The sequence below is a fragment of the Paenibacillus mangrovi genome, assembly GCF_022898935.1.
Lineage (GTDB): Bacteria > Bacillota > Bacilli > Paenibacillales > Paenibacillaceae > Paenibacillus_AQ > Paenibacillus_AQ mangrovi.
In genome coordinates this window covers 1-461,373 of sequence record NZ_JALIRP010000003.1, presented here as the reverse complement: position 1 = coordinate 461,373, position 461,373 = coordinate 1, and the positions used below count along the sequence as shown (strand labels likewise).

Genomic DNA, 461,373 nt, shown 5'->3' with positions numbered 1-461,373 from the left:
CACCGACAATGTAAAGAACGGGAAGGACGTCAATGTACAGATAGGCCTGGCCTTTGCTGATGCGCCTGACAAGTACGAGTTCTTCGAGCCGAAGAAGTGGACGGAGACTGGTGCAGGGCAGGATTGGAAGCAGGGAAGCGTGAAGCTGAACAAGTATAAAGGACGTACGATTACTGGTATTTCGCTCCGGTTCGACGCCGCGGCGGATCTGGCAGATTACCAGGCCAACATTGGCCGCTTGGCGGTTACGCAGGTGAACGACAAGGCGAAGAAGCCGCACCAGGTAACCGATCTGCAGGTGATCGAAAATGATTTCCGTGACGGAATTTATGGCGATGCCCGTTTGTCTTGGAAGGCGCCGAAGCAGGGCGAAGACGATATGTACTACCAGGTATACCGGGTTCATCCGGATGGTAAGTACGAGCTGATGGGCACAACTGGCAATACCGTTTATTATGTGCCCGAAATGAAGCGGACCCAGCAGGAGAAATCGACCAAAATGGTGGTCATTCCGGTGAACCGCCATTATGAGCCGGGTAAGGGAGCAGGTGTAAGCTTTGACTGGCCGGAATATCCGAAGCCGACCGCAGCCTTCGAGGCCGATAAGACCTTGATTGCGCCAGGGGAAACGGTGCAATTTACGGATCTGTCCTCGGAGGTGACTGAGTCCTGGCACTGGAACTTCCCAGGTGGCCAACCTTCGTCCAGCACGGACCAGAATCCGAAAGTGACGTATAGCGAGGGAGGAACCTACGAGGTTACTTTGACGGCGAAAAACAGCGTCGGTGAGGACACAGTCCACAAGAAGCTTATTACGGTTACTAAGGAAGCCGCGAACGGTGTCGGCAATCTAGCTCTCGGCAAAGAAGCGACGGCGTCGAGCTCTGTGAACGAGAAGGAGGCTCCGCAGTTTGCCGTGGACGGGCTGACCAATACGAAGTGGTGTGCTGTCGGTGACGGACCGCATCATCTGGTTGTGGATCTTGGAGAGGAACGCAAGATCAGCGGGTTTGTGATACGGCATGCGGAAGCCGGAGGTGAACCGGCTGCGTTTAATACGCGTGCATACAAGATTCAAGTGAGCCAGGACGGCACAACATGGAAGGACGTTGTTACGGTGAAGGATCAGGCGAAAGCGGTCAGCAGCCATGCGATCGAGCTGACCCCTGCGCGGTATGTACGCCTGCAAATCGATCAGGCGACCCAGGGCGGGGATACTGCAGCGCGTATTTATGATCTAGAGGTATTAGGCTTGAAATAAGTAGCAGAAATAGCGGAAGTATGGCTGAGTAACGCAGGCAAGCTTAAAGGGGCTATCCCAGAAGTGAATTTACCACTTCAGGGACATCCCCTTTTTGCTGTTCACTCATGGAGATCCAATCGGCTCATATGCATGAGTAGTTCGTTTATTACGATTCGGCTTGCTTCTTCTCCTTGCCGAGATTGATGCCCACTTCTCCGTCATGGCTGCCGAGATTTCCGCCGATCTTGAAGCTTACGCCTTGACCGCCACCAACCTGGGCCCCGGCATGCGCGCCAACGCCGTGGTCGCCGCCGATGTGCGCCCCGGTGGTGAATTCAGCTCCATGGCCGCCACCGAGCTGGCCTTTCATGTGAGCACCGATGCCATGTTCACCGCCGAGCTGTGCCTCGGTGTTCAGACCGATCCCCTGCTTGATGCCGGCATGGCCCTCCATTTGAGCCTGGATGCCGTACTTGCCGCCGAGCTGGCCACCAGTCTCGAATTGAAAACCTTTATTGCTGTTGTCCAGGCTTGCTTCGCTTTGCATGCTAAGTCCATACGCTTCCGAGCCTACATGGCTGCTGACCTGGTTACTTACGCCTTGCTTGTCGACCTGGGTTGTGGCTTGAAAACCAGCGCCATGCTTGCCGCCAACCTCGATGCCTGTATTCATTTTCACTCCAGGCTGACTTTGCGCCTTTACGTTCTCGGCTTGAACATTTTCAGTCTTCTTCTCGGGCTGCGGCTGGAGCTTTACCTGAAAACCCTTGTGAGTCGGCTCTACCCGGTTTGGATCCGGCGCTTGGAACGAAGAATTATACGCGATGCCCGGATACGGTCCGGAATAGGCGCTGTAAACCGGATATGCGGGATACCCCGGGAAGGCTCCAAAGTAAGGATAGGAGCGGTCCGGCACAGGCCAGTAATAGAAGGATGGCGGATACGGGCTGCGAAGTGTATAAGCATACGGGTCATAAGCAAAAGGAACCGGATATATGTGCTGGAAGCCGGGCCCGAAGGGATAGCTTGTCGTCATGTGAAAGAACCTCCAGATCAAATGTGATGATATAGCCTATTCACGGGGATTTGAAATGACACATATTATCGGGTTTTGCTTTAACTGACTTTATGAATGCGAAAGCGGGGCAGACCCGGTTTACTGGGCAAACAAGGTATACAAGGCGAGTCAATAAAAAAGTAGTTGTCAAACTCAACGTAAATTTGTTTAAATCAGAATAAAAAGGTGATGACGAGATGCCACTAGTCGATATGCCCCTATCAGAGCTGAAAAAGTACCAGGGAATCAATCCAAGACCCTATGATTTCGATGATTACTGGGAAAAAGCGCTGGAAGAAATGCGCGCTGTAGATCCTCAGGTTGAGCTGATTCCCGCTGATTTTCAGCTTCCTTTTGCGGAATGTTTCCATTTGTACTTCACGGGTGTAAGCGGTGCCAGAGTACATGCGAAATACATTCGTCCAAAAGGAACCACGGAGCCGCATCCAGCTGTGTTGCAGTTTCACGGGTACACGGGACATAGCGGCGACTGGATAGACAAGATGGTTTATCCTGCGCTTGGTTTTTCCATTGCATCGCTGGACGTACGCGGACAAGGGGGGCTCTCCGAGGATACCGGCGGCGTGATCGGCAATACGCATCACGGCCATATTATCCGCGGACTGGAGAATAAGGACCCGCATCGTTTGCTGTTCCGGGACATTTTCCTGGATACGGCGCAGCTGGCTTCGATCGTCATGAATATGCCGGAGGTAGACGCGGATCGCGTCGGTGCTACCGGCTGGTCCCAGGGCGGTGCCCTCACGATGGCTTGTGCGGCACTGGAACCGCGCATCAAAAAAGCGGCGCCGGTTTATCCATTCTTGAGCGATTACCGGAGGACCTGGGAAATGGACTTGTGCAAAAACGCTTATGAAGAGCTCGGCAAATATTTCCGATACTTTGATCCACAGCATAAACGTGAGGACGAGATTTTTACGAAACTTGGTTATATCGATATTCAAAACCTGGCTCCCCGTATTCGGGCCGATGTGCTCGTTGGTGTCGGACTGATGGATACCGTGTGCCCGCCGTCCACGCAGTTTGCCGCTATTAACAAAATAACCGCGCCTGTACAGCTGGAGATTTTCCCGGACTTTGGGCATGAAGGCTTGCCGGGACTCCATGATAAAATCATTCAATTCCTGAAGGATCTATAGATTCAATTCAATTCAATATAAGACATCAAGCCGTTCACAAGGAGGAATCAAGATGATCGGATTTGCCATACTCGCCTTTTTCCAATTGGCCGGATGGCTCATTCAGCGTCTGACGGGTCTGCCGCTTCCTGCCAATGTGATCGGCTTGCTTTTATTTATCACGGCTTTGTTTTTGAAGTGGGTGTCGCTCCATAAGGTGGAGGAAACGGCGTCGTTCCTGCTTAAATACATGAGCCTGTTTTTTGTGCCGGTGATTGTAGGAAGCCTAGCCTTTTTCCCGTATCTGCGCGACCACTGGGCCTTGATAACGGGAAGTGGGGTCATCAGCCTGCTGCTTTCGCTGCTCGTGACCGGATGGCTGGTGCAGAGCCATTTGCAGGCCCGAAGGATCCGGCAACAGGAGGAGGAAACGCATGTCCATCGCGGTTGATCCCTTATTTGGCATTGCCGTTACCGTTATTGTATATGCATTATTTTTATGGCTCCAGTCCCGCCGCTCCTGGGTGCAGCCGCTGCTGATGACGAGCGCCGTGATCATGATTATGCTCGTGGTGCTTAAGATTCCGGTAGAAGATTACCAGAAGGGCGGCTCTTGGCTGAGCTTTCTGCTCGGACCGGCGACGATTGCGCTAGGCGTGCCCATCTACAAGAACGCTGAGCAAATCCGTCGTAGTTGGCGGCCCATCCTGGGCGGCATTACGATCGGAGCGTTATGCGGCCTGCTAAGCGCCGGGCTGCTCGTGATGTGGATGGGTGGAAGCAGCGACATGGCCTGGACGCTGATGCCTAAATCAGCAACGACGCCGATCTCAATGGAGGTATCGCGGCTTTATGGCGGCTATCCGGAGTTAACGGCGGTGCTTACCGTGTTAACGGGGCTTATGGGAAGCATCATCGGCCCGCCGCTGCTGCGGCTCTGCGGCATTACGGATGAAACGGCCATCGGCGTTGCCATTGGTACGACCTCACATGGCATCGGCACCGCACGCGTGCTCAAGGACTCGGAATGGATGGGCGCCGTCAGCGGCTTCAGCATGGGACTGACCGGTATTTGGGTATCAGTGCTAGCGCTCCCGCTGCATATGCTAGGGTTTCTCTGGCAAATAGAGGTAAAATAATCCATATGTTGAATATTAATAGAATAAATTATTCACGGAATGGGAGGAATGCGCATGCAGCGCAAATGGGTCAATTCGCCCTATACCTTCGCGCTCGGTATGTTTGCCATGATGGTTCCGAGCCAGGCCTTCAGCACGTTTTACAGCTTCTTCTACGTGGAAAAGCTTGGACTCGGCATCGGGCTGGCGACGCTAGCCCGGACGATTTTCCTCATTTGGGACGCGGTGAACAATCCGCTGTTCGGCCACTGGTCCGATCGCACCAACACCCGGCTCGGACGACGGAGACCCTGGATCTTCGGCGCCATGCCGATGTTCATGCTGACCTTCATCATGGTGTTCTCTCCTCCCGGCGGATTATCGCAGAACGGACTGTTCGCCTGGTTTCTGACGGCATTAATTCTGTTTGAGGCGGTCTCCACAGTATTGTGGGTCAATTATGGAGCTCTGTTTCCGGAGCTGTACCAGGGGGACCGTCTCCGCGCCAAGGCGTCGGCCATCCAGCAAAGCTATCAGGTGGTGGCGCTGCTGATTGGATCGGCGCTGACGCCGATCATTTTCAAGGCGCTGAATTTCTCGAGCATGTCCATCATTTACGCCTTCGTGTTTGGAATCAGCATGCTGGTATGCATGCTTGGAGTCCGCGAACGCAAGGAATACAGCGCTGGCGAGCCTTTGAAGCTGAGGGCCGCGTTCCGGGAAACGCTGAAGAACAAGAAATTTTGGCTCTTTAATATCTCGAATTCCTTTGCTCAAACGGTGAATGGACTTGTGAGCTCGATTATTCCGTTTTATGCAAAGTATGTGCTGAAAATCGACGATGCGCAGGTCACGATTCTGATGGCAGCGGTGTTCGTCTCCGTCATTCCGCTGGTATTCGTATGGTACTGGATCTGCCGCAAAATGGACGGTGTAAAGGTATGGCGGCTGTCGCTCGTGGTCTATGCCGTATCTGTGCTTCCGCTGTGGTTTGGCTTCAATCTGATTAGCGGGGTGGCGGCCGGAATTGCCGTCGGTTTCGGACTTGCTGGCTTTCTGGTGACGCCGGCGATGGTCAGCGGCCGGATTATTGACGAGGATGCGGAGAAAACAGGGCTGCGAAGAGAAGGAATTTATACCGCGGTAGCCGGATTTATTACCCGTTCGAGCGGTCTGATCTCGGCGCTTGCCTTTCTGATCGTTGGCTTGATCTTCGGCTACGAAAGCGGCGACAAGCCAGGGCCGAATCCGGAAATGACGTTCAAGGTACTCATAAGCATTGTGCCATTCTGCCTGCTGTTGCTCTCGATCATCATTTCACTGTTCACCCGATTTGAATTTACCGCGAACCAGAGAGGGGACTTGACGCATGGGGAAGAAACTCATCCTCAATTGTGACGATTTCGGGCAAAGCCCTGCCCTAAATCAAGCGATTATGGCCCTCCTGGAGGAGGGGAAGGTATCCTCGGCTACGATTATGGCGGTTGCGCCCGGCTTTGAGGAGGCAGCCGCCTGGACGGCGCGTCGGAAGCAGACGAATGTGGGACTGCATTTGACGATGACCAGTGAGTTTGAAGCGCTGCGCTGGCGCAGCCTGACGGGCGATCCTTCGCTGCATGACGACAACGGTTATCAATACCGCACTGTGAAGGAGTTTGAACAGGGGGCGCAGACCAGGGCTGCGATGATGGAAATTGACGCGCAATATGAACGGGCACGGAAAGCAGGCATCGTGATCAGCCACGTCGACAACCATATGGGCAGCCTGTACGGTATAGAGACCGGGCGCAGCCTGCTTCCGCAGACGCTGTGGAAGGTGTCGCGGTGGAAGCTCCCGATGCGTTTTTTTCGGCATATCTACAAGGAAGATCCACTGCTGGGCTCACTGCAAGGCATCGAGCGTCCGGTTGCACGTGTCGTCGCCTTGGCGGATGCGTTAGGCGTGCCGATCCCTGACTACCTGCTGTCTCATCCCTTCGGCATGGAGGAAGGGGAGACATACGAGAGCTTCAAGCAGTCAATCATCGCCAAGCTGTACCATCTGCCGGACGGCGTGTGTGAAACCTATATCCATCCCGGCGTGCCGGATCCATGGATGCAGGAACAAATTCCGAATTACACCAAGCGGGTATGGGAATACCAGCTGCCCTTCGACGATGATTTTACTTATGCGATGCGCGATGCCGGGGTAGAATTAACCACTTACCGTTATGTGCAGGAGCATCTGAAACGTCCGCGTCTGCGTTCGGCGCTGCGACTGGTGCAGGTACTGCTGAGATGACTTTTGGAAACGGAGAAGAGAGATAATGCGGCCCTCGCTTCTGTGAAAGTACATCGATAGACGTTTTTATGGCTGAACCGGAATGGTAAGCTCCAAGTCCTTGATGTATGTTTTGGTGCTACGCACGTAACACCGCAGAGAAATCCAGCGAGATCACCGCTCCGCCACCGCTTTCGTTACCGGCCTGAATCATACCGCCGCAGCGCTCGACAATGGCGCGGGATATGGCAAGTCCGAGGCCGGATTCGCCGTCCTTTCCTTTGACAAAGCGGTGGAACAAATATGGCAGCAGATCTTCCGGTATGCCTGGGCCATCGTCGCTGACGCGGATAACCACATGCTTGTCACAGATATCAGCATGAATATATATATGATGCTTGGCATAACGTACGGCATTGGAAACGACGTTCAGCAGCGCTTGCAGCAGCTTATCACGGTCCGCTTGAAGCGTTACAGGCTGAAGATCCTCATACATCGTATGGAGCGTAATGCCTTTTTTCACGAGAAGCGGGTTCATGCGCTCTACAGTTTCTGTCAGCAGGTCCTGTAGACAGACCTTTTCGGTCTTAAATACATCCTCTTCACTGTCGAGCTTGGCCAGCAGCGTCATTTCGGTAACGAGCTTCTTGAGGCGTGCGCTTTCGTTCATAATGATGTCGAGGCCCTTGCGGACGCTTTCCCCTTCAAAAACGCCGTTGCGGATGCCTTCCGCATAACCCGAAATGGACATCAGGGGTGTTTTGAGCTCATGGGACGCATTTTGGAAAAACTGCTTTTGCACATGGTTGAAGCGGTTCAGCTCGCTTGCCATGTCATATACCGATTTGGCCACCGAGCCGATTTCGCCCCCGGCCTTGATAAAGTTCACATCGGCAAACCGGCGTTCTTTAATCTTGCCCAGCTCATCCCGCAGCAGGATTAACGGCTTGATCAGCTTTTTCGTAATAAACAGGCTGAAGAGGAACATGATAAGTCCAGCCGCACCGAAAATGATCAACAGCCGCTTCAGCAGCGCCTGTTCGATGGTTTGGATTTTACTTAGTGGTGTATATAATGTCAGCTTTCCCTGGGGTATCAGATTGTCCACCGTAATATAGTCCTTTGTGGACCCGTCCTGGATACTTTGTACACTGGAAGATTCGACTTCAGCCATTTCGGCTATGGAAGCAGGCTGGGCTGGTTCGATAGAATAAGCTGCCCAAGGCGATACTGTAAGAATGCTTCCCGAATTATCGGTTAGAATGGCGTTAACACTGAGGCTCGGAGATGTAATTGGCACAGCAAAGGCAGCATCTTCGCTCATTGTGCTGTTCATGGGAGTGTAACCCTGCTGCATAGAGGCTGTCATTTCAGCGCTCATGGCTTTCAAGTCGTCTTTCTGCGCGCCGATCAGTTGATCCAGCAGCACATAGTGAATGACGATGCCTGTGACTGAAAGCACCAGAACCAGCGCAACGCCAAAGGCCAAATTAATTTGGTGTACGAGTTTCATCGCGTCTGTCACCTCCATCATTTCTCATCCGGTAGCCATGTCCCCATACCGCTTCAATCGGCAGCTGGTCGATCTTTTTGCGCATCCGTTTAATCAGGTGGTCGACGGCGCGGTCGCTGCCAAAATAATCATCGCCCCATACATAGGTCAGCAGCTCATCTCTTGTGAATGCGCGGTTCGGGTTTTCAGCGAAAACCTGCAGCATCGTGAACTCCTTGCTGGTCAGATCAACTTCTTCACCTTGCCAGAAAACGCGCCGTTCCTCCGGCAGCAGCTCAAGCTGGCCTAGCTCAATACGTGCAGGGGAGGGGGTGCCTGCATGTCCTTCTTGACCGTTCAGCTTATACCATCGCTGCAGTTGTCTTTTGATACGGGCCACCAGCTCGCGCGGGCTAAACGGCTTCACCAGATAGTCGTCGCTTCCAAGCTCGAGGCCAAGGATTTTATCGACTTCATTATCTCTAGCAGAGATCATAATAATCGGCACTTCCGCCTCGCTGCGGATCCGCCTGCAAAATTCATATCCATCCATGCCGGGCAGCATAATATCCAGCACCCACATATCGGGCGGACTGGTTTTCCACAGCTCCCAGGCTTCCTCTGCGCTTCCCAGACCTACCGTGCGGTAATTTTCTTTTTGCAAAAAGGCTTCCACCAGATTGCGTATATTCAAATCGTCATCGACGATGGCAATGAGATCATGTTGATTCATTCATCTATCCTCCAGAGGAATTTCTCTTATCAGTATACCAATGGGAAGACGGGGAAGGGAAAATGCCATCGTTTTTCCACAATTCTTCCAAAAGCATGCCACATCTGCCTCGTACACTGGGACTTGCAAGCCCGGATGATACTGGATGCTATGCACTGGGACTTGCAAGACCAATCCAAAGGAGTGTTAATCCATGAACATGCAAAACATCCTTAAAAGAACGGCTCTGGCTGCCATGATGTTCTCCGCTGTTGCGGTTCCGGTCGTGACGAACGCGGACAGCAGTCAGAAGACTGAGAAGGCTGAGACACAGGCCGCAACAATGCAGCCTGCGTTTACCCTGCCTGCTGGCGGCAACAGTAACATGAAAGAGATCGTGATTGCCGAAATGACGGATCCAGTAGAGCTCGCTAAGAAGTATGCACCCGAAACGGTGAAGGATTGGCAGAAGACACTGGGACAGTTCTATAAAGCCTTTGATTCTGAAATAGCGGATGCCAGCGTACAGTCTGTTCCGACGGCCAGCGTAGAGGCTGTTCCGGCCGAAAAGCTGACTTCGAGCCAGGAGAAAACAAAGGATATTCCGGGAGTCAAAATAAGCCAGTACGCGGTGGCTGCTTCTGCAGCCACCCTGACCGAAGCGAAGGAGGAAACGGGTGGAGTCGCTACCTCGCTTTCAACAGAGGCGAAGGAAATCAGTTCTGCTTTTACAAAAGCCTGGGCAAATCTGAATAAAGCCAATGAATCAAAGGACGCAGACGCGATCAAGAAAGCATTGGCTGAGCTGCTGAAGCAGTACAAGCAAGTCATCGCTGATCAGGAAGCAGCTGCCAAGTAACTTCCTGCTTGTTAGACTAGAGAAACTTGTGCCGGAAGTGAGATATGAAATAAGCAAAAAAGGTCGGGGATCGGAGCTGAATTGGCTCCAGTTCTCGACCTTTTTAATTCATACTTGCCCATTTTCCTCGACCACATCGCATATCCGCTGGCATTACTTATCACCTCAATCAAGCAGCCCTTCCTGTATTTATCACGCTTCGCCAACTGTAATGTTCTGTTCATATTCCGTTCATAGTACAAGCGTATACTGATGTTGTACCAAAGAAATGGAGGAATCATCATGAATATGGCATGGAAAGAAATGAAGAAGAGTAAAGCCAAGTTTATTATATTAGGGTCTATTATTTTTCTGGTTAGTTTTCTAACCTTTATCATCTCGGGATTGGCCAACGGTTTGTCCCAAGACAATGCAGCCCTAATCAAGGACTTGCCCCAAGGACATTTTTATATGAGTACCGATGCGAAAGGAACGTATAATCTTTCCAAAATAGATCCAAGCTTGCAGGATCAAACTTTGAAGGAACACAAGGATGCAGCTGCATTTTCCATTCAGATGGGCTTTGTGAATGATAAAGAGGACAAGCAGCATACCGTCGCGTTCGTGACTTCAACGGATTCTCCGTTATTCGAAAAAGTCGCTCCAGGGGAAATCGTGTTAGACAAATCCTTGGAGAAGGATGGCATTAAAGTCGGAGATGTATTAACCAATAATCAGTTCAACGGTGAATTCAAAGTCGTTAAATTCGTAGATCAAAAGAAATACAGCCATGCTCCTGTCGCTTATATTAATATGAATGACTATAAAGAGATTTACCGTGCGAAGGGCCTGCAGCTGATGTTCATCCCAGGACAAGATCAAGCACCGTCGATTACAGGATTAGATTCCTATACAAATAACGAGTTCCTTAACACCATCTCAAGCTACAAGGCAGAGAACATGTCCCTACAAATGATCATTTGGTTCTTGATTGCCATCAGCGGCCTGTTGTTCGCGATTTTCTTCTACATGATGAATGTGCAGAAAATCGGGTTGTACGGCATCTTGAAAGCAATCGGTGTGAAGACGGGTACGCTATTCCGTATGATGTGGGCTCAAATGTTCTTGATCACTATCAGTGCATTGGTCTTATCCGTGGCATTAAGCCTGGGCTTTAACATGATCGCACCGAAAGGAATGCCGTTCAGTCTGACACTGAATGGGACCATACTATTATCCGTCCTATTCTTAGTCATCGGATTTATCGGCGCTACACTTTCTGGCATGCAAATTAGAAAAGTGGAGCCGCTGCAAGCTATTCAACAAGGAGACATGTAATATGACAACCTTCACAATACAAGACGTTACCAAAACATTTACCAATGGCGAAGTTTCGGAACAAGTACTGAACGGAATCAACCTCTCCCTGCAAGAGGGAGAACTCACAGCTCTCGTAGGTGCTTCTGGTTCCGGAAAAAGCACGCTGCTTACCATCGCTGCCGGCCTTCAGAGCGCTTCCGATGGGAAGGTGAAATTTGACGGGAACAATATGATCGGGATGACGCAAGAGCAGATTCGAAAGATACGCGCAAGTAAGTTTGGCTTTGTTTTTCAATCTGCTCACCTGGTACCATTCCTTACCGTTGAAGACCAGCTTATGCTAATGCTTGACGTGGCAGAGTCCAAAATGAGCAAACACGAGCAAAAAGAAGAAGTGGCCAAGGTTCTCAAGTTGGTTGAAATGGATCATCGGAAAAATGCTTACCCTGCTTCCTTATCGGGTGGAGAAAAGCAACGTGTTGCCATCGCTCGCGCCATTATCCACAAACCTAAAATCTTGTTCGCGGATGAACCGACGGCGAGTCTTGACTCGAAGCGATCCAGAGACGTAATGACGCTCATTCGTGATCTAACCAAAAAACTGAAGATTACAACTCTGATGGTCACCCATGATGAAGAAATGCTCCCTTTTGCAGATCGCATCATTACGATGAAGGATGGATTGATTATTTAGTCCCCCTCATTACAGAAGTCGAATCGACCCGAAAGTTCGTTTACTGAATGAATAAAACGAGGCTGCCCCGACGTCATGAATGACAATGACTGATGGGACAGCCTCTTTGCGTACGCATTTCGGAGGGGGGGCGTCGCTGTTTGCTTTTGGCTAGAAGCATGTAAACGACTGGATCTGTCTTAGAGAGATTCCGGTATATACCCAGAAGAAACCGGTCCATCTGAATCCTGCGACGGATGTCTGTCCGACAAAGACCGGAAAGAACCAAAAGCTGTTGCCGTTATTCAACCAAATGTAGGTATTACGGAACATGCAGCCGCGAATCGCTCCAGGGTCGACAGCGAACGTCGTGGCCGCAGGTTGCGGTGGTGTGAATTGTGGTGGAGGGGAGCTTGGCGGCTGCAATTGTCCTTGTGGACCAAACGGGGGCATAAAAGCCATTTTTACAACACTCCTTATTTATGGCATATCAATTTGGTGTATTAGGCTAGTAGGGTAATGACAAGCAATTCATACAACACCAAAGGCAGGATGACATTGTTGTAATAGAAGCTGCGCTGCCCAGTCTGCTGCGGCATGGTCATTTGAATGTAAAGAATTCCTTTGTTGCAGTTTACGATCGTTCCTTCAAAAACATCGCCATCCAAAGTTTCAACTCGGACATGCTGATTGATATGCTTCCTGCAAATATGACTGAATTGTTCGCGGAGTGATTTCAGGGTGTGGCTCATATTCGGCTCAGCTTGATACAAGGTTTGCTGCTGATAGCCGGGATATTGCAGACTCATATTAAAGACCTCCATTTGGGGATAGAACCTGATACATCCTATGTGGATGCCTAGGTGGAGGTGTCTTATGGAGGGACAAAGCGAAGGCTTGGCATGCAGGCATGAAGCCGGAATAATTAATGTTTCTCATCATGACCCGGATTTAGTATTCTAGAAGAAAAGCGGCTACCCAAGGGGGATAAAAGATTATGAGCGGGAGCAGCGGAACGATGGCGCAGCAAATTGCGCTCAGAATCTGGTGTGACGAGAAGGGGATCAAGCGTGTAGCTGTAGAAATGTCTATGCTCCATAAACGGATAGATCAATCCGGCCATCCCAGCTGACGGTGACCCCTTCGTCTTCAAGCAGGGATTGCTGCAGGAAACGGGCTTCATCATCTCGGAGAGCAATTTCGCCTTTGGCATTGACGACCCGGTGCCAGGGAAGCTGATATTTGCTGCTCATGGAATGTAGAATTCTGACGACTTGCCTTGCGGCGCGCGGGCTGCCGGCAGCGGCAGCAATGCCGCCGTATGTCATGACTTTGCCGGGAGGGATGGCTTTGATTTGTTCAATGACTAACATCGTAAATGGCTGCATGGCGTCTCCTTTAGATCCAGGGACCAGAGGAATCCCTGTGCAGTCTTTGTTCTTGTTATCAACAGTGTATCATAGAAACACCCCCGGCCCTATTTTTACCCTGCAAAAGGTTATATGGATAAATAGCAATAGATGGTATGATAGGGAGAGGACTCCATAAGTAAAACAGCAATCGGAACAATCATAGAAACCGCTTACAAAAGATCCATTAATAGCTTCAGAATGAATTAATTATAGAAGGAAAATGAGGTATTAAGCATGATAGAATCAATACATAAAGTGAATACTGCAGAAGCAATTGCTCTTTCCAAGCAGTATTGCAGACAAATGGGCATTCATCCGGACAGGGTTCCCACGTTTATTCGGCGGTACAGCCAAGCGGAACTGGCATCGAAGCTGGTGAAATACAAGGAGTATATCGAAGTGATTCACTTCTTTATCAACAAGTTTCTATCCTCCATTTCGGGTAGTCCGATTACGATCGCAATAACCGATGACCAAGGCTATATGTTGGAGTTCGCGGGCGATCCGAGCATCATCAAGACGGTCCGGGAATTGGGCATTGAGGAAGGCATTCAATTTAACAAGGATGCAGGCACGAATGCCATAGACTTATGTCTGACATATCAGCGGCCTTTTCAGCTGATCGGTGAGGATCATTACCATGCCATTCTCCATGGGCTTGCCTGCTACACGGCCGAGTTTCACAGTGATGAAGGCGCTGTGCTGGGGACCATTTCGCTAATGACGGATACCCATTTTGCTCATCCGCATTTGCTTGCACTGCTGTGTACGATGGCAGATTCGGTGGAACGTGAGCTGCTGCTTCGGAGGCAGAACACCCAGCTGCAAATCCTCAACCAGTTCCTGCTGGATACGAACTTTTACGGGGTCATCATTACGGACGGAAAGGGCAGCATTCTGGAGATGAACGAGCGCTGCCGCTCTATGCTTCAGCTGGATAACCAGGCGGTATCTGAAGAAACCTCCGTATTTAATATCAGTCTGATCAGCTGCTATTTCAAGCGGGTTATCAGTCAGCATGAGGAATGCATCGGCGTGGAGCTCTGCGTAAATCTAAGCAATGGGGAACATCATTACATGCTTGACGTGCTGCCGGTCTATAACAACGCCAATGCCATGATTCGAGTGGTAGGAAGCCTGCGTGATATTACGAAGATGAAGAAGACGGAAGATATCTTGCGTAATACCGAGAAGCTGGTGTTTGCCGGGCAAATTGCCGTCGGCATCGCTCATGAGATCCGCAATCCGCTGACGACGGTAAAGGGAATGCTACAATTATCAGGGAAGGATACCCGTCTCCGGCATTATGATCTGATCATGTCAGAGCTGGAACGGATGAATCTGATTGTTGGCGAGTTTTTAATCCTGGGAAAGCCCCAGGCTGTCCATTTCCGTCAGGAACGCTGCATGCCTATTCTGGAGGAAGTCGTAAACCTGTTCGAAATTCAGGCAGCACTGAACTGTATTTCTCTGAATTTCAGGTCAGAAGAGGATCATATGATCTGCTGCGACCGTAATCAGATTAAACAGGTATTTATGAATATATTAAAAAATGCCGTGGAAGCTGTACCTTTTGGCGGCGCCGTCCATATTCTGCTCGATACCGAGGATGCTTACCAGCGCATTCGTTTCACCGATAACGGCATAGGCATGACCGACGAGGTGCTGCAGCGGATCGGCGAGCCTTTTCTTACCACCAAAGCCGAAGGAAACGGTCTCGGGATGATGATCGTAAAGAGAATTATTGAGGCACACAAAGGCCATCTGGTCATCACAAGTGAGGTGGACAAAGGGACAACAGTGGATATTTATCTGCCGCTCGATCTGACCTGATGAGCTCCCTCAGCTCTCCTGCACCCACCTACGGTATTCCTCTGGCGTATGGCCGACGACGGCTTTGAAGTCTTTGATAAAATGCGGCTGGTCGTGGTAGCCGAGCTCCATGGACAGGCGGGACAGGTCAACCGGGAGACGCTGGTCCATTGTTTCGGCCGCGTTCTGTAGTCGGTACAAACGGATCACCCACTTCGGGCTGATGCCGACATATTGATCGAACAAACGCTGAAGCTTACGGATATGAAGCCCGAATTGCTCGCTGACCTGCTCTACCTTGGAAATGTCGCGTTCGCTCGCGATGTAGTTAATGATCTGATTGATGAACAGAACCTGCTCATCCTGCGGCGGTAGCTTGGGCAGCAGCAGTTTGTCCATGGCGGCGGCCATATCCTGCTCTGTGTTAAGGGAAAGAATGGCTTCCTCAAGCTCCGGGCCGTCCAGATCAAGAATGTGTTCCACTCCAAGCGGATGATTGATCAAGGTGGAGATGGGCTGATTCAGGAACGGATAGAAGCCCCCTGGTTTGAATTTCACGCCGAACACCATTCCTTTTCCGTGGATCGGATAGGAGAATTTCCGTGTGGATGGGCCATAAATAAAGGTTTTCTGCGGCTCCACGACCAGATTGACGCAAGGATTCGGAACGACATGCTGAAGATAGGGCTCCTCATCCACACAGTCCCAGCTGACGATCCAGTAATGCTTGATGAAGAAGCTCAACGCTTCCGAAGCAGCATGACGGGACAGCTTGAATCTCTTCTCGCCTCCCTGCAAATTCAGAACTCCCATACTCGGTCTTGGTAATCCGGCAGGCATAAACTAGATCACCTCCATGTTTTGAATGAACACCAATATAAATTTTTGGAGTAGAACGAATGTTCCTGTCGTGTTTTTACAATACATAACATTTCACCAAAGGTATCATTAGTTTAGCACAAAATCCCAGCACAAAAGACAAGCGTGAAAAGGTAAAAATCCAAAACGACATGGAACAAAGGAGCGTGCAAAATGACGAGTCTGAGATACGATTTTTATATTGGAGCAGAGCCGGAAAAAGTATGGGATCTGCTGGTTGCGCCGGAGGGAACGAAGAAGACTTTTTTCAACTGCGTGCTTCAGTCGAGCTTTAAGGTGGGTGAGCCTTTTTCCTATGTAGGACCGGGGAATGACGGCGATGAAACGGTGCACGTATATGGCGACATTCTCGCGTACGAACGGGGCAAGGTGCTGAGCTACCTTGAGCATCCGGGGCCGTCCTATCACACGAATCATGAGGAGCTGACTTCCCGGGTGACGTTTACGCTGGATACCGTGGGCAAATGCACGAAATTAACGCTTGTGAATGACGAGTGGCCGGACAACCATCCTTCTTTTCAAAATGCAAAAGAGCATTGGTGGATGATCCTAAGCAACATCAAGACCGTGGCGGAAACCGGCAATACGCTGGATTTCGGCTGGTAAATGAATATCTGTAAGACAAGCGGCTGCTTTGGCAGCCGTTTTTTTAATTTCGAAGTGTCATCAAAAAATATGCAAGTTGGAGCGAACCCATGCATAGAATAGCAGAACTAAGAACAATTTCTAATATGTCACCCAATTTTCACTTTTTGAATTCACCAATCAGCTGTAGATTACATATTAATTTAGAAGAGTATAGGGGGAATCGGATCATGCATTGGACTGATTTCTTGATGATTATAGCGTCAGGCTCGTTTGGCGGGCTCCTGTCAAGTTTGTATATCCATGATGGATCCCTTGTCATGCCCAAAATTATCGAAATGGAACTAAGCGATGGGTCCAGAAGGAAAAATTATCATATTGGTTTTCTGTCGGATATTATTCTCGGGGCCGGCGCCGGTCTTATTGCAGTACTGCCTATTGGACTTGATTTCCCGAAATACATTTATATGGCGATCATCGCAGGCTTCGGAGGCGGCAGCTTCATCGCCAAACAAGCCAAGCTGACTGCGGAGGAGAAAATATCCTCCCAGGATAAACTGCCGACAATCGTCGCGTCCAGTGTTCCGGACACGGATTCCGATGAAGTGACATTTGATCTCGCTATTTCAGACCGCAAAGGAGAGAGGCAACCATGACCCTTGGAAAGATCACACTAACAAATGACGAAATTAATGAATATAACAGGTTGAAGCAGAGGATCAGGGAAGCAAGAACAAGATTGGAAGTATCGGTGTACACGAAACAGGCGGAGGAAATCCTTGAAAAGGGCCGACTGCGATATGTTGACAAATTGGAGAAAAATAATAAGCCGCAAGTAAAAGGTATACAGGAAAAGAGTAAGTTAAAGGAAAAGCAAGTGAAGCTATCAGCCTATACTGCGGCAAGTCAAAGGAACACGCTCCCACAGCATGTCAAACGCATTCCGATCATAACAAAACTAGCGAAATCGAATTCGGGCCACTAAGGCTCTTTTTTTGCGAATAAAGACGAGCGTATTTCTAGAATCGTGTTTCACGGTATTGCTTCGGGGACGAGCCCACGACCTTCTTGAACATTTTGGAGAACAAAAACGGATCGTTATATCCTACGGAACGTGAGACATCGCTGACGGAAAGCTCGGAATTCCCCAGCAGCTCAGTTGCCCTGTTCATGCGGTATTCAAGCAGAAAGTTCTGCAGGGATACCCCGAATTTGTCCTTGAACAAGCCGGACAGGTAGGTGCGGTCGAGGCCGACCGAGCGGGCGATATCCAGTACGGTGACCTTTTGGCTGTAGCTGCTTTCAATATATTCAATGGACTTGCGGATATAGCCCTCCCGGGAGTGCTGCGGTTTTTGAGAGGAGACCGGTTCAGGGGAGCAGCGGATCAGATCGGCAAGAATGCGGTAGAGGATGCTCTGGCTGAGCACGTCGCTGCCGCGGTCATCCCCGGCCGTTTTCAGTTCCTCGTAAAAGCTGCTGAATCGGCTATCTGCAAGTTCGGTGTATATGGGACGCTCGGTGCTAATTTGTGCTCTCTGCAGCAGTGATTTGGCGTTCAGCCCTTTGAAGCCGATCCACGAATACGTCCACGGGTCGGATTCATCGGCGCTGTAGTGGCCAAGCGTATCAGGAATAAGAATAAAGCCCTGCCCGGCGCCAAGCTCATATACGGTCTCGCTTGTACGGTACACGCCTCGTCCGCTGTGGATGTAGTGCAGCACATAGGAGTCGCGAAGACCCGGCCCCCAGGTATGCCCCGGAGCGCATTCTTCCATGCCGAAGAACAGCAGATTCAGATCCATTTGTCCCTGCATTGCGGGCGTGGTGTAATTGACATTGATGCGTGCCATCCGAAAATATCTCCTTTTTCCCTGGAATTGTTGTTTTATATTATAACAGGTGGAATGACTTATTTCTGCTACGAAAACGGATACACAAATGGGATTATGACATGTATTGCTGGGTTTGCTCTATGTTCCTCCCGTAGCTTGAAAGGTATAGTTAGTATCAAGTTCAAGCCATTCCTGAGGGAGGTAATCATCTATGTCCAAAATTACGTTTATCGGTGCGGGAAGCACCGTCTTTGTTAAAAATGTGCTCGGCGACGTCATGTCGACACCTGCATTGCAGGGGTTTGAGCTCGCTTTATTCGATATTGACGCGGAGCGTCTACAGGACTCCGAACGGCTGTTGAACAGCATCAAGAACACGCTTGGCAGTACCTGCATCATTAAAGCGTACAGCGACCGCAAGGAAGCGCTGAGGGGTGCCAAGTACGTCATTAACGCCATTCAGGTAGGCGGATATGATCCGTGTACCATTACCGATTTTGAAATTCCGAAGAAATATGGCTTGCGCCAGACGATTGCCGACACGCTCGGAATCGGCGGCATCTTCCGGAACCTGCGCACCATCCCGGTTATGCTCGATTTTGCGAAAGACATGCAGGAAGTATGTCCTGACGCGCAGTTCCTCAACTATACCAATCCGATGGCGGTCCTCACCAATGTCATGAACACGGTGGGCGGCATTAAGACTGTGGGACTGTGCCACAGCGTACAGGTCTGCGTGTCCGAACTGTTCAAGTCGCTGGATATGGACGCAACCGGCGTGGAATCCAAAATCGCGGGCATCAACCATATGGCCTGGCTGCTTGAGGTGAAAAAGGACGGGGTCGACCTGTATCCGGAAATCAAGCGCCGCGCCGCCGAGAAGCAGAAGGAGAAGCATCATGATATGGTGCGCTTCGAGCTGATGCTTCGCTTCGGATATTATGTGACGGAATCCTCCGAGCATAATGCGGAGTATCATCCATACTTTATTAAGAAAAACTATCCTGAACTGATCGAAAAATACAATATTCCGCTCGACGAGTATATACGCCGCTGTATCAACCAGATCAATGGCTGGAAGGATATGCGCGAGAAGATTTTTGCCAGTGAAAATATCGAGCACAAACGCTCCAAGGAATATGCGTCTTACATCATGGAAGCCATGGAGACAAATGTACCGTTTAAAATCGGCGGAAACGTCATGAACACCGGCCTCATCACCAACTTGCCGAAGGAAGCCTGCGTCGAGGTGCCATGTCTCGTGGACCGCTCCGGCATTTCCCCGACCTATGTGGGCGACCTGCCGCCGCAGCTGGCTGCGCTGAACCGCACGAACATCAATACGCAGCTGCTTACCATCGAAGCAGCCGTAACCGGCAAAAAAGAGCATATTTACCATGCCGCAATGCTCGATCCGCATACGGCAGCAGAGCTGTCGATGGATGATATCGTAGCGCTGTGCGACGATCTGATTGAGGCTCATGGCAGCTGGCTGCCGAAATTTAAGTAAGGATTATCAAAGTGCTTGTCTAAAGCCCCCGCCTTCGCATTCTGAAGAAGGCGGGGGCTTTTCACGCTGCCATCCCGCCGCGATCTATCGCTGATGCTTTTTGCTGAATTCGGAAGGGTAGCAGCCGACATTTTCCTTGAACAGATTGGTGAAATGGCGCGTGCTGTAATATCCAACCTGTTCCGCAGCTTCGACCACCTTCATGCCGGGAATGGATAGCAGTTCCTGTGCCTTCAGCATCCGCAGGCGGGTCATATATTGAATAAAGGTGACGCCCATTTTCTTATGGAAAAGGGTACTTAAATGGTTGGGGGATACCTGAAACCGTTCGGCCACTCCGGCAACGGTAATGTCACCGCAGAAGTTCGCCTCCAGGTAGCGGATGACGGCATCCAGCCAGTCCTGCTTTTCTTCAACCGATTTCTTCTTTAACATCGAGGCGCCTGCGGCTTCAGGCAGTTGTCCTAGCCAGTCCGTATCCAGCTGTACGTCATATGTCAAGTGAGGGCCTATGACGCAGCGGAAGTAAGAAACAAGCCGCTCCTTCAGCATTGTGAGCATGACCGGCTGGCTCATCCAATGAGTCTGAAGTTTCTCACAGCTGCTTATAAATGCGACATAATCACCGCGTTGATAGGCTTTGGCCAGATCGGCGGCGATTCTTCCAGTCTTGGCGTAAACCGGATTGGCCCCAAGCGATTCCATTTCGGACAGACCCAAGGGGGCGAGTACTTCCGTAACGCTGCGCAGATAGGAGAGGGCTCTCAGCTTGGCGACTTCATCCCGCAAGGGGCTCAGCGAGGTGTGCTCCTTCGTCTGCAGCGAGGTCAGCATACGGGTGAAGGTGGTCAACTGCCGCGAATGCTCCGTGATCTCCTCTGGGAGGCGGAGGAGACTACGCCGATCTTTTTCCGTAGAAGCTTTGCCGATCAAGAGATGCTCATCCTTGCTGAGTGTGACCAGGGCAAGCAGCAGTTCTTTGGAGCAGCACCCGTTAATCGTCTCACGCAGAATCCGGGTCACTGGAACCAGGGTTTCTGTAGAGCCGCTAGTCTCGGTTTGCATCGGTTTGTCTTCATAGATTAAGACAGCGAGCCAGCTTTCGCCGGCAGAGGCGGGGCTTGGCGATGACGGCTCCGGCAGGATCTGATCATGGAAAACGGACACCATCTGCGCTTCGAAATCCCTGCAGTAGGATAGGGATTCCTGCCCGGCTTTGGCTTTCGCCTGCTTGAGGATGTTTTCCACCCGCTGCGGGTCGACCGGCTTGAGCAGATAATCGACGGCACCGAGCTGAATCGCCTCTCGGGCGTATTCAAACTCCGCGTAGCCTGTGAGCATAATCCACTGGGTCGACGGTGCAAAGGGCAGGGCTTCCTTGATCGCTTCCAGCCCGCTTTTTCCAGGCATGCGGATATCGACAAAAGCGACATCCGGCTTCCACTGCCGGACCAGATCTATCAGTTCCTGCCCGCTGCCGGCCTCGCGGATCTCAAGACCCGGCCCGTTGTCCTCCAGAATACCGATGAGTGTTTCTCTTGCCAGCATTTCGTCATCAGCTACAATGATGTTCATGGGCATATCCCTCCTCCTGCAGGTCAATGGTAATCGTAATCAGAGTCCCTGCATCCGGAGCGCTATGAACATGCAGGGTGGAAACTCCGGGGTATGAAAGAGAAAGACGTTCTTCCACATTCCGCATGCCCACGCGATCCTTGCTCGGCAGTGCCGCAGGTTCAAAGCCGTTGCCGTTATCTTTTACCCGGATGACAGCCAGTGAACGCCCGTCTTCCCATTGAAGCGCCGCATTCACCTCGATCAGGCAGGGATGCTCACAGGGTTCAAAGCCATGGACAACCGAGTTTTCGACGAGCGGCTGCAGCAGCAATTTGGGGATCTTTAGTCCTTCCAGCGCTTCGTCCAGCGCAAAATGGAACGACAACCGATCTCTAAATCGCATGGACTGCAGATCCGCATACTTGCGGATAATCTCAAACTCTTCCGCGAGGGTAATGTTCGTATCCGATGATAAAATATAGCGCAGAAGCCCGCTCAGAGATCGGATGGCCCGATCCAGCGTATCATGCTCGCGGCGGCGGTTCAGCCCGATGAAGCCATTCAGCGTGTTGTACAGAAAATGCGGCTTGATCTGCGACTGGAGCGCTTGCATCTCCGCGTCCTGCTGCCTCAGCTTGGCACGGTATTCGCTGATGACCATGTCATCGAGCTGTCGGATCATACGGTTCAGCGCGCTTCCCAGCTCGGCAATTTCGTCCGTACCCTGGATATCGACCCGCCTGGTCATATCGCCGCGCTGTACATGGCGCATGACCTGGATCATTTCTCGGAACGGGGTCAGCAGCTTGCGCGAGTACGCCAGGAACAGGAACAGGGTCAGCACCAAGCCGCCCGAAGCAAAAATCAGCCCCGTCGTATGCATCCACCGTACCTTATCGGTAAAGCGGCTCTGCGGGATGAGGGAGGTCACCTTCCATGAGCTGGAAGGTACCGTTTTGGATACCTGAACATAAGGCTCCCCGCGATAGTTTACAGTGCTTGATGACGCAGACAGCTCCTTCAGCGTTTCGGAGGGAATGTCACTGCTGGCATAGACAAGCTGCCCGTTGGTATCCGTAATCACGACTACGGAGTCATTGCTGATCAGCTGGCGGACGATCCGGTCGATGACAACCGTGTCGGCATCCGACATGATCACGGCAATCGGCTTACGGGAATCCATATCACGGATGAGGCGTGCAACAGAGAACACGCTCTGCACTGGGTCAATATCGAGATAGTCCTGAGGATGGACCCCAACGAAGGTGGCTTTGCCATTGGCCTTGACCGCCTCCTTGTACCAATCCTGTTCTTGGTAAGCATAATCGGTGCGGGCCTTATACAACGTAGAACGGCTATCTTTATAGAAAATCGAGCCATCCAGCGGCAGCAGCAGCGTGCCCAAAATTTCTTTGTGCATGTTTTCGAGCACACTCGGCAGCGTGTTATAGAGCGCATAATCGGCCTTGTACTTGGTATAGCTGTCGGATTGTTTATAAATGCCTGCGGAGCGGATTTTCAGGGCATACATCACTTCATTGTAATTGTAAGGAATCGTGGTCACGCGCTCGAGCTCATCCAGATAGTACTGGATATTGCTGGTTAAGCCGACGAGCGTGGATTCGGTCAGCTTTTCGGTCTCTGTGGTAATCAGCTTCGTATAATATGCGGGCAGCACATAGGCGATAATCAGAACGGGGAATAGAATCGTTAATGAAAAGAGTATCATCAGCTTGGCTCGGATGGACAAGGCTCTGTTTTTCAAGCGCGAACGACCTCCGTTTGCTTGACCTTAGAAGAGGTAATTTTTCTCATTTTACTTGAAGGATAAGGCTTAGGCAATAGATAGAAAATAGCGCTTACATCGTAGGAATGAGTCATATGTAAGCGTTTTTACGTGTGATAAGCTGAATTTACATAACAAATCGACGAATCCATTAAAAAGACGAAGAGGTGGGTATATGAAAAAACGCGCATTTTGGTTTATGACGTTGGCCATGCTTCTGGTGATATTCAGCGGCTGCTCGTCGCGCCCCGATGGCGGAAGCATCAGCGCAAGCGGCGGCGATAACGCCGAAACGGGCTCCGGCAAAATTGGCTCAGGGAAGGCCAAAACAACGCTGTCGATGATGGTGAACATTTCGGATGAATCGCTGACCAAGGCTTACCGCGAAATCGTGGATGGGTTCACGAAAGAAAATCCCGATATCAGCGTCAACCTGCAGTTTGACAGTAACGGCTATGAGAATACGATGAAGGTTAAAATGGCTGCGAATGACCTGCCTGATATTTTCGATACCCACGGCTGGGCGAAGATCCGCTATGGCGAATACCTCGCTGATCTGCGTGACGAACCTTGGGCCTCCCAGCTGACCGATACGATCCGCAATGTTGTAACTGACGAAAACGGCAAGGTCTACGCGCTTGTACTGACCGAAGCGAAGGACGGCATGCTGTATAACGTGGATATGCTGGAGAAATACGGCATCGAGGTGCCGCGCACGTTTGATGAGCTGGTGGCCGCAGGGGAGAAGATCAAGAAGGAAAGCGGAGGTAAAACCATCCCGTTCTACCTGTCTGGCATTGATGACAGTACGATCGGCCAGTATCTGGACCAATTTGCGAATCCTCTTCTGATTACGGCCAAGAACAATGAAGCAGACGCGCTGCTGAAAGGAACTTTCGATTGGTCGCATATCACGCCGCTAGCTCAAAGTCTCCTCACCCTCAAGGAAAAGGGACTGATCAATGAAGACGTGCTGACCGCCAAGCGCAGCGACCTTCCAGCTGCTTTTGCCGCAGAAAAGGTAACATTTGCTTTGGTCGGCCCGGCATTTATGGATTCCGTGCATGAAATCGCTCCGAATATGAAAATAGGTATTATGCCACTTCCAGCGATGGTAGCGGGTGACGAGCCGACCTTTGCGGGCGGGGAGCGCAATACGCTCGCGGTATGGAAGGACTCGAAGCATCTGGATGAAGCCAAGAAGCTGCTCCAATATTTTGCAAAGCCTGAAAATATGGCGAAACTCTCGAACGTATCCAAGAACCCTCCGGGACTGAAGGATATCAAAACCGATCATGAATTGACACCTTATTATGACAAATATGCCTCAATCCGCGTGTTCCCTTACTTTGACCGTGTGTATCTGCCAAACGGCATGTGGGATGTACTCTGCAAAAACGGCACCGAGCTGCTGGCCGGTCGTATGACGCCGGAACAGTTCAGTGAATCGATGAAGACGGAAGTCGAGCGTTTGTCCAAAAAATAAACTTCAGGGGTGGCGGGGCATGAGGTCATGCCTCGCGCCTTGCCATTGTGCGAGGAGTGAGGGCGAGATGAAACCAAACGTTGTTGTCACCAAAGCAGGGCAGCGCAGAACGACTCAAATGCGGCGCCTTGCCAAATCGCCAGTGATGCTGAACTGGATGTACTTGCCTGCATTGCTGCTATTCGCGGTTTTTATCTATTATCCCTTTTTCCGGGGGCTGCTGATCTCCTTTACGGATTGGGACGGCTACTCCCAGATATTTCATTATATCGGCATCGACAATTACAAAAGAATGCTGTCCGACAGCCGCGTTCACACCGTCATTATCAATACGCTCATTTACGGCCTCGGCAGTACGCTTTTTCAAAATATCATCGGGCTTCTGTACGCCTTGCTGCTGAACAAACACGGAAAGGGCAGAACATTCGTCCGGGTTATCGTGTACATTCCGGCCATCGTCAGCCCGATCATCATGGGCTATATCTGGTATTTCCTGCTTCAATATAATGGCGGCGCCATTAATGACATCATTACGGCATTTACGGGTCATCCTGTCAATCTGCTAGCAGATCCCAAGGTAAACGTCTGGATTATTATGGTCGTCAACACCTATCAGTTCCTCGGGGTCGCGATGATGATATTCCTCTCGGGTCTGCAGAGTATTTCCAAGGACTATTATGAAGCGGCCGAGATAGATGGGGCTTCGCCCATGAACCGCTTTTTCAACATTACCTTCCCGCTGCTGGCTCCGGCGCTGACGACAAGCATCATTCTGAACCTGATCGGCGGTCTGAAGCTGTTCGACGTCATTGCGGCCTTGACGAACGGCGGCCCTGGATACGCCTCGGCGTCATTGTCAACGATGATGTACCAGCTGTATTTTGCCAGACAGGATGCAGGTCTTGCGGCCTCGCTCGGCAATCTGATGTTCCTGCTTATCACTGTCATCAGCCTCACATCCCTGTACTTTCTGCGCAGAAAGGAGCTGTCGCAATGAAGCAGCGAAAACGCACGGTTATGTATACGGTTATCGGCCTTTTCGTGGCCTTGGTGCATATCATTCCGTTTTACATCCTGCTGACAGTATCCTTCAAGGATATGCGGGATATGAGTTCCAAGTGGGCATTTCCCGGTTACTGGTTTATGGGCAATTTTATGAGTGCCTGGCAGAATGCCCATCTGGGCAGAGCCTTCCTGAACACAGGGGTCATCACCGTTATGTCCGTGGTACTGATTCTGATCTTCGGCTCTCTGGCAGCCTTTCCACTGGCACGGTACCAATCGAAGCTGAACAAGTGGGTATATGGCATCTTCGTCAGTGCGCTGATCGTGCCGCCGCTAACCATTCTGGTTCCCTTGTATAAGCTTTTCGTGGATATCGGCTTCATGAATACTTATTACGGGATCGTGCTGCTGCATGTGACCTTTCAGCTGTCGATGGCCATTTTCCTGTACACGAGCTTCATCGGTACGATCCCGAGGGAGCTGGATGAGGCGGCGATGATTGACGGGGCAACCAAGACGGGAATGTTTTTCCGCATCATAATGCCGCTTCTGAAGCCCGTTACGGCTACGATCGTTATTATGAATGCAAACTCAATTTGGAATGACTACCAGTTCTCACTCTTTTTCCTGCAAAAGGCCGATTCGCGTACAATTACGGTCGCCTTGTCCAGCTTCTTCGGGGAAAACAGCGCGCAGATCGGCTGGATTGCCGCCGGCTCGCTTATGGCTGCCATTCCGAGCATACTCGTATACATTTTACTGCAAAAGTATTTCGTCGACGGGATCGCCGCCGGCGCGGTCAAAGGGTGAATCTGGCGTAATTAGCCGAAATATTGGATGGCGAGGAGCCTGGCCTGCGGGGCCAGGCTTTTTTTGCGTTTTCCTGCCGTCCATGTATCCTCGATACCTTAAAAAAACACAAGCCGTACGCAATCTAAGCAATGTAGACTGCACGCACCCGGTAGTAGTATGAAGGAAAGCTTGAATAACGGTGTGGGATAGGAGGTTTTTTTGATGAAAGCGCTTTTAGTTGGATTGGGTGAGGCCGGAAGCGGCTGGCTCCGCAGATTGCGGAGTTTGAACGAAGATTTGGAGCTGGCGGCTTCGGATACGGATGGTAGCAGAGGAGAGCAGCTGCAGGCAGACGGGATTCCCTTCTATACGGATACCACGGAAGCCATTGAGCGGGAACGGCCGGATTTCGTGATCAATGTGACGCCGCGCCATGTGCATACGGCGATCAATCACTTGGCTTTTGATTATAAACTGCCGGTGCTGTGCGAGAAGCCGATCGCGGAGAATTACGAGAAGGCTCAAGAGATTGTGAAGAGGGCGGAAGAGGAGCGGATTCCGTTCATGATCGCGGAAAATTATCGCACCTTTGCACCGCTGCGCAAGCTGAAGCAGCTGATCGAAGAAGACGCGGTCGGCGCGCTGCAGTCGCTGGAATGCGAATTTTTCCGCAAACGACAGCGGGTGACGCTTGAACCGAACGATGAACTCGAAGAAGTGATCATTCACCATTTTGATCTGCTGCGCCATTTGTCGGGACGTGAAGTCGGCAAACTGTACGCCGTGAAGCGTCATGTGTTCCATATCGTGATGGATTTGCAGGCAGGCATTCAGGCTTCCTTCCGCTGCTCGCTGCGCAGCGTGGGGCGCGAAACGCAGTGGCCAGGAGACTGGCGCATTGAGGGGGAGAAGGGCAGCCTGACCTTCAAGGACGGGGAGATTGAGCTGACGACGCCGGCGGGCGTGCAGCGCTGGAGCGATTTCAGCGACGTGGAGGTCCGGACGCCGGTTCAGGAATTTATGAAAGCCTTGGAGGAGAAACGGCGGGGCGAGACGGATGCGAAGGAATACCTTAAAAACCAGGCGCTTGCTTATTATACGCGCGAGTCCCTAAAGCAGGGGCAGCAAGTGGATACCTCCGCTAGTTGGGGTTATGGACCAGCAGATATTCGCAATTTCATGCGGGCCGAGCTGAAGTCGGCTTCGAGCCATGGAGGCCAGGGGCTGGTTGAAAGCATCCGACTGTTCGGCAAGGGGGATTTCGAAACGCCGTTAAAGTTTTTGTGTTATTCCGTTCTGCCTCCGGGCACTTCGATAGGTTATCACGGGCACCGGGAGGATGAGGAAATCTACGTCATTCTGGAGGGCACCGGTCTCATGACGATTAACGGTACGGATACGCGGGTAGGCCCGGGCGATGTCATTGTGAATAAGCCTTGGTGGAAGCATGGTTTGGTCAATGACGGCAGTGAGTCGATTAAAGCGATTGTGTTCGAGGTCGATAAGGGCTGATTCCAGCAAGAATTCGAAGCTGTTCAGATGAAGGAAAGGGGAGATCCATGAGATGGAGCGAAGCAGCGACAGCGTAACCGGTCAGATGCCGGAGCAAGCAGCAAAGGATAGGCAGCCATATGAAACGAAGCACGATCAGGAGCATGATAAGCAATATCAGAACCGGGACCGGGACGGGGATGACTTGGAGAGTGCCGGTTATTCAAAACGTTCCAGCCGGCACGGCCGTCCCTTAAGGCTCTGGTACACCGCTCCGGCGGCGGCTTGGGAGGAGGCACTGCCGATCGGCAACGGGCGCCTCGGAGCGATGGTGTACGGGTCCACCGGCCTCGACACGATCCGTCTGAACGAGGATTCGCTCTGGTACGGGGGCCCTTCGCGGGCGGCCAATCCGGATGCGGGACCTTACCTTGAAGAGATCCGGACCCTGCTACGCGATGGCAGGCAGGCGGAAGCGGAGCATCTGGCCCGCATGGCGCTTACCGCTTCCCCGAAGTATGAGCAGCCTTATCAGCCGCTTGGCGATTTGATGATAAAGCCGCTTGCGGACGTCCCGGTGGAAGAGTATGAGCGCGAGCTTGATCTGGAGCGCGCCGTCGTGAACGTGACTTATCATGCAAGGGGAGTCAACTACCGCAGGCAGTATTTCGTCAGCGAGCCGGACGGTGTCCTGGTCGTCCGCCTCACTGCGGACCGTCCCGGCGCGCTAACTTTCGCGGCCAATCTCATGCGCCGTCCCCTGGACAGCGGATGCCGGCCGGGACCGGGCGGTACGGTGATCATGGGCGGCGAATGCGGCACGGACGGAATCCGCTTCAGCGCAGCCTTCCGCGCCGTCCATGAAGGAGGCGCCGTGCGGACGATCGGTGATTTCCTGTCCGTGGAGGAGGCCGATGCGGTGACGCTTCTGCTTGCCGCGCAGACGACGTTCCGGGAGAATAACCCGGAGGAATCGAGCTTTATTCAGTTGGAACGGGCTACCGCTTTGACCTATGACGAACTATTCAAGCGCCACGTGAAGGAATATCGGCAGAGATTCGACCGTTTCGAGCTAAACCTGACGCCAGGCGGCGATCCGCTCGAGGAGCTGCCGACCGATCAGCGCCTGCTCAGGCTCAAGGAGGCGGGCGAGGGTTCGCATGATGCCGGGGCCGGAGCGTGCCAATTTTCGGACCCCGGTCTGATGGCTCTTCACGCGCAGTACGGCCGTTATCTGCTGCTATCCTGTTCGCGACCAGGTACGCTGGCTGCGAACCTGCAGGGGATCTGGAACCACAGCTTCACGCCGCCGTGGGAATCGAAATACACGATCAACATCAACATGCAGATGAATTATTGGCCTGCGGAAAGTCTGGGACTGGCCGATTGCCATGAGCCGCTCTTTGACCTGATTGAGCGGATGGTGCCCAGCGGTCAGGCTACGGCCCGCGACATGTACGGGTGCAGGGGATTCGTGGCTCACCACAACACGAATCTGTGGGCGGAGACCCGTCCGGAAGGCATTCTGATGACCTGTACCGTTTGGCCGATGGGAGCCGCCTGGCTTAGTCTCCACTTCTGGGAGCATTACCGGTACGGGCTGGATGCGACGTTCCTGAAGCGGCGTGCCTATCCGGTGATGAAGGAAGCCGCTGTTTTCTTGCTGGATTATATGACCCTAGGCGAGGACGGGATGCTCGTTACAGGGCCCTCCGTCTCGCCGGAGAACAAATTCCTACTTCCGGGCGGCGGAAGCGGCAGTCTGTGCATGGGACCTTCCATGGATTCTCAGATTGCGCTGACGCTGTTTGAAGCCTGCCTCGAAGCTGCACGAATCCTTGGTATTTCCGCGATGTCGGCGAAAGGGATAGCGGTAAATGACGGACAGGGGCTTGGGGATGCGGACTTCATCTCCGAACTGGAGAAGGCCATCCAGCGCATCCCGAAACCGCAGATCGGCCGCCATGGACAGATTATGGAATGGCAGGCCGATTATGAGGAAGCGGACCTTGGGCACCGGCACATCTCGCATCTGTTCGCTCTGCACCCGGGCGAGCTCATCGATGCCTTGGATACGCCCGGGTTTGCGGAAGCCGCAAGGGTGACGCTTGCCCGCAGGCTTGCTTCAGGCGGGGGACATACGGGTTGGAGCCGCGCCTGGATCGTCAACTTTTACGCCCGGCTGATGATGGGCAGCGAAGCGCACGGGCATCTGTCCAAGCTGCTGACGCTGTCCACCTACCCCAATATGCTGGACTGCCATCCACCGTTTCAGATTGACGGCAATTTCGGCGGGGCCGCAGGCATGGCCGAGATGCTGCTGCAATCGCATGCTGGCGAGCTGCGGCTGCTGCCCGCGCTTCCGCCACAGTGGCCTGCTGGCGAAGTCAAGGGACTTCGAGCCAGGGGCGGCTATACGGTCGATATGCGCTGGAAGAATGGCATGCCGTCCGAAGTCATCATCCATCCGCACCACACCGGGATGTGCCGGCTATGGTCACCCGTGCCGCTGCATGTTGCGGATGAAATCATCTCGCCGCCGTCCGGAAGGAATCCAGGGGTCGACCCTGGCTTCCGCTACAGTTTTCCGGTTCAAGAAGGCAAAAGCATGACGATCAGCGCAGGAAAGCACCGCCCGTAACGTCTCGTTCAGACAATCATAATAAAACACAAGTCACTCGACAAATCTCCATTCCGGCCCCCTGCCGGGGAGGGTTAAGATAGTTTCGAAGGCGAGAGAGTCAGGACGCACGCCAATTATACGCGTTTAAGATAACGCTTTCTTTTATTGAATAAGAGAAACTGAACCGGCAACTTGACCGCGCTGCAGGCTCATCCGGTTCATAAGCAGAAGGAGCGATGATGATGTCAGGACAGGCGCCAACGGCAAACCAGACAAGCATGAAGACAAGCAGGCCTCTCGGCAGGCGGCGGAGTAATTTCCGCAAATACAAAGCGCTCTATTTCATTACTATTCCGGGCATTCTTTATTTTATTATTTTTAAATATCTGCCGCTGATGGGTTCGGTCATGGCCTTCCAGAACTACAACATTTTCAAGGGTTTCACCGGCAGTCCCTGGGTGGGACTGGATCAGTTCAAACGGATGTTCACCTACACGGAGTTCCTTAGGATTCTGGAGAATACCGTGTTGATCGGTTTGTATGATATTCTCTTTGCCTTTCCGGTGCCGATCATTCTGGCGCTTCTGCTCAATGAGATGAGGAAGGTGCTCTACAAACGCATTTTGCAAACGGTTGTGTACCTGCCCCATTTCCTTTCCTGGGTCATTATCGGCGGGATCATGATCGGCATCTTGTCTCCGACAACCGGGATCGTCAATCAGGTTCTGAACGTGTTCGGCATCAAGTCCATTTATTTTCTCGGGGAAGATTCATATATCCGCAGCATCCTGGTCGGTACAGGGATCTGGAAGGACAGCGGCTGGGGGACGATCGTCTATCTGGCGGCGCTCGCAAGCGTCAATCCCGAGCTGTACGAAGCGGCGCGCATGGATGGCGCCAACCGCTGGAGACAGACGTTATCCATTACCATTCCGGCGATTCTGCCGACGATTACGATCATGTTCCTGCTGCACATCGGCAACTTCCTGGATTTTGGTTTTGAACGGGTATTCGTCTTCGTCAACTCGCTGAACGAGCATAACGGCGATATTCTGGATACGTATATTTATCGGGTCGGACTGATCGATCAGCAATACAGCTATACAACAGCCATCGGATTGTTTAAGTCCCTCGTAGGTCTGATGCTGATCATGATCGGCAACACCCTGAGCAAGAAGGCAAGCGGAGAAGGACTTTACTAGAGAAGGGAGCAAGGCGAAATGAGCATCAAAGGACGTTTGTTTGATTGGTTCAACACGATTTTTCTGACGATCGTCGGCTGCCTTATGGTATTTCCGCTGCTCCATGTGCTTGCCAAATCGTTCAGCAGCAGCAAGGCCATCAATGCCGGTCTCGTCAAGCTGATTCCCGTCGATTGGACCTTTATCAATTATAAGGTGATACTGGCCGATACTTCGATCTGGAGGGCTTTCCTGGTCAGCGTCATCATTACCGTAGGCGGTACGGCCATCAACCTGATCATGACGGCCTCCCTGGCCTACCCGCTGTCCCGTCCGGAATATTCGATTCGGAAGGTGATCCTGATCTTCATCCTCATCACAATGATTTTCCAGGCGCCGCTCATCCCGAACTATCTGGTCATCAAAAATCTGCATATGCTGAACACCTTATGGGTGCTCGTCATTCCCTCGGCCATCAGCGCGTATAACCTGTTTATCATGAGGTCCTTTTTCGTGGCGCTCCCCGCGGAACTGGTGGACAGTGCCAGAATCGACGGTGCGAGCGAGCTGCGGACAATGTGGAGCGTGATCCTGCCCTTGTCCAAACCGGTCATGGCGACGATGGGATTGTTTTACGCCGTATCCCACTGGAACTCGTACTCCACGGCCCTCTACTTCATTAATAACCGCGCACTGTATCCGCTCCAGCTTCGTCTGCGCGAAATCGTGCTCAGTAATGACCTCGGCCAAGCCGGGAGCCTGCTGGAGGGCGTAAATGAGGTGTCGCCGGCGGGCGTGCAGATGGCAGTCATTGTCGTATCGGTTCTGCCGATCATTATTGTCTATCCGTTCCTGCAGAAATATTTCATCAAAGGGATGCTGGTTGGCTCGATCAAAACCTAGAGGCTCGGCATAGTAGCATCGGATTTGCAATTGAATGCGTTTTCACATTGGAGAAATATGTTAATATAGAGGTGTTTCGAATCGAATAGCGCTCATCACGTCCGAAGAGAGCAAACCGGACGAGTAAGAGGGGGAGGCAATGAAAAGGTGGTTTTATCTGGTACTAGCCACGATCGTGACTCTTGCAGGCTGTTCTATTCCGGGAATATCCCATTCTCCCGGCATCTCCGGTCACTCCCCTGGACCCATGGCCGGCAGCGGCTCTTCCCTGGGGGCGTTGTCTTTTTCGATCGTGTTGTCTACCGGCTCCAATCCATATGCGATCAAGCTGGAAGATATCCATGAGGATAAGTGGATCAAACAATTGGAAGCGCTGACAAACACGGATCTTCAGATTACGATGATTCCGCTGAAGGATGTGGATAAGCGCCTGCCCGTGCTGTTGACCGGCGATGATTTCCCGGATGTGATCCAGACGGTGGGCGGAGCCAGCTCTGCTTCGATGGCAGGGACGGTGGAAGCCGGATTGTTTATGCCTTTGGATGATCTGTTGCGGACTTATGCACCCCGTCTGCTGCAACGGATTCCTAAGGAAGCTTGGCAGGAGACCAGCTATGACGGTCATATTTACGGCATTCCTGCCTGGCTCGATAACCCGTCAAGGCGAGGCACTTACATCCGGACCGATCTGCTTAAGAAGACGGGGCTTCCGGTCCCGAAGACGGTGGATCAATTTTTGGACGTGCTGCGCGCCTTTAAGAAGCTGGGAGTTGAGAACCCGTACCAGATGCGGGAGAACTTCAAATATGCGGATGTCATTTTTGGAGCCTACGATGTGCTCGGATACCAGTTTGAACGCAAGAATGGCGAGATCGTGCCGAAGTTTTTCGAAGAAAAGCGCATGATGGAAGCTCTCTCGGTCTATAAAACGATGCTCGAGGAAGGTTTGATCGCGAAAAATTTCGCAACGGTGGGTATGAATGAATATGCCCGGAATATTTATGCCGGCAAAGTTGGAATCTGGACGGCTAACGCCGCCGGGCTGCTTGATTTCCGGTCGAAGGTGATTGATTCCGTTCCCGGTGCCAAGGTGGATATCATCCCTTCACCCGAAGGTCCCGGAGGAACGAAAGGCTACGGGCTATATAGCTCCGTGATAAACTCGTACTTTATTAACAAACAGGTGTCAAAAGAGACAGCCATCGGCATCCTTAAATTTTTCGACTGGATGCTCAGCGACGAGGCCGAGCTGTTTTTTTCCTTCGGAATACCCGGCGACACCTATACGGTGACGGATGGCGTGATCCATTATCCGTTTCCGAAAACGCAGGATCAGCAGGACGAACAGGGATTCCGTGAGCTGCTGTGGCTGACCCATGACCTGACGATTAACCGCGAAAGAACGAAGCTGCTTCCGGGCGGCGGGGATGTACTCGATGCAATTGATTCGACGCTTACCGGTGAGGGGCTGGGGAACATTGTCTTCGTGCCCGAGCTGGAGGTGTTCAGCGTATACCCGGAGCTGGCCCCCAATAACCCGAATCAGCCTCCGCTATTTATCGTCGACCATATGGTGCGAATGATTTACGGCAAGGAACCGATTTCGGATTGGCCCAAAGTGATCAGGGAGTATAGAGATCGCGGCGGGGATGCGATTATCCTTGAAGCGACGCAGCGTTATAACGCGCACGAAGGTGTGCTGGTCCTGCCAAACCGCTAAAGGTGGTGGTCAGGCGTGGCGCATAGCACTGCAGGTACTTTTTTTCAAAACCGGCGAGAAAAGGGGTTATGATCCATGCGTGTACTGATTGTGGAAGACGAACCTGTCATTCAAAAGGGATTGGTAAAAATGGTGCAGCGTTATCCGGCGTCGTTTTCGGCCATTTACACGGCGGACGACGGGGAGACCGCTTTGGAGATGATCCGCAGCGAGGAGCCGCATTTGGTGCTGACCGATCTGCGGATGAAGCGGATGGACGGCCTGGATCTATGCGAGCGGATTCACAGGGAATTCGGGCATGTGCAGGTGGCGGTGATTTCCGGTTACAACGATTTTGAGTATGCCCAGCGGGCCATTGCTTACGGTGTCAAACGTTATTTGCTCAAACCTGTGACTCAGCAGGATGTCCATGACGCGCTGCGCGAGATCATTGCCGGCATGAATGAGAATATTCTGTCGCTGCAGAAATACGTGGAATGGGCGGAAAAGCTGGAGCAGAGCATCTGGATGCTGCAGAAGGGTGACATGACCCGGCTGCTGGAGGAAAGCAGGGAGAACTGCCTTTTCGGCGGACTGCATGTACTCTGTATGAAGTCGGTCCTTGAGGACTGCCTGAACATGATCGTCGGTAGACTTTCGCAGCGGGGGTGGCAGCCACAAATCAGCGTCGACAAGAGCGGTACGGATATTAGCAAGAAGGAAGCGCTTGAAGCCTTTGGAATCGTGCTGGAGGATATCTATACGCAGCTACAGCTGACGCGCAAAGGCAAGTTCAAAGACCCGATCGAGGAGGCCAAGGCATTTATTGATCTGCATCTGTCCGAGGAGGTTACATTGGAGGAAGTAGCCAAGAAGGTAGGGCTTACCCGCACATATTTCAGCGCTTTGTTTAAGAAAATGACGGGCGAAACCTTCGTCCATTACCGCATCAAGAAGCGGATTGAGGAAGCCCGCAAGTTGCTCGCCATTCCGGCGCTGACGATCACGGATATTGCGGTTCAGGTCGGATACGAGGATTATCCGCACTTTACCAAGACGTTCAAAAATTTCGTGGGCATGTCTCCTTCGGAATACCGGTCGTTTTTCGGCATTGAATGATGGGGACGATCAGGATCCAGCTGAGGGTCAAGCTGCTGATCAGCTTTCTGGTTGTCATTTTGCTCACGCTCTCGGCGGTGGGTATCGCTTTCTATACGATATCGGCAAGACAGCTGGAGCAAAGTGCGGAAAATCAGATGACGCAGATCGTCAACAATGCCGTTCACCATACCAACTTATATCTGTCTTCCTATCAGCGCTCGATGGTGGCTTTACTGTCCAATCTGAGCGTGAAAAAGTATATCGATCTGCCTTCGGACCGCGAGGAATACGAAAATTACCGCTATATGACCGACATCCGTGATTCGATCGTGGACCCGGTCTGGATCCGCAATCCCGAAATCAGCGCGCTGTATATCATCGGGTACAACGGCAATGCGCTGTATTATTTTAACGGCGGTACCGAGCCTTCCTTCAAATCCGAAGACACCACCAAGCAGATCGAATACTTCAAGTCGCATACGGATGAATCCGGACGTCTGACCATTATCAACCACAGCATTCAGGGGGAAGGGGCGCCGATGCTGACGCTGATCCGCCGCATCCGCGGCCTCCGCTCTCCCGAGATGAAGGGTTTCGTCGGCATTGAGGTGAAGTCCGAGGAGCTGTCCACGCTCTGGAAAGGGATTGACCTTGGTCCGGACAGCTATTTTTTCATCGTGGATGATAAGGGCCGGATCCAGTATCATACCGATCCTTCGAAAGTCGGGAAAGCCATATCGGGTAAGCTTGCGGGCGAGATGGCCCGAGCGGGCACGTCCATGTTCCGCAGCTCCGCGGAAGGTTCGAAGCGGGCGTATATCAGCCGAAAAGCCGATTATTCCGGCTGGAATCTGGTGGTGTCCATTCCGAACAGCCAGCTGGTCAAGCCGCTTGAAACGACCCGGACGCTCATGTTTATCGTAGCGGGGCTCACCTTCCTGTGCGCGCTGTTTCTGGCGAGCCGTTTCGGCAAATCCATTACGAACCCGATCCGGTCGCTGATGAAGGGGATGAGCCAGACGGAAAAAGGGAACTGGGAGTTCATTCCCCTTCCGAAGCGCCATGACGAGATCACCGAGCTGATTGTACGATACAACCTGATGGTGAATCGGCTGTCGGAGCTCGTGGATATCGTCTACCAGTCCGAGCTAAAGAATAGGGAAATGCAGGCGGAGCGGCAAAAGGCCGAGTTCCAGTCGCTACAGCTGCAGATCAATCCGCATTTCCTGTATAACACGCTTGAGACGGTCGTCTGCTATGCGGTCATCCAGGATTCGGACGAAATCTCCGAAATTGTCGGGGCGCTATCGTACATGCTGCACTACTCGGTTCGCACCAATCTGGAGGAAATCACGGTGGCCAACGAGCTGAAGCATGTCATGTACTTCATGGTCATCATCAATCACCGCATCGGCCGGCATTTCGAAATCGACATGCGCGTGCGGCCGGAGCTACTGCTGCGGAAAATGGTCCGCCTCACCCTCCAGCCGCTGGTGGAAAATGTGTTTCAGCATGCTTTCCGCTACGGGGTCGAGGATCACCATACCATCATGATTGATGCTGGCGAGGAAGAAGACGGTTTTTGGGTCAGCGTGGAGGATAACGGCTGCGGCATGACGCCGGAACGGCTGTCGGAGCTGCGCGCTAAGCTGAGCGAGAACCGTCTCGCGGACAGCGATGAGGAAGGCAAGCTGAAGAGCGGCATCGGCGTAGCGAACGTGCACCGGCGCATCCAGCTCGTATTCGGAGAGGAATATGGTTTGACGGTGGAAAGCAGCCTGGAGCAGGGGACGCGAATGTTCATGCGAATGCCCCGCTCCGCGCCCAAGACCCTGGAGAAGGAACCCGGACTGCTCCCCTCGGCCTTCCCGGGCGGGGGTGATTCCTGGCAAGCGGGATAATCGGATAATAACAAAGCAGGTCATCGCGAGGCAGCCGGGAAACCGGCTGTTTTTCTTTTTGCATCTTAAAAAAACACACTACAAGCATAATTTGCCCCATGGGTCCTGCTCGGTCTTTCGTTTTATCATGAGGTAAGCACGAAACAGAATGTCTCTGATAAACGGAAAGGGGAAAGGTCTAATGAAGAAATGGATCAGCCTGATTTTGGCATCAACGCTTCTTACCGCAGGACTTGCAGGATGCGGAGGAGGGAGCAAAACGGATTCGGTGGACGCCTCGGATGAATCGAAACCGATTAAATTATCCATCTCCTTGTCAACAAGTGGAAACGCTTACGCAGAAAGCTCGAAGGATATTAACAATGACAAATGGGTAAAGGAATTCGAAAAGCGGGCCAATGTGGATGTGGACATCAACATGATTCCGCTGAAAGATTTTGACTCGAAAATGGCAGTCATGTTCGCGGGCGGGGATATTCCTGACGTGGTGCAAAATGTCGGCGGATCGACGGATAAATCGATGTCGGGCTCCATTGAAGCTGGCGTGTTTATGCCGCTGGATGACCTGCTCAAGGAATATGCGCCTAACATTATGAAGGCGGTTCCGAAGGAAGCGTGGGCCGAGGTTAGCTATAAAGGGAAAATTTACGGCGTGCCAACCTGGATTAGCAACCCGTCACGCCGCGCGACATATATCCGGACCGATCTGTTGGAGAAAACAGGCCTTCCAGTTCCAAATACCATGGATGATTTCCTGAACGTGCTGCGCGCATTCAAGAAGTTGGGCGTACAAGCACCTTATCAGGGACGTGAAAACTTCAAGTATGCTGATATTGCCTTCGGCGCGTATGATGCGCTGGGCTACCAGTTCGTAGAGAAGGACGGCGAGGTTGTTCCGAAGTTCTACAATGCCGAGAACATGGAAAAAGCATTGACCGTATACAAAACGATGTATGACGAGGGCCTGATTCAGAAGGATTTCGCGACCATCCAGGCGCCGCAGTACACCGAGAACATCCAGGCGGGCAATGCGGGAATGTGGACGGCGAATGCCGCAAGCTTGCTTGATTTTCGCACCAAAATTCAGGCGGTCGTACCGGAAGCCAAGATCGACATCATCCCGTCTCCCGAGGGAGATACCGGCTTGAATGGCTACGGTCTGTACAGTTCGGTGATTACCTCCTTGTACATCAACAGCAAGGTAAGCAAGGAGAAAGCCATCCGGATCATCGAACTGTTCGACTGGATGCAAACGCCTGAAGCGACGAAATTCTTCAGCTTCGGCATCGAAGGCGAGAATTACACCGAGAAAGACGGAAAAATCGATTACAAATTCCCGACGACCAAGGAAGGGAATGACGAGCAAAACTTCCGTTCGCAGCTAAAATGGATAGGGGATGGCACCATTAACCGTGAGCGCACGGAGCTGCTTCCAGGCGGCATGGATGTCCTGAAGGCACTGGATGAAACGTTGGCCGACGAGGGCATCGGCGGAATCGGGTTCGTGCCTGAGCTTGAATCCTTCAGCCAACTGCCGGATCTTGCGTCCAAACGTCCTGACCAGGCGCCGAAGCTGATCATCGACCACATGGTGAAGATGATTTACGGCAAAGAGCCGATTACCGATTGGCCGAAAGTCATTGAGGAATACAAGCAAAAAGGCGGCAATGACATCGTCAAGGATGCTACCGAGCGCTTCAAAAATAACGATGGCATTCTAAACCAGTCGAGCCGTCATAAATAAAAAAATGGAACGTTACATCAGGCAGATATCGGGGAAAGAGAGGTATGACGGCATGGATAAAGAAGCCTGGAAGCTGAAACTGCTGACCCCCTCCTCCTGGTGGGGAGCCAAATGGCGCGAAGCTCTCCCGACTGGCAGCGGCACCGTCGGCGCTGCCGTATACGGAGGGGTGCACCGCGAGACAGTCATGCTTACCCACGGCGATTTATGGTGGCAGAGCCGTACGCCGGACCTGCCGGATATCAGCGGTCGACTGGAGGAGATGCGGCATCTGATGCTCTCCGGTCAGGAGGAAAAGGCTGAACCGATGTTGGTAGAGGAGCTTCAGCGCAAGGACTATGATCCGGCCATGGCTGTACCTCTTCCGCTTGGGGACCTCACGATTGTGTCAGCGGTGAATGAAGGTTTCAAGCTCTATTCCCGCGAGCTTGATATGCAGTCCGGCGAAGTCACCGTTCGCTGGAAGGACAGGGGGGCCGCTTTCGAGCGGGCCCTGTTCGCATCCCGGCCCGAAGACATGATCGTGATGGAGATGCGTGCCGAAGGGGAAGGATCTGTGCATGCACGATTCTCTCTCGGCTTGCATGACCCGAGTGATGCCAAGCGGCCGCCGGGCCGGCCTGAAGCGCCTCTTCCCGTGGAGGTGGAATCGGGATCGGACGGCTCCTTTATCTGGTACGCAGCCCGCATCGATGACGGCAGCGATTTCGGCGCCGTAGCCCGGATCATTCCGACGGGAGGCGGGTTGAAGGCTGAAGGAACGGAGAGCGTGGCCAGTGGCGCGGAGCAGGTGCTCGTCTGGGCGAAGGGAATCTGGCTCTCGAATGCCTCGATTTGATGAGCCGCTCGGCGGTCATCAACAACTTTTATACGCTTCATAATGACTGGCGGAACATGGGTATCGGACTTTCCATGGATTGGGCGCCGTTTCAAATTGACGCGAACATGGGTTGGACGGCGGCCATGCAGGAGATGCTGCTGTATTCCGAGCCGGGCTTGATGCGGCTTTTGCCCGCTTTGCCTGACCGATGGATCCGGGGGCGGGTGCATGGCATGCTGGCCTGCGGGAGCATCGAGGTGGACGTGGACTGGAATCGGAAAGGGGGTACGCTTTCGGTGAGGCTGATGTCGGCAGCCATCGATCAGCCGGTAACGATGGAGCTGCCGCAGGGCTGCAGCATCTTGGAGACTCCGGCTCCATCGGTGGATCGGGATGTGGATTCTTCTGCACCGGTGACGCCAGACGGACGCAGGCTGCAGGTGCTGTTGAAAGCCGGGGAGCCGCTTGTGAAGACGATGAGCTTTGTGTAATCGAAGGGACCTCATTCCAAGGAAGAAGTCAATCGACCGTTCGTCAAACCTGGCTTTCAATTGCATTTCAACTTTAACGACTATAGTGAGCCTATCAACGCGAGCTTAGCAACGAAGGAGAGGATTACCGATGAAGCATTCATCCTTGCTGGATGACATCATGGCCATGGATGCGATCGATACCCATACCCATCTGGTGGGAGACCATCTGTGCGCAGAGGATTTTTGGAAGATCGCGGACTACTTCTGGCTGAACCGCGAGCTCCAGACCGCGGGCTACCCGCCCGATGCGGAGAAGCTTCCGGAGGAGCAGCGGATAGATGCGTTCCTCAAAGCCTATCATTCTTCACGAAATACGATGATGAATATTGCTTTTACCACCATTCTCAAGGATTTATACGGTGTAGAGCTTACCGATACAGCATCGATCCGGATCGCAGATGAACGGATCAAGGCGAGCAGCAAGGAAGAAGGCTGGGCGCAGCGTGTAGCGGACCGGCTGCATGTGCGCCGCTTCGCGGTCAATCACCCTGATCATGCCTTGTTTGAGGGGATGAAGCATCATGCGCTGCTGTTCCCGCGGATTGACGGCTGGCTTCCGAAGCTTGTGTTGGAGGTAGCTCAGGCAGAAAAGAGGGAAGAGGCTCTGGAACAGGCTAAGGCTCACGTCCAGAATCGGCTTCAAGACTATCAAGATATGGGTTGTCCGGGCATCATGACCACGCTCTCCAACTATGAGGCCGCCGCGCATGAGCAGTATGCGTTGACCGCAGACACCTCGCCGGATGAGATCATGTTTATGCTATTGCATGAGGTATGCGCCGAGCTTGAACGCCGCGGCATGTTCCTGCAGCTCTTTCTGGGCGTGGAACGAAGATGGGGGAGCGCTTCGGCGGCCCCGGTCAATGATTCGCTGCGAGTGTTGCGATTGTACGGCCTCTTTGAAAGGTACAGCATTCCGTTTGAGCTTGTCGTCGCCTCGGAGCTGAACAATCTGGACGTGGTTCAGGCCGCGTGGAATTTCCCGAACGTGCATGTCGGCGGCATGTGGTGGTACAACTTCCGGGCAAGCACCTATACCCAAAGCATGCAGTACCGGCTGGAGGCTTTGGCGCCAATCAAGAGCTCGCTGATCGTATCCGATGCCCGCTGCATCGAGTGGACCTACGGCAAGATCCATGTCGTGAAGCGGTTGCTCGCCGGTTTTCTGGATGAGCTTGTTGCCAAAGGCTGGATCGATCGCGAAGGGGCGCTGCGCTGCGCCTCGGAATGGCTGTACGGTAGTGCCGCCAAGCGTTACGGCATCAAGGAGGAGGGAGCCTGATGGCCTTGTCACTGATGGACCGCATGCTGCCTGCACCGATCGGCGGCGGATTCCGGATGGAGGAATGGTGGGTCTGGTGCGGGTCGGTCGTGCGCGGAGAAGACGGGCGGTATCACATGTTCGCTTCGCGCTGGCCCAAGTGGCTGCCTATGCATCCGGGCTGGCTGATCCGATCGGAAATCGTGCGCGCGGTCTCGGATACCCCGGAAGGCCCTTATACGTATGCGGAGACGGTACTGCCTGCGAGAGGAGCGGAATTTTGGGACGGCCGCAGCACGCATAACCCGCATGTCATTCGGCACGGTAGCGGGTATCTGCTCTACTATATGGGCTCAACCAATCCTTTTGCAGAGGCAGACCCCGGAGATGCAGTCGAAATGGATGACTGCCGTGTCATTGCCGCTAGAGCGAACAAGCGGGTGGGGCTCGCGGTCGCGGACAGCGTGTTCGGGCCGTGGAAGCGGCTGGATGCGCCGATTCTCCCGGTGCGTCCCGGCAAGCTCGACAGCTATCTGACCTCCAATCCTGCACCCTGCATCCGGGAAGACGGCTCGGTGCTGCTCATCTATAAGGCACGGAGATATGAAGGGCATAATTATGGAAAAATGACGCTCGGAGCGGCAGAGGCCTCCAGGCTGGAAGGCCCTTATCGCGTCATCAGCGAGGAGCCGCTGTTCCCGCCTGCCGTGCACGTGGAGGATCCGTTCATTTGGCGAAGCGGCAGCGGGTACGCGATGATCGCCAAGGATATGGAGGGCCATCTATGCGGCGAGAAGCATGGGGGCATTCTGGCGTTATCGGATAACGGTACCGATTGGCGGCTTGCGGACGCTCCGAAGGCTTATTCTCGCAAGGTTTTGTGGGATGACGGACAGGAGCGGGTCATGGGGAGTTTTGAAAGGCCGTTCCTGCTGTTTCAGGACAGCAAACCGACGCATATGTTTGCTGCCGTGGCCGATGGACCGGGAGGATTCCGTGAGGCCAGGAATACCTGGAATATGGTGATTCCGCTTTCCGCGGGAAACGCTAACGACAGGGAGGACTAAGCCATGCAGCAGATCAGCTGGATTGAAGCGGCGCCTGGAGTATGGAAGATAAGGACCGGCAGTCCCGTGGGCCTAACCCCTCTCAGCTGTTTGAACCGTCAGCCGAGAATAGAAGCCATGGCTGAGCTGCCGGAGGGTCAGCTGCCATTGCGGCAGGATGAGATCGGGATGAGCGTTTTGCAAGCTGGCGGCAGCTTGCTGTCCCTTCCTCTGGAGCAGGACGAAAAGCTGTACGGCATGGGTCTTCAGTTCATGCGCATGAACCAGCGCGGCAGAACCCGTTATTTGCGCGTGAACAGCGATCCGAAGCAGGACACGGGCGAGACGCATGCCCCCGTACCATTTCTGGTTAGCTCGCGGGGCTATGGCATTCTGGTGGACAGTGCGAGAGCCATCACGTTTTACTGCGGCTCGGCGCTGCGCCAGCAGGAGGATGCAGCGGCACAAGCCCGCGACCGCAACATGGATCGTGGCTGGAAGGCGACGCTCGTCTCGGATCAGCTCGAAATCCGTCTGCCGCAGGATGGCGCGGATGTGTATCTGTTTGGCGGCCCCGGAATGCAGGATGTGGTAAGACGCTACAACCTGTTCTGCGGAGGGGGAGTCCTGCCTCCCCGCTGGGGGCTTGGCTTCTGGCACCGTGTGCCTACGTTGTTCCGGGATGACGAGGTGGAGCGGGAGGCGGCGGAATTCCGGGCCAGGGGCATTCCTTGCGACGTCATCGGACTGGAGCCGGGCTGGCATTCGGCCAGCTATCCCGTCACTTACGAATGGGACGGCGCCCGGTTTCCCAATCCGGCCGGATTCGTTCTCAGAATGAAGGAGGCCGGGTTCGAGGTTAACCTGTGGGAGCATCCGTATATATCCCCGAAGTCGGGACTTTATAACGAAATGCAGCCGCTATCCGGCAATTATTCGGTATGGGGCGGTCTAGCCCCCGACTACACGATGAAGGAAGCGCGCGAGCTGTATGCGGCGCAGCATGACCGTGAGCATGTAAGCCTCGGCATTTCGGGCTACAAGTTGGATGAATGCGACGGCAGCGAGCTGACCCGAAACTCCTGGATGTTTCCCGCGCATGCATCCTTTCCGTCCGGTCACGACGGCGAGCAGATGCGGCAACTGTACGGCCTGCTTCTGCAGGATATGACGGACCGACTTTACCGCGACAAGAATCGGCGCACTTTCGGTCTGGCCCGGGCCTCGAACGCGGGAGCATCTTCTCTTCCGTATGTTTTGTACTCGGATTTGTATGATCACCGCCAGTTCGTCCGTGCGCTATGCAACGCTTCATTTTGCGGCCTGCTCTGGTCTCCGGAGGTCCGAAGGGCCGACAACGCGGAAGACTGGGTCAGACGCATGCAGACGGTATGCTTTACTCCGCTGGCCATGCTGAATGCATGGGGCGACGGCGTCAAGCCGTGGAGCTATCCGGAATCCGAAGCGATCGTCCGTCATTACATTCGCTTGCGGATGCGCCTGCTACCTTATTTGTATACCGTATTCGCAGAATACGAAGCGAAGGGCATCCCGCCCTTTCAGGCAATGCCGCTTGCGCTCTCCGGGGAGAAGCGGGATAAAGAAGCGCCGACCGGAACTTCGGGTAGCGGCGCTTCCGGGAAACACGCGTCTCCGGAAGACTTTGACACAGTGGAGGGTGCCTACGGCAAGCAGTCTGCGCGGGAATGGGATGACCAGTTCTGCATCGGACGCGATCTCCTCGTAGCGCCTTTATTCGCAGGCGAATCGGGCCGCGACGTGCTTCTTCCGGACGGTGCCTGGTACGAGGCCGAGACCGGCGTGCGCCATGAGGGGGGCCGGATCGTGCATGTGGACTATCCGCTGGAGCGGATGCCACTGTTCGTTAGGGAAGGGGCCATGATCCCCATGATGCCTGCAATGGATCATGTTCCTGCCGGGGAAAGCGAGATTCCGGTTGAAATGATCCATTTCGGAACGAAGCCAAGCGAAAGCGTTTTGTATGACGATGACGGATTCAGCTTTGATTTTGAACATAACGGCGGCAGCTGGCGCAGGATCGTGGTCGCCCAAGCTGCAGGCGGCAGCTTCTCGGGCGATGCCGAACCAGGCGGGCCGGGTAGTCGGTATCGCATTACGGGCTGGCGCTTCGGTCAGACCTGCCTGCCGCCTGAATAATATTGCCATATATCAACAGAGGAGGATCAGATCATGAATGAACAAGTATTGAATCCATCCGCCGCGAAAGCGACCCATCATGCGGATACTCCATCCGTTCAAGCTTGGGCGAACGGAATATGGGAACGAATCGAGCAAAAAGTCAGGCGCACCAGCCGCCGAATCGGCGTCAGTTGTCCGCATGCTTCCGTAAACGGCGTATATGATGATATGAGAGTATCCTGGTGGACGGCCGGCTTTTGGCCGGGCATTCTGTGGCAGCTGTCCGCGGACGGCGGTCATGCCGATCTGCGGGCCATTGCCGAGCAGTGCGAGGAGCGTTTGGATGAACCGCTGCATGCGCTGTCCGTGCACCACGACTCGGGCTTTATCTGGCTGCTCTCTTCCGTGGCGAATTACCGCATAACGGGCAACGAACGGTCCAAAGCGCGGGGGCTGATGGCAGCCTCCCAACTGGCCAGCCGCTTTAACCTGAATGGCCGGTATATCCGCGCCTGGCATGACACCGAGAGCCTGAACCGCGCAGGCTGGTCCATCATCGATACGATGATGAATCTGCCGCTGCTGTACTGGGCTTCGGAGACGACTAACGACCCTCGCTTCCGCCATATTGCCGCCGCACATGCGGGTACCGTTCTGGAACATTTCATGCGTCCGGACGGATCCAGCTACCATATTCTTCGCTTCGATGCGGAAACCGGCGAGCTGCTGGGCGCCAATGCCGGTCAGGGACATGCGGAGGATTCGGCTTGGGCCAGAGGCAGCGCCTGGACGATATACGGCATGGTGCTCTCCTATCAGTACACCGGCAATGAAGAGTTTTTGATCGGGGCCAAGCGGGCGGCGCATTTCTTTCTGGCCAACCTGCCGGAGGATTACGTGCCGCATTGGGACTTCCGGGCACCCCGAAACGCGGATACACCGCGGGATACCTCAGCTGGAGCCTGTGCAGCCTGCGGTTTAATCGAGCTGTCAGGCTGCGTGCCGGCAGGAGAAGGCCAAATGTATCTGGAGGCTGCCACGCGCCTCGTCCGCTCGCTCGATGAGCGTTATGGAGCTTGGGACCGGGAGGATGAGGAGGGGCTGCTTTTATCGGGTACCTCGAACCTGCCGGGCGGCGTGCACGTCGATACGCCGCTTATTTACGGCGACTATTTCTTCGTGGAGGCCGTTTCTAAGCTGCGCGGTTCTAAGTGCCGCTTCTGGTAAGGTTTCAACCGCTCCGGAAATCAGGTTACGAGACATAGAAAGGGGACAGCCGATCATGAGAGATCAGATGGATTTGAAGCATGTACAACCCGGCCCGCATGGCCGCAGCCGGGAAGAGAACCTTCTGGACGATCCGCTGCAGGCTTTGAAGGAGGACCCGGGCACGCTTCCTGACGAGGCTCATGAGCAGCGGATTGCCTGGTGGCGGGAAGCGCGGCTTGGCTTGTTTATCCATTGGGGCCCTTACGCGCTGCCGGCGGGCGAATGGAACGGCGAAGAGATCCAAGCCTCGTACAGTGAGCATATCATGCTGCGGGCGCGCATTCCGGTGCAGGAATACGAGGAAATGGCGGAACGGTTTAATCCCACTGCTTTCGATGCGGGGCATTGGGTTCGCACGGCTAAGCGAGCCGGCCTTAAATATATCATTTTTACGGCGAAGCATCATGACGGGTTCGCCATGTACGATTCGAAAGTCTCCGATTACTCCATCGTCAAGCACACGCCTTTCGGCCGGGATCCGCTTCGGGAGTTGGAGGAGGCCTGTCGTGTGGAAGGGATCGTGCTCGGCATTTATTACTCGCACGCGATGGATTGGCATGACCCGGACTCCCAGGGTAACACCTGGGATTATCCCGACAATATCGGCGCATATGACGAGGTGGGAAGCTGGATTCAGGATGAGAGTAAGCGTACGCGCTTTGAGCATTATCTGCACCGCAAATCCCTTCCACAGGTGCGGGAGCTCCTGACCGAGTACGGCAAGGTGGGGCTGATGTGGTTCGATTGCGGCGGCAAGCTGACCCGGGAACAAGGCGAATTGTTCTTCAACACCGTCCATGCGCTCCAGCAGCAATGCCTGGTGAACAGCCGCGTCTGGAAAAGCCCGCTTGGCGATTACGCCAACACCTCGGACAATCAGCTTGAAACGTGGACCATCCGCCAAGATTGGGAAAATATCATTACGCTGAATGATTCCTGGGGTTATAAAAAATCGGATTCGAGCTGGAAGCGGCCGGTATCGATCATCCGCCAAATGATTGACGTGGTCAGCAAAAACGGCAATCTGGTCATCAATGTCGGGCCAACCGCGACGGGGGAATGGGACCCGGTCTCGGAGGAGATCCTGCTTGAAGTGGGAGAATGGCTGAACATCAACGGGGACAGCATATATGGCGCAGGAGCATCTCCGACGGCGAAGCCTTCTTGGGGAAGATGCACGCTGAAGGGTCAGACGCTTTATCTGCATCTTTTTGATGTACCGGCGGATCGGCAGGTGGTGGTTCCGGGACTGCTCAGCCGTGTAAAGAGGGTATATCCCTTAGCAGGAGGGGCTGATCTTGCATTTAAGCGTCTGGGAAATGAGGATCTGATTGTGCTGCTGGATGATCGTAGGCTTCCTGCGGACGGCAAGCCCGTCGTGCTGGCCGTCGAATACGCAGGTCCTGTTACAGGCAATCCGGTACGGCTGCTGCATAGCGGCGATGGAGAGGCCGAGACGTATGAGCTCAGCGTCTTCGATAGCGAGATCAACGGGAGCACTCTCCGTTATGACACCGGCAAAAAGAATCGCGATAATCTCCTGGACTGGATTCATGAACAGGATTACGCTTTCTGGCGTATACGCACCTCGGGACCCTGCTCTTTTGTGGCAAGCCTGGATTACGGCTGCGGTGATGAGGGTGGCGGAAGCATCCGGCTGGAAGCCTCCGGGCATCCGCTGCTTTCAGATGTCCATCCCACTGGGGGGGCCTATGAGTTCCAGCCGTTTGAGCTCGGCGTGCTGTATTTTCCAGAGGCGGGAGAATACCGCCTGGAGCTGCATGCAGAGCGGATCACGGGAACGTACCTCATGCAGCCGCGCAAATTACTGCTGAAGCCGCTTCACGCAGCGATATAAAGATGCACCTTGAACCATGAGCAACCCGTCCGAGAACTCTTGGGCCGGGTTGTTTTCATTTGCAGCCCATAACCGAAGGTCAATCGCTAGTCAAAACGTTATTTTCTGTGGCGTCTTTCTCAGGACTCGCAGGCGGCAGAATGGACGCCTACTGGGAATTCAGCCATGGCATTTACGAATGGATGGCTGGGGCACTGCTGATCGAGGAAGCGGGAGGAAGCTTGCCGGCTATCGACGGAAAGCCGTTTACCTGGGGAAACTCCGGGATTATAGCAGGTCATGAACAGTTGCGGGCGGAAATAGCGAAAATCCTTGCCCAATAAAGTTGCCCGGCACTTGGAAGAGTGCTGTATCATAACGGCCTGCATGCGGGCCAGATTGCATTCTTCCGCAAGTTTATTTCATGACGTGACCTTCCCTGGAGAACATCGAAATCGAGCTCCGATCTGTTATAATAGGTGGACTTAGATGGAAGGGATCGATGCAATTATGGAATATACACCTCAGCAGGTGGCCGAATGGATGGTTCAGGAGATCAGATTTAAGGGCAATCTGTATCAAACAGATGCCATCCAATATGTACGTGAGCATTTCGGCGAAGAATTTGTTTTTGTGAATGAGAATGGGAACGCCTCGCTGTCCAAGGAAGTAAAAAAGGCATTCCGCAAGCTGCACGGCGGCCGGATCGCCTGGGACCGCGATAGCTTTATGTGGGCATGGACGTAAGATCGCGGGCATGAGGATAGCCGAGCTGTTCTCCATGATTGAGATGTCCGGCAACTGGTGGACGTACTAAGCGGTAGTAATGGGTTTTTGCGCATGTAAAAGAAGGCAGGGAGATCAGCTCCCAGCCTTCTTTTTTTAAGACTTTTTTATCCAACCAATCATAAACGATCGTGATCATGAACGCGAACTCGATCTGGAATGACTACCAGTTCTCGCTCTTTTTCCTGCAAAAGCCCGACTCGCGCACCATTACGGTCGCATTGTCCAGACTTTTCGGGGAGAACAGCGCGCAAATCGGCTGGATTGCCGCCGGCACGGTCATGGCTGCGATTCCGAGCATACTCGTATAACATTTTGCTACAAAAGTATTTCGTCGACGGGATTGCCGCCGGCTCGCTCAAAGGATGAATTTGGCGCTGTTGCAACTTCGAGAATTTGGGGACCGGGAATGAGAGAGCAACATTACGATATCGCCCTCATGATATAACAATACTGTATTCAAGTAGACAAGGAGATGAGGGCATGTTGAAAGGTAAAATCGCTTTAGTAACCGGTGCAAGCCGGGGGATTGGCCGCGGCATAGCGCTGCGGTTGGCACGGGACGGCGCCTTGGTCGCGGTTCATTATGGAAGAAGACAAAACGAAGCAGAGGAAGTCGTCCGGAAAATTGAGCAAAATGGAGGTTCCGCGTTTTCGATCGGCGCCGATTTTAGCACGCTTAAGGGGATTGGCGATTTATATGCGACATTGGACGAGAAGCTTCGGAAACGCACAGGCAATAACCGTTTTGATATTCTTGTGAATAATGCCGGAATCGGGCAAATTCTCACACTGGAAGAGGCAACGGAAGATTCCTTTGACGAGGTGATGAATACGAACGTCAAGGCGCCATTTTTCGTGATCCAACAGGCTTTGCCGCGTCTGACGGATGGGGGGCGAATTATCAACCTTTCATCTTTTGTTACGCGGGCGGCTTCTCCGAGTGTATTCGCATATAGCATGTCAAAAGGAGCGATCAACACGCTTACTCTTGCCTTGGCCCAGCAGCTTGGAAGCCGCCATATTACGGTGAACGCGATCCTGCCTGGCATCATCAATACGGAGATGAACGCCGGAACGCTGCAAAATCCCGCTGGGCGTAACTCCGCCGCCGGACTTTCAACATTCAACAGATGGGGAGAGCCTGAAGATGTGGCGGATGTGGCCGCTTTTCTAGCATCATCGGATAGCCGCTGGGTGACCGGTCAATTGATCGATGCAAGCGGCGGCTCTCATCTGTAAACAAACAAAGCCGGGAACCCGGATTTAGGGCCATCCGGTATTCATTGATTGGGCCATCCTGCATCAGTTGTGAACATTTCAGTTGGGAAAGGGACGAAATCCGCATAATCGGATCCAGAGATCCGGGGCTTTTGGCCCCGGTTTTTGTGCGGATTGGAATCATGCGAACCCTCATGGAATCTTCATTTGAATCCCATAGGAATGGATAAACCGGCTTGTTCCTTTACCCAAAATCGCACCTTAGTGCATGAGATACTTCCAGATCAGCCAGCAGATCAGCACGGATAACCACGATATGAAGCCGAAGATCATGACGATTTTGTTCTCGCTCCATCCGTATTTGAGGCTGAAGTGGAAATGGATCGGGGCCATCCGGAAAAGACGGAGCCTGGTCCGTTTGTAATACCATACCTGTAAAATGACCGACAGCTGTTCTGCCAGATACACGAAAAACAGGATCGGAATCAGAATCTCAACCTTTTCAATCACCGCCAAAATGGACAAGGAGCCCCCAATGGCCAGCGAACCGGTATCGCCCATAAAGGCTCTGGCCGGATAAATATTGTACAGAAAAAGGCCCAGCAGACAGCCGATCATCACAAGCGAGAAAGTCTGTACTTCCGGTTTGTCTGATATCATGAAAAAGAAAAAATATGTAGGAATCGCCACGTTAATCAGCAGTCCGTCCAAACCGTCCGTGAAATTAATGGCATTGGCCGAGCCAACCACGAACAGCAGCATAACCGCCACGTACACATAAACGGGCAGATGCAGCTGGAACCCCTGGAATAACGTGATATCGCTGGTCAATCCGAAGTAGTGGATCAGTGCGTACAATATGGCGCCCGTAAAAATGAATTGAAGCACCAGCTTCATACGCCCGGAGATGCCGGAGGGATCCTGCCAGGCGGCTTTTTTGAAATCATCCAGAAAACCGATGGAGCTGAACAGCAAAAAGGTAACGCACAGCAGCAGCATCAGCGGAACCGGATGGAACTGCAGAGAGGTTGCTACGCCAATCATCAGAATGAGCCCAGCCATCAGCGGGGTTCCGCGTTTCGCCTGATGATCTGCCGGAAGCTCTGAGCGGATCGGCTGCGTCAGCCTCATTCTTCGCAGCGCCCAGATGAGCATGGGCATAAGCACTGCCACAAGCAAAAAGGATAAGCCGGATATGACCATCATTTCATACATGTGAAAACACCCTTTATCTTCATATTGGTTGATTTTATTGTCTTATTATAATTAATTCGTTTCTCTGGACAAACATTCCTTTTGTATGTGAAATATGGAATTGATTTGTCTTGGGCAAGTCAAACAGCCTGCTTACACGTCTGTGACGGTAAACAGGCTGTTGATTCCTTTTTTCACATAATTGCGGTCTGCGAGCGGTTCCTGAACATCCGGCTTCCAGATCTTCGGCGAATCGGTGAGAGAGGATAGCTTTTTGCCGTACCAGCTCTCGACAGTGCTCCGCTCGACTGAATAGGTCCGGTCATCGAATTTGAAGCGGATCTGCTTCAGATTGTCGATCAGCGCAAAGGCGGCGGTGGCATTGTAGATGAGGGAGCGTTCAAGATCTTCCGTGTCCAGATCGGCTGTTTCAGCATGATAGATAATGTCTGCGGTCAAGCTGTCCGGATGCAGCTCCATCGTGCTTCGAACCTCGTTTAGCGGTAGGGTGTGCATAAGGTTAGACAAATTGCTGGCATTGCCCATGTATTTGTTCTGGTATTTCATAATGCTTTGCAGATCATGCGTTAGCGGACTTTGCTGCTCGGCTGCATAAACTTGCTTTTGACGGTCCCACTGAGGCAGGACGATGCCCTGAATCGCGGAAAAAAGCAAAATGCCGGCCGCTGCAAGCAGCAGGATTGTTTTATTTTTAGTCCACATGGTTTTCACCTGCCTCATGTTTCATTTTCAGCCGGAGAGAGGCATTAAAGAGCAGCGGAATCACAATAGTGACGAGCGGCCATACATAATTCGCTGCAAGCACGCCAAATTGGTAGGGCCCCGAAATATGCAGCGGCCTGCCGAACCAAATATTGCTGCCCATATGAATCGCCGTCGTGGACATCGTCATCGCCATTACGAAAATCCCCCAAATAATCCACGCCAGGTTACGCTTATATACTCCGGATGTATAATCAAAACTTGCTGTCTTAGAATCGGCCCCGGTAGCAGAACCGCGGACAATTATGTAAATGATGCCAAGTACAACTGCGATGAGAGGGAGCAGAAGACTGAGATTCTCCGCAACCCGGAAGAGCTGCATTGGAATCGTGACGATCCAGGCGATCAGGAAGTACAGCAGGGCTGTCTGCAGCAGTTCAGTCCGATATTTAGCAACGTCATAGGAGGCTTGTTCCTCAACTAATCCCTTGACGCTCGTTATATTAGCTTTGGCCACTTCCACAGCCAGATCGTATTCCATCCCCTCTGTGGTCAGATCTGCAACCTTGGCCTCCAGATTGCTCAGGATTTCAGCTTTTAATTCCCGCACCTGCCGGGTAGGCTTATATCCCGCGAATAAACTTTCCACGTGCTCCTGTAACGGACTCAATTCGATTCCTCCCTGGATTCAATCAGCTGATCAATCAGCCTTTTAGCGATTTTCCAAGCCTCAACGCTGTTATGGTATGCGTCTATTCCCTGAGGTGTAACCGTATAGTATTTCCGGCGGCCACCCTGGCTTTCGTCCCCCCAGTAGGATGTAATGTATCCTTGGGATTCCAGCCTCTTCAGACTGGTATAAAGCGAAGGCTCCTTAAGCTCGTATTGGCCTTGGCTGTATTTAGATATGGATTTGATGATTTCATAGCCATAATTGTCGCCCTCACACAAAATGCGGAGGATAATCGAATCAATATGGCCTCGGATCAGGTCACTGCTGATGCTGCTTTCTCCCACTCGCTTTCACCTCGTGAATATAATGTATCACATATTACTATGTATGACAATGTAATACTTAAAACAAGGGTTTCGTCTTGCCGATATATGCTAACGTGGTGTCTCTCTTATTTTGGGAAATAGAACTTTATTCACCTAAAAATAGGGAATTATTCTCTTCTTCTGATCCGCGCTACCGCATATGATGAAAAGGTCTTATCTATAACTCTGTTAGGAATCATACTTAGGAGGTGCAGCTATAGCTATGTCGCTGCTTCGCAAGCTTATTACGATCATATCCGCCGTTATTATTGCAGGCGCTTCGTTGCTGGGTGCGCTGCCCGGCCAAGCCGCCGCGGCTTCGGATCCTTTTGCCGCGTATCACAAGGTGTTCAAGAAAGGGCCAACGATCCCTAATCTGGATACACACTATGTACCGCAAGGGATGACGTATTATCCGGCCAAGAACTGGATTCTGATCTCTTATTACTACCATAATAAAAGCAATGATTCCCTCGTGAAGGACAGCCTGATCGCCGTCGTGGACGCAGGGAGCGGTAAGTTCGTCAAGAATGTATACCTGTCGGACGAGAAGCAATCCGGAGGCATCTCTCACAGTGGCCATGTAGGCGGCATGGGTGTATCCAAGAGCTACCTCTGGATCGCCTCCTCAGCAAGTACTGCTGATACACAATACAACATGCTGCGCTATAAGCTGAGCGATGTGTCGGCCGCCAAGAACAACAGCCATCTGAAATTGAACAAAGGCTACAAGCTCAAGGCTTCCTCCTACGCGACAGTGGCAGATGGAGACTTGTACGTCGGCAAGTTCGATGAGAAGAACAGCTCCTACTTGTACCGCTACGACCTGAACAGCTCCGAAAATCCTTCGGCCAGCCCGATCGCCACTTACAAAACGCCGGCCAAGGTTCAAGGGGTTGCCGTCACCGGCAGCAACCTGATTTTCTCTGCATCATACGGACGGAATAATCCGGGATACCTCTATATCTATACGAAGGCTGCTTCACCCAAGCTGAAGAAAACGATGAAGATTCCGAATATGTCCGAGGATCTTGCGATCATAAACGGCAATCTGTACATCAACTTCGAGTCGGGAGCAAAGTATTATAGCAATTCGAGCTATGTCAAAAAGACGCTGTCCTATGCCAAGCTGAGTTCTGTTCTGTAGACACACAAGCGAAACCCACCGTAAATAGGCCTGATAGCCTGACGGTGGGTTTCGTTTATTTCGCTTATTTTCGTGTTACGGTATGGGCTTCGAAACACGCTATGCCTTTGGTTATTGCAGTATTTTAAGTGGCCTTAATAAGACTTTCCTCAGGAGCCGAATCCTTCTCCTCGGATGCCTCACCCTGCCACAGCAGCTGCATCTCGGAGCTGGTCGCAAGCAGATCGGACAAGGTGCCTTCCGCCTCAATGCGGCCGTCCTTCATCACGATGATATGATCGGCTTGCGCCAGTGCCGCTTTGCGGTGGGATACGGCGATACAGGTGACATCCCGCTCTTCGAAAAGCCGTTCCCAGAGCTGTTTTTCCGTTTCCACATCCAGTGCGCTCGACAGATCGTCGAAGATGAACAGATCCGACTCCGTCATCATCATCCGCGCCGTGGCGGCGCGCTGAATCTGACCGCCTGACAGCATAACCCCTCTTGGGCCTACAAAGGTGTCGAGGCCTTTCTCCAGATCCTCAATATCTTTCTCCATGACAGCCAAACGAATCGCCCTTGCGAGTGCATCATCATCAGCTGGACTCCCCTGAATGATGTTTTCCCGGAGCGTATCGCTGAACAGCCGCGGTACCTGCGGCGTATAGGCCGCTCTTGGCGGAATGAGGAATGACGCTGGATCCACCTTGCTGCCGTTCCAGTGCACAGATCCGTCCGAAATCGGAAGCAGTCCGAGCAGCGCCCGCACCAGCGTGGACTTGCCGGAGCCAATCCGACCGGTAATGACTAAGAATTTGCCGCGTTCCAGCGCAAAGCTCACATCGGAAATTCCATTTTCAGAATTCGGATAGGAGTAGGAGAGCCCTTTGGCTTCAAGCGTTTGAAGCTGCTCTTTGGGATCTTTCCGGATGACCGGCGGCTCTGGTGGTTCCCCGTAAAGATGGGTTTCGCTGAACTCCATGATGCGGTCCTGTTCGCCGGGACGGAAGAGGATGCTCATCCGGTCGAGGGATACTTTTAAGCGCTTATGCTGGAACACCATATATCCGAACATCGAAATGCTGAAGCCGATATTCGTCAGATACGAAGTGAAGAGAGCAAAGTTGCCAACAGTAAAATGGCCTGCCTTCATCTCCGAGGCGCACATTAGCAGAATGATACCGGTACAGATACTTAACACATGCTGGTTGAGTGAACGCATCCACTGCTTGAACAAATTGTCCTTCAGTGCCGCTTGTCGGCGGGATTCGTTCAGCTGCACAAACCGCTTATGGACATGCTCTTCGGCCTGACCCAGTTTAAGCGACTGCACGGCGCCGAAGGATTCGGCGATAAAGCTGGTGATGCGCCCTGTCGCTTCACGGTTTTGCTGGCCGTAGCGTCTTGCGCGGTTGCCCGAAAGATTGTTCAGCAGCGTCACTGCGACCATCGGAAGAAGAGCAACCAGGGTGATCTGCCAATTGATCTTTGCCATGATGACCAGAGAGATCACAGCAAAAGCGAACCGTCCCCAGAAATCGACCCAGGATTCCACGTATTCGACGACCTCATCCACGTCCTCGCGGAACCGGCTGACCGCTTCCCCCGAGGAAGCAGGAAGATTGCGGCCAGGCCAGCGCATAATGCCTTTGAGCATATTGGTGCGCAGAATGGCCTGGATATCGTAAATGTAAGTGACCCATTTGAAAAACGCCCAGAAAAAGACGCCTACCCGCGATACCCTTACGAGTGCGATAAAAATCAAAGGGACAGCGAGCCACAAATAGTTATGCGACTGGCTCGCCGCTACTCTGTCAAAGAACCAATTCATACCAAGCCCAAGGAGCAGCGGCATGGAGTGGAACAAGCACCAGAGCAGGCCGTTCACGATAAAAAGCGATATGTTATAAGTAAACAGGAGTTGTATAAATCGGGATACGGTCATGCCAAATCCTCCTCTCTGCCTGTAATCAGAAGCTGAGCGTAATGGGAGGAAGGGGTTTTAGCCAGTACCTCCCTCTCGCCAAATTCAAGAATTTTCCCATCTCCAAGCACCATAATGTGATCGACCTGCTCCAGCGTAGAGAGCCGGTGTGCGATGACAATGCCTGTGCATTTCATCATGAGCTGGTCTACGGCGGACTGCAGCATGGCTTCGGTAGCCGCATCGAGGCGCGATGATGGTTCATCGAGGATCACCAGACTTGGCTGGGTCAGGAATACGCGCGTCAGAGCAAACAGCTGGGCCTCGCCAGCGGAGAGGGAGGCGCCGCCTGCCTTCAGATGCGTATTCAGGCCTTCAGGCAGCGAATCGATCCACTGCTTCAGCCCGAGTCGTCCGGTCGTTTCGAGGATATAATCGTCCGAAATGCTGCCGTCAAACAGCGTAAGATTATCGCGGAGCGTGCCGTCAAACAGTTGCACATCCTGCGTTACCATGCCTACCCGGCGGTACAAGGCCTCAAGCTTTAAATCCTGGATGTCCGTTCCTCCGACGCGGATGACGCCGCTGTTGATATTGTAAAGCCGGAGCAGGACGCGGCTGAGGCTGGATTTGCCGCTGCCGGTGCGTCCGATGATGCCCAGTCTTTCGCCAGGGCGGACCATGAACGTAATGTCATGCAGCACCGGCTTATCCGGATTGTAGCTAAAGTTCACATGATCGAACTCTAGACCAAGCGCCCCCTCCGGCAGTACCGTTTCGTTTCCATCTACGATTTCACTGCGGTTTGCGAGCAGTTCCTGGGAGCGCATCATGCCGGATTTGGCCTTCTGAAATTCCTGTACCTGATCGCCGAGCTGCTCGATCGGATCGTTCAGCATCTGCGTGTATTGATAGATCAGATAAAGCGTCCCCAGCGTGATTTGGCTGGTCAAATAATAATGAACGCCGAGCAGCAGTACGGCCGTGACAGCGATTGCAAAGAAAACGACAGTCGTATTCCATGGAATAACGCGCAGCATCCAGGCCTTGCGTCCTTTCAGGAACACGTTTCGCATCGCACGGTAGAAACGGTTCATGACATACGGCACATTGCCGTTGGCCTGAACATCTTCGATTCCTGCGATCCGTTCCTCGATGAAGCCGAACAGAGCCGCGCTTGCGCCGCGTTCGTCTTTGGAGGACTTAACACCAAGATCACGGATGAATACCATGGCGCCGATGGAGGCGAGCGTAAATACGGTCATCACCGTAGCAATCGGCCAATTAATGGTGAACATAAAGCCCAGAATACCGGCTAGAAGGACAAAGCTGCCGATGACTTTGATGATGAACATGGCGAAAAAGTTCGACATGTTCGTTACGTCGCCATCGATTCGCTCAATCATTTCGCCGGGCGTTTTTAGATTGTGAAACCGCATATCCAGGCGGAGACAGTGCTTCAAGAGATCGCCGCGGAGCTGATTCGTGGTGCGCCAGGATACGTCATTTCCGAGATAACTAATCGCTACCGTCAGGAGCTGGTTGAAGACGGCAAATACTAGGTAAATTCCGGCCAGCACCAGCAATTTGGAGACGATGCCGTTCTCTGCAGCCGTATCGATGAAGCGCTGGATAATCTGCGGATTCACGAGCTGGGCCGCGGTGGAAGCGAGCAGCAGAATGAGCAGAATGAGCAGCCGGCCTTTGACCGGACGCAGATACCTGAGGAGCCATGACATCGATGGCTTGTTAGGTTGTTGCATGTGAAAACCCCCAATCCCAAAACCAAACAAGTATGTATTTAAAGCTTCATATTTATCGCGATCTGGACGCAACCCGTTTAATTGACCAGATGCAAATAATATCCATCATACAATAATTTGGAAGCGATTCAAGATAAAGTTTAATTATAAAGAAATTATTACACCATACCCAATAGGCTCTATCTTTCCTCCAAGTTCATATTCAGTTCATATTTGCAGATTAATCTAAGTTCCGTTAAAAGGATTGATCCTGTGTAGCAGCTGAAGGAGGAGTAAAATAAATGGAACCGATGATCCGTGTGGAAAATTTAAGAAAGCAATATAAACAGGGAGCCCGTCCAGCAGTAGATGGCGTCAGTTTCGAGGTTGGTAAGGGAGAGTTTTTCGCTTTTTTGGGACCCAACGGTGCCGGAAAAACGACGACGATTTCCATTTTGACCACCACCCTTTCGAAAACGGATGGCGAAGTGATGATAGCAGGTTATGATGTGGAAAAGGAGGCATCCAAGGTACGCCGGAATGTAGGGATCATTTTTCAGAATCCAAGCCTTGATCTCGATCTGACGGCAGAGGAAAATATCAGATTGCATGTCAGCATTTACGGAGTATATGCTTATCGTCCGTTCTACAGTATGATGCCGGCCGCCTACAAACAGCGCATTGAGGAGCTGTCGCAGGTTGTCGGAATCCACGAGAATCTGTTCAAAAAGGTGAAGGGCTTTTCAGGGGGCATGAGACGCAAGCTAGAAATCATGCGCAGTCTGATGCATAACCCGCAGATTCTGTTTCTAGACGAACCGACACAGGGATTGGACGCTTCCGCTCGCCAGTCGCTCTGGACATACCTGCAAAAAATCCGCAAGGAAGAAAACATGACTATTTTTCTTACGACGCACTATTTGGAAGAGGCTGAAGAGGCGGATCGTGTCTGCATGATTACCCAAGGCAAAGTAGCGATTCTGGGAACGCCGGACGAAATCAAACATAAGCTGCTCGGCGACAAGACGATGCTGCTACGCGGAGAAGACGAAGCTGCATTGAAGGAAGAGCTGGACGCTATGCGAGCCACGTATACGGAGGAGAACGGCAGCCTGAAGGTGGTTTATTCCGATAAAACGCCGCAGCATCTGCTTTCTCAGCTGCACACACCCCTGACACGGCTTGATATTCATCAGCCTACTTTGGAGGAAGCTTATTTAAGACTGGTCGAACAGAGTGAAAGGGGAGTGAGTCTATGATTACCACCGCACAAAGAGAGGGCAACGCCATGCTGGCCATAGCGGCCAGGGAAATCACGAAAGGTATTAAAAATCCGGTACTGATGATCGTCAGCATCGTATTTCCGATCATCTTCATTGGCATCATGGGCGGCAGCCTATCGCAGAATATGGCGGGGGGACTGGGATTTAATTACTTGCAGTTCATGATGATCGGCATGATCGTCAACAGTATTTTTACAGGGCTAATCACCGGCATGAGCTCCCTCATAGAGGAACGCAACCAGAATATGACGCAAGAGCTGTATGTATCTCCAATCTCCCGGTATTCTATCATTATTGGGAAAATGATCGGATCCAGCTTTACAAGCCTCGTGGGGCTTATCGGCATTGTGTTGGTCGCACTGATTATGCAGATTCCGCTTGGTGGCATGCATATCGTGTACCTGTTCCTGATTACCCCACTGTTTTGTCTGGTCGGTGGCTCGCTTGGTATTTTTTTTATCGGATTTGTGCAGGACAGTAAAACGGCAGATATCGGCTCGATGCTGCTGGTGATGCCGCAAATGTTCCTTTCCGGCGCGATGACTCCGATTCAGCATTCGACCGGACTACTCGGTTTTTTGGCACACATCATGCCGATGACGTACTGTATCGATTTGGCGCGGAGCGTCTTTTACTCGGGAACCGACATGTACAGTAAAATTGTTCTGTATAATCCGCTGACGGACCTTGCGGTTATGGCCGGATTCTTCTTGGTGTTCACCATTGTCGGCACGTTGATGTTTACAAGATCGGAACGAAACCGCTAAAATCATCTCACAGATTTTATAATGAAAGGAGCCGGCTATCGATGCCACTCATTCTTGTAGTTGATGATGATCCGCATATCCGTGAGCTCGTCAGTCACCTACTCAGAAGCGAAGGCTTTAGTACCGCGGAAGCTGAAAACGGACATGAGGCTCTAAAGGCACTGGAAACGGTGCAGGCCGATCTGGTTATACTGGACGTGATGATGCCAGGCATGGACGGATGGCAGCTGTGCAAGGAGCTGACCGAATATTATGAGGATCTGCCTATTCTGATGCTGACAGCGAAGGGCGAGACCATCCATAAGGTCAAGGGCTTTGAGCTTGGAACGGATGACTATCTGGTGAAGCCCTTTGATCCGCCGGAGCTGATCGTTAGGGTGAAGGCGCTGCTCAAAAGATACCGCATTGCGGCCTCCCAGCAGATTCAGATAGGATCCTTGCGGGTGAACCGCAAAACTTACGAATGCTATAACGGTGAAGAAGGAGTTACGCTGCCGCTTAAGGAATTTGAACTGCTGTTTTTGCTGGCAAGTTATCTGGGCAAGACCTTTTCTCGAGACCAGCTGATTGAGAAGATCTGGGGCTTTGATTATGAAGGAGACGAACGGACGGTGGATGTGCATATCAGGCGTCTTCGTGAGCGTTTTCCGGCGGAAGAACATGCATTTCAAATCCGGACGATCCGCGGCCTTGGCTATAGGCTGGAGATGACACCATGAGGAGGCATGAAGGAATCCGGGTCAAGCTGAAGGTCGCGTTTTTTATGCTGGTGGTTCTGGTGGCATTATGCATTTGCTGGACGGCTGCGTATTATTTGATTCGTTGGTTCGGCTGGAGCATAAGCGGATTGGTCGTACAGCTGGCAAATTCCGTACTTGGATTCTTTATCTTCGGCATATGCATTTCGATCATGTCAAGGTTTGGCAGGAAGAGGCAGCTGGAGTTTTACCAGTCGGTTATCGATGCCTTGAAGCAGATTTCGAGGGGGGACTTCAATGTAAGTCTTCCGGTTAATAGGATGGAAGATGACCATTTTACCGAAGTTATTCAAAGCATCAATGACATGGCTGCCGATCTGAATAAGCTTGAATCCATGCGTCAGGAGTTTATTTCGGATGTTTCCCATGAGATTCAGTCCCCGCTGACTTCTATCAGCGGCTTTGCGCGGGTGCTGAAGGAAAAGGAACTGAGCGCGGAGGAACGGGAGCATTATCTCGATATCATCGAGCAGGAAAGCGTACGTCTCTCGCACCTATCGGAAAATATGCTGCGCCTGGCTTCGCTGGACTCCGAGCAGCATCCATTCCATCCCGTTCCCGTGCGGCTCGACAAGCATCTGCAAAAGCTGATTTTGGCCTGCGAGCCGCAGTGGATGGAGAAGGATCTGGATATGACTGCAGAGGTGGATCCGGTGACGATTGAGGCGGATTCAGATCTGCTGAGCCAAGTGTGGGTGAACCTGCTTCATAATGCCATTAAGTTTACGCCAAGTGGGGGATCCATTCAGGTTCGTCTGGCAGCCGGGGATAGTCAGGTCACCGTAATGGTGGAGGACTCGGGCATCGGCATTTCGGAAGAGGATCAGGCTCATATTTTCGACCGCTTTTACAAGGCTGATAAATCAAGAACCCGCTCGGGTGGGGGGAGCGGTCTCGGACTTTCCATTATTCAAAAAATCGTGCAAATGCATCAGGGATCCGTAACGGTGGCCAGCCGGCTGGGCGCCGGCACGACGATGACCGTGCGCCTTCCGATCTCTATGTCAGCAGGTCCAGCTCCTGTGCAGCCCGAGCGCCTGCGTCCACGAAGACATGCCTAGCTTTTCGTACAACCGCGAAAGATATTTCGGACGAAAAAAGACATCTGCATCCGTTGATTGAAACGGCGCAAATGTCTTTTTTAGGTTAGAAGTCTGCCATAAACTTGTCGGAATCCGAGTCCGCGACGATGTAATTTTGATTCATAAATTCCGAATTGTTCCAGAACCTGATCAAAATCATGAATAACGATGCCTTTATCCCCATATTTTTCAATATGGGATTTTAGCAGATCCGTAATTTTCGGATTATCTTCAACGACGTCTAACGTCAGTTCCCTTCCTATGAACATGTTACTAGGAGCATAACCTTGAGAAATTGAACATATTATTAGTTATATTATAATAATTATAATTTAATATTGATTTTTAATAGCAGTTACATTACAATGAATCACATCAGTTATTTAGAATTATTCTAATTTATATAAATTTGAGGAGGAGATATGATTATGACAAAACTCACGACCAACCAGGGTGTTCCCATCGGTGATAATCAGAATTCCAGAACGGCAGGGCAGAACGGACCTACACTGCTGGAGGACTATCAGCTTCTGGAGAAGCTGGCCCATTTTGACCGTGAACGTGTGCCGGAGCGTGTTGTTCATGCCCGGGGAGCGGGTGCGCATGGTGTGTTCAAGCTGACGAACAGCATGAAGCGCTACACGAAGGCGGTTTTTTTGCAAAATGAGGGACAGGAAACGTCGGTGTTTGCCCGCTTCTCCACGGTTATTCACGGTCAGCATTCTCCGGAGACGCTGCGAGATCCGCGTGGTTTCGCGGTCAAGTTCTATACGGAGGAAGGGAACTATGATTTTGTCGGCAATAACCTGCCGATATTCTTTATCCGCGACGCGATGAAGTTTCCGGATATGGTTCACTCACTCAAGCCGGATCCGCGCACGAACATTCAAGACCCGGACCGTTACTGGGACTTTATGTCGCTGACACCCGAATCTACGAACATGATGGTGCATCTGTTCACGGATGAAGGCATTCCGGCCAATTACCGCCAAATGCGCGGCTCGAGCGTCCATTCTTACAAATGGATCAACCAGTTTGGCAATACGGTATACGTGAAGCTGCGCTGGGTTCCGAAGCAGGGCGTTAAAAATTTGAGTGGCGCAGAAGCATCGGCGATTCAGGCCAGCGATTTTAACCATGCCAGCCGTGATCTATATGAAGCGATCGAGCGCGGAGACTATCCGGAGTGGGATCTGTATGTACAGGTGCTTGACCCTGCCGATCTGGACAGCTTTGATTTCAATCCGCTGGATGCTACGAAGGACTGGTTCGAAGAGGATATTCCTTACCAGCTGGTGGGGACGATGACGCTGAACCGCAATCCGGACAATGTTTTTGCGGAAACGGAATCAGTAGGATTCAATCCGGGTGTATTGGTACCGGGTATCGAGCCGTCGGAGGATAAACTGCTGCAGGGACGGTTGTTCTCCTACTCCGACACCCAGCGCCACCGCATTGGACCCAACTATCTGCAGCTTCCGATTAACTGCCCGTTCGCGCAGGTAAGCAACAATCAGCGTGACGGAGCCATGCCGTTCAAACAGCAAACGGACCGGATTAACTATGAACCGAACCGTTATCAGGACGCGCCGAAGGAAGATCCGGCATACCGTGATGTACCACAGCCCGTACAAGGTGTGATCTCCCGGGAAAAGATCAATAAGCCGAATGATTTTGGCCAGGCCGGTCAAGTATTCCGTAAATATACGCCGGAGGTTCAGGCAACTCTGGTAAGCAATCTGGCTGCCGATTTGCAGAATGTATCCGAACAGACCAAACTGCTTGCCATCTGCAACTTCTACCGCGCGGATGAAGAGCTGGGCAAAGGCCTGGCAGACGCCCTTCAGGTTGATTTGGCACCGTTCCTGTCCCGCTTGTCATAATATGGAGTAAGAACTATAACATCTACAGAAGGCGCAGCATATGCTGTGCCCTTTTTTAAGATTATACTAATTTATTTTTTAAAAAATGGAAAACATTTCTGCTCATTCTCTCGTCAAATAAGTGTAGCTATTTATTACAGGAATATATGAGGAGGAGAATCGTGAAAAAGCTTTGGGTTATGCTTGTGGCGGTGCTGATGGTTGTTTCATTTTCTCTGCAGCCTGCGCAGGTAGAGGGAGCCGCAGCCGCAAAAAAGATCAGTGTGTATGTAGATGGAGTCAAACTGAATCCGCTGCAGGCGCCCACGATGGTAAAAGGCAGGACCATGCTGCCGATGAGAGCCATTTTTGAGGCGTTTGACGCCGAGGTTCTGTGGAACCAAAAAACGAGTACGGTAACAGCCATCCGTGATGACATTACGATCGTACTCAAAATCGGTGCCCAGACAGCTACTGTCAATAATCAAAAGGTAGCGCTGGATGTGCCTGCGCAAAACTTGTATGGAACCACGATGGTGCCTGTGCGCTTCGTGAGCGAAACGCTTGGTGCGCAGGTGCTGTGGAATCAAGCGACACAGACGGTAAGCATTTTGACTTCTGATACAAATGTGAATGCCGTTTCTTACGTTTCCGCACGGATTGTAGGCAGAAACGGCGACGGCCGCGACCTAGAAGTAAGCTTCCCGAAAGTACAGCGTGAATCGAATATCAGTGAATACCGCGTTCTGGTCGTTAAGTCTGCGAATGCTTATGGATTTAACCTTTCTCAGGCGATTTCCACCGGACATTATACATCGGTGCAGCCGTCCGGGATTGATCCGCTTGTTACCTTATCGTCCCAGTCGAGAGACGTAAACGGCGATGTTCTGAAGAATAACCAGTCTTACAGTGTATACGTATTGTCGGTCGGCAAAAGAGGCTCAAACGCCCTTTCCGGCGTGTCCCAATCGGTTACACTCAGCAGCGCATCACCGGTAAGTTCCGTTTCCAACGTAAAAGCGAGTGATGTCAATGATTATGGTGACGGTCGCGATCTATCGGTCAGCTTCAACCAGCCGCAAAACACAAGCAATATCCAGAACTACCGTGTCATGGTTGTGAAGACCAAGGATGCGGGCAGCTTCAATCTCAATACCGCGAGTGCGCTTGCAAGCTCCAATTATACGACAGTAAGCAAAACCAGCAGTACAACGGTAACCACGACATTAAGCTCATCGACTAGAGATACCTCCGGCGAATATATTAAAAATGGCGTATCTTATACCGTTTTTGTACTTTCCGTTGCCAGCGGCTCGAATACAACGAACCAGCTTTCCTCAGCGTCTGCTTCGTTCACGCTGACAGCGAGTGTGATTGGTGCTCCTGTCATTACCAAGGTAGAGGATGTGAGCAACTATGGCGATGGCCGTGATTTGATGGTGCGTTTCAACAAATCATCCGACGAATCCCGAGTTGGCTCATACCGGATTTTCGTTGTGAAGGACAGCAAGGCGGACAGCTTTAATCTGTCTACAGCGACCAGCGTATCCAGCTCTTATTATTCTGTCGTCAGCAAAACAGGATACAACATTAACCAGACCCTGTCCTCCGGAGCGAGAGATGTGGATGGATCCCTGATTAATCCAGGCGTTGTCTATCGTGTATTCGTGATGGCCGTAGGAACAGGAAGCTATTCTGGAAACTATGCGCTTTCGGCGCCTTCGTCTTCCATTGTCTTGTACGGAAATACGGATGTAAATGCAGCTACAAACGTTAGTGTCAGCGATGTTTCCGATTATGGCGACGGCCGTGATCTGCGCGTTTCCTTTACGCGAGCGTCTGATGAAAGCAATCTGTATGGCTACCGGATCATGGTGGTGAAGGCTTCGGATGCTAACTATTTTGACTTGTCATCAGCGAACGCTGTATCCAGCTCGAATTACACATCTGTCAGCAAAACCGGCTATAACATTACCCAAACGCTGTCCTCAGGAGCAAGAGACGTGGATGGCCAAATTATCCGTAATGGTGTCAGCTATCGGGTATTTGTACTCTCTGTAGGTTCATACAGTACGAATGCGCTGTCTTCTTATTCTCCGGTGATTAGCCTTTCAGCGAATTCGAGTGTATACCCGGCGACTAGCGTGGGTGTCAGCGATGTTGCTGATAATGGAGACGGCCGTGACCTGCGCGTTACGTTTACGCGTGCGAATAATGAATCCAATATCAGCGAATACCGGATTATGGTAGTGCAGGATTCGGATGCCTACTACTTCGATCTCTCTACCGCCAATGCGGTCTCCAGCAGCTATTATACCCGGGTCAGCAAGACCGGCAATAACATCAATCAAACACTTTCTTCCGGTGCCAGAGATGTAAGTGGAAAGCTGATCCAAAATGGTGTGAAATACAGAGTATTTGTCCTATCCGTAGCCTCGAGCGGATATTACGGCAATAACGCGTTGTCTTCTTCGTCTTCAGCCATTACCCTGTCGGGGAATTCGAGTGTAGCTCCGGCGACCAGCGTAACTGTCAGCGATGTTTCCGATTTCGGGGACGGCCGTGACCTGCGAGTTTCATTCACGCGTGCAGCTGACGAAAGTAATTTGAGCGGTTACCGGATTATGGTGGTGAAGGCATCGGATGTGAGTAATTTCAACGTAACCAAAGCTAATGCCGTGTCCAGTTCGAATTACACATCCGTTAGCAAAACAGGTTCTAACATTACTCAAACGCTCGCTCAGGGTGCAAATGACGTGGATGGCAAACCGATTCAAAGCGGTATCAGCTATCGTGTGTTTGTACTCTCGGTAGGTGCATATGGCACGAATGCACTGTCTACTTATTCCTCTCCCATTACGCTGTCGGAAAATGCGACTGTGCCTAAGGCGACCAACGTAACTGTCAGCGATGTCGCCGATAACGGAGACGGCCGCGACCTGCAGGTTTCGTTCACCCGTGCGAATGGAGAACAAAACATCAAAGAATACCGGATCATGGTGGTGAAGGCTTCGGATGCCAGCTACTTTAACCTGACAGATGCCAATGCCGTATCCAGAGAGAATTACACAGCTGTCAGCAAAACGGGCTCCGATATTACCCTGAAACTTTCTGCGGATTCAAAGGATATAAACGGTGGATTTATTAAGAGTGGTGTTGATTACCAAGTATTTGTCTTATCCGTAGGAACTACCAGCGATGTAAATAATGCATTGTCTTCCGCGTCCCCGGTCATAAGCTTGTCACAAAGCTACTCCGTGGGACCTGCTAAAAATGTCAGCGTGAAAGATATCGGAGACAACAATAATGGCAGCGATCTGCAGGTATCCTTTACCCGCGCAGATAACGACAATGACATTAAAGAGTACCGAATCATGGTGGTGAAGTCTTCCGCAACGGGCAGCTTTAATGAAAAAGTTGCAGCGAATTTGACCAGCTCTTATTCGAACGTCACAAATGACAAAAAGGACAGCTATGAAGTTATCTTGGACGGTAAGGCAATAGATACCGATGGAGCTCAGATTAGTAATGGATTCTCCTACAAGGTTTATGTCCTTTCTGTTGGGAATCACAACAATTATGCGCTCTCGCCTGCTTCTGGTCCGATCACACTCGATACGCCCGTTCCGGATCCTGTAGTTCCGGTTAACCCGGTAACCAACTTAGTAGCGAGTGATGCTGGTGATGAGCATAATGGCAAGGATATGAAGATCTCCTTCACCCCTGCGGTTGACGAAAAAGGGATAGGAGAATATCGCATTTTCTTTGTGTCAGGGGGAACAAACCTTACCGTAGATAATGCGCTGAAGGTGGCATCAGACAGCTATACCTCAGTGACCGCCGGAGGAAAAGAATATAATCAGGCGATGAGCGACACGACGAAAGATACTGGAGGCAAAGCTTTAACTGAAGAGACCCCTTACAAGATCTATGTCCTGTCTGTGGCCACAAAAGGAAAAAGCGTATTGTCGGAACCGGCAAATGTCACATTAATAGACAAGACGACTGTTCCTACGAATATAACGGCAAAGTGGAATAATGGCGCCATTGATGTGGCTTTTAAGAAGCCTGCCAATGCCAGCCAGGTTCAAAAATATGTCGTGATGGTCGTTCCGACAACGCTCAAAGATTTCAGTCTGAAAACCGCCGCTGTTAAAAGTAAATCTGATTCGAATATGAAAACTGTAAAGGTAGATGAAGACTATACAGTTACATTTACGGCTGAAGATAAAGATGTTAACGGAAAGCGACTGAGTGACAAAAATTCCTATAATATCTACATTCTTAGCATTGGCGACAAGAAGAGTGTTTTGTCTGACCCTATTCCGGTTACCGTTGCCAAGACCGATTCAGAAGCCGCAGATGTGCAGGGAAAGAAACAACCAATAAAGCCTTAATCAAGTGTAAAAGAAAGCCGGATCCATTGGATCCGGCTTTTTGTTAACTTCCGGCCGAGAACATTTTCCGTATTGTCTTTATCCAGCTTGATCTATCATATGAATAATTTCAGGGTTCTTTTTCAAGCGCAAAATAAGTTACAATATAATGAAAACAAAAAAGAAAAGGAGGTATCCAACCTATGAAGCAGATGCCAAACGGTGATCTGTCCGAGGAGCTGTACAAACTGCTGAACGGAAGGAACCTCGAGACCAAGCAGCATGAAGCCATGATGCTGATGACCGTGACGGAAGAAGGATGGCCTCATACAGCCATGATCAGTGTGGGCGAAATCGTCGCCTTGGATTCAAGGTGCGTGAGATTGGCCATATGGCCCGGAACGACAACGGCGCGCAACATGATTCGTTCGGAAAAGGCTACTTTAGCCTTCGTTTATGCGGGAGCAGCCCATTACATCAAGCTGTCACTGAAGCTCTTGCCTGTACTACCTGATGCCGAACATCCGCGTGAACGATTTGAGGCTGAGATCATTTCGGTCCGATCCGACATAGCACAATATGCGGATATCACCACAGGAATGCAGATCGAGCTGAAAGATGGAGAGTCGGTCCTCCGGCGATGGCATGAAACACTGGCAGAATTGCTCCTATAAATGCAGCTGTAGAGGTTATAAGGGGGAACAAGGACATTGTTATGAATAAACAAACACACGCTGTCCCAAATCAGGACAGTTTACCGGAAGCTAGGCCCGCACGTCCAAGCACAAGCCAGCTGTGGATGATTATCTTGCTGGGAGCATTATCTGCATTTGGTCCATTTTCGCTGGATATGTATCTGCCTTCGCTGCCAAGCCTGGCGGATACGATGCATACAACGATATCACTGACGCAGCTAAGCCTGACTTCATGTCTGATCGGACTCGCGGTGGGCCAATTGTTCGCCGGTCCTTTAAGTGATGTGCGCGGGCGGCGCATTCCGCTGCTGATCGGCATGGCGGTTTACGGTATTTCATCTTTATTATGTGCATTCAGCACATCGATTGAAATGCTGATTATGCTGCGGTTTATCCAGGGGATTGCAGGCTCGGCAGGAATCGTGATTTCGCGTGCGATCGTCAGAGACATGTATTCCGGATCCGAGCTGACCAAATTCTTTTCCATGCTCATGCTGGTTAATGGCGCTGCTCCGATCTTGTCCCCGATTGTAGGCGGGCAGCTGCTGAAGGTGACTTCCTGGCGCGGGGTTTTTATCGTGCTTGCGGCTATTGGAGTTGTCATGCTGCTGTCGGTGCTCTTTGGATTACCAGAGACTCTCACATCTGAAAAACGTTCCAGAGGCGGCACCATGAACACGCTGAAGACGTTTGGCGTTCTGATGCGGGACCGCAAATTTATGGGACTTGCACTCAGTTCGGGCTTTATCACGGCGGCTATGTTTGCCTATATTTCGGGATCGCCGTTTGTTTTGCAAAATATTTACGGCGTAAGCCCGCAGGTATTCAGTCTGATTTTTGCGATGAATGGTCTTGGCATCATTATAGCCGGACAAATCACGGGGCGCCTGGCCGGACGGGTCGGCGAGAAGAAGCTGCTTGTAACAGGCATCATCTTGGCAACGGTCGGAGGCATGTCGCTGCTTGTCTTGCTGATAGCGAAGGCGCCGCTTGCCGCGATTCTTCCACCGCTCTTTATCGTTGTCTCTTGCGTCGGCATTGTGGGTACCGCAGGCTCCTCGCTGGCACTGCAGGATTACGGACATGCGGCAGGCAGCGCATCGGCATTGCTTGGGCTTCTATCCTACATTTTCGGCGGCATTGTCAGTCCTCTGGTAGGCATCGGCGGCGGTACTTCAGCGGTTCCGATGGGCATTGTCATCGCTGGTGCAGATTTGTTTTCCGTACTTTGCTATCTGCTGCTGGTCCGCGGAGCTAAAAGAAGGGTATTCAACGGAGAAGCATCAGGTGTACAAAACAAAGGAGTATAATAGGGAAGGGACTGCTGAAGTATAGGCAGTCTCTTTTTTGCTGCTATTTTCATGTTTTTTAGATATCAGAAAGTATAATCTTCCGGGAAATGCATCCTGATATCGCAAGAAAAACTACATTTAAACGCGGTCTGTCTTCTGTGAAATTACATCGATAGACGTTTTTTTTTTGCAAAATCCTTGAATTGAATTTACACGAAATGACTGTATTTTGATGTGAAGTGTGCTAACATACCTTTGCTCTAGGTTAATTTTATATAGAAGAAAGGTGATTTCTGACTCATGACTATAGCTACCCATGATTCGTCCGAACGGTCAGAATCCAATCGTCTCAGCCTTGTTCGTCTGACCTGGCCGATCTTTCTTGAGCTGTTCCTGTTTATGCTGATGGGCACTGTGGACACGTTCATGATCAGCTCGGTGTCGGATAACGCCGTATCCGGAGTGGGCGCCGCCAACCAGATCATATCGATCGCCATTCTGCTGCTTGAAGTCATTGGAAGTGGGGCTGCCATCGTTGTGGCACAGTATTTGGGCTCCAAGAAAAAGCTCGAGGCCGCGCAGGTGACGGGAAACGCGCTGACACTAAATTTGGCTGTCGGCCTGATCCTGAGCATTGTATTTCTTGGACTGGGCGGATATATGCTGCGCCTCTTGAACGTGCAAGGAGAAATTTATGACTATGCACAGTCGTATATGAGCATCGTTGGGGGCGGGATTTTCCTGCAGGCCCTGATTAATGCACTCGCTGCAACCATACGTACTCATGGGTTTACCAAAGAATCGATGGTCGTATCCCTATTAATGAATATACTGCACGTGGTCGGCAACTACCTGCTGATATTCGGTCATCTGGGCTTTCCTGCCATGGGCGTGGAAGGTGCAGCTATTTCGACGGTATTCAGCCGTCTGGTGTGCCTGCTCGTCTTCTTTTGGCTGATGTACCGAGTTATGGATGTACGGGTAGAATGGAAATATTACATCCGTCTGTCCAAAGAATACGTCCGCAAAATTCTGAGCATTGGCATCCCATCGGCTTTTGAAAGTCTCGTGTATCAGTCCTGCCAGCTTGTTTTTACGTTCTATGTGACCTTCCTGGGAGCAGAGGCAATGGCTGCCCGGCAGTATGCCGTCAATATCTCGATGTATATCTATCTGTTAAGCATGGCGGTCGGTATGGGCACGGCCATCATCGTAGGCCATTATGTCGGCTCGCGCCGCAATCAGGATGCCTATACAAGGGTGTTCCAAAGCGTAAAATGGGCGCTGGCCGCCACGGTCGTCATCGATCTGGTTATCATTGCGTTCCGCGTTCCTTTAATGAGTCTGTTTACGGATAACATGGCCATTATCCACATGGGTGCGCAGGTGCTTCTGCTCAGCATTCTTTTGGAAACGGGACGTACGGTGAACATTATCATCATCAACTCCCTACGCGCTTCCGGTGATGCCCGGTTCCCGGTTTATATCGGACTTATTTCGATGGTGGGCATGTCATTGCCACTAGGGTATTTCCTTATTTTCCATCTTCATCTGGGGCTGGCAGGAGTCTGGCTCGCAATTGCCGCAGATGAATGGACCCGCGCCGTTATCATGTATTTCCGCTGGAAAAGCCGGGCCTGGGAGCGGCATGCGCTTGTAGCGCCTGTAGATCCGGAGCCGATTCCTGCAGCCGCATCGACCGTGAGCTAGGAAAAATCCGCGAATACTTCGGATTAAGCGGAAAATAGCTTTTAAAGTTGCAGAACGCAAGCGCTCATTATATAATGTATAAAGAATAGTTACAGTTAATTGGCGGGAGCTCCTGCCTTTCTTTTTGCTCTATACTGTGTATAAAAAAGTATCAGTTAGCGCAAGATATACTATTAAACCTTTAGGAGGATTTTCGAATGAAAGTTGAAGTATGGTCCGATTTTGCCTGCCCGTTCTGCTACATCGGTAAACGACGTTTTGAAGCGGCTTTGGAAGGTTTCGAGCATAAAAACGAAGTGGAAGTGGTGTTCCGCAGCTTCGAGCTGGATCCGAATGCACCGCGCGAGAACGAGCATGATATGCATACCATTTTGGCTAACAAGTACGGCATGAGCATCGAAAAAGCAAAATCGATGAATGACAATTTAACCGAGCAGGCGAAGGCGGTGGGCCTTACTTATCATTTTGATACGATGCAGGTGACAAATACCTTCGATGCACACCGCTTGACGCATTGGGCGGGCGAGTTCGGCAAACGCTATGACATGACCGAGCGGCTGTTAAAAGCTTATTTTACCGACTCGGAGCTTCTGGGCGACCGTGCGGTGCTCGCGCTTCTGGCCGGAGAGATCGGTCTGGATGCCAAAGCTGCCGCTGACATGCTCGAAAGCGATGCCTACAAAGAGGATGTCCGTGAGGATGAAAGCCAAGCGTCCAAACTCGGTATCTCGGGCGTGCCATTCTTCGTCGTGAACGAGAAATACGGCATCTCCGGTGCTCAGCCGGCAGAAGTGTTCACGGAAGCACTCGCGAATATCTGGAAGGAAGATCATCCGCTGACCATGGTAGAGGGCTCGGACGATCTGGCCTGCCAGGACGGCTCCTGCACGCTGCCGACGGATAAGGCGTAACCCACATTTTATATCAATGCAAAAATAGGCTGCACCGAAAGGTTGATCGGAAACCTGACGGTGCAGCCTATTTATTTCCCGATTTACTCATTAATCAATAGTTTTGGTCATGGCCCGGAGCAGCTCCATTCCGATTTCATCGACATGCCGCTTTTGGGCGCGAAGGCGGGAAAAGGGCTTAAGTGCAAAGCTGCCGTTGTTCGAAAGGACGATGACCGCCATGTTTTTCTCCCTGTGAAAGCCGATAAAACTGCTCGATCCGTACGTTCCGCCGTTATGCCAGTGCATCCGGTCATGATAGACGCCGGTCCTGATCATCCAGCCCATGCCAACCTCGTCATTGCGGCGAATCCGGTATCTTGGCAGTTGGGTTTCCTTCATGGCTGCTGCTACGGAGGCAGCTCCCATGCCCATATTCGCTTTAGCGAACTGCAGCAGGTCCCTGGCTGTGGTTCGCAGTCCTCCGGCTCCCGCCAGAACGCCGAAGTCCCAGTGGGGAACTTCTTTGCCATTGGCGGTATATACAGGCAGGAATCTTGGCTGCTGAGCCGGGCTTAGCCTGAACACCGTATCCTCCATGAAAAGAGGTCCGCAAATTTTCTCCCGTACTAACTCCTCGAGGCCGTCTCCTGCGCACCGTGTCAAAATATATCCGAGCAGCCCGGCTCCAAGATTGGAGTATTCAAAGCGTCCAGCCGCGGCCGGCCGGCATTTCAGCAAATCTTTCAGCAGATGTTCTTCCGCGTAATGTTCATAGGGGTTAAACTTGTCCGTAATAACGGATCTCAAACCCGCAGGAAGGCGTGGAAGTCCAGACGTATGTGCTGCGAGCTGTTCCAGGGTGATTGCACTGATTTTACGATTGGAAGCACATTCAGGTATGTATTTACCGATAGTGTCTGTCCTCTTCAGCTTGCCCTGCTGTTCCAGAATGAAAAGCAGTGTAGCCATAAAAACTTTTGTAATTGATGCCGCTTCGTAAAGAGCAGATGAGTAATCAAAGCCCTGCGGCTGACCATGGCCCAAGTAATACTGGTCACCATTTTCCAGAATGCCGATCGAGACGCTTAGCGGGGAATGATTGCCAAAATGCTCCCGTACCAAGGCTTCGGCTCTGTCTGTTAATGGATGGTCGGTTGTGATCATGGGTAGGCACCTCCATATATTATAGACGTACAAATCGAAGGATAGTTGTTCTAAAGTTGAAATTAATAAGCAATCTTTTAACTTGCAGAAATCACTCATTTTCGCGGGGAAAACCGAGAAACCAACAAAAAAGCTAACATTCATCCTTCTCTTGACCGATATGTGAGGTAGGATGTTTTTATTTAACAAGAGATGGAGGGATTTTACATTGCATAAGAAGCTTCAAAAGATGCTTGTCATGTCACTGGTGTTAGTACTGTGCGTGGCATACTCCGGAGTCACTTGGGCGGCTACTGCAGCCGATTTGTCCAAGCTGGTTCTCTCAAAATCTCAGGTTACCCTGGAGATTGGCGATACTGCATCTGTGACGGCGAAGGGTGTTTACAATGACAACTCAACAGAAAATGTGACGATAAAAGCAAACTGGAGTAGTGCAAACGATGCGGTAGCCACCGTTAATCACGGAACGATTACCGCAGTAGGGGAAGGCAGCACGACCATTTCGGTCGTTTATGGCAGTGAAACCGACTCCGTTAAAGTGAACGTGACGAAGAAGGTTAAGGCCCTGACGAAGGACGTGCAGAAGCTCGATCTCAAAATGAGCGACAGCCCAACCATTCATCTGACCGCAACCTATACCGACAACACGGTAGATACGGATGCTTCGAACAAAGCCGAGTGGGCTGTGGATGACAGCAGTGTCGTCTCCGTCGTGAACGGCGTGGTGAAGCCGATCGGTCCCGGTACGGCAACCATTACAGCAACCTATGGCAAGCAGACGGTAAGCATTCCGGTGAGCGTGGAGCTGGTGAAGCGCCTGGATCCAAGCGTGACACAGGTGTCCATGCTGGTGAGCGAAAACAAACCGGTGAAAGTTTCCCTGAAAGCGACCTATCCTGACGGGGATGTGAAGAATGATGTGTCTGCGCTGGCAGAATGGTCTACAAGCAACCCGGCTGTGGCCGATGTCATCAAAGGCGAAATCACTGCATATGGTCCGGGATCGGCAACCATTACGGCTAAATACGGCACCATGACAACAACGATCCAGGTCGATGTCGACAAGACAATCCGTTTGCAGGCAAGCGAGCAAAATATTTTCATGCACAGCAATGAGACACTGCAGAATCCAATTAAGGTGGAAGCTGTTTATCCGGATAAAGCTCCGGTGGATATTACGAAGGATGCCGTTTGGACATCCAGCAACGAGAAGGTTGCATTCGTCAAGCAGGGGGTCATTACAGCTAATGCACCCGGTGCGGCAGTCATTACAGCTCAATACGGCGACAAAAGCGTAAGCATCAACGTGGACGTGGATATTCCCCGCCATCTCGATATGCCGGAGAAGATATCTTTAAGCCTGTCTGACAACAAAACGCAACAGCTCGAGCTGACCGCGACCTATGCGAACGGACAAGTCGAGAAGGTGCAGAGCAAGGCAGAGTGGAAATCCAGCAAGGAAGACGTTGTTTATGTATCAAACGGAATGCTGACGGCTTACAAAAAAGGTGAAGCGGACATCAGTGCCACTTACGGCGGTGTAACGGTAACCACCCATGTTGCGGTGGATATGCCGCTGAAGGTGGACATTTCCTCGAAAAAGGCTTCTCTGAAAGTAGGGGGAACGTATGAAGCGGCCATTATTCTGGATTACGGTTCAAACAAGCCTGCAGAGAAGGTAACCGACAAAGTCGAATGGAGCTCCAGCAAGGAAGACGTAGCCAAGGTAGATGACAAAGGCATCGTTACTGGCGTCGGCACAGGCACCGCCACGATTACAGGCAAATATGACGGCAAAACGTATACGATGACAGTTGAGGTGGGTTTGGTCAGCGAGCTGACTTCCCCTCAAAGCCTGATCATTATGTCCACGGGTGAGAAAAAGACCATTAATCTGGAAGCCGTAAACGATCCTGAAAATGATCCAGACAGCTTGAATAAAAGAGCTACCTGGAAATCAAGCAGCCCTACAGTAGCCAGTGTAGACAGTGGGGGCGTCGTTACAGGATTGAAGAGCGGCAAGGCAATGATTACTGCGGAATACGGCGGCAAGAAGGTTACCGTAAACGTGGAAGTAGATGTGATCTCTAAACTTGACGCGAGTGTGGATTATGTATCCCTGAAAACCGCGGGCAAACAAAGCGACAAAACCGCCACGGTTACTGTCAAAGCAACCTTTAGCGACGGTTCAATCAAAGATGTTAGCTCTAAAGCCGATTGGAGTACTTCCAATTACAAAGTTGCATCCGTAACGGATGGAAAAATTACGGCGCTGTCCAGCGGAAAAACGACGGTATCAGTCAAATATGGCAATAAAACCATCCGTATTCCGGTGGAAGTAGATAACCTGAAATATTTGCAAACCAATGAAGTCAGCTTGAATATGAGTGTAGGCCAGACATATAACCTGACTGCAACGGCCACATACAGCGATGGAAGCGAAGCGAATGTGTCGAAGCCGGCGGTTTGGAAGTCTTCTCGTATTCTGACCGCAACGGTAAAAGACGGTGTGGTCAAGGCGACAGGCAAAGGTAAAGCAACGATTACCGTTACCTTCGGAGGCAAGTCCACCCGCGTGCAAGTAACGGTGAAATAGAGCATCAGAAGCAGTAATCAGATACAGCAAAACGGGCAGTCCGAGATTAATTCTCGGGCTGCCCGTTTGTTTTGGGATGAGCCTCTTACTCCATATTCTCCACATCAAACACCGGCACCGTAATCAGCTCGCCCGTCTGATCGCCGCTAGGATAAACATCCTCGAACTGGTTGAACAGTCCGGTTACGGTCACATTCATGCCTTCATAGAATGTGTAATTGCCGTGCAGCTTCACATAAGAATCGCCCATTTGCGCAAGGGCGTCGCCCTCACCGCCATACATGATATAGCAGGTGAAGCGGACCTTCTCGTTGGAATGACCAAGCAGGTCATTCACATCGATATCGGTGTAATCCTTTTGGAAACCCATGAATTGATAGCTGTCTCCCTGGCGCATGTAGATGGCGTTCGGGGATGCGCCGCCAGCACCGTCTACACCGTCCGGACGAGTAACGAGCAGTGATTGGTCTGCCTGCACCTCATAGCCGTCCGCATCGAACATGAAGAGCCGGGTCATGCTGCTGTCATGCACCTCATAAGCTGCATAAAGTGCTTGTCTTGAAGCGGATTCTCCTTCAACGAGAATGACGGGTACGGCTTTTGTGCTGAGCGATTTTTCAATGGAAATCTTCCGGATGTTCACATTGGGAGGGAAATCATCCGTGCTCAGCATTTGCACCGACTCATCTTCATTCATTTTCGCAAAATAAATCGTATTGACGTCATCTGAGCCGATCGCATAGGCACTCCCGCCGAACTGGCTGCCGCCACCGATAACATGGCTGTAATTCTTAGCGAAGTCCGCTTGCTGCAGAAGCCGCAGCGGATCATGCACCGTCCAGGCCAGCTTGGCCTTATTCACTTCGTCTGTCGTATCTTGGTAGGAAGAGAGCGCCTCATAGATGGCGATGGCTCCTTCATAATCGTTGTTTTTGATTTTCCGCTGAGCGGAGGTGAGCCATTTCCGAATCTGCCTTTCGATCTCGCTCAGAAGTTTTGATTGGATGCCTGTACTCTTGGCATATGCCTCATACGTTTTGGCATGGAGAGCATAGTTCGCTATCTGCTCCCCATCGACATCCTTTTTCAGAATGATCCGGGCAAGCTCATCTGTTTTGCTCTTGACCCATGGCGCCTTCAAGTCGCGTGCTTGATACTGGCTCATGAGCGACTGTGATAAATCGAGAAGCTCAGAGAAATTGCCTGCACCGGCCAGCTTGGACATCAGCCTTTCATCAAAGTCCTTAAACTTGGCGTTTAACTGCTTGGTTTTCTCGTTTGTCCCGCCGTAAAATGCATCCGGGATAGCCTGCAAATTCCACTTAGCAGTGGCTTCGTCCGTCAATCCCTGGTTCAGCTGGTCCTCGAGTTGGCTGTAAAACATTGCTTTGAACTCCTGGAAGTAACGCGTAATGTCATCCGAAATGCCGTAGCTTGCCGAAATCTTCGGATAATAAGCCGCGAACCGGTCGCCTGAGTTCATATACTTGTTCCGCGTGCTTTGCAGCTCATTGTACACCTGAAGAAAGCCGGTAAAATCCTGTCCGGAGCCCGTACGCTCCACACGCTCATCGAGCTGCGATAGCGACTGCTTCATCAGGGTAATCGGCTCAAGCTCCCGCAAACGCTCCGCAATCAGATCCTCTTTATAGTGAATGGATTTATTATGGGCCGCCTTTTGGTACCATTCTTCCGCACGGATGAGGTCGTTTTGATTGTAGTAACGCTCAGCCTCATCGACCCAGGCCATTTTGCGGTTGATGTCCACTCCCTTCAGACCGATCAGGACCAGCATGGCGATACAGAACAAAACGAGAAAATTACGCAAGCTTAGCGCATGTCTTATCGTCATATATTCATAGCCTCATTAATAGAATTTGTGAACATTTTCTTTCTAGCAATTCATCCCATTATCCCACTAAATTTCTGCTAAATAAATACCGATAATAAAAGGATATAGCATTTTTTCGAATGAACATTAAATATTATAAATTATTCTACATATTAAATTGATCATTGAGGAGATATATATCATGTTAGACAAACCTAACCCGACTAATAAAACAAGAGGATGGCTTAAAAATATATTAAATGCCCGTACAGGGTCACCAGCCGCCGCACCGCTTGATAGCCAAGGTGAAATGGAAACGGATGAAGTGGAGTCCCTTCAGGGCTCTCATGAAGCGGATTTTTCGCTGCTGGAACAAGATAAAGTCGCTCTGGACCTCGTCGTTGCCGTCGAGAATCTGCTGAATGACCGCCAGCTGGCTTCTTTTAAAATCAAGGATAACGAGCAGCAGCTCCAAAATGCTAACGAGTCGATCAACCGCCTCAAAAATGAGCTTAGCAAAAAGGAACATTTCATTCTTGAAAAAGAGAAGGAATTCAGAAGTTTGGAAGACAAGCTGACCCATAAACAGATGAGCTATGATCAGCTTCTTGAAGATTATAAAGAGTATCAGAACTCCTCAAACTCCGGAATCGAAAATTTGAAGTACCAGCTCGAGAAGGAACGGAATAAGTACGTCAAATTAAATGATGAGTTTTCTCATTACCAATACGAAAGCATGAAAAAGGCAAAGGAACTGGAAGAGAGAATCCGGGATTTGGAAAGTGAGAACCAGAAGGTTGAAAGCCAGTACCAAAAAGTTCTGGAAGAAAAGAATCATCTGCTGCAGACGATTTCGGATTTCACTGCACGCATGAATTTTTCGTTAACCCCTCCTTCGGAATAAACAGCATTTTTTAGAAGCGAAAAGAGGAGGGGGAACCGTGCAGCAATCCTATTTGACAAAGTGGCTTGAAATCCTGTCCGTTGAAGAAAACGGATCTGGGACTTATTTTATGAACGTGGAATTTGTTTATGAAGAGCGGGTCGCATTAAAATGGGATGTTGATTCTTTTACAGCTATCAATATCCGTCATGTAATAGATGAAGCGGAAAGTACAGATGCAAAATATAGATTAACTCTCCTGAGCGAACGAAATGTCATTGATCAACAGTGCTATGGTCAAATCACCCGATATAACCGGGACACCAGCAGGAGGATGAAATTTGCTTGTTCTGAACCATTCGCAGAGCAGTTGTCAGCCCTCAAAAAAATAGACCGTATCAGCGAAATAAAGAGTTTATCTTCTTTCTTAAACGAAACGTATGATGGGGAAAACGATTGCGATCTTGAGGAGCAAGCTATAACCAAACCTAGGGTTAAAATGAGTAAGAAGGTATTCATAAATCTGACAGCGTCTCTCCTCATCATAACGTTATTGGTTTATCTTTCTTCTACGGGATTCTCGCTGATTAATGGAAATGTGCTGGCCAATACGGACACAGCGACGGCCTCGAAGGTATCTCAAGAGCCGCCAGCTGTCTCATCGGATAAAATAGAAACGGAAAAATGGACGCAGCCAGCGGCTTTGGCATTATCTGCAACGCCGCCTGTTCCTCTTCATAAGGAAAAGGCATTGCCTGCGGCTGTCAGCCTGGATAAAATGATCAACTACAGTGTTCCGAAGGATTTTGTCGCAATCACCTTTGATGACGGACCATCCAAATATACCAAAGACATTGTCGATATATTAACGGATTATCATGTTGGAGGGACGTTTTTTTTCGTAGGAACACAAGTGAAGAAATTCCCTGAATCGGTAAAATACGTGGGGGAGCATGGGTTTTCAATCGGCAATCATTCCATGTCGCATGCTAATCTTCAGAAGCTGTCATTGGCAGAGCAGCAAGCGGAAATTCTGGGCAACAACAGGCTTATAGAGAGTATCACTTCAAAACCGGTGGTTCTGTTTAGGCCGCCTTACGGTTCCATGAACGCCCAAACCAAAGAAATTGTTGAATACGCTAACATGAAAATTACGATGTGGAACCGCGATCCCGAAGATTGGAAATTCAAGAAAAACCCGCAGAAAGTTCTGAGTTACATCGAACATTCCAAAACAAGGGGATCGGTGATTCTCTTGCATGAATCCAAGGAAACGGTGGAGCTGCTTCCGGACATTATAGAATACTTACAGCAACAGAAGGTCCAGATCATTAATCTGATGTAGTCTTCATGTGTGAATTTATTCATTATATTAAACCTTAATAAGGAAAACTAATTTCTTTTGGCGTTATCCGCTCTGAATCCCATTTTTCCTTTATTACACAAACAGCCCGCTCTCTTCAAGAGCGGGCTGTTTCCAATTCGTTACATTGAACTCAGATGCTGATATAAAATAAAAAGAGAAAATACGCAGGGTTAGCGCAAGTTTTATCGTCATATATTTATGGCCTTTTTAATAAAATTGGACACATACCTTATTCCCAGTTTTGAAATTCGGGATCCCAGCGGTATTTTTCGTTATATATGGCTGAGACCTCTTCACGTAGACCGTTCCAGGATTGATTCGGATTGCGACGTACCAGCTGATACAGCCGAAGATAACGTTCCTTGGGAAGCTGACGGGCATAACGGAGAATGAAATCAGGATAAGTATCCACGTATTTCTTCATCCGTACAGCAGCTCCTGCTACCGCAGCCATGATTCCGGGGCCGCCCTTCATGCGGAGGATTTCTCTTTCGTGCAGCAGTACGTACCGGATCGCTTTGTTCTTGATAAGCTCGCGTTTGACCTTGGCCAGCTCGCCAATATATTCCGCCAGGGCGGGCTCGAATCGGTCCAGCATCAGCGAATCCAGTTCCAGCTCCATGTCTTTGCGGAGTATGAACGATTGGAGCAGCATGATCTGCTGCAGACGGATCCGGTCATTGTGCACGATCGTGGCGATTTCCCGCAATATTTCATAGCCGAGCTGCTCGTCATCCTTGATGGCGGCGGAAGCGGTCGTGAGGTTCATGTAGATCCCTTCGATAATGCGCCGTTCGCTGCTTCGCAGCAGCTTATCGAGCTGCCGTCTCGTCTCGGTCTCCAGCATTCTCCGCTGAAACCACCAGAGAAGTACGGTTAAGGCGAGTCCCCCAAGCAGGCACAGTACAATCTGCAGGAAGGTTTGGCTGAACAGGACGGCCGCGAGCGTGATTAGTAGGGCGACCAGCCGCTCGTTTTGCATGGAACGCTTGGCGTTGATCCGGGCCTGATCCATGACGGGAATCAGCGTATGTTTGCCGCAGCTCGCGCATTTATCTTCCCAAAGCACGGTAAAAGAGCGGCAGTGTTTGCAAACTCTTAACTTTTCATAGGCATATCTTGTCTTATAATAGGGGCGCAGGCGCACCGGTTTTTTCTTGTTCATGTTGTGTGATCACCCCTCGGATTGGAAATGATCAGGAGGGTGTCATCAAGATCCTCTGGCGTAGGTGCTTTCTTCTGCCTATTAAAATAAACGGCAATTTTTATGATTATAAATAGAAACAAAATGCCGAGGCATCCGTATGCAATCATATTCCGTAGTTCCTTTCTGGAGTTTCGAATGGATGAAAACATAATCTAGGCCTTATTTCCTATAAGGCGCTCGGAGGCTGCGATTATTGAACTTTGCTAGCTTTAATTATATCATAATATAAAAGTATTGGGAGTTTCTAGATAGCCTGAGGGAGCTTTAGCTTTTCAACTGGTTATAGTTAAAACCGCGTCTTTGATGAAATTTTTTTCGTTTCTTAAGAATTTCTTAAGACTTTTTTCCTACAGTGTAATGAAAGCTTATGAAAAAATCAGTTCAATTTAATAGAGAGGGAGTATCGAAATTCTATGCTTCATAAAAATAAAATAGCACTCTGTCTTCTGCTGGTTGTTCTGTTGATTCTACCGGTAAGCGGCCAGTGGGCATCAGCTGCGGCTGCGCAGCAGTCCTCCCATATCGATGCCGTATTGGTCATGGACGCAAGTAACTCGATGAAGGCCAGTGATCCGAACCGAATCAGCGGCGAAGCGATGAAAATGTTCATTGATATGCTCTCCACGCAGGGTGATAAGGTCGGCATCGTCTCGTATACCGATAAAATCCAGCGGGAGAAGGCGCTGCTGGAAATTCAGTCCGAAGCGGACAAGGAGGATTTGAAGCAATTTATTGATGGGCTCGACCGTGGATCGTACACGGATATTTCCGTAGGCGTCAAGGAAGCGGTCAAGGTGCTGAAACAGGGTGCCGAAAAAGGCCATGAGCCGATGATCGTCGTCCTGGCGGACGGCAACAACTCACTTGATCCGAAGTCGGGCAGAACCCAAGCGCAGTCCGATCAGGAGCTTAATCAGTCGGTGCAGGAGGCGAAAGCCGCAGGCATCCCGATTTATACGATCGGCCTGAATGCCGATGGCAAGCTGAATAAGGATGCTCTGGCCCAGTTATCGGACCAGACGGGAGGCAAATCCTTTTCGACCAGCTCAGCGGATGATCTGCCGCAAATCCTGAGTGAAATATTCGCAAGCCACCAAAAGCTGAAGATCGTGCCGGTGAGCTCGATTACGGCGAATGGAAGCTACCAGGAAGTGACGATCCACGTGCCGAATGCGAATGTAAAGGAAGCCAATATCTCACTGATGTCGAGCAAGCCGGTGGATGTAAAACTAATCGACCCATCAGGCAAAAACCAGCCGATTCCGTCTGCGAACATTCTGCGCTCTCAATCGAATTCCTACTCCCTGATTAAGCTCCTGAATCCGGAGCAGGGGGATTGGAAACTGCAAGTGAAGGGCGTTCCGAAGGATAAAATCGACATCAATTTGATCTTTAACTATGATCTCGAGCTGGACATGGCTCCGCTAAAGTCGACGACCGTCAAGAAAGGCGATACGATCGACATCAACGCCTATCTCGTCAGCAATGGCCAGAAGCTGCAGAATAATGGGCTTTACAATAATATGAGCGCGAAATTGATCGTCAAGGATCTGGATTCTGGCGATACGAATGAAGTGAAGCTCACTAACAAGGGAGATCACTTTGAAGGCTCCTACACTGTTGAGGAGAAGCATGCATACGAGCTGAAGGTTCGTGTCGAGGATCAAAGCTTCTACCGGGAAACGAAGCCGGTGACCATCAGCGCGAACGCCGGCGGCTCCGGAAGTTCTCAAACACCCGCAGCCCCGAAAGACGAAAAGAAACCTTTTCCAATATGGCCCGTAGTGATTGGTGTTATTGCCTTGGCCGCTGTGGCCGCCGGAGCTTACTTTATTCTTGGGGCGGTCCGGAAAGCTAACAAAGGTTTTGTTGGCCAGATGGTGGTGGAAATCCGCGACGAGAATAGCGGTGAAAAAACGTACCCGCAGTACAAAAAACTGACGGCCTTCAAAGGCAAGTTCAACCTGCATCAGCTGCTCCAACTGGCGCCAGAGCTGAAAGAAACGGATAAAGTGATCTTTACGCCAGGCAAAAATGACCGTTTGATGCTCAAAAACGTCTCAGCCTGCATGATCGAAAAATCGGGCCGTGCGGTGGATGCATCCCTCGGAGCTGAGCTGAAAAGCGGCGACCGTCTCAGCGTATCGCTGCCGCAGGTGGATAAGACGATATTGATTGAATATTTGGTTTAAGTGCTGCACTAACATTCGGATATAAGAACCTAGAGATATTCTCAGGAGGGGAAACGATGAAACCGATAGTAAGAGAACATATTCAGCAGCTTGATGTATCACTGGGCGGAGGGATCGTAAGCGAGAAGATTCGCGTCGATACGATCGATAACCCGATTCTCATCATTGGTCTTGGAGGTACGGGTATTGATGCGCTGCTGCGCCTGAAATACCAGATCAACCGCCGCTTCAAGCTGCCGGAGGACCCGCTTTCCAAGAAGAAAATGGAGAAGCCGGCTAACGTGGAATTTCTGGCTTTCGAAACCAACGAGCAGGATAAGAACAAACGTTACAAAGGCGTAGGTTTAGACTCTATCAACGAGTTCGTTCTTCTTTCGAACGCCGAAATCGGCGGTCTGCTGCAAAACCGCAGCATTTTAGAACCGTACGTTACAGACTGGCTGTCTCCGGAGCTCAGCATCACCGACGGCATGAACGGCGCTGCCGGTGTACGCCAGGCAGGACGTCTGCTTCTGTTCACGAAGATCAATCAGGTGGTGCAAGCCATCGATAAAAAAATCAAAACCCTGTCCGTCGGCACGAACAAAAAGCTGATGGTGTTCTTGCTAACGGGTCTGTCAGGCGGTACGGGCAGCGGCTGCTTCCTGGACATTGCCTATATCGTGCGCGGCATTATCGAGCGCGACCACGGCTCGGCAGGGATTGACCGCGTCAATACGCTCGGCTACCTGTTTACGCCGGATGTGAATCTGTCGAACAAGAGTCTGAGCGAGCATACGCGCGAATACATTAAGAAAAACGGCTATGCGGCGCTGAAAGAGCTTGACTACTGGATGAACGTCGATGCCCGGAGCGAGCGCTTCAAGCAGCAGTACGGCAACATCCTGACCGTAAACTCGCCGCTGCCTCCGTTTAATTTATGCCATCTGATCTCGGCGACGAATACTGAGGGCAAGCTACTGGAAAATGCGTACGACTACTGCATGAACGTAACCGCAGAGAATATTACGAACTTCATGGCCAGCGAGGAAAAGCAGTCGGGTGAAGAATTCGCCATCCACGACTATATCAGCAACATCCGGACGAATATCGCACAGATGAACAAGGCGTATCCGGCCAACTATGATTACAACATTATCGGTGCATCCTCCGCGGTGCTGCCGATTGAAGAAATGACGACCTACCTGGCGTACCGCTTGTTCGGCAAAATGGAAACGATGTTCGAGAAGGCGCCAAGCCAAGAGGATGTGGAGAAGTTCGCCCGCAAGCTGGGCATCGATCTCGACACGATGATGAAGACGTTCGAATCCCGCGTGCCAGAGCCGCTGCCTGGCTACCAGAACAGCGAGCGTCTGAGCTACACCAACGTGGTGAAAAATCAGGTCATCAACATGGACACGGAGCTGGAACAGAATTTCCTGGCCCGTGCCCGCGAGGAATACATCAAGGCGAAGAAGCAGCTGCCAGGCGAAATCGTGGAGCAGTTCAGCGACCAGATCCGCCGCATCTTCCTGCATCCGGAGCAAGGGCCATTCTATGTATCGCGCCTCCTGTATACGGAAAAAGGCTTCTGCCTCCTGAAAATGCTGCTGTCCTACATCGAGACGCTGCGCGAGAACCTGACCCGCATCCCGCGTGACATTGAGGCGGCGAGAGAGCAGGCGAATGACCGTCTTGGCGATGCGAAGAGCGCTTTTGTATCGAAGGACAAGAAGAAGAACGTCTACATTGAAGCCAAAATCAATGAATACTGGCTGATGGCGGATGTGGAGCGCACCGAGCAGATGATCGAGTTCTACGAGGATCTGTATGATCTTTTGAACCAGGAAAACAACCGCATTTATAACGTATATACTGAAATTCTTAACGCACTGAATGCGATTTTTGCCAAAAACGGGGACATCCTCCTGAGCGGCGAAGAGCAGCAGGATCACAAGGGCAATAAAACGTACTACTGGAACATCGTCAGCGTGCCGGACATTTCCAAGGTCATCAACAAAATGATGGAGCAAAAGGACGTGGAGGATCTTATCCGCGATTTTGCCCAGGAGCTGCTGCGGCATTCCAACCAGTGGATCAAGGAGCAGGAGATCGACATCGTTAGCTCCATTTCCGACTTCCTAACCGAAAAATTCGGCGACTTGATCACGAAATCCATGGAGGATTTCCTGGTGATGAAGTTCGGCCAAGAGGAGTCCATTGAGAAGTTCGTGGAGCGGAACATCGCGAGCAAGCTGGATGACGAAGCCGTTCCGGTATTCCATTTGAGCAACAGTGCGGGTAATCTGTACTTCCCTTCCTGGGGCTTCGTATCCGTGCCTGTGCAGGCACCGAGCATCCTGAAGGGGATTCGCAACTACCAGAACAACTCCGTTGGCAAGTCCCATTTTACGGTGAAGGAAAGCGAAGTGAAGAACCGGATTTTCTGGCTTAACACGAAAAACGGGGTGCCGCTCTTCGTGTATACGCCACTGAAGGTGTTTGAAGAAAGCTACGAGCGCACGATTCTGGACAAGGAAGGCATCGGGCGCCACCTGGTGCAGACCGACCGTTCCAACTGGACATATCTGCCTTCGCCGATTCCGGAAAAATCCTGGGGCGAAACCTATGTCAACCCGCGGGTGCAAAGCTACAATGCCCGTGTCCGTGCGGAATTCGAGCAAGCGATCGGCTACAAGATCATCGTAGAGAAGGATATCGATCAAAATACAAGCAACCGCTATGCAGTCATCTATACGAAGCCGTTCGACTTGAACAATGTTTTGCGTGCCTATGATATGCAGCTGAGCGTAGCCAAGCCGAACCTCGGCGAGGTGAAGCGTGCCGCAACCGAACTGAAGCGCCTGCTTGATGGTGGTCTTGAAAAAGAAAGCACGAAGGATATCTTCGGCAGCATTAGCGGGGAGCTGGCCAAGGAAAATCTGATCCGTTCACCGGAGCAGATTACGCGCATGCGTGCCGAGCTGGCGAAATATCAGGCAATTGCGTCCAAGCTGCAGGAGCTGGAACAGGTCATCAACCAGTATCAGGACGAAGAAAAGTGGCTGGATCACTTTATCGAAGCGATGTACACCGGCACGATCTGCAAAAAAGGCGCACTGTACGTGTATGACCGTGATCCTGAGGAAGAAGCATGGGAGCCGTTTGCCAATCTCATGAAGAGCGTCAACTACGTGGAATATGAGGTCTACAAGCACTTCCGTGAACTCGATGAGAAAAGCCGGAGCACGCTGCTCCGCAAAGCCTCCCGCCGCGATAACGAGTTGACGGCATCCGAGGATATTTCGCCACTGCTTACCAAGCTGGAAGAGCTTGCGGAGGCTTTCCTCGATGCACGTGACCGTTTGGAATATGAGAAGGTAGAGCTGGCTGACGGCGAAGAACGCCATCAGTTCTATAAGCAGGTTTCTTCTAAATTAAATGACATTCGCAGAAGGTTGAAATAAGATGGACCAATTATTGGAGCGGTACGCAGCAGGTTATGCCGCCGATCAGGATAAGCTGTCGGGCAAAGGGGATGATCAGAGCAGCATCCATTACCCGGCCGTGTTTCTCTTCATCGGCGACAAGTCGGCGGGTGCGATCGAACCCATGATGAGCATCAACCATAAAAAATGGGATAACAGTGCCGGCGTCATGTATTTTCACGTCGGAACAGGCGCGGCAGATCAGGCGGCTTCAGGTTCTGGAGCTGCGAGGCAACCGCGCTCCGGAGAAGCCGGCAAGCGCCTCAGCCAGTTCGTGCTGAATTCAGCTCCGGGCGGAAGTGATTCCAAGACGCTGCGCAAGGAGCTGTATCATTCCTTCTATCAGGATGAGGAGCAGCTCTACGGCTTGAACCGGGCGCTGCGGCAGCTCAGCTACAACATAGCGGATTACGGACGGCTGTATTCGTCGTTTGACCGTATTCATCTCTCTGTCATTACGCGGGTCGACGACCCGCTTAATGTGTTCATACCGGAAATTTCGCTGCTGGCGCAGTCGATCTTCAGCCAGTCCTTCAAATCGGTGCAGATGGATCTGTATGTGTTGATTAGCGAGCGGGATCAGATGGAGGCATTCGGATACGGCAGCTCGGCGGGAGTTGCTTTTTTGAGAGAGCTTGAGCTCATGCAAAGCCAGGACTACAGCTTCTCGGCGAAGCTGCATGTCACGGAGGACGGCTTGTCCATCCCGGTGACGCATCAGCCTGCCCCGTTGTTTGATTTGGTATATGTGTTATCCGACAAAAATGAGCGCGGCATTTCCACTGCCTACGGGATGCAGGGCAACTATGAAATTATCTGCCATCTCAGCCTGCTGAAGAACCGCAAGCAGAAGGAAAGCCATTACGACATGAACACCGGAGGGTACAACAACACCTCCTTCAAAAATAACATCATGACCGAATCCGGGCGTCAGGGGTACGTATCGGCCGGATTCTCCCGCGTCAAACGTCCGAATGAATCGATTGCCCTTGCGGTGCTGCATCACTTTTACAGCGGACTTCTGCAGCGGATGAAGAGGCTGCCGGACTGGGGGATGAAGGAGAAGCTGTCCTTCTTCGGCCTAGACCCGGCTTCCGTGTCGGAGCGTGCTGCGAGGCTTGTACCGGACAGCGGAAAAATCGCGGAAATGACCGGGATGATGACACATCCGGTAAGCTATGCCTCCCTTAAGCGCATGACGCTGCGGGAAGCGGAGGAGGCGCTGTTTGCCGGAGGCTGCGAGGCTTACTTCCAAGGTAATTACGTTCAGGAAGCCATGCGCAGGTTGCAGCAGCTGGAAACCGGCGGGGAGCTGCGCTCATGGATCCGTCGTCGTATCGGCGAACCTTCAGGTGTGGGTATTTTTGGAGTTGCGGCATGGACCGACGAGAAAAACGGCACAGGCAGCGTGCTCGAAGCGGTGCAGAGCCGCATCCGTGATCTCTCAGGACATCTGGATTCCGAGAAATTACAGCTGGCGGGTTATTATGAGGAGCGGGTAGAGGAGCAGCCTTTTTCGAAACGGCCGCTCATGGAGAAGCATAATGTCCGCAGCTTTATCCGTTACTTTTTCGAAACGGTGTATCAGCGGAAGCTTGAGCTTCTTCTAATCGAAACGGAGCTGAAGCTGTATCGCCGTTATGAGGCTGAGCTTGCGCGGATTCATCAGGAGTATAAGCGTAAAGCGCTGGAGCTTACGGAGCTGCAGGGAACGCTTCTGGATGCGGCCCGGGCAAGTATCCGGGCAGCTGACGATTACATCGGTCAGAATATTATGGAATACTACGGGGTGGTCACGGAGGAATGGATGAGTGATCTGGAATCCCGGCGCGGGGAAGGTGCCTTTTTCGAGGAACGGTTCATGGGGAGCTTCGTAGAACTTATGGATGAAGGCCGGCAGGGTATGCTGGAGCGGCTCATAGAAGTATGTCGGAACGAGCTTCTGGAGTCGGATGCTTTCGATCAGACCTTTGAGGAAGAACTGCTGAACCGCGCGAATGTTACGACGGATTATAACAACAAGCAGGTTTTGTCCAAGGAAGAGCTGTTCAAGAAGCTGTACCGGACACTGGAAGAACATGCGGTTATCAATGTCCGCCTTTTGGAATACACGCAGGAACACCGCTACGAAGAGAAATATTTCTTTGGCGATGGGGAGAGCGAGTTTATCCGTTATGCTTCCGCCGCCGACGAAACCTCGCGTATCTACAAGCTGGGTGTCGTGCATGAGAAGCGCAGCAGCGGCGTGGAGAAGCTGAACATCATGGGCGGATTCCATCTCGAGGACCTGATGTATTACCGCAATGGCAGGGTCTACTACGAAACATACGTCCAGAACGGCTACGAATTTCACGGCATCGAGACCGAACGGCTGCTGGAGCTAAGGTAGTTAGCTCCTATCCCACTATGGAAAGGAAGCATGTCATATGCAGCGAAAATTGAATTTACTCCTGCTGCTCTTCAGCCTGATTGGTGGTGCCGTCGGCTTTGCTGCCTCGGAAGTCATTCTGGACAGGTGGGGCGGCGACTGGCCATGGATCGTTGTGATCGGTCTGTATTTCGGCTTGCTCGCCTTGTTTATCGGGCTGGGATGCCTGGCTGCGGAGATCATATCGCCGCGGCTGAATGGTCCCTCCTGGAGACAGCGCTACACGGGCACCTCATGGAAACTGCTGGTGCCGGCCACGCTCGTGATGTTGTTCGTCGTGGGTCTGGCACTGGAGTTCGTTTATGAAATCAATGCCGGGGGATCGAAGCCGATCAAGGATATTGTACTGGTCATCGATAATTCAGGCAGCATGCAGCAGAACGACCCGGATAATGCGCGTTATACGGCTGCCAAGGACATGATTAACCGGATGGACAGCGATAACCGGGTGGCTGTGATGGCTTTTAATGACCAAACGGATTTGCTGCAGCCTTTTATACAGGTCAAGGATCAGGCGGCCAAGGACAAAGTCGCGGCTGAGATTGATGCACTGGAAGCCACCGATGGCGGTACCAATATCAGTCTGGCCTTGTCCGACACCATGAAGCATATTCAGGACCAAGGCGATGCAGGACGCGGAACGATGGTTGTTCTGCTCTCTGACGGCGTCAGTGATGTAGACCTGAATTCGGCGCTTGCGCAGTATAAGCAAAAACATGTTCAAGTCAATACGATTGGTCTCAGTCTGGTGCAGTCTGACGGATCGAGCCTACTGAAGTCCATCGCCCAGGAAACGGGCGGCCAATACTACGATGTGCAGAATGCTGGAGATTTGTCGCTGGTGTTCCAGAAAATCTACAATGATGTAGGCGAGCGCACGCTTGTAACCGAGCGGACGGGACCGGAGCAGGACAGCATGGTCTATCTGATCCTCCGCGTGGCGTCACTGAGCCTGATCGGCGCAGCCATTGGCCTGTCGCTGGGGCTGATCTTCGACAACCGCTACCTGGCCCGCAGCTTTGGGGCCGGCGGCGTGGTTTCCGGACTGCTTGCAGGCTTGCTGCTGGAGTTCGGATTATCCGGCGATGGCTGGAGTGATACGATGATCCGCCTGCTATCCTGCCTGGTGCTCGCGGGTGTGCTTGCACTGTTCACGGCTGTTATACCGGTGAAGGAGAACGGCAAGCTTGAGAGCGGACTGCAGCGCCCCGGTTCTGCCGGACGTTCGCAGACCGGATATGCGGGGCGATCTAAGAATAACAGCAGCAGAGGATTTTAATGCGGGAGGCGAATGAAAGATGAGGTTCATCGATGCGGATATCAGCTCACTGCTCATTCGCGGTGTGACCCATCAGCTGGATGGAGACCGCTGTACGCTCCGCTGGCGCTGGCCGGAGGATATAGCGGCGGTCTACATTGAGCGCAGCATGGCAGGGGAAGAGCCGATGCCGGATACGAAAAGGCCTGATATGAGCCGGCTGAAGCTGTATACCCGGAATGAATACAAAGCCAGTAACGGCTACCACGACCGGATCGACGGTGTCGGCAGAGTCGTATATACCATATATGCGTCCACCGAGACGGAGGACGGCCCGGCGCTGATCCGCCAGCATGACGGGCAGAACCGGAAGGAATTCAGTACCGGCAAAGCCAAGGTGTGGTTCTCTATAAGGCAGAAGAGTGGCTTGTTCCAGAAGTATAAGTCGGTACAGATCAAAGTTACGACGGAGATTCCCGTTCCGAAAGAAGCGCTTTGCTACGTGAAAAAGGAAGGCAGCTACCCGGCGAACAAAGACGACGGCACGCTGTACCCTTTTGTAACGGACTTTGAAGCGGGACGGAATGTGCTGCCCGTGATCGAAGTGGGTAAAAACGATTATGTGAGGCTGTTTTTCACCGACGGGAAAAGGTACGGGCAGGTGTATGAGTTGGTGCCGGAGTGAGCGTTGCTTCTGTTGAAATCGCGTTATCGGATTGCATCGCTCCGAATGCGGATCATTCTTCCGATCACTGTTGGGCGCTCCATGTAACTTCCCTCCGGCTTCTGTTGAAATCGTGTTATCGGAATGAACTGAGAGGAAATAACACGATTTCAAAGGAAGCACGTAAACTCTTCGGGAATTTACATTCCGCTTGGTATCTCGAAAGAGGACTTGGCTGATTCGTAAGAATTGAATCAGCGTTAGTTAAGGGGATTGGAATGCTGCTCTAAGATGGCTCGAAGGGTTGGTCTAAGGAGGGCACCGGAGTATCTTGCTGAGTGAATTTGGAGTATAAGTGAGAGGTTTTTCCTCTTTGGAAGTATAACTTAGTAGCTAGGAAGTATTTGTTAAATAATTCATCTGTGAGTTGGCTCAAATATTGTTAACGAGTTTGTTCTAATAACTCGTTTCAAAGATACTACAATCAAATGCATAGAGTAGCGGAGGGGACGGAATCGATCTGAAGAAGCGATAGCGGTCGCCTTTGTCTCCGAATTTCTACAATTTTGAAAGTTATAATCAAAGAAATTTGGAGACAACAGCGATCGGAAGAACGATCCGTCCCCGCAGCGGCTACTATGCAACACCCACCAGCTAAAGGGGGAAGAAAGAAACCTATGGGCATTTTTGATATATTCAAAAAGAAACCGATCGCCGAGCCAAGGCCGCTTTTTTACGATATTGTGTGTCCGTACTGCTTCAGCAAATTCGCACCGGACGAGGTCGTATTCCGCGCGGCGCACAGTCGCGAAGACGATGAGGATTACGCGCTGCAGGAAGACGAGGCGCTGAACCGATACCGTGAGCGCTTTGGCCTTGACTCGGTGTACGACATGGAAGCCATTTTGCGCCCGGGCGATATTCCCGAGGAGCATCATATCTACTCCGATCATGTGCTGGTCGGTCTTAATGACCGCTACGGTGTGGTCACGCGCCACCGTTTGTGCCCGAAATGCCATAACGAGCTACCGGTCACTTCCGGCAAGGTACCAAGCAATATCATTTCCATCATCGGCGCCTCGCAGGTAGGCAAATCAGTGTATATGACCTCGCTGATCCATACGCTTCAGCATTCAACAGCAGACCATTTCAATGCGGCCTGCATGCCGCTGAACGCGGAGATCAGCCGCAAATTCCGTACGATGTACGAGGAGCCGCTGTTTGAGCGGGGCGATCTGCTCGCTTCGACGCAGAAGGAACGGATGCAGGAGCCTTTTATTTTCCAGTTCGTATTCAAGGACGAGACCAAACCGCCGCTGACGCTGGTGTTTTTCGATGTCGCCGGTGAGGGGATGGTCGATGAGGATTACCTTGGCCTGCATGGCCAGCATATCAAGAACTCCGCGGGCATCCTGTTCATGGTTGATCCGCTGCAAATCCGCTCCATCCGCGACAAAATCCGCATTCAAATGGGGGATGAGCCGGGCGAGTGGGTGTCGCAGTATGATGAACCGCGTGATGTGGTGCTGACGATGTTCGGTGACTTTATCGCTTATGAGGATAAGGGGAAAACCGACATCCCGACCGCCGTTGTGCTGACCAAGAGCGATATGCTGCACTCCCTAAAGGATGAGGACGGCGAGTATATCAAATCCAACAGCAACGTGTTTAACAATATGGTGCACCGGAAAACGCTGGATTTGACGGAGTTTGAAAATATCGACGGCGAAATCCGCCGCTTCATCGAAAAGGTGGACCGTCCGTTTAAAGGCACGATGGATGTGTATTTTTCCAATACAGCTTATTTCGCGGTGTCTGCGCTTGGCAGTAATCCGGTTAACCAGAAAATGCAGTCCGTCGTCAGCCCGATCCGCGTCGATGAGCCGTTTATCTGGCTGATGTATAAGCTGAAGTATATTGAGGGGAGAGACGAAATGTGATGTTGACCCCAAACAAGGTCCAGCAGCAAATGTATACGCGTGAGCGGCACGGCATCTTCCGTTCTACAGAAGGCTTCGACACGATTGCGCGTTCATCGGGACTGGATCCTTCTTACATCAAAAAAGTGCTGCACCCGTTCTGCCAATATGATGCTCCGGCAGAGCTTATGGCACGCACCGAAAAGGAAGGGCAGGAGTACCCGGATGCCCTACATGTGATCCATACGGAGACCGGCGAAACGATTGTGGGCCGGAGCGTGTACCAGCCGGCGGATTTTACCGGGCTGCGCAGCGCCTTTTTTACTCATAACTATGTCATTCCTGCCGGATACCAAGAATCGCCTGAGACGGATTACCGCGCTTGGCTGCATGCCGCTTTCGCTGAAAAGTATGATATCGAGCAGGGAATGGAGCTTCCGGAGCTGACTGCAATTCCATCCAAGGACCGCGGCGGCAGTATGAACCGTGAGCAGGCGCTGAGTCTGCTGCAGGAGCTGAAGATTGATGAGCAGGTATTCAAACAGCTTCTGTTTGCGGCCATGGCATCCGTAGCCGGTAAGAAAAAAGTATATATTGTGCTTGATGTGGAAATCGAGCAGCTGTCCGACAAGGCCAAGGAGCTGCTTGCGCTGCTGTTTGCCAGCCTTCCCTACGGAATACGGCGACAGCTTGGTTTCCTGACCTATGCCAAAGAACCGCAAAGCAAAAAGGGCATCCAAATCATGTTCGTCGAGAAGGGCAGCCTGCGCCTGAATGACCGCAGCATCGAGAAGGATTTTCTGTTTGAGCTGGTTTCAGGCCGTGTGTTTAATGCAGATCTGGACTGGAGTGACCAGCCGTATCTGGACTTTGCATGGGAAACCCTTGGCAATCCGGAGCGGGCGGAGCGCTTTTACCAGTTCGCAGCCCACATGCTCAAGGACATGGAGCCGATCCGTCAGATTGCGATTGCCAGCTATCATGAGTTTGCGGTGCTGTTTCAAATGGAAGAAGGCAACGTAAAGCTGTATGAGCAGAATAAGCTGACGGTGCTGCGCAGCATGCTGGATTATTTGGCGCCCGCCGGGGCTCTTGCTGCCAAGATGCGCCTGAATGATCTCTTTTTGGCGAGCTTTGATCTGGAGTTTGATCATGTCAAACAGGGCGAGATTCAGGAGCCTGAGGTCATGGAATGCATCAAGGACTACTACCGGATTGACAAGAAGCACAGCGGACGGAAGATCGTCGAGTATTTTATCCGGACGCTCAATAATGCGATCTCCAAGAACCAGAAGGATCTGCTTTCGGCTATTTATGCGATGATCGATAGCGATCCGGAGCTGAGCCGGGCCTTTTTCGGCAAAGTGCTGGCCAGTCCAGGACTTCCGAAGCTGCTGTTTAATCCATACATCGAGAACCGGATGAAGAAAGCGCCGAGGGCGCGGGATCTGGCCGATCTGCTGCACAGTTGGACTGTTTCCCATCCGGTTGTGCTGGAAAGCGAGTTCTTCACCAAGCTCGCGGAAGCACAGCTGATGGACAAGCTCCGCAAAGAAGCTGAGCCGGTCAAGGCAGTTAATCAGATGCTGGACCAGTTGGATGAGCTGGATCTGGATCCACAGCATGGCTTCGCTCTGGTGGCGGGAGGTTCGCTGTTCGTGGACAAGCTGATGTACGCCGCCAACCTGTTCCTCTTGAAGGATATCCAGTTGGATAAGCTGACCCAAGAGCAGCTGCTTCAGATCAGTTTCCTGAGCAATCCGAAGGAGTTCCGCTCCTGGATATCCCGGTTTGATACGCGTACACGCTCCAAAGGGGAAGTGATGCTGGCTGCGCACCAGTGGTTCTCGAGTCCGCATCCTGAGCTTTCCATACTGAAGGGTCTTTCCCCGGCCGAACGAGATGAGGTGCAGCAGCTAGGACAGAACTGGCTTCGCAAGGAAGTCACCCCGTCCCATTTTGAGAGCATTACGCTGGCCTTCTGCTATGATGTCGAAACGGAAGCGGTAGATTACAACGGACTCATGGAATTCCTGCACAAGCATGCACCGAATCCCGAAACGGTGTATGAATTTATCCAGTGGTCGGCGTCGCAGCATGCCTTTGTGCGTCCGCGCGGTCTTGTGCCGGCTTATGCGACAGCGATCGTGAACTATTTTAAAAATAATGATCCTGCCGCGTTCAAAAATAAAGACAATGTCCGCAAATACTTCGATACCGCCGCTCCTGCGCTGAAGCCGGTCTATGCTAAAGTGAAAAGCGAGCTCGCTTCACCGCTAATCAAGTTTCTGCGCGGCAACCCGAGGGTGCTCAGACTTAGTTCCGTGCTGATGCTGGCGATCGTGGTGATCGGAGGCATGCTGCTGGTTATGAAGGCAAACGGCGGATTTGCCAAAGAAACGCCAAAACCGCCGGTCGAGGCGACGAAGCCGTCTACAACCGATACGCCGCCGGCAGAGCCGGAAGTCGTGAAGGAAGTGCCGGTACTGACGTCCAAGACGCTGAAAAATGCTGACAAGACCCGAGTGACACAGCTGACGTTCCACTTCAAACAGCCGGTATCCTGCCGTGATTTTAAGGCGAATGAAGTGACGGTCACGGGGAAAGACGGCAATATTATTTTGGAAATCCCTACGCCGCAGTTTGTTTATAAGTGTGCAGCAGATTCGGTTCAGGATCAGGGCACGGGCTTAGGTACGGGAACAGGAACGGATACCGCTTCGGGGACAAATGGAAGTGGGGCCGCAGACGGTTCAGCTGGCAGCACCGGAACGGCGAATACCGCTGATACCAGTGATATAGCAGGAGCCCAGGCCACGGATGGCACAGCTTCGGATGGAACTGCTGCAGCAAATGATACTGCGGTTACCGGCACAACCGGTGCGGACAGCAGTGGTATCAATGACGGCGCAGCCTCTGGCGTTGATGGAGCGGAAGCCTATACCAGCACGGTGACGCTCAAGCTCATCAAGAAGCTTGATTTGACCAAGGTGGATAAGGTGCTCGTGGATAACGTGCCTTATACGATCATACCTGAGGATCAGCTCGGCAAGACGACGCCTTCGGCGGACAGCACGCAGGATGGGGCGCAGAACACCACAGCTGGCGGTACGGTGAGCGGAAACGGGACACAAGAAAGTGGTACAAGCGGTACACAGGGTACCGGGAAATAATCGTCTTTAATAGTTTTAAGTGAAAAAGAGTGGCCTTCATCCGGAAAACGGAGAGGGACACTCTTTTTTAATCTATTAGAATTTATTATTTCCTGGGCCCCCCGCAAAGTACCTGAATCAGCTTCGAAGCAAAGTCTCCACTTTGTGGGGTTATTTTGTGTATCCTACGCTTTCATCTGCGGTGAATCCGGATGCAGCTCCATGAATTCAATCCGGTTGCCGTCAGGGTCCTTGGCCCAGCACTGCCAGTTATGGTCTTTGCCCTGTAAAGGCTCCACATCCAGCGTCACGCCGCATTTTTTCAAATGTGCAGCGATTTCTTTGATGCTGTCGACTTCAAGGCACAGATGGGAGAAGCCGATCGGATGCTCTGCGCGCTGCGGCTTATTTTGACCGCCGTAAAAGAGCTCGATAAACTGGCCCTCGGTTACCTTAATGTACTCAATCCAGGGATTGCCTTGATCATCTTCGATGGAAAATGCCTTTTTGAAGCCGAGAACGCCGCAGTAAAAGTTCAGGGACTGCTCCATATCAGCCACGTCAAATGCCAGATGCCCGATTCGTTTGATCACTTGGAATACCTCCTGTGGGAATTTCCGCGATAGAAAGCGGTACGGTTTTTGGTAACGCATTCATCGTAAACAAGGTGGGGATATTTTTCAATACGATTTAGCATGAAAAGAAAATCTAAAGGCTGCGGGAGTTTGTTAATGTTCGGATTTTGGCGATGAAATGAGCTTCGGATCTAGATTATCTATTATTTAATTAACTAAAAACGAATTATAAATTAAAATCTTGTTGACACATTCGTGTTTATTCGGTAAACTTACTTCTGTTGTTGATTATATGATGGTAATTGTTCGTATATCCTCATTGATATGGTTTGAGGGTTTCTACAAGAGACCGTAAATCTCTGGCTACGAATAGGTTGCTTTTGGCATACCTGTTCTACTGGCTAGGGATTTTTTTTGTCCAAACTTACATCACTACGATCAGGAGGGTCATGATGAATAAATATGATGTCATTGTTGTTGGAGCTGGTCCGGCCGGTATTTTCGCTTGTTATGAATTTGCGCTGAAGGCGCCGCATCTGAAGGTGCTGCTGGTGGATAAAGGGCATGATATTTACCGCCGCAGCTGTCCGATTCTCGAGGACAAAATCAAGCTTTGTCCGCCTGCCGGAGGCCGGAAGGAATTTGCCGGATGCATGCCTGCATGCTCGATTACGGCTGGCTTTGGGGGCGCGGGCGCATACAGTGACGGCAAGTTCAACATTACGACCGAATTTGGCGGCTGGCTGACAGACTATTTATCGCCTTCCAAGGTGATCGATCTGATCCGCTATGTGGATGCTCTTAATCTGGAGCATGGGGCGACGACGAACATTACGGACCCGACAACGGATGTCATCCGCGGAATTGAGCAGCGCGGCTACGCTGCCGGACTTAAGCTGCTGCGGGCGCAGGTGCGCCATCTCGGAACCGAGCAGAATCTGGAGATCCTGAAATCCATATATGAATATTTGAAAACCCGCATCGATATGATGTTCAAGGCGGAAGTCGAGGATATTGTGACGACCAAAGACGGCAGTACGCACACCGTACACGGCATCGTCCTGAAAAATGGGGAGTCCTACGAAGCGGACCGCGTGATGATCGCACCCGGCCGGGACGGCTCAGGCTGGCTCACCTCAATTCTTAAGAAGCGCCGCCTGAAAATGTACAACAACCAGGTGGATGTAGGGGTTCGCGTGGAAACCTCGGATGTAGTCATGCAGGAAATCAACGAGCATCTGTACGAGGGGAAGTTTATTTTCAATACTTCTGTGGGAACCCGCGTTAGAACCTTTTGCAGCAATCCTTCGGGTCATGTCGTTGTGGAAAACCATACGGGAGCGATGGCTGCCAACGGCCATTCCTTCAAGGACCCGGCGCTTGGCTCATCCAATACGAACTTTGCCCTGCTGGTCTCGCATAAGTTCACGGAGCCTTTCGACAAGCCTAATGAATATGCGCGCGAGATATGCAAACGAGCCAATGATCTGTCGAATGGAGGCATCATCGTACAGAAGTACGGGGACATCCTTCGCGGCAGACGCTCCACGGAAGCGCGGATCCGCGAGGGCTTTCTTGAGCCGACGTTGAAGGAAGCTGTGCCTGGGGATCTAGGGCTCGTACTGCCTTACAATACGATGAAAAGCCTTGCCGAGATGATGCAGGCGCTGGATCATGTGACGCCGGGGATTGCCTCGGAGCATACGCTGTTTTATGGCGTAGAGGCGAAGTTCTACTCAGCCCGGCCGAAGCTGACGGAGTCGCTGGAGACGGAAATCCGCGGACTTTACTGCGGCGGTGACGGCGCGGGCATCACCCGTGGTCTCGCCCAGGCAGGTGCAGCAGGCGTCTGGATTGCGCGCGGCATCATAGACTCCATTTAATATAAATAATGAGATCGATAATTAGAAAGTCCGCTTGGAAACAAGCGGGCTTTTTTGCATTAAATGATGCGGAATAGCTGAGGATAAACATCTCTTTTTGTGATCTATTTTATAATTTCTGTTGATAATTAATAAACATTACAATATACTGTCTAAGTAAAATATAAACAAAAATAAAATTGTCTATATAAATCGAACCGAGAGGTATTGTGTCGCCTATACGATCCATGCTGCTGCACATGAGGTGCTTTACCTTTTCCATCGTTCCATTTATAGGATAAAAGGAGATGTTTCCATGAACTCGTCACAGCAAGCCGCCGGGCATGCGGCGGAGAACCGAAGGCCTGACGCTGCGGCCCAGCTGAATTCTCAGACCCAGCCCGGTGTATACCGTGCGATGATCGCTTTTCTGATTCCGCTCATTCTGAGCAATGTCCTGCAATCCATCGGCCAGCTAGCTGGCGCGATTGTTGTCGGACGCTGGATCGGTGTGGACGCACTCGCGGCGCTTTCCGCTTTTTTTCCTCTCTTTTTCCTGCTGGTGTCGTTTGTGATCGGAATCGGTTCAGGCAGTGCTATTCTGATTGGTCAGGCGTATGGAGCGAGAAATGAGGAAAAGCTGAAGACCATCGTTGGGACGACGCTGACTTTTACCTTCCTGCTCGGGGTTGTGCTTGCAGTGGTTGGCGGTATTTTTACGGAAGATATTCTGCGCATGGTCGGTACCCCGGCCAACATTATGGAAGTTACGGTGAACTATGCGCGCATTATGTTCTGGAGCTTGCCGGTCATGTTTCTGTATATGGTCTATACCACGTTTATGCGGGGAATCGGGGACTCCAAGACACCTTTTTACTCGCTGATCGTCAGCACGGTGCTGAATCTTATTTTCTTGCCCGTCCTGATTTTCGGATGGCTTGGACTGCCGGAATGCGGTATTTATGGAGCGGCGTATGCCAATCTGATTTCGACCGTCATTACGGTTGTTCTGCTGCTGATGTACACGCATTGGAAGAAAAGCCCGCTCCGTCTGGATGCGTCGGTCCGCAGGCATTTGCGCATGAACAAGGAGATGCTGAAGCTGCTGCTCCGGCTGGGCATTCCGTCCAGCGTTAGCATGATTCTCGTGTCCCTGTCCGAAATTGCCGTAATCGTGTTCGTGAACCGTTTTGGGTCGAGTGCCACCGCTGCGTACGGATCGGTTAACCAGGTCGTGAGCTACGTCCAGATGCCGGCGATCAGCCTGGGCATGACGGTATCCGTCCTTGCAGCACAGTCTATAGGAGCCAAGCAGACGGAGCGTTTGAAGGAGGTCATCCGTGCCGGCATCGTCCTCAATTATGTGATCGGCGTGATACTGATGATCCCGATTTACATTTTCTCGAAAAATATTTTGTCCTTGTTCATTACGAGCCCGGAAACGCTAGATATCGCGCATCAGCTTTTGATGATTACGCTGTGGAGCTATCTGATTTTTGGCCATGCACAGATTATTTCGGCAGCGATGCGCGCGAGCGGCGTTGTGCTGTGGCCGATGATTTTCAGCGTGATCTCGATTTGGTGCGTTGAGGTGCCAGTCGCTTATTTTCTTTCCTATCATACGAGTCTTGGCATCCGCGGCATTTGGCTGGGGTACCCGGCGGCGTTTATCGTCAGCATGATTTTGGTTTACTCGTATTACTGGCTTGCTTGGAAGAAGAAGCGGATTACCAGTCTGGTGCAATAAGCAGAGTCTTGGTGTACTGATGTCCCCCACAGAAATAATGTGGGGGGTTTTTAGGTTTTAGAATGAATACAGATGAATAATATTAAACGAATAGAATTATCTAATGCGGAGCCAAAAGAACTGCTCGAAGGAGGAGAGTCATAAAATGCAGAGGATGGTTTACATGATGAGCAATGGTGCAGAAATGAATGAAGTCATTGCTTTTTACCGGGACATGAATGGTATGCTCACCTTTATGGGGAGATACCCAACATATGGAAGAGGAACGGGTACAAGGGAAGTCTCTTCTGCAACACCAAACGATGGCGTCAATCCCCTTGCGTCACAAGGATCACTATCTTTATCCCGTGATGGTCATTTCTTATTTGCTGTGAATGCGGGCAGTAATAGTATCAGTAGTTTCATCATTACCGACAGCGGAGGACTCGTTCTCGCCGATGTGAAGGCATCGGAAGGTGCTCAGCCAAATAGCGTAACTGCATTCGGTAATCTTCTTTATGTTTCAAATGTAGGTAACGCCGCCAATAATTTTGCATCCAATATCACTGGTTTTCACATAGAAGATAACGGACGTCTTACTTATATTGCGGGTTCCACCCATTCTCTAAGTACGAACAATGCTCAGCCTTCGCAGGTTTTATTCACTCCAGATGGCAGTAAAATCGTTGTAAATGAGTTAACTACAGACCGTCTCAGTGTATTCCATGTTAATAGTAATGGTACTGTTACAGGGCCAATCATTAACGATTCTAATGGGTCGAAACCGTTAGGCTCTTATTTCCTATCCTCAGGAATCCTTTTAGTTACGGAGGTAACTTCTAGCGCGCTGTCATCATATTCCATGAGTGACAACGGGATACTGAATGTTATCAGTGGATCTGTACCGAACGGCCAGAAGACAGCATGCTGGGTTGTAACTTCGAGGAATGAACGTTTTGCATATACCACTAATACCTTAAGTGGCACAATATCCACCTACCATATAGATGACAGCGGAAAGCTAACAGTTCTCGGGTATATAACAAGTACACCCGTTGGCACGCCTACTGGTATACCAATAGATGCTGGAGTCAGTAAAGATGGACGCAATTTTTACACCCTTAACGGTAACCAGGGCACAGTCTCAGTATTTAATATCAAGGATGATGGTAGCTTAGTCAGATTGCAGGTTGCTGCGTGGACCCCTGTTCCTTATTTTGGATCCCAAGGTTTAGCTATTCTTTGATTCTAATGTTATAACTATCTATCCTGCCCTCGTTTATTATTAAGCTATCGATTGCCGTATGTAAAAATTTGAAATATACTCGCAATAGAACATTCGTTCAAAAGTGAATACGTTAGAAGGTTGCGAAAAAGTGAATAAACGTCATTACAACAGCGAGGAAACACGCCAGATTATTGCAGAGAAGGCGGCGAAGCTTTTTGCCCAGAAGGGCTTTGCAGGCACGTCGATCGCAGATATTTCGCGGGAATCCGGATTCAGCAAGGGGCATATCTATTACCATTTTGAAAATAAAGAGAAGCTCTTTTTGCATTTGTCCCTGGAAACCATGCGTCACTGGGGTGAGAAATGGCAGGCGATTGCAGGTTCGTACCCTACTTCGACCCAGAAGCTGTACGGGATGGCGCATTTTGTTATGAACAACTACAAGACGCCTTTATTACCCGTGGGGCAGGAGCTTGCGATGAATCCGAACACCTCGCCCGAGACGCTGCAGGCGCTGCAAGGTCTTGCGGCTACACCTATGGCGGCCTACTCGGCCATTTTTCATGAAGGGGTAGAGCGCGGCGAATTCGACATCGAGAACGTGGAAGAGACCACGCTGCTGTTCGGCAGTTGGATGGGAACGTTATGCCAATTCACGCTGACGATGGAAGGGGAACCGTTGCAGCGTCTGTTTCAGCAGGCGGTCACCATTTTTGTGGGAGGCATCCGGAAAAGGTAAAGCTTGATCCGACGCTGCACCGCAAGCTAAAGAGGCTGGTCCGCCGGACCGCCCGGAGAAACCAGCCTGAAAGGGAATATGGTGTAAAAAGCTCAGACATGAATGGGTAACAGAATTTTCAGCATTCTAAGCCTAGTTCAGAGGCAGGCATATATGAAACTCGGTTCCTGCGCCTACCTTACTTTCTACAGTGATCGTTCCGCCGTGTATGCGGATGATTTTATGCGTAATCGCCAGCCCCAGTCCGCTGCCTGTCTCGCCTTCGTGACGGCTGCGGGCTTTGTCCGCTTTGTAGAAGCGATTGAAAATATAGGGCAGATTCTCTTCAGATATGCCGATCCCGCTATCCTTAAAATCAACATAGCAATTGTTCTCATCCTGATACAGCCGGATTGTAATGGTGCCGCCTTTCGGCGTGAATTTGACGCTGTTGGTCATTAGATTGACCCATACTTGGTGTAGAAGCTTCTGATCTGCGGTGATCATCACTTCGGGAAGCTGCATGTTCAGGGCGATCTCCTTTTCCCGCCAGCTCCATTCGGTCGTCAGCAGCACTTCCTTGATCTGGTCGGCCACGTTGAAGGTAGTCTTCTCAAGCACTTCTTCTTCCTTGTCCAGCGAAGCCAGCATCAGGAGCTGCCTGCTCATCTGGGACATGCGTTTGGCCTCACTTTCAATCACTGACAGGTAATGTTGACGCTGCTCTTCACTCACTTCCCCGGACTGCAGCGTTTGGGAGAAGCCCTGAATGGAGGAAAGCGGAGACTGGATTTCATGCGATACATTGGATACGAATTCCTGACGCATCGCCTCGAGCTGCTCCAGCCCCTTGGCCATTTGGGAAAAATGGCTCGCGAGACGCCCGATTTCGTCCTTGCGGTTCACGTTCAACTTCAGATGGTACGTTCCTTGCGAGATCAGGCGCGTGGCTTCAGTCAGCTTCGTAATCGGATTGACGATATATCGGGTACTGATGACGACCAGCAAAATGCTCAGCAGGATAATCAGGACCACAATGACCGCCAGGAAAATATGGAGCTCCCCGAACTGCATCGAGACATTGGGCCGCACGAACAGGGCGTAGGTTTCCCCACCGTCCTGAAGCGGAACTCCAATCGTATTGATTAGCGTATTGTCAAAAAATCCTGTAATAAACGCCCTGGAAGGGAATTGTTTAATACCGTGATATACTTCGCCTTGCTGGACCTGCTTGATGACCGAAGGGGCAAGCCTCTGATCCCGGAACTCCCCGCCGTAAAAAGTGCCGTTGCCGCGCGGGTCCACGATATAAATTTGATAGCCGAGCGTGCCTATATTCTCAAGATAAGGCTCGCGTTCTCTCTCAGGACTGATTTCGTAGAAATGCTGGATGTTTTCCGCCACATGCGTGATCTTGCTGTCATTCACAGGTTTTAATTTGTACTGATAAAAGACGTTAGCCAGCACAAAAGAGAGCACGCTGCTGAGCATCATAACGGTAATGGTTGTAAGGACGATATGCCAGTACAGAGATTTCACTTTTTGGCCGCCTCCAGTTTATAGCCGACGCCGCGAACGGTGCGGATGCTGAAATCATCCGTCATATCCGCAAAGCGTTCCCTCAGCCTTTTGATATGGACATCGACCGTTCGGTCGTCTCCTTCAAAGTCAGCGCCCCAGATCAACTGGATCAGCTCGTCACGGGAAAAGGTACGGTCCGGAAAGCTGGCCAGCTGCGTTAGCAGCTCGAACTCCTTCATGGGTAGCATAAACATGTTATCGCCGCATTGTATCGTGTAATTTTTCGTGTCAATGACGGTGTCGTTCAGTTTGATCACCTGCGAATTGACCATCTGATAACGGCGCAGCAGCGCTTTAATCCGGAACACCAGCTCTTTCGGCTCAAAAGGTTTGGTCACATAATCATCGGTTCCTGCCGTATATCCCTTCTCTTTGTCGAGGAGCTGGTCCTTGGCCGTCAGCAGAATGACGGGGAACCCGTAGTCCTGGCGGATTTCGCTGCAGAGTTGCAGTCCGTCCTTGCCCGGCATCATCACATCAATCACCGCCAGGTGAATCTGCACCCTGGACAGCACGTCCGAAGCTTCGTTGCCGTCTGCCGCTTCAAACACCGCGTATCCTTCTTGCTGCAGAACATGTCTCAGAAGCTCGCGAATATGTACATCGTCATCCGCCACTAAAATATGTATCATGAGGTCAACTCCCCGCTAATCGGTTGTCAGTATTTTATTTATTGTTCTATTATACCTGCAAACAGGGCTTGTTCACACGGGGGCAGGGACTCATCCATGACAAAATCCGAAAATATCTGCACGCTTTTCCGGCAATAAATGAGGCACTCGGCAAAAGCTCTCGGGAAGCGTTTACAATTTATTGGCTTGTCTCATGGCTAAGATGTTATAATGATCCTTATATAAATGCCAAGAAAAAGAAAAACGGCGTGGAAGCGAAGGAATAAACATCAATGGGGGATTAGCTAATGAGTCAGGAACGGGAACCGCTGTACATCCAGATTCAGAACCACTTCAAGCAATTGATTTCAACGAAGCAACTGGCTCCGGATGACAGGATTCCAACCGAAAAGGAATTGATCGACCAGTTCCAGGTCAGCCGTATTACGGTGGCGAACGCGCTGGCGGATCTTGCGAATGAAGGCTGGATCTACCGTATACCAGGCCGGGGCAGCTACGTCAAGGGCATTCCGGAAAGCTACATCAAAAATGCCCGCGGGGCCGTTATTTCGGAGGTACATGCCGGACATGCACCCAAAATCGGACTCATCTTTCCGTCGATTGAGGATTTTTTCGCCATTCAAATGGTGCGGGGAATCCAGAGTGCGCTGAAGGACAGCAAATATTCACTGATCGTGATGTTTACCTACAATTCCAAGGAGCTGGAGAAGGAAGCGATCCGCGAGCTGCGCTCAAGTGTGGATGGTCTGATCATCTTTCCAGTGGATGCCGAAGTATATAACGAAGAAATTATTGCACTGAAAATGCAGAACTATCCGTTCGTGCTGCTGGACCGCCATCTTCCAGGTGTCGAGACCAATGTCGTCTTGTCCGATCCGCTACAGGGCTCGATTCTCGCAGTGGAGCATCTGTGGAATCAGGGGCACCGCAATATTGCAATCTGCTCAGATACGCCGATGCCAACCGTGACGGTAGAGGAGCGGATACAGGGATATAACGAGGCGCTGAAGCAGCAGGGGGCGCTTATCAATCCGGCGCTCATCCTGACCGATTTCAGCATGCATGAGGCGCCATACAAGGAAGATTACGCGCTTTATCGTTTCATTAAGAATAAAATGGCGACGGCTTACATTGCATTGAACTGCAGGCTCGGTGTACATATCTGGTCTGTGGCGCGCAAGACGGGCTTGCGGGTGCCGGAGGATGTCTCGATTATCACCTTTGATAATCCGAGCCCGATGCTGGAGGAATTCAGCACGTTCACGTTTATTGACCAAAACGAGGAGCAAATGGGATTCGAGGCGGCCAGCAGGCTGCTGAATATACTTGAAAATCCGGATAATGGGCCGAAGTACAGCAAGATTATTTTGCAGCCGGAGCTCGTGGTGAATTGTACGACAGGGCCTGTACCTTCCTGACATTATTTATGTGTATAGATCGACAAACCGGTTATTCCCTTTGGGAAGGCCGGTTTGTTTTATTAGAAGGCATCCGTATAAATCGACCCAAAGAGGCGCTCCGATTTGTTCAACCTCGCCTGTTTATGTTACATATGGAGTAATCGGCAAAACGGGTAACCTAAAAAGACTCCACGCTACCTTGTTATCAATGTATTGAACTGGTAAGGAGGATGGATGAAGTATGGCTTTTAAGCCTACAGACAAGCGATTATTAAACGTTTTTCCCTGCTTAAGCGTCGTACAACCTGCCGAGTGGGCGGAAGCTCATCCGTTCGTGCAGCGTTTTCCGGCCAAATCCAGCATATTTCGCCGGGAGGATGCGGCGGTATACGGGATGTTCCTGCTGAGCGGCACGGCCCGGATTACGGTCATTAATGAACAGGGAAGTGAATTGGTGCTCAATATGCTCGCGGCTGGTGAGGTCTGTTCATTGATGGTGCTCAGCGGGCTTAGTGGACGCGATTATCCGGGCTCGCTAATCGCCGAAACTGATGTGGACGTGCTGTTCGTGCTCAAAAGCAGCTTTTTGCGCTGGGTTCAGGAGTATGAGCCGATCCGCACCGCTATTTTTGGCGGGCTTCTTGAAGGCATGCTCCGCATGGTCGACATGCTTCAGGAGAAGCAGTACATGCCGCTTGAGAAGCGACTTGCCAAGGCGCTGCTGCGTGCGACCGAGGAGGGGAAGCCGCTTCTGCATACGACGCATCAGGAGCTGGCCGACGAAATCGGCACTGCGCGCGAGGTCGTTTCTCGTTCGCTGCAGAGATTTAAACAGAATGGCTGGATTGAAACGGGAAGAGGCTGGGTGAGAATCGACCAGAGAAGCAGGCTGGAAGATCAGCTTGGTGACTAAGTCACAGAGGGGAAGTTTTTTTCCTGTTACATTGGGTTTCAGGCGCTTATGCCAATAACCGATGATCAGGAGGAATTCCCTATGAGTGATCAGCTTCAGCATGGAGATACAGCCCCTTTATTCCAAATGAAGGACCAGAATGACAAGCCCATTTTGCTTGAAAACAATCGTGGACGCAAGGTGCTACTTGCTTTTTTTCGCAATTCGGCCTGCGCTTTATGCAATCTGAGGGTACACCAATTTATTCAACGGCATCAGGCTTGGCAGCAGCAAGGAATGGAAGTCATCGCCTTTTTCGAATCGCCGGAAGCTAATCTTCACAAGTACGTTGGTCAGCAAAATGCCCCGTTTCCGCTCATTGCCGATCCCGAGGCTGAAATCTATGACGTATATGGTGCGGAGACATCAGAAGCCAAGGTGCAAGCTACCTTATCGCTGCCGGGAATCCAAGAGAAGATCTCTGTCCAGGTGGAGGAGGCCGGCTTCAAGCTTATACCAGAGGAAGGCTCCAATTTCAACCGGATTCCAGCCGAGTTTTTGATTGATGAGAAAGGCATTATCCAGGTCGCCTATTATGGAAGGCTAATCACCGACCATCTGCCTTATGAAACGATTGAACGCTTTTCTGCTGGTAACTAGGGGCGACGGGCAGGTCTTCGGCACACGATGAATCTACCTTCCTGCCCTGGATAATGCCGACCGATTGTTCCGTTAAGCATAGACTGTCTGCTGTAAAAATAGCGGATAGTCTTTTTTGTGTTTCATATTAGACATAAATGATATATTATATATATTAAAAATACAGAATCGTGGGGAAGGGAGCAAAAAACAGTTATGAGATTCGTTCTGCAGAAGTTGGAAAACCGCATCCGGGAGCTGGCTGGGATTAGATACCGGGAAGGCCGGGGATTGGATGCCGTACATATCGTACCGGATGTGAAGGATCTGGATGAAGCACGTCGGCAGTCTGCGTCAGGTCCTCTCGTTCGCGTTGGCGACCATTGGGGCGGCAGAGACCGCTATGCCTGGTTTATGGCAGACATTGAATTCCCGCAAAGCTGGAAGGGCCAAGATGTGATCGGCCTCATCAAGCTCGGGGAAACAGGCGGGGGAAATTGCACAGGATATGAAGCGCAGGTCTTCCTGAACGGAGAACCTCTGCAGGCGCTGGATCGCAATCATGCCGAGTTGTTCTTCCCGGAAGATGCAGTGGCGTCTGGGCGTGCGGAACTGGCGATTTATGCGTGGAGCGGCCTGACGGCGCCAGATGGACGCTCGCCGTTTGATCACCGCATTGATTCGCTGAGTGTCGCGATTCTGGATGAAGATGTGGACGACTTGTATTATACGTCGCTGCATATGCTACAAACCGTGAAGCAGCTGGACGAACGCCAGCTGGAGAAACATGAGCTGACGGACGCGCTGGAAGCGGCATTCCGCCAGCTGGATTGGAGCAGACCCGGCTCAGAGGCGTTTTATGCATCCGCCGTGCAGGCTCGCCATACGCTAAGAGAACGGCTTGAAGCCATCCCGCGCGGCCCGCGCCCGCAGATTACGGCGGTAGGCCATTGCCACATCGACGTGGCGTGGCTGTGGAGACTCCAGCATACGCGTGAAAAATCGGGGCGCTCGTTCTCAACGGTGCTCACGCTGATGGACCGTTTCCCTGAATACGTGTTCCTTCAATCGCAACCGCAACTGTATGCTTATTTGAAGAAAGATTTCCCTACGCTGTATGCGAAAATCAAGGATCGCGTGCAGAGCGGAAACTGGGAAGCAACCGGAGCCATGTGGCTGGAATCGGACTGCAACATCCCTTCCGGCGAGTCACTGGTGCGCCAGCTTTTGACCGGCAAGCGCTTTTTCAGGGATGAATTCGGCGTGGACAACCGCGTGCTGTGGCTGCCAGACGTGTTCGGCTACAGCTGGGCGCTTCCGCAGATTCTGAAGAAAAGCGGCATCGATTACTTCATGACGACCAAAATCAGCTGGAGCCAGTACAACCGTTTCCCTTACGATACTTTTACGTGGAGAGGGATCGACGGGACGGAAATTCTGACGCATTACATTACGACACCTGATAATGACGGCAGCTGGTTCTATACGTACAACGGCAATGTGACCGGAGCTTCAGTGCAGGGCTTATGGAACAATTACCGCCAAAAGGACATCAACGATCAGCTGCTTCTGGCCTATGGCTGGGGTGACGGCGGTGGCGGTCCGACCCGCGATATGCTGGAGGCCGTGCGGCGTTACGAGGATATGCCGGGAGCGCCACAGGTCAAGGCTGGAGGAGCGGAGGACTTCTTCGGCCGGCTCGAGGAACAGGTCAAGGATCAGCCGCAGCTGCATTTATGGGATGGCGAGTTGTATCTCGAATACCACCGCGGAACCTATACTTCTCAGGCCTACAACAAGCGTATGAACCGCCGGATGGAGCTGCTGCTGCATAATGCGGAATTCCTGAATGCGTTCGCGCTTGCACTGAATTCAGAGCATGCCTACCCGTCGGAGCAGCTGGCGGAGAGCTGGGAGATCGTGCTGCGCAATCAGTTTCATGACATCATTCCGGGCTCTTCCATCCATGAAGTGTATGAGGACAGCAAGCTCGAATACGAGGAATCGGAAAAGCTCGCTCTTGCCGCGATTGAAAAAGGGCTTGGCGGTTTGAATGGAACGATTGGCGGCGAATCTGCCGGAGCAGTGGAAAAAGGAGTGCCTGTCCGCATCTTTAACGCACTCGGCTGGACCCGGTCCTTCCTCGCAGAGGTCGAAATCGACGGCGCAGCAGAGTTCGCGTGGTATACGGCGGAGGGCATGAAGCTGGATGTTCAGGCCGATTCGGCTGGATCGACAGATTCAGGGAAGGTACTGGTAGCGGTTCAGGGCGTGCCGGCATATGGATATACGACCATTTACGGACGCCGTGAAGCGGAGCGGATGCAGGACGGAAGCACTTCGGCGGACGTTCAGCACAACGTGGAAAACGCCTCCGAATCCTGGAGCATCCAGACGGATCGCCTTGAGACGCCGTATTACAGCATCCGACTGAACGAAGCCGGCCAGATTGCCTCGCTTTATGACAAGCAGGCCGGGCGTGAAGTGCTGAAGCCGGGTCAGCCAGCCAACGTGCTTCAGGTATTCGAAGATAAGCCGATGGCGCATGACGCCTGGGACATCGATATTTATTACCAGGATAAAATGACTATCGTCGACGGTTTGCAGGAGCTGACCGTGCTGGAAGCAGGACCGCTGCGCGGCGTGCTGAAGCTGGTGTTCAGCTATCAGCAATCCACCATTGAGCAGCATCTGATCGTATATCGCAATCACCCACGCATTGATTTTAAAACCCGGGTGGATTGGAATGAGCATCAGCAGCTGCTGAAAACGGCCTTCCCTGTGGAGATCCGCTCAACCAAAGCGACTTACGAAATCCAGTTCGGCAATGTAGAACGGCCGACGCACTGGAATACGAGCTGGGATTATGCACGCTTCGAATCGGTGGCTCAGCGCTGGGTGGACCTCTCCGAAGGCGGCTATGGCGTCAGCTTGTTGAACGATTGCAAATACGGACATGACATCCGGAACCATGTCATCCGTCTGAGTTTGATCAAATCTGCCGTGTATCCTGACGGCAATGCGGACCAAGGGCTGCATGAATTCACGTACTCCTTGTATCCGCACAGCGGAGGCTGGTATGAAGCGGGAACGCATCAGGCAGCGTGTGAGCTGAACGCTCCGCTGATGGCTGCGGCTGTACCAGGAAGCAGTGGACTCCCTACCGAGCTTGGCATGCTTAAGGTAGATGCCCACAACGTCATGATCGATACGGTCAAAAAATCCGAAGACGGTAATACGCTGATCGTACGCCTGTACGAATTCGGAGGCATCCGGACGAAAGCAGCCGTCACTGTGGATCCGTATCTCGGACCAGTTCGTTCGGCAGAAGAAACCGACCTTATGGAAGAACATCCGTCCGCTCTGCCTGTGGCAGGACAGGACATCGAAGTAGCCTTGGCGCCGTATGAAATCAAAACGCTGAATATTGTTCTTTCCTAATTAAATAAATCTGATTTAGTAAAGAGGACGCCCTAAGCTTAAGAGCGTCCTCTTTTGTTTTTTTAAATGATGAACAGGATGCTGAGTATTGGTAAAGACGCGCGGCCAAGCTTCATATACTTCAAAATATACATCTTTTCAGATTCATCTCCCATTCTGCGGATGCCGCCAAAGGTGTGAGCAAAGCGTAACAATGGACGATTGGAATCAGGACAGACGGTCTTTAGAATGTGGGATGTATAACCATGGTGCATTTATCGGAAGGAGGAGGTTGTAATGACGAAAAGAATGCGATTTGCCATTGTCGGCGCGGGTGTCATTTCCCCGTTCCATGCACGTGCGATTATAAGCCATCCGGAAGCAGAGCTTACAGCCATTGTTGACGAGGTACCGGAAAAGGCCGAGGCCTTTTCCAAGGAATATGGTTCACCTCCCGTCTATGCCACGCTGGAACAGATGCTGAAGGAAGGGGAAGTGGATGCAGTCTGTGTTTGTGTTCCGAGCGGGCTGCATCGTCATGTAACCGTGGCTGCGGCACGGGCCGGGAAACATGTACTCTGCGAAAAGCCACTGGGCATTACGGCAAAGGATATGGATGAGATGATTGAAGCGTGCCGCGCCCATAACGTGAAGCTGGCTACCGTGTTTCAGAAACGGACGACGGAAGAGGCGATTCTGACCAAAAAGGCGGTGGAAGAAGGCAAGCTCGGCCGCCTAGTACTGGGTGATGCGTATTTGAAATACTTCCGCAGCCGCGAATATTACAAGAGCGCCGGATGGCGCGGAACTTGGGCGCTGGACGGCGGCGGAGCGCTGATGAATCAGGGAGTTCACGGCGTGGATATTATCCGCTGGCTGATGGGTGACGTGGAGAGTGTCTTTTCCTATGCGTCTCCGCTGATTCATGACATTGAGGTGGAGGATACCGCCGTAGCGGTCTTGAAATATACCAATGGAGCTTACGGCGTTATTCAAGGGACGACAACGGTGAATCCGGGGCAGGAGGCGCGCTTTGAAATTCATGGTGAGCATGGGTCCATCATTTACGGGGACAGTGGGTTCAAGCTGTGGAAGACGCTGGATGGAGACGAGGCTCCGGGGAGCATACAGCATAGGACTGCCGATGGTACCGATGATCCGCATGTCATTTCGGCTGACGGCCATTATATCCTCGTCGATGACCTGATCCAGGCGGTGCGGGAGAACCGTGAGCCGCTGATTTCCGGAGACGAGGCGCGTAAATCGGTCGATCTGATTCTAGCCATTTATGAGTCCGCCCAGACTGGACGGGAAGTACGGCTGCACCCGGGAGGCGTAAAGGCATGAACGCGGACGTACTGAAGATCGGCATGATCGGCCTGGACACCTCGCATGCCCCTTTGTTTGCGGAGATGCTTAATCATTCTGCTCATCCTTTTCATGTTCCGGGCGGAAGGGTGACAACCGCATTTCCCGGAGGATCTCCGGATTTTCCGCTTAGCATCAGCAGGGTCCCGGGCTATACGGCCCAAATCCGCGATGATTTTGGCGTCCGGATGGTTGAAACTGTGGAAGCTGTTGCCGAAGAGACGGATGCGATCATGCTCCTGACCGTGGATGGTAGGCTGCATGTAGAGCAGTTCGCAGCTGTGGCTCCCTACGGAAAGCCGGTATTCATTGATAAGCCTTTCGCACTCAGTAGCGAGGATGCCAGAGCGGTCTCGCGCATTGCCCTTGAACATCATGTGCCGATAATGAGCTGTTCTTCGGTCCGTTTCGCGGAGAATCTGGCCGTCGCCTTGGACACCAATGAAGGCGGGCTCATTGGCGCAGACTGCTGCGGCCCGATGGAGCTTCAGCCGACGCAGCCGGGATTTTTCTGGTATGGAATCCATATGGCCGATATGCTGTACCGCTGCATGGGCCCTGGCTGTACAGAGGTGAGTGTGACCACAGTAGAAGATCATGATCTGGCGGTTGGGGTCTGGTCTGACGGGCGGATCGGTACCATTCGCGGAAACCGGAAAGGCAACAAGCGCTTCGGGGCTCTGCTTCATCGTGAACAGGGAACGGATTTCGTAGATATCTATGCCAATGAAAAGCCCTATTACGCCAGTATGCTGGAAGGTGTAATGCGTATGTTCCAGACTAAAATCGTACCTATAAATATCACCGAGACGATTGAGGTGATCACTTTTCTGGAAGCGGCAAATGAAAGCAGAAAAACGGGAAGGCCCGTCCCGCTCAAAATTCCGGAGTAACAGCGATCGGAGGATCGATCCGTAACCGTAGCGGCCACCTCGCTCAATATCAAGAACTAATTTCAGCTTTGAGCCAAATTCATGCCATTAAATATTGCTGCTGGATCAGTAAAGCGGCGGAGGAGGCGAAACAAGTCCAATGACAGGCTTCAAACTGGGAGTCATCACGGATGAAATATCGCAAAACATTGAGGATGCGATTCGGATCGCCAAGCAGTACGGCCTTGAAGGATTAGAGCTGCGGTCTGTGGACGGAAAGCAGCTGCATCGCCTCAGCGATCAGAGGGTGGAAGAGATTGCTGCCATGATCCATGATGCTGGCTTGCAAGTCTGCGGTTTGTCTACTCCAGTGTTTAAATGCAATTTGAAGAATCAAGAGGAGACTGCAGCGCATCACCGCATGCTCCGCAGGTATGCGGAACTGGCCCGGCGGCTGGAGGCTCCTTTCATCCGGGGGTTCAGCTTCTGGGCCGATGGGGAATGGGATGCGGCATACCCGGGGATTGTGCGGGAATTACAGCGTACCGTGCCCGTATTGGAGGAATTCGGGGTGCGCTTTATCCTGGAAGCGGATCCTTCTGTTTTCGCTACCAACGGGGCGAAGGTGGCCTCGCTCGTGCGGGCTGTATCATCCCCACGGGTACGGGCCTTATACGACCCCGGCAACAATTTGTGGGATCCGGACGGCGAACTCCCTTACCCGGATGGTTATGAGGCGCTGCGCGGATTGATATGCCACATACATGCCAAGGATGCCGTACGGGAACAGGGCAGGACAGATGCTATCGCAATTGGCAAGGGCCAGGTTGGTTATGACCGGGTGTTGGCCCGGCTGGCAGAGGACGGTTATGATGGCTGGCTTGTCGTGGAGACCCATTACCGGCTCGCTTCCACACTGAGCGAAGAGCAGCTGAAGCGTCCGGCGGGATATGCTTTTTCCGCCGGCGGCGAAGAAGCGACGATGGAGTGCCTGGAAAGCCTGCTTGATCTGCTGGGACAACATGGACAGAAAATATGCTGATATGCCTTAAGGGCACAGGTTTTCGATTACCTTCAGGAGGAGGAATCCATATATGACGAGAGCTTTTTCAGCCGAAAAGGCATGGGCAAAAGACCGTCTGCTGATCCAGCAGTATGCCAGCCGCGATGAGCTGGGCAGAGCCGCCGCTGAAGATGTGGCTGAAGCGATGAGGGAAAAACTGAAGATGCAGGAAGCGATCCGGATGGTGTTTGCCGCAGCGCCTTCCCAAAACGAGTTTCTTCACTATCTTGTGCGTGCGGAGGGGATCGATTGGAAGCGGGTGACGGCGTTTCACATGGATGAATATATCGGGCTTGGCGCGGGTGCGCCGCAGCGCTTTAGCCATTTCCTGACCATGCGGTTATTTAACCAAGTTCATCCGGGTACAATTCATTTGATCGATGGTTCAGCCGAGCCGGTGGAGGAATGCAAGCGGTACGCCGCACTTCTTCAGGAAGCGCCGCTGGATATGGTCTGCCTGGGCATCGGCGAGAATGGACATATTGCGTTCAATGATCCGCCAGTGGCCGATTTCGAAGATCCCTATATCGTTAAAAGGGCTCAACTGGATGACCTGTGCAGACAGCAGCAGGTTCATGATGGATGCTTCGAGCGGCTGGAGGATGTACCGGAGCATGCGCTTACCATGACGATTCCGGCACTAGTGTCGGCTGAGAAGCTGTTCTGCATCGTACCGGGAGCGGCTAAGCGAAACGCGGTGCAGGGCGTATTGGAGGGGGCGATTTCTCCTTCATGTCCTGCTTCGATCTTGAGAACTCACGCGAACTGCCAGTTGTATCTTGACCGGGAGTCATACCCTGGGGAAATTCAAGGGGGCTGATAAAGACATGAATTCAGGCAGCATTCAATCCTCCGGTTTATCTCTGAGAGGAAGGCATTACCGGACAGGGGAGATGATTGTTCTCAGCATGGCGGGAGGGATCATTACGGAATGCAGGCCTGCCGCAGCTGTTCCCGGCAATGAATCGGAAGAGGAGCTGCCTTGGATCGCGCCTGGCCTGGTCGATCTGCAAATCAACGGTTACGGCGGCATCGACATGAATGCTCCAGATCTATCGGAAGAGGATGTTATAGCGTTCATGGAACGGATGTGGGCAGAAGGAGTCACCACGTTCTACCCTACGCTCATTACGGGAGCCGATGAGCTGATCGTTCGTGGATTTGAAATCATCGATCGGGCGTGCTCCCGCATTGAAAGGGAACGGGACGGGGCAGGCCCGATGCACAGCATCGCCGGTATCCATTTGGAAGGTCCATTTATTTCTCCGGAGGACGGCCCGCGTGGAGCCCATAACCGGGCATATGTAAGGGCTCCGGATGATGAGCGGTTTGAAGCTTGGCATCAGGCGGCGGGTGGACGTATCCGGATCGTAACCATGTCCCCAGAGTGGCCTGGCAGCGACGAATTCATTACCCGCTGTGTGGAGAACGGCATCGTCGTTGCGGTCGGACACACAGCCGCCACCGGAAGCCAGATTGAACAGGCTGCTTCGGCCGGAGCGCGCTTGTCAACGCATTTGGGCAATGGAGCCCATCCGATGCTGCCGCGTCATCCCCATTACATTTGGGATCAGCTGGCGGAAGACCGGTTGTGGGCGAGCGTTATCGCCGATGGCTTCCATCTTCCGGACACCTTCCTGAAGGTGGCCCGTAAGGTCAAGGGCGACAGACTGATCCTGGTAAGCGATGCTGTAAGCCTCGGCGGTATGCCGCCGGGTGTTTATAATACACCCGTTGGCGGCAATGTCACGCTTACGGAGCAGGGGCGGCTGCATCTCACCGATCAGCCGGCTCTGCTGGCCGGATCAGCCCTGCCGCTTACCTCCGGCATCGCGCATATGGCATCTGCGGGGATATGCAGCCTCGGGGAAGCCTGGGACATGGCGTCCACCGCGCCTGCGCGGCTCATGAAGCTTCAGACCCGGGAAGGGCTGCAGCCGGGTTCCCCTGCGGATATTGCTCTTTTTACGTTCCAAGAGGGGAGAATCCAGATTCAAGAGACGTACAAGCGCGGGAAGCGGATGTTTTAAAACAAAACGGGACTGTCACCGTAAGCTTATCGCTTCAGGGACGGTCCCGTTTTACGTTTCGATGGATCTACAAAATAACCTGATCCTCCAAGTTTCTCCATAAATGATGTGCCTCTCTGGCAACATGTTCCAACAGGTCTGGAGGTGAAGTTGTAACGGCAGCACATTGTTTGATCAGATCGTCTAATTCCAGTTTAAATGCTTCAAGGGCTTTAGTCTCCTTAATAACCATTTGGTTAAAGGCGTTTAAAGCCGGTGTTATTTCCTTGCGTGGATGGCGTATCATCGTTCTGAGTGCATTAGCTTGGAGAAATAGGTTTTCGAATTTTTTGGTCATGTTTCTCACCTGATCATGAAGTTCATAATTTGATGTATCTAAATAATGACTTATATAGCTAAGATGGTCTGCCATTTGCCTGAGCCAAAAATAATTCTCATGTATGGTTGCGTCAGCTGGTGAAACCCGGTTACCGCTTTGAAGTAATTTGAAGACCGACACGGTTTCCTCTGCTTCCCGAATCATGTGATCGAGAAGTGATTGTGGGGTTGAAATAATGACATCACAGCGTAATGATTTATCCAACGTATAGACGAGTAAACTTTGAAATTCTCGTGTTGCGTGTTGAGCTTCATCAATCAATTTTGAGGGATCTGCTGTTTTTGATTTCGTCTTCTCAAATACGGTTCCCAGACGTTGAATCATATGCTGGTTTGCACGGGCTAGTTCCATTTCATGATGACTTATTTCTCTGTCAAAAAATCGGCCGTGATCATAGTTGTTCTGCACCCAAAAGGCTATTATGCCATAGATGTCTCTTTCATAATTATCTGTATAGGGCATAGTTCCACCTCTTTCTTGGTAAAATGCGGTCCCTAAGAACAGACCATCTCATTCTCACGTTCATATAAGAAGTATCTCCCCATATGGTTATGCCGGGTATTTGACATCTATGAAGCATACTTTTTCCGGAATTCGCCCGGCGTCATCCCCGCATGGCGCTTGAACATGCGGATGAATGAATTGACGTTTAGGTAGCCGACCCGGACAGCAACATCCTGAATGCGCAAATCCAGGTTCTGCAGCAGGTCCTTGGCTGTACGGATGCGAAGGTTGTTGAGATAATCGCTGAAATTCAGGCCGGTCTTTTCTTTGAAGTAAGTGGACAGGTAGCCGGACGTAATGTTCAGCTTATCAGCCATCATATCCAGATTGATATCCTCCTCTAGATGGTCATTGATATAGGCCATGACAAAGGAGGTGATCGGGTCATGATGTTCCGTTTTGCGCCGGATGAGCTGCAGCGCCGGATCCAGCAAACCGCGGAACCAGAGCTCATACTGGTCCGCACTGTAGAAATCCCTGGTGATATCCAGCGCCGGCACCTGAGCGTCATGATATGCGGCAGAAAGATTGAGGCTGCGCAGCAGCTTGTCGAGCTCATCCGCTACATCTTTGGCGAACTGGCGGTATTCAAGGGCGGAAGCCTGTTTTTTTCCAAGTGCACTCAAGCTTCTTTCGATCCATTCCTGCGTGCTGTCCTCGCTTCCACTCAGCAGTCTGTTTTGAAATTCCTGCTCCCACAGCGCTTTGAAAGAGCGGGCTTCCCTGCTGTTAACCCTGTCTTCCTTCTGAATCCACTGGGTCTGATCGAGAAGCTTGCGATGCTTCAGCATCCCGGTAACGTGGGCGTAGGCGCCTGTGAATGGCGATCCCTCAGGTTGTATAGGACTGCACGCCATCGTCACGAGATAGAAGCCGCGGTCGGCGTTGAACACCTCTATCAAATGCTGGAGCTGAGAAAGGGCCTTGGCCGCTTCATCTGGCAGGAACACAATCGACAGCACCTGCTGCGGCTCGGTCTGAATCGTAACTGATTCGGGATAGGCCTGCTGCCAGATCAGATCGATGTATTCCCGGACATAATAAGCTCCCTTTTCTTGCTCCAGATGATATTGGGCGAATCCTTCTTTAAATATCATCTGATAAACGATCATGACGTAAGGCCTGCTGGCATCGGCAAGCTCCCTGATCTCGCTCAGATTCATATGGATGTTTTTCAGTCGGTTCGCATACGCATAATGGCGGAGCATGGAATTTTTCCTAGCCAAATCTCTTGATATACGCTGATGGGAGGAGCGCATATGCTGTACTCTCCGGCTTATCAGCTCAATCTCTTGGACAGGCCCCTGAGCGGTCTCGGGTTCGTCTTGCTGGAGAGTATCGACCATGAGGCGGATCGGGCGATGGACACGGCGGCTGAACAAATACGTGAGTACAATCAGCAGGCCTACAACGGCCAGGAGCGAAAGAAGTACAAGGTTCAATTGCAGGAGCTGGGCGGAAATGCTTTGCACCGGAACTTTGCTGATATACGTGAAGCCTGTTTCCGAACCTTTTTTATAAAAATAGTAAAAATCGCCGTTCTGCACAAACGAATGCCGGTTATCGAGCGAGTCAAACGCAGGCAGTACAGCGCTGTCCGCCGTGGATTCGGGCTCATAGAGAGGGCGGCCTTCCGGATCAAGAATGTAAAAGTCTCCGCTCATGGCGGACTGCAGGTTCCGGGCCAAACGCTCCGCGTCCAGCATGGCGATCAGGTACATATCTTTGTATGGCATCATTTTAATGACGACAGGCAGCAGGGTTCCTTTGGAGCGTGCCGATCCCGGCATTTTCTCTACGAATTTCGCTGCGGGAAAAACTCGAAAGGCATAAGGCTCGCCAAACTGCTTATCCCAGAACGCCAGTGGATAGGACGGGCTCGTGTAATAAGTGCCGAACAGCGACTTCGCGCTGCTTGTCCCGTCTTTTTCGATGACGTACGCGTCCTTTTGAAAATAGATCATGAGATTATCCATGCCCAAAAAAGGGTTGGCGTAGAGCCGCTTCATCTCCGCAATCACGTCATTTACATAACCGTAAGCCTGATTGTCCTTCACCTGCCGCAGCTGGTTGACATACGTCGTCCACAGCGGATCCTGGTACAGGCCAAGCACCATTTCCCGGGTCAGGCGGAACTGGTCTTCATAGCCCCGGGCGGCATGATTCACGCCAAGTTCATTGTATTTCACGATTTCATTGTGAATTTGCTGCTTCAGATAGAAGAAGGAAACGAGGTTGAAGGCGGTGAGCAGCAGGATGACGGCGAGAAAACCGGACAGCAGCTTGGTGAACAGCGTGGGAAAGCCGAGCTTTCTCTTCAAAACGAGCGACATTCGATGAACACCTCCATGTCATGTAGGTCAGTTATCGATTAGCAGAGCAGCAGCTTCAGAATGACTATATCATAAGGTTTATTTTTGCATTCTCACAATATTCACCTTTTCAGGAATTTCTACAACCTTTCCACTCATCCGAAAAAAAGGGGATGGCGCCGCAAACATGCCGATTTATTTTCCAAGGATTGATCCATTATGCTACAGATAACAGGTAAGGCCATCCATTAAATGACAAGGGAGGTGCGGAAGCGAAATGAAAACGGTGGAGACGGATCTGGCGGGCGCTGGGGTGTTCCTGAAAACGGATCGGCGTGCTCGCCTTGGCAGCGGGCGGATGGCACGGGCTTTCCGGCGGAGTAAATATCTGTGGCTGCTTTTTCTGCCCTGCCTGCTGTATTATCTGGTGTTCAAATATGCTCCGATGTTCGGACTGGTCATCACGTTCAAAAACTATAATGTGTTCAAGGGAATTTGGGCGAGTGACTGGGTCGGCTTGAAGTACTACCACATGTTTTTCAGCAATCCGGATTTCTGGATACTGATGCGCAACACGTTTTTGCTTGGGGCTTATAAGCTGCTGTTCGGCTTTCCCGCCCCGATTATTCTTGCCCTCCTCATGAACGAGGTTAGAAATGCTGTGTTCAAACGGTGGGTGCAGACCTTCAGCTATCTGCCGCATTTTATTTCCAACGTCATCGTAGCCAGCATGGTCATCATGTTTTTGTCGCCGACAGGGGGCATCGTCAACCAGCTGATTACGGCGCTCGGCGGAAAACCGGTCAATTTCATGATGGAACCTGGTTTGTTCCGGCCCATCTACGTCATTTCGGAAATATGGCAGCACATCGGCTGGGAGACGATCATTTTCCTGGCGGCACTGACGGCGGTTGATCCGCAGCTTTACGAAGCTGCCGGCATCGACGGGGCCGGAAGGTGGAGGAAGCTATGGCATGTCACGCTGCCCGGGATCGCGCCGACCATGATGATCATTCTGATACTCGATATCGGCAAGGTGCTGGAGATCGGTTTTGAAAAAGTATTCCTGATGTACAATCCGGCTGTCTACAGTACGGCTGATATCATCAGCACGTATGTGTACCGGGTCGGCATGGAGCAGGGCAATTTCAGTTATGCTTCCGCCATCGATCTATTTATGGGGGTTATCAGCTTCATATTTATATTTTCGGCCAATTACGTCAGCCGGCGATTAGGAGGAACGAGCCTATGGTAACCACCGGTCGCATGCGGAGCCGCATCAGCTTATTTACCGTTATCAACACGCTGATCATGCTGCTGCTTGCCGTCGTCATGCTGTATCCGTTTGTGTATATGCTCGCCGTGTCGCTCAGCGGGGATGTGTACGTGATGAAGGGGGAAGTAACCCTGTGGCCGAAGGGCTTCAATCTGCGGATGTATGAGCTGGTCCTCGGCGATCCGAAAATCTGGACTTCATACCGGAACACCATCATATACACAGTACTTGGCACGGCCATCGCCATGCTTGTTACTTCGATGGGAGCGTATGCGCTGTCCCGTAAAGACATGATGTTCCACAAAGGCTTTACGCTGCTTATCGTGTTCACGATGTTTTTCGGCGGGGGCATGATCCCTACGTTTCTGGTCGTCCGCTCGCTTGGGCTTGTGGATACGATTTGGGGCATGGTTTTGCCGGGCGCAGTCAGCACCTGGAACCTCATCCTGATGCGCACCTTTTTCAGCGGGATCCCGAAAGAGCTGGAGGAATCGGGACGGATGGATGGGCTGAATGACGTCGGGATATTTTTCAGGATCATCGTGCCGCTGTCAAAGCCCGTGTTCGCGACGATCTCGCTGTTTTATGCGGTCGGTATCTGGAACAACTTTCTGTACCCGCTCTTGTATTTGCGCAACCAGGAGCTGTTTCCGCTGCAGGTACTCCTGCGCAATCTCGTGCTTGCCGGCAGCGTCAGCTCCGGGCAAGTGACGCAGATCGGCGGCGACAACCTGATCGTTGAGGATTCGCTTAAGTATGCGACGATCATGGTATCCACGCTGCCGATATTGATCCTGTATCCCTTCGTCCAGAAGTATTTCGTCAAGGGCTCCATGATCGGGGCGGTAAAAGGCTGACATCATTGATTTTGCTTAAGGATCAGGATTTTGTAAAATTCTCGGAAGAAAAATGAAATCAAGGGGGATGTACATGGGAAAAAAACGGTCGTATACGATTCTTGCGGCACTGCTGGTGGTGATGCTTGCAGCGTCAGGCTGCTCTTCGAGCACAGGGAAAACTCCTGCGGCGGAGCCAAAAGGCGAGACTAATCCTGCTGCCACACCGAAAAGCGAGGTCACGCTCACAGCACTACTCGATAACAACGCAACGTTTCCGTACAGCAAGGATTGGCCGATCTGGAAATGGATCAAGGAAAAGACGGGCGTTACGTTGAACGTTCAGACGCCGTCCGGCAAGCTGAGCGATACGCTCAACCTGGTCATGGCTTCGGGTAACCTGCCTGATCTCATGTATATGTCCAGCCGCCGCGATTCCAACAAGTATGGCGATCAGGGGGCACTCGAGAACATTCTGGATCATGTCGACCAAATGCCGAATCTGAAAGCATGGATGGTTAAGTACCCGGAAGAAGCCAAGGCGGCGCTCTCCGCGGACGGCAAAATGTATATGTTCCCGAACCAGGGCTTCGGGGAGACGAACCGCATGATCTGGCTGTACCGCGAGGATGTTTTCAAAAAGAACGGACTTACCCCTCCCAAGACGTACGAGGAGCTGCATCAGGTACTGAAAAAGCTGAAGGAGATCTACCCGGACAGCTACCCGCTCTCCATGCGCTTCGGCCAGATTCCCGATGAAATGATGGCGAATCTAACGACCAACTTCGGCAGCGGCGCGGACGTATATTATAATTTTGACGAAAAGAAATGGAAATTCGGGCCGACAGAGGACAATTACAAGGCGATGGTCAGCATGTGGCATACCTTTTATCAGGAAGGGCTTATCCCTCCGGATTTCCTCTCGATCCAAACGAAGCAGTGGCAGGACGTCATGTCCACCGGCCAGTCGTTTATGACCATCGACTATATCAGCCGCGTCGACTTTTTCAACAATGCCATGCGTAAAGATAATCCGGAATACAGCATGCAGTTCATGGCCCCTCCGGCCGGATTGTCCGGCATGAAGCCGCAGAATCCGTATTTTCATTATTTGGAAGGCGGCTTGACGGTCGCTTCAACCTCCAAACAGATCGATGACATTATGAAGTACATGGACTTTTTCTACAGCGAAGATGGCCGGACCATAAGCAGTTGGGGCAAGGAAGGTGAGACGTATACCGAAGAGAATGGGCAGAAGAAGTTCAAGCCCAAGTTTACGGACGTCACGGAAATGCGAAAACAGACCGGTCTGCAGACAAGCGGCACATATACATGGATCGATTATGACGCTCACCTGTCCCTGTTCTCGGCCGATTTGAAGAAGGCTTATGAAGAAGCGGCCAAATATGACCCGCCTGCCATGCAGCCGAAGCCGGCCTTTACAGATGCGGAGAATGAAGTGCTATCGGTAACCGGGCAGGCTGTGAAAAAATACAGGGAAGAAAACTTCTCCAAATTTGTCCTCGGTACAAGAAACCTGAGTGAGTGGGATAAATATGTCGAGGAAATCAATGGACTCGGCGTGCAGAAGCTGATCGACACCTATGAAGCGGCCCAGAAGAGAGTGGAGCAGGCGAAGCTTGAGAACAAATAAGGAAAACAGGAGATCGAACCAGCCGATAAAAGCTGGCGGCGCATAACCCAGAAAATCCACCAGGCCTTAAAGGCCGGTGGATTTTTTAGTTCAGGAGTTCTTTTTAAAAAGCCCAATTTCCGTTCCGGAACACCGGTTCAACCTGACCGTCTTCCGTGATTCCGTCGATGTCCATTTCTGCTGAGCCGATCATGAAATCAACGTGAATGAGGCTGTGATTCAGTCCGGCCTGATCCAGTTCCTCCCGCGACATGGATAACCCGCCTTCAACACAGGTTGGGAATGCGTCGCCTAGAGCCAGGTGATTGGAGGCATTCTCATCATAGAGCGTATTAAAGAAAATCAGATTCGATTCTGAAATCGGAGAGTGATGGGGCACAAGTGCGACTTCTCCCAAATAACGGGCGCCTTCATCCATGTTCAGCATGGCCTTCAGTGATTCATAACCTGTCACCGCTTCGAAATCGACAACCTTCCCATGTTCAAAGGTCAAGCTGAAGTTTTCGATCAGGTTGCCCTGGTAGCTGAGAGGCTTGGAGCTCCGAACTACGCCATGGGTACCCTCTCTGCGGGGAGAAGTAAATACTTCCTCTGTCGGTACGTTCGGGTTGAATTGATTTTTGGCTTCGTTGAGTGCGGTACCGCCGTTCCAGATATGATGCTCCGGAAGCTCAATCGTCAGGTCGGTTCCCGGAGCAAGGTAACGAAGCTTCTTGTACTGCTTGCGGTTCAGACAGGCTCTTTTGTCGTGAAGGGTGGCATTATGTTCCTTCCAGGCTTGTACCGGATCCTCGCAATCAACACGGACCGCTTTGAAGATCGCATCCCAGAGGGCATCGATGGCCGCATCCTTATCCAGGTCAGGAAAGACCAGTTTGGCCCAGCCCTCTGAAGGTACCCCGATGATGGACCAGGTCACCTTGTTTGCGCTCATATATTCTCTCCATTTGACGAGCGCGGTTCCAGCGGCCTTGGATTGGGCGGAGATCCGTTTCGGATCCACTCCTTTCAGCAGCTCGGGATTGCTCGAATCGATGAACAGGAACGCTCCGCCCTCTTCCGAAAACTGCTGCAAGGCTTGCGCTCTCCACGCTGGATATTCCTCAAAGACCTCATCCGGCGCGAAATGGTATTTGATCTGCGTGCTGACTTCATCCTGCCATTCGATATGTACCAGCTTGGCCCCGGCCTTATAAGCTTCTTTGGAAATCATACGAATAAATTCGGGCGTATGAATGGGTGCGTTGATCCAGAGCGATTGGCCGGGCTGGATGTTGACTGCAATTTTGACAGCCAACTCCGCATATTTTTCGAGACGGTTCATAAAAGTCATCGGTCTCCTCCTTCGGTGTGGGTTGAATATACAGCTTCGTCTTTTACTATGGCTTTTCCTTTGTTTGAAATAGGCCACTAGAGAATAAATTCTACGCGTTGAAACTTCAAAAGGTGCAGCTCATGAACCATGGACACGGAGCTACACCTTACGGCTGTATTCATAATATTTCTAGGGGCTTGCTGCTGCACGGTGGAGCCGAAGGATTACACCCTTCGTGCTTCCAGTTTCCGCGCAATAACCGACAAGGTATAGTTGACCGCAAAAAATAGCAGTGCGGCCATAAGCAAGGCAGGAATGACGTAATTCAGGCTGTGGCCTTGCAAAATTTGCACATTGTGCATGATCTCTGGCAGCGAGATGACGATTGCCAGGGAAGTGTCCTTCAGCAGCGAGATGAATTGGCTGACCAGCGGCGGCATCATCCGGCGCAGAGCCTGCGGCAGAATGATATAGCGCATAGTCTGGATGTAGCCGAGCCCGGAGGAGCGGGCGGCTTCGATCTGCCCCCTGTCTACCGAAGCAAGGCCGCCGCGAACGATCTCGGATATCATGGCGCCTTCGAACAGCGTCAAGCCAGCGATGGCCGACCAGAATGGTGTCAACTTAATTCCGATCTGTGGAAGTGCAATATAAATAAAATAAATGATGAGCAGCAGGGGCAGATTCCGGATGAGATCGATAATGACGGCCAGCAGCCGGGCCAGGAAGGGGATACGTGTATAACGAAGGATACCCAAAATGGTCCCGAGCACGAAGCTGAGCACGATCGAGAGGGCCGCGACAATCAGGGTAACGCCGAATCCCTGCAGGATAAAGGAGAGATTCGGCCAGGAGTATGCTCCTGCAAAATCCATGCGGCTGCCTCCTTCCACAGTTATTTTAGGAAATTAGTGATCCGCTGAACTGAACCGACGCTCCATATAATGGACCCCCATGCTGAGCGGAAGCGTAAGCACGAGATAGAAAAGGGCAACGAAAGTATAGACGGTAAGTGGTAGGAAGGTGTCCGCGCTGATCAGATCCGCGTAATACATTAGGTCCAGGCCGGCCACGACGGCAAGAATCGAAGAGTTTTTGACCAGATTGATGAACTGGTTGCTGATGGAAGGCAGCACGATTTTAATGGCTTGGGGAAGCACGATATGCAGCATGGTCTGCACATACGTTAATCCTGTGGCACGCGCCGCCTCCGTCTGTCCGGAAGGGACGGTCTGGATACCAGCCCGGATGCATTCGGCAATGAAGGCAGCCGTATACACCATGAGGCCAAGCGTGCCTGAGGTGAAGCCATCAAGCGGAATGCCGAGCGACGGAAGGCCGAGAAAAAAGAAGAACACGACGAGCAGCAGCGGAATGTTGCGGATAAACTCCACATAGACCGTTCCCAGCCAGTTCAGCGGCTTATACGGCGAGATGTGCATGATGGCGATCAAGGTACCGAGTATAAAGCTGCCGATCAGAGCAATGATGCTGGATTCGACCGTATGGATAAATCCTTCCAGAAAGCGGTCCCAATGATTGATAAGAACATGGACGTCGAATTTGCCTGTCATGCGGCCGGTCTCCTTTCCTGAAGTATGATTCTAAGGAAGGTATCAGGGGAGAGAGACGTTCCCTCCCTTGATGAAGCGAGTACGGAGTTACTCCGGCTTCACACCCATCCAGTGTTCATACAGCTTGTCGTATTCGCCGCTGGATTTCATCTCCTTCAGCAGGTCGTTGACCGTTTGTACGAATTCCGTATCTCCTTTTTTAACAGCAATGCCATAAGGCTCATCGGTGAAATTGCCGCCTACAAGGACGTAATTCGAATCCTGCTTTTGCATACCGAGCAAAATGGCATTATCCGTCGTAAGCACTTCCCCCTGTCCCGCTTTGAGCGCGGTAAAAGCATCCTGATAGTTTTCGAATTCCAGCACGGTCGCGTCCGGTGCTTTTTCCCGTATGTTTTTTGCCGAGGTCGAGCCTTTCACGGTCAGTACTTTAATGCCCTTTTTCAGGTCCTGCAGGCCCTGGATCGGGCTGCCCTTTTTGACGAGCAGCGATTGGCCGGCTTTAAAATAAATGTCGCTGAAATCGACCTGCTGCTTGCGTTCCTCCGTAATGGTCATCGTAGCAATAATCAGGTCAATATCCCCGTTTTGCAGCAGCGGAATCCGGGTTTTAGAGGTCACTTCTTTGAGTTCAACCTTGTTTTCATCACCGAAAATTTTCTTGGCGAGCGCCTTGGCGATATCGATGTCGAAACCTTCTACTTTGCCTGTGGCAGGGTCCTTCAGGCCAAACAGCTTCGTGTCATACTTTACGCCGGCGATGATTTTGCCGCGTGCCTTGATCGCTTCAAGTGTGCCGCCTTTGGCGCCAGATTCCTTTTTACTTCCGCATCCGGTTAGAACCAGGCAGACCGTCATGATGATCATTAAAGCCGTTAACCAGGTTTTTCGGTTCATCTCTTTTTCTACCCCTTTTCATATGTTTGATGAGGGCCGCATTAATGGTGGATCAGGCGGCTTAAAAACAAGCGGGCGCGCTCCTCGCGCGGTTCCTTGAAGAAGGTGGAAGCTGGCGCTTCCTCGACGATCTGGCCGTTGTCCATGAAGACGATCCGGTCCGCGGCCTCCCGGGCAAATCCCATTTCATGCGTCACGATGACCATCGTCATTCCCTCATGGGCAAGAGAACGCATGACATCAAGCACTTCGCCGATCATCTCCGGGTCAAGAGCGGAGGTGGGTTCGTCAAACAGCATGATTTTCGGCCTCATGGCGAGTCCCCGGGCGATAGCCACCCGCTGCTGCTGGCCTCCCGACAGCTGTGAAGGATAGCTTTGCGCTTTGTCTGCAATGCCGACCCGGGTCAAATAGGAGAGGGCGCGCTCTTCCGCTTCCTCCTTGGACAGCCCGAGTACCTTGATAGGGGCGAGCGTGATATTGTCGATCACTTTTTTATGCGGATACAGATTGAAATGCTGGAATACGATCCCGATATCGCGCCGGAAACGGTTGATATCAACTTTCTTGTTATGAAGCGGCGTATCATTGACGATCAGCTCCCCGGAGGATATCGTTTCGAGGCGGTTGATACAGCGGAGCAGGGTGCTTTTTCCAGAGCCGGAGGGACCAATAATGACGACAACCTCGCCTTCTTCGATCCGGAGATGAATGTTTTGGAGAACCTGAAAGCTGCCGAAAGCTTTGTACACTCCGCGAAATTCGATCATTCGTTGACCTCCTTTCGTAAGTAATGACGCCCTGGCTACTTGCGCCTTGGACGATACATGCATCTTTAAAATATATGGCCGGGCTCAAGTCATCATGCTTGATTTGTCACCCGAATGTGTATTTTTTGTCCATGATGTATGGACAAGAAAAAGCCCGCGCCTTTCACGGCACGGGCTGAACACACAAGAAATATAATTGAATATTAGCGTTTTTTCTTCGTAAAGGCGGCGAATAATGAGATGATCGAAAGGACCAGAGCGGTAATGGAAATCACAAGCGTAGCCGTTTGTGTGCCATTGGTGGACGAGTTGTCCCCCGCTGCCGGAGCGGTCGCGGTGCTGCCTGCGCTGTCCGGTTGATGGTCCTTGTGATCCGCACTGGTGCTGTCATGGCTGTGCCCGGATGACTCAGCTGGCTGGCCCGAAACGGTCGTAATTTTCGTAATAGAGTGCGGGGATTCAGAGCCTTCATCGCCAGTCCATTCTACGATGCTTCCATCCTTGTAGTATTGGAAGGCATCCCAGGCTACGTCAGTCTCCTTCTCAGGATTATGGGCCACAAAATTAAACTGCTGGAATTCGCCAGCTTGAATTCCCTCTCCGGTCGCGTTCCAGGTGATGCTGCTGATTTTGCCTGCGCTGTCCTTTTCGGTGGTAACTTTCCAATCCGGAATCGGCTGATACTCCATCAGTTCAACACCTTCCGGAGCCTTTAGCGTCACTTTGGTCGTCGCGATTTCTTTTTCGGACGGAACTTTAATCGTATAGGTTTCCCAGGCTCCAGGTTGGGAGGTGGCAGGCTTGACGGTCACATGCGCGCTTGCGACGCCGGAGAATAGAAGCAAACCTACCGCAGCGGTAGCGATGAACGGAAGACGTTTGAATAATTTCATTATGTTGTTTTCTCTCCTTTAGATCGAATCGTTGTGGATTTTTTTTAGTAATGTTGTTAATAAAAATTTTTAATAAAATTTAAAGTATATGGCATTAATGATTACCGACGTGAATCACCATATCCGTGTCCCAGGTTTCAAGCTTGTCGGTCAGCACATGCACATGAACATTCCATTTGCCTGCCATGCTGATCAAATCTTCGGCTTTGTAGCCTTCCGCTTTGCCGCCAGGCATGACAATTTCGTATTTCCCCATATCCATATCCAGGCAGGTCAGGGTGAGCTTAATCTGCTGGATTCCTTTAACCGGCTGGCCTTTACTGTCTTGAACCTTCACTTCGAATTCGTTCACGCCTGTGGTATTCGGGGTGATATCCAGCGTAACTAGGTTCTGGTTCTCCAGCTTCTGCTGCATATGGACTGGTCCAGGTGAAGACATGGCCGTAGGCATATTGGTCAGTGCAGCCGCGAGCATCAGGGCGAGAACGCCGGCCGTAAGCTCCAGCCAAACACCAGCGCCAAGCGAGCGCTGTTCCCGCCGTCCGCGCAGCATATTCCAGGCAGCACACAGCAGCATAATGAGCAGAAGCGCGCATTTGGCAAGCAATACTTTGCCGTATGACGTATGGAAAAGCGAATACCAGGTCGGGACATACTGCAGACTGGCGTATATGCCGCTGATCAGAATCAGTACGACAAAGCCGGTTCCCCATAAGCTAAAGCGCCGGATGACGGCAAAGTAGCCCTTTTTCCTGTTCTCGGTATCTGCCGGCAGGGAAGCCTCTTTCGGCAGCAGCACGGCAAAAGCGAGCAGGCAGCCAAGCCAGAGAGAAGCAGCGCCCAGATGGAGAAAGTCCATGGTAATAGCGAGGGCTTTGGACTCGGAAGCGGCGGGATGGCCGGTAAAGGACTTGGCCAGCAGCATGCTCATGAGGAGCAGGAAGGTGACCGTCCGTGTGATGTACGCCTGATCCTGATCCTTGATTCTAGGGGCGGCGGCAGCCAGAGCGATGACCACTACCAGCAACAGAAGCTGCACCAGCCACACCTCGCCGAAGCTGGTGATCCGCAGCATTTTGAGCAGCAGGGACGGATCGGACCACACGCCTCTCCAGCCGACGCCGGCATCGATCCCGGTCTGCAGCGGCAGACTGAGCAGAAAGCTTGCCGCAAGCACGGCGATGTTGATCCAAATCAGTCTGGTGCTTCTGCCAGACCATTCTAGGCGGCTTCCAGCGCCTACAGGAAGCAGGTACAGCTGGAAGAAGTAGATTCCCGCAAGAAATGCAAGACTGGTATAGATCAGCCATCGGATGATGACCTGATCTGTCCCGGGCCAATCGGGCGCGGTTACAACCGAATGCGCAGCATTGCCGGTGCTGCCGCCGCCTTCTCCGATCTGAAACGAAAAGGTGCCTTCCACCGGATGCCCATCAGCCGATACGGCCTTCCACTGAACGGCGTAAACGCCTTGGGGAAGATCAGGCTGCAAATCAGCTTCGAGCGCGGAGGATTCGCCCTCTGGAATCCGGCTTTCGCTGAGATTTACCTTTTTACCTGATGAGTCTGTGACGATGATCGAATGGAAGGCTTTTTGCAAAGGCTCATTAAAATCAATCACTACTTTGGCTGGCGCCTGGGCCAGCATCTCATTTTCCCCCGGCATAGACTTGACGATGTAGGCATGGGCCGAAGCGAAACCCGGAACGAGCAGGAGACCGATCAGAATTACCGTCAGCCAAGCAGGAAGAATCCGTAATTTCTTATTCAATCCATCACCTTCCACATGGAGCTTTGCAAGTAATCAGAAAAAAGCCCAAATCGAATTTTGCAAACACTCTGAGTTGTCTTTATTGTGTGCGGCTTAGGCACAGGGTTAGGCGCAGGACGTAGTAACATTGTATTGCCCTTGCCCAAAAATTATTTTATAGCTGCCGCCTGCAGAAGGAAATGACCCGTGTGGGCTATTCGGCCTTCAAACGATGGCTCGGGGTGCCATCCAGGCGTACCGATTTATCGCCTACTTATAGTACATATAGGAATATTTTGGATGTTGGTATTGATAACTTGGGTGGTATAACGGAGAAATCGGGAGTATCCTTCCGGCTGACATCCATTCCGTCTCACTTCTGGGTGCTCAGCTGTGTCAAGGAAGGTTTAGACATTTTCTGAACATTTTCAATATTTTTCATATCGCTTTATAATGATAAAGGACTTCTCGGAAAGTTCAAAAACATACCAGGAGTGATTTAATTTTATGAGTCAAGCTGTATTGGAACGTCGCAGCGAAATGCTGAAGAAGCATATTCAACATCTGCTCATCCAGGATAACCAACACGGAATCAGCCGTCAGCAAAGCAAGTTTCTGCAGCAGATGATTAAAGAGCTGCACCAAACGTCACATGAAATGAACGGTCATAAATAATTGATACAGATATTTTGTATTTCATAGCCAAATAGACAGGGGCTGTCCACAGCAGTAAAATTCTGCAGGTGGCACAGCCCCTTTGAATTTATAAGCCGGATTCAGCCTGCGCAGGCTCCAGCACGGTTTTACCTTCGATGTAAGCAATAAACAGCTCGGTCAGCTCCGGATCAAATTGGGTTCCGGAACAGAGGCGCAGCTCCTGAGCGGCTTCCTCAACCGATTTGGTAGCCTGGTAGGGCCTTTCTGAGGTCATGGCGTCGAAGGAGTCGATAATGGTGAGCATCCGGCACAGGAGTGGAATTTCAGCTCCTTTAAAGCCATGGGGATACCCTTTACCGTCGAAGTGCTCATGATGAAGTTCGATGTAGGGGGCGAGCCCCTTGAATTTATTATTGGTCATCGCCATTTCCTTGCCCCAGTTCACATGCTTTTTGACGATTTCCCATTCCTCCGGGGTCAGCTTGTCCTTTTTATTTAGAATTTCCCAAGGGATTTCCATCTTGCCGATATCATGAATCAGGGCTCCGAGCACAAACTGTCTGCGGGTATTCGCATCGAGGTTCAGAAGCAGGCTCATATCCATGGCATAGCGGAACACGCGTTTTGAATGCTTGAATGTATTGATATCCTTGTACAGGAACAGATTAAGCAGCTGCTCGATATCCCGTACATCCTGGGCAATTTCGATCTCATGTTCGAGCGAAGCGGCGCTTCCGAAGATGTAGGCGATGTTTTTGCCCTGCTTCTTGGCATCGTAGAGCGCCTGGTCTGCCTGCAGGACGAGAAGCGACTTATCATGGATATCAATGTGGTATGCGGATATACCCGCCGAAAAGGAAAGACACGCATGCGGAAGAATCTCCACTCCCTCAAACGGGGTATCATTGACCTTTTTGCGCAGTCGGTTGACGAGATCAAGCGCCTCATGCTCCGTATAACCCGGCATCAGCAGCGTAAATTCTTCTCCCCCGTAGCGGGAAGCGGTCACGCCGGCCTTGGCGGCCTCTTCTTTCAAAATCGATCCGAGCAAACCGAGCAGCTTGTCTCCCTGTAAATGCCCGAAACGGTCGTTATAACGCTTGAAATCGTCGATGTCGATCATGGCCAGGGACAAGGGAGTCCCTTCGCTGTGGGCAAATTTGATTTCTTTTTCGAGAAGACTTTCAAAATGACTGTGATTGAAAAGACCTGTCCGCTGATCGCGGATGGCCCGTTCCTGCAGCTGCTGGTACATGTCGAACAGTTTTTTGAATAGATGGGACAGGAATATGCTGATTCCCAGGAATAGGATAAGTCCGGTAATACCGTTGTTTACAATCAGGATCGTCAGGACGAGCGACAGAATCAGAATGCACAGGTACACCAGCACCGATTCCTGAAGAAGTCCTTTTATAATGCGGTAAATATTGCTCCGGTCGGCCATGTAGTAGTAAAGGCTAATACATAGAATGTTCAGGGTAAGGTATATGATCAGCGTACTTACATAGGATAACAAATGCATATTTTGAAGCTGCCCAGGCTGCCCGCTAAGGCCGTAAAAAACCGCTCCAGCTCCGAAAATCATTATCGTATAGATCGAAAAGTTGGTTAGATGCTTCCACCATACGACTTTCCGTTCAATAAGTGCAAACAACAGCGAGCTCAGAAGCAGAAGTGCCAGTGCCTCCGAGGTGCCGAAAATAAAGAGACATGCCAAATATACCGCTGAATCCATCGACTGCTTGTTGCCGTCAGGCGGTATCTGAAATGTGTAGAAGTAAAGAATCAGCGACGCGCCGAACATAGAGCCGAGCAGCAGCCATTGTTCAGGTGTATAGTCGAAGGACAGATGCCTTATGCCAAATAAAAACAGGGATGTACCGAGCAGGCAGAACAAGAGTGCGTTCATGTTTGTCGTAATCCAGGACGTTGTGATAGGGCGTTTTTTTAACATGGCATCTTCTCCTGTCATTCGTGATGTGTTCTGAAGCTGAAGCCCGTACGTAGTATAAAATATAATTATTCGACTCGTAAAATGGAAATCCCTTCTAGATCGCAGTTTTTTTCATTCATAGAAAAATGAGTGAATAAAATAATCGTCCCCACTTGCATACCTACAGGGGGTATAGTATAATGACGTCGTAAGCTTCGATGAAAGGAGGTTCGGATGAGATGGTTGCTAAGAAAAATAATCTCATTACCCGCCTGAATCGCATCGAAGGGCAAATCCGCGGCATCAAGGGTCTGATTGAGAGAGATACGTACTGCGATGATGTACTGAATCAGATTGCCGCGATCCAGGCCGCTCTGAACGGAGTCGGCAAGCTGCTTCTTGAGGATCATATGAGGAGCTGCGTGGTCGAACGGATCGAGTCGGGGGATCATGCGGTGATTGACGAGCTGCTGGTTACGGTAAAGAAATTAATGAAATAAGAGTGAGTCCTTAGCAGGGATTGTACAACTTAAGGAGGAATATATCATGAAAAGCGTAACGCTGAATGTTCAAGGAATGTCTTGCAATCATTGTGTAAATGCTGTTGAGGGCGCTGTGAAAAATGCAGGAGCGACCGGCAAAGTGGATCTGCCTGGAAACAAGGTTACCGTGGATTATGATGAAAACAAAGTAAGCCTTGACGCCATTAAAGCAGCCATCGAAGACCAAGGCTACGATGTAGTCTAAGCTTGATCAGCTTAAGATATATCCCGTAACGCATACCGGGCAGCAGCAGACCTGAAGAGGGTCTGAAGAAGCTGCCCTTTTTTGCAGTAAGAATATACCCCGTGAGGGTATATATCTGGAAAGGAGCCGAGGTCATGGAACAGAATACGGAAAACCGGGAGAATGAGAAGCAGGCGACGCTGCAGATTACCGGTATGACGTGTGCAGCCTGCGCAACCCGGATCGAGAAGGGCCTCAGCCGCATGGAAGGCATCAGCCGGGCCAACGTCAATCTGGCGCTGGAGCAGGCCACCGTCACGTATGATCCGAAGCAGTCGGATCTGCGGAAAATGGAAGAAAAAATCGAGTCACTCGGCTATGGCACGTTGAAGGAAACGATGGACTTTGAAATTACCGGCATGACCTGCGCGGCCTGCGCGACCCGAATCGAGAAGGGCCTTGGCCGCATGGAAGGCGTCAGCCGAGCCAATGTCAATCTGGTGCTCGAAACCGCCCACGTGGAATATACCGCAGGCATGGTTACCGTTAAAGATATGATGAAAAAGGTCGACCAGCTCGGCTACAAAGCTCTGCCGAAGCAGGAGGCCAAGGACAGCGCGGAGCTGCGCAGGCAGGAGATCCAGCATAAGCGGTTCAAGTGGATGATGGCGGCCATACTCTCGCTGCCTCTGCTCTGGGCGATGGTAGGGCACTTCTCCTTTACTTCCTGGATTCCGGTGCCTTCACTCTTCTTGAATCCATGGTTCCAGCTGGTGCTGGCGACGCCGGTCCAGTTTCTGATCGGCGGACAGTTCTACGTCGGAGCCTACAAAGCGCTGCGCAACAAGAGCGCAAACATGGACGTGCTGGTCGCGCTCGGGACGTCAGCGGCGTATTTTTACAGCTTGTACCTGACCATTCAGACTCTGGGGACGGATATGCATCATCCGGTGGAAATGTATTACGAGACCAGCAGCATCCTGATTACGCTGATTCTGGTGGGCAAATGGTTCGAGGCTCTGGCCAAAGGCCGTTCCTCCGAAGCGATCAAGAGCCTGATGGGGCTGCAGGCCAAGACCGCGCTTGTACTTCGGAACGGGCAGGAGGTAAGCATTCCTGTGGACGACGTGGAAGTAGGCGATACCGTGATCGTGAAGCCGGGCGAGAAGATTCCGGTCGACGGCAGGGTGCTGGAGGGGCTTTCCTCTGTGGACGAGTCCATGCTGACGGGCGAAAGCTTGCCGGTAGAGAAGCGCGAGGGGGACACCGTCGTGGGTGCCACGCTGAATAAAAACGGCATGCTGCGCATTCAGGCCACGAAGGTGGGCAGTGAAACCGCACTCGCGCAAATCATCAAGGTGGTGGAGGAAGCCCAAGGCTCCAAGGCTCCTATCCAGCGGATTGCCGACGTTATCTCAGGTATTTTCGTTCCGATTGTTATCGGGATCGCCATTGTAACGTTCCTGATCTGGTATTTCGCTGTGGAGCCGGGCCAATTCGCATCGGCACTGGAAAAAGCCATCGCCGTGCTTGTGATTGCTTGTCCATGCGCGCTGGGCCTGGCGACACCGACCTCGATCATGGCCGGTTCAGGGCGGGCCGCCGAATTCGGCATCCTGTTCAAGGGCGGAGAGCATTTGGAGTCGGCGCAGGCGATCGAAATCGTGGTGCTCGACAAAACAGGCACGGTCACCAGCGGCAAGCCGGTGCTGACCAACGTGATTCCCGCGCCGCTCATGACTGAGCAGTCGCTGATCCGTACGACGGCGGCCGTGGAGCGCCAGTCGGAGCATCCGCTGGCCGAGGCCATCGTCAGCGGCGCGCTTGACAGGAGCAAGGCTCTGCCGCTGCCGGAAGCGAAGGACTTCGAGAATCTGCCGGGCTATGGCGTTTCGGCGAGGGTGGACGGGCGGCATGTACTCGTCGGTACCCGCAAGCTAATGGCGGAGCGGGGCGTACACGTGGAGGCAGCCATGAACGCCATGCGGCAGCTGGAGGACGCCGGCAAGACGGCGATGCTTGTGGCCGTTGACGGGAAGTATGCTGGTATGGTCGCTGTTGCGGATACCATTAAGGACACTTCGCGCGAAGCTGTATCGCGCTTGCAGGAGATGGGGATCGAGGTCATCATGATTACCGGCGACAATGAACGTACGGCGAAAGCCATCGCTGCGCAGGCCGGAATCCGCCATGTTCTGGCTGAGGTGCTTCCAGAAGGTAAGGCCGAGGAAGTGAAGAAGCTGCAGCAGACCGGCAAGCGGGTTGCCATGGTCGGCGACGGGATTAATGATGCTCCTGCGCTGGCCACCGCCGATATCGGCATGGCGATCGGCACCGGTACGGACGTCGCCATGGAGGCGGCGGATGTGACGCTGATGCGCGGCGATCTGAACGCGATCGCCGACGCGATCCTGATGAGCCGCCGCACGATGGGCAACATCAAGCAGAACCTGTTCTGGGCGCTGGCGTACAACACCATCGGCATCCCGATCGCCGCCGCCGGCTTCCTTGCCCCTTGGCTGGCCGGCGCTGCGATGGCTTTTAGCTCGGTATCAGTTGTCCTAAACGCGCTGCGTCTGCAGCGGGTGAAGCTGTAAGATAGATGGGTAAATGAAATAAGCCTGGACTGAAAACGGCGGTTTTCGGATCCAGGCTCTCTTTGTGATTATCGTTAGTACTTCGTTGTCGGTGCCTTTACTTTATCGAAGACGATAATACCGTCGTATTGTTCTTTCGGAACAAACCTCATCGACATTGGAGTAATGATCTCGGATGTCATTCCATCTTCAGCGGCATAAATCGGCTTGAACATCCAAGAATTATTTTTGTTCGGTGACTTGTGTTTGGATAAATCCGCGAATGCTATCTTATATCCGCTCTGCATCATCAGATTTTCTAAGCTTCCTTTCGGCTGCGGCTTAATATCAAAGATTTTCTGCGTCGTGATCGTACTCGCCTGACCGCTGTTCATATACAAACCAATGACATATTCCTTATCTTTAAACTTTTTATTCAGCAGTTCTCCCATGCTGGTGAAGCTGTTCATCCATTTTCCCTGCTCTTTTGTAGCGATTTTGGACGTGTTCTTCGCAAGATGGTCGTTGTGCGCCCATAAAATCACTTTTTTGCCGGGGTACATCTCTTTCATTAACCATTCCACATTGTCTGCCATGACGCGATCCCTGAATTCATAGCTTTCCTTCGTACCGTACATCCCCATTTCGATAAATTTGATGCGGTCCTCCAATGTTTTCACGGCTATATCCACCATATAGGGATTTTTAGGGTATGCTGCCGCGAGCTGCTTCTTATGATCTTGGATGAACTGAATCAATGCCTTATATTTCGGTTCGTATTCATCTTTGACTTTCTTGACTTCCTTCTTGGCTTGAGGATTATTGTCAAAGTCCAGGCCATATTTGTTGATGACTGCATAGAAATCGGTCATGGCTTGCATTTCGAAATTAAAATAGTCCTGTCCCTGGGCCGGATCGACTTTGGCGATCCAATTCGCGATAAATTGAGTTAAATACGGCGACGTAAACTGCATATCATAGCCTGCAAGGTACAAGGGATCGTCCGTCTTCTGCTCCTTTTTTATGTAATCGAATAAACCTAGCGTCTCCTTGGAATGCCAGATCGGAAAAATCGAGCGCTCCATCATTTCTTTGGAAGTCAAAGAATCCGCATTTTCATACGTCATGAAGGCATCGCCAAGCCCCGACTCAAACATAATGACATCAAAATCAAGCTCTTCATGCAAATATTTGATCAGCCTTGTTTTCATACTGCTGTATTCTGCGACGCGATGGAAGTTCTCACCCAGGCTCACGACGGTTTTATCCTTCAGTATAGGCTTGAGAAACGCTAAATCCTTGTAATCCTCTGATGTTGCCGATTTAATCTCTCGGATATTCGCTTTAATTCCTGCATCCTTCTGCGCGGCCGCTGAGGCACTTACCGGCGTTAGTAATAGAGCTATGGCTAGCCCCATGGCCGTAAAGCCTGTTAATCGTTTGGTTGCTTTCATTGATTGTGTTCCCCCTTATAAACAATGGTTATAGTGCTTTACTGACCAACATCATAACTAGCATTTATAAGGAATTTATAAAGATAAGACCAATTTATAAGTATTAGATTTTGTTGACGGACCAGTGGTTGGGACGTGGGGCCGTTGATTGGCTCGGTGTTGGTGATTAGCGGTTGGTATATAATAAGGGGGATTATTGGCGAACCAGAGGATGTACCTTATGAAGGAGGATATTTTCCAGATGAATGACACGCTAACTCTGTTGATGAATCACCGCTCGATCCGTAAATTTAAAGATACGCCGGTCTCGGAAGAGCAGCTGTATGCGATTATCTCCGCTGCGCAAATGGCGTCAACCTCCAGCAACGTGCAGGCATACAGCGTGATTGCCGCTACGGATCCGAAACTGAAGAAGCAGCTTGCCGACCTTGCCGGCAACCAGGCTTATGTGGAGCAGTGCCCGGTTTTCCTGGTGTGGTGCGCGGATTTATACCGCTTGAAGCAGGTGACGGCAGCGCCGCTGCAGGAGCGGGAGTCCTATGAAACCACAACCGAGAATTTCATCGTGGCAACGGTAGATGCCGCACTCGCAGCCCAGAACGCAGCCGTTGCTGCGGAATCGCTGGGTCTTGGCATTGTTTATATCGGGGGTGTACGCAACCATATCGCTGAATTGTCCAAGCTGCTCGATCTGCCGGAGCTTGTTTATCCGGTATTCGGCATGTGCATCGGCGTGCCCGATCAGGAGCCGGGTCAACGTCCACGCCTGCCGCTGGAATCGGTGTTGCATCTGAACGCCTATTCTAGGGAACAAAGCGTTGAACCAGTCAAGGATTATGATGCCACAATGAAATCGTACTTGCAGGAGCGGACGGGCGGCAAGAAGGACACCCCATGGACGCATGTGATGGCCGACAGATTGGCCGAGCCGATTCGGCTGCATATGAAGGGGTTTTTGGACAGCAAAGGCTTTATGAAGAAGTAGGAAGCCTCATGAATTATATGCCGTAAAAGCGTTTGGCATTGTCATACAGCATGCGTCGTGCCTCCGGCAGGGACAAGCCTTGAATCCGGCTCCAGGCTAAGGCCACATCGGCCGTCATTCGCGGGTGGGTCATTTGACCGGCAAAGGGTCCCTCAAAGGGCCACGGACCGTCGGTTTCCGACATGACGAGAGAACGGGGGTATACGCTTGCGAGCTCCTGAATCTCTTCCTCATAGACGATATCGGGTGTAAAAGAAACATAATAGCCCTGCTTCGCCATATGCTGCACAGTCTCAGGCGAGCCCTTGAACCAGTGGAAGTGGGCTCGCTTGATGCGGTACAGTTCGAGCAGACGGCAGGCGGTGTCGGCATCCTCATAGACGGCATGAAGCACGATGGGCTTGTCCTGATCCCGGGCAAAGGCAATAAACCGTTCCAACAGCTCCTCATAGGGACGGGTATCAAAAGGTTGACCAGCCTCTTTAGCTTCCGTCCGGGTGTAATAGGGCAAACCGACCTCGCCTACGGCGACCATGTCTGCGGCATGCCGGTTCATCCAGCCGAATAGCTCATTGATCCCGGCTTCATCAGGGATCGGCTGCTCGGGGTGGAATCCGAAGGCCGGGTGGACAAGGCCAGGATGCTGACGGGCCAGCTGCAGGTTAGCACGGGCCGATTCCAGGTGCATGGAGACGGCAATGATGCCTTCAACGTCTACGTTATTCAGTTCCGACAGAATTTCCTGCTGCTGGTCTTCTTCATAAGAGTCCAGATGGATATGCGCATCGATTAGCGGTGCAAGGTTTGCGGTAAGAGATAACTCATGTTCCGATTGGATGCTGTGCGCATCGGGAAACGCGGAGTGGATACGGGTCTCCGGTGATAAGCTCATGGGTAAAGCACCTCCTTATTTTCGTGTTAACCGTCCTCATGCGCTTAAGTTACGGCGTCCCTTTCGTACTCTTCAGCAGCTCCTGCAGGTTCATCGGAAGCTCGAAGGACTGCAGATGCCTGAAGGCGATCAGCTTGACTTTGTCAGGGAAGAGCGGAGAAATTTCAAAGATCATCCGGTCTCTGCCGACTGCAACATGCGGCCCAAGGACAGGCTCGGTCTCCAGAGTAATGGAAAAGTGAAAGCCGCGGTCTCCCGGCCCGCCGTTAACTCTTTTGGCTTGGACGATTTCGATCTGGTAAGGATACACAAGTGGGTTCTCGGACAGTCGGTTTTTATAGTAGTCGTTCACAGCATTTTGAATGTCGGGAAGAAGGAATTCCATCACCATGTCCTGATACAGCAGCAGCTTAGGCTCCTTGGACTCCTTAGGCTGAAAGCTTGCGGCTGTAATCGTAACCGGCATCGAACACAGAAGGATGGTCATGATCAGCAGAACCGATCGTATTCGGATTTTCATAGATTCAGATTCACCTCGTATACAACGTTCCCCAGTAAGACCGGAAATTATTCCGCCAGGACAATGTAACAAGGGCGACGCTGGCCTCGTATTCCGCAAAAGCAAAAAAGAGAGGGGTGTTCCCACAGGTTCATGGACCCTGGTAACACCCCTTAGCCGTTTATTTCAAAGGCCCGGAGTCCTGCATTTTCTGCTGCTCCTCACGCATCCAGCCGGATAGCTCCCGTCTCAGCTTGATAAAATCGGGATGCTCGATAATCTCCTCGCGGCGCGGGCGCGGAAACGGTACATCAACGACCTGCAGCACCGTGGCCGGACGTCCGGAAAAGACATAGATCCGGTTCGAGAGGAGCAATGCCTCTTCGATATTATGGGTGATAAAAAGCACGGAGCGCCGGCTTTCCTCCCAAATGTCCAGCAGCCAGCGCTGCATATCGCTTCGCGTCAGCGCATCGAGTGCGCTGAACGGCTCATCCAGGCACATCAGCTCCTGCGGACTGAGCAGGGCGCGTAGAAAGGCCGCTCTTTGCTGCATACCGCCAGACAGCGTATGGGGATGGGCCTTCTCGAACCCGCCCAGGCCGACTTTATCCAGCCAATAACAGGCATTCTCCCGGGCTTTTTGATCGACATTGCCCTGCACCTCTTGAGATAGCAGCACGTTATCCTCAACGGTGCGCCAAGGGAAAAGCGCAGGCTGTTGGGGCATATAGCTGATATGACCCTGCTGGCCGGTTACGTCCGTCCCGTTCATCCGTATAGTTCCGGCATCGGGTTTCACAAGGCCGCCAATGATATGGAACAGCGTGCTTTTGCCGCTGCCGGAGGGGCCGACGATGGAGACGAATTCTCCCTTTTGGACGGTCAGCGTTATATTATCGAGCACCTGCAGACTGCTGCGCTTCGCACGGAAGGACTTGCTGATCCCGGAGGCTTCAAGGGCAGGAGGAAGCTCTGACTCCGCTGCTGCGGACCTCGCGTCCGTCCGTATTTCTTCAGTAATTGACATGGGTTACAGCTCCTTTCTTCATCCTCGGCATCAGCTTTCCTGCTTCGGCTTCCAGCGTACGAGCCATTTTTCGATCAGGGCAATCAGTCCGAACATAAGCAGGCTCAGTGCGACAATGATCATAATGGCGACAAACATGCGGTCGGTGCGGTAACCGGCCTTTTGCAGCATCATATAGTAGCCGATACCTTTATCGGCCCCGAGCCATTCGGCGATGATCGCCCCCATGACGCTGTAGGTTGCCGCGATTTTAATTCCCGAGAAGATCGAAGGCAGCGCATGGGGCAGCTCCAGCTTAAAGAAAATCTGCCGTTTACTCGCACCGATCATCTGCATGTAATTCAGCATGATCCGGTCCGTTTCCTTAAGTCCGCCCATCGTTGCGACAGCAACGGGGAAGAAGCAGACGAGCGTGATCACGATTAGCTTGGGCAATAGGCCGAAGCCGAACCAGATCATCAAGAGCGGAGCAAGAGCGATCGTCGGAATGTTCTGGCTCAGAATGAGCAGCGGATACAGCGCCGACTTCAGGAAAGGAATCATATGAAGAATAAGTGCAATAATTAATCCCACCAGCGTTCCGATCGTAAAGCCTTCCAGCGTCAGTTTGACCGTGGCCCAGACATGCCCCCATAAATCCTCACCGCCGCTTACAGCTTGTATCGCGATATCAACCGGAGAAGGCAAGATCCACTTCTCAATATGAAACAGCGAGGTACACAGCTGCCATGCGGTCAAAAAGAAGAGGACCGCCACAACGGGCGGCCACACCTGACTCCACCAGCGTCTCATGGACGGTATTTCTCCGTAAGCCGCTCCATGCTGATTCCGCGGGGATTATGGGCGATTTTGATCTGGGAGATGATGCTCGGGCTGCCAGCTTCTACGAGGGCCGTATGCATGCGGCGCACAACATCCAGCAGCTCTTCCAGTTCGCCTTCCATCGTCGTTTCGAGAGGGTGAACCTCGTATTTTACACCTGACTGCTGAATGACTTCGATCGCACGGTCAACATAGGGAATAGAATCTTCATTGTTAGGAGTCTTTGGAATAACCTGAATACTTAGCAGGGTATGAGCCATACCCAATCACTTCCTTTTCTTAAAATAAGTGATACATCAAATATTTAAAGGCTTTTTTTGAAAAATCAGTGGAAGACATAGATGGCTGGTAGCGCAAGGGGCGGAATCGTTCTGAAGAAGCGTTAGCGGTCGCCTTTGTCTCCGGATTTCTATTCTACTGAAAAATAAGATCAGGAAATCTGGAGACAACAGCGATCGTAAGAATGATCCGTCACTGGAGCGGGATTACAGCACATAGAAGTCTGCCACTTATTTTTCATATTAAGCCTTGGCTTAAGGCAAAAAGTCATTGGTATAAGCGCTGCTGACATCCAGCGGCTTATCGAGCAGCTTATGCTCATACATCCAATCGGAATATCCCTTCCATACTTCTTCCTTCTGCTCGCCCCAGCGCGGTGCATCGTCCTGATATCTCGGGCTGAGCCACTTCTGGCTGGCCATAACGAGATCCTTGTCGAGCTCAGGCACAGCTTTAATCAAGATGTTGGCGGCATCCTCCGGATGCTGAATTGCGAATTGATAGCCTTTGGAAGTCGCACGCATAAAAGATTTGACGAGCTCCGGATCTTCCTTGATCTGCTTCTCATTCGTAACCAGAACCGGCGTGTAATAATCCAGCTTGTCGGAGAAGTCCTTCACATACAGCATATCGAGCGGCTGTTTGCGCAGCTCTGCTTCAATGCCGGTCCACCCGTAGAAAATCCAGGCAAAGTCGATATCGCGCTTCACGGCCGTAAAATAATCCGCTTCACCCATGTTGACGAATTTAACCTTGTTCACATCCGCCTTGTCGTTCTCCATGATGGAGCCGATGATAGCCTTCTCTACAGGAGAGCCCCAGCCGCCGTAGGTTTTGCCTTCAAAATCCTTCGGCGTTTTGATGTTCCGGTCCACCGGAGCGGCGAAGCCGGATGTGTTATGCTGGATGATTGCCGCAATGGATACCAAAGGTACGCCTTGGGTACGCGCTTGGGTCACGTTCTCCTGAACGCTGACCCCAAATGGTACTTTGCCCGATGCGACCATGGCATCTGCACCACCGGAGCCTGGCTGCACGATTTCAACATTGAGGCCTTCCGCCGCATAATAGCCCTTTTCTTTGGCTACGTACAATCCTGTATGGTTTGTATTCGGCGTCCAGTCGAGGACGACCTGTACATCCCTCAACTTCTTGGAGTCATTCCCGTTTCCAGCCGAGGATGCTTCACCGGATGATTTGCTCCCACCTGTGGTTTGGGCGTTTTTGCTGCCGCATCCTGTAGTAGCCAGCACGAGCAGGAAGGCCAGCAGAAATAGCCCGAATTTCTTTGTCTTCATAACTTTTCTTACCCCTTTCCAATTTTCCCCTTCACTTTCAGAATCGTTTTGTCCATATCTGAGAGATGAATAACATCGAATCCTGTCCGCATGCTTCTTTCGAGTGATTCTAGTATTCAACAAAAAAAGCGCCCCGTATTCGGGACGCTTAGGGCGCAAGAAGGGCATGGCAATACACCATGACGATGCTTTTTCCTACGCTGGCATTACCCAGATCAGGTTTGAGGGTCAGTATCTTGAAGGGATACAATCTCAGCCGGCCGATTCCAGCACCCCGGATTCTTATGTAGTTACAGGTATTTCATGTGTATTATAGTCGGATCTTTGGAAGAATTCAATCCATTTCTGTTCTCTCTCGTCTGATCCGATCATCTCTTCGCTTAAAACGGAAGTATAAATACTCTCAAAAATGCCATTATAAGGTTAGAACATCGACCCGGTTTATTTAGGAGGATGAGGAAAATAAAGGCGAAAATTTCATTTATCCAAACCGTTATGATCATGATGCTCAGTACAGGTCTATTGAATCATGTCATCATTATTCCTACAATACTGGACGTGGCAGACCGGGATGCCTGGATGTCCGTGCTGCTGGCAACTGCATGCGCGCTGGTCTGGATTGTTATTCTCCACTTCGGTATTACCAAAATGAATAAACAGCATCTGTTTGAGCTGCTGTCGAAAGCTTACCATCCCATTGTGGGCCGCTTTCTTGCAGTTTTAACGAGTATATACCTGTTGGTCACATGCGCGCTTACAACCAGAGACTCCGTATACTGGATTCATCTCACCTTCTCTCCGGAGACGCCTATTGTGGTATTAAGCTCCACATTCCTTTTGATCTCCGTAATAAGTGCATACCTTGGGATTCATTCCATCGCCAATACTGCAGGGATTCTACTTCCCGTTGTTGTTGTTTTGGGCTTTTTTATCATGCTGTCAAACACGCCTCATAAGGACTATTCCTTATTAAAGCCGATGCTTGAGCATGGGATGCAGCCGGCTTGGAACGGGGTGGTGTACGTCGGCGCCGGTTTTGTTGAAGTCATCATGCTTTTCTTCTTGCAGCACCATATTAGCTCACGCCTGTCGTATCTATCTTTTATGATCCTCATTCTTCTCCTTCTGGGTCTCACCATAGGTCCACTTATGGGTGCCATTGTTGAATTTGGTGTGGATGAGGCCCAAAAACTGAGGTACCCTGCGCATGAGGAATGGAGACTGCTAACGATTGGACGATATATTGAACATATGGATTTTTTTAGCGTATACCAATGGTTCAGCGGTGCGTTTCTGCGAACATCCCTGACCCTGTTTTTGATTCTGGATATATTCCAGATTCAGAGCAAAAAGGGAAAGGTGTGGGTGCTTGGCTCTATCTTTTTGATCATTATCGTGTTCAGTTCCATTCCATTCAGCGATCAATTTTTTCTGAAATTAATATCTGCCTATGTGCTTCCCTATTCTCTGTGGGGAGTGCTGATTTTTTCAGTGATTATTGTAGGGCTGATTCTATTGGCTCACCGAAAGGGGAAGGCGGCATCATGAAGGAGCAGCAGAAGAAGGAATCCCAAACGTTCGAGGATGCAATTAATCGGCTATTTGGTTCGAGCTCGGATATAGAGAAAAGGACCATCTCTTTGTCGAATTCGGATTATACCGTACAGCTGATTTACTGTCAGGGGCTATGTGATGCAAAAAAAGTGGAGCAAAACTTCATCCCCGCATTAAAAAATATTCCGGAAGATATTTTCCTGTCGGACAAAATGGATCTGCAGCAAAAGGTTCCGTTTCACATGAATCCCCTTCAAGGGGCCGATACGGAAGCTTCGATGAGAGACACCGTACTGGAAGGGGATCTTCTTCTTATATTTTCGCCTTCTAATCAACTCTACTTCGTGGACTTGGCCGATCCGCCCAAACGGCAGCCGGAGGAACCGAATACGGAGGTGTCCACAAGGGGGCCTAGAGACGGCTTTACGGAAGAATCGTTTACCAATATTGCTCTGATCCGGAAAAGACTCAAGACCGATATGCTAGCGGTTGAAGAGTTCACGTTCGGATCCCTAACAGCCACTAAGGTTCATCTCTTGTACCTTAAGGACACCATCAAGCCTCAGGTTCTGAGTGAGATCCAAACCAGAATGTCCTCCATACAGTTCCAGGGACTCGTAAGCAGTACACAGCTGGAGGAGAGTTTGACCGGCTTTTCGGCTTTGCCGCTCATGTCCTATACGGGAAGGCCGGATTATGCCGTAAATTCGCTGCTTCATGGCAAATTCGTGCTTATCGTAGAAGGTTCACCTACGGTAATTATGGCACCGGTGACCTTTAATTTTCTGCTCAACACGGCGGAAGATGCGCACCTGATGAATGTCTTTGTGGGTTTTACGAGGATGTTAAGGGTGACTGGTGTACTTCTTTCCCTTTTTTTGCCTGGATTTTGGATTGCGCTGACGACGTTTAATCAGGACCAAGTCCCTTTTACGCTGCTTGCAACCTTGGTGAATTCGAGACAGGGGGTACCGCTTCCGGCTCCTCTGGAGGCGGCTGTGATGCTGATCCTGTTTGAGATTTTCCGTGAAGCAGGGATGAGATTGCCTTCCGCATTCGGCCAGACCTTATCGGTAGTGGGAGGCTTGATCATTGGACAAGCGGCTATAAGCGCAGGGATTGCAGCACCGGGTACGATTGTTGTCATTGCAATTTCAGTACTTGCGACCTTTACGCTGGTGAATCAGTCCTTGGTCAGCGTCGTCAGCTTGTTCCGAATTGCCATCCTCTTAATCTGCGGAATTTTAGGGTTATATGGTGCGATCATCAGTCTGATGGCGCTGGTTCTCTATATGGTCAATTTGCGTTCTTTCGGAACCTACTATTTATCCCCTTTGTCTCCTCCGAATTTCAAGGATCTGTATAAAGTTCTTTTTAGAATGCCGTGGGGCAAGAAGGGACCTATTGACAATTCGAAAAATAAAGGATGAGGATGATGAAGAAAATTATCCGATGCATTCTTGCCGTTATACTGCTCTCCACACTGCTTACAGGCTGTTGGGGAGCAAGGGAAATTGAGCATATGGTCTATGTAAATACACTCGGAGTCGATTATGTAAAAGACAAAGTCGTGATTTATATCCAAATGGTTAACTTCAGCGGCATTGCCAAGAGAGAGTCAGGTCAGATAACACAGAAAACGGCAATTGGAAAAGCGGAGGGGGATTCGTTTGATACCGCGATCTTTAATCTGTACACTTCAAGCCCGCAAAGGGTTGTCTGGAGCCATATAAAAACGATTGTGTTTAGTGAAGCAGCCCTGAGAAGTGATGTGATCAGGCAGGTTCTGGATGAGTGGGACCGATATTATGAATTTCGTTATACCATCTGGATGATGGCGACCAAGGAACCGATGGAAGATGTGCTTAATACGCTTTCGATCAGCGATTTATCGGTGATTTACTCGCAGCTCAACAGCCCTTTGCGGGAGTATGAACAAAATTCAATCATTGCTCCAATGTACATGTATAAGTTCATATGGAAATGGAAAGAGAAGGGCGCAACGCTTCTTCTGCCTTATATTGACATCAGGTCGGGCTGGACCGAAGAAAGAAAGCCTAATCCCAACATTAGCGTTTCCGGAGTGTGCTTTTTGGATAATCAGAAATTTCAGAGCTGCCTGAAAAGCAAAGATATTCTAGGGCTTCGCTGGTTGGAAAAAAAGACGAAAAGAACACCTTTGATGATCAGGGAAGACAATAAAGTGAAAGCTGTCATGGTGATGACCAAAATTAAATCATCCATCAAACCGAAGCTGAAACATGGCAAGCCGGTCTTCGACATTAAAGTCTCCATGCAGGCAACGACTACGGAGTTGAGTACAAGTTTTAATAAGAAAAAGCTTGAGCTGCAAGCGGCAAATGAAATTGAAAAGCAGCTCATGAAGACGTACCTGAAGGGGTTGGAAGAAGATATTGATGTATATGAGCTGTCCCGCGTATTTTATCGCAGCAAGCCCAAGGAATGGCACAAGCTGAGCGCCAAAGGAAAACTTCCGCTGGATCCAAGCAGTATCGAAAAGATTGACATCAAAGTTAATCTGAACAGCGGGGGCATCGCCAAGATGAGATAAGCCCAGCGATTCGGAAAATAAAGGATGGGAATGATCATGAAAATGATCCGATGCATTCTTGCCGTTATACTGCTCTCCACACTGCTTACAGGCTGCTGGGGGGCAAGGGAAACTGAGCATATGGTCTATGTGAATACACTAGGAGTCGATTATGTAAACGACAAAGTCGTTGTTTATATCCAAATGGTTAACTTTAGCGGCATTGCCAAGAGAGAGTCGGGTCAGGTAACACAGAAAACGTCCATTGGAAGAGCGGAGGGGGATTCGTTTGCTACCGCGGTCTTTAATCTGTACACTTCAAGCCCGCAAAGGATTGTCTGGAGCCATATAAAAACGATCGTGTTTAGTGAGTCAGCCCTGAGGAGTGACGTGATCAAGCAGGTTTTGGATGTGTGGATCCGATATTATGAATTTCGTTATACCATCTGGATGATGGCGACCAAGGAACCGATGGAAGATGTGCTTAATACGCTTTCGATCAGCGATTTATCGGCGATTTACTCGCAGCTGAACAGTCCTTTACGAGAGTATGAACAAAATTCAATCATTGCTCCGATGTACCTGTATAAATTCATATGGAAATGGAAAGAGAAAGGCGCAACGCTTCTTCTTCCTTATATTGAAATTAGGTCGGGCTGGACCGAAGAAAGAAAGCCTAATCCCAACATTAGCGTGTCCGGAGTATGCTTTTTGGATAATCAGCAATTTCATAGCTGCCTGAAGAGCAAAGAAGTTTTAGGGCTTCGCTGGTTGGAAAAAAAGACGAAAAGAACGCCTTTGGCGATCAGGGATGACAAAGCGAAGGCTTTAATGGTGATGACCAAAATTAAATCATCCATCAAGCCGAAGCTGAAACATGGCAAGCCGGTCTTCGACATTAAAGTCTCCATGCAGGCAACGACTACAAATATGAGTACAAGTTTTTACAAGAAAAAGCTTGAGCAGCAAGCGACAAAAGAAATTGAAAAGCAGCTCATGAAGACTTACCTGAAGGGGCTAGAGAAAGATATTGATGTATATGAGCTGTCCCGCGTATTTTATAGCAGCATGCCGAAGGAATGGCACAAGCTGAGCGCCAAAGGAAAACTTCCGCTGGATCCAAGCAGTATCGAAAAAATTGACATCAAAGTTAATCTGAACAGCGGAGGCATCGCCAAAATGAGATAAGATATCTTGAGAAAAACGTCTATAATCTAAGAAAAGCGTCCCGGTATCGGAACCGGAACGCTAAGCAGAGGATCTGACCCTTAAGAGCCGCTTTGTACTGCTTGCCGTTGCTGCTCTCGGTATAAGTGCTGTTTGCGCTGAATCTGGAATGCGGCAAAGCTTAAGATAACCATGAACAGCGTAAATAGAGCCAGCAGCCAGGCCGTTTGGTTTACCTTCAAATGATCCATGCTCCAGCCAATGCACAGTGGAAGCAGTGCACCGCCCACCCCACCAGAAGCAATCAGAATGCTTGGTGTGGATTCTTCGCTTCCGACAAGCATTTTGCTTGCAAAGACAAGCGCAATCGAGAAAATGCCGGACATGAACAACCCAAGAAGCAGAATAACGGCAAAGGCAGACCAGACGCTGGTAGTAAAAGGGAAAACCGCGAACAGGACAAGCGTAATGACGCAGCTGAAAAGGACATATACGCGGTAATGAATGCGTTCTGCGATGGTGCCCGCGAAAATCCGTCCAATAGACATGGCGGTCCAGAAGCAGGTGACGCTGAGCGCCGCTCCGGCTTCCTTCATACCGATCTTCTCAATGAGCATGGCAGGCATGAAATTGGCCAAGCTCATTTCGGTTCCGACATAAATGAAGAAGAACAGTATGAACATCAGAAGAATCCATAGGGACTTGCCCTGATAGGGAAAAGGTTTTTTGGACAAGGCAGCGTCGGAGCCTAAGCCGCTAATGCTTGCGGTTTTCTTGACGCCGAGCTCGGCATCGACGGCTTCACCGAAGGAGCTTTTGGACCAGAACAATAGGGCAGCCAGGGCAACCAGGGAAATGACGAGAAAGGAAAAACGCCACCAGCCCTGTGCGATCATCCCACTGGCAATCAGCGGCATCACCATGGCTCCAACACCAAAGAAAACTTCCAGACGGCTCATGGCGACAGCCGTTTTTTCTTTAATAGCGGCAATAATGATCGTTCCGATCACCGCTTCGATCATCCCAAAGCCAAAGCCGGCGCATACGGCAACGGGGTATAACCATTCCCACGGAGGCAGCAGAACGTATGCGAGCTCGGCTACGCAAAGCATAGATATGGCGATGAGCAGACCGCCTCTTTTGCCGAACCGTTTATTCAGTAAAGGGGAGATCAGCACTCCAGCCAAAAATCCGGCAAATTGGGTGAAAATGAGCGTTCCGCCTTCACTGTATTCACGGCCGTAATGCTCCAGAAGCACCGGAAGTACCGAGCCAAGCACAACATGGGCCAGGCCGATCAAGAAGTAGGATAGGCATCCTATCCATATTAACCGTTTCATGATGAACTCCTTTTATCGATAGAAATTTGATTTTTTTGATTCTCACCTTTCATCATACCAAGTCATTTCCCTGGCGTATATCTCTTCATGAAAAATTTCCCTGGACGATTCATCAAAATTGGGGAAGGGTACACTACATATACATGCGTCAATTCACTTACAACAGGATAGGAGAATGATAGGATGGAAGCGAAGATTATCATGGAACAGAATCTTGCCAAAATCATGGATCGCAATGAATTCTGCTCTTTTGCCACGATTGAGGGGAATAGACCCAAACAGCGTTATATGAGGCTCTATAATCAGGGGCTTAGCATACATTTGGTCACAGACCGCAGAACCCATAAGGTAGAGGAGCTTAAAGAGAACCCGCATGTGTCCCTGCTGCTGGGATACGAGAAGGGCGGCACCGAGGACGCCGTGGAAATCGAAGGCACCTGCAGCATTTCGGATGACGATGAACTCCGCGAGCACTTCTGGAAGCCGGAATTCGAGCAGATGTTTTCGGGCCCGAAGGATCCGAATTATGTCATTCTCAAAGTCAAGCCCGTACGGATTGAGTGCTCATCAAGCAGCGGGGAAAAGCACGAGTGGGTGGAGTAAACCAGGTACTCGGTATTCTTTTAGGAAAATATAGCAGGGCTCGTGCGAACCGCACGAGCCCTGCAGCTTACTACAACTCAGCATTGCAATCCTGACTGCTTAAGTATCTATGCCATCATTACTTCGAATGATTCCAGCTGTTCAATCCTTCGAGGAACAGAGCAGGCTCGTCGGTTGCATACCAGCGGATACCGAGATCCAGCAGCTGATGCAAAGAGGAGGCGTCGAATGAGAATGGGAACAGCTCCAGATCTATTCCGCTTCGCTCGGTAAGGGCTAACGCCTCAGTCAGAAACGCAGGCTCCAGGTCAAAGCTCCAATCCTCATTCCCCTCAGCAATCTTCAGATGAAACTGTACCTGATCAAGTCCTTCGAAGCCGGTAGAAGCGGCTAAGCGGAACTTCTCCATCCGCTGCTCTGCGTTTCCGCCGATCCACAGCATGCTTCGTACCTCTCTTGCAATCTCTTTCATCTGTCGGCAATTGTCCTGAATATAATGGGTAAAGATGACTTGCCGATTCACTTCATACTGATCGATGAGTCGGCCAAGGTCGGATAAATTGACTTCCTTCAGATCGAGATACATCATTCGTTCCGGGCGGCCTTTCATTTCCTGAAAAACCTCTTCCAGTGAGGGAATGCACTCCCCTTGAAACGCTTCGTTGAATTTTATCCCAGCATCCCATAGCCTTGTCTCGGCAAATGTAAATTCAGATATCAGCTGATTCTTGACCTCGTCAGGAGCTGTTGTCGTTCGGGCAGGTGTCTCATCATGCAAGCAGACGATTACTCCATCGTTCGTCGTTCGAATATCCGCCTCCGGAATTCCACCAAGCTCCCATGCATAACGGTTGGCTGACATCGTATTATCCGGACGTTCATATGCGCCGCCGCCCCGATGGGCTTGCCAGTAGATGTTCAATGATAGTTCCCCCTCATTAGACCATATCTGCGTAGGATGTATTCGGATTCACGGACAGATCGTGCAGGTTACCGCTTATAGCGTCGCAGCGCAGATCGTTCTGCAGCCGCGTCAATGCTGTAACGGTGCTAGCCGTGTTGAGTCCATAGCGCAGCTTCTTCTTGCCGGCTTCTGTCCGCACGACATTACCGATCACTCGAACGTTCGAGCTTGTACCCGATACATATATCCCGTCGTAGGAGTTATCAGACGATTGCCCGGCGTTCGTGATGGAATTGCCGTCCGCGATCACTCCCTTGGAATTGTTGACCTGGATACCGTTAAACGCTACGTCGCGAATCAGATTGTCTGTGATGATAACATCGTTGCAGTCTGTCAGATAAATACCGTTCTTGGTTGCTCCTTCAAAAATATTGCCGGTAACAATCGTACGATTGCTGTGCAGGCTGATCGCCTGACCGCCGGAATTCTTGAATATGTTGTTCGCGATAACAACCTTTTCTCCGTTGCCTTCTGGGAATCCCTCTACATAGATTGCATTGGTAGTACCCGTATCAAAGATATTATGCTCTACAATAATCGTACTGGCAGGCTGTACCGGATGGAATACGCCGTCATCGTCCTTGGAGGATGCTGAATTGGCCGCTGGGGTAGAGATAAATATGCCGCCGCCCACCTGTATCATATGGTTGCCCGCAATAACAGAGTTAGTCCACTTGAAGGGGCGGATCGCCCAGTAGGTGGAATTCTCCATCACATTGTCGCGGACAATGATATGGTCAAAATAAGCGTCTGGGTAAGCCCCATGCGCACCAACCCCACATGGCCAAGGTACAGTCCCTGGCGTTCCGCTCGGTCCGAAGTAGCACTGCTGCACCGTAACATGATGTGTCGGGGTATGGTCAGCAGCTTGACCAACGAACCCCGCCTTGATCGCGGGCTCCAGTTGAATGGCTTCGGCGTAATACTGTGTGGTGAACATGTAGCCGACGAACTTGCATCGGTCGATCAAGACGCGTCTCACACCTGTCAGTTCAGCGCCGTGACCGCTCTGGGTGTCCTTGATCGTCAGCTTCCGCAATGTGATGTTCTCCGCGTGAGCGAGGGCGATGCCGTTGCATACTCTCGTGTACTGAACAGCATTGCAGTCGAGCACACCACCCTCAATTGTGATGTTACCGTTACCTTCGTATCCGTAGAATAAGTCCGTTGTTCTATAGTTTCGGATGACATTGCCGTCATGACATCGAAGCAGAACGGTGCCTTCATCCATCTGGATATACGTATTCTTGAATATGTAGAGCTCTCTCGACAGACGATAGGTGCCATTCGGAATGATCACCCGGACATTCGGCCAGCGATTCGCTTCATTCAGCGCAGCTTGAATGGCGTCAGTATCATCAGCAAGGTTGTCTCCCTTAGCTCCATACCAGGCTGCGTTAACCGTATGATTCTCTATTACCCGCTTAAAACGAGTTCCCGACTGATGGACAAGCACAGTTCCAACATTGTCTGCAGTAACTGTATCGGACAAATCGATTAGAAACATTCCCTCTTGTCCAGGATCTGTGACATAATATCCGAAGGAGGGATTGACTTGCGAATGCAGCCGCAATTCGTTAATCGTCGTCGTAATGCAGTACGATAAATTCATTAAATCAATAGGCTTCACAGATTGCTCCCCGTAGGTAGCATCTGTCACACTTGGTTCCTGTGCGCTGACGATACCGGTATTAGCTGTCATCCATGCTGCGGCTCCTGCCATTCCGATGCCGGCGAGCAGCTTTCTTCGGCTGATCTTGCGTTCGGATGTGGGTTCTTGCTGAGGGGATTCGAATTCTTGGCTCATTTTCTCTTACCTCCCTGACATATGTTCATTACTGTTCGTATTTCACTCGATTATGCTCGTTTTTGCAATTAAAATGTATGGCCCGATATCAGATTTGTCAAGATCTAACTTGAAAATAATGTTTTCCATGAATGAGATTTACTTATTGACATTAACCTTTTCAGTCGACTACGCTAGGAATAAAGAGAAAAAATGAGCATAAATAAACAATAGTGAATTCATTCAACCAAAGCCGTTTGCCCAAATACAGCAGCTATTCATGAATAAATAATCGTACATGTGATGGAGCCCATCACATGTATTTGTTGCTCAAGTTATAGTAAACGTTTTCATTTTGTAAAAACTATGTAAAGGCTATGTAAAGGACTCTATTGACTCTGTTACCGATAAGGAACGTGAAAGGAGAGACTTCTATGAAACGGCTAGGCCAGCCCTTATCGATTAAGAAGAAATTGCTATTATCTTTCCTCATACTGTTTTGCGCTCCCTTACTATGCTTCTGTCTGATCTGGTACGCCAAGTCTGCTCAAACGATAGAAAAGAATGTCATTTACTATAACGAGCAGATCATCGAGCGGGTAAGCACGCAGCTGGATGAATATTTCACCAGTATAAAGGCTGATTCCCAATCACTTCCAGGGCATCCGCTTGTGCAGCAATTCATCAAGGCTGACCCTAAGAACACATACGAAATGTACATTTTAAAAGGCCGCATCTCTAAGGAGCTGGTACCGAATCTGCGAAAGGACATTTACAGCTTTAATCTGATCTCTAATAAAGGCGCTTATTATGGGGAGTTGAAAGCAGTACCCGGGGTGGAGTCAGATACAAACTTCAAGATACATGGGATATCCGAATGGAATGGAGTCCCTGTCATCACGGTGTCCCGAAAGGTATTTGATAATGAAACCTACCAACCTGCTGGTACGATCGTCATGTCACTATCCCTCCAACAGATGCTGAAGATAGCGGACATGAAGCCATATGGAGAGAACGGCTCAATCCTGATCGTGAATGAAGCGGGGCAAATCATCTATCATACGGATCGCAAGCAATGGGGGAAGCCTCTTCCGGAGAGCTGGTCTAGGAAAATGGACTCCGCTAACGGACATTTTACAGTTAAGAGTGATGAAGGAGCGAAGAATGTGCTCTATCATGTGTCACCCGTCACCGGCTTCAAGATCATATCTGAAACCTCTCGATCCGAAATGCTTGGCGGTCTATTCCAGCTTCAGCTTTTAACGCTTCTGATTGGCTCGCTAATATTGATATTGGCGTTTCTATTGTTCTATCGAATGTTCAGAGAGATTAAGAAACTGCTCGAGGAGGTTCATACGACAAAAATGCGTGAAAAGGAACTGGAGCTGAGAAACAGAGAGGCGCTTGTGTCCGCGATGCAATCACAGATCAATCCTCATTTCCTATACAACACGTTAGAAATAATCAACTCGTATGCGATCATGTCCAATATCATGCCGATCAGCAAGATGACGGTGAATCTATCGAATATGTTCCGTTATAGCATTAGCAATCCGGATCAGGTGGTCAGTCTCCGAATGGAGCTTACGTATATTCAGCATTTCATCGAGATTCAAGAAGAACGTTTTGATGACTTGGTATTCGAAATGGATATTGAAGAAGAGATGCTCGATAAGGTTTATCTATTCCGCTTGATTATACAACCTCTAGTGGAAAATGTGTTCAAGCATGCTTACGAAGAGCATGGCTTGCCTCCTGGAAGGATTATGATTACGGGATCTGCCCAAACGGATTATTACTCGATCTATATCAGGGATGAAGGGCGCGGGATGCCCGAGGATACGATGAATCAGTACAATCAGGCATTTACGAAGATATCGAGCGACCGGATGCTGAGAGTTGGCTACACCCCATTTCCATCGATCGGCTTGTGGAATGTGCATACTAGGCTGCGTTTAGCATTCGGTCACCCGTATGGTCTTGAGATTTCCCGTTCAGGGGAACAAGGCACTGAGATTCAATTGAAGCTGCCTTATCTGAGAGGAGTGGTTAACGATGTACACCGTACTGATTGCGGATGATGAACGCATGGTTAGAATGAACCTAAGAACGATGATCGAAAGAGACTCGGAGGGGTTCCGTGTAGTCAGTGAGGCGAAGGACGGGGAACAGGCGCTGCAGCAATGTATTGAACACGAGCCTGATCTCGTGATTACGGACATACGTATGCCTGGAATCGAAGGTCTTGAGCTGATACGCCGCCTGTCAGAACATCGTCTTAACCCGGAGTATCTTATCATATCAGGACATAGTGACTTTCAATATGCTCAGAGTGCACTTCGTTACGGAGTGGCCGATTACATGCTGAAGCCGATCGATCCAAGCTACTTTCTATCAGCAATGTCAAATATCAACACCAAGATCCATTCCAAGTCGCTAAAACGCCAATCGAGCAAGGAATGGATCTGGGCTTGGAAGGTGCATGCTGAACAAACGGCTAAAGCGCTATGGCATCTGAATTACACTTCGCTTGAGACTGAACTGGAATGGACCCGGAGCACGATCGGCAGCAATGACTCCAAGGTAAAACCCGAAATGGTGGAGAGGCTGGAATATTTCTTAATCGTTATGGAAGGCGCCCTTCAAGAGCTCAATTCAAATGGGCTTCCCCTGCCCAAAGTACAGGTTCCCGAGAACGCGGCAACTGCTAGAGAACTCTTTGATTCCTTCAACAATGGCTTACTCGATCTAATCGAATACATTCGGTCATCACGCAATTGGTGGGGATATAACCGGCTGTTGAAGGGAGTTCAAGAATATATCGAGCAAAACTACATCGACAGTGAGCTCTCTCTCAAGGATACTGCAGAGCATTTTGAGCTGTCTCCGAACTATTTCGGCAATCTGTTCAAGAAAGAAGCGGGCATGTCGTTTAATCAGTATCTAACCCAGCTGCGTATGGAGAAAGCGAAGGAATATCTGCTGGACCCGATGACGAGGCTCTATGAAGTAGGGGAAGAGGTCGGCTATAAGGACTATGCTTATTTCTCCAAATCTTTCAAGAAGCATACCGGATTCTCCCCATCGGAGTATCGAAAATATGAAAATATTGAAGATTATGAATCGGTGTGAATATATACAAAATTTCGTTGATAATTGCATGTATCGTTGAAAGCTCCTTTCCTATAATGAAATCGAGCAGTAACTAATAAATAAGAATGATACTGAATCGGAGGGATTGGAGTGAAAGGAAGAAATAGGAGGATTTGGTCCTTGTCGGTGATTAGCTTGTTGCTAGCAAGCACCACTGTACTGACGGCATGCTCCTCAGAAAAAGCAGGAGAGAACAAGAACGCAGCATCTGGGGAAGCGCAAACGCAAGCGCAAGCGCAAGAGAATAAGGACATTTCAATTCTGCTATCGCATAACAATTCAGGGTTTGCTTCCAAAGCTCCAGAAGAGAAAAAGGTTAAGTATTATGAAGAACTGAGCAAGGAATCCGGATACAATGTCAACTACGAGTTTTTGGGAGCTGGTGAGGACTTCAGACAGCAGCTATCACTTCGCTTCGCTTCAGGTGATCTGGCTGACCTTGTTCGTACGGATAGCATTAATTCGGATGTGCATCAGGGCGCGGTGGATCAAGGCATCTTCTTGGAACTTGGACCACTCATCGACAAGTACGGTCCTAATCTGAAGAAGAAGATTCCAGAGGTTGCCTGGAATAGTCCTAAGGTGAACAAAGATGGGAAGATATACGGCATACCGGTTCTTAGCGGGGCACCTGCTGACCGGATCATGTTCTATCGTCAAGATATGCTTGATCAGCTTCATATGGAAGTACCAAAGACGCTCGATGATTTCCTGAAGTTTGCCGAAGCGGTTAAGGTGGAGGACGTGAATGGTGACGGAGATCCGAATAACGAGTGGGCACTGTCGTTAACGGACGCTATGGGCTGGAGAGATGTGTTTACGGGATCGTTCGGTGTGAGACCAGGCACATGGCATGTACACAACGGGAAGCTCGAGCCGGACATTATCCAACCGGAGATGAAGGAAGCTATCGCATTCTATAAGAAGCTCTATGATAACGGTTATATCGAGAAGGATTTCATCACCAAGAAGCAGGGCGACAGCGGGACGGATATCAGCAAAGGCTTGGTAGCCTCTTGGGGAGCAGCAACATACCAATTTCCAGCAGTAAACGCTCAAGAGTACCCAAATCAGCCGAATGCGAAAATAACGATGGCGGTTCCTCCGAAAGGACCACGCGGGGAAAACTATTTGCAGATTACGAATGATCAGATCTACTATGTCTGGACGATTCCTGCAACGACGAAGAATCCGGAGGAGATTATCAAGTTCTTGGATTGGGCTTGGGGCAGTCCAGAAGCGGATAAGTTCTTCGCTTACGGAATCAAAGACTACAACTACACAGAGAACAATGGTCAGCTTCAATTCGATCCGCTCGGTCCGAACAACTCTGAGCTGAATGAGAAGGAATTCTTCCAGCTCTCGATGAATGTGCGGGAGAACGGCTTGAACAATCCGCTAGCACTTAAAGTGCTGCCGGACAGCGATGTCATTTTAAAGGGATATGAAGATTCGAAAACAACAATGCTACCAAATGAAGACGCCATGTATATGCCGAATCTCAAAGCATTGGATGGACGTCCAGAGCTGACTCCTGGCTTCGTATCCGGCAGTCTGTTCTATGATACGTTTGTGAAACTTGTGGTTGGCAAGGAAGATCTGGATAAGGGATTTGATGCATTCGTCCAAGATTGGAAGCAACGTGGAGGAGACGCAGCGATTCAAGAGGCGACGGATTGGTATAACAGCACCAACAAGAAATAAGCCTGACTCAGGCTGTATGAAAGGGCCTCTCCAACTATACAGTTAGAGGCCCTTTTTCACCTATTAAGAAAGGAGGCTTTCTTCTTGTTCCGTAAATTCAAATCCGTTGACTCTTGGGTACTTCTGTTAATCGCCTTGCCGGGTCTCGCTTTCTTTCTTGTTTTTAAGTACATTCCGATAGCGGGCAACGTGATTGCCTTTCAGGATTACAATATGTTCAAGGGAGTACTTCACAGCGAATGGGCTGGATTCAAGCATTTCGAGTTTATGTTTACTCATCCTGAATTCATGATCATATTTAAAAATTCGCTAAAACTTGGTCTGTATTCGATCATATTCGGGTTCCCTGCGCCGCTGCTGCTAGCCCTGCTGCTGAATGAGATCAGGCTCAGATGGTTTATGCGTACGACCCAGACCTTATTATATCTGCCTCACTTTCTGTCATGGGTTATCGTCGGAGGCATATTTACTGAGCTGCTTTCGCTTAACGGCCCTCTAAATCAGATCATTACGAATTACGGCGGAGAGGCGGTATCATTCCTAACGGAGCCGAAGTATTTCATGGGCATCATTACAAGCCTTGGGATATGGAAAGAGGTCGGCTGGTCGATGATCATCTATCTCGCAGCGATGACCAGCATCAATCCTAATCTGTATGAAGCAGCTATGATGGATGGCGCCGGACGATTCAAAATGGCTTGGCATATCACACTGCCATCACTGATGCCAACGATAGTCGTTCTCATGCTGCTGAGGATCGGGCATCTGCTAGATGCTAACGTCGAGCAGGTACTGTTCTTCCTGAATCCATTAGTGAGAGAAGTTGGGGAAGTATTTGACACCTATGTATACCGTGTCGGCTTGATGGGCGGTCAATACAGCTATACGACAGCGATCGGCATGTTCAAGGCGGTTATCGGAATCATTCTTGTCGTCAGTCTGAACAAGATCAGCCGCAAGACAACAGGAGAAAGCATCTATTAGGATGAGGAGGCTCGTGAAATGAACGTCAGTCGTTCAGACAAGATATTTCAATGGATCAATGGGACCTTCTTCATCCTGCTATGCTTTACGATGATCGCTCCTATTATTCATCTGATGGCGGTTTCGGTTAGCGATCCAGTCTATGCGAACAATAAGATGGTCATGCTGTGGCCTAAGGGATTCCAATTAGACGTGTATAAGTCGCTGTTCGCGATGAAGGATATGTGGAGATCCATGGGCGTCAGCGTGTATATCACTATAATGGGCACAGTGCTGTGCCTGATTCTGACTTCGACTCTGGCTTTTGCAATTACTCGTCCCATGATGCCGGGGCGCAAATTAATCACGAAGCTTATCTTGTTTACGTTCATCTTTCCAGTACCGCTCATTCCAAGCTATCTGGTAATCAAGTCGCTTGGCATGATCGACTCGCTCTGGGCGCTGATCATACCGGGAGCCTTGGGCGCTTACAATGTATTTATTATGAAAACATTCTTTCAGGGCATTCCTTCTGAACTCGTGGACGCGATGAAGATCGATGGCAGCGGTGAGTTTGGGGTGTATACCCGATTAGTGCTGCCGCTGTCGCTACCGGCGCTGGCTACCATTGCACTGTTTCACTCCGTCGGGACATGGAACTCCTACTTCGGAGCGCTTATGTACATCCGCTCAGCGGATCTGTACCCGCTGCAGCTAAAGCTTAGGAACATGGTGGCAACTAGCAGCGCCGACTCCGGGATAGATGCAGTAGCTGTCAGTTCAGGTATTCTGCAGAGCCCTGAAACGATCAAGGCTGCAACCATATTGTTTTCAACGATACCGATTCTGCTCATATATCCTTTCTTGCAGAAATATTTTGTGAAAGGTGCCATGCTTGGATCTTTGAAAGAATAAGATGCGGATGAGGCATCGTGAGATGAACCAAGCAGTGCAAGTAATATATAAGAAATCTGATCTTACTATTAAATGAAAGAAGGAGATCACATGGCTGTATTTATTAACATGCTGCCTTATATGAACCGTATTGATGACTGTCAAGAGCTGCTGGAGCGCTGGTCCGGAGGTCTGGAAATATCGATGGACGGTCCGAACTGGCTCGAGCCTCTGAATTGGAGCTCAGAATTTAAGAGATTCGAAGGACACCCGGGTCCGTTAAGCGTGCATTCTCCGATATGGGAGCTGAATCTGGCTTCTGCTCGGTTTGAAGTCATTCGTAATTATTCATACGAGGTTTACAAAGAATGCTTGGCATGGTCCGCCCATATCGGTGCGGAGCAGATGGTGCTTCATCCAAGCTTGTATTCAACACCTCTCTTCCTTCGGAAGGAATCTCAGTACTGGTCGAAAGAGAACTTGAAGCGGTTGGGTGATGAAGCTCAGAGACTAGGCATTGATCTGGCGGTAGAGAACGTCGGATTCGGAGATACGGCTTTATTTGATGAAGAAGAGTTTGTACAGCTGTTCGATGAGATCCCGACGATTACTGCGTTAATCGATGTTGGCCATTCGTTCATTAACGGTTGGGATACGCCGAAGGTGCTTAAGAGCTTGGGGCATCGGCTGAGCGCGGTGCATCTGCATGATAACGATGGCACCCTCGATCTCCATCAACCAATCGGCGAAGGGAAGATCGAGTGGGAGCCAATCTGGCAAGCATTAGGTGGTATGAAGCATTCCTTCCGCTCTATTCTCGAGTATCAGTTTGATACGCCAGTTGATAAAGTGCTAGAGCATGCCGCTCTTGCCCAGCGAAAGCTGCCTAGGCATACTACCGAGCAATCTGTCTAAATATTAATTATTGAAATTAGTGGAAATAAGTGTTAGAATCCCCGAAACGAGCGAATATGCACGGAGATGAACTATTTATTGCAAAAGTAAGCTGTAGCTGTACTTCATAAATAATTCATCGCCGGCTTCAAGTTAAAGGGGAGTGTCTACATTGTTGCCCGCAGAAAGAAAACTGAGAATTATCGACTATGTCAGGCAACAGCGATCCGCATCTGTGGCAGTGCTCGCACAGGAATTCGCTGTACATGAAGCGACAATACGCAGAGATCTGGCAGAGATTGAGCAGGAAGGGCTGCTCAAGCGAACTCATGGAGGAGTCATCGTGGAGAATCTCACCAACAGAGAGCTTTCATTCAATGAACGGACGAATGTCCAGCTGGAGCAGAAGATGAGGATTGGCAAGATGGCTGCCAGCTTGGTTGAAGATGGAGATCATATTATTATCGATTCCGGTACTACTACACTGCATATCGCAAGGAATCTCGTACATCGCTCGAATCTGACCGTCGTAACAAACGATATTAATATAGCGGCTGAACTGAGGGATGCACCGGGCGTGAAGGTGATGGTAACCGGAGGGGAACTATATCCTTCAAGCTATATGCTGAACGGGATGTTCACGGATAATGTTCTCCGCTCGCTGAATGTATCCAAGGCTTTCATTGGAACGCCGGCGATTCATCCGACACACGGCCTAATGCATCCTGAGGCAGAGCTTGTCCCTGCCAAGCAGGGCATGATCGCTTCAGCACAGGAAGTCATTGTCGTGGCAGACGACTCCAAGATCGGTAAGCTGTCCTTGCATAAGGTAGCGCCAAACAGCAGCATCAACACGTTGATAACCGGAATCGAAGTGCCTGATTATGAGATAAAGTCATTTCAGGATCAGGGCTTAAATGTTATTAAGGTCTAACGTACGATGAATCCTTCGCGGCTGCACACCGCAGTCGTGAAGGTCATGTATGAATGTCGTGAATATGGAGGTATTTATATTTAATGGGTCCCACAACGACAGGAACCGTAAGCTCGCGAACACTGCGCTTGATTCAGCCCCACGTAGTTGAAGAACAATGGATCGAAAGAACGATACCGAGCGGCTTTGTCGTCGTAGAGCCGAAGCTGGCAAGCATATGCCATGCAGATTTGCGGTATTATGGAGGACTAAGGAAGCCGGAGGTGCTGTCTCGGAAGCTGCCGCTGGCCTTGCTGCATGAAGGCATTGGGGTCGTGATCGAAGGGAAACAGGCAGCGCTGACTGAAGGACAGAGGGCAGCGATCGTACCGTATATTCCTGGCTATATACTTCTGGACATAGCGCCAGAACAGTGCTGTCCGGCATGTCGAGGCGAGATAGCCGATAATTACTGCAGTAACAGTAGATTTCTGGGCAGCAGCATGGATGGGATCGCTCAACACAGATTGGTGCTTCCGGAGCAGTGCGTTATAGCGATCCCTGATGGAATACCCGATGAGATTGCCGTCCTTGCCGAGCTGTGTAGTGTATCGTATCGTGCGATGAGAAAGGTAAAAGAGTTCCTGCCTAATTCAAGAGTTGCTGTGTTTGGCGATGGGCCGGTCGGTTATATAACCGCCGCAATGCTTCATCATGCATACGGAATAGAACGCGAACGACTGACCGTATTCGGAGCAGATCGGGCGAAGCTGGATTACTTTACGTTTGCTAACACTGAGATGGTGCAAAGTTATGATTTCTCCTCAGGGGGTTCAGCAGATATCGTTGTAGAGTGTACGGGAGGTAAGTTTAGCGAGAGTGCAATTAATCAAGGGATTGATTTGTTGAAACCAGGCGGTCACTTGATCGCGATGGGAGTTAGTGAGGAACGTGTTCCTATTAATACACGGGATGTGCTGGAGAAAGGGATCACGATCTATGGCAGCAGCCGCAGCTCAGACCTTGATTTCAGAGAAGTGTTGAAGGTTATGGCGGAGCAGGATTGTCAGGCAACACTCAGGCGTCTGCTTCCGGATACGTATACTGTGGTGAGCCAGGCAGACGACTTCGCTGGCGCAATGGAATCTGCTCTGGCCCACAGAAGCTGGCATAAAACAATTCTCGACTTTCACTGGTGACACAGTGATAGTCTCAGAGGAATTGTAACATAGAATTGACTCGGGTAGGTAATCCTGTACCCAAATGATATAGATATGACGAAACATCAAGCCGTACGGACCTGAGTGCTCATCAATGCACGGATCGGCATTCCTTTGGGCCAAAATCTCTATGTAAAATCTTGTATAATGCCAGAGACAGGGTCTCGGGCATTATTTTTTTTCGAATGGATGTATTTGTCTTTATTTTGGCTATCATTGGATATAAACTACTACTTGGACCAACAAAAATTTAACCGCTGGTTATTTTAGAGAATGACTACATAGGTCCGTGCAATTGTACTTATCAGGTACATATTTTTAGGAGGGGTAATATGTCGAAGTCCCGTAAAAAAGTAGTAAAAAGCATTACCGCAGCCGCCGTTGCCATCAACGTCCTGGCACTTCCGTTCATGGCTTATGCCGATGGAAGCACACCCGATTCCAAGGTAAAGCTCCGTTTGATGGAAACATCCGATTTGCATGTCAACATGGTCAACTATGACTACTATGCAGACAAGCCTACGGATCAGTACGGATTAGCCAAAACAGCCTCACTGATCAACGCAGCGCGCAAAGAATCCAAAAACAGCCTGCTGTTTGATAACGGCGATCTCCTTCAAGGCAATCCCCTTGGAGATTATGTGGCTAAAGTGAATCCGCTGAAGCCAGGTCAAACACATCCTGTTTACAAAGCTATGGACTTGATGAGTTATGACGCAGGCGGCGTAGGAAACCATGAATTCAACTACGGGCTCGATTTTCTGAATTTGGCTGAAAAGGGAGCAAACTTCCCGATCGTGAACGCCAACATTTACAAATACGACGGGGATAAAGATGACAGCAATGATGTGAACTATTTTACCCCTTATACCATCCTGAACAAGAAAGTGATTGACGAGAACGGCAAAGAGCAAACCGTTAAGGTTGGCGTTATTGCTTTTGCTCCTCCTCAAATCATGCAGTGGGATAGTGCCAATCTGGAAGGCAAGGTTATCGCCAAAGATATGGTTCAAACCGCTAAAAAATTCGTTCCGCAGATGAAGAAAGAAGGAGCCGACATTATCGTTGCGATTCCACACTCCGGTTTTGAGGACATTCCGCAAACCGAACTGATGGAAAACTCCGTTCTGTACCTGAGCCAGGTTGAAGGCATCGACGCGATCATGTTCGGGCATGCCCATAAAACGTTCCCTAGCGCCGAGTTCAAAGGCAAAAAAGGCGTTGACCTCGAAAAGGGAACCATCAATGGCGTGCCATCCGTAGAGCCTGGATATTGGGGTGACCACCTCGGTATTATCGACCTGGATCTCGAAAAAGTCGACGGTAAATGGAAAGTGACCGACTCCAAAACCGAAACCCGCGCCGTTTATGACGTTGCAAATAAAAAACCGCTTGTTGATGCCGATCAAAAGATCGTTGATGCTGTTAAAACAGAGCATGACGCAACCATCGAGTATGTTCGCGGTCCTGTTGGCAAAACGACTGCGCCAATCAATAGCTATTTCGCACTTGAACAAGACGATCCATCCATCCAAATCGTAACGAATGCACAAAAATGGTATGTCGAGAAGAACCTGAAAGGCACGGAATACGAGAAGCTTCCAGTTCTTTCTGCAGGCGCTCCATTTAAGGCCGGCGGACGTAATGGTGCATCCTACTATACCAATATTCCAGCAGGAACGATCGCAATCAAAAACGTATCTGACCTTTACGTATATCCAAATACCGTGCATGCGGTCGTCGTAACAGGTGAAGAAGTGAAGAACTGGCTCGAATGGTCCGCAGGACAATTCAACCAGATCGATCCTTCCAAAACAACGGAACAGCCGCTCATCAATAATGATTTCCCGACTTACAACTATGATGTTATTGATGGTGTGACTTACCAAATCGACGTAACGCAGCCTAACAAATATGACCTTAAAGGCGACATGGTGAATGCCAATGCGAACCGCATCAAAAACCTGCAGTACAACGGCAAGCCAATTGATCTGAAACAAAAATTTGTTGTGGCAACCAACAACTACCGTGCTTCGTCGTCCAAGCTGGCGAATCCGGATGGCAAACGAATCATTATGGCTGCTCCAGACGAAAATCGTCAGGTCATTATCGATTACATCCGCGAGAATGGAACTATTAACCCATCCGCGGACAACAACTGGTCATTTGCACCGGTTGACCAAAAGTTGAATGTCACATTTACTTCTTCTCCAGATGCCAAGGACCTGGTAGCTAAGAGCAATAACATGAAGTATGTTGGAGACGGTGAAAACGGCTTTGCCAAATACAGCTTGGATCTGTCTGTCAAAGCTGCGGATTCTTCGAAGGAGACTACAACACCGCCTACTAAGCCGGAGAAACCAACAAAGCCTACAGATTCTAAGCCTTCGGAGCCTGCAACGAAGCCGGAATCTAAACCATCAACCAAACCTGAACCTTCAAAACCGTCCACCAGTGGCAAGGTTTATGTCATTAAGAAAGGTGACAACCTATACCGAATCGGACTTCAGTTTGGTGTGGAGTGGGAAAAAATAGCAAAGGCTAACGGGATCAAAAATGTGCACGCCCTGAAAATCGGACAACAAATTGTGATTCCTTAAGTCTATTGCAACATATGTTATAGCCAAAGAAACAAGCCGACGGTTAAGGTAGACCGTCGGCTTGTTTTTATGAAAAATATTCCTTTATTTCAACAAAACCTCACACACAAAAGTGGAGGGTCATGCTATAATCAAATCAACAATTTTCGGCAAAATATGCCAAGGAGGAACTACATGATCTGCAGCGGATGTGCCCCTATACAACCTGTAGAAGATCAAGGAAGGGTTCGTTTCAGGCCCAGACATCATCTGATATATGCAGTTTTTCATGAAAAGCAGCTGGCTACGGAAACAGAAGCTGATGATATCGTCGTATCATACCATACTAAGGATGAGCTTCTTAGTCTGATGCACAGCCTCTATATACTTCCGGCAGAGATCGTGGAAACAACAACCATCTCCATTACGGGGCATGGCCGGGACAAAAGTATAGGCCAGTGGATTTCGCTGTCGCAAATGAAGGCTAGAATGGAACATGTGAACGTTGTCGATATCATACAGAAGGGGCAATTTTCCAGTCATATGCAGCCGATTGTCGATAGCTCGGAGGAAATTGTGGGCTTTGAGTTTTTGCTGCGTCCTGCTCCAAACGGCGTCATGTTTCAGCCATATCAATTGTTTGAAATTGCAAGGGAAACCGGCATGCATTCCTTCCTGGATCGGGCGGCACGGATTTCAGCCATTGAGACTAGCGCCGAATGGCTGCCCCGAGGCGTAAAACGTTTTATTAATTTTCTTCCATCTTCCATATATAATCCTGAATACTGCTTGAGCCATACTTTTAAAACCATCGACCGGCTGCATCTGGACCCCAAAGATTTTGTGTTTGAGGTAGTGGAAACGGAAAAGCTCGATAGCATGGATCACCTCCTGCAAATTTTCAAGGCATATCGCGATCACGGAATGAAGGTGGCCCTGGACGATGTCGGCTCAGGCTATTCAACCATGGAAGTGATGTCGATGCTGAAGCCGGATTATGTCAAAATTGATCGCAGTATCATCGATTGCTGTGACCGGGATGCGGTCAAAAAAGACAAGATCCTGAACATCATTGACCGGGCTGAGAAATTCGGCGGACAGGTGCTTGCAGAGGGCATTGAGCGGCGGGAGGAGTTTGAGTTTTGCCGCAGTTCGGGAATTCATCTGGCTCAGGGTTACCTGTTTGGGAAACCAGCGGAACGTCCTCCGTTTAATGTACTTCAGGTTGTGTAGCCTTTTCATATGAGAAAAAAACCGTAATCCTGATTAGGGATTACGGTTTTTTGATTAAGGGAATAGGTTTATAACACACCGATCATTTTTAAAAAAGTAAGGAAGAACGAAATAGCGACGAAAAGATAAGGATTCGGGCTGCTTATGCTTCTTCATACGTGGGGCATATGCGTCATGACCTTTATTTTTTTCCTTTGCGGACCTTTAACTGCTTGCCTTTGACCGTCGTGTTTTGCATCAGTTCAAGCACAAGCGGTCCTTTGCCGTTCAGAATTTCCACGTCCGTCACAAAATCGAGGATCGTAATAATCCCGATATCGTCGGCGGTTACCCCGTCAAGCTTGGCGATGGTGCCGACGAAGTCCACGGCTCTTAGCTTCTTCTTCTTGCCGCCATTGAAGTTAAGCTTCATAATCTGCTTGTTTAATTGCTCGCGTTTATCCTTTTTCGGCTCAGGCTTAAACTTGAGTTTCTTTTCGAAATCTTCTCTATGCCGATCCACTTCCTCTTCGGAGGGAGCTTTCACTTTCGGAATCTCAAAGCCAATATACGCTTCAATCTCAGCTAATCGCTTGTCATCCTTCGGTGTGACGAACGTGATCGCTTTACCCGTCTTGCCTGCGCGTCCCGTACGTCCTGTACGATGAACGTAGCTTTCCTTCTCAAGCGGAATATCATAGTTGATGACATGGGTAATGTTCGTGATATCGATACCTCTGGCGGCCACATCGGTCGCAATCAAGTAACGGAATTGTCCTCTTCTGAACGCATTCATGACCTCGAATCGCTCTTCCTGCTCCATCCCGCCATGAATACGGTCACAAGGATAGCCAAGCTCGGCCATTTCTCGGAATAGTTGATCGACATGCTCCTGCGTCCGGCAGAAAACGATACAGCTGTCGGGGCTCTCCACGATGAACAGATCCTGGAGCAATGCCAGCTTGTCCGACTCCTTCACCTGAATCAGAGCATGCTCAATCGTCGCTGTCGTCAGGCCGCTCGCTTGGATCTCGATTTGGGCAGGGTCGTCCATATAGTTGCGCGACAATTGAGCTACATCCTCCGGAAACGTAGCGGAGAATAACATGGTAACTCGCTCGCGGGGCAGTGCTTGAATGATCGTCTGCACCTGCTCGATAAAGCCCATATTTAGCATTTCATCCGCTTCGTCTATGACCAAATAGGCGATTCGCTCTAGGGATAGCGTGCCGCGTTCAATATGATCCAGCACACGTCCCGGCGTCCCCACAACGACATGCGTTCTTTGCTTTAACTCGGCTTTTTGTATATGAAAAGGATGTTTCCCAAAAAGAGGCGTTGCCTTGATCCGCTTGAAGCGCCCGATATTCGTTATATCCTCGTTCACCTGCAACGCGAGTTCGCGGGTTGGGGTCAGGATTAATGCCTGCGGCTTGTTCTCGTTCCAATCTACCAGCTCGCAGAGCGGAATACCGTAAGCAGCTGTTTTGCCGCTGCCCGTTTGCGATTTGACAACAAGATCCTGCTTCTGCAGCGCAACAGGAATGACTTCCTTCTGAACCTCGGTTGGCGTCTCATATCCCAAACTATGCAGTGCTCTCACAATCTCTTCACTTAATCGATAATCTGTAAAATGCTTCTCGCTCATCTTCAACCTCTTCTACGCTATATTCGAAATGCTATACATACAGAGCTTCACCGTGCATCTATCGTATACTTGTCTATTATACTCGAATCCAAAGATATTTATTGGGTACTTTCATGGACCAATACGATACCCCGATGGCGTCAACGATCTCCATTCCTTTCAACTGCCGAGCAAGTAGAGCACGCCGTTCAAAAATATATTCGTTTCTACAACCATGAACGTTTTCAAGTGAAACTAAACAACCTGAGTCCTTATGAATACAGGACTCAGGTTGCTTAAAGATTGCTTTTTTATAGCTGTCTACTTGACAGGGGTCACTTCAAGCATTCGAGCATCGCAAGAAGAGTGACCGCCAAAATTCGGTCCGTTTTCTTGGGAAGTACGTCGATAGACGTTTCGTCTTAGTGGGCGACTTTCACATTTTCCATGCCGCCTATGGTGTAATCCTTGCCGTACACGCTGATGTCAGCAGGCACTTCCGATTCATTCGCCACGATCACTTCATGTTCTCCGACGGTAACCTTCAGGCGCGAGTCGCGGAACATCACCTTAAAGGAGAAGGATTTCCAATGGCCGGGATTAAACGGATTCAGCTGCAATACGCCGTCTTTCACCTTCAGGCCACCAAAGCCATGGACCACGGACATCCAGGTACCGGCCATGCTGGTCGTATGACAGCCGTCTTCGGTGTCATTGTTGTAGTTATCCAGATCGAGGCGCGAGGTACGCAGGTACATCTCATAAGCCTTCTCCCTGTAGCCGAGCTCACATGCCATAATGGAGTGAACGCAAGGCGAGAGGGAGGACTCATGCACGGTCAGCGGCTCGTAGAAATCGAAATTCCGCTTTTTCGTATCCAGATCATAATGGTCGCCAAGGAAGAAGAGCCCTTGCAGCACGTCTGCCTGTTTGATATAGACGGAGCGCAGAATCCGGTCCCAGGACCAGTTCTGGTTCAGCGGCAGATGCTTCGGATCAAGTTCCTTCACGGGCGTCAGGTCTTTGTCGAGGAACCCGTCCTGCTGCAGGAAAATTTGACGCTCCAGATCAAATGGATAGTACATTTTATCAATGATATCCTGCCATTTGGCGGTTTCTTCTTCGTTCAATTGCAGCTTCTCCACCAGCTCGTTGTAGCGGGAAGGCTCGTTTTCACGAAGGTAATCCAGCACTTCAAGCGTATACTCCATGGTCCACGAGGCGATGCGGTTCGTATACCAGTTGTTGTTGACGTTGTTTTCGTATTCGTTTGGTCCCGTCACGCCGAGCATCACATATTGATCCTTGGCTGGCACGTAGTTCACGCGTTCTTCCCAGAAACGGGAGATTTCCGCGAGTACTTCCAAACCGTATTGTCCCAGGTAATCTAAATCACCGGTGTAATTGACGTAGTTGTAAATCGCGTATGCGATGGCGCCGTTACGGTGGATTTCCTCGAAGGTAATTTCCCACTCGTTATGGCATTCTTCGCCGTTCATGGTTACCATCGGATAGAGAGCGCCTTTGGTAAAGCCAAGCTTCCGTGCATTTTCCTTTGCTTTTTCCAGATGCTTGTAGCGGTAGACCAGCAGATTCCGGGCGATGGCGGAGTCAGCTGTGCTCAGGTAGAAAGGAAGGCAGTAGGCTTCCGTATCCCAGTAAGTGCTGCCGCCGTATTTCTCGCCGGTGAAGCCCTTCGGTCCGATGTTGAGACGATCGTCTTCGCCGCTGTAGGTCTGATTCAGCTGGAAAATGTTGAAGCGGATCGCCTGCTGCGCAGCCACGTCGCCTTCAATCACGATATCGCTGTCGCGCCATTTGTCGGCCCATGCCTGAATTTGTTCCTTATGCAGCTCTTGGAAGCCTGCCTCCACAGCGCTTTGAAGAGCAGCGCGACCGGCATCGGCGAGCTGTCCAAAACCATAGTCACGGGAGGTCACGTTAGCGACGTATTTGTAAATGACGATTTGCTCGTTCAGGGCAGCTTCAACCTGCACTTTAAAGCCCACATATTTGTCTTTCACGAGCAGTTCTGTCTCCAGAGAGAGCGGCTCGCCGTTCTTGCTGATTTCAAATGTCATGACAGAGGTCAGATGGAAATCGAGCTTTTTCGTTTTCACGGTCAGCAGGGCGTCGTTTTTGCCGAATTCTTTGGCTACCTCAGTCCAGAATTTCTCCTCATAGTTGGAGTCCTTGTTCTGCACGTCGCCGTCCAGGTATGGAGTGACAGTCAGCGTTCCGCTGAAATTGAGCGGCGTAACCGCGTAGCGGATCGCACCGATTTCATGGCGGGTCATGCTGACAAAACGCAGCGCCTCAACGCGGACTTCCTTGCCATCTTCAAGCTTAGCCGTAAAGCCGCGGGACAGCGTTCCTTCCTTCATGTTCAGCACGCGCGTGAAATCCTTCACTGTGCAGCTGGCAAGGTCCAGCGGTTGTCCGTCGATGTCGATGTTGATGCCGATCCAGTTGGTGCTGTTTAGCACTTTGGCAAAATACTCCGGATAGCCGTTTTTCCACCAGCCGACACGGGTTTTATCCGGATAATAAACGCCGGCCATGTAGCTGCCTTGCAGCGAGGGCCCACTGTAGGCTTCTTCAAAATTGGCACGCTGGCCCATATATCCGTTTCCGATGCTGAAAATACTTTCAGAGATTTCATGCTGATGCAGCTGAAAATCCTCTTCGATAATGTTCCATGGATCGAGCTTTAAATATTGCTTCACAGTAACCGCTCCTTTAAAGACATAATGTAATCTATTTTGCGAAAACTTGATGTCATTTATTTTCGATTTCCAGGGAAATATCCCGAAATTAACGGGCAGGGAAGATGTCCATAAGGCGGCTTACCGACATTTCCTGCAGCGAGGAAACGACTTCGTCGGCACGGCCAAGGGTATCCCTGGAACCTACGCCGATGCTGCGCATTCCCGCGCGAATGGCGGCTTCAATACCAGCTTCGGCATCCTCGAACACGACGCATTCGGAAGGACTCACATTCAGCTCCTTAGCTCCAAGCAGGAATACTTCCGGGTCGGGCTTGGCACTGGCTGTTTTGGTCCCATCGATAATGGCGTCGAAGTAAGTCACCATGTTGGTGTTGTTCAGGATTGTCATTGCATTTTTGCTGGCAGAGCCCAGAGCGACCAGAGTGCCGCTGGCTTTCAGCTCCTTCAGGAAGGTAAGTGCGCCCGGGAGAATCTCCGATTCATCCATATGGGAGATATAATCCACGTACCAGCTGTTCTTTTTATCGGCGAGCGCCAGTTTGGTTTCATCATCAAGCGTTACCCCGCCAACCTCGAGTAGAATATCGAGCGAAGCCATCCGGCTTACGCCCTTCAGGCGTTCGTTATCTTGCTCTGTAAAGTTAAAGCCCAGTTCCTCGGCAAGCCTTTTCCAGGCGAGGTAATGATATTTTGCGGTATCGACAAGCACACCGTCCAGATCAAACAAACAAGCGCGAATCGGAGTGTGAAGAGTCATGAAAGAAGTCCTCCTTGTTAGTTGTGCAAACGTTTGAACAATTTCTGAAAATAAAGGAAGCACCAAAGATGCTCCACTTATTTAAGGCATGATAAAAATGCAAGGTCGTATACTTTTGTATAGCATAATTGCCCCAAGGATTGCATAAAGCTCTCCGGAAGAAGGGGCTCCTGGAATAGAGAACGTCTCTTCTGTGAAAATAACGTCAAACAGGCCTAATCGTCAAGAGGAATTTTTTAAACAGTGTCCAGCTGGGCGATATAAACCTGTTATGTATGACTGTGCTAAACCCTAACTGTTTTCAAGGCAGCTCCATTACTGCGGTGAAGAAGACTTGGGCGGCGTGTAGATCGATGATTCACGAATGACCAGACGATGGGGGATGATATGACGTTGCTGGAACTGTTTTTCCCCGTCGTGCTGAATGGATTGAATCAAGGCCTGCGACGCGGTGTATCCCAAATTATAAATGCCGATATCAATGCTCGTGACAGGCGGTGTCGACAGCTCGGCGATCGATAGATTGTTGAAGCTGACAATGCATAAATCCTCAGGAACTTTGTAGCCCAGCTCATGAAGTCCGCGCAAAACGCCGAGGGACACCAGATCATCCACGACGACGAGAGCGGTCGGGCGCTCCGGAAGATTCATGAAAAAGGACATGGCACGGTAGCCGCTTTCCTGCAAAAACTCGCCTTCGACGATCCATTCCTTGCGCATTTCAAGTCCTGCTTCCTCCAGCGCAGCAGCATAACCCTTCAAGCGGTCACGCGACACAATATGGTTCGGCGGTCCGCTCACAAAGCCGATGCGTTGATGGCCGAGCGAGATGAGATGCTTGGTGGCATCGTAGGATGCCTGGACATTGTCATTATCCACGGACAGAATATTCGGGAACTTTTCGCTGCGTCCGATGAGGACGAACGGGAACTGATTATTTTCCAAAAATTCAACCACCTGATCATCCTTGCGGGAGTACAGCAGTATGGCTCCGTCGACCCGCTTTCCCTTCAGCAGGCGTGATACCGCTTCAACTTCCTCCTGCTCGCTTCCGCCTGAACTGATCAGAACATCGTATCCGGACCGGTTGGCCTGGGTGACGATACCACGGATCAGCTCCATGAAGAACATATTCAGAAACAGCTCTTCAGCCGGCTTCGGCAGAATCACGCAAATGCTTTCCGTGGTCCGCGAGACAAGGCTTTTAGCCATAATGTTCGGATGATATCCGAGCTCCTCCATCACATCCCGTACCTTCTGGGACGTTTCTCGGCTGATTCTGGTGTTGTTCGACAGCACACGGGACACGGTGGAGGGGGAAACGCCCGCTTTTTTGGCGACATCTTTTATCGTTACAGACATTGTGACCTCCTGTGGAACCGTTTGCGTTCCTTGTTAGACTAAAGAGCATCAGATCACCGGATATAAGAAAACATTCGCTAAACGGGGTGTGTCTTCTGGAAATATACATCGGTAAAATATGCTGATTTTTACACTTGCTATCTTAATCCAAAGCCTTGGGCTTGTAAATAAGGTTCCTCATGGGCCAAAAAATTTATACGAAAAATGGCAGGGGATGCGGAAGTTAGTAAATTTTAAGAAAAAAGTGGTTGCGCAATCGTTTTTATACAGCGTATTCTGCCTAGTAAGGAACACCGATAGGTATCAAAGAGGGAGGATGGCATGGGGAATGAAGCATAGAAAATCAGGAAAGACCGCAATTAAGCTTTTTGGGATAAGCGTAACCGCGGCCCTATTAACAAGCTCCTTAGTTGCAGGCTGCAGCAGCGAAAACACAGCTGGACCCGGCGAAAAACAGGCGGGCACAGATGTAAATCAGACACAGTCTTCAGGCCAATCGCAGGGGAAAACGGGAGCTCCATCTGGTCAGGAAAAAACGGCGCAAGCTGATGCGATTCATGAGCAGCCCGGGGCGGTTTATTACGAGGTGTTTGTCCGGTCCTTTTATGATTCAAACGGTGACGGGATCGGCGATCTCAAGGGATTAACGGATAAGCTAGATTATCTCAATGACGGCAATCCGGATACGCATGACGACTTGGGCGTAGGCGGCATCTGGCTGATGCCGGTCAATCCTTCGCCAAGCTATCACGGCTATGATATTACCGACTACCGGAATATCAATCCGGAATACGGAACACTGGATGATATGAAAAAGCTGGTGGAGGAAGCCCACAAGCGGGGAATCAAAGTCATTATGGATCTTGTGGTCAATCACACCAGCGTGAAGCATCCATGGTTCATCGAAGCCAGCCAAAATAAAAACAGCGAGTACCGTGATTGGTACGTATGGGCAGAAGATCAGGGGAAAAGTCCGACTGGAACCAGCGCCGCCGGAAGCGGCAATCCGTGGTTTGAACGCGGAGGCACCCATTACCTTGGCACGTTCTGGGAAGGGATGCCTGATCTCAATTACGATAATCCGGAGGTCCGGAAGGAAATAGAGGATGTCGGCCAATTTTGGCTGAAGCTTGAGGTCGATGGCTTCCGTGTGGACGGAGCCAAGCATATCTACGAAAATCTGCAAAGCGACCGCGGCACGGCAACGACAGCCAAAAACGCGGCCTGGTGGCAGGAATTCCGCAGCATCATGAATACCGTGAACAAGGATGCCTATATGGTGGGCGAGGTATGGGAGAAATCGGCGGCGGCAATCGCCCCCTATGTGGACGGCGCTTTTGATTCCGCATTCGACTTCAATCTGGCGGACAACATCATCAGTGCGGTCAAACAGGAGAAGGACAATAATCTGGGCTTTACGCTGGAACGCACCAATCAGTTTTACATGGACAAATCGAGGGGCAAGTTCGTGGATGCCATCTTTTTGACCAACCATGATCAGGATCGGGTGATGAGCCAGCTCGGCAATGACACGAACCATGCTAAAATGGCTGCGGCACTGCTGCTGACGCTTCCGGGGAATCCGTTTATTTATTACGGTGAAGAAATCGGCATGCAGGGTGTGAAGCCCGATGAGCATATCCGAGAACCATTTGCATGGACCGGAAGCGGCGAGGGCAAAGGGGAAACCACCTGGGAAAAGCGAGCGGTCAGCGGTGCGAATCAAGCGGATGCCAATGTTGAAACTCAAGAAGGGCAAGAGAATTCTTTGCTGTCGGCATACCGGATGCTGATCGGCTGGAGAAACGAGCTGCCTGCACTCCGGGATGGAGATATGAAAAGCGTGGATACTAAAAATCCGGCAATTGTTTCTTTCATGCGCAGAAGTGCACAGCAAACTGTGCTTGTGTTGCACAATTTGTCCAGTCAGACGCAGGGTATCCCTCTCGATACCGCTGAGCTGTCCTCCTTCGGCAAAATGATCAGAACCAGCAGCGGAAGCGCATCACTGCACGAAAAAATTGTAACTATTCCAGCTTATTCCACCACCGTTATCCAGTAAATCGGGTGAAAAACAGAGAAACATTGTGATATTTGGAGATATGGATGGGTAAGATCCATAAAACCGGGGGAAATGGCTGAAAATACAGTGTGCAAACGTTTTTACAAAATAATAAGCGTTGTGTATGATAAACGCATGATTAAAGCGCTTACTTAACAAGAGAAATTTTAAGATACGGTCTATATACATACAAAATAGATCAGTCATCCTTTTTGTGAAATCGTTTGCGCTATAATCAGTGAACGTATAAGTATATATTTTGGAGAGGGGTTATTTCGAAATGAAAATGAAACAGGTTATGGCATTGGCTGCAACGCTGACCATGGCATTCTCCATTACAGCATGCGGCAGCTCTAATAAGACAGCCGAAGAGCCGGCACCAACTGACACCAAAACGGAGACACCAGCACCGGCTGCTGATAACAAGGATGCTGCGGCAACGACAGAGGGCTTGAAGCCTGAAGACGGAGCGCAGCTGGTCGTTTGGGAAAGTAAGGATGAAAGAGCGTTCACAGACGAAATCGCGAAACAATTCACTGCAAAATACAATATTCCGGTCAAAATCGAAGAAGTATCCCCTACGGATCAAGTGACGAAGCTGTCCCAGGATGGACCTTCCGGACTTGCCGCAGACGTTGTCATCTTCCCGCATGATAATCTGGGCAGAGCCGTAGAAGCAGGTCTTCTGCTTGCGAACGATACATTTAAGGATGAAACGATCAAAAACAATACCGAGGCATCCATTCAAGGCGTAACCTTCGACGGTACGCTGTACGGATATCCGAGAGCGGCTGAAACGTATGCCTTGTACTACAATAAATCCATTCTAAAAGAAGCGCCAAAATCGTTTGACGATGTCATCGCTTTCGGCAAAACATTTACAGATAACGCCAAGAAAAAATATGCCATCATGTGGGAAACAGGCAACATGTACTTCAACTATCCGTTCATTGCAACGACTGGCGGATACATTTTCGGCAAGAACGGTACCGATAAAGACGATATCGGCATCAATTCCCCCGGAGCATTGGAAAGCTTGAAAGTATATCAACAGCTGAAATCCATTCTCCCTGTGAAGAGCGGAGATATCAATCCGGATATCAAACGCAGCTTGTTTAACTCTGGCGACGTGGCTATGGATATCAACGGTCCGTGGGAGCTTGGCGGCTACAAAAAAGCACTCGGCGACAACCTTGGCATCGCGCCAATTCCGTCCATCGGAGGCAAACCAGCCATTTCCTTCTCCGGTATCAAAGCTTGGTATGTCAACTCGTTTACAAAATATCCGAATGCAGCCCAATTGTTCGCTGAATTTGCATCCACTAAAGATGCCCAGCTGCTGCTGAATGAAAAAGTCGGCTCCATTCCTACCAACAAGGAAGCTCTGGAATCCGATCAAATCAAGAGCGACCCTTATGTATCCGCATTTGCAGAACAAGCCAAAAACTCTCAGCCTATGCCTTCCATTCCTGAAATGGGCAACGTATGGAGCCCTGTGAACGCAGCGCTTCCAGAAATTTGGGATAACAACGTTGATCCGAAAACAGCTATGGATAAAGCCGCGCAGCAAATCAAAGATTTGAACAACGGCGCAACAAAGTAATCATAGCTGATGCATATAAGGCAATGATGAATCCACCCGCCGCTCGGTGAGCGGCGGGTGATTCTCCTTAAGACGTAAGATTGTATAACCTTCAGGGAGGGGAGAGGGCTGATGCAAGGGCACCGCAGCAAGGCAACGATCCTGTCGATTTTAAGCATGGGACTTGGACAAATATATAATCGCCAGTTCATCAAAGGCATCATTTTCCTGCTTGTCGAGGCTTGGGGCATTTTTTATTTCAGCGGCAATTTGGGTAGAGCTTTGTGGGGGATCGTCACACTTGGAGATGCACCCCGGACATTGGTCAAGGGTAAGTGGATTGAAGGGGACCACTCCATTTTTATCTTGGTCCAAAGCTTGATTACACTCTTATTTCTGGCTTTGTTTATACTCATGTATATCATGAACATCCGGGATGCCAACAGAACGGCACGAGACCGGGAAAACGGCAAAACGCCGAACAATTTCAAACAATCGGTCCGTTATGTTCTGGACTATAAATTTGCGCAATCTTTCTTGACTCTGCCAACCATGGGGATTCTGTTCTTTACCATTATGCCGATCCTGTTTATGATCATGCTGGCATTTACGAACTACTCGGCACCTAATCATATTCCTCCGGCAAAACTCGTCGACTGGGTTGGATTTCAGACGTTCAGAGATCTCTTGACTCTTAAGACATGGAGTCATACCTTTTTCGGTGTCCTGACCTGGACTATTATCTGGGCTGTTCTGTCCACGGCGACCACTTATTTGGGCGGACTGCTGGTAGCTCTCCTGATTAATCAGCAGGGCATCAAATTCAAAGGTCTGTGGCGGACAATCCTGGTTATTCCTTATGCGATTCCGCAGCTGATCTCTCTTCTTGTGATGAAAAATATGTTTAACGGCCAGTTCGGCCCGATCAATCAATATTTCAGCTATTTTGGCCTCGCTGGCCTACCTTGGTTGACGGACCCATTCTGGGCGAAGGTAACGGTTATTATCGTGAATATGTGGGTAGGTATCCCGGTTTCCATGATTTTGATTATGGGGATCCTGACTACGATTCCGAAAGATATGTATGAAGCGGCTGAGATCGACGGCGCCAGCGGTTATCAGAAATTCCGGATCGTTACGCTGCCGATGGTGCTTTTCTCGACGGCTCCTACGCTGATCATGCAGTTTGCGGGCAACATCAACAACTTTAACGCCATTTATCTGCTGACGAATGGTAACCCGGTGGTAGGGGACTACCAGTATGCCGGCGCGACGGACCTGCTCGTGACCTGGCTGTACAAACTGACGCTGGATCAGAACAAATACAATATGGCTTCGGCTGTCGGCATCATCATTTTCCTGATTGTCGCCTCGTTCTCCATCTACAATTACCGGCGGACTAAGTCATTTAAAGAGGAGGACATGATCCAATGAGCGGACGCAAAGCGAGAAGAGGTATCCGGCTGGGCCTGAGCTATCTGGTCTTGATTATCCTATCCATCGGCGCGATTTACCCTGCGCTTTGGGTCGTTCTCGGCTCATTCCGGCCCGGGAAATCACTGTACAGTAAAACGCTGATTCCGGAAAGCTTTACTTTGGAGCATTATCGCGAACTGTTTCATTCGCAAAGTATTCTGTTCGGCCAGTGGTACCTGAATACATTGAAGATTGCTGTATGTTCCATGATTATCGGGGTATTCCTAACCCTGCTGACAAGTTATGCTGTTTCCCGTTTCCGCTTCCGGGGGCGAAAAACCGCCCTTTCGACGGTGCTGATTCTCGGGATGTTCCCAGGCTTCATGAGTATGATCGCCATCTATCTGCTCCTGAAGGAATGGCATTTGCTCGACACGCATCTGGCGCTCATCATTGTATATGCGGCCGGCGCTCCTCTCGGAGGGACATTTATTGCGAAGGGCTTCCTGGATACGATACCGCGCACGCTGGATGAAGCGGCCAAAATCGACGGTGCGAGCAACTGGATGATTTTCACGCGAATCATTCTGCCGTTGTCGAAGCCGATGCTCACCTATATGGCGCTGACCCAATTTGTCGGTCCATGGGTGGACTATATTTTTGCAAGGCTGGTGCTGCGGACAAAAGAAAACTGGACGCTCGCGGTCGGCTTATACGATATGGTCGCGACGAATCAGAACACGAACTTTACGGCGTTTGCCGCAGGGTCGGTTCTGATTGCAGTGCCGATTACAATACTGTTCGTTTTCCTGCAGCGTCTGCTCGTGGACGGATTGACGTCCGGAGCCAGCAAGGGCTAAATCGCATAGATGACAATAAGGTACAGCTGTCGCATTTTCAAATGCAGGCTGTACCTTTTTTGCGTGATTAGCTATTCCAGTAAAATCCATCCTTCGGTTACAATAGGGTTCATGAGGGATGGGGCTAAGAGTCTCTGGCCCTTTCAGAGGAGGAAAGTATATGAAAGCTCTAGTTGAAACGAAGCGCATCCTGCTGCGGGCATTTCAGGACTCGGATGCAGAAGCGGCCAAGAGGTTTTGGGGAGATGAGGAAGTGATGCGTTACTGCCTCGGTGCCACTTTGCACGATAAGCTGCCCATGACTCTTAAGTGTTACCGCGACTGCCATGAGGCAAAAGGCATATCCGTCTATGCCGTTGTCGAGAAGGAGACAGGAGATGTGATCGGAGCCTGCGGCTTTAATGTGACCGGGGAGCTGCAGGAGGTTGAACTGATATATCATTTTGCCAAATCCAGCTGGGGAAAAGGGTATGCGACGGAAGCCGCGAAGGCCTGCCTGGAGCTCGCCAGGGAGAACGGCAGCGTAAAGCGTATTCACGCTTCAGTTGACCCGAATAACATGGATTCCCACAAGATTCTTAAAAAGATCGGCTTCGTATACGCAGGGACGGAGTGGTTCGAAGATACAGCACAGGAAGAGTCCGTTTATGAGCTCAGGTTGAGCTGAATAAGGACCAAAAGGGGGCGTATGATGAAGATTCGTGTGTTGATTGCTGATGACAATTCCTTCATCCGGGAAGGGATGAAAATTATTTTGAATACATTCGGTGAATTTGACGTGCTGGCTACGGTGGGCGATGGTCAGGAGGCTGTTGAGTACTGCCGGACGCATGAAGTGGATGTCGCTCTGCTGGATGTCAGGATGCCCAATATGAACGGCGTGGAGGCCACGAGGCTGATCCATGAGCAGACGGCGACCAAGCCGCTGATTCTCACGACGTTTGATGATGATGAGTATATTCTAGACGCGATCCGGTTCGGTGCGAAGGGCTACTTGCTCAAGAACAATGATCCGGAGCGCATCCGCGATGCGATTAAAAGCGTACATAACGGGCACAGCGTCCTGCAGGACGTGGTGCTGGATAAGCTAAAGTCTCAGGTAACCGGGAGCCAGGAGCCTCCTACCATGACTCCCAAAAATTCAGACGATTCCAAGGAGGCATGCCCCTTTGACCGCAGCCAATTTACGGAACGGGAGCTGGGAGTCATGTCGCTGATCGCGCAGGGGCTGTCCAACAAGGAAATCTCCAAGGAGCTGTTCATTTCCGAAGGGACGACGGCGAATTACATTACATCCATTTTGAATAAAACGGCGCTTTCGCACCGGACGCAGATTGCGATCTATTATCTGACGGGCAAAACCCGTTAAGGCGGAAGGAACGTGACTGCGCATGGATTTATGGACTGTCGGCAATAAGACGATCATGCTGCTTTTTGTCATGATTGCTTCCTATTTTACGACGGCTGCGGCGGACCCGTGGCTGGTTCTCTTTTTTTTGATCTATTTGGCACTCAATCTGGTTCTGCATATTGTACTAAAAAAAGCGGCCAAAAAGGCGATCATTCTGATCATTATTCTATATTTGGCCGTCTGCTCGATCTACCATCCGTATTTTACGCTGCTGCTGCCGTTCAGCTGTTATGAGCTGGCCTCCTTTTATCACCGTAAAAATGGTTATGCGCTGATCGCCGCCATGATTCCAGCCCTGTTTCTCCGGGATACCATGATGATGCTGTATATCTTTATGGCCTTGCTGAGCTTTTTCAACTATGTGATGGTCAGGCATTATATGGGGAGGGTGAATAAGCAGGAGGACGAGATCGAGCAGATGCGCAAGGACCTGCAGAAGCTGGCCAAAAGCTTGAATGACAACGAGGATTTTGCCAAGGCTTCCGCCTATATGGTCAAGCTGGAGGAGCGGAACCGCCTCACTCAGGAAATTCATGACGGAATCGGGCATGCCATGACCGGCGCTCTGATTCAGATGGAAGCATCCAAACGTCTCCTAAGCAGCGACCCAGCAACCGCGGAGAGTCTGCTGCAGAATGCCATCGGCATCTCGAAGGATGCCATCGAGGAAATCCGGGTCACGCTGAAAAGCAATAAGCCGCCGGTGGAACAGCTGGGACTCAGCCGGCTTAAAACAGCCGTGGAGGCTTTTGGGGGCAAAACAGGCCTGATGACCTCGGTCGTTCATGAAGGGAACATGGAGATTGTCACGCCGCTCCAATGGAAAATCATTTATGAAAATGTCACCGAAGCGCTGACCAACAGCGCCAAATATTCCGGGGGTTCGGCCGTTCATGTGGAACTCAGGGTGCTGAACCGGTTCATTAAAGCGGTCGTATCCGATAACGGAAAAGGCTCCCTGAAGATCGTCAAAGGACTTGGCCTGATCGGGATGGAGGAGCGGACTGCGGCCGTGAACGGGACTGTTATTGCCGATGGAACCAACGGTTTCAGCATCACCACGCTGATTCCGTACGGGATGTGAATGAGATTTCTCATCTGCCCAGCGGCCCCTTTTTAATAACAAGATATGAATTTTCTCATGTATAAAGGATGAACTTATGCACTGACATAAGGGCATCCTTTTTTTGTAAGATAAGGTCATCAAGAGAACAACGAAACGGAGTGAAAAGAAATGAACGTATTGGATATCCGGGGGCTTACCAAAAAATTTGGTGATTTTGTTGCTGTTGACAATATGTCGCTTACGGTCCGGGAGGGAGAGATTTTCGGGTTTCTCGGAGCAAACGGCGCCGGCAAAAGTACGACCATTAACGTGGTCTCATCACTGCTGCGGCCATCGAGCGGAGAAATCCGGATTTTGGATAAGGACATTATGAAGCAAAGCCGCTTTGCCAAGATGAATCTGGGGATTGTTCCACAGGATCTGGCCATCTACGAGGATATGACCGCATATGAGAATGTAAGCTTTTTTGCGGGATTGTACGGACTTCGGGGTATCAAATTGAAAGAACGCACCATCGAGGCACTAGACTTCGTCGGACTTGGCGACAAGGCGAAGAGCTTCCCGAAGAACTTCTCGGGCGGGATGAAGCGCCGCTTGAACATTGCCTGTGCCATTGCCCATAAACCCAAGCTGATCATTATGGATGAACCGACGGTAGGGATTGATCCCCAGTCGAGGAACTATATTTTGACCTCTGTGCGGAAGCTGAATGAATCCGGCTGCACCATTATTTACACGAGCCATTATATGGAGGAAGTCGAAGAGATCTGCTCCCGCATCGCGATTGTGGACCATGGCAAAATCATCGCCGAGGGAACCAAGGAGCAGCTTAAATCGACCATTACCGATGTGAAGGATATCCGTATTGAATTGAAATCCGTTCAAGGTGGGGTAGTGGAGAAGCTGAGATCTATACCGGGGGTACGGAACGTGAGTCAGGAGGATCATGTGATCCGGATTCATAGTGATGCGGCGGTGGATAACTTGAACCGGATGCTGAAGCAGCTGATCGATGCAGGCATGGAGATAAGGTCGGTCGAAGAGCAGGAGCCCAATCTGGAGACGGTGTTCTTAACATTGACCGGACGTAATTTGCGAGATTAAAGATTTCACAGATAGGGAGGTTAACACGGTGAACATTTTATCGATTGCATTAAAAGAGATGAAGCAGTCCATACGTAATCGGCGTACGCTGCTGTTCACGCTGGCGTTTCCGATTGTGCTCATGCTCATCCTGGGTCTCGCGCTTACCAACGCCTTTAGCTCCAATGTCAGCATTGGAGATTTGAAGGTCGTCTTGAAGGACTCTTCCGGAGGCGGACAGCTGTCCCAGGCTTTTACGGGTTTCACCAAGGAAGTCGGCAAAATGGGAGTAACCTTTGAATCCCTCAAGTCCGGAATGAACGGAAGGGAAGAAGTTCAGAATGGCCGTTATGTGGATTATGTTGAGCTGACGGATCAAGGGATTTCTCTATACGGCAGCAGCCGCGACACGATCGAAAGCAACATTGTGCAGGGGATGCTCGCCTCCTTCACGGATAAGTATAATGCGGCGTCGGCAGTGGCCCAAATCGAACCGACCAAGACTGAGGCGGTATTCGCAAGCGGTGGGCATGATTATATTAAAGAAACGTCGGTGAATCCGGACCGGACGCCGGGCTCCATCGATTACTACGCGCTGGCGATGACCGTTATGATTGGCATGTGGGCGGCCATGGCGGGAAGCCACATTATTAAGGGGGAAATTACACGCGGCACGGCGGTAAGACTCGTTATAGCACCGGTCCGCAAGAGTGAGATTTTCACAGGCATGATTTTGGGCGGCATCGTCACCAATATGCTGTGCGTTATAGCCATTATCCTGTTTAGCAAATATGTGTTTAAAGCCTATTGGGGAAGCCATATGGGGATCGTCCTGATCGTGCTGCTATCGGAAGTCATTATGGCGATGAGCCTGGGTCTTGCTGCAAGCTATCTGCTGAAAGGTGCGGTATCCAGCGGGATTATCAGTATAGTCGTTCAATTGATGTCCTTTTTTGGGGGAGCGTACTTTCCGATCGGCAATGAAACCGGCGGAGGCATGATGGGATTTCTGGTCAATTTGTCTCCCGTCCGCTGGGCTAACCACGGATTAACGGAAGTGATATACGGGAACACGGTATCGGCAGCATGGCCTGTCGTAGGGTTGAATATCGGCTTCGCCGTATTGTTCCTTGGAGCTTCGATATTCATGATGAGACGCAGGGAGGGACTGTAACATGTGGAGAGAGATATGGTTTCTGGTCACAAGAACACTGCTCACGACATTCCGCAAACGCCGCACGCTGATGTTATATTTTGGTCTGCCGATTGCTGGCATCCTGGCCTCAGTTCTTCTCTATAGCTCACAGGGGCCGACGGAGCTGCGGGTCGGCGTCGTGAACGAGGACGCGGGAGAGCAAATCGCGGCGGACACCGTCAGCTTCGTGAAGGGTCTGGATCATGTGACAATTGTGAACGTAACGCCTGATGAGCTGAAGGATCAGCTTGCGGCCAGCAAGTTGGACAGCGGTCTGATTATTGATTCCGGATTTTCAGAAAGTGTGCTTAGCGGAAGTCCCGACCATATCGCCATTGAATCGGTGAAAGGCGCGCAGGTGACCGCCTATATGAAATCGATGCTGTATGGATATATTGACAATGTGACATCCATGGGTAAAATCGCTGGCGGGGATGCAGCGAAATTTAAAGCGCTGTACGATCAATACCGCTCGGCAGACTTTAAGCTGACTTCGGAGTCGGTGAATGACACAGCTACCACCAAGGATATGTCATACCAATCCATCGGCTTTCTGCTGATGTTCATGCTCTCCTCAGCCGTAGGGCTGTCAGAGTTGATTCTAAAAAACCGGGAGAACCGAACTTACTTCCGGGTGCTATCGTCCCCAATCAATGCACGGACGTATGTGCTTGCGAACATTGTCATGAATTTGATTGTGATGATCGTCCAGATTATTGTCGCTTTATTATTCATGCAGGTCGTGTTCCATCTTGATCCTGGAATTCCGATGGGAGAAATGCTGGGGCTCCTGGCCCTCTTCGCGCTGGTATCGGTCAGCTTATCGCTGGTCATCGTGGCCTTCTCCAAAAGCTCCGCAATGGCCGGCGCACTGCAGAATTTGATTGTTCCACCGACATGCATGCTCTCTGGCTGTTTCTTCCCGATCAGCATCATGCCTGCCGAAGTTCGTAAAATCTCTGACTTTTTGCCGCAGAACTGGGTATTGCAGTCGATTAATAAACTTCAGTCGGGTGAGTCGTTTGGAAGCATTTGGTTTAATCTAGTGATGCTGTTCGCCTTCGCAGTGGTGTTCTTCCTGATTGCCACGTATAAGTTCGGACGCAATAATGATACGAGAAATTTTGTATAGATAATTCGAATGCAAAAAGAGGATGCCCCGGGTATGAAACCTTGCGGGCAGCCTCTTTTTTAATCCAAGAGAAGCAGCGTTAATGTTAGGGAACTCTACTTGACGACCCTGAGCATCACGCAGCCGTAAGCAGGGAGCTTGATGTTCAAAGCTCCATTGCTGGCAGATACGGCTTCACTAGTGCGGATATCCTCCCAGCGGGCTTCCTCTACCGATACTTTGATGTTCTGCGGCTTCGAGGCGTTGTTCATGAAGATAACGATTTTATCCTTTTCATCCTCGCGGGTATACACCAGGCTTGAACTGCCTTCTTCGGCTGACAGGAATTTCAGATTGCCGGTGCGGAGGGCGCTATATTTTAGTCGCAGGCCAATTAGCTCCTGATAGAAGGAGAACAGGTCCAGATCCTGCTTGGCCTCGTCCCATTCCATACATTTTCGGCATTCTGGATCATGCCCACCGGTCATTCCGATTTCGTCCCCGTAGTAAATGCATGGGGTTCCCGTATAGGTGAACTGGAACTGGGCTGCAAGCTTCATTTTATCTTTGTTGCCTTCACAACGGGTCAGCAGTCTGGCGGTATCATGGCTGTCAAGCAGGTTGAATGTCGCTTCATTGGCCTGACGCGGATAGCGGGAGAACTGCTTGCCAATCGCATTGGCAAAGTTTCTCGCATCGCCGATGCCATCCACGAAAAAGTCCAGCACCGCATTGGTGAACGGATAGTTCATCACTGCATCAAACTGGTCGCCCATCAGCCAAGGGGAGGCCTCATGCCAGATTTCGCCGAGAATGTAGGCGTCCGGCTTAAGCTTTTTCACGACACGGCGGAATTCACGCCAAAATTCATGATCGACCTCATTGGCGACATCCAGGCGCCAGCCGTCAATATCGGTTTCCTCGATCCAATAGGCAGCGGCCTTCAGCAAATATTCCTTCACTTCGGGATTTTCCGTGTTCAGCTTCGGCATCAGCGGCTCGAAGGCGAAGGTGTCATAGGTTGGAACGCCGTCTTTCACGGCAATCGGGAATTCCCGGACGTGGAACCATTCTCTGTAGCGGGATTTTTCACCGTTTTTTTGCAGATCCACAAACGGTGCAAACGTTCTGCCGGAATGATTGAACACCGCATCGAGCAGTACGCGGATGCCTCTTTCATGGCAGATCTTGACGAGCTCTTTCAGCGTGTCGATATCTCCGAAATGAGGATCGATCTGCATGTAGTCCTCGGTATCGTATTTATGATTGGTCGTCGCCGTAAATATGGGTGTAAAATAAATTGCATTTACGCCGAGCTTGGATAAATGATCGATATGATCGATAACTCCCTGCAGGTCGCCTCCGAAGAAATTATCGCGCTCCGGGGTACCGCCCCAAGGCAGCACACCTTTGGGATCGCTCAACGGGTCTCCGTTGGCAAAGCGTTCAGGGAATATCTGATAGAAGACGGCATCTTTCACCCATTCCGGCGTCTTGAGCACATCAACCGGATTAATAAACGGATACTCAAACAGACGGTCCGGATTTTCAGGAGGCTGCTCCATGAAATCATATTCTGTCATCCAATACTTTTCCTGTCCACTCTCCAGCACAAAACCGTACTTCAGCCGGCGGTATTCCGGGACGATTTCGCATTCCCAGTAATCGAACAGCTCGTCGGCTGCAAGCTTATACATAGGCACGTAGGCCATGGACTGATCCCAGATATATTTGTCACCCGCCATGGCGGACACAGCGGTTACATCATCCCGTTTGGTACGGATTCTAAGATGGATGGTGCGCCCGTCATAGGCATAACACCAGTTCAGTTTGGGGCGGTGATACACGGCTTCAAGCAACATAATAATATTCCTCCTCCATGAAATTCCTATATGCCAAAAAAGGTACAACCTGGGACTCTACTTGAGTCTGCGAGGTTGTACCTTGATTTTAAGGTAGCATAGCCTTTAAATTGGTAGTGTCGGCATACAACATATGGCAGTACTGCTCGACACGTAAAATATACCATGTTTTCAGGTGCTGTACAACCCGAATAATGTCAAAAACGGCATCCTGCAAAGGATGCCTAATCGGCTGCCCAGAAGTGCACGCAGCACCCGGAAGGAAAGGACGTTACATCAGTGGGAATTCATTTGTTATATATCGAGGATGATGCCGAAATCGGCACATGGGTAAACGAAGATTTAAGTGGAAGGGGATATGAGGTGACCTGGCTGCAAAGCGGCGAGCATGCCGTGGAGAAAGCGGCGACAAGCCGCCTTGTCATTTTGGATGTCATGCTGCCGGGGCTCGACGGTTTTACGGTAGGCCAGCGGCTTAAGAAAGCCTATCCGGACCTGCCGATTCTGATGCTGTCTGCGAGAACCTCCATCGACGATAAGCTGGAGGGGCTGCAGTTTGCGGACGATTATTTGACCAAACCGTTCCATCCGGATGAGCTAGCCGCCCGGATTGAGGTGCTGCTACGGCGCTCCGGCTCCTTTTCATCCGAACCGCTTGTGCTGAAGCATCTGCTCGTCTATGAACGGGAGAACCGGATTGTGAATAACGATACGAGCGAAGAAATTCTGCTGACAGGCAAGCAGTTCCAAATCTTCACGTATTTGATCCGCCATCTCGGCCAGATTTTGACCAAGGAGCAAATTTATGAGGGGGTATGGGGCGATCCTTACCTCGACGGAGACAAAACCCTGATGGTTCATATCCGCTACCTGCGTGAGAAGCTGGAGCGGGATCCGGCAAATCCGGAAATTGTCGAGACCATACGTGGTGTTGGTTACCGGGTGAAGGCATGAGGAAAGAGAAGCTGTTTAAATCCCGTTTTCGCGGCACGCTGCTCTCCAGATATCTGCTGATTATCTTGTTTGCACTGCTGTTCATTCCGGTCATCTTTCCCGCGTCTCTGGTTGGTTACCAACTGGTGCAGGGCTTGGTGTTCGGAAATGTATTTACGAAGCCTCAGGTGGAAGATGAACGTTACCAGACACTGAATCTAGAAAAAATGTGGCACAAGGAAGCCAAAGCGCTGAAGGGAAAGACACCGGAACAGATTGACGCCAAAATAAGCGAGCTGAATGCGGACTATCCGAAGGTGGACATGTTCTGGGTGGATGCGGACTCGCGGGTGAGAAAGCCGGAGAATAGCAGACTGGATCTGCCGTCTACTTGGAGCACTGCCGATGCTATCTCCTACATGAAGCACTACAGGGAATCCACAGAGCAATTTTCCGTCATTGCCTTTATCGGGGATGATGAGAAGCTGAATGAGGGCTTCATGGTATTGCAGGCTTCGAGATCGGCATTAACCCCTTCTAGTAACGATTTTTCGGCACGCGAATCCATGATTTTCTTCGGCATCATCCTGTTGATGTTCGTGCTCTTTATCGCCGTCTCCTGGATGTTCTTTGTCAATATGCGCAGACGGCTGCTTCGTCTTCAGTCCGCCATGACAGTACAGAATGACAGCGGCCTGCCTGAGCCGATTGTAGTCAAAAAAACCGATGAAATCGGCCAGCTGGAGGATGCCTTCAACGGCATGGTCCACCAGTTGAGCAGCAGCCTGAAGCGTGAACGTGAGGAGGAGGAGCTGCGCAAGCGGCTCATCGCCAATCTGTCCCATGATTTAAGAACACCGCTGACGGTGGTCCGCAGCCACGTGTTTTCGCTGCAGAAGGAACAGCTGTCTGATAAAGGCAGAGAACTGCTGAAGCTGACGGAAACCAAGCTTGGCGATTTGTCCGGTCTAATCGACAATCTGTTGTCCTACAACCTGCTGACAAGCGGCAAATATACGCTGCATCCCGAAAGTAAAGACGTACTCCGTATTGTCCGCGAAAGCGCGGCGGCCTGGTATCCTCTCTGGGAAAAAGAAGGCTTCGAGGTGGATATCGATCTGCCTGAAGAACCTTTATTCTGGTCGGTGGACGCGCAGTGGTTCCGCAGAATTCTGGATAATCTGTTCCAGAACGTAGTCAGACATGCGCACAGCGGACAATACATCGGCATCCATGCTGGGGCAGGGGCGGAAGGACAGACGGCAATTGTAATTTCGGACAAAGGAAAGGGCATGCAGGCTTCCTCCGGTGATAAAGGCGCCGGAATCGGACTAGCCATTGTTGGGTTTCTGACGAGAGAAATGGGACTTATCATGGATATCAGCAGCACCAGCGGCGGCACGAGCATTCTCATTTATCCCGCCTCCGACAGTGAGCCTGGACTGAAGCTAAAAGACAGAGTTTAACAGAAGACGGCCCCAAGTTTAAACGAAATTTAAACTTGGGGCCGTCTGTTTTTTAACCTTGGCACGATAAGATGGTTTCCGAGGTGATTAATCGTGAGTGAACTCGTAATTCAGACGAGAGATTTGAATAAGAAATATGGCGATCGTTATGCTGTACGCCATTTGAATTTGGAAATTGCAAGAGGGGAAATTTACGGTTTTCTCGGCCCTAACGGCGCCGGCAAAACGACGACCATCCGGATGCTACTAGGCCTCATCCGCCCGACGATGGGATCGATCCAAATCTTCGGCAAGGACTTGAGGAAAGAAAAGATGAACATTCTCCGCAAAGTCGGATCACTGGTGGAATACCCGTCCAACTACGGCCATTTGACGGCTGTTCAGAATCTGGAGACGGTCCGCCGGATTCTCGATGTACCTAAATCACGTATCGATGAGGTGCTGGATATTGTCTCCCTGACCAAGGATGCGAAGCGCCCGGTAAAGGGCTACTCGCTGGGAATGAAGCAGCGTCTTGGCATCGCGACGGCTCTGCTTGGCAATCCTGAGCTGCTGATCCTGGACGAACCGACCAACGGTCTTGATCCGGAAGGTATCCATGAAATCCGCGAGCTGATTCGCAGCATGCCGAAGCAGCATGGCATCACCGTACTGGTCTCAAGCCACCTGCTGTCCGAGGTCGAGCAAATGGCCGGTACGGTCGGGATTATCCGTCAAGGGGAAATGGTATTCCAGGATACGATCAGCAACCTGCAGCAGCAGGCATCCGCAGGTTTCCGCCTGGTGGTCTCCGAACCGCAGGAAGCGCTGCAGCTTGTACGGGGTCAAGGCTATATCGGACAGATGGAGAATGGCGGCCTGAAGCTGGGACAGATCAGCGATCCAGAGGTGGCCCTGCTCGTCAAACGTCTGGTCGATAACAACCATGCGATCTACCGGGTGGAAGAGAACCGCCGGACGCTGGAGGATATCTTCATGCAAGTCATTGAGCAGGGGGGATTCCAGTGATGCTCTTAAGGGCTTTGTCGGCGGATTTTCTGAAAATACGCCGGAGAGGCATATGGTTTCTCGTTTTCCTAGGGTCACTTGGATTGGTTGCCATGCAGGCTTTGAACTTTGGACTTCGTTATGATTATCTCGTAGGGAAGGTGTATAAAGGAGATGAGTGGGCAGGCCTGATCCGGGAAACCTTCTCGTTCGTACCGATTGCGCTGGTGCTTGGTGCAACGCTGATCGCGTCGCAGATTGCCAATGTGGAGCATTTAAACAACTCATGGAAACAGCTGCTGGCGCTGCCGATTTCCAGAGTCACCGTTTTTACTTCCAAATATTTGGTTGGCGTGATCGCTTTGACGGCTGCATGTCTGCTGCTGTTTGCCGGAACAATCGGACTCGGACTAGCTTTGGGTTTCGGCGCGGAGCATATTCCGTACCTGAAAATTTTGAAGCTGTCGTTCCTCCCGTATCTTGGGGCTCTGCCAATGCTTGCCCTGCAGCTGTATCTCTCTTTGACCTTCAAGAATCAGGCTCTGCCGATTATGATCGGCATTACTTTCGCCATCTTGACGATGTTTGCCCCAAATTATCCGGAGATCCTGCCGCTGGCATGGCCGTTTCTCGCTTACTATGCCAAGCCGGCGATGCCGGTAGCATCGGGGATTATCCTGTTCATCTTCATCTATTTGCTGGGGACAGGCCATTTTGTCAGAAAGGATGTGGACTAAATGGGGGGATACTTCAAAGTATTGTCTGCCGAGCGGCTCAAAATGTCGCGTTCCTATATCGTTCTCCTCATGCTCGTCAGTCCGCTGATTGCGATCTTGTCCGGGCTGCTATCTAATATCGAAGGAGCGCCTATGCCTTGGAGCACGCTGCTGATGATCATGAGCATGATGCATGCCATGTTGTTTATGCCGATCATGTCGGGGATCTTCGCTGCTATTATATGCCGTTATGAGCATAACGGCGGTGGATGGAAGCAGCTGCTCGTGCTGCCTGTTACACGTACAGGCGTATATTTTGCCAAATATACCGTCGTAATCGTCATGCTGGCGATTACCCAGCTGCTGCTGGCAGGATCGGTATTTTTGGTAGGCTGGATCAAGGGAATCCACGCTCCGGTGGAATGGGATATCTTTCTGCGGAGCATCTTGGGGGGCTGGGTTGCCTGCCTCCCGCTGGCCGCATTGCAGCTGGCCGTATCCATGATGTGGAGCAGCTTTGCTGCGCCGCTGGCGCTGAATGTTACGTTTACGATTCCGAATATTCTAGTCGTAAACTCCAGCACGTACGGCCCTTATTATCCATGGGCTCAGCCGCTATTGGCTACTCTTCCGGGGAACCAACTGGACGGCGGAGGATTCGGAGCATTGAATTTGCCGTTTGAAAGCTTGATGATTACTGTTCTGGGCAGCTTTATCGTTTTCTTTATCTTTGGCTGGGTTTATTTCAAAATGAAAGAAGTCTAGGGTTTACGAGAAAATTGCATAAAAAACGGTTGGAATCCGCCATAAGGCGGGAGAGCCATAGCAAAGGGCGTCTTCGGGATCGAGGGCGCTTTTTTGTCGTGACATCGCTGTTTTTTTTGCTTATTATCCATTTATGGAAAACAGTTCCTTTGTAGTGGGTAATTATGAAATTTGTGGGATACAAACTCCGGGGGATCAAATGAATAATTAAATTAATTGAGGATTTTGCCAAATTCTCAAAATAAAAATGACATCTTTGAAAGGAGAATGCTTGTGGTAAGAATTTTTTCGCGATTATTGACTGCATGTATTGCCGGATTGCTGCTGATGTTTGGGCTTCTGCCTGGATTTAGCCACGTGGCTGCCGAGGAGGCACAGTCAGCTGTCGAATGGTCCAGGGATTACGGGAGCAAATCCGAAGGGGAGGGAGTGATCCCGACTTCTGATGGCGGGTATTTAGCCGTAGGAAGTATTTACGATGCTGACAAGGCGTCCGGGTATCCGTATCAAAAGGCCTATGTTTTGAAGCTGGATACCGAAGGTCAGGTGGAATGGGAACGGAAGCTCAAGAATAATTCTACGCGCAATACGGCATACCGGGCTATTGAGGCGAAAGACGGCGGATACCTCGTTGCGGGAAATTCGACTGCAGAAGGCGAACCGAAGGACCAACTGTACATGATCCGACTGGATTCATCAGGCAATGTGTTATGGGAAAAGGTACTGGAGGATGATGGAATTAATAGTACCCCCAAAGCTATTGTCGAAACGGACGACGGCTTTTTGATTGCCGGAGAAGGGATCATAAGCTGGGTTGCCTATGATCAAGCTTATATTTTAAAGATCGATAAAAACGGAGAGAAGCTGTGGTATAACAAATACCCTTTTTCGGGCAGTGACTATCTAACCGATCTTATTTCCGCGAGTGACGGCGGATATATCGCTGTCGGCCACGCAGGCATGGTGGAATATGAATCGAAAGAACTCGATGCGATGCTGATCATGAAGATTGATGACCAAGGCAAGATGCTCTGGTCGAAACAATCCGTCGATCCGGGTAGCGGATGGACAGCCTATTCGGTTATTGCTTCGGAAGATGGAGGTTATATGATCCTAAGCCGAAAGAGCATCGACGGTAATGGTGTGATGGTGCTTACCAAGATAGACCTGAGCGGACAGGTCAAATGGGAAAAAACTTATCGCGATGGTACGAATTCCGAATTGTATAATCGTCTGGTCCGAACAAATGACGGCTATGCGATGTTAGGAAAACATTATTCTTGGAACAGTCTGGAGCGGAAAACTCAGTACGGTGTATTATCCGTCGATGTGAACGGCGAGGTTATCAGTAGGGAATTGTTTAAGGGGCCTCCGATCTACATGGTCGGAGCCGCGGCGGCAACCCCTGACGGCGGCTTTATTTTCCCGGGAACCGTACAGCGTGGAGACATAAAGAAATTCCAGCTGATGAAGCTGACACCTTCGGTGGACAGATTGCCTGCCGAACGAACGCTGACAGGTATCACGTTTACGGATAAGGAAAAGAAATTGAAAACAGGTACAAGCGTCTCTACCGTGCTTCAAGCGGTTTATTCCGATGGGACCAAAAGCGATTTGTCTAGCGCAGCGGTTTACGTCTCAGGGGACAGCTCCATTCTGGATGTCGATGCATTGGGCCGAATTACGGGGCATGAGCCAGGGAAATCTTATGTCGAAGCAGCTTACGAAGGTTTCACGGCCAGATTGAACGTTGCTGTACTCCCTGAAGATACAGACGAATTAAATCCCGTCTTCGGCTATATCAAGCTCGATTCGGACGAGTATTCGCTTGCTGAAGGTTCGATGCTCGACTTGAAGGTCACTTTCTATGACTATTCCATCCAGAAGGAAGTGGACATCACGAAGCAGGTTACGTTCAGCAGCGATCTTCCGGACATCGTCGAAGTAGATGAGGAAGGAAATCTGATCGGTCATAAGCCGGGAATAACCAAAATCTATGCGAAATATAAGGGAAGCTCGACATCAGCCAGCGTGTTGGTCGTCCGCGCACCTGCGCCAAAAGTGAATGTACAGCCGGAGCCGAATGAGCCGGAAAACAGTACAGTGGTAGAAGAATAATCGGTGCCTAAACGGGATACATGGCTTTTTGCTAATCCCCTATTGATTCTCCTCTTGGGTAAGGCCTTAGACTGCACTCAGAAGGGAGTGAAGCATATTATGCTATTCACAGTCAAGGAAGTATCAGAATTATCCAAGGTGACAATCAAGACACTGCATCATTACCACAAAATCGGTCTGCTTCAGCCGGCAGAAATCAGCGAAGCGGGCTACCGCTTATACGGGACGAAGGAGCTTGAACGACTGCAGGCCATTTTATTTTACCGCGAGTTCGATTTCTCGTTGGAGCAGATCGGACAGTTGCTGGACCATGAACCGGATCGAACGGCAATGTTGCAGAAGCAGGAGACGCTTCTGGAACAGCGCCGGCGGAGGCTGGAGCAGGTGATGGATACTCTGAGGAAGACGAAGGCCAGTCTGGAGAGCGGAGAGCCGCTTGCCCGTGAAGATATGTTTGCCGGGTTTGAGAGCGAGGAAGAATGGCGGGAGGCGCTGAAGGAGCAGAGCGATTACCTCAAAGAGCGCTACGGTGTGGAGATGGAGCATGAACCTCTCGATGTGCAGGAGATGAACGAGCAGGCAGCGGAGGCGGCAGCTTTTATGAAGGACATGACTTCTTCGCTACTAGGTGGGATCAAACATAACGATCTCCGGATTCATCAGCTGATCCGTAATCATCTGGCGTTTATGAACGCGCATGGTCATCAGATAACGCCTAAGGATTTTGTGGCGCAGACGGCGTTTTTCCTGCAGGATGACTTTCACCTGAGCATGCTGGAAGGTCAGCAGACCGGTCTGGCATATTATCTAAACGCGGCAGCAGCGTCTTACGCCGAAGCTGAAGCGTAACGCATACAGGCAGAAGATGAACGAACTGTTCATCTTCTGCTTTTTTCGTGTCCAAATCTCATATCCTAATTATTTACATCCCTTCGTCTAAAAGGAACTTCGCACCGTCCATCGAATACATACGCCTAATGACTTCAAGGAAAGGATGCTGCCGTATGAACGCACGGACACCCGTTTGGAAGAGGGCTTATTGGTATTTCAAGCGCAATCTGCGCGCCAAGCTGTTTTTGTCTTTCTTTATCGCATCGGCCGTGCCCCTGATGATTCTGGGGTATTTGTCATATTCAAAATCCACGGAGGAAATCCAGTCGCAGATGGTCCAGTACGGACAGTCGAGCATCACCCAGCTGCAGTCGCAGCTTGACTTGTACTCACGCCAGATGAAGTCTACGACCCGTTATATTTACTCTTACCTGCTGGATCCGATCAACGGCACGCTGCATCCGGAAGAACCGAAGGACTACGCCAGCTATGTCAGCCAGAAAAACTTCAACCGCTTTCTGGATGCCCATAAAACGGAGGAAACCTCGGGCATTTACCTGATCACGCCTACGGACGTTTACTTCGGGTCTCCACAGATTAATGTGAAGGAGCTGAAGGAACAGTCTTGGTGGCAGGCCATCCCGAATAACTACCGCGGTGAATACTGGACGGGGCTGCATGACAGCAGCTATTACATTTCTCGCAATTTGAATATTCCGAAGCAGGTTATTGGCCTGGTATTTCCTGTGCAAAGCCAATACGGATACCTGCAAAACAGCCGGATTGTCGTCGAGATGGACGCCACCAAGCTGCTGGAAACCTTCGGTACACTGGAAAACAACCTGCATTCCTTCATCACGATCCGTGACCGGGACGGAAGGTTGATCTACCAAAGCCCGAACATGGTTAAGGCGCAGGCCGACGATCTCGTATGGAACCGGAGCATTGAATCCAGCGGATGGAGCATTGAGGTCCGGACGCCGTATGAGCCGGTGTACCGCTCGACGATCATGATCCGCTATTTTACGATTGCCTTGATTGTCCTGGCTTTTGTGTTCGTGCTGCTGATTTCGTACTTATTCTCCTTACGCATTACGAGAAGGATTATTTCCCTGAAAAATAAAATGCAACTTGTCGGCATCGGCCAGCTTCAGTCCCGCATTGAATTGGATACGGAGGACGAGCTGGGGCGGCTCGGAGCCAGCTTCAACAAGATGGTGGAGAAGATCCGTCTTCTCATTCAAGAGGTACAGCACAAGGAACAGCTTAAAAAAGAAGCCCAGCTGCAGGCCTTCCACTACCAGATCAACCCGCATCTGCTGCTGAACACGCTGAATATGATCCAGTGGCAGGCTAGGCTTAAGAGCGACGCGGAAATCCAGAACATGATCCACTATCTCATCAAGGTGCTGGAGGGCAATTTGGTCATCACCGAGGAGCTGATTCCACTGGAGAAGGAGCTTCAAACCGTAGAGTATTATTTGAAAATCCAGGAGGTTCGCTACGGCGATGTATTCAGATACAGCATCGACAGCGATCCGGCGATCGCCTTCTGTCTGATTCCGCGCATGACGCTGCAGCCGCTGCTCGAAAACACGTTTTTCCACGGCTTTGAAGACGGAGAAGGCACCATTCGCATTGAAGTGAAGGAGGAGGGGGCGGACCTCGTTTTGACGCTGGAAGATGACGGTGCCGGCATCGAACCGGATAAGCTCGAAACGCTGCTCCTGGAAAAGCAAACCCCTGCAAGGCTGGGAGAAGGCGGGCTCGGATGCTATAACGTGGACCAGAAATTCAAGCTCCATTTTGGTGAAATGTATGGTATGCGCTTACAGTCGGAGATAGGCGAAGGCACGACAATAACGATCCGCTGGCCGAAAACAGAGTCAGAGAGCGGTTCACACCAAGAGATCCATGGGGAGTCTGTCACCGAACCGAACAAATTGACAGCAAATTGAAGACAAATTTCCGTTATGAAACGCTTTCATTGTTGTTATACTTGGGAAAATTCTTAAGGTTACACAAAGGAGGAAGGCAGCTTGAACGCAATGAAACGCATGTCGGCGGCTCTATTATGCACGGTGCTCATGCTGACGCTGGTGTTGTCCGGATGCTCCGGCAAATCGGGCGAAAGCGGAGGCAAAGCAGAGGGGGATGCGGCCGGCGAGAAGACGAAAATCACCGTTTGGATCTGGGAAGATGCCAAAACTGTCATCGATCTGAATATGCCGGAATTTAAAAAGCAGTATCCGAACATCGATGTTGATCTGCATGTGCTTGCACAGTCTGATGTTTACCAGAACTTCCTGATTGCTGCCAGCTCCGGCGACCAGGTTCCTGATGTAGTCAATCTTGAATCGCTGCGTTTGTCCCAGATGATCGAAACCGGCGGTTTGCTGGATATCACGGACAAGGTAGCTCCTTATAAAGATAAAATGAACGCCTACAAGTGGGCGGATGCCACGAAAGACGGCAAAATCTACGCGATGCCATGGGACAGCGGCCCGGTGGTCATGTTCTACCGCAATGATCTGTTCAAGCAGGCCGGGCTTCCATACAAGCCGGAAGATGTGGCCGCCGAGCTGAAGACCTGGGATGACTATATGCGCTTTGCGAAGCAGCTGAAAGAGAAGACCGGTATCGCGATGCTGGCGGATTCGAAATCTCAAACCGACGGTGGATTCTTCCAGCAGATTCTGTGGCAGCGTGATCTGTGGATTTTCGGCAAGGACGGATCGGTCCAGCTGGACAATCCTGAAGTCATCAAGACAGCGCAGTATTTTGTCGACCTTATGAAAAGCGGCTACGTATACGAAGTGAAGCCTTGGAGCGACGCTTGGTACAGCTCCTTCCAGCAAAATAAAGAAGCGACGATCGTAGGGGCCTCTTGGTACGAAGGACTGCTGCCAACGCTGATTGATCCGGATGCGAGCGGCAAATGGTCTGTGGTTCCGATGCCGAAATGGTCGGTAGACGACAAGTACAGCAGTGCGATCGACGGAGGAGCGAATCTGGCCATCAACAAGAACTCCAAGCATCCGGAAGAGGCGTGGAAATTCATCGAATTCATGCTCGGCAAGGAAGAGTCGCAGTTAAAAATGATGAAGGAAGGCGGATTATTCCCGTCCCTCGAAACGACCTACAATGACGATGTCTTCAAAGAAAAGGTTCCATACTTCAACGACCAGCCGGTCCGTACCCTGTACATCGATGCCGTGAAGAATGTGGCGCCGATCACTTATACGAAGGATTATCCGCTTGCTAACGAACTGATTACGAACGCATTCGCCGAAATATTCCTGGATAACAAATCTGTTGAAAGCGTGTTCAAAAAAGCGGCTGCCGAGCTGCGGCAAAAGACAGGACGCAAATAGACCATCATAAGTCAGCGCGCTTAAAGATACAGAAGCTGCCCGTACCTTGGGAACAACACCGGTCATGCCATGATCCGGGGTGCGGAGGCTTCGCTTTCTGGAGGAGATCCGATGCAAAATTTTTACTGGAGATGGCAGTTTAAAACGGCACCGTACCGGTTTGTCGCCCCGTTTTTCATACTCTTTGTGGTATTTGTGTTTTTACCCTTTGTATTCTCCATTTACCTGAGCTTTACGAACTGGCACGGCGAGGAAGTGAAAACGTTCGTCGGGCTCGACAACTACAAGACGCTGCTGACGAACCGGGAGTTCTGGCAGTCGCTGCTTAACAGCATCATCATATTCGTGCTGTATGTCCCCGTGATGCTGCTGCTTGCGCTGATCTTTGCTTCCTGCCTCAGCAGCAGTTGGATGAAGTGGACCGGATTTTTCCGCACCGTGTTTTTCATTCCGAACATTACCTCGGTCGTCGCCATTTCGTTTGTGTTTCTGCTGATTTTCAACTCGACGGGCATTCTCAATCAGGTACTGATGAACGCAGGCGTGATCCATGAGCCGATTCCGTTTTTGGAAACGCCGTGGTGGGCCCGGATTTCGGTGTCGGTGCTCGTTGTTTTCCGGTGGACCGGGTACAACATGATTTTGCTGCTCGGCGGCATGCAGAGCATTTCGAAATCGCTGTATGAAGCGGCTGAGGTGGACGGCGCCAGCGGCATCAAGTCGTTTTGGTACATCACCCTGCCTATGATGAAAAGGCTGCTGGCTTTTTGTACCGTACTGTCCACGCTTGGAACGTTCTCGCTGTTTACAGAGCCGTTCATTTTGACCAAAGGCGGGCCGAACCTGGCCACGACCACACCGGTGATGCTGATTTATAAGGAGAGCTTCCAAAACCTGAACATGGGTTATGCTTCGACGATTTCGATCTTTTTCTTCATTGTGATGATGATACTTTCCCTGATGCAGCTGCGGCTGTTCCGGGATAACGATTAGGCGGTGGCAGGAATGAGAAAACAACACAAAACATTATCCATCGTCGTGCTCCTGGTCTTTCTGCTGCTGGCCGCCGTGTTTATGTTTCCGTTCATCTGGATGCTGAGCTCATCACTCAAGGATAAAAGCGAGATTTTCGCCAATCCGCCGATTTGGATTCCGGACACGTTCCATTGGGAAAACTTCACGCAGCTATTTACGGAGCGGCATTTCGGCAATGTCATCGTGAACAGTTTGTTTACAGCTGTGACAGGCACGGTTGGAGCTTTATTTTTCTGCTCGCTGGCCGGGTTTGCATTTGCCAAGTACAATTTTCGCGGCAAAAGGCTGCTGTTCGGGCTGGTGCTAGCATCGCTGATGATTCCGATGGAGTCGAGCATGGTACCCCTGTTTATTATCTACCGTGATCTGGGGCTGATCGATCATCTGTGGGGCGTTATTTTACCGAGACTGACGAGCGCGTTCGGCATTTTTTATATGAGGCAGTACTGCATGTCGGTCGAAAATGAGCTGCTCGAAGCGGCGCGCATGGACGGCTGCTCGGAGAACCGGATCTACTTCCGGATCGTGGCTCCGATTTTAATTCCGGCGTTTGCGAGTCTGGGTATTATCTTTTTCGTAGAGGAGTGGAATAACTTCCTGTGGCCGTCGGTCATTTTGCGCAGCGAAGATAAGCTGACGATTGCCGTTGCCATTCGTTCACTCCAGTCCGGGGTCCGCACGCCGTACAACCTGATTATGTCGGGATCGGTCATCAGCATTCTGCCGATGCTGGCCGTCATTTTTATATTCCAAAAACAGATTTTCGCAGGCCTTACTGAAGGAACCGTGAAGGGCTAAGCCGCTCTTAAACCACTTTGCAGGATACAGAAGGAGGCGTGACCATGGCAGCAACCAAAATGAAGGTTCTCATTGTCGATGATGAATTGATCGTCCGCAAAGGACTGCGCACCACAGTGCCTTGGGAACGGTACGGGATGGAAGTGGTGGCTGACGCGAGCAACGGGCTGAAGGGCTGGGATGCATTTCTCGCTCATAAGCCCGACGTTGTGATTACGGATATTGTCATGCCGAAGCTGAACGGTCTGGAGCTTGCTCGGAGAATTAAGCAGGCCGCAGGCGACACGCAGATTTTGCTGCTGAGCTGCCATGAGGATTTCTCTTATGCGCAGCAGGGCTTTCGGCTTGGAGCCTCCGGCTATATTCTCAAAACCAATATGGATGAGGATGAGATGGGCTTTTACCTGAGCCAGTTTCAGGAGCAGTACCTGCAGCGCACCGGAAGCAGTATTCCAAGAGAAGCAGATGTCCAGGGCAGTGTAGATACGCGGCAGGCGCATATCGGCTCCTGGCTCGGCGGATTCTCGGGAGGCATTGAGGAGCAGCTGCGGCAGTGGTTTGCAGGGGACTGGAGCTGGATGGACAAAGGCTGCTTCATATTCCTGATCCGCTGCGGCGAAGGGGACGATATGCTTCATGATGGCGACTGGCAGGATGTGCTTCGGGAGGCGGGGACGCCATGCGAGCGTATCTCATGCGGTAAAGGTAGGACACTTCTGCTGTGCAGACCGGAAGCGGCGGAGAGAGTTGCGTGCCGGCTGAAGGCTTTAAAAGGCAGATATGCGAAGCTGATGTGGCAGGAGCAGGGCCCGGTTTCCGGCGTTCAGGAATGGGTTGATACCGTGCTGAACCTGTATCAGCAGGATGAGCTCCGGACTCAATATGACCTGTGGGGGGAGACCTGGCCGGATGCCATCATGAAGGCGGTGGGGATTCTCTCCTCCGATCGGGGCAGCACGCTGTCCGTTGCCGAGGTTGCAGAGGAAGTGGGGCTCAGCCGCAGCCATTTCAGCACGCTGTTCAAGCGTACGGTAGGCGAGAACTTTATTGATTTTCAATCGAAAATCAAACTTCATAAGGCCGAGCATATGCTGACAGGAACGCTGATGAGCGTCAGCGAAATATCTGACCAGCTGGGCATGGTGGACGCCAACTATTTCAGCAAGTGGTTCAAGCGCTTTACGGGGCTGACACCCAGCCAGTACCGGTCGGTTCAGAACCGGGATTCAACTATTGAAGAGAAAAGAGGGCTACAGCGACATGATCAACAACCGGCAACCGCAGAATGACTGGGAGAATCTGAACGTACTGCAGCACGGAAGGATGAAAGACCATACGTATTTCGTGTCATACGCGGATGCGGTGGACGCGCTCACGTATGAGCGTGGACTTTCTCCATGGTTTCGCCTATTGAACGGATCCTGGAGGTTTCATTACGCAGCTGCGCCGGGGCTTGCCCCGGAAGGCTTTGAGTGGGAAGCTTTCGATGATTCAGCCTGGGCGAAGCTGGAGGTGCCGGGACACTGGCAGCTTCAGGGCTACGGAAAGCCGCATTATACGGATTTGTATTACCCTTTTCCGGTCGATCCGCCGCGCGTACCTTCGGATAATCCGACAGGCTGCTATCGCAGAAGCTTCCATATCCCTGCGGAGTGGGAAGAGCGGCAGATCGTCCTGCGCTTTGAGGGCGTAGACAGCGCCTTTCATGTATGGGTGAACGGGCAGGAGGCGGGGTACAGCCAGGGCAGCCGCCTTCCTTCCGAATTCGATATTACCTCCTTGATCCGCGAAGGTAGCAATCAGTTGGCCGTCAAGGTCTATCAATGGTCTGACGGCTCGTATCTGGAGGATCAGGATATGTGGTGGCTGAGCGGTATCTTCCGTGATGTCAGCCTGTTTGCCCGGCCTAAGGTGCAGATACGCGATTTTACGATCCGCACCGATTTGAATGAGGCTTTGGATCAAGGCGTTCTAGATATTCAGGTGGAGCTTGGCAGCATGGATGGGGCAGGAGAGAGTGGGAGCGGCTATTGCATAAGGGCGCAGCTGTTGGATGAAAACAAGATGAGCGTGGTTGGAGCCGGAACTATCGGAGGAGTTAAGCCGGTTTCAGGTGGAATTGAACCCTTTACGCTGCGCATTCAGGTGGATCGGCCGCGGCTGTGGTCCGCAGAGCTGCCGAATCTCTATCATCTGCTGCTTACGCTGGAGAATGGAGAGGGTAGCGTCATCGAATGCATCCCGTACCGGATCGGTTTCCGCCGCATCGAAATCGTGGATAATCACTTTTTGGTCAATGGGGTGCCCATTCTCCTGAAGGGCGTAAACCGCCATGACTACCATCCGGAGCTGGGCCGAACCGTGCCCTACGGGACGATGCTTCAGGATGTACTACTGATGAAGCGGCATAACATCAATGCAGTCCGTACCTCGCATTACCCGAATGATCCGCGTTTCTATGATCTGTGCGACGAATACGGCTTATACGTCATGGACGAGACGGATCTGGAATGCCACGGCTTCGAGCTGCTCGGCAACATCAGCCGGATCAGCGATGATCCGGCCTGGAAGGATGCCTACGTAGACCGCATGGTACGGATGGTGGAGCGGGATAAAAACCATCCGAGCATCATCATGTGGTCGATGGGGAATGAATCCGGCTTCGGCTGCAACTTCGAGGCCATGGCCGATTGGTGCCGTGCTAAAGACCCGACCCGCCTGATCCACTACGAGGAGGACCGCGAGGGCAAGTCTGTCGACGTGATGAGCACCATGTATACGTCCGTGGAGAAGCTAGCCGAGCTGGCGGGCGCTGAAGGCCCGCAGAAGCCGAGGATCATCTGTGAATACGCACACGCTATGGGCAACGGGCCCGGCGGATTGACCGAATATAACGAGCTATTCCGCAGCTGCAGTGGGCTGCAGGGCGGATTTGTATGGGAATGGACCGATCATGGCTTGAAGACGGTGGATGAGCAGGGAAGAAGCTACTACGCATACGGCGGGGATTTCGGCGACGTGCCGAACAACTCGAATTTCTGCATGGACGGGCTGCTTTTCCCAGACCGCACGCCTTCGCCGGGCCTGCTTGAGCTGAAAAAGGTCATCGAGCCCGTCGCAACTACAGCACTTGATCTGAAGCGGGGAGAGCTGGAGCTTACGAACCGGCTGGACTTCACCGGACTGGATGCTCTGGAAGCAGTCTGGTCAATCCATGCAGATGGGCAGCTGTTGCAGAGCGGTTCTATGCCTCTGCAGGTTGTGCAGCCGCAAGGCAGGGCGAAGCTTGTGCTGCCTTATGAGCTGGACGCGCTGCATGTTCTACCTACAAGCGAAACGTACCTAACGATTCGGTATGTGCTTCGTCAGGAATGTATCTGGGCCGCGAAGGGGCATGAGGTGGCGACGGCTCAGTTCCGGATACCGGAAGAGCTGCTCTCCATGACGACAGTTTTGCCGGCCAATACATGCAGTAGTGTTGCGCGGAGACCTTTGACATGCTCGGAACAAGGATATCTGCTTCGGGTGAGCGGAACGGATTTTGAGGTTGTTTTTGACATGGTGGAAGGAATCATCGAGTCGTGGACATTCGCTGGGACGGACATGATCGCAAGCCATGGGGGGCCCAAGCTTTCCTTCTGGAGAGCGCCAATCGACAACGACATGTACGTAGTGCAGGAATGGCGCAAAGCTTATCTGCATCTGCTCCAGCATCGCATTGACGGCACATCGTGGCAGCAGAACGACAACGGCTGCGTGACCGTGGCGATTCAGGCGCGTATCGCACCGCCTGTGTATGATTGGGGCTTCCGCTGCACCTACCGGTATACACTGCATGGCGATGGCCGGATGCATCTGGCCGTTGAAGGCGAGCCGGTAGGCACACCGCCGAAAATGCTGCCGCGGATCGGGCTCGATCTAACGCTGCCGAGGACGATGGACCAGGTCGATTGGGCCGGCAGAGGACCGGGCGAATCGTATGCGGACAGCAAGCAGGCGAATCTCTTTGGCGTCTATCATGCTTCAGTCGATGAATTATTCACGCCATATATGGTTCCGCAGGACAATGGGAACCACACCGAGGTAAGCTGGGTATCCATTACTGGCAGCCGGGGCAGCGGACTCTTGGCCGCAGGGCTACCGGCTCTGGAATTCAGTGCCCACCGCTATACGGCGGAGGATCTGGAGCAGGCCGGACATTTGAAGGATTTGACGCCGAGAGATACCATCTCTCTGCACCTCGATTACCGCCAGAACGGGCTTGGCAGCAACAGCTGCGGTCCAGCGCAGCTCCCGCCTTATGAGCTGCGTCCGGAAGCTTTTACACATCAGCTCATACTGATGCCATATTCTAATCAGGCTGTATCGCCAGCCATACTGCGAAAGGAGCTATTGAAACAACATGCCGAATAATCAGAACATTTTGCGTTTGGACGGGAAGACAGCCGTGGTGACCGGAGGGGCCTCCGGCATCGGCTTTGCTACAGCCGAAATGCTTGCGGAGTTTGGCGCTGAGGTCATGCTGCTGGACATTCATGAAGAGAATGGGGAAAAGGCGGCGGCAAGCATTAGGGAGGGCGGCGGCAAAGCCCGTTTTTACCGCTGCAATGTGACCTCAGGCGAGGATTGCAAGCGGACGGCAGATGCTATTGCGGAGGAGTTCGGGAGCATTGATATCCTCTTCAACAACGCGGGCGTCATTCGCCGCAAAACGGTGGTAGATCTGGAAGAACGGGATTGGGATCTGGTCATGGACGTGTCCCTTAAAGGGGTTTATCTGCTCTCCAAGTACGTAATTCCGCATATGGCCGCGGGTGGCGGAGGCAGCATCATCAATACGGGCTCTGGCTGGGGACTGAAGGGCGGCGATCAGGCCGCTGCTTACTGCGCGGCCAAGGCCGGCGTGGTGAATCTCACCAAAGCCATGGCGATCGACCACGGCCCGCAAAACATCCGCGTCAACTGCGTATGTCCGGGAGATACGGACACGCCGCTCCTACGGGACGAAGCGAAGCAGCTCGGGAAGGAAGAGGCGTCCTTCCTCGTATCTTCGGCATCTGGGCGTCCGCTGGAGCGGCTGGGTACGCCGCAGGATATTGCCGGTGCGGTTCTGTTCCTAGCGGGCGATCTATCCGCATGGGTGACCGGCAGCGTGCTGGTCGTAGACGGCGGCGGTCTGGCTTAAGAGGCTCTGCCTTGCATGACAACGGATGGATCGGACCAAAAATGGCTTGATAAGGAGAGATGATAATATGGCACAGCCGAAACGAGCGGCAATGCATCCCTATATACCGAATATGATCCCGGAAGTACAGCGACAAATGCTGAACGAGATCGGAGTGGAGTCGATTGAGGATTTGTATCGGATCATTCCGGATGAGCTGAAGCTGAAAGAGCAGATGGATTTACCTCCGGCCTTATCCGAGCTGGAGCTGAGACGGCATGTGGATCGGCTGCTGAGCCGGAACCACAGCACGCAGGAGGTCGTCAGCTTTCTCGGTGCGGGCTGCTGGCCGCATTTCATTCCGGCCGTATGCGACGAGATCAACCAGCGTTCCGAGTTCGCGACCGCCTATGCAGGCGAACCTTATGAGGATCACGGCCGTTTCCAGGCTTTGTTTGAGTACCAGAGCCTTGTGGCGGAGCTGGTCGACATGGATGTCGTGAACGTGCCGACCTTCGATTGGGCGCAAGCCACATCTACCTCGCTGCGAATGGCGGCACGGATGACCGGGCGCTCGAAAGTGCTGCTGGCGGGAACGATCGACAAGGATAAGCTGAAGATTATTGCCAACTATATTACGCCGGATTTGACCTTTGAACTGGTGGATTTCCATACGGAAACAGGTGAGCTTGACCCTCAGGATCTGCGGAATAAAATCACCGACGACACGGCGGCGGTGTACTTTGAAAATCCTTCCTTCCTCGGTACGATTGAGCCTTGTGGGCAGCAAATCGCCGACATCGCTCATGAAGCAGGTGCGGTTTGCGTGGTAGGTGTGGACCCGATTTCCTTGGGCGTGCTGAAGCCGCCTAGCCAATACGGTGCGGATATCATTTGCGGCGATCTGCAGCCACTCGGAATGCACATGAATTACGGCGGCGGTCAGGCTGGTTTTATCGCGACGCGCGACGAGGAGAAATACGTTATGGAGTATCCTTCGCGCCTGTTCGGGATCGCCCCTACGATCGTGGAAGGCGAGTACGGCTTCGGCGATGTCGCGTATGAACGGACTTCATTTCATGACCGTGAAAAAGGAAAAGAATCCGTAGGCACCCAAACAGCGCTGTGGGGCATTACGGCCGGGGTCTATCTTGCGCTGCTCGGTCCGCACGGCATGCAGGAGCTCGGACAGACGATCATGCAGAAATCCCAATATGCGGCGAAGCTGCTTGGCCAAATTGAGGGCGTCTCGATCCGGCTGCAATCTCCTTTTTTCAAGGAGTTTGTAGCAGACTTTACGGAGACCGGTCTCACGGTCGAAGAGATTCTGAAACAGCTTCGCGCAGAAGGCATTCAAGGCGGACGGGACTTATCGTCAGACTTCCCAGAGCTTGGCCAGAGCATGCTGCTCTGCGTTACCGAGGTCCATGCACAGGAGGATATCGAACTGCTGGCGGAAGCGCTCGGACGTGTGTGCAGCCGGGTAATGAAGGGAGTGAATAGCTGATGAAACGGATCATCAGAGAGCAGAAGGTACGGAATTTTCATCAGGCCAAATGGGATGAGCCGGTTATTTTTGAGCTGCATAAGCCCGGAGAACGTGGCGTAGAGGCTCCGCAGGCGGAGTCTGCGATTGTGGCGGCTGTCGGAGACGGCGTATCGGTCATTCCGGACAGCATGAAGCGCACGGAACCTCCGGCTCTGCCGGAAATCGGCCAGGCCAAGGTGCTGCGTCATTACCTGCGGCTGTCCCAGGAGACAATGGGGTCGGACTTCAACGTGGAGATCGGTCAAGGCACCTGTACCATGAAATACATCCCTCGCGTCAATGAAATGATGATCCGCACGACGAAGCTCATGGAGCTTCACCCGCTGCAGCATGAGGATGACGTACAGGGCATTCTAGAAGTGTACTACCGTCTTGATCTGGCGATGCGGGAGATTTCCGGCTTGGACCGCTTCTCCTTCCAGCCCAGCAGCGGCACGCAGGCTCTACTCACGATGGCTTCCATCGTCCGGGCTTACCACGAGTCCAGAGGCGAGGGAGAGCAGCGGAATGAGATCATCACGACGATGTTTTCCCATCCATCGCAGGCAGCAACGGCTGTCGTGAAAGGCTATAAAATCATCACAGTAATGCCTGACGCAGACGGTTTTCCCGATATCGAGCAGCTGAAGCGTGCAGTTTCCGACCGTACGGCAGGCTTTGTGGTCGCGAACCCGGAGGATACCGGCATTTTCAATCCACGCATCCGCGAGTTCACCGATATCGTGCATGCCGCAGGTGGCATCTGCTACTACGATCAGGCGAATGCTAACGGGCTGCTCGGTATTACCCGCGCAAAGGAAGCCGGATTCGACATGTGCTTCTTCAACCTTCATAAGACCTTTGCGGCGCCGCATATGTGCGGGGGACCGGCAACGGGGGCGCTAGGGGTCACCGAAGCGCTCGCTCCGTTCCTACCGGGACCTGTTGTAAGTCGCAGCGGCGAGCGCGAGCACTACGAGCTTCAGGAACCGGGAGATCTGAGCATCGGCAAGGTGCGCAGTTTCCACGGCGTAGCTCAGACCGTACTCCGGGCGTATGCCTGGATTCGCAGTCTGGGAGCGGAGGGGCTATTGAACGTAGCCCAGGTGGCTGTGCTGAACAACAATTATCTTTATCATAAAATTCTGCAAATTCCCGGCGCATCCGCACCTTACATTAAGGGCAACCGGCTGGAGCAGGTTCGTTACAGCTGGCAGAAGATGACCGAGGACACCGGAGTGACGACCGAGGATGTTACGCGCCGGATGTGCGATTTCGGGCTGCATTACTGGACCAGCCATCATCCATACGTGGTGCCGCAGCCGTTTACGCTGGAGCCGACGGAATCTTACTCGAAGGAAGATCTTGACGAGTACATTCAAGCGCTCGTGCAAATTTCCAAGGAAGCCTACAACGAGCCGGAGACGGTGAAAAACGCGCCGACACGCAGCACCGTGCACCGCATTAATGACTCCAGTTTCGACGATCCCGCCAAGTGGTGCATCACCTGGAGAGCATATTTGAAAAAGACAGCACTGCCGCAAGCGGAGGCATAACAGAGAAGAGGACTGCTGAAGATTCAGCGGTCCTCTTTGCGCGTAATGATTGCATCTGTATCGGTACAGATGCCGTTTTATTGTATTGTGGAACGGATCCCGCCCCCTTACAATCAAGGCAAGGACCTTAATAAATCGCTTTGCATGCAGGGTAGAAGGAATAGAAGTTATGAAACCAGGCCTCCCCCCTTTTTATTTCAACGTGGAAATCTCCATAAGGGCAACCGGGGCCGGCATATGCCTGGCCGCTGCCGCTCCGCAAGTCTACAACCAGCCGAAGAGGAGGGAGAGAGTATGAAAAAGAACTCCTATCTGCTTCTAATCGGCATCAGCCTGATTTGGGGATCGCAGTTTTTTCTTGTCAATCTTGTGATCGGCTCCATCCCTCCGGTTACCTTAGCGGCAGCCAAAGCATTGATTGGGGCAGCAACGCTCGCGCTGCTTCATGTCTTTTCGGGAAAAAGAACGCAGCACTCCGAAACCAAACCGCCCTGGCGAAGCTTCCTATGGATTGGCCTACTCGAGGCCGTTGTTCCTTTCATTCTCATCGGATGGGGACAGCAAACGGTTAGCAGCAGCATGGCATCTATTTTAATGGGAACGATTCCGATCTTCACGATCTTGTTCGTCAAGCTGTTTGTTCCCGGAGAAACCATTTCAGGAGCCCAGTGGCTCAGCGCCATCATCGGAATGGTCGGCATCGGGATCCTGTTTGTACCTGATCTTGGTTCTTCTCTCCATGGCGGCAGCATGGCCGGGGATCTGGCGCTGCTCGGAGCCTCCGTCAGTTTTGCGGGTTCACTCATTCTAATTAAGCGGCTGCCTCCGATTGCCCCCATTTTGGCTATGCGGAATGTGCTTTTTGCCGCTTCTGTTATCCTTGTGCCGCTTGCCCTTTTGCTCGAAGACCCATTTCATGTGGTTTTGACGCGACAACAAATCCTTGCCGTCGTCATCCTGGGCAGTTTCCATGCAGGCATTGTATATATGCTTTACAACGTATTGATCCAACGTGCAGGCGCGACATTCGCTTCCTTTAACAATTATCTGGTGCCTCCCATCGGCATCATTCTTGGCGTGTCTGTTTTGGGAGATGAATTGACATGGAATGCAGCGGTGGGACTGGTGGTTATTCTGCTTTCACTTGCAGTCGGCGGCATCCAAAAACAAAAAAGGCCGTGACATCACGGCCTTAGTACGGCCAACTTTAGAGGGAAAGCCCGCTGAATATTTGGTTTTTTTTCATTCACCCAATTTTGATCCCAAATGCGATCCATCTTCCATCAATATCTTCAATGACAAACTCTTTATTATTGTAATCCGTATAAAAAAATAACACTTAAGGAGAAAAAATGACTCAGAATGGAATTGTATTAGTTGTTAGCGTATCCATCATCCAAGACAACGAAGTTTTGATTATAAAAGAAAATAAGCCATCAGCGATACATAAATGGAACTTTCCATCCGGACGTATCGAACATACAGAAGACATACTAGATGCTGCCTACAGAGAAGTGAAGGAAGAAACAGGGTATGAGGTGAAACTTACCGGCACAACAGGTATTTACAACTTTATCAGCAGCGCCAATTATCAAGTGATTTTATTTCATTTTATTGGTGAAATTATCGGAGGTTCATTACAGATCGAAGAGGAAGAGATTATAGACAGTAAGTGGATACCGCTGTCTGAACTTATGAATCTCGATGGCAAAGAACTTCGCGACGAAGGTGTAATGAGGCAAATATCAGATCGATTAATAAATCAAAAATTTCATTCAATTAATATTTTTAATGAGCAATTAACAACACCGCCCGGATCGATACATATTGGTATTTGAGGGCTGTTCAAACAAAGAGACAGAGGCTTTTCCGCCTTCTGTCTCTTTGCTTCTATCCCGGCACGTACAGCTCACAGCAGCGCCTTTGGCACCGGAACGGCAATCAGCTTGCCGGTATCCCTGGCCTGAATGATCAGCGTATTCCCGGAGCGCAAGGTCTGTCCATAATTCCGTGATCCTGTATTCACAGTAAACGCCGGAGCTGTCGTTTGCAGGTTGTAGCCGTGGAATACACCGTCGCTTTGTCCGATATAGACGCCGTTGCCGTAGATGTCAGTCTGAACGGGCTGGTTATCGGTTAGGAAGCTTATGCTCTGTCCGCCTACAAGCTTCATACCTGTTATTCGACCTGTGGAATGATTGGCAAAAAAGATTCTCCCAGCCTGCATCGAACCGATCAGCGAACTGCCGGCGCTGTATTTTGTCCATTTTTGCAGCGGCTTTCCATCTTTTTCGTATGCTGCGATATCATATTTCAACACTGCACTGTCTGTGGCCAAGTAGAGATCTTTACCGTCAAGAATAACGGAACCGGCGCTGTCTCTTGAATAAGGAGGAGTGCTGACTAGTTTCCAGCTATACGTTTGTTTTTCTTTTATCGTGCCCGTCTTGGCGTCGATTACACTGATGTTCAGCTCCCGTTTCGGATCAGCATCGTCAAAAGGATACTCATCAACTACAGAATAAACAAGTCCATTTTGTACGGCTAATGGTGCATTTTGTCTGATATGTTCCCAAAGCTTTTTACCAGTCTTCTTATCGATTGCATCTAACTGAACAGTAGTGAGAGCTCCCTGTACCATGTAGATTGCATAAACAATGCCGTCCGATTCCCTAGCAACGCCTCCCGAGAAGTCGGAGTTCTCTTCAATAGATTTCCACCGCTGTTTCCCCGTAGATGCCTCCAGGGCGATGATGGCATTGTCCTTCGTCACATATAGCGTATCGCTGAAGATGGAAGGAGTTATATCATTGCTCACTCCTGCGCTGGTCTGCCACAGGCCTTTACCTGTTTTGACATTGACGGCATATACTTGTCCGGACTCAGTAACTCCATAAACAACTCCTTTTAGATACGCAGCGCCCGGCCGGAGCTTATTGCCGTATGTAAAAAGCTTTTTGCCGGTGTTAACATCCAAGGCAATCAGCTTGCCCCCTGAAAAGGTGAAAAGTATACCGTCGTCCGTTACGACGTTGTTGGCATTTTTGTCATAGGAGGCCGTCCACAACGGCTTTTGCAAAGGAGCTTTTATCGGCTCTGATGCAGGAAAGCTGAATGAAACAACAGGAGCTGCAGCGTACGCGGCAGGTACAATGCCTCCGCTTATGAAGACTGCAACTGCCATGGCGGCAATGGTTCCGGTACGGATTAATTTCAGCATTTTATCTTGGACCTCTTTTCGCGTTTGATAAAAAACGGCCATGAATTTGTTACTTATTGCAGCGCCTTCGGCACTGGAACGGCAATCAGCTTACCGGTATCCTTAGCCTGGATGATAAGCGTATTCCCGGAGCGGAGGGTTGGTCCGTAATTGCGTGATCCTGTATTCACAGTAAACGCCGGAGCTGTCGTTTGCAGGTTATAGCCGTGGAATACACCGTCGCTTTGTCCGATATAGACGCCGTTGCCGTAAATGTCAGTCTGGACGGGCGGGTTGTCTGGGCCCCAGCTGACTTCCTGGCCATCTGCCAGCTTCATGCCTGTAAGGGTTTTCGTGTCATAATGACTAAAATAAATTCTGCCGGCGTGCACCGATCCGATCAGCCTTCCGGAGTTATACGGTATAGCCCACTTCTGAAGCGGCTTGCCGTCCTTTTCATAATGACTGAAATCATACTTCTGTATCGCATTTTCGGTAGTCAAATAGAAGTCATTGCCGCTTAGCAGCGTGGAACCACTCACACCGTGGGATGGTGTGTTGGAACGTGTCCAGGAGTATACGCGCTGCCCCATCTCTTTTCCTGTTTTCGCATCAAGTACGGAAAAGGTCAGGTTTGGTGTATCGGGTTCGGGATTGTTGAGCGCTTCGAACATGGATTGTTCCTTTTTGGAATAAACCAGTCCGTCCCTGACCGCGATTGGGGCTTCGTACAAACTTGCTTTCCATAATTCCTTTCCCGTTTTCTTATCGATGGCATCTAGCTGCGAATACGTGTACGCTCCAGAAACGAGATATGACACGAAAACCACGCCATCTTCTTCCATGCTGATGTTAACTCCATATTCTGCCTGATTGACCGCCTTCCAGCGCTGCTTACCCGTGGTAGCCTCCAAAGCGATAAGGGCATTTTTCTTGGATACGTAGACGGTATCGCCGATAACAACGGGAGCGTCTGCATCGGAAATGCCTGCAGTTGTCTGCCAGATGGCTTTCCCCGTCTTTACGTTCACGGCATATACGCGGCCATCCTCCGAGATACCATAAGCGGTACCGTTCACGTACTGTACAGACGGCTTCAGGTTGCTGCCGTACGTAAACGAAGGTTTGCCGGTAGCCAGATTCAGCGCGACCAGTTTTTTTCCTGAAAAGGAGAGGACCAGTCCGTTATCCGACACGGTTGCATTCGAATTGGGATCGACGGCTGCGGTCCATTGCGGTTTAATCAGGGGGGCATTGATGCGCTGACCGCTGAATGAACCGTACGAAACGGCTGGGGAATCAGCATGCGTAATAGGGATGGAGCTGCTTCCGCATAGAATGGCTGCGGCGAGGGCGGATACTGCTCCAGCACGGATCCGTTTGGCTTTATTCAACATCATCTACCTCTTTTCGTGAGATATTTATTGGAGTCATTGTGCAAATGCACTCGTCAGTTTCATATATTAAACGTTTTACCCAAAAAAAGGTTGCTGAGGTACATCGTGAAAAAAGTTAAGATTAATGTTGGTTCCCAGTTTTCATTGCGTTTCGGATTGGAAGGTTTTATTCTGATAGATGCGTACTTCCACAATTATTCGTTTTGTGTGGATTCATGATGGAACGAACCGCTTCATTTATACGTATCAAGATGACATATGCATGAATTTAATACAGGGGGTATTCAGGATGGGCAACGATATGAGCGTGATTTTAACGGAAAAAATGCCAAGCGGCGAGCTGCGGCGTATTGAAGAGCGCTATTGGAGCATGAATATGATCGCTGCGCTGGAGCATGTGAATTATCTTGTCGTTGGCGGTCAGGAATATGAGGCCATTGAAGGAAGATTGAATGTGGATGAGGGCAAACTGGAGCTCCTGCTGGTCCGGATCCGTACGGAGTAGCTGGGGGCGTGCATTGAAGGGAGGAACGAATCATGACGAACGAACAACAGCCACAGGATAAGGAAAAAGCGGTCTCCAAGCTGTTTACGCCAGAAGGCAAACCGGTGCGCGTCTTGTCCACATCGCTGGGCATAGCGCTTCTCGCGAACGCTTTCTTATTGCCTAGTGCGACCGCTGCAGGCGCTACAACCGGAACGGCAGATGAGCCGAAGCTGGTCTCATGGTCGAACGATGAAGTAAAGGCGTATTTCGATAAAAATACCGATTGGAACATACCCCTTCCCGAAGAGACCGAGAAGGAAGCTGAAGGGCAGAGCGGAACCATGGGCAGCACTGGAAGCGGAGGAACGACGACAATCAACAACTACGGGGTGAGTCATTCCGGGTTCGGCTGGGATGATCTGCTGCTGTATCATTTCTTATTTAACAACGGATCGAGCTATCATCCAAGCACGTATTATGACAACAGACGTACATATTATAGCGGGACATCGCAGACCTACAAGCCGCGTTCGTATTCCAGCAGCACATTCCAGAACAAATCGGTTGTAGGCTCCACGGTCACACCTAAAACTTCCCGATCAACGGGATCGATCACACGGCGCGGAACATCGTCAGGCTCCGGCGGTATCGGCGGTAAATCCAGCGGTTTCAGCTCGTCCGGCAAATCCAGCTCGAAATCAAGCTCACGAAGCGGTGGGTTCGGCGGATGACCGGCAGTGTATTTGAGGTATTGGAGCCAAGTGGACAGGACCGCAGGGAACGTGTAGAGCAGCTCAGGCAGCTCGGCTTCACCTGGGCGAATATTGAGGATGAGGAATATTGGCTCGATCAATTGGTCGTGATGAGCCAAGACACCTACCGGGAGCTGGAAGACGCGTCTGCACGTCTGTGGCGGATTCTGGACCGGACCGTACGATATGTGCATGGCAACCGGCATCTGTATGATCTGATCGGTATTCCGGAAATTTTGTGGGATATGCTGGACATCTGTCCTCTGCCTGAGGAGAACCTGATCAGCCGCTATGCGCGGTTTGATTACGCTGTCTCGCATTATGGAAGCATCAAGCTGTACGAACTGAATGCGGATACGCCTACAGGTTATGTGGAAGCATCGATCGTTACGCCTTGGATGTGCCGGGAGGCTGGCGTTCATTCGCCCAATGTTCAGATGAAAGAGCTTGTGGCGGCAGCCTGGAGCGTGGAACAGCCGGATACAGCGGCATGCATCGCGTACGGCGAGCATCTGGAGGATTCCGGGACGATTAATGCGCTGGTGAAGCACAGCGGGCTTCATATCCAGTGCGTGGATTGCCTCGACCTTACGATCGACCACGGGATTGTCAAGGATGGTAGTGGGCGTGAAATCAAGCGCATGTTTGCCTTGTACCCGAAGGAATGGATGGCCGTGGATGATGGGGGAGATGCGCTTGCCTATGCGATCGAGACTGGAAAGCTTGCGCTGTTCAATACGCCGCACAGCATCCTGCTGCAGTCCAAGGGATTGATAGCAGCGGCTTGGGGACTCTATGAACTGGGGCTTTTATATAATGATGAAGAACGTGAAGTGATCGAAAAATATATTTTGCCGACATATAATAAGCCGGTCTTTTCCGGAAGTTATGTCTCTAAGTCTATGTTTGGGCGCGAGGGTGGTTCGGTTCAAATGTTCGACAATGAGGGAGAGCTGGAGATCAAGGACGAGGACGGCTTTGACACGAGTGAGTTGTTTCCTTCCGTCTATCAGATGAGAGCAAATCTTCCGGAAATCACCACAGTTGTGGGGGAACGCCGCCTGTTAACTGGGATGTTCATGATTAACGGCAAGCCTTGCGGACTGCTTGGCAGAGCTGGCGGACTGATTACAGGGAATACGAGTCATTTTATAGCGATAGGAGTGAGGTAGATGAGAAGTAACCGGGAAGGGAAGCACCGGTCCTCCAGAACGAGATTTAAGCTTGCCGCTGTTCTGGTGCTCTCCATGTTGGCTATGCTCCTGCTGAATGCTTGCTCCGACAATGAGGGTTCCGATTTCAATACAGATTTCACATCAGAGGGATTCATGGACGGTATGTCCCGCGTACCGTGGGATTACAAGATCGTAGAGAGCACCGTCGGGGATTTGATCGGCAGCGATATGACGATTTCGCCGGACAATGAATTGATGCCAAACGATGAAAACTACGCGACTGGTGATAAAATCTGGGCTCTACAATATATGGATGCGGAATTGTTTACGGGTGATGACCAGCGCACTAACGTCACTCTGTTTTCGTGGAGGACGATCAAAACCTTTAAAACGCAGGAAGAAGCCCAAAAAGATATGACTGAACTGAATATTCCCGTAACCACGGAAGTCGATTTGGTCGGCGTCTACAAAACCGAATATAAGGGGAAAACACGGAACTTCGCCGTGCTGGAGCTGCCTTCAGGCAACCGGGTCAAGCAGCCGATTGATGATGAGCGATACAAGGAATTAGAGAAGAAGAAGAAAGTTTCTGTTAAGCTTGAAGAGATACATGATTTTGCCGATTATGATCTGGCCTATGCAAAATTTAGGGGGTGGGCGAATTGACCGTCGCCATTAATTTGGTCGTAAGTGTGCTTGTTATCATTGTGCTACAGCTGCTGGGCATGCTGATTTTTAGCTGGATGACACCGTTTAAGGATATGGAAGAGTTGAAAAAAGGAAATGTGGCGGTAGGACTCGCTTTAGGAGGGAAGTTCCTGGCGACGGCCATCGTTCTCGGGGTTGCTGCCTACACCAATACATCCATCTTGTTTATGGCGATGTGGTTTGCCATCGGTTACGTATGCCTCGTAGCAGCCTACTGGCTTTTTGAGCTTGTTACACCGGGCTTTCATATCGCCGACATGCTGCAAAAAGGCAATGTGGCGGTAGCCACTCTGCTGTGCATGGTATTCATCGGAACGGCTTTTGCCGTCAGCAGCCTGATTGTATAAACCAACACTTCAGAAAGGGGTAGACAGTTGCATTTTTTTCACCGGTTTACTACCCGTATGATGCGGATGAGCAAAACGACCGTTGCTCTTATTCTTTTCTTTTTCGTCACCGGGAGCGCAACCATCGCTTACATTCTGGAGCCGAATACGTTTCACACCTGGTTTAATGCTTTGTACTGGGTCATGACGACCATGGCGACCGTCGGGTACGGCGATTACGCCCCCACAACCATCTGGGGCAAGCTGTTCACGCTGTTCCTGTACGTCTTCGGCGTTGGAGTACTCAGCTTCGTCATTGGTAAAGTGATAGAATCCATTGGCAGCATTAAGCGACAGAGGGAGGCAGGAACCTTGATTTATCATGGCCGGAATCAATTCATTATCATAAACTGGACCAAGAAGGCGAAATCCGCCGTCACGGAGATTTTATCGAATGATGAGAAAGCCCAAGTCGTTATTATCGACGAGACCGATCGGCATCCGATGGCGGAGCTGCCTCAGGTGCATTTTATCAGCGGAGATCCTTCGGCGGAGGATACTCTGCGAAAAGCGGGTCTTGAGAGAGCCAAAGCGGTGATCATTTTTGCGGATACCCGGAGTGAGGATACCTCGCTGATCGACGGCAAATCGCTGATGATCGCCTCCAGCATTCAGCGGATGGCTCCAGAGGTACACACCACTGTGGAAGTTATGCATGAGAAGCATATCCAAAACTTCCGGTTCATGCAGGTAAATGAATTCGTATTGTCCCATGATGCCATCTCGAGTCTTGCGGTGCGCTCCGCCTTGCAGGAAGGCAACACCGCGGTCCTCGGCCAGCTGATCCGCCGCGAGCAGGGAAATGATATTTATGAGGTTCCTCGCAGCCAGGAATGGCGCACCTATGGGGATGCTTTTCAGGATTTGCTTCGCCAGGGAGCGACCTTGCTGGCCGACCGCAGCGATATGTCCATTAACCGCAGGTTGAATGACCCTATTCCCGCGGATGCCCGCCTCTATGTCGTTTCGGACGAGGCAACGTACCAGCGCATTACCGGTAAATAAGGATTGGGACCAACCCGTTCACAGAAAAAATACAGCAATACAACAGCCCTTTGACTCCTTAACTGCGAGTTGAAGGGCTTTTCTCGATTCCCGCCGGTGTAATCTTCTACACCAAAATACAGAATTAGGCAGGATTCGCCGAGTGGTTTGTGGAAGCAAGCCACAGGGCTATTTTTTTCAAAATCAGCTGGTCCATCGAAAAAGCAGGTTTGGGAGCCTGACGCATACATATACATAGGGGATATTTTCCCTTTATCCAGCATTAAAGGTCGGTACGTTCAAGGAGGAATTTGGATGGATTTACACCCTTATAAGAACTTGACTCAGTGGTTTGCCACGACCTTGTTTTTGATCGGTTTTTGCTGTCTTCAGCTCCTGCTGGAGATCCAAATGCATGGTAACCCCGTTTTGGGGGTCATGTTCCTGGTTCTTGGACTGGCTTTCGTTACGTCAGCTGTTTTTATTGGCGCAGATTTGTTTACCAAGAAACAGGTTAGCTCTGAAGGACGAGTGATCAACAAGGGAAATAAAATTGTTCATATTTTAACGACAGAAGAGAAGCTGAAGCGCCTCAAAATAAGCCAATCTGATGTATCTGAGAAGCTGGCAGCGAATCAGAGAGTGGAGTTTACATTGACCCTGTACACGAAGATGCCCGTCAGAATCCGGATTTTGGAGAGGCCAGAGGAGCAGGAGGAAATTGACGACAGCAAGTGATAGTAGGAGCTTTAAATATATCGAAATAATGAAAGGAAGCAATCAGCATGAATCCATCAATAAGGGAACTGTGGAACAGGCATAAGGTCAAGCTCACCTGGGTCGCAGGTGGAGAGCAGCCGGACCCGGCGCTGGTGACCAGCGTTCACGGCATATGCCTATACCAGGGCCATGTGCTAGCCGTACACGTGCAAGGGCGGGGATTCAATCTGCCGGGAGGGCATGTGGAGCTTGAAGAGACACCGGAGGAGGCTTTTCACCGGGAGGCAATGGAGGAAGGCAGCGTGAAGGGGACGGCTGTTTACCTTGGAAAAATGGAAGTCAGTCATGAAGAAGACGAGCATTTTGATCCGAATGGAAAATATCCGATGATCGGCTACCAGCTGTTTTACCGGATGGATATTACCGAGAGGCTGCCTTTCAGCCGTGAGCATGAGTGCCTATCCCGGATCTGGGTGGAACCGGAGGAATTCAGGCATGTGGTGAGCGAGCACCGATTGATCGGACTTGTGCTGGAGGAAGCCCTGAAGCGGGACGAGCAGATGTGATTGCAGGTAGCAAACGTTTGTGCATACATATTCATCAGGAAAAGACGGGGAGGGTGACATATGAAAGCACCGGAGCAAATACTCTGTGTCTGGCACCGTTTTGACGGTTATCCGATGGAGACGCTAACCAAGGCCTGGTATAGCCTGCAGCCTGGAAAAGAAGGCCAGCGCAGCGTTGCCGAGATGAGAGAACATAAAGAGCAGTACGGCATCACGGGCAACTGTTTTGATCTCGCGATCTGGCTGCTGGATGAATTCCGTGCGGAAGGCATTTCTGCCTACGCGGTTGGGCATGATCTGGGATCTTCCAAGGCCCATGTGGCCGTTGTGGCTGAGGATGAAGCGGGCAGCCGGTATTTCTGCGATCTCGGGGATCAGTGGATACAGCCTATTTTGGTGGATCGGCAAGATGAAGGGTTTACGGAGGAAGCGCAGGAAGGCTTTATTACTGGTGGGCGTATTCAATCTGCCTTGGACGCATCTGGCCGGTATGTTGAGTTCAGCTATGTCAGACGGGGCGGGAAAATGAGCACGCAGTCTTTTGATCTTACACCCATTACGATGGAGGATCTGCTTGCCTCTGCAGACCACTCGCAGCGTCTAATCCGTCACCCACTTGTAGAGCACCGCCTGTATTTACCGGATGAAGTGGTGCACTGGGAGTTTGACCGCTGGACCAGCTTTGTCAGCAAGAATAGCGGACTTGAGAGAGAGGTTCAGCTGCACAGCAATGAAGAATGGGCGCAGCGGATCAGCCTTATCTCCGGTATCGACTTCCAGGTTGCGCTTCAGGCCTTGAATATCTATTTTGCTCTGACGGTGAAATGAGGTCACGGCTTATTCTCTTATTTGTTTTTCCTCTGAAGAAAATTGGAGCGTAATCTATGACCCCTTTTTGCCGGATTGATGCTTATAGTTCCGAACCAGCATGCCTTGCGCCTTCCTCATGCCCAGCCCTGCGTAGAAATCCTGAAGATCCGGATCACACAGCAGGTCGACCATATACATATCCTTCAGCTTATCCAGCATCCGTCGGGTCAGCTCTTTTCCGATACCTTGCTTTTGATAGGCCGGGACGACCTCCAGCAAAGGGATGTAAGCCGTGAGCACTCGATCAGACAGTGCCGTGATGAATCCGACAACGCGATTGGTACTTTCATCAATGGCCAGTATGATATGAGTAGCGTTATGCAGAATTTGGACAAAGGTAGAGGTTGATGGCGGGTTTGGCCATCCGTCGAAAAAGCCTTCTGCAAAAGATGCTTCGGTGATGTCTTGTAGATGTTCCTGATATCGAATCATGGAAAAATTACCTGCCTTTAAAAGAGTTGTCAGCGTTTAAACATGGCTTGTTATATATAGTAGCATATCAATTTACCAGGGAATACGATACGATTGATATAAACTAAGAATGATATCAGTAGGAAACAATCTTTGAATCTTTCAAATCGAATTTTACAAGGGCGTGGTTACGTGTTTAATGAGGCGATTGCCGCGGTAGAAGAGTACCGCAGAACGATTAATGAAGGAACGGTTGAAGAGGTAAATGCATGGATATCGGATGATTTTATCGGATATTTCGGTTATTATCCGGACCGGGATTACGAGATTTACCGGTCCGAGCACTACAAAACGGACAACATTGAAACGCTCGCACTGTATGAGGGAAAAGAGCCGAATTGGAACTATATCGATCTGGCCCGTAACATGCGCTCAGACAATGAACTGATCGTGTCGGCTATTGTTGACTTCAGCCTGAAAGGCGTAAAGGTCGCGAGCGTGCTGGCCATGGAAGTATTCCGCAAGGAACTGGGAGCGTGGAAGCTGTACAGACAGCATATGGAAAAATATGCGGATGTCTAACTTTGTATGGCTTGTCTCCTTTCAATCCAAATAGAGGTGATTTGAATGGAAAATATAACGAAAATAGAAGATTGGATTATCGAAGCCGACATCCCGCGGATGCAGACTGCCATGGAATCCGGAGAGACAAGCTCCGAGGAAATCGTACGAACCTACTTGAAACGGATAGAGCAGTATGACGGAAAACTGAGATCCATTATCGAAATTAATCCGGAAGCATTGGAGATTGCGCAGGCACTGGATGAGGAGCGGTATGTTAAAGGCAGCCGGGGACCGCTGCACGGCATTCCCCTGCTCCTGAAGGATAATATTGATACTCATGACGCGCTGCATACCAGCTCGGGAACGCTTGCCCTGGCGGAGCATGTGGCGGCGGAGGACTCTTTCGTAGCCGCAAAGCTGCGCAGAGCAGGCGCCGTTTTCCTCGGGAAAGCGAATATGACCGAATGGGCCAACTTTATGGCTCACGGGATGTGGGCTGGATACAGCACCCGGCGCGGGCTGTGTCTGAATCCATATGGTCCGGGTGAGCTGTTCGTTGGCGGCTCCAGCTCAGGTTCGGGCGCGGCTGTGGCTGCCAACCTGTCTGCTGCAGCCATCGGCACAGAAACATCCGGTTCTATCATCAGCCCGGCGAGCCAGAATATGCTGGTTGGCATCAAGCCAACGGTGGGTCTGGTTAGCCGCTCCGGCATCATTCCGATTACCCATACCCAGGATACCGCCGGGCCAATGGCCAGAACCGTTACTGACGCGGCGATTGTGCTGGGAGCGATGACGGGCGTGGATGAACGGGATGAGATTACGAAGTCGAGTCAAGGGCATCTTTTATCCGACTATACGCCATTTTTGGATGCCTCTTTTCTGAAGCAGGCGCGGATCGGCATTCCGCGGTATTATTACCGGGACCTCGACCCTGACCGGATGCAAATTCTCGAAGATGCGATTGAGGTGCTTCGCAGCGAAGGGGCGACGATCGTTGATCCAGTGGAGCTGCCATGCCAGGAAACCCCGTGGAGCTGGAATGTCCTGCTCTATGAATTCAAAAAGGGTGTTAACGACTATCTCGCGACGCTGCCGGACAACATGCCTGTTCATACGCTGGAGGAGGTCATCGCTTTTAACAATGAACACGCTGAACAGTGCCTGAAATACGGTCAAAGTGTATTAGAGGAATCCGAGGCTACGAGCGGAACGCTGACGGAGCCTGAATATCTGGATACGCTCCGCGTGAATTCAGAAATGTCGCGGGCACAGGGAATAGATTATGCGCTTGAGCAGTATAAGCTGGATGCACTGCTGTTCCTGGGCTGTGAAGAGGGTGACGATATCGCGGCCCGAGCCGGATATCCGGTCATTACTGTGCCGGGAGGGTATGCGGAGGACGGAGTCATTGCCCCAGGCGGCTACATCACCAAAGGCCCGGTAGGCATTACATTCATCGGGACAGCTTACAGCGAGCCCGTACTGATCAAAATAGCTTACGGCTATGAGCAGGCGACGAAACACAGGGTACCGCCGGAGATGAGTAAGCTTGAGGAAGTGTGAGGGACAGGATGGAAAAAGGAGCCGTTAACCTCTGCCAGTCCGGAAATGGTCTTCATTTGCCGGAAGGCGGGTTAAGGCTCCTAAGAAGGTGGTATTTATTCACTTTGATTTCTGGCTTATCTGAATCCGGCGCAGGATCGTGATCAGCGCGATGGAGGGCAGCAGCAGTATGCTGGTGTCCAATGGCTGATCATACCATAACTTTTGCCCCACCTGAAAACAAAAGGCCAGAAGCATAATAACGCCCAAAAGCAGTAAGGGATCTAGATTCAGCGGCCTGCGCAGCACCTTTTTGAAAAAGAACTTCAAACCGAAATATGCAACTGCAAAATAAAATCCACACATTAGCACGATGGCCAGGATCAGGGCAAGGATATTCAGAGGAATCAACTCCGATCACTTGGGTTATATTCCATTATATCCCTTTTCATCTGAATTCGAAAGGGTCAGCCTTGCTGGATCGGTTCCAGATTCAAGCCTTCCAGATTGTTTCGGATAAGGTCACAGGAAGCATTGAAAAGCTCTTGCTCCTCCTCATTCAACTTCAGCTCCAGCAGTTCCTGAATGCCGTCGCTGCTGATAATCGCCGGCACGCCGGCACATACGCCGTGTTGGCCGTACTCACCATCGAGTATGGCGGATACGGCGATGATTTTATGCTCATCATTTAGCACAGCGCGGGCGATGTGGGCAATCGCGCTGCCGATGCCGAAATGCGTCGAGCCTTTGCGTGTGAAAATCTCCCAGCCCGCATCCTTGGTTTTACGGGAAATATCGCTTAGATCTAAATGCTTAAAGCGCTCCTGATGCTGCGCCAAAATATCGAGGATCGGCTTGCCGCCGATCGTCACATGCGACCATGCCACAAATTGCGATTCCCCGTGTTCTCCAAGGGCGTAGCCGCTTACGCTGCGTGGATCAATGGAAAAGATATCCGACAGCAACGTTTTGAGCCGGGAGGTATCGATGGAGGTTCCCGAACCGATTATGCGATGGCGCGGAAAACCGGTCAGCTTCCAAATCATATAGTTGACGATATCCACCGGATTTGCAGCCGTGATAAAAATCCCATCAAAACCGCTTTCCACGATCGGGGTGACAATTTGCTTTGTAATTTCGGCAGCTTCCGCTAGTACATCCATCCGGTTCTGTCCCGGTTTCGGATTGACCCCGGCCGTTATAATAACTACGTCTACATCGGCACAATCTGCATAGGTTCCTGCAAAAACAGTTGTCCGCGTATTCGTAAAATCAATACAATGTGACAAATCAAGTGCCTGGGCCAAGGCCCGGTCGTACGTTCGGCCAATCATAATTATCTCGTCGCAGATCGATTGATTGATCATGGAGTAGGCGCAGCTGGATCCAACCATGCCGGAGCCTACGATGGCGACTCTTCTTCTTTTGCGATTCATACGCATCCGCTCCTTCATGAATATTTTACACGAGAATATAATGAAAATCCTATTACGGACAAAATCAGCGGAATACAGTTGAAAATCGCCTGTAAACGGTGAAAACCGGCAGCATCAGCTTACCCGGTTAAAGAGTGTTCTATTCCCGATCCGTCCAGATTCTGACTCCAGGGCAGTGAATGCGACTGCCTTCCGGCACGCCAACCCATAATTCTGACGTCAGGTCTCCAGTACTTGTATAGATGGGTGCCGATCGAGCTTCCCAGAATCGCGATAACCTCGTGTCCGTTCACACGCTTCAGTCCCGCATATAGAGCGGAGCTGAACAGGATTTCCACCATAACGAATCTGGCCAATTCAGCCCGGGTAAACACCCAAACCTTAAATTCCGTATGTTGAGCCGCTGCAAGCTTCCGCATGCTTTCCTCCTTGCTTTCGTCATCAAACCCCTTTTTTAGGATATAAAGAAGCTTGATATTTGAGAACATGCGGACAAGTTCGAATTTTTGTTTCAGAGTTAAAAAAACCCCTGCCCAAATGATCACATTTGAGCGGGGCTTTATTTTGAATGCTATAGAAATTAGTAAGCCAATGTGAACAACGCATGGATGTGGGAGAGGTAACGGATGTTACTTGCTTCCTTCATCATGGTTGCAGGCAGACCTTTAAGAGAAATGTTGTTTTCGCCTACAGTTGCTACTCCGTCTTTGCGTCCAAGACTTGCCAGTGTACCGGAGTTCACAGGAGCGAAAGTTTTGAATGCTTTGTCATTCAGATGAGCGTAAAGGTTGTAACCGATCAGCTCGCCCATTTGCCAAGCGATTTGAGCCGTTGGAGGGTAAGGGCGACCGTCTGGAGCGAATACAACAGCGCTGTCTCCTGCTACGAATACATCCTTGTGGGATGTGGATTGCAGGAATTCGTTGACGGTTGCGCGTCCACGGTTTACTTCAAGACCGGATTCGCCAACAAGCGGGTTGCCTTGTACGCCGCCAGTCCATACGAAGGTGTTGGTAACGATTTTTTGGCCGTCTTTCAGGTCAACTACGTTGCCTTCCACATTCGTTACAGGCAGACCTGTCAGGAATGTTACGCCGCGTTTTTCGAGGCTTTCTGTGGCACGCTCAATGAGGTGGTCAGGAAGCACAGGCAGGATTTTAGGGCCGGCTTCAACGAGCATCAGTTTGATTTCAGCTGGGTTAACGCCGTATTTTGCAGTCAGTGTTGGCATGATATCAGCGATTTCGCCGACAAGCTCAACGCCAGTCAAGCCGCCGCCGCCGATGAGGATCGTTGCATCAGCTTCGTCTTTAGTTTGAGCATAAGCTTTGATGCGATCTTCGATATGCTGGTGAATGCGGTTGGCATCTTCAGCAGATTTCAGAACCATGCTGTATTTATCAAGTCCTGGGATACCGAAGTAAGCCGTGATGCTGCCTAGGCCAACAACCAGAGCGTCATAAGTCAGCTTGGAGCCGTCGGTCAGTTTGATTTCTTTGCTGTCTACGGAGAAAGAATCAACCTTTGCGATTTTCAGATCGATGTCTTTACCTTTGAACAGTTTGTCGAGAGGCATAGCAATGGCTTTTTCAGCGATGCTGCCTGCAGCCAGACGGTGAAGCTCAGTAATGATTTGGTGAGTCGTATATTGGTTCACCACGGTTACGCGCGCCTGATCTTTGTTCAGATATTTGCGCAAGGTCAGAGCAGAGAGAAGTCCGCCATATCCTGCACCCAAAATGACAATATGTTTTGACATAGTTTTTCCTCCGTCCTTACTGGTTATATTGAGAGAATTATTTTTGTTCTTTAGCCCGTTCAGCAGAAACTTGGAGATATGCGTTCACGAAACGGAACATTTTTTGCGCTTGAGGATCCTTCAGCAATTTGAGCAGACCAAAAAGACCGATCACTTCATGGCTCTCCTCAGCACGGTCTTTTGCTTCAATTACGTTGGCTGCAACATTTTTAGCGGATTTGATGACTGGAGAAGCCATTTCCGAGATTGCGCCGACAGTGTCGCTTTTCAGCGTTTTGTCCGTAGCAACGGATTGAGCGAAGTCATAAGACTTTGTCAATACATTCACAAGCTCAGTCAGCTTTGGAAGATGGTTAACCAGAGTGGTCAAAGATTCCTGAACCTCAGGCTTGAGCAGCTGGTCCAGCAAATCATTTTGATCTTGGCTGATAGGCGTGTTCGCTTGTTCAGTCTTTGCATCAGTAATTGTTTCTGACATGTCCATTTCTCCTTTGCGTAAGCAGCAATGCTTATAGTTTTATTAAAAAAGGGCTGATAGACCCTTTTTAGACAGTGGGGTCTATAACCGGAAGACCTTCCTCAGACGAAAAAGGTCGTCTATATCACCATTTCCTATGTTAACATAATGCTCACTAAAAGGATAATGAAGCATTTAAGGTGATAGGCACAAATTGTGAAGTTTTACACATATATACGTCATCTTGGTTCGAATTTCTCTGTTTTGCTTCATTTTTACGCTAAAAACGTGATGAAAACCACAGCGCGTCGGCAAAAAGCAGATTATCATCCCGGATTCGCGTTCATTCTCCCATAGGTTCTTCAAATCAACGGGACGCTATGCACAAGAACTCATGAAAAGTGACGATAAGAAAAACGTCTATCGACGTACTTCCACAGATGACAGACCGCGTTTAGCAGAAGTTTTTCTTGCGATTATAGAACGGTTCAGCTTCGCTGAAATTTATAAGTTCTATAATCGCAATAAAACCGCCCCCCTCATGCCAAAGCATGTGGAGAGCGGTTCTATTATCAAGTCTGGGGTATGTCAGGGGTGAGCGGATTTCCGTTCAATTCGCCTGAAGCCTCGATCGAGCGGTACTGTTTCAGCATGAAAATTCTCCAGCGGACGATCATGCCGAACGCCAGCAGGAAGAACAGTGCGCCGGACTGCGGAATCGAAACATACACATCAATGACCTGGTGGAGCGCTGTACGTATGATGAGCAGGACAAACAAGATAACGATAAAGCTCTTGGAGCGTCTTGCAAAAACCTGTCCTTCTCTCACCTCGAATTTGGTACTACGGATCAGTGGATATGAAAATATGAACCAGCCTACGAGGAAGGCAATTAAGGCCCAAAGCCATGGAACCCGTACTTGCGGCGCCACGAACATCACGAAGCCTGATGCCATGCCAAGCGGCGGGATGATTATTTTTTTGATGGTAACCGGTCTATTGCTGGCCTTCAAACGGAGAAAAATAACCATGAGTGCCAGAAACACAGCGCCCACGGTAGAGATGATCTGAAGATATGAGTGACTAATATGAGCCAAGTGTAAGACTCCTTTCTAAATATAATATAATTAATCACGTATAACTATATTATATCACATGCAACAAGAAGTAAACTTGAAAATGATATGACATTTTTGACATTATGCTCCGGATTTATTCAAATGCATTCCTTTTAAAAAGGTACGCAGTACATATTGCACGCTTTCATCCAGGTGCAGATCCATTTGAAAGCCGCCATGCTGCTCCAGTGTCGCGAATCCGTGCAAAAGGCTGCGCAGTCCGCGGATCGCATGCAGCGTTTCTTTCTCACCCAGGCGGTAAGGCTCCATGATCCGTAAAAAAAGGTTCAGCAGCTCTTGCTTAGCGGTGTCGAGATCTTCATGCTGTTGCATATTTACCTTATAAAAGGCTTCGTACAGACCTGGCCGGGACTCAGCAAACCGGAGGTAGGCCTCACACAGGCTGAGAATGGCTTCATCGCCAGATTTGCCGATGACAGCGTCCCGTGTCGTGTCGACGAGAAGATGCAGGCAGTAAACCGTGAGCGCCGCACGCAGATCAGGAAGTCCATTCACATGATTATAGAGGGAAGGCGAGCGGACGTTCAACTTCTGCGCCAGTGCGGCGAGCGTGAGGGAGTCTAGCCCGGATTCATCGGCCAGCTCGGCGGCGGAAACCAGCAGGGTTTGACGGTCGAGTCCCATCTTAGCCATCGTTATTTCACCTCCTGGAAGGCGACTTCGGCACGCTGGATGGCTCGGCTCATGGCTTCCAGCGGCTTCTCCAGCATCCGTCCATGACCTACGGCAAGCCAGGAGGGCTGAAGCTCGGCGAGGCGGCGTGCGCTCGCAAGAGCAGCATCCCTATTCCAGGTTGCCATTGCCGGAAAAGGAAACAGCGGCTGCATGTGTCCGGATACGGCGATCCCGCCCCGAATTTGGAATGCGTCACCGGCAATCAGCACCTGGCTGCGCATATCCAGAAATGCCATGTGGCCTGGGGTGTGCCCGGGTGTGGCAACGGCCAGCAGCGATCCAATCCGGTCTCCGTCCTGAAGGAGATGGTCGGGTTTGGTGCTTATTTTCTTCGGAACATCACCCTTGATCGGTGTCTGCGGCTCTCCCTCTTCAAGAGCGCGGCTGCCAGCCAGCAGCTTCTGATCCCGGCGCGATATATAAACTTTGGCGGTTGGAATGGCTTCCTTCAGCCCATCCAACGCGCCGACATGATCTCCATGGGCATGGGTTAGCAGGATGCGGGTGATGGGTTTACCGAATGATTCCGCAGCTTTCAGAATACCCTTAAGACTAAATGGAAGGCCTGCGTCAATCAGGGTGAGACCGTCTTTTTCTTCAACCAGATATACATTAACCGGAAACAGGCGGGGCATAAAAGACAGCTGGGTAACTTGATGAACCGTTGTTTTTTTCATAATGAACATCCTCCCATGCGATTAAACTAATCATATTAGTATTATAACTAACCACATTAGTTTGCGCAATCGGAATTTCCCTAAAATGAGAAAATTGGGTGTTCACACTAAGAAAAAGTTTATCGACGTCATTTCAATGCAGCTCTATATAATAAATGAATGAAATATCATAAAAAAGCGTTTTCAAATAGGGAGAATAATACTATAATGTATTTGTAAACCCTTTCATATGTCTAATCTGATTTATGAGCCCTATTGCGAAGGGCTCCTTTTTTTGTGCAAAAATGAGAACAAATGACGGCTTCGTCCGTCTACCTAGTATATAAAGGTCAGAGGAAGAGCAGGGGAGGATTGTTATGACAGACCCGTCACGGGACGCTGCGCTGGTCAGACAGGTGCTGGCCGGACATAAGGAAAGCTTCGCGCAGCTGGTGGATGCACATAAAAACAAAATATACGGTTTGCTCCGGGGGATGGGCGCATGCCCGCAAGACGCCCAGGACTACACGCAGGAGGCTTTCCTGAAGGCTTACCGCAAGCTGGCGAGCTTTAGAGAGGATTCCAGTTTTGCTTCTTGGCTGTACGCGATTGCCGTAAATGTGATGAGGGATGCGGGGCGGAGAAAAAAGGACATTCCGGCGGATGACAGCGTTCTGGGTCAAGGACGGCATCACACCGAAACGCCGGAATTAGCCTATCTTCGCAAGGAAAACGGCCGGGAAGTACAGCAGCTATTAGACCAGCTTCCTGACAAGTATCGTATTGTGCTACTGCTAAGGTATACAAATGAGCTCAGTTATGAAGAAATCGCTGGGATTGCCGGCATCGAAGTGAATCAGGTACGCAACCGGCTTCACAGGGCTAAAAAGTCCTTATGTAAAATAGTCAAGGATAAGGAGGGGATGAAGAATGAAATGCTGGAAGCTGTCTCAGACAAAAGAATACATTCAGTCTGGAAATAACGTGGATGAAGAACTGAGTTTCCATATACAGATGTGCCCTGAATGTCAGTCGTTGCTGCGGCTGGCTGAAGAAGAAGAACAGGCGTGGATGGGGCTCCTCTTTTCGGAATCCTTGCCTGACGGGTTTACGGAACAGGTGATGGCGTCTCTTGAAGAAGTGGACATAGAGCCCGAAGAGCAAGTTCCACCGGCTTCCGCCGCTAAACGTACCCGCAGATCTCGGCGTTTGCTCAAAAAGAGTATTCTCTGGATCGCATCGCTTTTTATTGTCACAGGGGCATTTACACTATACGCGAAGCCGTCCATTGCTGATTGGGTAAGGTCTATTTTTTCCAAGGAGACAACAGACAGCGGCATTATCGATGCCCGCCAGCTCGGAATTTTGCAGAATCCCCATGTGAAGGTGAAGGATAAAGGCTATACCCTGGAAATCAATGAGGTGGTTGCGGATGCCACTAGGCTTGTCATGGGAGTCAAAGTGACGGACCCACAGGGGAAGCCTCTAGTTTATCAAGTCGATTGGAATGACTTGTATATTACAGACATGAATGGTAAAGAGGTAGCACAGCTCAGGGGAATGGAGGGCTCGGATTCGATCGAAAAATTGACGTTTGTTTTTACCAAAGAAATTCCTACGGATGAACTGAACGTGGAGGCCCGTGTGAATCGGATCCGGATCCCATACTCCGAACAGTTTGTACAGGGAAACTGGGATTTCAAGTTCAAGCTTGATATGAAGAAGGCGAATGCCATGAATATCACAACACCTCTGAATGAGAAATATACCACGCCTGACGGTATGCAGATCGAAATGGAAAAGCTGGTCCGGACACCAAGCGGGGTACGGCTGGAATTGAGCACGACTCTAAGCTCTGAAGCTGCAAAACGTTCTCCGGGAGAGCTGGAAGGCCAGCAGCAGCTGATGTTTCATTTTGAAAATGAGCAGGGGGAGGATATATCGAGCGTGAACAATCTCCGGGGTGGACATCCGGAAACCATCATTTCACAAAATAGCGAGCTGCAATCAGGCAAACGGCACTGGACCTATACATTCAGATGTCTTCCTTATGATCGCCAGAAGCTGCGCTTTGTGTTCGACGGATACTCCATTCCGGTGAAAAGCGGCGCATCAGTGGAGCTCGTTCCAAGTGAGCTTAAGAATCATCCGGTCATTTTCAAGGATCAGGGGGATGAGCTTATATTAAGCGATTTTTGGGTGGATCAGGACCCCAACCTGCAAGAGCAGGATCAGCAAAGGGTGAGTCTCATCCGGATGACAGGAAAGTACCGGAACATGTTTGACCATGACGTTTGGATTGTGAGGGATCCGGGCGGAAAGGAATTTCCAGTGACTTTTAGAGGATCCTTGAGCTGGGGGGAGATCAGCGAGGCTTCCGGAGATCCCGGCTTTATCGTGAACGGCATGAACACGCTGCCTGCAAAAGCTACCTTGGCCCGCACCGTCACAGACAAATGGTATGACAACGTGAAATGGTCCTTTGAGCTTCCAAAGGGAAAACCCATTCCGGGGTTGAAGAATGCGGAGCCACAAAATTATTGATGCATGCTTCAGCGGGCACCCTGCGATGAACAGAGAATGAATTGAACCACAAAACAGGAGCTCTCTTACGGCTTGACGCCATGAGAGAGCTCCTGTTTCTGCGGTAGTATTCCGCCATGGAAAGGACAATGCCGCTTTAGCTTTTAAACTGGCAACGTACTTGCCGTCCCCATAAAATATAAAAATCAAACGTAAGCCTGAAGAATGGATGGGCCATGAGTGCCCGTATCTTCTCCTCTGGCGCATGCCATGTTAAAGGCGTCATCCGCAGCATGGCTTTCAGATGGAGCGGGTCCAATTCAATTTCGTATCGGACGCGCTGCTGCTTCATTTGTGGGAAATGCCTGACGAAGAGCGTGGCCGTATCGTCCGGCACTTCCCGCTCTGTAGGGACAGATCGGCCGAGCAAGATCTCCCTGAATTCCTGCAAATATCCGGGACCCGGAATGACCTTCACAAGCATGCCCGTTTCCGTCAGCAGTCGCTTGAACTCTACGTAGTTGGAAGGGGAGAGGATATTCACAATAACGTCGAAGGTCTGATCCTGAAACGGGCTGTGAGCCAGATCGGCCACGCACCATAAGATGTCTGGGCTACTCTTGGAGGCTTTTATGATCCCAGGCTTGGATGAGTCGGCACCCACGGCCAGGATATCCCGGTTCGTACAGGCCGGCAGTTTATTCCGGAGATGCATCAGATGCGATCCTTCGCCGCACCCAGCGTCAAGGACGGACAGCGGATTTGGTGCTAACCGCAGCGGGAGACTGCCTGAGATTCCCGAAACCAAGCTGTCCAGCAAAGGATCGAAAAAACCGCTGGCGTTGATCAGCCTTCGAGCCTCGAACAGTTCTTTATCGTATTTGGAAGGCTTGGCGCCTGGAAGCAGGTGAACGTATCCATCCTTGGACAAGTCAAAATTATGCCTCGCCGCGCATGCAAGGCTCCGTTCCACATTCATTTTCATGGGTAAGAAGCAGACGGGACAGCGGAATATATGTTCATTTAAAGCCATCAGGCGCGCGCGCGTGAGGGACATTTCTTTATTAGACAAGGCAAATACACCCCATTCATTCGTTTTTTGTCAAATGAAAAAGGCGCAGCTAAATAAACCCGGGGACTAAGCATTCAAAAAAAAGCAGCCGGGCCGATTTGGTCTGCACCTTTCATTAACGCAAACGAATGTAATGGATCATGGCTTGTGTTTCATCTCCTTGGCGTAAAGAATCTGGAAGATAACCTCCACCGCTCTATTGTAACGCAAACCCGATTCAGGATAAAATCACAGGAGTGAGGTTTATCTTTTATAAGGGAAGTCACACTAGAACTAAAAGCGCTTCATTTCAGTTTTGCACGCCCTCAGCGCATGCTGGAAAGAGGACTGTCTTAGGTTGACACCACCAACTGTTAACCATATAATTACAGTATAAGGAGGAGCGAAAATGAATAGTGAGTTTAACATTGCCGTCCATTGTTTAACCCTTCTTAGCTTAAAAGAGGATCATATGGCTAACAGTGAAGAGATCGCAAAAAGCGTCTGCACGCATCCTGCCCGCATTCGCAAAGTGCTTGGCCTGCTGCGCAAGCATGGATATGTGGCGACTAAAGAAGGGGTTGGCGGAGGATATCTGCTGAATCCCGGCACAGAAAACACGACGCTCGGGGACTTATATCGTCTGCTTGCCCAGGGTTCCCTGAAGCCCAGCTGGTGCTCCGGCGGTGATGAGCTGCCTTGCGAGGTTGCGGCCAATATCCAGGGGATTATGGATCAAATATACGGCGGCGGGGAATCGGCGCTTGAGCGTTATCTTGATGGGATTACGATGAAGGATGTCAAACATCAGATTGAAGAAGCCGGAACAGCGGACCCGGTTTAAAACCGAATATCACATCATGGTAAGCAGTTCCAGATGAAGGGGCTGCTTTTTTCACAAATAAATGAACAGAGGCAAAACAGACCAAGAGAGCGTTGAAGGCTTCTCCTGGTCTGTTTTTTGCTGCGCCAGTTTCTTTTAAGTCTGATCCGGTTTAAGAAACGTCTTCACGGCCGGCGGCTCATAGGTATTGAATTGATCGAGCAGCCCTGCCGGATCGGTATCCACCATAGCCATCGAAAGATATTTTTCATTTACAAATTGCTGGTCTGCCATATGCTGAAAAAATGCCAGCAGCGGATCATAGTAGTTATTGATGTTCAGAAGTCCCAGCGGCTTGTGGTGAAGTCCGAGCTGAGCCCAGGTGTATATTTCAAAAAACTCCTCCATCGTGCCAGGGCCGCCAGGAAGAACCATAAAGCCTTCGGACAGCTCGGCCATTTTGGCCTTCCGTTCATGCATGGTATCCACAATAATCAGCTCGGTTAAGCGCTTATGGGAGATCTCCTTTTTGTCCAGAAAGTCGGGCATGACCCCGATGACTTGTCCACCTTCCGCCAAAACGGCATCCGCCACCGCGCCCATCACGCCGATGCTGGATCCTCCATACACGAGCGTAATTCCGCGCAGGGCCAGTTCTGCTCCTAATTTCTTCGCGCCTTCCACATAAACGTCGGACGCTCCTTTACTGGATCCACAAAATACAGCTACTGATTTCACTCCGATCTCCTCCTGTCCATATGTATATCTCTAATCTATACTGTTAATCGTTAACCAATCAGTGTTCTTGTATGCGGTGTATCATTGTTCTTAATTATAAGGTCTGAGGTAAGACACATAAAGGAAATTAATGCCTTTAGGGCATATTTAGTAGATAAGCCCTGCTTGCACAGGGCTTTGGTCTCTTTGCATGCTGTGAAATTAACGCGTTACATTTTTCAGAACGTTGATCATGAAAGTGATGATGCCGAGTGTGACCAGAACGCCGCCGGTTGCGATCACAGGTTCCATATGGGCTACCTCATTCACATACAGGATGAGCCCGATCATCATGACAGGAAGGCCGATATTATGCAGCCAGAAATGGACCTTCGCAAGCGTATTTTCGCCCGCATTCGGAAACAGGTAATAAATGATGCCTGTCAACGCCAGAGACGCCCAGCCGAGCAGATTGATGTGTGCATGCACGGAAGCATAACCGAATTTGTGTGTCATGGACATGAACATGCCGAAAAGAATCCCGATAACGAGGTACACAGAGGCGATTTTGATGAGCTTGATTCCCAAACGCCGACTCCTCCTTCAAATGGTTTCAGTTAACCATATTGTGGCGAACCAAGGAGTATGACGGACCGTGTAACTTAATTTTATAAGGGGCTTGGCTAAAACTGTTACTGGGTAATATAAACAGAGATACGCAGCGGGCTCATCCTTAGCATAAGCAAGTTAACATTGCCGTGGGACCTCTAAACCCTTATTGTAGGAATAACGGAAAGTTATTGATTTCAGACGATTCAAAAGATGACAAAGGAGTGGATTTCATATGAGTAACAGCACAAGCTTGTTTTATACCGGTACATACACCGGGGCGGATGAACAGGGGATATTCCTGTGTTCTCTGGATTTACATAACGGACGTATGGAAATCGTGAATGGAACAGACGGTATTGCCAATTCGTCGTTTCTGACCATGAACGAAGCTAAGGACCGTTTGTATGCGGTCAGCGAAACCGACGAAGGGGCAGTATACGCTTATTCCGTCGATGCGGAAACAGGCGAATTGCATTTGCTTGACCACAAGCCGACGAAAGGCGCGGCTCCTTGCTATATCTCGTTGACCCAGGACGGCAGCCATGTGCTGGTGGCTAATTACACAAGCGGACATGTCAATGCTTACCGCATCGGAGCTAAGGGAGAGCTGGAGATGAGCAGTCTGATTCAGCACACCGGCAGCAGCATCAATCAGGAGCGCCAGGAAGGGCCGCATCCGCATTCCGTGTTCCACGATCCGGAAGGGAAATACGTGCTTGTATGCGATCTCGGACTGGATCAGATTGTTTTTTACCGTCTTGAAGATGGCAAGCTGGTATCGCATCATGCCGCGAAGACGGCTCCGGGAGCGGGCCCACGGCATTTCGATTTCCATCCGTCCGGCCAATGGGCTTACGGGATCAACGAGCTGGACGATACGGTAAACGTATATGCCTTCGATTCGCAGGCAGGGGATTTGAAAATATTGCAGACGCTCTCGGCTCTTCCGGAGGGTGCTGCCCGGGGGAGTGCTAGCGCGGACATTCATGTCACGCCATGCGGACGTTTCCTGTATGCCTCTAACCGCAGCGAAAACAGTATCGGGCTGTATCACATCGATCCGTCCACAGGCTTGCTGACTTCGGTGGAGTGGGTATCTACCAACGGACAAACGCCGCGGAATTTCGCTATTTTTAAAGGCGGTTATGTGCTCGCGGCGAATCAGAACAGCAATACCATCGTTTCCTTTAAAATCGACAAGGAAAACGGTCGGCTGACTCCTACGGGTCATGTTCTTGAGGTACCGAAGCCGGTCTGTATTCTTCCTGTCGCCAAGTGTAAACATTAAATCGGCAAACCGGGGCCAATGAGACGTAAAAATAAACCCGTTGATGGAATACCCTGTGCAGGGTAACCATTAACGGGTTGTTTTTATGACTGTACTCGTTCTTCTTCTGAGTCGTCTAGCAATTCGGCAGAGCCCGCATAAGGCCGGTCACGTCTAGAACGCTTCGGGTTTATGGCGAACCCGCTCACGAAAAGAATGAGCTGTACAGCTAATATGTAAGGTGCGGCGGTTAGGCTGGCGAAATGTGCAAGTGCGACAGCGCTCATGAGTAGGGCTAAGATGCTATATGAAGCTCTTGGGGGGTCTTCTCTAGGCGTCATGACGGCGAAGTAGAAGGAGATCACTGCTGCAAGGCATGATACAAACCTCATCCACAGCTCAGCGCTTGTCCAGGATAAAGCCGGGATGTTCTGCGTTTGGAATTCTTGGTACAGCTGCAGGCTCCAGTACAGAATCAGCATCAAGGCTGCGAAAGGAACTGCGGGACGGATCAGCTTCCAGAAGCCAGTGCCCCATCCGGGGTTGTCCAATGATCGTATTATGGAAGACTGCTCGCGGATCCGCCGGCTGATCTCCCGGTCCAGCGCTTTTTGCAGCTGAAGATGGCGCGAAGCATCCCGTTCTTTGATGTATGCATCAATGGCTTCCAGTACATCCGTTGTGATCAGGGGAGCCGCTTTGCACTGCTGCAGGAGCAGAATCAAGGATTCGGGCTCCGGTTCATGGTCAGGCGATAAATCCAAAGCTGTTTCGCTGTCCAGCAATCCCGCCGCACATGAATAGAGTCCCAGCGATTGGTGGAGACGCTCAAGCCGGGCAGTCGCCATGCTTCTGAAGGAACGGGCGGTACGGATGTACAGCCATAGGAAAAGGATAACCGCAAGTCCTATCACTATAATCTTGGACTGCGTATCGGATATATCAATTGCACTCATCCACGCTGCAAGGTACAATGCCGAATCCCTCCTTCATCGCTTTTGTTTTCACTATTGCATAACAGGCTCCGGATTTCAATATTTCCATGTGCCTGATTTATTTCAGCTTATATTTTCTACTGGGCATATGGTTTATTGTATCTTATGTTTTTGAAAAAGTAACCCAAATGGATAAATCGTGAAGATTTTCGGGCATGAATAGCCATTTGAGGGTAATATAAAAGTGTTACACTGAAGTGATTCATAACAGACAGCAAAATCATATAGAGGAGATTATTCATGACAGAAACCATTCACCCGATGAATATAACGATATTTGGCGCAACTGGCACGATCGGACGAGCTTTGCTGAAGGAAGCGCTCAGCCGTGAGCATGAAGTGACGGCTGTGGTACGCGACGTATCCCGGCTAACCGACAAGCATGAACGCCTACATGTGGTACAGGGCGATATTCTGGATCCGGCTTCGGTAGAAGAGCATACGAAAGGACGCGAAGCGGTTATTAGCGCTTACGGTCCGAAGTTCGGCTCGGAAGCGGAGCTACTGGAAGCTGCCCGCTCCTTGGTCGAAGGCGTGCGCCGCTCCGGTGCGAAACGCCTGTTGGTTATTGGCGGCGCAGGCAGCCTGATTACGGATGAAGGCGTTCGGCTCATGGATACGCCATCTTTTCCGGCGGAAGTCTATCCGCTGGCCAAGGCGCATGCCGATGCCTTTGAAATTTACAACGAGTCTGAGCTCGACTGGACTTATCTCAGTCCGGCAGCTGTGCTGGAAGACGGGCAGCGGAGCGGCAATTTTAGAATCGGCATCGACCGTTTAATTACAGATGAACTCGGCAGCAGCCGAATTACGACGGGCGATTTGGCTGCGGCGCTGATTGATGAGATGGAAGATCCGTATTTCGTCGCTTCTCGATTTACGGCGGCGTATTAGGATCTGCCTAGCGTAAATTCGAAAATGAAATACGGAAGAACGGTTTTTGAAAGGCGCGTAAAGGCAAAGGAAACAAGGCAGCGGGCGATCCGGTTGGATATGCGGCGCTGCCTTTTACATAGAAAATGGAAAACTTCAAAAGGCCGTTGTGAAGCGGTTACGAAATCTGTTAGCTTGCCATCGACGGGTCCACGTTTATCTGAAATCGAAATTTTGGTCAGCAAAGGGAGGTAAAGTGTAATGTATATTGTAACCTCAGCCCAGATGCGAGAGCTGGATCGGCGTACCATTGAAGACATCGGGATTCCCTCGATAGCGCTGATGGAGAATGCGGGAAGGGCCATAGCGGAGGAAATCATTCGGCTGTGCCACAGACGGCATAGTACAGCACAGGAAACTTGGAATGGACATGGAGGTAATGAAGGCATCGGTCCGGAAAAGGAATTTCAAGGACTGATCAGGGGTGACGCAGCCTTGGAGCTTGAACACCCTGAGAAGGAGCACTGGCTGATCCTTGCAGGCAAAGGGAATAACGGCGGCGATGGTTTGGTCGCCGCCCGTCACCTGCGAGAGGCGGGGATTGGCGTCACGGTAGTGTATGCCCTGCCGCCGGAGCAGCTGCAGGGGGATGCCGCTATGCAGCGCGATACAGCCGCGGCTCTTGGCATCCCCCTGCTTGTCCACGGGCGCGACGCCGTGGACTATGCCGCATGCACGGGCATCGTTGATGCCCTGCTGGGGACGGGCGCGCACGGGAGCCCGCGCGGTGTGTACGCGGACATGATTGCCGCTGCGAATGTCAGCGGCAAGACGATCGTGTCGGCGGACATCCCAAGTGGGATTAACGCCGACACGGGGGAAGTCAGCCAGCCGTGCATTGCGGCGCGGCTGACGGTTTGCCTCGCGTTCCTGAAGCGAGGCTTGACGCAGTACCCCGGCGCGGAAGCCGCTGGGGAGGTGGTGGTCCGCTCCATCGGCATACCCTCGGAGCTGTGCGGTCAGCAGGAGGGGCTGGCCTTCCTGCTGACCGCAGGCACGCTGCGCGAGCAGCTGCGCGTGGACACGGCGCGCCGCCGCTCGCCGGACGGCCACAAGGGCACGTATGGACACGTGCTTGTGGCGGCCGGAAGCCCGCGCATGAGCGGCGCGGGCCTATTGTGCAGCCGCGCGGCGCTGCGCGCGGGCAGCGGCCTCGTGACCTGGGCGCTGCCTGCACCGATGCTGCCGCATATGGCCGGCGCAGCGCCGGAAATTATGCTCGCCCCGGCAGCTGGCGGCGACTGGGACGTAGCTTCCGCCAGAGCGGTGCTTCAGCTTGCCAGGAGCCGCGATGTGCTGGCAATCGGCCCCGGCCTCGGGCGCTTCAATGGAGATGGAGAATGGCTGCGTACCCTCTGGGAGGGTACGGAGTGTCAGCTTGTGGTGGACGCTGATGCGCTTAATATGCTAGCAGATTGTAAGGATTATTCAACCTGGAACGCACGGAAGACAGATACGGTGCTTACGCCGCATCCGGGTGAAATGGCCCGTCTGGCCGGCATGTCTACGAAGGAAATACAGCGTGACCGGATCGGGGCCGCTGTGAAGTACGCGGCGGCTCATCAGGTTACGCTGGTGCTCAAAGGAGCACGGACGATCATAGCTGCTCCCGATGGATCGGCTTATGTGAATATAACTGGGAATGCTGGCATGGCGACCGGCGGCTCCGGCGATGTATTGACAGGCATCATCGCCGGCCTTTTGGCTCAGGGATTCACTGGTCTCCAGGCAGCCGCGTATGGGGTATATCTGCATGGTTTGGCTGGGGATGCTGCAGCAGCGCGGCGCGGGAACATGTTATCGCTGATCGCTGGGGATTTGATAGAGGCACTTTAATAATCGGTTAAGTGCTTACTTGGGTCTATAACCTACTACAAACAAAAAAGGCAGATCAGCGGAACAACGAGTGCGAATAAGGGCGTAAACAAGGAATGATCGGAGAAAATGCGCTTTCCGGTGAAAAAGACCAAAATCGTACAGACGCCAGCCGCAGCGGCGAGTTCCGGGTATCCGTCAAACTCCGGCGTCCGGATGAACAGGCAGTAAAACGTCGTGTAGGCGGCAGCCGCGTACAAGGAGGCTTGCTTCAGACGGCTGAGCGGAGGCAGCACGGCCAAAATCGCGTCAGATGCAATGGAAATCAGCATGGCATAGCTGTAGACCCAGATCTCAGGCGAGATGGACAGGCCATCGCTTTGCATACTCCAAGGCGTATCCGGCATTGGCAGCGTCCGGGACAGCAGCATAAGCATCAGCAGCGTCAATCCTGCGGAAGCCAGCTTGTTCATCGTATATCTTCCCGACTTCAGCCGGGCATGGATAAAGGAATAATCCCGTTTCATCATTCGGTTCTCTCCTTGCCCAATATAATCCTTGTTACAGCATAATCTTCAGCCATGAAAAAGGTTACAGGGAGATTGCCTTGGTTATGATATCGCAAGAAAAACTTCCTTAATAGTTATGATATAGGTGTTTTTCTTATGATCCACGCCAAAAGGAATTTATGGAACAAACGTGAAATATACAGCTTATGGTAATTTCGGAATCATATTTGAAAAGGGGCGGGGAGCGAGTGGAAAAGTTCATGGCGGGACTCGGTATTTTCTGCGGTGCGTTTATAGTCTTCTTCCTGATGATTTTATTTTCAGGTGATTTGGCTGTCATGGTACCCATTGTCGGCTTTAGCGTCGTCATTGCGATGCTGGGCGTGGTGCTGATCAATCAGCGGAGAGAGCTTGAGGCCCGGAAGAGGGCGGAGAAACGACATGGGCTGAATAGCAGCAGATAATCAGAAGCAGAAGCGGCCTCCCCGCCATAACCTCTTGCATGTAAGGGACCGGCGGGGGCAGCCATATTCCTGCTATCATCATTAATTACGATTTCTTTTTCCGTGGAATGGTTAGCGTCTGCCAGTCATCGCCTTGAATTATTTTGGCAACATAGATAATCTGGCCGACATGGCTGGAATAGTGTGACATCTGGCGTTCGATTGCTTCGATTACCGAGTGCGGCTGCTGCCGGATATAAATGGTTCGGAGCAAATCCTTGCTTTTCAGCTCCGAAAGCGTCTGAAGGAAGACGTCCCAGCCGCGGTTCCATATGGAAAGAAGTTCTTCTTTGGATTCGATGTCACCTTCAAATTCCTCATCCCGGTCGCGGCCGGGCTTTTCGCCGTCCGAAGTAAGGAAATCGGTCCAGCGTGATATCATGTTGCCGCTCATATGCTTGACGATGATTGCAATGCTGTTGGATTCCTCGTTCGGTGCCCAGTTCAATTTGGCATCCTCCTGGATTTGGGCAATGGCTTTCTCGGCGGACTGCTTGAGCTCCTTGAATTTTGCCGTCGCACTTGCAAGGTAAACACTTCCTAAATCTTGAACTTTTGCTGGATTTTCCAATCCAATCACCTCCATGCCAAATTCAAAATCGTAAAGCTAACTCTTATGTACAACCAGTATATTCCTGTGAAAATAACAACTGCAACTATAAAGGCGGGAGGTGCTCCCGCCGAATCATTCATTACACTGTGATGTGAAAAGGTTAAACCGGACGATGGAGCGGTACCAGCCGCTCTACGCCGCCCATGTAAGGCCGCAGTGCTTGAGGGATATATATGCTGCCATCCGGCTGCTGATGATTCTCCAGCAGCGGAATAAGAATCCGCGGCGATGCGACGGCAGTGTTATTCAGCGTATGGCAGTTTTGCAAATTCCCTTCCGCATCCCGGTACCGGATATTCGAACGCCTGGCCTGAAAATCCAGCAGATTCGACGACGAATGTGTCTCACCGTACGCGCAGCGGCTCGGCATCCATGTCTCGATATCATACTGCTTATGGGTTTTCTGCGACATGTCGCCGGTGCAGACCGCCATGACCCGGTATGGAAGCTCAAGCAGCTGCAGAATACCTTCGGCATGCCCAGTAATTTCCTGAAGAACCGATTCCGATACAGCAGGATCATTCTGGCAGAGAACCACCTGTTCCACCTTGGCGAACTGGTGGACGCGGTATAGTCCGCGGACATCGCGTCCGGCCGAGCCGATTTCACGCCGGTAGCAAGCCGACATGCCTGCGAGCCGGATCGGCTCCGTTACGTCTACGACTTCATCGCTGTAATACGAAACAAGCGATACTTCCGATGTACCGACCAGCCATTTGTCTTCTCCGGTCAGCTCGAATGTTTGGTCTTGACCGGTAGGGAAGAAGCCCGTCCGGTTCAAGGCCTCGGGGCGGACCATTACGGGCACGTCCATCGGCGTGAACCCGCGTGCCGCCAAATAATCCAAGGCGAGACGCTGCACAGCTAGATGAAGGTAGAGACCGGCTCCCTTGAGATAATAATTGCGTGTGCCCGCGGTCTTCACACCTCTTGGAATGTCGATCATGTCATGCATTTCGCCAAGAGTTACATGATCACGAAGCTCATATTCAAATGCCGGTGTCTCTCCAACCCGGCGGACCTCAACATTGTCGCTGTCATCCTTGCCAATAGGCGTATCTGCCGACACGATATTGGGAGCGAGCAGAAGCAGCTCCGAGACATGCTGCTCCGCTTCGTGCAGCGAGGTCTCCAGCACAGCAAGCTCCTCGTTCAGCTGCTTGACCTGAGCCATCAGAGGCTTGGCTGCTTCTTGATTTCCCTGCTTCATGAGAGGAGCAACATCCTTGCTGAGCTTGTTGCGCTGCGCTCTCATTCCTTCCGCTTGCAGGAGCAGTTCCCTGCGTTTCGTATCCCATTCCAGTAATATATCCACCTGAAAAGGGATGTTTTTGTGTACCGCCGTTTGCTGTACCAGATCCGCATGATCGCGAATAAATTGAATAGTTAACATGATTAATCCTCGGCTCCTTTATCCGTAAAAATACAAAAAGCGCCCTCATCCTTTGGGACGAGGAGCGCTTGCTCGCGGTGCCACCCAACTTGATCGGACTGCCTAGGCAGGATCCGATCCTCTTGGTTCCGCGGTAACGGACGGAAAGCCGGTCAACTTAGAGAGCCTAGAGGTTTCTATGCTCCGGTCGAAAACGCCTCACAGTTGGATGCTGGTCATCGGCATAATGATGGTGTTCGATTCTTTGCGATTAGTATAACTTAAACCGGATCCTGGCGCAATATGCGCTTTTGGTGAATAAATGTAATACTTATAGATCGTCAAATCCGTTGTCGTCGCCGACTTTACCGTAGTTGCGGGATTTGGCCTCAAAGAAGTCGGTTTTAGTTGCGTTAAGCGCCTCATCGGAGAACGGACGGATCCAAGGCATGCAGTTAGCGTCCACGCCTTGATAAGCTTTTTCCATACCCATCAATTTTAGGCGTTTGTTGGCAATGTACTTGATGTAGTCGGACAGCTCGTTCAGATCGATGCCGCGGTTGTTTTTCAGCGTGTAATGAGCCCAGTTCGTTTCAAGCTCAACCGCGCGGTCGATGGTGCGGTAGACGTAGTCCATGTTTTCCGGAGTATTCAGCTCAGGGAAGTCCTTCAGCAGCTGCTTGAATACTTCGCCGAAGAAGTAGCAGTGCTGGTTCTCGTCGCGCTGGATGTATGAAATCATTTGGCTGGTTGCCATCATCTTCTGATCACGGGCCAGGTTGTAGAAGAAGGCGAACGTACTGTAGAAGAAAATGCCTTCCAGAATCAGGTCAGCCACGAGCGCGCGGAAGAAGGTTTGTGGTGTCTGCTCGTCGCGGAATTCCTGATAAATCTCCGAGATGAACTGGTTGCGTGCAAGAAGAACCGGATCATGCTTCCAGTATTCGAAAATTTCTTTTTGCTCCTGTTCGGACACGATCGAAGAGAGCACGTAGGAATAGGATTGGTTGTGAACAACCTCTTGCTGACCAATAATGGCAGAGATGGCTTCCAGGGAGGAATCCGTAAAGTATCTTTTTACATCGCCGACAAACATCGTTTGCATGGAATCCAGAACCGCCAGCAAAGAGATATTGATCTTGAAGGTGCGCTGCTCGTCCGCATCGAGAAGAGGGAATTGCTGCGCGTCTTTGGACATCGGAATTTCATCCGCGATCCAGTGGTTAAGCAAAAGCACTTTGTACAATTTATACATATGAGGCATGCGGATATCGTTCCAGTTTAGAATACCCGAGCATTCCCCTTCAATAATGCGTGTGGATTGGTTTGGCGCTTCGGTATTGAAAATTTTCTGCAATTGCACCGTCCGTTCACTCCTTAAGGTTTAAGTTATTAAAATATTAAGCATCTATATCAACATCGGCATGATGTTGTAATCAAATTAGGGAGGACATAAAACAAGCCGAGGCCGACCGCATTTTGCGAAGCAAAACAGGGAGGGCCTGGCGTAGTTAAAATGTTTCTTATTGCACTAAAGTTACAGCGTGTCCCAGCGATTGTTGCGAAGCAACGAGCAGGGACGAAAGCGCTCCTAGCACACAATCACCATAAAGCGCCATAGACCCTTCTCCACCAAAATTTCGGGTGTCCAGAGGGCAGGAGCCCTCGGGGCCCTCCCTTAAGAAGGGAGGGTTTGGGAGGGTTGGGAAATTATTAGCTCGCGCAAGACTCACACTCTTCAATTGTCAGCGCACGGCTGCGCACATAATACGTCGATTTGATGCCGGCTTTCCAGGCGTGCAGGTGCAGCTCCAGGAAGTCGGTTGCCCGGATGTCCGGACGGACGTACAGGTTGAAGCTTTGGCCTTGGTCAACGTGACGCTGACGGGCCGAGGCCATTTTGATGGACCAATGCTGGTCAAGCATAAAGGCCGTTTTATAATACCAGATCGTTTTCTCGGACAGGTCCGGAGCCGGATTGGCGATTTTATACGTTGTTTTCTCTTCGTACGACAGCAGGTCATACAGCGGATCGATACTTGCGGTGGAACCGGCAATAATCGAGGTCGATCCATTTGGCGCGATGGCGAATAGCCATGCGTTGCGGACACCGTTCTCCTGAACTTCCTTTTGCAGCTCTTTCCACTGCTCGGTCGTTACGAATTTGCCTACATGCTCGCCGTCCGTATAGCCGCGGCTTTCGAAGTATGCACCGTTTTCCCAATCGGAGCCTTTGAACTTCGAATAGTGGCCTTTTTCCTTGGCCAGTTCCATGCTGGAGCGGATGAGCAGGTAGTTGATTTTTTCGTACAGATTGTCGTTATATTCAACGGCTGCGTCGGATTCCCAGCGGATGCCTTCCAGCGCCAGCAGATGATGCAGGCCGAAGGTGCCGAGACCGACAGCGCGGTATTGGCTGTTTGTGTATTGTGCTTGCAGCACTTCGATATTGTTAATATCGATGACGTTGTCCAGCATGCGCACTTGGATCGGAATCAGACGCTCAAGTACGTCGGCCGGCACAGCGCGGGCCAGGTGGATGGAATTCAGGTTGCAGACTACGAAATCTCCAGGGATTTTGGAGATGACGATGCGAGTCTGTCCGTCCTTCGTTACAAGCTCTTCTTTTTCCACCACCGTTGGCGACTGGTTCTGCATGATTTCCGTACACAGGTTGGAGGAGTACACCATGCCATGTGTGCGGTTAGGGTTGGCGCGGTTTACCGTGTCGCGGTAGAACATGTAAGGCGTACCGGTCTCCAGCTGGGATTTCATGACACGTTTCATGATGTCGATGGCAGGCACGGTGATGCGGGACAGCAGCGGATGCGCAAGAGCCTCGGCATATTTTTCGCGGAATGTGCCTTGTCCGTAAGTTTCATCATAGAAATCCTCCAGACCGAGCGGTTGACCGTCCTCATCCTTCCAGCCCATCACTTTCTTCACTTCATGCGGGCAGAAGAGATTCCATTCGTCTCGCGTCTCAACGGCTTCCATGAACAAGTCAGGGATACATACGCCGTGGAAAACGTCATGTGCTCTCATGCGCTCGTCGCCGTTGTTCAGCTTCAGATCCAGGAAGGCCAGTATATCTTTATGGAAAACGTCAAGGTAAACGGCAACCGCACCTTTACGGGTACCGAGCTGGTCTACGCTGACCGCGGTATTGTTCAACTGGCGAATCCAAGGAATGACGCCGGAGCTGGTATTTTTATGACCACGGATATCCGATCCGCGGGCACGAACCTTGCCAAGGTATACGCCGATGCCGCCGCCCATTTTGCTGAGACGTGCAACGTCCGTGTTGGAATCGAAAATACCTTCCAGTGAGTCGTCCACGGTATCGATAAAGCAGCTGGACAGCTGTCCGGCAACCTTTTTACCGGCATTGGACATAGTTGGCGTTGCTGCGGTCATATAAATGTTGCTCATTGCCCAGTAGGCTTCTTTTACAAGCTCCATACGCTTCTCTGCAGGTTCGGTGTGCATCAGGTACATGGCGATGACCATATAACGCTCCTGAGGAAGCTCCATGACGCGGCCGTCGAAATCGCGCGCGAGATAGCGGTCGGACAAGGTTAGAAGACCTATGTAGTCAAACAGCAAATCACGGCTATAATCAATGCATTTTCCAAGCTCATCAATCTGTTCTTTGGTGTAGCATTCCAAAAGCTCTTCACGGTAGATTCCTTTATTGACGAGTTCGGAAATGAGGGGATACAAGGCACCGTAAGGCTCGTCTGGATAAGCTTTATAGCGGCGGTTGTACGCTGCTTTTTTATATAGAGAAGTCAGAAGGGAGCGGGCTGCGGCGAATTTCCAGATCGGCTCCTCCTTTGTTACGAGCTCAAGGGCCGACATTGTAAATGCGTTGCTGATTTCGTCACCGGTAACTTCCTCCCGGCGAAGTTTGCTGGTTACGCCGCGAAGCAGGCGCTCTTTATCCAGCGTCTCCAATCCTTTTAGGACGCGGTCCGCATAAACGGAAAGGCGGATTTCATCAAAAGCGAGCTGACGATTGTTAGGTTTGGTCACGAGCTGAGGCATGTGCAGTTCTCCTTTCAAAAATAGATGCTATATTCAAAAAAAGTAAAAACGGATCAGGAAAGAGGTGTTCGGCCATACAAAAAGCATTTCCGGCGACCTGGTCTGTAGAGGCCGAAAATGCTGCATGTTATTCTTATAGGCACCAAAAATGGGCGCAGAAGAACAATATCTACAACACCATATGTAGATATTTTCATGGCAACACGTTCCTATTCCTCGTAGGCTTTGTGCGAACGAAACAGGCAGGTCTCCTGACTCCCGGAACCCCATAGGCGCCTTCCCGCAAGGTATTTCTTGCAGTGGCATATGCCGATTTTGGCCGAAGACAAACGCTTCTCGGCTGTCCGGTTACAGTGGCGGGACCGCGACGGAATTGCACCGTACTTCCCTCTTAGGAACCGTAGGCGTGATAGAGCCTGGTTCACCTGTCTACACTATATTTGGTTGTTGTCATACTAATTTAACCCAATATATTGTGTTTGTAAACATAAAATTCAAAAAGACAAGCAATATGAATTATATCAGAGAAGTGGTCTATTTGCTACTAAGAGAGTGAAAGGTTAAGCTCGAAAAATGTCCAAAAATGCTCCTTTTAAGGGGAAAAAGCAGGTGTGGCGCGGGTAAATAAAATTTTAGGGAAACGTGACTTTGATATCTTTTCCTCAGTTGGATACAATAAGGGAAGGAACTAAGGGACAATCCGGAGATGATTTAAATATAGGATAGGGAGGAAAAAACATGGCGATTGCAGAGGTAACGATTATTCCGATCGGAACGGCGACGACGAGCTTAAGTGCTTATGTGGCGGATATGCAGAGGATACTGGCTAGACAGCAGGGAGTAAGCTATCAGCTGACTTCGATGAGCACGATCATTGAGGGGCCGCTTGAGGACGTATGGAAGGCGATTGCGGCATTGCATGAAGCACCTTTCCTGTCGGGAGCGCTGCGCGTGTCCACTTCCGTCAAAGTCGACGACAGACGCGACAAAGCATCCTCCAGCGAGCAGAAGCTTCAGTCGGTGCGCTTGAAGCTGCAGTAAGTACCAGTTGCCAAAGAGTATTGCATTTTGAAATGAAAGTTGTATAATAGTTTTTGTTTCGTTTGATATATTAGATGAAGCACAGTTTTAAGCTGGTGTAGCTCAGGGGTAGAGCAACGCACTCGTAATGCGTAGGCCGGGGGTTCAATTCCCTTCACCAGCATCTTTGCTAGAACACACAGCGCGGTTTCCGGAATTCGGGGATCGTGCTTTTTTATGTCGGTTAACCAGAAAAAACGCATTCCCTAAGGCTTTGGATGCCTCGGGGTCTGCGTTTTTTTTGTAATCAGGTTTGCTGGTTATTGAACCTTCTGTACGGTCGATACACTCATCAGAAGGGCATTGGTTGTTCCACCGCCATTATCGAAAGAAAATATGGAGGTTGGCAGTCCGTACATGGTCACATCGTCTCCCTCGAGGATGTCGCCAGTAGAGTTCATATACCAACCAAGAACGGATTTTCCGTTATTATCCAACACATGGATGGCTGCGAGGGTTCCGATCTCCGTCTCTTCTTCATAAACTTCTACGACAGATCCTGTGACCTGAACCATTTTGTCCAGATACGGAGTCACATTCTTGAAAAGGTGGCGAGTGGTGATGTTTGCATCCACTAATGACATGGCCGTTTTCTTGCTTTCAGGTGTCAGAGCAGGGAATAGATCACTGTGGGCAACTATGTAGTTATACGTCTTCTCGGTCATTTCTCCGTCGTTTTCTGTGATTGTCGGAACGAGCTTAACCATCACATCCGCAAATGTCACTTCTCCTGTTCCTGGGTTCGCCGTCACAGCTGCTCCATCTGTAGATGCTTTCTCCGGCTCTGTGGCAGCAGCCGTACCGCTTAACTTGAAGGAATCGATCATCTTCTGGGCCATCTCTTTACCGCCGTTGTTGTAAGAATCTTTGGAATAGGTAATGGAGAGGCTATAAGTCTGGCTGCCCGTAGGAACGATATATTGCGTCAAAATGGCCTGAACCCCTGATTGACCCTGTGTATATTCGCCTACCAAAACTCCGGTGTTGTTGGGAGTGTCTGTGTAGCTAATTTTTTTGTAATCTTTCATGGTGTCTCCCACAGCACCGCTTTCGTATTGGGAGTTAGTCAAATCTGCTGTTTCTTTTGCTGTAGTGGTGGTACCGTCCATGGTTACATTGACATTATCCGCGAAACCCCCTTTTGGTGCTGAATCGACATAGGCTGCTTTAATTGCTGGCTGGTTAAGCTGGGACAAATCGTAAGCTTTCCAAGAAGCCGGATAGGAGAAGGAGAATTCTTTGGTCTCTGCAGTTTCCATTTTTTCTGTATCTGATTTTTTAGGTGTTTCTTTTGGTGATTCCTGAGTTGTGGCTGGTTTACTTTCTGCAGGTGCTGCGGTTTCCTTTTCTTTGGATCCACATGCAGTTAATACTAGCATTAAAGACAACATGAGTACGATTGATTTTTTCAAAATAGTTCAATCCTTTGAGTGATACCCATCGGCTGGGAGATTTGCTGTGTTCGTCATGGTTAATTAGCGATATCAAGTTTTTATCTATGGCTAATTTTTGAAAATGACGTCATCTCCTCTCTTTCCCCTTTTACTTGTCTCAACAATCATTGAGAGATGTAGATTAATGGTGAAGTTTGAAAAGGACTAGTTCTTCTGGCGTAGTCTTCAAGTCTAATATTTTCACCATGCATACTTTAAGTACGCAACTAAATACATAGAGTTCCAAGTAAGATATAACATTACCTTGATTGATTATAATTGGATATTAATAATTGTAAATAAAACTAATTTGTGAAGCGCCTCCTGCTCCCAAATTGCCCTTCCCCCAATCCGTATAAATAAGAAGTAAAGGAATGGGGAATACTTCCTTGAAGTAAAAGCCGAATTTTGGAGGTGCAAGCGATGAGCGATAGCAGTATTAGGATTCATTTTGCTGGCGGGGAGTCATTAAACATCATTTCGGACGACATTCAGGGAGTTATTGCAAGGCTGAAAGGCGAGGAGTGGGTTGATCTGAACGAGCATCATGTGAAGACGTCCAGCATTTCCTTTTTTAGCGTGTATGAGCCGGGTTTTGACAAGAACAGTGAGAAGACCATCCCGAACCATGGCTGAAGCTCCGTACGAGGGCGACTTTGAAATTGGTAAAATAACATGGGCGCTGTCCACAGGCAAAGTGAGCAGCGCTTTTTTCGGTCCCTGGAGACGGTGGAACCATCTTCTTGTATAATAAGCTGTACGAGGTGATGGAAATGATCGTAGTGAGTTCCTGTCTTGCAGGAATGAAGGTTAGATATAATGGGACGCATTGTTTGCATGAGGTCATCCAGCGTCTGGTAGAAGAGAAAAAGGCGGTCACGGTTTGTCCTGAGCTGATGGGTGGATTCACAACTCCAAGGGAACCGGCTGAAATACAGGGCGGAAACGGCGATGATGTGTTGGATGGACGGGCCCGGGTGATTGAGAAATCCGGCAGAGACGTCAGCGATATGTATATTAAGGGCGCTCAAGCGGCGCTCGAACGCATTCGGGAGCTCGGCGCTTCGCTGGTGGTGCTGAAGGAATACAGCCCTTCCTGTGGTAGTGCAATGATCTATAACGGACAATTTGAGAATAAGCGGATCGACGGAAGCGGCGTCACATCGGCTTTACTGAAGCGGGAAGGCATCGAGGTTGTGTCCGAGGAACAGTTTTTGGACAGGCTTCGACGTTCCGGGGAGCTATAACGGATCATTCCCAATACTTTTTTCACATTGCCAAAAGGGAACAAGTTGAAGTATAATAGGAACACTTGTTCTTGAAAATGTGATGGGAGATGATCATTTTGAACAGACAGCATCTATCCCCTTTGATGACTCCGGATACAACATGTAAGGATACCTGCACGGCTGCGGCCGTACAGCAGAAGGAGGCGCCGGACTGGCCTTATATAGAACGTGAACTGACCCGGTCGCTCGAAAAGCATGTCAAAATTCGTCTGACGGTGGATACCCCGCATGGAACCGTCCAGCTAAGAGGCTTCGTGACGGTGATTAATACATATCTGAAGGAAATTAAGCTGCGTGAGGAAGACGACTGGCAGTGGATCAGGTTCGAAGACATCCAGTCCGTGCACATATAAGGAAATGAAAAGGGCAGACTCCGTATGATCGGAGCCTGCCTTTTTTGCATATAATTCAGATGTCAGCTCTGTCTTACACTACCTGCGGCTGCATTTTTTCATACAGATTAAAGCCGCTTGGGGATTGGTCTTTATATTCAAAGCCCGCGCCGCTGTATAAGCGGTTCAGAGCCGGGACCGAAGCGATGCAGTCGAGGCGGACCCGGTCCTTGCCCGGAAAACGAATGCCATGTTCAGCCCAATGAAGAATGGCGCTTCCAAGCTGTTTGCCGGCGAATTCACGGTTAATGGCCAGACGGTGGAGATAAATGGAAGTCTCATGGCCTTCCTCGCCCCAGAGGGATCGGTCCCAATTGCTTGCATGCTGCTGGAGGATGACCATCCCGGCAATCATGTCGTCCTGCTTAAAAATAAACACGTCGCCGCGGTCAATCGCATCTGCTACCCCATGGCGGTCTTCACCGGCAAGCAGCTCATTCCATTGTCTGGAGCCTTTGCTCTTCAGCCAAGAAGCAGCCTGAACCATTAGGGCGTTCACCGCTTCTTTATCTTCAGGACCCGCCTGAAGGGCACGGACACCCGGCATAATTTCTTGCTCTGTTATGCTGCATTTTGTGGTATTCATATTCATGTTTCCACCCTCCGTCACCATATGATCTTATTGTAAGAAGTCGCAGGGAATTACGCAAACTGACGGAGACGGAAATCAGGCTTGTTCTCCTTCATTTACAAGGTGCTTTCCGTACAGGCAGCTACATGCAGGCCAGCATTGTATAGAAGCAGCTCAGGGGAAGGGAGAACAGGATGAAAAAGGCAGACTTCATAGCAAAAATAGAACCACTTGCGTGTGCAAACCTGCTTCAGACAGGTGTTCCGACTTCGCTGCCAAACCGGAGGCTCTATATGAGAATTTGCTGAACGCTTGACGAGCGGCAACAAAATCCCTGCGGACCGCTATCCTTCGGGGATATTGTGCTCTACGGCCGGATGGTGACCCGGGTACCGACAGGGACGTGGGACGACAGGTCCAGCACATCCGCGTTATACATACGGATACAACCATGAGAAACCTCATGTCCGATGGAAGATGGATTGTTGGTGCCGTGTATGCCATAATGCGGCTTGGAGAGACCCATCCAGAGAACGCCAAACGGACCGCCGGGATTCGGCTGTTTGTTGATAATTCTGTAATCGCCTGTCGGCGTGCGTGTCACCATTTTGCCGACGCCAACAGGATAGGACTTGATCACTTGATCGTTGTCCAGCAGATACAGCGTTCGATCAGACAGGTCGATAATGATCCGGTAATTCGGCATTTGCATCACTCCTTGTTTTCACAGTATGTTTATAAGGTGAATAATGTATCTCTAACTTACGTGAATTATTTTAAGAATAAAGGAGCTTATGAACGTCATGCGCCGTAAAAAGATACTTCAATACAGTGCTCTTGGTCTGATATTGTTGATCGCCTCCTTGTTTCTTTGGAGACAGGGGCCTTATGTATACCATCCCGCTCGTACGAGCCACGGGAAGGAAGGAACAAGTGCCGTCCGGGTCCATGGCTTTATCTCCACAAAACCGACGCCTAATGCCATCTATTATAAAAATAAAGTCATTGTCCTGATGTATCATGACGTGCGGCCCAATCCGACCAACAGCAAAAGCCTAGATACAGCCGTATTCGAGCAGCAGCTAGACGCCATGAAAGCAAACGGATTCCATTGGATTACGATGGACCAGTATGCGGATTTCATAACGAAAGGCAAGGCTGTGCCGGATAATGCGGTACTCCTGACGTTTGATGACGGCTACGAGACGTTCTACACGGACGTTTACCCGATATTAGAGCAGTATCATGTACCTGCCACCAGTTTCCTGATCGTAAACACAGTAGGCAACAAAATGCATCCGGGCATTCCGAAGCTGAACTGGGATCAGGTACTGGCAATGCATCGGTCCGGAATCGACTTTTATAGTCATACCTTTGACTCTCATGCCTATGGCAACATCCGGATTGCAGGACGAACGGTGGACCGCCCCGAGCCGATGCTAATGGGACCGGAGGATAATAAGACGCTGCATCGTGTGGAAACCGAGGGAGAATACACCACGCGCGTGACCCGGGATCTGGGACTGTCCGATGAGATTCTCCGGGAAAAGCTCGGGAATACGCGCAATATTCTTGCTTTTCCTTATGGCGGTTACTCCAAGCCCGTTATTGATATCTGTCATAAGCTTGGCATACAGGTTACATTTTCCGTCAAACAGGGAATTAACAGTCCGGGCCAATATATCGGCTACCGCGTCAATGCCGGCGGAATGGATAATGACCCGGTCGCGCTTCTGGAATACATGAAGAGAGGCGCACCGATTAAAACGCCGATTAAAGGCTACCAGGTATAGAAATGGGCGAACCCCCGAAAAGCTGCCTCTGGCAGTTCTCCGGGGGTTCTATGTGTTTATGGTCTGGCGCAGCATGACGCCAACTATTTAACCCCTGACAGTCTAACAACAGACTGCAGCCGGTTCCTGGTTTCTTGTTGTAATACAGAATAATGACATTTCTAAAACAACAAAAGCCCTGCCTCTCTTTTGTCCTTGCGGCTCCGATGACCGCGCCAGTGTGAATCAGAATCTCGTCTTTACATAAACTCTTACTTCGTTTGGGTTATTCAAAATAGGAATTTAAAACTTCGTGGTCACGAAGAGTTATTCTTCTTGCGAGGAACGAAAAAGGGGTTAAATGAAACTTACAATATCAGATTATATCACAGATGTAACTATATGGCAAGAGATATGATTTGTAACGGCGAGAGTACAGGGGATAGAGCCGGATATCCGTCAGAAGGATGGGCCGGCCCTACCGAATTAAGTCATTTTACCCTTGAAGTTTGCCCTCCGCCTTGAGTTTGGGTGATTTCGATTTCCGGGGGCTTCTTCCTGTCAAAAACACGCCACACAGGATCAGCGCCAGTCCTGTCAGGAGACTTACATGCACGGGCTCATCCAGTAGCAGAAATCCCCATACAATGGCCGTAGCAGGAATCAAATAGGTGGACATGGTTGAGAATTCGGCGCTGCCTTCCTGTACGAGATGATAAAACAAAAAGTAAGCCACACCAGACCCGAAGCAGCCGAGGCCGATGAGCGCAAGCACGACGGTCCAGTCATGGATTAGCGGCGAGAAAGAGAACGGCTCAAACAGAATCGCGAATATTCCGCTCGCGATACAGCCCACGGAAAGCGTGCCCAGGACTGTCTCCACAAGCGTGATATGCTGCAGATATTTCTTGGACAGCTGGGATGACAACCCGTAAAAGAACGTGGCAACCAGCATGGTGGCGAATCCTGTCAGATCACTGTCGAACATTTTGGAAGGGTGGATGTCAAGAACCACAAGCAGTCCCAGGAACCCCACGCCAAGTCCGATCCACTGAAATCGGCTCGATTTACGTCCGAAAAAGAGCACCCCCAGGATCATGGTCCAAAAAGGAGTGGTCGCGTTTAATACCGAGGTCGTGCTGCTGGTCAGACGAGTCTCGCTGAACCCGATCAGGCACCAGGGTACGGCGGTTTGGAGAAGGCCGACGATCACCATGGGTACCCAGGGGATTTGCCGGAAGCGGATGGATTTCCGCCTGATCAGCATGAACAGCAGAACCGCCAGAATTCCGAAGGATGACCGTAAGAAGGCGATGGACCCCGGCCCATAGTAAGGAAGCAGAATTTTAATAAAGAAAAAGGATCCTCCCCAAATCAGGCTAAGCAGAATCAAATACATGTACAAGGAGCGTTTCATCCAAGTAAACCTTCTTTCTTTTTTTGAATATGGAAAATCTCATGGCGTATCCTTATATTTCGTCCCGATTTCATTGTATTACAATATTATTTCCATTATCATCGAAGTATGGAATGCAAAATCTTGATGGGGGGAATCGAATGAATGCAAGCCCAAAAGTGGCAGAGCTGATCTCGCTTCTCGGAGATGCTTCCCGCGCTACCATTCTGACGAGTCTGATGGACGGGCGTTTCCATACCGCCAGTGAACTGGCTTTAGCTGCAGGCATCACGCCGCAGACCGCCAGCTTTCACTTGGGAAAAATGGTAGCCGGCAAGCTGGTTACCGTGGAGAAGCACGGCCGCTATCGTTATTATCAACTGGCTGACCATGAAATAGCGCAGTCGCTGGAAATGCTGCTTACCTTATCGAAACCCGCTGAAGTCAGATCCCTTCGGCAGTCCTCGCAGATGAAGGCTTTACGCGAAGCTCGAACCTGCTATGATCATTTGGCGGGAAAGCTGGGAGTGCGCTTGACTGAGTCCATGCTGGATCACGGATATTTGGAAAAAGGGCAAACGGAGTTCACCGTCACACCGGAAGGTGAGCGGTTCTTCGCGGACTTTGGACTGGATCTTCCCGCTCTTCGTAAACAGCGCCGGTCGTTCAGCCGGATCTGCCTGGATTGGAGCGAGCGCCAGCATCATCTCGCAGGTACGCTCGGTCATGCCGTCGTAGCCCGTTTCTTTGAATTAAACTGGATCAAGCGACCTCCTTCCGGACGTGCGATCATCGTGACCGAGCAGGGAAAGGCAGGTTTGGAAGCCCATTTCGGCATTTCGGACCTGTAAATACTTCAAGTGACATTGCAAAGAAGGCGCATGATTAACTATGCAGTCTTCTTTTTTTGTAGGCCTGGATCGAGAAAATGAGTAATTTACGGCAAAATAGAGCTCGAAGGTCATAAAAAAGGTGAGAAATTTGTGGGAAACGAAACGTTTCAGCAAATTATTGTCACAATTCTCCGTCTTTTGTCCGATATGTATAGTAGCATTTGCAGAACGATCTTGAGTTCATTTTGTATAGCAACTCTATTATAAGGAAGGCTTAGTTGTATGAATACCGAATTTTCCTGTCCCGGGGCGAAAAAGCTTTACCGGTCGTTTCTGAACACATTGGTTCGCAATGATCTGATTGGTTCACTGCTGGCGGTTCTGCTTGTAGGCAGCACAATCCTCTTGGCGGCCTTGGACGTACCTTCGGAGGAATATAAACGTCTTATATTCATTCTTCTGACTTCCCTCGCCGTCATGGCTGCGGCAGAGCTGATTACCTTCTTGCGCCATGTACGGCCTATACGGCAGGGGCTTCTGACGCCGGGTGCGGATTTGGATATGCTTAGAAAAGCTTATATTCAGACGCACCGGCTGCCGCTGCTGTCCGTTTACAGGATCCTTGTCCCGCATTTGCTGGGCTTTTCCATTCCGGCAGTCCTGCTTACGGCCTGGATGCTGAGCAGAGGGCTGCTGACCTTTCCCACTTCTTATCTGGTCATAGTGGCGGCGGGCGCATTTCTAGTGGCATGTATGCATGCCCTGCTCGAATTTTTTCTGACGACGGCTGCCATTCGTCCACTGCTGATCGAATTAAACATGAAGGCGAAGAAATTTCAGGTTGAGCTGGACGCGGGCGGTCATGTCTTTCTGTCTATACGGCCTAAATTTCTGATCAGCAGCATATTGATTGGCATTTCACCGCTGCTGCTGTTCAGCCTTGCCGTGCAAATCCGGCTAAAGAGTCTGGACAACGCGATGTTCCAGAACTACTGGGTCTGGGCAAGTCTCATTCTGATGATCGGCATCGTCTTCGCCTATATGGGTGCGCGGCTAATCACCCAGGATATTGAGCAGCCGATCTCCAAGCTGTACGATGCGATGAGCGATATCAAGGATGGGCGGATGACGAAGGTTCAGAACATTTACTCTGATGAATTTTCCAAGCTTGTTGACAGCTTCAATAGGATGGTCGGCGCAATGGAAAAGCGGGAGGAGCAGAGACAGGCCACGCTGGACAGCTATTTCGTCATGCTTGCGGTGGCTTTGGATGCGCGCGATCCCTATACTGCAGGACATTCCCTGCGCGTGGCCGAATATTCGGAGCTGATCGGCAGGCTTTGCGGCATGTCCTTCGAGGAGCTTGTGGTCATCCGGGAATCTGCGCTTTTGCATGATATCGGGAAAATCGGCATCCGTGATACGGTTCTGCTGAAAGAAGGGCGGCTGACGGACGAGGAGTTTGAGCAGATCAAGCTTCATCCGGCCCTCGGGGAGAATATTCTTCTTCAGATCGAACCCAAGGAAGTCATGGCTGCCCTGCTGCCAGGGGTACGTTCTCATCACGAGCGTTATGATGGCAAGGGATACCCCGATGGGCTCGCAGGGGAAGAAATACCAGTTCTCGGACGGATCATTGCTGTGGCTGATGCGTATGATGCCATGACATCGGACCGTCCGTACCGCAAAGGAATGGCGCCATCCGTGGCGCTGCGGATTTTGGATGAAGGCAGAGGCTCTCAGTGGGATCCGGTATTTGCCAAGGTATTCGTTGATTATATGCGGAGGCATTTGCCCTCGATCCCCAAGCATGGGGCATAATGATAGGAGAGCGTTCGCTGGAAACGGCGGATGCTTTTTTTCGTTTACCGGAAGATGATCATTTTGTGAAATTCTTAACAAATAATATTTTTCATCGACTTCGCTCATTGAAGCTTTGGAGGAACACGGCTATAATGTAAGCATCTAAGATTTGAAACTTTAAAAAATAAGGGAGTTCGCGCTATGAAACGTGGAGACCTGCTGCTTATTACCGTAATTGTGGCAGCCGCGCTGCTGCTAATGGTTCCGAGATGGGTTCAAAACGGACAGTCAAGTGAAAAAAATCACAATAATCCGCTGACAGCTGTAATTAAGGTCGATGGAGAGGTATATAAAACCGTCACGCTTACAAAAGAGGAGCAGACGATCGAGATCAATACCAAGCGCGGCGACAACCTGCTTAAAGTCCATGATTACGGAATTGAAATGGTGGATGCGGATTGCCCGGATCAGATCTGTCTAACTTTTGGCTTTAAAACCAACCCGGGGGACACGATCGTTTGCCTGCCGCATCGGGTCATCGTTGAAATTAAAGGCACGGGCGGGGAAGGAGGAGGTACGGATGCCGTCATCTGATGAAGAAACATCACTTGTCCTGAAAAGGACGGTCGTGATCGCGATTTTTGCTGCGGTGGCCGTAGTGCTCAGCATAGCCGAATCGATGATTCCGATAAACATCCAGATTCCGGGTGCCAAGCTGGGGCTAGCCAACATTATGATTTTGGCCTGCTTGTACTTTTTAAGGGCAAGAGATGCGCTAATGCTGGTGGTGCTCAAAACGCTCCTAACCGCCTTTATCTTCGGGACATTTTCAAGCCTGCTGTTCAGCTTGTTCGGCTCTTTGTTCAGCTTTGCAGTCATGGCGCTTCTGATGAAACTCGGCCGGCGCAGATTGAGCCTGATCGGCATCAGCATTGCCGGAGGGATTGCCCACAATATCGGTCAGCTGGCAGCGGCATCCATCGTTTTTTCTACCCTGAATATTTTCTACTATTTGCCTGCTCTGCTGATCAGCGGCATTGCGACAGGCATCCTGGTTGGGATTGCAGCAAAATATCTGATTCCATCCTTATCACGGCTGGCCTTGTTCGATTCATTCTTGAAAGATTAGCAGCACTTCAGAAGGGGGGATTCTTATGAAGGCTGGGAAGACACGGCTACAGAAAAAGACGGTTCCAACAGAAATTCATGGGGATGCTTCAACACCCGACGGGATCGAGCCTACAGAGTCGATAGAGAATATAGAAGCGGATATGGTCGTCATGGAGAAGGTGTCCTTTGCTTATGATGGACAGTGTGCAGATATTCACAATGTATCTCTTTCGATCGGCAGAGGCGAGTGGGTTACGCTGGCCGGGGCGAACGGAAGCGGGAAGTCTACACTGATCCGGCTGATGAATGGTCTGCTTCGCGCTGGTTCCGGGAGTATAACGATCGGTGGCACGAAGCTTGAACCGGGAGCGATAGGGGGTATCCGGCAGAAGGTGGGGATGGTCTTCCAGAATCCGGATAACCAGTTCATTGGCGCGACGGTGGAGGAGGATATGGCCTTCGGCCTGGAGGGACTGTGCTTAGATGCGGAAGAAATGCGCAGCAGGATCAGCCGCTACGCTTCAAGTCTTGGCATCAGCGATCTGCTGCACCGTCATCCGCAGGAGCTGTCCGGAGGCCAGAAGCAGCGGGCTGCGGTTGCGGCCATTCTGGCGATGGAGCCGGAGCTCATCATTCTGGATGAGGCCTCTTCCATGCTCGACGAGATGGCTAGGAGGGATTGGCTCAGCCTGCTGCGGGAGATGCACAGCGAAGGCCGGTATACGCTGCTGTCCATTACGCATGATGCGGAAGAGATTGCCGCTTCGGAGCGAGTACTGGTCATGCATGAGGGGAAGCTCGCAGCAGATCTGATGCCGGGAGAGCTGTTCCGAAGCGAGGAGCTGCTGCGGATGTGCCGAATGGTTCCGCCATTTCGCACCCAGCTCGCCCTTGAACTGGAGAAGCGGGGAATACGGCCTGCGGATGCAGGCTTGGGAAGCGGCACCGTGAATATGGACCTGGAGGATGAACGGATATGGCCATTCAGCTGGAACATGTAAGTTATACGTATGATGCACGGAGCTTGCTCAGGCAGACAGCGCTGCAGGATGTGAATCTGGAGCTTGCAGAGGGTCTCCTGACCGGCATTGCCGGATCATCCGGCTCGGGCAAATCGACGCTGCTTCAGCTGCTGAACGGCATTTTGCTCCCGACAGAGGGAGCCGTTAGAGTGCTGGATATGACGCTGGCTGCGGGGAAGAAACCACCCAAGCTGGCGCCGCTGCGCAGGAGGGTGGGACTCGTGTTCCAATTCCCCGAGCAGCAGCTGTTTGCAGAAACGCTAGAGAAGGACTTGATGTTCGGTCCTGTCAATTTCGGAGCAGCGCCTGAAGATGCGGCAGCACGGGCTCGAAAGGCATTAAAACAGATGGGACTCAGCGAGGGACTCCTCAGCCGTCATCCGCTGCAGCTAAGCGGAGGGCAGCGGCGCAAGGCGGCAATCGCCTCTGTGCTGGCCATGGATCCGGATATTCTGGTGCTGGATGAGCCAGGAGCAACGCTTGATCAAATTAGCCGGATGGAGCTTACGTCGCTTCTTCACTACCTCTGCCGCGAAGAAGGCAAAACGATCATCGTTGTCACGCACCATATCGATGAGCTGCTGCCCTATGCGGACCGCTGGGTCATCATGCATGAAGGCAGGGCGGTGTTTCATGGGACGCGGCGCGGACTTGTGGATGAAGCGGAGAGGCTTCCGGGCTGCGGATTGTCAATCCCGCAGCCTATCCGCTGCTGGCGCGAGCTTGAAGCAGCCTATGGACTGCAGGCGGAGGAGCCCTGCCTGAGCCCGTCCGCGCTGGCCGACCGGATGGTCCGGCTTGCTTCGGCAGCAGCCGGAAAGGAGCGGGTCTATGCATGAAAAGCTGCTGATCGGAAGGCTGATCGATACAGGCTCGCCCGTACATCGGCTCGATCCGCGGGCCAAACTGACCGCCATGCTTCTCTATGCAGTCATGGTGGTATGCGCCCGATCTTGGCTTGCCTTGTTATGTCTGATGGTCTTCTCCGTTCTGATGATGGCCTTAACCCGTATTCCTGTCAGGACCTATCTCAAGGCAGCCAAGCCGCTTCGCTTCCTGATGCTGTTCATCCTGATCGTCCAATGCTTCGCCGTCAAAGGCGGAAGCGTGCTGGTTGCCGTCGGCTCCTGGCACCTGGATTCGGCAGGCCTTGAGGCCGGAGCGATTGCCGCCTTACGGATGGTGCTGCTCGTATCTTTTACGGCGCTGCTGACCTTCACGACATCCCCCGGACAGCTGAACCAGGGCCTTGAAGGGATGCTGAAGCCGCTCGAGTGGACAGGAATTCCTGCAGAGCGCCTGTCGCTGATGACCGGGATTGCGCTGCGGTTTATACCGGCGATACTGGATGAGGCGCAGACGATTCTGAAGGCGCAGGCCTCGCGCGGCGCGGATCTGAGAGAGCTTCCCTGGAAGGAAAAAGCACGGATGCTGACGGCGCTGCTTGTGCCTGTTACTGTCGGCGCGTTCCGAAGGGCGGAGGATCTGACCGCTTCGATGGAGTCACGGGGATACCGGATCGGGGCGCCGCGGACCAGATATCGGCCATTGGTATGGGGGCAGGGGGAATCGTGGTTTGTTGCCGCCTTTGTTCTGATGTGCCTGGTTATCGTATGGATAGGCTTTTATTAAGTTATCAGCGTCGATAGACGTTTTTCTTAAGGAAGATGGCAATGATTTTGGAGTCTGAAACAAGCCATATTTAAAAATAGAGATGGTGGAGGGGATCGCTGTGTCACGTTGGTTTGGAAAAAAAGAGATTGAACTGCTGGCGCCCGTAGGTACGTTTGAGATTTTCAAGGAAGTGATCCAGGCGCCCTGCGACGCTGTTTATCTGGGTGGACCTGCTTTCAATATGCGCCTGATGCGCAAAGGCTATAATTTTACGCTGGAAGAGATAACAGAGGCGGTAAACATCGCCCATTCACTTGGCAAAAAGGTGTACGTGACCGTCAACAATCTGCTGAGTGAAGCAGAGGTCGAAGGTGCGAAGGAATATCTGCGCTTTCTCGAAGGGGCAGGTGTGGATGCCTTAATCATACAGGATTTTGCGGTGCTGTCTTTGGTGCGCGAGATGGGACTCTCCCTTCCACTGCATGCTTCAGTCATGATGAACGTACACAATTTGGAGATGGTCAAGGGGCTGCAGGAGCTTGGGGTTACACGTGTTGTCACCTCCAGGGAAATGGATCTGCAAACCGCGCGTTATATCCACGGCTTAAGCGGCATGGAGCTGGAATATTTCATCCATGGCGACATGTGCGTTGCACACGGGGCGAACTGCCATTACAGCTCCTACTTGTTCGGCATGAGCAGCAATCGAGGCAAGTGCATGAAGCCGTGCCGTTGGGATTACCGGGTGAAAAAAGACGGCTACGTCTATCCTGCCGAGTACCCGCTGGCTGTCAAGGACATGTACATGTATGAGCATATCCCGGAGCTGATTGAATCCGGAATTTGCTCCTTCAAAATCGAAGGACGGATGCGGGACGCTTCCTTTGTCCTAATGCTCGTGAACAGTTACGCGGATGCCATCGACCGTTATATCGAGGATCCAATCGGATTTGACCGGGCACAGGATGCACAGCATTTGTACGAGAACCGGAAACGAGATTTCTCCACGGCCTATGCATTCGGCAAACCTGGGCTCGCCAATATCAACCGCCGCTATGAAGGTACCGGCAAATTCTACAGCACCGGACGGGTGTTCAGCACACCTACGCCTGAGCGGGAGATGAGCGATGAGCGGATATCGGAAGTTCGGACCTATTTGTCCGGTGTAACGGAAGCGGCGCATACGCCTCAGCAGGATAAGGCAGCCGCCAGACTCGCGGTGCGGGTGAATAACATGGCCCAGGCCCGAATGGCGCTTGAGGAGGGAGTGGATGATCTGTATCTCTCCGGAGATGTGTTCCTTCCCGACCTGCCGTTTACGAAAAAGGACATTGAGTCGCTCTGCGAAGCAAAGGGGCGTACGCGTATTTACCTGGGACTGCCGCGGATGATGACAGAGCTGCATTTTGAGCAGTACGCGCAGCTTCTTGGCGGTAAGCAGCCTGCGCTGGACGGACTGCTGGTCACCAATTTGGGAGCGGTGCATGCCTTTAAGGATTTGGGATACCCGATGATCGGGGATTCGAATCTGAATATTTATAATCATTTCTCAGCCGGCTTCTATGGGGGGCAGGGCATGGAAAGAGTGACCGTATCGCCGGAGATGACGGCGGCCCATCTCGGAGATCTGCTCACGCATTCCCGTGTGCCGCTCGAAATCATCGTGCACGGCTCTCCGACGGTTATGTATATGGAGCATGACTTGTACGAGAATACGGAGCTGCTGGAACCGGTTGGCGAGGAGGATAACCGTTATGTCGATAACGATATTCTGGTAATGATGACCGACAAAGGCGAGAATCCGGTGTACAAGGACCAGCATGGACGGAATCATCTGCTGCTCAGCAAAGAGATGTGCTATCTTTCTGTTCTGCCTGAGCTCATCGAAGCGGGGGCTTCCTGCTTACGGATTGAGGGAGCGCCATATAAGGTACATGAGCTGCAGACCGTCATCCGGGCGTACCGCCAGGCATTGGAGCAGACGGAGGGAACGGAGACGACAGCAGCGGAACCCGTTGTCCTGAAGCCGGTATTTGCAGGCTATACGCTTGGATCACTTCAGTTTAACTAATATCTTATACGGACCGGAGGGGAATGGATCATGTCTGAAATCTTGAAATCAGGGGATGCGGAACAAGTTCTGAATCTGCGGGGCGAGTATTTTTATCCATGTACACAGCATTTTTACCGCCGACCGCCGCTCATCGTGCGCGGTGTGATGCAGTATCTGTATGATGCCGGCGGCAAGCGGTACACTGACTTTTTTGCTGGTGTCTCCGTTGTGGCGTGTGGACACTGCAATCCGGTGATCGCTGAGGCGTCCGCTACACAGCTCAAGCGGCTGCAGCATACGTCAACGATCTATTTGACAGAGCCAAACGCCATGCTGGCGGAGCGTTTAGCCGAGGTACTGCCGGAAGGGCTGAAGCGGACCTTTTTCGTAAACAGTGGGACGGAAGCCAACGAAGGGGCCATGCTGCTGGCGCGCAGACATACCGGGCACAAGCATTTCATTGCACTGGAGCACAGTTTGCACGGGCGCAGCTATCTGACGATGGAGGTGACGGGGCTTGCGATGTGGCGCTCCGATCCGTTTCTCGAGGGCAGCACGGCATTTATTCCGCGTCCGTTTCAGCCAGGACTTACTGAAGAAGAGGCGGTGCAACGTTCCCTGGAGGCACTGGACCGGGTACTTGAGCAGCGCGGAACGGAATTCGCGGCCATGATCGTAGAGCCTGTTCAGGGGAACGGGGGGATCATCATCCCACCGGCAGAATATTTTCACGAGGTCAAAAAACGCCTCGACCGCTTCGGCATCCTGCTGATCGCGGATGAAATCCAGACCGGCTTTGGCCGGACGGGACGGATGTTCGCCATGGAGCATTTCGGCGTGGTGCCGGACATCATGACGATGGCCAAAGCGCTGGGAAACGGAGTTCCAGTAGCGGCATTCACGACAACCGACGCTATAGCGGCTTCCATGAACCAGCCGTCGGCCTCCACCTTCGGCGGCAATCCGGTTGCATCCGTAACTGCGATGGCTGTGCTCGACTATATTCGCGATGCCGGACTGGTCAGCCGCTCGAAGCTGCTCGGGGAGACGCTTCAGGCAGGACTACTTCAGCTGCAGCAGCGCCATCCTTCACTGATATCCGAGGTCCGCGGCTGCGGGCTGATGATTGGAGTCGAGCTGTCCGGCGCTTCGCCGGAAGAAAGCGCGCAGCTGGTTGACCGGGTGCTGGAAGAGATGAAGGACCGGGGCTTCATCATCGGCAAAAACGGCATCCATCGCAATGTACTGGCTTTCCAGCCGCCTTTGGTCATTACCGGCGAAGACATCCGTCTGATGCTGGATGCGCTTGATCAGGTGCTGACAGTTGTTCGTGAAGAGGCGAACACGACAGACCCACAGTCTGCCGGGAAAAGGGAGTGAGAGGACATGCTGACCGCGGGCGTTCATAAAGTACTGCACAAAACGAGGCAGTTCAGCGAGCTGGTCATGTTCTCGCATACGCTCTTTTCGCTGCCCTTCGCCATTATCTCTATGGTGTGGGCCGCCGGAGGCTGGCCATCCTGGCATGTGATGTTGTGGGGACTGATCGCGCTCATCGGCGCGCGGAACGGGGCGAATGCTTTTAACCGCTTGGCGGACCGGCGTTTCGACGCCGCCAATCCGAGGACGGCGCACCGGCATTTGCCCCGGCGCCTGCTCGGCACCCGAGAAGTGGGCGTGTTTGTCGTGGTGAATTACGCGATCTTTATTTTCGCAGCATCGATGTTGAATCCGCTGTGCATGGTTTTGTCGCCGGTAGCGATCGTATTGATTACGTCTTATTCCTATGCGAAACGTTTTACCTGGCTGAGCCATCTTTATCTGGGCTTTGTCATTGCTTCCGCGCCGATCGGCGCCTGGTTTGCGGTAACTGGCTCCTTTGCGTTCACGCCCTTTGTGCTGGGAACGGTCGTGATGCTGTGGATTGCCGGCTTCGATGTCATCTACGGCACCCAGGATATCGAGTTCGACCGTTCTCACGGCCTATGGTCCATGCCAAGTTTCTTCGGCCTGAAGAATGCGCTGCTGATGTCCAAAGCGATGCACCTGATCATGATGCTGCTGCTCGTTCTGCTGTATTTCACGCAGCATCTGGGCCCGCTGTATTTGACGGGGCTGTTCATCGCCTCCATCCTGTTAATGACGGAACATGGAATCATCCGGCCGAGCAATACCCAACTTATGAAATTGGCTTCTTACCACCTGAATCAGATCATTAGTATGGTCATTTTGTTCTTCACGCTCTTGGACTTCTTCCTGCTAAAGTGATTCCACAATGTGGTAGTGTATGATAAGATATTAGAAAGCATTACCTTTCGGGAAATGCATCCTGATATCGCAAGGAAAAGTACACAGACCGTGAATTGGAGGTGGGAGGATGAGTATGGGAAAAGCTGCGGGTTGGATGCTTGAATCTTTGCGCAGCGTCGTATTTCTGATGCTTGGTCTAATGTTCCTGGGCGCCGCTGAACGGCCGTTAACGGAGGGAGGACAGCTTCAGCCGGGACAAATGCTGCTGCTGGCCACTGCCGATCTCGCCATTCTGTATGTGGTGCACCGGAACTTTCTAGCTCAGCGCAGATTTTACCGCGCTTCGCAAAAATCAGAGCTGTCCGCTGCTAAAACCGTGACGCTGCTCGGATATGCATGCATCGCCATTCTGATTACCGCAATGGGATAAATATAAAGGGATGTCCTAGGCAGAGGCCTGCGGACATCCCTTTTATTTGAAGCCATAAGGAAGCATAAACTTCAAAGAGGCCACATCCTTATATCGCAAGGAAAACAACCACTAAACACGGTCTGTCTTCTGTGAGATTACGACGATAGACGTTTTCCTTTAGATATAAGGAAGCATAAACTTCAAAGAGGCCACATCCTTATATCGCAAGGAAAACAACCACTAAACACGGTCTGTCTTCTGTGAGATTACGACGATAGACGTTTTCCTTATAATAAAGCCACCCGGATTAACTCCAGGTGGCTTTTTCAGTTTGGTGCAGCAGCAGCTGTGACTTAGGCTGTCTTCCCGCCAAAATACTGGTGCAGCACTTCAAGCTGTCCGTACGCCGGATGACCGCGCAGCAGCTCAATGGCCTGCATGGCCTGCTGCAAATAGTCCATGCGCATCTGCTGAGAACGTGCAAGAGCATCCCCGACACAGATGCCCTGAAGGGCGTATTCGATCTCCTCTTCAGATGAATTGGCATGAATAGCGCGGATACGGGGAGCAAGAACAGGATCCGAGAGGGCGTAAAGGACAGGGAGCGTAACCTGTCCCCGTCTGAGATCGCTTCCTGCCGGTTTGCCAATCATCTCTGCGGTTGCGGTAAAGTCCAGGATGTCATCTTCGATCTGAAAGGCCATGCCCAAGGACTCGCCAAAGCGGTAGAGAGCATCTGCGACTTCAGGCCGCGCATCTGTGGACAGGGCGCCTACGCGAAGGCAGGTAGCCATGAGCTGAGCCGTTTTGCAGCGCGTTTTTTCAAGATACTGTTTGAGAGTCAAGTCGTAGTCAAAAGCATGCTGAAGCTGTTCGTATTCGCCGATGCAGAGCTGGGCTGTTGCCAGGGAAGAAAGGTCGTGCACAAAGCGATCATGATCCGATGTGAAGTCGGAGAGCAGCTCGACGACTCTGGCGGACATATAATTCCCGATATGGACGGCTTCCGCCACGCCGGTCTGCGTATGCAGGGAGGGGGCACCCCGCCGCAGGTCCGAGCGGTCGATAATATCGTCATGAATCAGCGAAGCGGCATGGATGAACTCCGCGGCAGCCGCAAGCTGGAGCTGACGGCGTCCGGTCTTGGCGGTGCCGAAACGGCTGCCGGTCTTGGCGGTGCCGAAACGGCTGCCGACAATAACGAGCAGGGGCCGCAGCCTTTTTCCGCCAGAGCGGATCAGCTGCAGCACGCTGTGCGAAAGCACCGAGGTGCGAGGAACATCCTTGTCATATTTAACGATATTCTCAATCTCGCGGTTGATCCGCTTGATATCGATCTGAAGGGCTTCATGCAGGGTCGGCTTCATCTCACATTCCTCCAAGTCTTCTCTTTATCTTGATGTTGTATGACGGCTGACAACCTGTGTTTAAATGGCCTGCTCTTTTCTTGCCGCGGCCTGTTCCGCCTGCAAATAAGCCTGCAGACTGTCGTGCAGCGGTTCTGCCGAGAGTTTGCCCATGGCCTGACTGATGTAGTATTTCTTCAGCCGTGGAGCCAGATAACGCACCAGCCCCATCTCATCGAATTGCATGGCAAGCTGGACATACAGGCTTTGAAAATAGTCGCCGTCCAGTATTTTTCGGGTCAGCTGCTCATCGGAGAAGCTAACATCCTCATGCCGCTTTCTGGCCAGCGCTAGCAGAGCAATCAAGGCCATGAGCTTGATGCTGCGTGAAAAAGGGATTCCGTAATCCTCCAGTATCGAAGCGGTCTCCTTCAGTTCTGACGGGTCTAGGTCCAGTACGGCCATGGCTTCCGGAGCACATGAGGACTCCAGCAGCTGCAGGGTATTTTCAATAAGCATGGTCATCTATAACGCCCCCTGGTTTCAATCGTTTTAAACAAAGATGGAGTAACGTGCGTTTGCTGCACATTACTCCATCCCTGGCAAATCCACTCCATTAATCCGTGTACAGATACCAACGCCGTACGATCGGAACTCGTTTCCACTGTTTTTTCAGCCAAGGAAGAACGTAATAGTCCAGTCCGAATACGCTGCCCGACCCGCCGATCAGTGCAATGCCGGCTGCGAGATACCACAGCATTTCATAAGGCGCCATGCCCGAACACCAGATCATGAGGCCCATGCAGATCGTAGCGATCGAGGAGAGAGCGGTGAACAATCCGATGATAAGCAGGATGCCGAATGTAATCTCCGCAAGCACCATGCCGATTTGGAACCACTTGGCCAGTACGGTATAATCCCCGTTAGACTGGTAGAAGAAGAGATCCATGAATCCGTTCATGATATTCGTAACGAAATGCGGTACGGGCAGAGCCGCGACGGCATCCTTGGCATTGGTGACCGCTGATGCGGCCGCCTGTGCATCCACCGTCTTGCTTACCGCATCCACAGCCTGGCTGGCTGCCGAAGTGGCATCCATAGCATGCGGGGATGGAGGAATCAGGAAGATGCGCGATGGGTTATCAATAATCTTCCAGAGCTTATCAAGACCTTCAGAGAGCCACATAATACCTACGTAGATCCGCAGCGGCACAAGCCAGAAGTTAGGCGAGCGTTTGGAAAAATGCCCTCCCACAAAGCTGCGCCGGTTATGCACATGGAAGAATTCATGCATCATATAAGACCATACTTTATTAAAGCCTGCTACCGTAAAAAGATAGAACATGTTGATGAAATGCTTGGCGAACAGCGCCATGAAGCCGCTCATCATGAACATGCGGTTCGGCAGGCCGACATTGGCTACGCCGTAGTGGCTGCCGATGCAGACCATCGTGCCGTGGAAGCCCGGCTTGTAAGACTTTTTCGACTGGCCTGTGACGTCGGCATGGATGTTATGGGCAATGATCGGCGCCGCTTGCTCGGCATTCTCGACCATTTGCGGAACCGGCCGCGCCTCGCCTTCAGGGATGTAGAAAATATTATCGCCTACGACATACACATTTTCGTGATCCACGCTCTGCAGCTTGTCGTTCGTGACAATCCGCTTGCGGCCCTGCTGCTGTACATCAAGATTACCGACCAGTTCGGAGCCTTCTACCCCGGCAGTCCAGACGATGGTATGAGCCTGAACCCGCTCATCGCCCATTATGACGGCCTGCGGATCCACACCGGTAATTTTGGCGCTCGTGATGACCTCTACGCCCATTCGCTTGAGACGTTTCTCCGATTTGGCTATAAGTTTATCCGGCAGAATCGGCAGGATTTTTGGTGCCATATCTGCGACAACCAAGCGAACTTCCTTCGGATCGATGAAGAATTCCTTACACAGTTCATCCCGGAATTCGGCCATCTCGCCGACCAGCTCTACGCCTGTAAAGCCTGCGCCTACGACGACGAAAGAGAGCTTGGATTTCCGGATTACCGGATCCATTTCCTTGGCCGCCTGACCGAACATCTCCCGGATCTGCTCCTTAAGCCTTACCGCATCCTCATAAGACCAGAGCGTGAAGCTGTTCTCCTCAGCGCCCGGAATTCCGAAAAAGGTAGGCTTACAGCCGGTGCCGATAACCAGATAATCATATTTGTATTTGGTTTTGCGGGATTCAAGCGTTTTGCCTGCGAAATCAATGTGGTTGATTTCGTCCAGCACCACCTGAACCTTTTGTCCTTCGAATATCTTTTTCAGCTCAATCTTGACCGCGTCCTCAGGCGTCCGGTTGGCCGCCACCTCATGGAGCTCGGTTAGCAGCGTGTGATAGGGATTACGGTCAATCAGCGTAATTTCTACATCACTGTTTTTCTTAAATTTCTTCGCCAGCTTCTTGGCGGTGAGAACACCGCCGTAGCCGCCGCCCAATAATACGATTCTTTTCATATAACGCTCACCTCATTTGACTCAATTCATGACTTGAACCTTGCTTCGATCATCTGGCTGTCTATCGTGTGGTTTACTTTGCTTCGTCGAGAGCTTTTTGGGCCAGGGTCACGTAGTCCTTGATGTGAATGGTGACACCGGAAATGGCATCGGTGGTTCCGTCATCCTTAAGAGTAATAGCTGCAGGGTCCTGCTTCTCGATCAGGTAATCCTGCGCCTTGATGGCCTCCTCATGCCATTCAGCCTGAGCTCCGCCGGCCTTCATGCCGTATTTTCCTTCCTTCGAGACGGTTTGTTTATCTTCGCCCTTGTCATTCACGCCACTAAAGTAGGCGTAGATGATGTTGCCGTTGGCTACCGTAATATCGACCGTCGACTTCCAGCCGGTTTCCTTGTCGAAGGCATCGCCTTCGGCGTGATAAGATCCATCCTTGTAAGCGCCTGAAGTGGCAGGTCCTGCAGCCAGTGCTTGCTCGGCTAGCGAGGTGAAATCTTTCACATGAATCGACACACCTGAAATGGCATCGGTTTTACCATCATCCTTGACAGCGATGGCTGCAGGGTCCTGTTTTTCGATCAAGTATTGCTCTGCCTTCTCGGCCTGCTCATACCATTCAGAAGAGCCTCCGCCGGCTTTCATGCCGTATTTGCCCGCTTTATCCAGAGTCTTTTTGTCAGGTCCGCCTTTGGCGCTGACATAGTTCCAGTCGGCCTGCGTGATTTTACCGCCTTCAACCGTGAGGGTGACATAAGGCTGCCAGCCGCTTTTCTCATCCATTGATCCTTCGGCGAAGTATTTGCCGTCCTTGTAGCTGCCGCTTTCTGCTGGGGTTTGCGCTGTGTCTTTCGTGTCTGTGGCAGCAGGGGCCGGATCGGTTGTCGTTGTTGAGGCTTCCTTGTCACTGCCGCAGCCTGCGAGCAAACCTGCCATCAGGGCGCCTGTTAATAAAATGGACCATCTCTTGTTCATGTCTAATGACCTCCAATTATCGATAATAATATCTATGGAAAAATGTTAAAGCCGTCATTAATCCTCCCTTAGATGCATTTTGGATACAACGGAGGAGGGATAAAATCGTGGTAATTAATTAGGTTTATATTCCAAATTCTCTTGTCGATGGCATTGTATCACAGAAGTTAATAATAATTATGTGAAAATAGTCACGTACTACATAATGATTATTCTTTCTTTGGAATGATCCTATTATGGGACTATAGTATTCGATTCATCGCAGCGTGTGACAAAAAAACCTGAAGCAAAAGGCCGCTTAGAGCGTCTTTGCTTCAGGCTAGAACATTGATGGGACTTTAGTCTGCTAAACAATCTAGTTGGCTGCCGAGCGCAGAAATCCGGGAAGACGGAGCAGGGCAACTGCAAGTCCGGCGAGACCGAAGGTGAGCAGGATCAGCACGGAACCCCAGATATCACTAAAATGCGCACCGTGGGCGATGATATCCTGCAGGGAATGCTGCGCCCAGAACTGCGGCGTGAAATGGCCGATCGTCTGAACCGATTGAGGCAGAAGATAGGATGGCATCCACAATCCTCCGAGCATGGCTCCGCCCATGGAGATGAGCTGGGTGATGACCATTGCCGCACCTTCGCCCGGAACGATGAAGGAGAGGCCAAGGCCGATGCCGGTACCGGCAATACTGAGGCTAAGGATGACGGTGGATAATGCCGCGACATCACCGAGTCTCAGTCCATAGACGAAATGTCCGAAGGCGAACAAGATGATGCACTGGGCAATGACGGTCAGCACGAACGGGAACCACATGCCGATCAGATAATGAAGCGGCTTGATGCGGGTGGTGCGAATGCGTGACAGCAGGCCGGTTTTCTTTTCCTCGAAAAAGCGGCGGGCCATTGTAATCATGATGAAGAATACGAACATGACGGTCATGCCCGGCACCACCTGATCGATCATATTAAAATGGTCGGAGGATGCCGATACATTCTCGATGTGAATCGGAGAAGCAAGAGCCGCTTCCGCCTGGGTCTTGGTTTCTCCGCTGGCCATCAGCAGTCCTGTCTGCTTCTGGTCGCGGTACTGGGTGGAGATGCTTTCCAGTATGGCTTGAATCGGAGCGGTTTCCATTTGAGAGGCCGGATCCTGATAGAGCTTGATATTTGCAGGCTTGCCTTGTTTCATGGATTGTTCAAAGCCTTTCGGAATGACCAGCATCGCAGTGAACTGACCCTGCTTAATTTTATCGAGCTGCTCGTTCACGCTGTCTGCAGGCAGCTGCTTGATGTCCATAATTCCCTGCATCTGTCCGATCAGTGCCCGGGAAGCGGTGGATTGATCCTGGTCTACCGTCCGCAGTGTAATCGAAGCGCCGCTGCCTGACTGATTAAAGACAGACCCGAACATCACAATGAAGAGAATAGGCATCAAGAGAAGAAAGAAGAAGCTGCGCCGATCCTTGCCGATGAGCCGCAGCTCTTTGATAATCATAGCTTTCATAGTCTAATATCTCCTTTAATACAGAAAATATAGTGCAGATATCAGTCGCGGAGCGCCGTTCCAGTTACCTTCAGAAATACACTTTCGAGGGAAGGCCGTACAACCTCTAACTGCTTGACATCCCAGGCATGCTGCGAAGCCAGACGAAGAAGACGCTGCATGACGGCGGAAGACCGTTCTGTCTCGAGCAGCCAGCCGGAGCCTTCCTTGTGATAGGCGTTCACATCCGAATCCTGAGGTGGCTCGGTTAATCCAGGAACCTCCAGGTAAATGGATTTTTGTCCGTACTGCTCGAGCAACTGACCTAATGGTCCCATCGCTTTGATCGAGCCCTGATCCATAATAGCGACCTCATCGCATAGAGCTTCGACTTCTTCCATATAGTGCGTAGAGTATATGATGGTCACGCCTTCGCGGTTCAGATCCCGGATCATCTCGAAAATGTGATTGCGTGATTGCGGATCAATGCCCACGGTTGGTTCATCCAGGATAAGCAGCTTGGGCCGGTGGAGCAGGGCGGCAGCGATGTTGATTCTTCGTTTCATCCCGCCGGAAAAGGTGCTGACGATATCTTTGGAGCGTTCCAGGAGACCGGTTCTAACCAGCACCTCCTGAATGCGCTTCTTTAGTTCCTTGCCTCTGACGCCGTATGCTTCTCCGAAAAATTCGAGATTGTCGTAGGCGCTCAGTTTTTCGTACAGCGTAATTTCCTGAGGGACGTAACCGATATATTTGGATACCGCATCCGGCTCTTGCATCATGTCCTTGCCGAAGAGTTTGGCGGACCCGCTGTCCGCCTTCACGATCCCCGTCAGTATTTTCATAGTCGTCGATTTGCCTGCGCCATTGGGTCCAAGAAAGCCAAACGAGGTGCCAGGTTTCAGCGCGAAGGTGACATTTTCCAGCGCTTGTTTTTTGGCGTAGGTTTTCTTGAGTCCGCTCACTTCGAGCATATACCCGTTGTTAGCCGCTTCAGGTGTATAGGTTTCCTGCGGATGAATAAGTACTTGAGCCATCGTTTTGTCCTCCTATAAATCCAATTTCTTTTCGAGAAGATATGCCGTCAAACGAAGTAAAGCGTAGGTGAGAATCCAGCTCAGCAGCATGAAGAGAGGCAGCTCCCAAGAGTAGGGGAACCATTCGGCTTTCAAATGACCTGTTCCCTGCTGCATCATGTTTACGGAAATAGCCGAGTCTGGAATCTGGAAAATCATGGCTATACCTCCCATAAAAACGATCCACATGATCGGTGAGATGGGACGGTACACGCTGCTTTGGACCGCGGATGCCAGCAGGCCAAGAGCGATAATGATCGGGCTGAGGCCTGCGACCAGCGTAAGCCAATTGATGCCGGTAATCATAAAGGAGCCGACGGATTCGAGCGTATAAAAGGGAAGTACCATCGAAAGAATCAGAACATAGGCGGAGGTAGCGAAAAAGACAGCGATGATCCCCACCCATACCTTCAGATAGGAGCCAAGCCATTTAGCCGACACCAGTTCGAGGCGCGGATATGGCATGGTCAGCCACCAGCCGTACGTTTCATTCTCCCATTCCCGTTTCATGCAGCCGTAGCTCAGGAAAAAGACCATATACGGAAAACCCATGGTGACAAACCAGATGGAGTTGATCTGCAGTTCGTTATGCATCGCATAATAGGTTGCTGTACCGGTGAGCATAAGCAGGATCAGCAGGGAATAGGCCAGCCACCACTTTCCGGCAGCTTGCGAGCGGCTGCTTTTTTTATAGCTCCCCTTGAATTTGAATTCATGCCGGACGAGATTCCGGAAAATAGCTGAATCCATTACTTGTTCCACTCCTTCATGTACATTTTGCGGAAAACATCCCGCAGCGAGCCGTATTCCACTCGTAGATCGTCCGTACTTCCCGACCAGATCGCCTGCCCGTCCTTCATCATCACGGAGTAATCGAACAAGCCTTCAACCTCTTGAATGTCATGGGTGCTGATCAAAACGGACTGTTCGCTTTCTTCCAGATAATCAATGAGACTGGCTACGATCGCTTCTCGTGAAATGACGTCGATGCCTGTAAAAGGCTCATCCAGCACAATCATCTGTACGTCGCGGGCGAGACAGAGGATAAGCATAATCCGGGCTTCCTGCCCGCGGCTCATGCCGCCGACCCTCATATCGAGGTCGATGTCCATGTAGTCCGCCAACTGCAAGGCTCTTTCCAGGGAGAAGCCGGGAAGGAAGGAGTTTCCCCATTCCAGGGCCATTCTGGCGGTATGGTTCGGATACCATCTAGCGCGGTCCGGCAGGTAGGCGATGTCCTGGTTCGTTTGCCAGCTCGGAGCTTTGCCCGCTACTTCGATACGGCCTGAATCCGGTCTGACCATACCGGTGAGCGTACGGAAAAACGTGGATTTACCGCAGCCGTTTGGTCCCAGTATTCCGGTGATCCGTCCCGAAGGGATGGATAGAGTAAGCTCGTTCAGCGCCTTTTTCTTGCCGTAGCTTTTGGTAACCTGATGGCACTCTACAATGTTTGATGTCATTAGCCGTTTCCTCCTTGCGCCGCTTGTTTCTGGTGGATGTATTTCTCGATGTCATCCCATGAAAGTCCGAGGCTTTCCATTTGCTCCATGAAGCTGTCGATGTATTTGGCGGCTAAAGCCGTACGGAAGGAAGCCACATGCTCGGGGGAGGTAGTAACGTACGTTCCCTGGCCCCTGCGTTTCTCTGTTAATCCGTCCCGTTCCAGCTCCTGATAGGCGCGCATGACGGTATTCGGATTGATTCGCAGTTCCTGCGCTAGCTCTCTAACCGATGGCATTTTATCTCCCAAAGCGATCTCTCCTTTTGCTATTGCGCTTCTGGCTTGATCTAGAATCTGTTCATATAAAGGTTGACTGAAGTCAATTTGAAAATGCAGCGAGCCAACCTGTTGTTCTTCCATAGACGCTCCTCCTACCGTACGAAAGTACGATTAGTGATTTAAGTGTATTATATCACTTAATACACTTAATACAATAGGCAATCGCAATAATTTCTGGAAATTTGCAAAAAAATACCCGCCTGTTCACTCCTAAAGTGGAGAGAAGGCAGGCGGGACATGCTTTGATCCAGTGCCGCTGAATTTTACTCAGTGATAGGCACGGAACGATTTTTTCTTTTGACATACACGAAGATGGAGGCCGTGACCACACACTCGGAGAGAGGGATCGACAGCCAAACTCCATTGGTACCGAAAATATAGGGCAGTGTGAGCAGGAAGAGAACCATCAGAATGATTTCCCGCGAAAGCGTGATCCACACTGCAACCTTAACCTGCTCCGATGCCTGGAAGTAAGTCATCATAACAAAGTTGACGCCCATGAACATATAGGCGGTGAAGAACAGCCGGATGCCATTGATGGCAAGAGACCGGACTTCCTCTGGGAAATCGCCGAACAGCGATACAATGCCTCCCGCGGCGAACAATCCGAAGAGATAGACGACAATGCCCGAGATAAACGCCGTCGCCACGGCGATCCGGATCGTTTTCACTTCACGCATGCGGAGCTTGGCTCCGCGGTAATAGCTAATCAGCGGCTGAATGGCTGAACCCATCCCGAGAAAGACCATGAGCATGACGTTGTGCGCGTAGTTCAGCACTGAGAAGGCGGCAACGCCTGCGGTACCTGCCCAGCGGACCATAGCCACATTGTAGCCGATCGTGAACACGGACAGGCCAACCTCGGAAATAAAGCTTGGAAAGCCAATGGTCAGCGTTCGGACAGTCAGCTTCCAGGAGAAATAAGGCTTCACGAAGGATAGAGAACAGTCCTTGCGCAGGAAATGCGCGAACAGTATCAACGCGCCTACAAACGTTGCAATAACGGTAGCCAGGGCAGAACCCTCCACGCCCATATCAAGCACAAATAAGAAGTAATAGTTCAGAATGATATTCAGCACCGCGGCAACGACCATGGATATCATGGCCAGATTCGGATTGCCGTCATTGCGGACGAACAGGCTGAATGCATTCTGTACGGTAATGACAAACCCGTAAGTCAGGAGTACGGTCATGTACTCCAGAGCATAAGGCAACGTATCCTGATTCGCACCAAGCGCATAGGCGAGGGGAACGCGGAACTGGTAGGCCGTCACGGCGACTAGAATTGTCAAAACGAAAATCAGAATCAGCGAGTGAGTGAAAATTTGCTGCGCCTGCTTGCTGTTCTTGTTACCCATAGACTGTGAATACAGGGTTGCGCCGCCAATGCCGAGCCATAACGACATGGCGAAAAATACGGAAAATACCGGGGAAGCGATATTGATGCCCGCAAGCGCCAGAGCGCCAAGGCGGTGACCGACGAAAATGCCGTCAGCGACCACGTTGACCGACATCATCAGCATCCCGATAAGTGACGGAATTAAATAACGTACGAATACTTTGCCTACAGAGTCGGTCTCCATAGACGGAAGCAATACTTTTTCTTGACTCATGTTAACCTCCATAGTCCCGAAAAGGACTTGTTAAACGTATTAAAGATTTATGAAATAAATTAGTCTGATTCTGCCTCTGCAGCAGCCGGCGGCCCGGTCAAGCCGGTGATGCCGTACAAAAATACATACATCGCTTTCCGGTAAAGCTCAAGCGCCTCCTGGAAAGCCATCCTATTGGATGAGAACTCCATACCAGTCAGCATGCCCTCGAGGATAATGCTCAAGAGGCGTGCATCATCATGCTTGAACTCGCCATTCTTCATGCCCTCCTCCAGCAGCTCCTCATAGTAGCGGAGGTACATTTGCATCATCTCTTCAATTCTGTCCTGATTTGGCGAAGTAATGAGCTGGGTGGCGTAAAATTCATTGGTAGCCCTGGTCAGCGGATGGTGGAAGCCGTCCATGACGAAATGCTCGACGAGCGCAATCATCTGCTCTTTCACCGTGTGATAGCGGGCTTTTTTGGCTTGGAACTGCTCTGTCCAATCCCGTGTCCATTCCTCCACCAGGTAGAGGAACAGGCCTTCTTTATTTTTAAAATGGTAATAGATATTACCCTTGCTGATCTGGGTTGCCGATACGATATCCTCAATTGAAGTGGAGGCATATCCTTTTTGACCGAAAAGGGTCCTTGCGGCATTGGCTATTTTAAGCTTCGTCTGTTGACTAGAAAGCTGTTTTTTGTTCAAAAAGATCACCTCAATTCATTGTTTTCAATAACTAAATTTTAAATTATACTGAACGTTCATTCTAAAATGTTGCTTCCCTAGTATAATGCCATAAGCTTTAAAATTCAATCCGTCTTATTTCGCATCCGTCCGAAATATTTTAGCTTCAGAACGGTTGAAAGCAGGCGGCTTTAAACGTTAAAATGGGACAAAGAGGATCTTGAAAGCGGGGTGGGGAGAATCGGACTGCGAGCATTGGTGCTTGGCGCCACTGGCCTTGTCGGCGGGGAGGTTGTTCAGGAGCTTCTTCGCAGCGAAGCCTACGATGAGGTCAGGGTGCTGACTAGACGCCCGCTGGCCTCCCAGCATCCGAAGCTGGCTCAGACTATCATTGATTTGGAGCAGCTGGAGGAAAAGGCGGACTATTTTGCTGGTGTGCGGGACGTGTTTTGCTGCCTGGGGACGACCATTCGAAAGGCCGGATCGCAGGCAAAGTTCCGCAAGGTCGATCTCGAGTTTCCCCTACGTGCCGCAAAAGTATCAAGGCAGCAGGGAGTGAAGCAGTTTCTTTCCGTCTCGGCTATGGGGGCGGACAAGGCATCCCGTATCTTTTACAACCGCGTCAAAGGCGAAGCCGAACAGGTATTAAGCTCCGTAGGATTACAGGGCGTTCACCTGTTTCGTCCCTCCCTGCTCCTCGGAGACCGGAATGAATTCCGTTTCGGCGAGGCGGCGGGGGCTTGGATTATGAAGGGGCTTGATCCGCTCATGCGCGGACGCGCGTCCAAATATCGGGCAATGCCCGCCGATACACTTGCACGGGCTATGGTGAGCATCGCGCTTACAGGTACTGCGGGAACGCATGTGTACCCGAATGATGTCATCCATGTGCTCGGCATGGGAACGGCGGATTCAACATACATACATTAACTCGGGATTATGTAACGAAAATTCCGTACTGAAAGGGTGAATGAGATGAGTAAAAAAGTGATTTCTACAACATCTGCGCCGGGAGCGATTGGGCCATACAGCCAGGCTGTGCAAATTGGTGATTTTGTTTTTACATCTGGACAGCTTGGCTTGAACCCGGAAACTGGAGAGTTCGGTAGCGACGTACAGGAGCAGGCGCGGCTTTCGCTCAGCAACGTTAAAGCCATTCTCGAAGCCGCAGGCAGCAGTCTGGATCAAGTCGTGAAAACGACAGTATTCCTGAAGGATATGAACGACTTCGCAGCTGTAAATGAAGTTTACGCTTCGTTCTTCTCCGAGCCTTATCCGGCACGCAGCGCCGTAGAGGTAGCGCGTCTGCCAAAAGACGGTTTGGTAGAAATCGAAACGATTGCGTCCCTGAAATAAGGTCCGTGATTTCATAGAACACAAATAAGCGTCCCAGGATCGAGTGATCTTGTGGACGCTTTTTGCTGTTGGTGTTGAGGAATCTAAGCCTTAGCGGGAAGCCTGCTCCTTCCGGTATTCATTGGGGGTGCGGCCTTCCTGCTTTTTGAATACTTTACTGAAATATTTCTCGTCCTGATATCCGACCATTTCGGCCACCTGGGAAATTCGCAGCTGAGGGTTCAGGAGCAGCAGCTTGGCCTTATCAATGCGGACGCCTGCCAGGAAATCGGATATGTTCACGCAGAACTCCTGCTTGAAGCGGCGGGAGATATATTCGCGGCTCAGGAAAAAGCGCGCAGCCATATCCTGTAGTGAAATATCCTCGGCATAATGATTCTCCAGGTAGTGGGCAATGTCATGAATAATATGACTTTCACGGGAGTGCTGCTGGGTCAAAATTCGGCTGGCAGCCGTCAGTCTGCCTTCATACTGGGACTTCCACAGCGGGTAGGAAAGTTTCCCCTGTGGGTCCATCGGAAGCGACCGGGGAAGCTCAAGCAGCGCATCCTTGTCGGAACCTGGACTTGCCGAACCTGCGCCCTGATCCATCCACTGCTTCAGCATCCAGTCCCATTCCGTGTTCCACTGCGTAAGCTCCGCGGGCGTAACCTTGCCAAGCTTGCGGACCGAGTCCATCCAGCCGTCCACCGCAGCGCTGATTTGCTCCATGCTGCCGCTGAGCGCTGCCATGCGGAAGCTTTCCTCATGGGAAGCCAGACGCAGCGGCTTCTGCGGCTGTGGGGTGCTGGTATGAAGCCAGCCGGAGAGCTCGCCTGCGTTCCGCTGCCATAACGCTTGATGCGCATTCAGATAAGACCCCGCTGTGTCCATAGGAAAAGGCTCACGCGGCCCGGCACCGATATGGATCTGGCGGTGCAAGGTCAAATCGATGCCGCTGCGGATTTCCTTCAGCGTTGCTTCCAGAGGCATCGTCTCATCCCAGATCAGCAGCACGATTTCCTCAGGGTTCGCCAGGTGATGAAAGGCAATTCCTTTTTGACCGGAGAGCAGCACTTCATTGCAAACATTGATGAGTGTGAAATACAGCAGCTGCCGCATGGACCGGAACTTATTGAGCAGCTCCTGATCGAGCTGCGTGGTGCTGATGACCGCGGCACTACAGGCGGTGATGTCCTCGGGTAGCCCGAATTCATCCCTCAGCTGCCGCGCAAGCTCGTCTTTACTGCCGTGGCTGCTGATCAGATCGGTGAGCAGCTTGTCGGCATAATGCGGCTTCATCCGGTTGAGCTCCATATTTTTTCGTGTGCTGAGAGAGTCCTGAAGCGTCTCCTTGTGAATGGACTCCACAGCCTTACCCAGCGCCTCGCCCAGCGCATCCGGATCGACGGGCTTCAGGATATAATCCATGCCGCCGCTTCGGATGGTATGACGCACCAGTTCAAAGTCATCATACCCGCTGATCACAATCGTTTTCACGGCAGGGCGGTTGCTTTGGATCCACTCCAGCAGCTTGGTTCCATCCATTCTCGGCATACGCATGTCGGTCATCACGATTTGGGGGGACTCCTCAATAATTAAATCCACGGCGGCTTGCCCGTCATTCGCTTCCAGGATCTCGGTAACGCCATGGCCTTCCCAATCCGCGAGCAGCTTAATGGCCTCTCTTACATGCTTTTCATCATCCGCAATCAATACCTTTATCATTCGTTATTCTCCTCTGTGCGCTTCGCTTCGGTGTGAATTTCCACGGTAATTCGAACGCCTTGCGGCTTGATATTGTCTATATGCAGTGCAGATTCATGCTCCGTGTAGAGCTGAAGCCGCATCAGTACGTTATGAAGTCCAATGCCGTCCTCATCCGTCCATTCGGCCTGTGCATCGCTATTTTGCTGACGCGAGAGCTGCCTGTTCAACTCTTTCAGCTTATCCGGGGGAATGGACTCCCCATTGTTTTCAATGACGATTACCAAAATGCCCTGAGGCTTCATCAGGCTGCTGATATCCAGTCTTCCCTGACCGCTTTGGCCATGCTTGAAGTAATTTTCGACGAGCGGCTGCAGAATCATTTTGGGCATCGGCACGCTTAGCGTATCTGGCTCCAGGTTAATGGTAAACGCCAGCTGATCGCCAAAGCGTTCCTTTTGCAGATCAAGATACAACCTCACATGTTCGGCTTCTTCCTGGAGCGTGACCAGCGCATCGTTATTGTTCATGCTGTAGCGCATGATTTTAGCGAGCGAAGAGAGCAGGGCGTAGATTCGGGGCACATTATTTTGCAAAGCCAGCGTCCCGATGGACTGCAGTGTATTGTACAGAAAATGAGGGTTGATCTGCGCCTGCAGCGCCTTCAGCTGATTGGTCTTGTTGGCCAGCTCCAAACGGTATTCCCGCAAAATGAGATTGTTGATCGTATCCATCATCTGCCGGAACCTAGCGAACATGATACCTGTTTCATCGCGGCTGTTCCAGTCGATATCGACATTCAGCTGACCGGACTGAATCCGGTTCATATAGCTGGTTAAGCGTTTGATCGGCTCGGTAATGCGTACGGAAATAAACAGCGTCCCGAAAATGATGACAAGCAGGGCGATGACGAGGATGACGGTGTTGATCTTCGTCAGCTGCGTCGCGCGTTCGTACAGAGTAGCGTTAGGGATTCTCTTGATGATTGTCCAATCGGCATATGGCGTTTGCATCTTCTCAAAGACATGCATGGCACTGCCGTATTCAAAGGAACCGCTGGTCTGGTTCTGGCGGATATGCTCAAGCACGACCTTGTCCTGCAGTTTCTGGCCGATCTGTTCATCCTTGCCCGAGTAAATAATGTTGCCGCCTTGGTCAACGACAACCAGCTGTTCATTATTTTTATTAAACAGCTGCTCGCAAATGGCTGCAACCCCGTCAAGTCTGACGTCGATCGCGAGTACGCCAAGTACCTTTTCCGAAGGGATATTGGTGATCGTCCGGTGGAATGTAAACACCATGTTTTCGGAATAAGAGGTAGGGGACGGGGGGAAACCATAATCATGGCTTTTATGCGTGGGCTCAACAGCCGTCGTATATTTTTGGTAAGGTTGTGTGCTGACATAGGGTTCAGTCCGGTATTCCCTTTTGGGGACAGCGTCCGGCGTGACCAGCGTGGATTGATTGGACTGCGTATTATGAAGATAGATCCGATCGATGCCGCTGATCGTATTTTGGATATTTTGCAGCAGTGTATAGACTTCGGCTACGGCCCGGTAGTCATCGGGAATTTTGCGGAGGTTCCGCAGAAAATTGGTGTCGGTGTACACCACAAGCGAGGCCTTGTTGATGTTGTCCAGGTAGTTGTTCAGATTGGTTTTACCCTGGAAAATCAGATGCTTGTTCTCCTCCAGAGCCTGCTCCTTAATCGTTTCCTTGGTATGAATGTATGTAATGCTGATGGAGAGAAGCAGTGGAATGGTCGTAGCCAGAAGCATGAACTGGATCAGCCGCGAGCGGATACTGCGGAATTTCATCGGTTTACCACCTTCGTTGACATCGTTGCCTGATTTCGTCATATCAATATTTTCCCCCTAACGGTTCACGATCCTCCGTGTTTTTCGATTGGCTTTTCAAGCATACTGAGGCTACAGACAGTATCGAAATTCTTCAAAAGGGGAGAAAAGGGATGAAACGTCAAAAATCATCCGGGCTGCTCCAGCAGCTGGTATTTGTGGGACCGTCCACAATCTTTTTTACCATTATCATTCTCGTACCGTTTCTGCTCGGCCTTTATTATTCCTTTACCGACTGGAATGGGGTATCCGGTCAAGTAACTTGGGTCGGCATCGATAATTACAAACAAATATTAACGAAAGATCCCGACTTTGGGAAGGCTTTCTGGTTTACAGTAAGATTTACGGTGGTAGGCATTATTGTAACCAATCTGCTCGGATTTTTCCTCGCTTATTTCCTGACCAAGCCGCTGAAATCTCGGAATATACTGCGTACGGTCTTTTTTATGCCCAATGTGATCGGTGGCCTATTGCTCGGTTTCATCTGGCAGTTTATCTTCATCAAAGGCTTCTCGGCGCTGGGCGATGCTACCGGCTGGAGCTTCTTCAATCTGCCATGGCTGGGCGATGCAACGACCGGATTCTGGGGCATCATCATCGTATTCGTATGGCAAACAGCAGGGTATCTGATGGTCATTTATATTTCTTCAATCAACAACATTCCAAAGGATATCATCGAGGCAGCCGAAATTGACGGGGCAAGCAAAATGCAAATTTTGAAATCGGTCATTGTGCCGCTGGTTATGCCTGCTGTAACCGTGTGTCTGTTCCTGGCGATTTCCTGGTCGTTTAAAATGTTCGATTTGAACCTGTCCCTGACCAAGGGTGGACCGTTCCGCTCGACAGAATCGGTGGCGCTGAACATCTATAACGAAGCATTCCAGAACAACCGTTACGGACTAGGTACCGCTAAAGCAATCATCTTCTTCATCGTTGTTGCCATTATTACAAGTCTTCAAGTTAAATTAACGAAAAGCAAGGAGGTTGAATCCTGATGGAAGTTTCGAAAAAGTACCGCTTCGGCACGCTAGCGACCGAGATTATTATGGTGCTGCTGGCGCTGGTCTTCCTGATTCCGTTCTACTTCCTGTTCGTGAACTCCGTTAAAACCTTCGGCGATTTGCTGACGAATGCGGCCAGCTGGCCCAAGAGCTTCGAGTGGCATAACTATGCGAGAGCATGGGATATCACGAACTTCCCAAAAGCTTTCACGAATTCGCTGATCGTTACGGTCTTCAGCAACATGCTGCTCGCCATGATCAGCGCGATGGCAGCGTACCGCATGGTCCGTCACAATAGCCGCTTTAACCGGTTCCTGTTCGCGATCTTTGTGGCTGCGATGGTTATTCCTTTCCAGTCCGTCATGATTCCGCTCGTGAAAGTGATGAGCACACTGAACCTGATGAACAGCATTCCAGGACTCATCGTCGCATATCTGGGTTTTGGCGTTCCGCTCAGCGTTTTCCTGTTCCATGGTTTCGTGAAGAGCATTCCGCTTGAGATTGAAGAGGCAGCGCGCGTTGATGGTACAAGCATTTACGGTACGTTTTTCCGCATCGTATTGCCGCTGATGAAACCGATGTTCGTGACCGTTATTATTCTGAACACACTCTGGATCTGGAATGACTATCTGCTGCCGTCCCTGGTGCTGCAAAGCGCGGACCTTCGTACGATTCCGATTGCGACCTTTGCGTTCTTCGGGCAGTTCACGAAGCAGTGGGATCTGGCGCTACCAGCGTTGGTGCTGGGCATTCTGCCGGTCATCATCTTCTTCCTGGCGATGCAGAAATATATCGTTGAAGGCATTACGCAGGGCGCTGTAAAAGGCTGATTTTCGATAAAAAGAGGGCTGTTAACGACAGATTAAGGACAGGTCAATCTCGTCCCCCTCTTTTGTCAATATCGTAAGTGCTCATCACAGAGGCCCGTCTTTATAATGAAAGAGTAAGCGATTGCAGAAAAATTAAAATAAAGATCATGGCCTTAATCCTTTATGATGTGAAGGACAAGAAAAGGGAGGACTCATTCATGAAAAAACGCACTAAAATCACGCTCGCTTCCATGCTCGCACTTTCTGTCGTGCTGGCAGGCTGCGGATCCAAAACAGACAAAAATGCCGAAAGCGCAAACGGAGACCAAGGCGGTACCAGAACGATTCATATTTTTCAGTTTAAAGTAGAAATCGCCGAAGCCCTTAATAAATTGAAAGCCGATTATGAAGCAAGTCATCCAGGCATCAAGCTCGATATCCAAACGGTTGGCGGTGGCTCCGACTACGGCGCAGCGCTGAAAGCGAAATTCGCATCCGGCGAGGAACCAGACATTTTCAACGTTGGCGGCTATACGGACTTGAATACTTGGTCGGATAAGCTCGAAGATCTGTCCAATGAAAAATGGGTCAGCGATATGGTTGACGTATCCAAGGATCAAATCACGAAAGATGGTAAAATCTATGGTATGCCTATGAACCTTGAAGGGTACGGATTCGTATACAACAAGGATCTGTTCAAAAAGGCTGGCATTACGGAAACGCCTAAAACGCTGACCGAGCTGGAAGCAGCCGCTAAAAAGCTGCAGGCCGCAGGCATCACGCCATTCGTCAACGGCTATCAGGAAGGCTGGATTCTCGGACAACATACACTGAACGTTCCGTTCGCCCATCAAGAAGATCCGACGGCTTACATCGATGGTCTGAACAAAGGAACCGCCAAATTCGCAGGCAACAAGCAAATGGATGAATTCATGAATCTGTTCGACCTGACGCTGAAATACGGCAGCAAAAACCCGCTGACAACCGACTACAATACTGAAATGACGATGTTCGCGAATGGTCAAGCGGCGATGACACAGCAAGGTAACTGGACCCAGGTTCAAATCGACAGCATTACGCCAAACATGAACATTGGCATCCTGCCTATGCCGATCAACGACAATGCGGAAGAAAACGACAAGCTGCTTGTTGGCGTGCCAAACAACTGGGTTGTTAACAAGAACTCCAAAGTGAAAGACGACGCGAAGGAATTCTTGAACTGGCTCGTAACTTCCGACCAAGGTAAAAACTATATCACCAAAGAGTTCAAATTCATCCCTGCATTCAAGAGCATCAACGCTACGCAGCAGGATCTGGGTCCACTCGGCGCTGAAGTGCTGAAATACAGCAAAGAGAACAAGGTTCTGAGCTGGCAGTTTGCCAGATTCCCTGAAGGCGCATGGAATGAATTCGGCTCCAGCATGCAAAGCTACATCGCAGGTAAATCCGATAAAGACCAGCTCTTTGCAGACTTCCAAAAAACATGGGATAACCTGAAGAAATAATAGAGCAACCTGCAGGTATATATAATCTAAAAAAAAGAGGCATCCTTTTGACTTCAAAAGGGGCCTCTTTCCATCATGAAGGGGGAACTGACAACATGGAAGGAAGCGAAGCGATCCGTCCCGATAAGCATGGAGCGGCAGTACCGGAGACCTGGAAGAGCATAGGCTCCTTTACGGAAATAGAGCAGCGCGGCGATGTATTTATCTGTCGTGCGGAACGGGGAGGAGCGGCAGCTTTATTCGCTGCTCCTGGTGTTTTTCGCATCAAATTTTTTGTGGGCGGGGAAGCGGATTTGGCTTCGACGATCGCCATCGATCCGGCGTTCCGGCAGAAGACAGAGAGCGGGATACAGCTTGAGGAGACTGTGGATCGTCTGGTATTCCGATCTTCCATACTGGAAGTTGAGATTGAGAAAACTACGTTTATCATCACGGTCCGTGACACAGAAGGTCAAGTGATTGTACGGCAAACCGGCATTTCTTTTAGCCCGCGGGGAGGAGCGAGCGCGATCTATGATATGCCGCAGGATTCCCATTTTTACGGCCTTGGGGAGAAGTCCAGCTTCCTCGATAAGTGCGGGGAGCGTTATACGAACTGGAACACGGATGTATTCGCGCCCCATGTGCCGGAGATTGAAGCTTTATACCAGTCCATTCCGTTTCTGATTCATATGAGGGATGGCAGAAGCTGCGGCCTCTTTTTGGACAACCCCGGACGAACCGAGATGGACATGAGGTCGCATGGCATGGCTTATACGATGGGCTGCTCTACCGGTGCATATGATCTTTATATTATTGCGGGGCCCAAGCTGAAGGATGTCGTGACGCGTTACACCGCGCTGACAGGCCGGATCCAGCTGCCTCCGAAGTGGGCGCTTGGTTATCACCAATCCCGCTATAGCTACATGGATCAGCAGGAGGTGCTGGATCTCGCCCGCACGTTCCGTGAAAGGGAAATCCCTTGCGACGTCATTTACCTGGATATTCACTATATGGATGAATACCGTGTATTTACTTTCGACCCGGTGCGTTTTCCGGACCCAGGAAGCATGATGAAGCAGCTGCGGGACATGGGCATCCGGATTGTGCCGATCGTCGATCCTGGCGTCAAGAAGGATCCGAATTACCGGATCTATCGGGAAGGCGTTCAGCAGGATCATTTTTGTACCAAGCTTGAAGGAGATATTTACTTCGGGGAAGTCTGGCCCGGAACGAGCGCGTTCCCGGATTTTACCGATGACCGGACTGCCGCATGGTGGGGAGACCAGCATGCCTTTTATACCGGATATGGGATCGAGGGTATCTGGAACGATATGAATGAACCCGCCATCTTTAATGAAAGCAAAACGATGGATCTGGATGTGATCCATAGCAACAATGGCGATATGAAAACGCATGAGGAGCTGCACAACTTGTATGGGCTGCTGATGTCTAAAGCGACTTCAGAGGGGATGAAGCGGCATATGGACAACCGTCGCCCATTCGTGCCGGGCGGGTTATGCCGGCATCCAGCGGCACGCCGCCGTTTGGACGGGGGACAACCGCAGCTTCTGGGAGCATATGGCGCTCGCGATGCCGATGGTTCTGAATATGGGACTATCCGGCCTGGCCTTCTCGGGTCCAGATATCGGCGGGTTTGCCCATCATACATCAGATCAACTGCTTGTACGCTGGACACAGATGGGCGTATTCTTCCCTTATTGCCGCAATCATTCTTCCATCGATACCATCCGGCAGGAACCATGGGCTTTTGGTTCGGAGATGGAAGGAATTCTTCGGAAATATATCGGTCTTCGTTACCGCTGGATGCCGCATATGTACAATCTGTTCCAGCAGGCTTCGTCTACGGGGCTGCCAGTAATCCGTCCGCTCGTACTGGAATATCCGGAGGACCAGAAGGTGACAAATCTATGCGATCAGTTTCTGCTGGGGGATTCGGTTCTCGTGGCTCCGGTGTACCGGCCGGATACGGATCATCGTGCGGTCTATCTGCCGGTAGGTGAATGGATCGATTACTGGACGGGCGATAAGCTTAAGGGCGGACGCTATATCCTGGCTGAGTGCCCGCTTGAGACTATGCCAATATATATGAAGGCAGGGGCCATCGTTCCGGAAGGCCCGCTGCTGCATCATGCGGACGAGCAGGCTGATGAAACGGTGACCTTCCATATCTACGGAGCTGAAGCCTGTGAAGGTTCTAAGGTAGATTACAGCTTGTATGAGGATGACGGGATCAGCTTTGATTACCAGGATCAAGCGTATTCACGCTTGAATGTAAGTCTTACGGGCAAGGGGGACACACTGGAGCTGTCCTATACGTATGCACACAAACAATATGAGGCTAACCGGAATCTGCTTGTTTTCAGGCTTCACCACTTAGTTTTTAACGTTAGTGGGGTAGAAGGGCTGAATGTCTTGAACCCAGACCAGCTTCAAGAGGGAATGGAAGGCTGGCTGCTGGATGAGCAAAGCGGCGACCTGATCATTCAATCGTTTGACCGTCCTGCCGGCGCAAACTGGGTCATTACTGCTGCGGATTAAGCAAAAAAATATGATTACGGTTTTTAAATTCTGTGGTTTTCGTATAAGATGGAACTATATGTGTTATTACGGAAACGACAGGAGACAACCATGAATCAACCGCTATATGGCGTATGGCTAGGTGATGTGTTTTTTTGCTTTTCGGGAGAAATGTCCGAACCGAGAGTAGATGCGTGGAGTAAGGTCGTTAGATCGCTTGTCATGACGGATGGCTCGAAGCCTTTTGCACAGGCCGCGCTCCGGCTGGCGGAGCTTCGGTATCCATCCCCCATGTCAGGACAGCGTACAGCCCGGCGTGGGGAACGGCGGCAGCTGATGGGCAGAACCCTGGAAGGACTAGCCCTGATGCCTGCGGATGCCTTCTCGATGCTGCTCGCCTGCGATGAGTCCCGCTATACCCGGCTAGGTATTCAGCCGGGAGCGGAGATGGGATACTGGTCGAAGGCGGCGAAGTTTGCCCTCGAGCTGATGCTGCGCGGACAGATCGCTCCGGGCGCTGCGGCATTGACGGCCGCCGGTACCCGCCGACGGGCGGGAGTGCTTGCGCTAACGGGCAACTGGAAGCCGAAGCTGAAAGAGCCGCAGGATATCGAACGCTTTCAGCAGCTGGCGGCTGCCATGCCAGCAGTAGCGCTTGGCGTACCTGCACTTCTCGGCAGCGAGCCGCTGACGAAACAGGAGGCTGGAGCAGCCGTACTGCATTCATTCCTAAGCGCGATGATTCATTCGCGCGTGCAGGACATCGTACGTGCGCAAGAAGGCAAGCTGTCGCGTTTTCAGGCGGATTATCGCAGGGGAGCTTCTCCGCTCGCCGAGCTGTGGTGGAACAGCCTGCTTACGGCGAGCCGGACGATAGCCGTACAGGGGACGGCCGAAGAAATCACTGCACTGAGCGAGGAAGTTGCCGCTTTCGGGGCGACGTCGATTCCGGAGAGTCCGGAGGGTGGAGAACGTTCCCGCGAAGGCCGAATGCAGCTTGGGCTGCGTCTCGCTCCAAGCCATACGGAAGAACAGGAAAGCTGGCGCGTAAGCTTTTGGGCGGAATTTCAGGACGAATTCGGCGCCTGGCTGCCGATTGCGGCAATATGGGGATACAAAGAACGCGATATAGAGCGGCGCGGGAAAATATATACGAATGTCCAGGAGCAAATGCTGACCCTTCTTGGAGAGGCTGCGGCGTTATCGCCGGAGATTGCGGAGGCGCTATGCGTTCCCGCACCTCAAGGGATGGAGCTTACCTCGGAAGAGATGGTGGCCTTTGTTCGGAACTCTGTTCCGCGTCTGAATAAAGCCGGCATGACGGTTCAGATGCCATCCAAATGGAGCCGCAAAGGAAGGCGCCGGGTTGGTTTGTCCCTGAAGATGCAAACCGATGACAGCAAGCCAGGGCTGCCTGTGATCGGTATGGAGCAGCTCGTCTCATTTCATGTGGAAGCAGCGCTAGAAGGGCTGACCCTTTCACGTGAAGAGCTTGCTGAACTTGCTGAAGCCTCGCTGCCTTATGTCAAGTTCCGCGGGGAATGGATCGAGCTGGACCTGAAGGAAATCCGCCAGGTGCTTCGTTATTTGAAACGGCATGAAGAAGGAGAAATGGATCTTTCGGAATGGCTGCATCTATCGGCGGAAGAAGGAGAGGAACGGTTGTGGAAGGGCATTCCGATACTGGGGCTCGAAACGGCTGGGTACCTTGAGTCTTTGCTTGGCGAAGAAGGGCCGCGCAAGGTTCCGGTGCGTCCGGTTCCGGATTCGCTGCACGGCGTGCTCCGACCGTATCAGGAGCGGGGCTATCAATGGCTCTCGGCGATGAGGGACATGGGCTTTGGCGTTTGCCTGGCGGATGATATGGGTCTGGGCAAGACGATTCAGGTGATCACCTGCTTGCTGGAGCAGCATCAGAAAGACCGGAGTCCTGTTCTGATCGTCTGTCCAACCTCGCTTCTTGGTAACTGGCAGCATGAGCTGCAGCGGTTTGCACCCGATTTGAACCTGTATATACACCACGGCAACCGCCGCCTGCATGGTGAGGGCTTCTTGAAGGAGGCCGCCAAGCATGACCTTGTGCTGACCACCTATCATCTGGCGGGGCGCGATGGTGCGGATTTGGCGGCCATGGCATGGACCTCGGTCATATTGGATGAAGCTCAGTATATTAAGAATCACCGGACCAAACAGGCCCAGAGTGTCATGAAGCTGTCTGCGCCTCACCGTATTGCCATGACGGGAACGCCAGTCGAAAACCGTCTGGGTGAGCTGTGGTCGATTTTTCACTTTTTGAACCCGGGATATCTCGGCTCTGCCACCTCGTTCCGGCAGCGTTATACAACGGGCGATGCAGGTGCTGGTAAGCTGCAGGAGCTTCATAAGCTTGTGGCTCCCTTTATGCTGCGTCGACTGAAAAGCGACCCTGATATCCGCAAGGATTTGCCGGAGAAGCTGGAAATCAAATCGTATTGTGCGCTGACGCCAGTTCAGGGGGCGATGTATCAGTCCGTGGTAGAGCAGGTTATGGAGCAGATCGGGAAGGAAACCGGAATTGCTCGCAAAGGGCTGGTGCTGTCCTCGCTGACCAAGCTGAAGCAAATCTGCGATTCACCGCAGCTGCTTGGCAGGGAAGAAGCAAAGGGCTCCAAAGCGGAATCTTCCGGTAAAATGGAGCGTCTGTATGATCTTCTTGATAATATTGAAGAGATCGGAGAATCTGCGCTTATTTTCACCCAGTATGTGGCGATGGGGCATTTGATCGTATCGAGACTGGAGCAGCGCTACGGCGTGAAGCCGTCCTTTTTGCACGGAGGTGTCTCGAAAGAGGAGCGGGATCAGATGGTGGACGCTTTTCAGAAAGGAGAAGGTTCGCCGTTCTTTGTACTTTCTTTGAAAGCTGGAGGCGTCGGTCTGAACCTGACTCGCGCCAACCACGTGCTGCATTACGATCGCTGGTGGAATCCGGCGGTGGAGAATCAGGCCACGGACCGTGTTTTCCGGATTGGCCAGAGCAAGAATGTTCAGGTGCATAAGCTGATATGCCAAGGTACGCTCGAGGAGCGGATCGATGAGTTGATTGAACATAAAAAGGCGCTGTCCGAGCAGGTCGTCGGCTCCGGCGAAACCTGGCTTACCGAAATGTCTGACAATGAGCTTCGGGAGCTGATTACTCTTCAAGGAGAAGACTGGATGTAGACCAGCAGGGCAAAAAAACGACAGCAGACCGGGAGGGGTGAGGATGATCAAGAAAAAGGAACTATTCGAGCTGAGTATTGTGCCCGGCTGGATTCACGCAAAAGAGATTCAAGGTCAGAAATCAAATGCGGGAGCTGTAGGGGTAGATGTAGGCTGGAAAGTGGATATTCCCTGCCTGCAGCTTACGGAGGAAGAGCGGGAACACATCTGTGAGCGGCTTTCCGGACATCCTCTCTCGCTCTATGCTCTCCTGAAGAATGATATACCGTCTTGGCTTACGGAAGCTGTATCTGAGGAATATGCGCCGCGGCCGGATCAGGCACAGTGCAGCTGCGGCCAAGAAGGATGTGATCATGTCCAGGTGGCTATGGAGGCGGCGCTGGCGAAGCTTCGCTCCGAGCCGCTGCTTCGGCTTGCATTAGTCGGGCTGACCCGAGATAATCTGCTGAATCATGTTTTTCGGGAATGGGCAGAAGAGGTACCTTGGGCGGCAGAATCAGGAGATGGAGAGGCGCTGAGTAAGCTCGAGGAGAAGGGCAAGTCTGGACCTTCCTCAGGAGAATGGTTGGCGGAGGCTGCCGAACAGGGCAAGCTGCATGAGCCTGGAGCCTCTTACCGGGATGTGTCTGTTAACCTGCAGGCCGTGCCTGAAAATGATCTGGAAATGGATGACTGGACGGAGCTGCTGCCGAGAGTCAAAGCTGTACAGCAGGTCGTCCGGCAGATTGTTATGGATGCTTCCGGGAAGGCCAAGGAAAGCTTAGATTCAATCAAGGATTCCATATAATCGCATACAAACGTCGATGATCTTCTAAAGCCTTTGGCGGATCTCGGCGTTTTTTTTTGCCGCTTTTCCTGGAATCAAGTACAATGTAATATGACAGGAAAGGTAGAGTAAGGAGAATGGTTATGAGCAAGCAACAAATGTGGAAAAAAGGAATTTGGACATGCCTGCTGATTACCGCGCTGGTGCTTCCGACCACCGTGCTTACCGGCTGCGAGAAAACCGGCGGTTCCGGTAAAGAGCAGGGACAAGCCCTGCAGGGCGCAGGCAAAAGCGGACAGGAAACACAGGTGCCTGCGGATCCGGTGATGGTCAAACGCAGCGAGAGTTCCCTTCAGACGACGATTAAGGAAGTGGACGGCAAGGAAGTCGTTACGAATCCCGAGGCGATGACGGTAATCGTGAATAAGCAGCGCAGCCTGCCGGATGGCTATGAGCCAACGGATCTTGTCGAGCCGAACGTTCCATTTTCCTTTGACGGTCCGAACGAGAAACGCCATATGCGGAAGGAAGCGGCAGACGCGCTCGAGAATCTGTTTGCCGGAGCCGAGGAAGACGGTATCGAGCTTCGTGCCGTATCGGGATACCGTTCTTACAAGCGCCAAAAGTCCATTTACGAAAATAACGTTCGGACCAAAGGCGAAGAGTATGCTTCCCGTGTGAGCGCCGTACCGGGAACCAGCGAGCATCAGACCGGCCTGACCATCGATGTGTCCAGTCCAAGTGTGAACAACGTGCTGGAAGAAAGCCTCGGTGATTCGACCGAAGGGAAGTGGCTTGCTGAGCATGCTGCGGACTACGGCTTCGTCATCCGGTATCCGAAGGATCGTGAAGACATCACGGGTTATGTGTACGAGCCTTGGCATATCCGGTATATCGGCACCGATCTTGCGCCGGATGTCGCCAAAAGCGGCATGACGCTGGAAGAATATTTTGATGAGGCGAATATTAAGCTGTAGATGCATGAGTTGGTGTTTGAATCGAAAAAGGACGGGATAGGCATAATGCCTATCCCGTCCTTTTTGGTCTTTTAGTAATTAGTTTTCGTGGATCTTCTCTGGCTCCTCTGCAACATAATCTCCGGCCTGCGCCAATATTTCCTCGCGCAAGCGGAGCATCTGATGATCCAGCTTATCGGCAGCCTCAGCAGCTTCCTTCAGTTCCCCGACGACGTGGTTCGGAACCTTTTTGTCGTATTTATAGTAGATAATATGTTCCATGCTGGCCCAGAAATCCATCGCGAGCGTACGCATCTGGATCTCTACCTTCATCCAGCGCGTACCTTCAAAGAGGATGAGAGGGACCGCGACGATCACATGCAGACTTTGATAGCCGTTAGGCTTGGGATTTGCGATATAGTCTTTGATTTCAATCACACGGATATCATCTCGTTGTGAAAAATGATCAAGAAGCCGGTAGATGTCCTGAACAAAAGCGCAAACGATGCGCATGCCGGCAATATCATGAATATGGGTCAAAATATTGTCCAGCGTGAAATCAAAGCCCTTGCGCTCCAGCTTATTAATGATACTTTTTGGTTCCTTGATCCGGACCTTGGTATGTTCAATCGGACTGTAACCATCCTGAAGTTTCAGCTCCGTCTTGATCAGTTTAACTTTATTTTGGAGCTCCTCCAGGGCGAGCTTGTAAAGCATCGGCAGCTTTTTCCACTCGTTGAATTGATTCAGCATATTGTTCTCGATATCGAGCTTCTGCAAATCCTTTAACGTGACAGAACCTGTAACAAGCTGATGATTCGATTCTTCTTTCAATGGCCGTTCTCCTATATCTGCTTATTTTGTGGTGATGACCTATGAACGGGGCGAAGTTTCCGTTTCTCATTTTTATTGTACCTGAAAAGCAGGAGCCTAGGCAAAGTCAGATATACAAAAATTACCACGTAATTGGTTGAAGCCTTTCTTACTACAGAGGTCATTTTTTCTTACACGAAGCCGCCTGTTTGAATCACCGGCTACGGCCTGTCTTCCGTGATGGTGCATCGATAGAAGATTTTTTAATCCCGTAAGCCTCCAGCAGAAAACGTGAAGGGGCTGACGGTTTGCCGTGGTAATATGCGGGGGAGCTGATATACAATCTCTCCTTGGCCCGGGTCACCGCGACGTAAGCCAAACGGCGTTCTTCCTCAAGGGCTGCATCACAGACGTTTTGTTCCGTCTTTCCGGCGGCCGCAGCCTTCATCTCTTCCGGGGGCTTTTCTTTCAGGGCCGTACTGTGCGGGAGGATGCCTTCACTGGCTCCAATCCAGTATACATAAGGGAATTCCAATCCCTTGGCGCGATGGATCGTCATGAGCTGAACGGCATCTCCGTCACTTTCGTCTTTCAGAAGCTCCATCTGCGCGTGACGCAGAGATAGTTCATCCGCATAGGTGACAAACTGTTCTATCGTATCGAACCGCGCCGCTGCACTCTCCAGCTCTTCCAGTGAATCAAGAACCATTTCCTTATACTGGGTATAGACAAGAGGGTCACCAGCCTGAATATACTTATCGTAAAACAGGCGGCGCATTTCTTGAATCGCATAGGCAGGTTTCATCTTCTGCAGCGACTTGATCAGCTTGATGCGCTCCTTCACGGCCGTCTGCTGGAACGGCTGCAGCCTGTTCCAGCGCGTAAGATGAATCAGCGGATACTTCTTGCGGGTCTCCTTTTCCTGCGCGAGAATGAAGGCTTGCCCTTCTTCTTTAGGGACATAAAGCGGTCCAATAGCACCGGGCAGCGATTCCATTCGTCGGGGGTTCAAGCTTAGCCTCAGATGGTCCATCAAGGGCTTGATGAGCGTCTGATCGTAAAATACCGAAGAGCTGCCGTACTGTACGAACGGAATATCGCGAAGCAACAGCTGCTCCAGCACGGCACGGCTGCTACCGGCGGTCCGGTGAAGAATCGCAATATCCTTATAGGTAACGTTTCGGGCTTGAACCTGTTGGGTAATATGGTTGACTACCCATAAAGCCTCTTCCTCCGGGTGGGAGGGAAGAGCATAAAACGGCATTTGTCCGGCAGGACCGGCTGCTTTCAGTACTTTATCGCGCCGGAAACGGTTATGGCGCACAATGGCGCTGCCAAGGCCGAGAATCCGGCTGTCGCTGCGGTAATTGATATCCAGAGTGACGATCTTGCTCTCGGGATACAGCTTATCGAATTCCAGAATGGATTCCTGACGAGCTCCGTTAAAGGTGTATATGGTCTGGTCATCGTCGCCGACGACCGAGAGATTCCGGTGAGCCGCCGCTAGATATTGTACCAGCTCGTACTGAACGGTATTGGTATCCTGAAACTCGTCGACCATCAGCCAGGCGTAACGATTCTGAAGCCGTTTGAGGAACAGGCGGTCGTCCATGCGCCGCCGCAGCTGCAGCAGGATATCGTCAAAATCCCATAAATGGCGTTCCTGCTTCCAGGATTCATAGGCTTCAAGAATCCGTTTCACGGATGCTTCATCCGCTGTCTTCTCAGGCAGCTCCTCCACGCCTTGCCCCTGCATTTTCCAGGCCGACAATGCAGCCAAAAGCGTTTCGGGCTGATAGGTTTGCGACGGGTCTTGCCTGCGCAGAACCATTTTCATGATGGTATGCTGTGCGTTAAACTCCCCCATAATCTGTTCTTTGCAGCCGCTTCTGCGCAGCAGCATGAGCGCAAAGGAATGAAAGGTCCGGGCTTCGACGGAGCGTGCTGCCGCAGGATTGACGCCCGGCATCCGGCCGATTCGTTCCTTGATTTCCCGAGCGGCCTTGCTGGTGAAAGTAACGAGCAGAATGCTGGATGCCGGTACGCCGCGGACGGCGATCAGGTAAGCGGTCCGGGCCGCAAGGACGGTCGTCTTGCCGCAGCCGGCTCCAGCCAGTATCAGCATGGGGCCTTCCCCATGACGGACCGCCTTAATCTGTGGAGCATTCAGCAATATGCCGTGGCGCTCCAGCTCCCGGAAGAAGAAGGCGTCCTTGGCGTGGTCTTTCACGAGGTCCCGGCTGGTGAGGGCCGGGGCGTTACTTGCCTTCGGGGGCTTGGCGGAAGCCGGCACATGGGCGGGTACGCTTGTAAGCGTCGGCTGAGTATTCACCATGGCTGCATCCTCCTTTAATAAGTCTAAAAAGTGATGTAAGGGATTGCTTTTTTCACAAGTGCCCTATAAATTTGGTATGATATAACCAGCCCAACACATGCAGTCCATTATACCAAGAGAAGGCGGCAATCGAGAAGGCTGCGGCGAAAGTTTGGGCAGATTTCACAGCGAAGGCGGGGGCATGGTATCCTTGTAACATAGGATTGGCCTCTACTAAACAATGAAAAAACAAAAATAATATGAGTCGATTATTGATTCTTACATGGGATGAATAAGGGAAACTGGAGGAGAAAATCAATGAATATCTTGCAACGAATCAAAGACGGGGCGAGCCGTGCAACGGAGAAAGCTCAAGGCGCCGTTGAAGTCAACAAGCTGAGTGGACAGATTGCCGAGGTAGAGAAGGAAATGGAGCTTCATTTCATAGAGATGGGCCGAGCATTCTATGATGGTTACCGGTCGGAAGATTTAACCGAAGCCGAGCGTGAAATGATGAAGCATTCCAAAGAGTGCGATGTTCTCCAAAAAGAGATTGAAGATCTTCGCCGCCGCATCGCGGAACTGAAAAACGAGAAGCTCTGCCAATGCGGACGTACAGTCGAGCTGGGCGCCAACTTCTGCCCTGCCTGCGGCAGAAATTTGAATGAAGAAGAGCCGCCTAAGAAACGCGCCGAATCCCGTACGGCATCTTCGGCAGCCATGTTCGAAGACGAGGATTACGGGGAGACCAAAATCTATAAAGAACCCGTTCTTAAAGACGAAGATTATGAAGATTTCAACGATGTACGCCTGTACGATCGGGAAGAAGCCGGAGCCTCCATGGAACGGAAATTCGAATATGACTACTCTTCGAATTTGGATTGGGAAGATCCGAAGGAAGAAGAGGACTTCCCCGATGAACGTGAGCGCAGGCAAGCCGAAGAGCTGGAGCGTGAACGTGAGCGCCAGCTGGAGCTGGATCGCCGTATCCGTTACTGGAAGGAAAACAATGATGGAGCATCTGAGAAATCGCCTGCAGAGTCTCAGCGTGAATCGGTGAAATGTCAAATTTGCCGGGCTGACCTGCCTAAGGGCTCCAAATGGTGCCCGCGCTGTGGAGCGGAACAAATTTAATTCATGACAGCAATCATCAATCATATGAAGTAACCATGGTTTCTGCACTTATGCATACGGGAATGGTATAAAATCCTGACACAAGAGCAAGACAAGGGTTTTTCGCAGCTTGGGAGGACAAAATGATGGAACAACTGCTGCAGCATCTGCGGAACTTGGGTTTCACCGAGATGGAAGCAAAAATTATGGTAGAACTGGCCGGCAAGGGTCCATCCTCTGGCTATGAAGTCGCGAAAGGGCTGGGGGTGTCACGGTCTAACGTGTACGCTGCCCTCCAGCGCCTGTCACAGCATGGATTTTTGCGGCGCAGTGCCGGGGAACCTGTTCGTTACAGCATGCTGAAGCCTGAGGAATTGACACAGATGATATCGGGCCAGGTGAAGGAGTCTCTGTCTTTTATTGAAACGAGAATGCCTTGCATCGAGCCGGATCAGCAGCCTTTTTACAGTGTTGAAGGTGACCGCAACGTCATGGAGACGCTGACACGTGAGCTGGAACGCGCCGAGCATGAGATTGTAGTTGATGTGTGGCGCGAAGAAGCATCGCTTTTAAGGGATTGTCTCGAGGAAGCCGAGAAACGCGGCGTTAAGCTCCTCTGGTCGTGTATGGGAGATGATACAGGGCTAAGCCGTCTGGTTCCTTGGGCTTCGCTTGGACAGGAGATGGAAGGCGCAAGACCGGGCCGGAGGTTCTCGTTTGTTGTGGACCGGCGCTGGTGTATGCTTGGCATGCGGGGCGAGGACAGCACGGCGCAGGGACTTGTCACCGAGCATCCAATGATGGTGGAGCTTTTGCTGCATCATTTTACGCAGGAGATGGTACTGTTCGAGCTTGAGCAGGATATCGGGGAAGAATTGACCGAACGATATGGACACCGATATGAGCAGATTTACCGCAAATATGTCGGACTTGAGGGCGTGCAGATAACGGAAGAACAAAAGGAGCTTACACAGCAAAAGGACGCCTAGGCGCCCTTTTGCTGTACATTGGTTACAGATTCTTCAGTTCTTTGAACACATGGAGATAATCCTCACGTTTATGAGGTACGAATTGCTGTAAGCTTAAGGTAGTATCAAATATTTTCGGCATCTGTATGTTTTCCTGCACGGAATGAATTCCTGAAGCCGAAATAACGGATTTGGATCCTTCGAATAGCGCTATTGCATCCTCCAGATCTGTTTCGTACAGTCCGGCGACTTCTTCCTGCTGGAGCCGGTATGCGGTAAGTGGAAGGTTCAGAAGGTAACAGAAAACAAAGCATTTTTCGCGGTCAATAAAAGGTTTGCCGCCGGCCGTGCCGGTTGCGTAATAATCGATGGTGCCAAGGGATGTCAGCTGATCCATACGGACAGGAATACCGAGCTCTTCTTCCACCTCGCGGACAGCGTCCGTAGCGGTTTCCCCGGCGGACAGATGCCCTGCGGCTGTAATATCAAAGAGACCAGGGAAAGTATCCTTGCTGTCCTGCCGCTTCTGGAACAGAATTTTACGTCCTTTGGGTGTGTCTCTGGCAATCCAGCAGTGGAAGGAGTGGTGGAGATAACCTTTGGCATGCACCTCTTCCCGCGGGAGAGTACCTATTTTCCGATCGTTCTCATCATAAATATCAAACAATTCCTGGCTCATGGCTGCCAAAACACCTCCGGGTGATTGAAATCATGATTATTATCTCGTAGGCCAGGGCTAAATGGCAAGCTGTAGCCGCTTCAGGCATCTCGTTAAAACGAAACTAATTTACTTAACGAAATCACTTAGGAAAGAGAGAGGATCAGCATGGAATGCATCGTTCATTTTGAAGTGAAATACAGGCAGGAGATCAAACGTCTGCGCGGGCTGCTGTTCATTGAAAAAGGGAAGGTACCAGACAGTGGGCAGCTAGTGGAAATGTTTAAGGATATGAATTATCAGGTGGCATTAACCGATCCGGATAAAATGCTGTTTACACCTGTGGGACCGGGTGCGGACTATGAATATATCCGTGTGACGGAACTGGATACCGGGGAAGCCAAGTACACAGAGGACCATGATTTGAAAAAGGTTATCGGCAGCTTAATGCCTCAAAGGCCGCCAGGCTTGTAGCCGCGGGTTCTCCCGCGGCCCTTCCTAGCCCCTGGGTAAAACTGCCTAGCCTCGCTCTGTCTCCACTTCCAAAACAGAAGTACAGTGGGCGCAGCGCGTGGCTGCGGCGGGAATTTCCGACAAGCAGTAAGGGCATTCTTTGATGGTTTTCTCTGGCGCGGGTTTTTCTTCTTCATTTCTTTTCAACCAATTGATGCCCTTCACAAGCATGAAAATACAAAACGCCACGATCAGAAAATCGAGAACGGTATTGATAAACTGACCGATGGCAATGACCGGCGCACTGACTTGCTGGGCTTCAGCCAGCGTGTTGATCGGACTGCCGTTAGGCAGGGTCAGATCAGGTTTGAGCGGAATGATGAGATCTTTAAAATTGACGCCCCCCAGCAATAACCCGATCGGCGGCATAATAATATCGTTAACGATGGAAGTCACGATTTTGCCGAAGGCTCCGCCAATAATGACACCGACCGCCAGGTCAACGACGTTGCCGCGGATGGCAAACTCCTTGAATTCACGAATAAAGCCTTTCAATAGGTACCCCTCCTAATTTCTTTCTATGATTCTATTAATAAGAATAGTATGTGACAATGCCATTAAAGTATAAACGAGATTGGAGCTGAAATCAGCATTTTTCGAATGATTTTGGCAGCTTTTTTGGTGGGCTCCATCAAAAACCTCTTTCTTTTTATCCCGGTTTTGCGGTATACTTCATGCATTGTCTATTCGATTTGATAACTTTTATATGTCTTCTCGTATATGTGCAGGAATTGGCCTGCATGTCTCTACCCGATCACCGGAAATGATCGGACTACGGGAATAACGAATTGTCGGGCCTTGATCCCGACGTCTTTGTAGTTGTTTCCGTGAGTCCGCTCTGTAACCGAGTGCTGCCAGCAAGGCAGTGTTTGGAAGAGGCGGGCTTTTTTTCGTGTTATGAAGGATGTTACAGCAGGCGAGATTCTAAGGAGGAAAAGTAATGCAGCTGCTAAAAGAAAAAGTATTGAATGAAGGAATTGTGCTTAGCAATCAGGTACTGAAGGTCGACTCATTTTTGAACCATCAAATGGATCCTGTGCTCATGAAAGAAGTGGGGAAGGAATTCAAGCGTTTGTTCGCAGACCAGTCGATCGACCGCGTACTTACGATAGAATCATCAGGCATTGCACCCGGCATTATGACTGCTCTGGAGCTTGAAGTTCCGCTGATTTTTGCTCGCAAGCAGAAATCGCTGACGCTGCGTGAAGATATTTTTGTAGAGAAGGTATACTCTTTCACAAAGCAGGAAACGAACGAAATTACGGTTTCCCGCAAGTTTATCCAGCCTGGGGAACGGGTATTGATTGTCGATGATTTTTTGGCGAACGGCGAAGCGGCTTTTGGACTTGCCCGCATTGTAGAGCAGGCTGGAGCGGAAGTTGCAGGAATCGGCATCGTAATCGAAAAGGCGTTTCAGCCCGGAGGACGTTTGCTCAAGGAAGCAGGCTATCGTGTAGAGTCACTGGTCAGAGTCGCAGCCCTCGATAACGGTATGGTCACTTTTGCGGAATAAATGGGATATCAAGCGAGCTAGAACATCAGTTGAGATATACCAATTTTCTGGGAGGAATGATTTCCGTATGGAACGGTCTAATCAAGGGAAACGCAGTGCTTTTATGAAAAACAGAAATCCTTTCAAAACCTTATCGCTTGGCATCCAGCATGTGCTGGCTATGTACGCTGGCGCGGTGATCGTGCCGCTGATTGTAGGGGGAGCGCTTCAATTTTCGTCGGAGCAGCTGACCTATCTCATTTCCATTGATTTAATGGCCTGCGGTCTCGCAACACTGCTTCAAGTATGGGGCAACCGCTTCTTCGGCACCGGGCTTCCGGTCATGCTCGGATGTGCGTTCCAGGCCGTGTCGCCGATGATTGCCATTGGTATGAAGGACGGGGTCTCCGCCATTTACGGAGCGATTATCGCTTCAGGGATATTCGTCATTCTGTTCTCGGGGCTGTTTGGCAAATTAATTGCCCTATTCCCGCCGGTAGTTACCGGATCTGTCGTGACGGTCATCGGGGTTACGCTGATTCCGGTCGCTCTAAATGATCTTGGCGGCGGCGAGGGGGCAAAGGCAGCAGGTGAATTCGGCAGTTTGCTGAATCTCGGACTTGGTTTTGGGGTACTGCTGTTTATTATTCTCATGAACCGTTTCGCAAAAGGATTTATCCGGTCCATCTCCGTTCTGATCGGCCTGGTTATCGGTACGCTGGTCGCGGCTGCAGCCGGACATGTAGACCTAACGCCTCTGAAGGAGGCGAGCTGGTTCCATGCGGTCAAACCGTTTTATTTCGGAACGCCTACGTTCCACGTTTCTTCGATTCTCACTATGATTCTCGTGGCGATCGTCAGTATTGCGGAATCGACAGGCGTCTTTATGGCGCTTGGCAAAATCGTCGACAAGGACGTCACTTCCAAGGATCTTGCCCGGGGTTACCGTGCTGAGGGACTGGCCATTGTACTCGGCGGATTGTTCAACTCTTTCCCGTATACTACGTATTCGCAAAATGTGGGTCTAGTGCAAATGAGTCGCGTAAAAACGAGAGACGTTGTTTTCGTGGCGGGGGGAATCCTGATTGTCATCGGCTTCGTACCGAAGATCGCTGCGCTGACCCAGCTTGTTCCAACTTCGGTGCTAGGGGGCGCGATGGTAGCCTTGTTCGGTATGGTTGTAGCATCCGGCATTCGGATGCTTGGCGGCCAGGTGGATCTCAACAAGTTTGAAAATCTGTTTATTATTGCTTGTTCCGTTGGCATGGGACTTGGCGTGAGCGTGAACCCGGATCTTTTCCTGAAACTGCCGTCATGGGCCCGCATTCTCGTGGACAACGGCATTGTGGCCGGCAGCGTCACCGCTATTGTGCTCAACCTGCTGTTCAACGGACTTAAAGGAGGAAAACTCCCGAACTCAGAAGACTCAACTATAAAAGAAGGACAAGCCGCGTAAGCGAGCTTGCCCTTCTTTTTTAAGATTCATAATATACGATGATACAAGTCCGGTCTTATATCTCTAGACGGCATAGACCTGCAGTGCATTCGGCTCTACGGAAATATCAAACGGTCCGGTGGATATATTCTCTCCGTCTCCAAGCGCTAGTCTTTGCTGTTCGAAGTGAATGGATAGTTCTTTACCGCGCATGAATTTCACGAACGGAAGATGCACATGCTTACCGGTCAGCACGGTTGGAAATAGGCGGAGAAGCTGCAGCCTGGAACAGCCGTGGACGATGCAAATATCGAGCTGTCCGTCGCCAGGATGGGCTTCGGGACAGATATGCAGGCCGCCGCCATAGCTTTTGACATTTGTAATGGCGGTAAGCCACGTATTGGGATAGGTGCTTGTTACGCCGTCGCAGGTCACCTTAACGCTGCATGGCTTAAAGGTCAAGAGCGTATGCAGGATGCCTACAATGTAAGCGGCCCGTCCGACGCGAAAGAAATTGCAGACTTTTTTATACAAGCTGGTATTCACGTTCTCGGCTACCTGAGCATCAAAGCCGATAGCGAGGGCCGTGAGCGTAAAACCGCTGGAAGTAACGATCAGGTCGGCAGCTTTGGTCTGCCCAGCGAGCATAACATCAAGCGCAGACAACGGGTCATGCGGAATGCCAAAGCCGCGGGCAGTGTCATTGCCTGAGCCTGCCGGAATCACGGCAAGCGGAATGTTAAAGTCTTTCAGAATAGGCAGCACGCTGTGAATCGTTCCGTCTCCTCCGATAACGGCCACACCTTGCCAATGCTCCGCCTCAGATAAGGTGTTGGCAATAACCTTTGCTGCCTGCCCAGCGCTTTCGGTAAACAGGTGGCGGTAACGGATCGCCCTGGAATCTAGAGCGTTCTTGATCTTCAGCCAGGTCCGATAGCCGTGGCCGTTGCCCGATTTTTTATTGACTACAAACAAATACATTTGTTTTCCCCCATGTCATTCAAAAGAACCCTTTGTCTTTATTGTAAGAAGTTCGAGGTTAAAAGGGAACTATGAAATAATGGACATATACCAATCGATTATAGATGGTGAAGCTGCTTTTCGGCCAAGTCGCCGACCCAGGGGAGCTTCATCCATTTACCTTGCAGGGAGCTGAAAAGAAGAACGATCCACATCACCAGGGTCAGAATGGACAGCAGACCTGCAATCAGTGGACCGATCAGGGGGATGAAGCCGGATAGAACATGGGCGATCATGACTGCGCCAAAAGCAAACACGGACTGCAGTGCGTGGAACAGAACGAAGCGGCTGCGCTTTTCGAGTGCAAGAAACACGATGCCGCCGAAACAGGCGAACAAATAACACAGCGTCGCGGCGATATTTTCAGGCAGGCCAGTGGACGATTTGAAAAAAGGGGACATCACTACCACTCCTTGTCTTACAACGGGATTGTTGTATAAACATATGTCGTCTTAAGACAAGTTATGAAAGGTAAAAAGGCATCCCCAAGAGCATTGGCAACCATTCCGGAGCCTGCTCTTGAAGATGCCTTTTGTGCATGCGGTCTGTCTTCTGTGAAGATACATCGATAAACGTTTTCCTTAAGATTATGGAATGCATAATTTTCAGCGAAGCTGAACCATTCCATAATCGCAAGGAAAATTACCACTAAATGCGGTCTGTCTTCTGTGAAGATACATCGATAAACATTTTCCTTAAGAAGGGTCGCCGCCTTGCTGCTGCCTGCGTGGATGCGTAATTTTGCCGATCTTGTCCGTGTCGTTTTCCTTCGGAACGAGGCGGGGATCGGTCCGGCCTTCATGATGATTATCGTATAGGAATTCGCTGAGCTGCCACTCAGTTGTCCCCAGCATCGGATCGGACGGGAAATTCTGCCCGCGATGCAGCGTTTCCTCACGTCCCCATTCATTGGTGTAGATGCCGTCAACCTCAACCTCTTCACGGGAAACAGGCAGCATGGCTTTGTCTTTGTTTTTCATCCAAGAGTCCTCCTTCATCGCTGTCGGAAACATTCTGCTGAAGACGTAAAACTGCCTTATTAACGTTCCCTGACTTGCAGCGGATTATCCAGATTTCATGGCTGTCAGCGGAAAGCGCTCAATATGAACTGCTGCAGCAGCGGCCGGGGATTCTTCCAGCGACGGACTTTGGTGTCCGCAGTAAACACAATCACGGCTTCAAGTGCGGGAAACAGATAAATCTGTTGTCCGCCATGTCCGTGAGCACAGCTGAAGGATTCACCGTTCATTTTACCTGTCCACCAGCCGAATCCGTAATCCCCAAAAGCAGGATAGCCCTCCACCTGTGTCTGAAGCGCCTGGTCTAGCCAGGTTGAAGAAATAATCTGATGTCCCTGCCAGTTGCCTCCCTGAAGACAGCACACACCAAACTTGGCCATATCCCGTGAAGTGAGATACAGACCAACATGTCCCATACTGTGGCCTTCTGGGCTGGAATCCCATGCGGAGTGTCCGATGCCGAGCGGTTCAAACAGATGCTCCCTGGCGTATGAGTAAGCATCCTGGCCTGTGCATTCCGACAAAATGACAGAGAGCAGATGCGTATCAATACTGCGGTATTGAAAACGCCCGATCATCTCCGGATCCACCGGCAGGGAGAGGGCGAAGGAAGTCCATTGTCTGCTTTGATGAAAACGGCGGATCATCGGCTCTCCCAGCTTCTTGCCGGTCTGCCAGGCCATTCCGGTCGTCATGGTTAGCAGCCTGCGGAGGGTAAGGACTTCATGTAGTGCAGGATCTGTTTTTCTGGTGGCGTAACGGCCAAGTATGCTCAGAAGCGGCTCATCCAAGCCAGGCAGCTGACTTTGGCTCGCAGCGATTCCGGTTAGGATCGACGTAAAGCTTTTTGTGGCGGACCTCAGATCATTCAGTGATCCGCTTTCGTGACCGTTATAATATTTTTCGTATATAAGCTGACCGTGGCGAACAACTAGAAGACTTCTCATTTTTGGAAAAGACTTGCTAATCTCCGCATCCACCTTGTCCAGCAAAGGCTGTTTTGATCCCGATTTATCCGGCGGCTGGTAAGAAAATGACGGTGTTCTGTATGATGGCGTTTGAAATCGCAGAATGTCGTGGCTTTCCATGTTCAAGTCTCCTTTCATGTCACGCAAACGTAAATATCTATTGTTATTATTAACTTAACCCGAATAACCGATGATCAAAGATAAGAACCTTTAAATTCAATATAAAAATCCATTCATTTCTTTGGAAAGCTGTTTTCGGCAGCAGAATATGCTACAATGAAAGGAGTGATACAGTCTTTGCCATTTTAGGGTATGTTAATTCCAGTACCTTAAGCGGCGCCGGGAGCGTTCAGCCCAAACCTATAACTAACTGCAAACGACTACTTCTTCATGTCAGGTAAGGTCTTTTCGGCATTCTCTTAATTGGAGCAATCCATTCAAGTGTTTTGGGAGGGAACTATCATGGCAACGAAAGGTCATAACGAAGTAAAAGAAAGTCTGCGGGAAATGACACGGATTTTCCGGCCAAAGGATCCGAAGAAATTTGTTAAGGAATACGTCCGGAAATATCATATTATGGGAGGGTACGAAGAAGAGTTGACCTCGGTTGTGGAGCATGAATTGGGAAGAATGAATTCTTCTGTTTCATAATCACTTCAGTGCCAGCATAAATAAACGAATATAATGAATTAAATAAACGAATATAATGAATCAAACCGTATTCTGCGGAGAATCTTCGCGGAAGCGGTTTTTTTGTGCTGCAAACGGCGGTACGGGCTCCTTGATGCATATAGTGTAACATTCCCGGTTAGATGGGCGTAAAAGCGTGTACGAAAGGGAGTGCAGCATGGAGATAAGCTTGAAAAGCAAGGAAGAAATCAGCTATATGCGGGAAGCGGGCCGTATTCTATTCGCTTGCCATCAGGAAATTGCAAAGATGATCGGGCCCGGGGTGACGCCGCTTGCCATTGATGCTTTTGTAGAAGAGTATCTGGCCAAACACAGAGCGGCTCCGGAGCAAAAAGGGTACCGAGGATTTCCGTTCGCGACCTGTGCTTCCGTCAACGATACCGTCTGCCATGGCTTTCCGAATGATGTTCCTTTATCGGAAGGGGATGTGGTGACCATTGATATTGTCGTCAACAAGGACGGCTGGCTTGCCGATTCCGGCTGGAGCTATGGTGTGGGGGTGCTGAGCAGGCCGCTGCAGAAGCTGATGCTGAAGACAGAACAGGCGCTTTATAAAGGTATTGATCAGGCGAGGATCGGCAATACCATAGGCGACATTGGATATGTTATCGAGAAGGCAGCGCGAAAGGGACGATATGGCGTTGTTAAGCCTTTGGTGGGACACGGCATCGGTCAACGAATTCATGAGCCGCCGGATGTGCCTAGTTACGGCAAACGCGGCGACGGCGTCCGTCTGGAAGAGGGGATGGTCATAACCGTTGAACCTATATTCACGCTGGGTGAAACCGGGGCGGTTCTCTGGAATGATGACGGCTGGAGCATCCAGACAGCGGACGGTACACCCGGTGTTCAGTTCGAGCACACGATTGCAATCACGGATGAAGGACCACTAATACTCACCAATTAGGAGCCGCATAGGCTCCTTTTTTGTTGAAAGCTGACGATTCAAAGCTTGGAAAAAGGGGGAAAATGAATGAAAGAGTTGAAATGTGGGTATACGAAAAAGGATAAATAAGGTTCCAAACCAGGGGTCGAAAAGGGAATGGTAGCACGGTGGAAACGATTGCAAATGCTTGTGTGGCGCGACTTTAAGCACTTTTCGAACAATTTGTGAACTAGGTCAGAATCATTGACAAAATAGTACCTTAAATTTATATTAAATAGGTGATTGTTTTAATTGACAGTAGTGATTCATCCGTTCTAGCGCAGGTGATTGACTGCCAAAAGTTTCTTTGGCGGCACCTGTGAAAATGTACGAAGTGGGGTAGATCAATGATGAAACGGTGGCAGGCTGTAAAGCGACTTGTTCCCTTGCTCGCAGTATTTTCTCTGCTTTTAGCCGGGTGCGGCCGCGAGGACTTGTCGGCATTACGACCACAGGGGCCTGTGGCGCAAGGACAGTATGATTTGATGAAGCTTTCAATCACGATCATGGTCGCTGTCCTGGTCGTCGTATTTGCAATTGGGGTATACGTTTTGATTAAGTTCCGCAGGAAAAAGGGACAAACAGAAATACCTGAACAAGTAGAAGGTAACTTCAAGCTGGAGATTATCTGGACAGTCATTCCGCTTATTCTGGTGTTTATTCTTGCTGTTCCTACGGTTCAGCAGATCTTTGCTTTTGGTGACGATCATTATAATGAAAAGGGTTCCGTACAGGTTAAGGTAACTTCGCACCAATACTGGTGGGAGTTTGAATATCCTCAGTACGGTGTAAACACCGCTCAGGAACTGATCATTCCAACGGGCAAAAACATTGCTTTTGAGCTGAAAACTGCTGACGTGCTTCACTCCTTCTGGGTGCCATCCCTGTCCGGTAAAATGGATACGAACCCGGATGGAACCATCAATCGGTTCAGCTTCAGCACGGATAAAGAAGGCGTTTACCGCGGTAAATGCGCCGAGCTTTGCGGTGCGTCACACGCTCTGATGGAATTCAAGGTCAAGGCTGTAAGCCCGGATTCGTTCGATAAATGGGTTACAGCAATGAAAGCGCCTGCTGTTCTGCCTAAAGATCAAGCTCTGGCTGAAACATTCAAAAATTCTTGCCTGTCTTGCCATGCTGTTGGTGATCAAGGGGGTCCAGTAGCTCCGAATCTTACAGGCATCGGTTCCCGTGAATCTGTTGCCGGTATCTTGCTGAATGAAGGTCAAGACGGAGGTAAACCGGTTAAGGAAAACCTGAAAACATGGCTTGAAGATCCACAAGCTGTGAAACAGGGCAACAAAATGCCAGCTCCAAAAGATTTGGGTCTGACAGATGAACAAATCGATGGCATTGCCGATTACTTGGCTAACTACAAATTGGAGTACTAAGCAATAACAGCAAGATTTTATAAGAGGGGGTACCAACCTTGGCTCATGCTCATAGTGTCAAGCGCCATAAGGGCTTAATGGATTGGCTTACGACAGTCGACCATAAGAAAATTGCCATACTTTACTTACTGGCTGGCGGTTTGTTCTTTGGAATCGGCGGTATCGAAGCGATATTGATCCGCTTGCAGCTGATCAAGCCGATGAACGATTTTGTATCAGCCCAAACATTTAACGAACTGATTACAATGCACGGTACGACGATGATCTTCCTGGGCGTTATGCCTGTGATCTTTGCACTGATGAATGCGGTCATCCCGCTGCAAATCGGTGCGCGCGACGTCGCCTTTCCGTTTCTGAACTCACTTGGTTTCTGGACGTTCCTGTTCGGCGGCCTACTGCTCAACCTGAGCTGGATTATGGGCGGCGCGCCTGATGCGGGCTGGACGGCTTATACTCCGCTCTCAACACATACTTACAGTACGACGCATGGTGTGGATTTTTACACCGTCGGCCTTCAGATCGCCGGTCTTGGTACACTGATCGGGGGCATCAACTTCCTGGCTACGATCATTACGATGCGTGCACCGGGAATGTCCTTTATGAGAATGCCAATGTTTACATGGACATCCTTCATTACTTCTGCGATGATCCTGTTCGCATTCCCAGCCGTAACGGTTGGTTTGGTACTGCTCTCGTTTGACCGTATTTTGGGAGCCAACTTCTTTGAAGTCGCCAACGGCGGTAACCCCGTTCTTTGGCAGCATATCTTCTGGATATTTGGTCACCCTGAAGTGTATATCCTCATCCTGCCGGCTTTCGGCGTTATTTCCGAGGTTATACCGACATTCTCGCGCAAGCGTCTTTTCGGTTACAGCTCCATGGTGTTTGCGACCATCCTGATTGCCTTCCTGGGCTTCATGGTTTGGGCTCACCACATGTTCACAACAGGCCTTGGTCCGGTTGCGAACGCACTGTTCTCGATTGCAACAATGCTTATCGCGGTACCTACGGGTATCAAAATCTTTAACTGGCTGTTCACCATGTGGGGCGGACAGATTCGCTTTACAAGCCCGAACCTGTTTGCGATCGGATTTATCCCTACCTTCGTTATGGGTGGTGTAACAGGGGTTATGCTCGCATCGGCTCCTGCCGACTACCAGTTCCATGATACCTATTTCGTCGTAGCGCACTTCCACTACGTTATCGTTGGTGCTCTCGTATCCGGTATCCTTGCAGGTCTTCATTACTGGTGGCCTAAGATGTTCGGCCGTATGCTGAACGAAACACTTGGTAAATTGTCTTTCTGGTTCTTTATTATCGGTTTCCATCTGACCTTCTTCGTACAGCATTTCTTGGGTCTCATGGGTATGCAACGTCGCGTATTTACTTATCTGCCTAACCAAAACTTCGATACGCTGAACTTGATCAGTACTATTGGTGCAATTACGATGGGTATCGGTGTTATCTTCTTCCTGATCAACGCAATCGTAACGGCTACGAAGCCTAAAGGCGTTGCTAACGATCCTTGGGAAGATGGACGTACACTGGAATGGGCGATCCCATCTCCTCCGCCAGAGTACAACTTCAAGCAAATTCCGCTTGTTCGCGGCATCGATGCTTATTGGAAAGAAAAAATGGCTGGCAACAAAGAAATGACTCCTGCGGAACCGATCGGACCGATCCATATGCCTTCGCCGACCATTCTTCCTTTCGTTATGTCCGTCGGTATTTTCATCGCTGGTCTTGGATTCATGTTCAGTAAAGAGAGTTTCTCGAATTCCTTTATGAGCTTGATCTTCAACAACTGGATTGTCGTTATTATCGGACTCGTTATCACTTTCGGTTCCATGCTGCTGCGTTCCCTGTATGACGATCACGGCTGGCACATCGAAGTTGAAGAGCTGGAAGAAGAGGGGGTAAAAGCATGAGTGCAACGCATGCAGACGGCGCATTGCCACAAGAACCGGAAAAAGCGACGTTAGAAGGCCGTAATAAAGTACTCGGCTTCTGGCTCTTCCTTGGTGGAGAAGCCGTACTGTTCGGTACCCTGTTCGCAACATTCCTTGCGCTCCGCAATCAAACGAATGAAGGTCCTACCGCAAATGAGCTTTTCCATTTGCCGATGACCGCTGCAGCAACCTTGATCCTGCTCGTCAGCAGCTTGACCAGTGTATTCGCCGTTCAGGCCCTGCACCGTCATAAAGTAGCTGCGCTTCGCGTGTGGTTAATGGTTACCGTTCTTTTGGGTCTGGGCTTCCTGGGTCTTGAAATTTATGAATTTGCTGATTATGTAACTGCCGAGAAATTCGGTATGACAACCAGTGCATTCAGTTCTTCGTTCTATACATTGGTTGGCTTCCACGGGGCTCACGTAGCATTCGGTGTGCTCTGGATTTCTGTCATTATCGGACAGCTGTTCAAAAAAGGATTGACGGTCGTAACGGCACCTAAGGTTTATGTGTCAGCAATGTATTGGCACTTTATCGACGTCGTGTGGGTATTCATCTTTACGGTCGTTTACCTGCTTGGAAAGGTGGGCTAAGACATGACTACTGCAGATCGCCAGGCAAGTCGTGATGTTGTTAAGCACAGCGCACGTCACGAGGGACCTCAGAAGCATATTATAGTATTCATTTTCTCCATCATTCTGACAGCTATAGCTTTTGCAGCAGTCGCTGCCGGCGGAGTGAATCCCGCATTTACGGTAATTCTTCTCCTCGCTATGGCTGTACTTCAGGTCTTCGTGCAGATGGGCTACTGGATGCACTTAAAAGACCGGGGGCATATGATGCCGATCCTGTTTATGGTTGGCGGATTCTTCATAGCAGGTACAGCCATCGTTATGGCTCTGTACTGGGTTTGGTGGTAAAATAGAAAAAGAGGCGGGCTCTTGCCCCCTCTTTTTTTCAGTGAAGGCGAGATGTCACAATTTCGACAGATATGATGCTGCCTGAGAGGAGGTTTTAACATGCTGGGGTTAGAATATTTTAGCTTTAGCGCTTTGTTCAGTCCGTTATTTCTCGCTTTTATGCTGATCGTGACGGCTGCGTATTTTGTTGTTATCGGACCGCTTAGTGAGAGGATTGCCGGTTCTGAGCCTGTGCCGTTAAGCAAAAAGATCAGCTTCGTCTGCGGTATGTTTATCCTGTACCTTGCTCAAGGCGGGCCGATCAGTCTGCTAGGACACTTGATGTTTACGTTTCATATGACATCGATGGCACTGTCGTTTATTGTTGCACCGCCGCTGCTCATGATGGGGATCCCGGCATGGTTGTGGAGAGTCATACTCAAGATCAATCCGTTCAAGAAGCTGGGCTTCCTTGCGCGTCCTATCGTTGCTGCAGTCCTGTTTAACGGGTTATTCTCTTTCTATCACTTCCCGGATGTTCATGACTATGTCATGCTGCACTTTACGCTTCACCGGATATACTATTTGGTGCTGTTTATTGCAGCCATTCTGATGTGGTGGACTTTGATTAATCCGCTGCCAGAGAAGGATAAAGCCTCGGGACTCGCCAAGATCGGCTATATCTTCTTGAATATGGTGCTGTTGACACCAGCCTGCGGTTTGATTATTTTCTCTATCGAGCCATTGTACGCTACGTACAGCGATCCGAATGCATGGGCGCAAGCGATGGGATATTGCGTGCCCGGAGATCCGTCGAAGCTATTGGAGGCTTTTGGCGGTCCAACCTTTTTCAACATTATGAGTACAAAGGTAGATCAGCAGGTTGGCGGAATCGTGATGAAATTCTTTCAAGAATTTATTTTTGCAACCATGCTGGCGAAAGTATTTTTTCGTTGGTATAAGCAAGAAAATAAAGAAGACAACGATATGGTGCCGGGTGAGTATAGCGAAGGTTCCATGAACCGTGCGTAGTCTGCTGATATACCTAAGGTAAGGAGGATTTTCATGGATTTATACATGCTGTTGCCGACCATCAGCACATCGTTTATTGTCATCAGCGCGATTTTGGTGGCAATTGGCTGGGTGCTCATTATTCAAGGGAAGCGTGACGCCCATAAAAAAGTAATGATTAGCGGCGCCATTGCGGCACTGCTGTTCTTCATTATCTACGTGTCCAGAACGGCCTTTGTTGGAAACACGTCCTGGGGCGGATCGGACGAGCTTAAAGTGTATTATCAAACCTTCCTGATCTTCCACATTACGCTGGCTACCGTAGCTGCCGTATTCGGGATTACCACGTTGGTGCTGGCCTTCAAGGAGAAATTCTCAAAGCACCGCAAATGGGGAAGAGTCACGGCCACGATCTGGTTTGTGACGGCGATTACCGGCGTAGCCGTTTATGTTCTGCTGTATGTTCTCTATCCTGGTGGACATACTGCCCCGGTATGGGAAGTTATAATGGGCGCTTAAGCATAAGAGACCTTTTCAGATGTCTGCAACTGGGCATAGTGAAAAGGTCTTTTTATATGCGATGATTCATAATAGTATCTGGGCGGATGTTCATGCGACTGCCGAATCAATTTTAGAGGGAGTGGATTGCAAAGACAGCATTTTGCTCGATTTCCGTGTTCTTGGACCTAAAATGTGGGTATAAATGAAGGGATGCCAAAAAATAAATGGTAACTTTGTGGCTTCTAATTACGTCTTAACATTATAAGGGTGAACACCAAAATCGCTGGAAGGGTCCGGGGTCCACATGAAACGTATCGGCTTTTGGAAACAGGGGAGGCAGAAGAGCAGACGGTATGTCTTGGCTGTTGTAGCTATCGTGGCATTGCTGTTTGCAACCTCGCTTTCCGCAAAAATGTCGGCAGATCAGCAACATGAAGCAGGCCAGCAAAATCAGACCGAAGCGCCACCTAGAGCCGGAAAGCCGTCTGATTCAGAGCAAGGCTTAAATGTAGATGATCCCGAGAGTGTTAGCAAGCAGTCTGCAGTACAGTGCGGTGTGCTCAAGCTGGAGCAGTCATCCCAGGAAGGGATCAGACAGCTTCCGCTATACTGTATATCCGGTAAATTTTACAGCGAGTATATTCCATCCAATCTTCCACATAAGGAACTGCCGGTACTTCAAGATACTTTCCTTCCTGAATCGGATATTACACGATGGGGAGCATACTTTTTGAATGAGAGCAGCAATTATGGGTATCTCATGCTGGCTCCGCGTCATTGGGAGGTTACCCAAGCGGATACAGGTATGGATGGCTCGGTTAAAATTGAAATGCAGGATCCTGCGAATCAAGGCATACATATGACCTATCTAGATGTTGGTGCTTGTATGGGCTGTGCGATTGGCGAGATCGGTAGACTGTTTCCGGAAAAAAAGCAGTGGACGGAAGAGCGGGGATTTGCCGGAGATACGCCTGTGTTCAAGAGTAGAACGCTGCTGAATGAGCACATGGCCCTGTATAAGCTGCAAAAGGATTCGGAAACGTATGAAACTTACGGGGCGGCTTATCAGGATATAGAGCAGGATAACGCTTCTTTTACGATGCTGGAGATTGAAGTGCCTAAGGAACAGGAGCAAGTCGCACAAACCATGATTGATTTTTATACCCGATATCCGACGATTTTTGCGTATTGATCATCATGCCTGATCGTTGGTAGATAAGGTTCAGAGCCCGTTTAGGGGTTCTGGGCCATTTTTTTGCTTCGAGGAGGGTCATCATAAAATTTTCCAAAATATTTTGCTAAATCCTATTGTGTCTTCCATAGACACACTATATACTGTGTATAAAGATATACACAGTAAGCACACCGACGAGGTGTATACACACCTGAATACATAACCAAGATTGAGCGGGGGAGATCCGTTTGAGCAACACTAAGAGGGCCTGGTCCATGATCCTGAAGGACTTGAAGGGCGAGAAGAAATATTTTGTTTGGACCTTTGTATATGCCGCTTATATGGCTTTTACGCTTGGAATGGCGGTTAAAGGGCAATTGGAAGACAGAAGCTATGCGAGTCCGGTCATTGATGGTTTATTTCTGCTGCTGATTCCCATGCTTGGCTTTTATTTCTGCAGAAGGTCATTCAAATATTTAAGCGAGGATTCCTATACACGGATGCTAGCCTACTTCAGGGCACTGCCGATTTCAGATCATGTTGTGATCGCTTACCGGCTGATGCAGATTTTCCTGGGTTTTATGGTCAACGGAATTGTTTTTTTCGGACTGATGTACTGGATTGCAGAGCCAATGCGAAATGAAATGTCATTATCAGGATATCTGGCCTTGGCGCTCACATGGATCGGATACGGCATGATGATGTCAGGACCATATATGTATTTTGAATTTTCCAATCATGGCAAAGCGTACCTCAGATCCACCTTGAGTCTGTTTGCAGCGGCGGTGGTTGCGGCAGCAGGCATCAAAATATGCGGAGGTAATCTGCTGCTTTACACGATCGAGCTCGCAACCCGCTGGAGTCTGCTGTCTCCGATCATGTGGACGGCGTTGGTAGCGGCCGCTGTAAGCCTAGCGATCTTTTCAAAAATAACATTACGCAAGCTCAGAAGCAGAGATCTGGTGTAACCACTTAGATAACAATAAGGGCTCCCCGTTTACAGAACCGCCGCAGCTTAAGCGGTAATCTGTTCGAGAAGCAAAGGTGAGGTGCGAAAGGTGTGGATCCCAATACAACTGAATGAAAATAGCGCTGAACCTCTTTACCATCAGATCGAATCCCAATTAAGATCGCTGATCATCAGTGGACAAATCAAGGAGGGGATCCTATTGCCATCGATCAGAGAATTTGCCGGAGGATTAAACTGCAGCGTCATTACCGTTCGCAGGGTCTATCAGGATCTCGAGAACGAGGGACTGCTGCGGACGAAGCAGGGGACTGGAACATTTGTCGCGAAGGTCGGAGATTCACAGCGTGAAATATTCAAACGGGAAGCGGTGGAAGAGGCGCTGAGCTCAGCAGTCGATGTCGGCATATCCGTCAAATGTGAGGAGGAAGAGCTTAAGCAGCTCTTTTTAAAAATATTGCACAGCAAATATCATTCGGAGAAGGGAGAAGGTGAGGCATAAGTGGAGCAAGTCGCCATAGAAATGAACGGTATTGAGAAAAAGATGCGGCATAAGATGATCGGTCCCATTGATTTGAAGTTGCCCAAGGGCTATGTCATCGGACTGATCGGAGAAAACGGCTCTGGTAAGAGTACTCTCATCCATATGATGCTGAAGATTGTATTTCCCGATCGGGGCAGCATTTCCTGGTTCGGCAAAAACTATCCGCAGGAAATTCCGCACAATGTCCGCTGCCAAATCGGCTTCGTGTCGGAGAAGTCCTGCAGTGAAGAGGATAATCTGACCGCGGAGGAAGCTGCAGAGTTCCGGGCACAGTGGTATCCGGAGTGGGATCAGATGTATTTTGAAGAACTGCTCGGGAAATTCAAGGTTCCGCGGAACATCAAGCTGAAGAAAATGTCCAAGGGAGAGCGGCGCAAATACGAGATATCCGCTGCACTCGCACCCAGACCGAAGCTGCTGCTGCTAGATGAGCCCTCTTCAGGGCTGGATCCTTTCGCTTGGAAGCTGATGATCGATGAACTGCGAAGTTATATGGAATCAGGAGAGGCTACGATACTGCTCTCCACCCATATCGTCGATGAAGTCAAAAGACTGGCGGATTACGTCCTTCTCTTGCATCACGGTAAATTGCACGGCATAGCGGAGAAAGACAGCCTGATGGATAACTGGAAGGAAATTTGGGTCAGCGGCGGCACCGATCTCGCCGAGGATTTGCCGGGCATCATCCAGGTACAGCAGGAGATTCAAGGGGTCGTACGGATGATAACAACCGATTGTCTACACACGGAACAGATTTTACATGACTCGGGAATACCGGTTTTGAAGACCAGGACGCTCGAGCTTGATGAAATATTAAGCCTATGGTTAAAAGGCCATCTGCCTGCAGGAATGCAGTCAGGGAAAGGGGATTAAACATGGTATCGTTGCAATTGGATCATGTATTTAAGCAGTATGGGGAAAAGACAGCGGTAAACAACATTTCACTGCAAGTGGAGCAGGGGGAAATTTACGGACTTTTGGGTGCGAACGGCGCCGGAAAAACGACGACGATGCGGATGGTGCTGGGACTGATTTACCCGGATGGAGGCGACATCCGCTACCATGGAAAGCCTTACAACAACGAGCTGACGCGGATCATGGGGTATCTGCCTGAAGAACGGGGGCTGTATCCGAAGGTGAAGATCAGTGAACAGATCGTTTATCTGGCTCGCCTTCGCGGCATGTCCAAACAGGATGCGGACAAAAGTCTGCGTTACTGGCTCGACCGGTTCGAAGTACCGGAATATTACGATAAGCGGATCGAAGAACTGTCCAAGGGTAACCAGCAGAAGATGGGCTTTATCGCCGCTATCGTGCACAAACCACAAATTTTGATTTTGGATGAAGCCTTCAGCGGCTTGGATCCGGTCAATGTGGAGCTGCTAAAGGCTACGGTCAAAGAGCTGCGGGATAATGGAACGAGCATTTTGTTCTCTACCCACCGCATGGAGCATGTCGAGGAGCTGTGCCGCCGCATTACGATCCTAGACCGATCTAATACGGTAGTGCAGGGGGAAATCAAAGAGATCAAGAGCCGCTATCCGCGCGAAGAAGTGATTTTGTACACGGAGGGTCAAGTGAACCGCCTGGAGTCCATTCCGGGAGTCAAATCGGTGGAGCGCGTGGATCGCGGATATCATATCCATATCGGCACACCGGATACAGCTCAGCTGATCCTACAGCATGCTATGGCCGAAACGACGGTCGAGCGCTTTGAAATCAAAGAGCCAACGCTGAACCAAATCTTCATTCAAGAGGTGGGTGAATCACATGAATAATCGTTTGGGAACCATTATCGGATTTACTTTTAAGAATAAAGTTAAAACAAAATCTTTTCTGGTCACGACATTAGTGCTGGCCATCCTGATTACGATCGGCATGAATCTTCCTTACATCATCAAGCAGTTCAGCAGCGGGGATGACGGGAAGGCGCAGCAAATCGGTCTCCTGTATGGAAGCCAGCAGGAAACGGCGGCGGAGCTGGAGAAGTATGCGGCGGCTTCTGGCGCGAAGGATTTTGCTTTTGTGAAGGGTAGCAATGAAGATCAGCTCAAGCAAGACGTAAAGGACGGCAAGCTGGAAGGATACCTGAAATTTGAGGAAGATCCGGCTGACAAATCTTTTCCGAAAGTGGTCTACGCGGGTAAAGGGGATATCAGTCAAGGGCTGAACGCCTACCTGCAGGGTGCATTGCAAAATATCAAAACCACGATGATTACGAAGGATTCTCTGACGGCAGAGCAAATTGCCGCACTGAATAAGCCGGTATCGTTCAGCTCGCTTGATATCTCCGATCATGCCAAAGCAAGTGCGGGTGGAGACAAGGAGAAAGCCAACAACCAGAAAGTCATGAATTACGTGATCGTGTACTTCTTGATGATTCTATTCTTCACCTCCAATATGATGACAGGCAATATGATCGCGGCTGAGATAACAGCAGAGAAAAGCTCGCGCATTATGGAAATTCTCATTACTAGCGTATCGCCGCTGAGCCAAATGTTCGGTAAAATCATCGGGATCTTCCTGGTGGGTATCACCCAAATCGCTGCCTTCGGCGTCGTTATTGGTGCTAACCTGATGCTGCCGAACAATGTGGAGATGTTGAAGGATTTCCATCTCAGTCCATCGGATATCAATATCGCAGTGATGGTATACGGACTGCTGTTCTACATCTTTGGGTACTTCCTGTTCGCGGTGCTCTATGCTGCTGTAGGTTCCATGGTCAGCCGTACCGAAGAGCTGGGTCAAGCGGTGATGCCCGTTACGATGCTCGGACTTGTGACATTCTACATCGGTATTTTCAGCATCAACACGCCGGAAAGCATGCTGATCAAGATCACGAGCTTTATCCCGTTCACAGCGCCGACTTCTATGCTGGTGCGGATCGGAATGGGCGAAATCCCAGTATGGCAGATCCTCATCTCACTGGCGCTTCTGATCGTGGCCATTCTGGTATGCGGCTGGCTGTCCGCGAAGATCTACCGTACCGGTGTTCTGATGTACGGCAAGCGTCCATCATTCAAAGAGCTTCGTAAAGCGATGAAGGCGTATAAGATTTAGCATATTTTTCTCATAATAAAATCCGAATCTCTTCTACTTATTTACTTGCTAAATCATAGATTTTTTATTTGAAGGAGAGGCTGTATTTAAATGAAAAAGATGATTGCAGTACTATTATCTACTTTGCTATGCCTTTCGTTAATGCCGATCTCGGTTATGGCGAAGGAAGCAGCACCTTACGTAACAAGAGGTGAGGTAGTAGACTATCTACTTGATGTAGTAGATGACTATAATCCGAATGTGAAGCGTGAAGATATACTGAAGGGTTATGGTAAGGGCGTTATTAATGAGAATCAGAATGTATCAAGAATCGAAGCATTGATTATGATTAGTCGTGCTTTCTCTGATCTACCTAAGCCACAAGGCAATGATCTGCGTGTAGGAAATGCAGGTGCAAACTTCACAGATGTACCTGCATGGGCGAAGCAGGAACTCGTATCATTAACAGACGCAGGTGTGATTGGCGGCTATCCGGATGGTACACTCGGTGTAAAAGATTATATAACGGCAGAACAATTGCAGACGATTACGAAAAGAATTTTTGCCCTTGAAGGTACGAATCCACGTGATGACTTTTACGAATTTGTTAATAAGAAATGGCTGAACAGTTCTACGATCCCTGCAGGAGAGATGGGCAACGGCGCATTCAATGAATTGATGACTTCAAACGAAGCACGTATAAAGCAGATTGTGGATGAACTTGTGAAACAGCAGAATCCTGCCGGTTCTAAAGAGCAAAAAATTGCCGATTATTATCTGTCTGCTCTTAATATGGCGGAACGTAACAAGCAAGGAATAAAGCCCATCAAGCCTTATTTAGATTCGATTGAAAAGGCATCAACGGTGGCGGAATTGTTCGATGCTAACCTTGAGATCGATAAAGCAACACATATGGGATCGTTAGTATCTTTTGGTATCATGGGTGACGCGAAGGATAGTTCTGTTAATGCTTTGTATTACTCTGGACTCGGAACAGGCCTGGACAAAAACAGTTATACATCAGGGGATGAGAAAACAAAGCAAGCATATACCACGTATTTGACTACCCTGTTTAAATTGTCCGGCGCTGATGAACAGTCTGCTAAGCAGCAAGCAGAAGCCGTATATGCATTCGAATCAGAGCTTGCGAAGGCAACTCTAGATATCCAGGGACAGAACAATGTAAAAAACTTTTACAATCCTTATTCTGTAAATGAATTTTTGGAATTATTCCCTAATGTAGACATGGGGAAATACATGAAAGAGTTTAAACTTGATCACACCAATAAAGTAATTGTTATGGATGTTGGTCTTACAAAGAAGACAGCTGAGGTTCTTAAAGATTCTAACTTAAATACGTTGAAGTCATATATGAAAGCAGATCTATTGAGAAATGCAGGGGCATTGTTATCTGATGGATTCCGCCAAGCAGGAGATCAATTTGCAGCTCAAGTGTATGGTATCGAAGGCTCCAAGTCAGATGCGCAATTGGCTCTTGCTGTGACTCAAGGTGCGATGAGCAGCTATTTGGAACAAATATTCGTTGAAAAATACTTCTCCAAAGAAGCTAAGCAAGATGTAGAAAATATGGTTCATCAATTTATTGATACTTACGAGAAACGAATTCAAGCATTGGACTGGATGTCTGAGCCGACAAAGGCAAAGGCAATCAAGAAGCTTGAGAAAATGTCGATCAAAATTGGATACCCTGATAAGTGGGATACAACGCTTGATCAAGTGCAAATCAAATCCTATGCAAATGGTGGTTCTTTATTCGATAATACGATTGCTATTACGAAGGCCTTTGCTGATGAAGCATACAAGTCATTAGGCAAACCAGTAGATAAGAGCAAGTGGGGGATAAGTGCCTATACCGTCAATGCTTTCTACAATCCACTAAATAATGAAATTACTTTCCCGGCAGGTATTTTGCAAGCTCCATTCTATGACATCAATGCGAAGAAGGAAACGAACTTAGGTGCTATTGGAATGGTTATTGCACACGAGATTAGTCATGCATTTGACAATCTAGGTTCATCTTATGATGAGAATGGTAATGCAGTCGATTGGTGGACAGCTGCAGATTATAAGAAGTTCGAGCAAAAATGTAATGAGGTCATCGCATTTTATGATGGGCTCGAAGTAGTGCCAGGTGCATATAATAATGGCCAGCTCACAATATCTGAGAATATTGCTGATCTTGGTGGTATGGCAGCTTCCTTACAAGTTGTTTCTCAATTACCTAACCCAGACTATAAAGCTTACTTCGAAGGTTATGCAACGATCTGGCGCCAAACGATGAGTAAAGAAATGTCTTCTTATTTGACAACGATTGACACTCATTCTGCGAATAAAGTTCGTGTGAATCGCACTGTAGCAAACTTTCCGGAATTCTATAAAGCATATGGAATTACTCCAGAAGATGCGATGTATGTTGCTCCAGAGAATCGTGTAGGAATCTGGTAATTCTGGTAGAATTCATTTAACCACTAATATTGAGAAAAGAATGAAAACCTTGATCTATCAGAAATGTTGATGGATCAAGGTTTTTTATAACCGACTGTATTCTTTATTTAAAATTGACGAGAGGCTCGAACCAAGCTAAGCATCCGAACCCCGACTCCATTTCCGGATAAAAAGGCCGATTTTGGAGGTTACATAGAGCCGGTCCGCCGGGAGGCTGGTGTTGCCGTGTGCTTGAATATCCGGTTCGCCTCCGTATTGCGAAGCACGAAAATACCTGCGCAAAGCGAGATTAGGAAGCAGATGCCGGCTGCTACCGGCAGGAGCGACCATTCTAGAATAGCGTGGCCCAGTACCGTCTGCCATCCGATTGCGAGCAAGCCCAGGATGTAACTTATACCGGTCAAATGAATCATCCGGATCCGGGAAGCCCTCGAAAGGGAGGAATGCACCGCCAGCCAGGCGACGAGCGGGACGGCTTGAAGCGCATGAAATCCCAGGCCGTGCAGCCAAATGATGTTCCCGTGAAGGCCTACCACCCGGCCCTGATTCGTCGAAATCCATATTCCCGCGGCAAACGACAGTATGACGGCAAGCATCGCATAGCGAATCCCCGTAACAAGCTCTGGATGAATCCGGTAAACCTTGGAACGGAAATATGCGATGGCCGGAACCAGATAAAAGAGAATGAGTAGTAGAGCTACGAAAGCGAAAATACTGCCGACCGCCACGTCGAAGGGAGAACCTCCCCTGACAAACCTTGGATTCACACCCCGAAAATTTTGCACGGTTTCAGCCGCATAGGCGTACAGCGTGAGAGCGATATAAGGATAGCGGATGAAAGCTTTGCTTTTCCTACCCAGTCCCGAATATGGTAGAATGGCCGCAGTGGATAGCAAAAAGATGCCAATCGCGGCGTTAAAAGAAAATGCATTTAAAATGTTGCCGCTTGGAGCCACGTCTTTCCCAAACACGACAACCCAAAGCCCACAAAATGCCGATAGCAAAAAACCAAGAATGGATGTAAGTACAAGCCATTTTTCTCCCTCAAATAAGCGAATCTCCGCGCTTGTTCCTTCATTCCTAACCATTTTCACAAACCATCTCCCCCTCCAATAATTTGAATTTAACTGTATTTTATTGGGAAGCCGGATTTACAACCTCCATCCGGGGACCGGACTTTATCCTGGACTTTGGTCGATATGCCCCCTCGACCAAATGCGTGGGAACAATTTCCTAACCCTGCTTTTCGCAAAAATTCGCCTATGAAAACCATCGGCAACCGATTGATATGGATATAATCTAGAAGAGCATACATCGTATTATTGCAAATAAATGTTCCTGCCGAATAGGAGATGGAGGCTCTCCACCGCATATCAAAGTCATTTTTTAAGGAAACGAGTAATAGACGTTCATTAACGCACATGATGACCTTTAACTTGATATGAATGAAGGGACCAGTTAACAATGTATATCAGTGAGTAAATATCCAGGAACGCTTTAGCGGAAATTCTCACGAATTAAACATGGAATAATTTATAATTGTAAGTATGAGGAAATCACATCAGCTTCTCTGATATCTGAACTAATGGAGGATGAATAATGTCGTACGGAATTGTAGCTTATCAAGAAAAAGATCATGATAGATTAGTGGATATTTGGTATAAGGCTGTAGTTCATACCCATACATTTCTGACGGAAAAGGATATTCAGTTTTATCATGATATGGTTAAAAATGGATCACTAAAAGAAGTAGAGATTTGGGTGGGAGTTAATGAGAATGCAGAACCTACAGGATTTATCGGGCTTGACGGAACCAAGATAGAGATGCTGTTCGTAGACCCCAAATACCACGGAAAGGGTATAGGGAGCAGATTAATCAATCATGCTGTAAAAATAAAGGGGGAAAATCTTCAAGTTGATGTTAATGAGCAAAATGATGGAGCGTACGCATTTTACAAAAGGCTTGGATTTGTTCAGGTTGGACGATCAGAACTAGACAACTCAGGTCAGCCATTCCCCCTACTTCACTTAGAGTTAATAAGTTAAACTAACCGGCAGATTAGTTCCAATAAGCCATTTGTATTCGTGATAATTTAACGAAATGAGGTTTCCTAATGGAGGAAAGACAGTTAAGGGAAATTAAGATAGCTGATTATCATGATATTTATTTGTTGAACCAAGACTTTAACCCGAATCTATCTATATTTACGGAAGAAAAAGTAAAAGAGAAGATAGAAATTATTAAAAACAAAACAAAGGATATGATCTTTGTTTGTGAACAAAACAACGAGGTAATTGGTTATATTCATGGTAGCCCATACGAATTACTTTTTTCTGACCCCTTGGTAAACGTTCTAGGGTTTGTTGTGAAACAAAAGTATCGAAATCAAGGTATAGGTAGTATGTTGATTGAGCGTCTTGAACAGTGGGGAAAGGATAATGGATTTTCTGGGATTAAATTGTTATCCCACCCAAGCCGGATTCAAGCTCACAGATTATACGAAAGACGTGGGTATAAATTTACAAAGGACCAAAAGAATTTTATAAAAAAGTTCGACTATGAGGATCAAAACAGATGACGATCAACCCAAACGCTCCATATTTCCGATTATGACGGCGTGGACGAAAGGGTATTTTCTGATGCAGTGAGAATTATCACAAAAAAAGGCTCGTGAAAAAATAAATTATTTCTATATCCACACCCCATAACCTATTCAAATCAGGCGTCACAGCTTGGTTTGAGTGGGTTTTTCTTTTTTTGCCGTACAGAAATGTATGAAATGAGTTGAATACTTTGTGAAAATAAGCACAAATATAATCATTTGTTGTATAATAGTTACCGAGGGTAGCTACCGAGGCATAAGAATCAATCACAACGTGAAATTAATCACAAACCTATAAAGAGAAAGCGAGTTATTTTCCACGAGGGGGTGAGAAGAAATGGCACCTATTATTCAATTATTAAAGAGTTTTCATTTCACAGAATCCGAATCCAAGGTGTACATTTCTTTATTACAAGATGGTCCAGGCACTGGATATGAAATTAGTAAAAACTCCACAGTTCCACGCTCGAAGGTGTATAACGTTCTTGAAATGCTGATGGAAAAGGGCTGTATTGTTGTCTCGAAGCAGACAAATCCAGTTCACTACAGCGCGGTACAGATTGATGAGTTTGTAGCGAATATCAAGTGCAATGTGGAAGATCGCCTTTCAGCAGTGGAAAAGGAACTTTCAAGCTACAGTCAAACCATGGATCTTGAGAAGCTTTGGTATATCAAGGGGTACAAAAATATTTTCAACAAATGTAGGCATGTATTAAAAGAAGCGAAGAGCGAAGTGTACGTGCAGGTTTGGAAGGATGATATTGAACAGATCATCGAGGAATTAAAGGATGTGGAAGCTAGGCTCGATCAAGTCGTTATCATTCTCTACAGCAGCAATCACGACTACGATGTTGATCTGCAACATTATTATAAGCATGGATTCGAAGAAGATAAGCTGAGGGAAAGTGGTGGCAGATGGATTAACATCGTTGTCGATTCCAAGGAAGTTACCTTTGGTCATATCCAGAATGAAAAGAATGCCGAGGTCATTTGGACACAAAGTACACCTATGGTTTTCTTGGCTAAAGAAAATATAAGTCATGATGCGTATTGCTTAAAGCTTATTGATGCTTTAGGGGAAGATGCGAAACATAAATTTGGCGTTGAGTTGAAGGGGATTCGAAGTATTTTTAAATAAATAGAAGAGAAGGTTGAGCTTATGACAGTAACCACACTGATACTAGCCCTAATCGTAATTGTAAATGGTATTTTTGCAGTAAGATTTGTGATGGATGTCATGAAGAACAAGGATGAATTGAAAAAAGAAAAGGGTAACAACTTATTTCTGGCTATTTCTTCGCCGATCATATTCTTCTTCTCGTCGTTCGGGGTTTCGGATTTCGCCGTGTCGACCATTCTTTATCGTAAGAAGAAGTTAGTGTCGGATAAAATGCTGCCAGGTACATTGAATACACAATGTGTGATACCTGTGGCAGTAACTGCCTTGGCTTTTATCTCCGTTATTAAAGTTGATATTTTAACATTAGCTGTATGTATCATTGCTCAAATCATCGGTGCGTATATTGGACCTCGATTTGTTGTAAAACTTTCGGCTAAAGCGATTCGAAGATTTATTAGTGTGGGACTTATTATTGCGACATTTTTCATTCTGGCAGGTAAATTTAACTGGATCCCTTCGGGTGGTACAGCAACGGGACTCAGTGGCGGCAAACTTGTCATTGCAGCTGTTTGTTTATTCGTATTCGGTGCCCTAAATAATATTGGGATTGGTTCTTACGCATTAACCATGGTTACGATTTACGCACTGGGTATGAACCCAGCGGTTGCTTTCCCGATTATGATGGGTGCTTGCACATTCTCGGTTCCAATCGGCAGTATGGAATTTATTAAGTACGGACAATACAGCAGAAAAATTACATTATTTACATCTACCTTTGGTGTGATTGGTGTTCTAGTTGGTGTGTATTTAGTAAAAGGATTAGATGTATCGATGCTTCAATGGGTTGTTGCAGCCATCCTTCTTTACAGTGGTGTGAGCATGTTAATCAATGAAATCAAAGCAGCTAAAGCAGAGAAAAACGGCGACCAACATCCAACAGCAGCATAAACTAATGAACGAGGTGGATCATCATGTTAGTACTAACAAAAGCAGATATTAAAAAAGTGTTTACGATGAAAGATGCCATTCATGCCGATAAAGAAGCGCTACGTATGTATGCACAGGGAAAAAGTGTCGTGCCACTACGAGTAAACATAGATATCCCGAAAGAGCAAGGACAAAGCTTATTTATGCCAGCCTATGTCGAAGAGCTTGACGCCACGGGTATTAAAATCGTTTCGGTCTTCCCGAAGAACATTGAGATTGGCAAACCTTCTGTGCCAGCCCAAATGATTTTGATGGATGGAAAAACCGGTGAAGTGTGCGCCATTATGGACGGTACATATTTAACCCAACTACGAACTGGTGCGGTTCAAGGTGCAGCGACGGATATTCTTGCTAGGGAAGATGCGAAGATTGCCGTGTTATTCGGTACGGGAGGACAAGCGGGTACGCAGCTAGAAGCCATGTTAAATGTAAGAGACTTAGAGGAAGTCAGAGTGTTCGATATTAACTTTGAGCGTGCTAAGCAATTTGCGGCGGAGATGCAGCAAGAATTTGCTCATTTTAACACGAGAATTATAGCTGTTGAAGATGGCAATGAAGCGGTTAAAGATGCAGATATCATCACAACAGTAACAACGTCAAGAAGACCTGTGTTCGATGGCACACTCGTGAAGAAAGGTGTCCATGTCAATGGGGTGGGTGCCTACACACCAGAGATGCAGGAGTTACCGGAAACCATTGTACAGCAGGCAGATAAAGTTATTTTCGATACCAAAGAAGGCGTCCTTGCAGAAGCGGGAGATTTCATTATTCCTATGCAAAAGGGCATCGTTTCGGAGGAAGACTTCGAAGGTGATCTCGGACAAGTGATTCTAGGTGAAGTGAAAGGAAGAGAAACCGAGCAAGAGATTACTCTTTTCAAATCCGTTGGAACGGCTGTACTTGATGTTGTAACTGCACATCAGATTTATAAGAAGGCGCTTGCGCTTAACGTAGGGCAAAGTGTAGAACTTTAAAGCAGAACGATGGGGACAGCATCATGAAAAAGAGGGAGCAACTCATTACTTATGAGTTGTCCCCTCTTTTTAAATTATTCAACTAATCTTACAATATACCCCGGTTCAAATTTAAAAGTAGGTACCTGCCCAATAGTCATTTCATACTTATTTTCACTCTCTAGCACAGGCCAAAGAATTTCTCTGAGTTCACGTAATTGATCATCCGAATAATCATTAATGGCCTTTCAACAGCCATTCAGCTAAACATTCCTGTTAGTCCTAAGAAACGGACTTTGTCAAAAAAGGAGCGCGGGTCAAGATTGCCATCTATCATAGCCTGGTCCGCAATGAAATTATCAATTGAAACTGCAACGTGATAAACCAATGAAGCCATAAAAGTCCCCCCTATGTTATTAATTCGATTCTTAGAAAAGACGAGCACCACGATTAACACAGCAGTAATAGCAGCAAATAGCTGAATAACCATCCATAAAACGGGATTGCGGCATAGTACTTATTTCCTCTTTGAAGGTGATCATGTGTCAGATTTTTTATCCGACATTCAGCAATATGCAGCGGTGTTAATGGGCGGGAAAACCTACGAGTTTGGATTTCAATTCGGTGCAAAAAAGGCTGAACCCGGTTATAAAGGAATAAAGCACTATATCTTCTCAAACACCATGCAGTTTGAATCCAACGCGGAAGTAGAACTGGTTAGAGGAGAGGCAGTAGATTATATCGAGAACCTAAAAAAAGAAACGGATGGGACATTGTGGCTTTGTGGGGGAGGACAACTGGCGGGTTCACTTATCGAACGAAAACTCATTGACCAATTGGTGTTGAAAGTGAATCCGATCTTGGCTGGCTCAGGCGTGCCGCTATTCGGTGACGCAAGACCCCGTTTGAAATTGGAGCTTATCGATATGAAACGGTATGAGAGTGGGGTCATAAAATCAACCTACAGCATTATTTATCCATAAATCGAACTGGGACGTCTACACACCTGGAACGAGGTTGCCGATGCTGCTTTCTTTACGGCCTTGGGGCTGTCATCGTCGAATTCAGACCCTGATCCCATTTCGGGCCATTCGGCCCTCGGTCCGGACCGAAGTTGCAGCGGATTCGAGAAGAAATGGGCAGCAACATGGAAGGGGAATCAGCCGGATTTCAGGATGATCCATTACGCTAACGGATACGTTGGTTCAATACAATCGAAGCAGGAACTGGGGTATTCTTCTAACTTAGGTTGTCAAGGGCGGCATCGCAGTCTATTTTGAAAAAATACGAATTCGTGAGAATAAGGGAGTAAGACTCTAAAGTTACGGGTTTAATCCGGATCCATTCCCACAATCGTTGCAGTTCGGATCGACGTTAGTAATCAAATGCGGAAGACCAGCTATTAAATAATCTCGTTCAGAAACTCCTCGATTCTACGGTTGACTTCGTCCGGATTGTCCAGATTCGTCAAATGATGCGCGTTCGTGATAGTATGCATGATAGCGCCTGAAATTCGCGCCCCCAGCTCGGCCTGTTGTCGCCCGACCATATTATCCCTGTCACCGTGCAAGATAAGGGTCGGGCATTTCACCTTCTCCAGATCGCCTTTGCTTTCCATCCGCAGGTTGCCCGCCCAATGTCGCACGAAATTGTGGTGCGTCATCAGTCCGAACGCTTCCATGATAAAGCCGTAATTAGAGGGAGTGATCTTCGAGAGCGTGGTTGCTGTCAGCTTGGCTGTTGTACGCAGCGGAATGAGACGCGTAGAGAAACGGCTGAACGGAGCGGTCGCCTTCTCGAACCAATTGAACGTATTCGTGAACGGCGTGCCGATTAGCACGAGCGCCCGCACACGCTCCGGGTAACGGATGGCGGTCTGCAACGAAATATGCCCCCCCATCGACAATCCGCACAAAATAGCGGACGGAAGCTGTAGCTTCTCCATTAATGCGGCCAAATCTTTGCTGAATAGCTCCGGATCCACCTCGCCCTCAGGCAAGGAGGAATATCCATGCCCCCGCACATCCCATAACAATCGTCCGATATGAATCGGAGAAATAATCGATCTGCGGCGCCCATTGTTTATGGTACATCGAATGGCCATGCGTGAAAATGATCGCGGGCCCGCTTCCCTTCTCCTCGTAATAAATGTCGGCGCCATTTAATTTCAACGTAGTCATATGCACACCTCTACGATAAGAAATTTCATATCTTTAATAGAGTATATTTCCAGCCACACAAAAAGGTAAGGCAATAGTTTTGAAATGATTCGTTTTAAAAACGGGTTTCGCAATGTCGGCATTGCGGCGATTGCGGAGGCTGCGGGTGGTTTCGCAAGTAACGATTTACAACTATTTCGGCAGCAAGGACGACATGACGCGAGACGTCGTCGCACATTGACCGAACATAATACGTAAAAGTTATCGGGTTCAATGGTCTTTAAAGCCGAAGAAACATACGATCTAATCCCAATCTATGTCATACAAAAATTCGAATCGTTTCATGCTCAACGAAGGGGGAACCAGTTTAAACACGGCGTTTCTTAAACGAATGAGCCATTTGTTTTCAAGCTGAGCGATTTGACCGACTTGCTTAGACATTTTAATAATTTGGCCTGTACGATCCAATCTATTACTTTCATAATCTTTAAATGCTGTGACCATATCCCCGTTAGTATCCAAACATCTCGCCAAGACGTAGGCATCCTCCATCGCTTGCCCAGCTCCTTGTCCTAGATTAGGTGTGGTTGCATGCGCCGCATCACCGAGCAGAACAACTCGCTGAAAGGCGAATTGTGGAATCGGTTTAATATCCAAAATATCATTGTGAATGAGCGATTCGTCATGCGCAGCCTGGATGATCTGTGGGATCGGCTTGTGATAATCCTTAAAAATGGAAAGTAAATCTTTTACGCCGTACTGTGCTGCTCTTGGATCACGTGCCTTCGCTTTCACGCATGCAAACCAATAGATTTGCCCACCGGCAAGCGGTACGATACCGAACCGCCCCGAAGAACCCCATGTCTCCGTTGCTATAAGATCGTCGATCGCGATTCCAGAAGAAGGAACAACAGCTCGCCAGCACGTATAGCCGGCATATCTTGGCAAAGAATCTGGCACTAATCTTCTGCGAAAAATGGAGTTGATTCCATCAGCAGCCACTACGGCGTCCGAGCGGATTGTCTCTCCATCTTCAAACGATACCGTGACGCCATCCGGGTCCTGCACAAAATCCACACATCGCTTATTTAGGACGATGGTTCCGGGCTTTAACGCATCCCGGAGGACGAGGTGAAGGGCTGCTCTGTGTATCGTCACATTGTCCGTACCGAAACGTTTGCTAACCAAAAGCGAATCCGTCTCCGTGATGGGGGTTCCATGATCAGATTTAATAATCATTTTGTGCAAAATTTTGCTGTGTTTCATAATCTGTTCTTTTAATCCCAACTTATCCAAAGCTTTAAGCGCGTTTGCACCGACCCCGAGACCTGCTCCCAGCGATTGATACAAGGGTGCGCTTTCATACAGCGTAACGTCATGCCCTCTTTGCTGCAAAGCAAATGCCGTGCACAGGCCGCCGATTCCTCCGCCTATTACGGTGAAATTTGCCATATGATTATTCCTCCTCCTTGTTGACTCCAATACCTTCCCAAATCATCTCAAATTGATCAAAGAACATCGAAACTAAATCCTGATCTTGATCGGGGAATGTGAGCCATTGAATAACGGTTTGAAAATATATTGAAATCATAAGGAACGATAACTTTTCCGGGTTCATGTGGCTCTTTAATTCATTTTTAATTATGCCTTCCTTCATGATCGGTGACAGGGCAGTTTGAAAATCTTTGATTTGTTTGCCTTCCTGTTCCATGAACATTTGCGAGTGGATAAGTTCAAAGAAAAAGACTTTTACCAAATCGCGATTTTCTTCAAGATAAACGAACAGATCTTTAAAAATGGCAAGTAAACTTTCTTTAATGTTGGTCATATTCGAGTTCCGGCTGATCGCTTGATGGACAACCTCCATCTGGTAATTTCCTAAATGGAACAAGATCGTTTCTTTTTTCGGAAAATAGTTATAAAAAGTTCCTTTGGCAATTCCGCAAGCTTGTGTAATCTCTTCAACCGTCACCCCATCAAAGCCTTTTTCTTTGAACAATTGCAGGGAAGTTGAAAAAATCAGTTCTTTCAATTCATCTTTTCTTTGTTTTTTTAACATGTTCATACCCCGTTTTGAACTATGATCATTATATGACCAATAGTCATTTAATGACTTATAGTCATTATATTAGTCTGCTTGATCATTCGGTGTCAACAAAAATACGTCCTCATGTCTGGCCGCTGAGCAAGAACAGCCGTAGAGCCGGGATAAGTAAGAAGAGCAGCCTGCCACGTTTTATTAAGACGCTCGCTGATTATGCCCCAAAAATGACGGGATGGAGTGATCCTCCAGATTTCCATGCGAATAGCCACTTAGATCACCGGCCTCACCAAGTACGCCAGCTAGACTCGTTGTATTGACGCCTCGTATTTCAAGCAGCATTTGTGCGTAAGGAATACGTTCAAGAATAAGATAAAGCTCGTGCTCAATCTGTTCAAGTTGGCGCTTCGCCAAGTCATATTCTTCAAGCAATTGCCCAAGATGAAGCTTGTAAGCGTGGAGTGCCTGGGTGGTTCCAACACTGGATTTTGCAAGTGAAATGAGCAGCTCAGCGCGTTTAACTCCAGCATGATGCTTCACATATTGCTTCCAACCGTCGAGGATCTGTTCCGTTTCTGACGGAAATGGAGCACTAAAAGGAGTCGCGCGTACTTGATTATAAACTATGCGAAGTTATCGGGGGCCAAGGCTTAACGGCATATAATTTCACGATATCAGGTATTATGAAGACCGGGATGCGGAGGAAGTTCCTTTCGATCTGGAAGCATTCATGCGGTATTATGCGGTTTGCAACCACGGAAACCGGTAATAGTGAAGCCCTTTACCTGCTTCTTAGGTAATAGGGCTTTTTTTCGTCAGCCTCGCGACCTGCGCGAATCGACTTATCCAGTTTATCTAGGTGCCTTCCAGTAGGTGGTAAAGAGGTAATTATGCCCATAAATGGAGATGATAAAATTCCCTATTATATGGGCAAAAAGGATGATTTTCCCTCAATTAAACATAGAGTTAACAATTGGATGATTATAATATAGACGAATTTTGTTTAATGAGTTATCGACGTCCAAAGAATTTAAAGGAGTGTGAAGCCAATTATATACAACGATAGTACCGCGAGGAAGAGAAAGGGCGCAAATGGCAAAGAGTGAGTCCGAGTCCCGGACCATAACTTGCGAGCCACAGCGAAAAGAAGAGCTGCCGTACAGGCGATGAGAAATACATAGAGATTGGGAAGCCAGCCGATCCAGCAGCCGATGGCCGCAATGAGCTTAATGTCCCCGGCTCCGATGCCGCGGGTCCGGGAACGGATCAGCATAAGAGGAAGAGCAGGCAGCAGAATGCCTGAGATTGCTTCCGGAATCGACCGGTCCAGCACACTGTTTAAGAGGCCCAGGGCTAGGATGGAAGCCGTGAATCCGTTGGGGATGGTTCTTCTTTTGAGGTCGTGATAACTGCATAACAGCAAAAGCAAGGCGAAGACGGCTGCCGGGACGATTGTCATGACGATGGACTCCCTTCTGTGGTGAGCTTGTCCGTGCTAATCCGAGGGGGACGTGCATTTTCCGATCCACCGCAGACCGGCGCTATTTTCTCATACTTGATCAGCACCGTCAAGAAACCGGTGCCGCCAATGGCCGGCTCCATGATGGACCTGCTGCTTACAAAGGTGATGACTTTGAAGGTTGTGTTAGTGTCGGGCCCCACGTACGCGCTGGCGTCCGAATTTCTGCCGAGAGAAATCGATATTGTGAATGTGGAAGGTCTCGCGCTGCCGGAGGCGCTGCTGTATTTACAGAAAACGAACCCCTCCGCCGATGGCGTCCTGATTACGGACGGGGCGATGTCCGGACAAGCGTCCCGGGACCGGGAGGATCTCCTGCGCATTCGAAAATGGCTTGACGAGCGCTGCGGGCACAGGTTCCCGCTCATGCTCCTGACAAGGAATTTCCTCCTCGAGACGGAATTGGCGCGGCTCGGCGGAGGCGGAAATGGAGGAAATTTCACCGTCATCGTGTGCGACTATGCCCGCGTGCCTGCCTTTATGTTTCGGGAGGCGTTTGCGGCGCTCAAGGATGCGGCCGGTTCGAGGCCGTCGGCCCGGCCCGAGACGGTGAAGCGGGATCCGCCCGCGGATCCGGACACAGGGAGGAAGCGGTCGTTCCTCGACCGGTTTCGGCCGAAGCCGAGAAACGAACCGGGCCCGCAGGTGCCGGCGGCAAATGCATTCGGACACTTGGGACGCGGCATCAGCAGGGTGGTAGCGATCACCGGGCATCGGGGCAACGGTCTGACGAGCACGGTTGTGAATCTGGCTGGGGAGGCGGGCAAACGCGGCCTCAGCGCGATCATGATCGACCTCGACCTGGAATACCGTGGGACGAATCTGTATTTCAACCGGTTCCACGATGCTTCGAAGAAGGATGAAGACATGGGCGCGGCGCTGGTCCGGACGCTGGCCAGGCCGCAAGAGTACATGACGACGGCATTCCACATCAAGGATGAGCTGTGGCTCGCGGCGCTGGGCTATTCGTTTCACGACCGCAAGCTGACGGAGCAATTCTTCAACAGCGCCAAATTGGTCGGGCTTCTATCGGTACTGCGGAACAATTTTAATCTGATCATTCTCGATTTTCCCATGGATCTGCTCCTTACGTTCAGGGAGGCGATGATCCATATCGATACGTTCGGCTTGTGCGTGCCCAACAACCTGCATGCTGTGATCAGCACGGTACGCAACATCGAAGTCGTGCTCAGCAGGGAAGACGCTCTGTACCTGAATGCGAAGTCGAAGATCATCGTCACGAAATACAACGACAGATCCAGGCTTCAGGGGGAAACCTTTGCTCCGGAGAGGGTCGGCGAGGTGCTGTCGGCAGGCCTTAGCGACAGTCTGGTCTATCCGATGAAGACCGCGGGCCATGTGCCGTACAGCCATGATTTCGACCGGCAGATCGAGACGGACATCCCGGCGTCAGAGAGCGACAAAACCTACGAAAAGGCATATGGAGACATCTTGCTGCGACTGATGGAGGGAGCCAAGTAACATGGATTTGAGCACCGTAAAGAGCGTGTCCCCAAACCGGAATACGTTCAAGAAGATCATGGCGGTTCTGTTCAGCCTGACGGTCATTGCGGTTTCGTTCTACGTGATCACGAATGCCAACAAGGCGGCTAAGGATACGGTCGACGTGCTTCGGGTGAAGCAGGACGGCGGGATTCCCGCTTATGCAGTCCTGACGGAGAAGCAACTGGAGAAGTACGCCATCATCAAGAAGGAGTATACAAGCGATATGCTTATGGCGGACGATCTCTCGCAGGTCATCGGCAAGTTCTCGAAATATTATATAAGAAATAACAGCGTGCTCTATGAGGACCAGCTTACGGAAGAGAAACCGCTGAAGAACGAGTGGCTGTACAAACTTGACGAGAAGAAGGAGGTGCTTACTCTACCCTATAACTATCTCGAAGCCGGAGGGGACATCCTGATGCCGGGCGACCGCGTCCGGATTCGCGTATCTTACGAGGTGGACGGGCCCGGCGGCAATCCGAACGGCATCTACGGCGTATCGCAGGGAAAGATCACCAAGACCGAGATTTTGTTCGACAGCATTGAGGTCAAAGACTTGCTGAACGCCAACAGCCATTCCATATACGAGGTCTACAAGGAAGTGCTCAAGCTGAGTGAAGACAAGCGGCAGAGCGTAATGAAAAGCGAGAATTTTCTGAAGAACATACAGCCTCGCGCGCTTCTGCTGGAAGGGTCCAAGGAGCAGATCGACAACTATGCCAAATATAAAGGGCTGGAAAGCAAATCGCTACTGATCACGATTCTGAGCAGAATAAACAGCGATGTGATCGTAGACCAGTTACCGACGCTTCAAAAAGAGGTGGAATCGTGGATCGACAAGCAGAACGCACGCTAGACCACGTCCTGCAAAAAATATCGCCCAAGGATAGGATCGGAGCCGAACTTCGGGACAGCCATCTGATTTATAGCGTGGTGGGTTTTACGCCGGCGTCCGACTTCACGGATAACGCGATGCTGATCAGCAATCTCGGTTACCTGTTGTCACAGAAGGGCTTGAATACATGCATGGTGGATCTCAAGGTCTTCTACCCGAACCTGTATCAATACGTTGACGTTACGCCGGGCAAACGGGGGACGGGACTGATCAAAGTGCTGAAAAGCGACAAGGTCGATTTTCGCGAGGAGATCCTTCGAACCCGGTATGACAGACTATATCTGCTCTCGCCCAGCCCGCACGATCTGATCGAAGAGTATTTCGACTTCGATTTCGAGCATCTGGAGAGGGTCATCGATGCTCTAAAGAGCATGTTCGACATTGTCCTGCTTGACATTCCGAACATTCCACCGCTTGAATTGTGCATCGGTGCGATGAAATACTGCCATGTCGGCTTCTTTACCGCATCCGAACGGATTGAAGCGCCCGGCAATATCGTCAAGCTTCTCGATTACGCATCGTCAATGGGGATCAGCACGGCGAAGTTCATGAGCATTATCCTGATGAATCTGCAGGATCTGCAGTATGACTACCAGGTGATGAAGGAGCTCGGCTTCAATATCGTGGCTGCGCTGCCGTTGGTGAAGGCGGCCTCGGCCTATGCGCTCGAAGGAAAGCTGTATGTACGCGACAATCCGCTCATGAACAAATATTGGCTGAAGGAAATGCGGCGGCTGGCCGACCTGCTCGCGAGCCAATAAGGAAGGGAGGAGAACGGGTTTGCTTACGCGCGCAAAGGTTAGCGACATGCAGCAAAAGGTTTCCCATCAAGTTCAGCACACGGAGAACATGGACGAACTGAGGAACAAATACACGACGATCACCTTTGAGGAATCGCTGGAGCTATGCCAGAAGTATATCACCAAGATCGCCACGCATGCGTTCCGGCGCGAGGGTGATCCCGCGCGCAAGCGCGAAATGACCATGTCGTATATCCATGAGTTCGTCGACGCCCAGAAGCCGAACGTGGAGGGATATTACGAGCTGGGATCCCTGAAGCAGGCGCTCATCGACGAGATATCCCATTACGGCCCGATTACGAAGGCGATGGAGGACCCCTCGATCGATGAAATCCGGGGGAACGGACCGGATCAGATATTCGTGGAGAGCGGCGGAAAGACGCTGATGTGGGATCAGCACTTCAGCGACCGCGAGCACATGGAACGGATAATCGCGAAGCTGATCGGGGTGTCCAAGGTACGGCTTACACCGAAAATCCCCATGGTCAATGCGAGAACGATCGAGGGGTACCGCGTTAATGCGACGCATGCGGAAATATCGCCATACGGCATGCCCGCTTTCGTCATCCGCAAATTCAGCAAGAAATCGATCACCCCCGAGACCATGATCAAGAACGAGTCCTTCTCGGTCAACATGTTCAAGCTGCTGTCGTTGATCCCGAAGGCCGATCTGTCATGGATCACGGTCGGGCCAACTGGGAGCGGCAAGACAACGCTGAACGAAGTGTTGATCAAGGAAATCAACCCGATGTCCAGAATCATCACCATCGAGAATCCGTCGGAGATGCGACTTCTTCGCAGGGAGGGCGGCAGCGAGCACGGGAGGATCATCAACGATGTGCTGCAGTACGAATCCGTGCCGGACGAGGACGATGCCAGCCCCGCGACGATGGAGAACCTGCTCATCAACGCCATGCGGCAGTCTCCTCACTGGATCGGACCGGGCGAGCTTCGGACCCCGGGCGAATTCGCGACGGCGCTTCGCGCCGCGCAGACGGGGCACTACTTCTTCACAACGCTGCATGCCGAGGGCGACAGAGAGGCGATCTACCGTTTTCTGACGGCGTATTTGATGGCATCGAACGAACCGGCCGAGCTGGCGCTTCGGAATATTTGCACGGCGGTCAAGTTCATCATTTTCCAGGAAAAGTTGGCGGACGGAACGCGAAAGGTCACTTCGATTTCGGAAATCCTAGGCTCTGAGGGGCTGGAGCCGATCGTCAACCCGATTTACAAGTTCATCTCCGAAGACGTTCAGGAGGAAGAGGGGACGCATAAGGTGCTGAAGATCGTCGGTAGGCACAAGAGAGTCGGCATGCTGTCCGAGAAGGCGCAGCAGTCGATGCTCAAGGCCGGCATCAAGAAGAGTCGGTTCGAATCTCTGACCCGGATGCCCGATGAAGACGAAACGGAAAGGTACTCATTCGATGAATACGACTTTACTCGTTAGCATATTCATGGGGTTGTCGTTCTTTATCCTGTTCAATACCATATTTGAAGTGAGATTTTTCCAGGGGACCTCAAGGTTTTTCCTCGGTATGCTGGACACGCTCGCCGAGCACCTCGGGCGTTACAACACCAAGCGCTACGTCGAGCGGATCAAGAGGGAAAGGATCGTCAAGCAGAAGGAAAACATTTACGCGAAGTATAACCGGTTGGTGGAGGAGCTGATTCTGGATTTTAATCTACCGCTGACGCTTGAGAGCTTCACTTCGCTCCTCTGCATTTGCTTTGCGGTGACGGCGCTGCTTGTCGTGTTCTTCATGCAGAACGTCACGCTGTCGGTGGTCGTGACGATCTCCATCTTCATCGGCCTCCTGACCTACTTCGTCATGCAGTCGAAGGCGATCAAGGCCGAGAAGCTGGAGGGCATCATGGACGCCGAGGACATCATCTGCCCGCTCGCCCGGGATGGCGTACTGTTTGCGATCAAGAAGGTCATGGAAAGCGAAGAGTACATCCGGCCGAGTCTGCGACCCTATTTTCAGCAATTCATTGACAATTGCGAGAATAACGGCTACTCCTTTCGGCAGGCCATCACGCTGCTCAATCGGCAGCTGGGACCGAAGTTCGACAGCTTCACCAAGAAAGCCATCGTGTTTGAATACAACGAGCGCAAGGGAATGGCCGACATTTTCCTCGATATCGTGGATGAGAATGCGGTGCTGAGAGAGATCAACGCCCGGAAAGACAGGATATTCCGCAAAATGAACCGGGATTTTCTGCTGAAGACCGCCATCATTATCCTATTCTTCTTTTACGCGCTGGCCGTGCCTGATTTCCGGACGTTCATGCTACATACCGACATAGGCAAAATGATCAATACGCTCTTGATCAGCGTGGTCTGCCTCAGCTTCGCCCGCTGTCAAGCCCTTCAGGGGAACCTGGGCCCGGGAGGCGGAGCCAAATGATTGCGATTGCCAAGCTTAGTGCGCTGATCTCGGTCGTCTACCTCGTCAAGGTGTTCCTGTACCCGCTCTTCAAGCCGGTAAACCGCAGGCAGAAGCGGCGCGCCAGAAGGTTCTTGAAGGAACGGAAGAACGCGGCCTTCCGCGAGAAGCTGGAAGCCATGAAGCGCTCTTTCGCGGTTAACTATGTGGGTAAATTCCTCGGGACTGCGGAGAGGCAGCGGTTTCAGAAAATGATCGACCGGCTGGATCTTTCAATCCTGCCGGAACAAATCCGCGCCGAGCAACTGCTGTACGCCGCCGCGGCGGTCCTGTTCACGGCCGCGGCGGCGAGCGCGAACCGCATCCTGGGCTGTGCGTCCGCGGTGATCATCATTCTCGGATGGCTCTACCCGGTCACGGAGATGGAGAAGAAGATCGACAAGAAGAACAAAAACATCGCGTTTGACTTTCCTGCCTTCTACAGCATGGTGTACTACCAGTATTCGAAATCGGTCAGTATCTATCTGGCCGACGTGATCCGGGATTACTTGCCGAACGCCGATCCCGACATAGCCGAGGAGCTCGGGGTGATGCTCGACAATATCGAATACGGCGAGGAATACGCGCTGAAGCAGTTCAAGAAACGGGTGCCTCTTCACTACATTATCAAGTTCTGCGACATCCTGGAGACACGTCTCAAGGGCTACGACAACACCTCCCAGATGGTTTATCTCAAAAACGAGCTGGACGAGTTCCGGATCCGGTCGTTCGAGAAGGAACTGCAGAAGCGCGAGCGGAGCAATTCGCGGCTGCAATTGATCTTGATTGCGGTACTGATGGTCTATATCGTCATCTACTACCTGTTTACGATTCTGGCTTCACTCAAGATGTTTCAATAGAGAGACTGGATGCGGAGGAATGCTTCGATGAAGAACAGCGGCAAGGGGCAGAAGAAGATGACGTTTTGGGCGGATGAAACGGGAGAATTCGGCGTCAAGCAGATCGCGGTCACCGTCGCCGTTATCGTGATCATCGGCATGATCGTCACGGTGGTGCGGACCAATTTGGGGACGTGGGTAGGCGAGATATGGTCGTTATTTATGAAACAAATTCAGGATCTCATATCGTAGGGGATGAAGGCAGATGCGGGGGTTAGCCAAATCCGTCCTGGTTGCGATCCTGGTATCGGTCTGCATCATGATGTTCACCAACCTGGTCTTTTTCTTCCCGTGGTATATGACGCTGGTGGTGGAAACTTTCAATCTTTCCCAGGCCGCGGCAAGCGACAATTATATCAAGCAGTCCTACTATGATGACGCGCTGGATCGGATGAGGAACCGGCCCATTTACCGGGATAAGGCTGAGGATATCCGAATCGCCGTTACCAATGAGAGCGGCTACAGCGCGATCGGCGGTGACGACGAGGAGGCTTATGCCGCATTGACCGAATGGGAGAAGCCGTACCGACAGCGCGGCAAGTCGGTAACGGTAACGGTAAGCGCCGTCTACCCTTTGAAAGTCACGCTGTGGGGAAAGAAGTATGAGCAGGAGATCCCCGCTTCGTTTTCGTTAACGACGATCGGGCTGAAGCATTACAAAGATCTGGATTTCTACTTTGATTGAACGGATGGGAAGCCTCGTGAGAAATATCGCGTTGGGTCTGCTGATGGTGATTTTGTTGTCCATTCTGGTCGAACCGATGGTCGAAATCGCCAACGTCACCCGGGAAAAAATCGTCCTTGGCGCCGCGCTGTCGAACGCATTGCGAGCCTCCAAGGACAGAAGCCTCCGTTATGACAACATGCGCAGCCTGGATGCGATAATCGACAGGGAGAGGTTCAAGGATTATTTCGCGGAAGCCTGGAGCAGCGCGATAAAGGCGACGCTGGCATCCCGGACAGGCGATACCATGGTGTTCGCGCCGGACAACGGGAAAGCGAACGAATACATCGTGACGCTGGATTTCGCGGAGCGAACGGATGCCGTCACGGGGCAGGTGGTGGCCGAAGTGAAGGTCAAGGCTGAGACGGTCTACAAATTCAAGACGAAGTATTTGAAATGGGCCGAGCGCGCCGGTAATGACGTCGACTACAGGCTTGTCGGAGAACGCAAGCTGCTGCTGACGATTAGGAACTGACAGGGAGGAACTGTCTTTGGAAGAGATCATGGTCACCCTTCAGGTGGACAACGGCTTCAGCGTGGATCTGAAAATTCCCGTATTCGTGACCGCCGGCGAGCTTCTGGCCATGCTGGCGGAGGGACTGCAACTCCCTTGCGGCCCGGGCAGCCGGATCCAGGCGGAGCCGCTTGGGCGGATTCTGGATCATGAACGAACGCTGGAAGAGGAGGGGGTTGCGCATGGTGCGCTGCTTACGCTCCTCTGAGGAGAGTTGACGATGGAAAGGAATACGGCGAACGGAGGACTGGTGTTGAAGGCCGGCGGCAAGCTGTACATAAGCGAAAGCACAGGCGCCTTCGGAACGGTGATTACGGATCTGACGGTCGCCGCCGCTGGAGCCGGCGGCGGAAGGACATTGCAGGCCGACGGTTGGTTCTGGTTCATGAACGAGGACGGCCGCCATCTGTATTACAGCGACCAGCGGCGCGGCGGCGCGCTGTACAGGTCGGGCACGGATTCGCATGAGCCGGAGCTCTTGCTGGACGTGCCGTGCATGAATCTGACGCTTAGCGGAGGGGGGATTTATTATATCGATGAGAACGACGGCAAGCTTTACCGGTGCGGCAAAGACGGCTGCGGCACGGAGCCGCTCACGGAAGAGCGCGTCCTGGGTTACGTGATTCGGAGTGATGAAACGCTGTATTATGCGACGGCGCAAGGCATCCGGGCATGCATCCCCGGCAGTCGCTACGAAGAACGCTTGACGGGGACGCCGGCCGCGGGGATGATCTCGGCGGGAGACCGGCTGGTCTACGCGGATAAAGAAAGGCGGTATGCGCTGACGGTCCTGGATATTCAAAGCGGCGCCGTAGGCGCGGTGTACGACGACCTGTCGCCGAACAGCCTGAACACAGACGGGCGTTACCTCTACTGCGCGAACCGAAGAAACGACAGCACGATCTACCGGGTCGATCCGGAACAAGGACGAATCATCCGGATCTTCGGCGAGAGCGCCGATCATCTGCACGTGATCGGGGATGAATTGTTTTTCAGGGGCCAGGACGGATGGTTTGCGATGTCGCTGTATGGCGGACAGGCATCGAAAGTAGCACCTAACGGGAGGGCTGGCCAATGAACGATAACCATTTATTCAGCCGACAGCCGAGGTTTCTGCCCGACATGCCATCCGGCGAGATCATGGTCCCGGATCCGCCATATAAGCACGAGAAGCCGGAGATCGGCTGGTTCACGCTGCTGGCGCCGCCGGCCGTCATGCTTGTCATTACATTCCTTGTGGCATTAACCGCTCAATCGATTTTCCTGATGATCTCCATCGCGACCACGGCCGTGACGCTCATCAGTTCGCTGGCCGGAGCGACGGCGCAGATCCGCAGACACAAGAACAAGAAGAAGGAGCGTGAAACCAAATATCTGCAGTTTATCGCGGACCGTAGGAGCGAGCTGGCCATTGCCGCGGAGAAGCAGATCAAGGCGATGAACGAAATGAACCCGGAGCCCGCTGTCTGCCTCGAGCGAATGCGCCGACTTGACAAGAAGCTGTGGGAGCGGACCGCGTCCTATCCGGATTTCCTGTCCTTGCGCGTCGGGCTCGGCAGCATGCCCGCGGCCGTCCGGATCAAGTACAATCCGCAGGGGGTCGTCCTCGAGAGTGATCCGCTTCTGATGGAGCCGCAGCGGCTCGCACTGGAGTTCGAATCGGTGAAGGACGTACCCGTGACCGTCGATCTGCAGACCGCCGAAATTTGCGGAATCGCTGGGGAAGAGGCCGGCGTGCTTGAACTGGTCCGGCTGATGCTGCTTCAAGTGATCACCCACCACGGGTACGACGACGTGCGGGTGGTCTTGCTTGCCGCCGATGAATACGTGGAGAAATGGATCTGGTTGAAGCACTTGCCGCATCTGTGGGACGACGGCTTTGAGACGAGATACCTGCTCTGCGGCAAGGCCATGGCGCATCAGGCGCTCGGCGAGCTGTACGGCGAGCTGAAAGCGCGCGAATCGAGAGCGGTGACGGCGGGCGGCAGCACGCTTCCGCATTATGTCTTTATCGTGGAGGATGCTTCACTGCTTGACAATGAGCCGGTTAATCGGTACCTGTACAACCGGAGCGGCAAGCTTGGCGTTTCGGCCGTCTTTATCGCCAAGCACCAGGCCTACCTGCCGATGAACTGCAGAACCGTCATTACGCTTACGGGGAGAAGCGGCGAACTGGCGGACAGGGGGAGCGGTTCGAGGTCGCCGTTCGTTCCGGACAGATTGGATTCCACGGGATTGGAGCAGGCGGTCCGCATATTGGCTCCGCTCCGGATCCGGCAGACGGGGGCGAGCTTTACAATTCCGGCTTCCGTTACGCTGCTGGAGCTGCTGCGGGCGACCACCGTGGAGGAGGTGGATCTGATCGGCCGGTGGAGCCGGAACCGGACGTTCAAGGGCATCAGCGTACCGATCGGCGTCAAGGCCGGCGGCGCGCTGTTCAATCTCGACCTTCATGAAACCGGGCACGGTCCGCATGGGTTGGTGGCGGGGACGACAGGTTCGGGCAAAAGCGAGTTGCTCCAGAGCATCATCGTCTCCCTGGCGGTCAATTATCACCCGCACGATGTCGTGTTCGTCCTTATCGATTACAAGGGCGGAGGCATGGCGGATGCTTTCCGCGGCATGCCGCACCTGGTCGGGACCATTACGAACCTGGGCGGCAACCAGACGACCCGGGCGCTGCTGTCGATCAAGAGCGAGCTGCAGCGAAGGCAGCGCATTTTCTCGGCGTATGGCGTGGGCAACATCGACAAATACCAGAAGCTTTACCACAGCAAGGAAGAGAAGAACGGGATGCCGCCGGTACCGCACCTGGTGATGATTGCAGATGAGTTCGCCGAATTGAAGCAGGACCAGCCGGATTTCATGAAAGAACTGGTGAGTGCGGCCAGGGTGGGCAGAAGCCTTGGCGTACACCTCATTCTCGCGACCCAGAAGCCCGCAGGCGTGGTCGACGACCAGATCTGGAGCAACTCCAAGTTCAAGATCTGCTTGAAGGTGCAGGACGAAACGGACAGCAAGGATGTCATCAAGCGGCCTGACGCCGCCATGATCAAGGAGCCAGGGAGGGCCTATATTCAGGTCGGCAACGACGAAATGTTCGAGTTGTTCCAGTCGGCGTATTCGGGCGCGGATTATGATCCGGACGGCGAGCTGCTGCGGAGCGAGAACCGAGTCAAGCGGCTCTATGAGATCCGTCTGGACGGGAGAACCGAGCAGATCTACCCGCTCGAGGAAGAGAAGATCGCGAAGAAGGAATTACAGAGCCAGTTGAAGGCCATGGTGGACGGGATCGCCTCCGTCTCCGGATCGGCAGGCATCGTTCCGCTGGAGGGGCCGTGGCTGCCCCCGCTTCCGGAGCGGATGGATATGACGCCGCTGTTCGGGAACGACACAGGCTTCGACGCAGAGAAAGCCGCCTGGAGGCCGGTGAAAGAAATCTTCAGTGTGCCGGTAGGCTTGCTGGACGATCCGCGCAATCAGCGGCAGGAGCCGCTCCTGTTCGACTTCGCATCGGAGGGGAATTTGTTCGTATACGGCGCTCCCGGAACGGGCAAGACCGTGCTGCTCAAGACGTTGTGTCTGTCACTCGCCTACCGCTATTCGCCTTCCGAAGCGAATCTGTACATCATGGATTTCGGCGGCGCGTCGTTCAAGGCTTTCGAACGGCTGCCCCACTGCGGCGGTATCATGACGCTGGAGCAGGAGAGCCGGATCAGCCAGTTCGTGCTATTCCTGTTCCGTGTGATCGAGGAGCGCAAGAAGCTGTGGGAGGAGACAGACTGCGGCGGGTTCGCGGACTACCGGAGCAGAGCAGGGGCACTGCCAGCCATCCTCGTGGTCATCGACAACTATTTTGCTCTGTCGGAAACCTACGAGAACATCGACGAACGCATGGTTGTGCTCGCCCGCGAAGGATTCAAGTACGGGATCTACATGGCGGTTACCGCGACGAACGCATCTCTCGTCCGTTACAAGTTTGCGGTGAACTTCAAAATGGCGGCGAGTCTCCAGCTTACGGACAAGGCGGAGTACGACGGCATCGTCGGCAGGACGGAAGGGCTGGAGCCGGCGCGGGTTGTCGGGCGAGGGCTCGTGCGGGGCACGCCGCCGCTGGAGTTTCAAACGGCGGAGCCGGAGCTCGGGCCACTCTCTACCGTGCAATGGATCGATCGGTTCGATCAGCTTGCGGATGCCGGCCGGATCGGCAGGGCGCTTCCGATACCGGTGATGCCTGCGAGCATCGATATGGCCGCGATTAACGGCGATGTGGGAACGCACGTGGCGATCGGACTTTGCGACCACGATCTTCAGCCAGTAAACGTCGATCTTGCCGTAAACCCGGTGATCATGATTGCAGGTGATCCGATGGCCGGCAAAAGCACGCTGCTCGTGTCCTGGATCGGTATGCTGTGTGACAAGCTCGGCGAGGAACGGGTACAGGTGTATGCGATGGATTCGAGTGCCATGGGGCTCTACCCGCTGTTCAGTCGGCCCAATGTGACGGATCTGTCGCAGGTCGGTGATATGTGTGCATTCATCGACGGGATCAAAGCGGAACTGGACGACAGGAGGAGCCGTCTGCTGAACATCCGGCGCTCCGGGGGCGACATTGACGGGCTGATGCGTTCCCTCCGTCAGATTGTATTTGTCTTTGACCGGCTGAGCGAATTTACGAACAGTGAGCACTACTCGTTCAAAGAGCTGATCGAGCGGATCGTGAAGCAGGAACGCGGCTTGAAGGCGGCTGTCATGGCGGCAGACAATACCGCCGAATTGGCCGGCAATTGGGATAGCCTGGGGAAGGCCATCCGCGAGGAACAGACCGGCGTGCTGCTCGGCAGCCTGAAGGACCAGAACCTGTTTAACGCCAGACTCCCGTATGGCGTTCAAGAGAAGGAGCTCGCATGGGGAGACGGCTACTTCATTATAAAGAACAGGTATACGGGTCTGCGGGCGGCAGCCATGGCACAGGCTCCCCCGGTCCCCGTGTGAGAAGAAGCCGCCCAATTCGAATATCGAGGAGGAATGGATGGATGCCTACTCCGGCGGAACTGCGAAATAAAGCGACGGCCGTGAATACGGCAAGCGGCAATATACGCCGCGAAGCGAACGCATACAGGAATCAAATGAACGGCACGGCCGACTGGTGGCAGGGCGATGCAGGAAACGCGATCAGGCAGTCATACAGCGCGATTCATGCCGACGTCGACCGGCTGCTGTCCAAGCTGGACACGCTGAAATCCCGGCTGAATGGGCTTGTCGGAGAAGTGCAGCGGGCGGACGACGAGCGGAGACGCAAAGCGGAGGAGGCAAGGCGGCTAGCCGAGGAGAAGCGGCGCAGGGAGGCTGCGGCCAGGAAATAACCGTCCCGCCCGGTGGTACGCGCATGAAAGGAGGTGATAATGATGAATCAAACATTCAGTCCGGAACAGGCCAGAGGAGTCGCAAGCTCGATCAAGAACAAAGGCCACAACGCCAGGGACATCATCAACCAGCTCGACCGTGAAATCAAATCGGTTGAGGGCTGGTGGCAAGGAGAGTCCGCCAAAGCGTTCGTCGACGAATTCCACCAACTGAAACCGAGTCTCGACAAGCTCGTGCAGTGCGTAGACAACATTAGCATATCGTTGAACAAGGTTGCCGACATCAAGGAGCAAAGCGACCGGGATATCGCCAGCCAGCTTCGCAAGTAATCAAACCTTGCATCCGAGTGACGAAGGCACCGCCGCGTGCCTTCGTTACCTTTCCCTTCGAATATTGCGAGCATGGGCTCTCGACTCGTTGATCCATACAATAAGTCCTGCGGAAAGGATGTGAAGCAATGGCTCTGAAGGTTGACCCGAACAAAGTTCTGCAGCTTGGCCAGGGGATGAAGCGTCTCGATACGGCGCTCGAGAATGAGATCACGGGAATGTACCGTGACATTAACGGCGCCGTCGGGAATACTCGTTCCGGCTATCCCGAGTCTTACGTTCAGTCAAGCGCGGCAAGCGTGCAGTCCGTACTGTCGGAAATCAAATCACTGGCGGTTTCGATCGGGGATAAGTTGAACGACAAGGTGATTGCGCTAGCCAATGCCGCGACTGAATATATCGAGGCCGAGGGACGCTCGAAAAACTACCGGACGGTGAAGACCATCAATGACTGGTACAAACGTGCGTGGGATCTCTTTGAGAAAGGGGTGATCGGACTTTATTCGTGGCAAAAAGGCTTCAAATTTACCGTTAACGGCAAATACGTTCACGTCTACGGTTCAAGGAACGCGTCGGGCTTCTGGAACAAGGCCTACAGGAATTGGCGCACCAGGGAAGGGCTGACCGGAACCCGCTACAGGCTGGACAATCCCAAGGTCGCCAAGTATTTGAGCCCAAAGGCGATGGCGCTGAGTGAATTGAACAAAAACTACAATATCTTGAAATCGGGCGCTTGGAAGAAAGCTTTGAAGGGAGGAGGCGTTCTCGGCGCGGCGCTTACCGTCGGCGGGAGCGTCTACAACTATGGTTGGGGGGAATACAAGAATCACGGCCTGGCCAGCACCGAATTCGTCTCGGACCTGGCCGTCGAGTCCACCGTAATGATCGGCACGACAGCCGTAAGCTCGGCGGCAGGCATCGCGGCGGGGGCCGCGGCCGGGGCGATGTTCGGTTCCGTTGTCCCTGGCCTGGGAACCGCGATAGGTTTCGCCGTCGGCGTCGGCATCGGCGTCGTCATGAGCACCAGCTGGGGCAAGAGTGTGAAGGACTGGACGAAGGACAAAGTCAACAAGGGCATCGAGTTTGGCGTTAAGAAGGCCAAGGAGGCGACGGAAGCGGTCGGGCATGCCGCGAGCAAAGTGATAGGGGGCCTCAAATCCCTATTCTAGAGGAGGTATCCATGGCTAAGAGCCAGACAAAGTCAACGAATTACAATGCCATCTATTTCTTTGCCGTGTTCGTACCCGGAGTGTCCGCCGTTTTCATGGCCGTCATTCCGGCATGGTCGCCGGGGATCGGCAAAGCCGTGTTCGCCGTGCTTGCCCTTAACATGCTTGTCGCCCTGATCATGAAGTTGACGCGGTATATCGAGAAAACTCCGGCGCGGAAGATCGCTTACGGCATTTCGCAATTTCACTTGTTCACCGCGTTTCTGCTTGGCGTCGTGTGGCGGGTGTGGGGCGGCGGCGTTCTGGCCGCCGTGGTGCTGATTGTGCTGCAGACGGCCGCAGTATATACGGGGTACGTGTATCGACGGACGATATTCAAGGAAGTGCTTCAGCCGGGAAGCCGGATCGGCAAAATCGTTTACGCCGCCGGCCTGTTAGGCGGAGGAGCCGCGGGATTGATCGGCTACGGACTCAGCCAATGGTTCTCCAGCCGGTTTGAGAACATGATGCCATTCTACGTCAGCCTTGTTTTTATACCCGTATCGCTCTATATCCTGCTGGTCGTTTACGCCGGATGGATCAAAGCGGAGGATCCCGAGTGGATGCCCGATTCGAAGAACGCCCGCCGGTCGGCCGGCAAGCGTCCAAATTTACCAAGGTAGGTGTGTGAAGCCGATGAATACGATGATGCCTTATCGCGAGGATCTGAACGATCCCATGAAGCTGGAGACATTTTCCGAACAATTTCTCGAAACGCTGGAAGACGGCTCAACCCGCGTCAAGCCGCAGGCTGCGTCGGAACTGGCCTTCCTGTTCCAGAACAAATGGATTGGCATTCCAGGTTACGCCCAGGCCTACGCCAGGGATTGGGTCAATGTGGAGGAATTCGTGAAACAGTTGAGCGACGATCTCGACCGTGTAAAGACGCTGGAGGAGGCGACGGAAGCCGTATTGACTCATCTGCGCCGCTGGGGCAGGCAGGCGGCCGGCGACTTTGTCGGCGGTTTCTGTTTTCTCGAAGCTCAGGCAAGCTTGTTGGGCGGCAACGATGAAATCATTAGCCGGATTCGGGCTACGGAAAGGGCCTATGCAGGTTATCTCGAACGGCATGAGCATCAGCTGAAGGGCAGCTTCCCGGACGGCCTTAATCCGGGCGAGGCGTTCTATACGGCCCAGCCCCTGTTCGAGGAGGCTCCTGGTTTCATGCAGTGGCTTTTCGGCGTCGTCGACGTCTCACTGCTCAACCGCAGGGGATTGATCGCCGATGCGCTGCACGGCAAGAGCTTCGAGGAGGTGCTTCTTAGAATCATGCTCGCGTCGAACGGCGTCATCGAGGAGGCGGCTATGTTCGCCGCCTATGTTGCGCAAGTTCTGGATTTACAGCGATTCTATACCCTGCAAGTGGAGGTTCAGCCATCATGAAAAGAATTTCCATTCTACTTATGGCCTTGCTGATCTGTGCCGCTGCGATGCCGGTCATCACAACCGCTGCGGCGCTGCCCATCCGGATCGTCGTGAACGGGGACCCGGTAAAGCTGCCCGACGCGCAGCCGTTCACGGACGCGAACAACAGGTTACAGGTGCCGATAAGATTTGTAAGCGAGGCGCTTGGCGCGAAGGTCGGATGGAACAATAAGGCGAGAGCGGCGACCGTTGCGATCGGCAAGAATGAGATCACGCTGACGGCAGGCAAGAAGATCTACATACTGAACGGAAAAAGCATGCAGATGGATACAGAGGTTCTGCTCCTTCACGATAGAACGTTCGTGCCGATCCGATTCGTAAGCGAGGCCTTGGGTGCAACGGTCAACTGGGACGGGAAGGTCAATACCGTCTATATCGACACGTCCAAGATCGGCCAGACGCCGGCCGACACCGGCACAGTGGACTATTACGGGTTTGTCCTGGATCCACACCCTTCATCCAAGCTGATTGTCAACAAGGGGAGCTACGGCACGCTCGGCAAAGATTACGCGCTGATCAGCATGAGGATCGTGTTCAACACCAAGGATGCGAGCTACGAGGAGCAGTGCGCGGATGCGGAAAGCATCCTGCAGCAAAAAGTGGATCAGGATACGGTAACCGCCGTGATGAGCTATGTCAAAACCAAAACAACCGCCGAGCCTGAACTTGCCCATAAGGAGTTTGCCGGCACAGACTATGTAATTGCAGTCGGATCCCAGCAGCTCAACGACATCAGCATCACGGTTTACAAAAAGTAGGTGCGGCGATATGACAATGCTTCGGAGATTCGCTGCCGTCCTGATCCTGACCGCATTGCTTCAAATCGGCTTCCCGAGCTACTCCGCGGAGTCCGCCGGCCAAACTTCCGGCCTAACGTCCTCCAAGGTGCTGGAACTGGCCAATGCGGATATGAGAAGCTTTTATTTTCCCGATAGAACGGGGGACTATTTTCCGGAACGGACGCCCCTTCACGGCGCTTACAGACAGGATCTGCTGAACCGGAAAATCGCAGAGAGCAGCAACGAATTTGAGATCGTATACGGCTCCGATCATGGCGGAACGGTTTTCCACAACAACCGGACGATCAGCCGCTATTCGGGTTATACCCGCAATGGAGATCCCGTTTCTTCGGAGGGCTTTCCCTGGGACGCCGGGTGGGGCGGTACGCCGATCCAAAGCTTCAACATGATTCAGAATCCCTGGGAGAACAGACGATTGGGTATCGACCGCACCATTTTCGATGATTACAAGAGCTACGATCCCGACCTCAGACGCTATCTGAAAGACGGCACCTTCGAGGCGGCCATCATCGCCGGCTTGAACGCCAAGTTCGCTGGCAAGCGATATAGGGAGTTCATGTATAACAACCAGAATTCCCAATTCGCGGACAGGATCGTATATGCGAAGAACGCAAGTCCGACGAAAGGCGGCAGGTGGGTTGACTATGTCCACGTCCTGCAGCCGCCGACCGCGCTCGCCTGGGGCTCAGGAAGAATCTATATCCAGGGCTCGTCGGGGCAGACTACGTATTTGGGCATTCCGATTGCTCCCTTCTCGCTATTGGGCAACGATCTAGCCGCGGCGTTTGAAAGCCTGCCTTCCGGCGCGACAGAAGGAAAGGAGATTCGGGTCGGCGTTCGGATCTCTTCAAGCTTTAAGCAGGAGGTGACCACCGATTTCGAATGGCGGATTACGAAGGCTGACGGCACCTCGCTGACCGCGGATGCAGACAAGCTGGCATTCGCCGGCCATGCCGTCGCCCGAACAGGTTCATTGACGATACCTGCGGAAGGCGAGCGCATGCTGTACGCTTCGTTCGTGATGCCGGACAGCGGCGTCAGAATTACGTTCAGCGTCAACAAAGACGGAAACCGGCCTTCGGAGAAGCTTCTGGAAAATAACGTAATTGACTCCCATCCGTCGATACGCCTGATTACACCAATTCGGCTGGGCTACGATGTGCTCTCGAAGAAGGTAGCCTTCCCGCTGGCCTATGGCGCCGATATTGCCGCAACGCTGACGCTCCCTTCGGGAGACTGGACGGGCAATGCAACGGGCAGGCTCAATGTGACCAAGCATGAGACGGATCTGTTCCGGAACTTCCAGGTCTCCAATAACCCGCCGGTCAATGAAGCGGCTACCACGATCGTGCGGAACCCCATCGTCCATTCGACCATTATGCGGACTGATTTCGGCGACGATCCGATCGGACGCCATTGGCTGAATCCGGCCGATCCGGGCATTCCCCGGGACAGGAGCGGTACCGTCGCTTACGATGGCAACGTAAGCCGGTCCTATCAATACACGCATTGCGACTATGACGAAGAAGGCAACTGCGTGGAGAAAACCGTCTCCGGCAAGGTGTCGGCGCCCTTCGATTCCGGGACGGATACCCGAATATTCGAGGTATACAGTTACAATGGACGCAAAGTACTCCCCAAGCAAACGTTCAAGGAAACGATTGAACAGAACAGCCGATCGTCCAAACTTAAGAAGCTGTTCTGGGAGAGCGAGCCGTACGGCTTCAACGTGATCCGATGGATGCATCATGTCGGTGAGAACGGAAAGGAATACGGCTGGACACCCGTTGACGGCCAGTATGAACGGACGTTCAAACAGCAGGCACAGGCTGAAGTCGGGTGGGAGACCGAGCGTTCAATGGACGAGCAATACGCCCAGGCACGGACGGCGGCGAAGAAAGGCTCAAACCGCAAAGCGTTGTACGACAAGGCCGTGTTCGCAACCGACCGGGAGTTGCAGAAGTTCGATTATCCCATCAAATCCGGTTACTACTTCAATCCCGCGGGCACCTATACCGTCAGAGTGCAGACCGTGACCTTCAAGCCGACCCCGGCTGATACGCAGGACCATAAGGATTTGGTCGATGCCGTGATCAATTCGTTCCGTTACGAGACAGACCTCATGTACATTAACGGCCAGAGGGCAGCCGTCAATGTGCGCAATGAGCCACTTCCGGCGCGCGGTTCCGGATTTGAACGTAAACCCGGCGTGCTTACGGCCAAGAATCGGAAAGGCGTCGACGATTTGGAACTGCTGACCGTATTTGACCGGAGCCGGGACCCGTCGCGGTACACCAAAAAGGTGGACGAGATCAGGCACAGTCAGGTCAGGGACAACAACGATACGCACAAGTACTGGAACATGGTCATGGAAGGGTACGGGGAATCATCTACCTCGGAAAGCAGCAGCCATTACCAGTATCGGGAGTGTGTGAAAGACGGGCAGCGCATGTACAAGATCACGGAAACCACTGACGTAGCCTTTGTCATCAACAGGGACGATCATAACGTCTACACCCACGCCAATATGTCGAACGGGAACTATTATGTCAGGGTATGGCTGGAGGACATCGATCTGTCGAACGAGCGGCACGCTTATCGGAAGCTTGGATCGATCAAAGGCTTGACCAAGCTGGATGAAATCCGGGTAACCGTTCAAGGCTCCATGTATGATGATTTGAACAATTGATAGAGCAGGGCACCGATCAATCGATCGGTGTCGCGTTTGATCCGCAAGATCACTTATTCCGAACTGCGAATCATGGAGATGGACCTCATTTATTGGAGTTTTTCTTTCGAATTATCCTGCGAATATTGGATTGAATGTCCGTGCGCAAGAATGCCTTCACTTCTTCACTCCACGTAGGGCAAAGTGTAGAAATTTAAGGCAGAGTGAACAAGGCCGCCTCTTTTCGGAATGGTTTGATGATACTTACCATTTCCTGAAAAGTCGGCCTTTTTATTTGCATTTTCTAAGAGGTAAACGATTATAGGCTCATGATGGACATCTTGGAGAAAAAGAAGTGGGGGACAGTAAGATTATTATGATAAAATAGATATAGACTCCTGTGAGTTACATTAATGGTATTAAAAACCAAGTTATAGGAGACAGTCTATGAAGAAAAGCTACTATATTGTGGCTGCAGTAGTCATAGTCATAGTCATAATCGTTAGTCTTGGAATTTTCTATTCGTCTACAAAAGGAACCACATTTAATGAAGTCGTACTGGCTCGATTCGATACTAAGAGTGTAAGTTCGATTGAAATTATCAGACAAGATAATCAAGGTGAAGCCACAGTAACTGTGACCGATCCGAGTGAAATTCAAAAAATACTGAACGCGTTTTCCAAGGCCAAATTAAGAAAATCAAGTTCTTCACAAATTGACTTTACAGAATCATACTGGATGACTATAAAAACGAATGATGGTAAAAGGAAGTACGGAATAACACTTTATGATAAGGCCTATATAAATACATACGAATATAATGCAGCGGTTCCTAAAAATGCAATTCATTCATATAAAATAACAAATGAATTTGATTCCACAGTTATAGGAAGCTTATTTTAGAAAGATTAAATTTCTTCGACCTATGACGGCCAAACGAAAACATTTCGATTAGGCCTTGAATTTAAAAATGGTTATCAAATCAATCGAGTCGACATGGAGCGTATGTTTGAACAATGGTTAACAGAAGCCAGCTCGCAAATCGATTACAGATTGGAAAATTGCTCTCAAATCTTATAATGTGCAATTAGAGGAAATCATAGATAGTAAGAACGTTAAAATTTTAGCAACTAAACCTATTGATTCAACGGAAATCCAAGTACGATATTTTGTCGTAGTTGGACTTTTTGTTTTTGAAAGAACAGAAACCGCCACAAATCCTACATACAATATAACTTACCATGAACCGGATTCAATAGAATAGATCAAACGAACGAAGGCTGCTGATCTAAAATTCCAGGTAGTTTCACGACCGTTCGAAGGTTCTAATCCATTCCGGATTTCTCCAAGCCCAAAAGGGATTGTTCCCGTACAACCTTACTAACAATTTTATTGACCAATATTATATTGCGTTCAATATTTTTGTTGTTGTCGAATAAAATCGTAAAATAAATCAAGAAATCAAAAATTTTGTCATTAACCTCCCATTGGCGGGAGAGTAAAATATAAACATTAATCATTACACGGATTCATCGATCTTCATGACATACATGTGAATCCGCTTACATCTAGTAGAACTTGTAAAGAAAGGGGTGTCTTGGTATGCAATTGACCCAAACGGGGATCGGTTCCGGTACGGCTGCTGGCATTCGTTCGCGAAAGGAGTTCTTCCGACCAAGAGGATCGAGGGCAGCGAATGAGTGGGCCTCAAGTAATTCGATCGTTTCAGAAAAAGGGGATGAGGTGAGCTCTTGTCGACGATTACCGAAAAAACATATAAAAAGTCATTAAAAATACCTAAAAAGTCGTTTATTTCTAAGTTAAATTACGATTGGAAATGTAACCGCTTTCTGTTGCTGATGTCGTTGCCAGGGTTAATCATGATTGCCTTGTTTGCTTATTATCCCATGGTCGGTGTCGTAACTGCTTTTCAAAATTACAGTTTGTTTTTAGGAATTAGCGGCTCTGAATGGATTGGCTTTGATAACTTTACTCGGTTTTTTAATGATCCAAACTTTTTTAGAATTATAAAAAACACGTTTGTTCTTGGTTTTTTTGACTTGCTTTGGTCTTTTCCCGCACCCATTATTCTGGCTTTGTTGATTAACGAAATGGTACATCCAAAATTGAAGAGATTTGTTCAAACCGCTACGTATTTACCGTATTTTATTTCGGTTGTTGTCATTGTGGGCATTATGAAATCCATTTTTAGTGATGGTGGTATTGTAAATGACTTGTTAGCACAAGTCGGTGTTGCCCCTATCCAATTTTTTAACGAATCGGATTTCTTTAGAAGCTTGTATATTGGCTCAGGTATTTGGCAGGGAGTTGGTTATTCCAGCATACTCTACTTGGCGGCCATTGTAGGGATTGACGCAGAAATGTATGATGCGGCTAAGATGGATGGCTGTTCTAGGTTTAAACAGATTATTCACATCACCCTGCCCAACCTCCGCCCTACCATCATTACTTTGTTAATTTTATCCATTGGCGGTATTATCAGCGTTGGACTCGATAAAATTCTATTAATGTATAGCCCTGCTACATATGATGTTGCCGATGTTATCTCTACTTATGTTTATCGTAAAGGTATAATCGACCAAGATTATGGATTTTCAAGTGCTATTGGATTGTTTAACAGTTTGGTTTCCATTGTTTTTTTATTAGGAGCAAACTATTTCTCCAGAAAACTCCTAAAGGAAAGTTTATGGTGATGTCATGAAAAAGAATCCTTACAAAATCAAAGCACCAATGGGAGATCGGGTCTTTCTTTCCGTTGTGTACATCATTTTGGCTATTGTTGTACTGGCTATGCTCTATCCCTTTGTTTACGTTGTCTCTGTGTCTATTAGCGATCCCGCAGAAGTCATTGCGGGGAAAGTTACTTTTTTTCCAAAAGGTTTTGACCTAGGTGCATACAAGACCATGATAAACCATCCTATTTTTTTCACGGCATATAAAAACACGATTGTGTATACTGCGCTTGGAACGTTTTTTACCTTATTTTTCACAGCACTAACAGCATATCCGCTTTCCAAAGATAAGTTTCAAATGCGTTCATTTCTCTCCAAGGTGTACCTTATAACCATGTTTTTTGGTGGCGGTATGATTCCAACCTATCTGGCTTATAAGTCCCTGCATATATTAGACACCATTTGGGTTATGGTTCTTCCGGGGGCGTTGACCGCATGGAACATTATTCTTATGAGATCCTTCTTTAGGAATATACCGGAGAGCCTAAGTGAATCTGCTTACATTGATGGGGCCACTGATCCTCAAATATTAGTAAAAATCTTTTTGCCACTTTCCAAGCCAATCATGGCAACCATCGGTTTATTTACAGCTGTTGGCATTTGGAATGGATATTTCAATGCGTTGCTTTACTTAAATGACACTGCGAAGTATCCTTTGCAGATGATTTTAAGAAATATCTTGGTATCTGCAACCTTCAATCCAAGCGAAAAAGACGCTTATACTGCATTAAATCACTCGGCAACGGAATCTTTAAAAATGGCATCCATTGTCATTACTACCCTTCCTATTATGTGTATTTATCCTTTTTTACAAAAGTACTTTGTCAAGGGTCTAATGGTTGGCTCAATTAAAGGATAATTCATAAAATTTACTAAAAAGGAGATATATCATGAAAAGATTTTTGGCCTTATTTGTAGCTGTCATTATGTTGTTTGCTGCAGGGTGCAGTAGTAAGCCAAGCGAATCTGCCAAAAACACAGAGCCGTCACAGACATCAGACCCCAATGCCGCCGAACAAAAAATTAGCGAAAAACCAATTGAAGTTTCTTGGTTTTTTATGTCTAATACCCCATACACTGGCGACGAAGAAATTTTTAAGACCATTCAAAAGTACACAAATATTAAAATCAAACCCATTAGCGTAGCCCGTGCAGACTATACACAAAAATTGAATACCATGTTAGCATCTGGATCACTACCTGATTTGATGACGTTATCAAGCGATAATGCGGACCGTTATGGTCCACAAGGAGCATTCTTAGATTTAACGTCTTATATGGAAGCAGGGAAGCTTGATAATTACAAAGCAATGTTGGAAAAATATCCACCTGCTATGGATCTGACTCGTTCGCCTAACGGCAAATATTATGGCGCCCCAAGAATGTATGATGTACCATATCGTGCCGACGAAGTTATGCTTGGGAGAACTGATATTTTTGCAAAAAACAATCTATCCACGAAGTTCGAAACGTTTGACGATTTATACAATACCTTAGTTCAACTGAAGAAACTTTACCCAGATTCTTATCCCTATTTTGTAAGATGGGGGACGTCTCACCTAATTGGCAACCAAGCTTACTATAGAGGAACGAGTAACACTTTCTATCTTGACGATGTAGAGCAAAAATATTTATTCGGTCCAGAAAGCCAAGCCTACAAGGATACGTTGGTTTACTTGAATAAATTGTATTCCGAAGGCTTATTAAATCCAAACTTTGCTACGATTACCGATGAAGAATGGAATGAACTCTTAGCTACAAACAAAGGTTTTGTGACCTTTGACTACCCACAAGTTGGCGACGAGATTGTTCAACAAATGGGAAGCAAAATTCCACAGGGTTTTGAATTTACGGCTATGCTTCAACCTGCTTACAACAATAAAAGAGTTGGTACCGGTGTTTTAAGTGGCTATTTAGGAAGCTACAAAGTGATTTCAAACCAATCTAAATACAAAGATGAATTGGTTAATTTCCTGAACTGGATGTACAGCCCGGAAGGTATCGATGCAATGCAATTTGGTATTGAAGGCGAATCTTATCAAAAGAATTCCGATGGTACTGTGAAATTTTTAAAGGATTTTCAAACTCCTGCTACACCAAATGGTACCATTAAGAATGCGGGGCTAAACGACCAAAGCCTTTTCAGTGTTGTAAATCAAGCTGCCATTAATACTTTTGAGTTAAATGGTGCTGCCATGAAAAAATCTGTAGCATTTTTGGAAGAAAACAAAGGTTTTGGCAAGCCAACCTTTGGTGCAAAATTTAGCGATGCTAATGCGAAAAAAGAATATACCGACCTCAAAACGGCTATTGATACCTATGTAGAGGAAGCTTCGGTAAATGTGATAATCGGTAAGCAAAGCATTGATACCTGGGATTCACAAGTTGTACCACAGGTTAAAAAACTTGGCTCTGACCGAGCTCTGGAACTTATCAATAAAGCCTATGACGAGACTTTTAAGAAATAATGGATATCACTTGAGCTGAACGAAGGAGCGTGAGTTTTCTCACGCTTCTTGTTGTAATTGGAGGAAAAAAATGATCGCCAAAAAGCAATAAATTCTGGATGAGGAGTTGGTAGAACGATATGAAACGTTTATCATACAGCAAGGCTGCGATGCACTGGTCGGAAGCATTGCCTCTTGGCAACGGAAGAATAGGTGCCATGCATTTTGGAGGCGTAGGAGAGGATCGCTTTCAACTGAACGAGGATACGTTGTGGTCTGGTCCCCCAAGTCGGTATAAGCCTCATGATGACCGGGAATCGCTCAAGAAAGTGAGGCAGTTCCTTCGAGAACACAAATACAGTGAGGCGGACGAGGAGACGAAAAACATGTTCGGCCCTTATGCGCAAGTGTATATGCCTCTTGGGAACTTAACAATACGCTTTATGCATGGCGAGGAAGGCCGGCAGTATAAACGGTTGCTAGACCTTGAACGCGCGCTCTCTTCGGTAACGTACACGATTGGTCCTGTCGAATATACGCGCGAGGCTTTTATTTCAAACCCTCATCAAGTGCTCGCAATCCGTCTGACAAGCTCCATTCCCAAGCAGCTTAACTTCGATGTGACCTTGGACAGTCCGCACAGAGCATTTACGTTGCAAGATGACAATGCATTGTTCTTGCGAGGGTTTTGTCCTGAATACTGTGCACCGGGTTATTATGAAGAGGATTTGCAGCCGATTGTGTACGGGGAATTTGGCAATACGAAAGCGATTCATTTTGAGGGAAGAATGGGTGCTTCGATCGAAGACGGTCAAGCAGTGTATCGGAATGGCAAGCTAAGTGTACAAGACGCGACGAACGTCGTTCTTTATTTTGCTGCCGCAACGTCCTTCAACGGCTACGATCAATTGCCCGGCACCGATTTTGACATACTGGCCCGTCTAAATGAGTCAATTCTTTCGAAAGCGATGGAAATTTCTTACGATCAATTGAAAGAGGAGCATATACGCGATTACCGCGAACTGTTTGATCGAGTCGATTTTACTCTAGGGGAAGGTGCTCAGGGGGACGAAAAACTTGACACCGATAAGCGGATTCAAAAATATGGTGCTAGCGACCCGGAAATGGTTGCCTTGTTATTTCATTTCGGACGCTACTTGCTGATTGCCTCTTCCCGGGAAGGGACGCAGCCGGCCAACCTGCAGGGGATATGGAACGATATGGTGCGGCCGCCTTGGGGATGCAATTACACGCTGAATATTAATACGGAAATGAATTATTGGCCTGCGGAAGTGACGAATTTGTCCGAATGCCACCGTCCGTTGCTCAAGGCGATTCAGGAACTTTCGGTAAACGGCAGGAAAATGGTCAAGGAGCGGTTTGGGCTAAACGGATGGACGGCGCATCACAACTCGGATTTATGGAGACATGCACAGCCTGTAGGCGCCGAGCGGCACGGAGATCCGGCGTGGGCATTCTGGCCGATGTCCGGGGTTTGGCTGTGCCGCCACCTATGGGAGCATTACGAGTATACGCAGGATAAGCGGGTTCTCGCCGACGAGGCGTTTCCGCTTATGAAAGGCGCGGCTGAATTTTGCCTGGACTGGCTTGTGGAGGATGAAAGCGGATATCTGATTACATCGCCTTCGACATCGCCGGAGCATCATTTTTATTCGAATGACGGTAAGCTCGGAGCGGTCACGCAAGGCGCAACGATGGATCTTCAACTCATCGACGATTTATTCGAAAATTGTTTGAAGATGGCCACCGTTCTTGGCGTGGAGGATGAATGGGTGAAGCGGATGGCTGCCGCCAAGGCACGTCTGCATCCGATGCAAATCGGCAAATACGGCCAACTTCAAGAATGGCTCGTGGACTATGAGGATGAATATCAGGACCATCGTCATGTTTCCCACCTTTACGGAGTGTATCCAGGAAATCAACTGACAGAGGGTGTTTTGCAGGATGCTGTCCGGCAAACGTTGAACAGGCGCGGTGATGCTGGATCAGGCTGGAGTCTGGGGTGGAAGGTTTGTCTATGGGCCCGTTTGAAGGATGGGGAACGCGCTTTTCTGTTGCTAGAGCGCATTTTTAACATCGTTACAGCATATGAGGGAAGAGGCAGCGGCATCTCTCCGAATCTGCTCGGCTCCCATCCTCCTTTTCAGATTGACGGGAATTTCGGCTATACGGCGGGTATTGCAGAGATGCTTGTTCAATCCCACAGAGGGTATGTCGAATTATTGCCTGCGATTCCTTCCGTTTGGCAGAGCGGATCATTCTCGGGCCTTCGCGTTCGCGGAGGGTTCGAACTATCCCTTAGCTGGGATCGCATGCAAGTCAGTCGGCTGGAGCTCGCTTGCTGTGTCGACAATACATTTAGAATGAAATCCGATAAACCGGTAATTGTCCGTGAAGAAGGAAAGAAGGACCGGACCCTTGAACCGATCGAGGGCTATCTGTCCTTAGAGATTAGCAAAGATCAAAAAGTTTCACTCCAGTTTTAAATGAATCCCCCGTACCTTATACTGACGGAGATAGACCTGCTTCTAACTTGCAGTGGGACCAATATAGCGATTAAAAAGGGAGTACCTGAGAACGGAGGCGTTGCCTCCGTTTTTATATTACATAAAAATACTTTTTTCTTGAAAAATAGCACAAGTCAGAATAATGTAATCAATAAAGAAGTAAATCTGCTAAAATCAGGAATGGGGTTGTAGGACATGATGATTGACGCACATCAGCACTACTGGAGACTGGACCGGGGGGATTATGGTTGGCTAACTCCAGCCTCTGGTCCGATACTATTTCAAGACTATATGCCGGACTTGTTAAAAGATGAATTACATAACGGTGTTCAGGGGACCATTGTTGTACAGGCGGCGCCGACGATGGAAGAGACTGCATTTCTGCTTGATTTGTGCGACAAAGAGGAAACCTTGATTGGTGTAGTGGGCTGGCTTGATATCAATGCATCAGATTTTGAAAAGCATTATCTTCGTTTTCGAAGCCATCCGCGTTTTGTGGGGATTCGTCCTAATTTTCCGGATTTCACAGATGGAGAGTGGGGGCAACACAAGCAGCTTATACATAATTTATCCATCCTTGCTGAGGACGATTGTCCTGTTGATTTGTTGGTTCGTCCACCTGCTTTGGCAGGGATGGTCAAGCTATTGGGGCATGTGCCAAACCTATCGGCCGTCGTCGATCACCTGGGCAAGCCGGATTTGTCAGGGGAAAACTATCAACTATGGGCGAACGGAATGCGCTCCATTGCGAAATTTGAACGTACCTCCTGTAAGGTGTCCGGACTGGCGACGGAGGGGCCATTTGGCGACCTTAAGCCTACTCAAGTGATACAGCCTTATATTCAGCATGTTATTCAGGAGTTCGGTTCTTCCCGATTGATGTTCGGCAGCGACTGGCCGATTTGTTTGCAAGCAGGCAGTTTCACGGAAATGAGGTCCATGATTGAGGAAGCGCTGTCCATGTCTTTGTCCGCTGACGAAATCGATCATGTTTTTGGCCATAATGCAGTCAGGATCTATGATTTACGATAGGAGGGAACCATGAACATTCTTCCCATGTATAAATCAAGGAAATATCTTTTCCGGTTACTCCTCTCTATTTCTGTCGTTACGGTTATTTTTCTAACGGTCAGTTCTTCGCTGCTGTACTACACTTCTGAGAATAAGATGCTCCAAATGCAGCAGCAGGCAGATTTGAAAGTGCTTTCACAGATTAAATATAACATCGATAACTTAAATGAAACGGTCAAAAATATAACGGTTTCCACCTATATGGATCCGGATGTCGTTTATTTATTGAATACGTCCGTCATGGATAAAGGAGAACTCGCACAGAAGCTGAACAGATTAGAAAAAACGGTTTCCGGGTCCATGTTCTTACAAAGCATTACGATCTATAACGCCAATACGAAATGTTACTACTCGACCCAAAGCAGCATCAAATGTTCGGACGATGGCATGAACGGTTTGCTGTCCAGCTATATAAAGTCGCATAAAGAAATCCCCAGGCTGAAGTTTATTCCCATTTCGGGCGAGCAGGCAAAGTCACCGGTTTTCTCGATGTTTATCTATGAGGAATTAACAGACAGCAAGCTGATTGTGACCTTAAAGCCATCCTGGCTTTTCGATAATATTAGTAACTTGAATCATGTGGACAGTGAACAACAGGGTGCTATTTTTGTTACAGACAAGTCGGGTACGCCGCTTCTGGAAACGACGATGAGTACTCCCATTCCTTTGGATGAATACCGAGAAGTGATTCGAAATCGAGCCGAGGCCGGTGTCGATCAGGATTATCTCATCCATGAGAGCAGCGGCGACAAGTTTATACTTAGCTTCACGTCATCGAGTCAGAGTGATTGGATTATTGCGAGTGTACAGCCTTATCATGTTGTTCTCGGGAAGCTGCATGAGATGCGCAAGATATCCTTGATGATTATCAGCGTAGTTCTCATTTTATCCATAGCGGTTTCCTTTTTAATAGCCTATCGACTCTATCGGCCTATTGAAAATATGCTGCAGCAGATGTTCGGGAAGCGGCTTCGCGGGGTGGAAAAACGATCCGATCTCGATGAGCTCAAGCTTATTACCAACGAATATCAAGATGCGATGCACAAATTAGTCAAGCTGGAAAAGGAAGAGTATTCGCAGAGGGATCAGCTCAAAACCTTTGCACTCCGAAGACTCATCTCTGATGCCAGCCTGTTAACGCCGCAGGAGATCCAGCAGATTCAGTGGGATATCGATCTCCATCACAAGCTGCGTCTTTGCGTGCTTTTAATCGATGACCTGGAGAACTTCGAAAGGCAATCCAGCGATTCCGATAAGCGTCTCTATAAATTTGCGATTGCCAATATTACGAAGGAAATTTTAGCGAGAGATTTGCACTGTGAAATTGTACCGATGCAAAATGATCATTTTGTGCTGCTGCTAGGGGAAGCCCATGAAGGCTCCAGTATGCATTTGGATAATCTGAAAGGAATCTTACAAGAGCTCCAGCAAACGATCAATGCTTACTACCGAATTTCGCTCTCCATTTCAATCGGGGATGAAACGAAGGAATACAGCCAGCTTTCCCGTCAATATGGACAGGTCCTGGAGAACGCGTCCTATCGCATTATTTATGGGAAATCTTGTATTATCACATCTGATCTTGTCGAACGGAATAAAGAAAATAACGGACATTTCCAATTCCCGGCTGATGTGGAGAAGAAAATTTCAGAATCCATCAAGTCCGGTCAAAGCCATAAATTCCGCGAGCAGCTCGAAGCTTTGTTTCATCAATTGGAAAGTTTGCATTATAACAACATCATGTATTCCGTTTTTCATCTGCTCGCCATTCTGAATCAAGCGGTGGGGGATATGAATAATCGCTCTGTCAGACAAGTGAATTTGGACTTCAAATATCAATACCAGCAGCTGCTCAAACAAGAATCGCTGCAGGCCATGTTCAACATGTTCTCGGATATATTTGAAGAAATTCATCATCAGCGCTCACAGGACTTCAAAATGCAGTCAAATCAGATTTTAATTGATACGATCAAAGAAATGATTGAGGAGCAATATGAAGATGTCAATCTAAGCCTGCAGAGTATAGCGACCGCCATGAAATTATCATCCGCCCATGTGAGCAAGCAATTCAGGCAGCAGGAATCGATGTCGATCAGCGAATATATCAATGAGGTCCGCCTGCGCAATGCGCTCACGCTTCTTGAAAACAAAGATTACAGCATCTCACGGATTATGGAGATGGTGGGCTACAGTAACGAAAGTTATTTCTTTAAGCTCTTTAAGAAGAAGTTTGGTACAACGCCTAAAGAATATCGTTTTAAAAAAGTCATTGAGGAATAGGGAGACATTAGCAGCTGCCCGTAAGCCGTTTCAGTTTAAAGGTTACATGCTGAAGCGACTTCTTCCGGGGCAGCTTTTGCGTTTTAGTATCTAAAGAATCGGGGTCCCCCGCAAAGTACCTGAATCGGCTGCGAAGCAAAGGCACCACTTTGCGGGGCTATTTAGCGTAAAACTACAGTGTTTTTGCGATTTTACCTTTAAAAAGTAGAGTGTTTTTTATTAATTACAGTATTCCTTCTCCTTGTTTTCACCTGATAATAGGGGCACAGAAGTCGCAAGCGGCACAGAAAAGGAGGAGCGGGAATGCTAAAAAATGAATGGCGGCATTTCAAGCGTAACCGGGATTTGTTTGTCATGTCACTACCGGCGATCGTTTATAAATTGTTTCTTAATTATCTGCCTATGATCGGTTTGATCATCGCATTCAAGCAGTATCGATACGATCTTGGCGTATTCGGAAGCGAATGGGTAGGTTTAAAGAACTTCGAGTTTTTCTTCAGTTCCGATACGGCGTTCATCGTTACGCGCAACACCATACTTTATAATTTGGCTTTTATTGTACTCACAATGGTGATAGCGCTTACGTTCGCGATTTTATTGAATGAAATCTCAAGAAAATGGATCAAGGTGCATCAAACGGTTCTATTCTTGCCGTATTTTCTATCCTGGGTTGTCGTCGGCTACGTCGTGCTGGCATTCCTGGACCATAAAAATGGTTTTTTAAACGTCATTCTAGGCATGTTCGGCGAAGAAGCGATCAAATGGTATGAGCAGGCGAAGTATTGGCCCGTCATCATCATCATTACGCAGCTGTGGAAGTCCGTGGGATTTTCAACCCTCATATACTACGCAGGGCTGCTGTCGATCGACTCCAGTTATTATGAAGCAGCAAAAATTGATGGTGCGAACAGATGGGATATGATTCGAAAAATTACGATTCCGTTATTAACGCCTCTGATCGTGATTCTGTTCATAGTGGATATAGGCAAAATATTCCGGGCTGACTTTGGATTGTTCTATTTTATTCCGAATGACTCCAGCTTTCTATACAGCACGACAGATGTTATCGACACCTATGTATACCGTTCACTGCGGGTCGTTGGGGATATTGGAATGTCTACTGCGATTGGTTTATACCAGTCCGTCGTCGGGTTCATTATGGTCTTGCTGGCAAACTGGATTGTTAAAAAAATTAACTCAGATAACGCGCTTTGGTAAGGAGGGGATGTACGATGCCGGCTTCACAAGTCGCAATTCACAAGAAAGCTGTAAAAAGCTCTTTCGAAAGCAAAGAATCCCAATGGAGCTCCCGGATCATCAATCTTTTCTTCTGTGCGCTATCCATCCTGTTTATCATCCCACTACTTCTGGTCATATCGATTTCATTCACGGATGAAAAGACACTTTTGCAAAGCGGATACCACTTGATCCCGGAGAAGTTCAGTCTTGAAGCGTATTCTTTGATATTCAAATCGCCTGGCGTTCTCCTGAATGCCTATGGGATTACCATTCTGGTGACCGTGATCGGGACGGTTGTAGGCTTGTTTCTTACAAGCTTAACCGCCTACACCATTTCACGCAAAGATTATCGATACCGTAGAATCATGACCTTGTATGTATTCTTTACAACCTTATTTAGCGGCGGACTCGTTCCGTTCTATATTATGATCACGCAGTACTTGCATCTGAAAGATACGATATGGGCATTGATTGTACCGTATTTGCTGAATCCGTTCTACATTCTTGTGATGAAAGGCTTTATGGATAAAACGCCGATGGAAGTCATTGAATCCGGCAAAATCGACGGAGCAAGCGAATGGCGCATTTTCTTCATCATCGTGCTTCCCCTCACCCTGCCTGCACTGGTTACCATCGGGCTGTTTATCTCCTTCCAGTACTGGAATGACTGGTGGCTGGGCCTCTTGTTCATCGACAACCAGCATTTGATACCGCTTCAATTAATGCTATATCGCGTGATGAGCACCATCGAATATTTATCTAACAATATCTCATCCGTTAACGTGAGTGTCGACATGACGCAATTCCCAAGCTTGTCAGCGAGAATGGCCATGGCGGTGCTTGCAGCAGGACCAATGATGATCGTTTTCCCAATGCTGCAAAGATTTTTCGTTAGCGGCTTAACGGTAGGCTCTGTCAAAGGCTAGTTGAAAGGAAGTTATCAAACTGCCCGGTGCATGGGGGGGATAGGTCATATCTTCCCATCACTATCGGCAGCTGATATAAAAATGACAAAGTGTTTAGGGGGAATGTTGGAATGAAGAAGCAATGGTTCAAAGTCTTTGCCGGTGTGATCAGTTTGGCATTGATATTGACAGCATGCGGCGGCGGTGCCAAGGAAGAGAAAAAAGCCGCAGAAGGTAGTCAGAATGAAGAATTGCCTCCAGTAGAATTGGTCTGGAATTTCCCTTTAAGTGCCATTCCGCAGGACCTGGCAACCGTTCAAGAAGCGGTGAACAAAATTACCAAAGAGAAAATCAATGCAACCGTAAAACTGCAAGCGTACACATTTGCCGATTACAATCAAAAAATGAATACGGTCGTCGCATCCGGTGAGAATTATGACATTGCATGGGTGGCCAACTGGAACTGGGACTACCTGCAGAACCAATCGAAAGGCGCATTTCTGGAGCTCGACGATTTGATTCAAAAGCAAGCCCCGGACTTAATGAAATCGATGCCTGACTTCGTATGGGATGCAGCCAAAATTCAAGGTAAAATCTATGCCATTCCAAACTATCAGACGGTAACGAAAAAAGAAGGCTTTGTCATTCAAAAGCGTTTTGCAGACAAATACAAGCTGGATGTAAACTCCATTAAGAAGTTTGAAGATATCGAGCCGTTCCTGAAGCAAATTAAAGAAGGCGAATCAGCAGACGTGGTTCCATTCCTGAATGATAAAACCGGAAGATTCAGTGTAATGTATCAAAGCCAAGGTTTGGAAGCGCTTAACAATGTTGTGGGTGTGGAGCTTCAGAATCCGGATAAACCTATGAATTTGTTTGAGACTCCGCAGTATAAGCATTACCTGGATGTCATGAGAGACTGGTATACCAAAGGCTATATTAATGAAAATGCGGCAACTTTGAAAAACAAGAACGATATTATCTCAACAGGCAACGCAGCCGTTCAGTTCCACAGCGTACTTAAGCCGGGCGGTGAAATGGAAGCCAAAGCAGCCAACGGCGGAAATGATGTCATTTACGTGCCGCTTACGGATGCATACGCTTCCACAGGCACAGTTATTACAACCATGCAAGCTATTAGCAAAAACTCGAAAAATCCGGAACGCGCCATGATGTTTATTAACCTGCTCAACACAGATAAAGATCTTTATAACACCATCTGTTACGGCGTGGAAGGCAAGCATTACACGAAAGTATCTGACAACGTCATCAAAGTCAATAAGGATGCGGGCTATGTGCCGAACGCAAACTGGGTATTCGGAAATACATTCAATGCTTACTTGGTTGAAGGCATGGATCCTGCCGTCATGGATCAGACCAAGAAAGAGAATGAAACGGCTACGAAATCCGCGTTAATGGGCTTCAAGTTCGATAACACACCAGTTTTAGCGGAAATTGCAAACATAGCAACGGTGATCGATCAATATCAGCCTGCACTCGATACAGGTACGGTTGATCCGAATACGATGCTGAAAGAATTCCAGGATAAGCTGAAACAAGCGGGCATCGATAAGGTAACCGCTGAGATGGCGAAGCAGATTGAGGCCTGGAAGCAAACGAAGTAGCATCATCAAATAAATACATGCGTACAGTGACACTTTGGAATGCGTCGCTGTACGCATCTTTTCCTATAGAGGTCAAATGACCATCGTTTCATTAGGATTTCCACATTGGAGGTGGCAGCATGTTAAATCAACTAACATTAAAGCAGCTTAAACAGGCTTTGGAGGAAACGGCTCATCCCTCACGGATTCTCTTTGCGGAAGCAGGCTCTTCCGAGCATTGGCAAAGAATCAGGATCGATGCGAAATATGCAGCATTTTGGGAGCAGCTTGAGAAGAAAGCGGAAGAGCTTATCGGGGCGCCGCCGGCGCCTCCCCCATTCTCTGATTTCATTTTATTCGGCACAACTGGTGACCGGACACGTTATCAAAGCAAGAGGGATCAGCTGTACGCAGGGGTGCATACATTCAGTCTGCTTGCTATGACAGATCATCGTCCGGAATGGATTACGGGGTTGGAAAATACAATTTGGAGCATATGCAATGAATCTACGTGGGTATTGCCTGCGCATGTGGGACTCTATCATAACCAGTATCCGCATCAAATATGGGACCAGCCAAAAATGCCGCGGGAAACGGTGGATTTGGCGGCTGCACACATCGGATTTACGCTTGCTGAAATTATTCATTTTATGGGGAGCCGCTTGCATCCGTGGGTTATGGAGCGGGTTAAGGCAGAAATAGATCGGAGAATTTTTCAAGTTTATTTTCATGATCCAGTGCCTCAGAACTGGGAGCTCAAAACGAACAATTGGCCTGCAGTTTGCGCTTCTTCCATTGGAGCGGCGGCGATTTATCTGGAACAGGACAGTGAAAAGCTGAGCGGTATGCTGTGGCGGGTTATGAACGCTCTCCGCGGTTATCTTTCAGGCTTTGATGAGCAAGGAGCAACACCGGAGGGACCGGCATACTGGCAGTATGGCTTCTCGCACTTTGTATATTTTGCTGAGCTGTTAAGGGAGCGAACCCAAGGGCGAATATCCCTTCTGGCAGACGAGAAAATCGAGCAGATTTCCCTGTTCCCGCAGTTTTGCATGCTGGGCGGCGGAAAAGTTGTCAATTTCTCAGATTCTGCCGAGCAGGTGAAATGGAATCCGGGAGTGATTCATCGCTTACAGAGCTATGCGCCTGCCCTTCAGATGCCCGAACCATCAAGCTTGCTGCTGCCAACTTCGAATAGTTGGGTGGATATTTCGAGACTTATGCTCTGGTCCCCTGATCAGGCCGAACCCCAAGGAGAGGCTCGTCAAGATCCAGGACAGATTGAAGAGCGGATATTCGAAGGTAATCAGTGGGCCATTTCGAAGGTCACCGATGCCAAGGGTCGCATAGTCGCATTTGCAGCCAAAGGCGGTTATAACGAAGAGCCTCACAATCATAATGATTTAGGGCACTTTATCCTGCATGTCGATGGGGAAAGTCTGCTGGCGGATATGGGGCTCGGTGTATATACAAGGCAGTATTTCCAGCCGGAGTATCGTTACGAGCAGTTGAACGCTGGCTCTCATGGTCACTCGGTTCCCATTGTAGATGGCTGCAGACAAGGCTTCGGTAGACAATATTTCGCTCAAATGATCGGACATCATCAAACGGATGAAGAAATGGCTTTTGCACTCGATTTGACGAAAGCATATGCTTGCCCTACTTTGGAATGTCTTACACGCCATTTTGTATGGACACACGCAGAGAACGAAACTCCACATCTCATCATCCGGGATAAAGTTTCATTTTCCAATCAGCCAGCTTCCTTTCAAGAGGTGTTCATCAGCAGTGTAAAGCCAGAGCAAACCGCTCCAGGTCAATTCGCACTGAATAGTGTAATTTTATCCTATGAAGAGAAGGATTGGGATGCTGAAATAGAGAATGTGATATTAGATTCCGATGCAGAAAAAGGAAAGGTATTTTATCGGATCATCCTTCATCACCATCATCCGAGATCCGACATGGAGATTTCTTTTAAGTTTTCGATTAGCTAAGGTTAGCAACTTGTACTTGAAAATGGATAAAGGAGTGGGAACCACTGTGGAGTATGCCATATTAGGAAAAACAGGCTTTAAAGTATCCAAAATCGGTCTTGGCGGCGCACCGCTTGGCGGCGATTACGGCGAGACAACGGATGAAGTTGTAACCCTGGTCATTGATCGCGCACTGGATTTAGGCATGAACTTCATTGATACAGCCCCTTTGTACGGGCGCGGCGAAAGTGAACGGAGAATCGGGAAGGCCCTGAAAGGCAAACGTAGCGATGTTATCATCGCTTCAAAAGCAGTGATGCGGGGGGACCCTTACTCGTACGAGAATACGATCAAGTCCGTTGAAGACAGCTTGCGCAGACTGCAAACGGATTATATTGATTTGATTCAACTGCATGAGCTGGAGCAGACCACCTATGAACAGGCGATCAACGAAACGCTGCCTGCTTTCCGCAAGCTGAAGGAGCAAGGGAAGGTAAGAGCGATTGGTGTGAATGCGGGCAGTCTTGATCTGTTGATGCCTTTCCTTCGGGAGGATTTGGTTGATACGATCCAGACATATGCTAAATATACATTAGTAGACTATACGGCAAAAGACGAGCTGCTTCCCCTTGCGAAAGAGAAAAATATCGGCGTCATTCATGGCAGCCCGCTTGCGATGGGAATTTTGGCGGATCACCCGGCTCCTTTTTTACAGGACAATACGGTGATGCTTGAAGAAGCGGCTCGAAGAATGGCTCAGCTGGAGTTTTTACGGAGGAGTGAACCGAAAGGCCTAGTGGAGCCGGCGCTTCGATTCAGCCTGACATGCCCGGACATTGCGATTACATTAGTCGGAACAACCTCGATTCGGTCGCTGGAATCCAACACCGGCTATTGCGATGGCAGAGGCTTATCTGATGAAGAAATGGCCAAAGTGTATAGCTTATTCCCGGGTCAGCGATTGTTTTAGGCGAAGAAAATAGAAAAGGAGGAGTCAGAATGAGATTAGCAGGAAAAATAGTGCTTATTACGGGTTCCGGATCCGGAATCGGAAAAGGTACGGCGCTGCTCTTTGCACAAGAAGGAGCAACGGTGATTGTCAATGATCTGGATACGCTGAAAGGTGAAGAAACCGCACAGGAAATCGTAGAAGCCGGAGGTAAGGCGATATTCATTCAAGCGGATGTTACGGATCCGGCTTCGGTTCAAGCGATGGTGGAGCAGGCTATTGCTGCCTTCGGCCGTATCGATGTTCTATTCAATAATGCCGGAATTAGCGGTGTCGGCGCTTTGCATGAGGTTGAACCGGATGTATGGGACCGGGTGATGCGCGTAAATATTCGCGGCGTCTACTTACCAAGCAAATATGTTCTGCCGCACATGATGGAGCGTAAATCGGGATCCATCATTAATATGTCATCATGCGTAGCGGAAATCGGTTTGGCGAAGCGCGCTTCCTATTCGGCAACGAAAGGCGCTGTTTTGGCGCTGACGAAATCGATGCAGGTAGATTATGCGCCTTATCATATTCGTGTCAATGCGCTGCTGCCCGGAACCATTCTGACTCCTTTTGTGGAGAATTATTTGAAAACCAGCTATGACGATCCCGAAGCTGCGATTGAATCTATTAAGAAGCGCCAGCTTAGCGGCGAACTGGGCAGACCGGAGGATGTCGCTAAAGCGGCTTTGTTCCTTGCCTCGGATGAATCAAAGTTTATGATGGGCTCTCCGCTGTATATCGATGGCGGCGTTGTATTCGGTAAGGATGCTTAATATTTTAATAGGAGGGTGATCTCATGAAATTATTAACGTTTATTCATAATGATCAATATCGGCTTGGAGTGAAAACGGATGGTGGAGTCCTTGATGTCCTAGGGGCTCTATCCTTGATCCCATCTGCGCAGACGATTCCAACAACGATCCATGAGGTGCTGGATGGCGGAGATGAAGCATTGGCTGCCCTTCGCAGCTATGTAGATCATGTGCAGCAATCAGATGAAGTGAACCGCTCTTACATGCTGCAAGAGTCGTCACTTACGCTCGGGCCTTGTGTAACGCATCCGAATAAAATCATCTGTGTAGGCCTGAATTACCGGAAGCATGCGGAAGAAACGAATGCGCCAATTCCGGAATACCCGATTCTTTTCAATAAATTTAACAACACCCTGGCGGGAGCTGACGAGCAGATTCCGCTTCCGAAAGTTTCAGAGAAAGTAGATTACGAGGCCGAACTGGTCATCGTCATGGGCAAAACGGCCAAATACGTGTCTAAAGAAAATGCACTTTCCCATGTATTCGGATACTGCAATGTGAACGATTTATCCGCTCGTGATTTGCAGCTCCGCACCCATCAGTGGCTGCTGGGCAAATCCTGCGACAAGTTTTCGCCGCTGGGACCGTATTTGGTCACGGCTGATGAAGTCGGCAATCCGAATGATCTGGATATTAAGTGCATCGTCAATGGAGAAGTACGCCAGCATTCCAATACGGCGGATATGATCTTTTACTGCGATGAGATCGTAAGCTATATTTCACAGCACATGACACTTGTTCCCGGAGATATTATTTTGACCGGAACACCGGAAGGGGTTGTGCTTGGTTATCCGCCAGAGAAGCAGGTGTATTTGAAAGACGGCGATCAAGTCACCATTCAAATCGAAAAGCTGGGCTCCATCACCAATACGATGGTGGCCGAGTCTTAAAATATCCGTATAGACGGTTCTGACGAACAGGAGGGTTTAGAATGGCCATGACAGAGAAGGAGCGATCCATTCCGGTCATTACTGCCAAGTGTCAAGCGGTTCCGCCGCAGTGGGCATTCATGCAGCGTCAATTATTCGATCAATTGAACAAGGCGGCTGCCCAATTTGTCGAACGCTATACACGGCCGGACGGTACGCTGATCTGGAGGCAGGACTGGCCAGGTATGGATGGATCGGACGATCCATATGAAGGATTTATGAATTTGGCTTTGCTGTACATGCTTGGCGGCAGCTCTGAGCTGCATGAACTGTCCCGTAAAATCTGGGACGGCATCACATGGCAGTGGACGGAATATGGTCAAATCCATCGTGAATTTGATGCTTATTACGACTGGATGCATCACGGCGAAGGCTATCTGTATGTTTATTTTCTTGGACTTGCAGGCCCTGCAACATTGAAGGATCGCCAGCGTGCGGCACGATTTGCAGCTATGTATATGGGAGAGGACGAAGAAGCTCCGAACTATGATCAAGAACGAAAGCTGATCCGTTCACCGATTACGGGCAGCCGTGGTCCGCGTTTTGATCTGACTGCAGAAGACTGGAGTACGCATCGCGGCATTCTCGATGATTATTTGGCGCCTTATGAGGATATACCGGGCGTAGATTTTGCGAGCGGAAAGTGTGCATGGTCGAACGACGAGGTCTATACAAACGTCATTGCGATGATGAATGAGCGGATGACTCGCGGCGATGTGCCGTTAAATCTGAATGCCACCGGACTTGTAGCCCATGCGTTCCTTCATTTCGCAGAAGAAAAATATCGCCAGTGGGTTTTGGATTACCTGGCCGTATGGGAAGATCGAACGAAACAAAACGGCGGCATCATTCCTGATAATGTAGGCTTAACCGGTAAGATCGGTGAATACAATGACGGCAAATGGTGGGGCGGTTACTACGGCTGGCGCTGGCCGCACGGGTTCTTGACAATCATTGAACCGTTGACGAACGCATGCATGAACGCGGTGCTTTTGTCAGGGGATATGGGCAAGCTTGATTTAGCGCGGAAGCAATTGGATGAAAACTGGCTACTACGAAAGGAGCAAGACGGCAAATGGCTTGTTCCTAACAAAAAATTCGACGCAGGCTGGTCGGATTACCGGGGCGCGGATCCGAAATATGCGGTTTATCTATGGACGATGTCCATGGCGGATGAAGATCTGGAGCGCGTTGAGCGGATTCCGAAGGATCATGATTGGAATGAGATTATTATTCCACAGTTATCCGGTACGGATAAAAAGACGCGCAGAAACACCAAGCACTATATTGGCAATACACAACCATGGTTCCAATTTATTCGAGGCCAACATCCGGATTATCCGCAGCAGATTTTAGAAGCCAACTTCAAGCTGGTTGAACAGCAGCTGACCAAGATGCGCTCGGAGGCAGGAGATCCTTACAATTGGTCCGATCAATTCAGTGAAGATGATTTTTCAAGCATTCATATCTGGCAAGAAATGTGCCCCGTATACATGGAGAGTCTTGTCCAGCTGACGCTAGGCGGTCCAATGCATATTTCGCATGGCGGGCTGCAGCATGCCCGTGTTCGATATTTCGACGCGAGTGCGAAGAGACCCGGTTTGCCAGAGTCCGTTGCGGCGCTTGTCAAAGACCTGGCTGCTGCATCGGTGACGGTGGAGCTGGTGAATATCAGTTTATTTGATCATCGTTCTGTGATCATTCAGGCTGGCACTTTCGGAGAGCACGTATTTAGGGAAGCCTCCTTATGCAATGATGAAGGGGATGTGATCGAAACGATTCCAGTCCACAATAAGTGGCTGAACGTAGATTTAGCTCCAGGGATGAGTGTGACGCTGCGGATCAGCATGGATCGGTACGTGAACTCTCCTTCGTATGATATGCCATGGCCGGACCCGGAGAAGAAGGATCTGCTTGCTGGCAGAACGTTATAGTCACAATAAAGGAGTAGAAGCAGAGGATGGACGCTCATGCCACATATCTGAATAAGATTGCAACAGCTGATCCCTTAGCCGATCTGATACAAGATTTTACATCCCGTCAGCCTCACGTTTCGGTCAAGTCGATCACCATAGATAAAGGGCATTACTTGGATTTTGCCGAAGGAAGGGTACGCGCCTTTCTGCCATATATCAATGATCAAGGGGCCGTTCTCGATCCTTCGGACGGTAAGGAACATGAATATGCAACGGCATCCTTCGCCAAGGCAGGTGCAGTGCTTATTCAAGCGGGACGATGCCAGGATTTGCAGGAGATCATTCTGAAGGCGATGGATTGGGCCAGTTATTGTCTGGGCGAAATTCAGGTGCCGGATGATCATGCGGATTTTACATCCCATATGCTGGTTCTGGCGTATGAGCAGTTATCCAGCTTCGCCGATCCTTCGCGTGTTGACCGCTGGCGTTCCAATCTGCAGCGGGTTGAGCCGGAGCTCACCTACTCGCAAACCGAGCGGAACTTCCCGGATATTCGGCAAATCCGCAATTGGGCAACGTATGCGATGCACGGAGAGATGATGAGGCTTCGCGCCGGGCTCACCGATTCCACCGCCTTTATCGATAAATATCTGCCGTATCAGCTGACTCGGTTTACGCCGGAGGGTCTTTATCGGGATCCGAATCTACCAGCCGCCTATGATTTAGCAGCAAGAGATCAGTTAAGCGGTATTCTGGAAGCGGGCTACGAGGGCGCAGCCGCTGTACTGTTGAAGGTTCTTCTTCATCGGGGAGCCAAAACGATGCTGTTCACACAATCGGTAACCGGCTCATCGAGCTGTGGTGGCCGCAGTAATCAGCTGCTGTGGAATGAGCTCAGCTTCGTGCATATTTGCGAGAGAGAGGCTGCATATTGCCTGCGGTATGGGGATTTATTTTGGGCAGGAACGTTCAAACGTGCTGCGCATCTGGCCTATCAATCGATTCTTCGATGGGTGGAGGATCCTGCTGGATTTCGACTATTCAAAAATCGTTTTCCAATCGCGGAGCGTGTGGGTTACGAGTTTTACGCCTACCATTCCACTTACAGCTTGTATGCAGCACAGATCGCCGTTTCATGTTATTTGGATGCAGATGATTCGATTGAAGAAACAGCTTCCCCCGCCGATGTTGGGGGATTTGTACTGCATTTGCCTTCATTCCATCGGATCTATGCTACAACCGGCTTGAAGCAAGGCGGCTATCATGTGAATATCGATACGGCTGCCCAGATGGGTCAGGATGCGACTGGATTTGTCCGATTGCACCGGGCAGGTATTCCGGAAGAGACGGCCCTGTCGACTGGAATAGCGGGTCTCGAGGGAGAGATTCCCTGGATATTTTATCGCCCGAAGCAGACGATTCCCGCGCCGCTCTTTCCAGCGGCCATCGGTCCGATGTGGCGGGATGAGCATGGAGCTTGGCATAGGTTGGCCAATTATGGCCGCAGACAGCATGAAGTGTTTCATGCCTTGGATGCGGAGGGACAACCATTGAATGCGGAACAACTGCACTGGTTATGTGAATTATCGGTACCTGCGCCAGAAGATCAAGAGAACAATCTAAGTTTTACCGTAACGTATGCCGCAAATCCGCAGCCAAAGGCTTACCCTCTGGACCCGAATACTCCAGGCGCCAACGTGAATGAAGTATACCGCCGGGCAGTTAGCGATGTTCTGCCGAGACCGGGGAATGGCAGTGCGGAGCGTATTGAGGAAAATTACCGAATAGGTATGGACGAAATAACGGTTACCTGGAAGTTCGATGAGGCTGAAGCGGCTGAGCTGACTGCGGTTGGCGTGACGGTTCCACTGCTGGTGACGAACGGGACGGATCAATCGTCGATCCTTTGTGAAGGGAATAAAGTAACGGTGAAATACGGAAATGCAACATACACCGTGTGGGCGGATGAAGCAGAGAACAATATTGAAATGGAACTGCTGCCGGGCCGAATGCCAAACCGGAACGGTCATTATCGGATCGCACAATGGACGCGGAAGGATAAGCTTGAAGTCAGTCTGCACTTTTCACTAACGACAGAACAATAAGGCTGACAGTAGCCGGAAGGAGTCTGAGATGACGAACATCGAGCCGCAGACTGAATCAGCAAGTCTTCTTTGGTTGGATCAGACCTGGAGTAAGATTTGCGGAAAGGTCGAGAACATGTGCGAGTCGATCGGTGCCGATTTTCCATACGCCTCGTATCATGGCAAGTATAATCGGGAGGAGGCGGATTGGTGGACCAACGGTTTCTGGCCAGGACTATTATGGCTGGTTTATCGTGAAACGAAGAATGATCGTTTAAGGGAAATCGCCGCGCTTACGGAAACGAAAATGGATCTGGTTCTGTATGACTTTTACCCGCTCCATCACGACGTAGGCTTTATGTGGAGCCCGTCTTCCGTCGCACAATATAAACTGCTTGGCAGCGAAGATTCCAGGCGGCGCGCCTTGACCGCAGCGAGTCACCTGGCAGGACGCTTCAACCCGATGGGCCAGTTCATTCGGGCATGGAATCAGCCGGAACGCGTTGGCTGGGCGATTATCGATTGCATGATGAACTTGCCTTTGCTGTATTGGGCAAGCGAGGAAACAAGTGATCCGCGTTTTCGTCATATCGCCAAGCTGCACGCAGATACGACGCTGCGCGAATTTCTCCGTCCTGACGGGTCGGCTCACCATATTGTCTGCTTTGATCCGGAGACGGGGGAGCGCCTGGAGGCACTTGGCGGCCAGGGCTATTCACCGGATTCCGCGTGGTCACGCGGCACTGCATGGGCCATTTATGGGATGGCTTTGAGTGCTCGTTATACCGGAGATGTTCGCTATATCGATGCGGCCAAGCGTTCCGCCCATTTTTTCCTCGCGAATCTTCCGGAGGATGGGCTGCCGCCTTGGGATTTTAGGGCGCCATGGGAAGAAGGAATGGCCATGGATTCCACGGCCTCGGCTTGTGCGGCAAGCGGCATGCTGGAGCTTAGTTTATTAGTGCCGCCAAGTGAAGCTTCCTTGTATCGAAATGTTGCTGAAAAGCTGCTTCGCAAGCTGGACGAAAGATGTTCGGCTTGGAGTGATCCGAATGAAGAAGCGATTCTTCGGTTCGGTACAGCCAATAGCCCCCGAAATACACATGTGAATGTGCCTATTATTTATGGAGATTATTTTTTTGCGGAAGCTATTGCCAAGCTGCGCGGGATCAAAGACACGTTCTGGTAAGGGGATGTTACACCTATGAAACGTTTACTGTATTATTCCCAGATTCGGTGTGACTCTGAGAGCGAGTTCCGCCGAACGGTGAATGCGGATATGGAGTCGCTTCGAAGGGATTGGGCTGTTCAGGGACTATCGGATGTTTCCATCTTTGTTTCACAATTATATGTGTTTATTTATGCGGAATCAGCCCATCTTTCAGAACAAGCAGAGTGGCGATGGCCGCAGCATTACAGCCGATGGCTGGAATCATGGCCAGCGAATCCGCTAAGCAAGGCTGAAATTGAAGCTACAGCCCGGCTTGAGGTACCTTTAATCGATATTTATCACGATGGGGTGCCTTCAGATTATGATACATGGAGGAAAAACCGCCAAATTGACGAGCGAATCGGCTCGATTGCTTGTTTGCGGCCTGAAATGGCGGCAAGTTATATATACTACCACTTTCAAAGGCAGGAAGAAGCGGAGCCAAGCTTCAATGAAACCTATATGATCGGGCTGTTCGGCACGCTGATTTTCTCGTATCATGAATTGCCGAGCTTGGTTAGTGAACATACACGCCAGGGGCTTCTCAATACGCAGCAAACACCCAGCAATTGGCATGAAGTGATGCAGCCGCATTTTATACCTTGGACAGATGAAGCGGGCAGAGATTTTCCGTGGATGCGGATGGAGAGAATCAATGGAAGCTTGTGAATAGAGGAGAATGACTAGGGGAGCAGATCATGTGCTCCCCTTTTTTTTCTTATTCTATACCGGCAAAAGTGCCGTAGACCAGAAATATGTTTAGCAGGGACAGAATAATGGCTATGGTCCAGGACAGATATTTGACCCAAGCGGGATTGGCGAATTCGCCCATCCGTTTTTTGTCGCTTGTGAATATCGTGAGCGGGATGATCGCAAACGGTAATTGTATACTCAGGAACACTTGCGTATACAGAAGCAGCTGTTCAACCGCATTTTCCTTACCGCCGAACATAATGACGCAAATAATGACTGGAATTACAGCGATAACCCGCGTAATGATTCTGCGCATCCAGGCAGGCATTTTCATTCGGATAAAGCCTTCCATGACAATCTGGCCGGACAAGGTTCCTGTAATGGTTGAATTCTGACCAGAAGCGAGCAGGGCTACAGCAAAAAGGGTACTGAGTAGTGGACTCGCAATGGCTCCTACGATAGCGTTATCGGAAAGCGCGTTGTACAAATCCGTAAATCGGCCCAGATCACTTGTTGACCCGAAGAACATGGCCGCCCCCAGTACCAGCAGCAGGCAGTTGATCACGAATGCGACGCTGAGCTGAAGGTTCGAGTCGATAGTCGCAAAACGAACGGCTTCTTTTTTGCCCTCTGGTGTACGTGCGAACTGACGTGTTTGCACTAAGGAAGAGTGCAGATACAAATTGTGAGGCATGACGGTTGCCCCGACGATTCCGAGTGCGATCAGCAGCATGCCGTTATTAGTCGCTATTTCCGGGCTAGGAATGAAGCCTTTAAGCATAGGACCGATACTTGGATTGGACAAGAGCACCTCATAGAAGAAAACGACAAAAATGGTAAGAATCAGCGTGACCACAATCGCTTCGATTTTGCGGAATCCGACTTTAGCCAGCAATAACAGTAGTAGTACGTCCAATGTGGTGATCAGTACACCAATCAGGAGCGGGATTTTAAACAATAGCTCCAGCGCTACCGCACTTCCGATGACCTCGGCAATATCGGTCGCCATGATGGCGAGCTCCGTTAAAATCCATAGAACAACGGCAACAGGCTTGCTCGTAGCTTGGCGTGTAGCCTGGGCCAGGTCCATTCCGGTAACAATCCCCAGCTTGGCGCACATGCTCTGAAGCAGCATGGCAATCAGACTGGACAGCAGAATAACGCTGAGAAGGGTATATCCAAATTGAGCCCCGCCTTGTATGGAGGTTATCCAGTTTCCCGGATCCATATAACCGACGGCGACCAGAGCGCCAGGGCCGCTGTAGGCGGCTAGCTTTTTCCAGAAGCCTGCATTCTTCGGAAGTGAGACGGTATTATTGATTTCTTCAAGACTCTGCCCGTTTGCAGGACTAAACACATGATTAGTATGCTGTGATGTTTGTTGGAGTGGAGTTGAGCTTCCCATAATAATTCCCTTCATTCTATTGATAGTTTGTATGAATGATATATTCACATTTTGCCCTCGGTAAACATTTTTGTCAATAGTAAATATATTTTTATAGAGTAAATTAGTTTTCCGGTATGCAAGAATGGCGATTGTTAAAATGGAAGGAAGATGTACTTTGAGCAGAACGTTATGAGGGATATCGAAAAAAGGCGGCACGTACGTCATGAAGACGAACGGCCACCTTTAAGTGATTTAATGATTGGATGCCTGCGGCTTGGCGCCGAAGCCCCGCTTGAGCAGGAGCGATGTCGAGATTTTCGCGCAGTATAAGGAGACGGCTACAAAGACAAGACTCCAGATCAGCGCCGGCACATGTGTGACTTGAGCCAGATTGGCCGCGTCGCCTGCAGCGCTTGGGTTATAGAGAGATATCTTTAAAATGACGAGCGGACTGATGACAGACTCGACCAGGCAGATAAAAGCAATCAAGATATAGTAGCCGTTCTTCAGCCATGGCGGAGCCATGAAAGCAACCAGACAGCTGAGGATAGCGAAGCCAATGCACCAGACCAAGCCATAGCTGTTGCGAACAAACAGCAATGCCGCGATGGCTGCCAGCACCATGACGATGATGAGTCCGGCTTGTTCTTTTCTTTTGGCATAGAGGTAAAACAGCAGCAGGGCAAACAAGGCAGAGCCGATGTAACCGGCAAGCGAGATCGGGATGGACATCCAGTTCTCGGCAAAAATGGAGTGTGTGACTCCGCTTTGATTGCTGTATAGATAAATAACCATGACTTTCCCCGATAATACGAGCGTAACCAGCGCATGCGACAATTCATGGACAAGTGTATCCACATTCCGGAAAAACGCGGAGAATGGCACAAAACGAGTCAAAATGCTGGTCAGCACGACGAGCAGGATCATTTTTAACCAAGCTTGAATGGTTCTCCCCTCATTTCTCTTCGTGTTGCTTCTATCTTACCTGTTGCCGCCGATAAAAACCAGTTTGAGTCATCTTAGGGTAACTCTCAGTATTAATTGGCAGCTGACGACCCTTGCCGGATCTCATATCATTTATTCCATAATAAAGAAGTTTGAATTCGATTAAAACACTTGCTTTCATTATCCATATCCTGGTAATATAACAGATAATTAAATACCCGTAATAAAAGCGATGAAAAGAAGAGTACCGCGGTGACGCCTTTGAACAGAGAGCTCCGGAAGCTGAAAAGGAGCAAAGGATAACCTACGGGAACATGGTCTTGGAGCTGCGCACCGAATCCAGATACGGATGTAGGCTGTGCCGGAACCCCGCATCCGTTAACGTGCTAAGGTATAACCGTGCAGCTTCTTTCCGCGGCGTACCTGATGAGGTGAGTGCCGTGAGGCATGAATGAATTTGGGTGGTAACACGTGAGTATGATGCTCTCGTCCCTTTGGGGACGGGGGCTTTTTGTATTTACGTAAAAAAGGGAGGAAGAACAATGGCACATATTTTTATCGGCGGGGCATGGCCCTATGCCAATGGTTCACTGCATTTGGGAAGGCTGGCGAGCTTGCTGCCGGGCGATGTGCTCGCACGCTATTTTCGCGCCAAGGGAGATGAGGTCTTGTACGTTTCGGGCAGCGACTGTCATGGAACGCCTGTAGCCGTTCAGGCGGCGCAGGAAGGAATTGAACCAGGCGAGTTTGCGGGGCGCTACCACCAGGAGTTCACTGAATGTTTTGCCAAGCTTGGATTCAGCTATGATCTATATACGCGTACGGATCAGCCGGCACATCACGAGACGGTACAGGAGCTTTTTGTAAAGTTGCTGGAACAAGGGTACTTGTATCCGAAAAAGGTTCTGCAAACCTACTGCGAAGTGGATCAGCGCTTCTTGCCTGACAGGTATGTGGAAGGAATATGCCCGGTATGTGGGGAGCGCGCGCGGGGAGACCAATGCGATTATTGTTCCACACTGCTCGATCCCTCGGATCTGAAGGAGCGGACCTGCAAGCTGTGCGGAACGCCCCCGGTAGAGCGGCTTACCGAGCATTATTACCTCGCGTTATCCAAATTCCAGGAGGCATTAACCGCGTATGAAGGCCAGGCAAAGGGCTGGCGGGATAATGCCGTCCAGATGACCAGGCGCTACCTGAAGGAAGGACTGCAGGATCGGGCAGCCACTAGGGATCTAGCTTGGGGAGTCGACGTTCCGCTGCCGGGTTTTGAAGCGAAAAAAATCTATGTATGGATCGAGGCCGTCAGCGGCTATCTCTCGGCCAGCAAACAGTGGGCAGTCGAAACGGGCGGAAGCTGGGAGACTTTCTGGCGGGAGGAAGATCACGGGAATATTACCGCTTACTATGTTCATGGAAAGGACAACATCCCCTTTCACACGCTGATATGGCCCGCGATTCTGCTGGGAGTTCAAGGGCTGCATTTACCGGATCATATCATTTCCTGCGAATACCTGACCCTTGAAGGCAAGAAGTTCTCGACCAGCCGGAACTGGGCGGTATGGGCATCGGATCTGCTGGCCCGGTATCAGCCGGATTCCATCCGCTATTTTCTGATCGCAAACGGACCGGAGAACCGTGATGCCGATTTCTCCTGGAGAGAGTTCATTTACAGCCATAACGGCGAACTGCTTGGTGCCTTCGGCAATTTTGTGCATCGGACGCTTGCTTTTATCTGTAAGTCGTTTGATGGAAAGGTTCCTGCAGGAAAACTCCCGGACGAATGGAAAGAAGCCGTTACGGCGTTGTATCAAAGCTCGGGCAGCCGTACCTCCGCCGGGAACTTCAAGGATGCCCTAGAGGGCATATTCCTTTTTGTACGCCGGGCCAACAAGTATTTCGATGACGAGAAGCCATGGCTGCAGATCAAGGACAACCGCGAAGCTTGCGGTGCCACTCTGCATAACTGCGTGCAGATCATTGCGAATCTAAGCAGCCTCCTCGAACCGTTTTATACCGTTTGCCTGTGAGGAGATCAGAGGATTCTTGTCGTTGCCGAAGCCGTCCTGGCAGCCTGTACTGGTGCCCGAGGGTAGGGAAATCCGCAAGCTGAAACTGCTGTTTGAACGGATTGATACGGCACTGATTGATGAGGAAACCGAGCGTCTACAGAAAAGCTAGTATTGTAAGTTTTGTTGAAAATTTTTCTGAAAATATATTGACATTTACATGATCTGCAGTTAAATTAAACGATGTATTAAACGATGTTTAATTTAAATTTTATATATATTGGAGAGGGGGACGGAACCCGCCTTGATAAAGGATGACAGCTCAGAACATACCACTGGAGTAGATACGAAGATGGACATATTAAACGCTACCGTCGAGCTGATTCGTGAGGAAGGGGTCGGATGTGCGACACTGCGCAGGATTGCCGAGAAGGCAGATATCAATTTGGCGCTCGTGAATTATCATTTTGGCTCCAAGGAGAAGCTTCTCTCCAAGGCGATCGGCAAACTGGTCGCAACCTTTGACGATGCCTTTGCCGTACTGGATGATGAATCTCAGGAGCCGATTGAGCGGCTGAAGCTGTTTTATTACCGCTATCTCAGCCATTTGCAGCAGTATCCCGGTCTTGCCAAGGAAATAATGGATCAGAGCCGTCTGATTTGCTGCTCACAGCATGAATTTGCACGTTACAGCAAAGTCATGAAAACAGAGAAGATGATCAGCACGTTAAGGGAAATCACACATGAATCTGATGAAACCGTGCTAAGCGGCATGATGGTTCAGCTCCATGGTGCGGTTTTTTATCCGGTGATCATGAAGTCTTATATGAATGCGGCTGGAGATGAACCTGCGCCGGAAATTCATCTGCCTGAGCTTAAGCAGCAGATCGAGATGCTGTTCAGCCTTTATTTTCACAAATACAAACAGAGCTGAATACAGCCATCCTCAGTTTTGAAAAATATAAAAAACATATAGAAATGAGTGGAGAAAACTATGTCTAAACCATTGGCGGGCAATCCCGCCATAGAGGAAGCGCCGTTCTCGCTGAAGGCGATTCTTCCGCCGCTTCTGGCTATTATTGTTGGCATGATCATGGTTATTTTGGATGGAACGGTCGTGAATGTGGCGGTTCCGAAGCTGGTGGAATTTTTCCACAGCGATTTGAAAACTATTCAGTGGGCGATTACTGGTTATACGCTTGCCCTTTCGGCGGTTATCCCGCTTGCAGGCTGGATGACGGACCGCTTTGGCGCCAAGCAGATTTTTGTAACTACCGTCATTTTGTTCGTGATTGGGTCGGCGCTTTGCTCTTTTGCTCAAACTCCAACCCAGCTCATTATTTTCCGCGTGCTTCAGGGTCTCGGGGGAGGCATGGTAGCTCCGATCGGGATGGCGATGGTGTTCAAGCTGGCACCTCCGGATCGCCGGGGATCCATTATGGGAATGCTCGGGGTTCCGATGCTGCTTGCGCCAGCCCTTGGTCCGGTACTTTCCGGATGGCTTGTTGAATACGCCAACTGGCGCTGGATTTTCCTGATTAATGTACCGATCGGCGTGATTGCCGTTATTTTGGGAATTGCTTATCTGCCTAAAGCAGACCACAACGCACCGAAACAGTTGGATCTGCTGGGCATTATTCTGGCTCCAATCGCGTTCTCTATGCTGGCTTACGGCGTAAACGAGGGCGGTAGCGTGTCCTGGACCTCTACAGGAGCTGAAGTCGGTCTTCTCGTGGGTGGAGTCGCATTGATTCTGTTTATCATCGTGGAGCTCGTTCATAAAAATCCGCTGCTTGAGCTGCGGGTATTCCGCTCTTCCGATTTCACCCGGGGAATTATCCTCACATGGATCATGCAGGCTTCCTTGTTCGGCAGTATGCTGTTTGTTCCGCTGTACCTTCAGAACATCCGCCAGTTTACGCCTTTGGAAACCGGTCTAATCCTACTTCCGCAGGCGCTGTGCTCGGGAATCGCTATGCCGATCGGCGGCAAATTCTATGATAAATACGGTGCCCGCCCAGTCGCTTTTATCGGTTTGATCATTATTGCTGTGATGCTGTTCCTGCTCGGCCACATTGACGCGAATACTTCGCTTTCTACGATTATGCCGATTCTGGGCGGAATGGGATTTGGCATGGGCTTATCCATGATGCCGCTGAATACCCATGTGCTTAACGCGGCACCAAGGCAGATTGTAAGCCGCGTCACTTCGCTGACGTCTGCACTGCAGCAGGTGGTTGTATCCTTTGCTGTCGCAGGTATGACCGGATATCTTACCAGCCGCGTCACTCATCACATGACAGAAGCAGGTAAGGGAGCAAATCCGCTGACGGCTGCAGTGTCTGGATTTGATGACGTATTTTATCTATCGGCATGCTTGGCCGTTGTGGGCGTCGCCCTTTGCCTCATCCTCCGTAAACCGAAGGAGACGGCCGTGGGGTCCGAAGAGGAAGGCAATCCGGATCCGTCACTGATGATTGGACATTAAACCATAATCATATGGAAGAGCCCGGAGACTGTTTCGATCGAAACGGCCTCCGGGCTGTTTTTTCATGGCTTGCATTTTTCTAAAACGGTGTTGAAACCTAAGCTACTAAAATTCCGTATAAGCATGTTAGTGAATTATATATGATAAATTTATAAGGAGAAATGCATCAATGGAAAGTGACAGGTATATTTTAAATTTAGTATTGGTTGCTATATTGATCGGGCTGTCGGCCTTTTTCGTGGCGGTGGAATTTGCAGTGATCCGCGTCCGATCGAGCCGGGTCGATCAGTTGATTGCTGAAGGACGTAAGGGTGCAGGATCAGTAAAAAAGGTGCTCGCAAACCTCGACGGTTATTTATCCGCCTGCCAGTTAGGGATTACGATTACATCGCTCATTTTAGGTTTCCTCGGGGAACCGACGGTGGAGAAAATTCTTCACCCTTTGTTTGAAAAATGGCATTTTTCCGAAGAAGTAAGCTCGATTTTATCTTTGGTCATCGCCTTCGTTGTGATCACCTATTTGCATGTGGTTATTGGGGAGCTTGCGCCGAAGACCATAGCGATCCGTAAAGCGGAAACCATCGCACTTTGGTTCTCGCCTCTGATCATTTGGTTCAATAAAATCATGTACCCGTTTATCTGGCTGCTCAACGGTTCGGCGAATCAGCTGGTGCGTTTGTTCGGCATTCAGCCGGCCTCGGAGCATGAGGAAGCCCATTCCGAGGAAGAGCTGCAGATTATTTTAAGTGAAAGTCTTGAAGGCGGAAAAATTAACGACAATGAATTCGGATATGTCAGCCGGATCTTTGCGTTTGACAATATGCTGGCCAAGGAGATCATGGTTCCGCGCACCGATATGATCTGCCTCGATAAGAACAAGTCGCGGGAAGAAAATATCGAAGTCATTAAAGAGCAGCAATATACCCGTTTTCCTCTGATCGACGGCAGCAAGGACAACGTGATCGGCATTATCAATACGAAGCAGTTCTTTCTGGCTTATGAGGATAACCCACATGTCGATGTGGCCACGCTGATCCTTCCGATCATGGCTGTTTCAGAGGTCACTCCGGTCAATGTGCTCCTGCAGCGGATGCAGAGCGAAGGCACGCATATGGCGCTGCTGATTGATGAATACGGCGGCACTTCGGGCATCGTGACGATTGAGGATATCATCGAGGAGATCGTGGGAGAGATCCGCGACGAATTCGATACCGATGAAGAGGATGAGATGAAGGAACTGGAAGAAAATCACCTAATTGTCGACGGGATGGTATCCGTATCAGAGATCAATGATTATTTCAATCTCGATATCGATACCAAAGAATGGGATACCATCGGTGGATGGCTGTACAGCCAGAACAATGAGATGGAGGAGAAGGATACCTTCATGCAGGACGATGTGGCGTTTATCCTTCTGGAAAGGGATCATAACCGTTTCTGTAAGCTGGAAATTATTAAGAAAAGGGGAAACGAGGAATAAATTATGGATAATTCTTCCCTGAATTGGGCGAGCCGCTTCAAACGGTTTTTCCTGAATAACCGTTTTGTATTGTTTCTCCTGGTTCTGCTCTTGATTGGCCTCAACATTATGGTGCTCAGCAAAATATCATTTATTTTTTATCCGGTCATGGTGCTGTTGAGTACAATAGTACTTCCAATCATCCTCGCGGGAGTCGCGTACTATCTGCTGAATCCAATCGTGGATTTCCTGGAAAAACACAAAGTAGGGCGGATTCAGTCCATTTTGATGCTGTATGTACTCATTATCGGGGTTATTACCGTGCTGCTCACGCTTGTCATACCGGTCATCCGGGATCAAATCATGGACCTGGTGAACAATTTTCCGTCATACATCGAGATGGTGCGAGTACAGTTTGAGCATTTGATGGGCAGCAATATGATTAATCACTTCCAGGATTCCATTAACTTCGATCCGCAGGAAGTCATTAAGACGATTTCCGATAAGGCAACCACCTTCCTGAACAAAACCTGGATGGGAATCGGCGGCTTTGTCGGCGGCCTGATCGAAGTGGTGCTGGCGATTGTGACCGTTCCGTTTATCCTGTTCTACCTGCTCAAGGACGGCAAAAAGCTCCCGGGCTTTATTCTGGGCTTCGTACCTACGAAGCTGCGCGGCGAGACGAACAGGGTGATGAGCGAAATGAACCATCAGATCAGCTCTTACATCCGCGGTCAGATCATCGTCAGCTTCTGTATCGGTGCGCTTCTGTTTGTCGGATACATTATTATCGGCCTGAAGTATTCGCTGATTCTGGCTATCATTGCCGCCTTCACGAGCGTAGTGCCTTACCTGGGACCGGCCATTGCGATAACGCCGGCCTTGGTTGTGGCCATGGTTACATCGCCGATGATGCTGTTGAAGATGCTTATCGTCTGGACGGTTGTGCAGCTGATCGAAGGGAAATTTATTTCACCTCAGGTTATGGGCAAAACGCTCAAGATTCATCCAATTACAATTATTTTCGTTATCCTGACCAGCGGCAACCTGTTTGGCGTCGTCGGCGTTCTGCTGGCGGTTCCGGGATATGCCGTTCTGAAAGTCATTGTTTCTCATGTCTATCAATGGTTTAAAGTGCGCTCCCGCTTGTACGAGGAAGGAGCCATTGAAGCCGGAGGTATAGATTAACGGAGATGAATCACCCTAAGACCCTCTGCATTTGCAGAAGGGTCTTTTTCAATATAAACCATTGTAATTCCACCTAGGGCGTGTGATAATGGGATGTTCGTCTGTATGGACAAGTGAGAAAGATTGAATTCCAAGTGGAATCTGGAGGTAATTGTAACGTGGAACGGTACCCTTTTGCGTATGATCCTGCACGGCCTTTTATTCAGCAAGCGGGTGAATGGGTGGCGGATGTATTTTACGAATTGCTGCCTGAAGCGGGCTTTGAGGTCCGTGATGAGCAGATATATATGGCGTTTCAACTAGAAAAGGCTTTTGCCGAGAAAAAAACGATTTTCGCCGAAGCGGGCGTAGGCACGGGCAAAACGCTGGTGTATCTCTTGTACGCTGTGTGCTACGCGCGTTATACGCGCAAACCGGCAGTCATTGCCTGCGCCGATGAGTCCCTGATTGAACAGCTGGTCAAGCCGGAGGGTGATATCGCCAAGTTGGCGCGGCATTTGGACCTCATGATCGATGCGCGTCTTGGCAAATCACCGGATCAGTATCTGTGCCTGCGTAAGCTGGATGAAGCCCGCATGAAGGGCGATGAAGAGATGCTGTGGGACAGTATTGCCACCGGCCTGCCGGATTTTGTGTATTCCCATGCTCCGATGCAGTCCTTTCATGCTTACGGAGACCGGCGGGATTATCCGCAACTGAGTGATGAGCAGTGGCAGAAAATCAACTGGGATTCCTTCCAGGACTGCTTCACCTGCGATCGGCGCCACCGCTGCGGACAGACGCTGTCGCGAGATCATTACCGGCGCTCGGCCGATTTGATTATTTGCTCGCATGATTATTATCTGGAGCATGTCTGGACGTATGATGGCCGCAAGCGCGAAGGACAGCTGCCTCTCCTGCCTGAGCATTCCTCCGTTGTGTTTGACGAGGGGCATCTCCTGGAGTCCGCTGCGATGAAGGCGCTGGGATATAAGATGAAGCATGTCGTCTTTGAAGAGCTCATTACGCGTCTTTTGCAAAATGAGATCCGTGAGGCGCTTGCCGTACTTATTGACGACGCCATCGTGCAGAGCGAAGCGATGTTTTCCGCTTTTGGCCGTAATAGCCGCCTCATTCCAGGTTCGGACCGAAAAGAAATCATGCTCAGCGATGAGCTGCTGCGGGAGGTACATCAGTTTCGGGGGCTGCTGACGGCGATCGAGGAAGAGCTGGTGTTTGAAAGCGAACTGTATACGCTCGATGACTACCAGCTTCGGATCGTGGAGGAGCATCTGGAGATGATGCAAAAGGCGCTGATGCTGTTTGAGCGTTCGGAAGCCTTGATCTGCTGGGTAACGGAGAGTCCGGAGGGACTTACGCTCTCCATTATGCCGAAAAGCGTGAAGGAAGTGCTGGAAGAGCATGTGTTTGGCCTCAAGATGCCGATTGTATTCTCGTCGGCGACTCTCTCTGTCGATGGCTCCTTCCGGTACGTAGCGGACAGCCTCGGGATCAATAGCTTCCTGTCCTTTTCGGTTGCCTCTCCCTATGAATATGAGCAGCAGATGGAGGCCTTGGCTCCGGAATGGAGTCTTTCAGACGGTTTTGACGGCAAAATGAAACAAGCCGTACGGATGCTGAACCGAACCGGAGGAAGGGCCCTGATCCTCTTCAAATCCCGGGAGGAGCTACGGTTGTTCAAGCAAAAGGCTGCTTCTGAGCCCGGGCTTGTCGGTATGAAGTTCTATTTCGAAGGCGATGGGGAGATCAGCCATCTGATTTCGGCGTTCCAGCGCGAGGAAGAGAGCGTGCTGTGCGCGGTCAGCCTATGGGAAGGTCTGGATGTGCCTGGACCATCGCTATCGAACGTCATCATTTGGTCGCTGCCGTTCCCGCCGCATGATCCGGTATTTATTGCTAAGCGGAATGCAGCCGCCGATCCGTTCGAAGAAGTGGATCTGCCGTACATGCTGCTTCGCTTTAGACAGGGAATCGGAAGGCTGATCCGTTCGCGGGATGACCGCGGAATCGTCGTGATTCTGGGCGAGGAAATGCGAGAGAGCCCCGTCGTCAGAGAGCGGGTACTGGCTGTGCTTCCTGACGGCGTAGAGCTGCAGGAACAGGCTTGATGATTAAGATGCTAAATTGTCTATAGGATAAATATTTTACTCCAATATCACCGTCACAGTGGACGTCTGATGTTGGAGTTTTTTTAGAATGATACACTCAATTCCCCCAATAGTTCACATGATAGTCATAGACAATTCCAGATCCTGGGATGTGCGCTTCGGAAATGAAGTCCCGATTTGATTCTGCCGGAACTTGAACGGTATAATGTAAATAGAAGTCAACTAAACTGACCAATTTTTACCTTTATTCACAGCAAGGAGTTGTACTACTTATGCCCAAAACACCCCGTCGACATCAAGATGATTTGGCAACACTGTTCTCGCTCGCCTTCAGCACTCTCAATCAGGAGCTTCATCAGCGGCTGGTTGAGCTTGGATTCGATGATATCCGGCCTATGCACGGGTTTTTGTTCCAAGGGCTGATTCCGGACGGAGCCACGGCAAAGACGTTGGTTGAGCTTTTGGGTATTTCCAAGCAGGCGGTAAGCCAGATGCTAGACTACCTAGAGGAACGCGGTTATGTCATCCGGAGGCCCCATCCCTCAGACGGAAGAGGTAAACTGGTTGTGCTTACTGAGCGCGGCTGGGCACTCATCAAGGCCAAGGAGAGCATCTATATGAATATTGAAAATCGTTGGGGAGGGATTATCGGTCCTAACCACTTGAATACGATGCGTTCGGATTTGAAACAGATTATTCAATTCGTAGGCGAAGAGGATTTGCCGCAAAAGCTGCGGCCCGTGTGGTAGAGCAGGATCTTCCCCAAAGCCGCGATAAATTTATGAAAAAGGATCGAAAAGAGTATGGAACCGTCCTTAATCTTAAAAGCATTATCCAACGATACGCGCCGGCAAATTTTGTTCTGGCTCAAACATCCGGAGCAGTACTTTGATGAAACGCCCTATCTAGAGCATGGGCTCACGATTAAAGTAGGTGCCTGCGTAAGCGATATTCAGAATCTGACTGGTCTGGCGCAGTCTGTCGTTTCCAGTTATTTATGTACGATGCAGAAAGCCGGGCTGCTGGAAGCGGAGCGGGTGGGCAAATGGACCTTTTACCGGCGCAACGAGAAAACGATCCAGGCCTTTGCCGAATATGTTCGAACTGAATTATAGATGTAGCTGAAAAAAGGAGGCGACTCCTTTTTTTGTACTCACATATTTACATATCCATATAAATAGATATATAATGGCTGATGTTATGGTAGCTTAACGACAAGGAAGGGGAGAGAGAAAACATATCCAAATATATAGATATATAAATATGATGTAATCAGATTGGAGAGAAGATGATATGAAGAAAAGCAGCCCGCTGCTTATTTTAATGCTGGCTTTGGGTGTCTTTGGCATCATAACGACCGAAATGGGGATTGTAGGGGTTCTACCCCAGGTGACCGAAAGATTCAATATTACGACCTCGCAGGCCGGTCTTTTGGTGAGTATCTTTGCTTTGGTGGTAGCCATCTCCGGCCCGTTCGTAACGCTGCTCGCTTCGGGAATGAACCGGAAGCTCATCCTGAGCCTGTCGGTGCTTATGTTTGCGATATCCAATGTATTTTATGTTCTGACAAGCCAGTTTGAGGTGCTGCTAGCGTTCCGCATCATCCCTGCCATTTTTCATCCGATCTTTTTTTCGATTGCCCTGGTAACCGCGGCACAGCTTGTTCCGCCCGAAAAAAGCGGTCAGGCGGTGACGAAAGTGTTCGCGGGCATCACCGTCGGCTTCGCCTTTGGCGTACCGCTGACCTCCTACTTGGCAGAGCAAATCTCGCTGGAAGCGGCGTTCTTGTTCGCAGCTGCCGTGAACACAATCGCTTTTGTGGGAATTCTGGTCCTACTGCCTTCCATGCCGGTTCAGGAGAAAATGTCTTACGGAAAGCAGGTGGGTATTCTGCGGAAACCTGCCGTGTGGCTGAATATTGCGGCTGTGTGCTGCATCTTCGCGGCCATGTTCTCGGTGTACAGCTATTTCGCCGAATATCTGGGACAGGTTACGCACATGAGCGGGTCCTGGATCAGCATCATGCTAATGGTGTTTGGCGTGATTATGATCGTCGGAAACTTCCTGTTTGGGGGTTCGCTGCAAAAAAACATGATCAAGACGGTCGTTGCTTTTCCGCTGCTTTACCTAATCATTTATCTGCTTGTGTATGTCTTCGGGAACTCCTTTGTACCGATGCTCCTTGTCGTGTTCCTCTGGGGCATGGTTCACTCCGGCGGTCTTATTATCAGTCAAACCTGGCTGATGACGGAGGTGAAAGATGCACCCGAATTCGGCAACAGCCTGTTCGTTTCCTTTTCGAACCTGGGCATTACGCTCGGATCTTCACTTGGAGGCTGGTTCATCTCCCGGCTCGGCATTCATCAGCTGGTTTGGAGCGGAATGCTCTTTGCGGTGCTGGCGTTCGTGCTGATTCTGATCAAATTGAAAATTTACAGTCCTGCTCAAGAGAAGGCTGCTGCGGTTTAAAAGCTACAAAAAAGGCTGTACCCAAGGTTAAAATGAACCGGGTACAGTCTTTTTGTTGGTGAATGAGGCTTTAAAAGGCAAACGTTCCATACAGCAGGTAAACATTGAGAATAGCGATGACTATCGTAATGAACCAGGCGAGAATTTGCAGCCACTTTGGCGCGGTGTGGGGGCCCATTTTCTTCTTATCTCCAGTGAACATGACGAGCGGGATGACGGCGAAGGACAGCTGCAGGGACAGAATCACCTGGCTTAGGATGAGCAGACTTCCGGTTGCCTTCTCGCCGGCGATGCCGATAACCAGTACGGCCGGAACGATGGCGATGGCACGGGTGATGAGTCTTCGAATCCAAGGCTTCAGCCGGATGTTCAGGAAGCCTTCCATCACAATTTGCCCAGCTAGTGTGCCGGTCAAGGTGGAATTCTGGCCAGAGGCCAGCAGGGCTACGGCGAACAGCACGCTGGCAATGCCAGTACCCAGCAGAGGCGTGAGCAGCTGATAGGCATCCTGAATTTCAGCGACTTCCGTATGGCCGGTGGAATGGAAAGCGGCTGCGGACAGAATCAGAATCGCCGCATTCACGAATAAGGCAAGCATCAAGGCGACGGTGGAGTCGATCGTAGCGAAGCGGATCGCGGATTTTTTGCCCTGCACCGTATCCTCATAGTTGCGCGTTTGCACGATGGAAGAGTGGAGGTACAGATTATGCGGCATGACCGTAGCGCCGAGGATTCCAAGTGCAATGTACAGCATTTGCGGATTTTTGATGATTTCCGGACTTGGGATGAACCCGGACACGATGCCGCCGATTTCCGGTCTGGATAACGCCATTTCGACACCGAAGCACAGCATGATAATGACAATTAGCGAAATGACGATGGCCTCGATGTAGCGGAAACCTTTGTTCTGCAAAAAGAGTACAAGCATGACGTCCAGTGCGGTGAGGAGTACGCCATAGATTAGCGGCAATCCGAATAACAGCTGCAGCGCTATGGCGGATCCGATGACCTCGGCCAAATCGCATGCGGCGATTGCCAGTTCACAGAGGATCCATAAGCTAAAATTCACCGGCTTGCTGTAATGATCGCGGCAGGCCTGTGCCAAATCTCTACCGGTCGCAATTCCGAGCCGAGCTGATAGAGCCTGCAGCACAATGGCCATCAGGTTGGAGATGAGGATGACGGACAGCAGCGTATAGCCGAACATGGATCCGCCCGCTAGAGAGGTTGCCCAGTTCCCTGGATCCATATAGCCCACGGCAACGAGATATCCAGGGCCAACGAAGGCAAGCAGCCTTCGGAAAAAACTCCCCTTGGTCGGGACTTTCATCGATTTGTAGACTTCAGGGAGGCTGGGACTGCGCCGTTTGGAATGCCAGCCTTGCTCCGGCTGCGGTTCCTGCAATCTTCGTACGGACATGCTCATTCGGGACAACCTTCTTTCTCGAGGGAAATTATTTTTCCTCAGGACAACTTTTTGGGTAAAAAAATTTGATCGATGCTTCCTGATTTATAATATTAGCCTAACACAAAATAATTTACCTTACAACAAAAAGTTTTACCGAGGCAAAAAATATGGAAAAATTTATATGAGTGCATGTCAGACACCTCATTTCAGCAAGTGGGTCAGTGCGATCATGGTCAGCAGGCCGAATATGAATGAAAATGTGGAGGCGCGCTCATTGCCATCCCCGTGGCTTTCCGGAATAAGCTCTTTGTAAACGACGAACAGCATAGCCCCGGCTGCAAAGGCGAGGCCGTATGGCACAATCGCCGTAAAGTTTCCTGCGAACTCTAGCCCTAACCAGCAGGCTGCAAGCTCCAGCACGCCGGTAAGCGTGGCCAGAAGTAGTGCGGTGCGCCTGCGAAGTCCGTGTGTAATGAGGAACAATGCAGTAAGGAAGCCTTCCGGAATATTTTGCAGACCGATGCTGAGCGCAACGATGGTCCCTAGATCCTGATTACTGCTCCCGTAGCTGACGCCCACGGATAATCCCTCTGGTAGATTATGCAGAGCCATGGCAGAAAGGAACATGAGAGAGCTTGTCTGGTCTCTGACCGCATTCTGCGGGGAATGCTCCAGATCCTGATGGGGAATCAGCAGCTCTAGTAAGGTAAGAATGGCGGTGCCGAGAAGGGTCCCAATCGTCAAAATCCACAGATTAGAAAGCTTCAGCGCCGACGGGATCAGGCCATAGGTCGATGCGGCGACCATAATGCCTGCGGTAAACGCCAGAAGAATATCCCTTCCCTGGTGGGTGACCCTGTTAAACAGCAGGGCGGGCAGCGCACCTAGGGATGTGCAAATTGAGGTTGCCAGACATCCCATCCAAATGGTATTCATCGTTTCCTCCTGGTCATCGAATGTTTCAGCGCAAGATCAACCTTGTACCAAAATATGTGCAAGCTCTGCTTACTATGCGAAAAACTATTCCTAAGGAGATGCAGGGAGTGAATAGGATACAAAAGAACCGCCGCTTCAGCCGGTGAATGAACTGGCTCGAAGGGCGGTCCTCGCATCTTTGAAAGTACGTCGATAGACGTTTTTTTTAAAATTATAGAATATATAAGTTTTCAGCGAGGCTGAACAATTCTATAATCGCAAGAAAAACTACCTCTAAATGCGGTCTGTCTTCTGTGAAAGTACGTCGATAGACGTTTTTCTTAAGATTATAGAATATATAAGTTTTCAGCGAGGCTGAACAATTGCTATAATCGCAAGAAAAACTACCTCTAAATGCGGTCTGTCTTCTGTGAAAGTACGTCGATAGACGTTTTTCTTATTTTTCGTTGATCTTAATGCTGTCGATCGTTACCTTTTCGGTTGGTTTGCTTGGCTCACCTGTATCGGGATTCGGTTCAACCGGTGTAGCGGCGATTTTCTTCACGACATCCATGCCGTCCGTTACTTTACCGAAAATGGTATAGTTCGGCTGGGAGTTCAGCCCTTCGCTGTCTGCTCCTGTGCAGATAAAGAATTGGCTGCCATTCGTATTCGGACCTGCATTGGCCATGGCGACGATGCCGGGCTCGTATTTATAGCTGGTCTTCTCATCCTCGAAGGAGTATCCCGGACCACCTGCGCCGGTTCCCGTCGGATCGCCGGTCTGAATCATAAATGATTCAATAATGCGGTGGAAAGTGACATTATCGTAGAAGCCTTCCTTGGACAAAAAGACGAAGTTGTTGACCGTCTTTGGTGCATCCTTGGCAAACAGCTGGATCGTGAACGAGCCCTTGGATGTTTTAACTTCAGCTTCGTAGTTCTTGCTCGTGTCAATTTGCATCGCCGGCGGGCTTGTCCAGCTTTTGTTCTGAGGCTGCTCTTCTTTTGGGGTAGCAGGCTGTGTCGGCTCTTCTTTTTGGGTACTAGGCTGTTGGGCACTAGGCTCCTCTGGCTTTTTGCCGCAGCCGCCAAGCGCGAGCGCAACCACGATCATCAGTATGATTGGAAGGTAAACTCTTTTGTATTTCATGAAATTCATATTCACTCCTTTTTGCAATTTATTCTAATCATATCGATTTTCTGCAGTAAAATCTAGCGTAGGTCAAGAAGGGGCTCTTCATACCTATAGGGACGTGCTTTCCGAATTTCGTTGAAACTTATCGATTAATGTCACGTTTAAGAAGGTAATGATTGTAAATATTAATATGGAGTGATGCGGATGTTTGAAGTGGCGAACGCTCGTCTGGCCGAGTTGAAAGAATGTATAAGAAGCAAGGAGAAGTGGGAAAAGCGTCTGCAGGAGCTGGAGCGGGAGCTGAAGGAACGAGAGTCGGAAGCGGATCGCTGGAAGCAGCGCCTGGCGGATGAGGAGAAGGATGTGAAGCAGTTAACCGGTACTTCTTTATCCGGGTTGTTTTTCAGCATCATCGGTAAAAAGGAAGAGAAGCTGGCGCGGGAGCAGCTGGAGGTGCTGGAGGCCAAAGCCAAGTATGATGCCGCGTTGCGGGCTGCAGAAGATATGAGCAAGCAATGCGAAGAAATTCGGAAGCAGCTTCAGGATGTCCGCTATTCCGATATCGAATATGAACGTATCCTGCAGGAAAAGGAAAACATCATTTTGCAGCAAAACGGGGAGCTGTCACAGCTTTCGGAACAGCAGGCGGATTTGGCCGTACATTTGAAAGAGATGAAGGAAGCGGTGCAGGCCGGGCACTCTGTGCTTCATGATCTGGAACAGGCAAGGGACTATCTGCATTCCGCGCGCAACTGGGGAACTTACGATATGTTTGGCGGCGGGATGATGTCCACGCATATCAAGCATAATAAAATCGACGAGGCCATGGACTATATCCATGATGCGCAGTCTAGTATGCGCCGGTTCGGCAAAGAGCTTCAAGATGTGGAAATGAACCTGTCCATCGAGATCGACATCGGGAGCTTCCTCCACTTTTCGGATTATTTTTTCGACGGCTTTATTTCCGATTGGATGGTACAGGGACGAATCAACGATACGCTGGACCGGGTGGAAGAGAAGCTGGATGCGGTCAAAGAAGTGGTTCGCCATTTAGAGCAAGAGCATCGAGTTTTGGAAACGCGTCTGGCAGATGTAAAAAGAAGGTACGAATCGATCATCGAACAGACAGAGTAATTCCCCTAAATCATGGGAAATGGAACTTTAGTCGCATGACTATGGCTAGGACGGTCCTTTATAATTAATTCTTAATACCTAACATCAAGGCGACTTCTGAATAAAAATCGAAAGGAGCTGAGGTTTTGTGAGTTTTTTTGACAAGCTGAAGTCAGGTGTTGCCGAAGCGGGCAACAAAGCCAAGGTCGCGGTGGAAGTGAATCGTCTCAAGATGCAGAATTCCACCAAGCAAAAAGAGATCGATCAGGAATATCAGCACATCGGCAAAATGGTCTTCGATTCGCTGAGCCAGGAGAGCATGTGCAGTGCAGAACAGCTGCAGCCGATGGTTGAACGGATTGTGCAGCTTCAGGATGAGATTCAGCTGAATCAGCATCAAATCAATGTGATCTCGGATGAAAAGAAATGCGTCTGTGGACATGTCGTTCCCATTGCAGCGAGGTTCTGTCCGGAATGCGGACACCAGTTTATCGAGATTGAAAAACAGGAAGGTGATTCGTAGTGCAGCAATTCGCCGTGGTTTTGCAGGAGACACGTAAATGGTTTCAGTCCTTTCGCTTGTACGGAATACTGGCTCCGATCGAGCTTCATTTGCTGTTTGGGGCTCTTGGGGTCCAGTTTCTGTATGATCTGCTGATCTCCATTCTTCCGTACTCTTCTAACCATGTCCTGAGCTTCATCTTCCATACGATTCCGCTGCTCGTGATTGCCCAGTATGCATTCTGGGTTGGCGCGTGGCTGACACTGGTATCAAGTAATGTCAAATATTTGCCGTATGCGCTCTGGATCAATGCGTTTATTATCCTGTTCCCATTCGGATTCGGCGGCCTGATCAGTGCACTCGTGTACGCGTTGCTTGGCTACGTGTTGTTCAAATATTCGGCTTCGTCCTATGCGAATATCAACCGTCATCCAGGTGAGGGAAGCATATAAATTTTATAATACGGGGTTCATCATATACATAACTTAAGTCTGAAGAGTCAAGCCGGGAAGAATGTCTTTCCGGCTGTTGCTGTTAGTCGACCTTTTTGTCAGTTCTGTAGTTAAAAAAAGGAGGGCTTTCGCCCTCCAATTGAAAATTCAGTTCCCTATTCGTTTAGTCGTCTTTCCATTCCACGCTGCGGAGCAAACCATGCTTCATCAGGGCGAGCACAAAATCGACGTAATATGCCCGCCGTACAATGGCGCCATACTCATGATTTTTGTAGATATAGAAGAGCACATCCGTATAGATATCATTTTCCTCGAAATCATGCCGGATCTTCTTCAAACGCTCCAGATAGGGCTCTGTCTGCAGCAGGTGCAAACGGAATTCGACATCCTCTTCGTTTACCGTTTCTGTAATGATAGCAACATCTTCGTTGCAGTGGTAGATCAGCATGCGGGAGCCTCCAGTTCAATCAAAATTATCGTTCCCTTTACATCATTTATCACATTAAATATCTGAAATATACATAAGCGCTGGATAAAATAACAGACAAAATCATGATTGGAAAACCATATTTCATGAATTGGGTAAATTTCAACGGATACCCCTCTTTGGCAGCCATCCCTGCAACGATCAGGTTGGCGCTTGCGCCTATCAGTGTACCGTTTCCGCCAAGGCAGGCGCCGAGTGCCAGACTCCACCATAAAGGCTCCAGATTGCTAATACCCATACTTCCCATATCCTGAATCATTGGAATCATGGTGGCTACAAACGGAATATTGTCGACGAAAGCAGAAGCGATGGCGCTCAGCCACAAAATCAGCATGGAAGTAGAAGTTACATTGCCTCCGGTGAGTCCGATCGCTTTCTCGGCAAGCGTGGAAATCACGCCTGTTTCGATCAGACCGGCAACCAAAATGAACAATCCTACAAAGAAGAAAATCGTCGGCCACTCGACCTTGGCAAAAGCCTCCTCCAGCATATGCTCCCCGGTTAGAAGGAGAAGAAGAAAGGCGCCGGTGAGCGCCACCGTGGCGGATTCGATATGAACCAGCTGGTGAATGAAAAAGCCGACAATCGTAAGACCAAGCACGGTCAAACATTTCACCATGAGCTTTCTGTCGGTAATCAGCTCTTTTTCATCCAGATCCATGATGCTCTGCATCAGCTCCGGTGTGGTTTTAATCTGTTTGCGGAACATAAAAATAAAGATAGGAATCAAAAGGACAAGGATGATCAGCGCGATCGGCATCAAATTTTGAATGAACGCCATAAAAGTCAGTTCCTTAACCGCGCTCCCGATCATAATGTTCGGTGGATCGCCAATTAACGTTGCGGTACCGCCGACATTGGAAGCGATAATCTGTGTAATCAGGAACGGCAGCGGATTGACCCGCAGCTGGCGAGTAATACTAAAGGTAACGGGTACCATCAGCAGTACCGTGGTTACATTGTCCAGAAAAGCGGATCCCAGCGCCGTTAGGAGCATAAGGGCAATCAGAATGGCGAGCGGCCGGCCTTTGGCTTTTTTGGCGGCCCAGATGGCCACAAATTTGAACAGTCCGGTTTCAGCGGTAATATTGACGATAATCATCATCCCGATCAAGAGACCGAGCGTGTTGAAATCGATATGATGGATAGCGGTTTCCTGGCTTACGATGCCGAAAATCACCATAAGCGCAGCGCCAATCATGGCGACGATCGTGCGATGGATTTTCTCCGAGATAATCAGTGCATATGCAATTAAAAAGATAACAATCGCAAGAATAGCTTGTTGTTCCATTGTTTCTCCCCCTTAGTTCTTGGATGTGCATGTAATTATAGGTTTCGCATTAATACAAGCTTCAATTCCTCCTTCTGCATCAGGAGAAGATTGACACATGCGGACACCCGAACAAGGACGAGAAGGCCAAAAAAAGACAAACGGAGCCCGCACGTGGCAGGCTCCTCCGAATGTTATCTATGCGTTTGTGAATAACTTGCCCCTATGTGAAAGGGGATGTAAAAAATGGTTTAAAATAATTATAAAGTGTTTACGCTGGCTTGTAAAGCAATGTCGGATTTGGCGGAAAGGAGACGGATATGAATAAAACATGGTGGAAGGAAAGCGTAGTATACCAAATCTATCCGATCAGCTTTTTGGATACGAATGGCGACGGCATGGGCGATTTACGCGGCATTACGGCAAAGCTGGATTACCTGAAGGATCTGGGTGTGGATGTGATCTGGATGTGTCCCATTAATCAATCGCCGAACCATGACAACGGATACGACATCAGCGATTATCAGGCGATTATGAAGGAATTCGGGATGATGGATGATTTTGACCAGCTGCTGCAGGAGGCGCATGCTCGCGGTTTGAAAATCATGATGGATCTCGTGCTGAATCATACCTCGGACGAGCATCCCTGGTTTATCGAATCCAGGGCTTCCAAGGATAATCCGAAACGCGATTTTTACATATGGCGCCAAGGCAAAAACGGCGGTCCGCCGAACAACTGGGAATCCTATTTCAGCGGCTCGGTTTGGGAATATGACGCAGCGACGGATGAGTATTACCTGCATTTGTATTCGAAGCATCAGCCGGATCTGAATTGGGAGAATCCAAATGTCGTCAATTGCATGCATGAGATGGTGGAATGGTGGCTGAAGAAAGGGGTAGATGGCTTCCGTTTTGATGCGATTGCACATATTGCCAAGGCTGTCGGATTGCCGAGCGGGGAGAATCCGAACAGTCTGCCGACGGTGCGCGCCTATGAACTATTTTCCAACCTGGATAAGGTTCATACATTGCTAAATAATCTGTATAAAGAGGTGCTCTTTCATTACGATATCATGACGGTGGGTGAAACTTCAGGCATTGGCCCTGAGCAGGCTCTTAGCTACGTCGGAGAAACGCGCGGCGAGCTGAATATGGTGTTCCAATTTGAGCATATGCAGCTGGATGCAGTCTCCGGCGGTTCGGGAAAATGGAATGTTCGTCCATGGAATCTCCTTGAGCTGAAAAAGGTCATAAGCAGTTGGCAGACGGTACTGCATGAGCAGGGTTGGAACGCCAATTATTGGTGCAATCATGATCAGCCTCGCCCGGTTTCGCGTTTTGGAGACGACCAAAAATACCGCGTAGAGTCGGCCAAAATGCTGGCCACCTTTATTCATATGCTGGAAGGGACGCCGTATATTTATCAGGGCGAGGAAATCGGCATGACGAATATCGCTTTTCAATCCGTTGATGACTACCGGGACGTGGAGACACTCAATTTCTATAAGGACCAAATGAGTGAGGGAGTACCCGAAGAGACAATCATGCAGGTGATCCGGAAAAAAAGCAGGGACAACGCCAGAACACCCATGCAGTGGAGTAATAACAAGGAGGCGGGATTTACCCAAGGCAAGCCTTGGATCAAGGTGAATTCAAACTATAATGTGATCAACGTGGAGGATGCTTTACAAGATCCCGACTCCATCCTGCATTATTATAAAAATCTGATTGCCTTGCGGAAAGAGCATGAGGTCATCGTGTATGGAAAATATGAGCTGCTGCTTTCGGAGGATCGGGAAATCTATGTGTATACCCGTACTCTGGAGGATGCCTGCTTGTTGGTGATCCTGAATTTTTTTGGAAAAGAGCCGGAGCTGACGCTGCCGCAGCATCTGAATTTGGATTCAAAGGAGCTGCTGATTTCCAACTACCCTGTTAACGGGGAGGATGATCTCTGCCAAACGATCCGGCTTTGCCCGTATGAATCAAGGGTGTACATGCTGAAGGCATAAAGGCTTGACATCACTTAAAAATATTGGTAAATTTACCTCATCCTATACCAAGGGAGAGATTTTGATGACGGTGGTTGTTCTTAACTAATCCAATTCCATAACAGACTTGAAGAAAGACAGAGGAAAGCCTGCCATTTGAGGCAGCTTTATTTTCCTGTGCCTTTGCGAGAGTCTTGGAAAATAGTTAAGAACACGCGAAGCATCAAACGGCACCTTGGCTGCTGTTTCATTCTTTGTTATCCATAAGGCTTCTTCATCCGGCTCGAATCTGGGTGAAGGCCTTTCGAAAACCGTGCTCTTGCAGCACGGTTTTTTTGCGTATAGAAGAGAGGCTTGGAGCATACAGGGCAGCAGAAAGCGCCGCTCATGCAGAAGAGGACTTCTTTTTCGGGATAACTGTAGAAATGAAACGACCAGCAGCTACCTAGGGACAAAGAATCGCGTATGCGTTCTTTGTCCTTTTTTTGCATTTTGGCACAAAAAAAGAACAAAGGAGGTTCATGCAACCCATGGACAATATCACAATGAACATGCTGGAGTATGACAAAGTAAAGGAGGCGCTGCGAGAGTACGCCGTATCTTACGCAGGCAGGAAGCATATTGATGATCTGGCGCCGGGGAGCCATCTGCGGGCGATTGAGGCCGCGCTCCTGGAAACCGCAGAAGCGAAGGCTCTGCTCGACAAGGGAGCAAGCGTCCCGCTGCCTTCGCTCGAAGGTATTGAGCATATCGCGTCGCTGCTTCATACCGGATACCTGTTCTCCGAGCAGGATTTCACGGCGGTTCAGACCTTTCTGCACAGCTGCGGCCAACTCCGGAAATATATGGCGGGCAAAAGAGAAATCGCGCCGACGGTCAGCACGTATGCTTCATCCATGCAGGAGCTGCCACGTTTAAAGAGCGAGATCGAGCGCTGCATCCGGTTTGGCAAAGTGGATGACGAGGCCAGCAAGCAGTTGGAGAAGGTCCGCAAGAAAATCGCCGTGATCAAGGAGCGCATTCAGAAGAAGATGAGCTCGATCCTGTCGCGGCACGGCTCCATTCTGCAGGAGCATCTGGTTAGCGTGCGCGGCGGGCGTTATGTCGTGCCGGTGAAGAGGGAATATCACAAGCAGATTAAAGGCGCGGTGCTGGATCAATCCACCAGCGGGCAGACGGTATTCGTGGAGCCGGAGGAAATATCCATGCTGCAAACGGAGCTGGGCATGCTGGAGGCGGATGAGGCGCGCGAGGAAGGCGTGGTGCTGAGCATGCTGACAGGCATGCTGGAAGCAGCAAGCGCTGATCTTCAGCTGAACATCGATATTACGGGCAACTATGATTTTATTTTCGCCAAAGCCAAGTATGGACGCTCAATCGGAGGCAGAAACGTTCAATTAAACGATCAGGGGCAGATCCGTCTTCAAGATGCGATACATCCGCTGATGCTGAAAACCATGGTGCCGCTGCAGCTGGAGATGGGGAGAGGATACCGCTCCCTGATTATTACTGGACCCAATACCGGCGGGAAAACCGTAGCCCTGAAGACGCTGGGGCTGCTGACTTTGATGGTTCAGTCCGGACTGCTCGTACCTGTTGCGGAAGGGAGCCAACTCGCGGTTTTCGGCAATATCATGACGGCGATCGGCGACGGACAGAGCATCGAGCAGTCGCTCAGCACGTTCTCCGCGCAAATCCGCAGGCTAATAGCCATGGTCGATGCGGCAAACCGTTCCACGCTGCTGCTGATTGACGAGCTCGCCGCAGGAACCGATCCAGGCGAAGGGATGTCCCTTTCGATCGCGATCCTCGAGGAGCTGAATCAGCGTGGTGCGATGATGATGGTGACGACCCATTTTAACGAGCTGAAGGGTTTTGCTTCCCGTACGCCTGGCTTTCAGAATGCACGCATGGAATTCGACGTCGACACGCTGGAGCCGCTGTACCGCCTGACGATCGGTGAATCAGGTCAAAGCTATGCGATTGAGATTGCCACCAAGCTCGGCATGCCAACGGGCATCATCGGGCGTTCACGGCATATTTTGCAGAGTCATAGACCGCAGCTGGCTGAACCGGAGACGGAAGGAGGGCAGCTTGTTGATTGTGAAGAAAGATCCGAGGGGAAATCAGAAGAGAAATCGGAAGAGAAATCGGAAGAAAACCTTTCAAAGCATCAAAAAAGTAGAAACGCGTATATGGAAAAGGAGCACTCGTGGAAGGAAGAGGCGGAAGAAGAGACTGCTACCCTTTCGAAGCCGCGCCGGCTAGAGATTGGAGATGCGGTATATGTCAGTTCGTTTGGCCGAACCGGCATTGTCTATCAGGAAGAGGATGCCAAGGGCATGGTCGGTGTCATGATCCAAAAGCAGAAGCTGAAGATCAACAGGAAACGGCTTAAGCTGTATATCGAAAAAGGAAATCTCTATCCGGAGGATTATGATTTCGATATTATTTTTGACAGCAAGGAGAACCGGAAGAAAAGCAAGCTGATGCAGCGCAAGCATGTGGAAGGGCTGAGCATTATCCGCAAACCCGAGGACAACTAAATGTTCAAAAGGCAGGGAACCCGTCTGAATTCAGTCGGTTTCCCTGCCTTTTTTAGAGTATTACAAATAATTACAATTTCTCAATGATGATTTGGGCAAACTGCTCCAGAAACTGGCGTTCATCATGGTCGAAGCGTCCCTTCAGCGGGCTATCGATGTCGAGTACACCGAGCAGCTGTTCATTTTTGATGAGCGGAATAACAATTTCGCTGTTGGAAGCCGCATCGCAAGCAATATGTCCAGGAAATTCATGCACATCATCGACAACGAGCGTTTTACGCTGCGCGGCGGCGGTACCGCATACGCCCCGGTTCAAAGGAATACGGATGCAGGCCGGAAGGCCTTGGAAAGGTCCCAGTACAAGCTCTTGACCGTCATAGAGATAGAAGCCGACCCAGTTGATATCCGGCAGGAAGCTGTTCAGCAGCGCTGAAGCGTTAGCCAGATTGGCGATGGAGCTGGGTTCATCGTGAATGAGAGACTTCAGTTGTTCCAGAACCGCCGAGAACTGCTCGCTCCGGTTTCCTTCATAAGGAAGTGCTTGAAACATCATACTCCACCTTTCTTTTAACCGTTGGTTAATTATAAAAGATAGTATACAGGATTATGTTCCGCGTCAAGAAAAAGATAACAGGTTAAGGATTTGGCGATTCCGTCAAACTGATACCAGCCCAGTCGGGTTCCTTTTGCGGCGCTCTCTCGGATACGGATTCATAGGAATGTGCCGGATGGTTTCGGATTGAAAGAGCCTCCCGCACAAACTCCTTTACTGACCGCTTGTACAGCTCTGGATTCCCTTCAATCGCAAAGCCGTGTGTAGCGCCCTCGATTAGCAGGAGGCGCTTCAGTCCGGATTTGGCCGCGAATAAATCCTCACTCATCTCCGGAGGGATATAATGATCCTTAGTGCCGTGTATAAACATCACGGGAATGCTGCTCTCCGCAACCGTACGCAAGGGGCTGACCTGTTCCATTGCGAAGCCGGCTTTCCTGCGTAGTTTGGCATTGACCAAAGGTAGGAACAGAGCTGCCGGAATCCGGTTCAGCCGCTGCATTTGGTGATGCATCAGGCGTGTCAGATCTGAATAAGGACAATCGGCAATGACAAAAGCAACCGCTGGATCAGGGAGTGACAGATACTCCAGGATGGTACCGCCTCCGAAGGAAACCCCGTGTAGACCGATCGTGCAGTTCTCGCCATAGGTGCTGGTTATATACCGGATCCATGTCGCGATATCATGCTTTTCAAGAAAACCGTAAGTCGTATATTTTCCCTCGCTTTTTCCATGGCGCCGCTGATCGATCAGAAGCACGTTGAATCCCTCCTCCAGAAATATTTCCATAAAAGGAATCGATGCGGGCAGGGAGGTCGTGTACCCGTGAACGAGAATGACCCATTGTGCGGATTCTTGTGCAGCCTTGACTACCACGCCATTCAGGCGAAGGCCATCGTGGCTGTAAATCTGTACCTCTTCTTTGGGCAGCGGTTCGTAATATTCACGCAGGCGTGCTCCCGCCCGTTCCAGCTCATCAAAGATTTGCTGGTGATTCAAGACTTTCATTTGAGTCATTTGTACGAAAGCATACTGGGTAATACCTGCGATCGCAAGCGCGGTAACCCCGATAATTAGAGCAGCAATCCACCATTCCATTTCTTTTAGCCTCCAAAGCTGCATGCAAATTCAGTAGGGCTTAGTATATACAGGAATATCCAGATTTAATCGCCATCAAGAGGCTTCGAATGTTTGTACAATTTCTGACGAATGCAAACGAGTCGCGAAAAGCAGGTGAGAACGGTCCGATACGGATATAGCCTTTCAAAGAGTAAGATGCTAGAATAAAGTTGAATAGAAGTGCTTGGTCACTAACCATAGAGGAAGAACTAAAGAAAATATGCCAAGGTGCCTTTAAACTTTAGTTCAAAGAAAGGAGAGGGCTCGCAATCTATGAAAGCGAAGAAAAAGCAGCCGGTGAATAAGGCAGCTCAAAAAAAAGCCCAGCGGGAACAGCAGGAGAAACGCATGAAGCGGGCGATCTGGATTACAGGAGCATGTATTGTGGTGCTGTTTGTGCTGGTGCTTATATTCAAACCCAGTAGTTCGGCCAAGGAAGACTTTGACTATAGTGCTCTGCCTGTAAAGGGAAATCCGAACGCACCGGTCAAAATTGTGGAGATGGGCGATTACAAATGTCCAAGCTGCCAATATTTCACGCAGGAGATTGCTCCGCAGATACAAAAGGATTACATTGATTCCGGCAAGGTTGCCCTATACTTCATGAATTATCTGATTATCAGTCCGGAGACGGATTCGAATTACGCCGCTCTGGCCGCAGAGTCCGTATTACATCAGAACAAGGATGAGTTCTGGAAATACTACGAAGCGATATACAGAAATCAGGGGGATGAGAACACCGAGTGGGCAACACCTGATTTTCTGGTCGATCTGGCCAAAAAGGAAAATATAAAGGTCGATTACGACAAGCTGCGCAAGGACATTGATGAGAAAACCTATCAAAAAGAAATCGATAGCCAAAATGAGAAAGCGAGAAGCCTGAATGTCATGAGCACGCCGACCCTGTTCATCAATGGGGAAAAGGCTTCGGATAAAGCCTCTATGGACTATACCGAGCTGAAACCGCTGATCGATAAAAAACTGGCTGAACAAAATACAAAGTAAGAGCAAGATCCTAAAGTAAAAGGAGTTCGAAGCGATGGAAGGCAATCGTTTCTTGGCGTCTATTCGCCCATATGCCCTGTTCTTGGCATGGATTGTATCCATTGTGGCTGTGGGCGGAAGCTTGTACTTAAGCGAAATCATGCATTTTGAGCCCTGCAAGCTGTGCTGGTTTCAGCGGATCTTCATGTATCCGCAGGCGATTCTGCTAGGTATTGCAAGCTACAAGAACGACCGCAAAATTACTCCCTATGCCATGACGCTTAGTATCATCGGAGGCTGCTTCTCTATCTATCATTATGCAGAGCAGAAAATTCCGGCGCTTGCGAAGGCTTTTCCCTGTTCGGTCGGTATTCCATGCGATTTTGACTATTTGAACTGGTTCGGATTCATTACGATTCCGCTGCTGGCGTTGATTGCGTTTATTCTTATCGTCTGCCTGCTGCTTATCGGCCGCGAAGCGGAAGATGAAGCTGAGGAAGCATAAATGGTATCACAGAGCTTGTCCCGATGGGACAAGCTTTTTTGCATTTTTGCTGTGGAACGAGCGGGTACCTGCTTGCTTAAGAGATGGTATGAGGTGTACAGTGTATGTGATTTTGAAGTTGGCAGGGAAGGAGGGATGGACTCCATGACATATAGGTGCGAAGGAGAAATTCCCGTACTAGGGGGTGAACGGGTGAAGCTGCGCCGGCTCTCTTCGAAAGATGCGGAGGCGATGTACCGCAACTGGTCCGATCCGGAGGTGAGGCGTTATTCTGATCTCCCTGAGATGCCAGACGTGTCTGCGGCGGGTGAGATGATACGGATCCTTAACAGCCTGTCCCAAACCGACGATGGTTTGAGATGGGGAATCGAAGATGCGGATGGCAGGCTGATCGGCAGCTGCGGGCTCAATTGGTGGCAGCTCGAGGGGGCTTACCGCGGGGAGATTGGCTGTGAGCTGGCACGTCCATTCTGGGGAAAAGGATATATGCGTGAGGCGGTGGAACTGGTATTGGATTACGCCTTTGAGGATATGGGTCTGAACCGAATTGAGGCGCTGACGGATCCGCGCAACATCCGTGCCGGGCGGCTTTTTGAGTCCCTAGGTTTTACGCTGGAGGGGCGGCTGAGACAATACCGGCAGACGGACAGCGGCTTTGTGGATGCCAACATGTATGCGCTTCTGCGTGAAGAATGGGAAGATGCAAAATAACATGGTGAGCTAACGCAAAGGCTCATCTTTTTTATGTTTAAGAGTTGACATGAGATGGAAACCTCATCACAATTTAATAGGCGTGTTCGAATCTATTCGTCAAGAAAGGAATCAAATGTCTGTAAATCCTGGTATTAATGAGTCGCAACGCAAGTTTATTTTGATCGGAATATTACTTTCAACCTTCCTGTCAGCTATTGAAGGAACGGTAACGGGTCCGGCAGGCCCTGCAATTATTAGCAGTTTCGGCGGAATGAATCTGCTGAGCTGGATTTTTACGGCTTTTCTGCTGACCATGGCCGTTTCGACCCCGATTTTTGGTAAGATCAGCGATTTGTACGGCCGCAAGCCGGTGTTTCAGATCGGCTCGCTGCTGTTTGTCATCGGTTCCCTGCTCTGCAGCTTTTCGCAAAACATGGAGCAACTGATCGTTTTCCGCGCCATCCAGGGGATCGGCGCCGGGGCCATCGTGCCGGTGACGTTCACGATCATCGGGGACGTATACCGGATTGAGGAACGCGCCAAAATCCAGGGCATGATCAGCTCGGTATGGGGGATTTCCTCACTGATCGGTCCGCTGGTCGGCGGTTATTTCGTGGATTATTTGAACTGGCGCTGGATTTTCGGCTTTAACGTTCCGTTTGGCTTCATCTCCATGTGGCTGATCGCCCGCTATTTTCATGAAAGCCGGGATAAACGGGAGAAAGTGAAAGTCGATGTGGCCGGAGCGGTGACCTTTTCGATTGGCATGACGGCGCTACTGTTTGCTCTGGCAACCGGCGGGCAATATTTCAGCTGGAGCTCGCCGCTGCTTATCAGCTGCTTTCTGCTGGCGGCCGTGATGTTGGCTGCGTTTATTTTCATTGAGAATCGTGCGGCTGAACCGATGCTTCCCTTGAAGTTATTCCGTATCCGCGATATTTCGGTGTCGACTGTGGCCAGCATCCTGACCAGCGCCCTGCTGATCGGTCTGACCACGTATATGCCGCTCTGGATTCAGGGGGTCATGGGTAAAAATGCGACTATGTCCGGTCTAACCATGGCGCCGATGTCCATCGGATGGCTGTTCGGCTCCGTATTCGGAAGCCGGTTGATCCTGACTGCAGGCTCGCGTAAGACAACCGTGATCGGGCTTACCGGCATCGTGATCGGCGCTACTGGACTTGCTTTTATTACTGCTTCAACGCCGCATTATGTTTTGCTGATTTATACGTTTATCTATGGTCTGGGCTTCGGTTATTCGACTACCGTCTTTACCATCATCGCGCAGTCCTCCGTCGGCTACTCCCTTCGGGGCGCTTCCACTGCCTTGAATTCGTTTGTACGTACCTTGGGACAGACGGTTGGCGTTGCGGTATTTGGCACATGGATCAACCTGAGCATCGCGAACCGGATCGCCCGCGATCCGGGACTCGGAAATGTGGGTCAGAAAGAAGTGAACCAGCTGCTGACTCCAGAAGGCAGCGCCAGCATGCCGCAGGAGCTGTGGAATCAGCTGAAGCATATTCTGGAGGGAAGCCTTCATTCGTTATATGTGGTGATGGCGGTTATTGCCGTCGTCAGTCTTATTTCCGTGCTTGGGCTAAGAAACACGGTGCCCTCGGCGGATCAGGAAGAACAGGCGGAGAAGGCTTAAGGACTCTTCGGTAAAAAAAAGGACACTCCCTGGTTAGCAAAAAACCATGGGGGTGTCCTTTTTGCTTGTAATATGTGGATGTCCGTTGCCCTGCTGCATCCGGTCGGCGTTTCACTTCCGCAGGGAAGGGGTGAGCCGTTCCGCCTGAATGCCCAGCTTCTTCAGCAAATCGATCAGCTGTGATTTCTCCTCATCGTGCAGGCCGCTGAAGGCATGATGGATCCGCTCGGAATATTTGGGATATAACTCGTTCATCAATGCCTCGCCGATAGGCGTCAGCTCCGCATAAATAACGCGGCGGTCGTTCGGACAGGGTCTCCGGTGAATGTAGCCGCGTTCCTCAAGCTTGTCAATCACATAGGTGACGTTCCCGCTCTGCAGCAGAAGCTTGGATCCGATCTGCTGAATCGGTTGTGAGCCTTTATAGTACAGCACTTCCATCACGGCAAAAGCCGTCGGGTTAAAGCCTTCGATTTTGCTGCTGATGACGGCATGCTCGTTAATGCTTTTGAAGCTTTTGGCGAACACCCGGTACAGATGCAGAGACAACTGGGCATCACGTTCCTGTGTATGAATCATGATTTTTCCCGCCTTTATATTCATTTACTGCTGCAGTGTTAAGATTGCCGGATTATTGCCGTTAATTGAGATTGAACTGTAGCCTTATCATATCGCTTGGCCTGCCGGAATAACATGTGATTTGTCACATTCCATCGGCTTTGAAACATTAAAATTTTTAATAAATTTCATTTCACAGGTTGAAGATGCAATCGGTCTTATTTTCACCTGCAAAAAGTGGTAAAGTTAAGGGGCTAGTTCTACCCCTGTATATCCATAGCCCAGGAATGGAACAAATGGACGGAAATTTAGCTGCAGCGCAGCGAATAGGACAAAATTACTTTGATATCAAGGCGAGGGATGTTGGAATGGAAACAGGAAGCGCTAAATCCGCGCTGCTGGATGTATATATTGAAGAAGCGGGGTATGAGGAAGGCCAGCCGCGAATTCGTGACATAGCTTTTCAGGTACAGACCGGAGAGCTTTTGGGGTTGATCGGCCCGAATGGAGCAGGGAAGAGCACAACGATCAAGACGCTGCTCGGACTGCTCAAGCATGCGGTGGTACGTGTTTCCTTTGGCGGGAGCTCTGGAAGGTATGCCTATATACCGGAGCAGCCTGTCTTTCACGATGACTTGACTCTTTGGGAACATATGGATCTGGCGGCAGCCGTTTATGGTCTTGATTATGAAGCTTTTGTCCGGGAAGCGGACAGACTCCTCGCCCAGTTCGGTATGGAACAGGTGAAGCATGAGCTTCCCGGCGGGTTCTCCAAGGGCATGAAGCAGAAAATGATGCTGATGCTTGGATTTCTGGCTGGACCGGATGTGTATATCGTGGATGAGCCGTTTATCGGCCTTGATCCGCGCGCCACGAAGGACTTTCTGCGTCTGCTGGATGAAGAGCGGCAGCGTGGAGCCGCCGTGCTGATGTCCACACATGTGCTTGATACGGCAGAAAAAATATGCGACAGATTCATTATGATCTCTGCAGGAAGGACGGTTGCGCAGGGAACGATTGCGGATATCCGCGAGCAAGCTGGACTTCCGGGTGCTTCGCTGTTTGACTGTTTTGATTCGCTTACCTGATATTAGGGATGTGTATTTACATTGAACATGAACTGCTGATCTACATGGGAAGGATAAGGATATGATTGGGAGAAAAAATGAAGGATATCTGTTTCCGGATCCCGCCAGTCTCTTCAGGCGGCGGCTGTGGAGCCATTTTAAAGAAATAGCCGCCGTCGTTCGCTCCGTGGTAGATGACTGGACGGTGCTGCTGTATATACTAATACCCGGCCTGCTGCTGGGTGGAAGGCTGTATTACGGTTTATGGAAGGAACCCCTTCCGGAGTGGTCCGGCCAGCTTCCGTTTGCGGCAGTGCCGGTGCTGCTTCTGCTTGCCGCGTCTTTGGGCAGTATTCTATTGCTGGTTCGGGAAGGGGATGTGTTGTTCCTCGTCCAGCGTAAGAATTGGCTGCACGGGATTATGCTGCGCAGCAGCCTGTACAGCATGGTTTCGGCAGCTGTGAAAACTTCGATATGCTATTTGCTACTGCTTCCGTTTCTCGTCAGACAGTTTCAGGAACATGGCTTGCTTATCGGCTGCCTGCTTGCCTTCACCATTGCATTCGAATGGGTGCTAATGTGGGCCAAGCATTTGATCCGGGTACAAAGAAGTGGATGGCGCAGAGGGCTATTGTATATTCCATTTGTCTTCATTCCGGGCGTCTTATATATAACATTCATACTGCTGTTCAGATCGCAGCCGGCTGTTCTTGGTCTGGGAGCGATCGTACTCGCTGCCATAAGCCTGCTGCTCATCCGTGTTAGACTTCGTCTCCGCGGGACATTTATGAATGATGTACAGGAGGATTTGGTCAAGCGTACGGGTTTGACGAGCATCGCGCTCAGCCAGACCGTGGACAAACCGCGCCGGATCCGCCGCAATACCTGGGTATTCTCGGGTTCCCGGCCCGTCTTCCGTTCGACAGCACCAGTCAAGCGGATTGCCGGAGCAATGATCAAGACGCTTCTGCGTCACCCCAAGCTGAGGCAGCTGTATGTGCAGTTCACGCTGATCAGCTCGGGTGTCCTGATTACTCTGCCATCCGGAATTCAGGCCTTGGTATTCGTGGCGCTGCAGGCGCTTGTCGTATACTGGCTGTTTCTCGAGTGGTTCAGCTTCAGGGAGAATGCGTTTGTTTCTTTGCTGCCCTGGCCAGATGATCAAAGCTTTCAGGCAGGTATTCTGGCTGTCCGGACGCTGGCCATTCCATTTGCTGTTCTGACATCGGCTATCGTGCTGTTCAAGCAGCTTGTACCCTGGATGGCGGGAATTGGGTTCATACCTCTGGCTGCGGCTGTTTGCTGGGTAGTTCCTAATGTCATGCGGATGTTTCTCCTTAATAAAAAGGCATAAATAACTTTCTTATATCCATACATAAAAGGGCCTGGATTTCAACCTGAAATCCGGGCCCTTTTATGTATGGATAGATTAGCTCGAAGGGCAGCTTGCGGTTTGCGCCGCGTGCATGCCAGCTGTGTAGCCGGTGGAAAAAGCCGCCGTGATGTTGTAACCGCCGGTGTAACCGTGTATATCGAGAACCTCACCACAGAAAAACAAGCCTGGCATCAGCTTGGATTCCATCGTTTTCGGATTGATTTCCTTCAGATGGACACCGCCACCGGTTACAAAGGCTTCCTCGATCGACTTGGTGCCGGTGACAAGAATAATGAACCTTTTCAGCACATCCACGAAGGCGGACCACTGCTGCTTCGGCAGATGGGCGAAGGTGGCGTCCCCATCCAGCTCGGCACGGCTCAGAAGAAGCGGAAGCATACGTTCTGGAACGGTTCCCTTCAGCACATTTTTGATCGCCTTCTTCGGTTCCTCTGCCAACTTGTCCCGCAGCATACGGTCTAGATCGTGAGGAGGCAAGTCGGGAAACAGATCGACCGCCATCTCCACTTCATGGACCTTGAATTTGTTTTTTACCTGGCGGATAAACTGGCTGCAGCGCAGAGCGATGGGGCCTGAGAGACCGAAGTGGGTGAAAATCATATCTCCACGGTGCCCGATCATTTTCTTCCCTTTCGGAGTCCATACCGACAGTTCAACATCGCGGAGCGACAACCCCTGCAGTTCTTTGGAAGCGATCCAGCTCTCACGTGATACGATAGGAACTTCGGTAGGATACAGTTCGGTAATGGTGTGACCGGCCGCCTGCGCCCAAGGATAACCGTCGCCTGTCGAGCCCGTGTGGGGCACTGATTTGCCGCCTGTGGCGATAACAACTGCAGCTGCGCGGTATGTTTTTCCTGATGCTAGCTTGACGCCCGATGCCTGTCCACCCTCATAAAGGACCTCAGCAACCGGCGTGTCCGTTTTGATCTCTACACCAAGTTTGCGGACCTCCCCCACAAGCGTGTTGACCACACTGGCTGCCTTATCGGACACCGGAAACATTCTTCCGTTATCCTCTTCTTTTAAGGCAATACCGAGGCCCTCAAAAAATTGCATGATATCGCGGTTGTTGAAATGCTGAAAAGCGCTGTATAAAAAACGGCCGTTGCCCGGAATATGCGCAATCAGGTCTTCTGTTTCCTTGGCATTGGTCACATTGCAGCGACCGCCTCCCGAAATGCCGAGCTTGCGTCCAAGCTTGCTTCCCTTGTCCATAAGAAGGACTGAAGCACCATTTTTAGAGGCTGCGATGCAGGCCATTAGACCCGCGGATCCGCCTCCGACGACAATGACATCATATGATTTCACGATTGTTCTCCTTTTGTCCGGCTAGTTCCCGGAGCCATGTTTTTAATTGTGTCTTTTTAGGATATATCAGGATATATTGTAATATTGTGTAGCCTGTGTTTTAATCAACTTGTACATAACTTTTTTTAAGTTAATTTATTTTTTAGATTATAGAATTTAACTATGGAAATACGTCGATAGACGGTTTTTGTATCGCTTTTTCCTGCAGAATCAGATTTACCAAAAGTTTCACCCAATGAATGGTCTGTATACGCTGCCCGAACGGGGAGGAGGGGACTTGCGATTCTTTTTGCGCTGAAGAGTATTATAACACAGGTATTTATGGCGGGTTCATTTGCGTTTTTGTTCCCGCTCACTTTAGATAAATATGTCCGTATGCTCAGGCGAAAGCGAAAGCTAGGTCCTACGGGTTTCGAGTTTGTTATCATTGTATCCAGCGCTTTGAGCATTCTGCTGTGCTCTTTGTTCTCCACCTCTTTGTTTCAATTGATCCCCCTGAATCTAGGCATCTTGCCGCTGTTTATCGGTATGCTCTACGGAGGATATAAAAGCGGACTTCCCTTAGCAGGGCTTTATCTGCTGTGTGATTATTATTTTAACGAAAACTGGTCTTTATTAGGACTCTTTCTACATACTGGTTTACTGCTGTACCCTTTGCTTGTCTGGATGTCTCCTAAGTTCCGGAAGGGAACTCTTACTGACAAAGTCAATAAGCTGTGGATGTGTCTCCTGCCTGCCATGCTCCTCATTGCGGCATCCCCAATTATTGAAAATCCTAAGTTGAATTTTTCTAATGCGGGCCAGCTGTTTATGATCATGTTCTATTTTATGATTAGCGTGTTTGCCGGCGGTGGACTTATTTATGTCATTGAGTTTGCTCTGGAAAAGCTGCTTCTGAAGGAGCAGATCGAGGGCATCTTCGAAAAATACCTTCGTGAGGAAGAGAAGCTTCAACAGGTGATGGATGTGGCTCCCCTCTGCATGGTATCTGTAGATAACGATGGCAACGTTACCAGCATTAACGAAATGATGATGAATTTATTCAAAAGCCGCGAGCCGGAGCTGACCAAAAATGATATTCTCAGCCAGCCGCTAAGCGAGTTCGTCGATATGATGGAGAAGGATTATATCAGCTACCGGATTGCCCAAGCCTTGAAGGGCGTCAAGGTAAATAATGAGCTGATCCGGGTCGGCTCGCAGATTCAATATACGAGCACATCGCCGCTTACCAATGGATACACCGGAGAAATACTGGGCGCAGTTCTGGTCATCCAGGATATTACCGAGCTAGAGCGTCTGCGGAGCGAGCTGAGCAACGTGGAGAGGCTGAGCTTGGTCGGACAGATGGCAGCCAGCATTACGCATGAAATCCGGAATCCGATGGCCGTGGTACGCGGCTTCCTCCAGCTCATGAAGGAGAAAAGTCCGGAGTCGCTGGATCATTATTACCGAATCGTTATGGAGGAGCTGGATCGGGCGAACGGTATTATCAACGACTTTCTTTCCTTGGCTCAAAACCGGATATCCGAAAAGGAGCAATGGCATCTCCATCAGATCATTAATGATCTCAGTCCTCTGCTATGGGCGGATGCCAATTTACGCGGGCAAACCATTGAGCTTGTAATGGATGAGCGAGTGCCCAAGCTGAACCTGAATGCTAAGGAAATCAAACAGCTGCTGCTGAATCTGGCCCGCAACGGGATGGAAGCAATGGAGGAGAAAGGAAGACTCACCCTGCAAACAAGTCTGAAGGAGCAGGAGCAAATCGTAGAGCTGATCGTCAGAGATACGGGGGTGGGGATGTCCAAAAGCCGCCAGGAGCGGTTGTTTGAACCCTTTTTTACAACCAAGGCGAAGGGGACAGGACTTGGGCTTGCCTTGTGCCTGAGCATTGTGGAGCGTCATGGAGGCAAAATCATGGTCGAATCGGAGGAAGGTATAGGCACAACATTTATCATCCACCTGCCGCTTGCGGAATCCTGAGTCTGCTGCATCATGATGAGCCATCCACTGCACGGATCTCTCTTGATTTCAGACTTGTTGAAGGTATAATATTATCTGTATGTAGTATAAAATGAACTAAAGTTTCTGAATTATAGCGGATTAAGGAGTGATAAGAAATGTCCATGTCTTTTGACAGATATATGAAGGATATGATTCAACCGATGAGAGATGAGCTGACGAGCATCGGTATTAAGGAGCTCAGAACTCCAGAAGAGGTGGAAACGCATCTGCAGGATGCTCCAGGTACAACCCTTGTGGTTATCAACTCGGTATGCGGCTGCGCAGCCGGCCAATGTCGTCCGGGTGTTGCTCTGGCACTGCAAAACGATTTGGTGCCTGACAATCTGTTTACGGTTTTCGCAGGACAAGACAAAGAAGCAACGGCTAAAGCGAGAGAATATTTCGCTCCATACCCGCCTTCTTCTCCTTCCATTGCCGTGCTGAAGGATGGGGAGCTTGTTCATTTCATTGAACGTCATCAAATCGAGGACCGTTCGGCTCAGGAAATTGCGGAAGATTTAATTGAAGCGTTTGACCGTGTGTGCCGTTAATTAAGACAGCATGTTACATAAAAGCCCCGTATCATCGGATTTCCGATATGCGGGGCTTTCGTGTTGTAGTGATTACGCCATCCCTGTGGAAGAATCGGAGACCGCTTCAAATCTTTATTTACAAAAATTTCTTCCAGATTGGGGATGAAATATTGTATGTACAGCTCGCATCGGGGAAGGTCTCCTGCTACAATAAGGTTTGAATGTGTTGGAAGGGATGGTGTGATTCTTTGATTCACGGGATCGGGCATGATGTGCTGGAAATCAAACGGCTTTCGATTTTGCTGAGCGGACAGCTCGGGTACCGGTTCATGGAGCGGGTGCTTACGGAGAAGGAACGCGAGGAAGCCAGAAAAAGAGGCGGGAAGCTGACGGAATTCGTTGCCGGCCGTTTTGCCGCGAAAGAGGCGATCTCCAAGGCTTTTGGCTGCGGAATCGGCAGCATCATCGGATTTGGAGACATGGAAATTTTGCCGGATTCTTGGGGAAAACCTGTAGCCGTCCTGAGCAGGGGCGCATGGGAAAGACTTCAGCTTCCGGGAGAACCGGAGTATATTATTCACTTGACCATATCTCACCAGACAGAACTTGCTTCAGCATTCGCAGTCATTGAAAAAACAGTTTAAGCGCTTTTTCGGGAGAGGAAAGCCGGAAGGATTGGAAACAGCCTGATGAATCAAACAGAGCAAAAGAAGTATTTCAGCCAGCATTTGCTGGAATGGTATATGCAAAATAAAAGAGATTTGCCGTGGCGCCGTCACCGCAATCCATACTATATTTGGGTATCTGAAATCATGCTGCAGCAGACGCGTGTGGACACGGTTATTCCTTATTTCAACCGTTTTATCGAAAGGTTTCCGACCGTCGAGGATTTGGCAGATGCACCGGAGCAGGATGTGCTGAAGTGCTGGGAAGGCCTCGGCTATTATTCGCGTGCGCGAAATCTCCAGGCGGCGGCCAAACAGGTGAAGGAGCTGCATGGCGGACAAGTACCGGATGACAAGCAAGCGGTGTTCGCCCTGAAGGGAGTTGGCCCGTATACGGCGGGAGCAGTGCTGAGCATCGCCTTTAACAAGCCAGAGCCGGCGGTGGATGGCAATGTCATGCGCGTGCTATCCCGTTATTTCCTGATTGAGGAAGACATCATGAAAGGAAGTACACGGTCGTATATGGAGGGACTTGTCGCCTTGTTAATTCCTGAAGGCCGGGCTTCCGATTTCAGTCAGGCACTAATGGAGCTTGGAGCGCTGGTGTGCACGCCGAAGTCTCCGCACTGCCTGACCTGTCCGGTGATGGAGCATTGCGCTGCCCGGATCGAAGGCGTAGAGGAATCGCTGCCGATAAAAACCAAGGCCAAGCCGCCGCGTCCCGAATACCGTGTGGTAGCATTGGTGGAGGGGACGGGAGAGCACGCAGGCAAGGTGCTGATCCGCCAGAGACCACAAAGCGGCCTGCTCGCCAGAATGTGGGAGCTGCCGCATGTGCAGGTTCCGCAAACCCGCAGCGGACGTCTGCCGGACGAGCCTGCGATGGATATTCTGGCCGGCGCATTGCCGGAAGAAGGCGTCACCGCAAGACCGGAAGGATATATGATGGACGCAGAGCATACGTTCAGCCATATCCATTGGAATCTTCAGGTATACCGCTACCGTGAGGCTAGCATTCCCCTTGCAGCGGAATCGAGGGAAGTCTACATGCTCGAACATGAGCGCGCCGATGAAGAGGCGTCAGTTCCCCAGTACCGCTGGATCGCTGAAGAGGACATGGCGCTGTACGCTTTTCCGAATGTGTTCCTGAAGATCATCCGGGAACATTTCAAGAGGTAGGCGTAAACCAGGAGTCTACAAGCCGCCGAAAAAAGAATCGTTAACGCCAGCAGCGCTGCTAGAATAGATAAAATGATAGACAAAAAAGAACCGTCCACACAGGGACGGTTCTTTTCTCAATATACCGGGCTTGACGCTCCGGGAATCGCTCTTTATGGTTGAACGATTTCAGCGTAACGTTTAGTCACAGCATCCCAGTTTACAACGTTCCAGAAAGCAGCGATGTAATCAGGGCGTTTGTTTTGATATTTCAGGTAGTAAGCATGCTCCCATACGTCCAGACCCATAACAGGAGTTAGACCTTCCATGACTGGGTTGTCTTGGTTAGGTGTACTGGTAACAGCAAGCTTGCCGTCTTTGTTCACAACGAGCCAAGCCCAGCCGCTTCCGAAACGGGTTGTAGCCGCTTTGGCGAAGTCTTCTTTGAATTTATCGAATCCACCGAGCTGACTCTCAATCGCTTCAGCCAGTAGGCCACTTGGTGTGCCGCCGCCGTTTGGACCGATGATTTCCCAGAAGAGGGAGTGGTTCGCATGGCCGCCGCCGTTGTTGCGGACAGCTGTACGGATGCCTTCAGGCACGCTGTCAAGGTTAGACAGAAGCTCGTCAAGGCTTTTATTTTGCAGTTCAGGAGCGTTTTCCAAAGCTGCATTCAAGTTGGTTACATACGTGTTATGGTGACGATCGTGGTGGATCTCCATTGTTTGTGCGTCGATATGAGGCTCGAGCGCATTGTTAGGGTAAGGAAGTGCAGGTAATTGAAATGCCATGATAAATACCTCCTGTAAATGTTTTTATTAGGAATCAATTCTGGGAATTGACCCTTATTCATAAAGAAACTTTTGCACTTGCAAAAGCATCCTTTATTGACCGGAATATGTAGCCGTAAGTACATCCAAGTACAATTAAACCGTATTTTTTCAATTAAATCAACATTTATGTTTAAAAAGTCGGCTTAGCCTTCTGCAGCTGCACACAATCCGTATTATCATTTACCCATTTTTTGAATTTTTATGCAGACAAAAATCATTATTATATGGTTATTATACTATAGATTCTTTGAAAACGCTTGCTATAAAGCGCTTACAAAAGAAAATACGTGTTTTTTAAAGAAAACTATGGTTTAATGAATGATAGAGAAGGAATTTAACGGTTTTTGTCGTAATAATTATTCTGGATTATAAGGGGAGCTTGATCTTCCAAGGATCCAAACAAGCTGACAAAAAAGGGAGATTTAAGACATGCATGTTCGTTCCTTTCAGTTAAGTGATTGTACCAGCATCATCGAGTTGATGCAGGTCGCCTTGTCCGAAGAGTGTTACCGGAATACGATGGGGCCATTCTCCAGGCAGTTGTCCTGGGATTCGGAGCTGATTATGGTTGCAGAGGAAGACGATGAAATCGTGGGAGCGCTGATCGGAACGATCGAGCATAACCACGGCTGTTACTACCGGATTGCTATACATCCAGATTACCGCCGCCAAGGCGTTGGCAAAGCGCTCGTGTCTTCCATGGAACAGCGTTTTCAGGCTCGCAAGGTAAGCCGGATCATGATTGCCGGAGATGAGCATAACCAAGCGGCTATGCCTCTGTATGAAGCGATGGGTTACGGCGCTAATAAAATTTTGGAAGCCTTTCAAAAGCTTAGCATTGTCAGTCCACAGCATTAGTACATTATAAACTTCTTGCCGGTCTCTATTCAATGATTCACGTACAAAATCATAGAAAATCAAAGATGGACATCTATTATTATTGTAAATAACAATATTTTCTATATTGAGCATATCTTTACCGCCGTTGCAAAACCGCGAAAGATATGCTTTTCTGTATATAAGGGGAAATTGTCTATAAAGAGGTGTAGTATGAATCAAATTCAACAGCATGAACAAGGGCATTCGGAGCATAATCGGGCAGACAAGCCTGAGGCGGAGCCGAAGCCGCGAAGTCTCTCCGCCGAGATATGGGACTGGGCCAAAACGATCATTATTGCTTTTGTTATCATGATGCTGCTTAATTTGTTTGTCTTCAATCTGTCTATGGTTAAGGGACATTCCATGCAGCCAACGCTGTACGAGAAGGAAAGGCTGTTTATTGATAAAATCGTATATGATTTCAAGACGCCGAGCCGAGGCGAAATCGTCGTTCTGCATGATCCGAGCAATGGACCTGACAAAAAAGAATTTCTGGTTAAGCGGGTGATCGGTACTCCAGGCGATACGGTTGAAGTGAAGGATCACAAGCTTTATGTGAACGGACAGCTCCAGGTTGAGCCGTATACCGATGTGGAAATTCAGGATCCGGACTTTGGACCAATCAAGCTGGAGAAGGATCATTATTTCGTGATGGGGGATAATCGTCATGCTGGGGCCAGCAAGGACAGCCGTTATTTTGGCAGCGTGACGTCCAAGGAGATTGTCGGCAGAGCCGAATTTGTATTCTGGCCGATATCCCAAATTAAAGGATTGTAATGAAAGCAAGGCAATGATCATCAAGGTTGAAAAGGAGGCGTGAGCTTTGACTAACATAAATCACACTGCTTATGCTCCTCCATCTTCTCCTTGGGAGCAGCTAAAGCGTGAAATTAAGGAGGCAGCCGCTGATTTCGGCATTGACGAAATCGGCTTTGCTTCCGCAGATCCTTTTGTTTCACTTAAATCCATTTTACAGAATCACCGTGATCTAGGTTATGAGTCCGGCTTTGAAGACCCGGATCTAGATAAACGTATTACCCCCTCGTTACCTTCCGCAGAACCCGCCTCCCTGATCTCTATTGCTGTAGCCTATTCTTCCAAAATGACGGATCCTCCCAAAAACGAGCCGGGCAAGTACCGGGGCGTATTGTCGCGCTCATCTTGGGGTAGGGACTATCATCATGTGCTGCGTGAGGCTATGGGTAAGCTGGAAGCCTTCATCAGGGAGCGGGTGCCGGAGGCGGTGCTTGAAAGCATGGTGGATACCGGATCGCTTGTGGACCGCGCCGTTGCACAGCGCGCAGGTATAGGTTTCAGCGCTAAAAACTGCTGCGTGATTTCTCCGAAATGGGGCTCATGGATCTTTCTCGGGGAGATGGTGACGAATATTCCTTTTCCATCGGATACGCCGGTGACGGAGGACTGCGGGGATTGTACCCTGTGTATTGATGCTTGTCCGACAGGCGCACTGGTAGGGCCTGGGCAGCTGAATGCGCAGCGCTGCATTTCATTCCTGACGCAAACGAAGGGCTATCTTACGGATGAGATCATGCGGAAGGTCGGCAACCGCTTATACGGCTGTGATACCTGCCAAGTGATCTGCCCGAAAAACAAGGGGAAACACTGGACACATCATGAAGATTTGCTTCCAGTACCGGAAAAGGACAGACCACTCCTGCTGCCTATTCTGGATATGACCAACCGTGAATTCAAGGAGAAATTCGGAGAAAGCGCCGCCGCATGGCGGGGCAGAAAACCGATCCAGCGCAATGCAGTCATCGCGCTTGGAAATTACAAAGACAAATCTGCGGTGCCCAAACTGGGAGAGGTACTGCTGAATGACCCACGGCCTGAGCTGCGGGGAACCGCTGCCTGGTCGCTGGGACGCATAGGAGGCGAAGAGGCATTGAACATCATGAATAAAGCCATAGCTTCCGAGCAGGACGAGAAAGTCAGAGAAATGCTCGGGGAAGCGAAGGAACAACTTCAATCGCAAACGAAAGCGAACACAGCAGAAACAGAAAGTGAAGGACCGAAATTTTCAGCGGTTCTGAATGGAGAGCCGGAAACGCTCTATTATGACGAAATGCAGTCCAAGATCGGGCCGTTAACGTTGTGTGCGACAGAAAAAGGACTATGTCTGATCGAGTTTGGCAGCTTTAACGTAAAAGAGGCTGTCCTGCAGCAATGGTCTCGCACCTGGTGCGGGGGAGGCGAATTTGAGCATAATGATGAACGTCTTGCTGAGGCCAAACGCCAGCTCGGTGAATACTTCGCTGGGCAGCGCAAGGAATTTGACGTCTCGCTAGATTTACGCGGAACACCATTTCAGCTACAGGTTTGGACGACTCTTGCCGATATTCCATATGGAGAGATCCGTTCTTATGGGCGTGTAGCGAATGAGATTAAAAGACCTAAAGCCATCAGGGCAGTCAGTGGAGCCGTCAATAAAAATCCGGTTCCGGTTATCATTCCCTGCCACAGGGTACTCGAAAGTGATGGCAGTCTGACAGGTTATCGTGGAGGGCTTGAAAACAAACGTCAGCTGCTGATCCTCGAAGATGCACTTCCCGAAAGAAATACGCGGATCGAAGAGTAATGCGGTGGAGCTGCCCTTGGTTTTTGGCGGCTGCCGCTGAAAATCGGGGGAAGATTCATGAGATATATAAGCATTGACAATGTGGAGTCCGGGCAATTTTTAGGCAAAACCATTTATTCCGGTAATGGTACGGTACTCTTGTCTGCAGGAGTCCAGCTGACGGTGTACATGATCAGCACCTTAAACCGGATTGGCGTCACAATGTTATATGTTCAAGATCCGCTATTTGAAGATGTAGATACAGATGATATGCTCAGCGAAGCAACCAAGCAGAGTATCATTCAGGAGATGAGCAATGCTTTTGAGGCGGTGCGTTCCGGGAAGGATTGGAACACGCATCTAATTGGAAGCAGTGTAGAGAGCCTTTTGGAAGATGTGATGGGCAACAAGGAAATGCTGATCCAGTTGACCGATATACGCACGAACGATAACAGCCAATATATTCACGCAATGAATGTGTGCATTCTGTCTTCTGTCATGGGCATTAATATGGGGCTGAATTATCAGCAGCTGAAGGAATTGGCCACGGGTGCCTTAATGCATGATATCGGGAAAAGCGGAATGAGCGAAGAGGATGAGATCGTTCCAGGCCTCAAATCCCATCATACGTGGAGAGGGTTCGAGAAGCTGAAGAATAGAAGAGAATTCAGTCTTCTGATTGCCCACGTGGCTCTGCAGCACCATGAACGTGTCGATGGCTTTGGGCTTCCGCGCGGCCTAGCAGGCGATGAGATTCATCTGTACGCCAAAATCGTATCGGCTGCTGATACGTATGACCGGCTGATTCATCCGCTGCTTCCGGCTGCCAAAAAACTACTGCCTCATGAAGCCTGCGAGGAAATGATGGCCATGTCGGAGAAGCAGCTTGATTACGAGGTGTTGATCCAATTTAACCGGATGATCTCGATTTATCCGAGCGGTGCAGCAGTGCGGCTGTCCACTAAGGAAACGGGAGTTGTTGTACGCCAGCACCGTGGTCTGCCGGGCCGTCCGGTGGTGCGGATCGTGCGCGGCGAAGCCAGCAATTTCGACGTTAAGGAGCTGGATCTGGCGCAGGAAACCACGGTCTTTATCGAGGCGGTTTTATCGTAGAAATCCATTTGCTAGCCACACGGGGACATGCTATGATAAGTTCGTGTTGCAAAGCACGCAAGTATTGATCTATAAATATGAGGTGGGCGGAAAATGCAATATGTCATTCCTGTGATTACGCTGATTGTCGGCTTGGTCGGCGGATTTTTTATCGGCGTGTTTTATTTGCGCAAGCAAATGGAAAAAATGCAAAGTGATCCACAAATGCTACAAAAGATGGCCAAACAGATGGGGTATAATCTGAACAACCGTCAAATGCAGAAAGCTCAGCAAATGATGAAAAACAATCCGCAGTTGACGAGCAAAAAAGGCGGAGGCAAACGCAAGTAAGAGGAATATTGTAGATTTACAGATAGAAAATCAGTAAGTCACGAGAGGAGGACGTGCCGTGGCTGGCGTTAAAGATTACGCAAATACCGAGGTTCAGAAAAATCGTGAGCAAATTGAGCATCATATAGAGCAGATTTTAAAATTGATCGGTGAGGATCCACAGCGGGAGGGACTGCTTGATACCCCTGCGCGTGTCACACGAATGTATGAGGAAATTTTTGCAGGATACGAGGTGGACCCAAGGGATGTGCTGGGCGTTACCTTTGACGAGAATCATGAAGAGCTGGTGATCGTTAAGGATATCGTTTATTACAGCCAGTGCGAGCATCATATGGCGCCGTTTTTCGGCAAGGTCCATATCGGCTACATTCCAAGCGGCAAAATCGCCGGGCTCAGCAAGCTGGCCCGCCTAGTTGAAGCAGTGACCCGTCGTCTGCAGGTTCAAGAGCGTATTACGTCGCAAATCGCCGACATTATGGTCGACGTTCTGCAGCCGCATGGTGTGATGGTCGTAGTGGAAGGCGAGCACCTGTGTATGTGCTCCCGCGGCGTGAAAAAGCCGGGCAGCAAGACGGTAACATCGGGCGTGCGCGGCATTTTCCGGGACGATCCTGCGTCCAGAGCTGAATTTCTGTCTTTAATTAAAGACTGATCGAACTGAAAAAGAGGCATCACGGAAGGTTGGAATAACCTTTCGGTGATGCCTCTTTTTATACGTATCACTAGCCTGTCGCTCCGGATGCTTTCGGTTTGCTTTTCGTCATGGATGCATGATCGACGTCTTTTTGTTCGGCGAGGTTTACATTGTTCAAAAAGGTGGACACGCGGCGCAAATACTCGCGTGGATGCTCACGGAAAATAAGCTCGTGGTGGCTGCCTTTGACAATCCATACATCGGAGTAGGGATTGGTCTGGTTCGCGGCCAATTGCTCTGCAATAGGGTATGGTGCCTTCTCATCCTCTGTGCCGTGTATAAAAAAGATCGGAAATGGATAATCTTCCTGTTTTACCTGCTGATACGGAATTTGGTGCAGTCTGGTTCCGTTCACCACAGGGAAGAGCAGCTCCAATATTTCGAGCGACGGATGCTTCGGCAGATCAATCACGTTTTTGACATTATGGTACAGCGTATCCGGCTCCAGCAGAAAGGTGCTGTCCAGAATCATGGCATCGACGTCTTTGGTCTGCAGTCCCGCCTGAAGGGCTGTGCCTGCTCCCATGGAGAAGCCCCATACCACGATCTGTTTGGCGCCTCGCTGTTTGGCCAGCTCAATCGCTCCAAGCAGCTGCTGCGACTCCGCCTTGCCGCCCGTGGCAACAGCCTTACTGTTCTGGTTCGCGAAGCCGTAATCGAACATAACCACGTTATAATTCATCCGGTGAGCGTAATGGGCCAAATCATACATGGGAATCCAGGTTTCCTCCCGGTTGGCTCCGTATCCATGGCTAAAGACAATCGTTTTATTCGATCCGGTCGCGGGAATGTACCAACCATGAAGCGTCTGGCTTCCGTCTAGTGCCGGAAAAGTGATGTTTTCATAAGGCATTTGCTTGGCCTGCATCGGATTGGAATACAGCGGCGCTACCGGCGGATAAGATAGTACCCAGGCGATCAGTGCATGCAGGGCGATGAAACAGAAAATAAAGAAGAACAAAACGGATAACAGCAAAGCTACTAAAATATGCTTAACGCGTATACGCCGCGAAGTCAGCGGTATAGGCATTTCGGTCAGGGGGCGAGTAACTTGGACGTCATTTCGTGCTGTCATGTTCGTGCTTGCCCTCCTTTAGAAGATTACTAATTATAGTTTAGCTTTTAGGCAATGAAACGGAAATAGATAAAATTTTACTCTATATCCTATGCCGTAGGACGCCTAAAGTCAATCTGCCTGGCCTATTTGTTATTGAAATGTAATAGAGAGCCTGAGCCCTCGTTCAATAAGCCGGAATCGAATTTTGCGAAAAAGTAGACTTTAAGAGCTGAATTTCTTATAATTATTGTAACCATGTTTCATTTGGTGAAACATTAAGAGGGGCGGGAGCATGAATGGAAGACCGCAAATTGACCGTACGCGCCGTGGAGCGCGCACTTGATATATTGATGTGTTTTACCAAGAGCAGTGAGCTTGGATTGACTGAAATCGCAGGGCAGATCCATCTGCACAAAAGCACAGTACATCGCCTGATGACGACGCTCGAGGAGAAGGGCTTTGTGGTCCGGGATGCGGCAACGGAGAAATACCGCTTGGGACTTAAAGTCTGGGAGCTGTCTACACATCTGTCCAAAAGCGATGATCCTGCCGTATTATTTCTTCCGGCCATGGAACGTCTGCGTGACCGCCTTGGGGAGACTGTGAGCCTGTATTTGCGGGACGGCAAGGACCGTTTGCGGATTCAAGCGGTGCAGAGCGATCAGGCCATCCGAAGGGTAGCTCAGGTCGGAGCGCGGCTTCCTCTCTATGTAGGCGCGTCCAGCAAGGTGCTGGTCGCCTTTGCTTCGCCGGAAGGCCAGCGCGAGCTGTTTCAGGATCCCGAATGGCCGGACATGCCGGACAAGGATGGATATCTTCGCATGCTGGAAGAGATCCGGGAGCGGGGATACGCGACGAGCTTTGAGGAGCGCGAGCCAGGGGCGGCAGCGGTCGCTGTGCCGATCGTGAACCGCAAAGGAGTGGTGGCTGCAGCTTTGTCCGTGTCCGGGCCGGTTGGCCGGATTACAACCGAGACGCTGCATGAATTTGCTCCAGTGCTTATGGAGGCTGCCCATGAAATGGGCCTGATGATATGAGTGAAAAGCCCGCTAAGCCGTGAGGTACGGTTTAGCGGGCTTTGTTTGTGGTGCTTTATCTCTCAATATTCTCTTCAAACCAGCGCACGATATGGCTGAGACGTCTGGTGCGCAGGTGAGGGTTGCCGCTTCGGGACAGGTTATGATCCGCGCCAGGGAACCGGATCAACTGCGTTTTCTTGCCGAGGCGCTTCAAGGCAACAAACATCTGCTCGCCCTGCTCAATCGGACAACGCATGTCCTGCTCGCCGTGGAGTACGAGGAGTGGCGTATTCACGTTCTTCACATAGGCCAGCGGAGAATGCTTCCACAGCTTCTCTACATCATCCCAGGGATTGTCCCAGATTTGATCCTCGGTAAAGTGATAGCCGATATCGCTGACGCCGTAGAACGACAGCCAGTTCGAGATGGAGCGCAGGGTGACTGCTGCCTGGAAACGGTCCGTATGGCCGATGATCCAGTTGGTCATAAAGCCGCCATAGCTTCCTCCGGTTACGCCGAGGCGGGAGCCGTCCACGTAATCGTACGTATTCAGGACATAATCCGTGAATTCCATCAAATCCTGATAATCCCGTCCGCCATAATCGCCGCGAACCGTGTTCACATGTACCTGGCCGTAGCCGTGTCCGCCGCGCGGATTCGTGTAGAAGACCGCAAAGCCGGCAGCGGCTAACAGTTGGAATTCATGCATGAACGTATGGCCGTACATGGCCTGCGGTCCACCATGGATTTCGAGCACCGCTGGCACCTTCGTGCCCTCCTTGAAGCCGATCGGCTTCATGATCCAGCCCTGCATCGGCCAGCGGTCCCCGGTCGTGAACCAGAATTCTTCCGGCTCACTGAGCAGAAGCTCGCTCCAGAGACTGGCATTGCAGTTGGTCAAGCGGGTTTCCTGGCCGCTGGCCGGATTCAGCCGGACCAGATCTCCCGGATGCAATGGATCGGCAGCCGCGATGATGAGATGGCCATCTGGCGCAAGGGCAAACTGGTAAATCTCGCGGTCCCCGCCGGCCATGACTTCAAAGTCCGAGCCGTCGAGAGCGAAGCGGGCGACTTCCACACGGCCATTTTGGCTGACCTGGATATATACGGATTGTTGGTCCGGGCTGTATACCGGAGGCGAACCGGCACCGGCGCGCATATCGCTGACGGCGCTATGGCCAAGCTGAATATCCAGATCCGCATACAGTGCACGGTATTCTCCGCCATCCGCAGGGATGAGGTAAATGCGGGTCAGCGTTGCATATCCGCAGGACATATCATTGGCGAGCATCAAAATGTGCTTGCCATCAGGTGTGTAGCTGACATGTCCGATGCTGATCTTGCCGTCCGTCAGCTGGCGTGCTGTACTGCCTTTCCGGTCTGTTACAAACAGATCATTGGTAGATCTGAGATCGGCGTCCGTTATTTCTTCCGTAGGGAGCTCTGTGGTATAGGCGATTTGAGCTCCATCTGGAGACCATCCGAACGCGCCGACATCAAAAGCCCCAGCAGTGATTTGTTCATTGCTTTTGTTAGCGATATCAAAAACGAATAAATGAGTTCTGCGGTTGTTCATCAGGCCGACGCCGTCTGCCTTATAACGTATACGGTCCACGATTTTTTCCTCGGGCAGGTTGATTTCATCCTTGCCCTTGGCCTCGGACGTCTCTTCAGCATCTGGAGCCTCCGCCTTAAGGAGAAGCGCCAAGCCGTCAGGCGACCATTTGAATGCGCTTACGCCATGCTTGAGCTCGGTCAAGGCCTGCGCTTCGCCCCCATGGGCCGGTATCAGCCATACTTGGCGGGCATCGCCTTTTTTGCGGAGGAAGGCCAGCTGGGAACCATCAGGAGACCACTGCGGAGCACCGTCCTGTTCACCTGCGGTAAATGGAACGTCTCCGTTTCCATCCGGATGAATCATGCGGGTTTGGGTCACGTAGCCGTCATGCTTACTATTGACCGACTTCAGTATGTACACAGTCGCACCGTTTTCAGGAGAGACTGCAGGATCACTGACCCATTGCATGCGGTACAGGTCACCAGCTGTCATCACACGTTTTTCACTCATCGATAAAGACCTCCCATAAAGAAAATGAACACTAGCTTATGGCTTGTGTTCATTATCCCAGAGATTGAAATGGAAATCTATCCCTAATGCTGCTTCTGAATCCAAGTTGCCATATCGGAAATGAGCTCAGAAGAAACATTCGACGGCTGGTTGTATTCTGCTCCAATAGAGAGGCGGTCGTAGTCCGTAAGCAGATGGGTCATTTTCGGATAAGACTTGAATTCTACGTCACGGCGGTCCTTCAGTGCGCTTTTCCATTGGTTAAACTGCTGCATGGTAACCTGCCAGTCGTTTTCGCCTTGAAGAATCAGCCTCGGCGTATGCTGCAAAATGAGCACCAACCGGGTATTACTGTGAGTTGGATTCATTCTGACTGATGAAAGATCCGAGATGTCTGATGCCGGTAAAACTGTATATGGTGTAACTATTGATATAGGCCGTGAATGCGCCGGTTAACTCACGATAAAGCCTGCGGCAGTCACAATCACCAAAATCCCCACAATGATCAACCAAGCGGCAGGTCTGGCGAAGTTAATGGTCCAGCCGATCCCCATCCGTTTCTCGATAAACATCGCCGGGTCGCTGGGATTGAAATAGATTAAGCCCAGCTTCCAATAGCGGTCGTCATTGATGGCGGTTGTACCCGTGCCCAGTGCAGGACGGCCGATGCGGCGTCCGCCTTGACCGGTGGTAAGCGAGATAACCAAAGCCATAATGACGATCAGGGATGGCATCAAAAGGCTGACAATCATCAGGATACTTCCCTGAACCTCATATCTCATATTCAGCTGGATCAACGAAAACAGGAGCACCATGATCATCCCGGATACTGCGTTGAACATGGACCATCTGAGACGGAAGACTGCATTCTGCGCCGCCGATTGCTCGGGGTGATCCGGATTGATCTGCTGTTTGCTTTTGAGAATCGTCCAGTTGATAAACATAAAGAGCGCAATCATGACCAGCTGCATCAGATTCAGACCCAGTACTGTCCGGAGGGACTTGGGCACGGAGCGGATGACATTACCCTGCCAATCGAATTTCATGGCGAGCGAAGACGGGAAAGAATCGTAATATACCACCGCAAGCACTGTACTGACGAGCATTACGCCAATATGAAGCAAAAACCATTTGTTTGAAATCGTCATTTTTCGGCTGCGGAACTTGGTGTCTACTGCAATCCTGCCGCTTTGCATCGACGCTTGCGGAAAGGCGGCTTTAGCCTTCTTCATCTTCAGGTAAAACATCAGGTTGATGACAGCAGAGCAGATGCATACCACCGAAATATAAAAAGTTAGAACATAGGGTTGGCTCTTTTCACCCGTGCCCAGCAGTAGGAATAGGCATGCCAGAAGCAGCAGGGTATACAAGCTTCCGCTGATCCAGGCATACCGTCTGCGCATCTGGCGGAGCTGTGGGCTGTAGTACATCTCCTCGCTTACGGATACACCGAAGCTAACGGTTTCTCTGGTGAGAAAAGGCATGGCAGTCAGCATGATCGAGATAGGGATGAACATGGCAACCATTATTAAAGCCGATATCCAAAACATTAGGCATTCTCCTTTTCACTGTGCGAAATGTCCTCATATAACGATTCAACGATTTGGAGCAGGCGCTCTTTATCCATGCTGCGGCAAATCGCCTCGGCGATCATCGGCCGGAGCTGTTCAGCCTGCTTTTGTTCATACTCCGGAGTAATTCCCGGCATGCCATCAGGATTGACTACGACACCCTTTTGGCGGTGGATCTGGATGAAACCTTCCTGTTTCAGCAGCGTGTAGGCTTTATTAATCGTATGCAGGTTGACGCCGATATCCGAAGCCAAACTCCGTACCGAAGGCAAATCCTCCCCGGGCTTGAGGCTTCCGCTGGCAATGCCTTCGATAATCTGGTTCATCAGCTGCGCGTAAATGGGAAGGTCCGACTGCATATCCAGACGGATGATCATATAAAGATCCCTTCTTTCAGCATTAGATTCAAAAAAATCATCTGTTATACTACAAATATAACAGATGGAACAATGAAATGTAAATAGTGTAGACAAGCAGTCACGTTAAAAAGAGCGACTGCCTAAGCAGCCGCTCTTTTGCGAAAGATCTTATGGTGGAAGGGGAGGCCACGCATAAGGAGGGATAAGCGAGTTTATCAGGTCCTTAATTTTGTCTTCCTAAGACTTATGTATGCGAGAACATGCTTTTCATACCCGGCTCTTATTCTGTTTACGCGCCTCTTTCGAACGTTAAATGGAATTTTGGGTTTTAGTGGAGACAAGGGATACTGCATCAAATGCGTGAACGGATCGGCAACCGGTTTGATCATATCGGACTCCGATAGACAGGCAGCAAAAAAAGGCGTCCTAAAGCCGTTTAATATGGCTTTAGGACGCCTTTTATGAAGATATAAGGGAAATCTGAATTATTGATTAGCGATCATTTGACGAAGCACGGTTTGCAGAATACCGCCGTTATGGTAGTAGTCCACGTCCACCATACTGTCCAGACGGGCAGTCACAGGGAATTCGAACTTCGTGCCGTCTTCGCGGGTCGCTGTAACGGTCAGGGTTTGACCTGGCTTCACGTCATTGCTAAGTCCTACGATATCGAACGTTTCTTTGCCTGTCAGACCGAGGCTCTTCCAGCTATTGCCGTCCTGGAATTGCAGCGGAAGAACCCCCATGCCCACCAGGTTGCTGCGATGGATCCGTTCGAAGCTCTCAGCGATAACCGCTTTGACACCCAGGAGGAAGGTACCTTTGGCAGCCCAGTCACGAGAGCTTCCTGTGCCGTATTCCTTGCCTGCGATCACGACGAGGTTGCGGTCGCCGCTTTGATACTTCATGGAAGCATCGTAAATGGACATGACTTCATCCGTAGGCAGGTAAGTCGTTACGCCGCCTTCCGTACCAGGAGCAACCTGGTTGCGGATCCGGATGTTCGCGAATGTGCCGCGCATCATGACTTCATGGTTACCGCGGCGGGAGCCGTAGGAGTTGAAGTCTTTGCGCTCTACGCCATGCTCTTTCAGGTAGAGACCTGCAGGGCTGGTTGGCGAGATGTTGCCTGCAGGAGAGATATGGTCAGTAGTGACGGAATCTCCCAGAAGGGCAAGCACGTTAGAATCTTTGATATCTTTGATGTCGTTAAGCTCGGTACCCAAGTTCTCAAAGAACGGAGGGTTTTGGATGTAAGTGGATTTTTCATCCCACTCATACAGCTCGCCTTCCGGAACCGGAATAGCGTTCCAGCGCTCGTTAGCGGTAAATACGTTCGCGTATTTCTCACGGAACATTTCCGCGTTAAGGGACATGCTGATCGCTTCTTTGATTTCTTCGTTTGTTGGCCAGATATCTTTCAGATATACAGGCTGGTTCTGTTGGTCGTAGCCGATCGGATCGTTTTGCAGATCGATGTTTACAGTTCCTGCCAACGCGTACGCAACCACGAGTGGAGGCGAAGCCAGGTAGTTGGCTTTAACCTGTGCATGGACACGACCTTCAAAGTTACGGTTACCGGACAGAACGGCAGCTACCGTCATGTCGTTGTCGGCAATCGCTTGGCTCACTTCATCCGGAAGCGGACCGGAGTTACCGATACATGTCGCACAGCCGTAGCCAGCAACGTAGAAGCCGAGGGCTTCAAGAGATTCCAGCAGGCCTGCTTTTTTCAGGTAATCGGTTACCACAAGGGAGCCTGGAGTCAAGCTGCTCTTCACGTAGCCTGGTTTGGTCAGGCCGCGTTCAACCGCTTTTTTCGCCAGAATGCCAGCGCCCAGCATAACGCTAGGGTTGGAAGTGTTGGTACAGCTTGTGATCGCGGCGATCACGACTGCGCCGGCTCCCATTTCTTCGGTGGATCCGTCTTTATGCTTCACGGTTACTTTCTCTTCAATTTTCTCATCGCTGAGGCCGTATCCACCTTTTTCGATCGGTGTGCGGATGATATCGTTGAAGGATTGTTTCATGTTGGTCAGCTCGATACGGTCCTGCGGACGTTTAGGTCCAGCAAGGCTTGGTACGACGGTAGCCAGATCAAGTTCAATCACGTCCGTGAACTCAGGATCTTCTGTATCGGCTGTGCGGAACATGTTTTGAGCTTTATAGTAGGCTTCAACCAGCTCAACTTGCTCGTCGGAGCGGCCTGTGCTGCGCAGGTAAGCCAGCGTCTCGCTGTCAACTGGGAAGAAGCCGACTGTCGCGCCGTATTCAGGAGCCATGTTAGCCACGGTAGCGCGGTCTGCCAGGCTGATGCTAGCAAGGCCAGGGCCGAAGAACTCAACGAATTTGCCGACAACGCCTTTTTTACGCAGTATTTGCGTAACAGTCAGGGCGAGGTCTGTTGCCGTAGCGCCTTCTTTCAGGCTGCCAGTCAGCTTGAAGCCGACAACGTCAGGAGTGACGAAGTACAGCGGCTGTCCGAGCATGCCGGCTTCCGCCTCGATACCGCCAACGCCCCAGCCGACAACGCCGAGACCGTTGATCATCGTGGTATGAGAGTCCGTACCTACCAGAGAGTCCGGATATACAACCGTCTCGCCGTCGATGGTTTTGGTTGCTGCTACGGAAGCGAGATACTCCAGGTTAACCTGGTGAACGATACCCGTAGCTGGAGGAACCGCACGGAAATTGTTGAATGCAGTTTGTGCCCAGCGAAGGAAGCGGTAACGCTCCTCGTTGCGTTCGAATTCGACTTCCATGTTATAGTTCAGCGCTTCGGGCGTTCCGAACGCGTCGACCATAACGGAGTGGTCAATAACGAGGTCGACCGGTACGAGCGGATTGATCTTCTTCGGATCTCCGCCTGCTTTTTTTACGGTGTCGCGCATAGCTGCAAGATCGACGACAACCGGTACGCCGGTGAAGTCTTGAAGTACAATACGGGCAGGGATGAAAGGAACTTCTTTGTCGCTGCCTAATCCTTCATTCCATTTTGCCAGCTGGTTGACATGCTCCTCGGTAATGGCGCGTCCGTCGAACTGGCGGACAGCGGCCTCCAGAAGCACTTTAATGGAGAACGGGAGCTTGGAAATACTGCCGATTCCCTGTTCTTCGAGGGCCTGCAGGCTGTGGTAACGGTAGCTTTTGCCGCCGACTTCCAAACTGCGGGCTGTGTTGAACTGATCCTTTGCTGTCATACATATACCTCCTTAAGAATGTGGTCTAATGAACATTTTAAAATGGGATGGCTTGTGTGATGAGCGATAGGGCAATCACTTTGCCGTTCCTTGTTTCACTAGATGAAACGTAATTTCAAAATAGTGAGGTTTGTTTTTAGTATACCGTTTACAAGCCGGGGAGTAAAGTGTTTTTTGCGTCTATTTATATGAACGAAAGGGTGGATTTTTAGGCCTCGAAATGAATGCTGCTAGCGCCCCAAATCGTTATAACGCCTATGATTCGTGCCTCACAAGACCGCTCCATATATTCTTTCCTGGCAGCTTCTGTATAAAACCTAAAATCAACTGCGGCTCATAGCGGCTCGTTTATTTTCATATATGTATAAGTAAGAGGCCGTTCCATGTGGAAGTCTGGCATTCTTCAGGCTTATAACGGCCGCAAGTAACGGAAATGAGAGGGGAATAGAGCGGATGGAGAAGGAATGGAAACAGACACTCTACACCTATGTGAATCAATATAACCAGCATCAAATCGACTACAGATCGCAGCATGTGCAGCAGGTGGTCACCGATCCGGCCTACCTGATGGCGAGGGCAGAGCGTTCCTCCCGTCTTTCAGAGTGGTATGCAGAACGGGGAGCCCGGCCGCTGCGCAGCGAAACGAGGGCCAAGCTGCTTAGGACGATCCAGGATACGCCGGATCAGGCGGTTATTGATGTGCAGCTCTATGTGCAGCTTTTTTATGAAAAAGGCGGAGTGAACCATATGGAGGAAATAGTCCAGCGGGAACGCCTGACGCTCATTCACGACGGGGATGACTGGGTAATTGTATCCGTGGAGCATCTTACGCCAGAAAAGCATCCGATGGCAGCGGGTACGAACGCACCGGACGCAACTCAGGATTATACCTTTCAGCAACCGAACAGCAGTCCACAACCGTATCTGAATACCTATATTCTCCAAGGTGGCGGCATTGGTCGCAAGACTGTCCGTTACCGGCGCGAGGAAGCGGCGGCATATGCTGATAAATGGTGGAATTCCTATAATCCTGAGTTTTCTAAATTCGATGTGGATTGCACCAGTTATGTCTCTCAATGTCTCTTTGCAGGGGATGCGCCAATCAACTATACTGGTAAAAGAGAAGCGGGCTGGTGGTACAAAGGATATGTAAGTGGCAAGGAATGGTGGAGCTACAGTTGGGCTGTATCCAACTCACTGGCAAGATACCTCACAGCAGGTACCTGGGGGCTGCGAGGTGAAATTGTGGAGCGTCCGGAGCAGCTCATGCTGGGCGATGTTATTTTTTATGACTGGGACGGAAACGGTTCCTTCCAGCATTCGACGATTGTGACCGCTTTCGATGCCGGTGGGCAGCCGCTGGTGAATGCGCACACAGTCAGCAGCAAACACCGTTACTGGGATTATAAGGATTCCTATGCATGGAACGAAAATACCGTATACCGTTTTTTGCATATCCCGGACTACTTCTAGAGCGTTATAATGTTAATGAGTACGACAGCAGGAGCAGCCTGCAATACAGTGGAAAAGAGAGAGGTTAGGCATGGGGAACAACAAAACAATCGTAGGGCTTGTATACGGCGGCAAATCAGGTGAGCACGAGGTGTCGCTGCAAACGGCTTTTGCGGTTATGAACGCCTTTGATTACGATAAATATGAGCTGATTCCGTTCTACATCACGAAGCAGGGGGAATGGAGAAAGGGCGGCACGCTTTCTGCGCCTCTCGACAAGGTGGAGATGCTGAAGCTGGAGCATGACAGTGAAGGAACCGAAGGAGCGCTCAGCGCCATCTTTAGCCGTTTGTACGGCGGGGAAGCTGCGGTAGATCTAATGTTCCCGCTTCTTCACGGAACCTTTGGCGAGGACGGAACCATTCAGGGCCTGTTCGAAATGGCAAACATACCGTATGTAGGCGCAGGAGTGCTGGCATCGGCAGCCGGAATGGATAAGGTCGTGATGAAAAAGCTGTTCGCGCAGGCAGGACTTCCACAATGCTGTTTCCGCTACTTCACCAAGTCTCAATGGGAACAAAGCAGCTTTAATCTAATCATGGGCGTAGAGGACGATCTGGGCTACCCATGTTTTGTCAAACCGGCCAATCTTGGATCAAGCGTAGGGATTTCCAAGGCCAGAAACCGTGAGGAGCTGGAACATGCAGTTGAACTGGCATTCCGCTACGATGTGAAGGTTATTGTTGAGGAGTTCGTCGATGCACGTGAAGTGGAGGTCGCCGTTCTTGGCAACCAGGAACCGATGGCTTCGGTACCCGGCGAGATTGTATCCTCCGCAGATTATTATGACTACGCAGCCAAATACACCGACGGCCAGTCGGAGATGGTGATTCCAGCCGCGCTGGATTCGGAAGTAGCCGACCGTTTGCGTGAAGCGGCTCTGATCGCATTTCAGGCGATTGAAGGCAGCGGCATCACGCGAGCCGACTTTTTCCTCCGCAAGTCTGACGGCGCGATTTTGATTAACGAGGTCAATACGATGCCGGGCTTTACGCCGTACAGCATGTATCCGCTGTTGTGGAGAGAGACGGGCCTGAGTTACCGGGCACTGCTCGACCGGATGATTGAGCTTGCTATGGAGCGTTACGAGAGTAAGCAGGGACTCAACTATAACAACGAGCTGTAACAACGTTTTTTAAATTAAGCATTGCCAGTAAGGTGTCCGGCCGGTGCAGCAAGAGGCCCGGGCGCCTTTTAGATTAAGAAAAGGAGGGTGCATAGATGGGGTTTCAAACCGAGTTCAATTCCGTATGCAAGTTCAAAAGCGAGCAGGAGCTGTACGAGCTCATGGAATACGGGCGCGGCAAAATGGTCAAGCAGGGCTTTCGCGTGTTTCCAACAGGCCAGAAGGTGATTGCTTATACGCCGGGTAACGTCGCGGTAGCGATCGTCAAGATCGTGGGCTGCATCGCCGAGATCAACTTTCAGGGCCAAGAAGTGACCGAAGTCGAGATGGAGCTGATCCGCAAGCTGAACGAGGAAGAATCGCGGATTCAGACGGATTTGGCTTATGAAATGTTTTTTGGGGAACAACATCCTTAAGGCTTTCTAACTTGAGACCATAAGGAGTAGAGATCATGATCGTCAGGTTCGGCTATGTGGCCATGTCGGTGTTTATCAAGGATTCATCCCCATCCAAAACGATGACGATGGCAACCTTCAGCAAGCTCAGCGACCGGGAAGCGGCGATCCGTAAGCTGGAGCGGATTGGGGAAGAGAATCTGCATAATACGCTCAGGCTTCTGAAGCATAACAACGGCCATGACATTCGGGTGTACCGGTTCTCCTCCAAGCTGATTCCTTTGGCCACTCACGAGGATTTGCAGGATTGGGATCCGTTTGCTGCACTGAAGGATGCTTTTGCCGAAGTCGGCGCGTATGTGCGGGATCATGAGATGAGGGTATCCTTTCACCCGGACCATTTTACCGTGCTCAGCACGCCCCGGCAGGAGGTTCTGCAGAGCTCCATCCGAGTCCTTCGGCATCACGTGAAAATGCTCAAGGCTATGGGGCTTGATGCTACGGCCAAGAACAATATCCATATCGGGGGAGCCTATAAGGATAAGCCTTCGGCTGCCGCCCGGTTCAAGGAGCATTTTGCCGGACTGGACCGGGACATTCAGGAGCGATTGACTCTTGAAAATGACGATAAAACCTTTACGGCCGTTGAAACGCTGCAGGTATGCAAAGCAACGGGACTGCCGATGGTGCTGGATCTTCATCATCAATGGGTGAACAATGACGGCGAGAAGCCGTGGGAGCTCTGGCCTGACATTTTACAGACCTGGAACGGTGCGCTGGCTCAAGCGGATGCGAATCCGAATAAGCCGCTTCCGCCTAAAATTCATATTTCCAGCCCGAAAAGCGAAAGTGATCCCCGAAGTCATGCCGACCTGGTCGATCCTGGTCCTCTACTTGCATTCCTGCGTGAAATCGCAGGCAGTACGCCAGCGATTGACGTGATGATTGAAGCCAAAAGCAAGGATGATGCCTTGTTTCATCTGATGAAGGATTTGGCCAGCTACATAGCGGACGGAATTAAAATCCTAAACGGGGCGAGCATCGAAATTTCAAGCTGATCTCGGGAGATTTGGCGGTAAAAAATCATTTATCCCAAGACTACTGCGGGTTTTGCCTGCAGCGGTCCAACTGGGCGAAACTTTAAATCTCCCATTGCGTATATTTTTAGAAGTATGAATATTTCAAGAGATTCCGGCTCCTCAAAAGCCGGAGGCTGCTTGATTGACGATAACACAGAAAGTAGAGTGAGCGCTTTGAACCAAGAGGATAAAACTCCTTATGTCGTGACGAGCAAAAGCTATACCGCTGTGGCGATAAATGCCGCTTCCAAAGCGGGTGAATGGATTAAAAGCAGATTGGGCACTGTAAAACAATTAAATACCAAATCCGCCGTGAGCGATCTGGTGACGGAAGTGGACAAGGGAACGGAGCAGATGATCCGTAAGCTGATCTTTACCCACTTCCCGGATCACGCACTGCTCGGCGAGGAAGGCGTAGAGCCAGGACCGGAAGCTTCGACCAAAGCGCTTGCGAAAGTGGCTGAAGAAGAATACCTCTGGATCGTGGATCCTATCGACGGTACGACGAACTTCGTGCATGGCTTTCCGTTCTTTTCCGTTTCGATTGCACTGGCACATAAAGGTGAAGTCATTGTCGGTGTCATTTATGACCCTTCACGTGATGAAATGTTTGTCGCTGAAAAAGGAAAAGGAGCCTATGTTCATGGCAAGCGCATGAGTGTATCCGAAGAGGCTTCGCTCGAGCAAAGTCTGCTGGCTACCGGCTTCCCGGTAGGACGTGACAGCACGCTTCCGGTGAATATGGCCGGTCTTGCGCATCTGGCGCCAAAGGTCCGGAACATCCGCTCAGGCGGTTCGGCAGCACTGCATCTCGCTTATGTAGCAGCAGGCCGTTTGACCGGTTTCTGGGAGATCGGGCTGAATGCATGGGATATCGCTGCAGGAGCGCTGATGGTGACGGAGTCCGGCGGGCAAATCACCGACACGGCGGGTAACCCGTACACGCTGGCCGTACGCCATGTCGCCGCTACGAACGGAGCCGTTCATGCGGAACTGGTGCAGGCTTTGAAGGAAGCTTCTGCCACTGGCCTTGAGGGCAAATAACTGCAGTTTTCCGCGGTAGCCGGGGCCGTTTCAACCCACATGGCGCGGGGGAAAACATATCGCACGGCGCTATTTCTGCGCTGTTCAATCGCAAAGGAGTGTCTGGCTATGAGTGAAAATCATGATCTGGAGCGTAAGCTCAGTGAGATGCTAACCGAAGGCGAGATGGAAGAACGGCAAGACCGCAAGGATCAGGAGAGGGAGCAAATCTCTCCCCGGTATGAAATCCGGATTCAGACAGAGCTCGATCCGATTGTGGAAGAGACGCTGAAATACCGCAGTATGGCGCGGGAGCTGGACGACCGGTATGACCGTTATATGGACAGAGCAAAGCAGGAGAAACCCGATTCTGCTCCATCGAATGAAGAAGAGGAGTAAGGATTAAGCAAGGCTTTTATGAGGCGCATAGAGGGGTAAATAAGAAGCGGGCGGGTGAAATGCACCTTGCCCGTTTTTATTTTGCTCCATATTTTTCGCAGATGTTCACAAAAAGACTGGCCGCACTTCAGCCGAATTTTGTAAAGAAATGGATTAACCCTTCTAACAGAAGATGGTAAAATAGAGAGATCCCGGCGCCCGGTGGCAGCATGGGCTTTCATTTGTGAGAAGGAGTGATTGAATGCAAACGTCTTTTAAAAAGTACATATCGACGGTGTCGGCGGCGGTATTGTTGTCCTCTATGCTGCTGGGCGCGGCCTCGGCTGCACCGGATGCCCAGCCGGCGGATGCGAAGCAGCCTTACCGCATCGTAGCGCTTGGCGACTCGCTGACGGTAGGTTATGAACCGGGCAAGAGCGAGAAGGATCGGCCTTACGGATTCGTTGACCGTCTGCAGGAGCAGGCTCTGCTGCATGGTCGTGCGGAGACGGTCAACGTCGGCATCGCCGGACTGAAAAGCGGCGGACTGCAGAATTTCGTGGAAGCCGTGAAGAAGGGGCAGGCTATAACTGCTGATGAGATTCAGCCGAAGCTGCCGGACCTGCGTACGCCTCAGATCGGCGTCGCCGCCCCGCAGACGAAGTCGGACCTGGCCGCAGCGGACGCGATTACGATTACGATCGGCGGAAACGATATGTCGGAGCTGCTGGATACGGCGGGCAAGCTGAGCGAAGCGGAGCTACAAACCCGCGTAGAGCAGCTGTTCAAGCAGTACACGGACAGTATGGGTGTCATTGTTGCTGACCTGCATGAGCTGAATCCGGATGCGCTGATCGTGGTCGCAGACCAATACCAGCCGATGCCGGAAATTGCGGACCGTGCCTTGTATCCGAAGCTGGAGAAGGTGGCAGAGTCTTTTACCGGCGTGATCGATAAGATGGCGGCTGGTTTTGAGTCGCAGGGCATTCATGTAAAGGTGGCGCATGTCGCCAAGGAATTTGTCGGCGGTGAGGGCACGATGACCCATATGATCAAAGACCGGGACTTTCACCCGAACCAGCTCGGTTATGAAGCGATGGCGAAAGAGTTCTCCGAAGCGATCTGGGGAAGCTATAACAAGCTTGCAACGCATGAAGTGGGTACTCCAATGGGTATTATCGTGAAAGGCAAAGAGCTGAATACGCCTTACAAGCCAGTCATCCGCCAGAACCTGAACTTCGTAGCAATCAAGGACATCGTGGACTCGATCGGCGCCACATCGAAATGGGATAACAAAACATCCAGCGCGACCATTACCTATGAAGGTCACACCGTGGTCATTACGATCGGCTCCAAGACGGTAAAAGTGGATGGAAAAGCTGTACCTATTGAAGCTGCGGCTTTCCTGAACAAGGTGGGCAATGAATCGAAGACCTACGTACCGCTTGCGGCGCTCGCATCGGGCCTTGGTCTTGACGTGCAGTACATATCCAATCTTAGAACGGTATTTATTAATCCATAATAAAATCAGTGTGAGCAAAATAAAAACCAGCTGTCGCAAGGCCCAAAAAGGCCGCCACGCAGCTGGTTTTTCAATTAGCCCCTTGCCAAGGTGCTTTCTTAGAGCTTCACTTAAAATAATGAATCCCCATTGCTTCGCGCACCTCGCCCATCGTTTGGCGGGCTACACTTCGCGCTTTGGTTGTACCTGCCATCAGGATATCATCGATATCCTTGGTACGGTGCTTGTAGAGTTCGCGACGCTCGCGGATCGGCTCAAGCACTTCCTCGATGGCCTCCGTCACCATTGCTTTGCAGGCAGCGCAGCTGATACTGCCCTTTTGACACTGCTCCCGGATTTCTTCGCTGCCTTCTTTACGGAAAATAGAGTGGTAGCCGTAAATCGTACAGATGTCGGGATGACCCGGATCCGTTTTGTGGACGCGTGCCGGATCGGTTGTGGCCCTGCGGATTTGCGAGCGCACTTCCTCGGAGGACGCGTCCAGACAGATGGCATTGCCAAGGCTTTTGCTCATTTTGCTGCCGCCGTCAAGTCCCTCCAGACGCTCGCCGACGAGAATTTGCGGCTCGACCAGCACGGGAGCGTACAGCTCGTTGAAGCGGCGCACGATCCGGCGCGCCTGTTCGATATGGGGAATCTGATCCTCGCCAGCCGGGACGAGCGATGCCTTGAAGGCGGTAATGTCGGCGGCTTGACTGACCGGATATCCGAGAAAGCCATAGTATAAATCCTCGTAGCCGCGCTCCTGTGCCTCGTGCTTCACCGTAGGGTTATGGCGCAGCGAGCTGACGGTGACAAACATGGAATAAATGCAGGTCAGCTCGGCTATTTCCGGGATCATGGACTGAACGAAAATCGTAGCCTGCTCCGGATCGATTCCGACGGACAGATAGTCCAGCGCGACCTGGCGCACGCTATCGGCGAGCATTCCGGGATTATGAAAATGGGTCGTTAAAGCCTGCACATCTGCAAGCATAATATAGGTCTCGTACTGCTGCTGCAGCTGCACGCGGTGTTTCAAGCTACCAACGTAATGGCCAAGATGCAGCTTGCCGGTCGTCCGGTCTCCGGTCAGCACGACTTCCTGTTTTGGTTGAATCTTCGATTGAAATGTCATTGGGATTCCTCCTAAAGTTTAAATATGATGTTCCGTCGCCTTGCCACCACCAGCCATCATCCATGGCCATCACCTCCTAAATAAGTAAAATTCTTATCCGTATTTATACTTCCTGATATCAAAAAAAGCCCCGTCCTAAGGAAAGCGTTATTCCCGGAACCATAACTCCGGTATATCGCTTTCCAAGGACGAAGCTGTCAGCTTCGCGGTGCCACCTTGTTTGACCGCTCTTTTCCATAAGAAAATGCAGCCCTGCTCATCAGGTACGGATTTAGCTCGATGCGTGGCGCCTCCTAAGGTACCCTGCCCCGGTTAACGGTGGGGACATGCCGCCTGTCCTACTGATCGCCGCAGCTGCCCTGCCGCCTGTTCAGACCGGTCACTCCGAAGCCCACTTCCGCGCACGCCGCCACCGGCTTACACCATCCGCCGGCTCTCTGAAAACGATCTGTTCGCGTACTCTTCTTCATCATTGTGAATATGGGAAACATTGTACAGTATTTGGCGGCAAAAGGGAATAGGCGGCATAAGCCCTTGCTTCAAGGACAGATGACGCCGGAACAGCAAAAAGACTGCTCCTTTAAGGAACAGTCTAATTTAATAAGATTACAGCTTGCTCTTGCCCATCTCGCGGAAAGACTCTTCCGCAGCTGCGAGTGTTTGATCGATGTCGGCATCCGTATGAGCCGTGGTCAGGAACCAGGCCTCATATTTGGAAGGCGCGAGGTTGATATTCCGTTCCAGCATATGACGGAAAAATGCTGCAAAGGCTTCACTGTCGGTGTCCTGCGCCTGGTCATAGTTGGTGACCGGATGATCACAGAAATGTGTGGACAGGGAACCGCGGATCCGGTTGATCGTCAGCGGCACGCCGTGGCGGTCAGCTGAAGCCTGCAGCCCGTCGGCGAGCTTGATGGCGAGGCGGTTCATCTCTTCGTAGACACCTTCGCCCTGCAGCACTTCGAGGCAGGCGATCCCAGCGGCAATAGAGGCCGGGTTGCCAGCCATCGTGCCAGCCTGATAAGCAGGACCGAGCGGGGCGACCTGCTCCATAACCTCTTTGCTGCCGCCGTATGCGCCGATCGGCAGTCCGCCGCCGATGATTTTTCCAAGAGCAGTCAGGTCAGGCTTGATCGCATCATGGTTATCGAGTCCGGCAAAGGTTTGGGTTGAACCATAGTGGAAGCGGAATGCCGTGATGACTTCATCGTAAATGACGAGCGAGCCGTTATCATGCGCCATTTGGCAGAGGCCTTCGAGAAAGCCCTTATCCGGCATGACCATGCCGAAGTTGCCGACGATCGGTTCAACCATGACGGCCGCAACGTCCTTGCCCCATTTGTCCAAGGCGTCACGGAGTCCGCCCAGATCATTGAACGGCACGGTGATCACTTCCTGGGCGATGCTGGACGGAACGCCGGCGCTGTCCGGAGTGCCGAGAGTGGAAGGACCTGAGCCTGCTGCAACCAGCACCAGATCGGAGTGGCCGTGGTAGCAGCCGGCGAATTTGATGATCTTGCTCCGGCCAGTATAGGCCCGCGCGACGCGGATCGTAGTCATAACGGCCTCAGTGCCCGAGTTTACGAAACGGACCTTATCCATGGAAGGGATGGCTTCCTTCAGCATACGGGCCAGCTTGATCTCAAGCTCGGTCGGCGTGCCGTACAGTGTGCCGTTTTCGGCCGCATGCGTAATGGCTGCTGTAATATGGGGATGAGCATGTCCAGTAATGATCGGGCCGTATGCCGCCAAATAGTCAGTGTAGCGGTTGCCGTCTTCATCCCAGAAGTAGGCGCCTTTGGCTCTCTTCATAAATACGGGCGCCCCGCCGCCTACCGCCTTGAATGAACGGGAGGGGCTGTTGACGCCGCCGACGATGTGCTGAAGTGCTTCCTGGTAGAGCTGTTCTGAACGTGAACGATTCATGTTTGATTCAACTTCCTTTCTTATATCTAGAAAAAGCAGGCGGGCAGCCCTAATTGCTGCTGCCCGTACTGCTCTTTTGGCTTCCGGACGAAGTGTCCGGTGAATTTGTACCGCTCGATTGAGACTCGGTCTTGCCATCGCTGGAGACGGGTACCGGCTCCGGCTTGTTGAAGATATCCTGAACATAATCCTTCAGTGCCTTCTCGCTTGATACCGTGAGCACGGCCGCTCCGCCTACGTGGGTCTCTTTCAAGAGCTTCATTGGAGGAATCTGCTCACTGCTGCCCATTTTGCACTTATAGGCGACTGAAGCCAGCTTCCACATATCGTCAACAGACATATTGGTGTCGATATAAGGACTGACGCTATTCAGAATATCCGGCAGATTCATGATATTGGTCGTAGACTGCATTTTCTTGGCGACAGTCATCGCGAAATCCCGCTGACGCTCGGTACGGGTAAAGTCAGATGTGGCATCATGGCGGAAACGTACATATTGGAGCGCCTCTTTGCCGTCGAGATGCTGCATGCCCTTCTTCAGATCGATATCATATTGATGATTGTCAGCGGCGCTCGGATAGTACATATCCTTCTCCACGTAATAATCAACGCCCCCAACCGCGTCCACCAGCTTGATAAAGCCCTGGAAATCGGTGTAGACGTAATACTGGATTGGAATGCCCAGCAAATCGCTGACAGCCTTCATGGCGGTTTTCGGTCCATGCGTAATCGCCGTATTGATGCGATCTTTCCCGTGCTCTGGAATATCCGTGTAGGTATCGCGCAGAATAGAGAATAAATTAATCTTCTTTTTGACAGGATCGATGGAAGCAACCATCATGCTGTCAGACCTGGGAATTTCACCTTCCTTGAGGCCGCGTGCATCGACGCCCATGATGAGAATGTTGACTGGTTCGGTGCCTTCCCATTTGGGAGGATCCTGAACTTTGACTTCAACAGGGGACACGTTCTTAAAGGGAGAAGCTTCTCCGGTTTTTTGCAAGCCCTGCAGACCCGTATAAATCGAAGTAAAATAATATACCGCATATCCGATTACAGCCAACAAAACGACGGCAATAATCCATAATATTGTTTTCTTCCTTGACGTCATTCTTCTCTTCCTTTCAATTTTCCTAATAAAGGAGAATGTTGTCTATTTCGACAGAGATTGCTGTCAATTTCGACATTTGTAGGTTAAGGATTCATTTATTATAATTTCTTTTGGCTGTACAATCAATTTCCGATATCGTGTCAATATCTATCAATTTGTCGAAAGGAGGAAAATCAAAGATGACTGAGCTTGCAATCGGACAAGAGGTACCTGATTTTACCCTGCCGGCATCAAATGGTGAAGAAATCACGCTTAGCAGCTATCGCGGACGCAAAGTCATATTATATTTTTATCCGAAGGACATGACCCAGGCCTGCACGGAGGAAGCCTGCAGTTTCCGTGATTCCCATCATATATTGGAAGCGAAAGGGGCAGTCGTACTTGGCATTAGCCCCGATCCGGTCAAATCCCACGTAAAATTCAAGGATAAGCATGAGCTGCCGTTTATCCTGCTGTCCGACGAGGACCATAAAGTAAGTGAGCTTTATCATGTATGGCAGCTAAAAAAGATGTATGGCCGGGAATATATGGGCATTGTTCGCTCGACCTTTCTGATTGATGAAGAGGGAAAGCTGCTGAATGAATGGAGAAAGGTCAAGGTAAAAGGACATATCGAGGATATTTTATCTGCTTTATAAGATTTTTGCTTCTCATCCCAATGGATGAACACTGTGCACTCTCCTGATGGAGAGTGTTTTTTTAGATATCAGCTACATAGACATGTTACTTGATGTATATCGTGAGCTGGCCCTAAAAATGACTGGTTAACGAATCCGTGCCTTAAACCACAACCCTCCTTACATAAATCTATGAAATAAACTCGTAAAAAGTATATGTAAATTCTTTCTTATATTTCTATTGACATAACAACATATTAGAATTAAAATAATTCGTATGCGAAATATTAAAGTTCTGAATAGATTAAGAAACAGGGTGAGTGGATTTTGGATTCGCAGGAACAAATTCTTGAATTGTTGTACTCTTTTCGCCAAGTGCATCTATGCTTCTATCAGTTGTTCTGGAAGGATGCGGAAGCGCTTGGGGCCACCTGGATTCAATATCTGGTGCTGAGAACTCTACGTGATCATCCGGAAATCGGGCTCACTGAGCTGGCAGATTTCATTCTAATAGGAAACAGCACGACCAGCGGTATCGTGGACCGGCTTGTCAAAGCGGGGATGGTTGAACGCAAGCGCTCCGAGACAGACCGAAGATCCATTACGCTGAGAAACACAGAGGAAGGGGAGGAAGTGCTGAAGCGCATGGAAGTCATAAGTAGTGACAACCTTGAACCTCTTTTACAAATTAAAGAAGAGGACAGGCGTCATATGATGGACACACATCAACGGATTATCGATTTACTTACACAAAAAGGGAGCGAGAGAAATACATTATGAATAACAACCAAGCTCAGTCAATAGAGCACCTTAAGAAAGGACCGATTATCGCCGCCTTGCTTATCGGCGCTTTTGTAGCGTTCCTGAATCAGACGCTTATGAATGTCGCCTTACCTAATATCATGGCCGATCTCGGTATTACCCAACCCACAACAGGACAATGGCTGACCACGGGCTACATGCTCGTCAATGGTGTTTTGATTCCAGTCACCGCCTTTTTGATGGCCCGGTTTACGACCCGTCAGTTGTTTATCTCCGCGATGTCCTTATTCTCGATCGGAACGCTCATATGTGCCTTGGCGCCGTCCTTTGCGATCCTGATGGTAGGCCGTGTGATACAGGCAGGGGGCGCTGGGATTGTGATGCCTCTAATGACAGTCGTATTCCTGAACATCTTCCCGATAGAAAAACGCGGATCCGCGATGGGAATGATGGGTATTGCCATGATTCTGGCGCCGGCGATTGGGCCAACGCTGTCCGGTTACATTGTGGAGCATTACACATGGCGTGTGCTGTTCTATATCATTCTTCCATTCTCTGTCATTGCGACGCTGATCGGTATTTTCTTTCTGAAAAATGTAACGAAGGTCACCAAGCCGAAATTCGATAGCATTTCCGTCATTCTGTCTACGATTGGCTTTGGCGGTCTCCTATATGGATTCAGTAACGCCGGTACAAACGGCTGGGGAAGCCAGCAGGTCATTTGGCCACTCGCCATAGGTACGGTTGCTTTGATCGCATTCGTATGGAAACAGTTGCTGTCTGAGACGCCAATGCTCGAATTCCGGATTTTTAAATATAACATGTTTACGCTGACGACCATTATCAACGTGATTATTACGATGGTGATGTATGCGCCTATGATCCTGATGCCGATTTTCATGCAAAATATCCGCGGGTTTACGCCGATGCAGTCCGGTATGATGATGCTTCCAGGAGCCATTCTGATGGGGATTATGTCACCGATTACGGGTGCGATTTTCGATAAAATCGGAGCCCGCATACTATCCGTCATCGGCCTTATCATCACGGTATGCATGGGCTATGAACTCAGCCATTTGACTGTGGATACATCCTACTCTCACATGATGATTGTTTATACGGTGCGCATGTTCGGTATTTCGCTTCTGTCGATGCCGATCCAGACCGCAGGCCTGAACCAGCTGCCGCGCAGCATGAACGCGCATGGTACAGCGATGTACAACACGGTGCGTACGGTATCAGGTTCCATCGGGACAGCCATACTGGTTACGGTAATGACTTCCCATACCAAGAATTACATTACAGAAGGGATTAAAGCTGGTGCCGCCAAAGCAACGGATAAGGCTCAAATGGCCGCTCTGTCTGCACAATCCATGGTTCATGGCATCAACGATGCTTTTAACATTGCCACCTGGCTGAGTGTCGCCGCGCTGATCCTGGCGTTCTTCATTAAGAAAACAAAACCGCATGAGGAAAACCTGAAGGCGGAAATGAAAAAAGTTGGAAATACTTCTGCAGCATAAGGTTAATGCCATTATAGATCTAATAAAGATATGTCATACAAAAAGACGCACCTGTGAGCGGCAGGATGCGTCTTTTTTTGTGATCTATTTTAGCGTTTTGGATACCGGTTTAGGTTTAAGCTTACGTACCATCTTGTTCAACAGCGTTGAAAGCGGCTTTCTGAAACGGTACACGACAAAAGTAAGGACAATCAGCGCGATGGCCGCAACGATCCATACGGAGTACTTTTCTGCGAGGTGGAATACATGGTTCCACTGTGGCCCGAAAAGCTTGCCGATGCTTAGGAACAGAACGACCCAAAAGAGTGCGCCGCTGTATGCATACAAGGCAAACTTCCGGAAGGAAAGGTTGATGATCCCTGAAAAATATCCGCTAAAATGGCGTGCGCCGGGAATAAAATAACCAATGAAAATTAGACCCTTACCGTATTTGTTGAACCACTTTTGCGCTCGTTCGATCTTATGCTCGGTCAATAATACCCATTTTCCGTACCGCTTTATAAAGGGAAGACCTAACTTCAGGCCAATAAAATACGTGATGGTAATACCGATCGTCGTACCCAAAAATGCGAGCAGAATTAGCAAACCAAAATGCAATTTCCCCTCATAGGAGAGATACCCCGCATAGGCCATCGTCGTTTCACCCGGGAAGGGGAGAGCGATGAACTCCAGTACCAACCCCAGAAACAAAACGAAATAACCGTAATCGCCAAACCATAGCTGTATCCACTTTAGCAGTTCCAACGAAACTCACTCCAAACCAGATCCAAGTTGTGCTTGCTTATTGTCTTAAAAAGTGCAGGACTAAGAGTCTATTTACAACCCTTCCACCATATAATCTACCAGAAAGCAGAATTCATAGAAATAGTGGAGGTATTCGTCAATGGTTAAAAGGTTGTTGCATAGCAAAAAAAGAGCGGCTTGCTTCGGACTTGTCATGCTGCTGTTGATGCTTTTTTCATTTCAGGGAGAAGGATCATTTCCTTGGCGCCTGCAGCCTGCGGCTGCGAAAGCTCCGATACAGCCCGTAAGCCAGCAAGAGATTAAACCGATGTATGCTTCTTCATCTTCGAAAGCCAAGTCTGCAACAGACGCACCCGGAAAAACGGTCTACCTTACGTTTGACGATGGACCGAGTGCTTTAACCGGCGAAGTTCTTGATATTTTGAAAAAAAATAATATCCATGCGACCTTCTTCGTCCTTGGTGAGCAGGTCAAGCGTTATCCTGAGCTGCTGCAGCGTATTTATGAAGAGGGACATGCCATTGGCAATCATTCGTATGATCATAATTATACAGAGCTTTATAGCGGATTTCCTGTCTTCTGGGATCAGATCAAGAAAACCGAAGAAGAGATAAACCTCATCACAGGCATTCGTCCGCAGTTGGTAAGAGCCCCTGGGGGGACAGCTGGCCACTTCGATGATACTTATTTTAGTCTAATGAAGCTGGGCGGATACGTTGTAACGGATTGGAATGTGGACAGCGGTGATTCGAAGCGCCGGGGAGTGCCTGCAGCTGAAATCGTCAAAGGGGCTGAAACGCCAGTGAAATCCGATCAGGTCGTCCTTTTGATGCATGACGGAAGTGGTCATAAAGAGAGCGTGAAGGCTCTGCCAACGATTATATCCTGGTATAAAAGCAAAGGGTTCCAGTTTGGGGTTCTGTCGCCGGACAAGGAGCCTGTACAGTTCAAGGTAAATGACAAGGCAAGGCAGCTCAAGCGCAGCGCGCCAAGCGAGGCATGGGTGCAGTCCCATGTCGCAGGCAATGCGGCTTTGTTTGCAGACGGCAAACCGCTGCGGCTTGAAGTGGGGCCTCAGGAAACGACGCTGCAGCCAGGGGAATATCTGTATGAGAACGGACATTATCTCGTTCCAGTCCGTACTGTGGCGGAACGGCTCGGAGGAACGGCGGTATGGAATGCCAAAGCGCAAACGGCGGGCATTACCCTTAAGGCGGATACGGATACTACGTTGCTGATTCATACGAAATCCGAGCTGCTGTCTGTCATGAATTCCGGTAAGAAGCAATCCGACATATCTACGTCCGTGAGTCTCAAGAATGATGCCGTCTGGATACCTCTCCGCGATCTGTTTGCCACCGCGGGGTATATGAATATTGCCGCATCTGAGAATAGTGTGGAACGACGGGTCAAGGTATTCTAATAATCTAGCATAATTATCAGAGAGACATGTCTACTTCCTTTCATTTATGGAGAGACTGAATTTTATAGATTCTATGAATTCGACTCCAAAATGAATCGGAGGTTATGTAATTGTCTACTCCTTCCATACAATATCAGGACTTGGCTCCTGAGCTGCTTGAACGGGTCATAGCCCGTGTAGGAACCGTTATTGTCGGAAAAGAGGCCCAGATCAGGCTCGCGCTTATGTCTATGCTATGTGGCGGTCACATTCTGCTTGAAGATATGCCCGGTGTGGGCAAAACCATGCTGGTCCGTACGCTTGCAGCCTGTCTTGGTGCGAGCTTTGGCCGCATCCAGTTCACCTATGATTTGATGCCGGCGGATGTGACGGGAACATCCGTATACCGCCAGCACAACGGTACATTCGAATTCCGTCCGGGGCCGGTCATGTCCAATCTGGTGCTGGCCGATGAGCTGAACCGTGCTTCACCACGGACTCAGTCAGCTCTGCTGGAGGCCATGGAGGAACACCGGATCACGATTGATGGAAGCACGTACCCGCTGCCGCGTCCATTTTTGCTCTTGGCGACCCAGAATCCTCTGCAATTCGAAGGAACCTACCGGCTTCCCGAAGCGCAGCTGGACCGTTTTCTCATGAGGATTCATCTGGGATATCCGGAGCCTGAGCAGGAAATGGAGCTTTTGTCACGCATGCAGGGAGGTCAGCCGCTGGAGCAGATCAAGCCTGTAATGCTGGCAGAGGAAATGGAAAAAATGCAGCGCGAGGTTAAAGGTGTTTTCGTGGATGATTCCATCAAGTGGATGCTGGTGCAGACCGCGGATGCTTCGAGACATCATTCCAGGCTTCAGCTCGGCATCAGTCCGCGGGGGACGTTAGCGTGGATGCAGGCTTCCCAGGCAGCCGCTTATATGGCCGGGCGTACTTACGTGATTCCGGATGACATGAAGCATACGGCTGTTCCTGTCTTGGCTCACCGGCTGCAGCTCAGCCATGAAGCGGTGCTGGCCGGGGTGCAAGGCGAGGATATTGTGCAGGAGCTGCTGACCCGTCTAGTCCTGCCGCATGCCGGCCGAAAAGGAGTACGGCCATGAGGAGGCGGCTTAAGGAGTGGACAGGCGGAGCTATCGTGCTCGTTGTTCTGACTGCATTGTATCTCTGGCATGGGGGAGCATCGGCACTCTATATGCTGCTGCTCACGGGTTTGATTGCCGTCTCTGGAGTTCTGATGCAATGTCTAGGCCCGCGGAGGGTTACCATTAAACGTCAAATGTCGCAATCTGTGATACCCGCAGGCGAAACCGCGGTCATGCAGGTAGAGGTAAGCTTTCGTTCCTTTCTACCCGTTCCGTGGCTTGCTGTGGAGGACTACTATACCGGAGGAAGCAGCCGGCAGGTACTCTTTCCCGGATTCCGGCGCAGTTTGACTTACAGCTGCGAGCTGCGCGGTCTGCCGCGCGGCGTATATTCCTTCGATGCCTGCCTGCTGGAATGGGGCGGGCTGTTCGGCTGGTTCAAAGGAGGACGTGTCCAAAGATCGGAAGGCCGTCTACTGGTTCTTCCGAGGCCGCTGCCAATCGCAAGCGCTTTGGAGCTGCCAGCCGCTTCCGCCCAGGCTGCGCAGCAGCCGGTTCAAACGGCGGAACACCGGAATGGTGCCAAAAGTCCGGAGGTCAGAGAGTACATGCCCTCCGATCCACTAAACCGGATTCACTGGAAGAGTTCCGCCAAGCGCGGCAGTCTCTATACCTGTATACCCGAGGATGAGCGGGATCTATTTTGCCTGGTCATCTTGGACTGTTCGCGTCAGGGGTATGTTTTCAGTGAAGATACAGAGGAACAGAAGCGGGAGAACAGAAATTTGTCTTTCGAAAATGCTGTATCGGCAGCCTCAGGGATATTGGGCGAAATGATGCGCACCGGAGCAAGGGGCAGACTTATATGCGGGGCGCTGGACACGAAGGAGAACAGCATCACGAATATGGATGAAGAGAGAGCTGCAAGCAGCCGCGATGACTATACTCGAATTCTTGCTGCCTTGTCACCTGTCAGATTGGGGGAGGGGCCTCCCCTTTCATCCATAATGGACGAAGCGCTGAAGAAGACAGTTCCAGGCACGCGCGTGATCGTCGTTACAGGCAGGCTGGATCATCAGGCGGCTGAGGCTGCCGCCCGGATGATTGCACGCGGCATTCAGGTCGACTTCTACTGCACCGCAGCGTACGGCCAGCAAGGCAGCTTGAACGGGGGCAAACAGGATATACATGCAGGAAGCGGATCTTCTTTTGCGACGGCCGTCCGGTTGTCGCGAATGGGAGCAGGCATGTTTGCTGTGGACCAAGACCGGGTAACCCGAATCGGTTTAGTGGATAGATCTCCTCAGGGTGAGGGGGTGATCTAAGATGGATAACGGAAGAGATCCGCTTTTGTACCGGATATGGATTTCACTACCTCTAATGGGACTTTTCATCGAATGGCTATTGCCGTTAAGGCCGCTTGATGTGATGTCGTTCAGCCAGGATTGGTTTGGGGTCATGTATATATTCACGGGGCTGCTGCTTTTGCTGGGAGTCTTTTGCCTCAAATGGTCCTTATCCCTGCCCTTATACGGGCTTTGCACGCTAGGAGTTTGGGCATATACGGTTCGACTGAGCGGAGAAGAGTCTGGGCTATTGTCCTCCTTCTCCTTGCTGCTGAAGGATGTGGAACTGCTCCTCTTAACCGGACATTTCTCCTTGATGAGCCAGGAATCACGCATGCTGGTGCTCATGATCGGCTGGGCCTTGCTCGTCTATTCGGTGCAGTCTTTGGCGCTTCTGCGCAGCAGCGTTCTGCTTTTCGCGGCGGCTACACTGCTGTATTTGTTCTGTCTTGAAACGCTGCTGAATCTTCCTGTGTATGATGACATTATCCGGACCAGTGCTTTGATTCTGATGCTGCAAGGCATGGTGCATCTCTCCCGATTGAGAGAAAGCGGAAGATCGTATGTCATTCCGAGGCCTATATATGGCATATGGGGGTTATCCCTCGCGGCAGCCGTGCTGCTGCTGGTGGCCGGGAGCTGGGCCGGAGGCATCTTATCGGAGCAGAAGCCCGCGGCCCGCATCTCGCTCCAGCAGGTGGCGGAACGTGTGGCTGACTGGATGAAGACAGGATACAGCGGTGGTGAAGCAACTGCAGTGACGGGATATAACTTATCCGGCGAAGAGGAGGACATGGGGATTCCTCTGCATCAGGGCAGCCGTATTTATTTTACGGCGCAGACACCATCTCCCACTTACTGGCGCGGGGAAACCTTCAGTGAGTATAACGGCAGAAAATGGACAGAGCCTGACAATGCCGTGAAGGGCGGCTATGTCCCAGGCGTCATTGTAGGGCAGGACAAGGCCTCGGAGGGCCTTAAGACCATCACGCAGCAAATAACGTTTGAGCGGCCGCTGCTGCAGAGCTTTCCGCTGTTTGGCGGGGGAATGATCGCCGAAGTAGTCGATCTGCAGCTATCTTCGGCAGGAACCGTCCTTCCCGCGGCGATCGAGCAGAACACCGATGCGGGTACGGTGAAGGTCATGATGGATAGAGGCCAGCCGCAGGTTGAAAGCTATACCATAAAAGTGCTTATGCCGGACACGAACCCGAATCGACTCAGCAGCGATTCTGGAGACGATCCTCGAACTATCAGGGACCGCTATCTGCAGCTCCCGGATGAGCTTCCGCAGCGTGTGAGGAGTTTGGCCGCCGAGATTACCAAGGGCGCTGTGAACCGTTACGAGAAGGTCGAGGCAGTAAAAAGCTATCTAAAGAAACATGAACACTATACATTGGAAACGAGAGTGCCGCCAGAAGGTCAGGACTTTGTTGATGATTTTCTGTTTGTAACTCATGACGGATATTGCAACCATTTTTCTACGGCAATGACGGTGCTTCTGCGCAGCGAAGGGATTCCGGCAAGGTACGTGAAGGGATTTGCTCCGGGTACTCCGGATCTGAGCCATCCAGGGCGTTATTCGGTCAGCGACGGGGATGCGCACTCTTGGGTGGAGGTCTATTTTCCCGAGTCAGGCTGGGTCGCCTTTGATCCAACACCGGGCTTTGCCATTTCAAACGGCTCGTCCAAGTCCACCTCTTCTTTGCATCAGATATCCGTAGCCGGAGGCGATGTTATTCTGAAGTTATCAGGTCTGGCGGAAAAAGGCCTGTACCGTACTATGGACTTCATTTGGAGCAGGAAGCTTATATTGGCAGCGGGACTGGTTTTGGCAGGGCTGCTGACGCTAATTATCATTCAGCTCATGCCGTCCCTGCGGCTGCTGCCGCTTTGGCTCCGCCTTCATGTGACCCGGCGCCGATTCCCCGGCAAAGCCGAGCTTTTAAAGTGCGCCAATCCCGTGTGGAGAGCCCTTGCGCACCGCTTCGGTACTGCCCCTGCGGGTTATACTGTAAGAGAATATTTGCAGAGCCTTCCTGTTGAAGAGAAAGAAATTCGCGCTTTGTTATACGATTTTTCCGCCGATTGGGAAATGATAGCTTATGATGAAGGTCCGATGGAAAGAGGCAGATGTATTGCTTTCATGCGTCGATGCCTACGAATCCCCAAAAAAATGGCATAAGCTTGCCTGCCCGGTTTTCTTGACGGTATGAATTATCGTTGCGTATAATTAATTTCAACAATTGAGGGAGGCACGTTAATGAACAAACCAAATGAAATCATCGTTGTTCTGGACTTTGGCGGACAATACAATCAACTTATTGCACGACGCATTCGCGATTTGGGAGTATACAGCGAACTGCTGCCTTTTAATACACCGATCGAAAAAATTCGTGAGCTTTCTCCGAAAGGGATTGTATTTTCCGGTGGACCGATGAGCGTATACGCGGAAGACGCACCCCATGTGGATCCGGCGATTTATGAACTGGGCGTGCCGATCTTCGGTATTTGCTACGGTATGCAGCTGATGGCCCATCAGTTGAACGGTAAAGTGGAACGTGCAGCGAAACGTGAGTACGGTAAAGCCGATCTGGAATTTGCTCCGAATACGACGCTGACTAAAGGACTGGATTCCAAGCAAACCGTATGGATGAGCCATGGGGATCATGTGGTTGAGCTGCCTGAAGGCTTTAAGCTGGATGCAGGTACCGAATCGGCACCGATTGCTGCCATGAGCAACCTGGACAAGCAGCTTTACGCGGTTCAGTTCCATCCGGAAGTACGCCACTCTGTCAAAGGTAATGAAATGATCCGCAACTTCATTTACGAAATATGCCATTGTGAAGGCAACTGGACCATGGAAACTTTTATTGAAGATTCGATCCGCGATATCCGTGAGCAGGTCGGCGACCGGAAAGTGCTCTGCGCGCTGAGCGGCGGCGTGGATTCTTCCGTTGTGGCGATGCTGATTCATAAAGCGATTGGCGATCAGCTGACCTGTATGTTCATCGATCACGGTCTGCTGCGCAAAGGCGAAGCAGAGAGCGTTATGGAAACCTTCGTAGGCAAATTCGATATGAAAGTTGTTAAAATCGATGCGCGCGAGCGTTTTCTCGGCAAACTTGCCGGTGTCGAAGATCCCGAGAAAAAACGCAAAATTATCGGCAACGAGTTCATCTATGTATTCGACGAGGAATCCGCTAAATTTGACGACTTTGATTTCCTGGCCCAAGGTACGCTGTACACGGATATCGTAGAAAGCGGAACGGCAACGGCTCAAACGATCAAATCGCATCACAATGTCGGCGGATTGCCTGAAGACATGAAGTTCAAGCTAATTGAGCCTTTGAAAACCCTATTCAAGGACGAAGTGCGCAAGGTCGGCGAAGAATGCGGTCTTCCAGAAGAAATCGTATGGCGTCAGCCATTCCCTGGTCCGGGTCTTGCGATCCGTGTTCTGGGTGAAGTCACTGAGGACAAGCTTACGATCGTACGCGATTCGGATTACATCCTGCGTGAAGAGATTGCCAAAGCGGGCCTTGACCGCGAGATCTGGCAGTATTTTACTGCTCTTCCGAACATGAAGAGTGTCGGCGTCATGGGTGATGAGCGTACGTATTCCTACACCGTAGGTATCCGCGCCGTAACCTCTATTGACGGCATGACGGCCGACTGGGCACGTATTCCTTGGGATGTGCTTGAGAAAATCTCTGTTCGTATCGTCAACGAAGTAGAGAACGTCAACCGCATCGTGTACGATGTGACTTCGAAGCCTCCAGCGACGATTGAGTGGGAATAGGCCCCGAGCTATAGCCATGTATATGAGATCCGTTTCTCTCGCCTGAGGGAAACGGATTTTTTGCACCAAAAAGGCTGCTACTGACGCAATACGCGCTAGAGGCAGCCTTTTTATGTACATTACTTTTCTATTCTTCAGTATGTTCGTTTTGCAAACTCTCCGAGGCCGGGTCTTCGCCAGGAAAGTGCCTTTCCTCTTCCGCATGTAGCTCCAGATTTTCGTTGCCGAAACTACGCGGGCCACGCTGCCCTTCTTGCCATAGCGAGCTTTTTCCGATGGACTCGGCTTCCAGGCTTGAACCGTAGGGCCCTTCGGGGAATTCCTCAGGAATCAAATCATTCTGCTGTGATTGTACGGTGGACACATCATTGTTTTCAATATCGGAATCCGGTGTATACACCTTAAAGCACCTACCTTTTGCAATACTAGAAGTATGTTTTTCTAATGAGTAATGTCTCCCCTGCATTCGTTTTCTATCCCTAGTTTACATTTATCGCATATAATGAGATTAAGTACCATTACGTCGTGAGGGAGGAGAGTTTAGGTATGCTAACAAAAGAGTCGCTGGAAACACCCTGCATACTGATTGATGAACATATTGTGCAGCGCAACATCGATCATATGGCGGAATGTGCTGCCCGCAGCCGGGTGAAGCTCCGTCCGCATATCAAGACGCATAAAATTCCCGAGTTTGCGCTGAGACAGCTCGTCAAGGGGGCTGCCGGCATTACAGCTGCAAAGGTAAGCGAAGCGGAAATTATGGCTGAACATGGTGTTGATGATATCTTTATCGCCTATCCGGTGGTATCTCCGTCCAAAATCAAGCGGATCATTGCACTTGCCCAAAAGATCCATGTCATTGTTGGTGTGGAAAGCCTTGAAGGAGCAACCAATCTCTCCAGGGAAGCTGCTGAAGCGGGAATTACGCTTTCTGTGCGACTGGAAATAGACACGGGACTGGCGCGTACCGGAGTCAATCCGGACAAGGCTATAGAGCTGGCACAGCAGATCTCTGCACTGCCAGGGCTTGACCTAAGCGGCATTTTCACGTTTAAGGGTGCCGTCTTCAAAGGAGTAGGAACGCTGGACCTGAAGGCTGCGGGACAGGAGGAAGGACGTATCATGGTCGAAACGGCTGAAAAGCTGCGTGCCTGCGGCATCGCCATCCGTGATGTCAGTGTTGGTTCGACGCCTACTGCTGCATATGCGGCCGAAGTCGAAGGCGTAACGGAAATTCGCCCGGGAACCTATATTTTTTATGATCGCATGCTTGAGGTTATGGGGGCTTGTTCCAAAGAGGATTGGGCAGCAAAAGTTCTCGTTACTGTTGTAAGCGTTCCCGCTGAGGATTGGTTTGTAGTGGATGGCGGTAGCAAAGCCTTTGCGACGGATGTCCAGCCGGGGCAGCAACCGCTGAATCTAAAGGGTTTTGGCGAAATTATTGGCCTGCCTGACGCTGTATTCGAGAGAATGAATGAGGAGCATGGCATGATCCGCACGAGCGGCCCGCACAGACTGCATGTCGGAGACATTGTTGAAATTGTACCGAATCATATTTGCCCTACAATCAATCTGCATAATGAAGTATTCGTGTCGCAAGAAGGAGCAATACGGGCCGTACCTGTTCTGGCAAGAGGAAAGCTAGCTTAGAAAAGCGGGGGGATGTCATCATGCTTGATATCATTATCGAGAATGGGAGACTTGTAGATGGAACGGGAAACCCTTGGTATTTTGGACAAATTGGCATCAAGGACGGTGTGATAACCTATGTGGGCAGAACCGATCATGAGGCATTGGAGCGGATCGACGCGAAGGGACAGGTGGTGGCTCCGGGCTTTATTGACGGACACTGTCACTCCGACCTGTTGATTTTGGACCAGCCTGAAAGTGAGTTTAAAATGCAGCAGGGTGTTACAACGGAAGTCGTGGGAAACTGCGGTCTCGCTCCGGCGCCTTATTTTAAAGACCGGGCAGGAGAGCTCAAGAGCTATATCGAGCCCGTGATCGGGCGCACCGATTGGCCTTGGCCATGGGAAAACATCGAGGAATACCTGCAGCATTTGGCGAAGGCGCGGGCATCCGAAAATGTCTCCACATACGTGGCGCATGGCGCTCTGCGTATTTCAGTGATGGGCTTTGCCAACCGTCCGGCGACCCCGGACGAGCTGAACCGGATGAAATGGCTGCTGGAAAACGGCCTCAAGGCAGGAGCGATCGGTCTGTCCATCGGACTCCTCTATGCACCGGGCAGCTATACCCCCAAAGAGGAATTGGCGGAGTTGTGCAAGGTTGTCGCCGCATACGGCGGACTTTTCTCCACACATATCCGAGGGGAGGGCAATAACCTGCTGGCATCGGTCAGAGAGGTCATCTGGATTGCGGAGCAAAGTGGTGTCTCCCTGCATATCAGCCATCTGAAAGCAGCGGGCCGCATCAACTGGGGGCAGACCCAAAACGCGCTTGCTTTGATCGATGAGGCGAGAAGCCGCGGCATGGACGTTACTTGTGATGTGTATCCGTATTCTGCAGGGTCAACCACTTTGACGACGGTGCTTCCCCCGTGGGTACTGGAGGGCGGTATTGATGCCACGCTTCAGCGGATAGCGGATCCGTCCGTGCGGAAGAAGATCAAGCAAGAGCTCCGGGAAGAACAAACGACGTGGGATAACCTCGTATGTTCAACCGGCTGGCAAAGCGTGTTCGTCTCGTCCGTCCCATCGGCTGCCGGGAAGCTGCTGGAAGGCAAGCACATTGAGGAGATCAGCGAGCTGTGGGGGATGGATCCGGAGGATGCGGCGCTGGAGCTTTTGGCGAGGGAAAATGGACAGGTATCCATTGTTTATTTTCATATGTCCGAAGAAGATGTGAGGGAAGTCATCCGTTATGACTATTCCCTGATCGCTTCCGACAGCCTGGGCTGCGTTACCGGCAAACCGCATCCGCGTTCCTATGGAACCTTCCCGAGACTGTTCGCAGAGTACGTACGCAAGCATAAGACACTTACCCTGGAGCAGGCCGTCCGCAAAGTGACCTCCTATCCTGCGCAGCGCTTCAAGTTAGGCAAAAGAGGCTTACTCGTTCCGGGTTTCGCTGCCGACATCGTTATTTTTGATCCGGCAACCATCATAGATACAGCTACATACCAAGACCCGATCCGCTATCCAGAGGGGATTAGGGCGGTACTCGTCAATGGGCGCAAAACTATGGAGCATCAGCAGCACACGCATGAACGCCCTGGAGTATTTATTCCGCTGCAGCACTGCTGCCGGTAATAAAAAGTCGCGGATAACGCATCAACCAACTTAAAGGAGATGACGATCATGGCCAAAATCGAAAAAATTCTTGAAGAAAAAGGAATCGTGCTTGAAAAGGTACCCGTTCCCGTGGCAGAGTATGTTCCGGCCAAAACTGTAGGCAACCTCGTGTACACTTCCGGTAACGACTGCCGCTTGAATGGCAAGCTGAAATATACAGGCAAAGTGGGTAGTGACCTTACGGTAGAGCAAGGGTATGATGCTGCACGGCAGGTCATGATCAACCTGATTTCGGTGCTGAAAGAACATTTGGGGGATCTGGACAGGGTGAAGCAGGTTGTCAAAATGCTCGCTTTCGTCAATTCAGCAGACGGTTTCGCTCAGCAGCCGTATGTGATTAATGGGGCATCCGAGCTTCTGGTTGAGGTTTTTGGCGAAAAAGGGAAACATGCGCGTTCTGCCATTTCTGCCAATGAACTTCCTTTTAATACGCCTGTAGAGATTGAATTGATCGTTGAAATTGAATAAAAAAGGATAAATCCCACCAATTCCGAACGTTAAGGATATGAATTTGTTTGAATATTCGTTTTTTCTATTGACAATTTTCGTCTTTCTCCCTAGAATAAATGTTGTGAGAAACGACAATATATAAAAACTTTTTTCGTATAATCCCCGGAATTGGCCTGGGAGTTTCTACGAGATCACCGTAATGATCTGGCTACGAAAAGAAGAGATGGCGGATAGCCTGCCTGCGTATTGGTACACCTTATTTGCAAGGTAATCCTTCGCGCGCGTGCACGGACAAACTCTCTTTTCTTTTATGAATAATGCCTGCGGATCGATGACGGTCTGCGGGCTTTTTTGTCGTCCTGACTCAATTTTCTAAGGGGGATTTAGTTAAAATGGAGCGTTTCTTTAAGTTAAAGGAACACGGAACGAATGTAAGAACAGAAATCATCGCCGGTCTTACCACCTTTATGGCAATGGCGTACATCCTTTTCGTCAACGGGTTGTTTCTAGGGGAGAATGGTGCCGGAATTCCGAATGAGGGCGTATTCTTCGCGACGGCAGTCGGAGCGGGTCTGGTTACGATTATTATGGGATTGTTCGTCAATGTTCCGATTGCTTTGGCACCGGGAATGGGGCTTAACGCTTACTTTATGACAGTGGTTCTTAGCTCGAACGGTGCGATTACCTGGCAGGCAGCACTGGGTGCGGTATTTATCTCGGGTGTCATTTTCATCATTCTGACAGTGACCAAGGTTCGTCAAATGTTGATGGTAGCCGTTCCTCAAAACTTGAAAAGCGCCATTACGGTTGGTATCGGTTTGTTTATCGCCATTATCGGCTTCAAACTGAGCAACCTGATCTCCATTTCGATAAATCCAGGTACGGATGTAAGTCAACCGGTTGGTGGTGCAAGCTTCAACCTGTTGCTTAGCGATTTCTTTACGCATAAAGATGCTCTTCTTGCTTTGATTGGTCTTTTGTTTATCGCCGTTCTGATGGTGCTTCGTGTAAAAGGTGCACTTTTGATCGGGATTGTAGTAACAACGCTGATCGGTATTCCAATGGGAGTTACGGACGTAAGCAGTCTGACTCATGCCAACTGGATTCCTTCCTTCTCGAACCTGGCTGTTGGCCAGCTGGATCTGAAGGGTGCACTTCATATCGGTTTGTTTGATATCGTATTTATCTTTACTTTTGTTGAATTGTTCGATACCTTCGGTACATTGGTAAGTACAGCTACTCGTGCGGGTCTGATGAAGGACAAAGAAAAAGGCGAAAAAACGATCGGAAAAGCCATGCTGGTCGACGCTGTTGGCGTCAGCGCAGGCGCGGTTCTCGGTACAAGTACGATTACGGCGTTTGTTGAAAGTACAGCAGGTGTTGAAGCAGGCGGACGTACGGGTCTGACGGCTGTAACAACCGGCGTTATGTTCATTCTGTCTCTGTTCATTGCTCCACTGGCTCTCGTGGTTCCTTCGGCTGCAACTGCTCCGGCGCTGATCGTCGTGGGCGTGCTGATGATGAGCCAGGTCCGCAGCATCGAGTGGGATGATTTCTTTGAAGCTTTTCCTGCGTTCCTGGTGATCGTTCTGATGCCTTTCACAGGCGGTATTGCCAATGGTATCTCGGCTGGTATCCTGTCTTATGTGATTCTGGCGCTCTTCGCGAACATCGTTACCAAGCGTAAGATCAAAATCCACTGGTTGATGTGGGTGCTCGCAGTAATCGTCATCTTCCGCTATGCTTTCCTGGGTGCTGCGTAACGTATATATAGAAGAAAAGGTGCCGTTTTCCTCCGGAAGGGAGGGAGACGGCCCTTGTTTTATGAGAAAAGAGCTGTACGTTATTGTTCCATGCGAATATAGTGCTGCTTTGAATGATTGAGGAACGGCGATGCTGTTCATCTGTATACTGCAATCTTTACCGGAATAATTTTTTCGAAAAAAGTGTTGCATTATTTCTGTGCACATGGTATATTCTAATTCCGGCCAAGAAAACACGAAAAAGTGTGCTCTTAGCAAGCGAAAAGCTTAAAAAGAGATTTTAAAAAAAAGCTTGCACAAAACAGCCGAACATGATATACTATAAAGGTTGTCGCCGATGAAGAACTACAGCGGTGATGAGAAAGAATTTGATCTTTGAAAACTGAACAACGAGTGAGATACAGACTTCAGCAATGAAGTCAAAACGCAAAGCAGTTCGGTCCCCGAACTGTGGAGCACAAATGAGATTTAAATCTCGTCAGATTCAAAATGAGTCACAAACTTTATTGGAGAGTTTGATCCTGGCTCAGGACGAACGCTGGCGGCGTGCCTAATACATGCAAGTCGAGTGGACTTGATGAGGAGCTTGCTCCTCTGATGGTTAGCGGCGGACGGGTGAGTAACACGTAGGCAACCTGCCTGTAAGACTGGGATAACTACCGGAA

The 461,373-nt window shown here is 50.4% G+C and carries 403 protein-coding genes, 1 tRNA gene, 1 rRNA gene, 3 pseudogenes, 5 riboswitches and 1 other annotated feature (1 of these 414 only partly in view); of the genes and pseudogenes, 282 read left to right on the top strand and 126 right to left on the bottom strand.

Annotated elements, in window-relative coordinates:
* Window positions 1-1,261, top strand: partial view of an endo-beta-N-acetylglucosaminidase gene (locus MUG84_RS10230; protein ID WP_244724721.1) — the 3' portion only. 1,526 nt of this gene lie to the left of the window's left edge; only the last 1,261 of its 2,787 coding nucleotides appear in the window; the start codon falls outside the window, past its left edge; it ends in the stop codon at window positions 1,259-1,261.
* A gap of 148 nt (window positions 1,262-1,409) precedes the next feature.
* On the opposite strand, the gene MUG84_RS10225 is transcribed toward MUG84_RS10230, so the two are convergent.
* Entirely contained in the window at window positions 1,410-2,279 is an 870-nt protein-coding gene (locus MUG84_RS10225; RefSeq protein ID WP_244724719.1) for a hypothetical protein, read from the bottom strand.
* A 218-nt stretch (window positions 2,280-2,497) separates the two neighbouring features.
* On the opposite strand from MUG84_RS10225, the gene MUG84_RS10220 reads away from it, so the two are divergent.
* Genes MUG84_RS10220 through MUG84_RS10200 form a run of 5 tightly spaced genes read left to right on the top strand, consistent with a single transcriptional unit; the run spans window position 2,498 to window position 6,838 of the window.
* Window positions 2,498-3,460, top strand: a complete 963-nt coding sequence (locus tag MUG84_RS10220) for an acetylxylan esterase (protein ID WP_244724717.1) — start codon at window positions 2,498-2,500, stop codon at window positions 3,458-3,460.
* 52 nt (window positions 3,461-3,512) lie between these two features.
* Complete coding sequence (locus MUG84_RS10215) at window positions 3,513-3,890, top strand: CidA/LrgA family protein (RefSeq protein WP_244724714.1); 378 nt, start codon at window positions 3,513-3,515, stop codon at window positions 3,888-3,890.
* Window positions 3,874-4,578, top strand: a complete 705-nt coding sequence (locus tag MUG84_RS10210) for an LrgB family protein (RefSeq protein ID WP_244724712.1) — start codon at window positions 3,874-3,876, stop codon at window positions 4,576-4,578. The genes MUG84_RS10215 and MUG84_RS10210 overlap by 17 nt, the downstream gene beginning before the upstream one ends.
* A 54-nt stretch (window positions 4,579-4,632) precedes the next feature.
* Entirely contained in the window at window positions 4,633-5,955 is a 1,323-nt protein-coding gene (locus tag MUG84_RS10205; RefSeq protein ID WP_244724709.1) for an MFS transporter, read from the top strand.
* Window positions 5,927-6,838 carry a polysaccharide deacetylase family protein gene (locus tag MUG84_RS10200; protein ID WP_244724706.1) on the top strand — a complete coding sequence of 304 codons (912 nt, stop codon included), beginning with the start codon at window positions 5,927-5,929 and terminating at the stop codon, window positions 6,836-6,838. The genes MUG84_RS10205 and MUG84_RS10200 overlap by 29 nt, the downstream gene beginning before the upstream one ends.
* 118 nt (window positions 6,839-6,956) lie before the next feature.
* On the opposite strand, the gene MUG84_RS10195 is transcribed toward MUG84_RS10200, so the two are convergent.
* Together MUG84_RS10195 and MUG84_RS10190 are read right to left on the bottom strand one after the other, a co-directional pair.
* Window positions 6,957-8,330, bottom strand: a complete 1,374-nt coding sequence (locus MUG84_RS10195) for a sensor histidine kinase (protein ID WP_244724703.1) — start codon at window positions 8,328-8,330, stop codon at window positions 6,957-6,959.
* Window positions 8,308-9,042 (bottom strand): response regulator transcription factor, encoded by a 735-nt coding sequence (locus tag MUG84_RS10190; protein WP_244724700.1) that lies wholly within the window; start codon window positions 9,040-9,042, stop codon window positions 8,308-8,310. The genes MUG84_RS10195 and MUG84_RS10190 overlap by 23 nt, the downstream gene beginning before the upstream one ends.
* Window positions 9,043-9,235: 193 nt before the next feature.
* On the opposite strand from MUG84_RS10190, the gene MUG84_RS10185 reads away from it, so the two are divergent.
* The 3 genes from MUG84_RS10185 to MUG84_RS10175 all read left to right on the top strand — a co-directional run bounded on the left by MUG84_RS10185 (window position 9,236) and on the right by MUG84_RS10175 (window position 11,873).
* Window positions 9,236-9,880 carry a hypothetical protein gene (locus tag MUG84_RS10185; protein ID WP_244724697.1) on the top strand — a complete coding sequence of 215 codons (645 nt, stop codon included), beginning with the start codon at window positions 9,236-9,238 and terminating at the stop codon, window positions 9,878-9,880.
* 282 nt (window positions 9,881-10,162) lie between these two features.
* Window positions 10,163-11,197, top strand: a complete 1,035-nt coding sequence (locus MUG84_RS10180) for an ABC transporter permease (RefSeq protein WP_244724694.1) — start codon at window positions 10,163-10,165, stop codon at window positions 11,195-11,197.
* Window position 11,198: 1 nt separating this feature from the next.
* Window positions 11,199-11,873, top strand: a complete 675-nt coding sequence (locus MUG84_RS10175) for an ABC transporter ATP-binding protein (RefSeq protein WP_244724687.1) — start codon at window positions 11,199-11,201, stop codon at window positions 11,871-11,873.
* 150 nt (window positions 11,874-12,023) lie between these two features.
* On the opposite strand, the gene MUG84_RS10170 is transcribed toward MUG84_RS10175, so the two are convergent.
* The 3 genes from MUG84_RS10170 to MUG84_RS10160 all read right to left on the bottom strand — a co-directional run bounded on the left by MUG84_RS10170 (window position 12,024) and on the right by MUG84_RS10160 (window position 13,240).
* Window positions 12,024-12,314, bottom strand: a complete 291-nt coding sequence (locus MUG84_RS10170; RefSeq protein ID WP_244724683.1) for a transporter — start codon at window positions 12,312-12,314, stop codon at window positions 12,024-12,026.
* Between the two features lie 41 nt (window positions 12,315-12,355).
* Window positions 12,356-12,661, bottom strand: coding sequence for a hypothetical protein (locus tag MUG84_RS10165; RefSeq protein WP_244724679.1), 306 nt, complete (start codon window positions 12,659-12,661; stop codon window positions 12,356-12,358).
* Window positions 12,662-12,940: 279 nt separating this feature from the next.
* Entirely contained in the window at window positions 12,941-13,240 is a 300-nt protein-coding gene (locus MUG84_RS10160; protein WP_244724675.1) for an MGMT family protein, read from the bottom strand.
* 258 nt (window positions 13,241-13,498) lie between these two features.
* Here MUG84_RS10160 and MUG84_RS10155 point away from each other — a divergent pair, with 258 nt between their 5' ends.
* Window positions 13,499-15,097 (top strand): ATP-binding protein, encoded by a 1,599-nt coding sequence (locus MUG84_RS10155; RefSeq protein ID WP_244724672.1) that lies wholly within the window; start codon window positions 13,499-13,501, stop codon window positions 15,095-15,097.
* Between the two features lie 9 nt (window positions 15,098-15,106).
* Here the strand turns inward: MUG84_RS10155 and MUG84_RS10150 are convergent, their stop codons facing one another.
* Window positions 15,107-15,916: an AraC family transcriptional regulator gene (locus tag MUG84_RS10150; protein ID WP_244724667.1), complete on the bottom strand. Its 810-nt coding sequence runs from the start codon at window positions 15,914-15,916 to the stop codon at window positions 15,107-15,109.
* A 192-nt stretch (window positions 15,917-16,108) separates the two neighbouring features.
* Here MUG84_RS10150 and MUG84_RS10145 point away from each other — a divergent pair, with 192 nt between their 5' ends.
* The 3 genes from MUG84_RS10145 (at window position 16,109) to MUG84_RS10135 (ending at window position 17,525) form a co-directional block, all read left to right on the top strand.
* Window positions 16,109-16,561, top strand: coding sequence for an SRPBCC domain-containing protein (locus MUG84_RS10145; protein ID WP_244724665.1), 453 nt, complete (start codon window positions 16,109-16,111; stop codon window positions 16,559-16,561).
* A 209-nt stretch (window positions 16,562-16,770) separates the two neighbouring features.
* Window positions 16,771-17,196 carry a hypothetical protein gene (locus MUG84_RS10140; protein WP_244724663.1) on the top strand — a complete coding sequence of 142 codons (426 nt, stop codon included), beginning with the start codon at window positions 16,771-16,773 and terminating at the stop codon, window positions 17,194-17,196.
* Complete coding sequence (locus tag MUG84_RS10135) at window positions 17,193-17,525, top strand: hypothetical protein (protein ID WP_244724661.1); 333 nt, start codon at window positions 17,193-17,195, stop codon at window positions 17,523-17,525. The genes MUG84_RS10140 and MUG84_RS10135 overlap by 4 nt, the downstream gene beginning before the upstream one ends.
* Window positions 17,526-17,559: 34 nt before the next feature.
* Here MUG84_RS10135 and MUG84_RS10130 read toward each other — a convergent pair whose 3' ends face one another.
* Window positions 17,560-18,393 carry an AraC family transcriptional regulator gene (locus MUG84_RS10130; RefSeq protein ID WP_244724659.1) on the bottom strand — a complete coding sequence of 278 codons (834 nt, stop codon included), beginning with the start codon at window positions 18,391-18,393 and terminating at the stop codon, window positions 17,560-17,562.
* 193 nt (window positions 18,394-18,586) lie between these two features.
* Between MUG84_RS10130 and melA the strand changes: the two genes are divergently transcribed.
* A complete protein-coding gene (gene melA / locus MUG84_RS10125; RefSeq protein WP_244724657.1) occupies window positions 18,587-19,885 on the top strand; it encodes an alpha-glucosidase/alpha-galactosidase in 1,299 nt (432 codons plus the stop codon).
* A gap of 84 nt (window positions 19,886-19,969) precedes the next feature.
* On the opposite strand, the gene MUG84_RS10120 is transcribed toward melA, so the two are convergent.
* Window positions 19,970-21,460, bottom strand: coding sequence for a response regulator transcription factor (locus MUG84_RS10120; protein ID WP_244724655.1), 1,491 nt, complete (start codon window positions 21,458-21,460; stop codon window positions 19,970-19,972).
* Window positions 21,441-23,207, bottom strand: coding sequence for a cache domain-containing sensor histidine kinase (locus MUG84_RS10115; protein ID WP_244724651.1), 1,767 nt, complete (start codon window positions 23,205-23,207; stop codon window positions 21,441-21,443). Before MUG84_RS10115 ends, MUG84_RS10120 begins: the two co-directional genes overlap by 20 nt.
* Window positions 23,208-23,403: 196 nt before the next feature.
* Between MUG84_RS10115 and MUG84_RS10110 the strand changes: the two genes are divergently transcribed.
* The 20 genes from MUG84_RS10110 to MUG84_RS10015 all read left to right on the top strand — a co-directional run bounded on the left by MUG84_RS10110 (window position 23,404) and on the right by MUG84_RS10015 (window position 48,827).
* The gene (locus tag MUG84_RS10110; protein WP_244724648.1) at window positions 23,404-24,714 is read left to right on the top strand and encodes an ABC transporter substrate-binding protein; all 1,311 of its coding nucleotides are present in this window, start codon (window positions 23,404-23,406) and stop codon (window positions 24,712-24,714) included.
* Window positions 24,715-24,781: 67 nt separating this feature from the next.
* Window positions 24,782-25,711, top strand: coding sequence for a carbohydrate ABC transporter permease (locus tag MUG84_RS10105; protein ID WP_342346105.1), 930 nt, complete (start codon window positions 24,782-24,784; stop codon window positions 25,709-25,711).
* The gene (locus MUG84_RS10100) at window positions 25,708-26,529 is read left to right on the top strand and encodes a carbohydrate ABC transporter permease (protein WP_244724643.1); all 822 of its coding nucleotides are present in this window, start codon (window positions 25,708-25,710) and stop codon (window positions 26,527-26,529) included. The genes MUG84_RS10105 and MUG84_RS10100 overlap by 4 nt, the downstream gene beginning before the upstream one ends.
* 204 nt (window positions 26,530-26,733) lie before the next feature.
* The gene (locus MUG84_RS10095) at window positions 26,734-28,023 is read left to right on the top strand and encodes a Gfo/Idh/MocA family oxidoreductase (RefSeq protein ID WP_244724640.1); all 1,290 of its coding nucleotides are present in this window, start codon (window positions 26,734-26,736) and stop codon (window positions 28,021-28,023) included.
* 52 nt (window positions 28,024-28,075) lie between these two features.
* On the top strand, window positions 28,076-30,643 hold the full coding sequence (locus tag MUG84_RS10090) for a glycoside hydrolase family 95 protein (RefSeq protein ID WP_244724638.1): 2,568 nt from the start codon (window positions 28,076-28,078) through the stop codon (window positions 30,641-30,643).
* 260 nt (window positions 30,644-30,903) lie between these two features.
* Window positions 30,904-31,827, top strand: coding sequence for an ABC transporter permease (locus tag MUG84_RS10085; protein ID WP_244724962.1), 924 nt, complete (start codon window positions 30,904-30,906; stop codon window positions 31,825-31,827).
* Window positions 31,828-31,845: 18 nt separating this feature from the next.
* On the top strand, window positions 31,846-32,709 hold the full coding sequence (locus MUG84_RS10080; protein ID WP_244724636.1) for a carbohydrate ABC transporter permease: 864 nt from the start codon (window positions 31,846-31,848) through the stop codon (window positions 32,707-32,709).
* Window positions 32,710-32,848: 139 nt separating this feature from the next.
* Window positions 32,849-34,429, top strand: a complete 1,581-nt coding sequence (locus tag MUG84_RS10075; protein ID WP_244724634.1) for an extracellular solute-binding protein — start codon at window positions 32,849-32,851, stop codon at window positions 34,427-34,429.
* Window positions 34,430-34,504: 75 nt separating this feature from the next.
* Window positions 34,505-35,527, top strand: coding sequence for a response regulator transcription factor (locus MUG84_RS10070; RefSeq protein WP_244724632.1), 1,023 nt, complete (start codon window positions 34,505-34,507; stop codon window positions 35,525-35,527).
* Window positions 35,524-37,410, top strand: coding sequence for a cache domain-containing sensor histidine kinase (locus MUG84_RS10065; protein WP_244724630.1), 1,887 nt, complete (start codon window positions 35,524-35,526; stop codon window positions 37,408-37,410). The genes MUG84_RS10070 and MUG84_RS10065 overlap by 4 nt, the downstream gene beginning before the upstream one ends.
* Before the next feature lie 181 nt (window positions 37,411-37,591).
* Window positions 37,592-39,154 carry an extracellular solute-binding protein gene (locus MUG84_RS10060; RefSeq protein WP_244724628.1) on the top strand — a complete coding sequence of 521 codons (1,563 nt, stop codon included), beginning with the start codon at window positions 37,592-37,594 and terminating at the stop codon, window positions 39,152-39,154.
* A 4-nt stretch (window positions 39,155-39,158) separates the two neighbouring features.
* Window positions 39,159-39,992 carry a glycoside hydrolase N-terminal domain-containing protein gene (locus MUG84_RS10055; RefSeq protein WP_244724625.1) on the top strand — a complete coding sequence of 278 codons (834 nt, stop codon included), beginning with the start codon at window positions 39,159-39,161 and terminating at the stop codon, window positions 39,990-39,992.
* Entirely contained in the window at window positions 39,992-40,465 is a 474-nt protein-coding gene (locus MUG84_RS10050; protein ID WP_342346108.1) for a glycoside hydrolase family 95-like protein, read from the top strand. Before MUG84_RS10055 ends, MUG84_RS10050 begins: the two co-directional genes overlap by 1 nt.
* 130 nt (window positions 40,466-40,595) lie before the next feature.
* Window positions 40,596-41,789, top strand: a complete 1,194-nt coding sequence (locus tag MUG84_RS10045; RefSeq protein ID WP_244724619.1) for a glucuronate isomerase — start codon at window positions 40,596-40,598, stop codon at window positions 41,787-41,789.
* Window positions 41,789-42,835: a glycoside hydrolase family protein gene (locus MUG84_RS10040; RefSeq protein WP_244724615.1), complete on the top strand. Its 1,047-nt coding sequence runs from the start codon at window positions 41,789-41,791 to the stop codon at window positions 42,833-42,835. The genes MUG84_RS10045 and MUG84_RS10040 overlap by 1 nt, the downstream gene beginning before the upstream one ends.
* A gap of 3 nt (window positions 42,836-42,838) precedes the next feature.
* Window positions 42,839-44,992, top strand: coding sequence for a glycoside hydrolase family 31 protein (locus MUG84_RS10035; protein WP_244724612.1), 2,154 nt, complete (start codon window positions 42,839-42,841; stop codon window positions 44,990-44,992).
* A 33-nt stretch (window positions 44,993-45,025) separates the two neighbouring features.
* A complete protein-coding gene (locus tag MUG84_RS10030; RefSeq protein ID WP_244724609.1) occupies window positions 45,026-46,201 on the top strand; it encodes a glycoside hydrolase family 88 protein in 1,176 nt (391 codons plus the stop codon).
* Between the two features lie 55 nt (window positions 46,202-46,256).
* Complete coding sequence (locus MUG84_RS10025; RefSeq protein WP_244724607.1) at window positions 46,257-48,101, top strand: alpha-L-fucosidase; 1,845 nt, start codon at window positions 46,257-46,259, stop codon at window positions 48,099-48,101.
* Between the two features lie 59 nt (window positions 48,102-48,160).
* Entirely contained in the window at window positions 48,161-48,424 is a 264-nt protein-coding gene (locus MUG84_RS10020; RefSeq protein WP_280521258.1) for an inositol monophosphatase family protein, read from the top strand.
* 166 nt (window positions 48,425-48,590) lie between these two features.
* Window positions 48,591-48,827, top strand: coding sequence for a DUF6953 family protein (locus MUG84_RS10015; protein ID WP_244724952.1), 237 nt, complete (start codon window positions 48,591-48,593; stop codon window positions 48,825-48,827).
* Here MUG84_RS10015 and MUG84_RS10010 read toward each other — a convergent pair.
* On the bottom strand, window positions 48,808-49,005 hold the full coding sequence (locus MUG84_RS10010; RefSeq protein ID WP_244724605.1) for a hypothetical protein: 198 nt from the start codon (window positions 49,003-49,005) through the stop codon (window positions 48,808-48,810). The genes MUG84_RS10015 and MUG84_RS10010 overlap by 20 nt on opposite strands.
* Here MUG84_RS10010 and MUG84_RS10005 point away from each other — a divergent pair.
* Both MUG84_RS10005 and MUG84_RS10000 read left to right on the top strand, forming a co-directional pair.
* Entirely contained in the window at window positions 49,004-49,177 is a 174-nt protein-coding gene (locus MUG84_RS10005) for a hypothetical protein (protein WP_244724603.1), read from the top strand. The genes MUG84_RS10010 and MUG84_RS10005 overlap by 2 nt on opposite strands.
* A 172-nt stretch (window positions 49,178-49,349) precedes the next feature.
* Window positions 49,350-50,108 (top strand): SDR family oxidoreductase, encoded by a 759-nt coding sequence (locus MUG84_RS10000; protein WP_244724591.1) that lies wholly within the window; start codon window positions 49,350-49,352, stop codon window positions 50,106-50,108.
* A 240-nt stretch (window positions 50,109-50,348) separates the two neighbouring features.
* Here the strand turns inward: MUG84_RS10000 and mraY are convergent, their stop codons facing one another.
* The 4 genes from mraY to MUG84_RS09980 form a co-directional block, all read right to left on the bottom strand.
* The gene (mraY, locus tag MUG84_RS09995) at window positions 50,349-51,302 is read right to left on the bottom strand and encodes a phospho-N-acetylmuramoyl-pentapeptide-transferase (RefSeq protein WP_244724588.1); all 954 of its coding nucleotides are present in this window, start codon (window positions 51,300-51,302) and stop codon (window positions 50,349-50,351) included.
* A gap of 132 nt (window positions 51,303-51,434) precedes the next feature.
* Window positions 51,435-52,004, bottom strand: a complete 570-nt coding sequence (locus MUG84_RS09990) for a DUF4825 domain-containing protein (RefSeq protein WP_244724586.1) — start codon at window positions 52,002-52,004, stop codon at window positions 51,435-51,437.
* Window positions 51,994-52,674, bottom strand: coding sequence for a permease prefix domain 1-containing protein (locus tag MUG84_RS09985; RefSeq protein WP_244724584.1), 681 nt, complete (start codon window positions 52,672-52,674; stop codon window positions 51,994-51,996). Before MUG84_RS09985 ends, MUG84_RS09990 begins: the two co-directional genes overlap by 11 nt.
* Window positions 52,671-53,021, bottom strand: a complete 351-nt coding sequence (locus tag MUG84_RS09980) for a PadR family transcriptional regulator (protein WP_244724582.1) — start codon at window positions 53,019-53,021, stop codon at window positions 52,671-52,673. The genes MUG84_RS09985 and MUG84_RS09980 overlap by 4 nt, the downstream gene beginning before the upstream one ends.
* Before the next feature lie 244 nt (window positions 53,022-53,265).
* Here MUG84_RS09980 and MUG84_RS09975 point away from each other — a divergent pair, with 244 nt between their 5' ends.
* A complete protein-coding gene (locus MUG84_RS09975) occupies window positions 53,266-54,189 on the top strand; it encodes a hypothetical protein (protein ID WP_244724577.1) in 924 nt (307 codons plus the stop codon).
* 124 nt (window positions 54,190-54,313) lie between these two features.
* On the opposite strand, the gene MUG84_RS09970 is transcribed toward MUG84_RS09975, so the two are convergent.
* Complete coding sequence (locus MUG84_RS09970; protein ID WP_244724574.1) at window positions 54,314-56,113, bottom strand: ABC transporter ATP-binding protein; 1,800 nt, start codon at window positions 56,111-56,113, stop codon at window positions 54,314-54,316.
* Window positions 56,110-57,855 (bottom strand): ABC transporter ATP-binding protein, encoded by a 1,746-nt coding sequence (locus tag MUG84_RS09965; RefSeq protein ID WP_244724570.1) that lies wholly within the window; start codon window positions 57,853-57,855, stop codon window positions 56,110-56,112. Before MUG84_RS09965 ends, MUG84_RS09970 begins: the two co-directional genes overlap by 4 nt.
* 281 nt (window positions 57,856-58,136) lie before the next feature.
* On the opposite strand from MUG84_RS09965, the gene MUG84_RS09960 reads away from it, so the two are divergent.
* From MUG84_RS09960 to MUG84_RS09915, 10 genes are all read left to right on the top strand, one after another.
* Window positions 58,137-59,093, top strand: a complete 957-nt coding sequence (locus MUG84_RS09960) for an ABC transporter ATP-binding protein (RefSeq protein ID WP_244724567.1) — start codon at window positions 58,137-58,139, stop codon at window positions 59,091-59,093.
* Window positions 59,090-59,884 carry an ABC transporter permease gene (locus MUG84_RS09955; protein WP_244724564.1) on the top strand — a complete coding sequence of 265 codons (795 nt, stop codon included), beginning with the start codon at window positions 59,090-59,092 and terminating at the stop codon, window positions 59,882-59,884. Before MUG84_RS09960 ends, MUG84_RS09955 begins: the two co-directional genes overlap by 4 nt.
* Before the next feature lie 41 nt (window positions 59,885-59,925).
* Window positions 59,926-60,603, top strand: coding sequence for a response regulator transcription factor (locus MUG84_RS09950; protein WP_244724559.1), 678 nt, complete (start codon window positions 59,926-59,928; stop codon window positions 60,601-60,603).
* A complete protein-coding gene (locus tag MUG84_RS09945; RefSeq protein WP_244724556.1) occupies window positions 60,600-61,703 on the top strand; it encodes a HAMP domain-containing sensor histidine kinase in 1,104 nt (367 codons plus the stop codon). The genes MUG84_RS09950 and MUG84_RS09945 overlap by 4 nt, the downstream gene beginning before the upstream one ends.
* A 449-nt stretch (window positions 61,704-62,152) precedes the next feature.
* Window positions 62,153-63,607, top strand: a complete 1,455-nt coding sequence (locus MUG84_RS09940; protein ID WP_280521257.1) for a catalase — start codon at window positions 62,153-62,155, stop codon at window positions 63,605-63,607.
* Between the two features lie 161 nt (window positions 63,608-63,768).
* A complete protein-coding gene (locus MUG84_RS09935) occupies window positions 63,769-67,983 on the top strand; it encodes a copper amine oxidase N-terminal domain-containing protein (RefSeq protein WP_244724548.1) in 4,215 nt (1,404 codons plus the stop codon).
* Window positions 67,984-68,174: 191 nt separating this feature from the next.
* Complete coding sequence (locus tag MUG84_RS09930; RefSeq protein ID WP_244724950.1) at window positions 68,175-68,636, top strand: pyridoxamine 5'-phosphate oxidase family protein; 462 nt, start codon at window positions 68,175-68,177, stop codon at window positions 68,634-68,636.
* A gap of 125 nt (window positions 68,637-68,761) precedes the next feature.
* Window positions 68,762-69,967, top strand: a complete 1,206-nt coding sequence (locus MUG84_RS09925) for a multidrug effflux MFS transporter (RefSeq protein WP_244724948.1) — start codon at window positions 68,762-68,764, stop codon at window positions 69,965-69,967.
* A 282-nt stretch (window positions 69,968-70,249) separates the two neighbouring features.
* The gene (locus MUG84_RS09920; RefSeq protein WP_244724544.1) at window positions 70,250-71,659 is read left to right on the top strand and encodes an MATE family efflux transporter; all 1,410 of its coding nucleotides are present in this window, start codon (window positions 70,250-70,252) and stop codon (window positions 71,657-71,659) included.
* A 197-nt stretch (window positions 71,660-71,856) separates the two neighbouring features.
* Window positions 71,857-72,570 (top strand): DsbA family oxidoreductase, encoded by a 714-nt coding sequence (locus MUG84_RS09915; RefSeq protein WP_244724533.1) that lies wholly within the window; start codon window positions 71,857-71,859, stop codon window positions 72,568-72,570.
* A 90-nt stretch (window positions 72,571-72,660) separates the two neighbouring features.
* On the opposite strand, the gene MUG84_RS09910 is transcribed toward MUG84_RS09915, so the two are convergent.
* Window positions 72,661-73,716, bottom strand: coding sequence for a serine hydrolase domain-containing protein (locus MUG84_RS09910; RefSeq protein WP_244724531.1), 1,056 nt, complete (start codon window positions 73,714-73,716; stop codon window positions 72,661-72,663).
* A 208-nt stretch (window positions 73,717-73,924) separates the two neighbouring features.
* On the opposite strand from MUG84_RS09910, the gene MUG84_RS09905 reads away from it, so the two are divergent.
* Window positions 73,925-76,312, top strand: a complete 2,388-nt coding sequence (locus MUG84_RS09905; protein WP_244724528.1) for an Ig-like domain-containing protein — start codon at window positions 73,925-73,927, stop codon at window positions 76,310-76,312.
* 85 nt (window positions 76,313-76,397) lie between these two features.
* Here the strand turns inward: MUG84_RS09905 and MUG84_RS09900 are convergent, their stop codons facing one another.
* Window positions 76,398-78,164 carry a hypothetical protein gene (locus MUG84_RS09900; RefSeq protein ID WP_244724526.1) on the bottom strand — a complete coding sequence of 589 codons (1,767 nt, stop codon included), beginning with the start codon at window positions 78,162-78,164 and terminating at the stop codon, window positions 76,398-76,400.
* Between the two features lie 181 nt (window positions 78,165-78,345).
* Here MUG84_RS09900 and MUG84_RS09895 point away from each other — a divergent pair, with 181 nt between their 5' ends.
* Together MUG84_RS09895 and MUG84_RS27465 are read left to right on the top strand one after the other, a co-directional pair.
* On the top strand, window positions 78,346-79,047 hold the full coding sequence (locus MUG84_RS09895; RefSeq protein ID WP_244724523.1) for an AAA family ATPase: 702 nt from the start codon (window positions 78,346-78,348) through the stop codon (window positions 79,045-79,047).
* 37 nt (window positions 79,048-79,084) lie between these two features.
* Entirely contained in the window at window positions 79,085-80,371 is a 1,287-nt protein-coding gene (locus MUG84_RS27465) for a polysaccharide deacetylase family protein (RefSeq protein WP_244724518.1), read from the top strand.
* Between the two features lie 250 nt (window positions 80,372-80,621).
* Here the strand turns inward: MUG84_RS27465 and MUG84_RS09885 are convergent, their stop codons facing one another.
* Window positions 80,622-81,557, bottom strand: a complete 936-nt coding sequence (locus MUG84_RS09885; RefSeq protein WP_244724515.1) for a hypothetical protein — start codon at window positions 81,555-81,557, stop codon at window positions 80,622-80,624.
* 455 nt (window positions 81,558-82,012) lie between these two features.
* Between MUG84_RS09885 and MUG84_RS09880 the strand changes: the two genes are divergently transcribed.
* From MUG84_RS09880 to MUG84_RS09850, 7 genes are all read left to right on the top strand, one after another.
* Window positions 82,013-83,791 (top strand): vWA domain-containing protein, encoded by a 1,779-nt coding sequence (locus MUG84_RS09880; RefSeq protein WP_244724512.1) that lies wholly within the window; start codon window positions 82,013-82,015, stop codon window positions 83,789-83,791.
* 56 nt (window positions 83,792-83,847) lie between these two features.
* Entirely contained in the window at window positions 83,848-87,237 is a 3,390-nt protein-coding gene (locus MUG84_RS09875) for a tubulin-like doman-containing protein (protein WP_244724509.1), read from the top strand.
* 1 nt (window position 87,238) lies between these two features.
* A complete protein-coding gene (locus MUG84_RS09870) occupies window positions 87,239-89,647 on the top strand; it encodes a transcription initiation factor TFIID (RefSeq protein WP_244724506.1) in 2,409 nt (802 codons plus the stop codon).
* Between the two features lie 37 nt (window positions 89,648-89,684).
* Complete coding sequence (locus MUG84_RS09865; RefSeq protein WP_244724503.1) at window positions 89,685-90,965, top strand: vWA domain-containing protein; 1,281 nt, start codon at window positions 89,685-89,687, stop codon at window positions 90,963-90,965.
* Window positions 90,966-90,984: 19 nt separating this feature from the next.
* Window positions 90,985-91,629, top strand: a complete 645-nt coding sequence (locus MUG84_RS09860; protein WP_244724501.1) for a beta-mannanase — start codon at window positions 90,985-90,987, stop codon at window positions 91,627-91,629.
* Window positions 91,630-92,285: 656 nt separating this feature from the next.
* On the top strand, window positions 92,286-93,548 hold the full coding sequence (locus tag MUG84_RS09855) for a hypothetical protein (protein ID WP_244724499.1): 1,263 nt from the start codon (window positions 92,286-92,288) through the stop codon (window positions 93,546-93,548).
* On the top strand, window positions 93,548-96,700 hold the full coding sequence (locus MUG84_RS09850; RefSeq protein WP_244724946.1) for a GAP1-N2 domain-containing protein: 3,153 nt from the start codon (window positions 93,548-93,550) through the stop codon (window positions 96,698-96,700). Before MUG84_RS09855 ends, MUG84_RS09850 begins: the two co-directional genes overlap by 1 nt.
* Window positions 96,701-96,864: 164 nt before the next feature.
* Here MUG84_RS09850 and MUG84_RS09845 read toward each other — a convergent pair whose 3' ends face one another.
* A complete protein-coding gene (locus MUG84_RS09845) occupies window positions 96,865-97,272 on the bottom strand; it encodes a VOC family protein (RefSeq protein ID WP_244724497.1) in 408 nt (135 codons plus the stop codon).
* Between the two features lie 268 nt (window positions 97,273-97,540).
* Window positions 97,541-97,640, top strand: a riboswitch (purine riboswitch).
* Between the two features lie 66 nt (window positions 97,641-97,706).
* Between MUG84_RS09845 and MUG84_RS09840 the strand changes: the two genes are divergently transcribed.
* The 4 genes from MUG84_RS09840 (at window position 97,707) to MUG84_RS09825 (ending at window position 102,809) form a co-directional block, all read left to right on the top strand.
* Window positions 97,707-99,137, top strand: coding sequence for an NAD(P)/FAD-dependent oxidoreductase (locus MUG84_RS09840; RefSeq protein WP_244724944.1), 1,431 nt, complete (start codon window positions 97,707-97,709; stop codon window positions 99,135-99,137).
* Between the two features lie 397 nt (window positions 99,138-99,534).
* On the top strand, window positions 99,535-100,863 hold the full coding sequence (locus MUG84_RS09835) for an MATE family efflux transporter (protein ID WP_244724938.1): 1,329 nt from the start codon (window positions 99,535-99,537) through the stop codon (window positions 100,861-100,863).
* Between the two features lie 145 nt (window positions 100,864-101,008).
* Window positions 101,009-102,088, top strand: a complete 1,080-nt coding sequence (locus MUG84_RS09830) for a lactonase family protein (protein WP_244724495.1) — start codon at window positions 101,009-101,011, stop codon at window positions 102,086-102,088.
* 130 nt (window positions 102,089-102,218) lie between these two features.
* Window positions 102,219-102,809, top strand: a complete 591-nt coding sequence (locus tag MUG84_RS09825; RefSeq protein ID WP_244724492.1) for a TetR/AcrR family transcriptional regulator — start codon at window positions 102,219-102,221, stop codon at window positions 102,807-102,809.
* Window positions 102,810-102,941: 132 nt separating this feature from the next.
* Here MUG84_RS09825 and MUG84_RS09820 read toward each other — a convergent pair whose 3' ends face one another.
* Both MUG84_RS09820 and MUG84_RS09815 read right to left on the bottom strand, forming a co-directional pair.
* Window positions 102,942-104,327, bottom strand: a complete 1,386-nt coding sequence (locus tag MUG84_RS09820; RefSeq protein ID WP_244724489.1) for a sensor histidine kinase — start codon at window positions 104,325-104,327, stop codon at window positions 102,942-102,944.
* On the bottom strand, window positions 104,324-105,001 hold the full coding sequence (locus MUG84_RS09815; RefSeq protein ID WP_244724486.1) for a response regulator transcription factor: 678 nt from the start codon (window positions 104,999-105,001) through the stop codon (window positions 104,324-104,326). The genes MUG84_RS09820 and MUG84_RS09815 overlap by 4 nt, the downstream gene beginning before the upstream one ends.
* A gap of 287 nt (window positions 105,002-105,288) precedes the next feature.
* Here MUG84_RS09815 and MUG84_RS09810 point away from each other — a divergent pair, with 287 nt between their 5' ends.
* From MUG84_RS09810 to MUG84_RS09770, 9 genes are all read left to right on the top strand, one after another.
* Window positions 105,289-106,419 carry a GntR family transcriptional regulator gene (locus MUG84_RS09810; protein ID WP_244724480.1) on the top strand — a complete coding sequence of 377 codons (1,131 nt, stop codon included), beginning with the start codon at window positions 105,289-105,291 and terminating at the stop codon, window positions 106,417-106,419.
* Window positions 106,420-106,642: 223 nt separating this feature from the next.
* A complete protein-coding gene (locus tag MUG84_RS09805) occupies window positions 106,643-107,314 on the top strand; it encodes a Crp/Fnr family transcriptional regulator (protein WP_244724477.1) in 672 nt (223 codons plus the stop codon).
* An 81-nt stretch (window positions 107,315-107,395) separates the two neighbouring features.
* On the top strand, window positions 107,396-107,953 hold the full coding sequence (locus MUG84_RS09800; protein WP_244724474.1) for a redoxin domain-containing protein: 558 nt from the start codon (window positions 107,396-107,398) through the stop codon (window positions 107,951-107,953).
* Between the two features lie 195 nt (window positions 107,954-108,148).
* Window positions 108,149-111,373 carry an alpha-mannosidase gene (locus MUG84_RS09795; protein WP_244724471.1) on the top strand — a complete coding sequence of 1,075 codons (3,225 nt, stop codon included), beginning with the start codon at window positions 108,149-108,151 and terminating at the stop codon, window positions 111,371-111,373.
* Between the two features lie 276 nt (window positions 111,374-111,649).
* Window positions 111,650-112,699, top strand: coding sequence for a Gfo/Idh/MocA family protein (locus tag MUG84_RS09790; RefSeq protein WP_244724468.1), 1,050 nt, complete (start codon window positions 111,650-111,652; stop codon window positions 112,697-112,699).
* Window positions 112,696-113,613 carry a Gfo/Idh/MocA family protein gene (locus MUG84_RS09785; protein ID WP_244724465.1) on the top strand — a complete coding sequence of 306 codons (918 nt, stop codon included), beginning with the start codon at window positions 112,696-112,698 and terminating at the stop codon, window positions 113,611-113,613. Before MUG84_RS09790 ends, MUG84_RS09785 begins: the two co-directional genes overlap by 4 nt.
* A gap of 139 nt (window positions 113,614-113,752) precedes the next feature.
* Window positions 113,753-114,634, top strand: a complete 882-nt coding sequence (locus MUG84_RS09780; protein WP_244724461.1) for a sugar phosphate isomerase/epimerase family protein — start codon at window positions 113,753-113,755, stop codon at window positions 114,632-114,634.
* 52 nt (window positions 114,635-114,686) lie between these two features.
* Entirely contained in the window at window positions 114,687-115,475 is a 789-nt protein-coding gene (locus tag MUG84_RS09775; protein WP_244724458.1) for a glucosamine-6-phosphate deaminase, read from the top strand.
* A gap of 7 nt (window positions 115,476-115,482) precedes the next feature.
* Window positions 115,483-116,685 (top strand): N-acetylglucosamine-6-phosphate deacetylase, encoded by a 1,203-nt coding sequence (locus tag MUG84_RS09770; RefSeq protein WP_244724454.1) that lies wholly within the window; start codon window positions 115,483-115,485, stop codon window positions 116,683-116,685.
* 67 nt (window positions 116,686-116,752) lie between these two features.
* Here MUG84_RS09770 and MUG84_RS09765 read toward each other — a convergent pair whose 3' ends face one another.
* Together MUG84_RS09765 and MUG84_RS09760 are read right to left on the bottom strand one after the other, a co-directional pair.
* Window positions 116,753-117,526, bottom strand: coding sequence for a DUF2935 domain-containing protein (locus MUG84_RS09765; protein ID WP_244724449.1), 774 nt, complete (start codon window positions 117,524-117,526; stop codon window positions 116,753-116,755).
* Between the two features lie 107 nt (window positions 117,527-117,633).
* On the bottom strand, window positions 117,634-119,901 hold the full coding sequence (locus MUG84_RS09760) for a helix-turn-helix domain-containing protein (protein WP_244724446.1): 2,268 nt from the start codon (window positions 119,899-119,901) through the stop codon (window positions 117,634-117,636).
* A 337-nt stretch (window positions 119,902-120,238) separates the two neighbouring features.
* Between MUG84_RS09760 and MUG84_RS09755 the strand changes: the two genes are divergently transcribed.
* The 3 genes from MUG84_RS09755 (at window position 120,239) to MUG84_RS09745 (ending at window position 123,646) form a co-directional block, all read left to right on the top strand.
* Entirely contained in the window at window positions 120,239-121,135 is an 897-nt protein-coding gene (locus tag MUG84_RS09755; protein ID WP_244724937.1) for an ABC transporter permease, read from the top strand.
* A gap of 11 nt (window positions 121,136-121,146) precedes the next feature.
* The gene (locus tag MUG84_RS09750; RefSeq protein WP_244724936.1) at window positions 121,147-122,013 is read left to right on the top strand and encodes a carbohydrate ABC transporter permease; all 867 of its coding nucleotides are present in this window, start codon (window positions 121,147-121,149) and stop codon (window positions 122,011-122,013) included.
* Window positions 122,014-122,086: 73 nt separating this feature from the next.
* Window positions 122,087-123,646, top strand: a complete 1,560-nt coding sequence (locus MUG84_RS09745; protein ID WP_244724443.1) for an extracellular solute-binding protein — start codon at window positions 122,087-122,089, stop codon at window positions 123,644-123,646.
* Between the two features lie 103 nt (window positions 123,647-123,749).
* Here the strand turns inward: MUG84_RS09745 and MUG84_RS09740 are convergent, their stop codons facing one another.
* The 7 genes from MUG84_RS09740 to MUG84_RS09710 all read right to left on the bottom strand — a co-directional run bounded on the left by MUG84_RS09740 (window position 123,750) and on the right by MUG84_RS09710 (window position 130,866).
* Window positions 123,750-124,979 (bottom strand): aminopeptidase, encoded by a 1,230-nt coding sequence (locus tag MUG84_RS09740; protein WP_244724440.1) that lies wholly within the window; start codon window positions 124,977-124,979, stop codon window positions 123,750-123,752.
* Window positions 124,980-125,185: 206 nt separating this feature from the next.
* Entirely contained in the window at window positions 125,186-125,836 is a 651-nt protein-coding gene (locus tag MUG84_RS09735; RefSeq protein ID WP_244724438.1) for an amino acid ABC transporter permease, read from the bottom strand.
* 33 nt (window positions 125,837-125,869) lie between these two features.
* Entirely contained in the window at window positions 125,870-126,535 is a 666-nt protein-coding gene (locus MUG84_RS09730; protein ID WP_244724436.1) for an amino acid ABC transporter permease, read from the bottom strand.
* 87 nt (window positions 126,536-126,622) lie between these two features.
* Window positions 126,623-127,432 (bottom strand): ABC transporter substrate-binding protein, encoded by an 810-nt coding sequence (locus MUG84_RS09725; RefSeq protein ID WP_244724434.1) that lies wholly within the window; start codon window positions 127,430-127,432, stop codon window positions 126,623-126,625.
* Window positions 127,433-127,473: 41 nt separating this feature from the next.
* Window positions 127,474-128,202: an amino acid ABC transporter ATP-binding protein gene (locus MUG84_RS09720; protein WP_244724432.1), complete on the bottom strand. Its 729-nt coding sequence runs from the start codon at window positions 128,200-128,202 to the stop codon at window positions 127,474-127,476.
* Window positions 128,203-128,405: 203 nt separating this feature from the next.
* A complete protein-coding gene (locus MUG84_RS09715; protein ID WP_244724430.1) occupies window positions 128,406-129,095 on the bottom strand; it encodes a YcnI family copper-binding membrane protein in 690 nt (229 codons plus the stop codon).
* 94 nt (window positions 129,096-129,189) lie between these two features.
* On the bottom strand, window positions 129,190-130,866 hold the full coding sequence (locus tag MUG84_RS09710; protein WP_244724411.1) for a copper resistance protein CopC: 1,677 nt from the start codon (window positions 130,864-130,866) through the stop codon (window positions 129,190-129,192).
* Window positions 130,867-131,352: 486 nt separating this feature from the next.
* Here MUG84_RS09710 and MUG84_RS09705 point away from each other — a divergent pair, with 486 nt between their 5' ends.
* Complete coding sequence (locus MUG84_RS09705) at window positions 131,353-131,520, top strand: hypothetical protein (RefSeq protein WP_244724408.1); 168 nt, start codon at window positions 131,353-131,355, stop codon at window positions 131,518-131,520.
* An 88-nt stretch (window positions 131,521-131,608) separates the two neighbouring features.
* Here MUG84_RS09705 and MUG84_RS09700 read toward each other — a convergent pair whose 3' ends face one another.
* Window positions 131,609-133,456 carry a bifunctional diguanylate cyclase/phosphohydrolase gene (locus tag MUG84_RS09700; protein WP_244724405.1) on the bottom strand — a complete coding sequence of 616 codons (1,848 nt, stop codon included), beginning with the start codon at window positions 133,454-133,456 and terminating at the stop codon, window positions 131,609-131,611.
* Window positions 133,457-133,653: 197 nt separating this feature from the next.
* Here MUG84_RS09700 and MUG84_RS09695 point away from each other — a divergent pair, with 197 nt between their 5' ends.
* The 3 genes from MUG84_RS09695 to MUG84_RS09685 all read left to right on the top strand — a co-directional run bounded on the left by MUG84_RS09695 (window position 133,654) and on the right by MUG84_RS09685 (window position 136,758).
* Window positions 133,654-133,935: a metal-sensitive transcriptional regulator gene (locus tag MUG84_RS09695; RefSeq protein ID WP_244724402.1), complete on the top strand. Its 282-nt coding sequence runs from the start codon at window positions 133,654-133,656 to the stop codon at window positions 133,933-133,935.
* 46 nt (window positions 133,936-133,981) lie between these two features.
* The gene (locus MUG84_RS09690; protein ID WP_127603551.1) at window positions 133,982-134,182 is read left to right on the top strand and encodes a copper ion binding protein; all 201 of its coding nucleotides are present in this window, start codon (window positions 133,982-133,984) and stop codon (window positions 134,180-134,182) included.
* 134 nt (window positions 134,183-134,316) lie between these two features.
* Window positions 134,317-136,758, top strand: coding sequence for a heavy metal translocating P-type ATPase (locus MUG84_RS09685; protein ID WP_244724398.1), 2,442 nt, complete (start codon window positions 134,317-134,319; stop codon window positions 136,756-136,758).
* A gap of 74 nt (window positions 136,759-136,832) precedes the next feature.
* On the opposite strand, the gene MUG84_RS09680 is transcribed toward MUG84_RS09685, so the two are convergent.
* Window positions 136,833-138,191 carry an erythromycin esterase family protein gene (locus MUG84_RS09680; RefSeq protein ID WP_244724394.1) on the bottom strand — a complete coding sequence of 453 codons (1,359 nt, stop codon included), beginning with the start codon at window positions 138,189-138,191 and terminating at the stop codon, window positions 136,833-136,835.
* 241 nt (window positions 138,192-138,432) lie between these two features.
* Between MUG84_RS09680 and nfsA the strand changes: the two genes are divergently transcribed.
* Window positions 138,433-139,176 (top strand): oxygen-insensitive NADPH nitroreductase, encoded by a 744-nt coding sequence (gene nfsA / locus MUG84_RS09675; protein WP_244724391.1) that lies wholly within the window; start codon window positions 138,433-138,435, stop codon window positions 139,174-139,176.
* Between the two features lie 13 nt (window positions 139,177-139,189).
* On the opposite strand, the gene MUG84_RS09670 is transcribed toward nfsA, so the two are convergent.
* From MUG84_RS09670 to MUG84_RS09645, 6 genes are all read right to left on the bottom strand, one after another.
* Window positions 139,190-140,068, bottom strand: coding sequence for a TatD family hydrolase (locus tag MUG84_RS09670; RefSeq protein WP_244724388.1), 879 nt, complete (start codon window positions 140,066-140,068; stop codon window positions 139,190-139,192).
* Window positions 140,069-140,117: 49 nt separating this feature from the next.
* The gene (locus MUG84_RS09665) at window positions 140,118-140,588 is read right to left on the bottom strand and encodes a DUF3888 domain-containing protein (protein WP_244724384.1); all 471 of its coding nucleotides are present in this window, start codon (window positions 140,586-140,588) and stop codon (window positions 140,118-140,120) included.
* A gap of 160 nt (window positions 140,589-140,748) precedes the next feature.
* Window positions 140,749-141,597, bottom strand: coding sequence for an ABC transporter ATP-binding protein (locus MUG84_RS09660; protein ID WP_244724382.1), 849 nt, complete (start codon window positions 141,595-141,597; stop codon window positions 140,749-140,751).
* Window positions 141,598-141,627: 30 nt separating this feature from the next.
* Entirely contained in the window at window positions 141,628-142,389 is a 762-nt protein-coding gene (locus MUG84_RS09655; RefSeq protein WP_244724380.1) for an ABC transporter permease, read from the bottom strand.
* A complete protein-coding gene (locus MUG84_RS09650; protein ID WP_244724378.1) occupies window positions 142,386-142,679 on the bottom strand; it encodes a thiamine-binding protein in 294 nt (97 codons plus the stop codon). The genes MUG84_RS09655 and MUG84_RS09650 overlap by 4 nt, the downstream gene beginning before the upstream one ends.
* A gap of 273 nt (window positions 142,680-142,952) precedes the next feature.
* Window positions 142,953-143,996 (bottom strand): ABC transporter substrate-binding protein, encoded by a 1,044-nt coding sequence (locus tag MUG84_RS09645; RefSeq protein WP_244724376.1) that lies wholly within the window; start codon window positions 143,994-143,996, stop codon window positions 142,953-142,955.
* Between the two features lie 175 nt (window positions 143,997-144,171).
* A riboswitch (TPP riboswitch) is annotated at window positions 144,172-144,283 on the bottom strand.
* A 166-nt stretch (window positions 144,284-144,449) separates the two neighbouring features.
* Between MUG84_RS09645 and MUG84_RS09640 the strand changes: the two genes are divergently transcribed.
* Genes MUG84_RS09640 through MUG84_RS09625 form a run of 4 tightly spaced genes read left to right on the top strand, consistent with a single transcriptional unit; the run spans window position 144,450 to window position 149,289 of the window.
* Window positions 144,450-145,544: a GerAB/ArcD/ProY family transporter gene (locus MUG84_RS09640; protein WP_244724373.1), complete on the top strand. Its 1,095-nt coding sequence runs from the start codon at window positions 144,450-144,452 to the stop codon at window positions 145,542-145,544.
* Window positions 145,541-146,980, top strand: a complete 1,440-nt coding sequence (locus tag MUG84_RS09635; RefSeq protein ID WP_244724371.1) for a spore germination protein — start codon at window positions 145,541-145,543, stop codon at window positions 146,978-146,980. Before MUG84_RS09640 ends, MUG84_RS09635 begins: the two co-directional genes overlap by 4 nt.
* 2 nt (window positions 146,981-146,982) lie before the next feature.
* Window positions 146,983-148,122: a Ger(x)C family spore germination protein gene (locus MUG84_RS09630; protein WP_244724367.1), complete on the top strand. Its 1,140-nt coding sequence runs from the start codon at window positions 146,983-146,985 to the stop codon at window positions 148,120-148,122.
* Between the two features lie 36 nt (window positions 148,123-148,158).
* Window positions 148,159-149,289, top strand: a complete 1,131-nt coding sequence (locus MUG84_RS09625) for a Ger(x)C family spore germination protein (RefSeq protein WP_244724364.1) — start codon at window positions 148,159-148,161, stop codon at window positions 149,287-149,289.
* Window positions 149,290-149,369: 80 nt separating this feature from the next.
* On the opposite strand, the gene MUG84_RS09620 is transcribed toward MUG84_RS09625, so the two are convergent.
* Window positions 149,370-150,608 carry an MFS transporter gene (locus tag MUG84_RS09620; RefSeq protein ID WP_244724361.1) on the bottom strand — a complete coding sequence of 413 codons (1,239 nt, stop codon included), beginning with the start codon at window positions 150,606-150,608 and terminating at the stop codon, window positions 149,370-149,372.
* Between the two features lie 183 nt (window positions 150,609-150,791).
* Here MUG84_RS09620 and MUG84_RS09615 point away from each other — a divergent pair, with 183 nt between their 5' ends.
* Window positions 150,792-151,211, top strand: coding sequence for a pyridoxamine 5'-phosphate oxidase family protein (locus MUG84_RS09615; RefSeq protein WP_244724358.1), 420 nt, complete (start codon window positions 150,792-150,794; stop codon window positions 151,209-151,211).
* A gap of 118 nt (window positions 151,212-151,329) precedes the next feature.
* On the opposite strand, the gene MUG84_RS09610 is transcribed toward MUG84_RS09615, so the two are convergent.
* Entirely contained in the window at window positions 151,330-152,133 is an 804-nt protein-coding gene (locus MUG84_RS09610) for a glycerophosphodiester phosphodiesterase (protein WP_244724355.1), read from the bottom strand.
* A gap of 16 nt (window positions 152,134-152,149) precedes the next feature.
* Complete coding sequence (locus MUG84_RS09605) at window positions 152,150-153,982, bottom strand: right-handed parallel beta-helix repeat-containing protein (protein WP_244724353.1); 1,833 nt, start codon at window positions 153,980-153,982, stop codon at window positions 152,150-152,152.
* A gap of 413 nt (window positions 153,983-154,395) precedes the next feature.
* On the opposite strand from MUG84_RS09605, the gene MUG84_RS09600 reads away from it, so the two are divergent.
* The 10 genes from MUG84_RS09600 to MUG84_RS09555 all read left to right on the top strand — a co-directional run bounded on the left by MUG84_RS09600 (window position 154,396) and on the right by MUG84_RS09555 (window position 167,514).
* Entirely contained in the window at window positions 154,396-156,042 is a 1,647-nt protein-coding gene (locus tag MUG84_RS09600; protein ID WP_244724339.1) for a cache domain-containing sensor histidine kinase, read from the top strand.
* On the top strand, window positions 156,017-157,093 hold the full coding sequence (locus MUG84_RS09595) for a response regulator transcription factor (protein WP_244724336.1): 1,077 nt from the start codon (window positions 156,017-156,019) through the stop codon (window positions 157,091-157,093). The genes MUG84_RS09600 and MUG84_RS09595 overlap by 26 nt, the downstream gene beginning before the upstream one ends.
* Window positions 157,094-157,240: 147 nt before the next feature.
* Window positions 157,241-158,818 (top strand): extracellular solute-binding protein, encoded by a 1,578-nt coding sequence (locus MUG84_RS09590; protein ID WP_244724935.1) that lies wholly within the window; start codon window positions 157,241-157,243, stop codon window positions 158,816-158,818.
* A gap of 84 nt (window positions 158,819-158,902) precedes the next feature.
* Window positions 158,903-159,802 (top strand): ABC transporter permease, encoded by a 900-nt coding sequence (locus MUG84_RS09585; RefSeq protein ID WP_244724334.1) that lies wholly within the window; start codon window positions 158,903-158,905, stop codon window positions 159,800-159,802.
* A gap of 18 nt (window positions 159,803-159,820) precedes the next feature.
* On the top strand, window positions 159,821-160,696 hold the full coding sequence (locus tag MUG84_RS09580) for a carbohydrate ABC transporter permease (RefSeq protein ID WP_244724331.1): 876 nt from the start codon (window positions 159,821-159,823) through the stop codon (window positions 160,694-160,696).
* Window positions 160,697-160,786: 90 nt separating this feature from the next.
* Window positions 160,787-161,590: a sugar phosphate isomerase/epimerase family protein gene (locus MUG84_RS09575; RefSeq protein WP_244724328.1), complete on the top strand. Its 804-nt coding sequence runs from the start codon at window positions 160,787-160,789 to the stop codon at window positions 161,588-161,590.
* 151 nt (window positions 161,591-161,741) lie between these two features.
* Complete coding sequence (locus MUG84_RS09570) at window positions 161,742-162,503, top strand: DeoR/GlpR family DNA-binding transcription regulator (RefSeq protein ID WP_244724326.1); 762 nt, start codon at window positions 161,742-161,744, stop codon at window positions 162,501-162,503.
* Between the two features lie 83 nt (window positions 162,504-162,586).
* Window positions 162,587-163,681 carry a zinc-binding dehydrogenase gene (locus MUG84_RS09565; RefSeq protein WP_244724313.1) on the top strand — a complete coding sequence of 365 codons (1,095 nt, stop codon included), beginning with the start codon at window positions 162,587-162,589 and terminating at the stop codon, window positions 163,679-163,681.
* Between the two features lie 353 nt (window positions 163,682-164,034).
* Entirely contained in the window at window positions 164,035-166,302 is a 2,268-nt protein-coding gene (locus MUG84_RS09560; protein ID WP_244724308.1) for a bifunctional 2',3'-cyclic-nucleotide 2'-phosphodiesterase/3'-nucleotidase, read from the top strand.
* Window positions 166,303-166,476: 174 nt separating this feature from the next.
* A complete protein-coding gene (locus tag MUG84_RS09555; protein WP_244724305.1) occupies window positions 166,477-167,514 on the top strand; it encodes an EAL domain-containing protein in 1,038 nt (345 codons plus the stop codon).
* Between the two features lie 181 nt (window positions 167,515-167,695).
* Here MUG84_RS09555 and MUG84_RS09550 read toward each other — a convergent pair whose 3' ends face one another.
* Window positions 167,696-169,141, bottom strand: a complete 1,446-nt coding sequence (locus MUG84_RS09550) for a DEAD/DEAH box helicase (protein ID WP_244724302.1) — start codon at window positions 169,139-169,141, stop codon at window positions 167,696-167,698.
* Here MUG84_RS09550 and MUG84_RS27245 point away from each other — a divergent pair.
* Window positions 169,127-169,420, top strand: coding sequence for an IS3 family transposase (locus MUG84_RS27245; RefSeq protein ID WP_280521254.1), 294 nt, complete (start codon window positions 169,127-169,129; stop codon window positions 169,418-169,420). The genes MUG84_RS09550 and MUG84_RS27245 overlap by 15 nt on opposite strands.
* 122 nt (window positions 169,421-169,542) lie before the next feature.
* Here MUG84_RS27245 and MUG84_RS09540 read toward each other — a convergent pair whose 3' ends face one another.
* The 3 genes from MUG84_RS09540 to MUG84_RS09530 form a co-directional block, all read right to left on the bottom strand.
* Window positions 169,543-171,846 carry a glycoside hydrolase family 65 protein gene (locus MUG84_RS09540; RefSeq protein WP_244724298.1) on the bottom strand — a complete coding sequence of 768 codons (2,304 nt, stop codon included), beginning with the start codon at window positions 171,844-171,846 and terminating at the stop codon, window positions 169,543-169,545.
* A gap of 88 nt (window positions 171,847-171,934) precedes the next feature.
* Window positions 171,935-172,606 carry a beta-phosphoglucomutase gene (pgmB, locus tag MUG84_RS09535; protein ID WP_244724295.1) on the bottom strand — a complete coding sequence of 224 codons (672 nt, stop codon included), beginning with the start codon at window positions 172,604-172,606 and terminating at the stop codon, window positions 171,935-171,937.
* Between the two features lie 315 nt (window positions 172,607-172,921).
* Window positions 172,922-173,968 carry a LacI family DNA-binding transcriptional regulator gene (locus MUG84_RS09530; RefSeq protein ID WP_244724284.1) on the bottom strand — a complete coding sequence of 349 codons (1,047 nt, stop codon included), beginning with the start codon at window positions 173,966-173,968 and terminating at the stop codon, window positions 172,922-172,924.
* A 328-nt stretch (window positions 173,969-174,296) separates the two neighbouring features.
* Here MUG84_RS09530 and MUG84_RS09525 point away from each other — a divergent pair, with 328 nt between their 5' ends.
* The 10 genes from MUG84_RS09525 (at window position 174,297) to MUG84_RS09480 (ending at window position 185,775) form a co-directional block, all read left to right on the top strand.
* Window positions 174,297-176,030, top strand: a complete 1,734-nt coding sequence (locus MUG84_RS09525; protein ID WP_244724280.1) for an alpha-amylase family glycosyl hydrolase — start codon at window positions 174,297-174,299, stop codon at window positions 176,028-176,030.
* A 280-nt stretch (window positions 176,031-176,310) separates the two neighbouring features.
* A complete protein-coding gene (locus tag MUG84_RS09520; protein WP_244724277.1) occupies window positions 176,311-177,633 on the top strand; it encodes a sugar ABC transporter substrate-binding protein in 1,323 nt (440 codons plus the stop codon).
* A 111-nt stretch (window positions 177,634-177,744) separates the two neighbouring features.
* Window positions 177,745-179,046 carry a carbohydrate ABC transporter permease gene (locus MUG84_RS09515; RefSeq protein ID WP_244724274.1) on the top strand — a complete coding sequence of 434 codons (1,302 nt, stop codon included), beginning with the start codon at window positions 177,745-177,747 and terminating at the stop codon, window positions 179,044-179,046.
* Window positions 179,043-179,888 (top strand): sugar ABC transporter permease, encoded by an 846-nt coding sequence (locus tag MUG84_RS09510; RefSeq protein WP_244724271.1) that lies wholly within the window; start codon window positions 179,043-179,045, stop codon window positions 179,886-179,888. The genes MUG84_RS09515 and MUG84_RS09510 overlap by 4 nt, the downstream gene beginning before the upstream one ends.
* 160 nt (window positions 179,889-180,048) lie before the next feature.
* Window positions 180,049-180,555 (top strand): GNAT family N-acetyltransferase, encoded by a 507-nt coding sequence (locus tag MUG84_RS09505; protein WP_244724268.1) that lies wholly within the window; start codon window positions 180,049-180,051, stop codon window positions 180,553-180,555.
* Between the two features lie 24 nt (window positions 180,556-180,579).
* Window positions 180,580-181,257: a response regulator transcription factor gene (locus MUG84_RS09500; RefSeq protein ID WP_244724933.1), complete on the top strand. Its 678-nt coding sequence runs from the start codon at window positions 180,580-180,582 to the stop codon at window positions 181,255-181,257.
* Window positions 181,258-181,279: 22 nt separating this feature from the next.
* The gene (locus MUG84_RS09495; RefSeq protein ID WP_244724265.1) at window positions 181,280-182,383 is read left to right on the top strand and encodes a sensor histidine kinase; all 1,104 of its coding nucleotides are present in this window, start codon (window positions 181,280-181,282) and stop codon (window positions 182,381-182,383) included.
* A gap of 150 nt (window positions 182,384-182,533) precedes the next feature.
* Window positions 182,534-183,469 carry an ABC transporter ATP-binding protein gene (locus MUG84_RS09490; protein ID WP_244724262.1) on the top strand — a complete coding sequence of 312 codons (936 nt, stop codon included), beginning with the start codon at window positions 182,534-182,536 and terminating at the stop codon, window positions 183,467-183,469.
* A 28-nt stretch (window positions 183,470-183,497) separates the two neighbouring features.
* Window positions 183,498-184,622 carry an ABC transporter permease gene (locus MUG84_RS09485; RefSeq protein ID WP_244724259.1) on the top strand — a complete coding sequence of 375 codons (1,125 nt, stop codon included), beginning with the start codon at window positions 183,498-183,500 and terminating at the stop codon, window positions 184,620-184,622.
* Between the two features lies 1 nt (window position 184,623).
* Entirely contained in the window at window positions 184,624-185,775 is a 1,152-nt protein-coding gene (locus MUG84_RS09480; protein WP_244724257.1) for an ABC transporter permease, read from the top strand.
* Window positions 185,776-185,870: 95 nt separating this feature from the next.
* Here MUG84_RS09480 and MUG84_RS09475 read toward each other — a convergent pair whose 3' ends face one another.
* A complete protein-coding gene (locus MUG84_RS09475) occupies window positions 185,871-187,616 on the bottom strand; it encodes an alpha-glycosidase (RefSeq protein ID WP_244724254.1) in 1,746 nt (581 codons plus the stop codon).
* Between the two features lie 279 nt (window positions 187,617-187,895).
* Here MUG84_RS09475 and MUG84_RS09470 point away from each other — a divergent pair, with 279 nt between their 5' ends.
* From MUG84_RS09470 to MUG84_RS09385, 18 genes are all read left to right on the top strand, one after another.
* On the top strand, window positions 187,896-188,570 hold the full coding sequence (locus MUG84_RS09470; protein WP_244724251.1) for a response regulator transcription factor: 675 nt from the start codon (window positions 187,896-187,898) through the stop codon (window positions 188,568-188,570).
* Window positions 188,567-190,015 (top strand): sensor histidine kinase, encoded by a 1,449-nt coding sequence (locus MUG84_RS09465; RefSeq protein WP_244724248.1) that lies wholly within the window; start codon window positions 188,567-188,569, stop codon window positions 190,013-190,015. Before MUG84_RS09470 ends, MUG84_RS09465 begins: the two co-directional genes overlap by 4 nt.
* Before the next feature lie 93 nt (window positions 190,016-190,108).
* Entirely contained in the window at window positions 190,109-191,023 is a 915-nt protein-coding gene (locus MUG84_RS09460) for an ABC transporter ATP-binding protein (protein WP_244724245.1), read from the top strand.
* Entirely contained in the window at window positions 191,023-191,739 is a 717-nt protein-coding gene (locus MUG84_RS09455; RefSeq protein ID WP_244724932.1) for an ABC transporter permease, read from the top strand. The genes MUG84_RS09460 and MUG84_RS09455 overlap by 1 nt, the downstream gene beginning before the upstream one ends.
* Window positions 191,740-192,483 carry an ABC transporter permease gene (locus MUG84_RS09450; RefSeq protein ID WP_244724242.1) on the top strand — a complete coding sequence of 248 codons (744 nt, stop codon included), beginning with the start codon at window positions 191,740-191,742 and terminating at the stop codon, window positions 192,481-192,483.
* 273 nt (window positions 192,484-192,756) lie between these two features.
* A complete protein-coding gene (locus MUG84_RS09445) occupies window positions 192,757-194,601 on the top strand; it encodes a hypothetical protein (protein ID WP_244724239.1) in 1,845 nt (614 codons plus the stop codon).
* 99 nt (window positions 194,602-194,700) lie between these two features.
* The gene (locus MUG84_RS09440; protein WP_244724234.1) at window positions 194,701-195,450 is read left to right on the top strand and encodes a MerR family transcriptional regulator; all 750 of its coding nucleotides are present in this window, start codon (window positions 194,701-194,703) and stop codon (window positions 195,448-195,450) included.
* A 155-nt stretch (window positions 195,451-195,605) separates the two neighbouring features.
* Complete coding sequence (locus MUG84_RS09435) at window positions 195,606-197,390, top strand: sensor histidine kinase (protein WP_244724231.1); 1,785 nt, start codon at window positions 195,606-195,608, stop codon at window positions 197,388-197,390.
* Between the two features lie 90 nt (window positions 197,391-197,480).
* On the top strand, window positions 197,481-198,806 hold the full coding sequence (locus MUG84_RS09430) for an ABC transporter substrate-binding protein (protein WP_244724931.1): 1,326 nt from the start codon (window positions 197,481-197,483) through the stop codon (window positions 198,804-198,806).
* Window positions 198,807-198,917: 111 nt separating this feature from the next.
* Complete coding sequence (locus tag MUG84_RS09425; protein WP_244724229.1) at window positions 198,918-199,799, top strand: carbohydrate ABC transporter permease; 882 nt, start codon at window positions 198,918-198,920, stop codon at window positions 199,797-199,799.
* 12 nt (window positions 199,800-199,811) lie between these two features.
* Window positions 199,812-200,639, top strand: a complete 828-nt coding sequence (locus MUG84_RS09420; protein ID WP_244724227.1) for a carbohydrate ABC transporter permease — start codon at window positions 199,812-199,814, stop codon at window positions 200,637-200,639.
* A 44-nt stretch (window positions 200,640-200,683) separates the two neighbouring features.
* The gene (locus tag MUG84_RS09415) at window positions 200,684-201,928 is read left to right on the top strand and encodes a response regulator transcription factor (RefSeq protein ID WP_244724225.1); all 1,245 of its coding nucleotides are present in this window, start codon (window positions 200,684-200,686) and stop codon (window positions 201,926-201,928) included.
* Window positions 201,900-205,052 carry a beta-galactosidase subunit alpha gene (gene ebgA / locus MUG84_RS09410; protein WP_244724223.1) on the top strand — a complete coding sequence of 1,051 codons (3,153 nt, stop codon included), beginning with the start codon at window positions 201,900-201,902 and terminating at the stop codon, window positions 205,050-205,052. The genes MUG84_RS09415 and ebgA overlap by 29 nt, the downstream gene beginning before the upstream one ends.
* Entirely contained in the window at window positions 205,042-205,824 is a 783-nt protein-coding gene (locus tag MUG84_RS09405) for an SDR family NAD(P)-dependent oxidoreductase (protein ID WP_244724221.1), read from the top strand. The genes ebgA and MUG84_RS09405 overlap by 11 nt, the downstream gene beginning before the upstream one ends.
* A 67-nt stretch (window positions 205,825-205,891) precedes the next feature.
* A complete protein-coding gene (gcvPA, locus tag MUG84_RS09400) occupies window positions 205,892-207,310 on the top strand; it encodes an aminomethyl-transferring glycine dehydrogenase subunit GcvPA (RefSeq protein WP_244724219.1) in 1,419 nt (472 codons plus the stop codon).
* A complete protein-coding gene (gene gcvPB / locus MUG84_RS09395; RefSeq protein ID WP_244724216.1) occupies window positions 207,310-208,887 on the top strand; it encodes an aminomethyl-transferring glycine dehydrogenase subunit GcvPB in 1,578 nt (525 codons plus the stop codon). Before gcvPA ends, gcvPB begins: the two co-directional genes overlap by 1 nt.
* Window positions 208,888-209,181: 294 nt before the next feature.
* Window positions 209,182-210,069, top strand: a complete 888-nt coding sequence (locus MUG84_RS09390; RefSeq protein ID WP_244724213.1) for a DMT family transporter — start codon at window positions 209,182-209,184, stop codon at window positions 210,067-210,069.
* A gap of 170 nt (window positions 210,070-210,239) precedes the next feature.
* Complete coding sequence (locus MUG84_RS09385) at window positions 210,240-210,725, top strand: NUDIX hydrolase (protein ID WP_244724210.1); 486 nt, start codon at window positions 210,240-210,242, stop codon at window positions 210,723-210,725.
* Between the two features lie 71 nt (window positions 210,726-210,796).
* On the opposite strand, the gene MUG84_RS09380 is transcribed toward MUG84_RS09385, so the two are convergent.
* Together MUG84_RS09380 and MUG84_RS09375 are read right to left on the bottom strand one after the other, a co-directional pair.
* Complete coding sequence (locus tag MUG84_RS09380; RefSeq protein WP_244724207.1) at window positions 210,797-212,107, bottom strand: outer membrane protein assembly factor BamB family protein; 1,311 nt, start codon at window positions 212,105-212,107, stop codon at window positions 210,797-210,799.
* A 53-nt stretch (window positions 212,108-212,160) separates the two neighbouring features.
* On the bottom strand, window positions 212,161-213,486 hold the full coding sequence (locus MUG84_RS09375) for an outer membrane protein assembly factor BamB family protein (protein WP_244724204.1): 1,326 nt from the start codon (window positions 213,484-213,486) through the stop codon (window positions 212,161-212,163).
* A gap of 286 nt (window positions 213,487-213,772) precedes the next feature.
* On the opposite strand from MUG84_RS09375, the gene MUG84_RS09370 reads away from it, so the two are divergent.
* From MUG84_RS09370 to MUG84_RS09330, 9 genes are all read left to right on the top strand, one after another.
* A complete protein-coding gene (locus tag MUG84_RS09370) occupies window positions 213,773-213,988 on the top strand; it encodes a hypothetical protein (protein ID WP_244724201.1) in 216 nt (71 codons plus the stop codon).
* 32 nt (window positions 213,989-214,020) lie between these two features.
* Window positions 214,021-214,701 (top strand): hypothetical protein, encoded by a 681-nt coding sequence (locus MUG84_RS09365; RefSeq protein WP_244724198.1) that lies wholly within the window; start codon window positions 214,021-214,023, stop codon window positions 214,699-214,701.
* Window positions 214,698-215,894 (top strand): glutathionylspermidine synthase family protein, encoded by a 1,197-nt coding sequence (locus MUG84_RS09360; protein WP_244724195.1) that lies wholly within the window; start codon window positions 214,698-214,700, stop codon window positions 215,892-215,894. Before MUG84_RS09365 ends, MUG84_RS09360 begins: the two co-directional genes overlap by 4 nt.
* The gene (locus MUG84_RS09355; RefSeq protein ID WP_244724192.1) at window positions 215,895-216,563 is read left to right on the top strand and encodes a hypothetical protein; all 669 of its coding nucleotides are present in this window, start codon (window positions 215,895-215,897) and stop codon (window positions 216,561-216,563) included. It begins immediately after the preceding gene.
* Window positions 216,560-216,952: a DUF350 domain-containing protein gene (locus tag MUG84_RS09350; protein WP_244724188.1), complete on the top strand. Its 393-nt coding sequence runs from the start codon at window positions 216,560-216,562 to the stop codon at window positions 216,950-216,952. The genes MUG84_RS09355 and MUG84_RS09350 overlap by 4 nt, the downstream gene beginning before the upstream one ends.
* A 27-nt stretch (window positions 216,953-216,979) precedes the next feature.
* Entirely contained in the window at window positions 216,980-217,996 is a 1,017-nt protein-coding gene (locus MUG84_RS09345; protein WP_244724185.1) for a potassium channel family protein, read from the top strand.
* A 294-nt stretch (window positions 217,997-218,290) separates the two neighbouring features.
* Window positions 218,291-218,713 carry a hypothetical protein gene (locus MUG84_RS09340; protein ID WP_244724182.1) on the top strand — a complete coding sequence of 141 codons (423 nt, stop codon included), beginning with the start codon at window positions 218,291-218,293 and terminating at the stop codon, window positions 218,711-218,713.
* A gap of 47 nt (window positions 218,714-218,760) precedes the next feature.
* Entirely contained in the window at window positions 218,761-219,261 is a 501-nt protein-coding gene (locus MUG84_RS09335) for an NUDIX domain-containing protein (protein WP_244724179.1), read from the top strand.
* A 60-nt stretch (window positions 219,262-219,321) separates the two neighbouring features.
* Window positions 219,322-220,089: a hypothetical protein gene (locus tag MUG84_RS09330; RefSeq protein ID WP_244724177.1), complete on the top strand. Its 768-nt coding sequence runs from the start codon at window positions 219,322-219,324 to the stop codon at window positions 220,087-220,089.
* A 54-nt stretch (window positions 220,090-220,143) separates the two neighbouring features.
* Here MUG84_RS09330 and MUG84_RS09325 read toward each other — a convergent pair whose 3' ends face one another.
* Window positions 220,144-220,563, bottom strand: a complete 420-nt coding sequence (locus MUG84_RS09325; RefSeq protein ID WP_244724175.1) for a GNAT family N-acetyltransferase — start codon at window positions 220,561-220,563, stop codon at window positions 220,144-220,146.
* A gap of 132 nt (window positions 220,564-220,695) precedes the next feature.
* Here MUG84_RS09325 and MUG84_RS09320 point away from each other — a divergent pair, with 132 nt between their 5' ends.
* Together MUG84_RS09320 and MUG84_RS09315 are read left to right on the top strand one after the other, a co-directional pair.
* A complete protein-coding gene (locus MUG84_RS09320) occupies window positions 220,696-221,124 on the top strand; it encodes a DUF4440 domain-containing protein (RefSeq protein WP_244724173.1) in 429 nt (142 codons plus the stop codon).
* Window positions 221,125-221,169: 45 nt separating this feature from the next.
* Window positions 221,170-222,672, top strand: a complete 1,503-nt coding sequence (locus tag MUG84_RS09315; protein ID WP_244724171.1) for an amidase family protein — start codon at window positions 221,170-221,172, stop codon at window positions 222,670-222,672.
* A 99-nt stretch (window positions 222,673-222,771) separates the two neighbouring features.
* On the opposite strand, the gene MUG84_RS09310 is transcribed toward MUG84_RS09315, so the two are convergent.
* The 8 genes from MUG84_RS09310 to MUG84_RS09275 form a co-directional block, all read right to left on the bottom strand.
* Window positions 222,772-223,062: a hypothetical protein gene (locus MUG84_RS09310; protein ID WP_244724169.1), complete on the bottom strand. Its 291-nt coding sequence runs from the start codon at window positions 223,060-223,062 to the stop codon at window positions 222,772-222,774.
* A 56-nt stretch (window positions 223,063-223,118) separates the two neighbouring features.
* Window positions 223,119-224,087, bottom strand: coding sequence for an L-lactate dehydrogenase (locus MUG84_RS09305; protein ID WP_244724167.1), 969 nt, complete (start codon window positions 224,085-224,087; stop codon window positions 223,119-223,121).
* A 119-nt stretch (window positions 224,088-224,206) separates the two neighbouring features.
* On the bottom strand, window positions 224,207-224,506 hold the full coding sequence (locus MUG84_RS09300) for a hypothetical protein (protein ID WP_244724165.1): 300 nt from the start codon (window positions 224,504-224,506) through the stop codon (window positions 224,207-224,209).
* A gap of 161 nt (window positions 224,507-224,667) precedes the next feature.
* Window positions 224,668-225,846: an NAD(P)/FAD-dependent oxidoreductase gene (locus MUG84_RS09295; RefSeq protein ID WP_244724163.1), complete on the bottom strand. Its 1,179-nt coding sequence runs from the start codon at window positions 225,844-225,846 to the stop codon at window positions 224,668-224,670.
* Between the two features lie 37 nt (window positions 225,847-225,883).
* Window positions 225,884-226,324: a DUF1641 domain-containing protein gene (locus MUG84_RS09290; RefSeq protein ID WP_244724160.1), complete on the bottom strand. Its 441-nt coding sequence runs from the start codon at window positions 226,322-226,324 to the stop codon at window positions 225,884-225,886.
* Between the two features lie 551 nt (window positions 226,325-226,875).
* Window positions 226,876-227,400, bottom strand: coding sequence for a CcdC family protein (locus tag MUG84_RS09285; RefSeq protein WP_244724157.1), 525 nt, complete (start codon window positions 227,398-227,400; stop codon window positions 226,876-226,878).
* Window positions 227,401-227,502: 102 nt separating this feature from the next.
* Window positions 227,503-228,075 (bottom strand): TetR/AcrR family transcriptional regulator, encoded by a 573-nt coding sequence (locus tag MUG84_RS09280; RefSeq protein ID WP_244724152.1) that lies wholly within the window; start codon window positions 228,073-228,075, stop codon window positions 227,503-227,505.
* Window positions 228,076-228,077: 2 nt separating this feature from the next.
* Window positions 228,078-228,794 (bottom strand): MBL fold metallo-hydrolase, encoded by a 717-nt coding sequence (locus tag MUG84_RS09275; protein WP_244724149.1) that lies wholly within the window; start codon window positions 228,792-228,794, stop codon window positions 228,078-228,080.
* Between the two features lie 356 nt (window positions 228,795-229,150).
* Between MUG84_RS09275 and MUG84_RS09270 the strand changes: the two genes are divergently transcribed.
* Complete coding sequence (locus tag MUG84_RS09270; protein WP_244724146.1) at window positions 229,151-229,756, top strand: RNA polymerase sigma factor; 606 nt, start codon at window positions 229,151-229,153, stop codon at window positions 229,754-229,756.
* On the top strand, window positions 229,704-231,317 hold the full coding sequence (locus tag MUG84_RS09265) for a DUF4179 domain-containing protein (protein ID WP_244724144.1): 1,614 nt from the start codon (window positions 229,704-229,706) through the stop codon (window positions 231,315-231,317). The genes MUG84_RS09270 and MUG84_RS09265 overlap by 53 nt, the downstream gene beginning before the upstream one ends.
* A gap of 136 nt (window positions 231,318-231,453) precedes the next feature.
* Here MUG84_RS09265 and MUG84_RS09260 read toward each other — a convergent pair whose 3' ends face one another.
* Window positions 231,454-232,368 carry a putative RNA methyltransferase gene (locus MUG84_RS09260; protein ID WP_244724140.1) on the bottom strand — a complete coding sequence of 305 codons (915 nt, stop codon included), beginning with the start codon at window positions 232,366-232,368 and terminating at the stop codon, window positions 231,454-231,456.
* Between the two features lie 388 nt (window positions 232,369-232,756).
* Between MUG84_RS09260 and MUG84_RS09255 the strand changes: the two genes are divergently transcribed.
* Entirely contained in the window at window positions 232,757-233,191 is a 435-nt protein-coding gene (locus tag MUG84_RS09255; protein ID WP_244724137.1) for an RrF2 family transcriptional regulator, read from the top strand.
* Between the two features lie 135 nt (window positions 233,192-233,326).
* On the opposite strand, the gene MUG84_RS09250 is transcribed toward MUG84_RS09255, so the two are convergent.
* On the bottom strand, window positions 233,327-233,908 hold the full coding sequence (locus tag MUG84_RS09250) for an LOG family protein (RefSeq protein ID WP_244724133.1): 582 nt from the start codon (window positions 233,906-233,908) through the stop codon (window positions 233,327-233,329).
* Between the two features lie 201 nt (window positions 233,909-234,109).
* Window positions 234,110-234,475 (bottom strand): cytochrome-c oxidase, encoded by a 366-nt coding sequence (locus MUG84_RS09245; protein ID WP_244724129.1) that lies wholly within the window; start codon window positions 234,473-234,475, stop codon window positions 234,110-234,112.
* Window positions 234,476-234,731: 256 nt separating this feature from the next.
* Here MUG84_RS09245 and MUG84_RS09240 point away from each other — a divergent pair, with 256 nt between their 5' ends.
* Complete coding sequence (locus MUG84_RS09240; protein ID WP_244724126.1) at window positions 234,732-235,787, top strand: lactonase family protein; 1,056 nt, start codon at window positions 234,732-234,734, stop codon at window positions 235,785-235,787.
* A gap of 83 nt (window positions 235,788-235,870) precedes the next feature.
* Here MUG84_RS09240 and MUG84_RS09235 read toward each other — a convergent pair whose 3' ends face one another.
* A complete protein-coding gene (locus MUG84_RS09235; RefSeq protein ID WP_244724121.1) occupies window positions 235,871-236,740 on the bottom strand; it encodes a hypothetical protein in 870 nt (289 codons plus the stop codon).
* A gap of 282 nt (window positions 236,741-237,022) precedes the next feature.
* Here MUG84_RS09235 and MUG84_RS09230 point away from each other — a divergent pair, with 282 nt between their 5' ends.
* Together MUG84_RS09230 and MUG84_RS09225 are read left to right on the top strand one after the other, a co-directional pair.
* The gene (locus MUG84_RS09230) at window positions 237,023-237,655 is read left to right on the top strand and encodes an NAD(P)-dependent oxidoreductase (protein WP_244724930.1); all 633 of its coding nucleotides are present in this window, start codon (window positions 237,023-237,025) and stop codon (window positions 237,653-237,655) included.
* A 240-nt stretch (window positions 237,656-237,895) separates the two neighbouring features.
* Window positions 237,896-239,530: an NAD(P)H-hydrate dehydratase gene (locus tag MUG84_RS09225; RefSeq protein WP_244724118.1), complete on the top strand. Its 1,635-nt coding sequence runs from the start codon at window positions 237,896-237,898 to the stop codon at window positions 239,528-239,530.
* Window positions 239,531-239,565: 35 nt separating this feature from the next.
* Here the strand turns inward: MUG84_RS09225 and MUG84_RS09220 are convergent, their stop codons facing one another.
* On the bottom strand, window positions 239,566-240,039 hold the full coding sequence (locus MUG84_RS09220) for a hypothetical protein (RefSeq protein ID WP_244724115.1): 474 nt from the start codon (window positions 240,037-240,039) through the stop codon (window positions 239,566-239,568).
* Between the two features lie 227 nt (window positions 240,040-240,266).
* On the opposite strand from MUG84_RS09220, the gene MUG84_RS09215 reads away from it, so the two are divergent.
* Window positions 240,267-240,482 (top strand): hypothetical protein, encoded by a 216-nt coding sequence (locus MUG84_RS09215; protein WP_244724112.1) that lies wholly within the window; start codon window positions 240,267-240,269, stop codon window positions 240,480-240,482.
* 85 nt (window positions 240,483-240,567) lie between these two features.
* On the opposite strand, the gene MUG84_RS09210 is transcribed toward MUG84_RS09215, so the two are convergent.
* The 4 genes from MUG84_RS09210 to MUG84_RS09195 form a co-directional block, all read right to left on the bottom strand.
* Entirely contained in the window at window positions 240,568-241,092 is a 525-nt protein-coding gene (locus tag MUG84_RS09210) for a DUF1572 family protein (protein WP_244724109.1), read from the bottom strand.
* 142 nt (window positions 241,093-241,234) lie between these two features.
* Window positions 241,235-242,527 (bottom strand): serine--tRNA ligase, encoded by a 1,293-nt coding sequence (gene serS / locus MUG84_RS09205; protein WP_244724104.1) that lies wholly within the window; start codon window positions 242,525-242,527, stop codon window positions 241,235-241,237.
* A gap of 310 nt (window positions 242,528-242,837) precedes the next feature.
* Entirely contained in the window at window positions 242,838-243,869 is a 1,032-nt protein-coding gene (locus MUG84_RS09200) for a ribonucleotide-diphosphate reductase subunit beta (protein ID WP_244724101.1), read from the bottom strand.
* 350 nt (window positions 243,870-244,219) lie between these two features.
* Entirely contained in the window at window positions 244,220-246,553 is a 2,334-nt protein-coding gene (locus tag MUG84_RS09195) for a ribonucleoside-diphosphate reductase subunit alpha (RefSeq protein WP_244724098.1), read from the bottom strand.
* A gap of 224 nt (window positions 246,554-246,777) precedes the next feature.
* A riboswitch (cobalamin riboswitch) is annotated at window positions 246,778-246,997 on the bottom strand.
* A 294-nt stretch (window positions 246,998-247,291) separates the two neighbouring features.
* On the opposite strand from MUG84_RS09195, the gene MUG84_RS09190 reads away from it, so the two are divergent.
* On the top strand, window positions 247,292-247,594 hold the full coding sequence (locus MUG84_RS09190; protein ID WP_244724095.1) for an MTH1187 family thiamine-binding protein: 303 nt from the start codon (window positions 247,292-247,294) through the stop codon (window positions 247,592-247,594).
* Between the two features lie 91 nt (window positions 247,595-247,685).
* A tRNA-Thr gene (locus MUG84_RS09185) sits at window positions 247,686-247,757 on the top strand.
* 136 nt (window positions 247,758-247,893) lie between these two features.
* Here MUG84_RS09185 and MUG84_RS09180 read toward each other — a convergent pair.
* A complete protein-coding gene (locus tag MUG84_RS09180) occupies window positions 247,894-249,045 on the bottom strand; it encodes a PsbP-related protein (RefSeq protein ID WP_244724092.1) in 1,152 nt (383 codons plus the stop codon).
* 444 nt (window positions 249,046-249,489) lie between these two features.
* Here MUG84_RS09180 and MUG84_RS09175 point away from each other — a divergent pair, with 444 nt between their 5' ends.
* The 3 genes from MUG84_RS09175 to MUG84_RS09165 all read left to right on the top strand — a co-directional run bounded on the left by MUG84_RS09175 (window position 249,490) and on the right by MUG84_RS09165 (window position 250,708).
* A complete protein-coding gene (locus MUG84_RS09175; protein WP_244724089.1) occupies window positions 249,490-249,702 on the top strand; it encodes a hypothetical protein in 213 nt (70 codons plus the stop codon).
* Window positions 249,703-249,839: 137 nt separating this feature from the next.
* Window positions 249,840-250,313, top strand: coding sequence for a 2-thiouracil desulfurase family protein (locus MUG84_RS09170; RefSeq protein WP_244724929.1), 474 nt, complete (start codon window positions 249,840-249,842; stop codon window positions 250,311-250,313).
* A 98-nt stretch (window positions 250,314-250,411) separates the two neighbouring features.
* Window positions 250,412-250,708, top strand: a complete 297-nt coding sequence (locus tag MUG84_RS09165) for a YolD-like family protein (RefSeq protein ID WP_244724086.1) — start codon at window positions 250,412-250,414, stop codon at window positions 250,706-250,708.
* 73 nt (window positions 250,709-250,781) lie between these two features.
* On the opposite strand, the gene MUG84_RS09160 is transcribed toward MUG84_RS09165, so the two are convergent.
* Complete coding sequence (locus MUG84_RS09160; RefSeq protein ID WP_244724083.1) at window positions 250,782-251,339, bottom strand: GNAT family N-acetyltransferase; 558 nt, start codon at window positions 251,337-251,339, stop codon at window positions 250,782-250,784.
* A 346-nt stretch (window positions 251,340-251,685) separates the two neighbouring features.
* On the bottom strand, window positions 251,686-252,024 hold the full coding sequence (locus MUG84_RS09155) for a L,D-transpeptidase (protein ID WP_244724080.1): 339 nt from the start codon (window positions 252,022-252,024) through the stop codon (window positions 251,686-251,688).
* Between the two features lie 97 nt (window positions 252,025-252,121).
* On the opposite strand from MUG84_RS09155, the gene MUG84_RS09150 reads away from it, so the two are divergent.
* Window positions 252,122-253,111, top strand: coding sequence for a polysaccharide deacetylase family protein (locus MUG84_RS09150; protein ID WP_244724077.1), 990 nt, complete (start codon window positions 252,122-252,124; stop codon window positions 253,109-253,111).
* Window positions 253,112-253,586: 475 nt separating this feature from the next.
* Here the strand turns inward: MUG84_RS09150 and MUG84_RS09145 are convergent, their stop codons facing one another.
* Window positions 253,587-254,507: a DMT family transporter gene (locus MUG84_RS09145; protein ID WP_244724074.1), complete on the bottom strand. Its 921-nt coding sequence runs from the start codon at window positions 254,505-254,507 to the stop codon at window positions 253,587-253,589.
* Window positions 254,508-254,647: 140 nt separating this feature from the next.
* On the opposite strand from MUG84_RS09145, the gene MUG84_RS09140 reads away from it, so the two are divergent.
* The 11 genes from MUG84_RS09140 (at window position 254,648) to MUG84_RS09090 (ending at window position 265,601) form a co-directional block, all read left to right on the top strand.
* Window positions 254,648-255,337 carry an ArsR/SmtB family transcription factor gene (locus MUG84_RS09140; protein ID WP_244724070.1) on the top strand — a complete coding sequence of 230 codons (690 nt, stop codon included), beginning with the start codon at window positions 254,648-254,650 and terminating at the stop codon, window positions 255,335-255,337.
* A 264-nt stretch (window positions 255,338-255,601) separates the two neighbouring features.
* Window positions 255,602-257,140: an HD domain-containing phosphohydrolase gene (locus tag MUG84_RS09135; protein ID WP_244724065.1), complete on the top strand. Its 1,539-nt coding sequence runs from the start codon at window positions 255,602-255,604 to the stop codon at window positions 257,138-257,140.
* A gap of 183 nt (window positions 257,141-257,323) precedes the next feature.
* Window positions 257,324-257,716: a NusG domain II-containing protein gene (locus MUG84_RS09130; RefSeq protein ID WP_244724061.1), complete on the top strand. Its 393-nt coding sequence runs from the start codon at window positions 257,324-257,326 to the stop codon at window positions 257,714-257,716.
* Window positions 257,703-258,251 carry a Gx transporter family protein gene (locus MUG84_RS09125; protein ID WP_244724057.1) on the top strand — a complete coding sequence of 183 codons (549 nt, stop codon included), beginning with the start codon at window positions 257,703-257,705 and terminating at the stop codon, window positions 258,249-258,251. Before MUG84_RS09130 ends, MUG84_RS09125 begins: the two co-directional genes overlap by 14 nt.
* A gap of 25 nt (window positions 258,252-258,276) precedes the next feature.
* Window positions 258,277-259,233 carry an ATP-binding cassette domain-containing protein gene (locus tag MUG84_RS09120; RefSeq protein ID WP_244724055.1) on the top strand — a complete coding sequence of 319 codons (957 nt, stop codon included), beginning with the start codon at window positions 258,277-258,279 and terminating at the stop codon, window positions 259,231-259,233.
* Entirely contained in the window at window positions 259,209-260,093 is an 885-nt protein-coding gene (locus MUG84_RS09115; RefSeq protein WP_244724053.1) for an ATP-binding cassette domain-containing protein, read from the top strand. The genes MUG84_RS09120 and MUG84_RS09115 overlap by 25 nt, the downstream gene beginning before the upstream one ends.
* Complete coding sequence (locus tag MUG84_RS09110; protein WP_244724051.1) at window positions 260,086-260,886, top strand: energy-coupling factor transporter transmembrane component T family protein; 801 nt, start codon at window positions 260,086-260,088, stop codon at window positions 260,884-260,886. The genes MUG84_RS09115 and MUG84_RS09110 overlap by 8 nt, the downstream gene beginning before the upstream one ends.
* Window positions 260,887-260,986: 100 nt before the next feature.
* Window positions 260,987-262,939: a peptidase U32 family protein gene (locus MUG84_RS09105; protein WP_244724049.1), complete on the top strand. Its 1,953-nt coding sequence runs from the start codon at window positions 260,987-260,989 to the stop codon at window positions 262,937-262,939.
* Between the two features lie 30 nt (window positions 262,940-262,969).
* The gene (locus MUG84_RS09100) at window positions 262,970-264,301 is read left to right on the top strand and encodes an aspartate aminotransferase family protein (protein WP_244724046.1); all 1,332 of its coding nucleotides are present in this window, start codon (window positions 262,970-262,972) and stop codon (window positions 264,299-264,301) included.
* A 6-nt stretch (window positions 264,302-264,307) separates the two neighbouring features.
* Window positions 264,308-265,189, top strand: a complete 882-nt coding sequence (locus tag MUG84_RS09095; RefSeq protein ID WP_244724042.1) for a UbiA-like polyprenyltransferase — start codon at window positions 264,308-264,310, stop codon at window positions 265,187-265,189.
* Between the two features lie 109 nt (window positions 265,190-265,298).
* Window positions 265,299-265,601, top strand: coding sequence for a hypothetical protein (locus MUG84_RS09090; RefSeq protein WP_244724039.1), 303 nt, complete (start codon window positions 265,299-265,301; stop codon window positions 265,599-265,601).
* 335 nt (window positions 265,602-265,936) lie between these two features.
* On the opposite strand, the gene MUG84_RS09085 is transcribed toward MUG84_RS09090, so the two are convergent.
* The 11 genes from MUG84_RS09085 to MUG84_RS09035 form a co-directional block, all read right to left on the bottom strand.
* Window positions 265,937-266,950, bottom strand: coding sequence for a polyprenyl synthetase family protein (locus MUG84_RS09085; protein WP_244724036.1), 1,014 nt, complete (start codon window positions 266,948-266,950; stop codon window positions 265,937-265,939).
* Window positions 266,951-267,010: 60 nt separating this feature from the next.
* Window positions 267,011-267,454, bottom strand: a complete 444-nt coding sequence (locus tag MUG84_RS09080; RefSeq protein ID WP_244724026.1) for a hypothetical protein — start codon at window positions 267,452-267,454, stop codon at window positions 267,011-267,013.
* Window positions 267,455-267,545: 91 nt separating this feature from the next.
* The gene (locus MUG84_RS09075; RefSeq protein ID WP_244724023.1) at window positions 267,546-269,423 is read right to left on the bottom strand and encodes an FAD-dependent oxidoreductase; all 1,878 of its coding nucleotides are present in this window, start codon (window positions 269,421-269,423) and stop codon (window positions 267,546-267,548) included.
* A gap of 73 nt (window positions 269,424-269,496) precedes the next feature.
* On the bottom strand, window positions 269,497-270,393 hold the full coding sequence (locus MUG84_RS09070) for an FMN-binding protein (RefSeq protein ID WP_244724021.1): 897 nt from the start codon (window positions 270,391-270,393) through the stop codon (window positions 269,497-269,499).
* A gap of 355 nt (window positions 270,394-270,748) precedes the next feature.
* Entirely contained in the window at window positions 270,749-271,891 is a 1,143-nt protein-coding gene (locus tag MUG84_RS09065) for an ABC transporter permease (RefSeq protein ID WP_244724010.1), read from the bottom strand.
* Window positions 271,892-271,932: 41 nt separating this feature from the next.
* A complete protein-coding gene (locus MUG84_RS09060; RefSeq protein ID WP_280521252.1) occupies window positions 271,933-272,907 on the bottom strand; it encodes an ABC transporter ATP-binding protein in 975 nt (324 codons plus the stop codon).
* 12 nt (window positions 272,908-272,919) lie between these two features.
* Window positions 272,920-273,696: an ABC-2 transporter permease gene (locus tag MUG84_RS09055; protein WP_244724008.1), complete on the bottom strand. Its 777-nt coding sequence runs from the start codon at window positions 273,694-273,696 to the stop codon at window positions 272,920-272,922.
* Window positions 273,696-274,409 carry an ABC transporter ATP-binding protein gene (locus MUG84_RS09050; protein ID WP_244724006.1) on the bottom strand — a complete coding sequence of 238 codons (714 nt, stop codon included), beginning with the start codon at window positions 274,407-274,409 and terminating at the stop codon, window positions 273,696-273,698. Before MUG84_RS09050 ends, MUG84_RS09055 begins: the two co-directional genes overlap by 1 nt.
* Window positions 274,409-274,810, bottom strand: coding sequence for a GntR family transcriptional regulator (locus MUG84_RS09045; protein WP_244724004.1), 402 nt, complete (start codon window positions 274,808-274,810; stop codon window positions 274,409-274,411). The genes MUG84_RS09050 and MUG84_RS09045 overlap by 1 nt, the downstream gene beginning before the upstream one ends.
* Before the next feature lie 182 nt (window positions 274,811-274,992).
* A complete protein-coding gene (locus MUG84_RS09040; protein WP_244724002.1) occupies window positions 274,993-276,342 on the bottom strand; it encodes an MATE family efflux transporter in 1,350 nt (449 codons plus the stop codon).
* Window positions 276,343-276,401: 59 nt separating this feature from the next.
* Window positions 276,402-277,031 carry a TetR/AcrR family transcriptional regulator gene (locus MUG84_RS09035; RefSeq protein ID WP_244723999.1) on the bottom strand — a complete coding sequence of 210 codons (630 nt, stop codon included), beginning with the start codon at window positions 277,029-277,031 and terminating at the stop codon, window positions 276,402-276,404.
* A 210-nt stretch (window positions 277,032-277,241) separates the two neighbouring features.
* Between MUG84_RS09035 and MUG84_RS09030 the strand changes: the two genes are divergently transcribed.
* Complete coding sequence (locus MUG84_RS09030) at window positions 277,242-277,940, top strand: oxidoreductase (RefSeq protein WP_342346104.1); 699 nt, start codon at window positions 277,242-277,244, stop codon at window positions 277,938-277,940.
* Window positions 277,941-277,985: 45 nt separating this feature from the next.
* Window positions 277,986-278,366: a RidA family protein gene (locus MUG84_RS09025; protein ID WP_244723996.1), complete on the top strand. Its 381-nt coding sequence runs from the start codon at window positions 277,986-277,988 to the stop codon at window positions 278,364-278,366.
* 90 nt (window positions 278,367-278,456) lie between these two features.
* Here MUG84_RS09025 and MUG84_RS09020 read toward each other — a convergent pair whose 3' ends face one another.
* Together MUG84_RS09020 and MUG84_RS09015 are read right to left on the bottom strand one after the other, a co-directional pair.
* Window positions 278,457-280,073: a response regulator transcription factor gene (locus tag MUG84_RS09020; protein WP_280521251.1), complete on the bottom strand. Its 1,617-nt coding sequence runs from the start codon at window positions 280,071-280,073 to the stop codon at window positions 278,457-278,459.
* A complete protein-coding gene (locus tag MUG84_RS09015; protein ID WP_244724923.1) occupies window positions 280,070-281,869 on the bottom strand; it encodes a cache domain-containing sensor histidine kinase in 1,800 nt (599 codons plus the stop codon). The genes MUG84_RS09020 and MUG84_RS09015 overlap by 4 nt, the downstream gene beginning before the upstream one ends.
* 152 nt (window positions 281,870-282,021) lie before the next feature.
* Between MUG84_RS09015 and MUG84_RS09010 the strand changes: the two genes are divergently transcribed.
* From MUG84_RS09010 to MUG84_RS08980, 8 genes and pseudogenes are all read left to right on the top strand, one after another.
* On the top strand, window positions 282,022-282,903 hold the full coding sequence (locus MUG84_RS09010) for a carbohydrate ABC transporter permease (RefSeq protein ID WP_244723993.1): 882 nt from the start codon (window positions 282,022-282,024) through the stop codon (window positions 282,901-282,903).
* On the top strand, window positions 282,903-283,739 hold the full coding sequence (locus MUG84_RS09005) for a carbohydrate ABC transporter permease (RefSeq protein WP_244723990.1): 837 nt from the start codon (window positions 282,903-282,905) through the stop codon (window positions 283,737-283,739). The genes MUG84_RS09010 and MUG84_RS09005 overlap by 1 nt, the downstream gene beginning before the upstream one ends.
* Before the next feature lie 197 nt (window positions 283,740-283,936).
* The gene (locus tag MUG84_RS09000; protein WP_244723987.1) at window positions 283,937-285,223 is read left to right on the top strand and encodes an ABC transporter substrate-binding protein; all 1,287 of its coding nucleotides are present in this window, start codon (window positions 283,937-283,939) and stop codon (window positions 285,221-285,223) included.
* Between the two features lie 95 nt (window positions 285,224-285,318).
* A pseudogene (locus MUG84_RS08995) lies at window positions 285,319-286,990 on the top strand (TIM-barrel domain-containing protein); the annotation flags it as partial.
* A 132-nt stretch (window positions 286,991-287,122) separates the two neighbouring features.
* Window positions 287,123-287,764 (top strand): DUF5110 domain-containing protein, encoded by a 642-nt coding sequence (locus tag MUG84_RS27460; RefSeq protein WP_342346107.1) that lies wholly within the window; start codon window positions 287,123-287,125, stop codon window positions 287,762-287,764.
* Window positions 287,765-287,854: 90 nt separating this feature from the next.
* A complete protein-coding gene (locus tag MUG84_RS08990) occupies window positions 287,855-290,941 on the top strand; it encodes a DEAD/DEAH box helicase (RefSeq protein ID WP_244723980.1) in 3,087 nt (1,028 codons plus the stop codon).
* Window positions 290,942-290,984: 43 nt separating this feature from the next.
* On the top strand, window positions 290,985-291,728 hold the full coding sequence (locus MUG84_RS08985; RefSeq protein ID WP_244723977.1) for a hypothetical protein: 744 nt from the start codon (window positions 290,985-290,987) through the stop codon (window positions 291,726-291,728).
* 116 nt (window positions 291,729-291,844) lie between these two features.
* Window positions 291,845-292,684, top strand: coding sequence for a M15 family metallopeptidase (locus MUG84_RS08980; protein ID WP_425313183.1), 840 nt, complete (start codon window positions 291,845-291,847; stop codon window positions 292,682-292,684).
* A gap of 78 nt (window positions 292,685-292,762) precedes the next feature.
* Here the strand turns inward: MUG84_RS08980 and MUG84_RS08975 are convergent, their stop codons facing one another.
* Window positions 292,763-293,416: a GTP pyrophosphokinase gene (locus tag MUG84_RS08975; protein ID WP_244724920.1), complete on the bottom strand. Its 654-nt coding sequence runs from the start codon at window positions 293,414-293,416 to the stop codon at window positions 292,763-292,765.
* A gap of 274 nt (window positions 293,417-293,690) precedes the next feature.
* The gene (locus tag MUG84_RS08970) at window positions 293,691-295,808 is read right to left on the bottom strand and encodes an ATP-dependent helicase (RefSeq protein ID WP_425313191.1); all 2,118 of its coding nucleotides are present in this window, start codon (window positions 295,806-295,808) and stop codon (window positions 293,691-293,693) included.
* Between the two features lie 300 nt (window positions 295,809-296,108).
* On the opposite strand from MUG84_RS08970, the gene MUG84_RS08965 reads away from it, so the two are divergent.
* Entirely contained in the window at window positions 296,109-296,924 is an 816-nt protein-coding gene (locus MUG84_RS08965; RefSeq protein WP_244723969.1) for a zinc ribbon domain-containing protein, read from the top strand.
* A gap of 125 nt (window positions 296,925-297,049) precedes the next feature.
* On the top strand, window positions 297,050-297,892 hold the full coding sequence (locus MUG84_RS08960; protein WP_244724918.1) for a TrmB family transcriptional regulator: 843 nt from the start codon (window positions 297,050-297,052) through the stop codon (window positions 297,890-297,892).
* Window positions 297,893-297,914: 22 nt separating this feature from the next.
* Here MUG84_RS08960 and MUG84_RS08955 read toward each other — a convergent pair whose 3' ends face one another.
* Window positions 297,915-298,550, bottom strand: coding sequence for an NUDIX hydrolase (locus MUG84_RS08955; protein WP_244723967.1), 636 nt, complete (start codon window positions 298,548-298,550; stop codon window positions 297,915-297,917).
* Window positions 298,551-298,697: 147 nt separating this feature from the next.
* Between MUG84_RS08955 and MUG84_RS08950 the strand changes: the two genes are divergently transcribed.
* On the top strand, window positions 298,698-299,003 hold the full coding sequence (locus tag MUG84_RS08950; protein ID WP_244723964.1) for a hypothetical protein: 306 nt from the start codon (window positions 298,698-298,700) through the stop codon (window positions 299,001-299,003).
* A 45-nt stretch (window positions 299,004-299,048) separates the two neighbouring features.
* Here the strand turns inward: MUG84_RS08950 and mscL are convergent, their stop codons facing one another.
* Window positions 299,049-299,537, bottom strand: a complete 489-nt coding sequence (gene mscL, locus MUG84_RS08945; protein ID WP_244723949.1) for a large-conductance mechanosensitive channel protein MscL — start codon at window positions 299,535-299,537, stop codon at window positions 299,049-299,051.
* Window positions 299,538-299,736: 199 nt separating this feature from the next.
* A riboswitch (purine riboswitch) is annotated at window positions 299,737-299,837 on the top strand.
* Window positions 299,838-299,982: 145 nt separating this feature from the next.
* Between mscL and MUG84_RS08940 the strand changes: the two genes are divergently transcribed.
* Window positions 299,983-300,555 (top strand): xanthine phosphoribosyltransferase, encoded by a 573-nt coding sequence (locus MUG84_RS08940; protein WP_244723946.1) that lies wholly within the window; start codon window positions 299,983-299,985, stop codon window positions 300,553-300,555.
* Window positions 300,556-300,622: 67 nt separating this feature from the next.
* Window positions 300,623-301,990 (top strand): nucleobase:cation symporter-2 family protein, encoded by a 1,368-nt coding sequence (locus MUG84_RS08935; RefSeq protein WP_280521250.1) that lies wholly within the window; start codon window positions 300,623-300,625, stop codon window positions 301,988-301,990.
* 63 nt (window positions 301,991-302,053) lie between these two features.
* On the opposite strand, the gene MUG84_RS08930 is transcribed toward MUG84_RS08935, so the two are convergent.
* From MUG84_RS08930 to MUG84_RS08915, 4 genes are all read right to left on the bottom strand, one after another.
* Window positions 302,054-302,950 carry a diacylglycerol/lipid kinase family protein gene (locus MUG84_RS08930; RefSeq protein WP_244723943.1) on the bottom strand — a complete coding sequence of 299 codons (897 nt, stop codon included), beginning with the start codon at window positions 302,948-302,950 and terminating at the stop codon, window positions 302,054-302,056.
* A gap of 98 nt (window positions 302,951-303,048) precedes the next feature.
* The gene (locus MUG84_RS08925; protein ID WP_244723939.1) at window positions 303,049-303,390 is read right to left on the bottom strand and encodes a DUF4870 domain-containing protein; all 342 of its coding nucleotides are present in this window, start codon (window positions 303,388-303,390) and stop codon (window positions 303,049-303,051) included.
* A 294-nt stretch (window positions 303,391-303,684) separates the two neighbouring features.
* Window positions 303,685-303,969 carry a transposase gene (locus MUG84_RS08920; protein WP_244723936.1) on the bottom strand — a complete coding sequence of 95 codons (285 nt, stop codon included), beginning with the start codon at window positions 303,967-303,969 and terminating at the stop codon, window positions 303,685-303,687.
* A gap of 104 nt (window positions 303,970-304,073) precedes the next feature.
* Window positions 304,074-305,096 carry a serine hydrolase domain-containing protein gene (locus tag MUG84_RS08915; RefSeq protein ID WP_244723933.1) on the bottom strand — a complete coding sequence of 341 codons (1,023 nt, stop codon included), beginning with the start codon at window positions 305,094-305,096 and terminating at the stop codon, window positions 304,074-304,076.
* A 342-nt stretch (window positions 305,097-305,438) separates the two neighbouring features.
* Here MUG84_RS08915 and MUG84_RS08910 point away from each other — a divergent pair, with 342 nt between their 5' ends.
* The 16 genes from MUG84_RS08910 (at window position 305,439) to MUG84_RS08835 (ending at window position 320,532) form a co-directional block, all read left to right on the top strand.
* On the top strand, window positions 305,439-305,627 hold the full coding sequence (locus MUG84_RS08910) for a hypothetical protein (RefSeq protein ID WP_036651115.1): 189 nt from the start codon (window positions 305,439-305,441) through the stop codon (window positions 305,625-305,627).
* Between the two features lie 196 nt (window positions 305,628-305,823).
* The gene (map, locus tag MUG84_RS08905; protein ID WP_244723930.1) at window positions 305,824-306,573 is read left to right on the top strand and encodes a type I methionyl aminopeptidase; all 750 of its coding nucleotides are present in this window, start codon (window positions 305,824-305,826) and stop codon (window positions 306,571-306,573) included.
* A gap of 365 nt (window positions 306,574-306,938) precedes the next feature.
* Window positions 306,939-307,982, top strand: a complete 1,044-nt coding sequence (gene coxB / locus MUG84_RS08900; RefSeq protein ID WP_244723926.1) for a cytochrome c oxidase subunit II — start codon at window positions 306,939-306,941, stop codon at window positions 307,980-307,982.
* 77 nt (window positions 307,983-308,059) lie between these two features.
* Window positions 308,060-309,910, top strand: coding sequence for a cytochrome c oxidase subunit I (gene ctaD, locus MUG84_RS08895; protein WP_244724914.1), 1,851 nt, complete (start codon window positions 308,060-308,062; stop codon window positions 309,908-309,910).
* Window positions 309,907-310,524 (top strand): cytochrome c oxidase subunit 3, encoded by a 618-nt coding sequence (locus tag MUG84_RS08890; protein WP_244723907.1) that lies wholly within the window; start codon window positions 309,907-309,909, stop codon window positions 310,522-310,524. The genes ctaD and MUG84_RS08890 overlap by 4 nt, the downstream gene beginning before the upstream one ends.
* Window positions 310,525-310,527: 3 nt before the next feature.
* Window positions 310,528-310,851 carry a cytochrome C oxidase subunit IV family protein gene (locus tag MUG84_RS08885; protein WP_244723905.1) on the top strand — a complete coding sequence of 108 codons (324 nt, stop codon included), beginning with the start codon at window positions 310,528-310,530 and terminating at the stop codon, window positions 310,849-310,851.
* A gap of 99 nt (window positions 310,852-310,950) precedes the next feature.
* On the top strand, window positions 310,951-311,862 hold the full coding sequence (gene ctaG / locus MUG84_RS08880; RefSeq protein ID WP_244723903.1) for a cytochrome c oxidase assembly factor CtaG: 912 nt from the start codon (window positions 310,951-310,953) through the stop codon (window positions 311,860-311,862).
* A 33-nt stretch (window positions 311,863-311,895) separates the two neighbouring features.
* Entirely contained in the window at window positions 311,896-312,360 is a 465-nt protein-coding gene (locus MUG84_RS08875; protein ID WP_244723900.1) for a DUF420 domain-containing protein, read from the top strand.
* A 19-nt stretch (window positions 312,361-312,379) separates the two neighbouring features.
* On the top strand, window positions 312,380-312,544 hold the full coding sequence (locus MUG84_RS08870) for a hypothetical protein (protein WP_244723898.1): 165 nt from the start codon (window positions 312,380-312,382) through the stop codon (window positions 312,542-312,544).
* Window positions 312,545-312,646: 102 nt separating this feature from the next.
* The gene (locus MUG84_RS08865) at window positions 312,647-313,534 is read left to right on the top strand and encodes a DUF4850 domain-containing protein (RefSeq protein WP_244723896.1); all 888 of its coding nucleotides are present in this window, start codon (window positions 312,647-312,649) and stop codon (window positions 313,532-313,534) included.
* A 230-nt stretch (window positions 313,535-313,764) separates the two neighbouring features.
* Entirely contained in the window at window positions 313,765-314,484 is a 720-nt protein-coding gene (locus MUG84_RS08860; protein WP_244723894.1) for a hypothetical protein, read from the top strand.
* Between the two features lie 90 nt (window positions 314,485-314,574).
* Window positions 314,575-314,985 carry a GntR family transcriptional regulator gene (locus tag MUG84_RS08855; protein WP_244723891.1) on the top strand — a complete coding sequence of 137 codons (411 nt, stop codon included), beginning with the start codon at window positions 314,575-314,577 and terminating at the stop codon, window positions 314,983-314,985.
* The gene (locus tag MUG84_RS08850) at window positions 314,986-315,900 is read left to right on the top strand and encodes an ATP-binding cassette domain-containing protein (RefSeq protein WP_244723878.1); all 915 of its coding nucleotides are present in this window, start codon (window positions 314,986-314,988) and stop codon (window positions 315,898-315,900) included.
* 2 nt (window positions 315,901-315,902) lie between these two features.
* Window positions 315,903-316,805: an ABC transporter ATP-binding protein gene (locus MUG84_RS08845; RefSeq protein WP_244723860.1), complete on the top strand. Its 903-nt coding sequence runs from the start codon at window positions 315,903-315,905 to the stop codon at window positions 316,803-316,805.
* Window positions 316,798-318,087 carry an ABC transporter permease gene (locus MUG84_RS08840; RefSeq protein WP_244723857.1) on the top strand — a complete coding sequence of 430 codons (1,290 nt, stop codon included), beginning with the start codon at window positions 316,798-316,800 and terminating at the stop codon, window positions 318,085-318,087. The genes MUG84_RS08845 and MUG84_RS08840 overlap by 8 nt, the downstream gene beginning before the upstream one ends.
* Window positions 318,088-318,177: 90 nt before the next feature.
* Window positions 318,178-320,532, top strand: a complete 2,355-nt coding sequence (locus tag MUG84_RS08835) for a M13 family metallopeptidase (protein ID WP_244723854.1) — start codon at window positions 318,178-318,180, stop codon at window positions 320,530-320,532.
* A gap of 188 nt (window positions 320,533-320,720) precedes the next feature.
* Here MUG84_RS08835 and MUG84_RS08830 read toward each other — a convergent pair whose 3' ends face one another.
* The gene (locus MUG84_RS08830; RefSeq protein WP_244724912.1) at window positions 320,721-321,620 is read right to left on the bottom strand and encodes a hypothetical protein; all 900 of its coding nucleotides are present in this window, start codon (window positions 321,618-321,620) and stop codon (window positions 320,721-320,723) included.
* Window positions 321,621-321,655: 35 nt separating this feature from the next.
* On the bottom strand, window positions 321,656-321,904 hold the full coding sequence (locus MUG84_RS27625; protein WP_425313182.1) for a pyroglutamyl-peptidase I family protein: 249 nt from the start codon (window positions 321,902-321,904) through the stop codon (window positions 321,656-321,658).
* A gap of 227 nt (window positions 321,905-322,131) precedes the next feature.
* Between MUG84_RS27625 and MUG84_RS08825 the strand changes: the two genes are divergently transcribed.
* From MUG84_RS08825 to MUG84_RS08805, 5 genes are all read left to right on the top strand, one after another.
* Window positions 322,132-322,578, top strand: a complete 447-nt coding sequence (locus MUG84_RS08825; protein WP_244723838.1) for an acetyltransferase — start codon at window positions 322,132-322,134, stop codon at window positions 322,576-322,578.
* Window positions 322,579-322,646: 68 nt separating this feature from the next.
* Window positions 322,647-323,111, top strand: coding sequence for a GNAT family N-acetyltransferase (locus tag MUG84_RS08820; RefSeq protein ID WP_244723835.1), 465 nt, complete (start codon window positions 322,647-322,649; stop codon window positions 323,109-323,111).
* A 361-nt stretch (window positions 323,112-323,472) separates the two neighbouring features.
* Window positions 323,473-324,273 carry a TrmB family transcriptional regulator gene (locus MUG84_RS08815; protein ID WP_244723834.1) on the top strand — a complete coding sequence of 267 codons (801 nt, stop codon included), beginning with the start codon at window positions 323,473-323,475 and terminating at the stop codon, window positions 324,271-324,273.
* Between the two features lie 21 nt (window positions 324,274-324,294).
* Window positions 324,295-325,203, top strand: coding sequence for a sulfite exporter TauE/SafE family protein (locus MUG84_RS08810; protein ID WP_244723832.1), 909 nt, complete (start codon window positions 324,295-324,297; stop codon window positions 325,201-325,203).
* Between the two features lie 23 nt (window positions 325,204-325,226).
* Complete coding sequence (locus MUG84_RS08805; RefSeq protein WP_244723829.1) at window positions 325,227-326,216, top strand: ornithine cyclodeaminase family protein; 990 nt, start codon at window positions 325,227-325,229, stop codon at window positions 326,214-326,216.
* 283 nt (window positions 326,217-326,499) lie between these two features.
* Here the strand turns inward: MUG84_RS08805 and MUG84_RS27455 are convergent.
* A pseudogene (locus MUG84_RS27455) lies at window positions 326,500-326,592 on the bottom strand (dihydrofolate reductase family protein); the annotation flags it as partial.
* Between the two features lie 85 nt (window positions 326,593-326,677).
* Here MUG84_RS27455 and MUG84_RS08795 point away from each other — a divergent pair.
* Window positions 326,678-327,178 carry a dihydrofolate reductase family protein gene (locus MUG84_RS08795; protein WP_425313190.1) on the top strand — a complete coding sequence of 167 codons (501 nt, stop codon included), beginning with the start codon at window positions 326,678-326,680 and terminating at the stop codon, window positions 327,176-327,178.
* A gap of 419 nt (window positions 327,179-327,597) precedes the next feature.
* On the opposite strand, the gene MUG84_RS08790 is transcribed toward MUG84_RS08795, so the two are convergent.
* The 7 genes from MUG84_RS08790 to MUG84_RS08765 all read right to left on the bottom strand — a co-directional run bounded on the left by MUG84_RS08790 (window position 327,598) and on the right by MUG84_RS08765 (window position 331,997).
* On the bottom strand, window positions 327,598-328,194 hold the full coding sequence (locus tag MUG84_RS08790) for an alpha/beta fold hydrolase (RefSeq protein ID WP_342346103.1): 597 nt from the start codon (window positions 328,192-328,194) through the stop codon (window positions 327,598-327,600).
* Window positions 328,187-328,375, bottom strand: coding sequence for an alpha/beta fold hydrolase (locus tag MUG84_RS27450; protein ID WP_342346102.1), 189 nt, complete (start codon window positions 328,373-328,375; stop codon window positions 328,187-328,189). The genes MUG84_RS08790 and MUG84_RS27450 overlap by 8 nt, the downstream gene beginning before the upstream one ends.
* Before the next feature lie 282 nt (window positions 328,376-328,657).
* On the bottom strand, window positions 328,658-329,806 hold the full coding sequence (locus MUG84_RS08785; protein WP_244723824.1) for an FAD-dependent oxidoreductase: 1,149 nt from the start codon (window positions 329,804-329,806) through the stop codon (window positions 328,658-328,660).
* A gap of 4 nt (window positions 329,807-329,810) precedes the next feature.
* The gene (locus tag MUG84_RS08780; RefSeq protein WP_244723823.1) at window positions 329,811-330,413 is read right to left on the bottom strand and encodes a TetR/AcrR family transcriptional regulator; all 603 of its coding nucleotides are present in this window, start codon (window positions 330,411-330,413) and stop codon (window positions 329,811-329,813) included.
* A gap of 180 nt (window positions 330,414-330,593) precedes the next feature.
* Window positions 330,594-330,935: a hypothetical protein gene (locus MUG84_RS08775; protein WP_244723822.1), complete on the bottom strand. Its 342-nt coding sequence runs from the start codon at window positions 330,933-330,935 to the stop codon at window positions 330,594-330,596.
* Window positions 330,936-331,425: 490 nt separating this feature from the next.
* Complete coding sequence (locus tag MUG84_RS08770) at window positions 331,426-331,854, bottom strand: prepilin peptidase (protein ID WP_244723821.1); 429 nt, start codon at window positions 331,852-331,854, stop codon at window positions 331,426-331,428.
* Window positions 331,851-331,997: a hypothetical protein gene (locus MUG84_RS08765; protein WP_244723820.1), complete on the bottom strand. Its 147-nt coding sequence runs from the start codon at window positions 331,995-331,997 to the stop codon at window positions 331,851-331,853. The genes MUG84_RS08770 and MUG84_RS08765 overlap by 4 nt, the downstream gene beginning before the upstream one ends.
* Here MUG84_RS08765 and MUG84_RS08760 point away from each other — a divergent pair.
* From MUG84_RS08760 to MUG84_RS08580, 37 genes are all read left to right on the top strand, one after another.
* Entirely contained in the window at window positions 331,984-333,396 is a 1,413-nt protein-coding gene (locus MUG84_RS08760; RefSeq protein WP_244723818.1) for a CpaE/TadZ family protein, read from the top strand. The two genes, MUG84_RS08765 and MUG84_RS08760, sit on opposite strands and share 14 nt — an antisense overlap.
* A gap of 1 nt (window position 333,397) precedes the next feature.
* Window positions 333,398-334,276, top strand: a complete 879-nt coding sequence (locus MUG84_RS08755; protein WP_244723809.1) for a CpaB family protein — start codon at window positions 333,398-333,400, stop codon at window positions 334,274-334,276.
* Window positions 334,249-335,076 carry a CpaE/TadZ family protein gene (locus tag MUG84_RS08750; protein ID WP_244723806.1) on the top strand — a complete coding sequence of 276 codons (828 nt, stop codon included), beginning with the start codon at window positions 334,249-334,251 and terminating at the stop codon, window positions 335,074-335,076. Before MUG84_RS08755 ends, MUG84_RS08750 begins: the two co-directional genes overlap by 28 nt.
* A 19-nt stretch (window positions 335,077-335,095) precedes the next feature.
* Window positions 335,096-336,565 (top strand): TadA family conjugal transfer-associated ATPase, encoded by a 1,470-nt coding sequence (locus tag MUG84_RS08745; protein WP_280521249.1) that lies wholly within the window; start codon window positions 335,096-335,098, stop codon window positions 336,563-336,565.
* Window positions 336,543-337,526: a hypothetical protein gene (locus MUG84_RS08740; protein WP_244723804.1), complete on the top strand. Its 984-nt coding sequence runs from the start codon at window positions 336,543-336,545 to the stop codon at window positions 337,524-337,526. The genes MUG84_RS08745 and MUG84_RS08740 overlap by 23 nt, the downstream gene beginning before the upstream one ends.
* Entirely contained in the window at window positions 337,523-338,404 is an 882-nt protein-coding gene (locus MUG84_RS08735) for a hypothetical protein (protein WP_244723802.1), read from the top strand. Before MUG84_RS08740 ends, MUG84_RS08735 begins: the two co-directional genes overlap by 4 nt.
* A gap of 27 nt (window positions 338,405-338,431) precedes the next feature.
* A complete protein-coding gene (locus MUG84_RS08730; RefSeq protein ID WP_244723800.1) occupies window positions 338,432-338,635 on the top strand; it encodes a hypothetical protein in 204 nt (67 codons plus the stop codon).
* A gap of 13 nt (window positions 338,636-338,648) precedes the next feature.
* Complete coding sequence (locus tag MUG84_RS08725) at window positions 338,649-339,128, top strand: hypothetical protein (protein WP_244723798.1); 480 nt, start codon at window positions 338,649-338,651, stop codon at window positions 339,126-339,128.
* A gap of 16 nt (window positions 339,129-339,144) precedes the next feature.
* Window positions 339,145-339,642, top strand: a complete 498-nt coding sequence (locus MUG84_RS08720; RefSeq protein ID WP_244723796.1) for a hypothetical protein — start codon at window positions 339,145-339,147, stop codon at window positions 339,640-339,642.
* 16 nt (window positions 339,643-339,658) lie between these two features.
* Window positions 339,659-339,889, top strand: a complete 231-nt coding sequence (locus MUG84_RS08715; protein WP_244723793.1) for an EsaB/YukD family protein — start codon at window positions 339,659-339,661, stop codon at window positions 339,887-339,889.
* A gap of 12 nt (window positions 339,890-339,901) precedes the next feature.
* On the top strand, window positions 339,902-340,759 hold the full coding sequence (locus MUG84_RS08710) for a DUF5050 domain-containing protein (protein ID WP_244723791.1): 858 nt from the start codon (window positions 339,902-339,904) through the stop codon (window positions 340,757-340,759).
* On the top strand, window positions 340,756-344,676 hold the full coding sequence (gene essC, locus MUG84_RS08705; protein WP_244723788.1) for a type VII secretion protein EssC: 3,921 nt from the start codon (window positions 340,756-340,758) through the stop codon (window positions 344,674-344,676). Before MUG84_RS08710 ends, essC begins: the two co-directional genes overlap by 4 nt.
* 41 nt (window positions 344,677-344,717) lie before the next feature.
* Window positions 344,718-345,047, top strand: a complete 330-nt coding sequence (locus MUG84_RS08700) for a WXG100 family type VII secretion target (RefSeq protein ID WP_244723783.1) — start codon at window positions 344,718-344,720, stop codon at window positions 345,045-345,047.
* A gap of 39 nt (window positions 345,048-345,086) precedes the next feature.
* On the top strand, window positions 345,087-345,377 hold the full coding sequence (locus MUG84_RS08695) for a WXG100 family type VII secretion target (RefSeq protein ID WP_244723780.1): 291 nt from the start codon (window positions 345,087-345,089) through the stop codon (window positions 345,375-345,377).
* 128 nt (window positions 345,378-345,505) lie between these two features.
* Window positions 345,506-346,546, top strand: coding sequence for a hypothetical protein (locus MUG84_RS08690; protein WP_244723776.1), 1,041 nt, complete (start codon window positions 345,506-345,508; stop codon window positions 346,544-346,546).
* Between the two features lie 11 nt (window positions 346,547-346,557).
* A complete protein-coding gene (locus MUG84_RS08685) occupies window positions 346,558-347,208 on the top strand; it encodes a hypothetical protein (protein WP_244723772.1) in 651 nt (216 codons plus the stop codon).
* Window positions 347,209-347,221: 13 nt separating this feature from the next.
* Entirely contained in the window at window positions 347,222-347,968 is a 747-nt protein-coding gene (locus MUG84_RS08680) for a hypothetical protein (protein WP_244723769.1), read from the top strand.
* A complete protein-coding gene (locus MUG84_RS08675; RefSeq protein ID WP_244723766.1) occupies window positions 347,965-348,768 on the top strand; it encodes a copper amine oxidase N-terminal domain-containing protein in 804 nt (267 codons plus the stop codon). Before MUG84_RS08680 ends, MUG84_RS08675 begins: the two co-directional genes overlap by 4 nt.
* Before the next feature lie 10 nt (window positions 348,769-348,778).
* The gene (locus MUG84_RS08670) at window positions 348,779-351,499 is read left to right on the top strand and encodes an Athe_2463 domain-containing protein (RefSeq protein WP_244723762.1); all 2,721 of its coding nucleotides are present in this window, start codon (window positions 348,779-348,781) and stop codon (window positions 351,497-351,499) included.
* 426 nt (window positions 351,500-351,925) lie between these two features.
* Window positions 351,926-352,381: a DUF5301 domain-containing protein gene (locus tag MUG84_RS08665; protein WP_244723759.1), complete on the top strand. Its 456-nt coding sequence runs from the start codon at window positions 351,926-351,928 to the stop codon at window positions 352,379-352,381.
* An 848-nt stretch (window positions 352,382-353,229) separates the two neighbouring features.
* Window positions 353,230-354,192 (top strand): ABC transporter permease, encoded by a 963-nt coding sequence (locus tag MUG84_RS08660; protein ID WP_244723756.1) that lies wholly within the window; start codon window positions 353,230-353,232, stop codon window positions 354,190-354,192.
* A 4-nt stretch (window positions 354,193-354,196) separates the two neighbouring features.
* Window positions 354,197-355,090 (top strand): carbohydrate ABC transporter permease, encoded by an 894-nt coding sequence (locus MUG84_RS08655; protein WP_244723753.1) that lies wholly within the window; start codon window positions 354,197-354,199, stop codon window positions 355,088-355,090.
* Window positions 355,091-355,121: 31 nt separating this feature from the next.
* Entirely contained in the window at window positions 355,122-356,699 is a 1,578-nt protein-coding gene (locus tag MUG84_RS08650) for an extracellular solute-binding protein (protein ID WP_244723735.1), read from the top strand.
* A 119-nt stretch (window positions 356,700-356,818) separates the two neighbouring features.
* On the top strand, window positions 356,819-359,185 hold the full coding sequence (locus MUG84_RS08645) for a glycoside hydrolase family 95 protein (protein ID WP_244723732.1): 2,367 nt from the start codon (window positions 356,819-356,821) through the stop codon (window positions 359,183-359,185).
* A gap of 216 nt (window positions 359,186-359,401) precedes the next feature.
* Complete coding sequence (locus MUG84_RS08640; RefSeq protein WP_244723728.1) at window positions 359,402-360,238, top strand: amidohydrolase family protein; 837 nt, start codon at window positions 359,402-359,404, stop codon at window positions 360,236-360,238.
* A 9-nt stretch (window positions 360,239-360,247) separates the two neighbouring features.
* Window positions 360,248-362,557, top strand: a complete 2,310-nt coding sequence (locus MUG84_RS08635; protein ID WP_244723724.1) for a helix-turn-helix domain-containing protein — start codon at window positions 360,248-360,250, stop codon at window positions 362,555-362,557.
* Between the two features lie 303 nt (window positions 362,558-362,860).
* Entirely contained in the window at window positions 362,861-363,775 is a 915-nt protein-coding gene (locus tag MUG84_RS08630; RefSeq protein WP_244723721.1) for an ABC transporter permease, read from the top strand.
* A 14-nt stretch (window positions 363,776-363,789) separates the two neighbouring features.
* The gene (locus tag MUG84_RS08625) at window positions 363,790-364,722 is read left to right on the top strand and encodes a carbohydrate ABC transporter permease (protein ID WP_244723718.1); all 933 of its coding nucleotides are present in this window, start codon (window positions 363,790-363,792) and stop codon (window positions 364,720-364,722) included.
* A gap of 110 nt (window positions 364,723-364,832) precedes the next feature.
* Complete coding sequence (locus tag MUG84_RS08620; protein WP_244723715.1) at window positions 364,833-366,326, top strand: ABC transporter substrate-binding protein; 1,494 nt, start codon at window positions 364,833-364,835, stop codon at window positions 366,324-366,326.
* A gap of 119 nt (window positions 366,327-366,445) precedes the next feature.
* Entirely contained in the window at window positions 366,446-368,299 is a 1,854-nt protein-coding gene (locus tag MUG84_RS08615; RefSeq protein WP_244723710.1) for a heparinase II/III family protein, read from the top strand.
* Window positions 368,300-368,321: 22 nt separating this feature from the next.
* Complete coding sequence (locus tag MUG84_RS08610; RefSeq protein WP_244724907.1) at window positions 368,322-369,248, top strand: aldo/keto reductase; 927 nt, start codon at window positions 368,322-368,324, stop codon at window positions 369,246-369,248.
* A 29-nt stretch (window positions 369,249-369,277) separates the two neighbouring features.
* The gene (locus tag MUG84_RS08605; protein ID WP_244723706.1) at window positions 369,278-370,051 is read left to right on the top strand and encodes an SDR family NAD(P)-dependent oxidoreductase; all 774 of its coding nucleotides are present in this window, start codon (window positions 369,278-369,280) and stop codon (window positions 370,049-370,051) included.
* 23 nt (window positions 370,052-370,074) lie between these two features.
* On the top strand, window positions 370,075-370,980 hold the full coding sequence (locus MUG84_RS08600; RefSeq protein ID WP_244723703.1) for a fumarylacetoacetate hydrolase family protein: 906 nt from the start codon (window positions 370,075-370,077) through the stop codon (window positions 370,978-370,980).
* A gap of 41 nt (window positions 370,981-371,021) precedes the next feature.
* Window positions 371,022-372,953: a DUF8034 domain-containing protein gene (locus MUG84_RS08595; protein ID WP_244723700.1), complete on the top strand. Its 1,932-nt coding sequence runs from the start codon at window positions 371,022-371,024 to the stop codon at window positions 372,951-372,953.
* Between the two features lie 26 nt (window positions 372,954-372,979).
* Entirely contained in the window at window positions 372,980-375,040 is a 2,061-nt protein-coding gene (locus tag MUG84_RS08590) for a hypothetical protein (protein ID WP_244723697.1), read from the top strand.
* 28 nt (window positions 375,041-375,068) lie between these two features.
* Entirely contained in the window at window positions 375,069-376,208 is a 1,140-nt protein-coding gene (locus MUG84_RS08585; protein WP_244723694.1) for a glycoside hydrolase family 88 protein, read from the top strand.
* 15 nt (window positions 376,209-376,223) lie between these two features.
* The gene (locus MUG84_RS08580; RefSeq protein WP_244723682.1) at window positions 376,224-376,898 is read left to right on the top strand and encodes a hypothetical protein; all 675 of its coding nucleotides are present in this window, start codon (window positions 376,224-376,226) and stop codon (window positions 376,896-376,898) included.
* A 49-nt stretch (window positions 376,899-376,947) separates the two neighbouring features.
* Here MUG84_RS08580 and MUG84_RS08575 read toward each other — a convergent pair whose 3' ends face one another.
* Both MUG84_RS08575 and MUG84_RS08570 read right to left on the bottom strand, forming a co-directional pair.
* On the bottom strand, window positions 376,948-378,327 hold the full coding sequence (locus tag MUG84_RS08575) for an Nramp family divalent metal transporter (protein ID WP_244723679.1): 1,380 nt from the start codon (window positions 378,325-378,327) through the stop codon (window positions 376,948-376,950).
* Window positions 378,328-378,561: 234 nt separating this feature from the next.
* Entirely contained in the window at window positions 378,562-379,236 is a 675-nt protein-coding gene (locus tag MUG84_RS08570; RefSeq protein WP_244723676.1) for a M50 family metallopeptidase, read from the bottom strand.
* Between the two features lie 560 nt (window positions 379,237-379,796).
* On the opposite strand from MUG84_RS08570, the pseudogene metG reads away from it, so the two are divergent.
* The 9 genes and pseudogenes from metG to MUG84_RS08525 all read left to right on the top strand — a co-directional run bounded on the left by metG (window position 379,797) and on the right by MUG84_RS08525 (window position 390,975).
* Window positions 379,797-381,435, top strand: a pseudogene (metG, locus tag MUG84_RS08565) (methionine--tRNA ligase).
* A gap of 132 nt (window positions 381,436-381,567) precedes the next feature.
* Window positions 381,568-382,197 (top strand): TetR/AcrR family transcriptional regulator, encoded by a 630-nt coding sequence (locus MUG84_RS08560; RefSeq protein WP_244723673.1) that lies wholly within the window; start codon window positions 381,568-381,570, stop codon window positions 382,195-382,197.
* A gap of 60 nt (window positions 382,198-382,257) precedes the next feature.
* A complete protein-coding gene (locus MUG84_RS08555) occupies window positions 382,258-383,751 on the top strand; it encodes an MDR family MFS transporter (RefSeq protein ID WP_244723669.1) in 1,494 nt (497 codons plus the stop codon).
* Between the two features lie 169 nt (window positions 383,752-383,920).
* Entirely contained in the window at window positions 383,921-385,231 is a 1,311-nt protein-coding gene (locus tag MUG84_RS08550; protein WP_244723666.1) for a hemolysin family protein, read from the top strand.
* A 3-nt stretch (window positions 385,232-385,234) separates the two neighbouring features.
* The gene (locus MUG84_RS08545) at window positions 385,235-386,398 is read left to right on the top strand and encodes an AI-2E family transporter (protein WP_244723663.1); all 1,164 of its coding nucleotides are present in this window, start codon (window positions 385,235-385,237) and stop codon (window positions 386,396-386,398) included.
* 158 nt (window positions 386,399-386,556) lie between these two features.
* Entirely contained in the window at window positions 386,557-388,506 is a 1,950-nt protein-coding gene (locus MUG84_RS08540; protein WP_244723660.1) for an ATP-dependent DNA helicase, read from the top strand.
* A gap of 272 nt (window positions 388,507-388,778) precedes the next feature.
* Window positions 388,779-389,255, top strand: coding sequence for a MarR family winged helix-turn-helix transcriptional regulator (locus MUG84_RS08535; protein ID WP_244723656.1), 477 nt, complete (start codon window positions 388,779-388,781; stop codon window positions 389,253-389,255).
* Between the two features lie 54 nt (window positions 389,256-389,309).
* A complete protein-coding gene (locus tag MUG84_RS08530) occupies window positions 389,310-389,621 on the top strand; it encodes an ArsR/SmtB family transcription factor (RefSeq protein WP_244723652.1) in 312 nt (103 codons plus the stop codon).
* Between the two features lie 178 nt (window positions 389,622-389,799).
* Window positions 389,800-390,975, top strand: a complete 1,176-nt coding sequence (locus MUG84_RS08525) for an MFS transporter (RefSeq protein WP_244723648.1) — start codon at window positions 389,800-389,802, stop codon at window positions 390,973-390,975.
* A gap of 70 nt (window positions 390,976-391,045) precedes the next feature.
* On the opposite strand, the gene MUG84_RS08520 is transcribed toward MUG84_RS08525, so the two are convergent.
* From MUG84_RS08520 to MUG84_RS08510, 3 genes are all read right to left on the bottom strand, one after another.
* Window positions 391,046-392,395 carry an Nramp family divalent metal transporter gene (locus tag MUG84_RS08520; RefSeq protein ID WP_425313189.1) on the bottom strand — a complete coding sequence of 450 codons (1,350 nt, stop codon included), beginning with the start codon at window positions 392,393-392,395 and terminating at the stop codon, window positions 391,046-391,048.
* 189 nt (window positions 392,396-392,584) lie between these two features.
* Window positions 392,585-393,319: a ZIP family metal transporter gene (locus tag MUG84_RS08515; RefSeq protein WP_244723630.1), complete on the bottom strand. Its 735-nt coding sequence runs from the start codon at window positions 393,317-393,319 to the stop codon at window positions 392,585-392,587.
* A gap of 436 nt (window positions 393,320-393,755) precedes the next feature.
* Window positions 393,756-394,451, bottom strand: coding sequence for a peptidylprolyl isomerase (locus MUG84_RS08510; RefSeq protein WP_244723628.1), 696 nt, complete (start codon window positions 394,449-394,451; stop codon window positions 393,756-393,758).
* 189 nt (window positions 394,452-394,640) lie between these two features.
* Between MUG84_RS08510 and MUG84_RS08505 the strand changes: the two genes are divergently transcribed.
* The 3 genes from MUG84_RS08505 to MUG84_RS08495 all read left to right on the top strand — a co-directional run bounded on the left by MUG84_RS08505 (window position 394,641) and on the right by MUG84_RS08495 (window position 396,503).
* Window positions 394,641-395,570 carry a hypothetical protein gene (locus MUG84_RS08505; RefSeq protein WP_244723626.1) on the top strand — a complete coding sequence of 310 codons (930 nt, stop codon included), beginning with the start codon at window positions 394,641-394,643 and terminating at the stop codon, window positions 395,568-395,570.
* Window positions 395,571-395,697: 127 nt separating this feature from the next.
* Window positions 395,698-396,072, top strand: a complete 375-nt coding sequence (locus tag MUG84_RS08500) for a zinc ribbon domain-containing protein (protein ID WP_244723624.1) — start codon at window positions 395,698-395,700, stop codon at window positions 396,070-396,072.
* On the top strand, window positions 396,072-396,503 hold the full coding sequence (locus tag MUG84_RS08495; protein ID WP_244723622.1) for a hypothetical protein: 432 nt from the start codon (window positions 396,072-396,074) through the stop codon (window positions 396,501-396,503). Before MUG84_RS08500 ends, MUG84_RS08495 begins: the two co-directional genes overlap by 1 nt.
* A 163-nt stretch (window positions 396,504-396,666) precedes the next feature.
* On the opposite strand, the gene MUG84_RS08490 is transcribed toward MUG84_RS08495, so the two are convergent.
* Entirely contained in the window at window positions 396,667-396,951 is a 285-nt protein-coding gene (locus MUG84_RS08490) for a hypothetical protein (RefSeq protein ID WP_244723620.1), read from the bottom strand.
* 49 nt (window positions 396,952-397,000) lie between these two features.
* A complete protein-coding gene (locus MUG84_RS08485; protein WP_244723617.1) occupies window positions 397,001-398,281 on the bottom strand; it encodes an ArsB/NhaD family transporter in 1,281 nt (426 codons plus the stop codon).
* A 299-nt stretch (window positions 398,282-398,580) separates the two neighbouring features.
* Here MUG84_RS08485 and MUG84_RS08480 point away from each other — a divergent pair, with 299 nt between their 5' ends.
* Together MUG84_RS08480 and MUG84_RS08475 are read left to right on the top strand one after the other, a co-directional pair.
* Window positions 398,581-400,272: a glycoside hydrolase family 13 protein gene (locus MUG84_RS08480; RefSeq protein ID WP_244723614.1), complete on the top strand. Its 1,692-nt coding sequence runs from the start codon at window positions 398,581-398,583 to the stop codon at window positions 400,270-400,272.
* 509 nt (window positions 400,273-400,781) lie between these two features.
* Window positions 400,782-402,797: an endonuclease MutS2 gene (locus tag MUG84_RS08475; RefSeq protein WP_244723610.1), complete on the top strand. Its 2,016-nt coding sequence runs from the start codon at window positions 400,782-400,784 to the stop codon at window positions 402,795-402,797.
* 70 nt (window positions 402,798-402,867) lie between these two features.
* Here MUG84_RS08475 and MUG84_RS08470 read toward each other — a convergent pair whose 3' ends face one another.
* Together MUG84_RS08470 and MUG84_RS08465 are read right to left on the bottom strand one after the other, a co-directional pair.
* Entirely contained in the window at window positions 402,868-403,347 is a 480-nt protein-coding gene (locus MUG84_RS08470; RefSeq protein ID WP_244724905.1) for a GAF domain-containing protein, read from the bottom strand.
* A gap of 85 nt (window positions 403,348-403,432) precedes the next feature.
* On the bottom strand, window positions 403,433-404,449 hold the full coding sequence (locus MUG84_RS08465; RefSeq protein WP_244723607.1) for an alpha/beta hydrolase: 1,017 nt from the start codon (window positions 404,447-404,449) through the stop codon (window positions 403,433-403,435).
* A gap of 294 nt (window positions 404,450-404,743) precedes the next feature.
* On the opposite strand from MUG84_RS08465, the gene MUG84_RS08460 reads away from it, so the two are divergent.
* The 4 genes from MUG84_RS08460 (at window position 404,744) to MUG84_RS08445 (ending at window position 408,306) form a co-directional block, all read left to right on the top strand.
* Window positions 404,744-405,475 carry a DsbA family protein gene (locus MUG84_RS08460; protein ID WP_244723604.1) on the top strand — a complete coding sequence of 244 codons (732 nt, stop codon included), beginning with the start codon at window positions 404,744-404,746 and terminating at the stop codon, window positions 405,473-405,475.
* A gap of 34 nt (window positions 405,476-405,509) precedes the next feature.
* Window positions 405,510-405,959: a disulfide oxidoreductase gene (locus MUG84_RS08455; protein WP_244723584.1), complete on the top strand. Its 450-nt coding sequence runs from the start codon at window positions 405,510-405,512 to the stop codon at window positions 405,957-405,959.
* A 144-nt stretch (window positions 405,960-406,103) separates the two neighbouring features.
* Window positions 406,104-406,670 (top strand): GNAT family N-acetyltransferase, encoded by a 567-nt coding sequence (locus MUG84_RS08450; RefSeq protein ID WP_244723582.1) that lies wholly within the window; start codon window positions 406,104-406,106, stop codon window positions 406,668-406,670.
* Window positions 406,671-406,785: 115 nt separating this feature from the next.
* Window positions 406,786-408,306, top strand: coding sequence for an MDR family MFS transporter (locus MUG84_RS08445; protein WP_244723580.1), 1,521 nt, complete (start codon window positions 406,786-406,788; stop codon window positions 408,304-408,306).
* A 111-nt stretch (window positions 408,307-408,417) separates the two neighbouring features.
* On the opposite strand, the gene MUG84_RS08440 is transcribed toward MUG84_RS08445, so the two are convergent.
* Window positions 408,418-408,885: a MarR family winged helix-turn-helix transcriptional regulator gene (locus tag MUG84_RS08440; protein ID WP_244723578.1), complete on the bottom strand. Its 468-nt coding sequence runs from the start codon at window positions 408,883-408,885 to the stop codon at window positions 408,418-408,420.
* Window positions 408,886-409,232: 347 nt separating this feature from the next.
* On the opposite strand from MUG84_RS08440, the gene MUG84_RS08435 reads away from it, so the two are divergent.
* Both MUG84_RS08435 and MUG84_RS08430 read left to right on the top strand, forming a co-directional pair.
* The gene (locus tag MUG84_RS08435) at window positions 409,233-409,952 is read left to right on the top strand and encodes an ABC transporter ATP-binding protein (RefSeq protein ID WP_244724901.1); all 720 of its coding nucleotides are present in this window, start codon (window positions 409,233-409,235) and stop codon (window positions 409,950-409,952) included.
* A 61-nt stretch (window positions 409,953-410,013) separates the two neighbouring features.
* Entirely contained in the window at window positions 410,014-411,285 is a 1,272-nt protein-coding gene (locus tag MUG84_RS08430) for an ABC transporter permease (protein ID WP_244723576.1), read from the top strand.
* A gap of 75 nt (window positions 411,286-411,360) precedes the next feature.
* Here MUG84_RS08430 and MUG84_RS08425 read toward each other — a convergent pair whose 3' ends face one another.
* Window positions 411,361-412,638, bottom strand: a complete 1,278-nt coding sequence (locus MUG84_RS08425; RefSeq protein WP_244723574.1) for a BaiN/RdsA family NAD(P)/FAD-dependent oxidoreductase — start codon at window positions 412,636-412,638, stop codon at window positions 411,361-411,363.
* A gap of 321 nt (window positions 412,639-412,959) precedes the next feature.
* Between MUG84_RS08425 and MUG84_RS08420 the strand changes: the two genes are divergently transcribed.
* The 4 genes from MUG84_RS08420 (at window position 412,960) to mutY (ending at window position 417,019) form a co-directional block, all read left to right on the top strand.
* Window positions 412,960-414,621, top strand: coding sequence for a two-component system sensor histidine kinase NtrB (locus MUG84_RS08420; protein ID WP_244723572.1), 1,662 nt, complete (start codon window positions 412,960-412,962; stop codon window positions 414,619-414,621).
* Between the two features lie 137 nt (window positions 414,622-414,758).
* Entirely contained in the window at window positions 414,759-415,193 is a 435-nt protein-coding gene (locus MUG84_RS08415; RefSeq protein ID WP_244723570.1) for a BrxA/BrxB family bacilliredoxin, read from the top strand.
* A 230-nt stretch (window positions 415,194-415,423) separates the two neighbouring features.
* Window positions 415,424-415,819, top strand: coding sequence for a holo-ACP synthase (acpS, locus tag MUG84_RS08410; protein WP_244723567.1), 396 nt, complete (start codon window positions 415,424-415,426; stop codon window positions 415,817-415,819).
* A 45-nt stretch (window positions 415,820-415,864) separates the two neighbouring features.
* Complete coding sequence (mutY, locus tag MUG84_RS08405) at window positions 415,865-417,019, top strand: A/G-specific adenine glycosylase (protein WP_244723564.1); 1,155 nt, start codon at window positions 415,865-415,867, stop codon at window positions 417,017-417,019.
* A 152-nt stretch (window positions 417,020-417,171) separates the two neighbouring features.
* Here the strand turns inward: mutY and MUG84_RS08400 are convergent, their stop codons facing one another.
* Window positions 417,172-417,789, bottom strand: a complete 618-nt coding sequence (locus MUG84_RS08400; RefSeq protein ID WP_244723560.1) for a superoxide dismutase — start codon at window positions 417,787-417,789, stop codon at window positions 417,172-417,174.
* Window positions 417,790-418,260: 471 nt separating this feature from the next.
* Between MUG84_RS08400 and MUG84_RS08395 the strand changes: the two genes are divergently transcribed.
* The 6 genes from MUG84_RS08395 (at window position 418,261) to folE (ending at window position 423,383) form a co-directional block, all read left to right on the top strand.
* Complete coding sequence (locus tag MUG84_RS08395; RefSeq protein WP_244723557.1) at window positions 418,261-418,689, top strand: GNAT family N-acetyltransferase; 429 nt, start codon at window positions 418,261-418,263, stop codon at window positions 418,687-418,689.
* Between the two features lie 192 nt (window positions 418,690-418,881).
* Entirely contained in the window at window positions 418,882-419,487 is a 606-nt protein-coding gene (gene lepB, locus MUG84_RS08390) for a signal peptidase I (RefSeq protein WP_244723554.1), read from the top strand.
* 46 nt (window positions 419,488-419,533) lie between these two features.
* A complete protein-coding gene (gene queG / locus MUG84_RS08385) occupies window positions 419,534-421,309 on the top strand; it encodes a tRNA epoxyqueuosine(34) reductase QueG (protein ID WP_280521248.1) in 1,776 nt (591 codons plus the stop codon).
* Window positions 421,310-421,366: 57 nt separating this feature from the next.
* Entirely contained in the window at window positions 421,367-422,401 is a 1,035-nt protein-coding gene (locus MUG84_RS08380) for an HD-GYP domain-containing protein (RefSeq protein ID WP_244723551.1), read from the top strand.
* Window positions 422,402-422,494: 93 nt separating this feature from the next.
* Window positions 422,495-422,731, top strand: a complete 237-nt coding sequence (locus MUG84_RS08375; RefSeq protein WP_244723548.1) for a YneF family protein — start codon at window positions 422,495-422,497, stop codon at window positions 422,729-422,731.
* A 58-nt stretch (window positions 422,732-422,789) separates the two neighbouring features.
* Entirely contained in the window at window positions 422,790-423,383 is a 594-nt protein-coding gene (gene folE, locus MUG84_RS08370; protein ID WP_244723545.1) for a GTP cyclohydrolase I FolE, read from the top strand.
* A gap of 70 nt (window positions 423,384-423,453) precedes the next feature.
* Here the strand turns inward: folE and MUG84_RS08365 are convergent, their stop codons facing one another.
* Entirely contained in the window at window positions 423,454-424,455 is a 1,002-nt protein-coding gene (locus MUG84_RS08365) for an alpha/beta hydrolase (protein ID WP_244724897.1), read from the bottom strand.
* Between the two features lie 323 nt (window positions 424,456-424,778).
* On the opposite strand from MUG84_RS08365, the gene MUG84_RS08360 reads away from it, so the two are divergent.
* Entirely contained in the window at window positions 424,779-425,519 is a 741-nt protein-coding gene (locus MUG84_RS08360; protein ID WP_244723542.1) for an IclR family transcriptional regulator, read from the top strand.
* A gap of 55 nt (window positions 425,520-425,574) precedes the next feature.
* Here the strand turns inward: MUG84_RS08360 and MUG84_RS08355 are convergent, their stop codons facing one another.
* The 5 genes from MUG84_RS08355 to acnA all read right to left on the bottom strand — a co-directional run bounded on the left by MUG84_RS08355 (window position 425,575) and on the right by acnA (window position 432,699).
* The gene (locus MUG84_RS08355) at window positions 425,575-427,569 is read right to left on the bottom strand and encodes an alpha/beta hydrolase family protein (protein WP_244723539.1); all 1,995 of its coding nucleotides are present in this window, start codon (window positions 427,567-427,569) and stop codon (window positions 425,575-425,577) included.
* A gap of 83 nt (window positions 427,570-427,652) precedes the next feature.
* Entirely contained in the window at window positions 427,653-427,937 is a 285-nt protein-coding gene (locus MUG84_RS08350; RefSeq protein WP_244723536.1) for an alpha/beta hydrolase, read from the bottom strand.
* Between the two features lie 84 nt (window positions 427,938-428,021).
* The gene (locus MUG84_RS08345) at window positions 428,022-429,119 is read right to left on the bottom strand and encodes a DUF1648 domain-containing protein (protein ID WP_244723533.1); all 1,098 of its coding nucleotides are present in this window, start codon (window positions 429,117-429,119) and stop codon (window positions 428,022-428,024) included.
* Window positions 429,119-429,517 (bottom strand): GntR family transcriptional regulator, encoded by a 399-nt coding sequence (locus MUG84_RS08340; RefSeq protein WP_244723530.1) that lies wholly within the window; start codon window positions 429,515-429,517, stop codon window positions 429,119-429,121. Before MUG84_RS08340 ends, MUG84_RS08345 begins: the two co-directional genes overlap by 1 nt.
* A 467-nt stretch (window positions 429,518-429,984) precedes the next feature.
* Window positions 429,985-432,699, bottom strand: a complete 2,715-nt coding sequence (gene acnA / locus MUG84_RS08335; protein WP_244723526.1) for an aconitate hydratase AcnA — start codon at window positions 432,697-432,699, stop codon at window positions 429,985-429,987.
* 453 nt (window positions 432,700-433,152) lie between these two features.
* Between acnA and MUG84_RS08330 the strand changes: the two genes are divergently transcribed.
* The 7 genes from MUG84_RS08330 to MUG84_RS08300 all read left to right on the top strand — a co-directional run bounded on the left by MUG84_RS08330 (window position 433,153) and on the right by MUG84_RS08300 (window position 439,734).
* Window positions 433,153-434,172, top strand: coding sequence for an amidase domain-containing protein (locus MUG84_RS08330; protein WP_244723524.1), 1,020 nt, complete (start codon window positions 433,153-433,155; stop codon window positions 434,170-434,172).
* Between the two features lie 70 nt (window positions 434,173-434,242).
* Window positions 434,243-435,337, top strand: a complete 1,095-nt coding sequence (locus tag MUG84_RS08325) for a D-alanine--D-alanine ligase (RefSeq protein ID WP_244723522.1) — start codon at window positions 434,243-434,245, stop codon at window positions 435,335-435,337.
* Window positions 435,338-435,432: 95 nt separating this feature from the next.
* Window positions 435,433-435,753, top strand: a complete 321-nt coding sequence (locus MUG84_RS08320; RefSeq protein ID WP_244723520.1) for a hypothetical protein — start codon at window positions 435,433-435,435, stop codon at window positions 435,751-435,753.
* A 35-nt stretch (window positions 435,754-435,788) separates the two neighbouring features.
* On the top strand, window positions 435,789-436,790 hold the full coding sequence (gene uvsE / locus MUG84_RS08315; protein ID WP_244723517.1) for a UV DNA damage repair endonuclease UvsE: 1,002 nt from the start codon (window positions 435,789-435,791) through the stop codon (window positions 436,788-436,790).
* 195 nt (window positions 436,791-436,985) lie between these two features.
* Complete coding sequence (locus MUG84_RS08310) at window positions 436,986-437,855, top strand: inositol monophosphatase family protein (protein ID WP_244724895.1); 870 nt, start codon at window positions 436,986-436,988, stop codon at window positions 437,853-437,855.
* 108 nt (window positions 437,856-437,963) lie between these two features.
* Window positions 437,964-438,233: a hypothetical protein gene (locus MUG84_RS08305; RefSeq protein WP_244723505.1), complete on the top strand. Its 270-nt coding sequence runs from the start codon at window positions 437,964-437,966 to the stop codon at window positions 438,231-438,233.
* Between the two features lie 241 nt (window positions 438,234-438,474).
* The gene (locus MUG84_RS08300) at window positions 438,475-439,734 is read left to right on the top strand and encodes an SGNH/GDSL hydrolase family protein (RefSeq protein WP_244723503.1); all 1,260 of its coding nucleotides are present in this window, start codon (window positions 438,475-438,477) and stop codon (window positions 439,732-439,734) included.
* Window positions 439,735-439,840: 106 nt separating this feature from the next.
* Here the strand turns inward: MUG84_RS08300 and trpS are convergent, their stop codons facing one another.
* From trpS to MUG84_RS08285, 3 genes are all read right to left on the bottom strand, one after another.
* Window positions 439,841-440,851, bottom strand: a complete 1,011-nt coding sequence (gene trpS / locus MUG84_RS08295) for a tryptophan--tRNA ligase (RefSeq protein WP_244723499.1) — start codon at window positions 440,849-440,851, stop codon at window positions 439,841-439,843.
* 181 nt (window positions 440,852-441,032) lie between these two features.
* Window positions 441,033-441,333 (bottom strand) — a binding site (T-box leader).
* A 124-nt stretch (window positions 441,334-441,457) separates the two neighbouring features.
* On the bottom strand, window positions 441,458-442,777 hold the full coding sequence (locus MUG84_RS08290) for a glutamate-1-semialdehyde 2,1-aminomutase (RefSeq protein WP_244723496.1): 1,320 nt from the start codon (window positions 442,775-442,777) through the stop codon (window positions 441,458-441,460).
* Between the two features lie 49 nt (window positions 442,778-442,826).
* A complete protein-coding gene (locus MUG84_RS08285) occupies window positions 442,827-443,888 on the bottom strand; it encodes an LCP family protein (protein ID WP_244723494.1) in 1,062 nt (353 codons plus the stop codon).
* Between the two features lie 179 nt (window positions 443,889-444,067).
* Between MUG84_RS08285 and bcp the strand changes: the two genes are divergently transcribed.
* The 3 genes from bcp to MUG84_RS08270 all read left to right on the top strand — a co-directional run bounded on the left by bcp (window position 444,068) and on the right by MUG84_RS08270 (window position 446,790).
* Window positions 444,068-444,526: a thioredoxin-dependent thiol peroxidase gene (gene bcp / locus MUG84_RS08280; RefSeq protein WP_244723491.1), complete on the top strand. Its 459-nt coding sequence runs from the start codon at window positions 444,068-444,070 to the stop codon at window positions 444,524-444,526.
* Window positions 444,527-444,832: 306 nt separating this feature from the next.
* Window positions 444,833-445,285 carry a MarR family winged helix-turn-helix transcriptional regulator gene (locus tag MUG84_RS08275; protein WP_244723489.1) on the top strand — a complete coding sequence of 151 codons (453 nt, stop codon included), beginning with the start codon at window positions 444,833-444,835 and terminating at the stop codon, window positions 445,283-445,285.
* Window positions 445,282-446,790 (top strand): DHA2 family efflux MFS transporter permease subunit, encoded by a 1,509-nt coding sequence (locus tag MUG84_RS08270; RefSeq protein WP_244723486.1) that lies wholly within the window; start codon window positions 445,282-445,284, stop codon window positions 446,788-446,790. The genes MUG84_RS08275 and MUG84_RS08270 overlap by 4 nt, the downstream gene beginning before the upstream one ends.
* An 84-nt stretch (window positions 446,791-446,874) precedes the next feature.
* Here MUG84_RS08270 and MUG84_RS08265 read toward each other — a convergent pair whose 3' ends face one another.
* Window positions 446,875-447,534 carry a DedA family protein gene (locus MUG84_RS08265; RefSeq protein ID WP_244723465.1) on the bottom strand — a complete coding sequence of 220 codons (660 nt, stop codon included), beginning with the start codon at window positions 447,532-447,534 and terminating at the stop codon, window positions 446,875-446,877.
* A gap of 139 nt (window positions 447,535-447,673) precedes the next feature.
* Here MUG84_RS08265 and MUG84_RS08260 point away from each other — a divergent pair, with 139 nt between their 5' ends.
* The 5 genes from MUG84_RS08260 to guaA all read left to right on the top strand — a co-directional run bounded on the left by MUG84_RS08260 (window position 447,674) and on the right by guaA (window position 455,181).
* Window positions 447,674-448,957 (top strand): polysaccharide deacetylase family protein, encoded by a 1,284-nt coding sequence (locus tag MUG84_RS08260; protein ID WP_244723462.1) that lies wholly within the window; start codon window positions 447,674-447,676, stop codon window positions 448,955-448,957.
* 110 nt (window positions 448,958-449,067) lie between these two features.
* Complete coding sequence (locus MUG84_RS08255; protein ID WP_244723459.1) at window positions 449,068-450,051, top strand: AAA family ATPase; 984 nt, start codon at window positions 449,068-449,070, stop codon at window positions 450,049-450,051.
* Window positions 450,048-451,358: a DUF58 domain-containing protein gene (locus MUG84_RS08250; protein ID WP_244723455.1), complete on the top strand. Its 1,311-nt coding sequence runs from the start codon at window positions 450,048-450,050 to the stop codon at window positions 451,356-451,358. The genes MUG84_RS08255 and MUG84_RS08250 overlap by 4 nt, the downstream gene beginning before the upstream one ends.
* A 1-nt stretch (window position 451,359) precedes the next feature.
* Window positions 451,360-453,564 (top strand): transglutaminase-like domain-containing protein, encoded by a 2,205-nt coding sequence (locus MUG84_RS08245; protein WP_244723453.1) that lies wholly within the window; start codon window positions 451,360-451,362, stop codon window positions 453,562-453,564.
* 78 nt (window positions 453,565-453,642) lie between these two features.
* The gene (guaA, locus tag MUG84_RS08240) at window positions 453,643-455,181 is read left to right on the top strand and encodes a glutamine-hydrolyzing GMP synthase (RefSeq protein WP_244723450.1); all 1,539 of its coding nucleotides are present in this window, start codon (window positions 453,643-453,645) and stop codon (window positions 455,179-455,181) included.
* A gap of 127 nt (window positions 455,182-455,308) precedes the next feature.
* On the opposite strand, the gene MUG84_RS08235 is transcribed toward guaA, so the two are convergent.
* Window positions 455,309-455,581 (bottom strand): hypothetical protein, encoded by a 273-nt coding sequence (locus tag MUG84_RS08235; protein WP_244723431.1) that lies wholly within the window; start codon window positions 455,579-455,581, stop codon window positions 455,309-455,311.
* Window positions 455,582-455,727: 146 nt separating this feature from the next.
* Here MUG84_RS08235 and MUG84_RS08230 point away from each other — a divergent pair, with 146 nt between their 5' ends.
* The 5 genes from MUG84_RS08230 to MUG84_RS08210 form a co-directional block, all read left to right on the top strand.
* Window positions 455,728-456,831 carry an alanine racemase gene (locus MUG84_RS08230; RefSeq protein ID WP_244723427.1) on the top strand — a complete coding sequence of 368 codons (1,104 nt, stop codon included), beginning with the start codon at window positions 455,728-455,730 and terminating at the stop codon, window positions 456,829-456,831.
* Window positions 456,832-456,851: 20 nt separating this feature from the next.
* The gene (locus MUG84_RS08225) at window positions 456,852-458,453 is read left to right on the top strand and encodes an N-acyl-D-amino-acid deacylase family protein (RefSeq protein WP_244723424.1); all 1,602 of its coding nucleotides are present in this window, start codon (window positions 456,852-456,854) and stop codon (window positions 458,451-458,453) included.
* Between the two features lie 48 nt (window positions 458,454-458,501).
* Complete coding sequence (locus MUG84_RS08220; RefSeq protein ID WP_244723421.1) at window positions 458,502-458,963, top strand: RidA family protein; 462 nt, start codon at window positions 458,502-458,504, stop codon at window positions 458,961-458,963.
* Window positions 458,964-459,076: 113 nt separating this feature from the next.
* A riboswitch (purine riboswitch) is annotated at window positions 459,077-459,176 on the top strand.
* A gap of 161 nt (window positions 459,177-459,337) precedes the next feature.
* On the top strand, window positions 459,338-460,708 hold the full coding sequence (locus MUG84_RS08215; RefSeq protein WP_244723417.1) for an NCS2 family permease: 1,371 nt from the start codon (window positions 459,338-459,340) through the stop codon (window positions 460,706-460,708).
* Between the two features lie 503 nt (window positions 460,709-461,211).
* Window positions 461,212-461,373 (top strand): 16S ribosomal RNA (locus MUG84_RS08210); the annotation flags it as partial.

Excerpts from the sequence above, each read along its gene's own strand:
- MUG84_RS10010 (WP_244724605.1), bottom strand. The coding sequence starts at position 49,005 with ATGATCACGATCGTTTATGATTGGTTGGATAAAAAAGTCTTAAAAAAA.
- MUG84_RS08465 (WP_244723607.1), bottom strand. The coding sequence starts at position 404,449 with ATGGAATGGTGGATTGCTGCTCTAATTATCGGGGTTACCGCGCTTGCG.
- MUG84_RS08765 (WP_244723820.1), bottom strand. The coding sequence starts at position 331,997 with ATGGAGCCGGCCATTGGCGGCACCGGTTTCTTGACGGTGCTGATCAAG.
- MUG84_RS08555 (WP_244723669.1), top strand. The coding sequence starts at position 382,258 with ATGTCTAAACCATTGGCGGGCAATCCCGCCATAGAGGAAGCGCCGTTC.
- MUG84_RS08955 (WP_244723967.1), bottom strand. The coding sequence starts at position 298,550 with ATGAGCCAGGAATTGTTTGATATTTATGATGAGAACGATCGGAAAATA.
- MUG84_RS10150 (WP_244724667.1), bottom strand. The coding sequence starts at position 15,916 with ATGCCTGCCGGATTACCAAGACCGAGTATGGGAGTTCTGAATTTGCAG.
- MUG84_RS09255 (WP_244724137.1), top strand. The coding sequence starts at position 232,757 with ATGAATAGTGAGTTTAACATTGCCGTCCATTGTTTAACCCTTCTTAGC.
- MUG84_RS08445 (WP_244723580.1), top strand. The coding sequence starts at position 406,786 with ATGTCTGTAAATCCTGGTATTAATGAGTCGCAACGCAAGTTTATTTTG.
- MUG84_RS10025 (WP_244724607.1), top strand. The coding sequence starts at position 46,257 with ATGAGAGATCAGATGGATTTGAAGCATGTACAACCCGGCCCGCATGGC.
- MUG84_RS09705 (WP_244724408.1), top strand. The coding sequence starts at position 131,353 with ATGAGTCAAGCTGTATTGGAACGTCGCAGCGAAATGCTGAAGAAGCAT.
- MUG84_RS08450 (WP_244723582.1), top strand. The coding sequence starts at position 406,104 with ATGACATATAGGTGCGAAGGAGAAATTCCCGTACTAGGGGGTGAACGG.
- gcvPA (WP_244724219.1), top strand. The coding sequence starts at position 205,892 with ATGGCACAGCCGAAACGAGCGGCAATGCATCCCTATATACCGAATATG.
- melA (WP_244724657.1), top strand. The coding sequence starts at position 18,587 with ATGTCCAAAATTACGTTTATCGGTGCGGGAAGCACCGTCTTTGTTAAA.
- MUG84_RS09655 (WP_244724380.1), bottom strand. The coding sequence starts at position 142,389 with ATGAGACGCTGGTGGAGTCAGGTGTGGCCGCCCGTTGTGGCGGTCCTC.
- MUG84_RS08400 (WP_244723560.1), bottom strand. The coding sequence starts at position 417,789 with ATGGCATTTCAATTACCTGCACTTCCTTACCCTAACAATGCGCTCGAG.
- MUG84_RS10050 (WP_342346108.1), top strand. The coding sequence starts at position 39,992 with ATGAGCCGCTCGGCGGTCATCAACAACTTTTATACGCTTCATAATGAC.
- lepB (WP_244723554.1), top strand. The coding sequence starts at position 418,882 with ATGAATCAAATTCAACAGCATGAACAAGGGCATTCGGAGCATAATCGG.
- MUG84_RS09005 (WP_244723990.1), top strand. The coding sequence starts at position 282,903 with ATGGAAGTTTCGAAAAAGTACCGCTTCGGCACGCTAGCGACCGAGATT.
- MUG84_RS08285 (WP_244723494.1), bottom strand. The coding sequence starts at position 443,888 with ATGACGTCAAGGAAGAAAACAATATTATGGATTATTGCCGTCGTTTTG.
- MUG84_RS08645 (WP_244723732.1), top strand. The coding sequence starts at position 356,819 with ATGAAACGTTTATCATACAGCAAGGCTGCGATGCACTGGTCGGAAGCA.
- MUG84_RS08910 (WP_036651115.1), top strand. The coding sequence starts at position 305,439 with ATGGCAACGAAAGGTCATAACGAAGTAAAAGAAAGTCTGCGGGAAATG.
- guaA (WP_244723450.1), top strand. The coding sequence starts at position 453,643 with ATGAACAAACCAAATGAAATCATCGTTGTTCTGGACTTTGGCGGACAA.
- MUG84_RS09475 (WP_244724254.1), bottom strand. The coding sequence starts at position 187,616 with ATGTTGCTTGAAGCCGTGTATCACCGCCCCAAACTGAACTGGTGTTAT.
- MUG84_RS09895 (WP_244724523.1), top strand. The coding sequence starts at position 78,346 with ATGTTAGACAAACCTAACCCGACTAATAAAACAAGAGGATGGCTTAAA.
- MUG84_RS08610 (WP_244724907.1), top strand. The coding sequence starts at position 368,322 with ATGGATAAAGGAGTGGGAACCACTGTGGAGTATGCCATATTAGGAAAA.
- MUG84_RS09790 (WP_244724468.1), top strand. The coding sequence starts at position 111,650 with ATGACGAAAAGAATGCGATTTGCCATTGTCGGCGCGGGTGTCATTTCC.
- MUG84_RS08395 (WP_244723557.1), top strand. The coding sequence starts at position 418,261 with ATGCATGTTCGTTCCTTTCAGTTAAGTGATTGTACCAGCATCATCGAG.
- MUG84_RS08225 (WP_244723424.1), top strand. The coding sequence starts at position 456,852 with ATGCTTGATATCATTATCGAGAATGGGAGACTTGTAGATGGAACGGGA.
- MUG84_RS09870 (WP_244724506.1), top strand. The coding sequence starts at position 87,239 with ATGGACCAATTATTGGAGCGGTACGCAGCAGGTTATGCCGCCGATCAG.
- MUG84_RS09575 (WP_244724328.1), top strand. The coding sequence starts at position 160,787 with ATGGCTGTATTTATTAACATGCTGCCTTATATGAACCGTATTGATGAC.
- MUG84_RS10075 (WP_244724634.1), top strand. The coding sequence starts at position 32,849 with ATGAAAAGGTGGTTTTATCTGGTACTAGCCACGATCGTGACTCTTGCA.
- MUG84_RS09040 (WP_244724002.1), bottom strand. The coding sequence starts at position 276,342 with ATGAGTCAAGAAAAAGTATTGCTTCCGTCTATGGAGACCGACTCTGTA.
- MUG84_RS10225 (WP_244724719.1), bottom strand. The coding sequence starts at position 2,279 with ATGACGACAAGCTATCCCTTCGGGCCCGGCTTCCAGCACATATATCCG.
- MUG84_RS09110 (WP_244724051.1), top strand. The coding sequence starts at position 260,086 with ATGCATGAAAAGCTGCTGATCGGAAGGCTGATCGATACAGGCTCGCCC.
- MUG84_RS08605 (WP_244723706.1), top strand. The coding sequence starts at position 369,278 with ATGAGATTAGCAGGAAAAATAGTGCTTATTACGGGTTCCGGATCCGGA.
- MUG84_RS09595 (WP_244724336.1), top strand. The coding sequence starts at position 156,017 with ATGTACACCGTACTGATTGCGGATGATGAACGCATGGTTAGAATGAAC.
- MUG84_RS09580 (WP_244724331.1), top strand. The coding sequence starts at position 159,821 with ATGAACGTCAGTCGTTCAGACAAGATATTTCAATGGATCAATGGGACC.
- MUG84_RS09440 (WP_244724234.1), top strand. The coding sequence starts at position 194,701 with ATGCTATTCACAGTCAAGGAAGTATCAGAATTATCCAAGGTGACAATC.
- essC (WP_244723788.1), top strand. The coding sequence starts at position 340,756 with ATGAACGATAACCATTTATTCAGCCGACAGCCGAGGTTTCTGCCCGAC.
- MUG84_RS09830 (WP_244724495.1), top strand. The coding sequence starts at position 101,009 with ATGCAGAGGATGGTTTACATGATGAGCAATGGTGCAGAAATGAATGAA.
- MUG84_RS08470 (WP_244724905.1), bottom strand. The coding sequence starts at position 403,347 with ATGTTTCAAGCACTTCCTTATGAAGGAAACCGGAGCGAGCAGTTCTCG.
- MUG84_RS09405 (WP_244724221.1), top strand. The coding sequence starts at position 205,042 with ATGCCGAATAATCAGAACATTTTGCGTTTGGACGGGAAGACAGCCGTG.
- MUG84_RS08690 (WP_244723776.1), top strand. The coding sequence starts at position 345,506 with ATGGCTCTGAAGGTTGACCCGAACAAAGTTCTGCAGCTTGGCCAGGGG.
- MUG84_RS09650 (WP_244724378.1), bottom strand. The coding sequence starts at position 142,679 with ATGGCTCATACCCTGCTAAGTATTCAGGTTATTCCAAAGACTCCTAAC.
- MUG84_RS10210 (WP_244724712.1), top strand. The coding sequence starts at position 3,874 with ATGTCCATCGCGGTTGATCCCTTATTTGGCATTGCCGTTACCGTTATT.
- MUG84_RS08350 (WP_244723536.1), bottom strand. The coding sequence starts at position 427,937 with ATGAATCCAACTCACAGTAATACCCGGTTGGTGCTCATTTTGCAGCAT.
- MUG84_RS08670 (WP_244723762.1), top strand. The coding sequence starts at position 348,779 with ATGACAATGCTTCGGAGATTCGCTGCCGTCCTGATCCTGACCGCATTG.
- nfsA (WP_244724391.1), top strand. The coding sequence starts at position 138,433 with ATGAATGACACGCTAACTCTGTTGATGAATCACCGCTCGATCCGTAAA.
- MUG84_RS10130 (WP_244724659.1), bottom strand. The coding sequence starts at position 18,393 with ATGGCACGCATCAATGTCAATTACACCACGCCCGCAATGCAGGGACAA.
- MUG84_RS09075 (WP_244724023.1), bottom strand. The coding sequence starts at position 269,423 with ATGAAAAGAATCGTATTATTGGGCGGCGGCTACGGCGGTGTTCTCACC.
- MUG84_RS08980 (WP_425313183.1), top strand. The coding sequence starts at position 291,845 with ATGGTTATGAGCAAGCAACAAATGTGGAAAAAAGGAATTTGGACATGC.
- MUG84_RS09275 (WP_244724149.1), bottom strand. The coding sequence starts at position 228,794 with ATGAAAAAAACAACGGTTCATCAAGTTACCCAGCTGTCTTTTATGCCC.
- MUG84_RS09045 (WP_244724004.1), bottom strand. The coding sequence starts at position 274,810 with ATGGAAGAACAACAGGTTGGCTCGCTGCATTTTCAAATTGACTTCAGT.
- MUG84_RS08960 (WP_244724918.1), top strand. The coding sequence starts at position 297,050 with ATGGAACAACTGCTGCAGCATCTGCGGAACTTGGGTTTCACCGAGATG.
- MUG84_RS09125 (WP_244724057.1), top strand. The coding sequence starts at position 257,703 with ATGCCGTCATCTGATGAAGAAACATCACTTGTCCTGAAAAGGACGGTC.
- MUG84_RS10145 (WP_244724665.1), top strand. The coding sequence starts at position 16,109 with ATGACGAGTCTGAGATACGATTTTTATATTGGAGCAGAGCCGGAAAAA.
- MUG84_RS08695 (WP_244723780.1), top strand. The coding sequence starts at position 345,087 with ATGATGAATCAAACATTCAGTCCGGAACAGGCCAGAGGAGTCGCAAGC.
- MUG84_RS09690 (WP_127603551.1), top strand. The coding sequence starts at position 133,982 with ATGAAAAGCGTAACGCTGAATGTTCAAGGAATGTCTTGCAATCATTGT.
- MUG84_RS09565 (WP_244724313.1), top strand. The coding sequence starts at position 162,587 with ATGGGTCCCACAACGACAGGAACCGTAAGCTCGCGAACACTGCGCTTG.
- MUG84_RS09945 (WP_244724556.1), top strand. The coding sequence starts at position 60,600 with ATGAGGAGGCATGAAGGAATCCGGGTCAAGCTGAAGGTCGCGTTTTTT.
- MUG84_RS08635 (WP_244723724.1), top strand. The coding sequence starts at position 360,248 with ATGAACATTCTTCCCATGTATAAATCAAGGAAATATCTTTTCCGGTTA.
- MUG84_RS09455 (WP_244724932.1), top strand. The coding sequence starts at position 191,023 with ATGCTCTTAAGGGCTTTGTCGGCGGATTTTCTGAAAATACGCCGGAGA.
- MUG84_RS10200 (WP_244724706.1), top strand. The coding sequence starts at position 5,927 with ATGGGGAAGAAACTCATCCTCAATTGTGACGATTTCGGGCAAAGCCCT.
- MUG84_RS08525 (WP_244723648.1), top strand. The coding sequence starts at position 389,800 with ATGAAGAAAAGCAGCCCGCTGCTTATTTTAATGCTGGCTTTGGGTGTC.
- MUG84_RS09510 (WP_244724271.1), top strand. The coding sequence starts at position 179,043 with ATGAGCGGACGCAAAGCGAGAAGAGGTATCCGGCTGGGCCTGAGCTAT.
- MUG84_RS08420 (WP_244723572.1), top strand. The coding sequence starts at position 412,960 with ATGGCGGGTTCATTTGCGTTTTTGTTCCCGCTCACTTTAGATAAATAT.
- MUG84_RS08260 (WP_244723462.1), top strand. The coding sequence starts at position 447,674 with ATGGTTAAAAGGTTGTTGCATAGCAAAAAAAGAGCGGCTTGCTTCGGA.
- MUG84_RS08515 (WP_244723630.1), bottom strand. The coding sequence starts at position 393,319 with ATGAATACCATTTGGATGGGATGTCTGGCAACCTCAATTTGCACATCC.
- MUG84_RS09505 (WP_244724268.1), top strand. The coding sequence starts at position 180,049 with ATGAAAGCTCTAGTTGAAACGAAGCGCATCCTGCTGCGGGCATTTCAG.
- MUG84_RS08725 (WP_244723798.1), top strand. The coding sequence starts at position 338,649 with ATGCGGGGGTTAGCCAAATCCGTCCTGGTTGCGATCCTGGTATCGGTC.
- MUG84_RS08460 (WP_244723604.1), top strand. The coding sequence starts at position 404,744 with ATGAAAGCGAAGAAAAAGCAGCCGGTGAATAAGGCAGCTCAAAAAAAA.
- bcp (WP_244723491.1), top strand. The coding sequence starts at position 444,068 with ATGACTGAGCTTGCAATCGGACAAGAGGTACCTGATTTTACCCTGCCG.
- MUG84_RS08365 (WP_244724897.1), bottom strand. The coding sequence starts at position 424,455 with ATGCCTATACCGCTGACTTCGCGGCGTATACGCGTTAAGCATATTTTA.
- MUG84_RS08480 (WP_244723614.1), top strand. The coding sequence starts at position 398,581 with ATGAATAAAACATGGTGGAAGGAAAGCGTAGTATACCAAATCTATCCG.
- MUG84_RS09145 (WP_244724074.1), bottom strand. The coding sequence starts at position 254,507 with ATGAAACGCTCCTTGTACATGTATTTGATTCTGCTTAGCCTGATTTGG.
- MUG84_RS08950 (WP_244723964.1), top strand. The coding sequence starts at position 298,698 with ATGGAATGCATCGTTCATTTTGAAGTGAAATACAGGCAGGAGATCAAA.
- MUG84_RS09060 (WP_280521252.1), bottom strand. The coding sequence starts at position 272,907 with ATGGCTCAAGTACTTATTCATCCGCAGGAAACCTATACACCTGAAGCG.
- MUG84_RS09050 (WP_244724006.1), bottom strand. The coding sequence starts at position 274,409 with ATGACATCAAACATTGTAGAGTGCCATCAGGTTACCAAAAGCTACGGC.
- MUG84_RS08655 (WP_244723753.1), top strand. The coding sequence starts at position 354,197 with ATGAAAAAGAATCCTTACAAAATCAAAGCACCAATGGGAGATCGGGTC.
- MUG84_RS10070 (WP_244724632.1), top strand. The coding sequence starts at position 34,505 with ATGCGTGTACTGATTGTGGAAGACGAACCTGTCATTCAAAAGGGATTG.
- MUG84_RS08625 (WP_244723718.1), top strand. The coding sequence starts at position 363,790 with ATGCCGGCTTCACAAGTCGCAATTCACAAGAAAGCTGTAAAAAGCTCT.
- MUG84_RS10155 (WP_244724672.1), top strand. The coding sequence starts at position 13,499 with ATGATAGAATCAATACATAAAGTGAATACTGCAGAAGCAATTGCTCTT.
- MUG84_RS09070 (WP_244724021.1), bottom strand. The coding sequence starts at position 270,393 with ATGAACAAGAGATGGTCCATTTTATTAACAGGCGCCCTGATGGCAGGT.
- MUG84_RS08415 (WP_244723570.1), top strand. The coding sequence starts at position 414,759 with ATGTCCATGTCTTTTGACAGATATATGAAGGATATGATTCAACCGATG.
- MUG84_RS09420 (WP_244724227.1), top strand. The coding sequence starts at position 199,812 with ATGAGAAAACAACACAAAACATTATCCATCGTCGTGCTCCTGGTCTTT.
- MUG84_RS09425 (WP_244724229.1), top strand. The coding sequence starts at position 198,918 with ATGCAAAATTTTTACTGGAGATGGCAGTTTAAAACGGCACCGTACCGG.
- MUG84_RS09520 (WP_244724277.1), top strand. The coding sequence starts at position 176,311 with ATGAAAATGAAACAGGTTATGGCATTGGCTGCAACGCTGACCATGGCA.
- MUG84_RS09090 (WP_244724039.1), top strand. The coding sequence starts at position 265,299 with ATGAGTATGGGAAAAGCTGCGGGTTGGATGCTTGAATCTTTGCGCAGC.
- MUG84_RS09230 (WP_244724930.1), top strand. The coding sequence starts at position 237,023 with ATGAATATAACGATATTTGGCGCAACTGGCACGATCGGACGAGCTTTG.
- gcvPB (WP_244724216.1), top strand. The coding sequence starts at position 207,310 with ATGAAACGGATCATCAGAGAGCAGAAGGTACGGAATTTTCATCAGGCC.
- MUG84_RS08535 (WP_244723656.1), top strand. The coding sequence starts at position 388,779 with ATGCCCAAAACACCCCGTCGACATCAAGATGATTTGGCAACACTGTTC.
- MUG84_RS09270 (WP_244724146.1), top strand. The coding sequence starts at position 229,151 with ATGACAGACCCGTCACGGGACGCTGCGCTGGTCAGACAGGTGCTGGCC.
- MUG84_RS09965 (WP_244724570.1), bottom strand. The coding sequence starts at position 57,855 with ATGCAACAACCTAACAAGCCATCGATGTCATGGCTCCTCAGGTATCTG.
- MUG84_RS09100 (WP_244724046.1), top strand. The coding sequence starts at position 262,970 with ATGTCTGAAATCTTGAAATCAGGGGATGCGGAACAAGTTCTGAATCTG.
- MUG84_RS09240 (WP_244724126.1), top strand. The coding sequence starts at position 234,732 with ATGAGTAACAGCACAAGCTTGTTTTATACCGGTACATACACCGGGGCG.
- MUG84_RS10205 (WP_244724709.1), top strand. The coding sequence starts at position 4,633 with ATGCAGCGCAAATGGGTCAATTCGCCCTATACCTTCGCGCTCGGTATG.
- MUG84_RS09700 (WP_244724405.1), bottom strand. The coding sequence starts at position 133,456 with ATGTTAAAAAAACGCCCTATCACAACGTCCTGGATTACGACAAACATG.
- MUG84_RS09430 (WP_244724931.1), top strand. The coding sequence starts at position 197,481 with ATGAAACGCATGTCGGCGGCTCTATTATGCACGGTGCTCATGCTGACG.
- MUG84_RS09900 (WP_244724526.1), bottom strand. The coding sequence starts at position 78,164 with ATGACGATAAGACATGCGCTAAGCTTGCGTAATTTTCTCGTTTTGTTC.
- MUG84_RS08675 (WP_244723766.1), top strand. The coding sequence starts at position 347,965 with ATGAAAAGAATTTCCATTCTACTTATGGCCTTGCTGATCTGTGCCGCT.
- MUG84_RS09335 (WP_244724179.1), top strand. The coding sequence starts at position 218,761 with ATGAATCCATCAATAAGGGAACTGTGGAACAGGCATAAGGTCAAGCTC.
- MUG84_RS09625 (WP_244724364.1), top strand. The coding sequence starts at position 148,159 with ATGAAAATGATCCGATGCATTCTTGCCGTTATACTGCTCTCCACACTG.
- MUG84_RS08865 (WP_244723896.1), top strand. The coding sequence starts at position 312,647 with ATGAAACGTATCGGCTTTTGGAAACAGGGGAGGCAGAAGAGCAGACGG.
- MUG84_RS10160 (WP_244724675.1), bottom strand. The coding sequence starts at position 13,240 with ATGCAGCCATTTACGATGTTAGTCATTGAACAAATCAAAGCCATCCCT.
- MUG84_RS09760 (WP_244724446.1), bottom strand. The coding sequence starts at position 119,901 with ATGTCGCTCGTTTTGAAGAGAAAGCTCGGCTTTCCCACGCTGTTCACC.
- MUG84_RS09115 (WP_244724053.1), top strand. The coding sequence starts at position 259,209 with ATGGCCATTCAGCTGGAACATGTAAGTTATACGTATGATGCACGGAGC.
- map (WP_244723930.1), top strand. The coding sequence starts at position 305,824 with ATGGAGATAAGCTTGAAAAGCAAGGAAGAAATCAGCTATATGCGGGAA.
- MUG84_RS10100 (WP_244724643.1), top strand. The coding sequence starts at position 25,708 with ATGAAGCAGCGAAAACGCACGGTTATGTATACGGTTATCGGCCTTTTC.
- MUG84_RS08345 (WP_244723533.1), bottom strand. The coding sequence starts at position 429,119 with ATGTTTTGGATATCGGCTTTAATAATGGTTGCCATGTTCATCCCTATC.
- MUG84_RS08630 (WP_244723721.1), top strand. The coding sequence starts at position 362,861 with ATGCTAAAAAATGAATGGCGGCATTTCAAGCGTAACCGGGATTTGTTT.
- MUG84_RS09160 (WP_244724083.1), bottom strand. The coding sequence starts at position 251,339 with ATGAATATGAATACCACAAAATGCAGCATAACAGAGCAAGAAATTATG.
- MUG84_RS08490 (WP_244723620.1), bottom strand. The coding sequence starts at position 396,951 with ATGCTGATCTACCACTGCAACGAAGATGTTGCTATCATTACAGAAACG.
- MUG84_RS08835 (WP_244723854.1), top strand. The coding sequence starts at position 318,178 with ATGAAAAAGATGATTGCAGTACTATTATCTACTTTGCTATGCCTTTCG.
- MUG84_RS09195 (WP_244724098.1), bottom strand. The coding sequence starts at position 246,553 with ATGCCTCAGCTCGTGACCAAACCTAACAATCGTCAGCTCGCTTTTGAT.
- MUG84_RS09325 (WP_244724175.1), bottom strand. The coding sequence starts at position 220,563 with ATGATTCGATATCAGGAACATCTACAAGACATCACCGAAGCATCTTTT.
- MUG84_RS08665 (WP_244723759.1), top strand. The coding sequence starts at position 351,926 with ATGAAGAAAAGCTACTATATTGTGGCTGCAGTAGTCATAGTCATAGTC.
- MUG84_RS09390 (WP_244724213.1), top strand. The coding sequence starts at position 209,182 with ATGAAAAAGAACTCCTATCTGCTTCTAATCGGCATCAGCCTGATTTGG.
- MUG84_RS09265 (WP_244724144.1), top strand. The coding sequence starts at position 229,704 with ATGAAATGCTGGAAGCTGTCTCAGACAAAAGAATACATTCAGTCTGGA.
- MUG84_RS09130 (WP_244724061.1), top strand. The coding sequence starts at position 257,324 with ATGAAACGTGGAGACCTGCTGCTTATTACCGTAATTGTGGCAGCCGCG.
- MUG84_RS09220 (WP_244724115.1), bottom strand. The coding sequence starts at position 240,039 with ATGATGAAACGGGATTATTCCTTTATCCATGCCCGGCTGAAGTCGGGA.
- MUG84_RS09300 (WP_244724165.1), bottom strand. The coding sequence starts at position 224,506 with ATGCGGAAGCTTGCAGCGGCTCAACATACGGAATTTAAGGTTTGGGTG.
- MUG84_RS09800 (WP_244724474.1), top strand. The coding sequence starts at position 107,396 with ATGAGTGATCAGCTTCAGCATGGAGATACAGCCCCTTTATTCCAAATG.
- MUG84_RS10190 (WP_244724700.1), bottom strand. The coding sequence starts at position 9,042 with ATGAATCAACATGATCTCATTGCCATCGTCGATGACGATTTGAATATA.
- MUG84_RS09435 (WP_244724231.1), top strand. The coding sequence starts at position 195,606 with ATGAACGCACGGACACCCGTTTGGAAGAGGGCTTATTGGTATTTCAAG.
- MUG84_RS08375 (WP_244723548.1), top strand. The coding sequence starts at position 422,495 with ATGCAATATGTCATTCCTGTGATTACGCTGATTGTCGGCTTGGTCGGC.
- MUG84_RS08840 (WP_244723857.1), top strand. The coding sequence starts at position 316,798 with ATGAATAATCGTTTGGGAACCATTATCGGATTTACTTTTAAGAATAAA.
- MUG84_RS09055 (WP_244724008.1), bottom strand. The coding sequence starts at position 273,696 with ATGGATTCAGCTATTTTCCGGAATCTCGTCCGGCATGAATTCAAATTC.
- uvsE (WP_244723517.1), top strand. The coding sequence starts at position 435,789 with ATGATCGTCAGGTTCGGCTATGTGGCCATGTCGGTGTTTATCAAGGAT.
- MUG84_RS08570 (WP_244723676.1), bottom strand. The coding sequence starts at position 379,236 with ATGATCCTGCTCGTCGTGCTGACCAGCATTTTGACTCGTTTTGTGCCA.
- MUG84_RS09360 (WP_244724195.1), top strand. The coding sequence starts at position 214,698 with ATGACCGGCAGTGTATTTGAGGTATTGGAGCCAAGTGGACAGGACCGC.
- MUG84_RS08600 (WP_244723703.1), top strand. The coding sequence starts at position 370,075 with ATGAAATTATTAACGTTTATTCATAATGATCAATATCGGCTTGGAGTG.
- MUG84_RS08250 (WP_244723455.1), top strand. The coding sequence starts at position 450,048 with ATGAGGAGGCGGCTTAAGGAGTGGACAGGCGGAGCTATCGTGCTCGTT.
- MUG84_RS09500 (WP_244724933.1), top strand. The coding sequence starts at position 180,580 with ATGAAGATTCGTGTGTTGATTGCTGATGACAATTCCTTCATCCGGGAA.
- acnA (WP_244723526.1), bottom strand. The coding sequence starts at position 432,699 with ATGACAGCAAAGGATCAGTTCAACACAGCCCGCAGTTTGGAAGTCGGC.
- MUG84_RS08825 (WP_244723838.1), top strand. The coding sequence starts at position 322,132 with ATGTCGTACGGAATTGTAGCTTATCAAGAAAAAGATCATGATAGATTA.
- MUG84_RS09925 (WP_244724948.1), top strand. The coding sequence starts at position 68,762 with ATGATTATCTTGCTGGGAGCATTATCTGCATTTGGTCCATTTTCGCTG.
- MUG84_RS09065 (WP_244724010.1), bottom strand. The coding sequence starts at position 271,891 with ATGAAAGCTATGATTATCAAAGAGCTGCGGCTCATCGGCAAGGATCGG.
- MUG84_RS08815 (WP_244723834.1), top strand. The coding sequence starts at position 323,473 with ATGGCACCTATTATTCAATTATTAAAGAGTTTTCATTTCACAGAATCC.
- MUG84_RS10055 (WP_244724625.1), top strand. The coding sequence starts at position 39,159 with ATGGAACGTTACATCAGGCAGATATCGGGGAAAGAGAGGTATGACGGC.
- ctaD (WP_244724914.1), top strand. The coding sequence starts at position 308,060 with ATGGATTGGCTTACGACAGTCGACCATAAGAAAATTGCCATACTTTAC.
- MUG84_RS08510 (WP_244723628.1), bottom strand. The coding sequence starts at position 394,451 with ATGAAATACAAAAGAGTTTACCTTCCAATCATACTGATGATCGTGGTT.
- MUG84_RS10005 (WP_244724603.1), top strand. The coding sequence starts at position 49,004 with ATGAACGCGAACTCGATCTGGAATGACTACCAGTTCTCGCTCTTTTTC.
- MUG84_RS08530 (WP_244723652.1), top strand. The coding sequence starts at position 389,310 with ATGGAACCGTCCTTAATCTTAAAAGCATTATCCAACGATACGCGCCGG.
- MUG84_RS08650 (WP_244723735.1), top strand. The coding sequence starts at position 355,122 with ATGAAAAGATTTTTGGCCTTATTTGTAGCTGTCATTATGTTGTTTGCT.
- MUG84_RS09715 (WP_244724430.1), bottom strand. The coding sequence starts at position 129,095 with ATGAAATTATTCAAACGTCTTCCGTTCATCGCTACCGCTGCGGTAGGT.
- MUG84_RS10045 (WP_244724619.1), top strand. The coding sequence starts at position 40,596 with ATGAAGCATTCATCCTTGCTGGATGACATCATGGCCATGGATGCGATC.
- MUG84_RS08505 (WP_244723626.1), top strand. The coding sequence starts at position 394,641 with ATGTTTGAAGTGGCGAACGCTCGTCTGGCCGAGTTGAAAGAATGTATA.
- MUG84_RS08915 (WP_244723933.1), bottom strand. The coding sequence starts at position 305,096 with ATGGAAAGCCACGACATTCTGCGATTTCAAACGCCATCATACAGAACA.
- MUG84_RS09020 (WP_280521251.1), bottom strand. The coding sequence starts at position 280,073 with ATGATAAAGGTATTGATTGCGGATGATGAAAAGCATGTAAGAGAGGCC.
- MUG84_RS08520 (WP_425313189.1), bottom strand. The coding sequence starts at position 392,395 with ATGTCCGTACGAAGATTGCAGGAACCGCAGCCGGAGCAAGGCTGGCAT.
- MUG84_RS10040 (WP_244724615.1), top strand. The coding sequence starts at position 41,789 with ATGGCCTTGTCACTGATGGACCGCATGCTGCCTGCACCGATCGGCGGC.
- MUG84_RS09330 (WP_244724177.1), top strand. The coding sequence starts at position 219,322 with ATGAAAGCACCGGAGCAAATACTCTGTGTCTGGCACCGTTTTGACGGT.
- MUG84_RS10175 (WP_244724687.1), top strand. The coding sequence starts at position 11,199 with ATGACAACCTTCACAATACAAGACGTTACCAAAACATTTACCAATGGC.
- MUG84_RS09805 (WP_244724477.1), top strand. The coding sequence starts at position 106,643 with ATGGCTTTTAAGCCTACAGACAAGCGATTATTAAACGTTTTTCCCTGC.
- MUG84_RS09615 (WP_244724358.1), top strand. The coding sequence starts at position 150,792 with ATGGAAGCGAAGATTATCATGGAACAGAATCTTGCCAAAATCATGGAT.
- MUG84_RS09370 (WP_244724201.1), top strand. The coding sequence starts at position 213,773 with ATGGGCAACGATATGAGCGTGATTTTAACGGAAAAAATGCCAAGCGGC.
- MUG84_RS08440 (WP_244723578.1), bottom strand. The coding sequence starts at position 408,885 with ATGATTCATACACAGGAACGTGATGCCCAGTTGTCTCTGCATCTGTAC.
- MUG84_RS08785 (WP_244723824.1), bottom strand. The coding sequence starts at position 329,806 with ATGGCAAATTTCACCGTAATAGGCGGAGGAATCGGCGGCCTGTGCACG.
- MUG84_RS08475 (WP_244723610.1), top strand. The coding sequence starts at position 400,782 with ATGGACAATATCACAATGAACATGCTGGAGTATGACAAAGTAAAGGAG.
- MUG84_RS09355 (WP_244724192.1), top strand. The coding sequence starts at position 215,895 with ATGAGAAGTAACCGGGAAGGGAAGCACCGGTCCTCCAGAACGAGATTT.
- MUG84_RS10110 (WP_244724648.1), top strand. The coding sequence starts at position 23,404 with ATGAAAAAACGCGCATTTTGGTTTATGACGTTGGCCATGCTTCTGGTG.
- MUG84_RS09530 (WP_244724284.1), bottom strand. The coding sequence starts at position 173,968 with ATGTCTGTAACGATAAAAGATGTCGCCAAAAAAGCGGGCGTTTCCCCC.
- MUG84_RS09955 (WP_244724564.1), top strand. The coding sequence starts at position 59,090 with ATGATTACCACCGCACAAAGAGAGGGCAACGCCATGCTGGCCATAGCG.
- MUG84_RS09695 (WP_244724402.1), top strand. The coding sequence starts at position 133,654 with ATGAAAGGAGGTTCGGATGAGATGGTTGCTAAGAAAAATAATCTCATT.
- MUG84_RS09600 (WP_244724339.1), top strand. The coding sequence starts at position 154,396 with ATGAAACGGCTAGGCCAGCCCTTATCGATTAAGAAGAAATTGCTATTA.
- MUG84_RS09855 (WP_244724499.1), top strand. The coding sequence starts at position 92,286 with ATGGGCATTTTTGATATATTCAAAAAGAAACCGATCGCCGAGCCAAGG.
- MUG84_RS27245 (WP_280521254.1), top strand. The coding sequence starts at position 169,127 with ATGCTTCTCGCTCATCTTCAACCTCTTCTACGCTATATTCGAAATGCT.
- MUG84_RS09740 (WP_244724440.1), bottom strand. The coding sequence starts at position 124,979 with ATGACTTTTATGAACCGTCTCGAAAAATATGCGGAGTTGGCTGTCAAA.
- ebgA (WP_244724223.1), top strand. The coding sequence starts at position 201,900 with ATGATCAACAACCGGCAACCGCAGAATGACTGGGAGAATCTGAACGTA.
- MUG84_RS10085 (WP_244724962.1), top strand. The coding sequence starts at position 30,904 with ATGAAGACAAGCAGGCCTCTCGGCAGGCGGCGGAGTAATTTCCGCAAA.
- MUG84_RS09550 (WP_244724302.1), bottom strand. The coding sequence starts at position 169,141 with ATGAGCGAGAAGCATTTTACAGATTATCGATTAAGTGAAGAGATTGTG.
- MUG84_RS09780 (WP_244724461.1), top strand. The coding sequence starts at position 113,753 with ATGACAGGCTTCAAACTGGGAGTCATCACGGATGAAATATCGCAAAAC.
- MUG84_RS08340 (WP_244723530.1), bottom strand. The coding sequence starts at position 429,517 with ATGATCATCCGTCTGGATATGCAGTCGGACCTTCCCATTTACGCGCAG.
- MUG84_RS09415 (WP_244724225.1), top strand. The coding sequence starts at position 200,684 with ATGGCAGCAACCAAAATGAAGGTTCTCATTGTCGATGATGAATTGATC.
- MUG84_RS09795 (WP_244724471.1), top strand. The coding sequence starts at position 108,149 with ATGAGATTCGTTCTGCAGAAGTTGGAAAACCGCATCCGGGAGCTGGCT.
- MUG84_RS10000 (WP_244724591.1), top strand. The coding sequence starts at position 49,350 with ATGTTGAAAGGTAAAATCGCTTTAGTAACCGGTGCAAGCCGGGGGATT.
- MUG84_RS09635 (WP_244724371.1), top strand. The coding sequence starts at position 145,541 with ATGAAGGAGCAGCAGAAGAAGGAATCCCAAACGTTCGAGGATGCAATT.
- MUG84_RS09465 (WP_244724248.1), top strand. The coding sequence starts at position 188,567 with ATGAGGAAAGAGAAGCTGTTTAAATCCCGTTTTCGCGGCACGCTGCTC.
- MUG84_RS27450 (WP_342346102.1), bottom strand. The coding sequence starts at position 328,375 with ATGACTACGTTGAAATTAAATGGCGCCGACATTTATTACGAGGAGAAG.
- MUG84_RS10220 (WP_244724717.1), top strand. The coding sequence starts at position 2,498 with ATGCCACTAGTCGATATGCCCCTATCAGAGCTGAAAAAGTACCAGGGA.
- MUG84_RS08680 (WP_244723769.1), top strand. The coding sequence starts at position 347,222 with ATGAATACGATGATGCCTTATCGCGAGGATCTGAACGATCCCATGAAG.
- MUG84_RS09915 (WP_244724533.1), top strand. The coding sequence starts at position 71,857 with ATGAAAGTTGAAGTATGGTCCGATTTTGCCTGCCCGTTCTGCTACATC.
- MUG84_RS10090 (WP_244724638.1), top strand. The coding sequence starts at position 28,076 with ATGGAGCGAAGCAGCGACAGCGTAACCGGTCAGATGCCGGAGCAAGCA.
- MUG84_RS09490 (WP_244724262.1), top strand. The coding sequence starts at position 182,534 with ATGAACGTATTGGATATCCGGGGGCTTACCAAAAAATTTGGTGATTTT.
- MUG84_RS09480 (WP_244724257.1), top strand. The coding sequence starts at position 184,624 with ATGTGGAGAGAGATATGGTTTCTGGTCACAAGAACACTGCTCACGACA.
- MUG84_RS09155 (WP_244724080.1), bottom strand. The coding sequence starts at position 252,024 with ATGCCGAATTACCGGATCATTATCGACCTGTCTGATCGAACGCTGTAT.
- MUG84_RS09085 (WP_244724036.1), bottom strand. The coding sequence starts at position 266,950 with ATGAAGCCGACCCTGCATGAAGCCCTTCAGATCGATATCAAGCGGATC.
- MUG84_RS08230 (WP_244723427.1), top strand. The coding sequence starts at position 455,728 with ATGCTAACAAAAGAGTCGCTGGAAACACCCTGCATACTGATTGATGAA.
- MUG84_RS10135 (WP_244724661.1), top strand. The coding sequence starts at position 17,193 with ATGACCCTTGGAAAGATCACACTAACAAATGACGAAATTAATGAATAT.
- MUG84_RS09750 (WP_244724936.1), top strand. The coding sequence starts at position 121,147 with ATGCGGAGCCGCATCAGCTTATTTACCGTTATCAACACGCTGATCATG.
- MUG84_RS09515 (WP_244724274.1), top strand. The coding sequence starts at position 177,745 with ATGCAAGGGCACCGCAGCAAGGCAACGATCCTGTCGATTTTAAGCATG.
- MUG84_RS09605 (WP_244724353.1), bottom strand. The coding sequence starts at position 153,982 with ATGAGCCAAGAATTCGAATCCCCTCAGCAAGAACCCACATCCGAACGC.
- pgmB (WP_244724295.1), bottom strand. The coding sequence starts at position 172,606 with ATGACTCTTCACACTCCGATTCGCGCTTGTTTGTTTGATCTGGACGGT.
- MUG84_RS09560 (WP_244724308.1), top strand. The coding sequence starts at position 164,035 with ATGTCGAAGTCCCGTAAAAAAGTAGTAAAAAGCATTACCGCAGCCGCC.
- MUG84_RS09315 (WP_244724171.1), top strand. The coding sequence starts at position 221,170 with ATGGAAAATATAACGAAAATAGAAGATTGGATTATCGAAGCCGACATC.
- MUG84_RS09290 (WP_244724160.1), bottom strand. The coding sequence starts at position 226,324 with ATGTCAGAAACAATTACTGATGCAAAGACTGAACAAGCGAACACGCCT.
- MUG84_RS10140 (WP_244724663.1), top strand. The coding sequence starts at position 16,771 with ATGCATTGGACTGATTTCTTGATGATTATAGCGTCAGGCTCGTTTGGC.
- MUG84_RS10170 (WP_244724683.1), bottom strand. The coding sequence starts at position 12,314 with ATGGCTTTTATGCCCCCGTTTGGTCCACAAGGACAATTGCAGCCGCCA.
- MUG84_RS08300 (WP_244723503.1), top strand. The coding sequence starts at position 438,475 with ATGCAAACGTCTTTTAAAAAGTACATATCGACGGTGTCGGCGGCGGTA.
- MUG84_RS08595 (WP_244723700.1), top strand. The coding sequence starts at position 371,022 with ATGGCCATGACAGAGAAGGAGCGATCCATTCCGGTCATTACTGCCAAG.
- MUG84_RS09885 (WP_244724515.1), bottom strand. The coding sequence starts at position 81,557 with ATGAACAAGAAAAAACCGGTGCGCCTGCGCCCCTATTATAAGACAAGA.
- MUG84_RS08735 (WP_244723802.1), top strand. The coding sequence starts at position 337,523 with ATGATTGCGATTGCCAAGCTTAGTGCGCTGATCTCGGTCGTCTACCTC.
- MUG84_RS09730 (WP_244724436.1), bottom strand. The coding sequence starts at position 126,535 with ATGACAGGCAAATTCGACGTCCATGTTCTTATCAATCATTGGGACCGC.
- coxB (WP_244723926.1), top strand. The coding sequence starts at position 306,939 with ATGATGAAACGGTGGCAGGCTGTAAAGCGACTTGTTCCCTTGCTCGCA.
- MUG84_RS10095 (WP_244724640.1), top strand. The coding sequence starts at position 26,734 with ATGAAAGCGCTTTTAGTTGGATTGGGTGAGGCCGGAAGCGGCTGGCTC.
- MUG84_RS08455 (WP_244723584.1), top strand. The coding sequence starts at position 405,510 with ATGGAAGGCAATCGTTTCTTGGCGTCTATTCGCCCATATGCCCTGTTC.
- MUG84_RS08270 (WP_244723486.1), top strand. The coding sequence starts at position 445,282 with ATGAATAACAACCAAGCTCAGTCAATAGAGCACCTTAAGAAAGGACCG.
- MUG84_RS08435 (WP_244724901.1), top strand. The coding sequence starts at position 409,233 with ATGGAAACAGGAAGCGCTAAATCCGCGCTGCTGGATGTATATATTGAA.
- MUG84_RS08380 (WP_244723551.1), top strand. The coding sequence starts at position 421,367 with ATGAGATATATAAGCATTGACAATGTGGAGTCCGGGCAATTTTTAGGC.
- MUG84_RS09340 (WP_244724182.1), top strand. The coding sequence starts at position 218,291 with ATGGATTTACACCCTTATAAGAACTTGACTCAGTGGTTTGCCACGACC.
- MUG84_RS08590 (WP_244723697.1), top strand. The coding sequence starts at position 372,980 with ATGGACGCTCATGCCACATATCTGAATAAGATTGCAACAGCTGATCCC.
- MUG84_RS09720 (WP_244724432.1), bottom strand. The coding sequence starts at position 128,202 with ATGATCGAATTTCGCGGAGTGTACAAAGCTTTCGGCAGCTTTCAGGTT.
- serS (WP_244724104.1), bottom strand. The coding sequence starts at position 242,527 with ATGTTAACTATTCAATTTATTCGCGATCATGCGGATCTGGTACAGCAA.
- MUG84_RS09950 (WP_244724559.1), top strand. The coding sequence starts at position 59,926 with ATGCCACTCATTCTTGTAGTTGATGATGATCCGCATATCCGTGAGCTC.
- mutY (WP_244723564.1), top strand. The coding sequence starts at position 415,865 with ATGAATCAAACAGAGCAAAAGAAGTATTTCAGCCAGCATTTGCTGGAA.
- MUG84_RS09765 (WP_244724449.1), bottom strand. The coding sequence starts at position 117,526 with ATGCCCTATACAGATAATTATGAAAGAGACATCTATGGCATAATAGCC.
- MUG84_RS08575 (WP_244723679.1), bottom strand. The coding sequence starts at position 378,327 with ATGGGAAGCTCAACTCCACTCCAACAAACATCACAGCATACTAATCAT.
- MUG84_RS08545 (WP_244723663.1), top strand. The coding sequence starts at position 385,235 with ATGGATAATTCTTCCCTGAATTGGGCGAGCCGCTTCAAACGGTTTTTC.
- MUG84_RS10080 (WP_244724636.1), top strand. The coding sequence starts at position 31,846 with ATGAGCATCAAAGGACGTTTGTTTGATTGGTTCAACACGATTTTTCTG.
- MUG84_RS09620 (WP_244724361.1), bottom strand. The coding sequence starts at position 150,608 with ATGAAACGGTTAATATGGATAGGATGCCTATCCTACTTCTTGATCGGC.
- MUG84_RS09990 (WP_244724586.1), bottom strand. The coding sequence starts at position 52,004 with ATGTGGACTAAAAATAAAACAATCCTGCTGCTTGCAGCGGCCGGCATT.
- MUG84_RS09095 (WP_244724042.1), top strand. The coding sequence starts at position 264,308 with ATGCTGACCGCGGGCGTTCATAAAGTACTGCACAAAACGAGGCAGTTC.
- MUG84_RS09645 (WP_244724376.1), bottom strand. The coding sequence starts at position 143,996 with ATGAAGACAAAGAAATTCGGGCTATTTCTGCTGGCCTTCCTGCTCGTG.
- MUG84_RS08740 (WP_244723804.1), top strand. The coding sequence starts at position 336,543 with ATGAATACGACTTTACTCGTTAGCATATTCATGGGGTTGTCGTTCTTT.
- MUG84_RS08320 (WP_244723520.1), top strand. The coding sequence starts at position 435,433 with ATGGGGTTTCAAACCGAGTTCAATTCCGTATGCAAGTTCAAAAGCGAG.
- MUG84_RS09930 (WP_244724950.1), top strand. The coding sequence starts at position 68,175 with ATGCCAAACGGTGATCTGTCCGAGGAGCTGTACAAACTGCTGAACGGA.
- MUG84_RS08360 (WP_244723542.1), top strand. The coding sequence starts at position 424,779 with ATGGAAGACCGCAAATTGACCGTACGCGCCGTGGAGCGCGCACTTGAT.
- mraY (WP_244724588.1), bottom strand. The coding sequence starts at position 51,302 with ATGTATGAAATGATGGTCATATCCGGCTTATCCTTTTTGCTTGTGGCA.
- MUG84_RS09555 (WP_244724305.1), top strand. The coding sequence starts at position 166,477 with ATGATCTGCAGCGGATGTGCCCCTATACAACCTGTAGAAGATCAAGGA.
- MUG84_RS27625 (WP_425313182.1), bottom strand. The coding sequence starts at position 321,904 with ATGCGGTGGAGAGCCTCCATCTCCTATTCGGCAGGAACATTTATTTGC.
- MUG84_RS10215 (WP_244724714.1), top strand. The coding sequence starts at position 3,513 with ATGATCGGATTTGCCATACTCGCCTTTTTCCAATTGGCCGGATGGCTC.
- MUG84_RS10105 (WP_342346105.1), top strand. The coding sequence starts at position 24,782 with ATGAAACCAAACGTTGTTGTCACCAAAGCAGGGCAGCGCAGAACGACT.
- MUG84_RS08885 (WP_244723905.1), top strand. The coding sequence starts at position 310,528 with ATGACTACTGCAGATCGCCAGGCAAGTCGTGATGTTGTTAAGCACAGC.
- MUG84_RS08805 (WP_244723829.1), top strand. The coding sequence starts at position 325,227 with ATGTTAGTACTAACAAAAGCAGATATTAAAAAAGTGTTTACGATGAAA.
- MUG84_RS09960 (WP_244724567.1), top strand. The coding sequence starts at position 58,137 with ATGGAACCGATGATCCGTGTGGAAAATTTAAGAAAGCAATATAAACAG.
- MUG84_RS10035 (WP_244724612.1), top strand. The coding sequence starts at position 42,839 with ATGCAGCAGATCAGCTGGATTGAAGCGGCGCCTGGAGTATGGAAGATA.
- MUG84_RS09745 (WP_244724443.1), top strand. The coding sequence starts at position 122,087 with ATGGGAAAAAAACGGTCGTATACGATTCTTGCGGCACTGCTGGTGGTG.
- MUG84_RS08220 (WP_244723421.1), top strand. The coding sequence starts at position 458,502 with ATGGCCAAAATCGAAAAAATTCTTGAAGAAAAAGGAATCGTGCTTGAA.
- MUG84_RS09910 (WP_244724531.1), bottom strand. The coding sequence starts at position 73,716 with ATGATCACAACCGACCATCCATTAACAGACAGAGCCGAAGCCTTGGTA.
- MUG84_RS09665 (WP_244724384.1), bottom strand. The coding sequence starts at position 140,588 with ATGAAAATCCGAATACGATCGGTTCTGCTGATCATGACCATCCTTCTG.
- MUG84_RS08640 (WP_244723728.1), top strand. The coding sequence starts at position 359,402 with ATGATGATTGACGCACATCAGCACTACTGGAGACTGGACCGGGGGGAT.
- MUG84_RS08730 (WP_244723800.1), top strand. The coding sequence starts at position 338,432 with ATGAAGAACAGCGGCAAGGGGCAGAAGAAGATGACGTTTTGGGCGGAT.
- MUG84_RS09120 (WP_244724055.1), top strand. The coding sequence starts at position 258,277 with ATGAAGGCTGGGAAGACACGGCTACAGAAAAAGACGGTTCCAACAGAA.
- MUG84_RS10195 (WP_244724703.1), bottom strand. The coding sequence starts at position 8,330 with ATGAAACTCGTACACCAAATTAATTTGGCCTTTGGCGTTGCGCTGGTT.
- MUG84_RS09525 (WP_244724280.1), top strand. The coding sequence starts at position 174,297 with ATGAAGCATAGAAAATCAGGAAAGACCGCAATTAAGCTTTTTGGGATA.
- MUG84_RS09785 (WP_244724465.1), top strand. The coding sequence starts at position 112,696 with ATGAACGCGGACGTACTGAAGATCGGCATGATCGGCCTGGACACCTCG.
- MUG84_RS08325 (WP_244723522.1), top strand. The coding sequence starts at position 434,243 with ATGGGGAACAACAAAACAATCGTAGGGCTTGTATACGGCGGCAAATCA.
- MUG84_RS09295 (WP_244724163.1), bottom strand. The coding sequence starts at position 225,846 with ATGTCAAAACATATTGTCATTTTGGGTGCAGGATATGGCGGACTTCTC.
- MUG84_RS09150 (WP_244724077.1), top strand. The coding sequence starts at position 252,122 with ATGCGCCGTAAAAAGATACTTCAATACAGTGCTCTTGGTCTGATATTG.
- MUG84_RS09850 (WP_244724946.1), top strand. The coding sequence starts at position 93,548 with ATGTTGACCCCAAACAAGGTCCAGCAGCAAATGTATACGCGTGAGCGG.
- MUG84_RS09135 (WP_244724065.1), top strand. The coding sequence starts at position 255,602 with ATGAATACCGAATTTTCCTGTCCCGGGGCGAAAAAGCTTTACCGGTCG.
- MUG84_RS09080 (WP_244724026.1), bottom strand. The coding sequence starts at position 267,454 with ATGACCATGCTTATTGAAAATACCCTGCAGCTGCTGGAGTCCTCATGT.
- MUG84_RS08755 (WP_244723809.1), top strand. The coding sequence starts at position 333,398 with ATGGATTTGAGCACCGTAAAGAGCGTGTCCCCAAACCGGAATACGTTC.
- trpS (WP_244723499.1), bottom strand. The coding sequence starts at position 440,851 with ATGACATTTCAATCGAAGATTCAACCAAAACAGGAAGTCGTGCTGACC.
- MUG84_RS08920 (WP_244723936.1), bottom strand. The coding sequence starts at position 303,969 with ATGAAAAACAAAGACAAAGCCATGCTGCCTGTTTCCCGTGAAGAGGTT.
- MUG84_RS09970 (WP_244724574.1), bottom strand. The coding sequence starts at position 56,113 with ATGACCGTATCCCGATTTATACAACTCCTGTTTACTTATAACATATCG.
- MUG84_RS08585 (WP_244723694.1), top strand. The coding sequence starts at position 375,069 with ATGACGAACATCGAGCCGCAGACTGAATCAGCAAGTCTTCTTTGGTTG.
- MUG84_RS08780 (WP_244723823.1), bottom strand. The coding sequence starts at position 330,413 with ATGTTAAAAAAACAAAGAAAAGATGAATTGAAAGAACTGATTTTTTCA.
- MUG84_RS09815 (WP_244724486.1), bottom strand. The coding sequence starts at position 105,001 with ATGATACATATTTTAGTGGCGGATGACGATGTACATATTCGCGAGCTT.
- MUG84_RS09025 (WP_244723996.1), top strand. The coding sequence starts at position 277,986 with ATGAGTAAAAAAGTGATTTCTACAACATCTGCGCCGGGAGCGATTGGG.
- MUG84_RS09140 (WP_244724070.1), top strand. The coding sequence starts at position 254,648 with ATGAATGCAAGCCCAAAAGTGGCAGAGCTGATCTCGCTTCTCGGAGAT.
- MUG84_RS08845 (WP_244723860.1), top strand. The coding sequence starts at position 315,903 with ATGGTATCGTTGCAATTGGATCATGTATTTAAGCAGTATGGGGAAAAG.
- MUG84_RS08615 (WP_244723710.1), top strand. The coding sequence starts at position 366,446 with ATGTTAAATCAACTAACATTAAAGCAGCTTAAACAGGCTTTGGAGGAA.
- MUG84_RS09630 (WP_244724367.1), top strand. The coding sequence starts at position 146,983 with ATGATGAAGAAAATTATCCGATGCATTCTTGCCGTTATACTGCTCTCC.
- MUG84_RS09860 (WP_244724501.1), top strand. The coding sequence starts at position 90,985 with ATGAGGTTCATCGATGCGGATATCAGCTCACTGCTCATTCGCGGTGTG.
- MUG84_RS08245 (WP_244723453.1), top strand. The coding sequence starts at position 451,360 with ATGGATAACGGAAGAGATCCGCTTTTGTACCGGATATGGATTTCACTA.
- MUG84_RS09280 (WP_244724152.1), bottom strand. The coding sequence starts at position 228,075 with ATGGCTAAGATGGGACTCGACCGTCAAACCCTGCTGGTTTCCGCCGCC.
- MUG84_RS09770 (WP_244724454.1), top strand. The coding sequence starts at position 115,483 with ATGAATTCAGGCAGCATTCAATCCTCCGGTTTATCTCTGAGAGGAAGG.
- MUG84_RS09640 (WP_244724373.1), top strand. The coding sequence starts at position 144,450 with ATGAGGAAAATAAAGGCGAAAATTTCATTTATCCAAACCGTTATGATC.
- MUG84_RS10030 (WP_244724609.1), top strand. The coding sequence starts at position 45,026 with ATGAATGAACAAGTATTGAATCCATCCGCCGCGAAAGCGACCCATCAT.
- MUG84_RS09670 (WP_244724388.1), bottom strand. The coding sequence starts at position 140,068 with ATGAGCTTATCACCGGAGACCCGTATCCACTCCGCGTTTCCCGATGCG.
- MUG84_RS08875 (WP_244723900.1), top strand. The coding sequence starts at position 311,896 with ATGGATTTATACATGCTGTTGCCGACCATCAGCACATCGTTTATTGTC.
- MUG84_RS09840 (WP_244724944.1), top strand. The coding sequence starts at position 97,707 with ATGAATAAATATGATGTCATTGTTGTTGGAGCTGGTCCGGCCGGTATT.
- MUG84_RS09170 (WP_244724929.1), top strand. The coding sequence starts at position 249,840 with ATGATCGTAGTGAGTTCCTGTCTTGCAGGAATGAAGGTTAGATATAAT.
- MUG84_RS10060 (WP_244724628.1), top strand. The coding sequence starts at position 37,592 with ATGAAGAAATGGATCAGCCTGATTTTGGCATCAACGCTTCTTACCGCA.
- MUG84_RS08685 (WP_244723772.1), top strand. The coding sequence starts at position 346,558 with ATGGCTAAGAGCCAGACAAAGTCAACGAATTACAATGCCATCTATTTC.
- MUG84_RS09725 (WP_244724434.1), bottom strand. The coding sequence starts at position 127,432 with ATGAACCGAAAAACCTGGTTAACGGCTTTAATGATCATCATGACGGTC.
- MUG84_RS09735 (WP_244724438.1), bottom strand. The coding sequence starts at position 125,836 with ATGGATTTTGCAGGAGCATACTCCTGGCCGAATCTCTCCTTTATCCTG.
- MUG84_RS08770 (WP_244723821.1), bottom strand. The coding sequence starts at position 331,854 with ATGACAATCGTCCCGGCAGCCGTCTTCGCCTTGCTTTTGCTGTTATGC.
- MUG84_RS08930 (WP_244723943.1), bottom strand. The coding sequence starts at position 302,950 with ATGTATTTGTTTGTAGTCAATAAAAAATCGGGCAACGGCCACGGCTAT.
- MUG84_RS10065 (WP_244724630.1), top strand. The coding sequence starts at position 35,524 with ATGATGGGGACGATCAGGATCCAGCTGAGGGTCAAGCTGCTGATCAGC.
- MUG84_RS09775 (WP_244724458.1), top strand. The coding sequence starts at position 114,687 with ATGACGAGAGCTTTTTCAGCCGAAAAGGCATGGGCAAAAGACCGTCTG.
- MUG84_RS08710 (WP_244723791.1), top strand. The coding sequence starts at position 339,902 with ATGGAAAGGAATACGGCGAACGGAGGACTGGTGTTGAAGGCCGGCGGC.
- MUG84_RS08485 (WP_244723617.1), bottom strand. The coding sequence starts at position 398,281 with ATGGAACAACAAGCTATTCTTGCGATTGTTATCTTTTTAATTGCATAT.
- MUG84_RS08290 (WP_244723496.1), bottom strand. The coding sequence starts at position 442,777 with ATGAATCGTTCACGTTCAGAACAGCTCTACCAGGAAGCACTTCAGCAC.
- MUG84_RS09380 (WP_244724207.1), bottom strand. The coding sequence starts at position 212,107 with ATGCTGAAATTAATCCGTACCGGAACCATTGCCGCCATGGCAGTTGCA.
- MUG84_RS08965 (WP_244723969.1), top strand. The coding sequence starts at position 296,109 with ATGAATATCTTGCAACGAATCAAAGACGGGGCGAGCCGTGCAACGGAG.
- MUG84_RS08890 (WP_244723907.1), top strand. The coding sequence starts at position 309,907 with ATGAGTGCAACGCATGCAGACGGCGCATTGCCACAAGAACCGGAAAAA.
- MUG84_RS08580 (WP_244723682.1), top strand. The coding sequence starts at position 376,224 with ATGAAACGTTTACTGTATTATTCCCAGATTCGGTGTGACTCTGAGAGC.
- MUG84_RS09975 (WP_244724577.1), top strand. The coding sequence starts at position 53,266 with ATGTCGCTGCTTCGCAAGCTTATTACGATCATATCCGCCGTTATTATT.
- MUG84_RS08940 (WP_244723946.1), top strand. The coding sequence starts at position 299,983 with ATGCAGCTGCTAAAAGAAAAAGTATTGAATGAAGGAATTGTGCTTAGC.
- MUG84_RS08305 (WP_244723505.1), top strand. The coding sequence starts at position 437,964 with ATGAGTGAAAATCATGATCTGGAGCGTAAGCTCAGTGAGATGCTAACC.
- MUG84_RS09305 (WP_244724167.1), bottom strand. The coding sequence starts at position 224,087 with ATGAATCGCAAAAGAAGAAGAGTCGCCATCGTAGGCTCCGGCATGGTT.
- MUG84_RS08935 (WP_280521250.1), top strand. The coding sequence starts at position 300,623 with ATGGAACGGTCTAATCAAGGGAAACGCAGTGCTTTTATGAAAAACAGA.
- MUG84_RS10015 (WP_244724952.1), top strand. The coding sequence starts at position 48,591 with ATGGAATATACACCTCAGCAGGTGGCCGAATGGATGGTTCAGGAGATC.
- MUG84_RS08870 (WP_244723898.1), top strand. The coding sequence starts at position 312,380 with ATGTCTGCAACTGGGCATAGTGAAAAGGTCTTTTTATATGCGATGATT.
- MUG84_RS09835 (WP_244724938.1), top strand. The coding sequence starts at position 99,535 with ATGATCGCTTTTCTGATTCCGCTCATTCTGAGCAATGTCCTGCAATCC.
- MUG84_RS09685 (WP_244724398.1), top strand. The coding sequence starts at position 134,317 with ATGGAACAGAATACGGAAAACCGGGAGAATGAGAAGCAGGCGACGCTG.
- ctaG (WP_244723903.1), top strand. The coding sequence starts at position 310,951 with ATGCTGGGGTTAGAATATTTTAGCTTTAGCGCTTTGTTCAGTCCGTTA.
- MUG84_RS09015 (WP_244724923.1), bottom strand. The coding sequence starts at position 281,869 with ATGAAATTCCGCAGTATCCGCTCGCGGCTGATCCAGTTCATGCTTCTG.
- MUG84_RS09940 (WP_280521257.1), top strand. The coding sequence starts at position 62,153 with ATGACAAAACTCACGACCAACCAGGGTGTTCCCATCGGTGATAATCAG.
- MUG84_RS09365 (WP_244724198.1), top strand. The coding sequence starts at position 214,021 with ATGACGAACGAACAACAGCCACAGGATAAGGAAAAAGCGGTCTCCAAG.
- MUG84_RS09920 (WP_244724544.1), top strand. The coding sequence starts at position 70,250 with ATGACTATAGCTACCCATGATTCGTCCGAACGGTCAGAATCCAATCGT.
- MUG84_RS09010 (WP_244723993.1), top strand. The coding sequence starts at position 282,022 with ATGAAACGTCAAAAATCATCCGGGCTGCTCCAGCAGCTGGTATTTGTG.
- MUG84_RS08820 (WP_244723835.1), top strand. The coding sequence starts at position 322,647 with ATGGAGGAAAGACAGTTAAGGGAAATTAAGATAGCTGATTATCATGAT.
- MUG84_RS08925 (WP_244723939.1), bottom strand. The coding sequence starts at position 303,390 with ATGTCCCCTTTTTTCAAATCGTCCACTGGCCTGCCTGAAAATATCGCC.
- MUG84_RS09000 (WP_244723987.1), top strand. The coding sequence starts at position 283,937 with ATGAAAAAACGCACTAAAATCACGCTCGCTTCCATGCTCGCACTTTCT.
- MUG84_RS09375 (WP_244724204.1), bottom strand. The coding sequence starts at position 213,486 with ATGATGTTGAATAAAGCCAAACGGATCCGTGCTGGAGCAGTATCCGCC.
- MUG84_RS08990 (WP_244723980.1), top strand. The coding sequence starts at position 287,855 with ATGAATCAACCGCTATATGGCGTATGGCTAGGTGATGTGTTTTTTTGC.
- MUG84_RS09190 (WP_244724095.1), top strand. The coding sequence starts at position 247,292 with ATGGCGATTGCAGAGGTAACGATTATTCCGATCGGAACGGCGACGACG.
- MUG84_RS08550 (WP_244723666.1), top strand. The coding sequence starts at position 383,921 with ATGGAAAGTGACAGGTATATTTTAAATTTAGTATTGGTTGCTATATTG.
- MUG84_RS09385 (WP_244724210.1), top strand. The coding sequence starts at position 210,240 with ATGACTCAGAATGGAATTGTATTAGTTGTTAGCGTATCCATCATCCAA.
- MUG84_RS10165 (WP_244724679.1), bottom strand. The coding sequence starts at position 12,661 with ATGAGTCTGCAATATCCCGGCTATCAGCAGCAAACCTTGTATCAAGCT.
- MUG84_RS09880 (WP_244724512.1), top strand. The coding sequence starts at position 82,013 with ATGCTTCATAAAAATAAAATAGCACTCTGTCTTCTGCTGGTTGTTCTG.
- MUG84_RS09660 (WP_244724382.1), bottom strand. The coding sequence starts at position 141,597 with ATGTCAATTACTGAAGAAATACGGACGGACGCGAGGTCCGCAGCAGCG.
- MUG84_RS09680 (WP_244724394.1), bottom strand. The coding sequence starts at position 138,191 with ATGAAAGCAACCAAACGATTAACAGGCTTTACGGCCATGGGGCTAGCC.
- MUG84_RS08215 (WP_244723417.1), top strand. The coding sequence starts at position 459,338 with ATGGAGCGTTTCTTTAAGTTAAAGGAACACGGAACGAATGTAAGAACA.
- MUG84_RS08830 (WP_244724912.1), bottom strand. The coding sequence starts at position 321,620 with ATGGTTAGGAATGAAGGAACAAGCGCGGAGATTCGCTTATTTGAGGGA.
- MUG84_RS09865 (WP_244724503.1), top strand. The coding sequence starts at position 89,685 with ATGCAGCGAAAATTGAATTTACTCCTGCTGCTCTTCAGCCTGATTGGT.
- MUG84_RS08700 (WP_244723783.1), top strand. The coding sequence starts at position 344,718 with ATGCCTACTCCGGCGGAACTGCGAAATAAAGCGACGGCCGTGAATACG.
- MUG84_RS08355 (WP_244723539.1), bottom strand. The coding sequence starts at position 427,569 with ATGAGTGAAAAACGTGTGATGACAGCTGGTGACCTGTACCGCATGCAA.
- MUG84_RS09175 (WP_244724089.1), top strand. The coding sequence starts at position 249,490 with ATGAGCGATAGCAGTATTAGGATTCATTTTGCTGGCGGGGAGTCATTA.
- MUG84_RS09755 (WP_244724937.1), top strand. The coding sequence starts at position 120,239 with ATGGCACGGGCTTTCCGGCGGAGTAAATATCTGTGGCTGCTTTTTCTG.
- MUG84_RS08810 (WP_244723832.1), top strand. The coding sequence starts at position 324,295 with ATGACAGTAACCACACTGATACTAGCCCTAATCGTAATTGTAAATGGT.
- MUG84_RS08620 (WP_244723715.1), top strand. The coding sequence starts at position 364,833 with ATGAAGAAGCAATGGTTCAAAGTCTTTGCCGGTGTGATCAGTTTGGCA.
- MUG84_RS10180 (WP_244724694.1), top strand. The coding sequence starts at position 10,163 with ATGAATATGGCATGGAAAGAAATGAAGAAGAGTAAAGCCAAGTTTATT.
- MUG84_RS09450 (WP_244724242.1), top strand. The coding sequence starts at position 191,740 with ATGGGGGGATACTTCAAAGTATTGTCTGCCGAGCGGCTCAAAATGTCG.
- MUG84_RS09225 (WP_244724118.1), top strand. The coding sequence starts at position 237,896 with ATGTATATTGTAACCTCAGCCCAGATGCGAGAGCTGGATCGGCGTACC.
- MUG84_RS08760 (WP_244723818.1), top strand. The coding sequence starts at position 331,984 with ATGGCCGGCTCCATGATGGACCTGCTGCTTACAAAGGTGATGACTTTG.
- MUG84_RS09875 (WP_244724509.1), top strand. The coding sequence starts at position 83,848 with ATGAAACCGATAGTAAGAGAACATATTCAGCAGCTTGATGTATCACTG.
- MUG84_RS08430 (WP_244723576.1), top strand. The coding sequence starts at position 410,014 with ATGATTGGGAGAAAAAATGAAGGATATCTGTTTCCGGATCCCGCCAGT.
- MUG84_RS09495 (WP_244724265.1), top strand. The coding sequence starts at position 181,280 with ATGGATTTATGGACTGTCGGCAATAAGACGATCATGCTGCTTTTTGTC.
- MUG84_RS08975 (WP_244724920.1), bottom strand. The coding sequence starts at position 293,416 with ATGCTGAATCAATTCAACGAGTGGAAAAAGCTGCCGATGCTTTACAAG.
- MUG84_RS10185 (WP_244724697.1), top strand. The coding sequence starts at position 9,236 with ATGAACATGCAAAACATCCTTAAAAGAACGGCTCTGGCTGCCATGATG.
- MUG84_RS08985 (WP_244723977.1), top strand. The coding sequence starts at position 290,985 with ATGATCAAGAAAAAGGAACTATTCGAGCTGAGTATTGTGCCCGGCTGG.
- MUG84_RS09810 (WP_244724480.1), top strand. The coding sequence starts at position 105,289 with ATGAGTCAGGAACGGGAACCGCTGTACATCCAGATTCAGAACCACTTC.
- MUG84_RS10120 (WP_244724655.1), bottom strand. The coding sequence starts at position 21,460 with ATGAACATCATTGTAGCTGATGACGAAATGCTGGCAAGAGAAACACTC.
- MUG84_RS08330 (WP_244723524.1), top strand. The coding sequence starts at position 433,153 with ATGGAGAAGGAATGGAAACAGACACTCTACACCTATGTGAATCAATAT.